This is a genomic window from Rhodoferax sp. OV413 (assembly GCF_900104385.1).
Classification (GTDB): Bacteria; Pseudomonadota; Gammaproteobacteria; order Burkholderiales; family Burkholderiaceae_C; genus Rhodoferax_B.
Genome location: NZ_FNJA01000003.1, coordinates 1 through 453,897 on the forward strand (window position 1 = coordinate 1; position 453,897 = coordinate 453,897).

Sequence of the window (453,897 nt, forward strand, 5' to 3'; positions counted from 1 at the left end):
CAGGAACTGTACAAGTCATTGACCTGGGATCGAGGCAAGGAAATGGCAGCACACAAGCGCTTCACGATGGCTACCGACATCCAGGTCTTCTTCTGCGATCCGCAAAGCCCTTGGCAGCGTGGAAGCAATGAGAACACGAACGGGCTGCTCAGACAGTACATGCCGAAGGGCGTCGACATCTCTGGCTACTCACAGCTACAGCTCAACGCGATTGCGAGACAATTGAACCAGAGGCCACGCAAGACGCTTGGCTTCAAGACGCCCGCTGAGATGTTCAGCGAAACTGTTGCATCGACCGGTTGAATCCGCCGCCCACACCCGACTTTCACTATGCCCTAAAGCAGATGCTCGACCTGCTAATCGATGGTGCCGCTGCCCAGTTACATATTGCCACTCTACGCTGAATGACTTGAGTTCCATAGCTTCTTGCACTTGCATTCGACGCATTGCCAAGCACCCCAGCACCAACTGAGGTTTGCCCCGACGATTGGACTCAGCGAGGGAAGGGACGAATCGCGATGTCAGGCCCCTGCTGCACGCGCCGCACCATACCCGCAGGATCGAAGTACACCCAGAACCACATGTCCTCCGTGTCTCTCCAGCGGTAGGACCAGATATCGCCGGTCCACGACATCACGCCGTCCACCTTGGCGGGCGGGCCGAAGGCCCACAGGATGTCGGCCCGCGTGGTGCTGCCCGATAGGTCGACCTTGGCGAACTCGCTGGGTTGCAGCACCTCGCGCGACTGCACGACGCGGCCATTCGCGTCGAGGTCGACCATCACCACCGACTGCCCCATCGGTTGTCGCGAATACTGCAGCCGGTGTATGCCGTTGCGGTCCAGCTCGGCCGTGGGACGGCCCCAGGACGACAGGACTTCATCGCGGCTCATGCCGGGCGTGATGGCGCAGCCGGCCAGGGCGACCAGCAGCGATGAAAAAACAGCTAAAGCGAGACGGCGCATTGCAGCAATCCTTGAAGAACGGTGGGGGATATTTCTGCCTGACCAACCAAGTAGCGCGGGCACGGTTGGAGACTCTACCTTGCGAGAGTAAAGCGCTTGCGAAATAGCCGAATCACCCTGCGTGCCGCTGGGTTGAGGCAGACCAACGCTGACCACCGCCGCTGGCTCACTACATTTTTAATAGCTTCCAGCGCATATTCCACCTTCACTAGCGCGGTATTTCGACCTTAACTCCGTCCATGACGCAGCTTTTGCCGGTGCGCCGGCACTGGTCGTCGTCGCGCCAGTAGTTACCGTGGCTGACGCAGCCGGTCTGGCAGATCACGCGGTCGGCGGCGTCGGCGTGCGGCGCCAGGTCTTCAGCAGCTTCGGGCTCCAAGCGCGCCAGGCTTTCGCGCAGCCAGGCCAGTAGGGTGTCGCGCAGGATGGCGCGGCCGCGCAGGCGCACGATTTGGGCTTGCAAGGCGGCGATCTGCTGCGCATGGTCGCTGACCAGCACCGAAACCCGCGCCTGAGCGCCGGCCAGCATGCGCACCAGCGCCGCGTGTTCGCAGGCCACGTCGGACGGGGCCGGTGCAACCGGCTTGCGTATGAGGTGGATACGGGCTTCCTGGACCAACATCAGCGTCTCCTTTTCAGGCCATGAGTAATTGCAGGCTGCCATCGGCATCGCGCACCGGGTGCACGTCGACCTGCCAGATGCGGCGTACGGTGGCGGCGTCCAGCACCTGGGTTGGCGGACCGTCGGCCTGGACCCGGCCGTCCTGCAGCAGCAGCACCTGGTCGGCGTAGCGCAGCGCCAGGTTCAGGTCGTGCAGCACGGCCACCACGCCGACACCGTGCGCATGCGCCCAGCTGCGCGCGAGGCGCAGCACCGCGTGCTGGTGGTGCACGTCGAGCGCGGCCGTGGGTTCGTCCAGCAGCAGCCAGCGGCTCTGGCCAGGCACCGGCTCCCAGATCTGTGCCAGCACGCGGGCCAGCTGGGCGCGGGCCCGTTCGCCGCCGCTCAAGGTGTTGAGCACGCGTTGCGCCAGGGCCTGCACGCCGGTAGCCTGCATGGCGCGCTGCACGATCTCGGACTCCTGCGGACTGGGCTGCTGGCGGTGTGGGTAGCGGCCCAGCTCGACCACGTCCTGCACTGTGTAGTCAAAGGCCACCGACAGGTCTTGTGGCAGCAAGGCGCGGCGGCGCGCCATCAGCAGCGGCGGGCACGCATCCAAAGCCTGGCCATCGAGCAGCACCCTGCCTTGGCTGGGCTTGCGCTGGCCGCACAGCAGCGACAGCAAGCTGGACTTGCCCGCGCCGTTCGGCCCGAGGATGGCAGTGAACTGGCCGGCGGCAAAGCGCGCCGACACCGACTCCAGCAAGGTGGCGCCACCGACGCGGCAGGAGGTGGCCTGGGCTTCAAGATAAGCGCTCATACCCGGCCCTTGAACTGGCGCAACAGCAGCAAGAAGAACGGCACACCGACAAAGGCCGTCAGCACGCCCAGCGGCAGTTCGGCCGGCTGCACCACGGTGCGCGCCACGCTGTCGGCCAGCAGTACCAGGGCCGCGCCCAACATGGCCGAGCCCGGCAGCACGATGCGGTGGTCGGGCCCGGCGACCAGGCGCACGCAGTGCGGCGCCAGCAGGCCGACGAAGCCGATCATGCCGGTGGTGGCGGTGACCGCGCCGACAGCCAGCGCGGTGATGGCGATGGCGCGGCGCTTGGTGCGCTCCACGTCGACGCCCAGCAAGGCCGCTTGCGCTTCGCCCAATGCAATGGCATTTAGGGGTCTAGCGCAGGTAATACCTGCGCCAATAGCTATCAAAACAATAGTACACACCAGCAGCACCGCACTCCAGCGCGCGCCTCCCAGACTGCCCAGCAGCCAGAACTGGATGCTGCGCAACTGCTCGTCGCTGGCCAGAAAAGTCAGGTAGCCCAGGCCGGCCCCGGCCAGCGCGTTGATGGCCACGCCGGCCAGCAGCATCAGGCCGACGCGGGTGCCACCCTCGGACTGGGCCAGCAGGTAGATCAACACCGTCACCGCCAGGCTGCCGGCAAAAGCCATGGCCACCAGGGTCCAGCTGCCCAGGGTGCGCGGCAGGTCCGGGAAGTAGCGGCTGCCGAGCACGATGGTGATGCCAGCGGCCAGCGCCGCGCCGCTGCTGACGCCGATCAGGCCGGGGTCGGCCAGCGGGTTGCGGAACAGGCCTTGCATCAGCGCGCCGGCCATGCCCAGGCCCGCACCGGCCGCCAGGCCCAGCAGCAGGCGCGGCAGGCGGATGTTGAGAAACACCAGTTGCTCGGGCGAACCATCGAGCCCGCCGGAGGCCGCTGCCCACAGCGTCTTCAAAATATCGGCAAGGTCGATCGCATAGGCGCCGCGCGCGCTGGCGTTGAGCAGGCTCAGCAGCACCAGTGCGCCACTGAGCATCAACACCTGCGGCCCGGCGAGCCGACGGGTAGGTAGGTTCATGCGAGCACGATGCGCTGGTGTAGCGCACGCACGGTGGCCGGCATGCGCGGGCCAAAGCCCAGCAGCTCCAGCGCGTCCAGGTGCACCAAGGCCTTGGTCTTGAATGCCGGGGTCAGCGCCAGCTCGGGGCGGGACCAGAACTTATCGATGCCGCCCTGCGCATCTATGCCCTGGGTACTGGTCAGGATCAGATCCGGCGCGGCGGCGGCCATGGCTTCGGCGGTCATGGGCCGGTAGCCATTGAAACCAGCCATCACGTTTTGCGCACCGATGAAGCGCAGCATGGCGTCAGCCGCGGTCTTCTCACCCGCCACCTGCACGGTGGAGGAGTGCGACAGGATGAACAGCACTTTGGGCTTGCGGCCTTTGAACTGTGCAACCAGCTGCTGCGTCGCCGCCCAGTCGGCATCCAGCCTGACCTGCAGCGCGCGCGCCTGGGCTTCGCGGCCGGCGCCGCGGCCCACGGCCTGCAGCTTGCGCTGCACCTCGGCCCAGCTGTGGTCGGACGCGATCAAATCGACCTTGACGCCGGCGCTGCGCAGCTGGTCCATCACCACCGGCGGGCCGGCCTCGGTAGTGCCGATCACGGCATCGGGCTTCAGCGCCAGCAGGCCTTCAGCCGACAGGCTGCGCATATAGCCGACCTTGGGCGTGTTCTGCGCGGCCAGCGGGTACAGGCTGGTGGTGTCGGTGCCGACCAGTTGGGCTTCAGCGCCCAGGGCGTAGACGATTTCGGTAATGGCGCCGCCCACCGTCACCAGGCGCGGCAGCCTGGCCGTCTGCGCCTGGAGCACAACAGGCGCAAGCGTAGCGCTGGCGGCCCAGCTTAAAACGGCGCGGCGGCGCAGCAGGGGGAGTGTCATGGGCGGGGTCATCGGTTGGGAGAGATTCGGAAGGGAGATCGGGGTTCATGCGGCCGTGGTCCGCCCTACGGGCACGAAGCCGGGGATGTTCTGCGCAATGCGCCAGCAAACGCCGCTGGGGTCGGCAATCGCGAAGTCGCGCATGCCCCAGGGCTGGTCGACCAGCGGGGTGGGTGCACGCACGCCATAGCGGGTCGGCAGGTCCAGCTGCTGCACGTGGTCGAACCAGGCTTGTGCGTCCTCGACCTGCAGGTGCATCTGCAGGTTCTCGGCCAGGGCGGCCACATAGAAGTCCTGCAGCAAAAAGGCCGAGCGTCCGCCGAAGTGGAAATAGGCTACGCCGCCGCCCACCGAGGCCATGCTGAAGCCCAGGTCGCGGTAGAACTGCTGCGATACCGCAAAGTCGTGCGCGGGCACAAAGGCCTTGGTCTCTACCGTCGCCAGATTGCTCATGCGGGTACGGCCTCCAGCACCGGCAGTTGGGCCACCAGGTCGCGCCAGCTTTGCAGCTCGGGCTGGCCGGGCTTGCGCGCGCCAAAGAACATGGCCATCAGCTCGCCCGCCTGGTCGAAGGCTTCGACCGAGGTGACCACGCCGTCGGCCGTGGGCTTTTCGACCCGCCAGACATGGGAGATAGCGTCTTCGCACAGGTGCAGGTTGAAGCTGGGGTCGATCACGTTCAGCCACTGCACGCCGCGGATGTCCATGGGCTCGATGCGCTTGACTGGGCCGGTATGGATCTGGATGCAGCCACGGCTGCCGACGAACACCATGATCGGCACGCCATCGAAGGACGCGGAGTGCAGCACATCGCGCAGCGCGCTGGGTGCCAGGCGCTGGGTGAAGCGGCCCTGCATGAGGCGCAGGCTTTGCTGGCGCTCGACCTCGAACTGTTTGAGCAGGCCGAAGAATTCGTGCGTGTCCCGCATCGCGGCCCAGGCTTGGCCCAGACCATCGGCATTGATCTGTGCATCGGGCAAAGGTGCCACCGGGGCTGGGGCCGGTGTGAACACCGCATCGCAGGTCGATGCGGTGAAGCGCTGCACCACGGCCTCAAAGGCCGCGCGGTCGGTCGCGTCGCGCTGGAAGATCTTGTGCACAGCCTTGCCATGCGCGTCGAAGAACTGCAGGCTGACGTTCGGCCGGTTCTGCGGGTTGGCGGCCAGCTCGGTGACCGCAAAGCCCGCATGCCACTGGCTGAAGAACAGGCGCAGATCGATGTCTTCGCCCAGCGCCAGGCCCATGTGGCCGTTCGGCCCCATGGCCGAGAGCTTGCGGTAAACGCCGGTTTTTTCGTGCACCGTGCTTTCGTTGCGGGTCAGGGCCAGCAGCGGGCCGCAGGGCTCAAGGGCCTGCAGCAAGGCGATCCACGGGCCGGCCAGAGGCACGGCCTTGGGCGGGTAGCTGTGCTCGCCACAGTGCGCGGCCACGGCCGCGCCTTCACTGCTGCCAATGGACTCGGCCGCATCCTTGGCGCGCTTGCCGCTGGCGCGGGCTGCGGCAAAGGCTTCGCGCAGCGCGGCGGGTTCCCAGACGCGGTCGCTCATTGCAGCACCTCATGGGTTTTGTGCCACAGGCTGGCATTGGGCGGATCGGAGGGCGGCAGCATCTCGGCGGCGCCGTCCAGCCGCAGCTGCTGCAGCCAGCGGGTATGCAGGTTCCAGAGCATGGTTTTGAAGTCGGGCGACAGCATGGGGTGTTGCGACAGGCTGACCAGTTGCTGGACGATCTTCTGCGCCATCAGCGTGCGGTGGTCATCGCAGCAGCCCTGCACATAGCCGGTCATCAAGGCCAGCGAGCTGGCCAGCAGCGCCTCGGCGCAGGGCATGGCGTATTCCTCGTCCTGGCAGGCGTCGGTAGCCGGGTCTTGGCGGGGGTGGTTCATCACACTCTCCTTTGGAAATCGGTTGGGGTTAAAACTCTGCGACCAGCGAAACCTTGAGGCTGCGGCCGGGCTGGCTGAAGGCGTCGATCACCGCCACCTGGGCGGCGGTGGCGCTGCGCACATCGCTCCAGTTCCAGTACTTCTTGTCGGTCAGGTTGGTTACGGCCACATTCAGGCGCAGGTCTTTCTGGATGCGCCACTGGCCACCAAGGTCCAGCGTGGTGGCTGCTGGAGTCACAAACAAGGCGGCATTGGTGTCGCCCTGCTTCTTGGCCGCGTGGTGGGCCAGGTCCAGGCGCAAGTCCCAGGCGCCGGTGGCGTACTGCATGCCCAGGCGCAGCTTGGCGGGGTCGATAGAGTCCAGTGGCTTGCCGGTATCGCTATCTTTGCCGCGCGCCATGCCGTAGGTGAAGGGCGTGGTCAGCTGCCCGCCGGCCACGCGGCCCCAGTCCCAGTTGCCCTTGACTTCAAAACCGCTGATGCGCGCGTTGCCGACGTTGATCGACTGGAACACGGTGGGGTTGGCGGCGGTGCCGGCACCGCCGACCTGGACCGAGTCTTCGATCAGATCCTTGAAGCGGCCGGTGAAGGCGGCCACATCCAGGGTGAGCGCATCGACGCGGCCGCGGGTGCCGATCTCGAAGTTCTGGCTTTTCTCGGGCTTGAGATTCGGGTTGGGAATGGTCTTGTAGAACTGGGTGACGTTCTCGAAGAAGGCGTTCACCTGGCCGGCATTCGGCGCCCGGAAGCCCGAGGCGATATTGCCGAACACGCTCCATTGCGGACTGGTGCGGTACAACAGGCCCAGCTTGGGCGACACGGCCGAGTCCGACATGGACACCGCCGTGCCGCTGAAGCCGTCCTGGCTGGCATCGATGCTGAAGCGGTCCAGGCGCACACCGGGGGTGATGCTCCAGTTGCCGTGCATCACCTCGTCTTGCAGGTACAGCGCGGCACTGCTCTCCACCGTGTCCGGGAAGCGCTTGAGCGGGAAGGTCTCGCCCGCGGGCGGCGTCACGCCGGTTTGCAGGGTTTTCACCGTGGAGCGCACATAGTCCACGCCGTAGGTGAGCTTGTGCGCGGTGTCCGAGCCCAGGCGCAAGGTCTTGTTGGCCTGCAGACCGAGCTGCCAGGTGTTCTCGTCGTAACTGGTGTCGCGCGCCCGGTCAGCCGCGGTGTTGCGGTCTTCGGTGGCGGCTTCGCGGGAGGCAGCAGCCTGGTAGCTGAGCACGGTTTGCAGGCTGTCGGCCCAGGCCGCGCCCAGCTGGTAGCGCGCGTCCCAGGTCAGGCGGTCGCGCTGCATATCGGTGTTGGCGGTGGAGGCCAGTACCGAGGTCGACGCGGTAGCAGCGGCGGCCACGGCCGACAGCAGGTTGTAGTCGGCCTTCTTTTCGACGTGTTCGAAAGTCAGCACATGCTTCTGGTCGGCATTCGGGCGCAACACCAGCTTGCCCAGCAGCGAGTTGCCGTGGTCGGTCTCGGGATTCGGCTTGGTGCGGTTCAGGTTGGGGGCATCGTTGGTCCCCATGTTCTTCAAACCGTCGGAACGGCTGGCGTTCACGCCGATCAGCCATTCGGCCACCTCATTGGCACGGCCGGCCAGGGTGGCGCCCAGGCCCACGCCGTTGTCGTCACTGCTGGCCGAGGCACTGACCCGGCCGCCAAAGGTCTTGCTGGCCGTCAAGAAGTCCGACGGTTCATAGGTGATGAAGTTGACCAGGCCGGCCACGCCGTCCGAGCCGTACAGCACCGAGGCCGGGCCGCGCACCACCTCCACCCGCTTGACCAGGCCGATATCGAAGTAGTCGCGGCCAAAGGCGTTGGCGCTGAAGACATAGCTGCGCGGCATGCGGATGCCGTCGGTGAGCAGCAACACGCGGTTGCCATCCAGGCCGCGGATGTTGAAGCCCGCATTGCCGTCGCGCCCGGTATTGCCCGACGCCATGCCGAAGCGCGCCGGCGCCCGCTTGACCGACACGTTCGGCAGGTCTTTGGCCAGGTCGCGGATGTCGTGGATTTGCTGGCTCTCGATATCCTGGCTGCGGATCACATCGATGCTCATCGGCAGCTCGTCAGGGTCTTGCTCGGAGCGCGAGCCGCTGACCACCACCTCGCGCAGGCTGCCGACGGCAGCCACCTGGACAGTTTGGGCCTGTACCGACAAGACCGAGCCGAAAGCCAGGCCGATCAGCCAGGTGAGTTCGCGTACAGCGAAAAACGAAGGGGAACAAGAAGAGGAAGGGAGCGCCACAGTGGAACCTGACAACAGTTGAAAAAGGTCAACGGCTGGCTGGTGGCGGGCGCAGAGGGCTGGTTTTAAGGGCCTGCGCCAGCCCGGGTGGCTAGCTGGAATAGAAGCGAACTATATGCGAATAATTCTCATTTGTCAAAATCCTTGACACAACTTGTGACATACAGATTGCTACCGTGGCTATCGAATGAATACAAATTTTCTATCGATTGTAATTAATTAATAGCTTATCATGCAGTCTGGTAGCCAGCGCATTCCGCACCTAGCCACCTGCAAGTTACTAACTTCCATAGGAAACCACCATGTCTTTGATCAATACCCAAGTCCAGCCTTTCAAGACCGAAGCCTTTCACAACGGCAAGTTCGTTACCGTGAGCGATGAGACGCTGAAGGGCAAATGGTCTGTGCTGATCTTCATGCCGGCCGCCTTCACCTTCAACTGCCCTACCGAAATCGAAGACGCTGCTGAAAACTATGGCGAATTCCAGAAGATGGGTGCCGAGGTTTACATCGTCACCACCGACACCCATTTCTCGCACAAGGTGTGGCACGAAACCTCGCCCGCCGTCGGCAAGGCCAAGTTCCCACTGGTGGGCGACCCTACCCACACGCTGACCAACGCTTTCGGCGTGCACATCCCTGAAGAAGGCCTGGCACTGCGCGGCACCTTCATCATCAACCCAGAGCTGGTGATCAAGACGGCTGAAATCCATTCCAACGAAATCGCCCGCGACGTCAAGGAAACCGTGCGCAAGTTGAAGGCTGCCCAGTACACCGCCGCCCACCCCGGTGAAGTTTGCCCTGCCAAGTGGAATGAAGGCGCTGCTACCCTGACCCCTTCTTTGGACCTGGTCGGCAAGATCTAAATCTGCGCAATTGACTAAACCCGCCGCCGGCTCACGAGGCTGGCGGCAGTATTGACTGAAAGAAAAGTATGTTGGACGACAACCTCAAAGCACAACTGAAAAGCTACCTGGAACGGGTCACAAAGCCGTTCGAGATCACAGCTTCGCTGGACGACAGCAAAGGCGCTGTCGAAATGCGCGGCCTGCTGGAGGACATCATCGCGTTGTCCGACAAGATCACCCTGAAGACCGACGGCACGGACGCACGCAAGCCTTCGTTCAGCCTGAACCGCATCGGCAGCGATATGAGCCTGCGCTTTGCGGCCGTTCCCATGGGCCATGAATTCACCTCGCTGGTGCTGGCCCTACTGTGGACCGGCGGCCACCCGCCCAAGGTCGAACCCGGTGTGATTGAGAGCATCCAGGCATTGGACGGCGACTTCAATTTCGAGGTCTACATGTCCCTCAGCTGCCACAACTGCCCCGACGTGGTGCAGGCGCTGACGCTGATGTCGGTGTTCAACCCCAAAATCAAGACGGTCATCGTCGACGGCGCGCTGTACCAGGACGAGGTCAACGCCCGCGAAATCATGGCCGTGCCCAGCATCTACCTGAACGGCAGCCATTTCGGCTCGGGCCGTATGACGGTGGAAGAAATCGTTACCAAACTCGACACCGGCGCTGCCGACAAAGATGCGGCCCGTCTCTCGGCCAAGGAAGCCTTTGACGTGCTGGTCATCGGTGGTGGCCCCGCAGGCGCCGCAGCAGCTGTGTATGCAGCGCGCAAAGGCATCCGCACCGGCATTGCCGCCGAGCGCTTTGGCGGCCAGGTGAATGACACGCTGGCGATCGAGAACTTCATCTCCGTGCTGGAAACCGACGGCCCCAAATTCGCCATGGGCCTGGACGCGCACGTGAAAGCCTACGGCGTGGACGTGATGAACCTGCAACGCGGCGACAAGCTGATCCCGGCTACCGCACCCGGCGGCCTGGTTGAGGTGCAGCTGGCCAACGGCGGTTCGCTGAAGTCCCAAACCGTGATCATCACCACCGGCGCGCGCTGGCGCAATGTCAACGTGCCCGGCGAACAGGAATACAAGAACAAGGGCGTGGCCTACTGCCCGCATTGCGATGGCCCGCTGTTCAAGGGCAAGCGCGTGGCGGTGATTGGCGGCGGCAACTCGGGTGTCGAAGCGGCCATCGACCTGGCCGGACTGGTGGCGCATGTGACCCTGATCGAATTTGGCGATGCCCTGCGTGCCGATGCGGTGCTGGTCAAGAAGCTGCAAAGCCTGCCCAACGTGACCATCCACATGTCGGCGCAAACCACCGAGCTGACCGGTGACGGCAACAAGCTGAACGGCCTGACCTACACCGACCGCACCAGCGGCCAGAGCCACCACATCGAACTGGAAGGCTGCTTCGTGCAGATCGGCCTGGTGCCCAACACCGAATGGCTCAAGGGCACGCTGGAACTCAGCAAGCACGGCGAGATCATCGTGGACAACCGGGGCCAGACCTCGTTGCCCGGTGTGTTCGCCGCCGGTGACGCGACGACCGTGCCCTTCAAGCAGATCATCATCGCCGCAGGCGATGGTGCCAAGGCAGCGCTGGGTGCGTTTGACCACCTGATCCGCTCGGCACCGGCAGCAGTCGCTGCCTGATTTCGGAGGGAGGCGTTTGCCTGGCAGCGAGTAATCGCTGACCAGGCATTCCTACGCCACCCCATAGCCGCTAGCCGCGGCTGCTCCTGCTGATGTGGTGCTAGGCACGCATCCAACGTATGACGCCTTGTATCATCGACCAGTGGCGCCTGCCGTATTCCCAATGGGCGCTTTTTACCCGCCGCCGCACCTCGATGGCGGGTAGATACTCACTGTTCGGAGGTGGAGAGCATGTCGGTTCCAAACTCGGTCGTCGATTACGAAAACATGTTCGAATGGGCGCCGGTCTCTTTGTGGCTGGAAGACTACAGCGCCATCAAGCAGCTGTTCGAAGGCTGGCGCGCGCAAGGAGTGGTCGATCTGCGGGCCCACTTCCGCCAATTCCCCGATCTGCTTGTGCAATGCTCACGCAGCCTGCAGGTGATACGGGTCAACCGCCAGACCTTGCTGCTGCTGGCAGCCCAAAGCCAGGCAGAGCTGGTAACCCGGCTGCCGGAGATATTTGGCCCTGACACCATGGTGGCCCTGACGGCCGAACTCGATTACCTGTGGCAGGGCTGTCTGCATTTTTCCAAAGAAACCGTCAACTACGCGCTGGACGGCCGACGCATCCACGCCGAGATCCATGTGCGGGTGCTGCCCGGCTACGAGGACACCTGGGAGCGCGTGATGGTGACGTTTGACGACATCACCGCCCGCAAGGAAATTGCCGCCAACCTTGAATACGTCAGCACCCATGATGCGCTCACTGGCCTGTACAACCGGGCGTTCTACGCCGCCGAACTGGAGCGGGTGGCACAGCATGGCCTGTGGCCGCTGTGCGTGGTAACCATGGACCTCAACGGCCTGAAACGCATCAACGACGCGCATGGCCATGCAGCGGGCGACGCCGTGCTGAAGCGGGTGGGCGAGGTGCTGCGCCAGGCCCGCACCGACGCCAGTTGGTCCATGGTGCGCACTGGCGGCGACGAGTTTGTGGCCTTGCTGCCAGGCTGCAATGAAACCATGGCTCAAACGCTGATCACCCGGATCGAGTCGCTGGTCGCCGCATCCAATGCATCACAGCCCGGCCATGCGCTCAGCCTGTCCATGGGCATGGCGTCGTGCGATGCCACCGGGCAAGTCGACGAAACCCTGCACCAGGCCGACCAACGGATGTTCGCCGCCAAGACCCTGTTCTATGAAATGGCGCACCTGGAGCGGCGCCGGTTCTAGCTGGGGACGACCTCAGCGCTGCTCCATCAGCCGCTGCAAGGTGCGCTGCAGCAGCCGGGCATCGTTGCTGGCACGGTGCCGCTGTTCGCCCAGTTCTTCGCCCACCTGCTGCTTGAGGTCGTGCCAGCGGTCAGCCTCGTCTTCGCGCAGCAGCGAGCGCAGGTTTTCCAGCTTGAAATAAGGGCTCAGCTCGGCCACCTCGTACAGCGCGCTGATCCAGGTGAAATCGTTGGCCCAGCCGTCGGAATACACGGTTTGGCCGCGCAACTGGGTATTGAGCAAATGGGCCACCTCTACTGCAGACCGGCCTTTGTCCACCACCAACCCGCGTGGAATGCGGTGCAAGAGCTCTGCCTCCGGGTCCCAGTGGGTCCATTCGGGCTCTGGGCGGATCAGGGTGCAAAAGCTCTTGCCATCGGACAACACGCAGCCCACTTCAATCGGATAGCTGCTGCGCCCAAAGCCCGACGCTTCAATGTCGAGCACGGCGGGCATGGGGGTGGTCAAAAGCATTTGCACGATTGTGCCGGCCAAGTAGGCCGGGTCAATGTGTGTTTCCCTCATTTCTATGAAATTGCTGCACGCAGAGGCGCGCCCTGTTAGCGGTGCATACAGGGCTTGCGAATGCCTATCACGCGTGTTCGCACTCTGACCGAAAACCTGGGGGCATAGACCATTCTTTTTTGATTTAGCGCAAAGCCTCGCCGACAATGCACGCCGAAGCAATCTTGCCAACACATACAAAGGACGGCCACCATGAAGGGCGACCCACAAGTCATCGCGCATCTGCAAGCGCAACTCAAGAACGAACTCACCGCCATCAACCAGTACTTTCTGCACTACCGCATGTACAAGCACTGGGGCTTGGACAAGCTGGCGAAGAAAGAATACGAAGAATCCATCGGCGAGATGAAGCACGCCGACAAGCTGATGGACCGCATCTTCATGCTGGACGGTCTGCCCAATCTGCAAGACCTGGCCAAAATCCTGGTCGGCGAAGACGTGCCCGAATGCCTGGCCTGCGACCTGAAGGCCGAATACGGCGCGCAAGCCACCATCAAGGACGGCATCGCCTACTGCGAAACCGTGCGCGACTACGTGTCCCGCGACCTGCTGCAAGGCATTCTGGACGACACCGAAGAGCACATCGACTTCCTGGAAACCCAGATCGACCTGGTCGGCAAAGTCGGTATCCAGAACTATCTGCAAAGCCAGATGGGCGAACTCGGCTAAACGCTGCCAGGCTCATCCGCATAGCGGGCCGGTGCAAACCGGTCCGCTATTTTTTTGGTAGCTGCTAGCGCAGGATCTACCTGCGCTACAGCCCTTATTTTTATAAATGGTGGATGGCGATCGCCTCTGCCGGCAACGCCGCCTGGGCTACTTGCAGCAGATGCTGGTGGTGGGTGAACAGCAGCACCTGGCCTCCTTGAGCGAAGCGGGCCAGAGCCTGGAACACCTGGGCGGCGCGGCTGTCGTCGGAAGTCATCAGCACATCGTCCAGCACCAGCGGCATGGCTTTGCCGGCCTCGCGCTGCAACTCCAGCGCGGCCAGGCGCAGGGCCAGGTACAGCTGGTCGGCCGTGCCCTCGCTCATGGCCTCGACGCCTATCACCCGACCGTCGGCGCCCTCGGCCTGTAGCACCGGCTTGTCGGCCGATGCATCGACCACCAGCTTCGGATAGCGCCCACCGGTAATCAAGCCAAAGTACTCGGACGCCAACCGCAGCATAGGCGCCTGGGCACGTTCGCGGAAGCGCTTCAAGGCCTCTTGCAGCAGGGTTTCGGCCAGCCGCAGCTGGGCCCAGGGCCGGACTGCGCCACGCAGGCGGGCGACGGCTGATTCCATCTGCTCGCGCGCATCGGCCGCCGCGGCCGAGGTGTCTATGGCCTGCAGCGCGCGGCGGGCGTTCTGCGCAGCTTCCGTCGCCTGGGCGATGTCCAGGTCCAGCTGCGCGACGCGGGCCTCGCAGGCGCTGCGCTCGGCGTCGGTATCCACCACATCGACGCCGGCCACCGTCGCCCGCAGCTCGGCCAAGGGCCGCGTCGCCGCCTGTTGCAGCTGGCCTTCCAGCGTGCGCAGTTGCTCTTGCAGTGCGCGCTTGGCCTGGGAGCGATCCTCGGCCTCTGGCAACTCGGCCGCGTCGCTTACCGATGCCGCTGCACACATGGCTTGCAGCACGCTCTGGCTGGTCGACTTCTGCTGGCCCGCTGCTGCCTGCTGGCGCAGAGCCACGTCAAGCCGGCGCTGCAGCTCGGCGGCTTGCGTGGCATGCGCCTGGGCCTGGGCCACGCGGGTGCCGAGGCCATCCACAAAATCATCTACGTGCTGCACCGGCGGCTCCTGCAGCAGCGCGGCCAGCGCCAGGGCCTGGCTGTGCAGTGCATCCTCGCGGACCTGCAGCTGAGCAATCGCCTGGACGCGCCGGGTCTGCTCGGCCTGGGCCTGGTCGAGTGCCGCCAGCTCGGCCAGGCGCGCCTTGATGGTGGCTGCGCTGCTGGCCGCCGGCAGGAACAGGCGCGCGGTCCAGCCGGCTTGCACGGCCGTCTGCGCGTCCAGCGCCTGCTGCTGTTCGGCCAGGCTGGCCTGCAGCGCGCTGCGCTCGGCCTGCAGCACGCCGCGCTGCCGGCTGCGCTCGCGGATGCGGGTTTCGGCTTCCAGCGTGCTGCGCAGCCAGGCCGTGGCCTGCGGCAGCAGGGTCGCCAGATGGGTAGATACCCCCTGCCCGACCGCTTGCAGCGCCGTGGCCAAAGCCTGGGTGGCTGTCTGCACGCGGGCTTGCAGATCGGCCAACTCACGCTGCAGCGTGTCGTGCTGTTCGCACAGGGCAAGCGCATTCTGCCGCTGGCCTTGCCACTCGCGCAGCGCGGCGGGCGGGTACGGCGGCAGGCCAGCCTGGGCCAGGGCGGCCTGCCAACCGCTTTGCTGCTGTGCGCTCTGGGCGGCGCAGGTGCTGCGCTGCTCAGCGATGGCGGCGCGCCGGCTCTGGGCCTCGCTGGTCTGCAACGCGCATTCGGCGGCCTGGGCGGCACGCTCGGCGCCGGCGCGCAGCAGATCGGCCTGGCGGTCGGCCTCGGCCTGGGCTTGTTCGAAAGCCGCCAGCAACGCCGGATCGGCAGCGGGGTCAGCGTAAGCCTGCTTGAGCTGCAGCCACTGGCTGTCGCGCTGCTGGCGTGCGGCCTGCAGGCTCTGGGCGGTGACCAGCTCGCCCACAGCCGCGAGCTGCTGTTGACGCAGCTGGTAGGTCTGCAGCGCGCGTTGCAGGGCGGCGTCTTCCTGCTGCAGTGCGTCGATCTGCGCCGCCAACGCGGTCTGGGCTTTTTCGGCCTCGACGATTTCGGCCAGCAGCAATGGGCGCGCCGCGTACAAGGCAGTGGTGTCGGGCAGGCGCAGCCCGGCCAGTGCCTGCTGCAGACGGGGCGCCAATGCGTCCAAGCCACGCTGGGCCTCGGCCAAGCGCTTGGGCATATCACCCAAGGCCTGGGCTTGTTGCACGGCCGCTTCCACTGCGGCTTGCAGCGGTTGGGCCACGCTGTGGGTATCTGCATCGGTGGCTTCGGTCAGTTGGGCATCGATCTGCGCCAGCCGCGCCTGCTGCTGCGCCAGCGCCTGGGTCTGGCGCGCCGAGTTATCGAGCAAGTCGTCCAGCGCAACCCGGTCCGCCGTGCCCGGCACGGCTGCCAGCACCGCGGCCAAGTCCTGCTGCGGGGCGATGCGCTGGGCCATGGCCGCCAACGCGGCCGCGCCCTGCTCCACCTGGGTTTGGGTTTGCAGGCGCTCACTGCGCTGCTGGCGCACGGCGGCGCAGTCGCGCAGCAGGCGTTCGATGGCGGGCGCATGGGCCAGCAAGGTCGGCTCCAGCCGCAGGCCGGACTGGGACTGGGCGCAGTGGTCGATCTCGGCCTGGGCGGCGTCCCACTGGCTGTGGGTCGTGTGCAGGCTGTGCTGCGCAGCCAGGCGCTGCTCGCGTGCGTCAAGCGCTAACAAACTTACAGTGTTTTGTGCCTCTAGCGTAGACTCTACCTGCGCATGCTGCTGCAATAAAGGTAGCACGGCGCGCAGCTCGGTCAGCGCGTGGATGCGCTTGGTCTGGCTGGCCAGTTGTTGCTTCAGGTCGGCCAGCTGGGCAGTGGCGGTCTCCAGCGCGCGCTGCCGGTCCTTCCATTCGGCCGGTCGAACCAGCGCGGCCTTGAAGGCGGCCTTGTGCTCTTCGATCTGGCGCAGCGCCTCGGGGATGGTGGCCTGGGTGGCGCGCGGGCTGTAGTAGCTTTTGGCGTCGTCCTGCAGGCTGGCCAGCAGTGCCTTCACGCCTTGCAGGCCGGCGCTGGCTTCGAACAGCGCAGCCCCCAGCTCGCCCTCGCCCTTCAGCAGGTCTTCGCCGCCCTGGCGCAAACGCGCGTGGTCCAGGCCGAAGCTGCGCTCAAAGCCCGCGCGGTCCAGGCCGCCGGTCAGCGCCTGGGCGATGGCAGCCGACACCGGTGTGGCCAGCGGCAGGCCGGTAGCCGGGTCGGCGGCGGTGAGTGCATCCTTGTTCTTCTTGCGCCGTGCTAGCGCCACCTGCTGGCCATCGGCATCGGCAAACACACCTGCCAGTAGCAGCTTGCCGCTGTCGTGCACAAAGTTGTCGGCGCTGCGCAGCGGAATGCCGAAACGCAGGTCGGCCATGGCGCGCAGGGCCGAGGACTTGCCGGCCTCGTTGGGGCCGTACAGCAGGTGCACCTGGGCGGAGCTGGCGCTGAAGTCCAGCACTTTGTCGGTGAACGGGCCGAAGGCGCTCAAGAAAAGTTTTTGCAGCTTCATGCGGTACTCCCGAGCCGGGCCAGCAGCGTGGCTTCGGCGTCCAGCAGCAGGGCTTGCATGGCGGCAGAAGTGCTCCAATCGGCATCGGTTTTGGCCTCGGCCGGCAGCTTGTGCAGCACGTCGCCACAGGCCTTGGCCGTCCAGGCGGCCAGCGCTGCGGGGTCGGCAGCGAGTTCGTCGACCAGGCGCAGCAGCTCGGCCACCGCGTCCTCGCCTTGGGCCAGTTGGGCGCGGTCTATGGGGCTGGCCAGGCGCAGCTGCACCTGTTCGATCCAGAGTTCGGCGCCGGCTACGTCCTGGGCGGCAGCGTGGACTGCGGCCTCCAGGGTGCCGGGCTGCTGGGCCTCGGTGCCGTGCAGCGTGCTGCGACCGGTAAGCACGACACGCAGCGCATGCAGGCGGTCACCGGCGCCCTGGGTCGCCTCGGCCAGCGCAGCGGCGATCAGCTGGGTGGCTTGGGCCAGGCTGGCTATGCCGTCCAGTGCAACCTGCAGCTGCTGCCAGCGCACAACATCCAGCGGCACGAAGCGCGCCTCCATCTGGCCGGCCACCACTGTCACCAGTTCGCAGCCCTTGGGCCCGGTTTCGTTCGCATGCCGGCCCTGCAGATTGCCGGGGAAGACCACGCGCGGCGACTCGCAAACGACGTCGCGGGTGTGTACATGGCCTAGCGCCCAATAGTCGTAGCCCTTGGTCTTGAGCATAGGCAAGCTCGTGGGCGCATAGGTCTCGTGGATGCCGCCACCGACCGTCAGGCTGGTGTGCAGCATGCCGATGTTGAACTGGCCGGGCACGGCATCCGGGTAGTCGGGCACAAAGTCCTCGTCCACCGCGCGCTGCGGAAAGCTGCGGCCGTGGATGGTAACGCCGAGCGCGTCGATACGCACGGTTTCTGCGCTGCGGCTGGAGAACACCTTGACGTGCTCGGGCAGCGGCAGTTCGCGGGTGATGGTGCCCTGGGCATCGTGGTTGCCCTGGACGATGTAGACGCCAATCTGCGCCCGGCCCAGGCGCACCATTTGCTCGCGGAAGAACAAACCCGTGTGGAAGTCGGGCCAGTCGCGGTCGTACAGGTCGCCGGCCAGCAGCACGAACTGCACCTGCTCGGCCAGCGCCAGATCGACCAGGTTTTCCAAAGCGCGCCGCGTGGCGTTGCGCAAGCGCTCCACTGGCGCTCCCGCATAGCGGCTCAGGCCGCGCAGCGGGCTGTCGATGTGCAGGTCGGCGGCGTGGAGGAAGCGGAAAGTGCCAGGGCTGGCCACTACGTTATTCATAGCACCTAGTGTAGGTGGTATGTGCGGCGGGGCCTTGTTTTCTATAGATTTACACCTTCTCCCGCGCCGCAGGAGAAGGTGCTCTACGGCTTACTCGCCGAGGTATGCAGCGCGGACCTTGGGGTCGCTGAGCATCTGCTTGGCGTCGCCGCTCATGGTGACGATGCCGGACTCCATCACGTAGCCGCGGTCGGCGATGCCGAGGGCTCGGCTGGCGTTCTGCTCGACCAGCAGCACGGTCACGCCCTGGGCGTACACGTCTTTGACCACTTCAAAGATCTTGTCGACCATGATGGGCGACAGGCCCATGGAGGGCTCGTCGAGCAACAGCACCTTGGGACGGCTCATCAGCGCGCGGCCCATGGCCAGCATCTGCTGTTCGCCGCCGGACATGGTGCCGGCCAGCTGATCCTTGCGCTCGCGCAGACGCGGGAAGATGGTGAACATCTTCTCGATGTCCATCGCGATCTCGGCCTTGTCGTTGCGGATGTAGGCGCCCATCTGCAGGTTTTCGGTGATGGTCATGCGGGTGAACACACCACGGCCTTCGGGCACCATAGCCAGGCCGTCCTGCACCAGATCCCAGGCGCCCTTGCCCTTGATGCTCTTGCCCAGGTACTCGATGTCGCCGGCCACGAACGGCAGGGTGCCGGTAATGGCCTTCATGGTGGTGGTCTTGCCTGCACCGTTGGAGCCGATCAGGCTGACCAGTTCGCCTTCGCGGACTTCGAAGTCCACGCCCTTGACGGCCTGGATGCCGCCGTAGGAGACCTTCAGGCCGCTGATCTTCAGCAGTACTTGACCGGTTTTTTTCGCTTGTGTTTCAGCCATCTCAATGTCCTCCGGTACCGAGATAAGCCTCGATCACTTTTTCATTTTTCTGCACTTCGGCAGGGGTGCCTTCGGCGATCTGTTTGCCGTAGTCGAGCACGGTCAGGCGATCGCACAGGCCCATGACCAGCTTCACGTCGTGCTCGATCAGCAGAATCGTGCGGTTGTCCTGGCGAATCTTGCTGATCAGCTCGCGCAGCATGACCTTTTCGGTGGCGTTCATGCCGGCGGCCGGTTCGTCCAGCGCAATCAGCTGCGGGTCGGTGGCCAGGGCGCGGGCGATTTCCAGGCGGCGCTGGTCACCGTAGCTCAGGGTGCGGGCCTTGTAGTCGGCCAGCTTGCCGATGCCCACATATTCCAGCAGCTCCTGGGCGCGCTGGGCAATTTCTTGCTCTTCGCGCTTGAAGCCGGCGGTGCGGAAGATCGCGCCCATCAGCCCCGTATGGGTACGGATGTGGCGACCGACCATCACGTTTTCCAGCGCCGTCATTTCGGCGAACAAACGGATGTTCTGGAAGGTGCGGGCAATGCCGGCCTTGGCGACTTCATGCACCGCGGTGGGCGAGTAAGGCTTGCCGGCCAGCTCGAAGCTGCCACTGTCCGGGGTGTAGAGGCCGGTGATCACGTTGAAGAAAGTGGTCTTGCCGGCGCCGTTGGGGCCGATCAGGCCATAGACCTGGCCGCGCTGGATGGTGATGCCCACATCGCTCAGGGCCTGCAGGCCGCCGAAACGCTTGGAGATTCCCGCCACCCGCAGGACCACATCGGTAGTACTTGTATTTGTCATGTGTGTTCCTTACTTGGCCTTGAGCGATTTGCCGTGGTCGGGCGCGGGCCAGAGACCACGAGGGCGCAGCAGCATCACCACAATCATGGCGACAGCGATCAGCAGCTGGCGCAGGATGGCGGAGTCGAGGCGGCCGCCGGTCATGGCCTGCAGCGGGCCCGCCAGGTAGCGCAGCACTTCGGGCAAGGCCGACAGCAGCACCGCGCCCAGGATCACGCCAGGCAAGTGGCCGATACCGCCGAGCACCACCATGGCGACGATCATTACCGACTCCATCAGGCTGAAGGATTCAGGCGAGACGAAGCCCTGGAACGCCGCGAACAGCGTGCCGGACACGCCACCAAAGGTAGCGCCCATGCCGAAGGCCAGCAGCTTCATGTTGCGGGTGTTGATGCCCATGGCCTTGGCGGCGATTTCGTCTTCGCGGATGGCCATCCAGGCGCGGCCGACGCGCGACAGCTCCATGCGGTGGCACAGCACCACGCTGATCGCCACCAGCGCCAGGAACAGGTAGTAGTACAGGCTGACCGAAGCCACTTCGAAGCCCAGCACTTCCAGCGGCTTGCCCAGGTTGATGCCGAAGAACTTCAGCGTATCGATCTGGTTCAGGCCCTTGGGGCCGTTGGTGATGTTGACAGGGTGGTCCAGGTTGTTCAGGAACACGCGGATGATTTCACCAAAACCCAGGGTCACGATGGCCAGGTAGTCACCGCGCAGCTTGAGGGTGGGCGCCCCGAGCAGCATGCCGAAGAAGCCGGCCACCGCCGCCGCTACCGGCAGGATCATCCACAGCGAGATGTGCAGGCCCTCCGGGAACATGGCGGCCAGCGCCGGGAAGGTGTCGGTCAGGTGAGGCGAAGCCGCCAAGCCGTAGACATAGGCGCCCACGGCGAAGAAAGCCACGTAGCCCAGATCCAGCAGACCGGCAAAGCCGACCACGATGTTCAGGCCCAGGGCCAGCATGACGTAGATCAGCGCCATGTCGGCGATACGCACCCAGGCATTGCCGAAGCTTTGCAGGACCAGCGGCAGGATCAGCGCCAAGATGGCGCCGACAATGAAGGTTGTTTTGTTCAGTTTCATGGTGATGCTCTTTGGTTCGCCCATCAGGCCCGGTCGGCCACCCGTTCACCCAACAAGCCCGAAGGCCGCAGCGTGAGCACGATGATCAGCACGATGAAGGCAAAAATGTCTGAGTAGTTACTGCCCATGACACCGCCGGTCAGCGCGCCGATGTAGCCCGCGCCGATGGATTCGATCAGGCCCAGCAGAATGCCGCCGACCACCGCACCGGCCAGGTTGCCGATGCCGCCAAACACCGCAGCTGTAAAGGCCTTCAGGCCGGGCAGGAAGCCCATGGTGTGCTGCACCGTGCCGTAGTTCGACGCGTACATGATGCCGGCGATGGCCGCCAGCACAGCGCCGATGATGAAGGTGGCCGAAATCACCATGTCGGGCTTGACGCCCATCAGGGCCGCCACGCGGGGGTTCTCGGCCGTGGCGCGCATGGCGCGACCGAGCTTGGTGTAGTTGACCAGCCAGACCAGCACCGCCAGGGAGACCGCCGTCAAGCCGAGGATCAGGATCTGGGTGGGGGTGATCACCGCGCCGCCGATGTTGTACGGCGTGGCCGGCAACAGCGTGGGATAGGGTTTGTAGTTGGGCTTCCAGATGATCATGGCCAGCGTTTGCAGCAGGATGGACATGCCGATGGCGGTGATCAGGGGAGCCAGTTTGGGGCTGTTGCGCAGCGGCCGGTAAGCCACTTTTTCGATCACGAAATTCAACGTAGCCGCCACCACGCAGGCAATGATCAGCGAGATGAACAGTATCAGCCAGCCCGGGGTGGTGGGCATGGCGTCTTTCATCAGGCCGATGATGGTCCAGCTGGTCAGCGCGCCGACCATCAAGACTTCGCCGTGCGCAAAGTTGATCAAGTTAATGATGCCGTACACCATGGTGTAGCCCAAGGCGACCAAGGCATACATGCTGCCCAGTACCAGACCGTTGATGATCTGCTGAAGCAAGATATCCATAAAGTTTTCTCCGTTTTGTGGTGCATCCACACGCTACTGGTTGCCCTGGGTCGACGACCCAAAGCGGCTTTGTGGGCCCAGCAGCTATCTATAAAAAAACCCGCCATGTCCAAAATGGTGCGGGTTCTGTGGCGCATTGTATCCAGCACGAAACGGGCCAAAACCTCGGGTTTACGTCGTGTTTACCCTTGAAAATGCTGAAATAAGCGGCTTTACAGAAGTATTAGCGTTTCTGATTGTTGAGCCGCTTCAGCTCTTCCAACTTATCCGCAATGCGGATCTCCAGACCGCGCGGCACCGGGCGGTAGAAGTTGGGTGGCGCCATGCCGTCGGGCAGATACTGCTCGCCGGCGGCAAAACCGCCCTCCTCGTCGTGCGCGTAGCGGTAGCCCTTGCCGTAGTCCAGCTCTTTCATCAGCTTGGTCGGCGCATTGCGCAAATGCATGGGCACGGGACGGGTGCCGTCCTTCTTGACGAAGGCCTTGGCTTCGTTGAAAGCCTTGTAGACGGCGTTGGATTTGGCGGCGATGGCCAGGTAGACCACGCAGCCGGCCAGCGCCAGCTCGCCCTCGGGCGAACCCAGGCGCTCGTACACATCGGCTGCATCCAGCGCCTGGCGCAGGGCCCGAGGGTCGGCCAGGCCTATGTCTTCGCTGGCCATGCGGACCAGCCGACGCGCCAGGTAGCGCGGGTCGGCGCCGCCGTCCAGCATGCGCACAAACCAGTACAGCGCCGCGTCGGGGTCGGAGCCACGCACCGATTTATGCAGCGCGCTGATGGTGTCGTAGAACTGCTCGCCGCCCTTGTCGTAGCGGCGCATGCGCTCGCCCAGCACCTTGAGCAGCCAGGCGTCGGTGATCTCGGCCTGCTTCTCCTGGGTGGCGGCCACGGCCAGGGTCTCCAGCGTGTTCAGCAGCCGCCGGGCATCGCCGTCGGCATAGGCCAGCAAGCGGTCAACAGCTATTTTTTCTATAGCTGGTACCGCTTGTATCTCCTGCGCGTGCAGCACTATTTTCTCTAAGTCTGCGGGTGCCAGCGGCTGCAGCACATAGACGGCGGCGCGCGACAGCAAAGCGGAGTTCACCTCGAACGACGGGTTCTCGGTGGTCGCGCCGACAAAGGTGAACAGCCCACTCTCCACATGCGGCAAAAACGCGTCTTGCTGGCTCTTGTTGAAGCGGTGCACCTCGTCGACAAACACGATGGTGCGCCGGCCCTGGGCCTGGGTTACCAGCGCCTGCTCGACCGCCTCGCGGATGTCCTTGACGCCGCCCAGCACCGCGCTGATGGTGATGAAGCGGGCCTCGAAGGCATCGGCCATCAGGCGCGCGATGGTGGTTTTACCGGTGCCCGGCGGCCCCCACAGAATGCAGCTGTGCGGTTGGCCCGACTCGAAGGCAATGCGCAGCGCCATGCCCTCGCCCAGCAAATGCTGCTGTCCAATCACTTCGCCCAGGGTCTTGGGGCGCAGGCGTTCGGCCAGCGGGGCATCGGTGGAGAGGGAGGTGCGGGTCATGGAGTGGGTGGATAGCCTCGCCAAGCGGGCAAATAGGCGGTGTTTGATTCTGCCATGGCGGGTTCAACTGCCACAGCCATCCCTTATCCTTCTGCATTTTCAAGATCCACGCAGCGCCCGGCCTCTACGATGATTTACACCTCTGTGCCCATTAGCAGAATCGAGCTCGGCCGGCCCCTGCCCATCCATATCTGGGACGCCAAGGGCAACTTGCTGCTGCGCAAAGGCCAGGCCATCGTGTCGGAGCACCACCGCGAACACCTGGCGGCCCACGGCGCCTGCGCCACCCAGGCCGACTACAAGGCCTGGGTACACAGCTACGACCGCCTGGTCTACGCCATGCTGCGCGAGGGCAAAAGCATCCACGAGATCTCCCAGGCCACCATGCCGGCCGAGATTCTGGAGCTGGACTACACCGTGGGCGAAGACATCACCGGTGGCTGGGTCGACGTGCAGACCGTGCTGACCCAGCTGCTGTACGCGGGCGCAGCGGCCAAGAATCCGCTGGGCCGGCTGCAGGGCGTACAAAAGCGCGCCATGGAGCTGCTGGACAAAGACCCGAACGAAAGCCTGTTCAGCCTGTTCCAGGCACTGGGCGACAAGGCCCTGGGCTACTGCGCCACCCATGCGCTGCTGTGCGCCGTGGTCTGCGAGCTGACCGCCCGCAAACTGGGGCTGCACGACACCATCCGGCCAGTGCTGGTGCAGGCGGCGCTGACCATGAACCTCGGCATGGCCAAGCTACAGGACACCCTGGCCACGCAGCGCACCCCGCCCGATGCAGAGCAGAGGCAGCTGATCCACGACCACCCCCAGGCCAGCGCCGACCTGCTGCGCGCTTGGGGCGCGGTGAATGCCGACCTGCTGGACATCGTGGCCCTGCACCATGACCGCGATGCCCGCAAAGGCCTGGCGCGCAACCTCGAATGCCGGCGCATCCTGCACCTGGTCGACGTGTATGTGGCCAAGACCGCGGCCCGCTCCACCCGCGCCGGCCTGTCGCCGATGCAGGCCGCCAAGTCCAGCATCGTCGGCGCGTTGCGCGACGACGCCCAGGTGGCGGCCGCCATCACCACGGTGTTGGGCTTTTACCCGCCGGGCACCTGTGTGCTGCTGGCGAACGGCGAAAAAGGCGTGAGCGTGCAGCGCGGCGCGGCCGCCAACACGCCGCTGGTGGTCAGCACCGTGACACCGCAAGGCCTGCCGCTGGGCGTGTACGTCGCCCGCGACACCCGCGAAAAAGCCTTTGCCATCCAGGCGCCGGTAGCGGCCGACAACTTCAAGGTGCACCACGAGCGGGTGCACAAGGCGGCCGGCAAACAGCCCTCGCTGGCAGCGGTGCAGGCCTAGGCGCTCAGGCCTGCAAGCGCTGGCGCAAGGCCATCGCCGCTGCCGGCGCCCGTTCCTTGGCGCCGCTGATAAAGAACATGAACACATCGCGGGCTGGCACAGCCGGCGCAGCAGCTTCCACCCGCGGCAAACCCGACGGCTCCTGCCCGTCCCGCCAGACCCGCCCACAGGCCGCCAACTGGTCCAGCACCTGGGCGGTACAGCCTTCGGGCAGCGCGCTTTGCGTGCGCATCATGCGGGCGTAGACAAAGCTGCCGGTGATGTCGGCGAACGACGGGTAATCGTCAGAGTCGATGAACACGGTGGCCACACCGTGGCTGCGCGCCAAGGCCAGATATTCCGCACACTTGAAGCTGGCGTGCCGCACATCCAGCACATGGCGCAGCCGCACGCCGTCCACCGCGTCGGGCAGCAAGCGCAGGAAGGCCGCGAAATCCACCGTATCGAATGTCTTGGTCGGCGCAAACTGCCAGACGATGGGCCCGAGTTTGGGACCCAATTCGGCGATGCCGCTGCCCACAAAGCGCTGGACCGATTCGCCGGCATCCGCCAGCACCCGGCGGTTGGTCGCAAAGCGGGACGCCTTCAGGCTGAACACAAATCCCTCGGGCGTGGCATCGCGCCACTTGGCAAAGGTGGCGGGCTTCTGGCTGCTGTAGTAGGTGCTGTTGATTTCGATCACATCGAGCCGGCGGCCGGCGTATTCCAGCTCGCGGCTGTGCGGCACATCGGCCGGGTAGAAGCTGCCGCGCCATGGCTCAAAGCTCCAACCGCCTATACCGACCCGTATCGCCGGGGTGGGTGCGTTGCTCTCCATCGGGCCTCCTTTGTGCAAAGTGGGCAGCCGGGCAACGCAGACAGGCTTATTGCTTGACCACGTCAGCGCCCGCAGGCGGCTTGAACTGGAAGGTCTCGGCGGCCAGTGCGGGATTGACCTCGACCTTGGCAAAGCTCATCAGCGAGCGCTGGCCGAAGCTGTCCAGAATCTCCAGCGCCGCCAGCTCGGTGGCCTGGCCTTCGACCTTGAAACCTACCTTGACGGTTTGCAGCTGGCCGTCTTTGGCCTTGGGCGTGGCCGTCACCCATTGCAGGCCGTCCTTGTCCGGCGCGGCCTGCAGAGTGAAATCGGCCTGCAAGGCTTTCAGATCGGGCGCGGCGGCAATCAGCGCAGCCGGCGTCGAGCCCAGCACCTGCGACTGCTTGCGGGATGTCACCTGGTTCAGGTCCACGTCGTACAGCCACAGGGTCTGGCCGTCGGCCACGATGCTTTGCTCGAACGGCTTCTTGTAGAGGAATTTGAATTTACTGGGCCGCTGGAACTCGAAGCTGCCGCTCGACGTCTTGCTGCGCGCCGCCTGCCCGTCCTTGGGCGGCGAGGTCACCACCTGGGTGAACTCGGCCCGGCCGGACTTCACCGTCTTGACGAAGTTCTCCAAGCTTTCCAGGCCATCGGCGCAGGCAGTACCTGCGCTAGCAGCTATCAATACAGTAGCAATCCAATTTTTCATCAGTTTTATTCCGCTCTCGCGGGCACCAAAATTTCGCGTTGACCGGCACCGCTCATGGCGCTCACCAGGCCGGCCTTTTCCATATCTTCCACCAAACGGGCGGCGCGGTTGTAGCCAATCTTCAGGTGGCGCTGCACCAGCGAGATGCTGGCCTTGCGGTTCTTCAGCACTACCTCCACCGCCATGTCGTACATCGGGTCCTTCTCGCCACCGCTGCCACCCAGGCCGTCGACGCCCTCGCCGTCCTCGCCATCGACTGTGCCGCCTTCCAGCACGCCTTCGATGTAGTCGGGCTCGCCCTGGGTCTTCAAGTAACTTACAACGCGGTGCACCTCTTCGTCGCTGACAAAGGCGCCGTGCACCCGGGTCGGCATGCCGCTGCCGGGCATGTACAGCATGTCACCCAGGCCCAGCAAGGCTTCGGCGCCCATCTGGTCCAGAATAGTGCGGCTGTCGATCTTGCTGCTGACCTTGAAGGAAATCCGGGTCGGGATATTCGCCTTGATCAGGCCGGTAATCACGTCCACGCTGGGCCGCTGGGTCGCCAGAATCAAATGGATGCCGGCCGCCCGCGCTTTCTGCGCCAGCCGGGCGATCAGCTCTTCAATCTTCTTGCCGACCACCATCATCAGATCCGCCAGCTCGTCGATCACCACCACGATGTGCGGCTCGCGCTTCAAGGGCTCGGGGCTATCGGGCGTCAGGCTGAACGGGTTGTAGATGAATTCTTCGCGCGAGGCGGCTTCGTCGATCTTGGCGTTGTAACCGGCCAGATTGCGCACGCCCAGCTTGCTCAGCAGCTTGTAGCGGCGCTCCATCTCGGCCACGCACCAGGTCAGGCCGTGGGCGGCCTGGCGCATGTCGGTAACCACGGGGGCCAGCAAATGCGGAATGCCTTCGTAGACTGACATTTCCAGCATCTTCGGGTCGATCATCAGCAGGCGCACGTCGCGCGCCTCGGCCTTGTACAGCAGGCTGAGAATCATGGCGTTGATACCCACCGACTTGCCCGAGCCGGTGGTACCGGCCACCAGCACGTGCGGCATCTTGGCCAAGTCGACCACCACCGGGTTGCCGATGATGTCCTTGCCCAGGCCCATGGTCAGCATGGATTTGGCCTCGTGGTAGACCTGCGAACCCAGAATCTCAGACAAGGTGATGGACTGGCGTTTGGCGTTCGGCAATTCGAGCGCCATATAGTTTTTGCCGGGAATGGTTTCCACCACCCGGATCGACACCAGGCTCAAGCTACGCGCCAAGTCCTTGGCCAGGCCGACAATCTGCGAGCCCTTGACGCCGGTAGCCGGCTCGATCTCGTAGCGGGTGATCACCGGGCCGGGCGAGGCCAGCACCACACGCACTTCGACGCCAAAGTCCTTCAGCTTTTTCTCGATCATCCGGCTGGTCATCTCCAGCGTCTCGGGGGCCACGGTTTCCTGGCGCAGCTGCGGGCCGTCCAGCAGGTCGACCTGCGGCAGCTTGGTATCGGGCATTTCGCTGAACAGCGGCTTCTGGCGTTCCTTGGCGACGCGCTGGCTCTTGGGTGGCTCGGCCATGGTCGGCTCGATCATCACCGGCGTCGGGTGGTGGGCTTCGATTTCGACGCGCTCTTCGCGCACCACGGCTTCGCGCTTCTTGGCGGCTTTCTTGCCTACGGCCAAGTCCTCGGCCACTTCGCGCTTCTCGCGCCGGGTTTCGACCAAGGAATAGGCCCAGGCGCCGAGCCGCTCGGCCACCTGGCTCCAGGAGAAGCGGAACACCGCCGACACGCCGATCACGCCCAGCGCAATCCACACCAGGCCCGAGCCGGTAAAGCCCAGCCATTTGACGCCGAACGGGCCAACCAGATAACCGAGCACCCCGCCGACCTGGCCAGGCAGTTGCGGCTCCAGCCGGTACAGCCGCGACCATTCGAGGGCGCTGCTGGAGCACATCAGCAAAGCCAGGCCCACCCAGAAGCCCCAGACACTGCCGACCAGGCGGTTCGCCGGTGGCCGGGCGGAGCTGTCTTCGGTATGGGCGCGCATCCAGTCGGCCAGGCCGGCCAGCCAGGCGCGCACGCCGGCGGCCACGCACCACCAGACCGAGAAGCCGAAGCAGAAGTAGCTCATGTCGGCCATCCAGGCGCCGAGGCGGCCGCCCCAGTTGTGCACCTTGGCGGTCTGGCCCGAGGTAGACCAGGCGGCGTCCTGCAAGGAGTAGCCGAGCAGCGACATGAGCCAGAAGACCAGCACCAGCAGGCCCAGGATCAGGCCGATTTCGCGGGCAAAGCGGTTGATGCCGGATCGCATGGGCGACACCACCGGACCATTGGAATTGAGGGTATTGAGTGAATAAGTCATGGGCAGAAAAATCTGCCGCAAGCTTACCCCATGGCCCGCAGGATTATGTAAGCGAGCCCAGCACCGACTGGATGTGGGTCGAGCCGTTCTCCTGACCCTTGATGTAACCGCGCTCCTCCAGGTCCTTCATCACCCGGCTGACCATCTCGCGCGAGGCACCGACCATCTTGGCCACGTCCTGGCGCGAAATCTTGTCGCGGATCACCATCTGGCCATCGGCATCGTGGGTGGCTGAGTCCAGCAGCACATGGGCCACGCGGCCGTACACGTCCATCAGGGCCAGCGACTCGATCTTCTGGTCGGCGCGGCGCAGGCGTTTGACCAGGCCGGTCATCACGGCCCGGGCCATGGCGGTATTGCCGTCCAGGCAGTGGTCGAACTCGGCGCGCCCCAGCACCAGGCAGTCGGTGGGCACATCGGCCTGCACCGTGGCCGAATGCGGCTCGTTGTCGATCAGGCTCATTTCGCCGATGTAGTCGCCGACCTGCAGGGTCGCCAGGATCACCTCGCGGCCCCGGCTGTCGGTGGTCAGCACCCGGGCCCGGCCGCTGAGCACGATGAACAGCGCATTCGACTTGCGGCCTTGCTCGACAATCACCTCGGCGCGCTTGAAGCGCTGCTTGGTCACCGCCTTGGCCACCACGTCGGCCTGCTCGGGCGTCATGCTGGAAAACAAGGGCACACGTAGCAAAAGCTCTATGTTGGACAACATCGACATCGGAATTTCCTCTTAGGTTTGGACCCTATAAGCCATGGGTTCTTACAATCTGGGGCAAAATTTCCACACGGGTCTCGCACCAACTGCAGCGCGCTTGCATTTTTGTAACACAACGCAAACTGTACACGGCTCCTTGTTATTTTCATCACGGGTTTTTATTTAATGTCAACCAACAAACACGCAAAAGTCCTGGTTTTAGGCTCCGGCCCGGCCGGCTACACCGCCGCCATCTATGCCGCCCGTGCCAACCTGAACCCGGTGTTGATCACCGGCATTGCCCAAGGCGGCCAGCTGATGACCACCACCGAGGTCGACAACTGGCCCGCCGACGTGATGGGCGTGCAAGGCCCGGAGTTGATGCAGCGCTTTCTGGAGCACGCCGAGCGCTTCAAGACCGAAATCATCTTCGACCACATCAATGCAGTCGATTTCAGCAAGCGGCCGTTCACCCTCACCGGTGACAGCGGCACCTATACCTGCGACGCGCTGATCTTGTGCACCGGCGCTTCGGCCCAGTACCTGGGGCTGGACTCTGAAACCGCCTTCATGGGCCGCGGCGTATCCGGCTGCGCCACCTGCGACGGCTTCTTCTACCGCGAGCAAGAGGTCTGCGTGGTGGGCGGCGGCAATACCGCTGTCGAAGAAGCGCTGTACCTGTCGAACATCGCCTCCAAGGTCACCCTAGTGCACCGCCGCGACACCTTCAAGGCCGAAGCCATCCTGGTCGACAAGCTGATGGAAAAGGTCGCCGCTGGCAAGATTGAACTCAAGCTGTTCTACACCCTGCAGGAAGTGCTGGGCGATGCCTCCGGCGTGACCGGCATCCGCCTGAAAAGCACCAAGAGCGACGAGACTACCGACATCAACCTGAAGGGTTGTTTCATCGCCATCGGCCACAAGCCGAACACCGACATCTTTGCCGGCCAGCTGGAGATGAAGGACGGCTACATCGTCACCCAGGCCGGGCTGAACGGCTTTGCCACCATGACCAGCGTGCCCGGCGTGTTTGCCGCCGGTGACGTGCAAGACCACATCTACCGCCAGGCCATCACCAGCGCCGGCACGGGCTGTATGGCGGCACTGGACGCCCAGCGCTTCCTGGAGCAAGGCGCGCACTAAGTCTTTCCGCCACTACATATAAAAATAGCTGCTGACGCAGGTACTACCTGCGTCAGCAGCTATTTTTTTGATAGTAAGGGGTCAGGGTTGCTGCCGGGGCTGCAAGGTGATGCGCAGGCCCTCTGGCGTCACGTCGATGGCGCCGGGCTCGTAGCCCCAGCCCTTGATGGTTTCCATGTCTTTGGCGCGGATCTGGTGCAGGCTGACGTCGCTCAGCATGCGGCCGGCCAGCTGCTGCGCATAGTCTTGCACGATGGCCTGGTAGCGCTCGGGCACACCGCTGAAGGTAAAGCTGTTCACATGCACATCGGCCATGCGGATGCTCTGGTCACTGGGCTCGAAGCGCACGCCATAGTCCACGTCCAGCAGGCCGTTGAAGCTGGCCCGCCCCAGCCGGTCCGACACCTGCACCTGTATCGAAGTGCCGATGCGGTTCTGCTCGGGCATCAGCCGCACCTGGGGCGCCTGGGCCTGCAGCTCGAACAGCGCGCCCAGCTTGCCGGTATAGGGGAAGCGCGTGGCCAGCAGCGTCTGCAACTTTTCCTGGCTGATGGTGGTGGTACGCGGGCCAGGCGCCACGCAACCGGCCAAGGCCAGCACACCGGCCAGCAACAACATGCGTCGGGTTCTTTGCATCACAACAAGGCTTCTTTCTTGACGCCGCTGCGGCCCAGCTGCACACGCAGCTTGCGCAGAGCTTCGTTCTGGATCTGGCGCACCCGCTCGCGGGTCAGGCCCAGGCGGTCGCTCAAGGTGTCCAGGGTTTCGGGTTCGCGGTGGTGCAGGCCAAAGCGGCCGTCCAGCACCTCGCGCTCGCGCCGGGTCAGGGTGGCAGTCCAGGTTTCCAGCAGGCGCTCGACCTCGTGGGTGTGGGTGCTGGCCGACGGGTCCAGGGTGTTCTCGTCGGTCAGGGTATCGACCAGGGTCTGCCCGTCTTCCGAGCGGTCCATGGACGCATCCAGCGAGCGTGGCGATTCGGCCAGCGCCAGCAAATCGGCGACCTCGCTCGCGTCGCGGCCCATCAGCCCGGCAATGTCATCCACCCGCACACCGTCGGGCCGCAGCTCGGCAAAGGCGGAATCATGCTCCAGCGTGCGCCGGGCCCGCAGCACCTGCTGCAGCTCGCGCACCACGTGCACCGGCAGGCGTATCACCCTGCCCTGCTGCATCACCGCGCGCTCCACCGACTGGCGTATCCACCAGGTGGCATAGGTAGAGAAGCGGAAGCCGCGTTCGGGCTCGAACTTGTCGATGGAATGCATCAAGCCCAGGTTGCCCTCTTCGATCAGGTCGCTCATGGGCACGCCACGGCCGAGATAGGTCTTGGCAATGCTGACCACCAGACGCAGGTTGTGCTCGATCATGGCCTGGCGAGCTTCGAAGTCGCCGGCCCGGGCCCGGGTCGCCATGTCGAATTCCTCGGAGGGGGTGAACAGCTCGGTACGCCGCACGTCGCGCAGGTACAGGCTCAAGGTGTCGTGGCCATCGCCGCCGGGGGCCAGCCAGGCGGCCCCGCCGGGCGGCAATGGACCGTCTCCGACCTCACCCAAGGGCATGGGCAGGCTCTCGTCGCCCAGCGCGTCCACAAGCACAGTTTTGCCGGACGCGTTGGGGGTTTTCATGGCAGTTACCGGTTGGGCAGGTATTTGGCGGGATCGACAGGCTTGCCCTGGCGGCGGATCTCGAAGTGCAGCTTGACGCGGTCGGCATCGCTGCTGCCCATCTCGGCGATCTTCTGGCCCTTGCGCACCGACTGGTCTTCCTTCACCAGCAGGGTCTGGTTGTGGGCGTAGGCCGTCAGGTAGGTGTTGTTGTGCTTGAGGATCAGCAGGTTGCCGTAGCCGCGCAGGCCGGCACCGGCATACACCACACGGCCATCGGCAGCGGCCAGCACCGCGTCGCCGGTCTTGCCGCCCAGGTCCAGACCCTTGTTCTTGGCTTCGTCAAAACCGGCGATCAGGCTGCCGCTGGTGGGCCAGATGAAGGCCAGGTCGTCTTCGCCACCCGACGACGCCGGTGACACCACGGCAGCGGGCTTGCTGGCGCTGGCAGCTGCACTGGCGGCGCTGCTGGGCGCGCTGGCGGCACTGGCCGCGGCGCTGGCAGGTGCACTCGCAGCCGGTACCGGGGTGGCGGTGACGGTGCTGGAAGCCACGGGGCGTGTTGTCACGCCGTTCTCGGTAACCGTGGCGTTGGGCGACACCACGCGCAGCACCTGGCCGACTTCGATCAGATTCGGGTTCTCCAGCCCGTTCCAGCGGGCGATGTCTTTCCAGCTCTGGCCCGAGTCCAGGCCGATGCGGATCAAGGTGTCGCCGGGTTTGACCGTGTAGTAGCCGGGACGGCCGGCGTTCTCGGCGCCGGGCAGCGGCTTGGCGGGTACGGTCTCGGCCAGTGTGGCGGCGACCGGCGACTGCGAGCGGCTGGTGCCGCGGTCTTCCACCGGGGCCTTGTGTGCATTCGGGCCCGCGCAGCCCGCCAGCAGCACAACCGCTACCAGCGCAAGCGCATTCTTCCAATCCTGATGACGCAACGCGTGCATGTGTATTTCCTGTTGGACCCAAGCAATTCCTGTCCGAAGGGACCGGCCACTGCTTGCGTCATATCTCTGTTTAAGCAATGCCCGATTTTAGAGGGACAAAATGTACCGCCTCGAGCAATTGCTGTTTCAGCCCCTGGGCGGTTTTATCCACCACCACCAGGGCCTGCTTGCCGCCGCTGGTCACCATGGGCGCCACCAGCCGACCGCCGACCGCCAACTGGTCGAGCCAGGCCTGCGGAATCGCATCACCACCGGCCGCGGCGATGATGCCCGCGTAGGGCGCGCCTTTGGGGTAGCCCAGCATGCCGTCGCCAAACAGCAGGTGCACATTCGGCAGGCGGAACGGGCGCAGATTGGCGCGGGCCTTGTCGTGCAGGCCGCGCAGCCGCTCGATGCTGTAGACCTCGCGCGCCAGCACCGCCAGCACCGCCGCCTGGTAGCCGCAGCCGGTGCCGATCTCCAGCACCCGGCCCAGCGGCCCGGCCTTGCCCAGAGGCGAGTCCAGCAGCAGCTCGCCCATGCGGGCCACCACATTGGGTTTGGAGATGGTCTGGCCCAGACCGATCGGCAGGCTGGTGTCTTCGTAAGCCTGGTTGACCAACGCCGAATCGACAAAGCGGTGCCGCTCGACCAGGCCCATGGCACGCAGGACAGGCGCCGAGGCAATGCCCATGGCAGCCAGCTTCTGCACCATGCGGGCGCGCACCGCGGCCGAGTCCATGCCATGGCCGGGCGCAGGCGTGGGCGCCGCCACAGGTTTCAAGCTTTTTAGACCACTAGCGCTGGTAGATACTGCGGGAGCAGCTACCGTTTTAATAGCAGACCGCTTGGCCGATGGTGCACCCGCCGAGAAATCCAGCCGGGCTGGAAACGGAGGCCGCTGCGACATCAGGCTTGCGCCGCCGGTCCACCCGCCAGCCGGGACGCGGTTTGCGCCCAGTAGCCCAGGTGGTCGTGGTCGGTCAGGTCGACCTTCAAAGGCGTCATGGTCACGTGGCCTTGCAGGCTGGCGTGGAAGTCCGTGCCCTCGGCATCGTCCTTGGCCACGCCAGCGCTGCCAATCCAGTACATGGTGTCGCCACGCGGGCTGTCCATGGTGATGACTTTCTCGGCCGTGTGGCGGCGGCCCAGGCGACACACCTTCATCGGCTTGAGCTCTTCCAGCGGCAGATTCGGGATATTCACGTTCAGCAGCCAGGGCTGGGCACCGACCAGCTGCTGCTGGGTCATGCGCAGCACCAGGTCGCGGGCGGTTTGGGCGGCGGCGTCCAAGTGGCCCCAGCCCTTCTCGGTTTGCGAAAAGGCGATGGCCGGGATGCCGAACAAATAGCCTTCCATGGCTGCGCCCACGGTGCCCGAGTAAATCGTGTCGTCGCCCATGTTGGCGCCGTTGTTGATGCCGGAGATCACCAAGTCCGGCCGGTAGTCGAGCAGGCCGGTGAGCGCGATGTGCACGCAGTCGGCCGGCGTACCGTTCACATAGCGGAAGCCGTTGGCCGCCTGGTGCACGTACAGCGGCGCGTACAAGGTCAGCGCATTCGACTTGGCGCTGTTGTTGTGCTCGGGCGCTACGACCTCGACCTGGGCCACGTCCTTCAGGGCTTCGTACAAGGCGACGATGCCCGGCGCCTGGTAGCCGTCGTCGTTGGAGATCAGGATTTTCATAAAAGTAAGAGTGTGTTTCGATTGTAGGTGGCGCGCGGGAGCCCCCTTCTGGGCCAGATTTGACCCCCGATGCACAGGCCCGAGGCAGGCCGGTCAGAACGGCAGGGGTGCGACCGTCAAACCCTGCTGCAGCGCAAACACTTCGGGCCGCAGCGGGCGCGCGAAGTGGTAGCCCTGGGCATAGGTGCACTGCAGGTGGCGCAGGCGCTGGGCGGTTTCTTCGGTCTCCACGCCCTCGGCCAGCACCCGCAGGCCCAGGCTCAGCGCCAGCGAGATGATGCCGCGCACGATGGCGGCGTTGTCGGGGTCGTCGATCAGGTCCCGCACAAACGACTGGTCGATCTTGATCTTGTCGAACTTGATGCGCCGCAGGTAGGCAAAGCTGGAGTAGCCGGTGCCGAAGTCGTCGATCGACAGCTTGACACCCAACGCCTGCAAGCGACGCAGCACCGCGGTCACGGCTTCACCGTCGTGCAACAGCACGCTCTCGGTCAGCTCCAGCTCCAGCCGGTCGGGTGCAATGCCCGATACCGCCAGCGCTTCCTCGACCTGCCGCAGCACCACGCCACGCTGGAACTGCCGGGCCGACAGGTTCACCGCCATCATCAGCTCGGGCTGGCCGGCATCATGCCAGGCGCGCAGCTGCAGGGCCGCAGTCTTCAGCACCCAGCCGCCCAGGGCTTCGATCAGGCCGCAGTCTTCGGCAATCGGGATGAACAGGCTGGGCGGGATGGGGCCGCGCTCGGGATGGTCCCAGCGGCACAAGGCCTCGGTGCCGACCACCCGGCCACTGGGCAGATGGATCAGCGGCTGGTATTCGAGCCGCAGTGCATTGTTTTCAATAGCCAGGCGCAGCGCGGATTCGAGCCGCAGGCGCTCGAGTGCCACCTCGTTCATGGTGGCATTGGCAAACTGGTAAGTGCCGCGGCCGCCGCGCTTGGCCGCGTACAGCGCCGAGTCGGCGCGGCCAAACAAGGCGTCGAACTGGTCGCCATCGGCCGGAAACATGGCGATGCCGGCCGAGATCGACACATTCACCGGCATATCGGCCAGCACCATGGGCTGGCCCACAGCATCCATCAGAGCGGTAACCATATGGGCGGCATCGGCCGTGCCCTGCACATTGCGCAGCAGTATCAAAAATTCATCGCCGCTGAGCCGCCCGACCACCGAACGCTCGTCGGCGAACTGGCTGAGCCGCTGGCCGACTTCGCGCAGCATCTGGTCGCCGGCGGCATGGCCTAGCGAATCGTTCAGGGTTTTGAAGTTGTCCACGTCGATGACGATCATGGCCACTTGCTCGTGGGTGGTCTTGGCGTGCTTGAGCACCAGGGTGGAGCGCAAGGCCACGTGGGCCCGGTTCGGCAGGCCGGTGATTACGTCCTGGCTGGACAGGTAGGCGATTTTCTCTTCCGCCGCCTTGCGCGAGCTGAGGTCGGAGAAGGCCGCCACATAGTGCGTCACCTCGCCGTGGGCCCGCTGGTGCAGCGCCGACAGGCTCATCCATTGGGGGTAGACCTCGCCGTTCTTGCGGCGGTTCCAGATTTCGCCGGCCCAGCGCCCCTCTTCGGCCAGCACCTTCCACATGTGCTGGAAGAAGCTGGGATCGTGCTGCCCGGAAGCCAGGATCTGCGGGTCGCGCCCCAGCACCTCGTGCGACTGGTAGCCGGTGATTTCGGTGAACGCGCCGTTGACCATGATGATGCGGTTCTGCTCATCCGTGACGATGATGCCGTCGGTGCTTTGCTCCAGCACCCGGCCGGCCAGCTCGAGCTTGGTGGCAGCGATGCGCTGGTCGGTGATGTCGCGGCGCACGATCAACAGATGCAGGCGCTGGCCGCGCCGGCCAAAGGTCGGCACACGGATCACATCCAACCAGCGCAGATTGCCCTGGCCGTCATCGGCCACTTCTTGCATGTGCGAGGCCCGGCCCGACTGCCAGGTGGCTTCGTCAGTCAAGGCGCTCTGGCGCAGGCTCTCGCCCTGCGGATGGTTGCGGTCCGCGATCTCCAGGTTGGTGTAGCCGTAGGCCTCCTGCTCGCTCAAGCCCAGCACGGCGCGGGCCGCAGGGTTGGTCAGCAGCCAGCGGCCCTCGCCGTCCTTCAGGTAGACCATGTCGGGCAAATGCCGGAACACCGAGCCCAGCAGCTTGTCTCGGTCGCGCAGCAAGCGGTCGGACTCGGAGCGCGCCGTCACGTCCAGGCCGACGCACCACACCGCATGCTGGCCGGGGCCGGCCGGCAACCCGTCTATCGTCGACCAGGCGATGCGCCGCTTCTCGCCGGACTTGGTGGTCAGGGTCCACTCCAAGTCCCGGAAATGGGCGCCCAGCTCCTGGAAATCAGCCGTCTTGCGCGCCAGGTAAAGAGGTTCGGGATACAGCCATTGCAAGGCTTCCGGGTGGTTGACCAGCTCTTCGCTTGCGTAGCCGGAGACCGCCTCGCACTCGCGGTTCCAGTAGGTAATCACTTGCCGGTGGCGCAAGTCGAGGGCGCTGACCAGCACCGGCAGGCTGTCGAGTACCGCCAGGATCTGCGGCGATACGCCGGTATTCGCCACCAGATCCACCACGCCTTCCACCATCGCCCGCTGCCGTGCAGCCCCGTCCCCCAGTAGGGCGTGGTCCACAAGGTGGCTCAGGCGTTTGGTTTCCACACAGGTTTCCTACAGGTATGGCAAGCGGGAATAGATAAAAAATCGTCCTCAAACTGTATGCGATTCAGCGGCCCATATTAGTGCATACCAGCTTGATTTTGGGAACTTTGTAGAGAGACACTGCTGCCCCAATATCCGCCCTCCAATCCGCGAACCGCGGGATCGAGGGCGTCTAGCGCAAGGTCGCAGCGATGCGCTCCGCACAGGCCTGGGCCTGGGCCGCATCCCGGGCCTCGACCATCACACGGACCAACGGCTCGGTACCGCTGGCGCGGATCAGTACCCGGCCATTGTTGCCCAGCTCGGCTTCGGCGGCCTGGGTGGCCAACGGCAGCTGGGTGTTGGACTTCCAGTCCTGGCCAGGCTGCAGGCGCACATTGATTAAGGTTTGCGGAAACAGGGTCAGGTCGGCCAGCAGCTCGGCCAGGGTCTGGCCGGTGCGCACGCAGGCCTGCAGTACCTGCAAGGCGCTGACCAGGCCGTCGCCGGTGGTGTGCTTGTCCAGCGCCAGCAGATGGCCCGAGCCTTCGCCGCCCAGCAGCCAGCCACGCTTTTCCAGCTCTTCCAGCACATAGCGGTCGCCAACCTTGGCGCGTACCAGCTCGACGCCCTTTTCGCGCAAAGCCAGCTCGACCGCCATATTGGTCATCAAGGTGCCGACCACGCCCGGCACGGCATCGCCCGCGCGTTTGCTGGTGACCTTGCCGCCGCGCGACAGCCGCTCCTTGACCATCAGGTACAAGATTTCATCACCGTTGAACAAGCGGCCATTGGCATCGACCATCTGCAGGCGGTCGGCATCGCCGTCCAGCGCCACGCCGTAATCGGCCTTGTGCGCTTTGACGGCCTCGACCAGCGCCTGCGGGTGGGTGGCGCCGACTTTGTCGTTGATGTTCAGGCCATCAGGGGCGCAGCCAATGGCAATCACTTCGGCACCCAGCTCATGGAACACCTTGGGGGCAATGTGGTAGGCCGCGCCATGGGCGCCATCGACCACGATCTTGATGCCTTTGAGGGTCAGATGGTTGGGGAAGGTGCTTTTGCAGAATTCGATGTAGCGGCCGGCGGCGTCGTCGAGCCGGCGGGTCTTGCCCAGCGAAGCGGAATCGGCCCAGACCGGCGGGGTGTCTAGCGCGGCCTCAACCGCCAGCTCCCAGGCATCGGGCAGCTTGGCGCCCTGCGCACTGAAGAACTTGATGCCGTTGTCGGCAAACGGGTTGTGGCTGGCGCTGATCACCACGCCCAGGCTGGCCCGCTGGGCCCGCGTCAGGTAGGCCACGCCCGGCGTCGGCAGTGGGCCCAGCAGCACCACGTCCACACCCGCCGAATTGAAGCCGGATTCGAGCGCGCTTTCCAGCATATAGCCCGAAATGCGGGTGTCTTTGCCGATCAGCACCGTGGGGCGGGCTTCGGTTTGCTTCAGCACCCGGCCAACGGCATGCGCGAGACGCAGCACAAAGTCGGGGGTGATGGGGGCCTGGCCTACGGTACCGCGGATGCCGTCGGTGCCGAAGTAGTGTCGGGTCATGTATGTATCCTCTTGGTGGAATTGTGCGGCGCATTGTCGGCGCTGGATGGGCGCCATTGTGACAAAGAAGCTTAGGCCCGCATTAGGCCCGCGCCGCCGACCAGACCTTAACGGCCTGGGCGGTCTGCAACACGTCGTGCACACGCACGATACGCGCGCCGCGCTCTATCGCCAGCAGCGCGGCCGCCACGCTGGGCACCATCCGCTGCGAGGCATCCAGCGTGCCCGCGCCCGCCGTCATGCCCGCCAGCGAGGATTTGCGCGACCAGCCAACCAGCAGCGGATAACCCAGCGCCAGGAACTCGGACTGGCGGGCCAGCGTCGCAAAGTTCTGCGCCACGGTCTTGCCAAAGCCCACGCCAGGGTCGAGTGCAATACGGGTCTTTTCGACCCCTAGCGCAGACAGTTCCTGCGCAGATCGCTCCAGAAACGATAGCACCTGCGCCACGGCATCGCCCTGCATGGGCGCAGCCTGCATGGTTTGCGGCTCGCGGTGCATGTGCATCAGACATACGCCGCAGGAGGGGTGCTGCGCTACCACGACTGGGCCGGCCAGCGGATGGGCCGGGTCGGCCCAGCGCAAGGCCCAGACGTCGTTGATGATGTCCACGCCCACATCCAGCGCGGCCTGCATGACCTGGGGCTTGTAGGTATCGACCGAGATCGGTACGCCCAATGTCACTGCCGCCTGCAGCACCGGCAGCAAGCGGGCCAGCTCCTGCTCCACCGGCACCGGCTGGGCACCAGGGCGGGTGGATTCCGCACCGATGTCCAGCATCTGCGCGCCGTCGCGCAGCAGCTGTTCACAGTGCGCGAGCGCCGCGGCGGTATGGTCATGCTGGCCGCCGTCAGAGAAGGAATCGGGGGTCACATTGACGATGCCCATCACCTGGGGCTGGGCTAGGTCAATGCGGAAGCGGGTGGTTTGCCAGAACATGCGCGTACTGAAAATGGTGGAGCAAAAAAGCCGGAAATGAAAACGGGGCCTGTGAAGGCCCCGTAGTCGATATCACAGCAGCTTAGGCGGCTGTGGGTGCAGGCTCAGTGGTCACCGCAGGTGCGCCACCACTGCCGCCATTGCTGCCACCGCCGGTGGGGGTGCGCGGCGTCCAGTCCTTCGGTGGACGGGGCTCGCGGCCGGCCATGATGTCGTCGATCTGTTCGATATCGATGGTTTCCCATTCGAGCAAGGCTTTGGCCATGGCGTGCATCTTGTCGCTGTTGTCTTCGATCAGCTTGCGCGCCAAGGCGTACTGCTGGTCGATGATGCGGCGCACTTCGCTGTCGACCTTTTGCATGGTCTGCTCGCTCATATTGGTGGTCTTGGTCACCGAACGGCCCAGGAACACCTCGCCCTCGTTTTCGGCGTAAACCATAGGGCCGAGGGCATCGGTCATGCCGTAACGGGTCACCATATCGCGGGCGATGGCGGTAGCGCGCTCAAAGTCGTTGCTGGCACCGGTGGTCATCTGGTGCATGAACACCTCTTCGGCGATACGGCCACCAAACAGCATGCTGATCTGGCTCAGCATGTATTCGCTGTCGTAGCTGTAGCGGTCTTGTGCTGGCAGGCTCATGGTCACACCCAGGGCGCGGCCACGGGGGATCACGGTAACCTTGTGCACCGGGTCGCACTTGGGCAAGAGCTTGCCGATCAGCGCGTGGCCAGACTCGTGGTAGGCCGTGTTGCGGCGCTCTTCCTCGGGCATAACCATGCTCTTGCGCTCGGGGCCCATCAGGATCTTGTCCTTGGCTTTTTCGAAATCCTGCATTTCAACGACGCGGGCACTGCGGCGGGCCGCCATCAGCGCGGCTTCGTTGCACAGATTGGCCAGGTCGGCACCCGACATACCGGGGGTACCACGGGCAATCACATTGGCGTTCACGTCCTGGCTGACCGGGATCTTGCGCATGTGCACCGTAAGGATCTGCTCGCGGCCACGGATATCGGGCAAGGTGACATAGACTTGGCGGTCGAAGCGGCCTGGGCGCAGCAAGGCGGCATCCAGAATGTCCGGCCGGTTGGTAGCTGCCACCACGATCACGCCAAGGTTGGTTTCGAAGCCATCCATCTCGACCAGCATCTGGTTCAGGGTTTGCTCGCGCTCGTCATTACCACCGCCCAGGCCTGCGCCACGCTGGCGACCGACGGCGTCGATTTCATCGATGAAGATGATGCAAGGTGCGTTCTTCTTGGCGTTCTCGAACATGTCGCGGACCCGGGCTGCGCCCACGCCGACGAACATTTCCACAAAGTCCGAACCGGAGATCGAGAAGAAAGGCACCTTGGCCTCGCCGGCAATACTCTTGGCCAGCAGCGTCTTGCCGGTGCCCGGAGGGCCGACCAGCAACAGACCACGGGGGATACGGCCGCCCAGCTTCTGGAATTTTTGCGGGTCTTTCAGGAAGTCCACGACTTCCTTGACTTCTTCCTTGGCCTCATCGCAGCCGGCGACATCGGCGAAAGTCACCACATTGTTGTTTTCGTCCATCATGCGGGCTTTGCTCTTGCCGAAGCTGAATGCGCCACCCTTGCCGCCGCCTTGCATCTGGCGCATGAAGTAGACCCACACGCCAATCAACAGCAGCATCGGACCCCAACTGACCAGCAGGGTCATGAGCAGGGAACCTTCTTCGCGGGGCTTGACGTCAAACTTGACGTTGTTGGCAATCAGGTCACCCACCAGACCGCGGTCGAGGTAGGTGGCATTGGTACGGATACGGCGGTCATCATTGGTGATGGCCACGATTTCGGTACCGCCCTGGCCTTCTTGGATAGTGGCAGTTTTGATGTGTTTGCTGCGAACTTCATCCAGGAACTCAGAGTAACCGAGATAACCAGAACTCACGCCAGCACGGGTGTCGAACTGTTTGAACACAGTGAACAGCACCATCGCAATGACGAGCCAAACGGCAATTTTGGAAAACCACGGATTTTTCAAGCAAGGCTCCGGTAGAAAGACTTCAACGTAAGTGCGTACTATTTTAGGCGTTTCAAGGGCACGCCCGGCTTATCTTGGCTATCGCAGCCATAGGGACAATAAGGGTTTAACCCAAAAATTAACCGTTTTCGGTATCTGCTTGGACTGCCTTAGGCGCGACTTTCAGGCCGATGCCGACCAAAAACGTCTCGGTGGACTTGTCGCGGGAAGCCTTGGGCTTGACCGGTTTAACGGTATGGAACGACTGCCGGAACAGTTTCACCAAGGGATCGTAGGCGCCGCCGTGAAACAGCTTGGCCACCAAAGCCCCCTGGGGCTTCAAATGCGTCTGGCAAAAATCGACGGCCAACTCCACCAGGTTCTCCACCCGCGCCGCGTCGGCCGCATGGATGCCCGACAAATTGGGAGCCATGTCGGAAATCACCACATCGGCCAAACGCCCAGCCATGGCATCGGAGAGCCGGCCCAGCATCTCGGGCTCGCAGAAGTCCCCCTGCAGAAATGTGACACCTTCGATGGGTTCCATGGGTAACAGATCGATGGCGATGATGCTGCCATTCAGCGCCCCCACAGCCGCGCCGCCGCCAGCCGCGGTCTTGGGCGACAGTTTGCGCCGGACATACTGGCTCCAGGCGCCAGGCGTCGACCCCAAATCCACCACCAGCTGGCCGGGTTTGATCAGATGGAAGCTTTCGTCAATTTCCTTTAACTTGTAGGCTGCACGGGCCCGATAGCCCTCGCGTTTAGCCAACACGACATAGGGGTCGTTGACGTGGTCGTTAAGCCACGCCTTGTTGACTTTTTTACTTTGTGTTTTAACTTTCATCTTGGCCTTGATAATACGCACATGTCTCAAATACAACTTACCCCTGCCCAGCGCAAGGTTCACCGCGCCGATGCCCACCATTTAAACCCCGTGGTAATGGTTGGCAGCGATGGTCTCACCCCCGCTGTCATCAAAGAAGTCAACCTGGCGTTGAACTCCCACGGTCTGATCAAGGTGCGGATTTTTTCGGACGACCGCGTCGCCCGGGAAACCATGTACCAGCAATTGGCCGACGAACTCAGTGCGGCACCTATCCAGCACATCGGCAAGCTGCTGGTGCTGTGGCGCCCCCAGCCCGAAATCACCAAAGAGCGCAAAGTCGACGAAGACCGCATGCCCGGCCCACGCGACTTCAAGGTGCTCAAACATAGCACGCGCGGTGGCCAGCGCCCCGAAGTCAAGACCTTGCGGGTACTCGGTAACCAGCGCCTGACGGCCGGCGGCAATGTGAAACGCGCCAAGCCTAAGCCCAAGACCAGCCTGAAAAAACGCAGCCAGACCTGATTCAGCCGCGCGGCGCCGACACCTTCCACAGTGTCGCGCCGGCGGCCAGCCATTGCAGCACATACAGGCCTGTGCCCAGGCCATGCCAGAGCTTCAGATTCTCCCGCGCCACGATGTGCGGGGACACGGCAAACTCCACCAGCACCGCGGCAAACAAGCCGAAAGCTATAAAAATAGTAGCTATTGGCGCATGCTCCACCTGCGCCAGAGCCGCATTTGACCTGGAAATCAGCAATAGCAGCAAGGTACAGCCCATCGACAGCCAGGTTTGCGCTGTAAACAGCTTGGCCGCCGTACTGCCGGCCAAGGCCGGGGTCGGCAGCAGCATGAACAGCAGCGGCACAACCATGAAACCCAGCGTGGTCAGGCTGCCCCACCACAGGGCTGCCAGACCGATGGGCAAGCGTTGGCGCATGGTTTAGATGTAGCTGACCGCCATCACTTCATAGCGCTTGATGCCGCCGGGCGCATTCACCTCGGCGGTATCGCCGACTTCCTTGCCGATCAGGGCACGGGCAATCGGGCTGGACACATTGACGCGGCCCAGCTTCAGGTCGGCCTCGTCTTCACCGACGATCTGGTACTGCACGGCCTGGCCGCTGTCTTCGTCTTCCAGATCTACCGTGGCGCCGAACACCACGCGGCCGCCCGCATCGAGGCTGGCCGGGTCGATGATCTGGGCCACCGACAACTTGCCTTCAACCTCCTGGATCCGGCCTTCGATGAAGCCCTGGCGGTCTTTGGCCGCCTCGTACTCGGCGTTTTCACTCAGGTCGCCCTGGGCTCGGGCTTCGGAAATCGCACCGATGACCGAGGGACGCTCAACCGTCTTGAGCTTGTGCAGCTCGGCTTTCAGGGCCTCGGCCCCGCGTTTGGTAATAGGGATAGTGGACATATGAGGTTCCAGAGTTCTTTAAGCCGCTAGCTGCGCGTGCATTTCTTGTACCGAGATGACATCCAGGTCATCCAGGTACTGCATGCCTTCCACCGCCGCTTCGGCACCAAAAATGGTGGTGAAGGTGGTGACGCGGGCCAGCAAGGCCGAGGTGCGGATGTGGCGGGAATCGGCGATGGCGTTGCGGCGCTCTTCCACGGTGTTGATGACCAGAGCAATCTCGTTGTTCTTGATCATGTCCACGATGTTGGGCCGGCCCTCGGTGACCTTGTTCACCACGTTGCAGGCAATGCCTGCCGCCTGGATCGCTGCCGCCGTGCCCTTGGTGGCCAGCAGGCTAAAGCCCAGGGTCGCCAAGCCGCGTGCGACTTCCACGGCACGCGCCTTGTCGTTGTTCTTCACCGACACAAAGGCCACGCCGGAGCGCGGCAGCTTGGTGCCAGCGCCGATCTGCGACTTCACAAAGGCTTCGCCGAAGGTCTTGCCCACGCCCATCACCTCGCCGGTGGACTTCATCTCGGGGCCGAGAATCGTGTCCACACCGGGGAACTTGACGAACGGGAACACGGCTTCCTTGACGCTGAAATACGGCGGCGTGACTTCCTTGAAGATGCCCTGCGCGTCCAGCGACTGGCCGACCATGCAGCGCGCAGCCACCTTAGCCAGCTGGATGCCGGTGGCCTTGCTGACGAAGGGCACGGTGCGGGATGCACGCGGGTTCACTTCCAGCACATAGATCACGTCCTTGCCGTCCACATTCTGGATGGCGAACTGCACATTCATCAGACCGACCACCTTCAGCGCATGCGCCATGGCCGTGGTCTGGCGTTTGATCTCGGTGACAGTCTCGGCCGACAGGTAGTACGGTGGCAGCGAGCAGGCCGAGTCGCCGCTGTGCACGCCTGCTTGCTCGATATGTTCCATCACACCGCCGATGAACACGCGCTGGCCATCGCAGATCGCGTCCACATCGCATTCGATCGCGTCGTTCAGGAAGCGGTCCAGCAGCACGGGAGAGTCATGGCTGACCTTGACGGCTTCGCGCATGTAGCGCTCCAGATCGCGCTGCTCGTGAACGATTTCCATCGCGCGTCCGCCCAGCACATAGCTGGGGCGCACCACCAGCGGGTAACCCAGGGCAGCCGCCTTTTCCAGCGCTTCGGGCTCGGTACGGGCCGTAGCATTCGGTGGCTGGCGCAGGTCCAGCGCGTGCAGCAGCTTCTGGAAGCGTTCACGGTCTTCGGCCGCGTCGATCATGTCGGGGCTGGTGCCGATGATGGGTACGCCGTTGGCTTCCAGGTCCAGCGCCAGCTTCAAGGGTGTCTGGCCGCCGTACTGCACGATCACGCCGAAAGGCTTTTCCTTGTCGACGATTTCCAGCACGTCTTCCAGGGTCAGCGGCTCGAAGTACAAACGGTCACTGGTGTCGTAGTCGGTGGACACGGTTTCAGGGTTGCAGTTGACCATGATGGTCTCGTACCCGTCTTCGCGCATGGCCAGCGCGGCGTGCACGCAGCAGTAGTCGAACTCGATGCCCTGGCCGATACGGTTTGGTCCGCCGCCCAGCACCATGATCTTCTTCTTGTCCGTCGGCGCAGCCTCGCACTCGCCGCCTTCAGCCTCGTAGGTCGAGTACAGGTAGGCGGTGTCGGTAGCGAACTCGGCGGCGCAGGTATCGACGCGCTTGTAGACCGGGCGCACGCCCAGGGCGCGGCGGGCATTGCGCACCGCGGTGTCGGTGGTCTTCAGCTGCTTGGCCAGGCGGCGGTCCGAGAAGCCTTTTTGCTTCAGGGCGCGCAGGGTGGCGGCGTCGATGTCGTCCAGCGACTTGGTTTCTAGCTCCAGCTCGATCTTCACGATCTGCTCGATCTGCACCAGGAACCAGGGGTCGATCTTGGTCAGCGCGAACACTTCGTCCACGCTCATGCCCTGGGCAAACGCGTCGCCCACGTACCAGATGCGCTCGGGGCCGGGCTCGCCCAGCTCTTTTTCCAAGACTTCGCGGTCCTGGGTTTTCTCGTTCATGCCGTCCACGCCGACTTCCAGGCCGCGCAGGGCTTTCTGGAAGGACTCCTGGAAGGTCCGGCCCATGGCCATGACTTCACCGACCGACTTCATCTGCGTCGTCAGGCGCGCATCGGCGGTGGGGAATTTTTCGAACGCGAAACGCGGAATCTTGGTAACCACATAGTCGATGCTGGGCTCGAAACTGGCCGGTGTAGCGCCGCCCGTGATGTCGTTGCGCAGCTCGTCCAGCGTGTAGCCGACCGCCAGCTTGGCCGCCACCTTGGCAATCGGGAAACCCGTCGCCTTGGAAGCCAGTGCGGAGGAACGCGAAACCCGCGGATTCATCTCGATCACCACCATCCGCCCGTCTTTCGGGTTGATGGAGAACTGCACATTGGAGCCGCCAGTGTCCACGCCGATTTCGCGCAGCACCGCCAGGCTGGCGTTGCGCAGCAGCTGGTATTCCTTGTCGGTGAGGGTCTGGGCGGGTGCCACGGTGATCGAGTCGCCGGTGTGCACGCCCATCGGGTCCAGATTCTCGATCGAGCAGACGATGATGCAGTTGTCGGCAGTGTCGCGCACCACTTCCATCTCGTACTCTTTCCAGCCCAGCAGCGATTCTTCGATCAGCAGCTCATTGGTCGGCGAGGCTTCGAGGCCGCGCTTGCAGATGGTTTCGAACTCTTCCGAGTTGTAAGCAATGCCGCCGCCGGTGCCGCCCAGGGTGAAGCTGGGGCGGATAACCGTGGGGAAGCCCAGGGTCTTCTGCACCGTCCAGGCTTCTTCCATGCTGTGCGCAATGCCGGAACGGGCCGAGCCCAGGCCGATCTTGGTCATCGCGTCCTTGAACTTCAGGCGGTCTTCGGCCTTGTCGATGGCTTCGGGCTTGGCGCCGATCAGCTCAACCTTGTACTTCTCGAGCACGCCGTTGTGCCACAGGTCCAGCGCGCAGTTCAGCGCGGTCTGGCCGCCCATGGTCGGCAGGATCGCATCCGGGCGTTCCTTGGCGATGATCTTCTCGACCGTCTGCCAGGTGATGGGCTCGATGTAGGTAACGTCGGCCGTGGCCGGGTCGGTCATGATCGTTGCCGGGTTGCTGTTGATCAGAATGACTTTGTAGCCTTCTTCGCGCAGCGCCTTGCAGGCTTGCACGCCGGAGTAGTCGAACTCGCAGGCCTGGCCGATGATGATCGGGCCCGCGCCAATGATCAGAATGGATTTAAGGTCGGTCCGCTTAGGCATTTTTTGTTTTCTCCATCAGTGCGGTAAAGCGGTCAAACAGGTACGAGATATCGTGTGGGCCGGGCGAGGCTTCAGGGTGGCCCTGGAAGCAGAACGCCGGCTTGTCGGTACGGGCCAGGCCTTGCAGCGTGCCGTCAAACAATGACACATGGGTGGCGCGCAGATTGGCCGGCAGGCTGGCCTGGTCCACGGCAAAACCGTGGTTCTGGCTGGTGATGCTGACACGGCCGTCGTCCAGGTCTTTCACCGGGTGGTTCGCACCGTGGTGGCCGAACTTCATCTTGAAGGTCTTGGCGCCACTGGCCAGGGCCATGATCTGGTGGCCCAGGCAGATGCCGAAGGTCGGGATGCCGGTTTCGATCAGCTCGCGGGTGGCGGCAATCGCGTAGTCGCAAGGCTCAGGATCGCCGGGGCCGTTGGACAGGAACACGCCATCGGGCTTCAGCGCCAGCACGTCTTTAGCGCTGGTCTGGGCCGGCACCACGGTGATGCGGCAGCCGCGGCTGGCCAGCATGCGCAGGATGTTGAACTTGACGCCAAAGTCATACGCCACCACATGGAAGCGCGGCGCGCTCTGGTCACCATAGCCTTGGTGCAGCTGCCATTCGGTCTGGGTCCAGGCGTAGGACTCCTTGGCCGATACCACCTTGGCCAGGTCCAGGCCGGCCATGCTGGGCGCGCCCTGGGCGGCAGCCACGGCTTGGGCAATCGCCTCGGGCGTGACGTCGTGGCCTGCGGGCAGGGCCAGGATGCAGCCGTTCTGCGCACCATGGGTACGCAGGTGGCGGGTCAGTTTGCGGGTGTCGAGGTTGGCGATGGCCACCGTCTTTTGCTGGACCAGGTAGTCCGACAAGCTCAGGTGGCTGCGGAAGTTGGAGGCGACCAGCGGCAGGTCTTTGATGACCAGGCCGGCGGCATGCACGCGGGCGGCTTCAACGTCTTCCACATTGACACCGTAGTTGCCGATGTGGGGGTACGTCAGGGTGACGATCTGCTGGCAGTAGCTGGGGTCGGTGAGGATTTCCTGGTAGCCGGTCATGGCGGTGTTGAACACCACCTCGCCCACGGTGGAGCCTGGGGCTCCAATGGAATTGCCAACAAAGACCGTGCCGTCTGCGAGCGCCAGGATGGCGGATGGGAAGGTTCCCTGAAGAGACAAAAGCACTGGGTTCTCCGAAATAGTTACGGGTACGCCCAAGCGGTCCAAGAGAAAACTCTTGCAAATGCTCTGGAAGGGGGTTCGGTAGGACCGGCGCTAGGCGTACGTGGATGCGGGAAAGCCCACGATTATATCGCCGCCGGCCAGGGCCCCGACCACGCGCCCCTACTTTCCCATGGCCCGCCGACCAGGTTTTACATCTCATGGATGGGCGGTGAAGCCACCGGGTGCGGATGCCGCGCGCTTGGTCCATAGCGCCGGCCCAGCCAACGGATCGCCAAAATTTAAACGAAATTAGCCTCTAGCGCATATGAATCCAGCGCAAGCAGCTATCAATAGCAGAGCAAACACCACTCCCCACCGCCGCAGTTTCGCTCAATCATTTCGCATGCAAATACAATTGCGAATTATTCGCATTACTTAAACTGAATTCTCTGCCCTCCCGCGGGCCGCACCATGCTTGCCTCCGAAACCCATTTTCAGGACATTGCCGCGCTCTACCGCCAGCACCACAGCTGGTTGAACGCGTGGCTACGGCGCAAGCTGGGCTGCTCCGAGCAGGCGGCCGACCTGGCGCACGACACCTTTGTGCGCATCCTGAACGCCCGCGCACCGGCCCACGGGCTGGCCCGCCTGGACGCGCCGCGCGCCTACCTCACCACCACGGCACAGCGCCTGCTGGTCGACCGGGCGCGGCACCAGCGCATCGAGCAGTCTTATCTGGCCGGCCTGGCGGCCATGGCCGGCACCCTGGACGGCGCGCCCTCGCCCGAGGCCGTGCTAATCGCCCTGCAGGCACTGGAACAGCTGAGCGCCGCACTGCAAAGCCTGCCAGCCAAGGGCCGCGAGGCTTTTTTGCTGCACTACCTGGAAGACGCCAGCCAGCCGGTAATTGCCGCACAGCTCGGCGTCTCGGTGCGCATGGTGCAGAAATACCTGGCCCAAGGCCTGCTGCGCTGCCACCAGGTGCTGGACCATGGCTAGCCTGTCCATTCCCGCGATCCCCGACGCCATTGCCGCCCAGGCCGCCGACTGGACGGCGCGCCTCAGCGCTGCCGACCCACTGGAGCGCGACCACGCCCGCGCCGCCTTTGCGGCCTGGCAGCAGCAAGACCCCTTGCACGCCGCGGCCGCCCAGCGCATGCAGCAGGTGATGGACCGCATGGCCGGCCTGCGCAGCGCCAGCGGCGGCCACCCCGGACCGGCGCGCGCAGCCTTCCAGGCGGCCTTCAACCCGGCCAAAAACCCTCCCACCAACCGCCGGCCCAAGCGCCTGGCAGCTCTGCTGGCCCTGGTCATGGCACTGGTGCTGCCGGGCTGGCTGGTATGGCAGGCCTACCCGCCCAGCTATATCGCCGCCGACCTGCGCACCGGCACCGGCCAATGGCAGACCCGCACCCTGGCCGACGGCAGCCGCATCACTCTGGGCAGCGGCAGCGCGGTCGACCTGCACTTTGACCCGCAGCGCCGCACCCTGGTACTGCTGCAAGGCGAGATCCTGGTCGACGTGGCCCACGATGCGCAACGCCCGTTTGTGGTGGAAACCGCGCAGGGCCGCATCCGCGCCCTGGGCACGCGCTTCAGCGTGGACACCCAGCCGGGCAGCACGCTGCTGACCATGCTGGAGTCCAGCGTCTGGGTGCAAACCGCGGCACAGAGCGGCAGCGATGGCACCGCCATCCAGGCCGGCCAGCGCGTGCGCATCCGCGCCGACGGCCTGGGCCCGGTCGAGGCGGTAGATGTGCGCAGCGTGCAGGACGCCTGGAAGTTCCACCAGCTGGTGGCCCGCGACCAGCCGCTGCCCGAGGTGCTGGACGTTTTGGGTCGGCACCGGCCGGGCCGCATCGTCTACGACCGCGCGCAGCTGCAGGACATCCGCATGCTGGCCGTGCTGCCGCTGGACGATACCGACCGCGCGCTGCAACTGCTGACCGACAGCCTGCCCGCTCTGCGCGTGCGCCGCCTGACGCCGTATCTGGTGCTGGTCGATGCACCTAGCCAACCCTGAGCGCCAGCAGCCATGCAGACCCGCTGCCCCACATATTTTCAAAAACAGGTTCGTGTTTCCGCGTCTCGTGCGTCAAGGCAGGGGTACGCGACGAAAAACGGACCGCTAGGCCGCCTGGATGCACCTCACCCTCTTCCAGGCACATGCGTTAGCTGGTTCCCGGTTTCGTTTTTTCTACAAAACGGCCACAACAAGGACCACTCAACCATGCAGCCCCTGACCCTGAAAACCGCCCGCCGCCCCCTGGCCCTGGCCATCCAGCTGGCCCTGGCCGCCACCCTGGCCACGGGCGTGCACGCCCAGACCTCCACGCCGCCAGCCGCCACGTCTTACGACATTCCGGCCAGCAGCCTGGTCGATGCGCTGAGCCGCTTCGCCCAGCAGTCGGGCGTGGCCATCGCCATCGAGGCCGACAAGCTCAAGGGCCTGCAAACCCCCGGCCTGCGCGGCAGCTATGGCGTGGAAGAAGGCTTTGGCCTGCTGCTGCGCGGCAGCGGCTATGCACTGGGCAAGACCGCGGCCGGCTATCTGCTGCTGCCGGCGCCCCAGGCAAGCCCAGGCCCGACCGCCACGCTGCCCGCGGTCACCGTCACCGCCGCGGCAACGCCCGAGGCGCCAGGTCTGCGAGCCCGGCTCAGCGCCGGCGCCCTGGGCACGCGCAGCCAGCTGGAAACACCGCTGTCCACCACGGTGGTGACGCGCGAGGAACTGTCACAGCGGCAAATCTCCAAGCTTGGCGATGTGTTCGCCCTGGACGCCGGCGTGACCGACAACAGCGGCGCCTACAGCAGCTGGGCCACTTACGTGACGGTGCGCGGCCTGGACCTGGACTGGCAAAACGCCTACCGCATCGACGGCAAACCCTTCCTCAGCTACGCCATCACCCTGCCCTACGAGCACTTCGAGCAGATCGAGCTGCTCAAGGGCTCCTCGGGCTTTCTGTACGGCTTTGGCTCGCCGGGCGGGCTGATCAACTATGTGAGCAAGCAGCCCACCGATGAGCCGCTGCGCAGCATCGAGCTCGGCTACAAGACCAATAACATCTGGAGCCAGAGCGTCGATCTGGGTGGCCGCTTCGGCAATGACAAGCAGTTCGGCTACCGCCTGAACGCCGTCAATGAAAACGGCAAGACCTTCAACGACGGCACGATAGACCGCCAGTCGCTGTCGCTGGCACTCGACGCGCGACTCACGCCCGACCTGGTGTGGAACTTCGATTCCCTGTACCAAAAGCGCAAGACCGAAGGCCAAGGCCCATCCATCTCGGCCGCGCAACTCAGCGGCAGCAGCCTGCCGAACAGCGTGCTGGGCGACAGCCAGCAGCTGCTGAGCGGCGGCCAGTTTCTCGACACCGATTTCCTGTTCACCTCCACCGGCCTGAAGTACCAGATCGCCCCCGACTGGACGGCCAGCACCCACTACAGCTACAGCACCTCCAAGCGCAGCCGCAACGAAAGCATCCTCTACCTGCAGGACGCGGCCGGCAACTACAACGAGAACCGCTCCGACACCCGCGAAGGCCACCGCTTCGACCAGTGGCAGCTGATGCTGGAGGGCAAGGCCCGCACCGGCACGCTAACGCACCAGTTGGTGTTTGGCGCGGCCTGGCAAAAGCAGCTGAACGACTACAGCAGCAATGGCGTCTGGGCCACGCTGGGCACGGGCAACATCTTCGCGGCCAACACCAACAACTACACCAGCCTGGGCAACCTGAACCTGTACCGCGCCGGCGACATCAGCCAGAAAGCCGTGTTTGCCAGCGACACGCTGAGCCTGTCCGAGCGCTGGTCGGTGCTGGCCGGCCTGCGCCACACCCGCTACGCGCAAAACGACTACAACCTCGACGGCAGTAGCCTGAGTCGCTACGCCGACAGCGTGACCACGCCGACCCTGGCGCTGATGTTCAAACCGCAGGCCCACACCATGGTCTACACCAGCTACATGCAGTCGCTGGAGCCGGGCAAGACCGTAGGCAGCACCTATGCCAATGCCAATCGGCTGCTGGACCCGCTGACCAGCAAGCAGTACGAGATCGGCGTCAAGTCCGAACAGGAGCGCTGGAGCGCCACCGCCGCGCTGTTCCGCATCGAGCGGCCCAGCGAGTATGCGAACGCCAGCAATGTGCTGGTGCAGGACGGCGAATCCCGCTACCAGGGCCTGGAGCTGGGCGCCAGCACCCGGGTCGGCGCGCAATGGCAGCTGGGCGGCAACCTGATGCTGCTGGACACCGCCTACAACAAGGGCATTGCCAACATCGGCAAGCGCGTGGCCGGGGCCCCCGAGTGGATGGCTACCGCCCGCCTCGCCTACAAGGTGGCGCAGGTACCCGGGCTGGACCTGACCGCCGACGCCAAGTTCACCGGCAATGTGATGCTGAATGCCGCCAACAGCGTGCAGGTCGGTGGCCACACCGTGCTCAACCTGGGCGCCAGCTACAGCCTGAACCTCGGCGGCTACGCCACCACCCTGAGGGCCAGCGTCAACAACGCCGCCAATGCGCGCTTCTGGGAATACCAGTACGCCAACTGGATCAAACCCGCGGACCCGCGCAGCCTCAGCTTGAGCGCCCGCTTCGACTTCTGACAAGGTAAACCTCCGCATGCGTTCGCTACTCGTTCTCGTCCACCGTTGGTCCGGGCTGTTCATCGCCGGCTTCCTGTTCATCTCGGGCCTGACCGGCGCGGTGATCTCCTGGGACCACGAGCTCGACGCGTGGCTGAACCCGCACCTCACCGAGGCGCACAGCGTCGGCCCGGCGCTGCCACCGCTGGAGCTGGTACGCCAGATCGAGGCCCGGCATCCGACGGTACAGGTCGGCTTCGTGCCGCTGGCGGTGGAGCCCGGCCATTCGCTGGCCTTCGGCGTCGAGCCCCGCGTCGACCCGACCACCGGCGCACTATTCCAGCCAGGTTTCAACCAGGTGTTTGTCGACCCGGTATCGGGCGCCGAGCTGGGCCGGCGCGAATGGGGCGCGGTCTGGCCGATCCAGAAGGACAACTTCATTTCCTTCCTCTACGTGCTGCACTACAGCCTGCACATGCCGGCCTTCTGGGGCATAGACCGCTGGGGCGTGTGGCTGCTGGGCGTGGTGGCCCTGGTCTGGACGGTAGATTGCTTCACCGGCTTCTACCTGACGCTGCCGCCACCCAAGACCGGGCCGGCCGCGCCGCGCAAAACCTGGTGGCAGCGCTGGAAGCTGGCCTGGAAGGTCCGCTGGAAGAACGGCACCTACAAGCTGAACTTCGACCTGCACCGCGCCGGCAGCCTGTGGACCTGGGCGCTGCTGTTCATCGTGGCCTTTACCGCGTTCTCGCTGAACCTGTACCGCGAGGTGTTCTTCCCGGTGATGTCGCTGGTCTCCAACGTCACGCCCTCGCCTTTCGACACCCGCCAGCCGCGCCCTGAGAACCAGCCGCTGGTCGCCCAGCTCGGCTACGCCCAGGCACTGGACGCGGCGCGACTGGAAGCCACGCAGCGCGGATGGGCCGAGCCCACGGGTTCGGTGTTCTATGCGCGCAGCTTCGGCATTTACGGCGTGGCCTTCTTCCAGCCGGAGGACGACCACGGCGCGGGCGGTGTCGGCCACCGCACCCTGTACCTGGACGGCCAGGACGGGCGCATCCTGGGCGAGCGCGAACCCTGGAAGGGCACGGCCGCCGACATCTTCGTCCAGGCCCAGTTCCCGCTGCATTCGGGCCGCATCCTGGGCTTGCCTGGGCGCATCCTGATCTCGCTGATGGGCCTGGTAGTGGCCATGCTCAGCGTGACCGGGGTGTATATCTGGCTGAAAAAGCGGCGGGCACGGGTAAAGGCCGGCGCAACCGCTGCAGTGCGCAACTACCCGGCATCTACCGTTTATAAGTAAAAACAGGCTCTGGCGCAGGTAGATCCTGCGCTAGCAGCTACGATAACAGTAGCAAAACCGGAATTTAGCGCTGGCCTATGGCCGAGGCATGCAGGCAGATGGCCGCCGCCGCCGCCACGTTCAGCGACTCCTCGCCGCCCGGCTGGCCTATGCGCACCGCGATCTGGGCGCGCGCCTGCAGGGCCGGACCCACGCCCTGGCCTTCGTGGCCCATGGCCCAGGCGCAGGGAAAAGGCAGCTTCTGGTCTTGCAGCAGCGCGCCCTGGTGCGAGCTGGTGACCACCAGGGGCACGGTCAGCGCCTCCAGCGCCTCGGGCTCCAGGCCTTCGATCAGGCGCAGGCCGAAATGTGCGCCCATGCCGGCGCGCAGCACCTTGGGGCTCCACAGCGCCGCCGTGCCCTTGAGCGCGATGATCTGCTTGAAGCCGAAGGCGCCGGCGCTGCGCAGGATGGAGCCAACGTTGCCGGCGTCCTGCACGCGGTCGAGGATGACGCTGGCAGCTGCCGGGTCCAGCGCAGTGGCGCTAGGCAAGTCGACGACAAAACCCATGGGCGCCGGCGATTCCAGGCTGCTCAGGTCGGCCAGCAGTTTGTCGGCCATCACTATGGTTTTAATAGCTGCCTGCGCATATTGCGCCTGCGCTTGGGGCCAAAAAGACTCTGAAAACACCGCCAGCGCCGGCTTCCAGCCGCGGGCCAAGGCGGCGCGGCACAGGTGGTCGCCTTCCAGCCAAACGCGGCCCTGCTTGCGGTAGGCCGTGCTGTCCTGCGACAAGCGGCGCAGCTCTTTCAGCAGCGGGTTGTCGCGCGACTGGATGTGGGTGATGGGGTCAGAACTCATCGCAATGCCAGAGCCACGGGGGCGAATGTTTTACGGTGCAGCGGGCAGGCCCCATGGGCTTGCAGCGCCGCCAGATGGGCGGCCGTGCCATAGCCCTTGTGGCCCGCAAAGCCGTACTGCGGATAGTCCAGGTCGACCTGGGCGCACCAGCGGTCCCGCGTCACCTTGGCCAGGATCGAGGCCGCCGAGATCGCCGGCACCAGGGAGTCGCCTTTGACGATAGCGTCGCTGGTCATGCTCAGGGTGGGCAGGCGGTTGCCGTCGACCAGCACATGGCCGGGCTTGAGGCGCAGGCCGGTGACGGCGCGCTGCATGGCCAGCATGGTGGCCTGCAGGATGTTGAGGCGCTCGATTTCTTCCACGCTGGCTTCGGCAATCGAGCAGCACAAGGCTTTGGCCAGGATTTCGTCGAACAGCTGCTCGCGCCGCTTGGCGGTCAGCTTCTTGGAATCGGCCAGGCCGCGGATCGGGCGCAAATCGTCCAGGATCACCGCCGCGGCCACCACCGGCCCGGCCAGCGGGCCGCGGCCGGCCTCGTCCACGCCGGCGACCAGGCCGCGCGGGCCCCAGGCCAGCGGAACCTGTTCAGGCGCTGATAATTTTTTCGATGGCATCGGTGGCAAGCTGGGCGGTATCGCGCTGCAGCGTGTGGTGCAGCGCGGTGAATTTTTCTTCAAGAGCGGTGATTTTCGCAGAGCCCTTGGCGTCCAGCCACTGCAGCGTAGCGGCAGCCAGGGCCTGCGGCGTGGCCGCGTCCTGCAGCAGCTCGGGTACCACGAAGTCGGCGCACAAGATGTTCGGCAGGCCCACCCAGGGCTGCAGCTGCTTGCGCTGCATCAGCTTCCAGGACAGCCAGTGCATGTTGTAGGCAATCACCATCGGCCGCTTGAACAGCGCCGCCTCCAGAGTCGCCGTGCCGCTGGCGATCAGGGTCACGTCGCAGGCGGCCAGCACGGTGTGCGACTGGCCAGCGACGATCTGGATGCGACCGGCCATGCCTGCCTCAGTGGCGATGGCTTCGATGCGCTGTTTCAGCGAGGGAATCGCCGGCACTACAAATTTAATAGCTGGTCGCGCAAGCAGCATCTGCGCTGCAGCCTGAAAGAACCGCAAAGCCAGGTATTTGATTTCAGACTGCCGGCTGCCGGGCAGGATGGCAACCACATCGTCACCGTCGCCCAAGCCCAGCTTCTGCCGTGCGGCTGCGCGGTCGGGGTTGAGCGGGATCACGCTGGCCAGTGGGTGGCCGACATAGGTGGCGGCAATGCCGTGCTCGGCCAGCAAGGCCGGCTCGAACGGGAAGATGCACAGCACGTGGTCGGCCGCGCGGCGGATCTTCTCCACCCGGTCGGCGCGCCAGGCCCAGATCGACGGGCAGACAAAATGCACGGTGGGCACGCCCTGGGCCTTCAGCGCGGCTTCCAGGCCCAGGTTGAAGTCGGGCGCATCCACGCCGATGAACGCCGCCGGGCGCTCTTGCAGCAGGCGTTCGCGCAGCTGCTTGCGGATGTTGATCAACTCGTACAAGCGCAGGAACACGTCCATGTTGTAGCCGTGCACGGCCAGCTTGTCGCTGGGCCAGGCAGCCTGGAAGCCGCGCTTGGCCATCTGCGGACCGCCGATGCCGGTGGATTGCAGGTCGGGCCAATGCGCACGCAAGCCGTCCAGCACCAGGCCGGCGAGCAGGTCGCCAGAGGCCTCGCCGGCCACCATGGCGATGCGGGGCGCGGGCATTAGCGGGCGATGCCGCTGACGGAAGAGCCGAGGAAGTCGTCCATCAGCGCGATGTCCGCCGCGGCTTCGGGCATCTGGGCCGCCAGGGCCTGGATCGCGGTACGCGCTTCGTCCAGGGTCTTGCCCTGGCGGTAGATCAGCTTGTGCATCTCGCGGATGGCCTTCAGGCTCGCATCCGAAAAGTCGCGCCGCTTCAAGCCCACCAGATTGACGGCGCGTACCTCCAGCGGATGGCCATCGACCACCATGAAAGGCGGTACATCCTTGTTCACATGGCTGGCAAAGCCGACCATGGTGTGGGCGCCGATGCGCATGCGCTGCAACACGCCAGTCAGGCCGCCGATGGTCGCCCAGTCGCCCACCTGCACATGGCCGGCCAGCGTGGTGTTGTTGGCCATGGTGATCTGGTTGCCCAGCTGGCAGTCGTGCGCGATGTGCACGTAGGCCATGATCCAGTTGTCGTCGCCGATACGGGTGGCACCGGCGTCCTGCACCGTGCCGAGGTTGAAGGTGCAGAACTCGCGGACGATGTTGCGGTCGCCTATCACCAGCTCGGTGGGCTCGCCCGCGTACTTCTTGTCCTGCGGCACCGCGCCCAGGGAGTTGAACTGGAAGATCCGGTTGTCGCGGCCAATCGTGGTGTGGCCTTCGATGACGCAGTGCGGGCCGACCGTGGTGCCGGCGCCGATCTTCACATGCGGGCCGATCACGGTGTACGGGCCGACGCTGACCGAATCGTCCAGCTGGGCCGACGGGTCCACCAGGGCAGTAGCGTGGATAGCGGTCACACGCAGTCCTTAGGCGATGGTGCGCATCGCGCAGGTCAGCTCGGCTTCGACCGCCAGCTCTTCACCCACGGTGCCCTTGCCCTTGAATTTGAAGATGCCGGACTTCATGCGCACCAGCTCCACGTCCAGCATCAGCTGGTCGCCGGGTTCGACCGGGCGCTTGAAACGGGCGTTGTCGATGGCCGCAAAGTAGTAGACCGTGTCGTCGTCGGGCGATTTGTTCAGTGCGTCAAAAGCCAGCAAGGCGGCGGCCTGGGCCAGGGCTTCCAGCATCAGCACGCCGGGCATGACCGGGCGGCGCGGAAAATGGCCCTGGAAAAACGGCTCATTGATGGTGACGTTCTTGAACGCGCGGATGGACTTGGATTTTTCGATGCTCACCACCCGGTCCACCATCAGAAAGGGGTAACGGTGGGGCAGCTGCTTGAGGATTTGGTGGATGTCCATCATGGTGTTTCTAGGCTCTTCAAATGTTGTTCTAGTGATTTTTCGACCGCCTTCAAGCGGTCACGCAAACTGTGCAGCTGTTTCAGGGAAGCGGCGTTCTTTTCCCACTTCGCATTGTCGTCAATCGGAAACATGCCCGTGTAGTGGCCGGGCTGCGAAATCGAGCGGGTCACCACCGTGGCGGCAGAGATGTTGACACGGTCGGCCAGCGTCAGATGGCCGAGCACGATGGCCCCACCACCCACGGTGCAATGCGCACCGATATGCGCACTGCCGGCCACGCCGACACAGCCGGCCATGGCCGTGTGCTCGCCGATCTGCACGTTGTGGCCGATCTGGATCAGATTGTCGAGCTTGACGCCGTTGCCAATCACGGTGTCGTCCAGCGCGCCCCGGTCTATGCAGGTATTGGCGCCGATTTCCACGTCGTCGCCGATGCGCACCGCGCCCAGCTGTTCGATCTTTTCCCAGGCACCGGCGTTCGGCGCAAAGCCAAAGCCGTCCGCGCCGATCACCACGCCCGCATGCAGCAGGCAGCGCGCGCCGATGCTGCAGTCTTCGCCCAGGGTGACGCGGGACTTGAGCACCGTATCGGCGCCGATGCGCGCACCGCGCTCGACCACGCACAGCGGGCCGATGCGGGCGCTGGGGTCGATCTGGGCACTGGGGTCGATTACCGCGCTGGGGTGGATGGCAGGGCCGGCCACGGCAGCACGCTGGCGCTTCCACAGCTGGGTGACTTTGGCAAAGTAAAGATACGGGGCATCGGCCACGATGCAGGCACCACGCGCCAGGGCCAGATCGCGCTGGGCTGGCCCGACGATCACGCAGCCCGCTCGGGAGCTGGCCAGCTGCTGCTGGTACTTGGGATTGCTGAGGAAAGCCAGCTGCGACGGGCCGGCCGATTCCAACGGCGCAATGCCGTCGATGACCAGTGCCGCGTCGCCCTGCAGCTCGCCCCCGAGGGCTTCCACGATTGCGCCTAGACGCAGCGCCATGTTGGAGCCCCCTCTTGGCGAATTACTTGGTGCCGACGCCGTTCAAAGCCTTGATGACCTTGTCCGTAATGTCGTACTTGGGGTTGATGTACACGGCCTCTTGCAGCACGGCATCGTATTTCTCCGTCTCGGCAACCTGCTTGATGACCTTGTTGGCCTTTTCCAGCACTTGTTGCAGCTCTTCGTTCTTGCGCGAGTTCAGGTCTTCCTGGAACTCGCGGCGCTTACGCTGGAATTCGCGGTCTTGGTCGACCAGCTGTTTCTGGCGCGACGCGCGTTGGCTTTCGGCCAAGGTCGAGGCTTCGCGTTCGAACTTGTCGGAGGCTGCTTTCAAGACGGTGCCAGCATCGCTGAGCTCCTTCTCGCGCTTGGCAAATTCTTGCTCCAGCTTGGCCTGGGCTGTCTTGGCCGCCGCCGACTCGCGGAAGATGCGGTCCGTGTTGACAAATCCAACGCGGAACTCGTCTGCCTGCGCATGTGCCGACAGAAGCATGGCTCCCAGCACAATGCCGGAGCCCCAGTTGCGTAGAAAATTCTTCATTAGAAAGACGTACCTATTTGGAATTGCAAGGGTTGGATTCTATCGCCAGCGAATTTACGCACGGGTTTGGCATAAGCCAAACGCAGCGGGCCCACGGGAGATATCCAGCTCAGACCCACGCCGACCGAAGCCCGCGTTTCGTTGAGGCGTACTTTTTCGTTGTCGCCGTAGACATTACCCACGTCGGTGAAGGCGAACAGGCGCAAGGTGCGATCGTTGCCGGCGCCGGGGAATGGCGACTGGAGTTCGGCATTCAGGGTGAACTTCTTGGGGCCGCCAATCACCGAGCCAGTGACATCGCGTGGACCTAAAGTGCCCTGTTCGAAGCCGCGGACCGAGCCCAGACCACCGCCGTAGAAGTTCTTGAACACCGGGAAGGGATTGCTCCCCAAGCCCTTGCCCCAGCCCGCTTCGCCGTTAAAGGCCAGGGTGAACTGCTTGGTCAGCGGCACGTACTGCTGGTACTGGTAGTTGGTGCGGGTGTAGCGCGCGTCGCCGAACACGCCGAGTTCGCTGTTCAGGCGCTGGTAGACACCGCTGCTGGGCGCCAAGGTGCTGTCGCGGTCATCGCGCGACCAGCCAATCGACAAGGGCGCGGCGGTGCTGGTGTAGCCGAATTCGGCCGCATAGGCCAGATAGGCCGCCGGGATGTTGGTACCCGGTTTGATGGTGGTGCGCTCCAGGGCGGCGCCGAAGTACACGGTATCCAGCTCGCTGAACGGCACGCCGAACTTCAGTCCCGCACCCTGGGTGACCAGCTGGTAATTACCGCCTTGGTCGTTGTACGGCTTGGTGGCACGGTGGTAGACGTCGATGGAGCGCGAAATCCCGCCGGTGGTGAAGTACGGATCTATCGTGCTGACCACGATCGCCTGGTTGTACTTGCTGGTGTTGACTTCCAGGCCCAGGTAGTTGCCCGAGCCGAAGGCGTTCTCCTGCTTGATGCTGAACGACAGCGAGACCTTTTCTGCGCTGGAGAAACCCGCGCCCAGCTGGATGCTGCCGGAAGACTTTTCTTCCACATTGACCTGCACATCCACCTGGTCGGGCGAACCGGCCACGTCTTGCGTCTCGACGCCCACTTCTTTGAAAAAGCCCAGGCGGTCCACCCGGTCGCGCGACAGCTTGATCTTGTCGCCGTCGTACCAGGACGATTCGAACTGGCGGAACTCGCGGCGTATCACTTCGTCACGGGTGCGGCTGTTGCCGGCCACATTCACCTTGCGCACATAGGCCCGGCGCGAAGGCTCGGCCTGCATCACCAGCACGACGCGGTTGGTCGTGCGGTCGATCTCGGGGCGCGCCTCGACCTGGGCAAATGCAAAGCCGAAGCTGCCGAAATTGTCTTTGAACGCCTTGGTGGTCTTGGCCACCAGGTCGGCGTTGTAGGCCTCACCCGGCTTGATGCTGACCAGCGACTTGAACTCATCTTCCTTGCCCAGGAAGTTGCCTTCCAGACGCACCGCGGACACCACGAAACGCTCGCCTTCGGTGACGTTCAAGGCAATGGAAATGCTTTGCTTGTCCGGAGAAATCGCCACCTGGGTGGAGTCGACCTTGAACTCCAGATAGCCGCGCGACAGGTAGTACGAGCGCAGCGTCTCGATGTCGGCATTCAGCTTGGCGCGGGTGTAGCGGTCCGACTTGGTGTACCAGCTAAGCCAGCCGCCGGTATCCAGTTCGAACAGGTTGCGCAGCGTGGATTCGCTGAAAGCCTTGGCACCCACGATGTGAATGTCCTTGATCTTGGCCGGCTCGCCTTCGGTAATGGTGAAGGTCAGGTTCACGCGATTCCGCTCCACCGGGGTCACGGTGGTCACCACATCGGCGGCGTACAGGCTCTTGTTGATGTACTGGCGCTTGAGTTCCTGCTCGGCGCGGTCGGCCAGTGCCTTGTCGAAAGGCCGGCCATCGGCCAGGCCCACATCGCGCATCGACTTCTTCAGCACGTCCTTGTCGAACTCCTTGGAGCCCACGAATTCCACCTCGGCAATCGTCGGTCGCTCTTCGACCACCACCACCAGCACGTCGCCACTGACCTCCAGGCGCACGTCCTTGAACAGGCCCAGGGCAAACAGCGTGCGGATGGCCGCCGAGCCCTGGTCGTCGTTATAGGTATCACCCACACGGAACGGCAAGGAGGCAAAAACGGTACCCGGCTCGACCCGTTGCAGGCCTTCGATACGGATGTCTCTGACTGCGAAGGGGGTGACGGCCCAGGCTGTGTTGGCCGCAAAAACCAGCGCTACGGCCGCAGACAAGGTGCGTAAGCGAAAGCAAGTAAAGTGATTTTTCATGAATTAGGGTGTTGCTGGGCCGGCAGAGCAGCCCCGCGTTTGAGTGTTAGCCAAAGAGGCGGTTGACATCGTTAAACAGTGCAATGGACATCATGACCAGAAGCACCGCACCACCTCCGCGTTGCAGGCGCTCCATCCAGGCGTCGGATACGGATTTGCCTGTGACGGCCTCCCAAAGATAATACAACAGGTGCCCACCATCGAGCATGGGCACAGGCAGCAGGTTCAACACACCCAGACTAACGCTGATCAGCGCCAGAAACACCAGGTACTGTGTAAAGCCCAGGCTCGCCGACTTGCCCGCGTACTCGGCCACCGACAAAGGGCCGCTCAAATTCTTGATAGAGGCTTCGCCGATCAGCATACGGCCCATCATGCGCAGGGTCAGACCCGACACCTCCCAGGTGCGCTCGACACCGCGCCAGATGCCGTCCCACGCGCCGTAGCGGATGGTCAGCATGTTCGGCGGCGCACCCACATAGGCGCCAATGCGGCCTACCGATTGCAGACCTTCGGGCTTGGCATCTGGCGTCACGCTCAGGTCCAACATGCGGCCGTCGCGCTCGATGCGCCAGACCTGGGCCACAGGCTGGCCGTCGATCAGCGAGCCACGGATGGTTTCGCGCAGCTGCTGGCCATCGACGATGCGCACCGCACCCACCTGCTGCACCAGGTCACCGCGCTGCAGGCCCGATCGGGCGCCCGCGCCATCGGCTACCAGATCGCCAATCACCGGGCGGGTCCAGGGGCCAAGCACGCCGATGGTGCGGAACAGCTGGGCATCAGCCTCTGCCGCCTGCAGCGTGGCCAGCGGCATCAGCACTTCGCGGCGCGCGCCCTGCTCGGAGGTGGCCAGCTCCAGCCGCACATCGCGGCCGTCCAGCGCACCGCGGGTCAGCAGCCAACGCAGGTCGTCGAACGACATCACCTCGTCCAGCGCCTCGCCGTCCCAGCCCGCGCGGGTGACAGTTTCGCCGCCCTGCACGCCGGCTTTTTCAGCGATGGAACCAATGCTGGGGCTGGCCAGAATCGCCTTGGGCTCTTCTACCCCGCTCCAGTTGACGATGGCGTACAGCAGCACAGCCAGCAGCAGATTGGCCAGCGGGCCGGCCGCCACGATCGCGGTGCGCTTGGGTAAAGTTTGGGTATTGAAGGCCAGATGCCGCTCTTCCGCTGCCACCGGCGCTTCGCGCTCGTCCAGCATCTTGACGTAGCCGCCGAGCGGAAATGCACCCAGCACGAACTCGGTGGGCGAGCCCTTGGGCTGCCAGCGCAGCAAAGGGCGGCCAAAACCGACCGAGAAGCGCAACACCTTGACGCCGCAAGCCACCGCCACCCGGTAGTGGCCGTATTCATGGATGGCGATCAGCAATCCCAGCGCTACGACAAAAGCCACAATGGTCAGCATGGCAATCCTTTATTCAGCGTGCAGGCGGTTAAGCGTGCAGACCCGCCATGGCCTGCAGCGCTGCGGCGCGCGACTGCGCGTCCAACGCCAGCAAATCCTCCAGCGTCTGCGGCTTGGAGGGGCTGACCGCCTCTAAAGTTGCAAGATTGATCTGGTGGATCTGGTCAAAGCGGATGCGACGGTCCAGAAACGCCGCCACCGCCACCTCGTTGGCCGCATTCAGCACCGCGCAGGTGCCGGACGGCGCGCGCAGGCTCTCCCAGGCCAGCTGCAGACAGGGGAAGCGCTGCATATCCGGCACTTCGAAGGTCATGGCCGCCATCTGCGAGAAATCCAGCCGCGCCGTGCCGCTCTCAATCCGCTCGGGCCAGGACAGGCCGTAGGCAATCGGCACCCGCATGTCCGGCGTGCCCAGTTGGGCCATCACCGAGGCATCGTGGAACTGCACCATCGAATGGATGATTTGCTGCGGATGGATCACCACCTCGATCTGCTCGGGCGTGACGCCAAACAGGTACTTGGCCTCAATCACCTCCAAGGCCTTGTTCATCATGGTGGCCGAATCCACCGATATCTTGCGGCCCATGGCGAAGTTGGGGTGGGCGCAGGCCTGCTCGGGGGTCACGTCGCGCAGGGTGGCCGGGTCGCGGGTGCGGAACGGGCCGCCCGACGAGGTCAGCATGATCTTCTCGATGCGCCGCGGCCAGACCGCCGGGTCTTCGGGCAGCGACTGGAACACCGCCGAATGCTCGCTGTCGATAGGCAGCAGCAGCGCCCCGCCCTGTTTCACGGCCGCCAGGAACACCTCGCCACCAACCACCAGCGCTTCTTTGTTGGCCAGCAGCAAACGCTTGCCGGCGCGCGCCGCGGCCAGGCACGGGGCCAGGCCGGCAGCGCCGACGATCGCCGCCATCACCGCATCTACATCCGCATGCGACGCTACCATTTTAATAGCTTCTTCCGCAGACAGTACCTGCGTCGGAAGGCTGTTTTGCTTGATTTTCTCAGCCAGCAACGCGGCATGCGGCACACTTGCCATCACGGCGAATTTGGGCTTGAACTGCGCGCACTGCTGCAGCATCAGGTCCACTTGGGTGGCCGCCGTCAACGCGAAAATTTCGAACCGGCCCGGGTGGCGTGCCACCACGTCCAGGGTACTGGTGCCCACCGAACCGGTGGAACCCAAAATCGTCAAAACCTGTTTCATACCGTCTTCAGCCTACGATGGATGCCAGCATCATGGCCAGCGGCAGCGTGGGCAAGAGCGCGTCAACCCGGTCCAGCACGCCGCCGTGGCCGGGCAGCAGGCCGCTGCTGTCCTTGACGCCGGCGCTGCGCTTGATCAGTGACTCGACCAGATCGCCGACCACGCTCATCGCCGCCATGAACAAGGCGGCCAGCAGCAACAGCAGGCCGCTCTGGTGCGCGAGGCGGGTGTACAGGCTGGGCACTTGCGCCTGCCAGGCACCGTCGGCCCAGACCCAGACCAGGGCCAGCACGACTACACCCAGCATGCCGCCACACACGCCTTCCCAGCTTTTGCCGGGGCTGATGGCGGGGGCCAGCTTGTTCTTGAAAAATTTAGTGCCAAACGCGCGGCCGGCAAAGTAGGCACCAATGTCGGCCACCCAGACCAGCAGCAGCACCGACAGCAAGAAATTGGTGCCGACCACACGGGCCTGGCAGATCGCCAGCCAGGCGGCCCACAGGGCGATAAAGCCGACCAAGCCGCGCAAAGCGCTGGAAATCCGTGCCCAACCGTCCACGCCGCGGCGCAGCAGCCAGGCGCCAACCAGCACCCAGGCGGCGCCAACCACGGTCCACAAGGTCGGCATGTGTGCGGTCAGCAAGCCCATGATCCAGGACAGGGCGCAGGCCACGACCATCAGCATCGCCAGGCCCAGGGCCTTGGGTTGCGACAGGCCGTTCATCTTGCCCCATTCCCAGGCGGCGGAGGCGATGGCCAGCACCGCCAGCAGGCACAGGGGTTCAGGGGCCGGATAGAACAACGCAGGCAGAAGAAAGGCCAACAAGACGATGGCCGTGATGACACGTTGCTTCAGCATGGAAGGCGGCTCAGGTAGCCGAAGCAGCCGAGGTGACCTGCTCCGAGGTTTTGCCAAAGCGGCGTTCGCGGCGGTTGTAGACGGCAATCGCCTCGTCCAGCGCGGCCTCGTCGAATTCGGGCCAGAGTTTTTCGCTGAAAACCAGCTCGGAGTACGCGACCTGCCAGAGCAGGAAGTTGCTGATGCGGAACTCGCCGCCGGTGCGTATCAGCAGGTCAGGATCGGGCGAATGGGCCAAGGCCATGGCCCGGTCCATGCTCTTTTCGGTAATCGCCTCGCCCGCGGCAGCCAGCTTTTGCGCGGCCTGGGCGATGTCCCAGCGGCCGCCGTAGTTAAAGCAGATGTTCAACACCAGCTTGCTGTTTTCGGCGGTTTCTTTCTCGGCTTCCAGCAAGCCGTTGCGGACCTTGTCCGACAGCGCCGACAGATTGCCCACAAAGTGTAGCTGCGCGCCGTTCGCCTTCAGCTTGACGACTTCCTTGGCCAGCACGCTGACCATCAGCGACATCAGGCCGGAGACTTCCTCGGCCGGGCGGTCCCAGTTCTCGGACGAGAACGCGAATACTGTGAGCACGCCGACGCCGCGGTCCAAGCAGGCCTGCACGCAGCGCCGCAACGCATCCACGCCCTGGTGGTGGCCAGCCAGGCGCGGCATGAAGCGCCGGTTCGCCCAGCGGCCGTTGCCATCCATGACGATGGCGATGTGGTGGGGAACAGCGGTGGGGAGAGCGGCCATCGGGGCAGTCAGGACAACAGCCTCAAACGGCCATGATGTCGGCTTCTTTGGCGACTACCAGTTGATCCACTTCCGCGATGTGACGGTCGGTGATCTTCTGGATATCGGCTTCAGCGCGCTTCTGGTCGTCTTCCGAGGCCAGCTTGTCCTTGACCAGCTTTTTCACGGCTTCGTTCGCGTCGCGGCGCACATTGCGCACGACGATCTTGGCGCTCTCACCTTCGGTGCGGGCCAGCTTGGTCAGCTCCTTGCGGCGCTCTTCGCTCATGGCGGGCATGGGCACGCGGATCAGGTCGCCCATGGACGCGGGGTTCAGGCCCAGATGGCTGTCGCGGATGGCTTTTTCCACCTTGGCGGCCATGCTCTTTTCCCAGGGCTGGACGCCGATGGTGCGCGAGTCGATCAGCGACACATTGGCCACCTGGCTGATCGGCACCATGGAGCCGTAGTAGTCGACCTGCACGGTATCCAGCAAAGCCGGATTGGCGCGGCCGGTGCGGATCTTGGCCAGGTTGTTTTTGAAGGCCACGATGGACTGGTCCATCCTGGCTTGTAGATTGGTTTTAACGTCGGCGATGGTCATATTTTTCTCCTCAAGGACCGGATCAGGCGTGGACCAGAGTTCCTTCGTCTTCACCCATGACCACGCGTTTCAGCGCGCCGTGCTTGAAGATCGAGAACACCTTGATCGGCAGCTTCTGGTCGCGGCACAGCGCGAAAGCGGTGGCGTCCATGATGCCCAGATTTTGCGACATGGCCTCGTCGAACGACAGGCTGGCGTAGCGGGTGGCCTTGGGGTCTTTCTTCGGGTCGGCGGTGTAGACACCATCGACCTTGGTGGCCTTGAGCACCACCTGCGCACCGATTTCGGCGCCGCGCAAAGCTGCCGCCGTGTCGGTGGTGAAAAACGGGTTGCCGGTACCTGCCGCGAACACCACAACCTTGCCCTCTTCCAGGTACTGCAAGGCCTTGGGCCGCACATAGGGCTCGACCACCTGGTCGATGGCAATGGCCGACATCACGCGGGCGGTCAGGCCGGCCTTGTTCATCGCGTCGGCCAGCGCCAGTGCATTCATCACCGTGGCCAGCATGCCCATGTAATCGGCGGTGGCGCGGTCCATACCGACCGAGCCGCCAGCGACACCGCGGAAGATGTTGCCGCCACCGATTACCACCGCCACTTCCACCCCCAGACGGGTGACCTCGGCCACCTCTTCCACCATGCGCACGATGGTGTCACGGTTGATGCCGAACTGGTCGTCCCCCATCAACGCCTCCCCCGACAGCTTGAGCAAGATCCGCTTGTAGGCTGGTTGGGATTGGGTCATAGGAGTTCCTCGAATAGATGGATGAAAGTGGGGAATGGTAGGGGCAAAACAGGTCGCTACAGTGTCGGTATTGCGTCTGCGCGGTTAAGCAGCGGTTTTAGCCGCGGCCACTTGGGCAGCCACTTCGGCTGCGAAGTCATCGACCTTCTTCTCAATGCCTTCGCCCACCACAAACATGGTGAACGCCTTCACGGTGGTGCCGGTGGCCTTGAGCATTTGCTCAACGGTTTGCTTGTCGTTCTTGACGAAAGACTGGTTGAACAACGAGACTTCCTTCAGGTACTTTTGCACGCCGCCTTCGATGCGCTTGGTCACGATTTCGTCGGACTGCACAGGCTTGCCGGCGGCCACAGCCACAGCAGCGTCTTCAGCAGCCTTGGCGGCAGCCACCGAGCGCTCTTTGGCGATCAGATCGGCAGGCACGTCGGCACTGGTCAGGGCCACGGGCTTCATGGCGGCGATGTGCATGGCCACGTCCTTGGCAGCCACTTCGTCGCCTTCAAACTCGACCACCACGCCAATGCGCGTGCCGTGCAGGTAGCCGGCCAGCTTGGAGCCGGAGAATTGCTTGAAGCGGCGGAAGGTCATGTTTTCGCCGATCTTTCCGATCAGGCCCTTGCGCACGTCTTCCAGGGTCGGGCCAAAGCCGTCTTGCGAGTAGCTCAGCGCGCCCAGGGCTGCCACGTCGGCAGGGTTGTGCTTGGCGATCAGTTCAACCGCGCCTTGGGCCAGTGCCAGGAAGCTGTCGTTCTTGGTCACGAAGTCGGTTTCGCAGTTGACTTCAAGCAAAGCGCCCACGCCAGCGTCGAAGTAGCTGGTGACCACGCCTTCGGCGGTGATACGCGAAGCGGCCTTGCCAGCCTTGCTGCCGAGCTTGACGCGCAGCAGCTCTTCGGCCTTGCCCATATCGCCTTCGGCTTCGGTCAGGGCCTTCTTGCATTCCATCATGGGGGCATCGGTCTTGCCACGCAGTTCAGCGACCATGCTTGCGGTAATTGCAGCCATATATTTCTCCGTCTTCAATAATCAAAAATGTGTAAAAAAAAGGGGGCTTGCGCCCCTCTTTGATCGCAGCAGTGCGCCGCGCCATGGGAGCGCTTAGGCTGCAGCAGCCTCGTTCACTTCCACGAATTCGTCAGCGCTCTCAGCCGCTACGGCCTTGACCACGTCGTTGCCAGCACTGTTGCGGCCTTCGATGATTGCGTCGGCGATGCCACGAGCGTACAAAGTGACAGCCTTGGAGGAGTCATCGTTGCCGGGGATCACGTAGTCAATGCCTTCGGGCGAGTGGTTGGTGTCGACCACGCCGATCAGCGGGATGCCCAGCTTGCGGGCTTCCAGGATGGCGATCTTGTGGAAGCCCACGTCGATCACGAAAATCGCGTCAGGCAGAGCGGTCATGTCTTGGATGCCGCCGATGTCTTTTTCCAGCTTGACCATTTCGCGAGCGAACATCAGCTGTTCTTTCTTGCTCATCGCGTCCAGACCGGCTTCTTGCTGGATCTTCATGTCTTTCAGACGCTTGATCGAGGTCTTGACGGTCTTGAAATTGGTCAGCATGCCGCCGAGCCAGCGTTGGTCGACGTAAGGCACGCCAGCACGCTGGGCTTCACCGGCGACGATTTCGCGGGCTTGGCGCTTGGTACCGACCATCAGGATGGTGCCACGGTTGGCGGTCAGCTGCTTGGCAAACTTGGCCGCTTCCTGGAACATCGGCAGCGATTTTTCCAGGTTGATGATGTGGATTTTGTTGCGGTGACCGAAGATGAACGGAGCCATCTTGGGGTTCCAGAAACGGGTTTGGTGGCCAAAATGGACACCAGCTTCGAGCATTTCGCGCATGTTGACGGACATGGAGTTTTCCTTAAGGTTGCGTCTAAAATTCAGTCCGATTTGCCGCTGAAGTCGGGTACCTTGAGTACCTCGCTACAGAGCAACACCTTGAATGGACTGGTTTGCGATTTGTTTTCCTGCAACAGTCAATACGAGTCTGACCGATCAGCAAAACCCAAGGAGTGTAGCACGCTCCTTCCCACCCCGCCTGGACACCATGCGCCCTGACCTGATTAGCACCCGCCAAAGCCTGTTGTCCCAGCAGAGCCATCCCGCTACCGAGATCGACCACTGCATCGCCGTGGCCCAGTCAGATGCCTGCCGCGCCGCGTTTGTGCAACCCACGTTCGACGCCGCCCGGGCCGCCGCCGCGCAGCCGGGCGTGGTTGACACCCCGCTGGCCGGCCTCAGCGTGTCGGTGAAAGACCTGTTCGACGTCGAAGGCCAGGTCAGCAAGGCCGGCTCCACGTTGCTGGCCGACCACGCCCCGGCCCGCGCCGATTGCCCGGCTGTGTCCCGGCTGCGGGCCGCGGGCGGCGCGCTGATAGGCCGTACCCATATGGTGGAGTTCGCCTTCTCGGGCGTGGGCGTGAACCCGCACTTCGGCACGCCTGCGGCCTGGGACGGCCGCTACGACCAGGTCGCCGGCGCGCGCATCTACGGGCCGGTGCCGCGGGTGCCGGGCGGCTCGTCCTCGGGCGCCGCGGTGTCGGTGGCTACCGGCGCGGCCTTCATCGGCTTGGGCTCGGACACCGGCGGCTCGATCCGCATCCCGGCGGCGCTGAACGGCATCGTCGGCTTCAAAAGCACGGCCCGGCTGGTGCCCACGGTGGGCGCCATCCCTTTGTCCAGCACGCTGGACACCGTTTGCGCCATGACCCGCAGCGTGCGCGACGCGGTGCTGGCGCATGAAATCCTGGCCCAGCGCAAGGTGCTGCGCAACGACGCGCCACTGTCCCAGTACCGCATCGCCGTCGCCCAAAGCGGCTTTCTGGACAACCTGGACAGCACCGTCGCCAAAGCCTTCGAGCGTGCGCTGCAGCGCCTGCGCGATGCCGGCGCCACCCTGGTCAACCTGCCGCTGGCCGAGGTGCGCGAGCTGACAACCATCCAGGCCACCGGCGGCTTTTCGGCCGTCGAGGCCTATGCCTGGCACCGGCCGATGCTGGCGCGTGGACCCAGCATCCGCTCGACCTACGACCCCCGCGTGCTGGCGCGCATCGAGCGCGGCGCGCAGATGCGGGCTTTTGAATACATGGAGCTGGTCGAAGCCCGCCGCGCCTGGATAGCCAAGATGGAGCTGGCGCTGCTGGGCTTTGACGCCGTAGTCTCGCCCACCGTGCCTATCGTCGCCCCGCCCATTGCCAACGTGGCACCCGGCGTAGCCCGCGACGACGCGTTCTTCCACGCCAACGGCCTGCTGCTGCGCAACCCCAGCGTGGTCAATATGCTGGACGGCTGCGCAATCTCGCTGCCGTGCCATACAGCCGACGAACTGCCCGTCGGCCTGATGCTGTGGCACGCCGCCCTGCACGACGACAGCCTGCTGAACATCGCACTGCAAGCCGAGAAAGCACTACAGTTCTGATAGCTACCTGCGCAGATCCAATCTGCGATAGCGGTATTTTTCTTATATAAAAACAGGGTTTCCATGTCGATTGTGAAGATGCGGGTGTTTGCCGCATGAAAGTTGCCGTCATTGGCGCCGGCGTGGTCGGCGTAAGCACCGCATATGAATTGGCCGCCGATGGCCACGAGGTCACCGTTTTCGAGCGCCGCAGCGCTGCTGCCGAGGAAGCCAGCTTTGCCGGCACCGGCATCCTCGCCCCCGGCCTGCAAGCCCCTTTGGCCGGCCCCGGCCAGCCCGGCAAGGCCTTTCGGGGCCTGTTCAGCGGCAAGGGTCCGCTCAAGCTCGGCGGCAGCCTGGGCGGCAGCGAACTCGCCTGGCTATGGAAGTGGCGCCGCGCCTGCAAGCCCGACAGCTACCAGACCAACCGTGCACGCCTGCAGCGCCTGGCCTTGTACAGCCGTGAACGCCTGCACAGCCTGACCCAGCAGCTGCACCTGGAATACGACCGCAGCGATGGCTGCCTGCTGCTGCTGCGCACCGAGCGCGATGCCAAGCGGGCCGAAACCCAGCTGCCGGCGCTGACCGAGGCCGGCATTCTGTTCCGACACATCGCCGGCGACGATGCCCGCAAGATCGAGCCCGCGCTCTGCCCCGAGACCGCGCTGCACAGCGCCATCCAGCTACCCGACGACGAAGTCGGCAACTGCCGCCAGTTCACCATGCTGCTCAAGACCGCGGCCCAGCAGCTGGGCGTGAAATTTGAATTCAATCGCGCGGTAGCGCAGATAACACCTGCGCCAGCAGCTACGCTATTGATAGCAAATGAAGACACGCCGCGGCGCTTCGACGCGGTCGTGGTCTGCGCCGGCCTGGCCTCGGCGGCGCTGCTCAAGCCGCTGGGCGTGCAGATCCCGCTGGCGGCGGTCTACGGCTACTCGCTGTCGGCGAATATCCGCGAACCCCTGAACGCCCCGGTCAGTGCGGTGGTGGACGGGCACCACCAAGTCGCCATCACCCGCATGGGCCAGCGCGTGCGGGTGGCGGGCGGCGCCGAGATCGGCGGCCGCGTCGATGCCAAGAACCCGGCCGCCATCGCCACCCTGTACAAAGTTCTGTACGACTGGTTCCCCGGCGCAGCCCAGCTGGCCAGCAATGTGCAGATCTGGAAGGGCGCGCGCCCCATGCTGCCCGACGGCCCGCCCCTGGTCGGCCCCAGCGGCCTGCCCGGCGTCTGGCTGAACCTGGGCCATGGCGACCACGGCTGGGCCCAGGCCTGCGGCAGCGCCCGCATCAGCGCCGACCTGCTGGCCGGCCGCACGCCGGAACTGGATCTGGAAGGCCTGGGGCTGGAACGCCTGCGCCGATAAACCCAGGAAACCTAGGATAAGCGCCACAATCTGCCCCATGCAACGCATCACGGCAGACCACAGCCACCCCCTTTTCACAACCGCCGCCACGCGCCAGATCGAACAGGCGGCGATGGCCGGCCTGCCGCCGAATGCCTTGATGCAGCGCGCCGGCCTGGCCGTGGCCCGGCTGGCCCTGGCGCTGGCACCGCATGCGCACCGCGTGTGGGTGGCCTGCGGCCCCGGCAACAACGGTGGCGACGGGCTGGAGGCCGCAGCCCAGCTGCAGCAGCGCGGCAAGCAGGTGGTGGCGACCTGGCTCGGCCAGGAAGCCAGCGCCCCGGCAGACAGCCTGGCCGCCCTGGCCCGCGCCCGCGCCGCCGGCGTACTGTTTGCCGACACACCGCCCACCGACCTGGCGGCGCACGACCTGTGCATAGACGCCCTGCTCGGCCTGGGCCAGAGCCGCGCCCCCAGCGGCAGCATGGCCGCCTGGATCAGCGCCATGAACGCCAGCCCCGCGCCTACGCTGGCGGTTGACCTGCCCACCGGCCTGCAGGCCGATACCGGCAGTTTTGCTATACATTCAATAGCTACCAGCGCAGGTAAAGAAAGCGCTGGCGGCATTATCCATGCGCAAAATACGCTATCACTTCTGACACTCAAGCCCGGCCTGTTCACCGGCCACGGCCGGGACGCGGCAGGCCAGGTCTGGCTGGACGACCTGGGTGTCGCCAGCCCGACCCCACCCAGCGCCCAACTGGTCGGGCCGCCGCCGCCAGCCGCGCGCGCACACGCCAGCCACAAGGGCAGCTATGGCGACGTGGCCGTCATTGGTGGTGCGCCGGGCATGGCGGGTGCAGCACTGCTGGCGGCCTCGGCGGCCTTGCACAGCGGGGCCGGCCGGGTTTTCGTCGGCCTGCTGGACGGCGGCAGCCTGGGCCTGCACCCGCAGCAGCCCGAGCTGATGTTCCGGGCGCCGGGCGCGCTGAAGCTGCATGCGCTGGCCGTAGTCTGCGGTTGTGGCGGCGGCGAGGCGGTGCGCCCCCTGTTGCCGCGGGTGCTCGGCGAGGCAGCCCGCCTGGTGCTGGATGCCGACGCGCTGAATGCCATCGCCACCGATACCGCCCTGCAAGCCCTGCTGCGCTACCGCGCCGCCCAGGGCCTGCCGACGGTGCTGACGCCACATCCGCTGGAAGCCGCGCGCCTGCTGGGCTGCAGCACGCAGCAGATCCAGGCCGACCGGCTGGACGCCGCCCAGCAGCTGGCCGACCGCTTCGTCTGCGTAGTGGTACTCAAAGGGTCGGGCACGGTGATCGCCGCGCCGCACCAGACGCTGGCCATCAACCTGACGGGCAACGCCCAGTTGGCCACCGCGGGCACCGGCGATGTGCTGGCCGGCATGGTCGGTGCCGGCCTGGCTGCAGGGCAGTACGCGATGCGCGCCGCCTGCGAAGCCGTCTACCGGCATGGCCTGGCGGCCGACCGCTGGCCCGCAGGCCAGCCGCTCACCGCCAGCGCGCTGGCAAAAAGCTAGCCGCGCCCCACGAAGGGCATCTTGGTGGCCATCACCGTGTGGAACAGCACATTCGCCTCCAGCGGCAGGCTGTCCATGTAGAGCACGGATTTGCCGACGATGGCCACATCCATCACCGGCTCCACCACCATCTCGCCATGGGCCTGCAGGATGCCGGTGGTCATGCGCTTGGTCATATTGGTGGCGGCGTTGCCGATGTCTATCTGGCCCACGGCAATGTCGTACTTGCGGCCATCGAGCGCCGCCGCCTTGGTAATGCCGCGCACGCCATGCTTGGTGGCGGTGTAGGCAATCGAATTGGGCCGCGGCGTGGTACTGGAGATCGAGCCGTTGTTGATGATGCGGCCACCTTGCGGGCTTTGCGCCTTCATCACCCGGAACGCCTGCTGGATGCACAGGAACATGCCGGTGAAGTTGACGTCCACCACGCTGTGCCACTGCTCCAGCGCCATGTCTTCGAGCAGCACGCCGGGTGCGCTGGTGCCGGCGTTATTGAACAGCAGATCGACGCGGCCAAACGCGGCCAGAGTCGTGTCAAACAAGGCCTTGACGGCGGCCGGGTCGGTCACGTCGGTGGGCACGGCCAGCGCCCGCTCGGCCGCGCCGGATTCGGCCAGCACGGCTTGCAGCGGCTCAGCCCGACGGCCAGCCAGGGCCACCCGGTAGCCATCGGCCAGCAAGGCCAGGGCCACGGCCCGGCCAATGCCAGTGCCTGCGCCGGTCACGATGGCGGTCTTGGAATGCTTTTCCATGCTCGGTCTTCCGGTTAGCGGCGGGTACGGGTTTTCTTCTTGGCGGCGCCGTTTTTGGCCGGCGCCTTGGCGGCAGATTTCACCGCCTGGATGGGCGAACGCGGCGCCCGGTCACGCGCTGGCGACTCCTTGCGCCCGGAGCGCTTGGACGGCGCCGATTCGGTGTTCGAGCGGTTCGGACCGTCGCGCTGCACGCCCTTGTCCTTCATGGCCCGGTTCACCAGCTCTTCGCCTTCGCGTATCAGCCGGAAATCGATCTTGCGACCGTCCAGGTCGACACGGCTGACCTGGACCTGGACCCGCGTGCCGATCGCGTAGCGGATACCGGTGCGCTCGCCACGCAGCTCTTGCCGGGCTTCGTCGAACTTGAAGTACTCGCCACCGAGTTCGGTGATGTGGACCAGGCCTTCGACGTACATCGCGTCCAGCGTGACGAAGATACCGAAGCCGGTGGCCGCGGTGACCACGCCGCCGTATTCCTCGCCCAGGTGCTCACGCATGTATTTGCACTTCAACCAGGCCTCGACATCGCGGCTGGCCTCGTCGGCACGCCGCTCGTTGGCGCTGCAGTGCAGACCGGCTGCCTGCCAGGCCAGGGTTTCCGGGCTGACCTTCTTGATCTTCAAGTCGGGCTCGCCGACCTTGCCTTGCAGCTTGGAGGCGGCGCCTTTGCTCAGACGCTTGGCCAGCTTGGCATGGGCCTCGCCCGGCGTGGGCAGGGTTGGCAACTGGTATTTGCGGTGCGCCAGGATGGCCTTGATGACGCGGTGCACCAGCAAGTCCGGGTAGCGCCGGATCGGGCTGGTGAAATGGGTGTAGGCGTCGAACGCCAGGCCGAAGTGCCCGCCGTTGGCCGGCGTATAGATGGCTTGCTGCATGGAGCGCAACAGCATCGAATGGATTTGCTGGGCGTCGGGCCGGTCTTTGGTGGCCGCGGCAATCGCCTGGAATTCACCGGGTTTCGGGTCGTCGCTGATCGACATGCCGACGCCTGTCGCCTTCAGGTAGTTGCGCAGTATCTCGATCTTCTCGGGGGTCGGGCCTTCGTGCACGCGGAACAGGCCCGGGTGCTTGCCCTGGGCGATGAAGTCGGCACTGCAGACGTTGGCGGCCAGCATGGCTTCTTCGATTAGCTTATGGGCTTCGTTGCGGGTGCGCGGAACGATCTTTTCAATACGGCCGGACTCGTCGCAAACGATTTGCGTCTCGGTGGTTTCAAAGTCCACCGCACCGCGTACCTTGCGCGCCACCAGCAGCGCTTGGTAGACATCGTGCAGGTTTAGCAGGTCGGTGACGCGGTCTTTGCGGCGCACGGCCTCGGGGCCACGGGTATTGCCCAGAATCGCCGCCACTTCGGTGTAGGTGAAGCGCGCATGGCTGTACATCACCGCCGGATAAAACTGGTAGGCGTGCACGTCGCCCTTGGCGGTGACCAGCATGTCGCAGACCATGCACAGGCGCTCCACATCCGGGTTCAGCGAGCACAGGCCGTTGGACAGCTTCTCGGGCAGCATGGGGATCACGCGGCGCGGGAAGTACACGCTGGTGGCGCGGTCATAGGCATCGACGTCGATGGCCGAGCCGGTTTCCACATAGGTGCTGACATCGGCAATCGCCACCAGCAGGCGCCAGCCCTTGCTGCGGCCGACCTTGGCGGGTTCGCAATACACCGCATCGTCGAAGTCACGCGCGTCTTCACCGTCGATGGTGACCAGGGGCACGTCGGTCAGATCGACGCGGTTTTTCTTGTCCTGGGGGCGCACCTTGTCGGGCAGGGTACGGGCCAGCGCGATGCAGGCGTCGGAAAACACATGCGGCACATCGTATTTGCGCACCGCGATTTCGATTTCCATACCCGGGTCGTCGACCTCGCCCAGCACTTCTTTGACGCGGCCTACCGGCTGGCCAAATAGCGCGGGCGGCTCGGTCAGCTCAACCACTACCACCTGGCCGGCCTTGGCGCTGCCGATGGCGGCCTTGGGTATCAGTACATCCTGGCCATAGCGTTTGTCTTCAGGGGCGACGAGCCAGATACCGCTTTCTTGCAAGAGGCGGCCAATGATGGGCTGCAAGGGGCGTTCCACGATTTCGACAACCCGGCCTTCGGGACGACCTTTGCGATCGCTGCGCACGATGCGGACCTTGACCCGGTCCTTGTGCAGCACGGCACGCATTTCGTTGGACGGCAGGTAGATGTCGGACTCGCCGTCGTCGCGCAGTACAAACCCATGTCCATCACGGTGACCCTGGATGGTGCCTTCGATCTCGTCCAGCAAGCCGCTGGTATGACTGGTCGTTTTGATAAGCTTTCTCTCTTTCTGGTTTGCCCAAAGGGTAGCAGAGCGCGGCACAGCTCGGAAAATCAGCGGTTTTGAGCAAGCCTTAAGCCTACGAGTCCAAAACGCTGTTTTTCCCATGTTATACTTTAACTCGTGGGCCCAGATGGCGAAATTGGTAGACGCACTGTGTTCAGGTCGCAGCGCCGCAAGGCGTGCTGGTTCGAGTCCAGTTCTGGGCACCACACCTTATCTCGAACAAAAACCGCTAAGTAGTTAGCGGTTTTTTTCTGGTTAAAAATCTGCAAAATACCAATTGCAGACCGTAAGAGTTTCGTGGGCCCAGATGGCGAAATTGGTAGACGCACTGTGTTCAGGTCGCAGCGCCGCAAGGCGTGCTGGTTCGAGTCCAGTTCTGGGCACCACAATTTACTCGAGAAAAAGCCGCTAAGAACTTAGCGGCTTTTTTTTGCCTTTTTTTCCCCGCACTGCATGCGCAACGCGGGGAAGTCAGATTTAGATGGGCAGCGCCACCAAGTCGTGGCCTTGCGTGCCTACGATGCGCGCCTTGGTGAACTCCCCGACCTTCAAGGTCTTGCTGATTTTCTCAGGCGGCAGCAGGCGCACGATGCCATCAATCTCCGGCGCATCGGCATAGCTGCGGCCCACCCCACCCTTTTTACCTAAACCTGGCGCGGAATCGACCAACACCTGCATGGTGCTGCCGACGCGCTTGAGCAGCTTGTTCGCCGACACTTCTTCGGCCACGGCCATGAAGCGGGCACGGCGTTCTTCGCGCAGTTCCAGCGGAAGCATGCCCGGAATATCGTTGGCGGCAGCGCCATCTACCGGGCTGTAGGCAAAGCACCCCGCGCGGTCGATCTGGGCTTCTCGCATGAAATCCAGCAAGTGCGAAAACTCTTCTTCGGTTTCACCCGGGAAACCAGCAATGAAAGTGCTGCGGATCACCAGCTCGGGGCAGGCTTCGCGCCAGCGCTGGATGCGTTCCAGATTTTTCTCGCCGCTGGCTGGACGCTTCATGCGCTTGAGCACATCGGGGTGGCTGTGCTGCAAGGGCACATCCAGATACGGCAGCACCCGGCCTGTTGCCATGAACGGGATGATCTCATCCACGCTCGGGTACGGGTACACATAGTGCAGACGCACCCAGGCGCCATAAGGCTCGGCGATGTCGGCCAAGGTTTGCACCAGCTCCAGCATGCGGGTCTTGACCGGCTTGCCATCCCAGAAACCGGTGCGGTACTTCACATCCACACCATAGGCCGAAGTGTCCTGGCTGATCACCAGCAACTCTTTCACGCCACCTTCAAACAAGGCTTTCGCATCGCTCAGCACATCGCCAATAGAACGCGACACCAGGTCGCCACGCATGGACGGGATGATGCAGAAAGTGCAGCGGTGGTTACAGCCTTCACTGATTTTCAAGTAGGCGTAATGGCGCGGCGTGAGCTTGATGCCGGCGCTACCAAAAGCATTGGGAATCAGGTCCAGAAACGGGTCGTGCGGCTTGGGCAGATTCGCATGCACCGCATCCATCACCTCCTGGGTAGCATGCGGGCCGGTGACGGCCAGCACACTGGGGTGCATTTGCCGCACCAGGTTGCCACCGGTATCGCCGGCCTTGGCGCCCAGGCAGCCGGTGACGATGACGCGGCCGTTGGCAGCCAAGGCTTCGCCGATGGTGTCCAGGCTTTCCTTGACCGCGTCGTCGATGAAACCGCAGGTGTTGACGATCACCAGATCGGCGCCTTCGAAGGTTTTGGAGGTCTGGTAGCCCTCTGCGCTGAGCTGCGTGAGAATAAGTTCGGAGTCCGTCAAGGCCTTGGGGCAACCCAGGCTGACGAACCCGACTTTCGGTGTTTTATTGGGGACTAATGTGGGGGATAGTGCTTCGATCATCCCCATATTGTCGCCGCCCTGGGCAAATTCAGGGTTTCAGCCCGAAGGTACCCAGCATTTGGGCCGTCTGTTTCTGCATTTGTTCCTGCATTTGCACGAAGATATTCTTGGACTGTTCGACGTAGCTGCCCATCATGCCCTGCATCGCCGGGGACTGCATTTTCAGCATTTGCGCCCAGGCTTCGGGCGTCATACCCTTGGCTTGCTCGCCCATGGTGGACTGCAGATCCATGAAGGTCTGCACGTTCTTTTCCAGATACGGCCCCAGAAAGCTCTGCATCGTATTGCCGTAGAAACGGATCATGTTGGCCAGCGCCTGCTCGGTGAACAAGGGCGCGCCGCCGGCCTCTTCTTCCAGAATGATCTGCAGCAGGATGGCCCGGGTCAGATCCTCGCCGGTCTTGGCATCCACCACCCGCACGGGCTCGCGCAGCATGACCAGTTTTTTGACTTCGGCCAGCGTAATGTAGGTAGAGGTATCCGTGTCGTACAACCGGCGGTTCGGGTACTTCTTGATGACGCGGTGCGTGGTGTTCGCACTATCGGGGGAATTGCTGGGCACTGCGGTCCTTGGTGGTATAGATTGCACTTTACTGCACTGCAGCAAATTGTAAAAACCCCGCACCAACAGCGTTTTAAGGATTACCCTGAAAACACGCACAAAATGGCACGCCACAAAACCAAAAGCCCTGTAAATCTAAGATTTACAGGGCTTGAATTTGGTAGGCGCGATTGGACTCGAACCAACGACCCCCACCATGTCAAGGTGGTGCTCTAACCAGCTGAGCTACGCGCCTAAGGATGCATTCGAGACCACGAGTATAGCATGGGTTTTTGGCGTTTTTGAAATCTCGCGTTTATCTGCGCCGAGCCGAGCGCACACCGGCCACTTCGGACACTACGCCCAGCACTTTATTGAGCCGCGCGGCATCTGCCACCTCCACGGTAAACGTCATCCAGGCCGTGCCTTTGACCGACTGGGTCTGCACGCCGATCACGTTCATCTTTTCCTTGGTAAAGACTTCGGAAATGTCGCGCAGCAGGCCCTGGCGGTCGGCGGCCTGCACCGCCACATCCACCGGGTACACGGCCGCGGATTCCTTCTTGCCGTTGCCCCACTCCACCGGGATCACCCGCTCGCCATTGCGCACCGACATTTCGCGGAAATTGCTGCAGTCGGCGCGGTGGATGCTGACGCCCTTGCCACGCGTGACAAAGCCCAGAATGGCATCCGGCGGCGCGGGCTTGCAGCACTTGGCCAGCTGCGTCATCAGCGAATCCACACCCACCACCAGCACCCCGCCGGGTGACGACTTCTCGGTATTGCGGGATTTCTTCAGCAGCACCAAATCGTCGGGCGCCAGCACCGGCTCGGGCGGGCGCAGCAGGGTCTCGATGGTGCGCAGCGAAAACTCGTCTTTGCCCACCACCTCGAACAAATCATCGGCCGACTTGAAGCCCAGCCGCGCCGCCAAGTCGTCGAGCTTCATCGCGGTCTTGCCTTCGCGCTGCAGCAGTTTCTCCACCGCCTCGCGGCCGCGCGCCACCGTGGTGTGCACGGCCATGGCATTGAACCAGGCGCGGGCCTTGGCGCGGGCGCGGTGGCTGACCAGATAACCCAACTCGGTGTTGAGCCAATCGCGCGAAGGACCACCCTCCTTGGCGGCGGTGATTTCCACCGTCTGGCCGTTCTGCAGCGGGGTGTTCAGTGGCACCTGAACACCGTCCACCTTGGCGCCGCGGCAACGGTGGCCGAGGCTGGTGTGCAGGCTGTAGGCAAAGTCCACCGCGGTGGCGCCCGCGGGCAGCTCGACCACGGCGGCATCGGGGGTCAGCACATAGATGCGGTCGCTGAGCACGTCCACCGGGCCGTTCTGCGGGGCGGCGCCCGACATATCGCGCTCCCAGGCCAGCAGCTGGCGCAACACCGCAATCTTGGCGTCGTACTCGCCGCTGGCCGATACGCCGGCGTAGCCTTTGGTACCGGCCTCCTTGTAGGCCCAGTGGGCGGCCACGCCGTGCTCGGCATGGTCGTGCATAGCCTGGGTGCGGATCTGGATCTCGATCGGCAGGCAGGCAACGCCGTCGACCATTTGCTGGACCACGGTATGCAGCGACTGGTAGCCATTGCCCTTGGGTTTGGCGATGTAGTCGTCGAACTCTTCGGCCATGGGCACGAAGCGCGAATGCACCCAGCCCAGCACCGCATAGCAGTCGGGCACGCTGGGCACCACCACGCGCAGTGCGCGGATGTCGAACAGCTGGTCGAAGCCCAGCGACTTGCCACGCATCTTCTTGACGATGCTGTAGATGTGTTTGGGCCGGCCCTGCACCACGGCCTGGATGCCCTGGGCGTTCAGCTCGGCCTCCAGGCTGGCGCGCAGCTGCTCCATATTGGCTTCGCGCTCGACCCGCTTTTCGTCCAGCAGCTTGGCGACCTGTTTGTAGGTGTCGGGTTCGATGAAGCGGAACGACAGGTCTTCCATCTCCCACTTGATCTGCCAGATGCCCAGGCGGTTCGCCAGCGGGGCAAATACCTGCAGCGATTCGCGCGCCAGCCGGGGCTCGACCGGGGTCTTGCTGGCCGCACAGAAGCGCAGGGTCTGCAGGCGCGAGGCCAGGCGCAGCATCACCACCCGCAGGTCGCGCGAGAAAGCCAGCAGCATCTTGCGCACGTTCTCGGTCTGCGCCGCCGAGTCGTCAACCAGGTTGGCAGCACCGTGGGCGCCGCGCGACAGGCGCTGCACCCGCATCAGCTGGGTGGTCTCCACCGCCAGCGCGGCGAAGTTGGCGCCAAAGGCCTTGGCGATCACCTCCTGCGGCTTGTTCAGGTGCACGCAGGCGTGGACCAGGTAGCTGGCCGCCTGCATGGCTTCGGAGCCGCCTACCGAGCGCAGGATGGCGGCTACGGCATCGGCATGGACCAGGGTGTTCTCGCCCGTGTCCAGCATCTCGTCGGCGATCAGCGGCTCGGCAAAGGCCCGGGCCCGCGCCAGGGCATTGGCCTGCTCGGGCACGGTCTGGTGCGCGGTGGCGGCCACCACATCCGGGAGCCGCTCTTCCAAGGGGGCCGCCAGGGGTTGGGCGGTCTGCAAACTTTTCATCCAACAGTCTTTCTCAGGGCTGTAAAAAACCCACGACTTCGGCCACCTGCGGGCCGGCAATCAGGGTCGGCGCATGGCCTACACCGGCAAATTCGACCAGCCGCGCCTTCGGGCCGCGCTGGGTCATGGCCTGGGCGGTCTGCACCGACAACAGGTCGGACTCGGCCCCCCGCAGCAGCAAGGTCTGTGCCGTGATCGCTTCGTACAGCTGCCACAGCGCGGCCTCGCCTTCGGCCGCAGAAGCCGCGCTGAAGCTGCGAAACGACTCGGCCAGCGCCGGGTCGTAGTGCAGGGTCAACGCCGATTCGCCCGGCACCAGGGGCTTGACCATGTGGCGCGACAGCTCCAGCCACTGGGCCGGCGTGTGCGGCCCGAAGCTGGCCGAGATGGCCCACATCGCATCGGCCGCCTGCTGCAGCGTCTCGAACCGGCCGGTGTTGCCCAGGTAGGTGGCAATGCGCTGCAGGGCCGTCCACTCCAGCGCCGGGCCTACGTCGTTCAGCACCAGGCGGCGCACCGGTACCGGCAAGGGCAGACCAGGCGTGCCCAGCACCCCCATGCCGATCAGCCCGCCCATGCTGGTGCCCAGCCAGTCCAGGGTCTGGATCGGCGCCTGGGCGTGCAGCTGGGCCAGCAAGGCCAGCATGTCGCCGCCGTAGGTGGCCATTTGGTAGGCCAGCGGGTCGCGCAGCCAGTCGCTGTGGCCGCGGCCCACGACATCGGGGCAGATGACACGGGCAAATGGGCTCAGCGCCTGGGCCAGCACGTCGAAGTCGCGGCCCTGGCGGGTCAGGCCGTGCACGCACAGCACCACGTGGGGGTTGGCCGGGTCGCCCCACTGCCAGTAGGCCATGCGGTGGCCGGTCTGGTCGGGCGCATTGGTGGTGGCGGCAACGCCCGGGCATGGGACGAAATGCAAGGTGGGTTCGGTCATGGTGTGGGGCGGCTGTGGGCGGAGGATGGAGCCATCCTAATCCATACAGCGCATATCCCCAGCCGTAACCGGGACATCTGCGCCAGCGGCGTGAAATGGATAAGAAATCTACCTCTGGCGCAGGTAACACCAGCGCTGCCCGCTACTTTTTACATAGCAAAGCAGTCTTGCAACCGGATCAGGACAGCAGCCGGTCGCAATGCTCGCGGGTGTTGGCGGCGTAGGCCGCGGAGCCCGGCGCATTGGCTTCGGCGGCATCGCTGGCGCTGGCCAGGCGGTGCCAGGTGGAGCGCATGATGTCGCTGTCCTGCTGGCCGTCGGCAATGCCTTGCAGCTCGCGCACGCGGCGCAAGTCGGCCGCGCCCAGCGGGTTCTGCTCGATCAGATCGACCAGCTGGTCCAGCCATTGGTGGGCCGGCATCCATTCACCGGCCATGGGGTTGTACAGGCGCGCGGCCATGCCGTCGCGGCAGGCCAGGAAGCGGCTGACGCGGTCGGTGTTGTAGGGGATGTGGATGGTCGGCAGCTGCAGCTTGCCGCTCAGCGCCAGGGCCGCGCAGCCGCGGGTCAGCGCTGCCAGCGATACGCCTTTTTGCATGCGCAGCGGGGTGTCGAAGACCCGCACTTCGACGGTGCCGAACTCGGGCTTGGGCCGCACGTCCCAGTAAATGTCCTTCAGCGACTTGGCCAGGCCGGAGGCAAAAATCTCGTCGGTGATGCGTTCGAACTCGGTCCAGTCGGCCACCTTGGGCATGGGGCCGCCGTAGGGGTAGACCAGCGGTTCCAGCGGCCGTGCCGAGCAGAAGCCGGTGTCCACGCCCTGCTGGAACGGCGACGCGGCCGACAGCGCGATGAACAGCGGGGTCAGGCTCTGCAGCACATTCGCCACCTGGATCGCCTCGGCCTTGCCGGGCATGCCGACGTGCACGTGCATGCCGTAGGTGGAGAAGCGCTTGGGCAGGAAGCCGTACTTGGACTCCAGCTCGTGGGCGCGGTCGGTGGGGGTGAATTCACGCTCGTTCCAGAACTGCAGGATGTGGGTGCCACCGCCGCGCAGGTTCAGGCCCTTGGCCTGGGCGATGTCCTTCAATGTGCTGACCAGCTTGCGCGACTCGACTTCCATCTCGTCGGAATCTTCGTGGATGGAGGACGTGACCTCGATGGTGGAGAGCGTGGCCTCCAGCGCATAGCGTTCGATCTCGGGCAGTTTCTCCAATTCGCTCCACAGCTCGCCACTCGACGGGGAGAGTGAGCCGGTGGCATCGTCCACGATCTGCAGCTCTAGCTCCATCCCGAAAGTGAGTGCTTTTGAGTGGTGGAATTGCATGTTTATGGTCCTTTTGAAGGCTCGCTGTGTGCCGGGTGATGGGCCGACGGCCGGTGTCACCTGGGTGCAAGCCGTGGTTTTGAAATGACGGCTGGACTGTGCCAGCACATCGCACGCGGGCTCTGTGCGAAAGCGCACACGGCGCCACGTGCCGGAGATGCATGTTACTTGGAGGTGGAAGCCAAATTACCACCCGCAATAGCTACATTTTTTGCAACAAAATGTTAGCAATTAAATATGCCGCTAGCGCTTATAGCTACTGCATTAGCAGCTACACTAAATATAGCAACTAGATGGCACACGAACGAAAGCCTACAAACCGCACATCGTCGCCCGGCAAGGCGAAGCCGCGGAACTTCGGGTGCTTCATGCGCGCGCGGGTGGCAAACGAGGCGCCGCGCAGCACCCGGGCCCGGCCAAACCAGGGTACGGAATAAGCCATCCACGGGTCGGCACTGAAGCCCGGCCAGGGCACCAGGCTGCTGGCCGTCCACTCATGCACATCGCCCCAGCGGAAGCCCTGGCTGGCAGCCCCCAGCGCCGCCCGCTCCCATTCCTGCTCACTGGGCAGGCGCCGGCCGGCCCAGCGGCACCAGGCATCGGCCTCCCACCAGGCCATGTGCATGGCCGGCTGCTGGCCGGCGAGCCGCGTGCGCGCGCCAAACCGGGTCTGCAGCACGGCGCCGCTGGCCACGCCGATCTGGTCCACATAGCGCGGGCCGCGCCGCCCCTCCCCTTCGGCCAGGGTTTGCAGCCAGGCCCAGCCGGCCGGATGCCACCAGTCGGCGTTGTCGTAGCCCTCATCGTCGACAAACTCGACGAACTGGGCCCAGCTCACCGGCTGGGCGTCGATCTCGAAGCCGGGCACCGCCACCGGGTGCGCCCATTTTTCGTTGTCGAACACAAAGCCGCCGCGCTCCGAGCCCAACTGCCACTCGCAGGCCGGCAGCGGCAAGGGTGGGCGCAGCTGCATGCTGCCGGGCAGGGGCAGATGCAGCGGGATGCCGTGGATCTGCGCCAGGGTGATCAGTTGCTCGCCGCGTAGGTCTTCGTGGAACAGCGCTAGGCGGTAGAAGTACAGGGCCTCGTCGGACTCCGGCGTCTTCTCCAGCAGCTCCAGCGTGCTCTCCAGGGTGTTCAGCAGAAAGTGCTTGGTGGTGGCCAGGTCGGGCCCGGCCAAGGCCACCCGGCGCTGCATCTGCTCGGCGTTCCACCACTGGTCGGCATGCGGCTCGATGGAGGCCAGCCGGGTCGGCTGGAACGCGCAGGCCGTGCCGCGGCTGCGCTGGGTGTTGCGGCCCAGCCAGGCCTCGGCCATCCAGCCGATGTGGCCGGCCAGCCAGCGCGGCTGCAGCCCGCCCTGGGCAATCGGCGGTGCCGACTCGAACTGGTCCAGCAGATGCAGCGTGTGGTTGCGCGCATCCATCAGCGCCAGCGACAGCAGGTCGCGGCCGGCCTGGCGCATGGCAGGCGAATCGATCGAGGCCAAAGGGGTGGATACGGGAGGCATGGATATTCCGGAAAGCGGTCTCCAGCAGTTCAAAGGCGCTGTGCGCATCTCACCACAGCTTGGGCTGCGCCCGCAAGGGTAAACCCAAGCTTTTCAGGCACCGGCGCCACGGGAGCCAAGGTTATCATCTCGGGCCTCAGCGCTGCGGTGCGGCATACGCTGCGAGGCCATGGCTGTTACCCCGTTGTTTTTACCCCGTTTCCCTGGAGATCTACTGTGTCCGTACTCCTCAAACTCGCACTCGGCATGGATTGGATCAGCCAGCAGATGGGCCGCCTGGCCGCCTGGACGGTACTGGCCGCCGCACTGATCTCGGCTGGCAATGCCTTTGTCCGCTACGGCCTGGACATCAGCTCCAACGGTTGGCTGGAAATCCAGTGGTACATGTTTGCCACCACGGTGATGCTGGGCGCACCAGTGGTGCTCAAGCTCAACGAACATGTGCGCGTCGACATCTTCTACGGCAAGCTCAAGGGCAACGGCCCGGTCTATGTGGATTTGTTCGGCCTGATCGCCTTTTTGCTGCCGGTGATGGCCACGATTGCCTGGCTCAGCTGGCCGCTGTTCATCGGCATGTTCCGCTCGGGCGAAATGTCGAACAATGCCGGCGGCCTGATCCGCTGGCCGGCCATGATGCTGCTGCCGCTAGGCTTTGCGCTGATGTTTCTGCAAGGCCTGTCCGAAGTCATCAAGCGCATTGCCTACCTGCAAGGCAAGTTCCAGATGGACATGCACTACGAAAAGCCGGTGCAATGAACGCGCTCCAGCCTCCAAGATTTAACGCTTTTCGGGATACAACATGCTGATGGAAAATTTTGCGCCGATGATGTTCGGCGGGCTGGTGCTGATCATGCTGATCGGCTTCCCTGTGGCCTTTTCGCTGTCCGCGCTGGGCATGGCTTCGGGCCTGTTTGCGATCCAGATGGGCTGGTTTCCGGCGGTGTTCATGGAGAACCTGCCGATCAACATCTTCGGCATCTTGTCGAACGACCTGCTGCTGGCGATTCCGTTCTTCACCTTCATGGGCGCGATCCTGGAGAAATGCGGCCTGGCCGAAGACATGCTGGATTCGATGGGCCAACTGTTTGGCACCGTCAAGGGCGGCCTCGGCTATTCGGTGATCATCGTCGGCTTCATCCTGGGCGCGATCACCGGCACGGTGGCCGGCCAGGTGATCGCCATGGCGCTGATCTCGCTGCCGGTGATGATCCGCTACGGCTACAACATGCGCTACGCCACCGGCGTGCTGGCGGCCTCCGGCACCATCACCCAGCTGGTGCCGCCCTCGCTGGTGCTGATCGTGATGGCCGACCAATTGGGCCGCTCGGTGGGCGACATGTACCGCGGCGCCTGGGGCCCGTCCATCCTGCAGGTGCTGATTTTTGCGGCCTATACCTTCATGCTGGGCGTCTTCAAGCCGCACCACATCCCTGGCATCCCCAAGACCGCGCGCACGCTGAGCGGCCCCAAGCTGTGGGCCAAGTGCCTGCGCGGCATCATTCCATCAGCGATCCTGATCTTCGCGGTGCTGGGTTCGATGGGCGGCCTGCCGGGCATTGATACCGCCATCGCCACACCGACCGAAGCCGGCGCCATGGGTGTGGTGGGTGCGCTGGTGCTGGCCGCGATCCACAAGCGGCTGACCATGGCACTGATCTGGGAAGCCATGGTCGGCACCATGCGGCTGACCGCCATGGTGGTGTTCATCCTGATCGGCGCGCGGGTGTTCTCCATGGTGTTCCAGGGCGTGGATGGCGCCAAGTGGGTCGAGCACCTGCTGACCGGCCTGCCCGGCGGCCAGATCGGCTTCCTGATCGTCGTCAATCTGTTCATCTTCTTCCTGGCCTTCTTCCTCGACTTCTTCGAGATCGCCTTCATCATCTTGCCGATGCTGGGCCCGGTGGCGGCCAAGCTGGGCATCGACCTGGTGTGGTTCGGCGTGCTGCTGTGCGTGAACATGCAGACCAGCTTCATGCACCCGCCGTTCGGCTTTGCGCTGTTCTATCTGCGCGGTATTGCCGACACGCTATTCAAGGAAAAGCGGATCGAGAAGCCCATCAAGTCCAGCGACATCTACATGGGTGCTATCCCCTGGGTGCTGATGCAGGTGATCCTGGTGGCCATCGTGATCTTTGTGCCGCAGACCGTCACCATGTTCCTGCCCAAAGAAGTGAAGATCGACACCGAGCAAATCCAGATCGACGTGCCCGACAACGACATGCAGCAGTCCAGCGGCAGCAGCGGCGAAAACCCGTTTGGCGACGCGCCCGCCGCCGACGCGCCTGAGGCCGCGGCTTCGCAGCCCGAAGCCGAGAAGAAATAAGCTTGGGCCCCGCTCCTTTCCGCTTCGTGCCGGGCCAGGGCAGCCCGGTGGAAGCCGCCGCCTTCTCCCCGCTGTTCAAGCTGCTGGCCACGGCCATCGTTGGCGGTTGCGCCGTCTGGCTGACCCAGTTGCTGACCAGCGGCGTGCTGGGCACGGCGCGCACCACCGGCGTGGTCTGGTTTGTCGCCGGCCTGGCGATGATGGGCTGGACCTGGTGGCACATCCTGCGTAGCCGCACCCGCATCAGCAGCGAAGGCCTGTTCCAGGGCTGGATCTGGGACAAGCAGATGCCCTTCGACGACCTGGCCTACGGCAAGCTGATCCGCATACCCGGCCTGGACTGGCTGATTGCGCCGCGCCTGTATGTGCGCACGCTGATGGGCAAGTTCATGGTGTTCTACGGCGCCAGCCCCGAGCTGGTGGCCGAGTTCGAGCGCATCGTCAAAGAACTGAAGGCTTTTCGGCAACTCTGAATAACAGCGATGCCCAACAAAAAACCGCGCCGAGGCGCGGTTTTTTGTTGGCAAGGCAGGCGCAGCACGCTGCGCCTGGACCAGCCTACAGCTTGATACTTTGCATGTAGCTGTCGAAACGGCCTTCGGCCACGCGGAACCAGGCCACCTGGTTGCGCTGGAAGGCGCGGAAGTCGGCGAAGATCTTCTTCCACTCGGGGCTCTTGGCGTCGTTCTCTTCGTAGACCTGTTGCGCAGCCTTGAAGGATGCGTCCAGGATTTCCTTGGAGAACGGCAACAGCTTTACCTTGGCGCCGATCAGCTGCTTCAGCGCTTCAGGGTTGCGGGCGTCGTACTTGGCCAGCATGTCGACAGCAGCCACGGTGGTGGCAGCTTCCACGATCGCCTTGTTTTCGGGCGACAGCGCGTCAAACGCCTTGCGGTTGATGAAGAAGTCGACCTCCGGGCCGCCCTCCCACCAGCCGGGGTAGTAGTAGTGCGGCGCAACCTTGGCAAAGCCGAGCTTCTGGTCGTCGTACGGACCCACCCATTCGGCCGCGTCGATCGTGCCTTTTTCGAGCGCCTGGTAGATTTCGCCACCGGGAATGCTCTGCGGCACCACGCCCATCTTGGCCATCACCTCACCCACCAAGCCGCCACCCAGACGCATCTTCAGGCCCTTCAGGTCGGCAACGGTTTTCACTTCCTTGCGGAACCAGCCACCCATCTGGGTGCCGGTATTGCCGCCGGCGTAGCTGACCATGCCGTAGTTGCCGTAGAACTCGTTCATCAGCTTGCGGCCGTTGCCGTGCATCATCCAGGCGTTCATCTGGCGCGCGTTCATGCCGAAAGGAATGGCGGCACCGATGGCGAAGGCCGGGTTCTTGCCGTAGAAGTAGTAGGGCACGGTGTGGCACATCTCGACCGAGCCTTGCTGCACGCCGTCGACCACGCCGAACGGAGGCATCAGCTCGCCGCCGGCATGCACCGAGATTTCAAACTTGCCGCCCGACATGGCCTTGACCGCATTGGCAAACACCTCGGCAGCGCCGTAAATCGTGTCCAGCGGCTTGGGGAAGCTGGAGGCCAGACGCCAGCGAACGGCGGCCTGGGCATGCACTGCGGGCGCCATGCCCGCGGCCAGCACGCCTGCGATGCCCGAATGTTTGATAAGGGAACGACGGTCCATTTGAATTAACTCCCGTAGATAGATTGAAATCCACCGTTCAGAAGGAACGGCAGAGACTGCAAGTCAGCGCCGATTGTAAGAAGTCGCAACTACCGAATTCCTGCGGGTTTTCCCCTGCGCCCATGCGGCTCTATTGCTACAAATTAAATAGCTGGCAGCGCTTATCCTGCCTGCGCAGAACGACTCTTTTTCTTAAATCCAAGCGCCTGCAACAGCGGTTTGCCCATGGGCTTCATATTTGTTCGTAGTTAACAAACTCCGAATCAATCGTTCCCTTTGCGCCCCACCCCCTCTACATTCGCCGACTTGCCTGGCCGCGATGCAGCGCCAGGGCCGACAGAAAGTGAAACCATGACGACCTTATTTGATGCAGAGGCCCCAACCGCGGTGCAGGCACTGGAAATCCGCCCCTTCGACGCCCCGCTGGGCGCCGAGGTGCTGGGCCTCGACCTGTCGCGCCCGCTGGCGGCCGAGGACTTTGCGCGCATCCACCGCGCCCACCTGGAACACCACGTGCTGGTGTTCCGCGACCAGCGCATCACGCCGCAGCAGCAGGTGGACTTCAGCGCCCGCTTCGGCCCGTTGCAGATCCATGTGCTGAAGGGCTTTCAGCTGCAAAACCATCCCGAGATTCTGATCGTCTCCAACATCAAGGAAAACGGCCAGCCCATCGGCCTGGGCGACGCCGGTGCCTACTGGCACTCCGACCTGTCGTACAAAGAGAAACCCAGCCTGGGCTCGCTGCTGCACGCGCAAGAGCTGCCCAGCGAAGGCGGCGACACCTTGTTCGCCAACCAGCATACCGCATGGGACACCTTGCCCGCCGCGCTGCAAAACGCCGTAGCCGGCCTGCGCGCCGAACATTCATATTTGGCCAAATACGAGGAGCTGCGCGCCCGCAACCCCTGGCGCCCCAAGCTCACGCAAGCCCAGCTGGACGAGGTTCAGCCCGCCGTCCATCCCGTCGTGCGTACGCATCCCGAGAACGGCCGCAAGGCGCTGTTCGTCAGCGAACATTTCACGACGCGCATCGTCGGCATTCCCGAAGACGAAAGCCGCGCCCTGCTGGATGAGTTGTTCGCCCACACCTCGCGCGCCGAGCTGGTCTACCGCCACGCCTGGCAGCCACACGACATGGTGTTCTGGGACAACCGCTCCGTCACCCATCTGGCCGCCGGCACGCCCGACGAACTGCGCCGCAAGCTCTACCGCACCACCATCGAAGGCAATGCGCCTTTCTAATATTTGACTCCCAGGATTTCCATGCCATTCACTCTTACCCGCCTCGTCGCCGGCCTGGCTCTCGCCAGCGCCACCCTGCTGGCCCAGGCCGAAGGCCGCATCAGCATCGCCCAGCAATTCGGCATCGGCTACCTGGTGCTCGACGTGGTGCAAGACCAGAAGCTGATCGAAAAACACGGCAAGGCCCAGGGCCTGGATATCGATGTGGACTGGAGCCAGATCTCCGGCGCCACCGCGATGAACGAAGCCCTGCTGGCGAACGCGCTGGACGTGGTCTCCGCCGGCGTGCCGCCAATGCTGACGCTGTGGGACCGCACCAAGGGCCGGCAGAACGTCAAGGCCGTGGCCGCGCTCGGCTCACTGCCCAACTACCTGATCAGCAACAACCCGAAAGTGAAGACGCTGAAGGACCTGAGCGACAAGGACCGCATCGCCGTGCCGGCGGCAGGCACCGGCTTCCAGTCGCGCACCCTGCAGATCGAAACCGCCAAGCTCTACGGCAAGGACGACTTCAAGCGCTTCGACAATATCTCGGTGAGCCTGGCCCACCCCGACGCTACTGCTGCGCTGATGGCCGGCGGCTCGGAGATCAACACGCATTTCTCCAGCGCGCCCTTCTACTACCAGGCGCTGGAGAACAAGGCCGTGCACAAGGTCATCAGCTCCTATGACATTCTGGGTGGCCCGGCCACCTTCAATGTGCTGTACACCACGCAGAAATTCCACGACGAGAACCCGAAGACCTACAAGGCCTTCTATGCCGCGCTGGTCGAGGCCTCGCAGTTCATCAAGGCGAACAAAACCAAGGCGGCAGAGACCTTTATCCGGGTGCAGAAATCCAAGCTGCCGCTGGACTTCGTGCGCAAGATTGTGGAGGACCCGGAGAACGACTTCACCATCTCGCCATTCCGCACCTATGTGTATGCCGACGAGCTGAACAAGCTGGGCGTGCTGAAGAACCGCGCGGCTTCGTGGAAAGACTATTTCTTCGAAGAAGCCTACGCCCAGCCAGGCAGCTGAGCACGCCATGGCCACCGTGACCGCTTTGAAATCTGCCTCTGACACCCCGCTGCTGGAAGTCGACGGCGTCAGCCTCGAATACCGCACGCCAGCCCGGGTGGTGCGTGCCACCCACCAGGTCAGCCTGAACGTGTATGAGGCCGACCGCTTCGTGCTGCTGGGAGCCTCCGGCTGTGGCAAATCGACGCTGCTGAAAGCCATGGCTGGCTTCATTGCACCAGTCGAAGGCGAGATCCGCATCGCCGGCCGCAAGGTGACCCAGCCCGGCCCGGACCGCATTGTCGTGTTCCAGGAATTCGACCAGTTGCCGCCGTGGAAGACCGTGCTCGACAACGTGGCGTTTCCGCTGCTGGCCTCGCGCACGCTGGGCAAGAAAGAAGCCCACGAACGTGCGCTGCACTATCTGGCCAAAGTCGGTCTCTCGGCTTTCGCCAAGGCCTATCCGAACACCTTGTCGGGCGGCATGAAGCAGCGCGTGGCGATTGCCCGCGCGCTGGCCATGCAGCCCAAGGTGCTGCTGATGGACGAACCGTTTGCCGCGCTCGACGCATTGACCCGCCGCAAGATGCAGGAAGAGCTGCTGGCGCTGTGGGACGAGGTGCGCTTCACCCTGGTCTTCGTGACCCACTCGATCGAAGAAGCGCTGGTCGTCGGCAACCGCATCGGCCTGCTGTCGCCGCATCCGGGCCGGGTCCGCGCCGAGATCAACAGCCACGACTTCGGCATGCACAGCCAGGGCGGAGCCGAGTTCCAGGCCGCCGCGCAGCGTATCCACCGCCTGCTGTTCAACGAAGAAGTAGACGGCAGCCCGACCCCTGCCAATGAATTGCCCCGAAAGATTGCATGACTGCGCTGAACCCGCCCATCCGGGCCGAATACGAACGCGTGCTGGAGGCACTGCCCGACACCCATGTGGAACGCCTGCTGCCCTGGACCGCCCGCGTCTGGGACCAAGCCTGGCTGCGCCGTGGCCTGATCCTGCTGGCACTGCTGATCCTCTGGGAAATCGTGGCCCGCATCCAGAACAACGACCTGCTGCTGCCCACCGCGCTGCAGACTGCGCACGCGCTGGTCGACGGCCTGGCCAGCGGTGAACTCATCACCAAGACCCGCATCTCGCTGAGCCTGCTGCTGCAAGGCTATATCGGCGGTGTGATTGCCGCGTTTGTACTGACGACGCTGGCGGTGTCCACCCAGCTGGGCCGCGATCTGCTGGCGACGCTGACCGCCATGCTGAACCCGCTGCCCGCCATCGCGCTGTTGCCGCTGGCCCTGCTGTGGTTTGGCCTGGGCCAGGGCAGCCTGGTGTTCGTACTGATCCATTCGGTACTGTGGCCGCTGGCCTTGAACACCTACGCCGGCTTCCAGGCCGTGCCAGAGACGCTGCGCATGGCCGGCCGCAACTACGGGCTGAAGGGCTTGCGCTATGTGCTGCAGATCCTGGTGCCGGCGGCGCTGCCGTCCATCCTGGCCGGGCTGAAGATCAGCTGGGCTTTTGCCTGGCGCACCTTGATCGCGGCCGAGCTGGTGTTCGGCGCATCCTCGGGCAAGGGCGGCCTGGGCTGGTTCATCTTCCAGAACCGCAATGAGCTATTCACCGACCGGGTATTCGCCGGCCTGGTGATGGTCATCGCCATCGGCCTGCTGGTGGAAAGCCTGGTGTTCCAGACGCTGGAGCGCGTCACCGTGCGCCGCTGGGGCATGCAGCGCTAAGCCATGGCAGATACTCAGTCGCCCGCGCTGTTCGCGGAGGATTTTGGCGCATTCACGCCCACCGTTCTGTCTGTCGCCGCAGCACTGGCGGCGACCGCAGCCGCACGTGACAAGACCGGCGGCACGGCACTGGCTGAGCGCCAGCTGCTGCGCGACAGCGACCTGCTGACACTGGCGGTACCGCAGGCCTTCGGCGGCCAAGGCGCCACGTGGCCGCTGATCTTCCGCATCGTGCGGCGTCTCGCGCAGGCCGATAGCTCGCTCGCCCACTTGTTCGGCTTCCAGCAGCTGCAAGTGGCCAGCGTGCTGCTGTTTGGCTCGCCGGCGCAGCAGGACCGCTGGCTGGGCGCGACCGTGGGCCAGAACTGGTTCTGGGGCAATGCGGTGAATGCGCGCGACACCCGGCTGCAGGTCACGCGTACCGAGGGCGGCTGGCTGCTGGGCGGCATCAAGGCCTTCTGCTCGGGCGCGCGGGGCTCGGACGTACTGAACGTGTCGGTCGCCACCGGCCCCGAGCCGACCGACAGGCTCTACCTGGTGCTACCCACAAACCGCGCCGGCATCCAGGTGAATGCCGACTGGGACAACATGGGCCAACGCCAGACCGATAGCGGCACGGTCGAGTTCAAGCAGGTGTTCGCCGCCGACCACGAGGTGTTAGGCCCACCCGGTGCGGCCTCCAGCCCGCGGGCCACGCTGCGCAACATCATCGGCCAGGTCATCCTCACCGAGATCTACCTGGGTAACGCCCAGGGCGCGCTGGTCGAAGCGATTGACTATTTGCGCACCCAGACCCAGCCCTGGGTGATGGCTGGCGTGGATCGGTCTGTGGACGACCCGCTGCTGCAGCTGCGCACCGGCGAGATGTGGGCCACACTACGCGCCGCGGTGGCGCTGGCCGAAGAAGCCAATGCCGCGTTCCAGCGTGCCTGGGAACAAGGCCTGGCGCTGACCGAGGCCCAGCGCGGCGAGGTCGGCATGCTGGTGGCGGCCGCACGCGCCACCGCCGCAAAGGCCGCGCTGCAGATCACCTCGCAGATTTTTGAATTGATGGGCGCCCGGGCCACGACGGCCCGCTACGGCTTTGACCGCTACTGGCGCAATGTGAGGGTGCACACCCTGCACGACCCGCTGGACTACCGCAGCAAGGAAATGGGCCGCTGGCTGTTTACCGCCGAGCCGCCAAATCCCTACGGCTACGGCTGAAACCGCTTACGCTACCAATTTAAGAGCAGACTTCGCAGTACTTACCTGCGCGGGAAAGCGTTTTTCTATAGAGGCCTCAATTCCGGCGGCGTCCAGGCCTTGCATGGCCATCAGCTTGACCGGGTCGCCGTGCTCGATGAAGGTATCGGACAAGCCTAGCTGCAGCACCGGCACGATGATGCCCGCAGCCTGCAGTGCTTCCAGCACCGCGCTGCCAGCGCCGCCCATCACGGCGCCGTCTTCCACCGTCACCAGCGCAGCATGGCTGCCGGCGACCTGCAGCAGCAGTTCCACGTCCAGCGGCTTGGCCCAACGCATGTTCACCACAGTGGCGTCAAACTTCTCGGCCACGGCCAGCGCCGGGTATAGCAAGGTACCGAAGGCCAGAATGGCGATGCCCGAAGCCTGTTTGCTATGGCGGCGAATTTCACCTTTGCCATACGGCAGCGGCTGCAGGCCGGCTTCCATGGCCGTGCCGGCACCGGCGCCCCGCGGGTAGCGTACGGCTACCGGGTTGTCTTGCGCAAACGCGCTGCTCAACAGGCGGCGGCATTCGTTCTCGTCGGCCGGGCAGGCCACACCCATGTTCGGGATGCAGCGCAGGAACGGGATATCGTAAGCCCCCGCATGGGTGGCACCATCGGCACCCACCAATCCGGCGCGGTCGAGTGCGAACACCACCGGCAGATTCTGCAAGGCCACGTCGTGGATCAACTGGTCATAGGCGCGCTGCAAGAAGGTCGAGTAGATCGCCACCACCGGCTTCAGGCCTTCGCAGGCCATGCCGGCGGCAAAGGTCACCGCATGCTGCTCGGCAATGCCTACGTCGTAGTAGCGCTGGGGATAGCGTTTTTCAAACTCCACCAAGCCCGAGCCTTCGCGCATCGCGGGGGTAATGCCGACCAGGCGCTGGTCCTGGGCAGCCATGTCGCACAGCCAGCTGCCGAACACCTGGGTGAAGGTCGGTTTGCCGGCGCCGCTGGCCTTTTGCAACCCCACTGCCGGGTCGAACTTACCCGGGCCGTGATAGGCCACCGGATCGGCCTCAGCCAGCTTGTAGCCCTGGCCCTTCTTGGTGACCACGTGCAGGAACTGCGGGCCGGTCAGGTGCTTGATGTTTTCCAGGGTCGGGATCAGCGACTCCAGGTCATGGCCATCGATAGGCCCGATGTAGTTGAAGCCGAACTGCTCGAACAGCGTGGCGGGCACCACCATGCCCTTGGCGTGCTGCTCCAGCCGCCGGGCCAGCTCGAACAAGGGCGGCGCGCCTTTGAGCACCTGTTTGCCAACGTTCTTGGCCGCGGCGTAGAACTGCCCGCTCATCAGCTGCGCCAGGTAGCGGTTCAGCGCGCCCACCGGCGGGCTGATGCTCATGTCGTTATCGTTCAGTATCACCAGCAGATTGCAGTCGCAAACGCCGGCGTTGTTCAGCGCCTCGAAGGCCATGCCGGCGCTCATCGCACCGTCGCCGATGATGGCCACGCTATGGCGTTGCTCGCCCTTTTGCTTGGCCGCCATGGCCATGCCCAAGGCAGCGGAGATCGAGGTGCTGGAATGCGCGGTGCCGAACGCGTCGAACGGGCTTTCCGAACGGGTCGGGAAGCCCGACAAACCGCCCAGCTGGCGTAGCGAGGCCATGCGGTCACGCCGGCCGGTAAGGATCTTGTGCGGATAAGTCTGGTGGCCCACGTCCCATACCAGCCGGTCTTCGGGAGTGTTGAACACGTAGTGCAGCGCCACCGTCAGTTCCACCGTGCCCAGGTTCGAGCTCAGATGGCCGCCGGTTTTGGACACGCTATCGATCACGAAGGCACGCAGCTCGTCGGCCAGCGGCTTCAGCTCGGCACGCGGCAGGCGGCGCAGATCGGCCGGGTCGTTGATGGTTTCCAGCAGTGGGTAAGACGCAGGGTTCATAGTTTTTTCTTCAAGTGGCTACCGTCTAGCTAGACCGGTTGACCACCATATCTGCCAGCGCGCGCAGCGCCTGGGTGTTGGGTAAGTCGCTGGCGTCCAGCGCATGCAGCGCCTGGGCCAGCAGCTCCTGGGCGTAGGCCAGCGAACGGTCGAGGCCTAGCAGCGAGACGTAGGTAGGTTTGTCCTGGGCGGCATCCTTGCCTGCGGTTTTGCCCAGGGTGGCGGAGTCGGCGGTCACATCCAGGATGTCGTCGACCACCTGGAAGGCCAGGCCCAGGGCCGCGCCATAGGTTTGCAGCGCGGTGTGGGTAGCCAGGGGCAGAGCACGGGCCGTGCAGACCGCGCCCATCATCACGCTTCCCTGCAGCAGGGCGCCGGTCTTCAGGCGGTGCATACAGCGCAGCTCGTCTTCGGTCAGCGCCAGGCCAATGCTGGCCAAGTCGATGGCCTGGCCGCCGGCCATTCCCTGGTAGCCCGCGGCTTGGGCCAGCAGGCGGCACAGCGTGGCCTGCACGCTGGCCGGGGCCTCGCTGTCGGCCGGGGTTAGCAGTTCGAACGCCAGGGCTTGCAGGGCGTCGCCGGCCAGCAAAGCCTGGGCTTCGCCGAACTGCACATGCACCGTGGGCTTGCCGCGGCGCAGGATGTCGTTGTCCATGCACGGCATATCGTCGTGCACCAGGGAATAGGCGTGGATCAGCTCTACTGCGCAGGCAGCGCGCAGGGCCGCATCGTTCAGCCCCAGCGTGGCGGCAGCGGGTTCGCCGGTAGCCACGGCTTCGCGGGCAGCCAGTACCAGCAGCGGGCGCAGGCGCTTGCCGCCGTCCAGCACCGCGTAGCGCATGCCTTCGCGCAGGGCGGCCGGGGCCGGGTGTTCGGCATCGACCACGCCGCCGGCGGCGACCCAGTCGCTCAGGGCCTGCTCGACCCGGGCCAGCTCGGTCGCGCTCCAGCGCGGCAAATCAAATACCGCGGCGCTCATTCTTGGGTCCAGGGTTTGAGCACGCCTTGGTCCAGCACCTTGATCTGCTGTTCCACCGCCTCCAGTTTGTCGCGGCAAAACTGCAGCAGCTGGGCGCCCCGCTGGTAGCCGCCGAGCAGTTGCTCCAGCGGCAGCTGGCCCGATTCAAGCTGGCCGACCAGCTGCTCCAGCTCGATCTGGGCGGCTTCGTAGCTGGTGGGCAAGGCCGCCGGGGAAGCGGTTGTATCAAGTTTGGCGGCGGCCTTGGGCATGGATGAGGCGGTCAATCGAATGTAAAGGGAGCATGAATTTTACGGGCTGGCGCCGAGATAGCGCCGCCGGCCGAGCAAATCCACCCCGGCGGCTACAATCACCCCTCTTTTCGCCAACGGTTGGTACGCCCATCCAACCCTGCCGAAGCCTTTTCCCGCGCGAGTTTCTCGCGTCTAACCTGCCCCTTCATAGGGGGAGTCTCTAGGTCAGGACAACCATGTCTGATTTAAGTCTTCAACTGCAGCAGGCCGCAAGCCAACTACCAGTTTCAAGCTATTTTGATAACGCGCTGTTCCAGCGCGAGGTCGCCACTATTTTCCAGCGGGGGCCACGCTATGTCGGCCACACACTGGCCGTACCCGAGCTGGGCGACTACTACGCCCTGCCGCAGGAGGGCGAAGGCCGGGTGCTGACCCGTACGTCGCGCGGCGTGGAGCTGGTGTCCAACGTCTGCCGGCACCGCCAGGCGGTAATGCTCAAGGGCCGGGGTTCGCTGAACACCACCCAGCAAGGCAGCGCGGGCGGCAACATCGTCTGCCCGCTGCACCGCTGGACTTACAGCGGCGGCAATGGCTCGCCCACCGGCACCCTGCTGGGCGCGCCGCATTTCGCCCAAGACCCCTGCCTGAACCTGAACCAGTACCCGCTGCAAGAGTGGAACGGCCTGCTGTTTGAAGGCTCCAGGGATGTCAAAGCCGACCTGGCCGGCATGGGACCGATCGCCGACCTCGACTTTACCGGCCACGTGCTCGACCACGTGGAGCTGCACGAGTGCGACTACAACTGGAAGACCTTCATCGAGGTCTACCTGGAGGACTACCACGTAGGTCCGTTCCACCCAGGCCTCGGCGGATTCGTCACCTGCGACGACCTGCAATGGGAATTCAAGGACAACTACTCGGTGCAGACCGTCGGCCTGGCCCAGCGCCTGGGCGCGGCCGGCAGCCCGGCCTACCAGCGCTGGCAGGATGCGCTCAAACAGTACAACCAGGGCGCCGCCCCTAAGCACGGCGCGATCTGGCTGACCTACTACCCGAACGTGATGGTCGAGTGGTATCCGCACGTGCTCACCGTGTCCACGCTGCACCCCATCGGGCCGCAGAAGACGCTGAACATGGTGGAGTTCTACTACCCCGAAGAAATCGCCGCCTTCGAGCGTGACTTCGTCGAGGCCCAGCAGGCCGCCTATATGGAAACCTGCGTGGAAGACGACGAGATCGCCCTGCGCATGGACGCGGGCCGCAAGGCCTTGCTGCAGCGCGGCGACAACGAGGTCGGCCCCTACCAGAGCCCGATGGAAGACGGCATGCAGCACTTCCACGAGTGGTACCGGCGCGCGATGGACGCCTCTACGCTATAACTTCCATAGCTGCTAGCGCAGTTTCTGCCTGCGCCAGCGGCCTATTTCTTTTAAATTTCTAGAAAGCGCGCCCATGCAGGCCTTGTGGATGGTTTTGGCGGCCTTTGTGTTTGCCAGCATGGGGGTCTGCGTGAAGATCGCCTCTGCCGACTTCAACTCCGCCGAGCTGGTGTTCTACCGGGGCCTGATCGGCATGGCCTTTCTGGCCATCCTGGCGCGCGCCCAAGGTGTCAGCCTCAAGACCCGCTACCCCGGCATGCATGCCTGGCGCAGCACCATCGGCGTGTCCTCGCTGGGCGCCTGGTTCTATGCGATTGCCCACCTGCCACTGGCCACGGCCATGACGCTCAACTACATGAGCAGCGTGTGGATCGCCGCCTTCCTGGTCGGCGGCGCGCTGCTGGCCTGGCGCCCAGGCAGCGGCGCCACCCCGCTGCAGCAAGGCCCGCTGGTGCTGACAGTGATGGCCGGCTTTGTCGGCGTGGTGATGGTGCTACGCCCCAGCCTGGACCAGAACGAGATGTTCGCCGGCCTGATCGGCCTGCTGTCGGGCCTGGGCGCGGCCTTTGCCTACATGCAGGTGATGGCCTTGTCGCGCATCGGCGAGCCCGAGGCCCGCACGGTGTTCTACTTTGCCGTGGGTTCGGCCGTGGCGGGGGGTATCGGCATGCTGCTGGTCGGCCAGCAATCGGACTGGGACTGGGTGGCCGCGGCCTGGCTGCTGCCGATTGGCCTGCTGGCCGCCCTGGGCCAGCTGTTCATGACCCGCGCCTACTCGGGTGCCAAGACCGAGGGTGCGATGCTCACCGTGGCCAGCCTGCAGTATTCGGGTATCGTATTTGCCGCCATCTACAGCCTGGTGCTGTTTGGCGACCGCATCACCGCCATGGGCTGGGCCGGAATGGGGCTGATCACGGCCAGCGGCATTGCTGCCACCGTGCTGCGCTCGCGCGCCGCACCCAACGCCCCGGCCGAAGAACACTGAAAGGACAACGACTATGTACACCACCATTATTTCGGTAGACCAGCTGCAAGCCCTGGAGCACAGCGGCCAGCCTTACATGGTGTTTGACTGCAGCTTTGACCTGGTGCAGCCCGACGCGGGCGAACAGCAGTACCGCGCCGCCCACATCCCCGGTGCGGTGTACGCGCATTTGAACGACAACCTCAGCGCGCTGCACGGCAGTGCGGCCGAATCCGGTGGCCGCCACCCGCTGCCGCTGATGGAAGCCTTTGCCACCTGGCTGTCCAGCGTGGGCTTCTCCAACGACATGCAGGCCGTGGTCTACGACCGCAACGGCGTCAACTATGCGGGCCGCCTGTGGTGGATGCTGAAGTGGGCCGGCCATGCGGCCGTGGCAGTGCTCGACGGCGGGCTGCAGGCCTGGCAAGCTGCCGGCGGTGCAGTCAACACCGGCACCGAGCCCTCTAAATTCACAACAAACTTCGTTCCTTTGCAATCCCTGGCTGCACTGGTAGCTACAGAAACCGTAGCAAACAACCTGGGCCGCCCGACCCAGACCATCATCGACGCCCGCGCCACCGCGCGCTTCAAGGGCGAGGTCGAGCCGCTGGACCCGGTGGCCGGCCACATCCCCGGCGCGCTGAACCGCCCGTTCGGCCAGAACCTCGGCCCGGACGGCAAATTCAAACCCGCGGCCCAGCTGCGCGCCGAGTTCGAAGCCCTGCTGGGCAACCGCGACCCCGCCAGCGTGGTCCACCACTGCGGCAGCGGCGTCAGCGCCAACCCGAACCTGATCGCCATGGAAATCGCCGGCCTCGGCACCACCGGCCTGTACGCGGGCAGCTGGAGCGACTGGTGCAGCGACCCGTCGCGGCCTGTGGCAAAAGGGTAGCCAAAGGCTAAGTAAAGTAAAGCCGGTCATCGGCAGAGGCTGGGCTGGCGTTGCACACTCTGTGTGCCACACAACAGGAGTCTCGCCATGGGAAATCCGCCAATCCGTTGGGCCCCGCCCGCAATCGTGCTCAGCCTGCTGCTGGGCGCCTGCGCCAACCCGGGGCCTACGAAGCCGGTCGCCAGCAGCAGCGCCCGCCCGGCCCCGGTGGAGGCCTACAAGCTCACCAACCGCCTGACCTGGGGCGCCAACCTGGCGGCGGTGGACCAGGCTGAGTCCAACGGCCTGCCCAGCTACCTGGCCCAGCAGCTGCACCCCCAACCCGCCATCCTGCCGCCAGCGGTACAGCAGCAGATCGCCGCCATGACCATCAGCCAGCGCCCGCTGGACCAGCTGGCGCCCGACATGGAGCAGCGCAACAAGGCGGCCAACGCCACCTTCGACAAAGACGAAGACAAAAAAGCCGCCCAGCAGGCCTACCAGCAAGAGATGAACCGCCTGGCCCGCGAGTCCGCCACCCGGCACCTGCTGCGCGCGCTGTATTCGCCCAACCAGGTACAGGAGCAAATGACCTGGTTCTGGCTGAACCACTTCAACGTGCACATGTACAAGGCCAACCTGCGCGCGATGGTCGGCGACTACGAAGACACCGCCCTGCGCCCCTACGCCTTGGGCAAATTCCGCGACCTGCTGGGCGCCGTGGCCCACCACCCGGCCATGCTGCGCTACCTGGACAACGAACAAAACGCCGCGAACCGCATCAACGAAAACTACGCACGCGAGCTGATGGAGCTGCATACCCTGGGCGTGGGCGCCGGCTACACCCAGCAGGACGTGCAGGAAATGGCCCGCATACTCACCGGCGTGGGCGTGAACCTGGGCAGCGAGACCCCAAAAGTGCGCAAGGAACTGCAGGCCGACTATGTGCGCAAGGGCCTGTTCGAGTTCAACCCGAACCGGCACGACTATGGCGCCAAGACCCTGCTCGGCCAGCCGATCAAGGCCCGTGGCCTGGCCGAGCTGGACGAAGCGCTGGACCGCCTGGCCCGCCACCCCGCCACCGCCCACTTCATCAGCCGCAAGCTCGCTCAGTACTGGCTGAGCGACACGCCGCCACCCGAACTGGTGGAGCGCATGGCGCAGAGCTTTCTGCGCAGCGACGGCGACATCGCCGTGACGCTGCAAACCCTGCTGTCCTCGCCCGAATACGCGCAGGGTGCGGGGCAGAAGTTCAAGGACCCGATCCATTACGTGGTATCCGCCGTGCGGCTGGCGTATGACGACAAGCCTATCCTCAACGTCGGCCCCATGCTCACCTGGCTGAACCGCATGGGCCAGCCGCTGTACGGCCGGCAAACGCCCGACGGCTATGCGCTGGACACCGCCGCCTGGTCCAGCCCCGGCCAGATGGCCACCCGCTTCGAGATCGCCAAGGCCATAGGCTCGGGCAACGCCGGCCTGTTCAAGACCGAGGGCCCGCAGCCCATGGAGCAGCCGGCATTTCCGCAACTGGCCACCGCGCTCTACTACCGCGCCGTGGCCCAGACCCTGGGCCCGAACACCCAGACCGCACTGGCCCAGGCCACCTCGCCGCAGGAGTGGAACAGCTTCCTGCTGTCGTCGCCCGAATTGATGCACCGTTGAAAGGTACTTCCATGCAACGCCGCCACCTTCTCCAATCGCTAGCCGCCCTGCCCTTGCTGAATGCCGGGCAGCTGTTTGCTGCGCCGGCCGCGCAGTCGCGTCTGCTGTTCGTCTTCTTGCGCGGGGCCTATGACGCGGCAAATCTGCTGGTGCCGACCTCCAGCGACTTCTACTACGCGTCCCGCCCCGACATCGCAGTGCCCCGCCCGGGCGCCGACCTGAACAGCGCCATCGCGCTGAACGCCGACTGGGGTCTGCACCCGGCGCTGCGCGACACGGTGTATCCACTGTTCCAGAAGGGCGAGGTCAGCTTCATCCCTTTCGCCGGCACCGACGACGTGTCGCGCAGCCATTTCGAGACGCAGGACAGCATCGAGCTCGGCCAGCCGCTCACCGGCCCCAAGAACTACCGGTCCGGTTTCATGAACCGGCTGGCGTCGGTGATCAACGGCGCCGAGCCCATGGCCTTTACCGACAGTCTGCCGCTGGTGATGCAAGGCAGTGTGCAAGTGCCCAACACCGCCCTCAAGTCGCTGGCCAAGCCCGCGGTAGACCCGCGCCAGACGGCCATCATCGCCGCCATGTACAAGGGCACCGAGCTGTCCGGCCGCGTGACCGACGGCTTTGCGGTGCGCGACGAAGTGGCCCGCGAACTCAGCACTGAAATGATGGCCGCCAGCCGCGGCGCCATCAACGCCAAGGGTTTCGAGCTGGAGGCCCAGCGCATCGCCCGCCTGATGAAGGAGCGCTACAACCTTGGCTTTGTCGACGTGGGCGGCTGGGACACGCATGTGAACCAGGGTGGCGCCAGCGGCTACCTGGCCTCGCGCCTGGAAGAGCTGGGCCGCGGCCTGGCCACTTTTGCGCAAGAAATGGGTCCGGCCTGGCGCAACACCACGGTGGTGGTGGCCAGCGAGTTCGGCCGCACCTTCCGGCAAAACGGCAACCGCGGTACCGACCATGGCCACGGCTCGGTCTACTGGGTTCTGGGCGGTGGCCTGCACGGTGGCAAGATCGCCGGCGAACAACAGAAGGTGGAACAAGCCACCCTGTTCCAGAACCGCGACTACCCGGTGCTCAACGAATACCGTGCGGTGATGGGCGGCCTGTTTGCACGGCAGTTTGGCTTGAGCAGCAAGCAACTGGACCAGGTGTTTGCGGGCGTGAAGCCGCTAGACATCCGGCTGGTGTGAGCCAGCAGCCGGGCGTCTTTGAAAATCACTTCTTCACGGTATCTTCCAGGAAGAAGCGGCCGAGCGGATTCTGGTAGAAGCCGGTGATGTTTTTACGGCTGACGTTGCGGTAAGGGCTGTAGTACAGGTCGATCCAGTTCACGTCGGCTTTGGCCATCTTCTGCAGATCGACATACATCTGCTCCCGCTTCTTGGCATTCATTTCCAGACGCGCGGCGGCCACCAGGGCTTTCACCTTGTCGTTCTGGTAACGGGTCATGTAGTTCAGATTGGAATCATGGCCCAGCGTGAAGGTCGTCTTCTGGTCGGGATCGAGAATGTCGTTGGTCCAGTACATCACCGAGATGTCGTAGTCACCGGCCACCAGCATGTCCCAGCTTTGGCTGGGGTCCACCTTTTGCAGATTGATCTTCACGCCCACTTTGGACAACTGCTGCTGCAAGAGCACGGCGATTTGCTCGTCCACCTCGTCGCCTGCATTGACGAGGTATTTCAGGTTCAGATTGGAGGCGCCCGCATCGGCCAGCATTTTTCGGGCTTTGTCAGGGTCGTAGGGTCGGCGCAGGTTGTCGGCGTAGTGGTAGAGCGCGCCTTTGGGAATGTAGGAGTTGGCGACCTGGCCATAACCAAACGAGACCGTCTTGACGATGGTTTCTTTGTCAATCGCCATGTCCAACGCTTGCCGCACTGCAATCTTGCCCAGCGCGCCATGCGAATGGTTGATCAGCAGATGGTCTTCGCGGGTGGATACGTCCAGGGCTACTTTCAAGTTCGCATCTTTCTGCAGTGATGCAATCCGCGAGAACGGCACGCTCAAGGCGGCGTCTAGTTCGCCCGCCTGGACCTTCAGCATGCGGGTGTTGTCGTCAGGGATGGTGAGCCAATCGACGCCGTCCAGCTTGACCTTGTCGGCCTGCCAAAAATACGGGTTTTTGACCAAGGCAATTTTTTCGCCGCGGGTCCACTTCTTGACGCTGAAGGCGCCAGAGCCGATAGGGCTTTCGGCAAACTTCTCTTCTCCCGCGGCCTTCAAGGCTTTCTCAGAAATCACGGAAGCATTCGGCAAGGCCAGCTGCGACAGGAATGGCGCGGAAGGCGACTTCAGGGTGATCACCAGGGTGTGGGCATCTGGCGCTTTTGCGGTATCGATGATGCTGTAGGAGTCGCGCCAGAGCGAGCCCTCGTTGTCACGAATGCGCAGCAGGCTGAAGGCGGCATCGCCGGCCGTCACGGGTGTGCCATCGGAGAACTTGGCGCTGCGGATTTTGAGGGTGTAGACCTTGCCGTCGGGCGAGATCGTCCAGCTCTCGGCCACACCTGGCTCCAGCTTGGTGCCGGTTTTATCCACCCGCACCAAGGGATCAAAGACATTGGAGAACACCCAGTTGTCGGCGTTCTGGGCCGACTTGATCGGGTCAAACGTGGTGCTGTCTTCGCGCCGGCCAATGCTCAACACGCCCGCTGCCTGCGCAGCCTCGTTGGCCAAGCAAGCCAGCAATAGCAGGCCCACGGCTGCCGTCTTAGTCAGTCTTAGTTTCATTTCACAACTCCTTGGTTAACGAACTCGCCACCACTGCGATCCAACACGCAGGCGTAGCCATGGTCGGCAAAATGCCGGGTTTCGGGGGCACTCCCACTGCGGCATTGCGCCTGGGCTACCGGGCAGCGGGGGTGGAAAGCGCACCCAGCAGGCCGCGCAATCGGGCTCGGTGGCTCGCCAGCCAAGGCACTGTCGGCCAGGGTTTTGTGGGGGTCAATTTCGGGGATCGCAGCAATCAGCGCAGCGGTGTAAGGGTGGCGCGGCTGGCTGAACACGACTTCGACGGGCCCTTCTTCCACGATGCGCCCCAGGTACATCACCGCAACGCGGTCGCACAGGCGGCGCACGATCGCGAGGTCATGGGCGATGAACAGAATCGTCAAGCCCTTTTTTTCACGCAGAGTCATCAGCAAATTGATGATCTGGCCCTGGATCGACACGTCCAGCGCCGACACGCATTCGTCCGCAACAATCAGTTGGGGGTCGATTGCCAAGGCCCTGGCAATACCGGCACGTTGGCACTGGCCACCGCTGAGGGCGTGGGGCCGGCGTTTGCCATGCTCAGGACGCAAGCCAACCTCGGCCAATAGCTCGTCCACCCGCGCAGGTATGCGGTCTTTGGGGACCTTGCGGTGGACTCGCAGTACTTCTGCAATGCTTTCACCAATGGTTTGCCTGGGATTGAGCGAGGCAAAGGGGTCCTGGAAAACCATGGCCATTTGCTGGCGCATATGCGCCATATCGCTTCTCAAACCGCCGGTGATGGGGCGCCCCTCAAAGCGAATGCAGCCGCCGCTGATGTTCTCCTGCGGCAGGATGATGGCGCGCCCCAGCGTGCTTTTGCCACTGCCGGACTCACCCACCAAGCCGAGAATTTCTCCCTTGCGCAGTTGCAGATGCACGTCGCTCAGCGCGTGCAGCCAACGTTTCGCCCCAAACAGCGCGCCCGCAACCGGGAACTTGACCGACAGCGCATCGACCTCCAGCAAGGGCCAATGGGCGGTCAGCATGGCGCCTCCGATGTGTGCAAAGCGCCTAAGGGATGGTGGCAGGCGGCGAGGTGCGTGGCGTCCGTGGGTGATATGCGCATGGTGGGCTGTTGTGTCTGGCAGTCTTGCGTGGCGCGCTGGCAGCGTGGATGAAAGCGGCAACCTGTCGGGAAATGCTCGGCCACGGGTGGCTGGCCATCGATGGTGACAAGCCTGCCACGCCCTCCTTCGCTGGCGGGCTGGCAATCAATCAACCCTTGCGTATAGGGGTGGAGTGCGCCTGCCAGCACCTGGCGTTTGCCGCCGGTCTCGCACAGGCGCCCGCCGTACATCACGGCAATGCGGTCACAGGTTTGCGCTACCACGCCCAGGTCGTGGGTGATCATCACGATGGCAACACCCAGTGTGTCGCGCAACTCCATGAGCAAGCGCAAGATTTGCAGCTGCACTGTGACGTCCAGCGCGGTGGTGGGCTCATCTGCAATCAGCAGCTTGGGCTCGGGCGCAAGTGCTACCGCAATCATTGCGCGCTGGCGCATACCGCCTGAAAACTCGTGCGGGTAACTCTTCACCCGCTGCGCAGGATCGGGGATGCCCACCTTGCGCAACAGGTCCACGGCGTCGGCCATCGCCTCGCGCGCACTCGCTCCAAAATGCAGGCGCCGGCTTTCGGCAATCTGCGCACCGATGCTCATGATCGGGTTCAAGTGGCTGGAGGGATTTTGAAAAATCATCCCGATCTCGCGCCCGCGTACCTTCGCCATCTGGCGTTCGGTCATGGCCAGAATATTCTGTCCCTGCAACAGGACCTCGCCACCCGCAATCCGCAGTGCATCCGGGGGCAGCAGGCGCATCAAGGCGCGGCAACTCACGGTTTTGCCGGACCCACTTTCGCCCACCAATCCGAGCATCTCGCCAGCCTTCAGGTTGAAGGAAACGTCATCCACCAACGCAATGCCTTGCCGATTGGCAACACTGAGATGAGAAACCTGCAGCAGCGTCATGTACGCTCCCCCAGCTTTTCGCCAATGCCGTCGGCCAGCAGGCTGAATCCCATGGCCAGCACCACAATCGCCAACCCAGGAAATGTCGTGATCCACCAGGCCGTGGTGATGAAACTTTGCCCCTCTGCCACCATCACGCCCCACTCGGCCGTGGGCGGCTGCACACCCAGGCCGAGATAGCTGACGGCGGCCCCGCTGAGCAGCACCAGCACGCAATCCGACATGGAGAAAACCAGCGCACTCGCCAACGCGTTGGGCAACAGATGGACGAACAGGATCCGCAGGTGGCTATAGCCCAGGCTGCGTGCAGCCAAAATGAAATCCTGGTGCTTCAGCGTCAACACCTGCGAGCGCACCAGACGCGCATAAGACACCCAGCCCACCAATGCCATCGCAATGTAAAAACTGATCAACCCCGGGCCCAGAATGGCGATGATGCCCAGCATCAATACCAAGAAAGGGAATGCCAAAACGATGTCAATGCAGCGCATCACCAGGGCATCTACGGCGCCTCCCACGTAACCCGAAAATGCGCCAAGTGTCGTACCCAACATGAAGGGAAAGATGACGCCAACAAGGCACATCTGCAGATCCACCCGCGCACCCCAGATCACCCGGGAAAAGATGTCTCGGCCAAAGTTGTCCGTACCGAAGAGATAGTTGCCGCCTGGCGCCAGCAAGCTGGCGGTCGGGTCCAGCGCGACGGGATCGTAGGGGGCAATCCATGGTGCAAAAACGGCCAGCAACAGCCACAACAGGATGATGGCAGCCCCAAAAACCAAGGTGTTCTGGCGTGGCAGCCAGCGCCGGCCAACACCTTGCAATGCATTTTTCGTACTCATAACTTGACCCGTGGATCAAGCGAAACGGTGGCCAGATCGGCCAGCAAATTCACCAGCACCGTGGCCAGCGCAAACACCAGTACGACACCCTGCACCACCATGTAGTCGCGGCTGAAGATGGCCTTGACCAGCAACTGCCCCATGCCCGGAATGGCAAACACGCTCTCGATCACCACGGTGCTGCCGATCAACCATCCGACATTGACTGCCAGCAGGTTGATGGTGGGCACCAAAGAATTGGGCATGGCGTGACGCCAGAAGATGCGCGACACGGGCTGGCCTCGGGCCCGCGCCGCAGTGGCGTAGTCACTGCCCATTTCCGTGATCAGGCTGGCACGCAGATTTCGGATCAGCACCGCCGCCAGTGCCAGCGCTACCGTCAGGCAGGGCAGCACCATGTGGTGCAGTTGCTCCCCCCAGGTATCGCCGTAACCGGATACCGGAAACCACCCCAGGGTGATGCTGAACAGCAGAATCATCATGATGCCCAGCCAGAAGGCCGGGAACCCCAGGCCGCCGGTCGACACCAGCCGTATCAGGTGGTCCGCCAGCTTGCCTTGGTTACGCGCGGCTATGGCGGCCATCGGTATGGTCAGCAGCACCGCCAGCAGTACGCTGCCGCCAATGAGCCACAGAGTAGGCTCCATGCGCGAAAAAATCAGCTTCAGGGTATCGACCCGGTAAATGATCGATTTGCCCAATTCACCGTTGAGCAGGTTGCGCAAGAAGTAAAAGTATTGCAGCCACAAGGGCTCATCCAGCCCGAACTGTGCCCGCACCCGGGCCAGTGCAGCAGGCGTGCTGCGCACGCCAAGCAGTATGCGGGCGGGGTCGCCAGGGATGCTGCGCACCATCACAAAAGTCAGCAAGCTGATGCCCAACAGCACGGGCAATAGCTGGAGCGGACGGAACAGTAGAAAACGATATCGGTGCATATTCATTCTTTCGCGGCAGGCAGATGGCCCAAGCCTCCGTGCGCTATCGGTTTCATGTTCCGTGCCAACATGCTATGCATGCTGTTGGTGCAAGGCTGCTGCAGGCGCTGGCTGGACGCACCAAGAGCGATCACACGACTGAATCCTGGCTAACTGCACACGCATACACCTCCCGGCTTACAGAGGCCACCAGCGGCCCCAGACTTATTGCCAATGTAAGGGCGGCTTGTGCCGTGGGGTAGATAGCAAAAATGCTAGTTTTCCGATGGGGCGAAGCGGGCGGTCACCGTGGCTTGGCACCTGAATTGCATGGGTAGCAATGCTCTTACTCTGTAAATTTGAGAACCGTTGTCCATGATGTTTTTGGAAGATCGCCATGAGTATCAGAATCACCCATAGCCCTGCCACACAGGCCCATACGCTGCGCCAGTCCTTCGCTGAGCTGTACCAGCAGACGTCCCGGCTGGGGTATGACGCGATGATTTACGACTTCACTCCTGTGCCGTTCTCGATGGAGGGCGACTTGATCACCCCCTCCTTGTTGCACATGAACAATGTGCCTACCGACATGCTGTCTCTGTGGAGCGAGCACGGCTATTACCAGGCCGATCCGGTGCAGACCTATGCACTCAAAACCTGCGCCCCCTTTGTGTGGTCATACCAGCGCCCGGAGGAATCCGCATTGCGCGTAGTTCTCACCGAGCGGCACCAACCCGTGCTCGACTACATGCGCGACAACCAGATGCCCTGCGGTGCCACGGTGCCCCTGCATTTGCCCGGTGGAGGCTTCGGCACCATCACGGGCATCGCCATTGGCACCCAACAGGAAAGTGCGCTGGCTGAGACTTTGGCCGAGCTGAGTTTTATTGCCCACTCTTTCCAGGAATCGGTCTTCCCACTGTTCGACAGCGAGATGCTGACCTGCCAGCATGTGCGCCTGAGCAAGCGGGAGCGTGAATGCCTTGCCTGGTCGGCAGAAGGCTTAACCGCCAAAGAAATCGCCCGCAAGCTGTGCCGTTCGGTAGCAACCGTGAGCCTGCACCTGAATACCGCCACCCGCAAGCTGGGCGCCAGCAACCGGGTACAGGCCGTAGTGCGCGCCATGCACTACCGCCTGCTCGAACACTGAAAATCTATCAAATTTGCTAGCTAGCCCCGTGGTCTGGGCTGTTTTATCTTGCTGCTATCCATACGCACAGGAAAAAACATGTACTCCATCAGTGAAGGCTATGCCGCGTTTCAAAACTACCAGACCTGGTACCGCATCTGCGGCGATCTGCGCAGCGGCCAAACGCCTTTGGTTGTAGCCCACGGCGGCCCAGGTTGCACCCACGACTATGTAGACGCCTTTCGGGAGATCGCCGAGACCGGCCGCGCAGTCATCCACTACGACCAACTGGGTAATGGGCGCTCCACCCACCTGCCGCACAAGCCGGCTGATTTTTGGCAAGTGCCCTTGTTTCTGGATGAGCTCAGCAATCTGCTGCTGCACCTGGGCATTGCCGACAACTACGCACTCCTAGGGCAGTCCTGGGGCGGCATGCTGACCGCCGAGCATGCGGTGCTGCGCCCCATTGGCCTGAAGGCCGCCGTGATTGCCAACTCTCCTGCGTCCATGGCCCTGTGGTTGCAGGCTGCGGCCCGCCTACGCGCAGCATTGCCAGCAGACGTACAAGCGTGCTTGCTGGAACACGAAGCCGCAGGCACTTTGACCAGCGATGCCTACCGTGCGGCCAGCCAGGTGTTTTACCAACGCCATGTGTGCCGCCTTGACCCGTGGCCCGCAGAAGTCCAACGCACCTTTGACGCCATGGATGCAGACCCCACCGTGTACCACGCCATGAACGGCCCCACGGAGTTCCATGTCATCGGCTCCATGAAGGACTGGAACATCATCGACAGGCTACACGCGATTGCAGTGCCTACGCTGCTCATTTCTGGCCGTTACGACGAGGCAGCCCCCGAAGTCGTGCAACCCTTCGCCGACCATATTCGGGCTAACGAATGGGTGATCTTCGAATCCTCCAGCCATATGCCGCATGTAGAAGAACGGAGTGCATGCATGAAAACGGTTTCCGATTTCCTGTCGCGTCACTGTTAAGGCTACGGTTCGACAGGCTCAGCCCAGCAACTTGCGGTACTGCACAAAGCCGCTCTTGTCGGCCACCTGGTCGTACAGCTGCATGGCCTGCAGATTGCTCTCGTGGGTCAGCCACCAGACGCGGGAAGCATGGTCATGCTCGGCGCTGGCGTAGACGTGTTCGATCAGCGCCCGGCCCACACCCTTGCCGCGCAGGCCGGGCTGGGTGAAAAGGTCTTGCAGGTAGACATAGTCGCCCGCCGTCCAGCAGCTGCGGTGAAAGATGTAGTGCACCATGCCGACCAGTTCGCCGTCAATCTCGGCCACGGCGCAGTGCATGGGCTCGCGGGAGTCCAGAAAGCGCGCCCATGTCAGATCGGTCACCGCATCGCCAATCTCCGCCTTGTAGAAAACCTGGTAGCCCTTCCACAGGGGCAGCCATTGCGCGTAATCGGCCGCTTCGGCCATTCGGATGTTCATGCGGGTACTCCAGATTAGATAGGCCAAGCCTACGCCCAAGCTGGCACCATGGGTAGATCCAAGCTTGGCCAGAAAGATGGAGCCACGCGCCGTCTGCGTTCACACTGCGCGCCGGCGCACCAGCCACGGCCACAGGCGCAAGCCCAGCGCCGCCAGCAGGATCAGCACCGGCACCGCATAAGCCCCCGACTGCGGCAGACGCTTGCCGAAAGTCACCATGAAACTGGCCCATAAAAAATACACGCCGCCTGTATGCAGCCAGCGCCAAGCGCGCGGGCCCAGCCAGGCGGCGCTGCGGTCAAAAGAGGTGGCGGCCATCGCCACGATGAAGGCGTAGCCTATATAGCCCGGCACCGGGTTGCTCTGCACCAGATGGACCTGGAAGGCCAAGGGGTCGAGCAGCGCAAAACCCGCAATCGCACAGGCGTGGATGGCATGCGACACCGCCATCGCCAGCCCCAGCTGCCGGCGCTGGCTACACAGCCATTTCGACCAGACACCCGGCCACAGCCGTGCCTGGGCCGACGCGGTAAACGCCAATACGAACAACAGCAGCGAGCTGCGCGCCGTGGCGCGGATCAGCTGGCGCATGCCGGACGCATCGGGCATCAAAACCAGAATCAGCGCCGCCATGGCCAGTAGCGCCAACGACAGGCCGGCTAGCAGGCCCCAGTGCGACCCATTGGTTCGGTGTGCGGTGGTAGAGAGTCCCACCAGCGGGGAAACAGGTTTTGTCATCACAGTCCTTAACGTGAAAGAACTTTCATGACTCGGGGTGCTCTGCCCCCAAGTACATGAAAGTTAGTGCCCGGCACAGTGCCGAGCTGGGCCGCAGACTAAGGGCTTTGCCACGCGCCGTCGAACCGCGTTACAAGGTGCTCACATTGCAGCGCAAGTGAATACTGGCTTCTGGCCATATGATGAAAAACGCTCACACTATGGACGCAACCATGCCCACGCCCCGCGCCTACCACCACGGCAACCTGCGCCAGACCTTGCTGAATGCGGCCGTGGAGTTGGCCGAAGAGGTGGGGGCCGAGCACCTCAGCCTGCGCGAACTGGCCCGCCGCGTCGGCGTGGCGCCCAGCGCTCCCTACCGGCATTTCGCCTCGCGCAAGGCCTTGCTGACGGCGGTAGCCGAAGAAGCCACCGAGCGCTTGCGCATAGGCATGCTCACGGGCGTGGCCGCCCACCGGCAGCAAGGCCTGGAACAACTGCAGGCGCTGGGCGAGGCCTATCTGGACTGGGCCGAGCAACACCCGATGCACTTCCGCGTGGTGTCTGCCCGCGACCAGATCGACTACGCCGTAGCCAGCGGCATGGCGCAGCGCAACCAGGAGCTGCGCGACCTGACGGTGCAGGCGCTAACGCTGGCCCAGCAGCAAGGCGCTGTCCAGCGCTTCGATCCGCAAACCCTGGCCGTGCTGGCCCGCGCCACCGTCTACGGCCTGGCCCGCATGCAGACCGACGGGCATTTCGCGCAATGGGGCGTGGACCCAGCGACCGGCTGGCAGAGTGCACGGGAGCTGCTGGGGGTGTTTGTAGGCTTGCTGGCAAAGACGGGAGAAGCGACGCAAAAAGGCTGAGCTACCCAGCCCGGTTGCCTACACCCCGGTCACTATCCAACGCGCCGCCTTCTCCGCAATCATCAGCGTGGGGCTGTTGGTATTGCCGCTGGTGATGCTGGGCATCACGCTGGCGTCCACCACGCGCAGACCACGCACGCCGTGTACCCGCAGATGGCTGTCGACAACAGCCTGCGGGTCGCTGGCGCGGCCCATCTGGGCCGTGCCGACGGGGTGGAAGATGGTGGTGCCGATGTCGCCGGCCAGGCGGGCCAGCTGTGCGTCGGTCTGGTACTGCAGGCCAGGTTTGAATTCCTCGGGCTGGTAGCGGGCCATGGCGGGCTGGGCGGCGATGCGGCGGGTCAGGCGCAGCGAATCGGCGGCGATCTGCCGGTCCTCGTCGGTGGTCAGGTAATTGGGGGCGATGCGCGGCGCGTCCTCGAAGCGCGGGCTCTGGATCTGCACGCTGCCACGGCTGCTGGGGTTCAGGTTGCAGACGCTGGCAGTAATGGCCGGAAAGCCATGCAAGGGCTGGCCAAACGCCTCCAGGCTCAGCGGCTGCACGTGGTACTGCAGATTCGCATGGGCGCGCGACGCATCACTGCGCGTAAAGATGCCCAGCTGCGACGGCGCCATGCTCATGGGGCCGCTGCGGTGCAAGGCGTACTCCAGCGCAATCTGCGCCTTGCCCCACAGCGACGACGCCAAGGTATTCAGCGTGCGCACGCCCTGCACCTGGTAGACCGAGCGGATCTGCAAATGGTCTTGCAAGTTAGCACCCACGCCCGGCATATGGGCCAGCACCGGCACGCCCTGCGCCTGCAGCACAGCAGCATCGCCCAGGCCGGACAGCTGCAAAATCTGCGGCGAGCCCACGGCGCCGGCGCTCAGCACCGCCTCGCGCCGCACACCCACGGTACGGCGAACACCCTGCTGCACCAGCTCGACTCCGCTGCACACCGGTGCGCCGTCTGCGCCGGTGCTGAACAGCAGGCGGCAGACCTGGGCACCGGTCCACACCGTCAGGTTCTGGCGCTGCTTGCGTATGGGCCGCAAAAAGGCTTTGGACGCATTCCAGCGCCAGCCCTTGCGCTGGTTCACCTCGAAGTAGCTGACGCCATAGTTGTCGCCGCCATTGAAGTCCGCCACCGCCGGAATGCCCGCCTGCTGCGCGGCCAGCGCGAAAGCGTCCAGCACATCCCAGCGCAGGCGCTGCTTCTCGACCCGCCATTCGCCGCCGCTGCCGTGCAGCGCGGAAAAAGCCTCGTTGCCTCCCTGCTCCGCGGCGTCCAGGCGGTAGTGGTCCTCATGGGCGCGGAAGTCGCTCAGGCAGTTGTTCCAGCTCCAGGCTTCGTCGCCGGTCACACTGGCCCAATGCGCGTAGTCGCGGGCCTGGCCGCGCATGTAGATCATGCCGTTGATGCTGGAGCACCCGCCCAGCGTCTTGCCGCGCGGATACAGCAGCGAGCGGCCGTTCAACCCCGGCGCCGGGTCGGTGCGGTAGCGCCAGTCGGTGCGCGGGTTGTCGATGCAATACAGATAGCCGACAGGAATGTGGATCCACGGATAGTTGTCCGGCCCGCCCGCCTCCAGCAGCAATACGCTACGGCTCGCGTCCGCGCTGAGCCGGTTGGCCAGCAGGCAGCCTGCGGTACCGGCGCCTATCACCACGTAATCGAAAACTGCATCGCCCATGTGCTTGACCTACCTCAAAATTGAACCTCAGACGTCGGTACCAGCAAGATGCTCAAGCCGGGCGAAAACCGTTCACCTCAACCTGGGCCGCCAGCCCGCGCCGCCTCTATCGCTGCGATGTCGATCTTCCGCATGGTCATCATCGCGTCAAACACGCGCTTGGCCACTGCCGGATCGGGATCGGATATTCCCTCAATGAGAACACGGGGGGTGATCTGCCACGACAAGCCCCACCGGTCCTTGCACCAGCCGCACTCGCTTTCCTGGCCGCCATTGCTGACGATGGCATTCCACAGGCGGTCGGTCTCCGCCTGGTCGTCGGTGGAAATCTGGAACGAGAACGCCTCGCTGTGCTTGAACTGCGGGCCGCCATTCAGCCCGATGCAGGGGATGCCGACGACGGTGAACTCGACGGTGAGCACATTGCCTTGCTTGCCGTCGGGGTAGTCGCCCGGCGCGCGGAAGACCTTACCTACCGCGCTGTCGGGGAAGGTTTTGGCATAGAACTGGGCGGCATCGACGGCGGTGCCGTCGTACCACAGGCACAAGGTGTTTTTAGGGACCATGGTGTTGCTCCTGGATGCGGGGCACCCATTTAAGCCCATACCGGCGGTGGATGGCAAACGCGGCATGGCCGAGCCGCTCAAGGCAAAGCCAGCGTGGGCTTGGCCGCGTCCCGAATCCAATCCCGAAACGCCCGCACCAGCGGCGCCTGGGCACGCGACTCGGGGTAGACCAGGTAGTAGGCATCGCTGCTGTTCAGCGCCTGCGGAAACAGCTGCACCAGCGCGCCGGACGCGATCTCGGCCTCGACCAGAAATCGGGGCAACAAGGCAGCACCCAGACCCGATACCGCCGCCTGGGCGATCATGGCGAACTGCTCGTAGCGCGGGCCGCGCAGGGCGTGCACGCCGTCGGCGCCGACCTGCTCGAACCAGTCGGCCCATTGCGTGGGGCGGGTGGTTTGCTGCAGCAAGACCACGGTAGACAAATCCTGCACCTGGTTCACGCCGTGCTGGCGCTGGTAATCGGGGCTGCACACAGGCACCACCTGTTCGTGCATCAGGTACTCGCAGACCGCGCCGGCCCACAGCGGCGCGCCGAAGTGGATCGCGGCGTCCAGCGGCTCCTGGGCAAAGTCGAAGGGCTCGCTGCGGGCGGCGATGTTGACGGTGACATCCGGGTGGTGGGCCGCAAAGTCGCCCAGCCGGGGGATCAGCCAGCGGGTGCCGAAGGTGGGCAGCACGGCCAGGTTCAGCAAGCCACCACCGTCGGAATAGGCCATGACCTTCTGGGTAGCGCCAGCCAATTGCTGCAGCGCTGCGCGCACGTCGGCCGCGTAGACCCGGCCCGCATCGGTGAGCACTACGCGCTGGCGCACCCGGTGGAACAAGGCCATGCCCAGCAGCGTCTCCAGCTGACGGATCTGGCGCGACACCGCGCTCTGCGTGAGGTGCAGCTCTTCGGCGGCGCGCGAGATGCTGGTGTGGCGGGCCGCGGCTTCGAAGGCCAGCAGGTCGGATACCGGCGGCAGAAAGGTTTTACGAAACATGGTTATGCCCCTGGGGAATGAAGCTCGGCTGCTGCTTTTAAGTAATTCCAGGCTCTGGCGCATATTTTCTCTGCGCAAGCAGCTAGCATCTGTGGAAAGCACTTGATTCCATTTTCGCATCAAGTCCTTCGAATTTGTCGCTATGCAAGCGGGCTGGATTGGGGGATATTGGGGCTACTTTTTCACACTCCGCCACTGCGCCACCATGTCCCCAACCACCGCCGCCCTCCCCTCTGAAGTCGACCAGCTGCTGCAACGCCTGGGTGTACCGCGTGCCGCCTATACCGGCGGCACACTGGCCGTGCGCTCACCGATCTCGGGCGAGACGATTGCCAAGCTGTCGCAAACCTCGGCCGCCGACGCTACGGCCGCCATCGCCCGTGCCCACACCGCCTACCAGGCCTGGCGCAATGTGCCCGCGCCGCGCCGCGGCGAGCTGGTGCGCCTGCTGGGCGAAGAGCTGCGCGCCGCCAAAGCCGACCTGGGCCTGCTGGTAACGCTGGAAGTCGGCAAGGTACCCAGCGAAGGCGCAGGCGAGGTGCAGGAGATGATCGACATCTGCGACTTCGCCGTCGGCCTGTCGCGCCAGCTCTACGGCCTGACGATTGCCACCGAGCGCGCCGAGCACCGCATGATGGAAACCTGGCACCCTATGGGTGTGGTGGGCGTGATCTCGGCCTTCAACTTTCCGGTCGCCGTATGGTGCTGGAACGCCGCGCTGGCCCTGGTCTGCGGCGACTCGGTGGTATGGAAACCGTCCGAGAAAACCCCGCTCACCGCGCTGGCCACCATGGCGATTGCCCAGCGTGCGCTGGCCCGCTTTGGCGATGCACCTGCCGGCCTGCTGGAGCTGCTGATCGGCCAACGCGACATCGGCGAAGTGCTGGTGGACGACGAGCATGTGAAGGTGCTGTCCGCGACCGGCTCCACCGCCATGGGCAAAGCCGTGGCGCCGCGCCTGGCGGGCCGCTTTGCGCGCGCAATTCTGGAGCTGGGCGGCAACAACGCGGCCATCGTCACCCCGTCTGCCGACCTGGACCTGGCGCTGCGCGGCATCGCCTTCGCCGCCATGGGCACGGCCGGCCAGCGCTGCACCACGCTGCGCCGCCTGTTCGTGCACGACAGCGTGTACGACACCCTGGTGCCGCAGCTGGCCAAGGTCTACGGCAAGGTGCAGGTCGGCGACCCGCGCACGGCCGGCACCCTGGTCGGCCCGCTGATCGACCGCGCAGCCTTCGACAACATGCAAATAGCCCTGGAAGAAAGCCGCGCCCTGGGCGCCACGGTGCACGGTGGCGCGCGCGTAGAAGACATTGCCAGCGGCGAAGCCTTCTACGTACGCCCCGCGCTGGTCGAGCTGAACACGCACGCCGGCCCGGTGCTGCGCGAAACCTTTGCGCCCATCCTGTACGTGGTGCGCTACCAGTCGCTGGACCAGGCGATCGATTGGCACAACGCCGTGGGCGCAGGCCTGTCGTCTTCCATCTTCACGCTGAACATGCGCGAGGCCGAGCGCTTCATGGCCAGCAACGGCTCGGACTGTGGCATTGCCAACGTCAACATCGGCCCGAGCGGCGCCGAGATTGGTGGCGCATTTGGTGGCGAAAAGGAAACCGGCGGCGGCCGCGAATCGGGCTCGGACAGCTGGAAGGCCTATATGCGCCGCGCCACCAACACCATCAACTACTCGACGGCATTGCCGCTGGCGCAGGGCGTGAAGTTCGACATTTAACGTATGGCTCCCATGCCCATCGTGGTCATCGGCGGCGGCGTGATCGGCAGCGCCATCGCGTACTTCCTCACGCTGCAGCAGCCAGGCTGCCCGGTCGTGGTGCTGGAGCGCGACCCGACGTATGCGCAAGCGTCGTCGGCACTGTCGGCCAGCTCGATACGCCAGCAGTTTTCCACCGACATCAACATCCGCATCTCGGCCTACGGCATCGACTTCTTGCGCAATGTCGGCACGCTGCTGGCCTGCCATGGCGACACGCCGGACATCGGCCTGCACGAAGGCGGTTACCTGTATCTGGCCACCGCCGCCGGCGCGGCCACGCTGCGCGAAAACCATGCGCTGCAAACGCAGCATGGTGCCGATATCGCGCTGCTCAGCCCTGCGCAGCTGCAAGAACGCTTTGCCTGGCTGGCGCTGCAGGATGTGGCGCTGGGCTCGCTCGGCCTGTCGGGCGAAGGCTGGTTTGATGGCTACCTGCTGCTCACCGCGCTGCGCAAAAAGGCGCAAAGCCAGGGCGTGCGCTACATCGCCGACGAAGCCATGGGCCTGGACATGGCCCGCAGCGACGGCGTGCAGCATGTGGCTGCCGTACGGCTTAAAAGCGGGGGCACGCTGCCATGCCACTTTGCCGTGAATGCGGGCGGCCCGTGGGCTGCAGCCATTGCGGGTTGGGCCGACATCGCCCTGCCCGTGGTGGGTAAGCGCCGCACGGTGTTCAACCTGTCCAGCCCGGCGCAGCTGCCCAACTGCCCTTTGTTGATCGACACCAGCGGCATCTGGTTACGCCCCGAAGGCAAGGGCTTCATCGCCGGCTTTGCGCCGCCCGCCGACCAGGACGCCGACTTTGCGCCGCTGGAGCCCGAGTACCACGCATTTGAAGACCGCGTGTGGCCCACACTGGCCGAACGCATCCCAGGCTTTGAAGCGCTGCGCCTGCAAAGCGCCTGGGCCGGCTACTACGAGATGAACACCTTCGACCACAACGCCATCGTCGGCCTGCACCCCAGCTGCGACAACCTGGTGTCTGCTAATGGCTTTTCCGGCCACGGCCTGCAGCAATGCCCTGCCGTGGGCCGCGGCCTGGCGGAACTGATGCTTACCGGGCGCTACCAAAGCCTGGACCTCTCGCCCATCTCCATCCAGCGCATCGTGGACCGGCGTCCGCTGCTGGAAAAGAACGTCATCTGATCTCCCCTCCTTCTACACCTGCCATGACCCCACTACACAGCCGCACCGGCGGCCAAATCCTTGTCGACCAACTACTGGTCCACGGCGTACAGCAGCTGTTCTGCGTGCCCGGCGAAAGCTTTCTGGCGGTGCTGGATGCGTTGCACGATGCATCGATTGCTGTGTCCGTGTGCCGCCAGGAAGGCGGCGCCGCCATGATGGCCGAAGCCCAGGGCAAGCTGACCGGCCAGCCCGGTATCTGCTTTGTGACGCGCGGCCCGGGCGCCACCAACGCTGCAGCCGGCGTGCACATCGCCCACCAGGACTCGACGCCGCTGCTGCTGTTCGTCGGCCAGGTAGCGCGCGAGGCGCTGGGGCGCGAGGCGTTTCAAGAACTGGATTACAGCGCGGTGTTCGGCAGCATGGCCAAGTGGGTGGTGCAGATCGACGACCCCAAGCGCCTGCCCGAACTGGTGTCACGCGCCTTCCACGTCGCCACCTCGGGCCGGCCTGGCCCGGTGGTGATCGCGCTGCCCGAAGACATGCTGACCGAGGCCGCCAGCGTAGCCGATGCCCTGCCCTATGCGGTCACCGAAACCTACCCCGGCGCTGCACTGCTGGCCGAGCTGCAGCAGCGGCTGGCGGTGGCGCAGCGCCCGGTTGCCATCCTCGGTGGCAGCCGCTGGTCGGATGCAGCAGTGCAGCAGTTCACCACCTTTGCCGAGGCCTACACGCTGCCGGTGTACTGCTCATTCCGCCGTCAGATGCTGTTCAGCCATGCGCACCACTGCTACGCAGGCGACCTGGGCCTGGGGGCAAATCCGCGCCTGCTGGCCCGCATCCGCGATGCGGACCTGGTGCTGCTGGTCGGTGGCCGCTTGTCCGAAGTACCTTCGCAGGGCTACGAACTGCTGGGCATTCCCACGCCGCAGCAAGCCCTGGTGCATGTGCATGCCGACGCCGATGAGCTGGGCAAGCTGTACCGCGCCACCCAGACCATCCACGCCACGCCGCAGGCCTTTGCCGCAGCCGTATCCACGCTGCGACCCGCAGCGCCGGTGGCCTGGGCCGATGCCACCCAGACCGCACGCGCCGACTACCTGCGCTGGAGCGACCCAGCGCCCATCCGCATCCCCGGCCCGCTGCAAATGGGCGAGGTGATGCAGCATCTGCGCACCGTGCTGCCAGCCGACACCATCTTCTGCAACGGCGCGGGCAACTTCGCCACCTGGGTGCACCGCTTCTGGCCGTTCACCACCTACTCGAGCCAGTTGGCGCCCACCAGCGGCTCCATGGGCTATGGCCTGCCGGCCGGCGTGGGCGCCAAGCGCCTGTGGCCGCAGCGCGAGGTAGTGGTGTTTGCGGGAGACGGCGACTTCATGATGCATGGCCAAGAGTTCGCCACCGCCGTGCAGTACGGCCTGCCCATCATCGTGGTGCTGCTGGACAACGCCATGTTTGGGACCATCCGCATGCACCAGGAGCGGCACTACCCAGGCCGTGTCAGCGCCACCCAGCTGAAGAACCCCGACTTCTGCGCCTACGCCCAGGTGTTCGGCGGCCATGGCGAGAAGGTCACCACCACCGAGGAGTTCGCCCCGGCCCTGGCCCGCGCCCGGGCCAGCGGCAAGCCGGCCATACTGCACTGCCTGCTAGACCCGGAGGCCATCACGCCCAGCAGCACGCTGCAGAGCATACGTACTGCATCCATCGCCGCTCGGTGATGCAAACGTAAAAAAGGCCACCTGTTGAGGTGGCCTTTTTGCATCTGGCTGCCGTGCTTAACGCTCAATCGTCTTGTTCCAGCGCGCGTTCCAGGCGGGGCGGTTGGCGTTGACGCTGTCCCAGTCCAGGGTCACGGCGTTCTTCATCCACTTGGTGATGTCGGCTACCTGGGTCGCGCCCTCGCCCACAGCAGGCGCCTTGGGGTTGGTGGGGATTTGCGCGCCGAATTGCAGCACATTGGCCTGGGCCAGCGGGCTCAGCAGGAACTCGGCGAGCTTTTGCGACAGCTCGGGTTCGCTGTTGTTGGCAATCACGCACTGGCCGACCATCAACACCACCGAGCCCTCCTTGGGTTGGGCGTATTCCACCGGAATACCCTTGACCTTCAGCGCAGCCACAGCAGTAGGTGTCAGCGGGAAGATCGCCGCCTCGCCGGTTTGCACCATTTCCGACAGCTTGGCCGAGCTGGGGATGTACTCCAGCACGTTCGGGCCGATCATGGTCGGCCAGGCCTTGAAGCCGGGCTCGACGTTCTTGTCGTTGCCGCCCTGGATGCGGTTGAACATCAAGAAGCCGTGCAGGCCGAACGACGAGGACGATACCGACTGGAACACCACCTTGCCTTTGAACTTGGGGTCGGCCAGATCCATCCACGAGGTGGGCGCGGCCCAGCCTTTTTCCTTGAACATCTTGGCGTTGTAGGCCAGGCCGGTCATGCCCAGGCTGACGCCGCTGGCCATGTCGTCCTTGAAGTGGGCAGCGGGGTAGATCTCGGCCAGCGAAGGGTTGGGCCGCTGCTTCTGGCACAGGCCCATGCCGATGGCGCGCACCATGATGCCGTCGTCCAGGAACATCACATGCATCTGCGGCTTGTCCTTGTTGGCCTGGGCCTTGGCCAGGATGTCGGACGAAGTGCCCGGCACCACCACCACCTTGACGCCGTGCAGCTTCTCGAACGCCGGAAACACGTACTGCGTGTACGCCTTCTCCATGGTGCCGCCGTTCATGCCGATGTACAGCGTCTTGGTCTGGGCACTGGCAAAGCCGCTGCCGAGCAAAGCGGTGGCGGCCGCAGCGGCTATCAGCCCCCGGCGCAGAGTGCGTGAATGGAATGCATGGGACATGGTGAAATCCTTTCAGGGGGTGGTGGGTGCGGAAGAAAAACGTTGGATGGAAAAGGGGGCTATCGGCGTGCTGCTGTGGCCATCGCGGGCCAGCTCTGCCAGTACCTCGCCCACCGCCGGGCCAATCTGGAAACCGGCGCCGGCAAAGCCAAAGCCGTGGATCAGTCCGGGTGTGGTCTGGCTCAGGCCCAGCACAGGCTGGCGGTCCGGCAAATAGCCTTCGGTACCGCTCCAGGTGCGGATGAAATGGGCATGGCGCAGCGCGGGCAATAGCTCAACAGCTTGCACCGACAAGGTGGCGATGGCTGCGCGCTCAGACCGGGCCCGGTCAGCGTCCAGCGCCACACCGGCGCCACCGCCCAGCACCAGGTTGCCGCGCGCCACCTGGCGGCAGTAGATGCCACCGCCCTCCACGCCCAGGCTCCAGTCCATGAAGAACGGCAACGGCTCGGTCACGGCCATGGCCGGATGGCCGGATTGCAAAGGCACGGTCTCGCCAAACTGGGCAGCTAATTTGCCGGCCCAGGCGCCTGCGCAGTTCAGCAGCACCGGGGCTATGACTTCCAAAGCCTGGCCCGAGCGCAGCGTGAAATGCTGGCCGTCGTGCTGCACCTCGTCCACCGGGCTGCGCTCAAAAATCTGCGCACCGGCACGCCGGGCCGCCTGGGCAAAGGCCGGCGATACCAGGCGCGGATTGGCCTGGCCGTCTTCGGCACACAGCGAGCCGCCCACCGCCTTGCCACCCAGCCAAGGGCAGTGGGCGCGCAGGCGCGAGCCGGTCAGCAGCTCGATGCCCAGGTCGAAGTCACGGCTCAGCGCGCGGTAGTTCTCCAGCGCGGCCAGGTCGGCCTCGCTGCGCGCAATCTTGAAGTGGCCGCTGCGCTGATACTCGCCATCGGTGCCGATCAGATTCGGCAAATTAGCCCAGATACGGTGCGCGCGCTGGGCCAGCGGTAACTGGCTGACCGGCCGACCCTGGCGCCGCACGCCACCGTAATTGACCCCGCTGGAGCGGGAGCCGCACAGGTCGCGTTCCAGCAGCGCCACCTGCAAGCCCATGCGCCGCAATGCCAGCGCAGCGGAAGAGCCAACAATGCCGCCGCCCATGATGGCCACGTCGGCCTGGATGCGCTGGGCCGTCATGCCTGCACCTCCGCCGCCGAGGCATGCACCAGGTGGATAGGGATGGGCTTGATCGGCGCCTGGCCGCGCAAACGGCCCACCTGCTCCACCGGCTTGCCCGTGGCATGGGCCAGGATTTCGGCCGCGGCCACACCGCAGCTGCGGCCCTGGCAGCGGCCCATGCCGACGCGCGACAAGGCCTTGAGGCGGTTCATTTCATCGGCACCGGTGGCTTGCACCGTGTGGCGCAATTCGCCGGCGGTGATGTGCTCGCAGCGGCACACCACCAGCTCGTCGGGCGCCTGGGCGGCCCAGCCGACGGGAAACGGAAAGGCCCGCTCCAGACCGGCGCGGAATGTCTGCAAGCGCTGGAGCTTGCGTTCCAGCCGCTCGGCACGCGCGGCATCCACCGCCACGCCGTGGTCGGCGAGCAGGGCCAGTGCTGCGCGCTCGCCCGCCCATTCGGCCGCGTCCGCGCCCATGATGCCCGCGCCATCGCCCGCCAGGTACACACCGGCGACGCTGGAGCGGCCTGCGGCATCACGCTCGGGCAAATGGGCGCGCTGCTGCGGCGCAAAGGCGAAGCGGCAACCGAGCAGATCGGCCAACTGGGTCTCGGAACGCAGGGCGTAACCGAAGCCGATGGCGTCGCAGTCCAGCGTGCGCTCCTGCCGGCCGTCATGCCAGACCACGGCCCGCACCCGGCCATGGCCGAGTACGCGCACAGGCCGCACACCGCTGTGCAAGGCCACGCCGTGGGCACGCAGCCAGGCCACAAAATACAAGCCCTTGGCCAGCACCGCCGGCTGGGTCAGCATGGCAGGCAGTGCAGCCAGCTGGTCGCTGAAATGCGCGGTATCCAGTACCGCCGCCACCTCCACACCGGCCTTCGCATACTGGTAGGCCACCAGGTACAGCAAAGGACCAGTGCCCATGAAGACCACGCGCTGGCCGATCGCACAGCCCTGGTATTTGAGCGCCACTTGCGCACCGCCCAAGGCGTAGACGCCGGGCAGGGTCCAGCCGGGAATCGGCAGCACGCGGTCGGTCGCGCCGGTGGCCACGATCAGTTGCTGGTAAGGCAGGCTTTGCGTGGTTTGCGTGGGCCCGTGCAACACATCCAGCAGGCCGCCCTGGGCGTTCCAGACCAGGCTGTCGGGACGGTAGTCGATCTGGTTTTGCAAACTGTCGAAGGCGCTGTGCACGGCCTGGGCACGTGCGGCTTCAAAGCCGTACAGGGTCTGCGCCGCGCGCTGGAAGTGCGCGGGTGGCCGGCGGTAGATTTGGCCACCGACGCGCGGGGCTTCGTCCAGTACGAGCGGGCGTACGCCATGCGCTACCAGGGTCTGGGCGGCCCGCACGCCGGCCGGGCCGGCGCCGACGACCACGGGCTGTAACGGGCTTTTCGTCATGCCGATACTCCGCCAGTGCACACATCCATACCCGCAGTAACAAAGGTCGAGCAGGCGCGGAAGCGCTCACCATTCGCCGCCTGGACCCAGCAGTCCTGGCAGGCGCCCATCATGCAGAAGCCGGCACGCGGCTCAAAGCTGAATTCGTTGCGGCGCAGCTGCCCGCAATGGGTCAGCACGGCGGTCAACACGGTATCGCCCTCCAGCGCGCTGGCGGCTTGTCCATCCAAGGTAAATGGCACGGCGGCGCGGTCAGACTCCGCGACGCGGTGCAACAGGGGTTGCCAGGTAACCATGTTCAGCGCCCCACCAACACACGGTCCAGGCCATAGACCCGGTCCAATACGATCATGGCGCAGGCCGTCACGGCCACCATCAAGGCCGACACCGCCGCCATCAGCGGGTCGATCGACTCGGTGGCATACATGTACATGCGCACAGGCAAGGTCACCGTGCTCGGCGAGGTCACGAAGATCGACATGGTGACTTCGTCAAAGCTGTTGATGAAGGCCAGCAGCCAGCCACCGGTCACGCCGGGCAAAATCATCGGCAAGGTGATGCGTCCAAACACCTGGGCCTGGCTCGCGCCCAGCGACAACGCGGCCTGCTCGGCGCTGCGGTCAAAGCCCACCAGCGCCGCCACCACCAGGCGCAAGGTATAGGGCGTGACGATCAGCGCATGGGCGAACACCAGCCAGCCAAAGCTGCCGCCCCCGCCCACCAAGGCAAACAGGCGCAGCAGGGCCACGCCCAGCACCAGGTGCGGAATGATCAAGGGCGACAGGAACAGGCCGTTCAAAAAGCCGCGCCCCGGGAAGTTGTAGCGGGTGATCGCCATGCCCGCAGGCACGGCCAGCAGCGTGGCCAGCGTCGCCGATGCCAGGGCCAGCCACAGGCTGTTCCAGAACGACTGCATGAAGTCGGGGTGGGCAAACACCGCGCGGAACCAGCGCAGCGAGAACTCGGTGGTCGGCAGGCTGAGCGTGTTCTCGGGCGTGAACGCCACCACGCAGACCACCAGCAGAGGCGCGAGCATGAAAAGGATGACCAGGGCGTTGAACGCCAGGGCGAGAGGGCCGTTTTTACGCATGCTGCTTACCCCAGTGACTTTTTATAGCGGCCTTCGACCAGCCGGTTGTAGCTGAGCATGACCACCAGGTTCGCCACCAGCAGGATGAGTGCGATGGCCGCGCCCAGCGGCCAGTTCAGCTCGTGCAGGTACTCGTCGTAGACCACGGTGGCCACCATCTTCAGCCGCCGCCCGCCCAGCAGGCCGGGGATGGCGAAGGAGCTGGCAGCCAGGCCGAAGACGATCAGGCTGCCCGACAAGATGCCGGGCATGACCTGCGGCAGCACGATGCGGCGCAAGGTGGTGAAAGGTGTGGCCTGCAGCGACAGCGCAGCGTTTTCCACGCCGGGATCCAGCTTCTGCAGCGAGGTCCAGACCGGGATCACCATGAAGGGCAGCATCACATGCACCAGGGCCACCACCACCGCGATCTCGGTGTACAGCATCTTGACCGGCCCCAGGCCCAACAGCTTGAGGGTGCCGTTGACCAGGCCCTCGGGCCCGAGCAGCATGCTCCAGCCAAAGGCCCGCACCACCACCGACACCAGCAGCGGCGCCAGCACCACCAGCAACAGCACCGAGCGCCAGGGGTTACCCATGCGGCTGAGGATGTAGGCCTCCGGCGCACCCACCGCCACGCAGATCAACGTGACCAGGCCGGAGATCCAGAAGGTGCGCCAGAAGATGCCGTAGTAATAGTCGTCGGTGAACACATGGACGTAGTGCTCCAGCGTGAACTCGCCGGCCTTGACGCCGGTGGCCGGATCAAAGGCATTGAAGGACAGCACGGCGGTCAGCCCCAGCGGAACCAGCAGCAGCGCGGCAAACAGAAGCAGGGCGGGGCCGGACAGCCACCAGGGCGTGGCCTTGCTCATGCGGTCACCATGGATGGCAGCGCAGCCTCGTCGGCGGGCAGTAAGCGGGTGCAGTGCATCGGCCAGTCGATGCCAACGGCATGGCCTTCGTCCAGCGCCGGGCGGCCGTCGTTGGGGCTGAGCACCATCAGTTCGCCCACGGCCGTGGTCAGCGCATACAGCCACTGGCTGCCCAGGAAGAAGCGCTCGCGCACCGTGCCATCCAGTCGGCCGCGGCCCACATCTACCAACTGCAGCTTCTCCGGCCGTACGCTGAGCAGCACGGCCACACCGGGGCGGAAGCCCACATCGTCCACATCCACCACGATGGCCCCCAGATCCACCCGGGCCTGCGCGCCACCGGCCACCAAGCGCCCGGTCAGCAGATTGGCCTTGCCGACGAAGGTGGAGATGAAGCGGGTGCTCGGATGCTCGTAGACGCGGTGCGGGTGGTCGATCTGGGTGGCGCGGCCGCCCTCCATCACCACCACGCGGTCGCTGATGGACATGGCCTCGCTCTGGTCGTGCGTGACCATCACCGTGGTAGTGCCGACCTTGCGCTGGATCTTGCGCAGCTCAAACTGCATTTCCTCGCGCAGCTTGGCGTCCAGATTCGACAGGGGTTCGTCCAGCAACAGCACCGGCGGCTCGATCACCAGGGCGCGGGCCAGGGCCACCCGCTGGCGCTGGCCGCCCGAGAGCTCACGCGGGTAGCGGCTGGCGTGGGCTTCAAGGTGCACCAGGGCCAACGCCTCCTTAACACGTTCGAGGCGCTCGGCCTTGGGCATCTTGCGCATCTCCAGGCCGAAGCTCACGTTGTCTGCCACCGTCATGTGCGGAAACAGTGCGTAGGTCTGGAACACGATGCCCAGGCCGCGGGTGTTGGCCTTGGCGTGGGTGATGTCACGGCCGTCCAGCTCGATGCGCCCGTTGCTCACGGCCTCGAAGCCCGCGACCATTTGCAAGGTGGTGGTCTTGCCGCAGCCCGAGGGGCCGAGCAGGGACACGAACTCGCCCTTTTCCACCGTGAGGTTCATGGCCGATACCGCACAGGTGCTGCCGTAGAACTTGGTTACGTTGCTGAGTTGAAGGAATGACATACGCGGGCCTTTCTTCTCGGTTCACAAGGAGCCGGGGCCTTGCGGAGCCCCGCTGAACGCCAGATCTGCGGACTGGCGCACCCGGGTGGTGCGACCAGCCATTCGCTTCGGATTGTTTGGCAATATCAATTCACTCTATTGCAATAAGCAAACCAACTTTCAGCGGGTATTCCATTAATCAGAATTTTTCTTCAATTTATTCCATTTAATGGAATATTTAAGATAAGCTCACAGAAAATTATTCCGCAGGAGAGTGCTATGGAAACCCCTTCAACCGCCACTGGCGGGGTGCCGCGGGTCTTTGCCGTCATCCGGGCGCTGACGGCAGTGCAGGCCGAAGGCGGGCGCGTCACCCAATTGGCGCGCGCCGTGGGGCTGACGCAGGCCACCACGCACCGTTTGCTGCAGTCGCTGGTGGCAGAAGGCATGGTCGAGCAGGACGAACGCAGCAAGCTGTACCGGCTCAGCATCGACTTCTTTGCGCTGGCCGCGCATGCCGGCAACCCCGGCGACCTGCGCACGCTGTGCCGCCCGGTGCTGCTGCGCCTGTGCGCCAGCCTGGGCGACAGCATCTTTCTGCTGGCCCGCAGCGGCTTTGACGCGGTCTGCCTGGACCGCAGCGAAGGCCCGTTCCCGATCCGCTCGTTCACCGGCGACGTGGGCGGCCGCATCGCCCTGGGCGTGGGCCAGGGCGCGCTGGCCATCCTGGCATTTCTGCCCGAAGCCGAGCGCGAAGAGGTGATCCGTTTCAACCTGTCGCGGGTGCGCGAGTACGGCGTGTACGACGAGGTGTATCTGCGTACCGAGATCGAGCGCGTACGCCAGCTCGGCTATGCGGGCCGCAATACCGGCTTGCTAGAAGGCATGGCCGGCGTGGCCGTGCCGATCTGCGACCGCGAAGGCCGCGCCGTGGCGGCCCTGAGCGTGGGCACGATCGCCGACCGCCTGAACGCCGACCGCATGCCCACCGTGGTCGAGCTGCTGAAGCGCGAAGCCGCCAGCATCAGCCCCAAAATCCACCCCTTCGATGCCAGCCTGCGCCGGCCCGCACAGAGTTTGACCGGCTCGTCCACGGGGCAAAAAATCCCCGCACCGGGCTGAGCGCCTGGCCCCGCCGCGCAAATAAATGTAAAACTGGTCGGCATGCCCCAGCGGGCGGGCGTTGCGCAGCCTGGCGCTGTGCGGCCCGCAGCTTGGCAGCGCCTACACTCTTTCGACTTACTGCCACCGGAACACACCCATGAACTTGTTGAAACTCACGCCCATCGCCGTGTGCCTGGCCGCATCCGCCCTGCTGTTTTCTGCCACCGCTGGCGCCCAAACAGCAGCTCCGGCAGCCCCAGCCGCAGCAGCAGCCACGCCCGAAATTACCGCCAAAAAGGCCGAAGGCCAGCTCGCCGCAGCCGCCTGGCTGACCATGCTGGACCAGGGCAACTGGGGTGGCGCCTACGAGGCCTCCAGCCAGATCTTCCGCAACATGGTGCAGATCGGCCAGTGGATGGACAGCATTCCCAGCGTGCGCAAACCCTTCGGCGGCTACCAAAGCCGCACCGCCTCCGACGTGGTCTACAAAACCACGCTGCCCGGCCGGCCCGATGGCGAATATGTGACGGCCATTTTCCAGACCGACTTCACCGAGAAAAAAGGCGTGGAAGAACTCGTCACCACCGTGCGTGAAGCCGATGGAAAATGGCGGGTGATCGGCTACGCGCCGCGCTAAACAGCTGCCCACCACCATGCTGCAGCTGCTGGGCAAATCGCCCTCCATCAACGTCCGCAAAGTGCTGTGGCTGTGCGCTGAGATGGAGCTGCCGTACGCGCAGCAGGAATGGGGCACGGGCTTCCAATCCACCGATACGCCCGAGTTCCGCGCTCTGAACCCGAACGCCATGGTGCCCGTCATCCGCGATGGCGACTTTGTGCTGTGGGAGTCGAACGCCATCTGCCGCTACCTGGCCACACAACACGGGCGCACCGACCTGCTGCCGACCGCGCCGCAGCTGCGGGCCCTGGTCGAGCAGTGGATGGATTGGCAGGCCAGCGAGCTGAACAACGCCTGGCGCTACGCGTTCATGGCCTTGGTGCGGCACAGCCCGGCCCATACCGACCCGGCAGCGATTGCCGCCAGCACGCAGAGTTGGAACCGCCACATGCAGATGCTCGAAGGCCAGCTGCAGAAAACCGGCGCTTATGCGACCGGCGCCGACTTCACACTGGCCGACATCGTGCTCGGCCTGTCTACCCACCGCTGGTGCATGGCCCCGATCGATCGGCCCGAGCTGCCCGCGGTGCATACCTATTACGACCGCCTGAGCCTGCGCCCCGGCTTCCGCCTGCATGGCCGCAACGGCACACCCTGAGAAGCCCTACCCATGCCCACCTACGACTACGACTGCACTGCCTGCGGCAGCTTTGAAGCCTTTCGCAGCCTGGGCCAGCGCAACGAGCCGCTGAACTGCCCGGGCTGTGGCCTGGTTGCAGCCCGGCTCCTGACACTCAGCAGCGCCGAACCCCGCCGGGCCACCAGCGCCCATGCGCAAAGCGTGGAGAGCAACTACAAGCGCCTGAGCCACCGGGCGGGCTGCGCCTGCTGCTAGTACCGGCGCCCTTCCCGCCTCTTTAATGCCCGTGGGCCAGGCCGCTGACCAGGGTCACCAGGCCAATCCCCAGCAGCAGCCAGGCGATCTGGGCGGCGGTTTCACGTGCGCTCAAGCGCTTTTGCAGCTGGGGAATCAGATCCGCCAGTGCCACATAAATAAAGCTGCTGGAAGCCACCACCAGAAAGTACGGCAGCCAGTCGTGCAGCATGTCGACCAGCGCATAGCCCACCATGCCGCCCAGGGCGGTTACCGCGCCGGCCAATGACACCTTGACCAGGGCCGCCCGGCGGTTGCTGGAGCTGCCGCGCAGCACCACCAGATCGCCCATGTGGTGCGGCACCTCGTGCACCAGCACCGCCAGCGCTGCCACAAAGCCCAAGCGCATGTCGGCAATAAAGGCCGATGCAATCAGGATGCCGTCGCCAAAGGCGTGCACGCTGTCGCCGGTCAACACCGCCCAGCTACCGCCCTGGCGCGGCCCATGGGCGTGGCCATGGTGATGGTGTTCGTGGTCATGCCCGGCATGCGCATCGGCGTGCGTATCGGCCTGTGGCCCCTGGTGGTGCTCGTGGCCGTGGTGCCAGAGCTCGGCCTTGTCGAGCAGGAAAAAGAACACCAGCCCGACCAGCAAGGTGCCAAACAGTTCCTGGGCGCTGGACTGGCTTTCAAAAGCCTCGGGCAGCAGGTGCATGAAGGCGGTGGCCAGCAAGGCGCCGGCAGCCAGACTCAGCATGTGCTGGGTGTACCGCGCCAGAATCCCGAAACTCAGCATGGCAGCCACCCAGACGCTGCCGATACCGGCGCACAGCGTGCCCAGCAATATTGCTACCAAAGTCATAGCTACTTACGCCCGCCAAATATACGCGGAGTGGTTGAAAAGTTATAAAGAATGAACCGACCTTAGCGACCCCGCCAACAGGGCGCCAGAAGGTATTGATCTTAGAACGTGTTCAAGGTCTTTTCGGGGCCGCGCAGGTATCTTTTCGGGATGCTCTGCTAGGCGCAAAACCCAAGCCAAGGCTGATGCCTTGGCTGGTTTTGTAACGACGCAGAGCGCCCGAAAAGGTGCCTGCCCTTCGGGTTGGGGTGAAATCGGGCGATTTGTCTGCCGTAGCCCTTGCATGGGCAGGGAGCCCATGCTGCGGTCTCCGACAACCAACTCATCCCGATTGCACCCCAACGCGGCCCCGAAAAGACCTTGAACACGTTCTTAACCCCGCCTCGCCCGCCGCGGCACCGTGTGCATTGCCGGCAATAAGCTCTGCGGAACTGCTCACAGCGGCTGCAGGCGCTGCTAGACTTTACAAAACAACCCGCTACACACGGGGCCTTGCAGCCTTTACACATGATGGGCTTAGCGAATGGAAGTACCCCGGACTCTCCGCACATGGCCCACCTGGCTGGCGATCGGCGCGCTGGTCGCCGCCGAAGCCGCACTGGTCGGGCTGCTCGCCAGCCAGCCGCTGGGCTGGCCGCTGGTGCTGCTGCAAGCCGCGCTGGCCACCATCGCAGTGGCCTGGTGGCTGGCGCAGCGCGACACGGCCCGGCTGTACCACCACCAGCAAAGCATAGGCGCCCAACTGGGCGAGGCGCTGGACATCCTGCCCGACGACGCCACCTTTGCGCTGTTCGATGACCAGGAACGTCTGGTTTTGGTCAACCAGCGCTGCCGCAGCCTGCTGCCGCGCACGGCCGCGTTCATGCAGCCCGGCATCACATTCGAAGCGCTGCTGCGCCACGCCATCGCGCTGGGCGAAATACCCGAGTCGGGGGGCAGAGAAAGCTGGGTCCAGAAGCGGCTGGCCATCTACCGCACACCCGGTGCGCCCTACACCCAGGAGCTGCCCAACGACCGCTGGATACGGATCAGCCAGCGCCGCCTGTCCGACGGCTGCACGGTGGTGCTGCGCGCCGACATCACCGATGCGATACGCAAGGAACGCGCGCTGGAGCAGGCCCGGCTGCAAACCCAGCGCGCCCAGTCCCAGCTGTATGAGGCGCTGGAGGCCATGCCCATCGGCATGGAGTTGTTCGACGAGCACGACCGGCTGGTCTACTTCAACCACCAGATGGGCCAGCTGCGGCCCTGGTTTTCGCTGGAAGAAGGCCGCGGCCAGACCTACGAGGCGCTGCTGCGCATCGGCCTGCGACAAGGCTTTCCGCCCGACGCCATGGGCAACGAGGAAGCCTGGCTGGCCCAGCATTTGGCCCAGCGCGGCAAGCGCTGCCTGCCCGAGGTGCGCGGCTACCCCAATGGCCTGTGGATGCACGCCTACGAAACCCGCACGCCGTCCGGCCACATCGTCGCCGTGCGGCTGGACATCACCGAGCTGGTGCAACAGCGCCAGGCCCTGGAGCTGGCCAACCAGCGGCTGGCCCTGCTGTCGGCCACCGACGGCCTGACCGGCATCGCCAACCGCCGGCATTTCGACGAAGTGCTGGCCACCGAATGGCTGCGCTGCGCGCGCCAGCACGAGACCCTGGCACTGCTGCTGATCGACATCGACCACTTCAAGCTCTACAACGACCACTACGGGCACCTGGCCGGCGATGCCTGCCTACGCCGCGTGGCCGAGCTGCTGGCCAGCTGCGTGCGCCGCGCTGGCGAGCTGGTGGCCCGTTATGGCGGTGAAGAGTTCGTGCTGCTGCTGCCGAACACCGACCGCGAAGCCGCCCGCCTGGTGGCCCAGCACTGCATGGAGGCACTGGCGCAGGAGCGGATTCCGCACCCGCGCTCGCCCACCGCCGGCCATGTGACGCTGAGCATAGGCATCGCCTACACCGTGCCCCAGCCCGAGCGCCCGCCCGAGACATTGGTAGACGCCGCCGACACGGCCCTGTACCGCGCAAAAAACAGCGGGCGGCAACAATTCGAAGTCAGTAGGGTTTAGGCCTTTTAGGCCGTCCACGCATATAACACCTGCGGTAGCCGCTATCGAAACCGCAGCATCATCATTCGATCAGTGGGCTTTGTCCCAGTTCGGCCCGACACCCACCTCGGCCAGCAGCGGCACCTTCAGATCGGCCACGCCGGCCATCAGGCGCGGGATCTCTGTGCGCAGCCATTCGACCTCGGCCTCGGGTACTTCGAACACCAGTTCATCGTGCACCTGCATGATCATTTTGGTGGCACGGTTTTCTGCGTCCAGCGCTTTTTGCACGGCGACCATGCTGAGCTTGATCAGGTCTGCGGCTGTGCCCTGCATCGGCGCGTTGATGGCCGCGCGCTCCAGGCCGGCCAGTTGCGCACCCTTGGCATTCTGTATGCCGGCCAGCTGAAGGCGACGGCCAAACACGGTTTCCACATAACCCTGCTGCTTGGCCAGTTCGCGGGTGGTTTCCATATAGGTTTTGACGCCAGGGTAGCGGTCAAAGTAGCGGGCGATGTAGTTCTTGGCCGCGGTGTTGTCAATGTTCAGGTTGCGTGCCAGGCCATAGGCGCTCATGCCGTAGATCAGGCCGAAGTTGATCACCTTGGCATAGCGGCGCTGCTCGCTGGTCACCTGTTCCACCGTCACGCCAAACACCTCCGCGGCCGTGGCCCGGTGCACGTCCAGCCCGTTGGTAAAGGCCCGCAGTAAAGCCACGTCGCCGCTGATGTGGGCCATGATGCGCAGCTCGATTTGCGAATAGTCGGCGCTGGCGATCACATTGCCCGGTGCGGCCACAAAGGCTTCGCGCACACGCCGACCTTCGGGGGTGCGGATAGGGATGTTCTGCAGATTCGGGTCGTTGCTGCTGAGCCGCCCGGTCACCGCCACCGCCTGCGCATAGTGGGTATGCACCCGGCCACTGCGCGGCAAGATCAGCAGGGCCAGCTTGTCGGTGTAGGTGCCTTTGAGCTTGGACAGGCTGCGGTGCTCCAGCAGCTTGGCCGGCAAGGGGTAGTCCTCGGCCAGCTTTTCCAGCACTTCTTCGTCGGTGCTGCGGGCACCGGTGGCGGTTTTCTTGACCACCGGCATGCCCAGTTTGTCGAAGAAAATTTCGCCCAGCTGCTTGGGGCTGCTCAGGTTGAAGGGCTGGCCCGCAATCTCGTAGGCCTCGGCCTCCAGCTGCACGATGCGCTGGCCCAGGGCATGGCTTTGGTTGGCCAGCGTGGCCGCGTCGATCAGCACGCCGTTGCGCTCTATCCGGTACAGCGCCTCGCTGCTGTCGATCTCCAGTTGGTAGATGAACGCCAGCTCTTTGACCGCCTGCAGCTGCGGCCACAGCACGCGGTGCACTTCCAGCGTCATGTCCACGTCTTCGCAGGCGTACTCAGAGGTTTTTTCCACGTCCACCTGGTTGATGGTGAGCTGGTGCACACCCTTGCCGCACAGGTCTTCAAAGCTGATGCCGCTACGGCCCAAGTGCCGCTCAGCCAGGCTGCTCAGGCCATGCGGTTTGTGCACCTCCAGCACATAGCTTTGCAGCATGGTGTCGTGGGCATAGCCCTGCACTTCGATGCCGTGGTTGGCGAACACATGGCGGTCGTACTTGATGTGCTGGCCGAGCTTCAGCTTGGCCGGGTTCTCCAGCCAGGGCTTGAGCTTGGCCAGCACCTCGTCGCGCGGCAGTTGGGCGGGCGCGTCGGGGTAGTTATGCGCCACCGGGATGTAGGCAGCCTCGCCCAGCGTCACGCTGAAGCTGATGCCGACGATCTCGGCGACCATTTCATCCAACGAGTTGGTTTCGGTGTCCAGTGCCACCAGCTCGGCAGCCTCCAGCTTGGCCAGCCAGGCATCGAAGGCCTCCCAGGTCAGGATGGTCTCAAAACCCGGCGTGCGGGCGGAGGCCGCGGGCTCCACCGGGTCGTCGAATAGGCCGGGCTCGGACGCTTTTGGCGTGGTGGCCTTGGGCGTTTTCTCGGCAGTGGCGACGGGTTCTGCGGCCGCCGCGCCATCCAGCGCTTTGGCCAGGCCCTTGAAACCAAATTTTTCGTAAAAAGCCTTCAGAGCGACCGTATCCTGTGCGCCGAAAGCTATCGAATCCATAGCAGGCAGGCCGTCGATATAGCCCGCCAGTTCGCAGTCGGTCTTGATGGTGACCAGGCGCCGGCCCTGCGGCAGCCAGTCCACGGCGTTGCGCAGGTTCTCGCCGGCCACGCCCTTGATCTCGCTGGCGCGGGCCATCAGCGCGTCGAGTGAGCCGTATTCCATCAGCCACTTGGCCGCCGTCTTGGGGCCCACCTTGGGCACGCCAGGCACGTTGTCCACGGTGTCGCCCACCAGGGTCTGGTAGTCGACCATCAGGCTGGGCGGCACGCCGAACTCCTCGGTCACCCCGGCCACGTCGCGGCGCTTGCCGTTCATGGTGTCGATGATGGTCACATGCTCGTTCACCAACTGGCTCAGGTCCTTGTCGCCGCTGGACACCACCACCTCGATACCCTGGTCTCCCGCCACCCGGGCCAGCGTGCCGATCACGTCGTCGGCCTCCACGCCGGGCACGGCCACCACCGGCCAGCCCATGAAACGGATAACGTCGTGCACTGGCTCGATCTGCGTGCGCAAGTCGTCCGGCATGGGGCTGCGCGTGGCCTTGTAGGCGGGATACCACTCGTCGCGGAAGGTGGGGCCCTTGGCGTCGAATACGCACACGGCGTAGTCGGCCTGCACCTCTTTGCGCAGGCTGTTCATCATGTTGATGATGATGCGGATGGCACCGGTTTTTTGCACCGTGCCGTCGGGCAAGGTGGTGCTCATGGTTTCGCCGCCGGCAAAAAAGGCACGGTACAGGTAGCTGGAGCCATCGACCAGCAGCAGGGTTTTCTTGTTCGTCATGCCGGCATTTTGCCTGCGGGGCACATCCAACAAATGGCAACGATCCAATTACAATCAATTCTTATTACCATTTGCATTTGAGATTTCCAGCATGACCTTTTACCGCTGCCGCCGCAGCATCCTGGCCTTGCTGCTCTGCGGGCTGGCAGCAGGTGCGGGCGCAGCCAACAAGGCCCCGGCCAAGCCTGCCGCCCCGCGCAAGCTGGCCGCCGACCTGGGCAGCGGTGCGGCGGACGGCGTGTTCCCGCGCACCGTCGCGCATTACCAAGGCAAGACCGTGCTGGTCAGGCAACCGCTGCGGGTCGCCGTGCTGTCCACCGGCCAGAACGACGGCCTGCTGACCCTGGGCCTGGTGCCGGTGGGCACCACCCGCGACGACCAGGGCCGGCTGTATGCCGACTACCTGGCCCAGGGCTTTGCCAGCCAGCAGGCCGCCATGCGCCGCACCGCCGACCTGGGCGTGCGCAGCGCTCCCGACCTGGAAGTGCTGGCCGCCCTGCGCCCGGACCTGATCCTGGTCAACAAGGCCATGCTGACGCCGCAGATGCACGCTCTGTACCAGCGCATCGCGCCCACGGTGGTCACGCGCGGCAACGGCGTGAACTGGAAGATCGACTTTCTGTTGCTGGCCGACGCCCTGGGCCGCAGCGAGCAGGCCCGCGCCTGGCTCAAGCAATACCACTCCGATGCCGGCGCCCTGGCACAGCATTGGCCTGCGGATACAGCCCCCAGCGTGTCCTTCGTGCAGGCCAACGCGCAGCGCAACCGCATCATGGGCGTGCGCTCATTTACCGGCAGCATCGCCGAAGACGCTGGCCTGCAGCGCCCGCCCAGCCAACGCTTCGTCGGCAATTCGCAGGACATCAGCGGCGAGCTGCTCGACCAGGCCGATGCCGACTGGATCTTCTATGCCGCGCGCGACAAGTCCCTGCCCGGCCTGACCGGCTCCCCGCTGTGGCCGCGGCTGCGCGGCGCCGCGCAAGGCCATGCGGTGCGCGTGGGGCTAGACCCGTTTTATCTGAACGCCGGCCCGCTGGCCGCGCGCACCGTGCTGAGTGCGCTGGCGCGTACCGCAACCACTGCATTGCCCAATCCATGACCGTCTTTCCCTCCACCACCCCGGCCCGCCGCGCCGCCCGGGGCCTGGGCCTGATGCTGTTGCTGGCCGCCCTGTTAGGGCTTGTGCTGGCGAGCATTTCATTCGGCTCGCGCCCGATTCCGTTGGCCAGGCTCTGGCAGCTGATGTGGCAGCCGGACGGCAGCGTCGAGTCCGCCATCGTCTGGCAGATGCGCATGCCGCGCACCGCGCTCGGCCTGGCCGTGGGTGCAGCACTTGGAGTCGCCGGCGGCCTGATGCAGGCGCTGACGCGCAATCCGCTGGCCGACCCGGGCCTGCTGGGCATCAACGCCGGTGCCGCGCTGGCGGTGGTGCTGGCCATGTCGGTGCTGGGCATCGGCAGCTACATCGGCTACGTGGGCTTCGCGCTGCTGGGCGCCATGCTGGCGGCGGTGGGCGTGTATGTGCTGAGCAGCGGCGCCGCGCCCAGTGCGCAACGCGTGCGCCTGCTGCTGGCGGGCATGGCCATCAGCGCCAGCCTGGGCTCGTGCACCGGCATCATCACCTTGTTCGACAGCAACACCTTTGACGCTTACCGCTTCTGGGTAGTGGGCGCACTCGATGGCCGCAATGCCGACGTGCTGTGGCCCATGCTGCCGCTGGTGCTGGCCGGCATCACCATCGCGCTGTGGCAGGCGCGCGCGCTGGATGCCATCGCCCTGGGCGACGAGTTCGGCCAGGCGCTAGGCCTGCGGCTGAAGCCGGTGCGCATCTGGAGCTTTATCGCCATCGCCCTGCTGTGCGGCGCGGCCACGGCCGCCGCCGGGCCGATTGCCTTTGTCGGCCTGGTGATTCCGCATGCGCTGCGCCTGCTGGTCGGGCCGCATTGGCGCTGGATACTGCCCTACGGCCTGCTGGCCGGGCCGGTGCTGGTGCTGGGCAGCGACATCGTCGGCCGTCTCATCGCCGTGCCCAGCGAGATCGAGGTCGGCATCGTCACAGCCTTCATAGGCGCGCCGGTGCTGCTGGCCCTGGTGCAGCGCAGCCGCCGCGGGAGCGCGGTATGAAGCTCAATTTAAGCAGCGGCATCTGGGCCGAACTCGCGCACCGCCGCACCCGCGTCGTGCTGGCGACATTGCTGGTCGCCGGCCTGGCCGTCACCCTGCTCGGCCTGCGCCTAGGAAGTTACGAGCTGGCCTGGGGTCGTTTCTTCGCCACCTTGTGGGGCGGCGGTGAAGACATGGGCCGCATGGTGCTGATCGACCTGCGCCTGCCGCGCGCGCTGGTGGCGCTCGGCGCGGGCGCAGCACTGGCGACGGCCGGCGCCATCTTCCAAAGCCTGTCGCGCAACCCGCTGGCCAGCCCGGACATCATCGGCCTGACCACCGGCTCGGCTACCGGTGCACTCGTCATGATTCTGTGGCTCGGCGACCAGGCGCTGAACGTGCCATTGGGCGCACTGGTCGGCGGTTTGGCCACGGTGGCGTTGGTCTATCTGTTCAGCCTGCAGCGCGGCATGCACGGGCAGCGGCTGGTGCTGATCGGCCTGGCGATCGCGGCGATGCTGGCCTCGGTCAACGATTTCCTGCTGACCCGCGCCGAGCTGGACCAGGCCCTTGCCGCCAAGATGTGGCTGCACGGCAGCCTGCAGGGCAGCGGCTGGCTGCAGGCCCAACGCCTGGGCCTGGGCTGCACCCTGCTGCTACCGCTGGCCTGGCTGCTCGGCCCGCGACTGCGCCTGCTGGAGATGGGCGACGAGCTGGCCACCAGCCTGGGCCTGAACGTAGGCCGCAGCCACGCCTATCTCACCCTGGTGGCCGTGGGCCTGACCGCGCTGGCCATCGCCTGCGCCGGCCCCATCGGCTTCATCGCCCTGGCTGCGCCGCAACTCGCACGCCGCCTGTGCCGGGCGCCGGGCATTGGCCTGTGGGCCGCCGCACTGATGGGCGCCGTGCTGTGCGCCAGTGCCGACCTGCTGGCGCGGCTGGTGCTGGCGCCGTTCCAGATCCCTGTCGGCCTAGTCACGAGCGCACTGGGCGGGGCTTACCTAACTTATTTACTAGCCCGCGAATGGCGAAGCCACGATCTTTGAGCTTATGCAAACACCTTCTGCCTCCCGCCTCCGTGGCGAAGATCTGACCCTGGCCTATGGCGACACGCGCGTGGCCGAGCACCTGAGCGTGGCGATTCCCGATGGCGCCTTCACCGTCATCGTCGGCCCGAACGCCTGCGGCAAATCCACGCTGCTGAAAGCCCTGGCGCGGCTGCGCACACCGCAGGCCGGCCAGGTGTATCTGGACGGCGCGCTGATCGGCAGCTACCCCACGCGTGAAGTGGCGCGCCGCCTGGGCTTGCTGCCGCAAACCGCCATCGCCCCCGAAGGCATACGCGTGGCCGAGCTGGTGGCGCGCGGACGCCATCCGCACCAAAGCCTGTTCGGCGGCTGGACGGCCGAGGACGACCGCATCGTCGCCCAGGCCCTGCGCGCCACCGCCATCGAAGACCTGGCCGACCGGCTGGTGGATGAACTCTCCGGCGGCCAGCGCCAGCGCGTCTGGGTGGCCATGGTGCTGGCGCAAGACACCCAGTTGCTGCTGCTAGACGAGCCCACCACCTACCTGGACCTGGCGCACCAGATCGACCTGTTGGAACTCTTCCGCGACCTGAACCGCCAGCAAGGCCGCACCTTGGTCGCCGTGCTGCACGACCTGAACCACGCCTGCCGCTACGCGGACCACCTGGTAGTCCTGCGCCAAGGGAAACTGGTGGCCCAGGGCGCACCAAAGGAGATCGTCACCGCGGCGCTGGTCGAGCAGGTGTTTGATCTGCAGTGTCGGATCATCGAAGACCCGGTGTCGGGGACGCCGTTGGTGATTCCTGAGGGACGTGTGCGCGGGTGATGATGGTCGGAAAAGTGCCGTGCCACAGGCTATTCCCCCCGGATCATGTCTCGCACGGATTCCATTTTTTCGGGATACAACAGGCTTACATTCGACGGATAACATGGCCGTCCAAGCTATGTGGGGTTTGACTAAATTTTGATATTCGGATATTTCCCGAAAATCCAGCCTGCAGAATAGTTTCCGGAGATTTGAATGGCCAATCGTTACGGAAGTAACTTTTTAATCCGCAAGTCTTTCGCCCCCCATTACGTTGAGCGTCTTTGCCCGTCCGGCCCAGTCCCAGAGTGTTGCCATGACCATAAAACACATACTCTTTGATGCTGATGGCGTTATCCAATACGCAACCCAGCACTGGCAGCCGGCGCTGCAGTCAGTGCTTGGGCTCGAAGATGCGTCACAGGCCAAGGCAGTCTTAGACGACATCTTTGAAGCCGAAACAGAAGTACTCGAAGCAGAAACCGGCTTCCTAGAACGGCTAGAAGCTGTACTTGCAAAGTGGGGACGCTCCAGTTTCCTCTCTGAGACGCTGAACGTTCTTCTGTCTATCGAAGTTCACCACGACATCCTGCAAACGGTTCAAACCATTCGCCGCTCGGGCCTTCAATGCCACATCGGTAGCAATCAACAAACCCTTCGCGCACGGCACATGTCTGAAGGCCTGAACTACAGGTCTCTGTTCGACACCGAGTTCTATTCGTGCTTTGTCGGTGCAGCCAAACCCAAGCTCAGTTTCTTTCATAGGGTCGTTAACCAACTTGGTTGCGAAGCAAGCGCGGTGCTGTTTCTAGACGACCGACCGGAAAACGTCGAAGCTGCAAAGGCAGCCGGACTAAACGCAATGCTGTTCTTTGGCACAGATGGTCCGTCATCGCTCCGACGCCAACTGGCAGGCTTCGGTGTGCTCGTGAATCAATGAGCACAATGAACGAGAGGCCCACCCCCTCCATCGGCGGGCCATCACCCGGCGAGCCGGACGCCACGTCTCATGTCAAACGTTCGAAGCCAGTATCAACTGTGTTGTTCTCTAACCGATTGTGAAATCACCGCTATGACCAAGACCATGAAGGCACAGGAACGTACCGAGCTACTCAAAGTGCTGGAAGCTCGTTTCGAGAAGAACATGTGCCGGCATGCCGGAATCGCGTGGGCAGAGGTGCAAGCGAAGCTCGAAGGAAATCTTGGTGCGATGAGATCACTAAGAGACATGGAGGCCACGGGTGGCGAGCCGGATGTCATTGGAAGGGCGAAACAGTCCAACCACTTCATCTTTAGTGATTGCTCGCCAGAAAGTCCCGTCGGGCGCAGAAGCACTTGCTACGACGCTGAGGCTCGCGAGTCGAGGAAGGAGAACAGGCCCGAAAACAGCGCGGCGGAACTGGCTGCTGAGATGGGCATCGAACTTCTGACTGAAGACCAATACCGAGAGCTGCAGAGCTTGGGCGAGTTCGATACCAAGACTTCCAGCTGGATCAAGACACCCTCTGACCTTAGGTCACTCGGTGGTGCTCTGTTTTGCGACCGCCGCTATGGCAAGGTGTTCACGTACCACAACGGCGCACAGTCGTACTACGCTGCTCGGGGCTTCCGAGGTTCGCTTCAAGTATGAAAGCGTGGCGGCGCAGGTCACGCTGAGCCCTCCCATCGAGAAGGCATGCCTCGGCAAGCCCGGTCAAGCCCCTCATCTCAACCATGCCCCCATGGGTTAGGTCGCGGGTGACAGCAGGTGACAAAATGTCGCCTTATTCGCTATATAAAACGAAGCTTCCTCCGCTTAATTCATAAGCCTTACGGCCATTTATTACGGGAAACCACGCTTGGCGCTGACTGCAGTTTGGTTACGTGTTCCCGGCCCCGCGCATAGATAATTCGCCGGCCCTCCCCGTACCTCTTCTACTCCCTGCCCATGTCCAACCTCATCGTCCACGGCGGCACGCCTTTGCGCGGCCGCATCACCCCTTCTGCCAACAAGAACGCCGTGCTGCCGGTACTCTGCGCCACGTTGCTGACCTACGAGCCGCTGCGGCTGCTCGGCGTGCCGGACATCACCGATGTGCGCAAGATCCTGGACATCTTCCGCCTGCTGGGCAGCGAGGTGCAGATGGACTTTGCTACCGGCACGCTGGAGCTGCACCACCGCGAGACCGTGTTCGACGCGGCGCGGCACCGGCTGCCGGAAGAGATGCGTTCGTCCATCATGCTGGTGCCGCCGCTGCTGGCGCGCTTTGGCGTGGCGCGGCTGGAGGACAACGTCAAGGGCTGCACGCTGGGCGTGCGCGAGATCGATCCGCACATCGACGTGTTCCGCCAGTTCGGCGGCCTGGTGGAGCGCAGCGAAGGTTCGCTGCTGGTGCGCTGCCGCGGCCCGCTGACGCCGACTGACCACTGGCTGGACTACGCGTCCGTCACCACTACCGAAAACTTCGTGCTGTGCGCAGCTTCGGCCGGTGGTGTATCCACGCTGACCAACGCCGCATCCGAGCCGCATGTGCAGGAGTTCTGCCGCTTCATGCAGATGATTGGCGTGAAGATCGAGGGCATGGGTACCTCGCGCGTGACGGTGCACGGCGGCGGCACGCTGGGCGGCGGCGAGTACCGCTTTGACGAAGACTTCCACGAGATCACCACTTTCTTGGCGCTGGGCGCGATCACCGGCGGCGACGTGGTGGTGCGCAACAGCGCGCCGGAGAACTTTCCGCTGATCGACCGCACCTTTGCCAAGTTCGGCGTGCACATCACGCATGAAAACGGCTGGTCGCGTGCCGACTGCCCTGGCGCGCTGAAGGTACAAACACCGTTCACCAGCAATGTGCTGACCAAGGTGGAGGCCGCGCCCTGGCCTTACTTCCCGGTGGACCTGCTGCCGATCTTTGTGGCACTCGGCGTGCAGGCCCAGGGCAATGCGATGTTCTGGAACAAGGTGTACGACGGCGCCATGGGCTGGACCACCGAGCTCTCAAAATTCGGCGCCCATGTGTACCAGTCGGACCCGCACCGCATCGTCAGCTTTGGCGGTAGCCCGCTGACGCCGGCGGTGGTCGAGAGCCCGTACATCATCCGGGTGGCGATCGCGCTGTTCATGGTCGCCGCCAGCGTGAATGGCCGGTCGGAGATCCGCAACGCCACGCCGATCCGCCGCGCGCACCCGGGCTTTGTGGAGAACCTGCGCAGCCTGGGTGCGCAGGTGGAGTGGACTAGCGAGGAGTAGCTTGCTCCTGAATTTATAGCTGCCAGCGCAGGTAGAACCTGCGCTGGCAGCCTATTTCTTATAAATCGAGTTTAAACGTCAGCTTGGCCGTGCGCGGCGCGCCAGCGGCCAGGCGGGTGCCGCCAGCGGCCCAGTATTCCTTGTCGGCCACGTTGTCTACGTTCAGCTGCCAGGTCGTCTGGTAGCCGGCCAGGCGGGTGGCGTAGCGCGCGCCCAGGCTGTACAGGGTGACGCCGCCCAACCAGGCCTGGTTCAGGTCGTTCACCGGGCGGCGGCCGGTGTAGTAGGCGCCGCCGTTGACCGACAGGCCGGGCAGGCTGGCCAGCGCATACGACAGGAACACGCTGCCGGTCTGCTTGGCGGTGTTTTCCGGGCTCTTGCCGTTGTAGCTGGCGTTGATGTTGCGGAACTCGGCGTCCAGCCATTGGGCCGAGGTCTGCCAGGACAGCTGCTTTGTTAACTGGCCCTGGGTAGACAGCTCCACGCCGGTGTAGTTCTGCCGGCCGTCGGCCGTGTAGACATTGCTGCTGTTGGTGTAGTAGCCGGGGCGGCTGATATTGAACAGCGCGGTCGACAGCAGCGTGCCGCCCGGCGTGCGCCAGCGCATGCCCATCTCTTTTTGCTTGCTGACGCCCGGTGCCATGCGCTCGCCCACGTTGGCGGTGCCGGTGGGCGCGGTGTCGCCCTGCTCCAGCCCGTTGGCATACGAGGTGTAGAGCGACACGGCGGGCGACAGCTTGTAGACCAGGGCCGCCATCGGCGTGGTCTTGCTGGCGTCGTAGTGGGCGCTGCCCTGGTCGCTTTGGTAGCGGCTGTGGCGCAGGCCCAGCATCAGCTGCCACTGGCTGGACAGCTGCAGCTGGTCCAGCGCGTACAAGCCGGTGTCCTGCGTGTCCAGCGCGGCGGTGGTGGCCGTGGTCGGCACCGCGCCAAAGGTCACCGTGGTGATGGGCAGCGGGTTGTACAGGTTCTGCGAGGCGATGGTGTAGTTTTGCTGGTAGATCGGGCTCTGGCTGAAGCGGGTGCGGGTTGCGCCCAAGGTCAGGCCGTGCTGGATGCCGAAGGTGGCAAAGCTGCCGAACAGCTCGGCGCGCAGCAGGTCGGTCTGCGCCTCCAGGTTCTGGATATTGCCGCGGATGCTGCCCGCGCCCGAGGCCACGCCGGCATCGTTGGCAAAGCTGAAGATCGCCAGCTGGCGGCCGCGCTCCACGTGCGACTGGCCGGCCTCTACCGTCAGCGCCCAGTTGTCGCTCAGGGCGTAGTCGGCGCGCAGCTGGGCGTTGCGGGTGTCGGCGTCGAAGGTCGACCAGTCGGGGCCGACCAGCTTCTGGGCATCCACCGGGTTCGGCAAGGTGATGACGCCGTTGACCGCGGTGCGCAGGGCCACGCCCACCTGCTCGGTGGTCTTGCGGTGGTCGTAGTCCAGGTCGGCCTTCAGGCTCAGGCGGCTGGTGACGCGCCAGTCGAAGGCGGCGGATGCAAAGCTGCGCCCGCCGTTGCCCGCGCCGTCCAGGTACGAGCCCAGGGCACCGCCGGCGGCGTTGACGCGCAGGCCGTACTGCTGCTCGTCGCCCAGGCGCCGGCCCACGTCGACGCTGGCCAGCGCCTTGCCGTATTGGTCGACCACCAGGCCGAGCGAGGTTACCGGCTGGGCGCCGGCGCGCTTGGTCACCAGGTTGACGATGCCGGCCGGCGAGGTAAAGCCGTAGTACAGCGCCGAGGCGCCCTTCAGCACTTCGACGCGCTCCTTGTTCTCCATCGGGATCTGCGAGAAGTTGAGCACCGGCATGGAGCCGTTGAGCCGGTAGTTGGTGCGGTTTTCCACACCCATGCCGCGGATCACCAGCTGGTCCCAGGTTTCGCCGCCGTTCTGCTGGCGCGTCACACCCGCGGTGTTGCGCAGCGCGTCGTACAGGCCAGCCGCGCCCTGCAGCTCCAGCACTTCGCGGGTGACGACGTTGACGGTAGACGGCACATCCATGATGTCCGAACCGCGGAAGCTGCCGGCCTCTACCGTATTGGGCACAAAGCCCTGGGCGGTGGCGGCCCGCACGGTGACGGGGCTGAGAGCAGGCGCATCGGCAGGCTGGGCGGGCTGAGCGTCCTGCGCCACGGCAGCGTGGCTACCGTAAGCAAGAGACAAAAGGAAGGGCAGATGGCGCAAGGGAAAAGAGCGGGGCATGGTGCGGTGCAAGTCCAAAAGTAGAAAAACCGGGTTATCCCTAATTCTACTAATGCAAATACAAACTATTTGCATTTACACAACACCTAGCCCACTATTCCCCTCAGCAGCAGCGCCCGATGCGCCCCTTGCCACCGTAGCGCGCCTCCTGCCGTTCGCGGAAAAAGGCCTCGTAGCCCATCACCGGTTGGTCCGGGTGCTCACGCCGCTGGTGGGCGACGTAGGTGTCGTAGTTGGGCACGCCGACCATCAGGCGGGCGGTCTGGCCCAGATAGCTGCCGACAGATTGACCCAGGCTGGCGATTTCCTTCAGCACGGCCGCCTCACGCCGTCAGCAAGGAGCCGCCGGCTTCCTGCACCGTGGGCTTATGGCTCCGCCGGGCCACCAGGCAGGCGCGGATGCCGAACACCAGCACGCTGATCACCACGAACATGAAGAACACGCACAGGCCTGCGTCCAGGTAGTCGTTGAAGACCACGCGCTGCATCTGCAGTAGCGACTTGGCGGGCGCCAATAGCTCGCCCTTGTCCAGGGCAGCCTGGTACTTGTCGGCATGGGCCAGGAAGCCGATTCTCGGATTGGCGTGGAACACCTTTTGCCAGCCGGCGGTCATGGTGCAGGCCAGCAGCCAGGCGGTGGGCAGCAGCGTGACCCAAGCGAAGCGCTCGCGCTTCATCTTGAACAGCACCACGGTGCCCAGGATCAGCGCCACGCTGGCCAGCATCTGGTTGGAGATACCGAACAGCGGCCACAGCGTGTTGATGCCACCCAACGGATCGACCACGCCCTGGTACAAAAAGTAGCCCCAGGCGGCGACGCACAAGCCGGTGGCCAGGCCGTTGCTGATCCACGAATCCGTCTTCTTCAACGCTGGCACAAAAGTGCCCAGCAAGTCTTGCAGCATGAAGCGGCCGGCACGGGTGCCGGCGTCCACCGCCGTCAAGATGAACAGCGCTTCGAACAGGATGGCGAAGTGGTACCAGAAGCCCATCATGGCCTTGCCGCCCAGCATCTGCGAAAAGATATGCGCCATGCCGACCGCCAGGGTGGGGGCGCCGCCGGCGCGGGCAATGATGGTGGTTTCGCCCACGTCCTTGGCGGTCTGCAGCAGCATGTCGGGCGTCACCACAAAGCCCCATTGCGAGATCACTTGCGCAGCGCTTTCGGCCGTGGGGCCGAGCACGGCCAGCGGGCTGTTCATCGCGAAGTAGACGCCGGGCTCGATGATGGACGCGGCCACCAGCGCCATGATGGCGACGAAGGACTCCATCAGCATCGCACCGTAGCCGATGAAGCGGGCATGCGCCTCGTTCTCGATCAGCTTGGGCGTGGTGCCCGACGAAATCAACGCATGGAAGCCCGACACCGCGCCGCAGGCGATGGTGATGAACAGGAAGGGGAACAGGCTGCCCGCCCAGACCGGACCGCTGCCATCGATGAAGCGCGTGGTGGATGGCATCTTCAGATCCGGCGCCACCAGCACGATGCCGATGGCCAGCGCCACGATGGCGCCGATCTTCAAGAAGGTTGACAAATAGTCGCGCGGCGCCAGCAGCAGCCACACCGGCAACACCGATGCCACGAAGCCGTAGCCGATCAGCATCCAGGTCAGCTGCTTGCCGTCGAAGGTGAACAGCGGCGCCCACTCGGCGCTCTGCGCCACCTGGCCGCCCATGACGATGGAGAGGATCAGGAACACCACGCCGATCACCGACACCTCGCCGATCTTGCCGGGCCGGATGTAGCGGGTGTAGATGCCCATGAACAGCGCCAGCGGAATGGTGGCTGCCACGGTGAACGTGCCCCAGGGGCTGTCGGCCAGCGCCTTGACCACAATCAGCGCCAGCACTGCCAGGATGATGACCATGATCATGAAGGTGCCAAACAGGGCGATGACGCCGGGTATCGGCCCGAGTTCCGACTTGATCAGGTCGCCGAGGGAACGGCCGTCGCGCCGCGTCGAGATGAACAGCACGATGAAGTCCTGCACCGCGCCGGCAAACACCACGCCAGCCAAGATCCACAGCATGCCGGGCAGGTAGCCCATTTGCGCCGCCAGCACCGGGCCGACCAGCGGGCCGGCGCCGGCAATCGCCGCGAAGTGGTGGCCGAACAGCACGAACTTGTTGGTCGGCACATAGTCCAGCCCGTCGTTGTGCCGCATGGCCGGCGTGGCGCGGTTCGCGTCCAGCGACAGCACATGCTTGGCGATGAACTGGCTGTAGAAGCGGTAGGCGATCAGGTAGACCGCCAGTGCCGCCACCACCACCCAGAGGGCGTTGATGGTTTCGCCGCGGTGCAGCGCGATGGTGGCCAGGGCGCCGGCGCCGGCTAGGGCGATCAACGCCCAGAGCGCTGTGCGGGCCAGGGGATGTTTGGTAAGGGTGTCCATTGTCTCTTTCTTGTAGTTGAAACGGATGTGCGAAAGCACAGTGTCGAGCGCCCAGCGCGGCGCCGCATTGGTGTGCTTGCGGTGCAGTTGCGGAGTGATTACGTAATGGTTTTCCCCAGGCAAGCCTGGGTCAAAATCCACCCATGGGCACACACGGTTTCAGACTGCATTTACGCGCGATGGTGCTGCTGCTGGCCGCCGTGCCGCTGGTGCTGGCCATCGCCGCCGTGGTCTGGGTGGTGCGCCAGCAGTCCGACCAGCTGGCCCAGGCGCAGATCGCCGCCATGCAGCCCATCTTGTTGCAGGCACGCAAAGACGAGCTGCAGCACTTCGTACAAAGCGGGCGCCGCGCCGTGGCCCATTTGTACGAGCAGCAGGCCGGCAACCAGGCCCAGGCCCAGCAGCAGGCGCTGGAGCTGCTGCGCCGCATGGACTTTGGCAACGACAACTACTTTTTCGTCTACGACCTTCAAGGCAACAGCCTGATGCACCCGCGCCTGCCCGATCTCGAAGGCCATAGCCAGTGGGCGCTGCGCGACAGCGCGGGCGCGCCCATCATCCAGCAGCTGGTGCACCAGGCCCAGGCCGGCGGCGGCTTTGTCGACTACATGTGGAACCGCCCGTCCACTGGGCGCGACGAGCACAAGCTCGGCTATGTGGAGCTGGTGCCCGAATGGGGTTGGGTAATGGGCACTGGCCTGTATCTCGACCATCTGCAGGAAACCCAGGCGCTGATCACCCGCTCCACCGCGGCCGCCGTGCGCAAGACCCGGCAACAGATCCTGTGGATCGCCTCGGCCGCGCTGCTACTGGTGGCGGCCGGTGGCCTGGCGCTGAACTGGTACGAACAGCGCGCCGCCGACGCCAAGCTGCGCGCCATGGCGCAGAAGGTGGTGCATTCGCAGGAAGATGAACGCTCGCGCGTGGCCCGCGAGCTGCACGACGGCATCAGCCAGCAGCTGGTGTCGGTAAAGTTCGTCGCCGAGTCGGCGCTGCTGCAGCTAGAGCGCGGCAACACCGATGCGCCCGGCACGCTGCGCCAGGGCATCAGCCTGCTGCAAGGCCTGGTGCGCGATGTGCGCCGTATATCCCATGACCTGCGCCCCACCCTGCTCGACGATGTAGGCCTGGCCAGCGCGCTGGCACAGACTGCCCGTGAATTCGGCGAACGCAGTGGCATCCAGGTCGAGGTCCAGGTGGCCGAGGTACCGCCGATTCCCGAAGCCGCAGCCACCGCCATGTTCCGCGTGGCGCAAGAAGCCCTGGGCAATATCGAAAAGCATGCAGGCGCCCAGCATGTACAACTGCAGCTGAGCTACGGCGCCGCCGGCCTGGCGCTGCAGCTGCGTGACGACGGCGCCGGCTTCGACGTGCCAGCCACCCTGCGCCAGGCCCGCTCCGGCCTGGGCCTGACGAATATGCGCGAACGCATCGAGATGCTGGGCGGCAGCTTCAGCCTGGCATCCGCCCCCGGCGCAACCGTGCTGACGGCACAGCTGCCGGCCGCCGTGCTAAAAATGGACTGACCATGCCGACACCTGTTTCCATCCGCCTGCTGATCGTCGACGACCACCCCATCGTGCGGCAAAGCCTGAACGCCCTGCTCGGCGCCTTCGGTGCGCCGATGCAGGTGGTGGCCACCGCCGGCAGCGCTGAAGAAGCCCTGGTGCTGGCCGAGCAGCAGCAGCCAGACATCGTGCTGACCGACCTGCAGATGAAGCCCACCAGCGGCATCCAGCTGATCCAGCAGCTCAGCCAGCGCCAGCCCGCCATCCGCTACGTGGTGTTCACGGCATCCACGCAGGACGAGCACATGCTGCAGGCCTTTGACGCTGGCGCGCAGGGCTATGTATTGAAGGAGTCCGAAGCCGGCGAGCTGGTGCAAGCCATCGAAGCCGTGATGGGCGGCGCCACCCACTACCCCGCCGGGTTAAAGCGCGCCCTCGACCGGCGCCAGCAGCAGCCCGCGCTGACCGCCCGCGAGACCGAGGTGCTGGCACTGGTAGCCCAGGGGCTGACCAGCAAAGCTATCGCCCGGGCGCTGGACATCGATTCGCGCACCGTGGACGCGCACCGGGCGAATATCCGCCAGCGCTTTGGACTGGACAGCAGCGCGGCGCTGCTGCGGTTTGCGATGGAAAACTGCGGCGGGAAGCCATAGCGCCCCATGGCCTGCTCGATTTACGCAACATTAATGTGCGGATTAATGGGTTTATCTGCGCGGTTATAGAAATTACAGTGCACTCCAACGCCACTGGGCGTTATTCAACCCAATAGGAGTTCACCATGATCCGCACGACCGTAGTTGCCGCCTCCCTGGCCATCGCCTTCACCGCAGCCCAAGCCGCCCAACCGCTGACCGTCAAGGTCTACAACGCCGACGGCAACAGCTTCAACGTCAATTCGACCCTGGTCTATGGCGAGAAAGAAGCCATGGTGATCGACGCCGGCTTCACCCGCGCCGATGCGCTGCGCATTGCCGCCAATGTGCTCGACAGCGGCAAACAGCTGAAGACCATCTACGTGAGCCAGGCCGACCCCGACTACTACTTTGGCGTGGAAACGCTGAAAGAAATCTTCCCCCAGGCCGACGTGGTGACCACGCCCGCCGTGCTGGAAAAGATCGTGTCCAAAATGTCCGGCAAGCTGGCATTCTGGGGCCCCAAGATGGGTGCCAACGCGCCCCGTACGCCGGTAGTGCCGCGCGCCTTGCAAGGCAGCACCCTCACGCTGGAAGGCCAGACGATTGAAATCCGTGGCACAACCGGCCTGCTGGCGCACCGCCCCTATGCCTGGATTCCATCCATCCAGGCCGTGGTGGGCAACATCGGAGTATTCGGCAACATGCACGTATGGACCGCAGACTCGCAAACGGCGCAGGAGCGTGCCGCCTGGGTGGCCCAGCTCGACGAGATGGCGGCCCTGAAGCCCGTGTTGGTCGTACCCGGCCACATGAAGTCCGGCACGCAGGTCGATGCCAGCGCCATCAGCTTCACCAAGAACTATCTGCAGACCTTCGAGAAAAACCTGGCTGCCAGCAAAAACAGCGCAGAGCTGGTCAACGCCATGAAGCAGGCCTACCCGCAAGTGACCGATGGCGCCATGTCCCTGGACATTGGTGCCAAGGTCAACAAGGGCGAGATGAAGTGGTAATGCAAAGCGCCTGACCCAGTCCAGGCATGGACCGCCCTGCCAGCCTGCTGGCAGGGCGGCGTTCAAGCGTTCTTCATCAAACCAATAGGCCCGCCATGAAACCCACTTTGATCCCACTGAGCCTTGCGGCTGCGGCGTTCGTGTCCGTCAACGCATTCAGCCAAGCCCTGCCTTACGGCGCCCCCATCAGTCTCGATGTGGCCAAAAAGGCCGCGCAAGCCGCATCCCACGAGATGCGCAAAAACAAGCTAGAGATGACCATCGCCGTGGTCGACTCTGGCGGCAACCTGGTCTACCTGGAAAGGTCCAACCAGGCTGGCCTGGGCACCATTGAACCCGCGATCGGCAAAGCCAAGGCGGCCAATGGCATCAAGGCCCCCACCAAGCTGATCGAAGACCTGATCGTCAAACAGCAGTTGGTGAATTTGATCGCAGTGCCGGGCGCATTCCCGGTAGAAGGTGGCGTGCCCCTGGTGCTCAACAACCAGGTGGTGGGCGCGATTGGTGCCAGTGGCGGCATGCCCGCCGATGACGGTGCAGTCGCCAACGCAGGCGCAAAAAGCCTGCTGCCTTGATGAAGACACAGACCTGTTCACCCACTACCGAGAATTGATATGAGCACCCCCTACGACATCGTCAAAGAACATTACGCGGCGTCTGCCCGCCAGGATTTCGCCGGCATGTTTGCCAACGTCTCCGACACCGTCGAGTGGACTGAAATGGCGGGCTTCCCCTGCGCCGGCACATGGATAGGCCCGCAAGCGGTGATCGACAATGTTTTCAAGGTTCTGGGAAGCACCTGGGACAACTACCGCTTTGACCTGGAGCAGCTGGTGGATGGTGGCGATGTGGTCGTCGGCATTGGTACTTACTCCGGCAGCTACCGTGCCACAGGCAAGCCCATGCAGGCCAGGGTCGCGCACGTGTGGCGCATCGCGTCTGGCAAAGTCGTTAAATTCGAGCAATTTACCGACACACTGCTGGTTGCGAACGTGATGCGTTAATCCAGTCAAGGAGCTTTCGATGGATGTTCTTCAACAAGTCCTGGAGCATATGCGCTCGGGCCGCTGGATCGAGGCACACAATCTTGTGCAGACCGACGACTCGCCGCTGGCCGCCTGGCTGCACGGCATCTTGCACATCCAGGAAGGCGATCTGGAAGATGCCGAGTACTGGTACGGCAAAGCCAACCGCCATTTCCGCAGCCGCGGGACTTTGGATGAAGAGCTCGCAGGTTTCGAGGCCGAATTGCTGAAGCGCGACAGCCAGGCATAGCCAACGGAACCAGGCCTGCGCGGCCGAGCAGTGCTTGCTATCGTATAAATAGCTGGTAGCGCGGGTGTCTATTGCGCTGGAGGCTTAAAAGGCTTGAGATTTAACAGCACCTCAAGGCAGCCGAAAAACATCGGCGGCTACCGCACTCTCTCCCAACTTTCGCCCATCAGAAGCCGAGTCGTAAACCACCAGAAGCGAAAGGGCGGCCTCCCCTTCGGCGGAGAACAAAGTCATGCCTTCGGCATGGTCTACGCCCTGGCCATGGGGGATGTCCAACACCCGCTCCAAGCCATCCGCCGGCACCACACACTCGCCCTTGGGCGCTGTACCACCCGGCCACCGGAACACGGTCGTCGGGCCGTCCAACGCCATGCTGGGGCCGCCCAGAATCAGCAGATCCTGGCCCTGCACGCACATATCGCGGATACCCAGGCCGCCCAGCTGCAAGAAATGCTTTCGGTACGGGCGCTGCTTCGGTCCAATGGGCTGCAAGCGCAGCGTAGCTGCCTGCTTCTTATCCTCTTTCAGTTCCACCTCCAGCACCACAGCCCAACCGCGCAAGACCGGCCCGCGCAGCCCGAGGAAGATGCGCTTGCCCACCACGGCCAGGCCCTCGATGTCGAAGCCGTTGTCTTTGCCCGGAATGGAGAGGAACGGCCCCAGATGTTTGTCCTCTTTCAAGGCCTGCATCAGGTCATTGCCCTTGGCGTTGCCGCCCAGTTGCGCGGCGTGGCGCTTTTTGCGCTTGTCCTTGGCTTCTTTCGCCAGGCTGCACAGGCCGTCCTCGTCGACCACGGGGATGCGGGCCAGCAGGTAGCGGTTGCCATCTGCCCGCACCTGGGCCAACTGCTTGGCGGCCACTTTGGCGTCGTCGTCCACGCCCGGGTTCTTGCGCTTCAGGCTGTGCGAGCCGACTAGCCAGAGATAGCCATTGTCGCAGGCCAGCCCCTCCACGTCTACCTCTTCCACGTCTGCAGGGTCGTCGGCCAGACCCGCCGGCAGCCGAAGGTAGTCGCCCAGAGCAAACTGCCTGTGCTCGCGGCCATACCGGTAATTGCCGCTGCGGCCTTTGGCAGCCACCAAGGACAGCCGCTCCAGGCTGGTCGATTCGTCATTAGCAACCCACAGCGTGCGGCCGATCTGCAGAGCCACGGACAGCCCGTCTCGCAGCTTTTTGTGCTGGCCCAGATCATCGCTATCGGGATGGAACTCCAGATCGACAGTGCCCGTTGGATGCATGGTGAAGCTCCCTGTAAGTTCTAAGCATGGTATCTACTTGCCCGCGGCCTGCTGCTCCCGTGTCGTCATCAACACTCCCACCGCCACCACCACAGCGCCGAGCCAAGTCAACACGCCATAGTGCTCACCCAGCACAAAAGTCCCCGTGCCCAGCCCCACCGCCGCCGCCACGTAGCCGATCTGGCTCAGGTACACCGGCCCGCCCACGCGCTGCAGGCGGAAGAACACCGCGAACATGGCGGCGGTGACGGCGATCTGGGCAAGCAGCAGGCCGGGCACGGCCAGCGCAGTAGCGACCGGCAAGCTGCCGGTCCACAGCAGGGACAGCACCGCCAGCACAGCCGCGGCGCCCAGGTTGGTGCCCGCAGCCAGGGCCAGGCCGCTGGTGCCAGCCGGCCAAGCCAGGGTGCGGTAGACGTTGCCGCAGGCCAGCAGCAGCGGGATCAGAAACGCCAGCGCCAGCCACAGCGCGGGCGCGCCGCCGGGGCTGTCCACACCGCCCTTGGACAGCACGATGACCAGCGCGCCGACAAAGCCCAGCGCAATGCCCGCCGCGCCCAGCGCACCCGGCCGCCGCCTTTGCAGCATGCTGTGCAGCAGCAGCGTCAGGATCGGTGAGAACGCCAGGAAGATCGAGGTAAAGCCCGCCCCCAGGTGCGGCATGGCGCTGAACACCAGCAAGTTGGGCAGCGCGTTGGACACTGCGCCCGTCACCAGGTAGTAGCGCAGATGCCGCCGGTCCCACGGCAAGCGGTCGCGCAAGGCCCACAGCGCCAAGGCCAGCACCAGGCCGGCGCCGGCCGACATCAGCAGGGACCAGACCAGTGGCGAGATGCCCGCCGCCCCGGCCAGCTTGCCCAGGGGGAAGTTCAGGCCCAGCAGGCTGCCGGTGGTCAGCAGCAGGGGCAAGGGGCGGTTCAGCATGGGTGGTGGTGAAGAGGGTTCAAACCACCCATTTTGCTATATAAAAAATAGCTGATAGCGCAGGTTTTGTATGCGCCTACGGCCAATAAGGCTTAAAAATTAGGCGGCGCATCGCGCAGGAACACCGGCAGGTCCATCACCGGTGGACGCGCGCCGGCCTGGTACAGCATATCGGCCACATAGCCGCGGTGGTAGGTCTTGTGGTTCACCACGTGCAGCAGCATGTCGCCGCGGGCCATGGCCCCATCGCCGCCATCGACGAAGCGGAACTGCAGCACTTCGTCGTGCGCGTTGTCAGACAGGCCATCGGCATAGCCTATGTACCAGCGGTCGATGGCGGCTTGGGTGTCGCGCAATGCCGGCAGCGCGGGCTCGGTTTCGGTGATGCGCGCGGTAAAGCCGTGCGGCTGGCCCTGCAGATGGGCCTGCCAGATCTGGTCCACCACATAGGCGTGGTTCAGCGTGTTGACCATGCTGCGGAAACCCGTGGCCCGGGCCGCGCTGGCCTGGCCCTCGGGCAGCGCCAGCAGCGCATCAAACAAGCGGGTGTTGGCCCAGGCGGTGTAGCGCGTGAGCATGCGGATGTGGCGGTCAGTGCCATGGTGTTTTGCCAGCAAGTGGGCCGCAAAGCCTGCGGCGAAGGCTGGCAAAAATATAGCACCGGCCCCGCTGGCGGCGCGGGCCGCCCGTACGGCCGGGTTACGGGCTAGTTTTAGGCCTTGGCCACGCCCGCCGGGTCCATCAAATGGGCGCGGGCCGTGTCGTAGGCTTTCTTGGGCACGGGCACGGCATCCGGGTTGCCCAGGTCGACCATATGGACACGGTAGGTTTCGCGCGCGGTGAAGGCGGCGATGGCGGCGATCACCGTGACCGCCAGGGTGATGGCACCCACGGTGAACGGAATGTCCATGGCTCCCGGAGGCGCCACATAGGTGAACAGCGCCGGCAGCATGGCGGTGACCAGGGTGCCCAGGTTCTGCGAAATCGCCATGCCTGAAACCCGGGTGCGGGTGGGGAACATCTCGGGGTAGAAGCTGGGGAACACGGCGTTATAGCCCTGGTAGACGATGCCCCACATCAGGATCGACATGCAAATCGCCAAGGGCACGCTGTGGATGCTGATGGCGTACAGGTAGACGTAGGCCAGCAGGCCCGAGGCGATGGCGCCGACGATGATGGGCGGCTTGCGGCCGATCTTGTCCGACAGGTTGCCGACGAACGGAATCACCAGCACGGCGACGATATTGCCCAGCACCGGAATCCACAGATAGATGTCTTTCTCGAAGCCGATGCCGTAGCCGGGCTGCACCGCGTAGGCCGCGCCGAAGATGGTGGTGACCACCGGGATCACGTTCATCAGCGAGCAGCACATCACGCGCAGCATGTCGCGCCAGCTCTCGGTGATGGCCTGCACAAACGGTGCCTTGGGCACGGTGCCGTGCGCGCCTTCTTCGGTGAAGGCCGGGGTTTCGTCGACTTCGCGGCGGATGATGTAGCCGGCCACGATGACCAAGAAGCTCAGCAGGAACGGAATGCGCCAGCCCCAGCTATTGAACTGCTCGGTGGGCATGTAGTGGGCCAGCGGCAGGAACACCGCCGCCGCCAGAATCTGCCCGGCCTGCACGCCTTGCAGGGTAAAGCTCGCATAAAAGCCGCGCCGCCCGAACGGTGCGTGCTCCAGGATCATCGAGCTGGCGCCCGAGATCTCGCCGGCCACCGCAAAGCCCTGGATCAGGCGCATCAGCACCAGCAGCGCCGGCGCCCACAGGCCGATCTGGTCGTAGGTGGGCAGCAGGCCCACGGCCACGGTCGAAAAGCCCATCAGGAACATGCAGATGATCAGCACCTTCTTGCGGCCCTGGGTGTCGCCCCAGTGGCCCAGAAAGAAGGCCCCGATGGGCCGCGCCACATAGCCCACGCCGTAGGTGGCCAGCGAGGCGATGATGGCGGTCTTGGGGTCGCCCTTGGGGAAGAAGATTTGCGGAAAGATCAACGCCGCCGCAGTGGCGTAGATGAAGAAGTCGTAGTACTCCAGCGCCGAGCCGATCCAGCCACTGGCGGTGGCTTTCTTCGACTGCTCGTTACGGTGGGACGCACCATTGGGGGTGTCGGCCATGTATGTCTCCTGTGTGGGTAAGCGCTTGTCTGCAAGCGGACCATGCAGGACAAAGGCGGATCTAAGGCTGCCGTCACACCGTATTCCGCTCGCAAGTGTTCCGTCAACACGGCCTATTGCAGCCGCAGCGCGAATGTAGTGGTGGACGCGGGTATTCCCGCTGACTTTACCCGCCCCCGCGATCGATGATTGATCGCCTACGTACACTATGCACACAAAATGCGGGTAAGCCCTAGGCTTGGCCACCCTTCTTGCCCTCACCCATGACCGACACCGACGCCCCCACCATCGACCGCAAACTGCTGATAGAAGGCCTGGGCAAAGGCTTGCGGGTGATCGAGGCGTTCTCCGACGACCGGCCGCGCATGACGGCTACCGAAGCCGGCGCCCACACCGGGCTGACGCGCACCGCCGCCCGCCGCTACCTGCTGAGCCTGGTGCACTACGGCTACGCCGCCACCGACGGCAAATACTACTGGCTGCTGCCGCGCGTGCTGCGTCTGGGCCAGGCGTTTCTGGACGGCGCGCGCATCCCGCGGCTGGTCCAGCCCTTCATCCAGCGCGCGTCCATGCAGTGCGGCGAAACCCTCAACGTCGGCTCGCTGGACGGGCACGAGGTGGTCTACCTGGCGCGCAGCAATGCGCCGCGCATGGTGTCCATCGGCTTCCACCCCGGCGCCCGCGTGCCCGCGCATGTGGTGGCCCAGGGCTTCAGCATCCTGTCGACCTACGACGACGCGGCCCTGGACGCCTGGATCGCCAGCCATGATTTCGCCAGCTTCACCGGCTCCACCCCGGTCGACCCGGTCGAATTCCGCGACAGCGTGGTCGCCGCCCGCACCCTCGGCTACTGGCACGCCGACCAGTACCTGAACTTCGGCCTCTGCGGCCTGGCCGTCGCCTTGAAAGACCGCAAAGGCCGCTGCCAGTACGCGCTGAGCGTCACCGCCCAGCGCCAGATGTACCCCGACGACCAACTGGTCACCAAGCTGCTGCCGGTGCTGCGCGAAGTCGCCGAGGCGCTGCGGCCTGTGTTGTAAGGTTTGCTATTTAATCCATAGCTGGTTGCGCTGCAGGGCTAAAAGGCTTGAATGCTGCCGTCCCGTTGCATGGTATTTGCCAGCACATCAACGCCGGAATACGTGGCCTGGAACTCAGCCACCACCTGAAATCCATACTGCGCATACAGCCGCTTGGCCAGGCTATTCGACTTGGCCACGTTCAAGCTCACCGTGCCTGGCATCCGGCGCAGCATGAACTCCAGCAGGCATTTCCCCACGCCCCGGCCCCGGGCCTGGGGATGCACAAACAGAAAGCGGATGCTGCTACCCAAACTGGCCGCAAAGCCGACGACGCCATCCATCTCGCACACATAGGCATCCGACTCCTGGAAGCGCGCCAACCGTGGCGGGTCTTGGTCCAGCGGCACCAACGTGAACGCCCGGCCTTCGAACTGGAGTTCGTCCAGCTTGGAGAGAGCGTAGATCTCCAGAATGGAGGGGAAGTCGCTGCTGTGGAAGGGGCGGATTTGCATGGGTCTAGGCTGAACTCATTTGCTTGTGAACTGCTGAACTAGGAAGCTTTCAACTCGTAAAGCTGTAAAGCCTAGCCAAGGGCGGCTTCCAATCTTCCTAGCCACTAAAACGCTCCCACGCGTAAATTGCCGCTGCCACCGCCACCGCTACCACCAGAGAAATAGCCCAGCTCAAAGGGGTAAAACAACCGAAATTGAACTCATTGGCGACACACGTGAGGCGGTGTGGCGCTGCAAAGGCGTCATAGACCCTGACGCCAATGGCAAGGCATAGCAACGAAGCGACTACGAGGGCCAAGAACTTCACTTGTTGCCTACTCTAAATTGGATGAGTGACTTACTTCAATGCACGCTCGACGCGAAGAATTTAACTATAGCCCGAGTCAATTCCGCTGCAGCTAGCTCCTTCCATGGCAAAAACACAAAGTTACTCCTCCCGACCACCGCGCTTTACAACCCCTTCACAAGCCCCCGCTAAGCTCCAAAACCGCCGCCTCCCGGGGTGGTCCATAATTTGCCCGACCCAGCCCGGGGGCCCAGCGGCCCTCCCGGATGCCCCAGCCCCGCCCTTGCGGCAGGGCTGCTACACCGCCAGACCCGCGTGCCCGCCGCCTGTCTCCGACACCGGCACTGCGCGCCACCATACACATGACACAAGCACCCCCTCCCCCCCACACCCCCAGCCCCCCACCCCGCCCCCTCTGGCGCACGGCGCTGTGGACTCTGGCCGCGATGGCGCTGGCGGGAGCCCTGGCCCTGGGCATCGCCGTGGCCTGGCTCTACCCCGGCCTGCCCGAGCTGGACAAGGTCACCCGCTACCAGCCGCAGCAGGCGCTGCAGGTGTTCACCAGCGACGGCGTGGAGATCGCCCAGTTTGGCTCCGAGCGGCGCGAGTTCCTGCCGATTGCGCAGATCCCGCAGCAGATGCAGGACGCGGTGCTGGCCATCGAAGACGCGCGCTTCCGCGACCACAGCGGCATCGACCCGATAGGCGTGCTGCGGGCCATGGTGGCCAACCTCACCGGCGGCCGGCGCCAGGGCGCATCCACCATCACCCAGCAGGTGGCGCGCACCTTCTTTTTGTCGAACCGCAAGACAGCCGAGCGCAAGCTGAAGGAAGCCATGCTGGCACTGAAGATCGAGCGGTCTTTAAGCAAGGACGAGATCCTTGAGCTGTACATGAACCAGATCTACCTGGGCCACCGGGCCTACGGTTTTGGCGCTGCCGCCCAGGTCTACTTTGGCAAGCCACTGGCCGCGCTGACGCTGGCCGAAAGCGCCATGCTGGCCGGCCTGCCGCAGAACCCGGCCTTCGCCAACCCCATCACCAACCTGGAGCGCGCCAGCCGCCGCCAGCAGCTGGTACTGGGCCGGATGCGCAGCCTGGACATGATTACCCAGGCAGAGTTTGACGCCGCCACCGCACAGAAGCTGGCGATACGCTCGCCGCTGCAGGTGCCGGTGCATGCCGAGTACGTGGCCGAGATGGCACGCCAGGCGGTGTTCGAGCGCTACGGCCAGCAGGCCTATTCCCAGGGCATCAAGGTGACCACCTCGCTGATCGCTGCCGACCAGCAGGCGGCCTACGCAGCGCTGCGCCGCGGCGTGCTGGCCTACGACCGCAAGCAGGCCTACCGCGGCCCCGAGGACACCGAAGACCTGCCCAGCGACCCGGCCGAAGAAGACGCCGCCGCCGCGCTGGCACTGAAGGACTACAACGACGACGAAGACCTGCGCGTGGCCATCGTGCTGCTGGCCAGCCCGCAGGCCATCGTGGCCCGCCTGGCCACCGGCGAGACCCTGCAGATCAAGGGCGACGGCCTGCGCTGGGTGCAGAACGCGCTGAGTGCCAAGGCCAGCCCGCAGCTGGCCATCCACCGCGGCGCCATCATCCGGGTGCAGCGCCAGGACAGCAAGACCGGCCCCAGCTGGTCGGTCTCCCAATGGCCCGAGGTGCAGAGCGCGCTGGTCGCGCTGACCCCCGCCACCGGCCGGGTGCGCGCGCTGGTCGGCGGCTTTGACTTCTCTGAGCAGCAGTTCAACCACGTAACCCAGGGCTGGCGCCAGCCGGGCTCCAGCTTCAAGCCCTTCATCTACTCGGCCGCGTTGGACCAGGGCGTGATGCCGTCCACCGAGGTCAACGACGGCCCGCTGACCATCGCCGGCGCCGCCGGTGCGCCCGACTGGACGCCGCAGAACGACGACGGCCAGTTCCTCGGCGCCATCAGCCTGCGCCAGGCGCTGGCCAAGTCGCGCAACCTGGTCAGCGTGCGCCTGGTGCAGATGCTGGGCGCGCAGAACGCCCGCACCTGGGCCGGCCGCTTTGGCTTCGACATCGACAAGCAGCCCGACAACCTGACCCTGGCGCTGGGCGCGGGCAGCACCACACCGCTGCAGCTGGCCTCGGCCTACGCGGTGTTCGCCAATGGCGGCTACCTGCTGCCGCCGGTGGTGATAGAGCGCATCACCGACGCGCAAGGCAAGGTGCTGTTCGAAGCACCGCCGCCCGCCGCCCTGGCCGATACCGAACGGGTGGTGCCCGAACGCAATGTGTTCATCACCAACAGCCTGCTGCAGGAAGTGACCCGCAGCGGCACCGCGGCCAAGGCCCAGGCCACGCTGAAGCGGCCCGACCTGTACGGCAAGACCGGTACCACCAACGACGCGTTCGATGCCTGGTTCGCCGGCTTCCAACCCAACTTGGCGGCCGTGGTCTGGACCGGCTACGACAAGCCGCGCAGCCTGGGCCGCGAGTCGGGCAGCAGCGTATCCCTGCCGATCTGGATCGACTACATGGGCCATGCGCTGAAAGGCGTGGCTGTGGCCAACGCCCCGGCGCCCGATAGCGTGATGCACGACGCACTGAACGACTGGACCTTCACCCAGCCGCCCGAAAACGGCGAGCTGATCCGCTTCGGCTTTGACCAGCCCACCCAATAAATACGAGAGACAAGCAAAGGAAAGCCCATGAAAGCCGTCCGCATCCATCGCTATGGCGACCGCAGCGTGCTCGCCTACGAAGACGCGCCCCTGCCGACCATCGCCGCCGACGAAGTGCTGGTGCGGGTGGTGGCCGCGTCGGTGAACCCGGTCGACTGGAAGATCCGCGAAGGCCATCTGCAGTCCATGATCCCCTACCCGCTGCCCCTGACCCTGGGCTGGGACGTGTCGGGCGTGGTGGCCGCCGTGGGCGCCGAAGTCACGGCCTTTGCGGTGGGCGACGCGGTGTACTCGCGGCCCGACATCAAGCGCAACGGCACCTATGCCGAGTACGTGGCGATCCACGCCAGCGAAGTTGCGCACAAGCCCAAGACCATTTCGCACGTGGAGGCGGCTGCGCTGCCGCTGGCCGGCATCACCGCCTGGCAGTCGCTGTTCCACGCAGCCCAGTTGGCTGCGGGGCAAAGGGTGCTGGTGCATGCGGCCTCGGGTGGCGTGGGCTCGCTGGCGGTGCAGTTGGCCAAGTCCCATGGCGCCTATGTGGTGGCCACCACCTCGGGCAAAAACAAGGCCCTGGTGCAGTCGCTAGGCGCCGACGAGGTCGTCGACTACCAGACGCAGAACTTCGCCACGATGGTGAGCGACATGGACGTGGTGTTCGACACCCTGGGCGGCGCGGTGCAAGAGGCGTCGTGGGATGTGCTCAAGCCCGGCGGCATCCTGGTGTCCATCGTCAGCCCGCCGCCCGAAGAACAGGCTACTCTGCGCGGCCTGCGCAGCGCCTTCGTGTTCATCGAGCCCAACGCCCCGGTGCTGGAGCAGCTGGCCTGGCAGGTCGATGCCGGCAAGCTGCGCCCGCTGATCGGCGCCGAATTCGCGTTGCAAGACCTGGCCCAGGCCCATGCGCTCAGCGAAACCGGCCGCGTGGTGGGCAAGATTGTGGTGTACGTAGGCCAGCCCTGAGTTTCAAGGCCGCGCAGTAGCCTACGCTTTGAAGGGTCGGGAGGCTAAGAACGTGTTCAAGGTCTTTTCGAGGCCGCGTTGGGGTGCAATCGGGATGAGTTGGTTGTCGAAGACCGCAGCATGGGCTCACTGCCCATGCAAGGGCTACGGCAGACAAATCGCCCGATTTCACCCCAACCCGAAGGGCAGGTACCTTTTCGGGCGCTCTGCGTCGTTACAAAACCAGCCAAGGCACAAGCCTTGGCTTGGGTTTTGCGCCTAGCAGCGCATCCCGAAAAGATACCTGCGCGGCACCGCAAAGACCTTGAACACGTTCTTATACTGCCCTGTACACCTACAATCCGGGCATGCGCGCGCACCACATCCTCACCCCCGTCCTCTCTCTTACGCTCCTCAGCCTGTCGTCGGCCTGGGCCCAAACCCCCGTGGCCCCGGCAGCGCCGATTGACCAGCGCATACAGCACATCGAAGTGCAAGACTCCGGTGCCCGCATCAACGAGCTGCGCGTCGGTGGCGAAACCCAGAACATCACCGTCCAGCCCAGCAATGGCATGCCCGCCTACGAGGTCGTGCCCGCCAACGGCTCGCGCCGGGCGATGGACGAGCGCGACGGCGGCTCCGGCAGCGTCGGCCAACGGGTCTGGAAACTGCTGAGCTTCTGACGATGGCGGTCTACACCAAGGTCTCTTTGACAGAGGCGAAAGCGCTGCTGCGCCAGTTGGACCTGGGCGATACCACCGCTTTGCGCGGCATCGAAGGCGGCATCGAGAACACCAACTACTTCGCCACCACCGAAAGCGGCGAATACGTGCTCACCCTGTTCGAGCGCCTGAGCTTCGAGCAGTTGCCGTTCTACCTGCAGCTGATGAAGCACCTGGCCCAGCGCGGCATTCCCGTGCCCAACCCCATGGGCAACAAGGCCGGCAACATCCTGCACACCGTGAAGAAGAAACCCGCCTCGGTGGTCAGCAAGCTGCGCGGCAAGAGCGAGCTGGCACCCGGCGTTGCGCACTGCGCGGCCGTGGGCGACATGCTGGCCCGCATGCACCTGGCGGGCCGCGACTTCGACATGCAGCAACCCAATCTGCGCGGCCTGGCCTGGTGGAACGAAACCACACCGGTGGTGCTGCCGCACCTGGAGCCGGCCCAGGCCCAGCTGCTGCAGAGCGAACTGGCCTACCAGAACCACATCGCCGAATCCAGCGCCTACGCGGCCCTGCCCCAGGGCGCGATCCACGCCGACCTGTTCCGCGACAACGTGATGTTCGAAACCGTGGACGGCCAGCCCCAGCTCAGCGGCTTCTTCGACTTCTACTTCGCCGGCACCGATGCCTGGCTGTTCGACCTGGCCGTCTGCCTGAACGACTGGTGCATCGACCTGGCCACGGGCGCCAACGATGCCGCCCGCTGCGACGCCTTTCTGGCCGCCTACAGCGCGGTGCGCCCGCTGACCGCCGCCGAGCGCCAGCTGCTGCCGGCCATGCTGCGCGCCGGAGCACTGCGCTTCTGGATCTCGCGCCTGTGGGACTTCCACCTGCCGCGTGAAGCGGCCATGCTCAAGGCCCACGACCCGAGCCATTTCGAGCGCGTGCTGCGTGAGCGCGTGGCCCACCCCATCACGCTCTGACACCCGCTGCCTACTCCATGAAACTCCAAATCGTCCCGGCCCGCACAGGCTTTCTGTGGGTCAAGCTGGGCATCCAGGCTTATTTCAAGCAGCCCCTGGCCATGACTGGCCTGTTCTTCCTGTTCATGGCGGCGCTGTCGGTCATCAACCTGGTGCCGCTGCTGGGCAATTTCGTCGCGCTGGCCCTGCTGCCGACCATGGCCCTGGGCCTGATGATGGCCACGCACGAGGCCAGCCAGGGCCGCTTTCCGCAGCCCACCGTGCTGTACAAAGCCTTCCGCGCCGATCCGCAGCGCCTGCGCGGCATGCTGGTGCTGGGGGCCATGTACGCCGCCGGCTTTGTGCTGCTGCTGGGCATTACTTCGCTGGTGGATGGCGGCGAGTTTGTGCGCCGCTTCCTGGGCCTAGGCGGTAGCGCGGGTTCGTCCGACAACCCCTTGGAGCTGCAGCAAGGCATGCTGGTCTTCATGGCCTTGCACCTGCCGCTGTCGCTGGCCTTCTGGCATGCGCCAGCGCTGGTGCACTGGCATGGCATTACGCCGGGCAAAAGCGTGTTCTTCAGCCTGGTGGCCTGCTGGCGCAACAAGGGCGCGTATATGGTGTTCGGCTTTACCTGGTTTGCGCTGGTGATGGTCGGCGGCCTGGTGGTACAGATCCTGGCCATGCTGCTGAGCCTGCCCGCGCTGATGGGCATGGGCATTCTGGTGCTGACCCTGCTGACCACCAGCATGTTTTTGACATCCATCTACTTCACCTTCCGCGACAGCTTTACCGCCGATCCGGTGGAAGAAGCCACACCACCTGCTATCGAATAAATAGCTGCTTGCGCAGACCGTATCTGCGCCAGAAGCCAATTTAGATACTTTTCTGGTTGACGCGCTTGGACAGCGCTTCGGCGCTTTCCTTGCGCTCGCTGTAGCGGTCGACCAGATAGCCGGCGGCGTCGCGCGTCAGCAGGGTGAACTTAACCAGTTCCTCCATTACGTCCACCACCCGGTCGTAGTAAGCCGAGGGCTTCATGCGCCCGGCCTCGTCGAATTCCAGAAACGCCTTGGCCACCGACGACTGGTTGGGGATGGTCAGCATGCGCATCCAGCGGCCCAGCACGCGCAGCTGATTCACCGCATTGAACGACTGCGAGCCGCCGCTGACCTGCATCACGGCCAGGGTCTTGCCCTGGGTGGGCCGCACTGCGCCCTGGGCCAGCGGAATCCAGTCGATCTGGGTCTTCATGATGCCGGTCATCGCGCCGTGCCGCTCGGGGCTGCACCAGACCATGCCCTCGCTCCACAGCGCCAATGCGCGCAACTCCTGCACCTTGGCGTGCGATTCGGGCGCGTCGTCGGCCAGCGGCAGGCCATGCGGGTCGAAGGTACGCGTCTCGGCACCCATGGCGTTAAGCAAGCGAGCGGCTTCTTCGCTCAGCAGGCGGCTGAACGAGCGTTCACGCAGCGAGCCGTACAGCAGCAGGATGCGCGGCGGGTGGCGGCTGGGCGTGACCGGCTGCAGCGCGGCCTGCGTGGGCACCACAAACAGTGCCGGGTCGATATTAGGGAGCAAGGCGTTGCCCCTGGGCGTTGACGACCTTCTCACCGTCTTCCTTGGCAAAAGCGCCCTGCTGCGGGTTGGGCAAGATGTCCAGCACCGCCTCGGACGGGCGGCACAGTTTGGCGCCCAGTGGGGTGATGACGATGGGCCGCTCCAGCAGGATGGGGTGGGCCACGATGGCGGCGATCAAGGCATCGTCGCTGAGGGCCGGGTTGTCCAGCCCCAGCTCCTCATAGGGCGTGCCCTTTTTGCGCAGCACGGCGCGCACTGGCAGGCCGAGCTGGGCCAGCAAGGCCAGCAACTGGTCGCGGCCCGGCGGGGTTTTCAGGTACTCGACCACGGTGGGCTCAACGCCCGAGTTGCGTATCAAGGCCAGCACATTGCGCGAGGTGCCGCAGGCCGGGTTATGGAAGATGGTGGTGTCGGTCATAAAGTGCTTTCCACAGGGGTTTCAAAAAGACGGGCCAGGCCCAGGCCAGCCAGCGCGCCCGCGCACTGCGCGAGCACAAAGCCGGGCGCGCTGGCCGGGGCGATGCCGGCAAAACTGTCGCTCAGCATGCGGCCCAGCACGGCGGCGGGGTTGGCAAAGCTGGTGCTGGCGGTAAACCAGTAGGCCGCGCCAATGTAGCTGGCCACCAGCGCGCTGGCCTTGCCCGCCGGGGCACGCAGGATCACCAGCACCAACCCGGCCGTGGCCACCGCCTCGGCCAGCCACTGGCCGCTGCCGGTGCGCAGCTTGGCGCTGGTTTGCAGGATGGGCAGGTCGAACATCGCATGCGCGAGCCAGGCCCCGAGCACTGCGCCCAACAGCTGGAATACTATAAAAAGCGTAGCTGCTCGCGCAGGTTTTCTCTGCGCTAGCGGCTGTTTTGACCACAAAACCAGGGTCACCAGCGGGTTGAAGTGCGCGCCGCTGACCGGCCCCAGGGTTTCGATCAGCACATACAGCGCCCACACCGTGGCCAGCGTGTTGGCCAGCAGCGCCACCGCGGTGTTGCCGCCCGCCAGGCGCTCGGCCATCACGCCCGAGCCGATCACCGCGCAGAGCAATGCGGCCGTGCCCGCACACTCGGCCAGCAGCTGCTGGGAAAGCCGGGGTTTAGCAGTCGGCACAGACCACCTCCACCGCACAAGCTTCGCCCTGGCAGCAGTGCTCGGTCAGGTAGCCGAGCAAGGCGTTCATCTGGTCGAAGTTGGCCCGGTAGATCAGGTTGCGGCCGCGCGGCTCGCTGCTGACCATGCCGGCGTGGGCCAGCTCCTTCAGGTGGAAGGACAGCGCACTGGGCGCCACACCCAGCTGCTCGGCCATGGCACCGGGGGTCAGGCCCTCGGCGCCAGCCACCACCAGCGCGCGGAACGCCCGCAGCCGCTGGGCCTGGGCCAGGGCCGCCAGGGAACGTACGGCGGAGGTTTCATCCAGAGGATTTGATTTCATATTTCAAGTTTAATTGAAGTATTGAATTAAAAACCAGCCATCCGCGTCGTTTACTTTTGTCACGGGTATTTCACGGTTTTGTCACATGCGACAAGGATGATCGCGCGGTTTACATACCAACCCACGACCATGACCACAGACACCCGCATCGACTTCAACGACGAAGACTCCAACCGCTCGGCCAACCCGCATTTCGACGCGGTGCTGGACACCCGCCTGAGCCGCCGCAAGCTGCTGGGCGGCGGTGTCGGCACGCTGGCCACCGGCCTGCTGGGCGGCGTGGCCTTGACCGGCTGCGCGACGGATAGCACGGTACAAAGCATGGGTGCGGGCAACGAGCGCCTGCTGGCCTTCAATGCCGTGCCCAAGGGCCTGGCCGACGTGGTGACGGTGCCGGCCGGCTACAAGGTGGAGATCATTTACGCCCTGGGCGACCCGATTCTGGGCGGCGCAGCGGCCTTCAAGAACGACGGTACCGACATCGATTTCGACAAGCGCGCCGGCGACCACCACGACGGCATGGAATGGTTTGGCCTGGACGCTGGCGGCAAGCCTTCGCGCAACGCGGTGAACCGCGGCCTGCTGGCGGTGAACCACGAAGCCACCACCGACGAAAAGCTGTCGTCGCACTTCCTGCATGCCAACGGCGGCAAGACCAGCCTGCCCCGCCCCGCCTCCGAGGTTGACAAGGAACTGATGATCCACGGCCTGTCGGTGGTCGAAGTGGCTGCCGCCGGCGGCGCCTGGAAATACCAGCCCGGCTCGGCCTTCAACCGCCGCGTCACCACCATGACCGAAGCCGTGGTGCATGGCCCGGCCCGAGGCAGCGAGCACCTGGTGACCAAGTTCAGCCCCGACGCCACCCGCTGCCGCGGCACCCTGAACAACTGCGGCACCGGCAAAACGCCTTGGGGCACGTTCGTGTCGGGCGAAGAAAACTGGTACGGCTACTTCTTCCGCGATGCCAAGGACGACGACAAGCGCGGCAAGAAAGACCCTTCGGTCGCCGGCCTGCAACGCTACGGCCGCAATGCCGGCGCCGCCAGCCGCCACGGCTGGGAAAGCGGGGGCACGGCCGACCAGTACGTACGTTGGAACAACAGCGCCAGCGGCGCCAGCGCCCGCGACGACTACCGCAACGAAATGAACACCTTCGGCTACGTGGTCGAGCTCGACGCCTACACCCAGCAGCCGCTGCGCAAGCGCACCGGCCTGGGCCGCTTTGCCCACGAAAGCGTGAGCTTTGCCAAGCCAGTGGTCGGCCAGCCCGTGGTGGCCTACATGGGCGACGACGCCCGCGGTGAATACATGTACAAGTTCGTCTCCGCCGCCAAGTGGGATGCGGCCGATGCCAACCCCGCCGACCGCCTGGCTGCCGGCGACAAATACCTGGACCAGGGCACGCTGTTTGCGGCCAAGTTCAAGGCCGACGGCAGCGGCGAATGGCTGGAGCTGTCGCTGAACAACCCCTTCATCGCCGCCAACCCCGACTTCGAATTCAAGACCGCGGCCGACATCGCCATCTTCACCCGCCTGGCCGCCGACGCCGCTGGCGCCACCAAGATGGACCGCCCCGAGTGGGGTGGCATCAACCCGCGCACTGGCGAGTTCTACATGAGCCTGACCAACAACGCCAACCGCACGGTGGACGGCGAAATGGCCACCGACGCTGCCAACCCGCGCAGCTACAGCGACATGAAGGACGGCAAGGAAAGCAAGGGCAACGTCAACGGCCACATCATCCGCACCGCTCAGGCCACGCCGGCGGCCACGGCCTTCAAGTGGGACGTGTACCTGTTCGCATCGGAAGCCGATGCCGACAAGAGCCTGGTCAACCTGTCCGGCCTGACCGACGAGAACGATATGTCGGCGCCCGATGGCCTGGCCTTCAGCGAAGCCACCGGCCTGTGCTGGATCCAGACCGACGACAGCGCCTACACCGACAAGACCAACTGCATGCTGCTGGCCGGCATGCCCGGCAAGGTGGGCGACGGCGGCAAGAAAACCCTGGCCTATAAGCGCACCGACGGCAGCGAAAAACGCATCGACACCTATGTGGGCCGCGCCGCCACACCGGCTACGCTGAAGCGCTTTTTGGTCGGCCCGAAGGACTGCGAAATCACCGGCCTGTGCGAAACGCCGGACGGCCGCGCGCTGTTCATCAACATCCAACACCCGGGCGAAACCACCAAGATGGCCGATGTCAACGACCCGGCCAAGTACACCAGCCAGTGGCCGGCCAACGCCGGCTACGGCGCCGGCAAGCGCCCGCGCTCGGCCACCATCGTCATCACCAAGATCGACGGCGGCCGCATCGGCACCTGAGTGGCTGCGTCCCCTGCGGGGGACCACACAGCAAAAAGCCCGCTGGCGCGATGCCAGCGGGCTTTTTGCATGTTGTGCCGATCTAGGCTGAGGCCCGCCGCAGCGGTTCAGGAAAGCCCAAACGTTTTCCGCAGGCCTGCCTCAACGGGACCAGCTGGCATGAAACGGCGCAACTTGGCCAACAGAGAGGCCTCGCCCTTGGGCGTACGCCGCATTTTCCATGGTCCCAAAGCGGCATCGACAATCGTGGTGGCTACCCCATCAGGCTCCGGTGCTTTATGGACATTTTTTTGAATTGCCTGGGAAACGACGCTGCGCTCCGTGTCATAAGCAGGGATTCTGGAAGCCGTTTGGGGCGCATTGATATCCAGGTTGGTCCTGGTAAAGGAAGGCTCGACAAGCGCTACGCGAATCCCGAATTTGCGTACCTCATGGTCCAAGGTTTCAGACATCCCTTCAACCGCATGCTTGGATGCGGAATAAAGCCCCATATACGGCGCTGGAAGAAAGCCCAGCACCGAGCTGACGTTGACAATTCTTCCCGCGCCTTGCTTACGCATGTGCGGCAATACCGCTTGGGTAGTGCGCAAGATGCCAAACACGTTGGTATCGAACAGCGACTGGGCTTCGGCAATCGAGGTTTCCTCCGTCGCTCCGATCAGCGACCCGCCCGCGCTATTGACTAGTACATCGATGCGCCCGACCTCGGCGATGATGACCTGGATCGCACACCGTACTGAAACGTCGTCGCGGACATCCATCTCAACCAGCACCACACCCGGTATGGGCTGGGCTTTTGCAATGCTGCGCACGGTGCCCAATACCTGGCAACCCCGCTGGACAAACTGGATGGCAGTGGCACGTCCGATGCCGGACGACACACCGGTAACAACAACAACTTGGGGATTCGACATGGCAGTTCTTACTTATAGGGATGGATGGGGATGAGCGGTAGATCCGCTTTGCGATGGGGCGGGCTTGATCCTGAACCAGATGGAATACATCGCCGGCAAGAACACCAGGGTCATGACCGTTCCCGCCAGGGTGCCGCCGATCAGCGTGTAGGCCAGAGTGCCCCAGAACACCGAGTGGGTCAGCGGCATGAAGGCAAAGATGGCGGCCAACGCAGTCAAGATAACGGGTCTGGCGCGCTGCACGGTGGCCTCGACGACTGCCTGGAACGGGTCCAGGCCCTCCTGCTCGTTATGGTGGATCTGCCCAATCAGAATCAGCGTGTTGCGCATCAAAATGCCCGACAGCGCAATCAGCCCCACCAGCGCATTGATGCCGAACGGCTGCTGGAACAGCAGCAGCGTAGGTACCACGCCGATCAGGCCCAGCGGGCTGGTCAAGAAGACCATGACCATCGCGGAGATGGAGCGCACTTGCAAGATGATAATGAGCAAGGTGATCGCCGCCATGATCGGAAACAGCGGCAGCATGGCTTTCGTCGCTTTGCCAGACTCTTCAATGGAGCCGGCTTCCTCTACGCGATAGCCACTCGGCAGCTTGTCCATAATGGGCCGGAGCTGCTGGGTGATGGCGGCCGACACGTCGGGCGGCTGCAGACCATCGGCAATGTCGCCCCGCACGGTGATCGTCGGCACGCGGTCGCGCCGGCGCATGATGGGTTCTTCCATGCGCACGTCGACCTTACCCACTTGCGACAGCGGGATGCGTTGCCCGTTGGCGCCCGCCAGCGTGAAGTCGCCGATCTTGGCGGGGTCGAGCCGGATATTGCCAGCCGAACGCACCACCACCTGCACCGTGCGAATGTCTTCGCGCACAGCAGTCACGGGCACACCGCTCAACAAGAATTGCAGTTGCTGTGCCACGGCACTCGAGGTCAGCCCGACCGCCTGCAAGCGGTCTTGCTGCAGGTTGAAGTGCAGCGTGGGTGTGCGTGTGCCCCAGTCTGAGTTCACCGTACGCATCATCGGGCTGGCAGTCATGACTTGCTGCACCTCGGCCGCAATATCGCGCAGCTTTTCCGGGTCCGGTCCCGTGACACGGTAGGCCACCGGAAATGGCGAATACGGGCCGAATACCAGCTGCGTAACGCGCACGCGTGCCTCGGGGGCCAGGCCATCGGCAATCGCCTGGCGCAGTCGGTTCTTCAACGCGTCGCGCTCATCTTGGTTATCGGTACGGACCACGACCTTGGCAAATGAGGGATCGGGAAGCTCGGGCCCCATCGAGAAGAAGAAGCGCGGCGCGCCCTGGCCGATGTAAGAGGTGACGATCTTGGCTTCCTCTTGCTTGGCCAGCCAGGCTTCCACCTTCGCCGTGGCGGCACTGGTCTGCGTGATCGACGTGCCATAGGGCATCTGCACTTCCACCAGCACCTCAGGCCGGTCGGAGATCGGGAAGAACTGCTTCTTGACCACACCCATGCCGAGCACGGCCACCACGAAAAGCCCCACCACCGAACCGGCGACCAGCCACTTGCGTGCGATGACGCGCCCCAGCACCTGGCGGAAGCGGTTGTAGCGCGGGGTGTTGTACATCGCGTCGTGCCCGCCTTCGACCTTCTTGAGATCCGGCAGCATCTTGACGCCCAGGTAAGGGGTAAAAACCACGGCCACCACCCAGGACGCGATCAACGCAATGCCGACGATCCAGAACATATTGCTGGTGTATTCGCCGGCGGTGGACGGAGCGAAGCCATTGGGCATGAAGCCGACCGCCGTGACCAGCGTGCCCGAGAGCATGGGCGCCGCGGTATGGCTCCACGCATAGGCGGAGGCGGCCACGCGGCTGTAACCCTCTTCCATTTTGACCACCATCATTTCGATGGCGATGATGGCGTCGTCCACCAGCAGGCCCAGCCCCAGAATCAACGAGCCCAGGGTGATGCGGTCGAAGTTCTTGCCCGTCGCAAGCATCACCATGAAGACTGCCGCCAGCGTCAGCGGTACGGCCGCGGCGACCACGACGCCGACGCGCCAGCCCATGCTCACAAAGCACACCACCATCACTACCAGCAGCGCGGCAAAAAACTTGACCATGAACTCGTCGACGGCCGAACCGATGTTGACGGCTTGGTCGGTCACTTTGGCCAAACTCATGCCCAGAGGTTGCTCGGCATTGATGGCACTGACTTCGCTGTCCAGCGCCTTGCCCAGGTCGAGCCCGTTCCAACCGTCGCGCATGACGACACCCAACAGCAGCGCGGGCTCGCCTCCGTTGCGGATCATGAAAGTAGCCGGGTCTTCGTAGCCGCGCTGGACGGTGGCGATGTCCGACAGCTTCAGCGTGCGGCCTTGTGCCATGACCGGCGTATCACGGATCTTTTGCAACTCATCGAAAGCGCCATCCAGGCGGATAAACACCTGCGGCCCCTTGGTTTCCACGGAGCCGGCCGGCGTCAGCGCGTTCTGGCTATTCAGCGCGGCGAATACTTCCTGCGGGCTGACGCCCAGCGTTGCCAGGCGCTCATGCGAGAACTCGATATAAATGCGCTCGGACTGCTCGCCAACGATGTTGACCTTCTTGACGCCTGCCACGTGCAACAGCCGCTGGCGCAGTGTCTCTGCGTCGCGTACCAGCAGACGCTGTGGCTCGCCCTTGGCTTTGAGCGCGAACAGCGCAAAGGTGACGTCCGAGTATTCGTCGTTGACCATCGGTCCGATCACGCCAGACGGAAGGTTGCCGGCCTCATCGCCGACCTTCTTGCGGGCCTGGTAGAACTCCTTTTCCACCTCCGCAGGTGGTGTGCTGTCGAGCAAGGTCAAGGTGGTAAAGGCCAGACCAGGCCGTGTGAAGGTCTCGGCACGTTCGTACCAGCGCAGTTCCTGCAGGCGCTTTTCCAGCTTCTCGGCGACTTGGTCCTGCATTTCCTGCGCCGTGGCGCCAGGCCAGGCGGTGACGATGGTCATCACCTTGATCGTGAAGGAGGGGTCTTCTGCCCGCCCCAGCTTGAAGAACGAAACCAGCCCGGCCAACGAGATCAGGCAGATCAGAAACAAAGTGATGGAGCGCTCGCGCACCGCGAGCGCCGACAGATTGAAACGGCCCTCGCTCATGGCTGCGCCCCTGCGACGGCGGTAGCCTGACCCGCCACGCGCACTTGCTCGCCTTCGCGCAACAGGTGCGTGCCCAGGGCGACGATTCGGTCGCCTTGCTTGAGCGAACCCGCGACGCGCGCACTATCGTCGTCCAGGCGCTGGACTTTGACTGGCCGCCAGGACACCTTTGCCGGTTCACCTTCGATCACCCACACCCCCGGCCCTTTGCCCGCATCGAACAGCGAGCCCATCGGCACCCGCAAGCCGTCTTGCGCAGCGGACTGGGCCTCGGGAATCTGGATCGTGACCGTGCTGCCCAAGGGAGCGTTGGACAGTTCTCCCTCCAGCACATACCTGGCTTCGAAGGTGCGGGTCTGCCGGTCGGCGGTATCCGACAGTTGCCGCAGTTTGCTTGCAACCGTCACGCCTTCTTTGCCAAAGAGCGTGGCCTGGCCGATGGAGCCGGCTGCAGGACGCAAGGTTTCTGGCAGCTGGACGATGGCTTCGCGGCGTCCGGCATGGGCGAGGCGCAGCGTGACTTGCCCCGCGTTGACGACCTGGCCGGGTTCGACCAGCGTTTCCATCACAACGCCATCGGCATCTGCCACCAGCTCGGTGTAGCGGCTGGCGTTACGTGCGACTTCAGCCTGGGCTTCGGCCGCATTCAGCTGGGCTCTGGCGGTATCTGCCGCGGCCTTGACCTGGTCGTAAGCTGAAGCCGATATGGCGCCCGTACCGCGCAGGTCGCGGTAGCGGGCCTCGTCCTCTGCGGTTTGCTGCGCCCTTGCCCGGGCGGCGGCGACCGCTTCTTGCTGCGCATGGGCTGCGAGCTTCAGGTCGACGGGGTCGATGCGCATCAGCGCTTGCCCGCGTTTGACGGTTTGCCCCGCATCCACCAGCCGTTCCAGCACCTTGCCGGCAACCCGAAAGCCCATATCGCTTTGCACCCGGGCAGCAACGGTGCCGGTGAAGCTGCGAGACGCGGAGGCCGCGCCCTGCACGGTCGCCACGCGCACCAGTGGGACTGCGGTGCGTGGGTCAGGCGGCGTCTTCTCGTTGCATGCGATCAAGGCAAACGGCAACGCGGAGACGAGAGCAGTTAAGGCGAGGCGGCGGCGGAGCATAGAAATCCCGTAAAAGAACTAAACAGGATTTCATTGTGTTTCTAGTGACTATATTTGTCAATAGTCACTAAATAAATTTAGCCCACTTACGGTGACAGACTGCGCAGCACCAAGCTGGAAAGTTGGGCCGGTGCGTGCTCGGCGTAATCGAAGTTGTATTGCAGCAGCAGCGGATTCAGGTAGGGGCGCATGACCAATTGGATGGCCGCTGCTGTCTCATCCAGCGGTGTTTTGCGCTCAAACTCCTCGCTCTCGCGCCCTTGGCGCAGGATGTCTTGCAGCATGGCCTGGATGCGCTCCTCGAACACGCGCACCGCCTCCCAGTGCTCACCAGCGGCCGAGGCTGCAATGTCGTAGAGCTTGCGATTGTCAAAGAACAGGCGAAGACTGGACTCGACCACGGCCTTGAACATGCGCCGCAGCTTCTCTGGCGGGCGGTCGGTTCCGTCAATCGCGGCTTTGACATCTGCTTCGATCTGCTGCAGGCAATTTGCACAAATCAGTTCGCCGATGGCCTGCTTGGATTCGAAGAACTTGTAGATGTAGGCCTTGGAAAACCCGATGGCTTTGGCGAGATCAGAGACCGTCGTCTTCTCGTAGCCATACAGACGGAAGTGGTCGGTAGCGGCGGTGACGATCTGGTCCCGCACATCGTGATCGGCCGGGCCGCGCCCCGTGCTCGCCGCAGTAGTTGCTTTATTCATACCCAACAGCTTAACCCTTGTCATAAACTTGCACAACTAGTGACCATATTGTAATATAGTCACAACACACTCATTCAACATGCCCACTCACTTAGCGGAAGATGCCCATGCTAAAACGCACTCTCCTCATACTGGCCATCGCCAGCCTTTCAGCCGGTTGCGCTGTCGGACCGGACTATGCCAGGCCCGACACACCCATGCCAGATCGCTACCTGGGTGAAACGGCGGTGGCGCAACGGCATGCCACCGTTACCGCCGACCTCGTCACGTGGTGGAAAGGCTTCGGCGATCCACAACTAAGCCACTTTGTCACACTCGCGCTAGAACAAAATCTGGATCTCGCGCAGGCGTCCGCCCGCGTCGCTCAGGCGCAGTCGGGGCTCGGCGCAGCGAATGCCGCGCTACTGCCTTCCGGCAACATCACTGCCCAGGGTGCGCGGGCCTACCAGTCGATCGAAACGCCGTTGGGGCAAGTTCTGAATTCAAGGCCCAGTTTCGACCGCTACGGCAACGCCTATGAGGCCAACCTCGGCGTAGGCTGGGAACTGGACCTATTCGGTGGCCTGCGCCGCGGACGGGAAGCCGCATTGGCCGAGTACCAGGCTTCGGAAGCTGGCGCTACGGCAACACGACTGGCGGTGGCGGCGCAGACCGCCGACATCTACATCAGCATCCGCGGGTTGCAAACCCGGCTTGACGTGGCCCGTAGGCAGGTGCAGACACAACAGGATCTGCTCTCCACCACCCATCTGCTGTATAGCAAGGGACTGGCGGCCGAGCTGCAGGTGCGGCAGGTCGAGGGCGCGCTTTCCCAAGTGCGGGCATCGCTACCGGTCCTCGAAGCAGGGCTCGATACGGCCATGCATGCGCTGGACGTGATGCTGGGTACACCGCCCGGCACGCACCGGGAGGCGCTGGCAAATGCTGGCGCAATTCCGGCCGCCCCGCAGATCGCAGCTACCGGCTCACCGGGCGATTTGCTCCGGCGCCGGCCCGATCTGATCGTGGCCGAACGCCGACTGGCTGCGTCGAACGCGCGCATCGGCATGGCCATCGCCGAGTACTACCCCAAGCTCTCCTTCAGTGGACTGATCGGCAGCGCGACATCGGTATCTGGCGGCAACCTGTTCACCAGCGGCGCAAGCCAGGCCGCCGGCGTGCTGGGCCTGCGCTGGCGCCTGTTTGACTTCGGCCGCATCAACGCGCAGATTGGTCTGGCCAAGGGCCAGGAAGCCGAGGCGCTGGCCAGCTATCGGCTCGCGGTGCTGCGGGCTACCGAAGATGTGGAAAACGCGTTTTCAGCCCTGGTAAAACGCGAGGACCAGGTCGACATACTGGCGCAAGGCGTGGGCTCGCTCAGCAGAGCCCGGGGGGCATCGTTTGCGGCCTACCAGAAAGGCGTCGTCAGCATTACCGAAGTCCTGCAAGCCGACGAGAACCTGCTGCGGGCCTCCGACATGCAGGCGCAAGCGCAAACCGAATCCGCACGCGCGGCGGTTGCGGCCTTCAAGGCGCTCGGCGGCGGTTGGCAACCCCAGGAATCCGCAACGGTCGCAACGAGATAACCGCGCACTGCCCGATGGCAGCGCTCAGCCGCAGGTTATGGGCTGAAGAAACCTCAAGCCGCCATTTGCAGATAGGCCACCGGGTCGCGCGCCATGCGCATGCCCTGCTCGCGGGCATGGGCCAGGGCCGTGTCTTCGGAGGTGAAAGGGTTGTCGAAGCTGAACACGCGTTCGCTGGGGATGGGCATGCCGTAGTGCAGCGCGATGCCGACCTTGGCCAGCCAGGTACCGTCGATCATGGGCTTGGCGAACAGCGACACAACACAGTCGCCAACGTGGAATTCTTGCAGGTCTGACATGGCGGGCTCCTTGGATGGGATGCCCACCATGCTGCACGCCGTGTATGACGCTATGACGACAAAGCCGTTACGGCACCGGCGTCAATTTGGCCACGCTGAGCGCCAGCCACTTCACGCCGTGGCGCGGGAAGTTGATTTGCGCACGCGCATCGTCGCCCTTGCCTTCCAGCAGATTGACCTTGCCTTCGCCGAACTTGGTGTGGAACACCTTCATGCCGACGCGCAGGCCGTGGCTGGGCGCCTCTTTTTGCGGCGGGACGGGCGGGCTGGCGAAAGGCGCATCTTCTTTGTTAAATCGGCCTCCAGCGCTGTATCCACCTGCGCCACCAGCTATGGATTTAGGAGTAAAACTGGAAGACCCGTAACCCGAGGTCTTGGAGGTGATCCACTTCAGCGCAGACTCGGGCAGCTCCTCGAAGAAGCGGCTGCGCGGGTTGTAGCGGGTCTGGCCGTGCAGCAAGCGGCTTTGCGAAAAGCTCAGGTACAAGCGCTGGCGCGCGCGGGTGATGGCCACGTACATCAGGCGGCGCTCTTCTTCCAGGCCTTGGCGGTCGCTGAGCGAGTTTTCGTGCGGGAACAAGCCCTCTTCCATGCCGCCGACAAACACCGCGTCGAACTCCAGGCCCTTGGCCGAATGCACGGTCATCAGCTGCACCGCGTCTTGCCCGGCCTTGGCCTGGTTGTCGCCGGCTTCCAGCGCCGCGTGGGTCAAAAAGGCCGCCAGCGGCGACAGGGTTTCGCCGCTGTCCTGGTCGATGAAGCCCTCGACCGCCGGGGCGTTCGGGTCCAGGCCCTGGCTGGCCGGCGACTGGCTCAGGGCGACGCCCAGCTCGTCCACCGGCAAGGCCACGGCGTCGCGGCCAAAGCCTTGCTGCGAGACAAAGCTTTCGGCGGCGTTGACCAGCTCTTCCAGATTCTCGACCCGGTCTTCGCCTTCGCGGTCGGCCTTGAAGTGGGCCAGCAGGCCGCTGTGGTCCAGCACCAGGTCGATGATCTCGCGCAGGCTCAGGCCCTGGCTTTGCTCGCGCAGCACGTCGAGCTTGGCCACAAAGGCGCCGAAGTTGGCGCCAGCCTTGCCGGGTATCGCGCTCACCGCGTCGTGCAGCGAGCAGCCGCTGCTGCGGGCCGTGTCCTGCAAGATCTCCAGGCTGCGCGCACCGATGCCGCGCGGCGGGAAGTTGACCACCCGCAGGAAGCTGGTGTCGTCGTTCGGGTTCTCCAGCAGGCGCAGATAGGCCAGCGCATGCTTGATTTCGGCGCGCTCAAAGAAGCGCAGGCCGCCAAAAACCCGGTAGGGAATGGCGGCGTTGAACAGCGCGGTCTCGATGACCCGGCTTTGCGCATTGCTGCGGTACAGCACGGCGATTTCCTGGCGCGACATGCCGTCGCGCACCAGTTGTTTGACCTCGTCAACGATCCACTGGGCTTCGTCCAGGTCGCGCGGGCTTTCCACCACGCGCACCGGCTCGCCCGGGCCCTGGTCGGTGCGCAGGTCTTTGCCAAGGCGGTTGCTGTTGTGGCTGATCAGGTGGTTGGCCGAGTCCAGGATGTTGCTGAAACTGCGGTAGTTTTGCTCGAGCTTGATCTGCTGGGTGACACCGAATTCGCGCACAAAGTCGGCCATATTGCCAACCCGCGCGCCGCGGAAGGCGTAGATGGACTGGTCGTCGTCGCCCACCGCCAGCACGCTGCCGCCGGGGATGGCGGTGCCGGCCGCCAGGTCCTTGGCGCCGTAGCCGCTGAGCATCTTGATCCAGGCGTACTGCAGCTTGTTGGTGTCCTGGAACTCGTCGATCAGGATGTGGCGGAAACGCCGCTGGTAGTGCTCGCGCACCGAGTCGTGGTCGCGCAACAGTTCGTAACTGCGTAGCATCAGCTCGCCAAAATCGACAACGCCTTCACGCTGGCATTGTTCTTCGTACAGCGCATAGATTTCGACCTTCTTGCGGGTCTGCGGGTCGTGGCCCTCTACCGCGTCGGGGCGCAAACCCTCTTCCTTGCAGTTACTTATGAACCACTGGGTCTGTTTGGCAGGGTATTGCTGGTCGTCTATATTGAATTGCTTCATCAACCTTTTGATGGCGCTGAGCTGGTCCTGGGTGTCCAGAATCTGAAAGGACTGCGGCAGGTTGGCCAATTTGTAGTGCGCGCGCAGCAGGCGGTTGCACAGGCCGTGGAAAGTGCCTATCCACATGCCGCGCACATTCACCGGCAGCATGGTGCCCAGGCGGACCACCATCTCCTTGGCAGCCTTGTTGGTAAAGGTCACGGCCAGGATGCCGCCAGGGGTGACCCGGCCGGTCTGCAGCAGCCAGGCAATGCGGGTGGTGAGCACGCGGGTCTTGCCGGAGCCCGCCCCGGCCAGAATCAGCGCATGCCCGGTCGGCAAGGTGACCGCCGCCAGCTGCTCCGGGTTCAGGTTGTGTAAGAGCGGAGCGTTGTCTGCGACGAAGTTAGTATTTGCTGAAAACATCACCCGATTGTAGGAACCCCCATGTCTGCCACCCCTCCCCTCTGGAAAGCCGCCCTGCTGCTGGCATTGAGTCCTGCAGCCTGGGCCCAGCAGGCCTGCTCCAGCGACGGCCAGCCGGCGCCCGCCGCCTTGCTGGAACGCTTTACCAGCGCCGATTGTGAAAGCTGCTGGTCCGACCCGCAGGCGGCCCAGCCGGGCGCGGGCACCGTAGCACTGGACTGGATCGTGCCCAGCGCCCAGGGCGACGACGCCCCCTTGTCCGCCGCGGCCCGCCAGGACGGGCTGGACCGGCTGCAGGCCCTGGGCCAGGCCGAGCTTCCAGCTGCCCCGCTGCAGCTCAGCAATGCCCTGCTGCGGGTGGCCCGTGGGCCGGCGCTGGGCGGCTATATCGGCACCTCTATCGAGTTACAGCCCGCCGGGTCGATCCACGGCCCGCTGACCGCCTGGCTGGCGCTGGTGGAAACCATTGCTGCCGGCACCGACGGCACGCCGGTGGAGCGCAACCTGGTGCGCAACACGCTGGTGCTGGACTGGAACGCTGCCGCCGGCAGCTGGAAGGAAATCCGCCCGCTGGCCGTGCCCGAAGGCGCACAAGCCGCCCGGCTGCGTGTCATCGGCTGGGTCGAGGATGCGAGCGCCCGGGTGCTGGCCGCCGCCCAATCGCAGTGCCTGCCGGAACCGGACTAAGCTAGCCCCGGCGCGGCTGTTGTGGTAATTTGCGCCAGCACAGGAGGGCTTGGTCCATGTTTTCGGTCTACGGGGTTACGGGTCGGGTGTTTACCGGCACCATGGAACAGCTGCGGCATATCGACAAGGTCCATGCGATTGCACGCATGCGCCGCATCGAGCCCAACGATATGGAGCTGCTGCCGGAGCTGCAGAATACGCCGGTAGAGCCGGCCACGTCGGCGCCCATGCCACTGCTGCCGAGTACCGCCGTCGCCGCCTACGCCCAGACCAGCCAGCCCGACACACCGCGCCAGCCGCTGGACCGGGTCGGCCTGTTGATGACCCAGCCGGCCGTCACCACCCGCGCCGACACCCCGCTGGCCGAAGCGGCCGACCTGATGGCGCAACACCGGATCGCCCAGGTGCCGGTGCTGGACGCGAATGCCCATTTGGTGGGAATCCTGCTGCGGGCTGATCTATTCCGCCCTGGCCGGGTCGTCGCCTCCACGCCAGACGCCGCCGTGCCATTGGACGCCAACGATTGGGCGACGCGCATGGCCCAGCCGGTATCCGGGACCATGTGGACGCCGGTCGCCAGCGTTTCGTCCGACACTGACATCCGCCGCGTCGCCCAGGTGCTGCTCGACACCGGGCTGCCCGGCCTGCCGGTGGTCGACGAAGGCGGCACGGTCATCGGCTTTGTGTCACGCACCGACATCTTGCGGGCCGTGGCCACCGAGCCGCCGCTGGACGTGTGGGGCTAGGAAAGTAAAAAGCCCGCTATTGCGGGCTTTTTACTTGGAGAGTCGTGAACTCGATCAGGCGTGGGCGGCACGCAGTTTCATCGAGAACTTTTGCAGCGCTTCAATACCACTGCTTTCGGCGCGGTGGCACCAGGCTTGCAGGTCGGCGGTCAGCTGTTCACGCGACTGCGAGGTGTTGAGCCACATTTGGCGCAGTTCTTCGCGCATCACCACCATCTTGTCGAGCACGGGGTGGGCAGCACGGGCCTGGGCCAGATGCGGTTGGGCGGCAGCGGGCACCTTCTCGGCATCGCGGTGGATCCAGCGCTTGGCTGCTTGCAAGGCCGATACGTCTCCCTGGCGGGCCTTGATGGTTTCCAGCTCGGCCTTGCAGGCTTGGCGCATTTCGCGGGCGAAACCGGCCATGACTTCGTAACGGTTGGCGATCAGCGCTTCTAGCGTCTTTTCGTCGGCCACGGGCTTGATAGCACCCAGTTGCAGCTTGGGCGGGGTCTTCTTGACCTTGGCCAGGCCGACCTTTTCCAGGGCACAGATGTACATCCAACCAATATCGAATTCGTAGGGCTTCACCGAGAACTTGGCCGACGTGGGATAGGTATGGTGGTTGTTGTGCAACTCTTCGCCACCAATGATGATGCCCCAGGGCGAAATGTTCGTGCTGGCATCAGGAGCTTCAAAGTTGCGGTAGCCAAAGTAGTGGCCAATACCGTTGATGACACCGGCAGCCCAGAATGGCGTCCACACCATCTGGATGGCCCAGACGGTCAAACCGGCGGCACCAAACAGTGCCAGGTTCAAAATCAGCATCAGGCCCACGCCTTGCCAGCTAAAGCGGCTGTACAGGTTGCGTTCAATCCAGTCGTTCGGGCAGCCGTGGCTGAATTTGGCGATGGTTTCCAGGTTCTTGGATTCCTTGCGGTACAGCTCGGCACCGGTCCAGAACACGGTCTTGATGCCGTGCGCCACAGGGCTGTGCGGGTCGTCCTTGGTTTCGCACTTGGCGTGGTGCTTGCGGTGGATAGACACCCACTCCTTTGTCACCTGGCCGGTCGCCAGCCAGAGCCAGAAACGGAAAAAGTGGGCTGGCAGCGCGTGCAAATCCATCGCCCGGTGCGCCTGGTGGCGGTGCAGGTAGATGGTGATGCTGGCAATCGTGATGTGGGTGGTGACCAGCGTGTACAACACGATTTCCCACCAGGACAGGTTCAACAGTCCGTTGGAAAGCCAGTCAACAGCTGCATTCAACACAGCCCAATCGGGTAACAACATAGGTAAATAGCCTCAATGTTTTAATAAAGCCGGAGCTGTACAAAAAAGCCGGCAAGCCTTCTATTCTAAGTTAGAGGCCTGAATTTACCTAGTGCCCCGCCCCTAGTTGCACACGGGTAAGCGTGTTATTTCTTCTGCCAAACCGCCGCAAAGAAGCCGTCCGTGCCATGCCGGTGCGGCCACAGGCGCAAAAATTCGCCGCCGCTGACCGGGCCACTGCACAGGCTGGCCGCGTTTTCCACCTTTAGATGGGTCAGTACTTCGGCGGTTTCAAGGGGTACGAAATCTGGATTCGCAGCCGAGAACGCCAGCGCGATCTCTTCGTTTTCCGCGGGCAGGATGCTGCAGGTGGCATACACCAAGCGTCCGCCCGACTTGAGCAGGCGCGAGGCGCTTTGCAGAATCGCGGTCTGCTTGACCACCAGCTCCTCCACCGCCTTGGGCGATTGGCGCCACTTCATGTCCGGGTTCCGGCGCAGGGTGCCCAGGCCGGAACACGGCGCATCGACCAGCACGCGGTCGATCTTGCCGCTCAGGCGTTTGATGCGGTCATCGCGCTCGTGGGCGATGGCGGCGGGATGCACGTTCGACAAGCCACTGCGCGCCAACCGGGGCTTAAGTGCGTCCAGCCGGTGGCCCGAGGTATCGAAAGCGTACAAGCGCCCAGTGTTGCGCATGCCCGCACCGATAGCCAGGGTTTTGCCACCCGCACCGGCACAGAAATCGACCACCATCTCGCCGCGCTTGGCGTCGAGCAACAGGGCCAGCAACTGCGAACCTTCGTCCTGCACCTCGATGGCGCCCCGTGTGAAGGCATCCAGCTTGGTCAGCGCGGGCTTGTCGGTCAGGCGCAGGCCCATGGGCGAATACGGGGTGGCGACCGACTGGATGCCGGCCTTGGCCAGCTCTTTTTGCACATCGTCGCGCTTGGCGTTCAAGGCATTGACGCGCAAATCCAGGCCGGCGCCGTGGACCAGGCTTTCCACCAGCGGCCAGAACTCGTCTTTCAGCTGCTCTTTCAGCGGCTGCACCAGCCACTCGGGCAGGTTGTGGCGGTGCCGATCCAGCAGGTCTTCGGTCTTGACCTGGTCGCAGTTCTCCAGCCAGGTCTTTTCCTGGTCGGTCAGAGCTGCGTACAGGAAGTCGCGCGGGCCATGGAAGCCCAGAATCGCCAGCCGGCGCTGCTTGGAGCCGCTGCCCGAAGGCGCCAGGTGGTCGAACAACAGTTTCTTGCGCAGCACCGTGTACACGGTTTCGGCCAGGGTGGCGCGCTCGCGTGGGCCCAGCGAGCGGTTGTCGCGGAAAAACCGCGAAACCACCGAGTCGGCGGGATGTTCAAATTGGAGTGCGAGGCGGACGAGTTCAGAACACTCGTCGAGGAAGTCTTTAGGATGCATAACCCCGATTGTCCCACGCCGCCCTTTTCAAGCCAGCACTAGCCATGTCCGACGCCAACCTCCCCCCACTCATCACCACCCCGCCCGGCCGCTACCGCCACTACAAGGGCATGCTCTACGACGTGGTCGGCACGGTGCGCCACAGCGAGACGCTGGAGCCCATGACCCTGTACCGCGCCCTGTACGGCGAGCACGGCCTGTGGGTACGCCCGGCAGCCATGTTTCTGGAAGAAGTGGTGATTGACGGCCTGCGCCAGCCGCGCTTTCGCCGCGTGGCGGACGAACCAGCGGACGGTCAGGCCGGCTGACGCGGCAGCTGCAGGCTGGCGACCAGCCCGGCAGTCTCGCCATTGCGCAGCTGCAGCGCACCCTGGTGCCGGCGCGCAATGTCGTGCGCAATCGACAGGCCCAGGCCCACGCCGATATCCCTACCAACCTGGCCGCGCTGGCCGTAGCGCGGCAACTCGAAGCGGTAGAACGGCGCCAGCACCTTGCCCAGCTCCGACTCGGGCAGGCCCGGCCCGCGGTCATGTACCTCGATGCACAGCCGCTCGGCACTGTCCAGCAGCTGGATATGGGCCGCGCCGCCATAGCGGATGGCGTTGTCCACCAGGTTGCCGATGCAGCGGCGCAGGGCCGACAGCTGCGCCGGCAGCGGTGCGGCCACGCCACCAACGCTGACCTCGTGGCCCACGGCCAGTTGGTCGTCGGCCAGGCACTCGACCAGGGATTGCACATCCAGCAGCACCAAAGGTTCTTCTTGCGCGGTACCGCGCAGATAGTCCAGCGTGGCGGTGATCATCTGGTCCATCTGCACGATGTCGTGCTGGAAAGCGTGCTTTTGGGCGCAGTCGCCCAAGGCCTCGGCACGCAGCCGCAAGCGCGTCAACGGCGTGCGCAGGTCGTGGGATACCGCAGCGACAAAGCGGTCGCTCTCGTTCAGCTGCTGGCGGATCTGCGACTGCATCTGGTTGAACAAACGGCTCGCATCGCGGCACTCCGACGGCCCAACCTCCGGCAGCGGCGGGTGGTCAAGATCCTGGCCCAAGGCCTTGGCAGCGCTAGCCAGGCGGCGGATCGGCGCCGACAGCCAGCGCGCGCCAATCCAGGCCGCCGCCACCAGAGCCGCCACGCGCACTCCAATGTCCAGCCACAGGCCCGGCAAGCTGGGAAAGCCGGCCGCCGCCATTTCGGGCGGAGGTGGCGGCGGTTGCCGGTGGAATTCGATGAAAGGCTTGGACACCGGGCGCATCAGCGCTGGCGCCGTGGGGGGCGGCTCCATGCGCCGGTCCGGCGGTGGGCCCAGCTGGAACAGCATGGTCAACGCCAGCCCATGGCCGGCCAGCACCGCAGCCGACAGCAGCAAAGCCAGCCGCCCAAACAGGCTGGACGGCAACAGGCGCCGAAGTAAACGCCTCAGAGCGGCCACGCGGGCTGGCCCTGCACCGACCTGGCGTTGAACATATAGCCCGCGCCGCGCACGGTTTTGATGATGGACGGCGCATCCGGCGACTCGCGCAGCTTCTGCCGCAGCCGCGACACCAGCAGATCGATGCTGCGCTCGAACGCATCCATCGCCCGGCCCCGCGCCTGCTCCATCAGCTGGTCGCGGCTCAGCAAGCGGCGCGGCCGGCTCAAGAAGGTACACAGCAGGCGGAATTCGGCATTCGACAAGGGCACGACCAGGCCGGTGGGCGAAGTCAACCGCCGCTCATGGCGGTGCAGCACCCATTGGTCGAAGTGCACCACGTCGCTGCCCACCTCCTGCAGTATCCGGTCGTGCACGGTGGCAGCGCGGCGCAGCACGGTCTTGATGCGTGCCACCAGCTCGCGCGGCTCGAAGGGCTTGCTCATGTAGTCGTCGGCCCCCATCTCCAGCGCCAGCACCCGGTCGTGCGAATTCGAGCACGCCGTCAACATGATGATGGGAATGCGGGAACGCTGGCGCAGCTCACGGGTCAGGCTCAGACCGTCGATGCCGGGCAGCATCATGTCCAGCACCACCAGGTCGATGGGCTGTGCGGCCAGCTGCATGCGCATGCCGGGTCCGTCGTGTGCCGTGTGGGTACAAAACTCAAAACCCGACAGGTAATCCTGTAACAAGCTGGTGATGCCGTGGTCATCATCCACCACCAAAATTTGCCGAGAGGGCTTCATATATCGTCCATTTCGCCGAAAAGTGTAGGTAGACAACACCCCCTTGAAGACACAAACAGGCATGTCTTTACCTTTCTTTTCCGGCGCTTCAACCGCGATTTGTACCAAGCCAGATACATGCCGGACAAACGCCGTTTACAGCAAGGCACAAGAATCAGATAGCCACCCAGCGCCGCGCACCCCGGTGGCAGCCCCTACGATTTGCGCTTGAAAAAGGAACCATGATGTCCAGCATCAGCAGTGTCAGCAACAGCAGCAGCGCATGGGCCGCAGCCAACGCCCCGCGCAGCGGCAACAAAGACAAATTGTTTGCCAAGGTCGATGCGGACAGCAGTGGCGGCGTCGATAGCGGCGAGCTGCAAACCCTGCTCGACAAGGTGTCGGAACGCACCGGCATCACCAACACCAATACCGCTGCGGGCCTGATGACGCAGCTCGACAGCAATGGCGACGGCAGCCTGAATGCCGACGAACTGGTCAACGGCATCACCAGCATCGTGCCCCTGCCGTCCACCATGGAATTCGCCCAGACCCGGGCCAGCAACGACAGCTTCGCCAGCCTGGATACCGACGGCGACGGCAAGCTGACCGAAGCTGAGTTCGGTGCCGGCCGCCCGCAAGGCGCCGGTGGCCCGCCTCCCGCCGGCCCGCCACCGAGCAGCAGTACCGACACAAGCACCTACGACCCGTTGGACACCAACAAAGACGGGATCGTCTCGGCCGCCGAAGCCGCCGCCGGCGCCGCCAGCGGCACGACCAGCGCCACCGGCACCCTGGAAGCCCTGCTGCAGGCCATCGACAGCAACCAGGACGGCCAGCTCAGCGACAGCGAGATCGACACCCTGGCCCAGCAGGTCGACAGCGCCATGGAAACCCTGCAAAAAGCCTCCGCCAGCAGCAATGGCTCGGACAGCATCGACCTGAACCAGCTGGCCCAGCAACTGCTCAAGCAGTACACCAGCATGGCTGCGGGCAGCGCCAGCACCGCCACCGGCTCCACCGTCAGCGTTACAGCATAAGAACAGGCTCTGGCGCTCATTTAATCTGCGCGACCAGCTACATATTCAATAGCATTGATGGCGACGGGCACGCCACGGGTAGTCGCCCGTGTGCGGCCGTGTTACAGCTACCATCGCGGCTATGACCGAGACCTCGCCGCCCGCCCAGCCCACCCCGCCCGCCGAACGCAAGCGGCGCAGCGCCAGCGTCACAGTGAACGACGTGGCCCTGCTGGCCGGCATTTCGGCGATGACGGTTTCGCGCGCCATCAACACCCCGGACCGGCTGCCGCCCGCCACCCTGGCCAAAGTGCAAGCCGCCATCGCCGCCACCGGCTATGTGCCGAATCTGCTGGCCGGCGGGCTGCGCTCCAACAAAAGCCGGCTCGTCGCGGCCCTGGTGCCCACCCTGGTCAGCCCGGTGTTCAATGAAACCGTCCAAGCCCTGACCTCGGCGCTGCGCGGCTATGGCTACCAGCTGATGCTGGGCCAAAGCGGCTATGCCGAACCGCTGGAGGACGAACTGCTGGGCGCCATCATCGGCCGCCGGCCGGACGGCATAGTGCTGACCGGCGTGGTGCACTCCGCCGAGGCGCGGCGCCGGTTGCTGGCGTCTGGCATTCCCGTAGTGGAAACCTGGGACCTGAGCCCCGAGCCCATCGACATGCTGGTCGGCTTCTCGCACAGCGCAGTGGCCGAGGCCGTATGCCGGCACCTGCATGCGCACGGCCGGCGCCGGCTGGCGGTGATCAGCGGCGACGACGAACGCGCGCAACGCCGCAGCCAGGCCTTTGTCGCCACCGCCCTCAGCCTGGGTTTGGCCGAGCCGCTGGTCCAGCAAGTGCCCGCCCCCACCACCCTGGGCAGTGGCCGCAGCGCTCTGCGGGCCCTGCGGGCCCAGAGCACCGATTTCGACGCGGTGTTCTGCAGCTCCGACATGCTGGCCCTGGGTGTGCTAACCGAAGCCCAGGTGCTGGGCATCGCCGTGCCCACAGAATTGGCGGTCATGGGCTTTGGCGACCTGGATTTTGCCCGGGACCTGCACCCCGCACTCACCACCGTGCGCATAGACGGCACGCAGATCGGCATTGAGGCCGCACGCTGCATCGTCGACCGCGTCGAAGGCCGCGCCATCCCCCAGCACACCATCGATATCGGCTTCACGATCATCGAACGCGCCAGCGTTTAGGCCGCAGGGCCACCTAGGGATACCTCTAAGTCATTTGCATTGACTCTCAAATTGTTAACGATAACAATAAAAGTTAACGTTACCAAATTAAGAGTTCGACACAAGTCCCACTCCTGCTTTGGGTTCCGCTTTCACAACCAGGAGACAAAAATGCGTCAAAAGCTGCGGCCCGTTTCACACCGTCCATCGTCCAACAAGAGCCGAGGGCAAATACTGAGCCCCCGTAAAACTGCACTCGCCCTGGCCCTGGGGACAGCTCTGGCTGTTGGACTCGTCGCCTGTGGCGGCTCCGACAGCTACAACGGCAATGCGTGGATGAGGCCTTCTCTTGTTGCCCAGCAAGCCGCAGCCAGCACCGATGCTGCCAAGGAGGCCGTCGCCAACCAACGCGCGAAGCTGCTCGTGCAAGCCATGACCACCGAGCAAAAAATGCAGCAGTTGACCGGCAGCATGCCGGAGCTGTTACCCGAGCTGCCCGAGTGCTACGGCGCACGGCACGTGAGCGGAATCGCGGCGCTGAATATTCCGACCTTCCGGATCACCAATGGCCCGGTCGGTCTGGGCCAGAACGACTGTGTATCGAAAAGCGTGTATGACGAGGTCAAAGCCGGTACCAAGTTTTTCACCGCCGCCTATACCCATCCCACGTCGGCCAAAGCGACCGCGCTGCCCTCGGCCATCTCCGCAGCGGCTTCGTTCGATCCCGGCGTTGCGACCGCCTATGGCAATGTCATCGGCACCGAAATGAACAACCTGGCGCTGCATGTGTTCGAGGCACCGGGTGTCAACATGGCCCGCCTGCCCATCCTCGGGCGGAACTTCGAGTATTTCGGCGAAGACCCGTACCTGACCGGCACGATGGGTGTGGCCGAGGTCAAGGCTGTCCAGGCCAAGGGGCTGATCGGCATGCCCAAACATTTCGTTGGTAACGAGCAAGAAACCAACCGCATGAAGATCCAGGAAACCATAGACCCGCAGGTGCTGCGGGAAATCTATCTGTTGCCGTTCGAAATGACCGTCAAGGACGGCAAGGCGGCATCCATCATGTGCGCGTACAACTCGGTCAACGGCCTCAACTCATGCGAAAACAAGGCCTTGCTCACGGGCGTGCTGCGCGACGACTGGGGTTTTACCGGCTACGTGCAATCTGACTTTTTCACGGTAAAAAGCACGGTCGGCCCCATGCTGGGCGGCATGGACCACGAAATGCCGATTCCGCAGTTCTGGTCCAAGACCAACCTGACAGCGGCACTCACCGCCGGCACCATCACCACAGCGATGTTCGACAAGTCGCTAGAACGCCGCTACACGCAGATGTTCAAGTGGGGCATCTTTGACCGCCCGCTGAAACAAACACCGATCGACTTCGCCAGCAACGGCCAGGTGGCGCGTGACATTGGCACCAAGGCGGCTGTGCTGCTGCAAAACAACGGTGCGTTGCCGTTTGCATCCTCCGCGGCCAAGCTGGTGCTGATCGGCAAGGCTTCGCAGGTCTATGCGCAGCAGGCGGTCGCTGGCGGCGCAGTAGTCGGCAAGGCCATGGGCGGCGGCGGCGGCAGTTCCGACGTGGTGCCCAACTACACCGTGGCGCCGCTGGAGGGCATCAAGAACATGCTCACAAGCCTGGGCAACACCACGGCAACGGTTCAGCTGATCCTCGTCGATGACGCCAATGCCACGGCCACCATCGACGGCGTGTCCGCGTCCTTTGCCGACGTCACAGCCGCTGCGGCAGGCGCCGATGCCGTCATCGTGATGGCCGGCACCATCGCCGAAGAAGGCGCAGACCGGGCGACCACCCAGGACGGCAGTTCGCTGTCTTCCGTCACCGTACCCCTGGCTGCAGGCGCCACTGCTGCCGATGGCAGCAGCCTCGACTGGTATGCATCCGCTTCACTCACCACTCCTGCCACGGCCACCGGCACGAATGCGGTGAAGAACAGCAATACCGTCGCCATGGTCAAGGCCATCATGGCCGTCACCTCGACCACCGCCAAGGCCATGGCCCAAAAGACGGCATTGGTGCTGAAAGACAACGCAGGCGTGGCCATGGACCCGGCTCTGGTGGGCACTTCCGGTCCGTCGATCCTGGAAGTCTGGTTCCCAGGCCAGGAGGACGGCAACATCGTCGCCGACCTGCTGTTTGGAAGAAAGAACCCTTCGGGCAAACTCCCGGTCACCTTTCCCTATGCGGGTAAGGGCTTCCTGGACAGCCTGACGACTCAGCAGTTCCCGGGTGTAGTGGCGGCGGACGGCGTGACCCAGACCGTCACCTATTCGGAGCAACTCAACATCGGCTACCGCTGGTACGACAGCAATGTCAGCGGCCAGTGTGCGGTGGTGAATGGCAGCAATCCCTGCGTCGCGTTCCCATTCGGCCATGGTCTGTCCTACACGACCTTCAACGTGGGAGCCTCCAGTGTGGCGCGCAACACGATCACCGGCTCCTATGAGGTCAAGGCCACGGTAACCAACACGGGGTCGCTTGCCGGGTCCGAAGTCGTCCAGGTCTACCTGTCCTTGCCCGCCAGTGCCAGCAGCGTAGGCGCAGCCCAACCACCCAAGCGGCTCACCGGGTTTCAGAAGGTGGAATTGGCACCCGGCGCGTCCAAACAGGTCGTCATCTCGATCGATCCGTCGGGCGCCAACCATCCCTTGAGCGTTTGGAGCACGGCAAGCAATGCCTGGGTCATCCCGGCTGGCCAGTACACGGTGCACGTGGGTAAATCGTCATCCCCCAAGGATCTTGCGCAGGCAGGCAACTTCAGCCGCTAAGGTCGTCACGGGACCAGATTGCTGGGAATTTATAGAAAACAGGGCTCCAGCGCAGCTGATACCTGCGCCAGCAGCTACATTTTCTGTAGCAAATTAGCAATCACCCGCGGATACAGCAGGTGCTCCTGGGTCAGTACCCGGGCCGCCAGGGTCTGGGCGGTGTCGCCGGGCAGCACCGGCACCACCGCCTGGCCGAGGATGGGGCCATGGTCCAGCTCGGCGGTCACCTGGTGCACGGTGGCGCCGGCGAAGCAGCAGCCGGCATCCAGCGCCCGCTGGTAGGTATTCAGGCCGGCAAACGCCGGTAGCAAAGACGGGTGGATGTTGACCATCCGCCCCGCATAGCGCTCGACAAAACCCGGCGTCAGGATGCGCATGAAGCCGGCCAGCACCACCAGCGCGGGCTCATAGCGGTCGATCACCTGGGCCAGCTGCGCATCGAACGCGGCGCGCGGATCGACCGCATCGGCGAAAGCCTTGTGCTCCACCACCTCGGCCGCCAGCCCCTGGGCCCGGGCAAAGTCCAGCCCGCCGGCCGTGGCCTTGTTGCTCACTACCGCCACCACTTTGGCGCCGAAACGCCGCGCCCAATCGTCGCGCAGCGAGGCGCGGACGATGGCCGCCATATTCGAGCCGCCGCCAGAGATCAAAATAACAATGTTTTTCATACTGACCGGAATTATCCCTGTGACCACCACCCTCCTCTCGCCCACCGAAGCCCGCGTGCTCGCCACCTTGATGGAAAAAGCCCGTACCGTGCCCGACAGCTACCCGATGTCGCTGGTCGCGCTGCTCAGTGGCTGCAACCAGAAAACCAGCCGCGACCCGATCATGACCCTGAGCGAAGCCGAAATCGCCGAGGCCCTGGGCACACTGAAAGACCTGGCCCTGGTACGCGAATCCAGCGGCAGCCGGGTGACGCGCTTCGAGCACAACTTCCAGCGCGGCATCGGCGTACCCGAGCAATCGGCCGTCATTCTGGGCCTGCTGATGCTGCGCGGCCCGCAAACCGCTGGCGAGCTGCGGCTGAATACCGAGCGCTGGTACAAATTTGCCGATATTTCCTCGGTGGAAGGCTTTCTGGACGAAATGCTGGAGCGCAGCGAAGAAAAAGGCGGCCCACTGGTGGTCAAACTGGCCCGTGCACCCGGCGAACGCGAGCAGCGCTGGGCACATCTGCTGTGCGGTCCGGTGGATATCAATGCCCCCGCAGCCCCCGCGGGTAGCGGCAACACCAGCCGGCTGGAAGCCCGGATCGAAACCCTGGAAGAAGAAGTGGCCCAATTAAGGGCCACGGTACAGAAGCTGTGCGCTGAGCTGGGGATCGGCTAAATCAGCAGCCTAGACGACTTCGGCACATGGGCCATCAGAAACTCCATCTGGTCGGCCAGGATGCGGCGGTTGCGCAGGATGAAGTCTTCCCACAGGCTGGGCACATAGGGCGTGTACAGCAGCGGCATGTGCGCCTGCTCGGGCGTACGGTTGCTCTTGCGGTGGTTGCAGGCACGGCAGGCGGTGACCACATTCATCCAGGTGTCGGCGCCCTTTTGGCCCAGGGGTTTGATGTGTTCGCGGGTCAGCACTTCTTCGTGGAAGCGGTTGCCGCAGTAGGCGCAGACATTGCGGTCGCGGATAAACAGTTTGGCGTTGGTCAGGCTGGGGCGCAGGTCGAAGGGGTTGATATTCGGCACGCCGCGGGTGCCGATGATGCTGTTGACGGTGATGATCGACTGCTCGCCCGTGATGGCGTTGTGCCCGCCATGGAACACCGCCACCTGCGCGCCCATCTCCCAGCGCACCTCTTCGGCAGCGTAGTGGACAACGGCCTGCTCCAGCGAAATCCACGACTGGGGCAGCCCTTGGGCTGAGAGCTTCAAGACCTTCACGAAAACGCCTCCTGGATCAATTGATAGACCACTTACCGGAAATGCACCCAAGGCTTTGCTGCCTTGTATCTGTCTGCTGCGTCACAATATACATTGTTTCTATGAACATTGAGCTGACAGCGCTTATTACACGGGCGCAATACGCTATCAAAAAGATAACGATACATGCTGGTTTTTCGCGGCTTCCAACACCCTGGCATCGCGCCCCAATGCGCCCTGACGATTGGCAATTTTGACGGCGTGCACCGTGGCCACCAGGCCATGCTGGCGCTGCTGATCAACGAAGCCCGGCACCGCGGCATTCCCAGCTGCGTGATGACCTTCGAGCCGCACCCGCGCGATTACTTCGCCAAAGCCACCGGCCAGCCCGACCTGGCGCCGGCCCGCATCGCCACCCTGCGCGACAAGCTCACCGAACTGCACCGCTGCGGCGTGGACCAGACAGTGGTGCTGCCGTTTGACGCCAAATTCGCCGCCCAATCGCCCCAGGCCTTCATAGACGACGTGCTGGTGCGCGGCATGGGCGTGCGCTATGTGCTGGTGGGCGACGACTTCTGCTTCGGCGCCAAGCGCGCCGGCGACTACGCGATGCTGGACGCCGCCGGCGAAGCCCAAGGCTTCGACGTGGCCCGCATGAACAGCTACGAGGTGCACGGCACCCGCGTCTCCAGCTCCAATGTGCGCGCCGCCCTGGTTGAAGGCCGCATGGACGACGTGGCCCGCCTGCTGGGCCGGCCGTTCAGCATCAGCGGCCACGTGGTGCACGGGCGCAAGCTGGGCCGGCAGCTGGGCGAGTCCGCCGCCGGTCGCAACGACGGCTTCCGCACCCTGAACCTGCGCTTTGCGCACTGGAAACCCGCCGCCAGCGGCATCTTTGCGGTACGGGTGCATGGCTTAGGAGATGGACCGCTGATCGGCGTCGCCAACCTGGGTATCCGCCCCTCGCTGGACCCGAACGACATCAACGGCGGCCGGGTGCTGCTGGAAACCCATTGCCTGGACTGGCCTGCCGCGCTGGGCCCCGAGGGGGCCTACGGTAAAATCATCCGCGTGGAACTGCTGCACAAACTGCATGACGAACTGAAATACGACAGTCTGGACGCCCTTCAAATCGGCATCGCCAAGGACTGCGACGAGGCACGCGCGTATTTCAAGACCTTGCACGCCGAAACCAGCCGCCAGACGACGCGCGACCGAATTTAGACGATCTCCTTGCTGCCCGCGCAGCCAAAAGATCTTGCGGCCCACGTGTGTCGGCTGCCTCCCCAACGTGCCATTCGAAAATCCCATGACCGAATCAACCGCTCCTGACTACCGCAGCACCCTGAACCTGCCCGACACCCCGTTCCCCATGCGCGGCGACCTGCCCAAGCGCGAACCCGGCTGGGTCCAGGAATGGGAAGACAAAGGCCTGTACAAGCGCTTGCGCGACGCCCGCCTGGGCGCGCCCAAGTTCGTGCTGCACGACGGCCCGCCCTATGCCAACGGCAACATCCACATCGGCCACGCCGTCAACAAGATCCTGAAGGACATGATCGTCAAGGCGCGCCAGCTCAAGGGCATGGACGCCACCTATGTGCCGGGCTGGGACTGCCACGGCCTGCCGATCGAGAACGCCATCGAAAAACTGCACGGCCGCAACCTCCCGCGCGACGAAGTGCAGGCAAAAAGCCGCGCCTTCGCCACCGAGCAGATAGCAGGACAGATGGCCGACTTCAAGCGCCTGGGCGTGCTGGGCGAGTGGGACAACCCGTACCGCACCATGGACTTCGGCAACGAGGCCAACGAGATCCGCGCGCTGAAACGCATCATGGAACGCGGCTTTGTGTACCGCGGCCTGAAGCCGGTGTACTGGTGTTTCGACTGCGGCAGCTCGCTGGCCGAGTTCGAAATCGAATACGCCGACAAGAAGTCGCAAACCCTGGACGTGGGCTTTGAATGCGCCGAGCCCGAAAAGCTCGCCGCCGCCTTCGGCCTGGAGAAACTGGTGCAGCACGCCTACGCCGTGATCTGGACCACCACCGCTTGGACCATCCCGGCGAACCAGGCGTTGAACCTGAACCCGGCCCTGACCTACGCCCTGGTGCAGACCGAGCGCGGCATCCTGCTGCTTGCGGCCGACCTGGTGGAAAAAGCCATGGCCCGCTACGCGCTGAACGGCACGGTGCTGGCCACCACGCTGGGCGAAAAGCTGGCGAACATCAACTTCAAGCACCCGTTCTACGATGTAGACCCCGGCTACCAGCGCCTGAGCCCGATCTTCCTGGCCGACTACGCCACCGCCGACGACGGCACCGGTATCGTCCACTCCTCGCCCGCCTACGGGGTAGAGGATTTCAACTCCTGCGTGGCCAACGGCATCAAGACCGACGACATCCTGAACCCGGTGCAGGGCAACGGCCGCTACGTGGACGAGCTGCCGCTGTTCGGCGGCCTGAACATCTGGAAGGCTGCGCCGCTGGTGATCGAAAAGCTGCGCGAACACGACCGCCTGTTTGCCACCGAGACCATCACCCACAGCTACCCGCACTGCTGGCGCCACAAGACGCCGGTGATCTACCGCGCCGCCGCCCAGTGGTTCATCCGCATGGACGAGGGCCAAGGCGTGTTCACCAAGGACAAGGCGCGGCAAACCCTGCGCCAGCTGGCGCTGAATGCCATCGAGGAAACCAGCTTCTACCCCGAGAACGGCAAGACCCGTCTGCGCGACATGATCGCCGGCCGGCCCGACTGGTGCATCAGCCGCCAGCGCAACTGGGGCGTGCCGCTGCCCTTCTTCATCCACACCGCCACCGGCGAGCTACACCCGCGGACGATGGAAATCATCGACCAGGCCGCGGCCATGGTGCAGGCCGGCGGCGTGGAAGCCTGGAGCAAGGCCACGGCCGAATCCATCATCGGCGCCGATGCGGAGAACTACACCAAGGTGAATGACATTCTGGACGTGTGGTTCGACTCCGGCACCACGCACGAGCACGTACTGCGCGCCAGCCACAAAGCGCAATCCGCCTGGCCGGCCGACCTGTACCTGGAAGGCCATGACCAGCACCGCGGCTGGTTCCACAGCTCGCTGCTCACATCCTGCGCGATGTACGACCACGCGCCCTACAAGGGCCTGCTGACGCACGGCTTCACCGTCGACGGCCGCGGCCGCAAGATGAGCAAGAGCGAAGGCAATGTGATCGCGCCGCAAGAAGTCAGCGACAAGATGGGCGCCGAGATCATCCGCCTGTGGTGCGCCTCGACCGACTACTCGGGCGACCTGGGCATAGACGCGAAGATCCTGGCCCGCGTGGTCGATACCTACCGCCGCATCCGCAACACGTTGAAGTTCCTGATGGCCAACGTCAGCGACTTTGACCCGGCGACGGATGCCGTTCCGTTTGATGAACTGCTGGAGATCGACCGCTATGCCTTGAGCCGTGCAGCCCAGCTGCAGGCTGACATCCTGGCGCACTACGAGGTGTATGAATTCCACCCGGTGGTCGCCAAGCTGCAGGTGTACTGCTCGGAAGACCTGGGCTCGTTCTACCTGGACGTGCTGAAAGACCGGCTCTACACCACCGCGCCGAAATCGCTGGCCCGCCGCAGCGCCCAAACCGCGCTGGCGCAGATCACCCATGCCATTCTGCGCTGGATGGCGCCGTTCCTCAGCTTCACGTCCGAGGAAGCCTGGAAGATCTTCGGCAGCAGCGAATCCATCTTCCTGGAAACCTATGCCGAGCTGGCCGCACCCAACGCCGCGCTGCAAGCCAAGTGGAGCCGCATCCGCGAGATCCGCGACGCGGTGAACAAGGACATCGAAGTGCTGCGCGCCAATGGCGAAGTCGGCGCTTCGCTGCAGGCGAATGTGGAGCTGACCGTGCCGGCCGACGACTACGCCCTGCTGTCCAGCCTGGGCGCCGACCTGAAGTTCGTGTTCATCACCTCTGCTATCAACTTGGTAGCTGGTGACGCACATAACATCAGCGTCAAAGCCAGTTCTGATGCCAAATGCGAGCGCTGCTGGCATTACACGCCGGACGTGGGCAGCGATGCCGCCCACCCCACCATCTGCGGCCGCTGCAGCAGCAACCTGTATGGCGCCGGCGAAACCCGGGTGTTTGCGTAATGGCGGGCAAAGGCAAAACCACTTTCGGCAAGTCCAGCGCCAGCTGGTTACCCTGGCTGGGCCTGGCGCTGATCATCCTGATCGCCGACCAGTTCGCCAAGGTGTTGATCGTGGGCTACTACCGCCTGGGCGACAGCACCTATGTCACCAGCTTCTTCAACATCGTGCGCGCGCACAACACCGGCGCGGCGTTCTCCTTCCTGCACGATGCGGGCGGCTGGCAGCGTTGGTTCTTCACCGGCATCGGTGTGGCCGCGGCGCTGTTCATCATCTACATGCTGCGCAAGCATGCGGGGCAGAAGCTGTTCTCGTTTGCCATGGCCTGCGTGCTGGGCGGCGCCATCGGCAATGTGATCGACCGGCTGATGCACGGCTATGTGGTGGACTTCTTGGACTTCCACTGGCGCGGCATGCATTTCGCGGCCTTCAACCTGGCCGACGCCGCGATCACCCTGGGCGCCATCTGCCTGATCCTGGACGAACTGCTGCGGGTCAAGCGCGGAAAATAAGCTGCCTACCCATCCCTAGAGCCCGCTGATGCGGGCTTTTTTTTGCCCCACGTTTGCGCCGGTGCACCTGTCATCACGGTGTCACGCCCAGCTTGTCCAATGAAAACGTTTTCAGTCAGGACAACAACGTGAGCATCCGAGAAGTAGCAGAGCAGGCCGGCGTATCCATGGCCACCGTATCGCGGGTTTTCAACCGTCCCGACACGGTGAATGCCGTGACGCGCGCCCACGTGCTGCAAATGGCGCAAACCCTGGCCTATCTGCCCAATGCCAGCGCCCGCAGCCTGCGCACCCAGCGCAGCCGGGTGATCGGCGTAGTGCTGCCTACCCTGCTGAATCCGGTGTTCGCCGAATGCCTGGACGGCATTGCCAAGGCCGCCAGCGCCGCCGGCTACGCCATCCTGCCCATCACCACCGACTACCGGCTGGAGAGCGAAGAACAGGCCGTACAGCAGCTGCTGGCCGGCAATGTGGACGGCATGCTGCTGGTGGTGTCCAACCCCGCCACATCCACCGCGCTGGCCCGGCTGCGTGCGGCCCATCTGCCCTATGTGCTGGCCTACAACCAGCACCCCGATCACCCCTGCGTGTCGGTGGACAGCGAATTGGCCGTGCGCGAGCTTGTGGCGCGGCTGGCCGCACTCGGCCACCGCCGCATCACGCTGATCAGCGGCCAGTTGGCGGCGTCCGACCGGGCCCAGCAACGCCAGCGCGGCTTCTGCGCAGGTATGGAAGCGCTGGGGCTGGACGGCACGCAATGGCTGGAAGTGCCGTTTGTCGAAACTGCCGTACAAGACATATGCACGCTGCTGCAGCGCAGCCCCCGCCCCACCGCGCTGGTGTGCTCGAACGACCTGCTGGCGATCCGCAGCATCCGCGCCGCACACCTGGCCGGCCTGCGCGTGCCGCAGGACATCAGCGTCACCGGCTTTGACGGCATTGCGCTGGGCGAAGACCTGACGCCCATGCTCAGCACCATCACCCAACCAAATGCCGACATCGGCCGCCACGGCGTGCAACTGCTGGTGGCCGCCATGGCGGCCGGCGCAGCGGTATCGCCCGACGCCAGCGTGCTGCTGGCCCATGGTTTTCGCACCGGTGAGTCCTGCGCCCCGGTGCTGCAGTCATAACAAGAAGCTACGTCCCCCACCCATTTACTTCAACGGAGTCTTTATGCGTAAACCTTTCCAAACCCTGGCGCGCGCCGCGCTATTGGCACTCGGCCTGGCCGGTGCCAGCGCCATGGCACAAAACGCCATCTGCTACAACTGCCCGCCCGAATGGGCCGACTGGGCCAGCCAGATCAAGGCCATCAAAGCCAAGACCGGCATCACCGTGCCGCCCGACAACAAGAACTCCGGCCAGTCGCTGGCGCAGATGGTGGCCGAGAAAGCCAGCCCCGTTGCCGACGTGACCTACCTGGGCGTGACCTTCGCCATCCAGGCGCAAAAAGAAGGCGTGGTTGCCGCCTACAAACCCGCCGGCTGGGCCGATATTCCCGACGGGCTGAAAGACCCGCAAGGCCACTGGTTCACCATCCATTCCGGCACCATGGGCTTCATGGTGAATGTGGATGCGCTCAAGGGCAAGCCTGTGCCGCAGTCCTGGGCTGACCTGCTCAAGCCCGAGTACAAGGGCCTGATCGGCTACCTGGACCCGGCCTCGGCCTTCGTCGGCTACGTCGGCGCCGTGGCGGTGAACCAGGCGCGCGGCGGCACGCTGGACAACTTCGGCCCGGGCATCGACTACTTCAAGGCACTGCAAAAGAACGAACCCATCGTGCCCAAGCAAACCGCCTATGCGCGCGTGCTGTCGGGAGAGATCGCCATCTTGCTGGACTACGACTTCAACGCCTACCGCGCCAAGTACAAAGACAAGGCCAACGTGCAGTTCGTCATCCCCGCTGAAGGCAGCTTGGTGGTGCCCTATGTGATGAGCCAGGTAGCGAATGCGCCGCACGCCGACAACGCCCACAAGGTGCTGGACTTCGTGCTGTCCGATGAAGGCCAGGCGCTGTGGGCCAATGCCTATCTGCGTCCGGTGCGCGCCACGGCCATGCCCAAGGAAATCCAGGCCCGCTTCCTGCCCGCCAGCGAATACGCCCGCGCCAAGACCGTGGACTACGCCAAGATGGCTGCAGTGCAAAAAGCCTTCTCGGACCGCTACCTGAAAGACGTGCAGTAAACCTGCACAGAGGCGCTCCGCATGACTTCCCCTTCCCGCCTGCTGGGCGCCTGCGCGGCGCCGGCCGTGGCCTTTTTTGCCGCCTTCTGGCTGCTGCCGGTGGTGCGCCTGTTCGCACTGCCGGCTGACAAAGGCTGGGCCACCTATTTCGCGGTGCTGACCGACGGCCGCTACCTGCACAGCCTACTGAACACGCTGGGCCTGTCGCTGGCCGTCACCTTGGCCACGCTGCTGCTCGGTGGCTTGGTCGGCATTACGCTGGCGCGGCAGCGCTTCAGGGCCAAGCCGCTGCTGCTGTCGCTGCTGACCCTGCCGCTGTCCTTCCCCGGTGTGATCATCGGTTTCTTCATCATCCTGCTCGGTGGCCGCCAGGGCCTGGTGGCCGATCTGACCGAGTGGCTGGGCCTGGGCCGCACCACGTTTGCCTACGGGCTGACGGGGCTGTTCCTGGGCTATCTGTACTTTTCGCTGCCGCGCGCCATCGCCACCTACACCGCTGCCGCCAGCGCCATGGATGCGCAGCTGGAAGAAGCCGCGCGTTCGCTGGGCGCATCCCGCTGGCGCGTTGCCAGAGACGTATGGATTCCCGAGCTGGCGCAGACCACGCTTGCGTGTGGCGCTATTGTTTTTGCAACATCCATGGGTGCCTTCGGCACGGCCTTCACCCTGGCCAGCAAGTTTGAAGTGCTGCCGATCACGCTCTATAACGAGTTCACCAACTACGCCAACTTCGCGCTGGCCGCCAGCCTGTCGATCACGCTGGGCATCATTACCTGGCTGAGCCTGTTCCTGGCCCGCCATGCGGCCGGCCCGGCGGCAGCGGGGGCATAAGACCATGGTCCATCCACGACAACTCCCCTTCTTGCTGCCGGCGTTGACCGCGCTGGTCAGCGTCTTCATGCTCGCGCCCATCGCCTTGTCGGTGCTGGCCGGCCTGGTCAACAACTACAGCACCGGCCTGGCCAGTGGCCTGACCCTGCGCTGGATCAGCGAGGTGCTGGACGTGTACGGCGGCACCGTGGCGGCGTCGCTGCTGCTGGCGCTGCTCAGCGTGGTCGGCTGCCTGCTGCTGGGCGTGCCCTGCGCCTATGCGCTGGCGCGCAGCCGATCCCGCTGGGCACGATTGTTTGAAGAGCTGCTGACCCTGCCGGTGGCCGTGCCCGGCCTGGCCACCGCGCTGGCGCTGATCCTGGCCTACGGGCAGCTGCGCGAATTCCGCCAGAGCTTTGCCTTCATTTTGGTCGGGCACCTGGTGTTCACGCTGCCGTTCATGGTGCGCACCGTCGGCGCGGCGTTTCGCCGGCATGAACTGCTGGCGCTGGAGGAAGCCGCGCGCTCACTGGGCGCCAGCTTTGGCCAGCGCTTCATGGGCGTGCTGGTACCCGCCGTGCTGCCCGCCATCGTGGCCGGCAGCCTGATGGTCTTCACCCTGTCGGTCGGCGAATTCAACCTGACCTGGATGCTGCACACGCCGCTGACGCGCACCCTGCCGGTGGGCCTGGCGGACAGCTATGCGTCGATGCGCATCGAGATCGGCTCGGCCTACACCCTGGTCTTTTTGCTGGTCATCCTGCCGGTCTTGTGGGGCTTGCAATGGCTAGGACACCTTATTGAGAAACACCATGGAACTTGAACGCACGCGCGTCGATGTGATTGATTGCGCCAAAACCTATGCCGATGGCACGCGCGGCCTGCAGCCCACCACACTGGCGATCGAGCCCGGCGAGGTGCTGGCCCTGCTCGGCCCATCCGGCTGCGGCAAAACTACCTTGCTACGCCTGATCGCCGGGCTGGAAACGCCGGACGCCGGCAGCCGCATCCTGTTCGGCGGCGATGACGTAACCGCGCTGGCCATCGAGCGGCGCGGCATCGGCATGGTGTTCCAGCACTACGCGCTGTTTCCGCAGATGTCGGTGGCGGCCAACATCGGCTACGGCCTGCGGATTCGCGGCGTCAGCGCCGATGAACAGCGCCGCACCGTCGGCGAGCTGGTTGATCTGGTGCGCCTGAACGGCCTGGAAAACAAGCGCCCGGCCGAGCTGTCCGGCGGCCAGCGCCAGCGCGTGGCCCTGGCCCGCGCGGTGGCGGTGCGCCCGCGCGTGCTGCTGCTCGACGAGCCGCTGACCGCGCTGGACGCCAAGCTAAAGGAATCGCTGCGCGACGAACTGGCCGAGCTGCTGCGCCGCCTGCACATCACCGCCATCCACGTGACCCACGACCAGCAAGAGGCGCTAGCCATTGCCGACCGCCTGGCGGTGATGCAGGCCGGCCGCATCGTGCAGGTGGGCGACGGTGAAACCCTGTACCGCCGCCCCGGGCATCCGTTTGTGGCGAGCTTTCTGGGCCGGGTAAATACTTTGCGCCGCGACAACCCGGCGCTGCTGCGCAACCTGCTGCCGCTGGGTGGTCTGCTGCTCGAATGCCCTCCCGCCCGCGCCGGCCAGAGCGCGCTGCTGGTGCGCCCGGAAGATATCCACATCGGCCCGGTGCACTCCGGCGCCGGCCAGGCCGTGGTGCAGCGCCGCAGCTTTCTGGGCGACCGCTTGCAGCTCACGCTGGCATTGGCCGACCAGGCGCCGCTAAACGCCGAAGTGCCGCGTGACCACCCGGCCAAGGTGGGCGACACCGTGGGCATCCACATCGCCCCCGAACGCCTGATGTCCTGCGAGGAGATGGCATGACGACCCTGCTGCTGCAACTCTCCGACCTGCACATCCGCGAACCTGGCCGCCTGGCCTATGGCCGGCTCGACACCGCGCCATATTTGCAGCAAGCGGTGGACACCGTCCTGCGACTACCGCAGCAGCCCGATGCGGTCGTCATCACCGGCGACCTGACCGACTTCGGCCGCGCCGCCGAGTACGCGCATCTGCGCAGTCTGCTGGCACCGCTGACCATGCCGGTGTACCTGATGCCCGGCAACCACGACGACCGCGAACAGCTGCGCGCCAGCTTTGCCGACCACGGCTATTTGGGCAACAGCGGCTTCGTGCAGTTCAGCGTAGAGGTGGGCGATTTGCAGCTGGTCGCGCTCGACACAGTCGTGCCCGGCTCCAGCCATGGCAGCCTGTGCGACCAGCGCCTGCAGTGGCTGGCCGACACGCTGGACCAGAACCGCAACCGCCCTGTCGTCATCGCCATGCACCACCCGCCGTTTGCCACGCTGATCGGCCACATGGACGACATCGGCCTGCTGCAAGGCGCAGCCGAGCTGGAAGCGCTGGTGGCCCGGCACCCGAATGTGGAGCGCATCATCTGCGGCCATCTGCACCGCAGCATCCAGGTGCGTTTTGGTGGCAGCATCGCCATGACCGTGCCCTCGCCGGCCCACCAAGTGTGTCTGGATCTGGCGCCCGACGCGGCATCGGCCTGGACTCTGGAGCCGCCCGGCTTTGCGCTGCATGCGCTGGGCAATGGCGGGCAGTTGGTCAGCCATCTGGTGGCCAGCGGCGTGTTTCCCGGCCCCTATCCGTTCCACGACGGCGGCCAGTTGATCGACTGAAGCCATTCGCTATTAAAAACGTAGCTACTAGCGCAATCAGTACCTGCGCCAGCGGCCTGTTTTACATAAATCCGCCCAACACCAGCCCGTAAAAAAATCCCTTGCCATGGAGTCCGTGGCAAGGGATTTTTTACGTCTGTGCAAAACCCAAACAAGAACCACAAAGTCACACAAACGTAACTTTGAACACATAGCATCAACTGACCTGACCGGGCAGCGGATGCCATCCAAACCGTGCTTCACGCCGCACACATCGGCGCGGCACGCTACATCGCTGCAACGGGACAAGGCCATTTTTTGACCTCCACCTTGGAACCCACCATGCACACAAGCCAAGCCCACCGGCACAGCCGATCTACCGCGGCACAGCCTCTTTCCACACGCCCACGCGCTGCCCGTCTGCTACGCTGGGGCCAAGTCCTTGCCGGCGGCCTGGCGGTATGCCTGGCGCTGAGCGGTTGCGGCGGCGGTGACAACAACGGCTCCGACGGCAAGGCCCGCGACGTGCGCTGCGCCCGCTGATCGGCATTTCCACAAACAAACACATTCCCACACACCATGACACTCAATCGCCGCAACTTCCTGCGCTCCGCCGCCACCGCTGCCGGCTCTACCGCAGCACTCACCATGTTCCCGCCCGCCATCCAGAAGGCCCTGGCGATCCAGGCCAACAATGCCACCGGCACCATCCGGGACGTAGAGCACATCGTGGTGCTGACGCAAGAAAACCGCTCGTTTGACCACTACTTCGGCAGCCTGAACGGCGTGCGCGGCTTTGCCGACCGCTTCCCCATTCCGGTGGCCACGCGCAACGGCGTCAGCGGCAAAACCGTGTGGTTCCAGCCGAATGCCACGCCCGGCGCCAGCCCGGCCTGGATCGCGCCGTTCCACCTCAACACCACGCAGAACTTCGAGTACATGCGCGTCGAGGGCACGCCGCACAGCTGGTCCGACGCGCAGCAGGCCTGGGACCTGGGCCGCATGGGCCAGTGGACCGCTGCCAAGCGCAACCATTCGATGGGCTACTTCGACAAGACCGACATCCCGTTCCAGTACGCGATGGCCAATGCCTTCACCCTGTGCGACGCCTACCACTGCGCCAGCCAGACGGGTACCAACACGAACCGCCTGTTTCTGTGGACCGGCACCAACGACCCGCTGAAGCTGGGCAACGGCCCGGCGATCTCGAACGTCTACGACTGGTTCGATGCGGACGAGGGCGACGGCGGCTACAGCTGGACCACCTACCCCGAGCGCCTGCAGTCTGCCGGCATCACCTGGCAGGTGTACGAGGACATGGACGACAACTTCACCGACAACTCGCTGGCCGGCTTCCAGGTCTTCCGCGCCGCGTGGAACCAGACGCTCGGCTACTCGGAGCAGCTGCGCCAGCGCGGCATCAGCACCCGCAAGCTGGACAAGCTGAAGGAAGACGTGGTCAACGGCACGCTGCCGCAAATCAGCTGGATCGTGGCCCCCGCCGCCGATTCCGAGCACCCCGGCCCGTCCAGCCCCGCACAAGGCGCCGACTACACCGCCCGCGTACTGGATGCGCTGACCGCCAACCCCGATGTGTGGAGCAAGACCGTGCTGTTCATCAACTTCGATGAGAACGACGGCTTCTTCGACCATATGCCGCCACCGGCCGCACCGTCCTATGAAACCTGGAACGCCGACCCCACCAGCGCGGTGCTGGCCGGCGACTCCACCGTCAGCCTGGTGGGCGAGCACCACAACAACATCCAGAGCTACGACGACACGCCCAGCCAGCAGCAATGGAAGCACCGCCCCTACGGCCTGGGCCCGCGCGTGCCCATGTATGTGCTGTCGCCCTGGAGCAAGGGCGGCTGGGTGGATTCGCAGGTGTTTGACCACACCTCGGTGATCCGCTTCATGGAAGCCCGCTTTGGCGTGGTGGAGCCCAATATCTCGGCCTGGCGCCGGGCCGTCTGCGGCGACCTGACCAGCGCCTTCAACTTCGCCGACCCGAACAACACGGCCTTCTTCAGCAACCTGCCCTCGACCCTGGCTGCGGCCGATCGGGCGGCTGCCTTGCCCGGCAGAACCACGCCGGCCTTGCCGGGCACCACCGCCATGCCGGTGCAGGAGCAAGGCACGCGCCCCTCGCGCGCACTGCCCTACGAGCTGCATGTAACCGCCGTCTGCGTACCCGGCACCCAGCAGCTCAAGCTCAGCTTTGCCAACACCGGCCAGGCTGCGGCGGTGTTCCATGTGTACGACCGCCTGCACCTGGACGGCCTGCCCAAGCGCTACACCGTGGAGGCCGGCAAGCAGCTCGCCAACAGCTGGTCGCTGGCTGCTGACAACGGCGCCTATGACCTGTGGGTGCTGGGCCCGAATGGCTTCCACCGCCACTTCACCGGCAACGCCAAGACCCTGGCCGCGGCCAACCAGCCGAACCCCGAAGTACAGGTGTGCTACGACATCGCCAATGGCGACCTGATGCTCAAGCTGCACAACACCGGCGCGGCGGCCTGCAGCTTCAGCGTGGTGGCCAATGCCTATTTTGGCAACGCAGCCCAGACGCTATCAGTGGCGGCGGGTGGCGAAGGCGCGCTGAGCTGGGCGCTGAAAAGCAGCGGCTACTGGTATGACTTTACCGTCACCGTGCCCGCGCTGAAAGGATATACCCGGCGCTTTGCCGGGCGCCTGGAAACCGGCAAGCACTCGATCAGCGACCCGGTGATGTTTGGCGCAGCGCAGGCAGACCAACTGGTGATCGCCCTCTGACCTGCTGGAACGCAGCGTCCTAGAATGGCCAGCCGGCACGCGGCTGGCCATTCCTCTGTTTGCAGAGCTCTGTTTTTGACCTGCCTATCCCCGCTTTGCCATGCTTCCAGACCAACGCTACCAGCGCATACGCGCCCTGCTGAGCAACTTTCAGCAGGTCACCACCGAACGCATCGCCACCGACCTGGCGGTATCCCGCGAAACCGTGCGCCGCGATGTGGCGGCGCTGGAATCTCTGGGCGAACTGCGCCGCATCTACGGCGGCGTGGCGCGCACAGACCCCGAACCCGAGGCGCCGCTAAAAGAGCGCGCCAAAGCCCAGCGCGAAGAAAAACGTGCCATCGCCCGCGTCGCCGCCCAGCTGTTGCTGCCCGGCCAGGCGGTGTTCATTGACGCCGGCAGCACGGTGTCGTTGCTGGCCGAAGAGCTGGCCTCGCTGCGCGGGCTGACGGTCATCACCAATTCCTTCGACGTGGCGCTGAAGCTCAGCGTGCCCGACAGCCAGGGCCAGCAGCGCCACCACGTGCATGTGCTGGGCGGCACGCCTACCGCCAGCATCGCCGCCAACTACGGCGCCAGCACGGTGGCAGAAATCCTGCGCTGGCGCGTCGACTGGGCGATGCTGTCGCCGGTGGCCATCGCCGCCGACCACGGCGCCAGCAACTACGAAACCGGCGAAGCCGAGGTCGCCCGCGCCATGGCCGGCCAGGCGGGGCACACCGTCATCCTGGCCGACCACAGCAAGATCGGCCAGCGCAGCCGCGTGGGTTTTTGCCCGGTGGGCGGCATTTACCAGCTCATCACCGACAAACGCGCGCGCAAGCTGGCGGCGCTGACGGCCTTGCAAGACGCCGGCTGTAAGGTGGTGCTGGCCTGATACAGCGCGCAGGCTTAACATGTGCCCACCCCGCTGATGTGCCCCGCCCTCCAGAAAGAAGTACCCATGGCCAAGGAATACGGCGCCGAGCCACCCCGCACCGACATCGACAGCGCACCCGGCGCGATGGTGCTGGAGTTTGGCGACGCCTACTGCGGCATCTGCAGCGCCGCCCGCCCGGCCATCGAACAGGCGCTGGCCATGCGGCCCGATGTGCGGCACTTGAAGATTGCCGATGGCCGCGGCCGGCCGCTGGGACGATCCTTCGGCATCAAGCTCTGGCCGACCCTGGTGTTTCTGCAGGACGGCCACGAGGTGCAGCGGCTGGTACGGCCCATGGCCGCGCAGCCGATTGCGCAAGCGCTGCAGGCCTTGAAAAGCAAGCAGCCAAGCCGATGCTATTGAATAAATAGCAGATACCGCAGGTTCTATAAGCGCCAGAGGCCTAAAAGGCTTGTATTTCCTGCCATGCGACGGCGCCCGTTGCCACAAACTTTCGTCCGGAAAGTCGGCAGTAAGAGAGGTGTACGCACAATGACCGGCATGCACAGCCCCGTCCACTCCTTTCGCCCCATCTGCCCCATCCCCCGCCTTGCGGCCTGACACCATGGGTCGCATTGCACTTGTTGAAGACCATGAACGCCTGGCCCTGCTGGTGTGCAAGGCGCTGGCCCAGGTGGGCATTCTGGTGGACGCGTTCCCGCGCATCGACGCCGCCTGGCCGGCCCTGCGCAATGGCGACTACGAAGCCGCGGTGATCGACCGCGGCCTGCCCGATGGTGACGGCATCGACCTGGTGCGCCGCCTGCGCCAGGCCAAGCAGCCGATTCCCTGCCTGATGCTGACCGCGCGCGACGCGCTGCACGACCGGGTCGATGGCCTGGAATCGGGCGCCGACGACTACCTGACCAAACCCTTCGCCATGGAAGAGCTGGTGGCCCGGGTGCGCGCGCTGACGCGCCGGCCCACCCAGCGGCTGGATGCAATACACGGCTTCGGCGACATCCAGGTCCGGCCCGACGGCGGCATGCTGGTCTGCGGCCAAGAGGTCGTGACCCTGGCGCCGGCCGAGATGCAGATCATGCTGGTCCTGCTGCGCAGCGGCGGCAAAACCGTGCGCCGCACCAGCCTGGAGCTGGCCGCCTGGGGCCTGGCCGAGGCGGTGACACCGAATGCCCTCGACGTGGCGCTGCACCGTATGCGCCGCAAACTGCTGGCGATCGGCTCGGCGGTGCGCATTGTCAATACGCGAGGCCATGGCTATGCGCTGGTCGAGGTGTAAGTGGTTCCGCAGCCTGCGCGGGCGCCTGCTGGCCGCCTATGCGGTGGGCGTGCTGATCGTTGCCGCGGTGCTCAGCGGCTTGTTCGTGCTGATCTTCGTTTCGCAGGACGACGGCGCCGCGCGCCACCGCATGCTGCAGGACATCGCCACTAAGACCGCCGGCCATCTGCAGCGCCATCCTGACGGCACGCCGCGCGGCATCGAGCAACCGCCGGAACTGCAGTGGCTGTACAACGCGTTTCCGCGCGATATCGAGTTCCGCGTGGTGGACGCGCAAGGCCAGGTGGTGCTGCGCGTGCACCCCCACGAGCAGCTGCTGCCGGTGGACTTCCACCGCCCGCCCGCGGTCGGCGTGGTCGATCTGCAGGTCAACGGCGCGGCCGTACAGCTGGCCACGGTGCCGGTGGCCGACACGCCGCCCGGCCATCTCTACTACCTGCAGGCCGTCGCCAGCGAACGCATTCTGGAACTGGCCCAGCTTGCGGCCCGCAGACCGGTGGGCGGCAGCCTGGTGGTGACGCTGCTGGTGTCGATACCGGTGCTGATCGGGCTGATGCTGCTGGCGCTAAAGAGCCTGCTGCGCCCGCTGCGCGAAACCTCCGAGGCCGCGGCCCACATCGATCCGCGCAACCTGTCGGCCCGCTTGCCGATAGACAACGTGCCCACCGAGCTGGTGCCACTGATCCACGCCTTCAACCAGGCACTGCAGCGGCTGGAGCAGGGCTTTCGGGTGCAGCAGCAGTTCCTGGGCGCGGCCGCCCATGAGCTGAAAACCCCGCTGACCCTGATGCGCGGCCAGATCGAACTGGACGGCACGGCCGACCGCGAAGCCCTGCTGATGGACATCGACGTGATGGCCCGCCAGGTACACCAGCTGCTGCACCTGGCCGAAGCCAGCGAAGCCCACAACTACCAGATAGCCTCGATTCCGGTCGTCGAAGTAGCGGTGGAAGCCGTGGGCTTTCTGTCGCGCCTGGCCGACCGCCACGGCGTGCAGCTGGACCTGCAGCTGCCCGCCCAGGCGGTGCACTGGCCGGGCGACAAGAGCGCGCTATTCACCCTGCTGAAGAACCTGCTGGAAAACGCCATCCAGCACTCTGAGGCCGGCGGCGTGGTAACCCTGGCGGTGCATGCGCAGGGCCTGAGCGTGCGCGACGAAGGCCATGGCATTGCTGCCGAGCACCGGCCCCATGTGTTCGAGCGCTTCTGGCGCGGCCCGGGCCACAGCAGCGGCACCCACAGCACGCCGCAGGGCGCCGGCCTGGGCCTGCCGATCTGCCAGGAAATCGCCCTGGCCCATGGCTGGCGCATCAGCATCGGCGACACCGAAGTGGGCGCGCTGTTCCGCCTGAGCGTCCAAACCCCTCCACCGATTAACTCTTGAAAGGACATGCACCATGCCTACCTCCCCTCTGCACCGCCAGGCCCACTGGATCGCCCTCGCCACCCTCTGCGCCAGCGCCTTCGTGGGCCAGGGCGCACTGGCCCAGGAAGCCAGCGACAGCTGGAAGTTCAGCGCCGGCCTGGGCCTGATGACCCAGCCCAAATACCCGGGCAGCGCTGACAACAAAACCTCGCTGCTGCCCATGCTCAGCGCCAACTACGGCCGCTACTTCATCGGCGGCTTGCCGGGTGCGGGCGTGCCGGCGGGTGTGGGCGCCTTCCTGGTGCAGGACACGCGCTGGCGCGTCGGCGTCGGCCTGGGCCTGAACCTGGACAAGCCGCGCAAAGAATCCGACTCGGCACGCCTGCAGGGCATGGGCGACATCGATGCCACCGCCCTGGGCTCGGTGTTCGCCAGCTACAGCGACAGCTGGTGGAAGGTGGGCGGCAATGTGGTCACCGACCTGGGCGGCAAAGACCAGGGCACGCGCGTCTCCATCGACCTGGAGGCCCGGTACAGCCCGATGGACCGGCTGCAGCTGACCGCCGGCCCCGGCCTCACCTGGGCCGACAGCAAATACACGCAAACCTTCTTTGGCGTGGACGCTGCGCAGAGCGCCCGCTCGGGCCTGCCGGGCTACACAGCCAAGTCGGGCATCAACGCGGTGAGCTTCAACATCGGCGCCAACTACCAGCTGACTTCGCAGTGGGGCCTGGGTGCACGCTTCACCGCCAGCAGCCTGCGCGGCGACGCGGCCGACAGCCCGATCACCGAAAAGAAGTCGCAAAACAGCTTTGGCGTGTTTGCCAACTACCGCTTCTGATTGCTACTTAAATAATAGCTGCCTGCGCAATATCTACCTGCGCCAGGCAGTGTATTCACTAAGCAACCGAGTGGACACAAATGATTGACACTCGCCCCGTACCATCGGGCTTTACATTGCGGCACCCAGCCCAGCCGCCCCGAACGACCATGCTGTCACCTCCTTTATTTTCCGGTCGCTCTGGCCTGGCGCTGCTGCTCTGCGCTGTGCTGTCGGGCTGCGCCGCCGTAGGCCCGACCTACCGGGCGCCGGCCTCCGAGCAACTGTCCATACCCAAGCAATGGCAGGCTGCCCTGCCGCATGCGGGCGACACCCAGCAGTTGCTGGCCTGGTGGGACCGCTTCAACGACCCCGCACTCACGCGCCTGCTGCAGGCCGCCGAGGCCAGCAATCCGTCGCTGCAAAAAGCCAGCGCCAACATCGCCTCGGCCCGCGCCAGCGTCACCACCGCGCGCGCCTCCGGCCAGCCCACGCTGAGCGGATCGGCCTCGGCCAGCCGCAACAACACCCTGGGCAGTGCCCAAACCACGAGCACTGGCGGGCTGGATGCGAGCTGGGAGATCGACCTGTTCGGCAGCGTACGCCGTTCCGCCGAGTCGGCCGACGCCACGCTGCAGGCCCGCCAGGCCGACTGGCACGATGCGCGCGTTTCGCTGGCCGCCGAGGTGGCCACCGACTACGTGACCTACCGCGCCTGCCAGCTGACCCTGCAGGCCAGCCAGGCCGACGCCCGCTCCAGCCAGACCACGGCCGACGTCACCCGGCGCTCGCTGCAGGCCGGCATGACAGCGCGCGCCGATGCCGACCTGGCCGATGCCAGCGCCGCCAGCGCTTCGGCCACGGCCATCGCCCAGCAGGCCGAGTGCGACATCACCGTCAAGGCCCTGGTGGCGCTCACCGGTCTGGCCGAGCCCGCGCTGCGCCAGCAACTCGACAGCCAAGCTGCGCAACTGCCTGCGCCCACCGGCTTCCTGGTCAACAGCTTGCCGGTCGATCTGCTCAGCCAGCGGCCCGACCTGGTGTCGGCCGAGCGCGCACTGGCCGCGGCCAGCGCCCAGATCGGCGTGGCCGAGGCCGACCGCTATCCGCGCCTGTCACTCAGCGGTTCGCTGTCCGGCAGCCGCAGCGCCGGGGTCAACACCACGCCCTGGTCGTTCGGCCCCAGCCTGTCGCTACCGCTGTTGAACGGTGGCGCCAAGCGCGCCGCGGTGGACAGCGCGCAGGCCGCCTACGACCTGGCGCTGGCCAGCTACCAGCAGGCCGTGCGTACAGCGGTGCAAGAGGTCGAGCAAAGCCTGGTGCGGCAAGACAGCGCCGAGCGCCGCACCGCCGATGTGCAGCGCAGCGCCGCTGGCTACCGCAGCTATGCCACCGCCGTGGAAGCCAATTGGCGCGCCGGTGGCGACAGCCTGCTGAACCTGGAACTCGCCCGGCGCAATGCCATTGCCGCCGAGCAAACCCTCATCACCGTGCAGCGCGACCAGCTGCTGTACGGCATCGCCTTGTACAAAGCCGTGGGCGGCGGCTGGACCGTATCGACAGGAGACACGCCATGACCTTCACCCGCAACCGTATTCTTGCTGTGGCCGCCGCCGTTCTGCTGCTGGCCGGCGGCGCCTGGATGCTGAAATCGCGCGCTGCACCCGCCACCGCCGTGCCACCCACCGCCAATGCCGGCCTGTCGGTCAGCGCCGTGCAGCCGCAGCAGGCCAACTGGGGCCGCAGCCTGCAGCTCTCGGGCGGCCTGTTTGCCTGGCAAACGGCGACCATCGCCAGCGAAGAAGCCGGCCTGCGCCTGACCGAGGTGCTGGTCGACGTGGGCAGCGTGGTCAAGCGCGGCCAGCTGCTGGCCCGATTGGCCGACAACACCATCATGGCCGACCTGCGCGCGCAAGACGCGGCTGTGGCCCAGGCCCGCGCCAAGTTGGCCCAGGCCAAGGCCGAAGCCGACCGCAGCCGCGCCGTGAAGGACAGCGGCGCCCTGTCGGAGCAGCAAGTCACCTCGTATGTGATCGCCGAGCAGACCGCCCAGGCTAGCCTGGACTCCGCGCTGGCGACCATGGAGGCGCAGCGCATCAAACTGGCCCATACCCGCATCCTGGCAGTGGACGACGGCGTGATCTCCAGCCGCAGCGCCACCCTGGGCAATGTGGTGGCCTCTGGCACCGAGCTGTTCCAGCTGGTGCGCCAGCGTCGCGTTGAATGGCGTGCCGAAATCACCGGCAAGCAGCTGAGCGCACTCAAGCCCGGCCAGACCGCCAAGATCACCCTGCCCGATGGCCAGCAGCTCAGCGGCCGGCTGCGCCTGGTCGGCCCCACCTTGGACAGCAGCACCCGCAACGGCCTGGCGTACATCGACCTGCCCGTGGGTAGTGCGGCCAGCCCCGGCATGTATGTGCGCGGCGAGATCGATACCGGCCAGGCGCCGGCCCTCACCGTGCCCAGCAGCGCGGTGGTGCAACGCGACGGCAACAGCTATGTGTTCGAAAAAGACGGCGCCAACAAGGTGGCCCAGCGCCAGGTGCAAACCGGGCGCCGCCAGGGCGATCTGGTGGAGATCACCAGCGGCATCGGTGCCCAAGCCCAGTTGGTGCGCAGCGGCGGTGCTTTCCTGAAGGACGGCGACCCGGTGCAGTGGACTGCTGAAGCGACACCCGCTGCTGCGTCCAGCACCAGCAAGGCCACGCCATGAACTTGTCGAGCTGGTCGATACGCAACCCCGTCCCGGCGATCCTGCTGTTCATCATCCTCACCGCGGCCGGGCTGTTCAGCCTGCACAAGCTGGGGGTGCAGAACTTTCCCGACCTGGATGTGCCGACCATCCAGGTGTCGGCCACGCTGGAAGGCGCGGCCCCGGCCCAGCTGGAAACCGAGGTAGCCCGCAAGATCGAGGACAAGCTGGCCTCGGTGACCGGACTGGACCACATCACCACCACCATCACCGACGGCTCGGCCGTCATCAGCGTCAGCTTTGACATCGACAAGGACAGCGAGGTAGCGCTGAACGAGGTGCGCAATGCCGTCGACGGCGCGCGTGCCGACCTGCCCACCGAGATGGCTGCACCCGTGGTGTCCAAGGTCACGCGCGGCTCGGCGGCGCTGCTGACCTATACCGTGGCCGCGCCGCACCTCAGCGAGTCCGACCTGTCCTGGTTTGTCGACAACGACATCAACAAGGCCTTGCTGTCGGCCAAGGGCGTGGGCGCAGTCAACCGCGTCGGCGGCGTCGAACGCGAAATGCATGTGACCCTGGACCCGGCGCTGATGGCCGGCCTGGGCGTGACGGCCAGCAGCGTGTCCAGCCAGATCAAGGCGGTGCAGACCGACGCCTCGGGCGGCCGCGGCACCCTGGGTGGCAGCAACCAGTCGGTGCGCACCCTAGGCCGGCTCGACCAGCCCGAGCAGCTGGCCGGCCTGGCCATCCCGGTCACCACCGCCGCTGCTACCCAGACCAGCGTGCGACTGGACCAGATTGCCACCGTCAGCGACACCGCCGAAGAGCGCTTTGCCTATGCGGCGCTGAACGGCAAGCCGGTGGTCGGCTTCCAGGTGACGCGGCAGATCGGCAGCAGCGAGGTGTCGGTAGCGGCCGCGGTGCGCGCGGCGGTCAAGACCTTCAGCGCCAACCACCCGCAGGTGCAGATCACCGAGGTGATCGAAACCGTGAGCCCCACGCAGGACAACTACGACGGCTCCATGCACCTGCTGTACGAGGGCGCGATCCTGGCGGTGGTGGTGGTCTGGCTGTTCCTGCGCGACTGGCGCGCGACCTTTGTGTCGGCCGTGGCGCTGCCGCTGTCCATCATCCCGACCTTCATCGTGATGTACCTGCTCGGCTATTCGCTGAACCTGATCACCCTGCTCAGCCTGTCGCTGGTGGTGGGGGTGCTGGTAGACGATGCCATCGTCGAGGTGGAGAACATCGTGCGCCACCTGCGCATGGGCAAGACGCCGATGCAGGCCGCGCTGGAAGCCGCCGACGAGATCGGCCTGGCGGTGGTGGCCACCACCTTCACCCTGGTGGCGGTGTTCCTGCCCACCGCCTTCATGGGCGGCATACCGGGCAAGTTCTTCCGGCAGTTCGGCATCACCTCGTCGGTGGCGGTGCTGGCATCGCTGCTGGTGGCGCGGCTGCTGACGCCGATGATGGCGGCCTACATCCTCAAGCCCAGCCCGGCGCACGTGGAGCAAGACGGCCCGCTGATGCGCCGCTACCTGGCCATGGTGCACTGGTGCCAGACGCACCGGCGCAGCACCATGCTGATGGCCGGGCTGTTCTTCATAGGCTCGATCAGCCTGGTGCCGCTGCTGTCCACCTCGTTCATCAGTGCGTCGGACACCGCGCAGACCACGATTTCGCTCAAGCTGCAGCCCGGCAGCACGCTGGCGCAGACCCGTGCCAGCGCCGCCCAGGCCCAGGCATTGATCAAGCAGCTGCCCGAGGTGACCCAGGTGTTCACCGTGATCGGCGACGCCAGCAGCGACGCCAGCAGCAGCACGGTGAACGAGGCCTCGCTGACCGTCAGCCTGACGCCGCGCGGCACGCGGGCCCGCTCGCAGTCCGACGTGGAAGCCGCCATCCGCCACAGCCTGGGCGTGCTGCCCGGCACCCGCGTCGGCGTGATGGGCACGGGCAACGGCCAGTCGCTCGACGTCACCCTGGCCAGCGACGACGCGCTGGCACTGAACCAGGCCACGGCTGCGGTGATCAAGGACTTGCGTACGCTGCAAGGCATAGGCAACATCACCGACAGCTCCAGCCTGCAGCGCCCCGAAATCCATGTGCGGCCCGACCCGGTGCGCATGGCCGAGCAGGGCGTGACCACCGACACCCTGGCCAGCGTGGTCCGCGTGGCTACCTACGGCGACTACGCCACCAGCCTTGCCAAGTTCAACCTGCCGCAGCGGCAGATCCCGATCCGCGTGCGCTTTGACGATAGCACCCGCTCCGACCTGGAAGCACTGGGCCAGCTGCGCGTAGCCGGCCGTACCGGCGCCGTGCCGCTGGACGCCGTGGCCGACCTGTCGCTGGGCGCTGGCCCGTCGCAGGTGGCCCGGCTCGACCGCATGCGCAATGTGACCCTGAGCATCGAACTCGGCAGCCTGAGCACCGGCGAAGTCGACAAGATGGTGAAGGCGCTGCCGTCGATCCAGAACCTGCCCAGCGGCGTGCAGCAGATCGCCACTGGCGACGCCCAGCGCATGGCCGAGCTGTTCACCAGCTTTGGCGGCGCGATGCTGATCGGCATTCTGTGCATCTACGCGGTGCTGGTACTGCTGTTCCACGACTTCATGCAGCCCGCCACCATCCTGGCCGCCCTGCCCTTGTCGATTGGCGGCGCGCTGATGGCGCTGCTGATCACCGGCAGCGGCTTCTCGATGTCGTCGGTGATCGGCCTGCTGATGCTGATGGGCATCGTCACCAAGAACTCGATCCTGCTGGTCGAGTACGCGGTGGTCGCCTACCACCAGCAGGGCATGGGCCGCTACGAAGCACTTGTCGACGCCTGCCACAAACGCGCCCAGCCCATCCTGATGACCACCATCGCCATGGTCGCCGGCATGCTGCCTATCGCCCTGGGCTGGGGCACCGATTCCAGCTTCCGCGGCCCGATGGCGGTAGTGGTGATCGGCGGCCTGGTCACCTCCACGGTGCTGAGCCTGCTGGTGATCCCGGTGGTGTTTACCTATGTCGACGATCTGCTGCTGTGGATGCGCAAGCATTTGAAACGGCGCGGACATAGCGCTATATAAATAGTAGCTTCTTGCGCAGTATTTATCTGCGCTAGCGGTCGATTTGGCTTAAATTTATTCTTGTGGATGCCACGGGGCGATGCCGGACAACCGGGCTCGCGCTCTAGGCGCGATGGGGTGCTTTGCACCCCCGATCCCGATCCCCGGGGTCCCCCTCTGGTTGCGCCGAGGAGCACAGCTTTGGGCGGATCAGGGCTGGCGTTGTTTGAGCCGCAGGCGAGTTTAGCCAGACCCCGCTCAAAGCGAGCACCGCAGGTTTCCCAGCGCGATCGCGCTGGGACGCAGACAGTGGGGGTAGCCTTTTCTTTGGTTACTTTCTTGTGGCCACGCAAAAGAAAGTGACTGCGCCGCCGGGCGCACACCCCGGCCAGCGGCGCACATAAAACACCGCAACTCACCCCCTGAACCGCACCAACCGCAACCCATTCGCCACCACCAACAAACTAGCCCCCACATCGGCAAACACCGCCATCCACATTGTTCCCTGGCCAGTCAGCGTCAAGACCAGAAACACTGCCTTGATGCCCAGCGCCAGCACGATGTTCTGCACCAGCAGCGCATGGGTTTTGCGCGACAGGCGGACGAAGCGTGGCAGCTTGCGCAGGTCATCGTCCATCAAGGCCACGTCGGCGGTTTCTATGGCCGTGCCGGTGCCGGCCGCGCCCATGGCGAAGCCGATGTCGGCGCGGGCCAGGGCCGGCGCATCGTTGATGCCGTCACCCACCATGCCGACTGCGCTGCCCTGGCCCAGCTTGCTTTCAATCGCCTTCAGCTTGTCTTCGGGCAGCAGATCGCCACGGGCTTCGTCGATGCCAACCTGCTCGGCAATGGCCTTGGCCGTGTGGACGTTGTCGCCGGTCAGCATGATGGTCTTGATGCCGAGCGCATGGAGTTCTGCAATCGCCTGGCGACTGCTGTCCTTGACGGTATCGGCCACTGCGAACAGGCCCATAACGCCCTTTTCAACGCCTTTTTCAGCGCCGTTGTCGGCGTCGGCCCGGGCCAACAGGATGACGGTTTTGCCCTGCTTTTCCAATGCCGACAAACGCGCTTCCAGAGCGTCGGAGCACAGGCCCAGCTCATGGACCAGGCGGTGGTTGCCCAGGTAGTACAGATTCCCGTCGATCAGCCCTTTGGTGCCGCGTCCGGGCAGCGCCTCGAAAGCCTCCACCGTGCGCAAGGGAACGGCATCCCGTTGGGCGGCTTCGGCCACGGCGCGGGATACCGGGTGGTCCGAGCGGCTGGCCAGGCTGGCTGCAAGGCTGCGTACTTCGGCATCCACCCCGCCATTCAGCACCGCAAAATCCGTCTGCGCGGGCTTGCCGTGGGTGATGGTGCCGGTCTTGTCCAGCGCCAGCCAGACCAGCTTGCGCCCTTCTTCCAGGTACACACCGCCCTTGACCAAGATGCCCATGCGGGCCGCCGCCGCCAGGCCGCTGACGATGGTGACGGGGGTAGAGATCACCAGCGCACAAGGGCAGGCAATCACCAGCAAGACCAAGGCCTTGTAGACCCAGGTGAACCAGTCGCCGCCCATCAGCAGCGGCGGCAAGATGGCAACTGCCACGGCAACCGCAAATACCACCGGGGTATAGACCTGGGCAAACTTGTCCACAAAGCGCTGCGTCGGTGCGCGCGCGCCTTGCGCCTCTCCCACCGCATGGATGATGCGCGCCAGCGTACTGTCCCCCGCAGTAGCCGTCACCAGATACTCGAACGAACCCGATGCGTTGATGGTGCCGGCAAACACCGTGTCGCCCTCCGCCTTTTCCACCGGCAGGCTTTCACCGGTGATGGGGGCCTGGTCGATGGTGGAGCGGCCGCTGACGATCCTGCCGTCCAGTGCGATGCGCTCGCCGGGCTTGATGCGCACGCGCGCGCCCAAGGCCACGCTCTTGGCCGCCACATCGCTCCAGCGGCCATCGGCCTGCTGGACGGTAGCGCGCTCGGGCGCCAGCTGCAGCAGGCCCTGGATGGCGTTGCGAGCGCGGTCCAGCGACTTGGCCTCGATCAGCTCGGCCACGGTGAACAGCACCATCACCATCGCGGCTTCGGGCCACTGGCCGAGGATGAGCGCACCGGTGACGGCAATGCTCATCAGCGCATTGATATTGAGGTTGCCATTGCGCACCGCGATCCAGCCTTTTTTATAGGTGGTGGTACCGCAGGCCAGCACCGCCACCAGCGCCAGCACGGCCGCCACCCAGCCGGGCAGCCCGGCCCAATGTGCGGCTTCGGAAGCCACGGCCGCCGCACCAGCCAGGGCCAGCGGCCACCAGGGCTTGGCGGGCTCGGGCGTGGGCGCGGCATGGGCCGCGGCGCTGTTGGCGATCTCAGGCGTAAAGCCGAGGGAGCGCACCGCCTGCAGGATGGGTTCGATGGCGCTGGGCTCGTGCGTCACAGTCAGTACGCGCTCCATCAGGTTGAAATCCATGCCCGCCACACCGTCCATGCCGGTCAGCTTCTTGCGCAGCAGGGCTTCTTCGGTCGGGCAATCCATCTGCAGGATACGGATCGGGGTTTGCATGCCCTGGGCGCTGGAGACTGGTGCAGCCGGCATGGCCAGCGACACCGCGCTGGGCGCGCAGCAAGCGCCGCCACCGTGGGCATGGCCGTGCTCGTGTTCCGAGTGGCCATGGTCATGGTGCTCATGGGCGTGGTCGTGCTTGGCAGGGGTGGACATAGGGGCTTTCAGAGAACTTGCAAGGATTACACAACCTGAAGCTACTATAGAGTCAACCGGTTTCTGGAGTACCCATATGAAAATTGGTGAATTGGCCCAGGTCGCGCAATGCACGGTAGAGACGGTGCGCTACTACGAGAAAGAAGGCCTGCTGCCCGCCCCGGCCCGCACGGCGGGCAACTTCCGGGTTTACGGGCCCGAGCATCTGGAGCGCCTGCGCTTCATCCGCAACTGCCGCGCGCTAGACATGAGCCAGGAAGAAATCCACACCCTGCTGCGCCTGGCTGACCAGCCGGCCGACGGCTGCGGCGCCATCAACGCGGTGTTCGACCAGCACATCGCCCATGTGGACGAGCGCATCCGCGAGCTGGTGCACCTGAAGGAACAACTCGGCAGCCTGCGCCAGCGCTGTTCCAGCGAGCAGGCGGTGGATGCCTGCGGCATCCTGCAAGGCCTGGCGGCCATGGAAACCGAGGAGCGGCCCGAGCGGCACACCCACCTGGGCTGACGCACGCGTTCCGGGGTTTGACGTCGCTTGCCGGGCGCCGCAGAATCATTGGCTGCTTTGGGAGCCGCTTATGTTCAGCCTGCACCACCGCACGACTCTGGGCTACCTCGGCAGCCGCCCCGCGCTATACACGGTGTTGGCGCAGGCGCGGGGCGACGAACTCAGCCCGCTGCAGGCCCGGTTTTCAGATACGCCGACCCGTACATCGGCAGCCTGAATCCAACCGCAATACACAAGGACAAGACCAAGGACAACTTGGCCCACGCTTAGAGCCCGTACCGCCAGGAGGCACCTGGTCTTCTACACAACAGAGACCCGCATGCCTGGCCCCCACCACTGGCTGCAACAGTAACGCTGGCATGCTGCGCGCCGCCGGTCTGGCCGATGTCAGCCTGGCCGACTGGAATGCCGTGGCGGCGGCAACGCCTACGTGAATTAATCCCCCAAATTGGGAATTAAACAGGAAGTTACTAGATAGAAACCTCCATAGGCCGGCAGTCCAACGCACGCTACCCTTGTAAACATTCGTAACCGTGCAAGCGCCCAAGCCATAAAAGTCTGACGCCATACGATAAGTTTTACTGAACGAGCACACAAAAAATATAAGCAACTGGAGAGCAATATTGTCGTATGAACCCCGGCCCATTGACTGCATAACAAACAACTCTTGGGCTTACAGCTTAATTAACAGCGTCGCCTTTCACCCCAGTGAGGATTTATTTTGCGCGGCGTTTTCATCGGTTGATCAATTGATTAACTTCAAGGTTGACAAATTCGGACAAGCACGCGTTATCCAGGTTATCAAGCACCCCACTGCACTTCTCCGTGCACCACAGCATGTGGTTTTCTCGCCAGATGGGAAAAAAATCATTGTGATTAATTGGAGCAGCACAACATTCACTATTTACCAGCGCGGAGAAGATGAACTTTATGCGTCGCTTCCGATTGCTTGCATCCCATTTCCTGCTCCCTTGGCGACCTTGAGGCCCCATGGCATGGATATTTCGCCATCTGGTAAATTTTTAACCGTGGCTTTCGGTTGGATAAATACCCACCAAAAAGCCGTCGGCCTTTTCAGCTTTGATGGAGAAGGCCCAGCGATTCGCCTTCTTGACTGGATACCAGACGAGAACTTGCCGGGTGTTCCGAAAGGAATTGCATTTTCTCCGGACGAGACTTGTTTGCTCGTCACCTATTCAGATCTGAATTGCATCTGTATTTACGATTTTGACCGCCAGACAGGTCGCATCAATCCTATTCCCACACAGACTTTCGAGGGCGAAGCAACCCGTTTGGCCAGACCGGAGGATATCAAGGTGTCGCGCGATGGGAACAGCATCACCGTATCGAACAGCGAAGCAGATTACGTCACGTCGTATTCTTTTGATTGCACAAATAACCGCATCACGGAAAAACGACCAACCCAGGCACTCGAGAATCCTGATGCACACATGCGGTTTCCACACGGCATCGCATATTCGCCCAATGGTGCTCTGCTGGTCGTGAGCCAATTTGGCCCACTTCCGGTGACCAGCAATGGCGATATTGTTTTTGGCAGAAAAACTCCGCGCAGACAGGCCAAAATTAATATCTACCGGCACCAGCACTCCCTTCCGGCTTTAAAGAGCTCCCATTGGAGACGGTCCTGGTCGTCGCTGATGCGGTTGATAGGCCCCAGATAGGCATCGCCCGCCTTCCAGTGCGTCGTGGCGGGCTCCATACGCTGTCTGTTTAGACCGTATGCAAAAAATCAGGCCTGGGTAGCCTGGAGATCCAACAAGTTGCGGCTGGCGGCAAGGCATTGGCGAGACCAGTCGGCGGGAGGTATCTGCGCCATACGCTGCAGATGCACCACCTCCACGCTGACAGGCAGGTCATTCGGCAGAGCAGAAAACAAGGCTTGCAAGCCGATGCCGCCCTCACCCGGTTGCAGGCGCTCACAGCGCGCGGTGTGAACCATTTCTTCCACCGTGAAAGCCCGACCCACCGGAGTCCATTGGGCACGGGTAGGCGCATCGCACACTTGTGCGTAGTGCAGCAGATCGCGCGGCAAGGCGCGGATGTCGTCCAGCGTGGTGCCGGAGCGATCGAAATGCAGGGCATCCACCAGAATGCCCGCGCTGGCCGGGCGGCCCGCGGCCAGGACAATGCGCAGCGCGGCATTGGCATCGGGCACGGCCGTCCATGGCATGAACTCCAGGTCAGCGGTCAGGCCGTAGGGCTGCACCAGTTCGCACAGGCGGGCATACGCCTCGGTCAGACGTGGCTCGTCGGTATCGTCCCCTGCGACCAGCAAGGCCCGGGCTTTGAGCGCAGCGCCGGCCTCCAACAACGGCAGGTAGATGCGAGGGTCAAAGCCCGCTCCAATACGGATGATTTCCAAATCGAACACGCCCACGCCGGTGTCGCGCTGCACCGCCAGGGTTTCGCGCAGCACCGCGGGCTGGCCGATCAGAAACTGCTGCGGTGCACCTGCCACGTTGGGCCATAGGCGCAAGCCCACGTCGCTATAGCCCAACGCGGCGGCCTGGCGTATGGCCTGCGGCGGCGTCAGGGCGCAAGCGGTGAGGTAGGCCTGGGAATAAAGCCGTGGCATCGGGTTCTCCGGGCTTTTATTTGAGAGGCGATACCGCGGTGGGCAGCGCGATGGTGGAGACCATATTCGTCGTCAAATGCGCCGGCCCGCCCTTGGGCGGCCAGATGCCCTGGGCCACGGCGTCGGCGCGGGCCTTGCTGCGCGCGTCCAGCGTGGGGTAGGACCAGATGTTGGTGAAGCGCAGCGGGCCGTCCAGCGCGACCATAGCCACCACGCAGGGCGACAGCGCTTCGCGGGGCGGCACGTACTGCTCCCAAAGGTCAATCGTGGCCTGCACGCCGCCGGTCTTGATGCCGTAGGTGCGGATCTCGTAGACCGGGCCGCTGATGCCGGACTCGGCAGACGGCCGCACCGGCTTCATCCACGGAAAGCCCTGGTAGCTGTGCTGTTCCAGGCTTTGGAAGATGCTGCCGCAGCCGAACGGGTCGGCGCTCTTTTGCGTGCGGGCGCGCTCGGCCTGCAGCGCGCCCAGGTCGGCAAAGCCGCGCAACACGATCATCTGATTCAGCTGACCGATGTCAGTGAACCAGCAGCCCAGCAGCTCGCCGCCGGCTTCGGGCGCGGTGGTGAATACCTGGACGTTGGCGGCGGCCTGTCCGGCGGTGCCGAACGGCAGGGTCATGGTGGCGAGTTCGTAGTACATAAAAATCCTTGTTTGCTATTGAATTAAGAGCTACTTGCGCAGGTGATATATGCGCTGGAGGCCGATTTTTTATAAATCCACCCCGGCGGCGTGGTGCGCCGCAATAAAGCCGAAAGTCATGGCCGGACCCAGCGTAATGCCGCCGCTGGGGTAGGTGCCGCCCATCACGCTGTGCATGTCATTGCCGCCCGCATACAAGCCGGGAATGGTCTGACCCTGCGCGTTCAGCACCTGGGCGCTGGCGTTGGTGCGCAGGCCGGCGAAGGTGCCCAGGCTGCCGGGCACGACGCGCACGGCATAGAACGGGGCTTGCACCAGCGACGCCATGCAGGGGTTCGGCCGACCGCATTCGGCATCGCCCTGGACCCTGTTGTACGGGGTTTCTCCCTTGGCGAAGTCGGTATCGACACCGTCCAGCGCCAGTTGGTTGTAGCGCTCTACCGTGGCCTGCAAGGCCGGACCGTCGATGCCACAGGCCTGCGCCAGATCGGCCAGCGTATTGCCGCGTTGCAGGTAGCCATTACGCAGCATCGCACCCATGGGCATCGGTGCCGGCTTCACCGCGCCCAGGCCGTAGTGGCGGATGAAGGCGTGGTCGCAAACCAGCCAGGCCTGTACTGGTGCACCGGCCGGCGTGGCAGCCAGCATGCCGCGCACGAAGTCGTAGTAGGAATCGGCTTCGTTGGTGAAGCGCTGGCCGTTCGCCATTACCGCGATCAGACCCGGCTTGGCGCGCTCAATCAGGTGCGGAAAATGGTTGAAGCTGCCGTCTTTTTGCGGCACCAGCGATACCGGCGCCAATGCCGCGGCCTGCACCGCGTCGCGTGCCACCTGGCCGCCGGCCGACTCACCCAGGCGCAGGCCGTCGCCGGTATTGCCACGCGATGCGGCCGACCAATGTTCGTGCCCCAGCAGTTCCTGCTTGCGCGCCGCATCATGCGGAAAGCCGCCGCAGGCCAGCACCACCCCGCGGCGGGCACGGATATCCTGGCCATGCACCACGGCACCGACGACCCTGCCCTTCTCGTTCAGCAGGCTCTGCGCCGCGCTACTGGTGCGTATTTCCACACCCTTGGCAAAAGCCGATGCCGCCAGCCCGGCGACCAGCGCGTTGCCGTTGACCAGGCGCATGCCGCGCCGGTAGCGCAGCAGGTCGAAAAAATGGCGCAGCACCAATTTGCTGACGCACCAGAGCGAGGCCGGCTTGCGCAGCGCGCTGAAGAAATGCCGCAGCTCAGCACCCGACGCTATGCCCATGCCCCACAGCGTGGTCTCGGGCAGTGGCGGCTTCAGTTGGGCGATATGCGCCCCCAGGCGCCGGCCATCAAACGGCGCGGCGCAGATCGAGCGGCCACCCTGCGCCGCATGCGGATTCCGGCCATGGAAATCGGGCACGCGGTTGCCGTCTGTGAACTGCAGCGCGGTATTTTTGCGGAAGAAATCCACCATGCGCGGGCCCTGCTGCAAAAACGCCTGGACCCGCTCTGCGTCGAACTGCGTGCCCAGTTCCTGGCGCAGATAGGCCGTGGGTTCAGCAATGTCCTCCTGGATGCCGGCCTCGGTCGCCAGCGGATTGCGCGGCACCCACATCCAGCCGCCCGACCAGGCGGTGGTGCCACCGTACTGGGCTTCTTTTTCCACCACCAAAACCTTCAACCCCAGGTGGGCGGCGGTGGCGGCGGCAGCCAAGCCGCCGGCACCCGAGCCGATCACCAGCAGGTCGAAAGTTTCCGCAGCGGACATGGCTCAAGCCGCGTAGATCTTCTTTAAACCGGCGGCGGCATTGGCGCGCGGCTGGTTGAAGAACGGCGATGCGCCACTGGCGGCGGCCAGCTGCGCGGCCAGCGACACCAGGTCGGCGCCCAGAGCCTGCATGCGCTCCGGTGTGAAGCGGGCAGAAGGGCCGGCGATGCTGATGGTGCCCAAAGCGGGCTGGCCCACCAGGCGCACCGGCGCGGCCATGGCGTTCAGGCCGGGGGTGTAGGTTTCTAGCGTCAGGCTGTAGCCGCGTTCGCGCGTGGCCTGCACCTGCAGCATCACCTCTTGCAGGGTCTTGGGCGCGTTGGGGCCGAATTCTTCCACCGGGCCGACGCCCTGTTGGGCCACCAGGGCCAGCGCCGCGTCGTCCTCCATGGTGGACAGCCAGGCCAGGCCGGACGACGAGCAAGAGATGCGCGCATCGCTGCCCATGTCCGGGTCGTAGCGCAGGCCCTGGCGTGCGCCCTGGGCACGCGCCACCCAGGTCAGGCGGTTGCCGTCCACCACGGCCAGGCGCACCAGCTCGCCAGAGATTTCGGCCAGGCGGTCGAGCAGCGGCTGGGCAATGTCGACGATGCCGGTGTGGCTGAGAAAGCTCAGGCCCATGGACACCAGCTTCGTCGTCAGCAGGTAGTCGCCGTGGTCGCGGGTTTGTCGCACATAGCCGCAGCGCACCAGGTCGGCCAGCAGTCGGTGCACCGCGCTGCGCGGGATGTCGAGCTGGTCGGCAATGGCGGCCAGCTCCAGCCCGCCACCGTGCTGGGACAGCAGCTCCAGGATGCCCAAGGTTCTTTCCAACACACCATTCATGCAGCTTACTCCGTCGGTTCAATGGCAGGCATCTTAACAAAATCAGAACTTAATTCAATAGTTGAATAGTATTCCATTTTTACTTATGATCGCCACATTGACCAGACCGACGGAGAACTTCAGCATGTCAGAACCTTTGAGCGGCGCCACCCGCGTGCATTTCATCGTGGGCGACCCGATCGCCCAGGTGAAATCACCCGCCGGCGTAAGCCAGGCCTTCCACGACAAGGGCCACAACGCCTATGTGATGCCGGCCCATGTGGCACCGGCCCAGCTGGCCGCCTGGTTGGCCGGCGTGTCGCTGGCGCAAAACGTGGACGGCGTCATCGTCACCGTGCCGCACAAGTTCGCCTGCCATGATTTGTGCGCCAGCACCTCGGACCGCGCAGCCTTCTTGCACATCGTCAACACCATGCGCCGCAACCCCGACGGCAGTTGGCACGGCGACATGTTTGACGGCCTGGGTTTTGTATCTGCCATGCAGGACAACGGCTGCCAACCCGCCGGCAAGAAGGCCTTGCTGGTGGGTGCCGGCGGTGCCGGCTCGGCGATTGCCCACGCCCTGGTGGTGGCGGGCGTGAGCAGCCTGGCCATCCATGACCCCGACGCGGCCCGCCGCAGCACCCTGGTGGACCGCTTGGCTGGCCTGGGCAAATGCCCGGTCACACACGGTTCGGCCGACCCCACCGGCTTTGACATCGTGCTCAACGCCAGCCCGGTCGGCATGCAGGCCAGCGACCCGATTCCGGTGGATGCCGACAAGCTGCAAGCCGCGATGTTCGTCGGCTGCGTGATCACCGCGCCGGCCATCACGCCGCTAATCGCCGCCGCCCGCGCCAAGGGCTGCCAGACCATGACCGGCGCCCACATGTTCGGCCGCGTGCGCGACCTGATGGTGGACTTCCTCTTGGAGAAATAGCATGCAGCTTCTGCCATCCCTGGCAGCTTTGACCGAATCCTCTGCCTTCGACCTGGTGGTCGTGGGGGCCGGCGGCGCAGGCATGGCGGCGGCTTTGTTTGCGGCGATTGCGGGCCAGAAGGTGCTGCTGGTGGAGCGCACCGAATATGTGGGCGGCACAACGGCCTGGTCGGGCGGCACGACCTGGATTCCGGGCACGCGGCATGCGGCTGGCGTCAACCCGCAGGACACGCTGGCCGACGCCAAACGCTACCTCGACAATGCCGTGGGTGAACACAGCCCGGCGGCATTGCGCCAGGCCTTTCTGGACCACGGTGCGGAGGCGGTGGAGCTGCTGGAAAACCGCAGCGAGGTGCACTACCGCGCCTACCCCAAGCACCCCGATTACATCTCTGACCTGGGCGGCTCCACCCTGAATGGTCGGGCGCTGGAGCCGCTGCCGTTTGACGGCCGTCTGCTGGGCAATCTGTTCGCGCTGATCCGCCCGCCCATCCCCGAGTTCACCGTGCTCGGCGGCATGATGGTGGACCGCACCGACATCAACCACCTGCTGGCGCTGGGTAAGTCGTTCCGCTCGTTCCAGCATGCGGCCAAGTTGCTGGCGCGCCACGCGTTGGACCGGCTGCGCCACCCACGCGGCACGCGGCTGGTGATGGGCAACGCCCTGGTCGGGCGGCTGCTGGTTTCGCTGTCGCAACATCCTAATGTGACGTTGGCGATGAACACCTCGGTCAAGCGCATCCAGCGCGACACGACCGGCATCCGGGCCGTGACGCTGGTGCAGGATGGCCAGCACCGCAGTGTTGCCGTGACCCAAGGCCTGGTGCTGGCCAGCGGCGGCTTCAACCGGCATCCGCAACTGCGCCAGGATCTGCTGCCCGGCATCCCGGCTGACTGGAACCCGGCCGCACCCGGCCACACCGGCGAAGCCCATGGCCTGGCGCAGAACATCGGCGCGCACTATGGGCAGGGCGGCCTGAGCCCGGCCTTCTGGGCACCGGTATCCAAGCGCCAGCGCCAGGATGGCAGCACGGCCGTGTTCCCGCATTTCATGATGGACCGCGCCAAGCCCGGCATGCTGACAGTGAACCAGGCGGGTCAGCGCTTCGTCAACGAGAGCACCTCCTACCACTTGTTCGCGCTAGCCCTGCAACAGACGGGCAATCTGCCCGCCTACCTGGTCTGCGACGCCGTGGCGCTGCGCAAATACGGCATCGGCATGGTGCGCCCCGGCGGCAAGGGCCTGGAGCCCTTCCTCGCCGATGGTTACCTGACCCAGGCCGACACACTGGACGCGCTGGCGCAGCAACTGGGCATAGACGCCCCCGGCCTGCGGAGCAGCGTGGCGCAGATCAACGCCTATGCCGAAACTGGCGTGGACCCGGACTTCCAGCGCGGCAGCACCGCCTATTCCCAGAACATGGGCGACCCCGCCGCTGGCGGCAAGAACCCCAACCTGGGGCCATTACGCCAGGCGCCGTTCTACGCGGTGCGGCTGTATCCGGGCGATATCGGCGCGGCCACCGGTTTCGCCACCAATGCCGACGCCCAGGTGCTGGGCGAGGACAACACCCCCATCCCCGGCCTGTACGCGGTGGGCAACGACATGCACAGCATCATGGGCGGGGTCTACACCGCGCCCGGCATTACCCTGGGGCCGGGCGTGGTATTTGCCTATCTGGCGGCGCGCCACGCCGCTGCGCGCAACAACCTCTGAGGCGCCGCGGGGTACATGGCGAAACCTTGGAGATGCACAAAGCGGCAAACCGTGCTACCGTAAAAACTCTGCGCCAAACCCTGGCGTGTACGAGCAAAGGTGACAGGATGCCCCGGCCCGCTCTCTACAGCAGTTCTCGCCACGCCCGCCCCCAGCCGGCGGCGGTGCCCGTAGCGGATGCAGCTGCGCCCCTGCCTGCTGCGTCGGCCACGCCAGCATCTGTATCCACACCCCCTGCCGCTATTTCCAAACACAGCCTGCGCGCGCTCTGGACCGCCATCGTGGTGCTTACCGCTCTGCTGCTGACCAGCCTGTGGCTGCACCAGCGCCCAGCGGCCCGCAAGCTCACGCAGGACGACATCGACGCCGCCGTGCTGCGTACCCTGGAAACCAACACCTTGCCTTCCGCCGCTGCCCGCGCAGTCGAAACCGTCGCGCCCTCGGTAGTGCGCGTGGTGGGCTATTCCGGCAGCAAAACCGGCAGCAAGGAAGTAGGCCGCAGCGTAGGCACCGGGGTGGTGATCGTTGACAAAGGCATCATCCTGACCAATCTGCATGTGGTGCAAGGCGCGGAGCGCATCACCATCACCTTCCACGACGGACTGGAGACCACGGCCAGCGTTACTGGCATGCAGCCCGAGAACGACCTGGCCGTGCTGCAAGCCCACAAGGTGCCCGACGACCTGCAGGCGGCGGCCCTGCGCTCCACGCAGGACTTGCGGCCGGGCGACCAGGTGGTGGCCATCGGCTTTCCGTTTGGCATCGGGCCGTCGGCATCGGCCGGCGTGGTATCGGGCCTGAAGCGCGAATTCACCTCACCCGAAGGCAAGCAGCAGATGAGCAATCTGGTCCAGTTCGATGCCGCGGCCAATTCGGGCAACTCGGGCGGCCCCCTGGTCACCATGGATGGCGAGGTGGTGGGCATCGTCACCGCCATCCTGAACCCCACACCGGCCCGCACCTTCATCGGTATCGGCTTTGCCGTACCCATAGAGAACGCGGCATCCGCGGTCGGCATGTCACCTTTCTGAGTTCGCCTATCTTTGCGAGGAGCCTTATGGAACCCCTGTCTAGACCCGTCATCCCCACCGCAACTCTGATGGAGCAGGTGCTGTTCGAGGTCAAGCGCGTCGTCGTTGGGCAGGACCGCTTTCTGGAGCGGGTGATGGTGGCCATCTTGGCGCAAGGCCATCTGCTGGTCGAAGGTGTGCCGGGCCTCGCCAAGACACTGACCATCAAAACCCTGGCCAGCAGCATCCAGGGCAGCTTCAAGCGCATCCAGTTCACCCCCGACCTGGTGCCTGCCGATCTGGTGGGCACGCGCATGTACAACCAGAAGACCGGCGAGTTCAGCACCAGCCTGGGGCCGGTGTTTGCGCACCTGCTGCTGGCCGACGAAATCAACCGCGCACCGGCCAAGGTGCAGAGCGCACTGCTGGAGGTGATGCAGGAGCGCCAGGTGACGATTGCCGGCGAAACCCACAAGGTGCCCGAGCCCTTTCTGGTGATGGCCACCCAGAACCCGATCGAAACCGAAGGCACCTATGCGCTGCCGGAGGCCCAGGTCGACCGCTTCATGATGAAGGTGCTGCTCGGCTACCCCAGCGAAGAAGAAGAATTCGTGATCGCCCAACGCGCGCTGGATCTGCCGGTGCAGGTGCTGCCGGTGGCCACCACCGCCCAGCTGGCCGCACTACAGGCCGAGTGCCGCACGGTGTATGTCGATCCATCGATGTTGCAGTACGCGGTCAAGCTGGTCGCCGCCACGCGGGCGCCGGCCCGCCACGGCCTGCCCGAGATTGCCCAGTACATCAGCTGCGGCGCCAGCCCCCGCGCCACCATCCACCTGGCCGAAGGCGCGCAGGCTCTTGCCATGCTGCGCGGCCGCAACTACGTGCTGCCCGAAGACATGAGCGACCTGGCCGCCGACGTGCTGCGGCACCGGCTGGCGCTGTCGTACGAAGCGCTGTCCGAAGGCCTGGACGCCGATGCGCTGATCGTCAAAATCATGGCCAAGATACCGGCGCCCGCGCGCCCCCTGCAACATGAGCAACGAGCCGCCTAAAGCCGGGGCCGCGCGCCCGCTGCCCACCCTGCCTGGCCAAGCCGACCGCTTGCTGCGCCAGCTGGAATGGAACGTGGTGCGCAAGCTTGACGGCCTGCTGCAGGGCGACTACCGCACACTGATGCGCGGTAGCGGGCTGGACCTGGCCGATCTGCGCGAATACCAGCCGCACGACGATGTGCGGCATATCGACTGGAACGTCACCGCACGCCTGAACACCCCGCATGTGCGGGTGTTCACCGAAGACCGTGAAATGTCAGCCTGGTTTCTGCTCGACCTCAGCCCCTCGATCAACTTCGGCCCGCCGGGCAATGCCAAGCGCGACATACTCACCGGCTTTGTAGCCGTGCTGGCGCGGCTGTTGACCCGCCACGGCAACCGGGTCGGCGCCATGCTGTACGGCACCGGCGGTGGCCCGGAACGGGTGGTCGACGCGGTGCTGCCGCCGCGCAGCAGCCGCGCCCATGTACTGCACCTGGTGCACCGCCTGCTGCAGCCCGCACCGGCCCAGCAGGCCGGCGCCACCCAGCTGCAATTGCTGCTGCAGGCCGCCATCGGCAATATCCGCCACCGCTCTACCGTTCTGGTGGTGTCCGACTTCATCAGCACCCCGGGCTGGGAAAAGCCCCTGGCGCAGCTGGCGCGCCGGCACGACGTGGTGGCCGTGCGCCTGCTCGACCCGCTGGAGCTGAACCTGCCCGATGTCGGCCTGGTCACCCTGTTCGACCCCGAAACCGGCGAGCAACTGCAGGTGGACACCAACGACAAGGGCTTTAGACACCGCTTTGCGCGCCTGGCCGCCGAGCGCGAGGCCGCGCTGCGCGCGGGACTGACCCAGGCCGGCGCCGACACGCTGGAGCTGTGCACCGATGACGACCTCGTCGATGCGCTGCTGCGCTTCATGGACCTGCGCCAGCACCGCGTGCGGCCAGCGTTCACCCCTCCCTCCCACCCGATGGCCGCGCAGGCTGCATGAGGACACGCCACCATGGTTTTTCTCTGGCCCACCCTGCTCTGGCTGCTGCTGGCCGTGCCGCTGCTGGTGCTGCTCTACCTGTGGCTGCTGCGCCGGCGTAAAAAGACCGCGCTCAGCTATTCCAGCATGGCCCTGGTCCGCGAGGCCATGAGCCCCGGCTACCGGCTGCGCCGGCACATTCCGCCAGCGTTGTTCCTGTTGGCGCTGGTGGCCTTGCTGCTGGCCGCCGCCCGGCCGCTGGCGGTGATCACCCTGCCCTCGCAAGACCAGACCATCATGCTGGCCATGGACGTATCGGGCAGCATGCGCGCCACTGACGTGCAGCCCGACCGCATCACCGCCGCGCAAAATGCCGCCAAAGCCTTTCTGGCCGAGCTGCCACGCAACGTGCGGGTGGGTATCGTGGCCTTTGCCGGCAGCGCGCAGCTGGCCCAGCTGCCGACACAGAGTCGCGAAGATTTGGTGAAGGCCATAGACAGCTTCCAGCTGCAGCGCGGCACGGCCATCGGCAACGGCATCATGCTGTCGCTGGCCACGCTGTTCCCCGACGCCGGCATCGACATCGCCGCCCTGGGCGGGCGCCAGGCCATGCGGCCGCGCGCGATGGACGAGGTGACCAAGCAGGACCCGGCCAAGACCTTCACCCCGGTCGCGCCCGGCTCCTACAACTCGGCCGCCATCATCATGCTGACCGACGGCCAGCGCACCACCGGCGTCGACCCGCTGGAAGCCGCCAAATGGGCGGCCGACCGCGGCGTGCGGGTCTACACCGTGGGCGTGGGCACGCTGCAGGGCGAGACCATAGGCTTCGAAGGCTGGTCGATGCGGGTGCGGCTGGACGAAGAAACCCTCAAGGCCGTGGCCTTGCGCACCAATGCCGAGTACTTCCATGCGGCCACCGCAGCCGATCTGAAGAAGGTCTACGAAACCCTGAGCTCACGCCTCACGGTGGAGAAAAAAGAAACCGAAATCTCGGCGCTGCTGGCCTTGGTCGGCGCTGCGCTGGCACTGCTGGCCGCCGGTTTGTCGGTGTGGTGGTTTGGCCGGGTGATGTAGGTCTCGGCCGCGGCGACAGGCCGCCATGGCGAATGCTGGCCAATCGGGGACGCGCGCATAAAAATTGCAGGCCGGGGGCAGCGTATAGTTAGTGGCTACCCTATGAAGCATTTACTTAATTTATTGGCAGCCATCGCGCTGCTCGTGTGGGGCACCCATCTCGTTCGTACCGGTGTGCTGCGCGTATTCGGTGCCAATCTGCGCCAGATCCTGGCCAGCAGCATGGGCAACCGCTTCACTGCGGCCCTGTCGGGCATAGGCGTTACCGCCCTGGTGCAGTCCAGCACCGCCACCTCGCTGATGACCTCGTCCTTCGTCGGCCAGGGCCTGATCACCCTGCCGGCGGCGCTGGCCATCATGCGCGGCGCCGACATCGGCACCAGCCTGATGTCAGTGCTTTTTTCGTTTGATCTGTCCTGGCTGTCGCCACTGTTCATCTTCATCGGCGTGGTGCTGTTTCTGTCCACCAAGGACGGCACGGCCGGGCGCATAGGCCGGGTGCTGATCGGCCTGGGCCTGATGCTGCTGGCGCTGCGCCTGGTGGTGGACGCCACCGAGCCGCTACTGGCCTCGCCGGCGGTCAAGGCCTTGCTGGGCGCCGTCAGCAGCGACGTGCTGCTGGAAATCTTCCTGGGCATGGTGCTGGCCATACTGGCCTATTCCAGCCTGGCGGTGGTGCTGCTGATTGCCGCACTGGCCGCGTCGCATGTGATCCAGCTGGACGTGGCGCTGGGCCTGGTGCTGGGCGCCAACCTGGGTAGCGGCGCGCTGGCGGTGCTGACCACCGCCAAGTCGGCCATCGAAGTACGCCAGGTCACCGTGGGCAATCTGGTGTTCAAGCTGATGGGCGTGGTGCTGGTCGCGCCCCTGATCGGCCTATGGTTGCGCCATGTGCAGCCCTCGCTGCCCGACGCCACCCACGGCGTAGTTCTGTTCCACCTGGCATTCAACATCAGCATGAGCGTGGCCTTCATCGGCCTGACCCAGCTGGTCGCCAAGGCCATGGAAAAGCTGCTGCCCAAGCCCACCCAGGCCGCCGCTGCCCAGACCCGGCCGCACCACCTCGACCCCTCGGCCCTGTCCACGCCCTCGCTGGCCATCTCTTGCGCGGCCCGCGAAGCGCTGCACCAGGCCGACGTGGTGGAGACCATGATGCTCGGCCTCATGACCGTCATCAAGGACAGCGACCTGCAGCTGGCCGAAGACCTGCGCAAGCTGGACGACACCGTGGACCGCCTCTATTCGGCCATCAAGTACTACCTGACCAAGATCTCGCGCGAAGCCCTGTCGGAAGAAGAAAGCCGCCGCTGGACCGACATCATCAGCTTCACCATCAACATGGAGCAAATCGGCGACATCATCGAGCGCGTGCTGATCGACGTGGAAGACAAGAAGATCAAGCCCGGCCGCAACTTCTCCGAAGCCGGCATGCAGGAAATCAGCGAGCTGCACGCCCGCCTGGTGGACAACCTGCGGCTGTCGATGAGCGTGTTCCTGAATGGCAATGTGCACGATGCCAAGAAGCTGCTGGAAGAAAAAGCCCGCTTCCGCGACCTGGAGCACGCCTACTCGCGTTCGCACCTGGTGCGCTTGACCGACAACACTTTGTCCAGCATCGAAACCAGCTCGCTGCACATCGACCTGATCAGCGAACTCAAGCGCATCAACTCGCACATCTGCTCCATCGCCTACCCGATCCTGGACTCGGCCGGCGCGCTGGCACCGAACCGGCTGCGTAGCTCGAAGTTGGCGGATCTGCAGTAACCCGGCGGCGGAGCTGCAGCCAGCTATAGTGGCTGATCGCTTTTTTCTGCTGCTTTTGCGGGATCTGTTATGGGCTTTTATCGTGTGTCAAAAACCCTGGACATCCAAGCCAGAATGGCGTTTTGGGCGAATTCAAGCTCCCATATTGGAGTGATACATCCGGTGTTAGGGCGGCACATTTATGTCTGTACATATTGAGTTAGGCGCCTTAAGAATGTCCGCAGAAACTCTACCGCCCATGGAAGTCGAGTTCGGTAACGCAGGGGAAGTTCAGACCAAAGGCACGGGCTGGTTCATCGGTTTCAGTGAATGGTCAAAGTCCGGTCCGGGCAATTTACGTCATATGCCGTCCGATCTAGAGAGTACGGGCTTGTGCGTCAAATGGTTCCTTCACGCCAAAGGTGATCCGAATGGTGAAGCAAAACCTTTGAGTGAGGGCAGAACAGTCTCAATGCTCGTGGCAGCGCCAAGTGAGTTCAAGCTTGAGTTCTCAAGATCGCCTGGGTTTGAACCGAGCGAGACACTCACGTTCGTCCTGCGCAGGCCAGGAGACTTCGCTGCGTGGGGTCAAGGCCTCTACCACCGTGCATTCGGGCTGAAGGAGGCTTGTATCCTCACCATCCGCTGGCTTCCGCGAGCGTGAAGGTGTACCGCTCTTACGTCACGACTCCTCACCCATCAATCGAGCGGACCCGCAAACCCCACAAAGCTAACCGCCGGTGACGGGCGGAAAAAATGCCACCTCTGCACCATCGCTGAGCACAGCCTGCCCATCCACCATCTCCTGGTTCAACGCCGCGCGCACGGCCCGCCCCGGCGCCAAGCTCACCGCATAGGCGCCACCGCGCGCCACCAGCTCGGCGCGCAGGTCCTGCACCATGGCGGCACTGGTTTCCACGGTCTCCCGGCCAGTGCCGAGGGCTTCGCGGATCGAGGCGAAATACTTCACAGTGAGCTTCATGCCTGCAACTCTGCCAAAGAGATAAAACGCACACTGTCGCCATGGGCAATGGTCTGGCCGGCTGGGTTGTCCACCACGCCGTCGCCCCAGGCGGCCGAGGTCAGCACGCCCGAGCTTTGGTTGGCAAACAAGTCCAACCCGCCGGCGGCATTGCGCCGCACGCGCAGGAATTCGCGCCGCTGGTCGGCCCGCGGCCAGCTGAAGTGGGCGGGCAAAGCTACCGCCGTGGGCACCAGCTGGGTGGCACCCTGCAGGCGCAGCAAGAACGGCCGCACCAGCAGCAGGAAGGTGATGTAGCTCGACACCGGGTTACCGGGCAAGCCGATGAAATGGCTCTGCCCCACCGTGCCATAGGCAAACGGCTTGCCGGGCTTGATGGCGATCTGCCACAGGTTCAGCTGGCCCAAGGCCTGCACGGCAGGCTTCACATGGTCTTCCTCGCCCACCGACACGCCGCCGCTGGTCAGTATCAGGTCGTGCGCCTGGCTGGCGTTGCGCAGTGCGTCCTCGGTGGCCGCGCGCTGGTCCGGCACGATGCCGTAGTCGGTGACCACGCAGCCCAGGCGCTGCAGCAAGGCGCGCAGAAAGAAGCGGTTCGAGTTGTAGATGGCACCGGGCCGCATGTCCTGCGGTGCCACGGCGCCGGGCATCACCAGCTCGTCGCCGGTGGAAAACAAGGCCACCCGCGGGCGCCGTGCCACCGGCACATATTCCATACCAATACTGGCCGCCAGCGCAATGGATGCGGGCGTGAGGCGCTCACCTTTCGATAGCACCACGGAATTTTTGGCGACATCTTCGCCGGCCCGGCGCAGCCACTGGCCGGGCTGGGGCGGGCGCAGCACGCGGATGCTCTGGTCGGGCTGGACTTCACAGTCTTCCTGCATCACCACCGCATCGGCGCCCGGCGGGATCGCGGCGCCGGTAAAAATCCGCGCCGCGCTGCCGGGCTGCAAAGGCTGGGCGGCGCTGCCGGCCGGGATGCGCTGCGACACCGGCAGGCTGCCGCCATCGGCCAAACCGGCCACATCCGCACAGCGCAGCGCATAGCCGTCCATCGCGCTGTTGTCGTGCGCGGGCACCTGCAGCGCGGACACCAGGTCTTGCGCCAGCACCCGGCCGTCGGCGTCGAAGGTGGAGACCTGCTCGACCTCGACCTCGGCCAAGGGCTGGGCCTGGGCCAGCAGACTGGCCAGCGCGTCGTCCAGCGGCATCAGGGGGGCGCGGGTGCGGGTGGTAGTCATAGCGGAGCCTTGTAAGCAAAGCGGTCAGCGTGCAGCAACAGCCAGTCGGTGATGGCCGCCGGGTCGTTCAGGTCCAGCACCGGGCGGCCCGGCGGTGTCGGCAAGCTGGCATCGGTGGCGATGGCCAGGATGCGCGCGTCGTCCGGGTACTGCACCGGCTGATTCGCCGCGGCGCGCCAGACTTCGATTTTCGGCAGGTCGCTGGACTTGAAGCCTTCGACCAGCACCCAGTCGACGCCGGGGCTGAGCTCGGCAATCAGTGCGTGTACCGACAGCTGCTCGGGCTGCTCGAATTCGCGTACCAGCGCCAGGCGCAGGTCGGAGGCGATCACCACCTCATGCGCGCCCGCCTGGCGGTGCCGCCAGCTGTCCTTGCCCGGGTGGTCGATGTCGAAGCGGTGGTGCGCATGCTTGGCCACCGACACGCGCAGGCCGCGCTGCTTGAGCAGCGGGATCAGGCGTTCCACCAGCGTGGTTTTGCCCGAACCCGAGAACCCGGCGAAGACAACGGCCTTCATGCTGCAACCCGATAAATACTATGCTTTTTATAGCTGCTTGCGCAGATGGAATATGCGCCAGCAGCGCATTTATGCACAGGTTTTTTCAATCAAGGCCTTCACCAGTACCACATCGGCCGGCAGGTTTAGCACGCGCTTGGGCAGGGCTTCTATGCCTTCAAACTGCGCGGGACGCTCAGGTTCGCGACCCAGGGCTTCGACGATGGTGGCGGCGAACTTGATGGGCAAAGCGGTCTCCAGCACGACCATGGGTGTACCGGGCTGCAGGTGTTCCAGCGCCACCTTCAGGCCGTCGGCGGTATGCGTGTCGATGACCATGCCGTGGCGGGCATCGGTGTCGCGGATGGTGGCCAGGCGGTCGGTGTGTGTGCTCTTGCCGCTGACAAAGCCGTAGCGGGCAGCCGCGTCTTTGAAAGCCGAGTCGGCGCTCAAATCGAAGCTGCCGGCGGCAGACAGCTGGGTGCTGAACAAGTCCTTGGTGCGCGCGCCGTCGCGGCCGACCAGGTCGAACACGAAGCGCTCGAAGTTCGAGGCCTTGGAGATGTCCATCGAAGGGCTGGAGGTCTCGTGCGTGTCGGCGCTGCCGCGCACGCGGTAGACGCCGGTGCGGAAGAACTCGTCCAGCACGTCGTTCTCATTCGTGGCCACCACCAGTTGGGCGATCGGCAGGCCCATCGAGCGGGCCACATGGCCGGCGCAGACATTGCCGAAGTTGCCCGAGGGCACGGCGAAGCTGACCTTTTGCGCGTTGTTGTCGGTAGCCTGGATGTAGCCGGCGAAGTAGTAGACCACCTGGGCCAGCAAACGCGCCCAGTTGATGCTGTTGACGGTGCCGATCTTGTACTTGCGCTTGAAGTCCAGGTCGTTGGACACGGCTTTGACAATGTCCTGGCAGTCGTCGAACACGCCTTCCACCGCGATGTTGATGATGTTGGCGTCCTGCAGGCTGAACATCTGCGCTTGCTGGAACGGGCTCATGCGGCCGGCCGGCGAGGTCATGAAGACGCGCACGCCCTTCTTGCCGCGCATCGCGTATTCGGCCGCGCTGCCGGTGTCGCCGCTGGTAGCGCCGAGGATGTTGAGTTCTTCACCGCGCCGTGCCAGCTCGTACTCGAACAGATTGCCCAGCAACTGCATCGCCATGTCCTTGAAGGCCAGGGTCGGGCCGTTGGACAGGGCTTCGAGGTAGACACCGTTTTCCACGTGGCGCAGCGGCACGATCTCGCCGGTGCCGAACACCTGGGCGGTATAGGTCTTGCGGCACAGCGCGCGCAGGTCGTCGGCCGGAATGTCGTCGATGTACAGCGACAAGATCGCGAACGCCAGCTCGGCATAGCCTTGCTCGTGGTAGACCTTGCGCCAACGTGTCAGGGTGGCGTCGTCGACCTGCGGGTACTGCACCGGCAGGTACAGGCCGCCGTCCGGCGCCAGGCCTTCGAGCAGGATTTCACAAAACTTGCGCTGCGTGGCGTCGCCACGGGTGGAGATGTAGTGCATGGTGTGTCCTTTCAGCCCTGGCCTCAGGCCAGCTCTTCCTTGCGGATACGGGTGATGGGCGCGAGCACCGTGGGCAGGGCCTGCATCTGCGCCAAAGCGGCGTTCATGCGCGACTCGGTGCAGTCGTGGGTCAGGATGATCACGTCGGTTTGGGTGGCGCCTTCGCCGCCGATTTCGTCGGCCTCGCGCTGCAGCACCGCGTCGATGCTGATGTCGGCCGCGGCCAGCAGGCCGGTAACGGTGGCCAGCACGCCGGCCTGGTCGGCCACGCGCAGGCGCAGGTAGTAGCTGGTGACCACATCGCCCATGGGCAGCACTTGCAGGTCGCTCATGGCATCGGGCTGGAAGGCCAGGTGCGGCACGCGATTGGTCGGGTCGGCGGTGTGCAGGCGGGTGATGTCCACCAGGTCGGCGATCACCGCGCTGGCGGTGGGCTCGCTGCCCGCGCCCTTGCCGTAGTACAGCGTGGTGCCGACGGCATCGCCCTGCACCACCACGGCGTTCATCGCGCCTTCGACATTGGCGATCAGGCGCTTGGCCGGCACCAGGCTGGGGTGCACACGCAGCTCCACGCCCTGCGGCGTACGCTTGGTGATGCCCAGCAATTTGATGCGGTAGCCCAGTTGCTCGGCGTACTTGATGTCTTGCGAACCGAGCTGGGTGATGCCTTCAACATAGGCCTTGTCGAACTGCACCGGGATACCGAAGGCAATCGCCGACATCAGCGTGAGCTTGTGCGCGGCGTCCACGCCTTCGATATCGAAGGTCGGGTCGGCTTCGGCGTAGCCCAGGCGTTGGGCCTCTTTGAGCACCACGGCAAAGTCCAGGCCCTTGTCTCGCATCTCGCTGAGGATGAAGTTGGTGGTGCCGTTGATGATGCCGGCCACCCACTGGATGCTGTTGGCGGTCAGGCCTTCGCGCAGCGCCTTGATGATGGGGATGCCACCGGCGACGGCGGCCTCAAACGCCACCATCACGCCCTTGGCGTGGGCGGCGGCGAAGATCTCGGTACCGTGCACGGCCAGCAAGGCCTTGTTGGCGGTGACCACGTGCTTGCCGGCGGCGATGGCTTCCAGCACCAGCTCCTTGGCCAGGGTGTAGCCGCCGATCAGTTCGACCACGATGTCGATGTCAGGGTTGGCGATGATGGCGCGCGCATCGGCCACCACCTGGGCCCGGTCGCCCACCAGGGTTTTCGCCTCGGCCACGTTGCGGCGCGACACCATGGTGACCTCAATGCCACGGCCGGCGCGGCGCTTGATTTCTTCCTGGTTGCGCTGCAAAACGTTGAACACGCCGCTGCCGACGGTGCCGATGCCGAGGATGCCTACTTGGATGGGTTTCATAACAAATATTTAAGTAAAAAGTGCCGATAGCGCAGGTAGTACGTGCGCTAGGCGCTACGTTTACGATAGCTTTCAAGAAATTTGGCAACGCGGCCAATCGCTTCGCGCAGGTCGTCTTCGTGGGGCAGGAAGACGATGCGGAAGTGGTCCGGTTGCTGCCAGTTGAAACCGGTGCCCTGCACCAGCATGACGCGGGTTTCGCGCAGCAGTTCCAGGAAGAATTGGCGGTCGTCGGCGATCGGGTAGACCACCGGGTCGAGCCGGGGAAACATGTACAGCGCCGCTTGTGGCTTGACGCAGGTAACGCCCGGAATGGCGGTGATCAACTCGTACGCCAGGTCGCGCTGGCGGCGCAGGCGGCCGCCTTCGCAGACCAGATCGTTGATGCTCTGGTAGCCGCCCAGGGCGGTCTGGATGGCCCACTGGCCGGGCACGTTGGAACACAGCTTCATGTTAGAGAGCATGTTCAGGCCCTCGATGTAGTCGGTGGCCACCTTTTTGTTGCCCGACACCACCATCCAGCCCGCGCGGTAGCCGCAGGAGCGGTAGCTTTTGGACAACGAATTGAAGGTCAGCGTCAGCACGTCGGTCGACAGGCTGCCCATCGCGGTGTGCTTGACGCCGTCGTACAGCACCTTGTCGTAGACCTCGTCGGCCAGGATCACCAGGCCATGCTCGCGGGCGATGGCGACGATCTCCAGCAGCAGCGCGTCGGTATACACCACGCCCGTGGGGTTGTTCGGGTTGATCACCACGATGCCCTTGGTGCGCGGCGTGATCTTGGCGCGGATGTCGTCCAGATTGGGCATCCAGTTGTTGGCCTCGTCGCACAGGTAGTGCACCGGCGTGCCGCCGGACAGGCTGGTTGCCGCCGTCCACAGCGGATAGTCGGGCATAGGCAGCAGCAACTCGTCGCCGTTGTCCAGCAAGGTGTTGGTCGCCATGGTGATGAGTTCACTGGCGCCGTTGCCCAGGTAGATGTCGTCCAGCGTCACGCCCGCAATGCCTTGCTGCTGGGTGTAGTGCATGACCGCCTTGCGCGCGCCAAAAATGCCCTTGCTGTCCGAATAACCTGCCGAATTGGGCAGGTTGCGAATCATGTCCTGCTGGATTTCTTCCGGCGCGTCAAAACCAAAAACCGCCAGATTGCCAATATTGAGCTTGATGATCTTTTGGCCTTCGTCCTCCATCTGGCGCGCAGCGTCCATGATCGGCCCGCGAATGTCGTACAGCACATTGGCCAGTTTGCTGGATTTTTGGATGGTCTTCATGGTGGCCTAAGGGCGCTAAATGGGCTGGTATGCGGTTCGCCTGCTCCCGGGCGGCCCGCAAGGATGGAAACCTATAATTGGACCACATTTGCCGCCCCGTTCCAGGGCCTGGCCACATCCACCCCGGGCACACCACTCCATGAAACTGCAACCCGATAAATTCGACGTCCAATCCATCACCGGCTACGGGCCGGGCTGGGTTGGCATCAATACCGAAAAAGTAGTCAACAGCGTGGTCGTGGGTTCGCGCGGCGAGCGGCTGGACTGGAACTGCAGCCGCTTCGAAGACCTGACCGCCGAGCATTTCGCCCAGCTGGCGGCGCTGGCTCCCGAGCTGGTCATTTTCGGCAGTGGCCAGCGCATCCGCTTCCCGCAGCCGGTATGGCTTAAACCCATGATGGCGCAGCGCGTAGGCGTGGAAACCATGGACACCCAGGCCGCCTGCCGCACCTACAACATCCTCGCCCAGGAGGGCCGCCACGTGGTGGCCGCACTGCTGCTGGAGCCCGCAGCCTGAGCTCCTGGGTTTTCAGAGTAAAATCGAGGGTTGCAGTTAGAAGCAGCCAGTGGTCCAGCCACAGTGAGTTGGACAGTAATTGGTTACTGTGCGCGCATCGCCTCCACCAAGCCACTTCCTACTTTCGACGACCACACCCCAGTCACAAGAGACCCCAAGCACTATGGCGATCGTTGTCAATAAACTTATCCCCGAATTTGAAGCCAACGCCACAGGTGGCGTCAAGGTCTCCAACACCACCCACCTCGGCAAAGTGGTGATTTTGTACTTTTACCCCAAAGACAATACCCCTGGTTGCACCACCGAAGCCATGCAGTTTCGTGACAAGCACAAGGAATTTGTCAAAGCCGGTGCCACGGTCTTTGGTGTGTCCCGCGACAACATGAAGTCGCACGATGAATTCAAAACCAAGCTCGAACTGCCGTTTGAATTGATCGCGGATACCGAAGAAAAGATGTGCCACATGTTCGGCGTGGTCAAGAACAAGATCATGTACGGCAAGAAGGTCAAGGGCATCGAGCGCAGCACCTTCCTGATCGGCGCCGACGGCGTGCTGAAGAACGAATGGCGCGGCCTGAAGGTACCCGGCCATGTGGACGACGTGCTGCAAGCCGTCAAAGACCTCAAAAAAGCGGTTTAACCGCCGCCCAGTCACCGCCACAGGGCTCATGCATAATGATCCCATGCTGTTGGTAAACATGACTGCGCTCCCCCCTCAAAAGCCGCCCGGCCTCCTGGCGGCTTTTTCGCTTTTTGATTTCCTTTTTTAGCGAGCCCACGACCTATGCCATTGCCTCCCGCCCCCACCAAGCGCGCTGCCACCTTGGCCCGCGAAGCCTATGACGTGGTCGCCAAGCCCGTCAAAAAAACGGGGACCAGCCGGGCACCTAAAGCCTCCGCCAACGCGGCAGAGCTGCAAGAGAAGCCACAAGCCCGTAACCTCCCCGACGCCCCGGTAGACCTGCGCCGCGACAAGCCTGCCCAGCCGCCGTTGGAATCGCCTAAATCCACGCCCGCTGGCGACAAGCCCTCCGAAGCGCCCGCCCGCAACCGCGGCGTGGCCCTGCTGCAAGAGCCCGCGGCCAAGCGCAAAGCCCCCAAGAACACCGGCCCGGCCAAGCTGTTCGTGCTGGACACCAACGTGCTGATGCACGACCCGATGTGCCTGTTCCGCTTCGAAGAGCACGACATCTTCCTGCCGATGATCGTGCTCGAAGAGCTGGACAGCAACAAGAAGGGCATGACCGAAGTCGCTCGCAATGCGCGCCAGACCAGCCGCTCGCTGGATGCGCTGGCCGGCAGCAATGGCGCCGACATCGGCATCGGCCTGAAGCTGGACGCTACCGGCCACCCGGAAGCCGGCGGCAAGCTGTTCTTCCAGACCCAGACCCTGGACTACACCCTGCCCACCAGCCTGCCACAAGGCAAGGCCGACAACCAGATCCTCGGCGTGGTCGAGGCGTTGCGCCCGTTGCACCCCGGCCGTGAAGTGGTACTGGTGTCCAAAGACATCAATATGCGGGTCAAGGCCCGGGCCCTGGGCCTGGCCGCCGAGGACTACCAGAACGACAAGGCGCTGGAAGACGGCGAGTTCCTGTACTCGGGCGCGCTGGCGCTGCCCCCCGACTTCTGGACCAAGCACGGCAAGACCGTGGAAAGCTGGCAGCAAGGCCTGTACACCTTCTACCGCATCTCCGGCCCTATCGTGCCCGAGATGATGGTCAACCAGTTCGTCTACTTCGAAGCCCCGGGCGAGCCCAGCCTGTATGCGCGGGTGACCGAAATCCGCGCCAAAACCGCGGTGCTGAAGACGCTGAAGGACTACAACCACCTCAAGCACGCGGTCTGGGGCGTGACCACGCGCAACCGCGAGCAGAACTTCGCCATGAACCTGCTGCTCGACCCGGAAGTCGACTTCGTCACCCTGACCGGCAATGCCGGCACCGGCAAGACCCTGATGGCCTTGGCCGCCGGCCTGACCCAGGTGCTGGACGAACGCCGCTACACCGAGATCATCATGACGCGGGCCACGGTCAGCGTCGGTGAAGACATCGGCTTCCTGCCCGGCACCGAGGAAGAAAAAATGGGCCCCTGGATGGGCGCACTGGATGACAACCTGGAAGTGCTGGCCAAAACCGAGACCAGCGCAGGCGAATGGGGCCGCTCGGCGACCAACGAGCTGATCCGTTCGCGCATCAAGATCAAGAGCATGAACTTCATGCGCGGCCGCACCTTCTTGAACAAGTACGTGATCATCGACGAGGCGCAAAACCTGACGCCCAAGCAGATGAAGACGCTGATCACCCGCGCCGGCCCCGGCACCAAGATCATCTGCATGGGCAACCTGCAGCAGATCGACACGCCGTACCTGACCGAAGGCTCATCCGGCCTGACGTTCGCGGTGGACAAGTTCAAAGGCTGGCCGCACAGCGGACACATCATGCTGGCGCGCGGCGAGCGTTCGCGCCTGGCCGACTTCGCAAGCGAAGTCTTATAAATTTACCGAGTAACCAACATGATTCTGGAAATTGCCGATATCCGTATCCGCCCCGGCGAACAGGCCGCCTTCGACGAGGCCATCACGCGTGGCCTGCAGACCGTCATCAGCAAGAACGCTGAATGCAAGGGCTACAAGGTCAACAAGGGCATCGAGAGCCCCGAGCGCTATGTGCTGCAGATTTTCTGGACTTCGGTAGAAGCCCACAACGTCGGCTTCCGCGAAAGCCCGGCATTTGCCGAATGGCGCGCCATCGTCGGGCCGTTCTTTGCCAGCCCGCCGGTGGTGGAGCACTTCGACTTGGTGACCAAGTCGGACTAAGACCGCAGACGTAAAAAAGCCCTTGGAACCTGATGGTTCCAAGGGCTTTTTTTATGGGAAAGATTTACTGCTGCGCGCGTTCGGCCAGGTAGATTTCTACGCGGCGATTGCGGGCCCGGCCGGCATCGCTGCTGTTGTCGGCAATGGGCTCGTACTCGCCACGGCCGGCCACCGCCACACGGCGCGAATCCACACCGCGTGCGCTCAGGTAATCACGCGCGCTCTCGGCACGGCGCAAGGACAGCGGGTTGTTGATGGCGTCGGAGCCGGTGTTATCGGTGTGGCCAATGATGCGCACCTCGGTGTTCGGCTGGTTCTGCAGGCCGCTGGCAAACTGGTCGAGGATGGGGCGCAGGTTCGGCTTGATGTCGGCACGGCCGGTGTCAAAGGAAATATCGCTGGGGATGTTCAGCTTGAGCTGGTTGTCCGCGGTTTGCGTTACCGCCACGCCGGTACCGGCGGTAGCCTGCTCCATCGCAGCCTTCTTGTCCTGCATGTGCTTGGACCACACATAGCCGCCGAGCGCGCCGACTGCGCCGCCGACGGCGGCGCCGGTTTTATTGCCGCCGATCAAGGCTCCGGCGACGGCACCGATACCGGCACCAATGCCCGTGCCCTTTTGCGTTTCGCTCATATTGGCGCAGCCACCCAAAGCCAGTGCAGCCACGGTGCAGGCGATGACAGAAATACGGAGGGATTTTGATGTGTAGGCCATGGTGTCCATTCTTTTTCAGTAGTACAACAACGTAAGAATCAGCTGCCTGTTGACAGCGCCCCTTGGTTATACGCCAGAAAAATTGCTACCGGATGTGAACGGGATATTTGCCTACACAGCGCTGCGGTGGCGGCTGACGCAGGTATCCAGCACCTCCTCGCCAGGCCGTTGCCACCAGTCCAGCTCCGAAAAAATTTCGACCTCGCTATAGCCTTGGTAGCCGGCCTCCTCCACCCAACCGCGGATCTTCTTCAGCTCGACCACGCCATCGCCCATCATGCCGCGGTCGTTCAGCAAATCGCGGGTCGGCAGCAGCCAGTCGCACACGTGGTAGGCCAGCAGGCGTGCGGCGCCAGCGCGGGCAATCTGCTGCTGCAGCTTCGGGTCCCACCACACGTGGTAAATGTCCAGCGCCACGCCGAGCGCGCCGGAGTGCTGCGGGTCCAGCGCATCACAGATATCCAGCGCATGTTCCAAGGTGTTGACGCAGGCACGCTCCGCCGCCTGCATAGGGTGCAGCGGCTCTATGGCCAAGGGCATGCCGACCTGGCGCGCGTATTCCAGCGCGGCGGCGATGCCGTCAAACACCTCGTTGCGGGCGCGGCCTATGTCGGTATAGGCCGGCTTGCCAGTCAGCGCGCCGGGCAGGCTGCCGACCACCAGCACCACGCAGGGTGCGCCCAGGGTCTTGGCCTCGTCAATTGCCTTGCGGTTGTCCAGCAGCGCGGCCTGGTGGCCGGCTGCGTCGGCGGCCGGAAAGAAGCCGCCGCGGCAATAGCCCGAGAGAGCTATGCCGGTGTCGCGCAGCTGCCGCGCCACCTTGTCCAGCCCGACAGCAGCCACCTGGTCGCGCCAGGGGCTGATGGCGCGGATGTCGCGCCGCGCGCATTCTTCGATGATGCGGTCCAGCGGCCACTGCTTTCGCACCGTGGCGGTGTTGAGGGACAGCCAGCGGTGGTCTTGGGAGAAATCGCGCATGGCTTATTCGATTCCGTGCAGTGCCAGCAGGGTACGCATGCGGTGTACCGCCAGGTCCGGTTGCTCCAGCAGGTTGGCCGCATCGGCCAGCCGGAACAGCTCGGCGAAATGCGCCAGCGAGCGCGTGCTCTGCTGGCCGCCGACCATGGTGAAGTGGCTCTGGTGCCCGTTCAGCCAGGCCATGAAAACCACGCCGGTCTTGTAGTAGCGCGTGGGTGCGGCAAAGATGTGGCGCGACAGCGGCACCGTCGGGCCGAGGATGGCGTGGAACTGCGCGCTGTCGCCCTGCGCAAGGGCGCTGAGTGCGGCGCTGGCGGCGGGCGCAATCGCGTCGAAGATGCCCAGCAGCGCGTCGCTCTGGCCATGCGTCACCTCGCTGCCGAAACCGTCACCGGCGATCAGCTCAGCGTAGTTGAAATCATCACCGGTGTACATGCGGACGCCAGCGGGCAGGCGCCGGCGCATGGCGATTTCCTTGTCCTTGTCGAGCAGCGAAATCTTGATCCCGTCGACCTTGTCCGGGTGCGCGGCGATCACGGCCAGCGCCGTATCCATGGCCACATCCACATCCAGCGAACCCCAGTAGCCTTTGAGCGCCGGGTCGAACATATCGCCCAGCCAGTGCAGCACCACCGGCTGCCGGGCCTGGCGCAGGATGCGGTCGTAGACGCGCTCGTAGTCGGCCGGGCTTTGCGCCACGCGGGCCAGCGCGCGGCTGGCCATGACGATCAGCTTGCCGCCAAGCTTTTCGATGGCTGCCATCTGTTCTTCGTAGGCGGCGATCACCTGGTCGACGCTGCGCACATCCTCCAGCACCAGGTGGTCGGTGCCGCAGCCGGATGCCACCAGCGCGCCGGGCACGTCCTTGGCGGCGTCCAGCGAGCGGCGGATCAGCTCCAGCGAGGTCGGCCAGTCCAGGCCCATGCCGCGCTGCGCCGTGTCCATGGCCTCGGCCACGCCCAGGCCTAGGGACCAGAGGCGCTGGCGGTAGGCGATGGTCGCGTCCCAGTCCACCGCGCACTGCAGCCAGGGGTCGATGGCGGCGCGCGGGTCGGCCACCACATGGGCGGCGGAATAGGCGATGCGGTTGAACGGCACGCGGGTGCCAGACGCCAGTGGCGCCGTGCCATGCAAGGTATAGGACTGCAGCGCCCCGGCGGCGGGCAGCAAAAGGGTATGGGCCATGGTCATCTCACCACTTTTAAAGAAAATCGGGCTCTAGCGCAGGTACTACCTGCGCCAGCAGCTATCAAATGTGTAGTGCAGGCACATCCACCCAGCGCCGCTCCTTCCAGGACTGCAAGGCCACTTCGACCAGTTGCACGCCCTTCGCGCCTTCGGGCAGGGTCCAGCGGTAGGGCTCGTTTTCCACCACGTGGCGGATGAAGTGCTCCCACTGGATCTTGAAGCCGTTATCAAAGACCTGGGTGTCGGGCACTTCCTGCCACTGGTCGGTGAACTTCATGGTCTGCTTCTCGTCCGGGTTCCACACCGGGCGCGGCGTATTGACGCGCGACTGTGCCTTGCAGGAGGAGAGGCCGGCGACGGCTGAGCCGTGCGTGCCGTCAACGTGGAATGTGACCAGGTCCTCGCGGTTCACGCGGGTGGCCCAGGACATGTTTAGCTGCGCGATGACGTTCTCGCCGTTGTGGCCGATGAGTTCGGCCGTGGCATAGGCGGCATCGTCGGCCGTGGCCTTATAGGGCTTGCCGGCCTCGTCCCAGCGCTCGGGGATGTGCGTGGCGCCTATGCATGAAACCGACTTGACCTCGCCGAACAGGTTGTCCAGCACGTAGCGCCAGTGGCACATCATGTCCAGGATCATGCCGCCGCCATCTTCGGCACGGTAGTTCCAGCTCGGGCGCTGGATGGGCTGCAGATCGCCCTCGAACACCCAGTAGCCGAACTCCAGGCGCACCGACAGCATGCGGCCGAAGAAGCCGGCGCGGCGCAGCATGTCCAGCTTGCGCAGGCCAGGCAGAAACAGCTTGTCCTGCACCGCGCCGTGCTTCAGGCCGGATGCCTCGGCCAGGCGGGCGATCTCCACCGCCTCGTTCAAATTGGTGGCAATCGGCTTTTCGCAGTACACATGCTTGCCTGCGCGGATCGCCTTGGCCAGCAGGGTCGGGCGCATCTGGGTGGTGCCGGCGTCGAAGAACACGGTGTCGGCCGGGTTGGCCAAGGCCGCGTCCAGATCCGTGCCCCAGCGGGCGATGCCGTGGGTCTGGGCCAGGGCCTGCATCTTTTCGGCATTGCGGCCGATCAGAATGGGGTCGGGCATGACCTTGTCGCCGTTGGACAGGGTCACGCCGCCCTGCTTGCGGATGGCGACGATGGAGCGGATCAGATGCTGGTTCATGCCCATGCGTCCGGTGACGCCGTGCATGATGAGACCGAGGGTGTGTGTCGTCATGGCTGGTACTTCAAGTGGGTGAGTTAGTGGATGAGGTCCAGGCTGTCCCACAGCGGAGCCGCCGCCGTGGCAAAGCCGGGCACATACAAGGTGGCCAGTTGCAGCTGGCCGCTGTGCACCCGCAACCGGGGCCGGCCTTGGGGCGCGTGGTAGAAGCCCGCGTGGGCCTGGGCAAAGGCATCGGATTCGGCGGCCGGCGCGGTGCCAAAGCCGTCGACGTAATGATGGCCGTTGCGCTCGATATGGGTAACGCCCAGGCTGGCCGCCAGCAGCGTGTCCTGCTGCACCGCCAGCCCGGCTTGGCAGGTCAGGTCCTCACCCGACAGCAGCAGGCGCTGCGGCTCCTGGGTCACGCGCCAGGCGCTGTGCAGCGAGCGGTAAATGCCTTTGCAGGCCTTGCTGGAAATACCCCGGTAGCCAAGCGCAATGCCCTGGGCCAGCACACCAGCCTGGTCATCGGACTCGTCCAGGATCACCGGCACGTCTATTCCCAGCCCTGCAATCGGCTCGGCCAAAGCCAGGTGGCGCGGCAAGGGCTGCTCCAACAGCAGGGTGTGCGCCAGCAGGTCTTGCAAAGGGGCCTGGGCGTGCAGGGCGCGCCAGAACGCACCCAAGGCCTCGGCACTGGCAAAGGTCTCGTTGCCGTCCAGCGTAGCGCGGTATTCGCCGGCCGTGCGTTGCAGCAAACCGGCAATCCGCTGCAGGCGCTCCAGGTCGGCGTCCAGCTGGCCGCTGAGCTTGATCTTGAAGTAGCGCAAACCGTAAGTGGCAATCGCGTCCTCCAGCGTCTCGGGCAAGCCGTCGCCGGGGCTGGCCCCCGTATCGCCGGCCAGGATGCGGTCCGCCAGGCCCACGGTGTGGCGCAGCCATACATGGCCCGGCGCCCGCAGCTGCAGCTGGGCGGACCAGGGATCGCCCAGCACGCCGGCCGCTACGCCGCGCGTCCAGTCGAGCTCGGCGGCGCGCAGCACCGCATCGGCCACCGCCTTGTCCAGCAAGGCCGGACCAAACTGCGCGGCCAACCGGGGCAGGCCCTTGGCCACAGCCACGTCTATGGCCGCCTCGCCCTGGGTCTGTGACAGCGCGAACGGCGTCATTGGCATACCCGCCTCCAGGTACGCGGCCCGTGCCGTGCGCAAGGCTTCGCGCAGCTGCTCGAAGTTCTGCTCGTGGGTCAGACTGGGCGACTTGTCGAACCACTTGGGTACCATCAGCTCGGCCGCCATGCCCTCCCAGGTGCGGCCATTGACCTCCAGCTCCAGCCGCACAAAAGCCTGCGGGCACTGGGTGACGGTGGCGGCGCCGAAGCGGAACGGCAAGCGCAAAGTCACATGGCGCTGGTACAGCGTGATGGAGCGCAGCCGGACCGGCATCGCCGGGGTGGAAGCGGGCATCCCCACTCCCTCAGGGCGCCAGGCCCGCGGCCTTGACCAGGCGGGCATTGCTGGCCACCTCGTCGCGGATGTAGGCATCGAACTGCTCGGGCTGCAGGGTCCAGGCGTCGGCGCCCAGACTGGCAAAGCGGGCCTTGACCTCGGGCGTGGCCAGGGCTTTGGCGACCTCGTCGTGCAGGCGGCGCACGATGTCGCGCGGGGTCTTGGCCGGGGCCATCATGCCGATCCAGAAGTTGAACTCGGAGCCGGGCACGCCGGCCTCGGCCGTGGTGGGTACATCGGGCAAGGCACTGGCGCGGCGCGGCGACCCAACGGCCAGCGCCAGCAGCTGGCCTTCGCGGATCTGGCCGATCACCGGGGCGATGGGGCTGAAGTAATAGTCGACCCGGCCGGCCAGTATCTCGGTCACCGCTTCGGCCGAGCCTTTGAACGGGATATTGGTGGCCTCTATGGCTGCGGCCATCTTGAACTTCTCGGCGTTCAGGTGCGTGGCGCTACCCTGCCCGGCCGACGCGTAGTTCAGCTTGCCTGGCTGGGCCTTGGCGGCAGCCAGCAGGGCGGGCAGCGTCTTGATGTTTTTCGACGGTGCGATGACCAGCACATTCGGCGTGCTGGAAATCGGGGTGATGCCGGCGAAGTCGCCCAAGGTGTCGAACGGCAGCTTGGCGAAGGTGGACGGGCTGACAGTGTGTGACGACGAATGGACCATGATGGTGTAGCCATCGGGCGCGGCCGCCGCCACCAGGGCCTGGCCTATGGTGCCGCTGGCGCCGCCCCGGTTGTCGATCACCAGGGTCTGGCCCAGGCTGGCGCCCATCTTGTCGGCAATGGCCCGGGCAATGATGTCGGTGGTGCTGCCCGCAGGGAACGGCACGACCACGCGTATGGGTCGGTTCGGGTAGTCGCTGGTCTGGCCGTGGGCCGGTGGCTGGGTGAAAGCCGCCAGCCACGCAAGGGTGGCCACGGCAGCACAACGCAGAACTTGCATGCTGTCTCCTTGTTCTAGGCCATCACTGGCGGGCCAGGGTCAAACCGTTCTCGGCAAAGCCATGGCAGCTGGCGGGCGGCAGGTGCACATGCACGGTGTCGCCGCGCTTGAACTGGCTCTGCCCCACCACCTGCACCACCAGCGGCTGCTGGGCGCCCAGGCTGCCGTAGAGCACGGTGTTGCCGCCCAGCTGCTCGGTCAGGCTGACCTGCATGGGCAGGCCGTGCTCGGCCAGCTCCGCGTGCTCGGGGCGGATGCCGACGCAGACCGGCGCGCCATCGGCCATACCGTTGGCCAGTACCGGCAGGTGCACGGTCTCGCCGCCCAGCAGGCACACATCCAGACCCGTGGCGCTGCGGCCGGCCACCACGCCGTCCAGAAAGTTCATCTTCGGGCTGCCGATGAAGCCGGCCACAAAGCGGTTGGCCGGGTGGTTGTACAGCTCCAGCGGCGAGCCGGCCTGTTCGATGCGGCCATCCTGCAGCACCACGATGCGATCGGCCATGGTCATGGCCTCGACCTGGTCGTGGGTCACGTAGATCATGGTGGTGCCCAGATCGGCATGCAGCTTGGACAGCTCGACCCGCATCTGCACGCGCAGCTCGGCGTCCAGGTTCGACAGCGGCTCGTCGAATAAAAACAGCTTGGGCTCGCGCACAATGGCCCGGCCTATCGCCACCCGCTGGCGCTGGCCGCCGGACAAGGCCTTGGGCTTGCGCTGCAGGTAGCTATCGATCTTCAGCATCTTGGCGGCGTGCTGCACGCGCCGGTCGATCACGTCCTTTTTCTCGCCTGCGGTCTGCAGGCCGAAAGCCAGGTTGTCGTAAACACTCATGTGCGGGTACAGCGCATACGACTGGAACACCATAGCGATCTTGCGTTGGGCGGCCGGCACCTCGTTGACGCGGTCACCGTCAATACAAAACTCGCCGTCTGAGATTTCTTCCAGCCCGGCGATCATGCGCAACAAGGTGGACTTGCCGCAGCCCGAGGGGCCGACGAAGACCACGAACTCGCCGTCACGGATGTCCAGGTCCACTCCGTGGATGATCTCCACATTCCCATAGCGTTTGACAATCCCGCGCAGTGACAGCTCAGCCATGGTGGGCCGCCTTGTTGAAGCTGCCGCCGGCTGGCGCCCAGCTGCTGTATTTGGCATGGCCTAGCGGGATGGGCAGGTTCACTTGCGTACCGGTTTCGGCCGAGTGGTAGATGGCGGTGATCAGCTCCAACGACTGGCGCGCGTCGTGCAGGGTCACGGGCGTGGGGGCGCCGCTGGTCACCGTGGCGTGGATCAGTGCGAACTCGCCCTCGAAGGATTCCAGCGCCGGCACAAAGTCGGCCAGGGCGGCAGTGATGGCGGCGTCGATCGCCGGCGTCTTGCCCTGGAAATGCCAGGGGTCCTTGCCCGGACGATACGGTTCGGTGCTACGGCTTTCCACCGTCAGATCGGAGAACATGAAGCGCAAGCGCGACAGCTCTTCGGCCGCGCCCAGGGTGACCGACAGCGTGGCCACCGAGCCGTTTTCCATGCCTATGGAAATGGCGGCGCAGTCTTCCACCTCGATCGGGTTCACGCGGGTCGCCAGGTGCGCGAACACGGTCTTCACCGGGCCGTTTACATACGACAGCATGTCGTGCGCATGCAGGGCCTGGGTCAGGCAGCAGCCACCCATTTCGGTCGCCCATTTGCCGCGCCACTGGACCTCGTAGTAGTCGGCATCGCGACGCCAAGAGGTCTCGATGGTGGTCAGGAACGGCGTGTGCGCAAAGCCCTTGGACTGCAGGTGCTTGAGCTTTTGCAAGCCGTGGCCAAAGCGGTACTGGAAGATGGGGAACAGCGTGCCCTTGGCAGCCTTTTGCGCAGCGGCAATCGCATCGGCCTCGGCCAGCGAGCCGACCAGGGGTTTCTCGCAGACCACATGCAGGCCGGCGGTCAGCGCCTGTTCGATCAGCGCGCGGTGGGTATAGGGCGGTGTGCAGATATCGACGATATCCACCTTGCCGCCGGCTAACAACTCGCTGAACTGGGTGGCGTGCCAGGGCACGCCGAACTCGGCGGCGGCAGCGCTGGCCTTGGCCGCGTCCAGGTCGCACACCGCAACGATGTCATACAACTCGGGGATCGCGGCATAGGCTTGCAAATGGCCCTTGCCCACGCCTAGGCCGACCACAGCCACCCGCAATTTCTGTAATTTCTGCACCATCACGCAATTCCTCCAACACGGGTGGCCAAGGCTTCGGCTTTCAATGCCAGTTCGGTCGCCAGGAAGCAGTGCGCCTGCGACATGGAGGTCTCGGTACGGTTCAGAATGTCCTGGATGAGGCGCGGACCGTAAGGCAGAACTTCGGCCTTGCAGTCCATGTGCTGCGTGCCTTTGCCATCGACCAGGAACAAATGGTCGCCGCCCGGGCGGCCGGCAATGTCCACGTATTTGCGCAACTCGATATAGCCCTCGGTGCCCAGAATCGTCAGGCGGCCGTCGCCCCAGACACCCAAGCCTTTGGGGGTGAACCAGTCGACACGGATGAAGCCGGTGCCACCGTTGCCGCGCAGCAGCACTTCGCCGAAGTCTTCCAGCTCAGGCGTCTCTGGGTTGCCGAAATTGCCGATGTGGGAGGCCACGACTTCGGCCCGCGTCGAGCCGGTGAAGTGCAGGAACTGGTCGCACTGGTGGGCAGCGATGTCGCACAAGATGCCGCCGTAGCGCTTGCGCTCAAAGAACCAGTCGGGGCGCGGGTTGTTGCGCAGCGCATGCGGGCCCATGCCCATGGTCTGCACCACGCGGCCGATGGCGCCAGCGGCCACCAGTTGGCTGGCTTTTTCGGTGGCGCGATTCTCGAAGCGCTCGGAGAAACACACAGAGAAAATCCGGCCAGTCTCGGCCTGCACCTTGCGCACGGCGGCCAGTTCGTCCAGGGTGATGACGCCGGGTTTGTCGACCATCACGTCCTTGCCATGGCGCATGACGGCGATGGCGGTAGCGGCCCGCACGTCGGGGATGGTGGCACTGACCACCAGCTGGATGCTGCGGTCCTCCAGGATTTCGCGTTGGTCTTTAACACGGCGGGCCTGCGGGAAGGCTTTGGCGTAGTCGGCCGCCAAGTCGTCTTCGACGGCGTGGAAGCTGACCAGTTCGCCCCCCGCATCCAGCACAGCGCGGGTCTGGCCGTAGATGTGGTTGTGGTTCAGGCCGATGGCGGCAAAGCGGATCGTAGGAGATGTCATCGTTTCATTCCAGATTGGGCAACGCCTTCAATAATCAGGCGCTGAAAGCAGAGAAAAAACAGGAAGATCGGCAGGATGGCGAGTACCGACATGGCGAACAGCTGGCCCCAGGCCGATTGGCCGGTGGAGTCGACAAACGAGCGCAGCGCCAGCGGCACGGTGTAGTTGCTGGCCTCGTTGAGGTACACCAGCGGCCCCAGAAAGTCGTTCCAGGTCCAGAGGAAGGAGAAGATGGCGGTGGTGGCCAGCACCGGCATGGACAGCGGCAGGATGATCTTCCAGTAGATGCGCCAAGGGCCACAGCCGTCCAGCACCGCGGCTTCGTCCAGCTCGCGCGGAATGCCGCGGAAGAACTGCACCATCAGGAAAATGAAGAACGCATCGGCGGCCAGAAACTTGGGCACGATCAGCGGCAAGAAGGTGTCGATCCAGCCCAGCTTCAGAAACAGCACGTACTGCGGAATCAGGGTCACGTGGTAGGGCAGCATCAGCGTGCCCAGCATCACCACGAACCAGATGCGCCGGCCGCGAAACTCCAGCCGCGCAAACGCGTAGGCGGTGATCGAGCAGGATATGGTGTTGCCTATCACCACCAGCACGGCCACCAGCACCGAGTTCTTGAAGAACACGGTGAAGCTTTCTTGCAGCGCCGTCCAGCCCTGTATGTAATTGCCGAAGTCGAACGCGTGCGGCCAGATCGACAGGTCGGTGAAGATGATGGACTCGGGCTTGAACGACGAAGCCACCATCCACAGCAGCGGATACAGCATCAGAAAGGTCGCGCCGATCAGCACGGCATGGCGGGCCAGGCCACCGGCCAGCAGACGCAGCACGCCCGGACCCCGAGCTTGGTTAGCGCGGATCGTCTTCATAGTAGACCCAGTATTTGGAGGTGAGGAAACTGATGCCGGTAAAGGCACCGATGATCAGCAGCAGCACCCAGGCCAGCGCCGAGGCATAGCCCATGCGGAAGTAGGAGAAGGCTTCCTGGTACAGATACAGCGTGTAGAACAGCGTGGAGTCGATGGGGCCACCGGTGCCGCCGGACACCACATAGGCCGGAGTGAAGGCCTTGAAGCCTTCGATGATCTGCAGCACCATGTTGAAGAAGATCACCGGGGCCAGCAGCGGCAAGGTGATCTTGCGGAACTTGCGCCAGGTGCCGGCGCCGTCCATGGAGGCAGCCTCGTACAGGTCTTGCGGAATCTGCCGCAGGCCGGCCAGGAAGATGATCATCGGCGAGCCAAACTGCCATACCGCCAGCAGCACCAGGGTGTAGATGGCCGTGTCCGGGTTGGCGATCCAGCTCGGGCCCTTGTAGCCGAAGACCCACAGCAGGATCTGGTTGAGCGTGCCATTGCCTTCGAACAATTGCCGCCACAGCACGGCAATCGCCACCGAGCCACCCAACAGCGAGGGGATGTAGAACAGCGCGCGGTACAAGGCACCACCGCGTATTGCCTTGTCCAGCACCACCGCCACCAGCAGCGCGAATGCCAGCTTCAGAGGCACTTCCATCAGCATGTAGCTGAAAGTGACCTTGAGCGACTGCCAGAACCTGGCGTCCGCCGTGAACATGCGCACATAGTTGTCCGCGCCTATCCACTGGGCCGGACGCAACAGATCGAACTTGGTGAACGACAGGTACAACGACGCCAACACCGGCCCGAGCGAGAAGCAGACGAAGCCGATCAGCCAGGGCGCCAGGAAGGCATAGCCCACCAGGTCCCTGCGCCAGGCTGCACGCGACTGCCCTCGCCGCGCACGGGAGGTTTTTTCATCAAGGCTTGACACGTAGTTTGCCTTCCAGGCTAGACAGCAAAAAAACGAAAATGGAGCGGCCACCTAGGCCGCATGCCGTGGCCGTCAGGCCCTGGCGAGGATGCCTTCCACCTCGGTGTGGAACTGCTGGGCGCCGTCCTTGATGCTGGTGCGGCCGAAGGCCACTGCATCGGCGACCCGGCGCAGCAGGTTCTCCACCTCGCCCGCGCCCTTGGGCGGTGGCGGCGGCAGGGGCACGGCGACCTTGGTGACCGCGGCTACATAGTCGAGCTGCATCTTGCCCAAGGCGTCCAGATCGGGCGCCAGTGCCGCGCGTGCGGCGGCAGAACACGGCACGCCGCGCTCGATGCCCAGAATCTTCACGCCCTCGGGGTCGTTGACCATGAAGTTGATCACTTTGGCCGCCTCTTCCGGTGCCTTGCAGCGGGCCGACACACTCATCATCTGCGAAGGCTTGATGTAGTGGCCGGACGAGCCGGTCTTGGAGCGCGGAAACACGCTGATGGCCAGCTTGTTCTTGTTGATGCCCTGGAAGGCCACCACCTGGTTGGAGTTGACGAAGCTCATGGCCGCCAGGCCGCGGGTCAGCTCGTATTCTTCAACCTTGCCGTTGTTGGTGGCGCCCACATCGGCCGGCGGAATCGCGCCGGCCTTGCGCAGCTTGTCCCACAGGTCAAACCAGGCCGCCACGTCGTCACGGGTGAAGGCGGCTTTGCCCTCCGCGGTATAGAGCATCTTGCCGCGCTGGTTCAGCCATTGCTCGAAGCCCTGCTCCCAGCGGCTGTTGTCGCTGGCGCCCCAGTATTTGCCGGGGTTGATCTTGGAAATGTCGGTGGTGATCTTGGTGAAGTCGTCCCAGGTCCAGTTGATGTCTATGGACTTGACGCCAACTTTCTCCAGCATAGCGGTGTCGTAGACCATAGCCTTGGAGTTGGAGCCCAGGTTCACGCCGTACAGCTTGCCGTCCACCTTGCCGCCGTCTTTTTCCTGCGGGCTGAAATCGGCCAGCGGTAGCAGCTTGTCGAGTGGCAGCAGGGTTTCACGACGCGCGTATTCAAACAGATAGCGGTAGTCCATCTGGATCAAATCGGGCGCATTGCCGCCAGCGGTCTGCGTGCCTAGCTTGGTCCAGTAGTCACCCCAACCCAGGGACTCGGCCGCGATCTGGGTGCCGCTCTTCTTGCTGTAGGTGTCCAACAGCAATTTGGTGCGTTTGTCGCGGTCCGGGTTGCCCCACCAGAAGCAGCGCAGGCGGGTGGCTTGCGCCTGGGCCAGCAAGGGGTTCAAGCCGAATGCAGCCGTTGCAGCAGCGGCAGTGGCTCCAAATTGACGACGGGTGAAAAGTGCCATAACCGCTAGCTCCTATAAAACAGGGAATGCGCGAATAGTTAACTCAATGGTGAATTATGAAATCGCACCCAGCCCCTGTAAATGGGCCGAAACCGTCAATCTCTCAGGACATACCCTAGGACCACATCGCAGATGTGCGACAGCCTTTCGCTGTGCGCCTTGGTGGCCATCAGATCGCGGCCAAAGATGGCCGACAAGGTGTAGTGATTGGACAAATAGAAGTACGACAGGCTGGCGATCGAGATGTAGAGCTGCACCGGGTCGATACCACCGCGGAACACCCCATCAGCCCGGCCGCGCTCCAGGATGTCGCCCAGGTCCTGCACCAGGGGCGAATTCAACTCGCGGATGCGGGAAGACTGGATCAGATGGCGTGCCTGGTGCAGGTTCTCGCTGTTCAGCAAAGTAATGAACTCCGGGTGGGCGATGTAGTATTCCCAGGTGAATTCGGTCAAACGGCGGATGGCTTTGGCCGGTTCCAGATCGGCCAGGTGTAGCTGGCGTTCGGCATCGCGGATATCGGCATAGGTACGCTCCAGCACCGCCAGAAACAGCTCGTCCTTGCTGGTGAAGTAGTAGTAGATCAGGCGCTTGTTGAGCTGGGCGTTTTCAGCGATCCGGTCGACCCGCGCACCGGCAAATCCATAGCGCGAAAACTCGTCGCGGGCTGCCGCCAGAATGGCCAGCTGCGAGCGATCGGCATCGCGGGAACGGGGCTCTACCGTGGTTACTGGAGTGTCTGCCATAAGGTCCAACCAAGAGTAAGGTGGGGTGGATATGCGCCCGCTGCACAGCAGCTTGGAACGTCGTTTACCTGGATTCTATTCACTAATTAGTTAAATGCAGCTATGATTTAAGCGCAAGCTTCCGTCCTTGGGTGCGCCAGCACACCGGTCCACCGCAAAGGTTTATCCACCCGCTGCAGCCACGCTGCGGCAGCACACCCCTTTTGCACCATGGTCAAAAAACGCCACGCGTTTGTCGGCACCGGCGGACGCGCTCTGAGCTTCATCGAACCGCTGGTCACGGCCTATGCCGAGCAGAACGAGCTGGTTGCCATCTGCGACTTGAGCCCGGCCCGCATGGCCTATTACAACCAGCTGCTGGCCGGCGAGATCGGCTACCACGCGGTGCCCGCCTATACAGCCGACCGCTTCGACGCCATGCTGCGCGAGCAAAAACCCGACGAGGTCTTCGTCTGCACCCAGGACTCGGCCCACCACGACTACATCGTGCGCGCGCTGCTGGCCGGCTGCGACGTGATCACCGAAAAACCCATGACCACCGACGCCGCCAAATGCCATGCGATCCTGGAGGCCGTCAAAGCCAGCGGACGCCGGGTGCGGGTGGCGTTCAACTACCGCTGGGCGCCGTTCCGCACCAAGGTCAAGGAGCTGATTGCCAGCGGTGTGGTTGGCAAGATCCACTCGGTGAATCTGGAATACCTGCTGGACACCAACCACGGCGCCGACTACTTCCGCCGCTGGCATGCGCAGATCGAGAATTCCGGCAGCCTGCTGGTGCACAAGAGCACCCATCACTTCGACCTGGTGAACTGGTGGCTGGACGCGATTCCGCAGCAGGTGTTTGCCTACGGCGACCTGGTGTTCTACGGCAAACAAAACGCCATCGCCCGCGGCGACGAAAAGCTGACCCGCTACGCCCGCTACACCGGCGTGCCCGAGGCCCAGGACGACCCGTTCTACCTGGACCTGAACGAGAGCGAGTCCTTCCGCGGCCTGTACCTGGCGGGCGAGGCCGACTCCGGCTACCTGCGCGACCAGAATGTGTTCCGCGACGGCATCACCATCCCCGACCAGATGTCGCTGAATGTGCGCTACCGTACCGGCCAGGTACTGACCTACTCCCTGGTGTGCTACAGCCCGCGCGAAGGCATGCGCGTGACCTTCAACGGCGACCGCGGCCGCATCGAATACCACGAGTTCATCGGCACCCACATGAACCGCGCGGTCAGCCCCAAGAACTGGAAGATCGAAGAAAAGCCCGGCGCCGAGGCCGAAGGCGAGTGGATACGCGTGTTCCCTCACTTCCAAAGCAGCTACGTGGTGCCGATGCCGGAGATCCGCGCGGCCCATGGCGGTGCGGATGAAATTCTGAACGCCCATTTCTATGGCCCGCCGCAAGCGCCCGACGCCTGGGGCCGCACCGCTGGGCACGAGCAAGGCGCAGCCTCCATCGCCGTGGGCATCGCGGGCGTGCAGTCCATGCAGTCCAATCTGCCGGTGAACATCAATGACGTGGTGGCCTTGCCACCCCAGGCACGACGCCTGTCCGAGCTTATATAGCCAAACAGGCCTCTGGCGCAGATACAACAAGGGCCTGCAGCTATTATTTATATAGCTGCAGGCCCTTGCGTGCAATCAGTAGGAGAACCGTTGCCAGCCCTCCCCCACCCAACCGTTTAAGCGGCGGCGGTATCTTTCACCGTGTCGGCCAGATCCGTGTAGTCCTTCACTTGGTCAAAGTTCAGGTACTGGTAGATCTTGGCGCTGTCTTTGGTCAGCACGCCCATGTCGGCCATGTATTCGGCCTTGGTGGGGATGCGGCCCAGCTTGGAGCAGATAGCGGCCAACTCGGCCGAGCCCAGGTAAACATTGCTGTTCTTGCCCAGACGGTTCGGGAAATTGCGGGTCGAGGTGGAGAACACGGTAGCGCCCTCTTTCACCTGCGCCTGGTTGCCCATGCACAGGCTGCAGCCCGGCATTTCCATGCGCGCGCCGGCCGAGCCGAGCACGCCGTAATGGCCTTCTTCGGACAGCTGCTTGGCATCCATCTTGGTCGGCGGTGCCATCCACAGCTTGACGGGGATGTCGCGCTTGTTTTCCAACAGCTTGGAGGCTGCGCGGAAATGGCCGATGTTGGTCATGCAGGAGCCGATGAAGACTTCATCGATCTTGCTGCCTTCGACTTCAGCCAGGGTCTTCACGTCGTCCGGGTCGTTCGGGCAGGCCACGATAGGTTCGTGGATGTCGGCCAGGTCGATCTCGATCACGGCAGCGTATTCGGCATCGGCATCGCCGTGCATCAGCTCGGGGTTCGCCAGCCAGGCTTCCATCGCCTTGATGCGGCGGTTGATGGTGCGCACGTCGGAATAGCCAGTGGCAATCATCCACTTCAGCATGGTGATGTTGCTGTTGATGTACTCGATGATCGGCTCTTTGTTCAGGTGCACGGTGCAGCCGCCAGCGGAACGCTCGGCAGACGCATCGCTCAACTCAAACGCTTGCTCGACCTTCAGGTTGGGCAGGCCTTCGATTTCCAGGATGCGGCCGGAAAAGATGTTCTTCTTGCCTTGCTTGGCCACCGTCAGCAAACCGGCCTTGATGGCGTACAGAGGAATCGCGTTCACCAGATCCCGCAGGGTGATGCCAGGCTGCATTTCGCCCTTGAAACGTACCAGCACGCTCTCGGGCATGTCCAAAGGCATCACGCCCGTGGCCGCACCGAACGCCACCAGACCGGAGCCGGCGGGGAAGCTGATACCGATGGGGAAGCGGGTGTGGCTGTCGCCGCCGGTGCCCACCGTGTCGGGCAACAGCATGCGGTTCAGCCAGCTGTGGATGATGCCGTCACCGGGACGCAGGGGCACGCCGCCACGGGTGCTCATGAAGTCGGGCAGTTCGTGGTGCATCTTCACATCCACGGGCTTGGGGTAAGCAGCGGTGTGGCAGAAGGATTGCATCACCAGGTCGGCGCTGAAGCCCAGGCAGGCCAGGTCTTTCAGCTCGTCGCGGGTCATGGGGCCGGTGGTGTCTTGCGAGCCGACCGAGGTCATCTTGGGTTCGCAGTAGGTGCCAGGACGCACGCCTTGACCGGCGGGCAAACCGCAAGCGCGGCCGACCATCTTCTGCGCCAGGGTGAAACCCTTCTTGGTATCGGCCGGGTTTTGCGGCAGGCGGAACAAGGTGCTGACGGGCAGACCCAGAGCTTCACGCGCCTTGGCGGTCAGGCCGCGGCCGATGATCAGCGGAATCCGGCCACCGGCGCGCACTTCGTCAAACAGAACTTCGCTCTTCAGCTTGAACTCGGCAATCACCTTGCCATCTTTCAGCGCCTTGCCTTCATAGGGCAGCAGCTCGACCACATCGCCCATGGCCATCTGGCTCACGTCCAGCTCGATCGGCAGCGCGCCCGAGTCTTCCATGGTGTTGTAGAAAATCGGGGCGATCTTGGCACCCAGGCACACGCCACCGAAACGCTTGTTCGGCACAAAGGGAATGTCTTCGCCGGTGAACCACAGCACCGAGTTGGTAGCCGACTTGCGGCTGGAGCCGGTGCCTACCACGTCGCCCACGTAGGCCACCAGGTTGCCCTTGGCGCGCAGGTCTTCCAGGAACTTGACCGGGCCGCGCTTGCCATCTTCTTCCGGGGTGATGCCGGGGCGGGCATTCTTGTGCATCGCCAGGGCGTGCAGCGGAATGTCGGGGCGGCTCCAGGCGTCGGGCGCAGGCGACAGGTCGTCGGTGTTGATTTCGCCGGCCACCTTGAAGATGCTGACAGTGATGCTCTTGGGCACTTCGGGGCGGCTGGTGAACCATTCGGCATCGGCCCAGCTTTGCAGCACGGCCTTGGCGTAGGTATTGCCCTTTTCGGCTTTTTCCTGCACGTCATGGAACTGGTCAAACATCAGCAGGGTTTTCTTCAACCCATCGGCAGCAGCAGAGGCCACGCTGGCAGCAGAGTCGTCCAGCAGGTCGATCATGGGGCTGATGTTGTAGCCGCCCAGCATGGTGCCCAGCAGTTCGGTGGCTTTTTCACGCGAGATCAGCGGGCATTTTTCGGTGCCGTGGGCCACAGCAGCCAGGTAGCTGGCCTTGACCTTGGCGGCATCGTCCACACCAGCCGGAATGCGGTGGGTGATCAGATTCAGCAGGTTGGCTTCTTCGCCTGCAGGCGGGTTCTTCAGCAGCTCGATCAGCTCGCCGGTCTGCTTGGCAGACAGCGGCAAGGGCGGGATGCCGAGCGCAGCGCGTTCGGATACATGGGCGGCATAGGCTTGCAACATGGTTTTCTCCTGGTTCAAAAATCGTGGGGGCAGCGGGTGGATTCGTTTTACGGGGTGGTGGTCGCGGCCGGTGCCGAGGCCGGCTCTACCGGCGGCTTGGCAGGCGCGTCGAACATGCTCTGGGCGGGCTTGGTCTTCAGCATCTCGGCTACCGCGACCTGCTCGGGGCTCTGGCATTCGTCGGCCAGGCGCTGGCCCAGCTTCTGGTTCATCAGCATCGATTTATTGCCCAGCTGCAGCCAGACGGCGCCGGCTTTCTTGTCTTCCAGGCGGATGGCGCCGGTGCTGGTGGCCACCGGGAACATGCGGTATTTGAGGTTTTTCACCTGCACATTGAAGTAGCCGGGGTACTTGGCATCGGCCACCAGGGTGACGGATGCGCCGAGTTCGCAGGGCACGGTGCCGACTTGCACGCGCTCGGCAATCGCCATTTCGGCCGGGGTCAAAGCCTCTTCGGCGGCTTCAATACCGGCTGCGACGTTCTTGGCGGCGCTTTTGAGCTGGATGCGGCTGCTGGTGGGCTTGGCTGCTTCTTTGGGCGCGGCCTTGGCAGCGGCGGCCTTGACGGGAGGTTTCTTGGGCGCGTCCTGCGCCATTACCAGGCCAGAAGCCAGTGCCCAGACGGCGGCGGTCAAAATCAGTTTCATAGTGTCTCTGTTGTAGATAACGGTAGAGCTGCTGCCGGCTGGAAATACACCGCCATCTCGGGCGGCAGTGCGCGCCCGGTTTGGTGGGCACGCTCCAGCAGCTGCCAAAAATAACGGTAGCTCGCACGGTCGTGCAGCTGCCCGGCGAAAGCAATTGGCGCCCAATCGGCGCGGATGGCGGCGGCGATGATTTGCGCCGCAGCCTCCACTTCGGATTCGGCAGGAGAAAACGCCGCCAGAATGGGGCGGATCTGGCCCGGATGGATGCTCCACATGCGGGTGAAACCCAGGGTGCGGGCGGCGCGCTCGGCGGCGGCCTGCAAGGCCTGGGTGTCGTTGAACTCGGTCACCACACAGTGCGACGGCACCTTGCCGTGCGCATGGCAGGCGGAGGCGATCTCCAGCTTGGCGCGCAGCACCAGCGGGTGGCTGAACTGGCCGGCCACGCCCATGGCCTCGGCCGGAATCGCACCGCCGTGGCTGGACACAAAATCCATCAGGCCAAAGCTCATGGACTGCACCCGCGGCTGCGCAGCAATCTCGAAGGCCCGGTGCACGGCGGCCGACGACTCTATCAAAACATGTAGCGGCAGATGCAGGGCAGACGCGCGCTGCAGGGCTTTTTCGACCTGAAGAATATCGCGCACCGACTCGATCTTCGGCACCATGATGTGGGTCAGGCGCTGCCCGGCCTGGCCGGCGATGACGGCAATGTCCTGCTCAAAAGCCGGATGGTCCACGGGATGCACGCGCACCGCGACCCGGGCTTCGGGTGCGGCGGCCAGCGCCAGGGCCACGACCATTGCGGCGTGCTCGGCCTCGCCGCCGACAGGTGCACCATCTTCGCAGTCCAGGGTCACGTCGAACACGCAGGCCCCGAACTCCTCGGTCATTTCGGCCTGCAATTGCAGGCTTTTGCGCATCCGCGCTTCAACGCCGCTGTAGTGGTCGCAGACCGGGAGGACAGCCTCCGCAGCCTGGGCACCCAGCAGAATTTCGCGTGGATGCTGCATGGTTTACAGCAGGTGGGCGACGCCGGCTTGCTCGTCTTGCAGTTCTTTGAGGGTGATGTTGATGCGCTCTTGCGAGAAAGCATCGACGTCCAGGCCTTCGACCACCTTGTATTCGCCGCCTTCGCAGGTCACGGCAAAGCCGAACATGGTGTCCTCGGGGATACCGTACTGGCCGTCCGATGGGATGCCCATGGTGACCCACTTGCCGTTGGTGCCCAGGGCCCAGTCGCGCATGTGGTCAATGGCAGCGTTGGCGGCCGAGGCAGCGGAAGACACGCCACGGGCGGCGATGATGGCCGCGCCGCGCTTGCCCACGGTGGGCAGGAAGGTGTCTTTGTTCCAGACTTCGTCGTTGATCAGGGTCTTGACGCTTTCGCCGTTGATGGTGGCGAAACGGTAGTCGGCGTACATCGTGGGCGAGTGGTTGCCCCAGACGGTCAGCTTTTCAATGTCGGCCACAGCCTTGCCGGTCTTGGCAGCGATCTGGCTCAGCGCGCGGTTGTGGTCCAGGCGCAGCATGGCGGTGAAGTTCTTGCGTGGCAGATCCGGCGCGCTCTTCATGGCGATGTAGGCATTGGTGTTGGCAGGGTTGCCGACCACCAGCACCTTGACATTGCGGCTGGCCACGGCGTTCAGGGCCTTGCCTTGGGCTGTGAAGATTTCAGCATTCACGGCCAGCAGTTCGGCACGTTCCATGCCCGGGCCGCGGGGGCGCGAACCGATCAGCAATGCGTAGTCCACGTCCTTGAACGCAGCCAGAGGGTCGCTGTGCGCTTCGATGCCCACCAGCAGCGGGAACGCGCAGTCTTGCAATTCCATAATCACGCCCTGCAGCGCTTGCTGGGCCTTTTCTACGGGCACTTCCAGCAGACTCAACACCACGGGCTGGTCTTTGCCCAGCATTTCGCCAGAAGCGATACGGAACAGGATGGCGTAACCAATTTGACCTGCGGCACCGGTAACGGCTACGCGAACGGGCTTTTTGCTCATGGGGAAAACTCCAGGAAGTGTTGAAAAGGGGATGTATGTGCGCCCTAGCCAGTCGCCGGGCAGCAGAAAACAGCCTAGGAGTTTACTCTCGAAAACCCGTAAGCGTCAATTTGTCTTATGTCTTATATAAGATATGATTCGGCTCACATTAAGTTACCGTAGCCAACCCCCTGCCTGCCCCGCCTGACCATGGCCCACATCGTCCCCTCCTCTGCAGATACCCCGCTGACAGGTACTGAGCCTGCTACCAGCTCCGCCGCATCTGCATCGGCGCTGACGCCGGCCTTCAGTCCGCTGTACCAGCAGATCAAGGGGCTGATCCTGCAAAGCCTGCAGTCCGGCGAATGGAAGCCCAGCGAGTCCATTCCCAGCGAGATGGACCTGGCAGCCCGCTACCGGGTCAGCCAGGGCACGGTCCGCAAGGCCATCGACGAACTGGCGGCCGACAACCTGCTGGTGCGCCGCCAGGGCAAGGGCACGTTTGTGGCCACCCATGCCGCGCAGCACATGCCTTACCGCTTCCTGAAGCTGATGCCCGACCAGGGCAACACCACCAGCGAAGGCCCGGCACAGCGCGACATCATCGACTGCAAGCGCCTGCGCGCCAGCGCCGACATTGCCAGGGCCCTGGCCCTGCGCACCGGCGATGCGGTGCTGCAGGTACGCCGCGTGCTGTCATTCAAGAGCAACGGCGTCTTCGTACCCACGATTCTGGAAGACCTGTGGCTGCCGGGGGGGCCGTTCAAGGGGTTGACGGCCGAGCGCTTATCCACCTACCAGGGCGCGATGTACGCACTGTTTGAAACCGAATTTGGCGTCCACATGGTGCGGGCTGAAGAAAAAATCCGTGCCGTGCACCCCGATGCCAGCCAGGCCAGCCTGCTCAAGGTCGGCCCCAGCGCCCCGCTGCTCAGCGTGGAGCGCATTGCCTACACCTACAACGACGTTCCCATGGAGTTACGGCGCGGCTTATACAACACCCACAGCCACCACTACCACAATGAACTAAGTTGAAGCCTATTTTGCTGTGGCTTAAACCCGATTGCTGCATTGCAATAGAATTTTGGGCTGCAGCCGTACGAAGAATTACAACGCAGTAACACACCACGAAAGCGCATCTATGTCAGAGCTAGCCTCCACCACCCGCACCAAACGGCCCGAATTTCGCAACATTAACGCCCTCACGGATCTGCCTACTTATCGCCTTCCACCCGCTGGCTGGGTTTCAATCCTGCACCGGGTCAGCGGCGTCATCATGTTCCTGCTGATGCCTTTCATCATCTGGATGTTCGACACCTCGGTCTCCAGCGAAATTTCGTTTGCCAAGTTCAAAGCGGTGTTCAACATCGGTGCTGGTTTTGTGCCCGGCTTCCTCTTCAAACTGGTAGCTTTGGCATTGATCTGGGCCTATCTGCACCACTTCATCGCCGGTCTGCGCCATCTGTGGATGGACACCAACCACGACGCAGTGACCAAGGAATTCGGCGCCTCCAGCGCCAAGTTCACGCTCGCGCTGAGCATCGGACTGACCCTGGTGCTGGCAGCCAAGCTGTTCGGCCTGTACTAATTTATCCCGGAGCATTTGAACCATGTCGGTTAATTACGGATCCAAACGCGTCGTCACCGGCGCCCATTACGGCTTGCGCGACTGGTTGGCGCAGCGCGTTACCGCAGGCATCATGGCCTTGTTCACCGTGGTCGTACTGGCCCAGCTGCTGCTGGCCAAAGGCCCGATCGGCTACGACATCTGGGCCGGTATCTTCGCTGCGCAATGGATGAAGATCGTCACCTTTTCGGTGATCATCGCCCTGCTGTACCACGTGTGGGTGGGCATGCGCGATGTCTGGATGGACTACGTGACCTCGATGGTCTGGCTGCGTTTGCTGCTGCAAATCTTCACGCTGGTGTGGCTGGTCGGCTGCGCCGGCTGGGCGATCCAAGTGCTGTGGCGCCTGTGATCTACGTTTGACACTAGAAACAACAAAATGACTTATACCAAAGCCCACATTTCCAAGCGTAAATTTGATGTCGTGATCGTCGGAGCCGGTGGCTCGGGCATGCGCGCCGCACTCGAATTGTCCAAAGCCGGCCTGAACGTGGCCTCGCTGTCCAAAGTGTTCCCCACCCGCAGCCACACCGTGGCTGCCCAAGGCGGCGTCAGCGCCTCGCTGGGCAATATGTCGGAAGACAACTGGCACTACCACTTCTACGACACCATCAAGGGTTCCGACTGGCTGGGCGACCAGGACGCCATCGAATTCATGTGCCGCGAAGCACCCAAGGTGGTGTATGAGCTGGAACACTTCGGCATGCCGTTCGACCGCAACCCTGACGGCACGATTTACCAGCGCCCGTTCGGCGGCCACACCGCCAACTACGGCGAAAAGCCTGTGCAGCGCGCCTGCGCCGCGGCCGACCGTACCGGCCACGCAATGCTGCACACCCTGTACCAGCAAAACGTCAAGGCCAAGACCAACTTCTTCGTTGAATGGATGGCCCTGGACCTGATCCGAGACGAAGCCGGCGACGTGGTCGGCGTGACCGCCCTGGAAATGGAAACCGGTGACCTGCACATCCTGCAAGCCAAGACCGTGCTGCTGGCCACCGGAGGCGCAGGCCGCATCTTCGGTGCCTCCACCAATGCCTTCATCAACACCGGCGACGGCCTGGGCATGGCGGCGCGTGCCGGCATCGCCTTGCAGGACATGGAGTTCTGGCAGTTCCACCCCACCGGCGTGGCCGGTGCTGGCGTGCTGCTGACCGAAGGCTGCCGCGGCGAAGGCGCGATTTTGCTGAACAGCAATGGCGAACGCTTCATGGAGCGCTATGCGCCCACCTTGAAAGACTTGGCCCCCCGCGACTTCGTGTCGCGCTGCATGGACCAGGAAATCAAGGAAGGCCGTGGCTGCGGTCCCAACAAGGACTACATCCTGCTCAAGCTGGACCACCTGGGCGCCGACACCATCCACAAGCGCCTGCCCTCGGTGTATGAGATCGGCGTCAACTTCGCCAATGTCGACATCACCAAGGAACCGATTCCCGTGGTGCCCACCATCCATTACCAGATGGGCGGCGTGCCAACCAATATCCACGGCCAGGTCGTGGAGCAAAAAGACGGCATCAACAACTCCGTGGTCAACGGCTTGTACGCCGTGGGCGAATGCGCCTGCGTCAGCGTGCACGGCGCGAACCGCCTGGGCACCAACTCGCTGCTCGACCTGCTGGTGTTCGGCAAGGCCGCTGGCCGCCACATCGTCGAGTTCAACCAACGTAACAAAGAGCACAAGCCGCTGCCAGAAACAGCGGCCGACCGCACCCTGGCACGCCTGAACCAGCTGGACGAATCTACCGACGGCACCTACTCGCAAGACGTGGCCGGCGACATCCGCGCGGCCATGCAACTGCATGCCGGCGTGTTCCGCACCCAGGAAAGCATGGACCAAGGCGTGGAAAAGATAGCCGCCATCCGCAAGCAAGTGGCCAACATCACGCTGCAAGACAAGTCCAAGATCTTCAATACCGCCCGGATTGAAGCCCTGGAAGTGGACAACCTGATCGAAGTCGCCCAGGCCACCATCGTGTCCGCCGCCGCCCGCCGCGAATGCCGTGGCGCGCATACGGTGTACGACTACGAACACCCGGCCGACCACGCCGAATTCCCGTTGGGCCGCAACGACAAGGAGTGGATGAAACACACCCTGTGGTACAGCGCCGAAAACCGCTTGGACTACAAGCCGGTCAACCTCCAGCCCCTGACGGTTGCCAGCGTGCCGCCCAAAGTCCGGACTTTCTAAGCCCAGCCGCCCCACGAGAACAAAACCATGACCAAACGTACCTTCCAAATCTACCGCTACGACCCGGACAAGGATGCCAAGCCCTACATGCAGACCATCGAGATCGAACTCGACGGCCACGAACGCATGCTGCTGGACGCGCTGATCAAGCTCAAGCAGCAAGACCCGACGCTGTCGTTCCGCCGCTCCTGCCGCGAAGGCGTGTGCGGCTCGGACGCGATGAACATCAACGGCAAGAACGGTCTGGCCTGCCTGACCAATATGCTGACCCTGCCGGGCACCATCGTGCTCAAGCCGCTGCCTGGCCTGCCTGTGATCCGCGACCTGATCGTCGACATGACCGACTTCTTCAAGCAGTACAACTCGATCAAGCCCTACTTGGTAAACGAAAGCCTGGCGCCCGAGCGCGAGCGCCTGCAAAGCCCGGAAGAACGCGAAGAGCTGAACGGCCTGTACGAGTGCATTCTGTGCGCCAGCTGCTCCACCAGCTGCCCCAGCTTCTGGTGGAACCCAGACAAGTTCGTCGGCCCCGCCGGCCTGCTGCAAGCCTACCGCTTCATCGCCGACAGCCGCGACGACAGCACTGCGGCCCGCCTGGACAACCTGGAAGACCCGTACCGCCTGTTCCGCTGCCACACCATCATGAACTGCGTGGACGTCTGCCCCAAGGGCCTGAACCCCACCAAGGCCATCGGCAAGATCAAAGAGCTGATGGTTCGGCGCGCCATCTAAGGATTCTGGGTGCAGCTACCGATCGACTCCACCGAAACCGCAGCCCCGGCGGGCTCGGATCTGCTCGGTGAACGGGCTCTGAGCAAACTGCGCTGGCGCTGCCGCCGCGGTTTGCTGGAGAACGATATCTACATCGAAAGCTTCTTCCAGAAGTTCGCCGCCACCCTGACCGTCAGTCAGGGGCAAGCATTAAGCGATCTAATGGAATTGAGTGACAACGATTTGTTGGACCTGCACCTGGCACGCAAGCCGCTTGCGCAGGTGGAGCCCGCGCTGGACCGCAGCGAGGTGCATGAAGTTTTGAGTATGTTGAGAAACCGCTGAAAGGGCAATGAAATGAAGTTAGCAGATAACAAAGCCACCCTGTCGTTCAGTAACGGCAGCCCGAGTGTGGATCTACCGGTGTACCAGGGCAACGTGGGGCCGGATGTCGTGGATATCCGCAAGCTCTATGCCCAGACCGGCATGTTCACCTACGACCCGGGTTTCCTGTCCACCGCCTCGTGTCAATCCGCCATCACCTACATCGATGGCGACAAGGGCGAGTTGCTGTACCGCGGCTACCCCATCGAGCAGCTGGCCACCAACTGCGACTTCATGGAAACCTGCCACCTGCTGCTGTACGGTGAGCTGCCCAACCCCACACAAAAAGCCGACTTCACCAAGCTCGTGACCAACCACACCATGGTCAACGAGCAGATGCAGTTCTTCCTGCGCGGTTTCCGCCGTGATGCCCACCCGATGGCCATCATGACCGGCCTGGTCGGCGCCCTGTCGGCCTTCTACCACGACAGCACCGACATCACGAACCCACAGCACCGTGAAATCGCCGCGATCCGCCTGATCGCCAAGATGCCAACGCTGGTGGCCATGGCCTACAAGTACACCATCGGCCAGCCCTACATGTACCCGAAGAACAACCTGAGCTACGCAGGCAACTTCTTGCACATGATGTTTGCCACGCCCTGCGAAGAATATGTCGTCAGCCCGGTGCTGGAACGCGCGCTGGACCGCATCTTCACGCTGCACGCCGACCACGAGCAAAACGCCTCCACCTCGACCGTGCGCCTGTGCGGCTCGTCGGGCACCAACCCGTTCGCGGCGATTGCTGCCGGCGTAGCCTGCCTCTGGGGCCCAGCCCACGGCGGCGCCAATGAAGCCTGCCTGAACATGCTGACCGACATCCAGAAGATGGGCGGCGTGGCCAAGGTTGGCGAGTTCATGGAAAAGGTCAAGGACAAGAACTCCGGCGTCAAGCTGATGGGTTTTGGCCACCGCGTGTACAAGAACTACGACCCGCGCGCCAAGCTGATGCAAGAGACCTGCAAGGAAGTGCTGGCCGAGCTGGGCCTGGAAAACGACCCACTGTTCAAGCTGGCCATGGCGCTGGAAAAGATCGCCCTGGAAGACGACTACTTCGTGTCGCGCAAGCTCTACCCGAACGTCGACTTCTACTCCGGCATCGTGCAGCGCGCCATCGGCATCCCGACTCCGCTGTTCACCGCTGTGTTCGCCCTGGCCCGCACCTCGGGCTGGATCGCCCAGCTGAATGAAATGATCGGCGACCCCGAGTACAAGATCGGCCGCCCACGCCAGCTGTTCACCGGCTCCGAAAAGCGCGACGTCAAGCCTATCGCCACGCGCTAAGCCGCCCGGCCCCCAAGAACCCGCCCGCAGCAGTGCCGGCGGGTTTTTTCATGCTCGAACGCATTGCTACATTTTAAATAGCTGCTAGCGCAGGCAGTATCTGGGCTAGAGCCCTAAAACCTATAAATTCACCGGTTGTTGGTAACGATGGCTGGCATCGCCATTTCAGATGGCAAACAGCAATTAAAAGCGAGAAAATACCCAAGCCATCGCACCAGACGATGACCCACCCCGATGCAACCCACTGAACGCAACTTCGCCCGCCGCATGGACCTGACCTCGCTACAGCTGTTTGTCGCGGTGTGCGAGCTCGGCAGCATAGGCAGGGCGGCGGAACGCGAGTTCATCGCCGCATCGGCCGTCAGCAAGCGTCTGAGCGACCTGGAAGCCACCCTGGCCACGCCGCTGCTGGTGCGACATACCCGCGGTGTCGACCTGACCCCGGCCGGCGAGAGCCTGCTGCACCATGCGCGCTCCATGCTCTACAGCCTGGAGAAGATGCAGGGCGAGCTCAGCGAATACGCGTTCGGCGTGCGCGGCCATGTGCGCATCCACGCCAGCATCTCGGCCGTGGTGCAGTTCCTGCCCGAAGACCTGGGCGCCTTCATCCGCGAGCATGCGCAGGTGAAGATCGACCTGGAGGAGCACCTGAGCTCCGAAGTCGTGCGCGCAGTGCAGGAAGGCGCGGCCGACCTGGGCATCTGCAATACCGCCGACGGCGTGGGCGCGCTGCAGACCCGGCCCTATCGGCAAGACAATTTGGTATTAATAGTGCCTGCAGAGCATATTCTGTCTGCGCAAGCTGCTATACATTTTGAAAAAACTCTGGATTTCGACCATGTGGGCCTGCAGGCCACCAGCTCGATCTACCTGGCGATGCACCGCGCCGCCGCCGAACAGGGCCGCAGCATCAAGCTGCGCATCCATGTGGCCGGCCTCGACGCGATGTGCCGCATGATTGCCAACGGCCTGGGCATCGGTGTGATGCCGCAGCGCGCCTTCGAGCTGATGCATGGCACCGGCCAGCTGGTCGCCGTGCCCCTGAAAGACCCCTGGGCCACGCGCCAGATTGAGCTGGTGGCGCGCGATTTCTCCACCCTACCCGTCACAGCGCGGCTGCTGCTGGACCACCTCAGCCCCCGCCCAGAAGCATAAAATTGAATTCCACGAAAGAAGCACCCATGGCACGCACTCTGTACGACAAGATCTGGGACGAACACGTCGTCCACACCGAAGACGATGGCACGACCATCCTCTACATCGACCGCCACCTGGTCCATGAAGTGACCAGTCCGCAGGCTTTTGAAGGCCTGCGCCAGGCCGGCCGTAAGGTCTGGCGCATCAGCTCCATCGTCGCCACTGCTGACCACAACACGCCCACCACCGGCTGGGAGCTGGGCTACGACGGCATCACCGACCCGATCAGTAAAGAGCAGATCACCACGCTGGACGCCAACATCGCCGAATCCGGCTCGGCGGCCTACTTCCCGTTCATGTCCAAACGCCAGGGCATCGTGCACGTCATCGGCCCTGAAAATGGCGCCACGCTACCGGGCATGACCGTGGTCTGCGGCGACTCGCACACCTCCACCCACGGCGCATTTGGCGCGCTGGCCCACGGCATCGGCACCAGCGAAGTCGAGCATGTGATGGCCACGCAAACCCTGCTGGCCAAGAAGGCCAAGAACATGCTGGTCAAGGTAGAAGGCACGCTGCCCAAGGGCTGCGGCGGCAAGGACATCGTGCTGGCCATCATCGGCAAGATCGGCACCGCGGGCGGCACCGGCTACACCATCGAATTTGCCGGCGCAGCCATCCGCGCGCTGAGCATGGAAGGCCGCATGACGGTCTGCAACATGGCCATCGAAGCCGGCGCCCGCGCCGGCCTGGTGGCGGTGGACGAAAAGACCATCCACTACGTCAAAGGCCGTTTGCTGGCCCCCAAAGGTGTTGAATTTGATGCCGCTGCCGCCTATTGGCGTACCCTGCACAGCGACCCCGGCGCGCATTTCGACGCCGTGGTCGAGCTGGACGCCAGCCAGATCATTCCGCAAGTCACCTGGGGTACCTCGCCCGAAATGGTGCTGGGCATCGACGGCTTTGTTCCCGATCCCGAAAAGGAAAAAGACAGCAACAAGCGCGGCGCCATCGAGCGCGCACTGACCTATATGAACCTGGAGCCCGGCAAGGCGCTGAACGACATCTTCGTCGACAAGGTGTTCATCGGTTCCTGCACCAACAGCCGCATCGAAGACATGCGCGAAGCCGCGGCCGTGGTCAAAAGCCTGGGTCAGAAAATCGCCAAGAACATCAAGCTGGCGATGGTCGTACCGGGCTCCGGCCTGGTGAAAGAACAGGCCGAGCGCGAAGGCCTGGACAAGATCTTCATCGCCGCCGGCTTCGAGTGGCGCGAACCCGGCTGTTCGATGTGCCTGGCCATGAATTCTGACAAACTAGAGCCTGGTGAGCGCTGCGCGTCCACCAGCAACCGCAACTTTGAAGGCCGCCAGGGTGCGGGAGGTCGCACGCACCTGGTCAGCCCGGCCATGGCGGCGGCAGCCGCCGTACATGGCCACTTCGTCGATGTTCGTCAATTCGCCTGAATCCGGGCTTTTTAATTAGGAAAAAACCATGCAAAAAATCGTGTCCCTGATCGCTATCGCTTTTGTCTTCACCCTGGCTGGTTGCAACACCGTGCGCGGCGTGGGCCAGGACGTGCAAAAAGCCGGTGAAAAACTCGAAGGCGCGGCGTCAAAATAATGCAGAAATTCACCGTATTGCAGGGCCTGGTGGCCCCCATGGACCGGGAAAACGTCGACACCGATGCCATCATTCCCAAGCAGTTTCTCAAGTCGATCCGCAAGACCGGCTTTGGACAAAACCTGTTTGACGAATGGCGCTATCTGGACGCCGGCTTTCCCGGCCAGGACCCCGCCAGCCGCAAGCCCAACCCCGATTTCGTGCTGAACCAGCCACGCTACCAGGGTGCGTCCATACTGTTGGCACGCAAGAACTTCGGCTGCGGCTCATCGCGCGAACACGCGCCCTGGGCGCTCGACCAATACGGTTTTCGCGCCATCATCGCGCCCAGCTACGCCGACATCTTCTTCAACAACAGCTTCAAGAACGGCCTGCTGCCCATCGTGCTGCCCGAACACCAGGTCGCTGAACTGTTCGACGCCTGCCTGGCCTTCCCTGGCTACCAGCTGACGGTAGACCTGGAACGCCAGGTCGTCGTCAAGCCGCAGGGCGACGAGCTGCCCTTTGACGTGCAGGCCTTCCGCAAGTACTGCCTGTTGAACGGCTTCGACGACATCGGCCTGACATTGCGCCAGTCCGACAAGATCAAGGCCTTCGAGGCTGAACGCCTGGCCACCAAACCCTGGCTGGCGCATACCTTGGTCGCTGGTACGTAATACCGTCGAGCTATCAATTCAATAGCTGCTAGCGCATATAGAACCTGCGCTAGCGGCCTATTTCTTATAAATTTCTTTATGACTTCCATGAAAATTGCAGTCCTTCCCGGTGATGGCATCGGCACCGAAATCGTCGCCGAGGCCATCAAGGTACTGGAGGTGCTGGACCTGCCGTTCGAAATGGAATCGGCCTTGGTCGGCGGCACCGCCTATGACGCCCACGGCCACCCGCTGCCCGAAGCCACGCTGAAGCTGGCCAAAGAAGCCGATGCCGTGCTGTTCGGCGCCGTCGGCGACTGGAAGTACGACAAGCTGGAACGCCAGTTCCGCCCCGAGCAAGCCATCCTGGGCCTGCGCAAGAACCTGGGCCTGTTCGCCAACTTCCGCCCGGCCATCTGCTACGAGCAGCTGGTCAGCGCCTCCAGCCTCAAGCCCGAGCTGGTCTCCGGCCTGGACATCCTGATCATCCGCGAACTCACTGGCGACATCTACTTTGGCCAGCCCCGCGGCCGCCGTATCGCGGTGGACGGACACTTCCCCGGCGCGGAAGAAGCCTTCGACACCATGCGCTACAGCCGCCCAGAGATCGAGCGCATCGCCCACGTCGCCTTCCAGGCTGCCCGCAAGCGCAACAAGCGCGTGACCAGCGTGGACAAAAACAATGTGCTGGAAACCTCGCAGCTGTGGAAAGACGTGATGGTCGAGATCGGCACCCAGTACCCGGACGTGGCGCTGGACCACATGCTGGTCGACAACGCCGCCATGCAGCTGGTCAAGGCCCCCAAGAGCTTCGACGTGATCGTCACCGGCAATATGTTCGGCGACATCCTGTCCGACGAGGCTTCGATGCTCACCGGTTCCATCGGCATGCTGCCATCCGCCAGCCTGAACGCGCAGAACCAGGGCCTGTACGAGCCCAGCCACGGCAGTGCCCCCGACATCGCCGGCAAAGGCGTGGCCAATCCATTGGCTACAATACTGTCCGCTGCCATGATGTTACGTTTCTCCCTCCAACAAGCCGACGCTGCCGACCGTATCGAGTCCGCAGTGCAATCCGTGCTGGCTGCAGGCCTGAGAACACCGGACATCTACTCGGCAGGCACGACCAAGGTCGGCACCCAGCAAATGGGCGATGCCGTCGTGGCTGCCATTACCAAGACGACCATTAAAGGCTAAGACTTAGCCCGGTTCGTCACGCCCCTCCCGGCCCGACGAGCCGGGAGAAGAGAAATCAATTTTTCTGAAAGGGCAATGTGATGAAGGTAGGTAATCTCGTAGGTTTGGTGGGCTGGCGCGGCATGGTCGGCTCGGTGCTGATGGACCGCATGCAGGCCGAGGGCGACTTCGGCCTGATCGAGCCGATGTTCTTCTCCACCTCGAACGCCGGTGGCAAGGCCCCCGCGCAAGCCAAGAACGAAACCACGCTGCAAGACGCGTACAACATCGAGGCGCTGAAGCGCTGCGACATCATCCTGACCGCCCAGGGCGGCGACTACACCTCCGAGGTCTACCCCAAGCTGCGCGCTGCCGGCTGGAACGGCCACTGGATCGACGCGGCCTCGACGCTGCGCATGAACGACGACGCCATCATCGTGCTGGACCCGGTGAACCTGCCGGTGATCAAGAACGCCTTGGCCAAGGGCGGCAAGAACTGGATCGGCGGCAACTGCACCGTCAGCTGCATGCTGATGGGCGTGGGCGCGCTGTACAAGGCCGGTCTGGTCGAGTGGATGACCAGCATGACCTACCAGGCTGCCTCCGGCGGTGGTGCCCAGCACATGCGCGAGCTGCTGACGCAGTTCGGCACGCTGAACGCCGAAGTACGCACCCTGCTGGACGACCCCAAGTCGGCCATCCTGGAAATCGACCGCAAGGTACTGGCCAAGCAGCAGAACCTGTCTGCCGCCGAGATCGCCAACTTCGGCGCGCCGCTGGGTGGATCGCTGATCCCCTGGATCGACAAGGACCTGGGCGACGGCTCCAGCAAGGAAGAATGGAAGGGCGGCGCCGAAACCAACAAGATCCTCGGCCAAGGCCCAGGCTTCGGTACCGCCATCACGCCAGTCGACGGCTTCTGCGTGCGCGTCGGTGCCATGCGCTGCCACAGCCAGGCGCTGACCTTCAAGCTGAAGAAAGACGTACCGCTGGCCGACATCGAAGCCATGATCGCCCAAGACAACGAATGGGTGCGCGTGGTGCCGAATACCCGTGAAGCCACGGTGAAAGACCTGACGCCGGTGTCCGTGACCGGCACCATGGGTATCCCGGTCGGCCGCCTGCGCAAGCTGGCGATGGGCCCCGAGTACCTGGGCGCGTTCACTATTGGCGACCAACTCTTGTGGGGCGCGGCCGAACCGCTGCGCCGCATGCTGCGCATTTTGCTGGACGCGTAAGCTCTGATACTTTGATTTACAACCTGCCGCCATTGGCAGGTTGTTGTCGTTTGGTAACATGTAACCCATTGCAACACCGCGGAAATGCGGTGCTCAACCGTGAAAGCCTACATCAGCTTGTCAGCCTAAGACATTGATGCTATGGTACTTTTTCCTATCTTAGTGTCGTAGTGCATGCCCGAATGATGAACAAGAATTTGCCGGTTGACCGCGCCCCAAGCCCTCTTCGTTGCATGACAGCGTTGCGTGGCTGGAAGACATCTGCCGTGACTGCAGCGGTAACTGCGACACTTCTTGGCCTGGCCAGTAGCCAGGCCATGGCGCTTTCGCTGGGACGCATGACCGTGCTGTCTGGCCTGGGTGAACCCTTGCGGGCCGAGATCGAGCTCCCCGACATCACCCCCGAAGAAGCCAGCAGCCTCAAACCCGAGGTTGCGCCGGCAGAAGCCTTCCGCGCGGCAGGCCTGGAATACAACTCGGCGCTGGCCGACCTGCGCATCGTGCTGCAGCGCCGCCCCGATGGCCGCTCGCTGCTGCGCATCAATACCAACCGGGCCGTCAGCGACCCGTTTCTCGACTTGATTTTGCAGGTCAACTGGTCGTCGGGCCGCATCGTCCGCGACTACACCATTCTGCTGGACCCGCCCAGCATGCGCCAACCGCCGGCAGCCGTTACCACGGCACCGCAAGTGCCGCTACCAGCGCCAGCTGCCGCGGCCCGGCCCGTGGCACCTGCAGCGCCCGTGGCTGCGGCCGAGGCTCCAGTGGCTCGCACACCGCCCGCTCCGCGGGCCGCTGCCGCCCCGGCGCCAGCTCCAGCAGCCAAGCCCGCCGCCAGCAACGGACAGGTCACGGTCAAGCCCGGCGACACCGCGAGCAAGATCGTTGCTGCAGCCAAGCCCGCCAATATTTCGCTCGACCAGATGCTGGTCGCGCTGCTGCGCGCCAACCCGAATGCCTTTATCAACGGCAACGTCAACCGCATGCGTACCGGTGCGGTGCTGGACCTGCCCGACAGCACCCAAGCTGGCGCCACACCTCCGGTGGAGGCAACACAGATCATCAATGCCCAAAGCCGCGACTTCAACGCTTTCCGCGGCAAGTTGGCCGGCAGCGTGCCATCGGTGCAAACCGCCGGCGCAGATCGCAAGGCCAGCGGCAAGGTGCAAGCCGAGATCGACGAGAAAAAGCCTTCTGCAGCCACGCCCGACAAGCTGACCTTGTCCAAAGGCGCTCTCAAGAACAAAGCTGCCGAAGACAAGATTGCCCGCGAAAAAGCCGACCAGGAAGCCGCCACCCGGGTAGCCGAGCTGTCCAAGAACATCAACGAGCTGAACAAGCTGGGCGCGTCCTCCGCAGCGGTTGCCGCCAGTGCGGCCAGCGCCCCCGTGGCAGCGCCAACGGTTCCTGTAGCAGTAGCGCCACCACCTGCCGCTGCCAGCGAACCCGCACCCGTTGCATCCGCCGCCGCATCCGCACCGGCCATGGCCGAGCCTGCAGCCTCCGCCGTTCCCGCCGCCCCGATAGCTTCGGCACCGGCCAGCGCAGTCCCGCCCCCTCCTCCACCGCCTGTCGATGATTCCACCGACTGGATGGAAATGCTGCGCGAGAACCAGTTGGTACTGGGTGGCGCCGCCCTGTTGGCACTGCTGGGTGGCTTCGGCCTGTACAGCGCGCGCAAGCGCAAGGAATCGGCCGCTGCAGACAGCTCCTTCCTGGAAAGCCGCATGCAAGCGGACTCGTTCTTTGGTGCCAGCGGTGGCCAGCGTATCGACACCAATGCAGACGACGCCCCCGCGTCCTCTATGTCGTATTCGCCCAGCCAACTGGATGCCGGCAGCGACGTAGACCCGATTGCAGAAGCCGACGTCTACCTCGCCTATGGCCGGGATTTGCAGGCCGAGGAGATCCTCAAGGAAGCCTTGCGCACCAACCCGGATCGCGTAGCCATCCACGCCAAGCTGCTGGAAATCTACGCCAAGCGCCGCGATGTTGCCAACTTCGGCGGCCTGGCCGCCGTTGCCCACGAACTGACCGACGGCCAAGGCCCGGAATGGGAGCGGATTGCCGCCATGGGCCGCGACCTGGACCCCGACAATCGATTGTTCCAATCCAGCGCCCAAGGCTTGGCCGCAGCTGCGGTAGCCAGCCCGGCCTGGATGGAAGACCTGGAAGCCGGCAATACCACCCAGCAAGCCGATCCGGACTCGGAACTCCCAGCCAATAACCTGGACCTGGATCTGGACCTGGACTTCTTGAACAGCGAACTGCCTGCAGATGCAGCGCCCACCGCCCAGGATGCACCCATACAGCCTATCCAACCCACGGTCGACAACGTCGCCTCGCTGACGGTACCAGCCGCCCTGGACCTGCCTGGCTCCGGTGCGGAGATGGACTTTGACGGACTGGACTTCGACCTGGATCTCAGCACCGCCGCTGGCCCGCTGGCGGCGCCTGCTGCGGCCCCGGCAGCACCTGCCAGCCCTGTGGCTGCAGCGGCACCTGCCAATGACACGGGTCCCATCGAATTCGACCTGGGCTCTTTGTCGCTCGACCTGGACGAGGTGCCGCCCGCTGAAGCTGCTGCAGCCCCGGTGGAAGAAATCGACGAAGGCGATCCTTTGGCCACCAAGCTGTCGCTGGCCGAGGAGTTCAACTCTATCGGTGACGAAGACGGCGCACGGGCGCTGGCCGAAGAAGTGCTGGAAGAAGCTACCGGCGCCCTGCGCGCCAAAGCCCAGAAATTCCTGGCCAGCCTGTCTTGATGTGCGGCCCTTTTTTGCTCTGGACGCGGAGCGTCCCGGAGCAAGGGGCTTACTCCATACCTGCCGTGGGAGCATGCCGTGCGTGTGGCCCTAGGCGTTAGCTACAACGGCCAACCGTACGAGGGATGGCAGAGCCAGCTGTCTGGCAACACGGTACAGGACAAACTGGAAGCGGCCTTGGAGGCTTTCAGCCAGCAAAAAGTCTCCACCCTCTGCGCAGGACGCACCGATGCCGGGGTGCATGGCCTGATGCAGGTAGTGCACTTCGACACACCGCTGCAGCGCCCGATTGCGTCCTGGGTGCGCGGCGTAAATGCATTCTTACCCCGCGATATCGCCGTGCAATGGGCCCAGGAAGTACCCGCGAGCTTCCATTGCCGGGCCAGTGCCGTGGCGCGGCGCTATGTCTACGCCCTGCTGGAATCGCCGGTGCGCCCCAGCGTCGAAGGGGGCCGCGTGGGCTGGGTGTACCGCCCGCTGGATCTGTTCGCCATGCAGCAAGCCGCGGCACATCTGCTGGGCGAGCATGATTTCTCGTCCTTCCGGGCCGCCCGCTGCCAGGCCTTGTCGCCGATCAAAACCATGACCCGCCTGGAGATTTCGCGGCGCGGTGTGTACTGGCGCTTCGAGTTTGAGGCCAATGCATTCCTGCACCACATGATCCGCAACCTGATGGGCTGCCTGGTGGTGATAGGCCAGGGCTTCCGGCCGCCGGAATGGATACTCGAAGTGCTGGCCGCGCGCGACCGTAACGCCGCCGCGCCGACCTTTTCGCCCGACGGTTTGTACTTCATGGGACCGGTGTATCCCGCGCACTGGGGCCTGCCAGACCGGACTCCGGCCTATGATTGGCTGCCATGACACCACCTATTTTTCAGCAACGCACCCGTATCAAGATCTGCGGCCTGACCCGCGAAGAAGATGTAGACGCTGCTGTCGCAGCCGGTGCCGATGCGGTCGGCTTTGTGATGTATCCGCCCAGCCCCCGCTATGTGACGCAGCAGCGCGCGGCAGAGCTGGCTAAACGCCTGCCGCCGTTTGTCACACCGGTGTTGCTGTTCGTGAACGCGCTTGCTACAGATGTGATAGCTGCTTGCACAGGTATACCCTGCGCCACAGTGCAATTTCATGGTGAAGAAACCCCGGAGCAGTGTTTTGCTGCAACCGCGCAAGGCACGCGTCCGTTCCTGCGCGCGGCGCGTATCCCCCTGGGTGACAGTGGTAGCTTCAACTTGGTAAAATTCGCGTCCGATTACGCAAAAGCCCAAGCCATCCTGCTCGACGCCCATGTCGAAGGTTTTGGTGGCGGCGGAAAAACATTCAATTGGTCACGTCTTCCTCCAAGCGTCAACTCTCACCTCGTCTTAAGTGGTGGACTCACGCCTGCAAACGTGACCGATGGTATTTTGCAGGTCCGGCCACGCGCTCTGTCGCTGTCCGTTGATGTGAGTTCCGGCGTCGAAGTCTCCGCTACCGGAGGGGCAACCCTCAAAGGAGTCAAAGACGCCGAAAAAATCCACCAGTTTGTCGCCGCTGTGCGCGCGGCAGACGCCCAACTTGCAAAGTCACACCATGTCCAATTACCAGCAACCTGATGCTTCAGGCCATTTCGGCATTTACGGCGGAAGTTTTGTATCTGAAACGCTGACCCACGCGATCGAAGAACTGAAAGACGCTTACGCCAAATACCAGCACGACCCGGCCTTCCTGGCCGAGTTCGCCTCGGAACTGGCGCACTTCGTAGGCCGCCCCTCGCCGGTCTACCACGCAGCTCGCACCAGCCGTGAAATGGGCGGCGCGCAGATATTCTTGAAGCGTGAAGACCTGAACCACACCGGCGCCCACAAGGTTAACAACACCATCGGCCAGGCCATGCTCGCCAAGCGCATGGGCAAGCCGCGCATCATCGCCGAGACCGGCGCGGGCCAGCACGGCGTAGCCACGGCTACCATCTGCGCCCGCTACGGCCTGGAATGCGTGGTCTACATGGGCAGCGAAGACGTGAAGCGCCAAAGCCCCAACGTCTACCGCATGAAGCTGCTGGGTGCCACCGTGGTGCCGGTGGAGTCGGGCAGCAAAACCCTGAAAGATGCGCTGAACGAAGCCATGCGCGACTGGGTCGCCAATGTGGACAACACTTTCTACATCATTGGCACGGTGGCCGGCCCGCACCCCTATCCGATGATGGTGCGCGACTTCCAGAGCGTCATTGGCAACGAATGCCTGATGCAGATGCCGGAAATGCTGGCCTCTGCGGGTTGTACCGGTGAACAGCCAGATGCCGTCATCGCCTGCGTCGGCGGCGGCAGCAACGCCATGGGCATCTTCTATCCCTACATCGACCATGCTGCGACCCGCTTGATCGGCGTGGAAGCGGCCGGCGAAGGCCTGGAGTCAGGCAAGCATTCGGCATCGCTGCAAAAAGGCAGTCCCGGCGTGCTGCACGGCAACCGTACCTATCTGCTGCAGGACGCGAATGGCCAGGTGACGGAAACCCATAGCATCAGTGCCGGCCTGGACTACCCCGGCGTCGGCCCGGAGCATGCTTTCCTGAAAGACATTGGCCGCGCGGAATACGTGGGCATTACCGATGCGGAAGCGCTGGAAGCCTTTCACTACTTGTGCCGCACCGAGGGCATCATTCCCGCGCTGGAATCCAGCCACGCCTTTGCCTACGCGATGAAATTGGCCAAGACGATGCGACCAGACCAGTCGATTCTGGTGAATCTGTCCGGCCGAGGCGACAAGGACATTGGCACGGTAGCTGACCTGTCGGGCTCCGATTTCTACGACCGACCATCGATGCGCGGCCTGACCGTCAAAGGTGCTGGTGCCACGCTGAAGGAGGCCGTATGAGCCGCATTACCGACACCTTTGTCCAGCTCAAGAAAGACGGGCGCAAAGCCCTGATTCCTTACGTTACCGCAGGCTTCCCGTATGCCGATATCACCCCCGCATTGATGCACGGCATGGTGGCGGCCGGTGCCGATGTGATCGAACTCGGCATCCCCTTCAGTGACCCCATGGCCGACGGCCCGGTGATCCAGAAGGCTGGCGACAAGGCCTTGTCCTTCGGCATCGGCATGGTCGATGTGCTGGAGATGGTGCGGCAATTTCGCACTGAGGACACCCGTACGCCAGTGGTGCTGATGGGCTACGCCAATCCAGTGGAGCGCTACGACCAGGCACATGGCCAGGATGCGTTCATCAGCCACGCCTCCACAGCGGGGGTAGATGGCGTACTGGTGGTGGACTACCCGCCAGAAGAATGCGTGGACTTTGCCGCCAAGCTCAAGGCCCACAACATGGACCTGATCTTTTTGCTGGCCCCCACCTCCACCGAGAAACGCATGCAGCAGGTGGCCAGCGTGGCCAGCGGCTATGTGTATTACGTGTCGCTCAAGGGCGTTACAGGTGCTGGCACGCTGGATACCGGAGCGGTCGAGGCCATGTTGCCCCGTATCCGCGAGCATGTGCACATCCCCGTAGGCGTGGGCTTTGGCATCCGCGATGCGCATACCGCCCGCGCCATCGGCCAGGTGGCCGATGCGGTGGTGATCGGCAGCAAGATCATCCAGCTGATCGAAGACCAACCGCACGACCAGGTGGTGGCTACCGCTACCCATTTTCTGCGGGACATCCGCACAGCGCTAGACGCATAATCCCCGGCGCACCCATGGATGGCCATGGCGCGCCCACTGTACAGAGGAACCCAACATGTCTTGGCTTGAAAAACTGCTCCCCACCAAAATCCAGCGCTCCGACCCGGCCGACCGGCGCAGCGTGCCCGAAGGGCTGTGGATCAAATGCCCAAGCTGTGAAACGGTTCTGTACAAAACCGACCTGGAGCAAAACCAGAACGTTTGCCCCAGCTGCGGCCACCACCACCGCATTGGGGCACGCGCCCGGTTGAATGTGTTCCTGGATGCCGAAGGCCGCTACGAACTGGGCCAGGAAGTGGTTCCGGTCGATCCGCTTAAATTCAAGGACAGCCGCAAATACCCCGAGCGCATCAAGGAGGCGATGGAAAACACCGGCGAAACGGATGCGCTGGTGGTGATGGGCGGCGCGGTCCACGGCATCAACGTGGTGGTGGCGTGTTTTGAATTTGAATTCATGGGCGGCAGCATGGGCAGCGTGGTCGGCGAACGCTTTGTGCGTGCCGTACACGCCGCCATCGAACAAAAAGTACCCTTTATCTGCTTTACCGCGACCGGTGGTGCCCGCATGCAAGAAGGTCTGCTGAGCCTGATGCAAATGGCCAAGACTAATGCGTCCTTGACCCGCTTAGCCAAAAAAGGCCTGCCCTATATCAGCGTTCTGACCGATCCCACCATGGGCGGCGTGAGTGCCGGCTTTGCGTTTGTAGGCGACGTGGTGATTGCCGAGCCCAAGGCACTGATCGGCTTTGCCGGACCGCGAGTGATCGAGTCCACCGTACGCGTCACCCTACCGGAAGGCTTTCAACGTGCCGAGTTCCTGCAGCAAAAGGGAGCGATCGACCTGATCTGCAACCGCAAGGATTTGCGCAAAACCATTGCGCACACGCTGGCCATGCTGCTGAAGCAGCCGGTGGATGCTGTGGTTTAAAGCTGTGCAAGCACTGCAGGTAGGGCGTATCCAATCACGATAGCGACTACCTGCAACAGCACCAATAGCACCAGGGCGGACAAATCCAGCCCACCTATGGGTGGCACGATGCGCCGTACGGGCAACAGCAACGGCGCGCATAAGCGCTCCAGCACGTCCGAGAGCGGTGAACGGGTTTGCATCCACGACAGCACGCTGTAAATCAGCAACATGCCCGTCAAGCCGGAAATGGTTAGAGACACCACGCCAAACAAAGCCAGAACCGGTATGGCCAGCCATCCTGCCGTCCCGCCCGCCAACAACCACAACAACAAGAATTGCAGCAACTTCAACAAGAATGGTGCTACCAGACTGGCCACATCCCAACGTCCTACCGCTGGCAAAACCCGCCGTAATGGCAAGATCAGCCAGTCGGTCAAGGCAAAAACCAAGCTGCCCACCGGATTACGAAATGGAATGCGCTGGTATTGCATATACAGGCGCAAGAGGCACGCGCCTCCGACCAGCCCAGTGGCGACTTCCAATAAAAACGAGATGATTTGGTACAGCATGCAAAGCGCCTATTCGGGTCATGGGATGATAGCGCCTGTCCTTGCTTGTACAGATACCGCCTTGTCCACACCCCGCGTCTTATCCCAGCTCCCGCTGTTCCCCTTGGAAACCGTGCTGTTTCCGGGTGGTGTGCTGCCTCTGCGCATTTTTGAGGTGCGCTATCTCCACATGATTGAGCAATGCCGCAAAGCAGGCACACCGTTCGGCGTGGTCTCGCTGGTGCAGGGCTCCGAAGTCCGTCGCCCTGGCGTGCCTGCGGACAGTTTTCACCCCGTGGGCACGTTGGCCCGCATCAGCCATTTCGAAGCCCCGCAACCTGGCTTGATGATGGTCGACTGCGTAGGCACGGAGCGCTTTCGCTTGAGCAGCAGCCACCAGCTCGCCAATGGCTTATGGATGGGCGATGTGGAACTGCTGGATGCGGATGCGCTGACGCCAGTGCCTGAAGATCTGAAGCGTACCTCCGCCGCGCTCGGCCAATTGATCGAGACATTGCGTGAGCAGCACGTGGCAGAGAATAGATTCCCCATTTTGGCCCCACTGCAGTTGGATGATTGCGGCTGGGTGGCCAACCGCTGGTGCGAGGTGCTGCCTTTGCCCTTGTCTTTGAAGCACAACCTGATGGCACTGGAAAGCCCCCTGGTACGTTTGGAGCTGGTGGCGGATGTATTGGCCAAAGCCCATCCCGCCGACCAACGCCCCGAGTAATGCCAGTTTTCTTATTGAACCACCAGGCCATATTGGACTGGTCTCGCTCCACTAAGCGCCTGGTCGTGGTCTCGCTCGATGTCGCCCTGGCACTGGTGGCCATGTGGCTGGCGTTCACTTTGCGCCTCGACAGGCTGCATTGGCCCGAAGGCATCCAATGGGTGGTGTACGCGCTGGGACCGGTTTTGTCAGTGCCCATCTTTATTCGCTTTGGACTGTACCGCGCCATTTTTCGCTACACCGGCATGGCCGCACTGACGGCCACTGCCAAGGCCGTGGGCATCTACACCCTGTGGCTTTTGGGCACCTTGCTGTGGATGCAATGGATGCGGTGGGAGGTGATACCCCGCAGCGTGGGCATTTTGCAGCCCCTGATTTTCTTGCTGCTGGTAGGCACTAGCCGCTCGATCGCCCGCTTCTGGCTGGCCGGCCTGAGTAACGATGCGCGCCATAACGACGCGCGGTTGCTGATTTACGGTGCGGGCGAAGCCGGTGCACAGACGGCCGCCGCACTGGGAAGTACGCGTACCTATTCGGTACTGGGTTTTGTAGACGACGACCCAGCCAAAGCCGGCCGCAGCATCAATGGCGTGCGCGTGTATGGACCGTCGCAAATCCCCAACCTGGTCCGCCAGGAAAACATTACCGACATCCTATTGGCCATTCCCAGCGTGAGCCGGGAGCGCCGCAACGAAATCCTCCAGACACTGCAAACTCTACCGGTCCATGTGCGCACCCTGCCGAGCATGTCCGACCTGGCCAGCGGAAGGGTGACGGTACAGGACATCCGTGAGCTGGACATTGAAGATCTTTTAGGCCGGGAACCCATTCCCCCCAACCCCGCATTGCTGGCCCGAAATCTGACCGGTAAAACCGTGCTCGTCACCGGAGCCGGCGGCAGCATTGGCAGCGAGCTGTGCCGACAGATTGTGTTGGAGCGCCCTACACGTTTGCTGCTACTGGACCACAATGAGTTTGGGCTTTACACCGTCCATGCCGAGCTGCAAGGTCTTTGCTCGGCACTGGGACTGGCCGTAGAGCTGGTGCCGTTGCTTGGCAGCGTTACAAGCCATGCCCGCGTTTCCGGCATTTGCAGCCAATACAGGCCCGCCACGGTCTACCATGCCGCGGCTTACAAGCATGTACCGCTGGTAGAAAGCAACCCGGCCGAAGGCATTCTGAACAATGTATTCGGCACCCTGAATATGGCGCGTGCTGCCATGGAGAACGGGGTTGGCCATTTTGTCTTGGTCTCCACCGACAAGGCAGTGCGCCCGACCAATGTCATGGGCGCCAGCAAGCGGATCGCAGAAATGATTCTGCAAGCCCTGGCCGCCAGCGAAGCAGTGCAGTTTTGCGAAAAATCGGCCCCCACGGGGGTATCCAACCACACCATCTTCGCGATGGTGCGCTTTGGCAACGTGCTCGGTTCCAGCGGCAGTGTTGTGCCCTTGTTTCGGAGCCAGCTCGCGCAAGGCGGCCCACTGACCGTCACCCATCCAGAAGTGACCCGCTACTTCATGACCATCCCGGAAGCCGCTCAACTGGTGCTGCAAGCAGGTGCGATGGCCCATGGCGGAGATGTGTTCGTGCTGGAAATGGGCCGGCCCGTGAAAATTCTGGACCTGGCATACCGTATGGTGGCGCTATCGGGCCTGAGCGTTCGCGACGCCGATAGGCCCGATGGAGACATCGAGGTTGCCATCACTGGTTTGCGCCCGGGTGAGAAGCTGTATGAAGAGCTGCTGATTGGCGACAATCCCGAAGTGACGGAGCACGCACGCATCATGAAGGCGCGAGAAGAGTTTGTGGCGTGGACTGTGCTTGAACAACAACTCCAAGAATTGAAGCAGGCATCCAGCAGCAATGACCTAGAACTTGTCAAAACCTTGCTACAAAATTTGGTGCAAAACTATCAACCGGCGAATATTGATGTTTCCGAGTAATCAATTCCTGAATGGTGTTGATGCCACCGCTGTTCAGAAATCTAGCCGGCACATTCACTTCGCAATCCATCCATGAGCTACGAAAACTATGAAATTACGCAAGGCTGGGATGAAGCTGCATTTGGTTCCTTTACTTCGGAACAGGCGGCTTACTACAGTGCCGAATTAAAGCGATATGGATTGACCGCCTCACAGCATCTGCACGTGCTGGACATTGGATTTGGCAATGGTGCATTTTTAGGATGGTGCCGCAATCAAGGTTGGCAATGCGATGGAGTCGAAATTAACGACAGATTGATTGCCCGGGCCGCCAAGCATGGCTACGTAGCCAGGAATAACGTCAGCGACTTCTCTTTCAACTCACTACAAAAACCATACGACTTAATTACAGCCTTTGACGTACTGGAGCATATCGACCGCAACTCACTCGTTGCTTTTTTAAGTTCTTTGGGCAAGATCTGCAACCCGCAAACATTGTTGATGTTGAGGTTCCCGAATGGCGACAACCCATTTTCGATGCCTATACAAAATGGCGATGTCACCCATACAACGGCGATAGGCCAAATGATGCTCAGGCAAGTCGCCCAACTAGCTGGTTTCGAAGTCATCGCACTAGGTGGTCCATGTCAGCCAGTGCAAGGAACCAGCATGCCCCGGCGCCTTCTCCTTGCAGTTGGAAACCCCGTTCGCTGGGCCGTTGGCACGGTCATCAAGCATCTGTTCATGGGCGGAATGCCCGTCACCTTCTCCCCTAATCTCTTGGCTGTGCTACGAAGAAGCAATGCAACAACTGCATCCACATGTCTCGATTAAGCAATTACGGACGGTGGATATACGGGCTACCTGGATCTTTACAAACCTATCTGGCAAAACGCCCCGGTGCGTTCCTGTTTGCAGCCAATTCGCTTTGGCTCCTATTCGACAAATTAATCCGCTTGGTACTCGCACTCACCGTAGGTGCCTGGGTAGCCCGCAACCTTGGTCCGCATGCCTTTGGAGAACTGGCCTACGCCATCACCTTCATCGCGCTCTTCCAAGGAATTGCCAATTTAGGATTGGACGGAATCGTAGTTAGAGACCTGGCACGTAATCCGGGTCATGCAGCACTCATACTGGGAACGGCCTTCCGACTAAGGTTATTAGCAGGCCTGTTGTGTTGGCTTATTGCCATCGGCAGTATCTGGGTATTGCGCCCCGACGACAACACGGCGCTTCAAATGGTTGCGCTTATCGGCATGAGCCTGGTATTTCAAAGTGCTGACACCATCGACTTGTGGTTTCAATGCCAAGGCAAAAATAGCCGCACCGTTGCAGCAAAACTTGTCTCATATGCGATAGCCAACTCGGCACGCATCGCATTCATTGTGTTGGATGCGCCCTTGTGGATGTATGCCCTGGCAACCCTGTTGGATGCCGTCTTGTTGGCCATAGCCCTTGCGGGTATCTACAGAAGATTTCCAACCGCCCAGCGCTGGCATTTCAACCTTCATGTTAGCAAAGAACTTTTAAGTCAATCCTGGCCGTTCATGCTGAGTGGATTGGCTGCATTGCTATATATGCGGATCGATCAAATCATGATCCGCGAAATGCTAGATGAAACCGAGCTTGGTTTTTATTCGGCCGCAGTTTCTCTATCTCAAATATGGAATGTCATTCCCATTACCTTGGCCACAGCGCTTGCACCCTACATTGCGAGAAAAAAACTCGACAACGAAGATGCATACATGCACGCCATATTTTTGATGTTTCGCGTCTTCGCCGCCCTGTCTACTGCAATCGCACTCACCGTAGCCCTGTTATCCGGAGTCATCATTGAGCTGATGTATGGCCCCAGATACGCAGCTTCAGCTCACGTTCTCACCATCCACATATTCTCCAATATATTTATATTCATGGGAGTCGCGCAAGGTTTATGGCTCATCAATGAGGGAAAAGGAAAATTAACCCTTTACCGAACGGCTTTAGGAGCCGTCGTCAGCATAGTAGGCAATTACCTATTAATCCCCCAAATGGGCATACAAGGCTCCGCCTTCATCACGGTACTAGCGCAATTTTTCTCTGTAGTGGCATCGAATGCATTTTTTGCTCCGCAGATACTTAAATTGCAACTACGGGCTTTTTGGCCTACGCGATGGCGAACGCCCACTGCATAGCAAACAATCACAGCCATCTTGCGCTGCTATGGCGTGAAAGAAGCCATCGTGTACATCAACAACACCCTGGACCCACCTAAGTGATCGATATATCCGCTCTGACCAAGCCATCCGACTTGCGCCCCTTGATCTTCTGGGAGGGATTCCCCCCCTGCGGTCTGATGACCAAACAAGTGGTTGACCTGTTCGGAGGCCAGTTGGTCTTGTTAGGAACCCGCGCAGCCGTTCCATTCGAAGGGCTTGAAGACCTGCTTGGCCACCAGGTTGAATGGCTTGCACATCCCGACGACATCTGGGAGCGAAGGCATGAGTTCGCCGACCGCAATCTCATCATTCACACTGGCTGGGCACACAAGGGTTGGTTGCGTTTTGACCGATGGATGCGCCAACGCGGGGCCAAAGTTATCGTTGCCGTCGACAACAGTTTCAAAGGCAATCTGCGCCAAATCGCGGGCGCACTGTGGTTTCGCCTCTGGCTAAGGCAGCATTTCGATGCGGCCCTGGTTCCCGGGCATTCTGCGACTAAGTTAATGCGCTTTCTGGGCATGCCTGCCGATCGCATTTTTACCGGGTATTACGGCGCATTCGAGAGCATATATACAGTGGGCCCGACCATATCGGATCGGCAGAAGGAGTTCCTGTTCGTAGGCCAACTGATTCCCCGCAAAGGGGTTGATATCCTGCTGGAAGCATTTAGACAATATCGACAGTCTGGCGGAACTTGGACTCTGCGCATCTTGGGCAACGGCCCCATGCGAGACCAATGCCATGGGGATGGCATCGTATTTGAAGGATTTGCGCAAGCCAGAGTGACGGCGCAACGCATGCAAGAAGCCCGTTGCCTGGTACTACCCAGCAGGGAGGACCACTGGGGTACCGTCGTTTGTGAAGCGGCCGCCAGCGGCAGCCTGCTCATCACCTCGCGCTGGGTGGGCGCATCAGACGACCTCGTTCGCTCGGGTATCAATGGATTTGTTTTCCACGACATGTCCGCCGAGGCTCTGGCCCAGGCGCTGCAACAGGTCGCGAGCTGGGACCACGCCAGACTGCAATATGCCCAGAACGTGTCTCTGGGTTTGGCACAGGGGTACACCTCCGCCGCTTATAGTTCGGCCTTCCACACCCTGGTTGCGCTGCTGCATACGAAATCTCCTGCTTGATTTCAGAGCGATGCAAGTCGGCAGCAACACACTCGCCCATCCCCAAAGTAAAAGTTAGCACCTGACTTCTTAGCCGTATTTATGCGCGTAAATTTCGACTCGCAGATTTTTTGCTCCCAGGCTGTCGGGGGCATTTCTCGCTACTTTGCCAGCATCGCCAAGGAAATGCATGCTCGCGCCGACGTACAAGCAAAAATCTTGGCCCCCTTGCATTGCAACGAATATCTGAAGGCGTTGCCCGATGATTTGCTATGCGGGGCAAAAACGCCTGCGACCGATGCACCCCAGCCATTGTTCCGGGCTGCCAGCTTGCTCGGCGCCGGATTGATACAGCGCTACACAGGTTCCGACATCCTGCACAGGACCTACTACTACCCCTACTGCCATCTACCGGGGCCGGCAAAGAACGTACTCACGGTTTACGACATGATCCACGAGAAGTACCCACAGCACTTCTCTCCACGCGACCCGATTGCCCGCTGGAAAAAGCGCGCAGTGGCCCATGCCGACAAGATCATCTGCATCTCCGAAAACACCCGTAAAGATCTGCTGGAGCACTACAACAACATACCACCCGAGCGCGTATCGGTTACGCACCTCGGCTTCGATGCGCTCGATCAATTACTGCCCAACGAAACCGCCCAGAACTTCCGGACCCGCGCACTCGGAGCCGATACACCCTACATCCTCTTTGTGGGACACAGGGCGGGCTATAAAAACTTTGCAGCTCTGCTCAAGGCCTACAGCGCGTCGCCCCGGCTCACCTGTAATTTTGATCTGCTGTGCTTTGGGGGGGGCGCTTTCAGCGAAGCGGAGCAAGCCTTGATTGCCAGCACACCCGCCTCACACCGCGTACGGCAAATGGGCGGCTCCGACACCGTTCTGGCATCGTGTTACCGCCACGCAGCCTTGTTCGTCTATCCATCGTTGTATGAGGGCTTCGGCATTCCACCGCTGGAGGCTATGTCCATGGACTGCCCTGTGGCATGCAGCAACACCAGCTCTATACCCGAAGTGGTCGGAAATGCCGCGGCATTTTTTGATCCCAACGATATCGACTCCATCCGCCAGGCCCTGGAAGGCGTACTCAATTCAAACGCTGCCTCCACCGAACTGGTCGAACGTGGGAAAGTGTGCAGAAATCAGTATTCATGGCGTCGCTGCGCCGAGGAAACGGTTGGCATCTACCGGGCAACGCTCGCCCAATGAATCTGCCGTTGCCTCCATGATAATCAGCATTATCACCGTCACCTACAACAGCGCCGCCACCATAGCCGATACGCTGCGCTCGGTGGCCAGCCAATCCGGCGTCGAGATTGAACATATCGTGATTGACGGGGCATCCAAAGACGACACGGTGGCGCAAGTCCGTCGACATGGTGGCCATGTGCAAACCCTGGTGTCCGAGCCCGACCACGGCATCTACGATGCTATGAACAAAGGTATCGCCGCAGCGACCGGCGATATCGTGGGCTTCCTGAATGCGGACGACCGCTATGCCCACGATATCGTGCTGGCCACCATCCAGCAGATGTTTGGCGACGCAGCACTGGATATCGTTTTTGGCGATGTGGCCTTCTTCCACCCCGCCCATCCTGACCAGCTCATTCGCCGCTACCGCTCCGACCGGTTCAGACCTGGCTTGATAGGATGGGGCTGGATGCCCGCCCATCCCTCCATGTTTGTGCGACGAACTCTTTTCGCAGATGCCGGCAGCTTCAAAAAGAACTACCGGATTGCGGGCGATTTCGAATGGGTGGCACGCACATTCCAGCGTCCAGACCTGCGCTACCGCTACCTGCCGGAAATTCTGGTCCACATGCAGACAGGCGGCGTCAGCACGCGGGGCTGGCGCAGCACGGTGCTGTTGAACCGCGAAGTTATGCAAGCCTGCCGGGACAACAATATCCCCACCAACTGGTTCAAAATCCTGTCCAAATATCCGTTCAAATTATTGGAGTATGTTCGCCCGTGAAAGTACTGGTTACCGGTGCCACCGGACTGATAGGCCGCGCCTTGCTGGCCCATCTGCAAACTTTGCCGCAGTTCATGCCGCGTGCAGCAGTGCGCCAGCTGGTACCCGACCGAATCCCTGCGGGCATAGAAACAGTCCTGGTCGCCGATCTCAGTGCAGACACCGACTGGCATGCGGCCTTGGCCGGCATCGATACCGTCGTCCATCTGGCGGCCCGTGTACACGTTGTGAACGAGCCAGCAGCCGACCCCTTGCTGGCGTTTAGGCAAATCAACGTAGCAGGCAGCACGCGCCTGGCGCAGATGGCCGCGCAGGCCGGCGTCAAGCGCCTGGTCTACATGAGCTCGGCCAAGGTGAACGGTGAGGCCACAGCTGCCCGGCAGGCGTTCAGCGAAAGCAGCCCCGTGGCGCCCCAAGGGCCTTATGGCATCAGCAAACTGGAAACAGAACAAGGCTTGCAGAAAATCGCCCAAACCACCGGCTTGGAGCTGACCATCCTCCGCCCGCCGCTGGTCTACGGCCCGGGGGTTCAAGCCAATTTCGCGGCATTGGCAGCGGCTGTTGCCCGTGGCATTCCTTTGCCCCTGGGCGCCATGGACAACCAGCGCAGCCTGGTATCGGTGGACAACCTGGTAGACCTGATCACCACCGCCCTGACCCACCCCGCTGCCGCCAACCAGATCTTCATGGCCAGCGACGGCGAAGATCTGTCCACCAAAGAGCTGGTGCAACGCATTGCCCTGGCCATGGAGCGCCCAGCACGCTTGTTGCCCGTACCTGCCTGGATGCTCATGGCTGGCGCCGCCATGCTCGGCCAGCAGGGTGCAGCCCAGCGCCTGTGCGGCAACCTGCAGCTCGATATTGCCAAGGCCCGCACCCTGCTGGGCTGGGCGCCGCCTGTCAGCGTTGATGAGGGCCTGCGCCGCGCTGTGGCCGGATACCGCAAATGAAGCGGGCTTTCGATCTGTTCCTGGCCTTGCTGGCCTTGCTGGTGCTGGCGTTTCCTTTGCTACTGGTAGCCCTGGCGGTACGCCTCACCTCCCCCGGCCCGGTGCTCTACTGGTCCAACCGCGTTGGCAAAAACAACCGCATTTTCTCTATGCCAAAGTTCCGTTCTATGCAGATTGGAACGCCGGCAGTAGCTACACATTTACTAGCAAATCCCGATAGCTACCTCACGCCGATCGGCAGCTTCCTGCGCAAAAGCAGCCTGGACGAACTACCCCAGCTGTGGAGCATCCTGAAAGGCGATATGGGCTTTGTCGGGCCGCGGCCGGCGCTGTTCAACCAAGACGATCTAGTGGCGCTGCGCACTGCCAAAGGTGTTCACACCCTGGTGCCGGGCCTGACCGGCTGGGCGCAAATCCATGGCCGCGACGAGCTGCCGATTCCGGCCAAGGTGGAACTCGACGCCTACTACCTGCAGCACCAGTCTTTCCGGCTGGATCTGCAAATCCTGGCCAAGACATTCTTCAAGGTGGTACGCCGCGACGGCATCACCCATTAAAGCCGGGCGGCCGGCGTTTTAGAATCATGGGTTCGGCGCAACCCGCCCTTTTCCATTCCAAACGCCTCCCATGTCTGAAAACACCACCCCTGCCGTAGCCCAAGACGAAAACCAGCTGATCCTGGAGCGCCGCGAGAAGCTCAAAGCCATTCGCCAGCAACAGGTCGAGGGCAAAGGGGTTGCGTTCCCCAACGACTTCAAGCCGACCGACAACGCGGCCAGCCTGTTTGAGCGCTTCAACAGCCAGTCCACCGAAGAGCTCGCAGCACTGGGCGTAACCGCCAAGGTCGCCGGCCGGATGATGCTCAAGCGCGTGATGGGCAAGGCCAGCTTCTGCACGCTGCAAGATGCGTCGCTGGGCGACACCGGCGGCCGTATCCAGATCTACGTCAAGGGCGAAGACGTCGGGCCCGAGCTGTACGCCAGCTTCAAGCACTGGGACCTGGGCGACATCGTGGCTGCCGAAGGCACGGTGTTCAAGACCAAGACCGGTGAGCTGTCGATCCACGCGACCAGCGTGCGGCTGCTCACCAAAAGCCTGCGGCCCATGCCCGACAAGTTCCACGGCATGGCCGACCAGGAAACCAAGTACCGCCAGCGCTACGTCGATCTGATGACCGATGTGGAAGCGCGCAAGCGCTTCCTGGCGCGCAGCAAGGCCGTCAGCGCCTTGCGCGAATTCATGGTGGGCCACGACTTCCTGGAAGTCGAAACGCCGATGCTGCACCCGATCCCGGGTGGCGCCAATGCCAAGCCTTTCAAGACGCACCACAACGCGCTGGACCAGGAGATGTTCCTGCGCATCGCGCCCGAGTTGTACCTGAAGCGCCTGATCGTCGGTGGTTTTGACCGCGTGTTCGAGATCAACCGCAGCTACCGCAACGAAGGCATCTCGGTGCGGCACAACCCCGAGTTCACCATGATGGAGTTCTACGCAGCCTACTGGAACTACCAGGACCTGATGGACTACACCGAAAAGCTGATCCGCGATGCGGCCCAGCGCGCTACCGGTTCGCTGCAGCTCACGTACGCCGGCAAGCCGGTCGACCTGAGCCAGCCGTTCGAACGCCTGACCATCGTCGAAGCCATCCAGAAGTACACCGAAGCCGGCGAAAACGTGTTCGATGCCACCTGGCTGACCAATGCAGTGAAGAAGCTGGGCCTGACCGAGGCCAAGAACAAGCTCGCCGGCCGCAGCCTGGCCAGCCTGCAGGTGCTGTACTTCGAGGAAACCGTGGAAGAAAAGCTCTGGCAGCCGACCTTCATCATGGAACACCCGACCGAGATCTCGCCGCTGGCCCGCGCCAACGACGACCGCCCGGAAGTCACCGAGCGCTTCGAGCTGTACATCACCGGCCGCGAATTCGGCAACGGCTTCAGCGAGCTGAACGATGCCGAAGACCAGGCCGCGCGCTTCCAAGCCCAGGTGAATGCCAAGGACAGCGGCGACGACGAAGCCATGCATTTTGATGCTGACTTTGTGCGGGCCCTGGAATACGGCATGCCGCCCACCGGCGGCTGCGGCATCGGCATCGACCGGCTGATGATGCTGCTGACCGACAGCGCCAGCATCCGCGACGTGATCCTCTTCCCGGCGCTGCGCCGCGAGTCTTGATTTTCACCTTGTAATAGAGCGCTAGCGCAGATAGTACCTGCGCTAGCAGCTATAAAAATAGTAGTGCACACGTGGCTACTACCTACCGCATAAAGATGCGATGGACGGGAGCTAGCGCATGGCTTCCACCGTGTGCGAATCGCCCATAATTCCCAGTCCTACATTCGGAGAATTTATGAAATTTTTGACTTTGGCTTCGTTGGCTGCGAGCTTGGTTTTCTCGGCGCAATTTGCCCACGCGGATGACACCGACAGCTGCGACAAGTTCAAAACCAGCTATGACAAAACTTATTGCGTCGCCAAGTTGTTTTTAGAGTCCGACAAAGAGCTGAACGCCGTGTACACCGAGCTGCGCAAACCGCTCAAAGACAACGTCAAACAGCAGCTGACGGCAACACAACGCGAGTGGATCAAATACCGGGATGCGTCTTGCGAGCGCTCTGGCTCCATCGACGTCAGCTGCAACTACAAACTCAACCGTGAGCGCGCCGAATACCTGCGCGACCGTGCCCGCGAGTGCAAAACCGGCACGTGCAACGACACCGCTATCGCCAAAAAATCGTGGGAATAAGCCGCTTGAACGGATAGGCGGAAACACATGTTGTCGCGCTATTTAAAAGCACGCAGCGCACAGGCATTTTTGTGTCTGTGCGCTTTTTTTACATACGCCGCAGCTTGTGATGCAGCGGACGCACCGCGCACCGCAGACAAACCATTCGTCATCGTTATAGACCCCGGCCACACCCCCAAGCAAGCCGGTGCTTTGGGCGTCAAGGGCATCCACGAAGTCAGCTACAACGATGCACTGAGCGCAAAACTGGCCAAAGCTTTACAGGCCACTGGCGTGCAGGTAGTGCTCACGCGCGCACCCACCGAAGAAATCAGCCTGGACGGGCGCGCCGAACTGGCAAATGCCCGACAGGCAGACTTATTTTTAGCGTTGCACCACGACTCGGCGCAACTGAAATACCTGACCAAGACCCAAGTCAACGGCACACCCGCCTACCAGACGGTTCAGCCGATTGCCGGTTACTCGATCTTTGTGTCCCAACTCAATCCCAGGTTTGCGCAAAGCCAGCAGTTTGCCAAGCTGCTGGGGCAGGCATTGCTCGCACTGGGGCGCCATCCCACGCTGCACCACGCCGAACCCATTGCAGGCGAGAACCGCGAACTTCTCGATGCCCAGTTGGGCATTTACAGATTTGACGAGCTACTGGTTTTGCGAAAAACCACGGTGCCTGCCGTGCTGCTGGAGGTGGGTGTGATCGTGGACGCAGAGGACGAAAAATACGTGGCCGACAACGCCAAGCAAGATGCCATCGTTCAGGCGATCGTGGCAGCTGTCGACAAGTTTCAGCATAGGGCTCTTACCCCAACGCCGAATTAAGCTCTAGCACATAGGTTACCTGGGCTAGCAGCTACAAAATTAATAGTATTTCAGGGCACCAGCCACAGCGCCTGCATGTAGGCCGGCTGGGTCATCAGGTGCTCCCAGTCTGGCGCTGGCGCCGCCGGCAGCAAGGCCTGGCGTCGGGCTTCGCTGGCCTCGTCGGGTTGCCAGCGGCCCTTGAGCTGGGCTTCGGTCATACCGGCCAGCAGGGCATCCACTTCCTGGCCGTCGCCCAGGCTCTGGTTGCACAGCAACACCAGGTCGCAGCCGGCCTGCAGCGCGGCGATGCTGGCATCGGTATAGCTGACGTCCCGGCCGTCGATCTGGCGGGCGCCGGCCATGCTCAGGTCGTCGCTGAAGATCGCGCCCTGGAAGTCCAGCGTGCCGCGCAGAATCTCCTGCAGCCACTTGGCCGAGAAGCCGGCCGGGCGCCGGTCCACCTTGGGGTAGATCACGTGCGCGGGCATCACGCTGCTCAGGCTGGTGTTGAGCCAGCCGTAGGGCGCGGCGTCGTCGGCCAAGATGGTTTTCAGGCTGCGCGTGTCCACCGGGATGTGGGTGTGCGAATCGGCCGTGACGAAGCCGTGGCCAGGGAAGTGCTTGCCGCAGTTGGCCATGCCGGCACGCAACAGGCCGTGCATCAGGCTCTTGGCCAACATACTGGTGACGCGGGCATCGCGGTGGAAGGCGCGGTTGCCGATTACGCTGCTTTCGCCGAAGTCCAGGTCCAGCACCGGGGTGAAGCTGAAGTCCACGCCGCAGGCGCGCAGTTCGGATGCCAGCACATAGCCGCAGGCGGTGGCGGCGTTGGTGGCCTGCAGCGCATCGCGCATCCACAGCTCGCCCAGCACACTCATGGGCGGCAGGTGGGTGAAGCCGTCGGTCTTGAAGCGCTGCACCCGGCCGCCTTCATGGTCCACGCAGACCAGCACGTCCTTGCGGATCTTCTTGATATCGCGGCACAGCGCAGTCAGCTGGTCGCGGTCCTGCCAGTTGCGGGCAAACAAAATAATGCCGCCGGTCAGCGGATGCTTGATGCGCCGGCGGTCCGCCTTGGTCAGGCTGGTACCGGCGATATCGATGATCAGGGGTGCGTGTTGGTGCATGGCTTAAATTTATAGAAATAAGGGCTGTAGCGCATATGTTTCCAGCGCCAGCAGCTACAAACAATATAGCAAACTAGGTTGACGGCATATTAGGTGGTGCTGGCTGCTCGACCACCACAAAGCTGGCGGCGTAGTCGGTTTCGTCGGTCACGGTGACATGCGCGGTCAGCTGGCGCGCTTCAAACCAGGTTTTCAGCTCGCCGTGCAGCACGATGAAGGGCTGACCGCTGGCCATCTTGTCGATCTCGCACAGGCGCCAGGTCATCGGCATGCGCATGCCCATGCCAATAGCTTTGCTGAAGGCCTCCTTGGCGCTGAAGCGGGTCGCCAGATAGCGGATGCCGCGCTCGGGCCAGCGCCCGCTGCGTTCGCGCCAGGTGCGCAGCTCGCCTTCGCACAGCACTTTCTCGGCGAAACGGTCGCCGTGGCGCTCCAGGCTGGCACGGATGCGGCGCACGTCGCAGATGTCGGTGCCGATGCCGTAGATCATGCCTAGGCTCCGGCGGTAAACGCTGCGTCTATGCAGCGCAGATAGTTTTGCACCGTGGCGGCGTAGCCCAGCTCCAGCGCGTCGGCTACCAGCGCGTGGCCAATCGACACCTCTTGCACCATGGGGCAGCCGCGCAAGAAGGTGGTCAGGTTGTCGCGGTTCAGGTCGTGGCCGGCGTTGACTCCCAAATTAATAGCTGCTGCCGCCCGCCCTGTCTGCACGAACTGCCCAAAAACCTCTTGAAAATTCGGCTGACCAAAGGCGCTGGCAAAAGTCTCGGTGTAGAGCTCGACCCGGTCGGCGCCCACGGCCTTGGCCAGCGCCATGGCCTCGGGCACAGGGTCCATGAACAGGCTGACACGCACGCCCAGGCTCTGGGCCTCTTGGATCAGCGGGCGCAGGCGTTCGCCGTCTTGCGCCAGGTTCCAGCCGTGGTCGCTGGTGAACTGGTCTTCGCCATCGGGAACAAAAGTGCACTGCTGGGGCCGGCACTGGCGCACAAAGTCCATCAGGTTCTGGAACGGATTGCCTTCGATGTTGAACTCGCGGTCCGGCCAGGCTTTCAGCAGCGCCGACAGCTCGGTCACGTCGTCCGGGCGGATATGCCGCGCATCGGGCCGCGGGTGCACGGTAATGCCCTGTGCCCCCGCCTGCAGGCACAGCGTGGCGGCGCGGGCCACGCTGGGGATGCCCAGGTGCCGGGTATTGCGCACCAGGGCGACCTTGTTGACGTTGACGGAAAGCGCGATCCGCGCAGAAGAGTTACTCATAGGGCTTGCAAGTCCATCATCAATTGCCGCGTATGCAGCGTTGCCATGCCGCAATGGTAGTGCAGCACGGCGCGCAGCTGGGGCTTCAGCCCGTTCAACACCTCGGCGCAGGCACGCAAGGTGGCAGTAAAGGGTGCGCCCGGCTGCAGCGACTGTTGTAGCGAGGTCCATTGCGCGCCGCTGAGGCTGGCGCGGTCGTCGGCCTGGCTTTGCCGCAAGCCGCCTTCGGCCACCAAGCTGTAGCGGCCTTCGGGCTGCAGGGGCTCAAAAGTCATGGTTTGCACATCCAGCAGGGGCAGCAGGCCGATCTCGCGCAGCAGCAGCAGCTCAAACGCCCGCAGCGCGGGTTGCAGCGCTTCGCCATGTTCGGAGGCCAGCACCTGCACCGCAACGCCGTAGGCATCGAATAAAGCCGTATGCGGGTCATCGCGCGCCAACAGGCGCATCAGCAGCTCGTTCAGGTAATAGCCGGACAGCAGCGCATCGCCGGTCGGCATCACATGGCCACCCACCCATTCGGCGGCTTTGAGGTTGCGGATTTCCGCATCGCCGCCAAACGAGAGTCGCAGGGGTTGCAGCGGCAGCAGGATGGGGCGGAAGTTGGAGGTCGGCTTCTTCACCCCCTTGGCCACAATCGCCATGCGGCCGTGGTGGCGGGTGAAGACCTCCAGAATCAAGCTGGACTCGCTCCAGTCGTAGCGGTGCAGTACGTAAGCAGGCTCGTCATGGAAGCGTTTTGACGCCACGAATCACTCGTAGCCAAAGGAGCGGACTCTTGCCTCGTCGTCGGCCCAGCCGGAACGCACTTTCACCCAGACTTCGATGAACACCTTGGCGTCCATCAGTTTTTCGAGTTCGACGCGGGTTTCCATGCCGATGCGCTTGATGCGCTCGCCCTTGTCGCCGATCACCATGGCCTTGTGGCCATCGCGCTCGACCACGATGGTGGCGGCAATCTTCAGCAGGCGCTTCTGGCCTTTGCGGGCCGGTGGCTCTTCTTCGAATTTGTCGATGATGACGGTCGAGGTGTAGGGCAGCTCGTCGCCGGTCAAGCGGAACAGCTTTTCGCGCACGGTTTCGGCAGCCTGGAACTTCTCGCTGCGGTCGGTGAGTTCGTCCTCGGCATACCACCAGCCCTGCTCGGGCAGGTACTTGGCGCAGATGGCGAACAGGCGCTCCACATCCTTGGCGTTCTTGGCCGACATGGGCACGAATTCGGCGAACTTGTGACGCTCCTGCATGGTTTGCAGCCAGGGCGCGATCTCAGCGCGGCGGTGCACGTTGTCCAGCTTGTTGGCGATCAGCAGCACCGGGATGTCTTGCTTCAGCAGCGACAACACCTTGGCATCAGCCAAAGTGAAGCTGCCGGCCTCGACTACGAACAGGATCAGGTCCACATCGCCGACAGCGCCCAGCACCGTCTTGTTCAGCGAGCGGTTCAGCGCGTTGTTGTGGTGGGTCTGGAAGCCGGGGGTGTCGACGAACACGAATTGGGTGTTGTCACGGGTGCGGATGCCGGTGATGCGGTGCCGCGTGGTCTGGGCCTTGCGCGAGGTGATGCTGATCTTCTGGCCCACCACGGCATTCAGCAGGGTGGACTTGCCGACGTTGGGCTTGCCGACGATGGCGACCAAGCCGCAACGCTGGCCGGTGGAGTCACCACCGGGGGCCAATTTTTTCAGCCCAGCCAGCATGCCTTCCAGGGAAGACTGATCGTCTGGCACATCCGACAGTTCAGTCACGGGGGGGGTATTCGGGGTAGTTGCAGTCATGGGAGAGCTTTCACGGCGACGGCTTGAGATTCAGTTTTACCAGCATGGCAGCGGCCGCCGCCTGTTCGCCAGCGCGGCGCGAGCCGCCAATGCCGCGCTCGGTTTGGCCGAGCTCAACAATTTCACATTCGACATCGAAGGTCTGCCGGTGGGCAGCCCCCAGGGTGCTGACCACGCGGTAGGCGGGTACTTTCATTTTGCGACCCTGCAGCCACTCCTGCAACTCGGTTTTCGGGTCTTTGCCGATGGCCTGCATCTGCGGGTTGATTTCCACCGCCTTGAACAGGCGCTGGACCAGGGCTTCTGCTGCCCCATAGCCGGCATCCAGATACACCGCGCCAATCACGGCTTCCAGGGCATCGGCCAGGATGGAGGGACGCTTCTGCCCGCCAGAACGGGCTTCGCCCTCTCCCAGACGCAGCACGCTGGGCAGATCCAGCCCAACGGCGAGCTGGTGCAAGGTGTCTTGCTTGACCATATTCGCGCGGACGCGGGACAGATCACCTTCGGGCAGATCCTTCAGCCGGGTGTAGAGCATGCCCGCGACGGACAGATTCAGGACCGAATCCCCCAGGAACTCCAGCCGCTCGTTGTGGTCGCTTGAGAAGCTGCGGTGGGTGGTGGCACGCACCAGCAGCTTGCTATCGGAAAAAACATGCTGCAGTCGTTGCTGCAGTGCTAACAGGCCATCGTTCACGCTATTTGCTGGACCCGGTGTACTTGATCAGCAAATACGCAGGGCCGACCAGCTCGATTTCTTTGTTGTAAGCCACCTTGACCACGACTTTCTCGCCGTTCTTGGTGACTTCGAGGTCTTTGCCGGACACCGACGAAATATCGTCAATGGTGGCAGCCTTGTCGAAAATAGCGCGCACTTCGGGCACGGTATTGCCGCTCTGGGCTTTGTTCAGCGCTTTCAAAATCGCCTGGTGTTCGATCACGGTAGGCACCAGCTTGGCGCCCACGACGAACACCGAGACGATCAGCGCTGCGGTCAGCACCAGCCCAATGAAAGACAGGCCGCGTTGTTTGGATTTGAGAGGATGTTTCATGCTATGTCCTTGCGTGCTGTGTCAGGCTAGTTGAATGCACCAATGCGCTTGAGGCTTCCGAAATTCATCCAGACAAAGAAGGCCTTGCCCACGATGTTCTTGTCCGGCACGAAGCCCCAGTAGCGCGAATCGAGCGAATTGTCGCGGTTGTCGCCCATCATGAAGTACTGGCCTTCGGGCACTTTGCAGACCACGCCTTCGACGCTGTACTGGCAGTTCTTGCGGAACGCAAAATCGTCGGCGCCCTGCACGAAGGCCGGACGGTCGTCGTCATTCAGCAGACGGTGCGGCTTGTCGCCGAGCTTTTCTTCAAACTGCTTGAAGTAGCGCATTTGGTCTTCATCAAAGAAGTCGGGCAAGGCCGTGGTGTCGATCACCTTGCCATTGACGGTCAGGCGCTTGTTTATGTAGGCCACTTCGTCACCCGGCACGCCAACCACCCGCTTGATGTAGTCCAGGCTGGGCTTAGGGGGGTAACGGAACACCATCACATCACCACGCTGGGGCGGCGTGCCGTCAGTGATCTTGGTGTTGAGCACCGGCAGGCGCACACCGTAGTGGAATTTGTTCACCAGGATCAGATCGCCCACCAGCAGAGTGGGAATCATCGAACCGGACGGGATCTTGAACGGCTCAAACAAGAAGGAACGCAGCAGAAACACCGCCACGATGACCGGGAACAGGCCGGCCGTCCAGTCCAGCCACCAGGGTTGCATCAGCAAGCGCGCCTGGGCGTCGGGCACTACCTGGTCGACCTGGGTAATACCCATTTTCTTGAGCTCCGCCAGGCGCAACTCAGAGGCTTTTTCGAGATCCAAAGCCGCCTGCTTGCGGCGCGGCAGGAAATAGAACTTCTCGGCCAACCAGTACAGGCCGGTAACCAGGGTTGCCAAAAACAGCAGCAGGGCAAAATTCCCTTCCAGCAGTCCCATGTACCAGGCGCCTCCGTAACCTACAAAAGCCGCCAAAATCATCGCCGTCAAAACTTGCATCAATCTTCCACCTGGAGAATAGCCAAAAACGCCTCTTGCGGCACTTCGACGGAGCCGATTTGCTTCATGCGTTTTTTACCGGCCTTTTGTTTTTCGAGAAGTTTCTTCTTGCGCGAAATATCGCCGCCATAGCACTTGGCGATCACGTTCTTGCGCAGCGCTTTGATTGTCTCACGCGCAATAATGCCGGAACCAATAGCCGCCTGGATGGCCACGTCGAACTGCTGGCGCGAAATAATCTCACGCATTTTGGCCACCACGGCCCGGCCCCGGTACTGGGACTGGCTACGGTGCACGATGATGGACAGCGCATCGACCTTCTCGCTGTTGAGCAAAATGTCGACCTTCACCACATCGGCCGCGCGATACTCTTTGAACTCGTAGTCCATCGAGGCATAGCCGCGGCTCACCGATTTGAGCTTGTCAAAGAAATCGAGCACGATCTCGGCCAGCGGCATCTCATAGGTCAGCACGACCTGGCGGCCCTTGTAGGCCATGTTCATCTGCACGCCACGCTTCTGGTTCGCCAGCGTCATCACCACGCCGACATACTCTTGCGGCATGTACAGGTGCACGGTGACGATAGGTTCGCGGATTTCCTCCATGCGGCTGGAATCCGGCATCTTGGAGGGGTTTTCCACCATGGTGATGGTGCCGTCGGAGCGCGCCACCTGGTAGACCACGCTGGGCGCGGTGGTGATCAGGTCCTGGTCGAATTCACGCTCCAAGCGCTCCTGCACGATCTCCATGTGCAGCAGGCCCAAAAAGCCGCAACGGAAACCGAAACCCAGTGCTTGCGAAACTTCGGGCTCGTAGTGCAGCGATGCATCGTTCAGCTTGAGCTTTTCCAGCGCGTCGCGCAGCGAGTCGTACTCGCTGGCCTCGGTCGGGTACAGACCGGCAAACACCTGGGGCTGGATTTCCTTGAAACCCGGCAAGGCCTCGGCGGCCGGACCGGCATTGTTGGGCAGCTTTTTTTCCAGGGTGACGGTATCGCCCACCTTGGCCGCTTGCAGCTCCTTGATGCCCGCGATGATGAAGCCCACCTCGCCGGCCTCCAGCGATTGACGCACTTCGGTAGCCGGCGTGAACACGCCCAGGTTGTCGGCGTTGTAGACCGCACCCGAGGCCATCATCTTTATGCGCTCGCCCTTGCCCAAACGGCCATCAACCATCCGCACCAACATCACCACACCGACGTAGGAGTCAAACCAGCTGTCGATGATCATGGCACGCAAGGGCGCATCCGGATTGCCCTTGGGCGCCGGCACCTTGGCCACGATGGCCTCCAAAATATCGTCAATACCTAAACCCGTTTTCGCCGAACAGGGAATGGCATCGGTCGCATCGATACCGATCACATCCTCGATTTCAGCCCGGGCGTTGTCGGGATCTGCATTCGGCAAATCTATCTTGTTCAGTACGGGCATCACCTCGACGCCGAGGTCGAGTGCTGTATAGCAATTGGCCACGGTTTGGGCTTCCACGCCCTGGCTGGCATCGACCACCAGCAAAGCGCCTTCACACGCAGACAGCGAGCGACTCACCTCGTACGAGAAGTCCACATGGCCGGGCGTATCGATCAAATTCAGGTTGTAAATCTGACCATCCTTGGCCTTGTAATGCAGCGCTGCCGTCTGTGCCTTGATAGTTATCCCACGCTCTTTTTCGATGTCCATCGAGTCGAGCACCTGGGCCTCCATTTCGCGTTCGGCCAGGCCGCCGCAGCGCTGAATCAAGCGGTCTGCCAGCGTGGATTTGCCATGGTCAATGTGCGCAATGATGGAGAAATTTCTGATGTGATTCATCAACGGGAAGCTTTAAGTGGTTGAATTAAAAAGACGCAGAAACGAAAAAAGGGCGCGTCGATAACGAACGCGCCCTGAACCAACAATCTTTGGCAACTGCGATAGCTGGAACTTCATTGTAGGCAAAAAGGCGGCTTAGCAAAGCCCGCACACTGGCGCAGGTCAGGCGTTGCAAGGCCACAACAGGAATCTTATGCACAACTTATTAACAGCATCGGTGGATAGGTTTCTGGACAACTTGTGGATCGCCTGTGCACCGCACGGCTTCGTCCCGCATTGTGGTTTCCAGCATTTTTGATATGTCCAAAACCTATAGAGCGCGCGTTGGATTCTATCCAAAATCGTTACTAGACGATTTTGAAGTTAGTAATCACAAACATAGAAGCCGCATTTTTAGGCTGCAAGAAATTTTTGTGACACCGGTTTTAGGGGATTTGTAATTCGCCAAAAGCCCCAAATCCGACTCGGAAGGGGGGCTTTTAAACGGTGCGCGCGCTTATTTGGCCGGCCGTATCAACGCATACTGCGCCCATTCGCCACGGCGGAACAACAGGTTTACAGGCTTGGATTTGTCCATTTTGGCAACGGCGGCCTCGAATTCCTTGACGTTATTGACCTCGGTATTGGCAATCGCCACGATCACATCGCCTTCCTTGACGCCCGCACGGGCAGCACCTTCGGTCGCGCTGTCCACCTTGACGCCGCCCTTGATCTTCAGCTCTTTCTTCTGCGCATCGCTGAGTTCACTCACCGCCAAACCCAGCAATTGACCAGCAGACGAGGCCTTGGGCTTGTCTTCTTTGGAGGAGGCCTTCTTGACGGGCTTGTCGTCTTCAATCTCGGCGATCAGCACATTCAGGTCTTTGGAAGCACCGCGGCGGAACACGGTCAGGCTGCTTTTAGTGCCGGGCTTGGTATTGCCCACTAGGCGGGGCAAGTCCGACGATTTCTCGATCGCCTTGCCGTCGAATTTGGTGATGATGTCGCCGGCCTCGACGCCGGCTTTTTCAGCGGGAGAACCGGTTTCCACACCGCGTACAAATGCGCCCTGGGCCTTGCCCAAGCCCACCGACTCCGCGACTTCCTTCGACACCGATTCAATCTGCACGCCGATACGGCCGCGCGACACGCGACCGGAGACCCGCAGCTGCTCGCTCACGCGGGTCGCCTCGTCGATCGGGATGGCAAACGAGATACCCATGAAGCCACCCGAGCGGGAGTAAATCTGGCTGTTGATGCCCACCACTTCACCGCGCATATTGATCAGCGGACCACCCGAGTTGCCGGGATTGATGGCCACATCGGTCTGGATGAACGACAGATAGTCGCCCGTATCGCGCTGTTTGGCGCTGACGATGCCCGCTGTGACGGTGTTCTCGAGGCCGAACGGCGAACCAATCGCCATCACCCATTCACCCACTTTGAGGCGGCCCACATCGCCTACCTTCACCGCGGGTAGGCCGGTGGCGTCGATCTTGACCACGGCCACATCGCTGCGCTTGTCATAGCCCATAATCTTGGCCTTGAATTCGCGCTTGTCGGTCAGGGTCACGATTACTTCGTCTGCACCCTCCACCACATGGGCATTGGTCATGATCAGACCGTCGGAACTCAGGATGAAGCCTGATCCCACGCCGCGCGGGGTTTCTTCTTCGGGCTGCTGTTGCGGCTTGGGCTGGCGCGGGGACTGGCGCGGCACATTCGGCACGGGCACGCCAAAGCGTTTGAAGAACTCCAGCATGTCTTCGTCAATGCCATTGCCGGCAGCCGCCTGGCTGGAGACCTTTTCCAGCGTGCGGATGTTCACCACCGATGGGCCGACCTGCTCGACCAGATCGGTGAAGTCGGGCAAGGTTCGGGTTTGCGCCGACACCGGCGAAACAGGGACCAGCATCCCAACAGAAATGACAGCCATGGAGCAGGCCACAGCATAGGAACGCATATTCTTCAAACTGAGTTGAAACATCGTCGTGCTTTCTTCAAAAACCAAGAGAGAAAAACAGAGAAATAGTCGGGCCTGCGCTTACTTCTTGCGCTCAAGCCCATGGGCAAATGCTTTGAGGGTCGCCTGCGGAACTTCGCCTACGGCGGTCAGCCACCAGTCGCCGATACGGCGGGTCAGCGATTGGGTTGCGCCCATCGCCGTACTGCCCTCCTGCAGATGGCGCTGCAACTCGAACGCCTCGACGAACAAAGAGACCGATGCCAGTCCATCCGAGAAAACCCATTGCACCATGCCATCTGCAGCCGTGCCCGTACCCACCGAGCGCCGGAAGCAGCTCATGGGCTGGAAGCCGGGCACGCCGTTCTTCAGCACCCAGCCTTCCGACAAGGCCGTGGTCTTCACCATAGCCGAGGTTTCGACCCGGTAGCCGGCGGTATTGGCCATCATCTGGCCGAGTTTTTCCATCTTCACCGGGGCATCCAGCTGCAGTTCGGAGAACGCGGCCTGCTCTAGCACCCGGCCCTCTGCATCCAGGGTTTGCAGCTTGACCACCAGGCCGGATTTCTTCTCGCTCCAGATCCGGTAGCCGTAGCGCAAACTGTCCTTGGGCTTGAGCACCACGACATCGGCATCAAAGCCGGCTACGCGGTCGCTGCCGACCTGCTTGGCGCCGTAGAACGCCGGAATCGCCGAATCGCCGGTTTGCAAGAGGTTGGGAAACAGGCCCAAAGATTCGCGCGTTTCGGTCACGGCGACCTTGCTCTCCGGCAAAAAGGTGATGACCTGGTCGTTGCGGCGGAAGATCGAGCGCGGCGCGCCGGTCAGGGACTCGACCCGCTCCATTTGCTGAGCGCCGTCACAGGCGTGCCAGATGCGCGCACTGGACAGACTGCCGGTACCTGACGACACCACAAACGTGCCCACATAGGTACGTTTGCGCGATGCCTCGTGCATACGCATCAACCATTCGCTCACCGTGCGCTCGGCAACCGCAGGCTCGCTGGACGATGCGACCGGCTGCGCGCGCGCCGTCTGCTGCGCCTGCGCCAACGGCAGCAGCGTCGCCGCGCACAGCGCGGTCAGCAGGACGGTATAGGTTCTAACGTGCATATCGCGTGCTTTCCTGGCCTTCTGCCCTCAAGGGGCTGGGCTCTCAAAGGTGGCGTTGCGCAGGAAGCCCGCCGGCATCTGCAAGGCCGAAGTACCGCCCACCTGCTTGTGCGCGGCCATCAAGGCGTCCAGACGTGCATCACGCAGCATCACCTGGGGCTCGGCGCCGGCCAGTGCAACGGTCTGCTGCACCTGTGCCACCGGCTCGGTGACCGCCTGGGCCAGCTGCGCCGCAGGCGGCGTAGCACCCAAACCGCCCAGCACATTCCAGCTGACAGCAACGACGGCCACCAAAGAGGCCAAGCCAGCGACCAGCTTCCAGGCGAAACGTGGTTCATTGGCCGCCACATCCACGGGTGCATTTTCAGCATCAAATACGGCTTCTGCGCTACTCGCGTATGCCTTGATAGCTATTAAATTCGCAGCATTCACCATAGGCACCAAAGCAGGCTCTTGCGCCAAGCGGCTCTGGAACCGGGCCAGGAAATCCATATCCCCCGCACATTCGGCGAACTCATTCGAGCGCAGCACATCGCCCACCACGTGGTACGCGTGCCAAGTCGCCTGCGCCTCGGGCTGGTTCGCCACCTGCTCTACCGCCTGGGCAAAAGCCTCCCCGCGCAGCTGCCCATCGGCCAATGCCGAAAGCGTGTCTTGCGGGTCAAAAGCATGTTCCGTTGCCATGTGCGTCACCTTGTATCCTGTTACCACGTCTTCAATCTATTGCCTGGCTCACCAGCGCTTGCCGGACTGGCTCTCCAGCAAGGGCTTGACCCGCGCTGAAATCGCCTCCCGGGCCCGAAATATGCGCGACCGCACTGTGCCTATCGGGCACTGCATCATTTCTGCGATGTCTTCGTAGCTCATGCCTTCTATCTCGCGCAAAGTCACCGCCTGGCGTAAATCTTCGGGCAGAGCCTCCATGGCTTCGTTCACTGCGGTCGAAATCTGCTTGGCTGCCAGCACGGTGTCCGGGGTTTCCGAGCTGGTTGGTTCGTTTTTCCGGAAGTAAGTTTCATCTTCGTCATCCGAAGGTCGCATCGCGGCCTCAGAGACGGTGGGATCGCGCTTGAAATCCATCAAGGTCTTCTTGGCGGTGTTGATCGCGATCCGGTACAGCCAGGTATAGAACTGCGCATCGCCGCGGAACTTGGGCAAGGCACGGTAGGCGCGGATAAAGGTTTCCTGGGCAATGTCTTCCACCAGGTCCACATCGCGCACCATGCGGCCGATCAGGCGCTGGATACGGCGCTGGTACTTGACCACCAGCAGCCCATAGGCGCGCTGATCCCCCGCGACCGTGCGCTCGACCAGCATCAGATCGCTATCGGTCGCCGTGGCCGGCGTGGTGAGAACAGGGGGGGGAAGTGAGGTCATGGTTCAGACAAAAGCACACTATCGGGCTCGGCATGTGCTCTGGCGGGCGAATATACCGCACGCCGCAGGTCGCGCCAGCGCTGCGGTTGGCTGGCCTGCTCGACCCAGCACCAGCGCAGGGCCGTACCCGGCGACTGGCAACTTAGCAGCATATGCCGCTGCCAGTCCAGATGGAGCTGCAAAGCCACAGCCCAAGGCTCGCCGGCACCGGTCCAGAACCACTGCTGGCCATCCCAGTGCAACCCGCCTACCGGCATCCGCCGCCAGCCCCACCAAGCGCAAGCCCCGGTGAACACCAGGCTGGCCAGGGCCAGCGCCTGGCGCCACCCCAGCGCATCGACCTGGACGCACCAGGCGGCCACCGCCGCTGCGCCCAGCAGCCATAGACCAAGCTGTACACGGGCCAGAAAACGCGAACGCCCCACCGGATAAGTCACCGACGGGGCGCTGTGCATGGCTGAAAAGCGCTCAGAAATACGATCTGTGTAACCAGAATACGGACTAAATCCGCTTGAACACCAGCGTACCGTTGGTACCGCCAAAGCCGAAGTTGTTCTTCACCGCCACGTCAATCTGCATGTCCCGCGCGGTATTCGCACAGTAATCGAGATCGCATTCGGGGTCTTGGTTGAAGATATTGATCGTGGGCGGACTCTTCTGCTGGTGCAGGGCCAACACGGTGAACACGCTTTCAATGCCGCCCGCGCCGCCCAGCAAATGGCCGGTCATGGACTTGGTGGAGTTGACCACCAGCTTCTTCGCGTGGTCGCCGAATGCGAGCTTGATCGCATTGGTTTCATTCGCGTCACCCAAAGGCGTGGAGGTGCCGTGGGCGTTCAAATAATCCACTTGATCAGGATTGATACCTGCGTTCTTCAGCGCCATCTGCATCGAACGGCGGGGGCCGTCGACATTCGGGGCCGTCATGTGGAAGCCATCGCCGCTCATGCCGAAGCCGACGATTTCCGCGTAGATCTTGGCACCACGGGCTTTGGCGTGTTCGTATTCTTCGATGACCAGCACACCAGCGCCTTCGCCGAGCACAAAGCCGTCACGGTCTTTGTCCCAGGGGCGCGAAGCAGTACGCGGGTCGTCATTGCGGGTGCTCAGAGCACGGGCTGCAGCAAAGCCGCCCAGGCCCAGAGGCGACATGGTGGACTCTGCGCCACCGGCGACCATGACATCGCAGTCGCCGTATTCGATCATCCGGGCCGACACCCCGATGGCATGCAAACCCGTAGTGCAAGCGGTTGCCACCGCAATGTTTGGGCCTTTGAAGCCGAATTTAATCGACACATGGCCCGAGATCATGTTGATGATCGAAGCCGGTACAAAGAAGGGCGAAATCCGGCGTGCGCCACGGCTGGTGTATTCGGCGTGGGTTTGCTCGATCATCGGCAAACCACCAATACCCGAGCCGATATTGCAACCTATGCGCATGGCGTCTTCTTCGCTCAGCGCATCGCCCGTCGCCAGTCCCGCGTCGGCAACCGCTTCGATAGCGGCGGCCAATCCCAAGTGGATGAAGCGGTCCATGTGGCGCGCTTCTTTTTCGGGAATCAGCGCATTGATGTCAAAGCCCTTGACCTCGCCCGCAAACTTGCAGGAGAACGGACTGGCATCAAACGATTTGATCAGGTCAATGCCCGACTGACCGGCCAGCAAAGCCGACCATGCATCGGCCACCGTGTTACCCACGGGGCTGACGCACCCTAAACCTGTGACGACAACACGACGACGGGACATAATTAAATTTGTGTGGTTAGCAGCACAGATGCTGCAGATGCTGCAGTCCTATTGCGGCCCTGTGGGTTCACACAATAGAGACGCTGGCAGCGTGAAAAAACGGCGCGGCAGGCGCATGGCAACGCCTTATTCCAGCCGGGTATGGACACCCAGACACCACGCGCCGGAGTTTTACGCCTTTTGGTGGCTGGTAGCGTAGTCGATCGCGTTTTGCACGGTGGTGATCTTCTCGGCATCTTCGTCTGGAATCTCAATACCAAACTCATCTTCCAGAGCCATCACCAGCTCCACGGTGTCCAGCGAGTCGGCACCCAGATCGGCCACAAAAGACTTTTCGCTGGTGACTTGGGTTTCTTCCACGCCAAGTTGTTCGGCAATGATTTTTTTAACGCGTGCTTCGATATCGCTCATAGTTCCCTCTGAGGGTTGTAAAAGAATCCGTGATTTTAGCCGGGCTGCAGAAGATCCCCTGCCCAGACTGCCGTACGGATAGAACGGCTGGATTTGGTTTGGCGCAATGCCGAGGCTACATGTACATGCCGCCGTTGACGTGCAATTCCTGCCCCGTCACATAAGCCGCCTGCGGCGACGCCAGATAGGCCACCGCATGCGCGATATCCGCTGGCAAGCCCAGGTGGCCCAAAGGGATTTGTCCCAGCAGGGCTTTTTGCTGCTCTTCCGGCAGGCTGGCGGTCATGTCGGTGTTGATGAAGCCCGGCGCCACGCAGTTCACCGTGATGCCGCGCGAGCCCAGCTCGCGCGCCAAAGCGCGGGTCATGCCGGCCACACCGGCCTTAGCGGCCGCGTAGTTGGCCTGGCCGGGGTTGCCGGACGCGCCCACCACCGAGGTGATGCTGATGATGCGGCCATAGCGCTGCTTCATCATGGTGCGCATCACGGCGCGGCTCATGCGGAATACGGCTTTCAGGTTGGTGTCCAGCACCGCATCCCAGTCGTCGTCCTTCATGCGCATGGCCAGGGTGTCGCGGGTGATGCCGGCGTTGTTTACCAGCACGTGCAGACCGCCGTGCTTCTTGCTGATGCTGTCGATCAGCGCCTCGGCCTCAGCTGCATTGTTCACATCCAGTTTCTTGCCACTGCAACCGGGAAAGGCCGCCAAGGCCTGGCTGATACCAGCAGCGCCGGCATCGCTGGTCGCCGTGCCTATGACTTTCAGGCCGCGCTGTGCCAGTTCCAGTGCAATCGCAGCACCGATACCGCGCGACGCGCCCGTAACCAGGGCCAACTGGCCTGCAAACTCGACTGCGCTCATGCTGCGGCTCCCGCAAGATTGGACCGAACCTCGGCCATGCTGGCCGGGTCAAACAAAGGCAGGCCCGTCAGGCTACCGTCGATACGCTTGACCATGCCGGCCAGCACCTTGCCCGGACCGCATTCGACCAAGGTAGTGACGCCACGCGCCTTGATAGCTGCCACGCATTCCACCCAGCGCACCGGGCCAAACGCCTGGCGCACCAGGGCGTCGCGGATGCGGTCGGCATCGGTTTCCACCGCCACATCGATGTTGTTGACCAGCGGAATCTGGGCCGCGGCAAAACTGACCTGCGCGAGTTTTTCGCGCAGCTTCTCGGCTGCAGGCTGCATCAGGCTGGAATGGAAAGGCGCCGACACCGGCAAAGGCAAAGCGCGCTTGGCGCCATTGGCCTTCAGGACTTCGCAGGCCTTCTCAACCGCCGCTTTGCTGCCGGCAATCACGGTCTGGCCGGGGTCGTTGAAGTTCACCGCCTCTACCACTTCGGCTGCAAATTCAGAGCCCAAAGCACGCATAGCGCTTGTCACTTCTGCGCAACCAGCTATTACTTTAGTAGCATCGAGGCCCAGGATCGCCGCCATGGCGCCGACGCCGACCGGCACCGCATCCTGCATGGCCTGGGCCCGGAAACGCACCAGAGGCGCCGCCTGCGCCAAGGTCAGCACGCCCGAGGCCACCAGGGCCGAATACTCGCCCAGCGAATGGCCAGCCACCACCGAGGGCGCAAGACCGGTCTCGGCGATCCAGGCGCGGTAGGCGGCCACGGCAGCCACCAGCATCACCGGCTGGGTGTTGGTGGTCAAAGCCAAGGCTTCTTTCGGGCCTTCCTTGATCAGTTGGCCGACGTTTTCACCCAGAGCGTCCGAGGCCTCCTGCAGAGTCTGGGCAATCACCGGGTGGTCACCCCAGGCGTCGAGCATGCCCACAGACTGGGAGCCCTGGCCCGGGAACACAAATGCAAAATTATTCATGGAATATATGAGTCAAATATGCCGTTAGCGCTTATTGGACAAGCGCAGCATGCTACAGATTCAGCAGCACTGCACCCCAGGTAAAACCACCGCCCACGCCTTCCAGCATCAGCGTCTCACCTTTTTTGATCTTGCCGCTGCGCACACCGCTGTCCAGCGCCAGCGGAATCGAGGCCGCCGAGGTGTTGCCGTGCTGGTCCACCGTGACCATCACCTTGTCCATCGACAGCTTGAGCCGCTTGGCGGTGCTCTGCATGATGCGGATGTTCGCCTGGTGCGGCACCAGCCAGTCAATATCTTCCTGGGTCTTGCCGGCTTTGGCCAAGGTAGCCCGGGCGGCGTCTTCCAACACGCCCACCGCCAACTTGAACACCGCGGGGCCGTCCATCTTCAGCAGCGGATGGCCTGAAGCCGCTCCGCCCGAGACGTGGCCTGGCACGCACAGAATGCCGACGTACTTGCCGTCTGCATGCAGGTCGCTGGCCAGAATGCCGGGTGTATCCGAGGCTTCAAGCACCACCGCACCCGCGCCGTCGCCGAACAGCACGCAGGTCGTGCGATCCGAGAAATCCAGAATCCGGGAGAAAACTTCGGCGCCGACCACCAAGGCCTTGGTCGCCGTGCCAGTGCGGATCATTGCGTCGGCCACCGTCAGCGCGTAGACAAAACCGCTGCACACGGCTTGCACGTCGAACGCCGGGCAGCCGGCAATGCCTAGCTTGTTCTGCAGAATGCAGGCCGACGAGGGGAAGACCATGTCCGGGGTGGACGTGGCCACAATGATCAGGTCAATGTCTTTGGCCTCAACGCCGGCCGCCTGCAAGGCATTTTGGGCCGCATGGAGTGCGAGATCGCTGCAGGCCACGTCGGGCGCTGCAAAGTGGCGGGCGCGGATGCCGGTGCGTTCCACGATCCAGTCGTCTGAAGTCTCTACGCCCTTGGTCGCCAATTCGGCGACCAGATCGGCATTACTCAAGCGACGGGGTGGGAGATAACTACCGGTTCCGGTGATACGGGAATATGGACTCGTCATGCGCTCATGGTTGCGGAGGTATCCAGCGCATAGTCCGCGGGCTCCGCCAAAAGCGGGGCCGCATGGGCAATGCGGGCTTGGACACGGTCCAGCAGGTTGTTTCGGGCTGCATCATACGCCCGGTGCAAGGCCTGCTCAAACGCAAAAGCATCGGCAGAACCATGGCTTTTGAACACCAGGCCGCGCAGGCCGAGCAAGGCTGCACCGTTGTATCGCCTATGGTCCATGCGCTTTTTAAGCGCTGTTAGCACCGGATAGGACAAAATTGCCGCAAATTTGGTGAATAGATTGCGCGAAAACTCGACCCGCAAGAAATTCACGATCATGCTGGCCAGGCCCTCGCTGGTCTTGAGCGCCACATTGCCAACAAAGCCATCGCAGACCACGATATCCGTGGTGCCCACGAAAATATCGTTACCTTCGACATTGCCGTAGAAGTTCAAGTCGCCGGCCAGCGCGGCTGCGCGCAACAGCTCGCCCGAGCGCTTGATGGTTTCGTTGCCCTTGATGGCTTCTTCGCCAATGTTCAACAGGCCAACCGAGGGATTTTCGTTATCGCTCAGCACCGACACCAGGGCCGAGCCCATTACCGCGAACTGCAGCAAATGTTCGGCCGTGCAGTCCACATTCGCACCCAGATCGAGCACGGTAGTGGCGCCGCCCTTGGCATTCGGGATCTGCCCGGCAATCGCGGGGCGGTCGATGCCATCCAGGGTCTTCAGCAGGTAGCGCGCAATCGCCATCAGGGCGCCAGTATTGCCAGCGGACACCGCCGCCTGGGCCGTGCCCTGCTTGACCTGGCTGATCGCCACGCGCATCGAAGAGTCCTTCTTCTTGCGCAGAGCTATCTCGATGGAATCGTCCATGCCCACCACCTCGCTGGCGGCCACCAGGGTCGCACGCGGGTGCACAAACTCAGCCAAGCTGGCAGGCAAGCCCACCAGCAGCAAAGCTGCGTCCGGATAGCGGTCAAGAAATTGGCGGCAGGCGGGCAGGGTCACACGCGGACCATGGTCGCCGCCCATGCAGTCCACAGCAAGTGTGATCATGGCGCGCCAACCTTGGGGTTAACGCTGCAGGAGGCGCAAGAAACCAGAAGTGCAGACATCAAAACAAAGGCCCGTGGCTACGGGTTGCGTAGCACCGGGCCCAGGATTCAAAGCGCAGCTTAGGCTTCGGATTTGTTCTTCAACACCTGGCGGCCACGGTAGAAACCGTTGGGGCTGATGTGGTGGCGCAGGTGAACTTCACCGGTGGTGGGTTCCACTGCGATACCGGGCACGTTCAGTGCGTTGTGCGAACGGTGCATACCGCGCTTGGAAGGGGATTTTTTGTTTTGCTGGACGGCCATGGTCGGCTCCTAAGTAAATGCGTTTAAAGCTAAACGCTTAAGTAATTACACAAACACGAAAACGAAGGAAGCGCGAAACAGTCAGATCCGAGGCATCCTCGGCTCATTGATTAAACATCAACCAAAAGCACACAGGCCTTTTCGCGCGAAGCCTTAGATTATAGCCCAAGGCTGTGACTTGACGCCAGCCCTCAGTCCGAGCCCTCGCCTCGCAGCTGGGCTAGGGCGGCAAACGGCTTGGGTTTCTCGGCCAAAGCGGCCTCGAATGCCGGGTCCACCACCTCCAATTTGACCTCCACCGGGCATTCCTCATGACGCGGAACCAGGGGAATTTCCATCAGCAACTCGTCTTCCACCAGGGTGGCCAGGTCAAACTCCGGGTCCAGCGCCAGCACATCGTCTTCGGATTCGTCGTCCAGCGCAGCAGCGGTCTCTTCGTCGGCCACAAAGCGGAACGAGCGGTCTACCGCCAAAGCCACATCGACCGGTGTCAGGCAGCGCTGGCAGGTCAGGGGCAGTACGGTGTCGGCTTGCACATGCAGCCAGACCTCGGGCTCGCCGCCGGGCACGGCGCGCAGCTCGCCCTGCGCGCTCCAATTAAGAGTCAAATCGGCTGCTGGCGCAGATACCTCCTGCGCGAGGCGCTCGTATTTTTGTAGCAGGTCCTGCTGCGCGCGGCTACCTGCGGACTGCGCGAAGGCGCGAACGTCCAGGGGGGTGGAGGCAATCTCGGTTTTCATGCCTGCAGTGTAAGAGAATCCCGGCATGCATTCTTCCCCGCCCTCCCCCATCCGCCGCGCCCTGGTACTGGGCTCGACCTCGCGCTACCGGCGCGAGCTGCTACAGCGCCTGCAGATTCCGTTCGAGGTCGCCTCCCCCGAGGTCGATGAAACCCCGCTGCCCGGCGAATGCCCGCGCGACCTGGCTTTGCGCCTGTCGCTGGCCAAGGCCCAGGCCGTGGCGGCCCGCTTCCCGCAGGCAGTGGTGATCGGCTCTGACCAGGTGGCAGATCTGCATGGCACGCCGCTGGGCAAGCCCGGCAACCACGAACGCGCCGTGGCCCAGTTGCGCCAGATGCGCGGCCAGACCGTGGTGTTCCAAACCGCGCTGTCGGTGGTCTGCCTGGAAACCGGCTTTGCCCAGACCGCGCTGGCACCGGTGCGGGTCCAGTTCCGCCAGCTCAGCGACGCCGAAATCGAGGCCTATCTTCGCGCCGAGCAACCCTATGACTGCGCAGGCAGCGCCAAAAGCGAAGGCCTGGGCATCAGCCTGCTGGACGCCATCGACAGCGACGACCCGACCGCACTGGTCGGCCTGCCGCTGATCCGCACCTGCCAGCTGCTGCGCGCCGCCGGAGTCGCCCTGCTATGAAGCCCGGCAAACTCTATTTGGTACCAGCTCCTCTGGATTTCGGCTGCACCACCCAGACGCCGCTGGAAGACGTGATGCCGCTGGGCACGCTACGGGTGGCGGCCCGCCTGCAGCACTGGATCTGCGAAAACGCCAAAACCACCCGCGCCTACTTGAAGCGGGTGGACGCGCTGCAGCCCTTGGCCCAGCCCATCCAGGCACTGCAAATCCAGGAGCTGCCGCGGGAAGTGCATAAAAAAGGCGACCACAGCGGCCAGTTTGACGCCAAGCCGCTGCTGGCGGCCGCCTTGCAAGGCGCGGACATCGGCCTGGTCAGCGAAGCCGGCATGCCAGCGGTGGCCGACCCCGGCTCGTCGGTGGTGCGCGCCGCCCACGAACTAGGGCTGGAGGTGGTGGTGCTGGTCGGACCCGTATCGCTGCTGCTGGCGCTGGCGGCCAGCGGTTTGAACGGGCAAAGCTTTGCGTTTGTTGGCTATGTACCGCAGGCTGAACCGGAACGCGGCCAGCGCATCCGCGAACTGGAAGCACTGGCGTTGAAGACCGGGCAAACCCAGATTTTCATAGAAACACCGTACCGCAACTCGTCCTTGCTGCAGGGGCTGCTACAGAATTTGCAGCAAAATACACGCTTGGCGGTGAGCAGCGGTATGACCCTGGCCGAGCCGCGCACCCTGAGCGACACGGTCAAAGGCTGGCGACAAAAAAACAAGGCGGGCCTGGTCTCTGACCAGCCCGCCGTGTTTGCGATAGGACGTTAACGGACGCTGAACTTATCAGCGCAGTGCAGGGATGCTCTTCAGGGCCCGCACCGAGCCCTCGCCAATCGCCGCACCAAAGCGTTTGGCCAGGCGTTCAGCCACATTCTCACGGCGGGTGTAGTCGATCAGCTCTTCGGCCTTGACCACTTCGCGGGCCACATAGTCCAGGTTGCCCAGATGGTCGGCCAGACCCATCTCCACGGCCTGCTGGCCACTCCAGAACAAGCCGCTGAAGGTCTCGGGGGTTTCCTTCAGACGCTTGCCGCGGCCGGCCTTCACTGCATCGATGAACTGGGTGTGGATCTGGTTCAGCATGTTTTGCGCAAACGCGCGCTGGGTCTCGCTTTGCGGGCTGAACGGGTCCAGAAAGCCTTTGTTTTCACCGGCCGTCATCAGGCGGCGCTCGACGCCCAGCTTGTCCATCAAGCCGGTGAAGCCAAAGCCGTCCATCAGCACACCAATGCTGCCAACGATGCTGGCCTTGTCAACGTAAATATCGTCCGCAGCCACGGCGATGTAATAGGCCGCCGATGCGCAGGTTTCTTCCACCACGGCATACACCGGCTTCTTGTGCAGCACTTTGAGCCGGCGGATTTCGTCGTTGATGATGCCGGCCTGCACCGGGCTGCCGCCTGGCGAGTTGATCAATAGCACCACGGCCTGGGCACCTTCGTCTTCAAACGCGCTGCGCATGGCGGCCACCACGAACTCGGCGCCAGCATCGGCCCCGGAGGCGATTTCGCCCTTGATCTCGACCACGGCGGTATGGGCGGTGGACTTATCCGTCGTCGGTGCGGCGCGGTTCAATCCGATCCAGGCCACGGCGATGAAAAAGACCAACCAGGACAAACGCACAAAGGTCTTCCAGCGGCGCGTGGCTTTTTGCTCGGCCAGCGCAGCGAAGGCCAGCTTTTCCAGGGTCGCGCGCTCCCAGCCACTGGCCTCGCTGGTACTGCGGCTAGGCGTTGGCGGGGTCTCGGGGGTCCCAGGAAAAATTGGGTCGGTCATGGTTGTTAAAACTCAACAGGTTGCAATTGGTGGCGAGTATGCCAGTGCACTACGCCGTCCCGCTCGGACAGCTCGATCTTCACCAGCCCGCCGCGGCAGGGTCCGCCGCCACAGTCGCCGGTGTCCGGCCGGTAGGCGGCACCATGGGTGGCGCACAGCAGCCATTCGCCGGAGTCGTCGAATATGCGGTTCGGCTGGTAGTCCAGCTCCATGGGCACATGGGTGCAACGGTTCAGGTAGGCGTAGGCCTGGCCGTTGTAGCGGATGGCAAAGGCCCGGCAGGACTCGCCCAGGTACATGACGTCAAACGGCACGGCATCACCGCCGTCGTGCAAATCGGCCACATTGCACACAGGAATGGCTTGCACGGGCAAGGACTCCCGGAAAACCAGCGGCGACTCAGCCATGCAACCTCAGCCAGTCACGCAGCTCTGCCACCGAATGGGCGACGAAGCGCGGCTGCAGCGCCTCAAAGGCATCGGTCGGGTGCGCACCATAGCCCACGCCCACGCTGGCGCAGCCGGCATTCAGCGCCATCTGCAGGTCGTGCGTGGTGTCACCAATCATCAGGGTGCGTTCGGGCGCCACGCCGAATTCGCGCATCAGCTCGTGCAGCATGCGCGGGTGCGGCTTGCCCTGGGTTTCATCGGCGGTGCGCGAGCCGTCGAACACGCCTTGCAGCTCAACCGCGTGTAAAGCCTCGTCCAGGCCGCGGCGCGACTTGCCGGTGGCCACCGTCAGGCAATGCTGGCGCGCCTTGAGCTCGGCCAGCATGGGCAAGACCCCGTCAAACAAGACGATGTCGTGCTGGTGCGCAATATAGTGGTGGCGGTAGCGCTCGCCCAGTTCCGCATGCTTGGATACGGGCACATCGGGCGCGGCATGCGCAAGGGCTGGCATCAAGGCCATGCCGATCACATAGGACGCAGCTACATCGCTGGGCACGGTGCCGCCCACGTCGCGCACCGCTTCCTGGATGCTGCGGGTGATGATGGCCGTCGAGTCGAACAACGTGCCATCCCAGTCAAAAGCGATCAAATCAAATTGTCTAGCGGCCATATACATCTTCAAACCGGACAATATCGTCCTCACCCAAATAGCTGCCCGACTGCACTTCGATCATTTCCAGCTCGACGCGGCCCGGGTTCTCCAGCCGGTGGGTGGTGCCCAGCGGGATATAGGTGGATTCATTTTCGGTCACCAGGAATACCTCTTCACCGCGTGTGACCTTGGCCGTGCCCGAGACCACGATCCAGTGCTCGGCGCGGTGGTGGTGCATCTGCAGCGACAAAGTGCCCCCCGGTTTGACCACGATGCGCTTGACCTGGAAGCGCTTGCCGTTGTCCACGCTGTCATACCAGCCCCAGGGGCGGAACACCTTGCGGTGCAACTGGCCTTCGGAGCGGCCCTTCTGCTTGAGGCTTTCCACGATCTTTTTCACGTCCTGGGTCTGGTCCTTATGGGCCACCAGGATGGCATCGGCGGTTTCCACCACCACGATGTCGTCCACGCCCACGCAAGCAATCAAGCGGCCTTCGGACAAGGCCAGGGTGTTGCGGCAGTTGTGCAACAGCACGTCGCCCTGGCTCACATTGCCAGCTGCATCCTTGGGCAGCACCTGCCACAGAGCGTCCCAGGCGCCCACATCCGACCAGCCGGCGGCCAGCGGAATCACCACGCCGGGCGGCAAGCCGGCCTGGCCGGAGGCTATGCGCTCCATCACCGCATAGTCGATGGAATCGCTGGGGCAGGCCGAGAAAACCTCTTTGCCGACGCGAACGAATTCGCCATCGGTCTGGCCTGCATCCCAGGCGGTCTGGCATGCCGCCAAAATGTCGGCGCGGCACACGCCCATGGCCGCCAGCCACACCGAGGCCTGGACCATGAACAAGCCGCTGTTCCAGGAGTACGAGCCTGCATCCAGATAGCTCTGGGCGGTGGCCTGGTCGGGTTTTTCTACAAACCGAGCGATGGTGGCCGCGCCGCTGTCGCCATAGGCGGCACCGGCCTGGATGTAGCCGTAACCGGTTTCCGGGCTGTCGGGGGTGATGCCGAAGGTGACGATGGCGCCGCCATCCGCCAGCAGCGCGCCCTGGCGCACCACGGCCTGGAAAGCCGCCTTGTCGACGATCACATGGTCGGCCGGCATCACCAGCAGCACCGGGTCTGCGCCGCCGCGCAGCGCCGCCAGCGCGGCCAGGGTCAGAGCCGGCGCGGTATTGCGCCCGGTGGGCTCCAGCACGATGCTGCCGGGCTGGCCCATCAGGCGCAGCTGCTCGGCGATGACGAAGCGGTATTCCTCGTTGCACACCACCATGGGCGCCGCCACGGCCCCCAGGCCCAAGCCCTCGACCCGGCGCACCGTGGCCTGCAGCAGCGAATCGTCACCGATCAGCGGCAGCAGCTGCTTCGGGTATTTTTCACGCGACAGCGGCCACAGACGGGTGCCTGAGCCACCAGAGAGCACAACGGGTTGTATCAGCATAAAAGACTCCACTAAGATGAAAAACCAGGGGCCTTGGAGTGGCCATTGCTTTCATTATTGCAGAGCAACATGCAGAGCTGGCGCGCTTTTACCCCGTATTACGCAATGCAGCCGCAATGCCGTTGATGGAGATATGGATACCGGTCTGCACCCGCTCATCGCCCTGGCCGGCCCGGTAGCGCCGCACCAGCTCGACCTGCAGGTGGTGCAGCGGATCGATATACGGGAAGCGGTGCCGGATCGAGCGCTGCAGCGCCGCATTGCCCGACAGGCGCTGCTTCTCACCGGTAATCTGCGACAGCGCAGTCGCCGTGCGATGCCACTCCGCTTCGATACTGCTGAAGACCCGTTTGCGCAGCCGTGCGTCGCTGACCAGCTCGGCATAGCGGGATGCCAACGCCAGGTCGCTCTTGGCCAGCACCATGTCCATATTGCTCAGCAGGGTGCGGAAGAACGGCCACTGGCGGTACATTTTTTGTAGCACCCCCAGTGCGTCCTTCTTGCCTGCAGCGCCGTTTTCATTCAAAAACGCCTCGACAGCAGAACCAAAGCCATACCAGCCCGGCAGGGTCAGACGGCACTGGCCCCAGCTGAAGCCCCAGGGGATGGCGCGCAGGTCTTCGATCTTCTGTGAAGCCTTGCGCGAAGCCGGGCGCGAGCCGATGTTCAGCTCGGCGATCTCGCGGATCGGCGTGGAATCGAAGAAGTAAGAGGTGAAGCCCGGAGTTTCGTAGACCAGTGCGCGGTAAGCCGCCATGCTGGCTTCGGACAGCTGGGCCGCCGTCTGCAAAAACGCCGGCGTGGCCGACTTGGTGGGCTGCAGCAGGGTGGCTTCCAGGGTGGCAGCCACCAGGGTTTCCAGGTTGCGCCGGCCGATCTCGGGATTCGCGTATTTGGAGCCTATGACTTCGCCCTGCTCGGTCAGGCGGATCTGGCCGCGCACCGTGCCCGGTGGCTGGGCCAGGATGGCCTGGTAGCTCGGGCCGCCGCCACGGCCCACCGTGCCGCCGCGGCCGTGGAACATGCGCAAGGTGATGTTGTGGCTGTTAGCCAACTGGTCGAACAGATCGACAAGGGCAATCTCGGCGCGGTACAGCTCCCAGTTGCTGGTGAAAATGCCGCCGTCCTTGTTGCTGTCCGAATAGCCCAGCATGATGTCCTGCTCAGCGCCGCTGCGCTGCACCAGATCGGCCACGCCGGGCAGGTCGTAGAACTCGCGCATGATGGGCGCGGCATTGCGCAGATCTTCGATGGTTTCGAACAGCGGCACCACGATCAGGTCTACCGTGGCCTTCTGGTCCAGCGTGCCGTGCATCAGGCCCACCTCTTTTTGCAGCAGCAGCACTTCCAGCAAGTCGCTGACTGTCTCGGTGTGGCTGATGATGTAGTGGCGGATGGCCTGCACGCCATAGCGGGCGCGGGTCACGCGGGCCGCCTCGAAGATGGCGATTTCCTTGCATGCATGCTCGGAATATGGGGCGCCGACCACGCGCAAGGGCCGCGCGTCGTTCAGCAAGCCCATCAGCAGCTTGCGCTTGGCCATTTCGTCCAATGCGGAATAGCTGGACTCGATGCGCGCCACCGACAGCAGCTCGGCCACCACTTCCTCGTGCTTGTCCGAGCTCTGGCGCAGGTCCACCGTGGCCAGGTGGAAGCCGAACACCTCGACCGCGCGGATCAGCGGGTGTAGCCGCTCGGCGGCCAGGGTAGCGCCGTGGTTGGCCAGCAAAGAGGCCTGGATGGTGCGCAGATCGGCCAGGAAATCCTCGGCCAGCAGATAGGCGTTTTGCGGCGCCACGGCGTGGCGGGCCGCATCGCCGCCGGTCAGGCTTTTCAGCGTGGCGGCCAGGCGGGCGTACATGCCGGTCAGCGCCAGGCGATAGGGCTCGTCCTGGCGGTGCACATTGGTGTCGGGCGAGCTTTTGGCCAGGGCCTGCATGGCCGGCGTCAGCCCGACCAGGCCGGCGGACAGCGACAGCTCGCCGCCCAGGTAGTGCACTTCGGTCAGGTAATGCCGCAAGGCCACATCGGCTTGGCGACGCAAGGCGTATTCCAGGGTTTGCGCGCTGACGTTGGGGTTGCCGTCGCGGTCGCCGCCGATCCACTGGCCCATACGCAGAAAACTGTGCACCGGGTGGTTGCCAAGTGAGCCTTCCAGCTCGGCATACAGCTTGGGAATCTCGCGCAGGAATGTGGCTTCGTAGTAACTCAGCGCGTTTTCGATCTCGTCGGCCACTGTCAGCTTGGACATGCGCAGCAGCCGGGTTTGCCATAGCTGCATCACCCGGGCCCGCAATTGCACCTCGTTGGCCGCCAGTTCACGCGGTGCCAGCGCGTCCTTGACACTGGCAACGCCACGTTCACGGATCTCATCGCGCAGCGTCAGCAGCCGGGCGATGTCGCGCTCCGCGTCCAGAATGCTCTTGCGCTGGACTTCGGTGGGGTGGGCGGTGAGCACCGGCGATACATAGCTGTGGGCCAGGGTCTGCGCTATTGTTTTAGGAGCTATACCCGCCCAGCGCAAGCGTGCCAGAGCCACTTCTATGCTGCCTTCCTGGGTATCGCCGGCGCGCTCGTGCACCGCGCGGCGGCGGATGTGGTGGCGGTCTTCGGCCAAGTTGGCCAGATGGCTGAAATAGGTGAACGCGCGGATCACGCTGACGGTCTGGTCGCCGGTCAGGCCTTTGAGCAGCTTCTTCAGCGCCTTGTCGGCATCGGTATCGGCATCGCGGCGGAAGGCCACCGACAGCTTGCGCACCTGCTCGACCAGCTCGAACGCCGGCGCCCCTTCTTGCTCGCGGATCACATCCCCCAGGATGCGGCCCAGCAAGCGGATGTCTTCCACCAGAGGGCGCTCATTGTCCTTGGCGCGGGCCGGACGGGCGGGTTGGGACGGGCCTGGCGGGACGCGTTTGGGGGCGCTGGAGCTGGGGGAATCTGCCGTTGACATACGTAAACTTCCTAGGTGGGCGAAACAAAGAGGCGGGCAGGCCGCATGCTAGCATCGACCTCCCCCCGAAACACCCGCTATTTCTTCCAAAAATTACCAACAGGTTACCGGTTTGAGCACACCGTCCGCGCCCTTCTTGAACATCGTCATCGCCACCCGCGAAAGCCGGCTGGCTTTGTGGCAGGCCGAACACGTCCAGGCCCTGCTGGCGCAGCAAGGCCACCATGTCAGCCTGCTGGGCATGACCACCCGCGGCGACCAGATCCTCGACCGCTCGCTGAGCAAGGTCGGCGGCAAAGGCCTGTTCGTCAAGGAGCTGGAAATCGCCCTGGAAGAAGGCCGCGCCGACATCGCCGTGCACTCCCTGAAAGACGTGCCCATGGACCTGCCCGAAGGCTTTGCCCTGGCCTGCGTGCTGGAGCGCGAAGACCCGAGCGATGCCTTTGTCTCGAACCGCTACGCCACCCTGGCCGATGTGCCGCAGGGCGGCGTGGTCGGCACCTCCAGCCTGCGCCGCACCGTGCTGCTGCGCGCGCTGCGGCCGGACCTGCAGATCGCCCCGCTGCGTGGCAACCTGGACACCCGGCTGCGCAAGCTCGACGAAGGCCAGTTCGACGCCATCGTGCTGGCCAGTGCCGGCCTGATGCGACTCGGCCTGCCGGAGCGCATCCGCAGCCGCTTCGCGCCCAGCAGCATGCTGCCCGCCGCTGGCCAAGGTGCACTGGGCATAGAAATCCGCGCCGACCGCAGCGATCTGATCGCCGCCCTGGCCCCGCTGGCGCACACCGCCACTTGGCAGGCCGTGGCCGCCGAGCGCGCCGTCAGCCGCAGCATGGGAGGCAGCTGCTCGATGCCCTTGGCCGCCTATGCCACCTGGCAGGGCACGCAACTGCATATAGACGCCGCCTGGGGCGATGCCGAGCAGCCCGCGCCCCTGGTCACCGCCAGCGCGCAGGCCGCCATCACCGACCTGGCCAGCGCCACCGCGCTCGGTGAGCAGGTTGCCGCCCAGCTGCGCGCTGGCGGCGCCCGCTAGCGGGCACTGGCAACCAAGGCCATGCACGCCATCGTCACCCGCCCCGCGCAGGACGGCCTGCGCTGGGTCCGCGAGCTGGCGGCCCTAGGGATACGCAGCACTGCCCTGCCCCTGATCGACATCGGCCCGGCCGCCGATGCGCAACCGGTGCGGCAAGCCTGGCAGCAGCTGGCCAGCTACCAGGCTGCCATGTTTGTCAGCGGCAACGCGGTCCAGCATTTTTATGCATTAAATCAGCCTCTAGCGCAATCTATGCCTGCGCAAGCAGCTATCAGAACAAGAGCATGGGCCACCGGCCCCGGCACCGTGGCTGCACTGCGCCAGGCTGGCGTAGAACCCGCGCAGATCGATGCGCCCGATGCCGCCGCCGGGCAATTCGACTCCGAAGCCCTGTGGCACATCGTCGCCCCCACCGTGCAGCCCGGCAGCCGGGTGCTGATCGTGCGCGGCGGCGACCACACTGGCGAAAGCGCGGGCCGCAGCTGGCTGGCCGAGAAACTGGCCGGCGCCGGCGCGCAGGTCGACACGGTGGTCGCCTACGAGCGCCGCCTGCCGGTGTTCAGCGTCGCCCAGTTAGACCAGGCGCGACAGGCCTGCGCCGATGGCAGCGTCTGGCTGTTCAGCAGTTCTGAGGCCATTGCCCATCTGCAAACCCTGCTGCCAGGCCAGGATTTCCGCCCGGCCCGCGCGGTCGCCACCCACCCGCGGATTGCACAGGCCGCGCGGGCTGCGGGTTTTGGTGTTGTTTGCGAGTCACGCCCGACTCTGGCCGAGATAGTGGCCTCGATAGAATCACTGGCATGAATGCCGAGCTGCCCCCTGAATCTGCCGCCCCGCCCACTCCATCGGTGACACCACCGTCCAAGGGCTCCAGCAAGTCCACGCTGGTTGTGGCGGGCGTAGCCGTGCTGGCCCTGGCCAGCAGCGGCATGCTGTGGCAAAAGCTGTCCAGCATCCAGGAACACCTGGCGCGGCAAAGCGCCGACGCCGGCGCCCAAGCCGTAGAGGCCCGCACCATGGCCCGCCAAGCGCAAGACCAGGCCCGCGAAACCGCGGCCCACCAGGCCGTCACCGATGCGCGCATCAGCGAAACCACGCTGCAGCGCTCTCAGCTCGAAGACCTGATGCAAAGCCTGTCGCGCTCGCGCGACGAAAACCTGGTGGTCGACATCGAATCCTCGGTGCGGCTGGCCCAGCAGCAAGCCCAGCTCACCGGCAGCGTCGAGCCCCTGCTGGCAGCCCTCAAAACGGCCGACGACCGCGTCAGCCGGGCCGCCCAGCCGCGCCTGGCACCGCTGCAGCGCGCCATCGCCCGCGACACCGACCGCATCAAATCCGCCAGCACCACCGACACCCCGGGCCTGCTGATCAAGCTCGACGAACTGGTGCGCCAGGTCGACGAGCTGCCCACCGTCAACGCCGTGGTGGCCGCCTCCGCCGTAGGCGCAGACAAAACCACCAGCGGACCGGCGGCCAGCGAATGGTGGCAGCGCTGGCTGGACCTGGTACACCAGGAAGCCCGCAAACTGCTGCGCGTCAGCCGCATCGAACAGCCCGAGGCCGCTCTGCTGTCGCCCGAGCAAAGCTTCTTCCTGCGCGAAAATCTCAAGCTCAAGCTGCTGAATGCCCGGCTCGGCCTGCTGGCCCGACAGCTCGAATCCTCGCGCGCCGACCTGGCAGCGGCCACCGCAGCGCTGAACAAATACTTCGACCCCAGCTCGCGCAAGACCCAGAACATGGCCACCTTGCTGCAGCAGGTACAAAGTCAGATGAAGAGCGCCGAGTTGCCGCGGGTGGATGAAACCTTGGCCGCTCTGGCCACTGCCGCGGCGGGGCGCTGAGCATGCGTGCGATTGCTTGGCTCCTGGCCCTGTTCGGTGTGGCCGTCGCGGTAGCGCTGCTGGCTGGCAACAACCAGGGCACCATCACCGTCTTCTGGCCACCGTACCGGGTTGACCTGTCCTTGAATCTGGTGCTGGTGCTGACGGCCGCACTGTTTGTGGTGCTGCACTTGGCATTGAAGGCGCTGTCGGCACTGTTCTCCATGCCGCAGCAGGCCCAGCGCTGGCGCCTACAGCAAAAAGAACGGGCCACCCACACGGCCTTGCTGGACGCGTTCTCGCACCTGCTGGCCGGCCGCTTCCTGCGCGCCCGCAAAGCCGCCGAAGCCGCCCTGCGCCAAGAAAAAGCCTTGCTGACCAGCGGCCATCCGCTGGCCCATGGCGACAAGCTGCGCGCACTGGCACACCTGATCACCGCCGAAAGCGCCCAGTCGCTGCAAGACACCGCTGTGCGCGATACCCATATGCAGCTTGCCCTGGACAGCACGGCGCAGCGCAATACCCTGGAAACCCAGGAAACCCGCGAAGGCGTACAGCTGCGTGCCGCCCACTGGGCCCTGGCCGACCGCGACGCCGATGCCGCGCTGCAATGGCTGGACGCCCTGCCCCAGGGCGCTGCCCGCCGCACCCTGGCCCTGCGCGTGCGCCTGAAAGCCAACCGCCTGGCACGCCAGACCCTGCCCGCGCTGGAGACCGCCCGCCTGCTGGCCAAGCACCGTGCGTTCTCGCCGGCCGCGGCCCAGAGCATTCTGCGTGGCCTGGCACTGGAGCTGGTCAGCGGCGCCCACGACCCCGCACAACTACAGCGCGCCTGGGCCGAGCTGGAAAGCACCGAACGCCTGATGCCCGATGTGGCCATCCAGGCCGCACACCGCCTGGCCACCCTGCAAGGGGATGCCGGCTTGGCCCGCCAATGGCTGCTGCCGATCTGGGAGCAGCTGGTGGCCCACACCGAGCAGGAGCACGCCTACAGCATCAAGCTGGTGCGGGCGTTGGAGGCCGGGTTTGCGGTCTCCGACACTGCAATGGACCTGCCCTGGCTGCACCGGATTGAAGCCGCCCAGCAGCGCAATCCGCGCGATGCGAATCTGCAGTACCTGGCGGGCATCGCCTGCCTGCGCCACCAGCTATGGGGCAAGGCCCAGCAGCTGCTGACGCAAGCCGTACACCAGCTGACAGATGCCGGGCTGCAGCGCAGCGCTTGGCGCGCACTGGCCGACCTGGCTGAGCAGCGTGGCGATACGGCCGCTGCGCAAGAAGCCTATAAGCGCGTCGCCGCAACCTGATCGCTGCTCCAGACCCCGGGACACCCCCCAGGGTTTTGCGGGTCTGGCCGAGGCAGTGAGCTACCCATCACAGCCGGCGACTAGCCGCTAGATCCCGCGCCGCTATCTACCCCGCACAAGCAAAAAAAATGGACCCGAAGGTCCATTTCTTGTTGGCAGGCTGAACTGCTTAGAACGGCAGATCCATGCTGCGCAGATCACGCTTGGTTTCCACCATCACCAGCGGCTCGGCTTGCGCCACCACGATGGGAGGGCGTACCCGCGGCACATGCACTGGCCGGGGTTCAGCGGCGATCGCGGCCTGGACGGCAGCAGCGCGCTCAGGCTGGGTACCCACCCATTGCAGACCCGAACTCTGGGCCAATTGGTCTAGCTCCGCCGTAGGCAGAGAGAAAGCTGGCATCTTGGGAGCCGCGGCCACCACCGGCGCTGCGGGTGCGGCTACCGGTGCGGCGACGCTCACAACCACTTCAGCTGCAACTGGCGCGACGGGCGCACGTTCCTGCACCACCTCAGCCACCTCAGGGGCAGCGGCCGGAGCCACCGCCACCGAGCGCTCCACCAGCGATTCGGCTTGCGGCTCTACCGGGTTGGGCACGAAAGCCGCAGGCTCACCCGCGTTGTCGCGCGGCGCACGGTCCTTGCGGTCACGGCCATAACGGTCCCGCGAACGTTTTTCACGGCGCTGGGGTTCTTCAGCCTCGGGACGGGCTTCGTTGCCAGCTTCGCCAGCCTCGGCTAGCACCGGGGCGCTTTCAGCGTCGGCAACCGCCGGCTTGGCGGCCGCGAAGTACGAAGGACGCTCTGGACGCTCAACGGCTTCCACCTCTGGCGCACGTGGCTCACGTTCGGCACGCGGTTCGCGGTCCTGGCGAGGCTCACGCTCCGCACGGGGTTCGCGTTCAGCACGTGGCTCACGCTCAGGGCGGGGGGCACGGCCAGACTCGGCTTCGGCAGAGGGTTCGCGCAGGTCGGGACGCGGCTCGTCCTGGCGGTCCCGGCCGGCTACGCCGTCTTCGCGACTGCCACGGCCACCACGGCCACCACGCGAGTTGCGTTCACCGCGCTCACCCGCATTGCGGGGCGCGCGCTCGGGACGGGGCTCTGCACCCGTAGCGTCAACGCTGACGGCACCAGCTTCGGCCACTACACCTGCTTCGCCTTGGGACAACAATGCCTGGCTGTCAGCTTCGGAACGCTCACGCGGACCCTGCTGACGGTCGCCGCGGCCACGGCCACCGCGGCCACGGCCTTGGGCGTCGACAGCACCTTCGGTACGCTCCGGGCGCTCGGCGCGCTCAGGACGGTCGGCCGCATTGCGCGGACCACGGTCCGGACGGGCTTCCTGGCCCTCACGGGCTTCACGGCCTTCGGCATTACGCGGACCCCGGCCAGCACTGCGGCCCTCACCACGCTCAGTGCGGCCTTCACGGCTTTCTGGCGCTTCATCGCGGCCGCCACGGCCACCGCGACCACCGCGACCGGAACCTTCACCGCGCGCATTGCGGCCTTCACGGCGTTCTTCGGTCTTGGCGGCTACGGGCGCTGGGGCGGGTGCCACAGGCACAACGACCGGCGCTGGGGCAGCACCAAACAGACCTTTGAGCCAGCCAAAGAAACCGGTCTCGACCGGCGCTGCCACCGGTGCGGGTGCGGCCACCACAGGTGCAGGCGCGGGTGCCACGGCTTTGGGCACGGCTTGCGGAGCGGGCGCGTCGGGCAGCACGCCCTTGATCACCGGGGTTTGCTTGTTGGTCGGCTCTTGCGAACGGCGCGTCACCGAGGTGGCATCGTCCACCACGTCGGCCATCTTGTAGCTGGCTTCGATGTGGTCCAGACGCGGGTCGTCGTGCTTCAGGCGTTCGAGCTTGTAGTTCGGCGTTTCCAGCGTCTTGTTGGGCACCATCAGCACGTTGATACGCTGCTTCAGCTCGATCTTGGCGATTTCGGTACGCTTTTCGTTCAGCAGGAACGAAGCCACGTCGACTGGCACCTGGCACATCACCGAAGCGGTGTTGTCCTTCAGCGACTCTTCCTGGATGATGCGCAAGATTTGCAATGCCGAGCTTTCGGTATCGCGAATATGGCCGGAACCACCGCAACGGGGGCAAGGGATCGAAGCACCTTCGCTCAGCGCCGGGCGCAGGCGCTGGCGGCTCATCTCCATCAGGCCGAATTTGCTGATGGTGCCGAACTGCACGCGGGCGCGGTCTTGGCGCAGCGCGTCGCGCAGGCGGTTTTCCACGTCGCGGCGGTTGCGACTTTCTTCCATGTCGATAAAGTCGATCACGATCAGGCCACCCAAATCGCGCAGACGCATCTGGCGCGCCACTTCTTCGGCAGCTTCCAGGTTGGTGCGGGTAGCGGTTTCCTCGATGTCGCCACCACGGATGGAGCGGGCCGAATTCACGTCCACCGACACCAGGGCTTCGGTATGGTCGATCACGATGGCGCCGCCGGACGGCAGCTGCACGGTGCGGGCGTAGGCCGATTCGATCTGGTGCTCGATCTGGAAGCGGCTGAACAGCGGCGCGTCGTCGCGGTAGCGCTTGACCCGGGCTGCGTGCTCAGGCATCACATGGGCCATGAACTGCTGGGCCTGCTCGTACACGTCGTCGGTGTCGATCAGGATGTCGCCGATGTCGTTGTTGAAGTAGTCGCGGATGGCACGGATCACCAGGCTGGATTCCTGGTAAATCAGGAAAGCGCCCTTGCCCGACTTGCCGGCGCCGTCGATGGCAGTCCACAGCTTGAGCAGGTAGTTCAAGTCCCACTGCAGTTCAGGGGCGCTGCGGCCGATACCGGCGGTACGGGCAATGATGCTGGAGCCGTTCGGGTATTCGAGCTGGTCCATGGCTTCTTTGAGCTCGGCCCGGTCGTCGCCTTCGATGCGGCGCGACACACCACCGCCACGCGGGTTGTTCGGCATCAGCACCACATAGCGGCCGGCCAGCGACACGAAGGTCGTCAGGGCGGCGCCCTTGTTGCCGCGCTCTTCTTTTTCGACCTGGACCAGCAGTTCCTGGCCTTCGCGGATCACATCACTGATACGCGCCTGGTTGACCGGCACGCCCTGGGTGAAATACTGCTTGGAGATTTCTTTGAAGGGCAGAAAACCGTGGCGGTCTTCGCCGTAGTCGACAAAACAGGCTTCCAGCGAAGGCTCGACGCGGGTGACGACGGCCTTGTAGATATTGCCCTTGCGCTGTTCGCGCCCCTCGATTTCAATTTCGTAGTCGAGCAGTTTTTGCCCGTCCACAATCGCTAGCCGACGTTCTTCCGACTGCGTTGCATTAATCAGCATCCGTTTCATGGTGCGTTTCCTTTGACTGGACCACAGGGGGTCCAGAAATGTTCTTCAATTCAATATGGCCCAAATTGGGCCTTTTGATGCCTGAACAGACGCATGGAAACAACCGGAATGACCGCAAGACTGCACTAGGTAAGCGTTGGCTTACAGGGTGACAGAGGGGGTATGGGGACGAAGGCGAGGAAGGTGGTGGGCAGAACAGCTATTGAATTTATAGCTACTCGCGCATAGTAGATGTGCGCCAGGGGCAGTTCCATGCCAAAGACCGGGGCTATGAGCCACCGCCAGCAGGTTTGAACCATCACCATCAGCACAAGAGTTCTCGCTTCGATCCGTTGAGCCACCTGGGCACTACGTAGAACGTATTGGCACAGGTCGACAATTTGGGGGTATTCCGTATCCGTATTTCCATCGCGTCAGCCCGCCTCATCAGCGTTTGCGGCCATCGGCGCTAGGTTCGCGCGGCTTGGCAGCAGACAGCCTGGAGTGGCATCGACCTCGCAGCGTTGTCGGTGTTGTGCTCTAAACTGTGGTGAATCAAGCACTTACGACACGACGCTGGTGAAAAATATTATAGGTGCTAACCACCCTCCCCCCATGCCTGAAGTCAAATTCATTACGGTGGACCCTGACGACGCCGGCCAAAGGCTCGACAACTTCCTGATGCGCCACCTCAAAGGCGTGCCCAAAACCCATGTCTACCGCATCATCCGCAGCGGCGAAGTGCGGGTCAACAAAGGCCGTGCGGCGGCCGACACCCGCATTGCAGGCGGCGACGTGGTGCGGCTGCCGCCGACCCGGATTTCCGAACGGGTTGCCGAAAAGGCCGAAGCCATGGCCAGCGCACCAGCCCCCGCACGCGAATTCCCGGTGCTGCTGGAAGATGAGCACCTGCTGGCCATCGACAAACCGGCGGGTGTGGCCGTGCATGGCGGTAGCGGTGTCAGCTTTGGGGTCATCGAGCAGTTGCGCATGGCCCGCCCAAAGGCGCCGTTTCTGGAGCTGGTGCACCGGCTGGACCGGGAAACCTCAGGCATCCTGCTGCTAGCCAAGAAACGCAGCGCTCTGAAAAACGTGCAAGACCAGTTCCGCGAACGCGAAACCGGCAAGACCTATCTGGCCCTGGTGCTAGGGCACTGGCCGGCCAACAAGAAGGTGTTGGACAAATCTTTACACAAGTACCTGCTGGCGAACGGAGAACGTCGGGTCAAGGTGGTGGCGAGGGACGACCCCGACGGCATGCGCTCGCTCACGCTGGTGAAGGTGGCCCAGCACTTTGCCGGCTTCAGCCTGCTGGAGGTAACTATCAAGACCGGCCGGACCCACCAGATCCGCGTGCACCTGGCTTCGGAAGGATTTCCGATTGCCGGTGATGACAAATATGGCGACTTTGAGGCCAACAAGGCTTTGTTGAAGCAGGGGCTCAAACGCATGTTTCTGCATGCATGGCGTTTGCAGTTGAGCCACCCCGCCAGTGGCGCGAGTGTGGAGCTCAACGCCGCGCTGCCCAACGAGTTACAAAGCTTCATCAGCACCCAATCTGATAGCAGCAGCCCCTGAATAGGTGCGGCTGCGCCATTTACAGCCGCCACTGAATCGGTGATGATTCGGTTACCTTTTGCTACCTGCTACATTTTGGGCTTATGGCCGCTGTTGAACCCTTCACCAAAGAAACCTCTACCGTAGCGCTTCCCGGCTTGGGAAGGGTTTTGATTTCTGCCGGAAAGCTGGGGCAAAAGTCGGCCGAAGACATTTACCGCAAAGCCCAAAGCAACCGCACCAGTTTTATCGCCGAACTGATGACCTCGGGCGTGGTGTCTGCATCCGACCTGGCGCACACCATGTCCACCGCGTTCGCAGCCCCCTTGCTCGACATTGACGCGGTAGACCGCGAACGCCTGCCCAGAGACCTGCTGGACGGCAAGATCTGCCAAGCCTACCGCGTGGTCGTGCTGAGCAAGCGCAACAACCGCCTGATCGTCGCCACCGCCGACCCGTCCGACCAGGAGGCCGCGGAAAAAATCAAGTTCTCCACCCAGTTAGGCGTGGACTGGATCATTGCCGAATACGACAAGCTGTCCAAGATCGTGGACGCCAACTCCGTGTCCGCCAATGAAGCCATGGGCAACATCATTGGTGGCGACTTCGATTTCGACGACACCAACATGGGTGTGCCGGAAGAAGCCGCAGAAATCAATGCCAACGAGGTCGAGGATGCCCCGGTCGTCAAGTTCCTGCACAAGATGCTGCTCGACGCATTCGGCATGCGGGCTTCGGACTTGCACTTTGAACCCTACGAGCACAACTACCGCGTGCGCTTCCGGATTGACGGTGAATTGCGCGAAATCGCCTCGCCACCGGTAGCCATCAAGGACAAGCTGGCCTCGCGCATCAAAGTAATCTCACGACTCGACATCTCCGAAAAACGCGTGCCGCAAGACGGCAAGATGAAGCTCAAGATCGGACCGGACCGGGTGATCGACTTCCGCGTCAGCACCTTGCCTACCCTGTTTGGCGAAAAGATCGTGATCCGGATTCTGGATCCGAGCAGCGCAAAGTTGGGCATTGACGCGCTGGGCTACGAGCCTGAAGAAAAAGAGCGGGTCATGCATGCGATTGGCCGGCCCTACGGCATGGTGCTGGTCACCGGCCCCACAGGTTCGGGAAAAACCGTGTCGCTTTACACCTTCCTCAACCTGCTAAACAAGCCAGGTGTCAACATCGCCACGGCGGAAGATCCGTCCGAAATCAACCTGCCGGGGGTCAACCAGGTCAATGTCAATGACAAGGCCGGCCTGACGTTTGCCGTCGCCCTGAAATCCTTTCTGCGCCAGGATCCCGACATCATCATGGTCGGCGAAATCCGCGACCTGGAAACCGCCGATATCTCCATCAAGGCCGCGCAAACCGGCCACTTGGTGCTGTCCACCCTACACACCAACGATGCGCCCACCACCTTGACGCGGATGCGCAATATGGGTATTGCGCCGTTCAACATTGCTTCTAGCGTGATTTTGATCACCGCCCAGCGCCTGGCGCGGCGCTTGTGCCCGGTGTGCAAGGCGCATATCGAGATTCCACAGAAAACCCTGTTGGAATCTGGTTTTGAGGCCGAAGAACTGAATGGCTCCTGGAAGCCTTATGGCCCGATAGGCTGCAATGCCTGCAATAACGGCTACAAAGGCCGGGTGGGCATTTACCAGGTGATGCCGATTTCCGATGAAATCCAACGCATCATCCTGCGCGATGGCAGTGCCATGGATATTGCCGAACAGGCCAGAATCGAAGGCGTGCGCACGCTGCGCCAGGCCGGTTTGCACAAAGTCAAGCTAGGGTTGACCTCGCTGGAAGAAGTGCTCGCCGTGAGCAATGAATAGACCACGACGGACGTACAAGGCATTCCATGGCAACTGCATCGCCCAGAGACGTTAAAGAGTTTGTCTTCGAATGGGAAGGCAAGGACCGCAATGGCAAACAGGTGCGCGGCGAAACCCGCGCTGCGGGCGAAAACCAGGTCCAGGCATCCTTGCGCCGCCAAGGCGTATTTCCGACCAAGATCAAGAAGCGCCGCATGCGCTCGGGCAAAAGCATCAAGCCCAAGGACATCGCGATCTTTACGCGCCAGCTGGCTACCATGATGAAAGCCGGTGTGCCCCTGCTGCAGGCCTTTGACATCGTGGGACGCGGCAATGCCAACGCCAGCGTGACCAAACTGCTGAACGATATTCGCCAAGATGTGGAAACAGGTAGCTCACTGAGCGCGGCGTTTCGCAAGTTTCCGCTGTACTTCGACAGCCTGTACTGCAACCTAGTAGAGGCTGGCGAGGCCGCCGGTATTCTGGAAGCTCTGCTGGACCGGCTGGCGGTCTATATGGAAAAGACCGAGGCGATCAAATCCAAGATCAAATCGGCGCTGATGTACCCCGCCTCGGTGGTGGTGGTGGCGTTTGTAGTGGTGGCGGTGATCATGATTTTTGTGATTCCGGCGTTCAAGGAAGTTTTCAGCAGTTTCGGGGCAGATTTGCCCGCTCCTACGTTATTTGTGATGGCTATCAGTGAAGTATTTGTTCGCTATTGGTGGCTTATCTTCGGCGGCATCGGTGCTGGCTTTTATTTCTTTATGCAAGCTTGGCAGCGCAACGTCAAGATGCAGCAAGTGATGGACCGGATCATGCTCAAACTGCCGGTATTCGGCGCATTGGTAGAGAAGTCATGTATCGCCCGCTGGACTCGCACGTTGTCCACCATGTTTGCCGCCGGTGTCCCGTTAGTTGAAGCTCTTGATTCGGTAGGCGGGGCTTCTGGCAACTCGGTGTTTCAGATTGCCACCGAGAAGATCCAGCAAGAAGTCTCCACCGGCACCAGTCTGACGACGGCCATGACCAACGCCAAAATCTTCCCTTCGATGGTGCTGCAGATGTGCTCCATCGGCGAAGAATCCGGTTCCATCGACCATATGCTGGGCAAGGCGGCCGACTTCTACGAAGCCGAAGTAGACGATATGGTGGCCGGTTTGTCCAGCCTGATGGAGCCCATCATCATCGTGTTCCTGGGCACCTTGATCGGCGGCATTGTGGTTTCCATGTACCTGCCGATCTTCAAACTGGGCCAAGTCGTCTAATGCCGGAACTGCAGTGGATGGTGGCCCTGCTGGGTGGTCTTTTCGGTCTGATGCTTGGCAGTTTTCTGAACGTAGTTGTGCACCGCCTGCCCAAGATGATGGAACGGCAATGGGCCGCCGAATACGCTGAAATGCAGGGCATCGAGCCGGCCACGGCAGAGCCGTTCAATCTGCTGCTGCCGCGTTCACGCTGCCCGCACTGTGGGCAACAGATCCGCTGGTACGAGAACATACCGGTTCTTAGCTACCTGTTCTTGCGCGGAAAATGCTCGGCCTGCAGTGCCAAAATCAGTCCCCGCTATCCGGCTGTGGAGCTGGCGACCGGCGCACTGTTTTTCTTCTGTCTATGGCAATGGGGCCCCACCACCACCGGGCTGGCCTGGTGCGGCTTTGCCGCGGCACTGCTGGCGCTGGCCCTGATCGACTGGGACACCACCCTGCTGCCCGACGACATAACCCTGCCGCTGCTCTGGGCTGGGCTGATCGGCTCGGCATTGCACTGGACCTCGGTCCCGCTGTTTACAGCCTTGTGGGGCTGCGTCGCGGGCTACATGTCCTTGTGGATCATTTACTGGGCCTTCAAACTGCTGACCGGCAAGGAGGGCATGGGCTATGGCGACTTCAAGCTGTTTGCGGCGCTAGGCGCCTGGTTTGGCTGGGAAGCCCTGGTACCGATGATTCTGATGGCCTCGGTGATCGGCGCGGTGGTGGGCATCGCCATGAAGTTCAGCTCCGGCTTGCGCGAAGGGGGCTACATACCGTTCGGGCCATTTCTGGCGGGAGCGGGCCTGACCGCCATGGTCTTCGGACCCAACGCCATCCTGCACGCTATTGGTTTGTAAAAGTATGCAACCGTGCCTTCGGATCGGGCTTACCGGTGGCATCGGCAGCGGCAAGAGTACGGTCGCGCAGATGCTGCAAGACCTGGGCGCCACGGTCGTTGATGCCGATGCCATTTCGCGCGCCGCCACGGCTGCTGGCGGCTCTGCCATCGAGGCCATCCGAGCCACTTTTGGCGCCCAATTCATTACCACCGAAGGTGCCATGGACCGCGACCGGATGCGGGCCCTGGCCTTCTCGGAACCCGATGCCAAGAAGCGCCTGGAAGCCATCGTCCACCCTCTGGTAGGCCAGGCAATCGAAGCCCAATTCCAGGCGGCCCAAGCGGCAGGATCCCGCTGTGTGGTGTTCGATATTCCCCTGCTGGTTGAGTCGGGACACTGGCGCCATCGGCTCGACCAGATCCTGGTCGTGGACTGCCTGGAGGACACGCAAGTCGCCCGGGTACTCGCGCGCAATGGCCTAGATGAGGCCACGGTACGCAAGGTGATCCAGACCCAGGCCAGCCGTACCGAACGGCTCGCAGTTGCCGACTGGGTGATCTTTAACGATGGCCTGACGCTGGACCAGCTGCGCGCAGAGGTCCGCAAAATCGCCCCCCACTTCGGGCTATGATGCCGCCACTGGAAAAACAGCGTGATCCTCTACGAATACCCATTTAACGAACGTATCCGCACCTACCTGCGGCTGGAGCATCTGTTTCGGCGTTTGGGCGAGTTGGTGCCCAGAGAACACGCGCTGGACCACCATTACGCGCTCACAACCATCTTTGAAATCATGGACGTGGCAGCCCGCGCCGACCTCAAATCGGACGTGATGCGGGATCTGGAAAAACAGAAAACCATACTCAACGGCTACCGCGGCAACCCCTCCATCGCCGAAGAAGTGCTAGACGACGTCATCGCCCAGCTGGACCGCTGCTACACCGCGCTGCATGAGCAACCGGGCAAGGCTGGCCATGCACTCACCGAAAACGACTGGCTGATGGGCTTGCGAAGTCGCGTCAGCATTCCCGGTGGTACCTGCGGCTTTGATCTGCCCGCGTATTTTGCTTGGCAACATAAGCCCGCAACGGTGCGCCGCAGCGCCATCGAGCACTGGGCATCCACCCTGGCCCCGCTGGCCGAGTCCATCCACCACCTGCTGAAGATGCTGCGCGATTCGGGGGCACCGCAAAAAGTGATCGCCATCGCCGGCCAATTCCAGCAAAACCTGCCGCAGGGCCGCACCTACCAGTTGCTGCGCCTGCGCATTGATCCCGAGCTGGGCCTGATACCCGAAATCAGCGGCAACCGGTTGATGGTCTCGGTGCGCATGATGCGCCACGAGGCGGATGACCGCCTGCACGCCTGCAGCGAAGATGCTTCGTTTGAACTGACACTGTGTGCATGAGCATGACTGACACCGACGCCACTCTTCCCAAAAAATGGGTCGTCTGCCCGACCTGCAAAGGCAAAAGCCTGTATGCAGCCAGCAATGCGTACCGGCCGTTTTGCAGCGAGCGCTGTAAAAACGTGGACTTTGGCGCCTGGGCCAGTGCCAGCTTCAGCCTACCGGCCGATGCACCGCCGGATGACATCGTCTTCGGCGATGCCCGGTTGCAATAGATTTATAAGAAATTGGGCGCTAGCGCAGGCAATACCTGCGCATCAAGCTACAGAATATGTAGCACCCGAAAAATCACGCTCTTCTGCCAACCAGCACAGCACCGGCACGGTGCCAGGCAGTACCGGCGCCACCTGCAGCGGAAGCGATTGCCAGGCACTGGTCTGGCCTTCGCGCATTTCCAGGACACCGGTCCAGTCAAACACCTTGCAGAAGTGCAGGCGCACCAGCGCGTGCGGATAGTCCACCAGCTCGACCTTCCAAGGATGGGCGGCACCGATGGTGATGCCCAACTCTTCCACCAGCTCCCGGCGCAGCGCCTGCTCTACCGTTTCACCGGCTTCGAGCTTGCCACCGGGGAACTCCCAGTAGCCCGCATACACCTTGCCTTCCGGACGCGAGGTCACCAGAAAGTCGCCGTTGGCCTGCACCAGCACGCCCACGGCCACGTCGACCGTGGCCCGGTCCGGCCCGCCTTCACGGGGACGGTCGCCATCGGCCACCAAAGGCTGGCCGCTCATGCTGAAGGCGCCTTAGCTGCGTGCTGGCCCGCGTAGTCGCGCGCAAACTGGTAGGCCACCCGGCCGCTGCGCGAGCCGCGTTCCAGCGCCCAGACCAGCGACTCGGCACGCGCGGCATCAATCGCAGGCGCAGCCACGCCAAACGACTGCAGCCACTGGGCCACGATAGCCAGGTATTCATCCTGGCTGAAGGGGTAGAAACTGACCCAGAGGCCAAAGCGCTCGGACAGGGAAATCTTCTCTTCCACCACTTCACCCGGATGCACTTCGCCGTCGTCGGTGTGGGTGTAGGTCAGGTTTTCCTTCATGTACTCGGGTAGCAGATGGCGCCGGTTACTGGTGGCGTAAATCAGCACATTGGGCGTAGAGGCGGCCACCGAGCCGTCCAGGATGGACTTCAGCGCCTTGTAGCCGGGCTCGCCGTCTTCAAAGCTCAGGTCGTCGCAGAAAACGATGAATTTCTCCGGCCGGTCCGCCACCACGTCGACGATATCCGGCAAATCGGTCAGGTCACCCTTATCGACCTCGATCAGGCGCAGGCCCTGGTCGGCATAGGTGTTCAGGCAGGCCTTGATCAGCGAGGACTTGCCGGTGCCACGGGCGCCGGTCAGCAGCACGTTGTTGGCCGGTTTGCCTTCGACAAACTGCAAGGTATTGCGCTGGATCTTCTCCTTCTGCTGGTCGATCTCCTTCAAATCAGTCAACGCCATGCTGCCGATGTGGCGCACCGGCTCCAGCACGCCGTGGCCATTGCCGCGGCGGCGGTAGCGGTAGGCGATGGCCGCGTTCCAGTCGGGCGCGGACACCGGCTGCGGCAAGGCCGCTTCGATGCGCTGCATCAAGTGCTCGGCGCGGTCGATCAGGCGTTCGAATTTCTCGTTCATGAGCGGTAGTCAGCGTTAATGGTCACGTATTCGTGGCTGAAATCGCAGGTCCACACCGTGTCTGCCGCCGTACCTCGGCCCAAACCGACGCGCACCGTGATCTCGCTTTGCTTCATCACGCGCTGGCCGTCTTCTTCGCGATAGCTGGGGTTGCGCCCACCATTCACGACCACGTGTACGTCGTCCAGGAACAGGTCGATCTTGGTCTGGTCCAGGTCGGTAATGCCCGCATAGCCCACTGCGGCCAAAATTCGACCCAGATTCGGGTCGCTGGCAAAGAAGGCGGTTTTGACCAGCGGCGAATGGGCGATAGCGTAGGCCGCCAAGCGGCATTCCTCGGCAGTCTTTCCGCCTTCCACCCGCACGGTAATGAACTTGGTCGCGCCCTCGCCGTCGCGCACGATGGCCTGGGCCAGCTGCTGCGCTACTTGCTGCATCGCTGCCTTCAGCGCGCGGCCATCGGCGCTGTCCATTGAAGTGATGGGCGCATGCGCAGCCTTGTTGGTGGCAATCACCACGAACGAGTCGTTGGTCGAGGTATCACCGTCGATGGTGATGCGGTTAAACGATGCATCGGCCAGGTCCTTGGCCAATTGCCAGAGCAAAGCCTGGTCGACACAGGCGTCAGTGGCCATGAAGCCCAGCATGGTCGCCATGTTCGGGCGGATCATGCCCGCGCCCTTGCTGATGCCGGTGACCGTCACCGTCGCGCCGCCGATCTGCACCTGGGTGCTGAAGGCCTTGGCGATGGTGTCGGTGGTCATGATGGCCTCTGCCGCGCGGCCCCAGTTGTCGGCGCGGGCATCGGCCAGCGCCGCGGGCAAGGCGGCATTGATGCGGTCGTGCGGCAGGGTTTCCATGATCACGCCGGTGGAAAAAGGCAAGACCTGCTCGGGCGCCAGATCCAGGTGCTGGGCCAGGGCGATACAGGTCGATTTAGCACGCATCAGACCATCGTCACCGGTGCCGGCATTGGCATTGCCGGTGTTCACCAGAATCGCCCGTATACCAAGACCGCGCTCCAGATGGTCACGGCAGATCTGCACCGGGGCAGCGCAGAAGCGGTTCTGGGTGAATACACCAGCCACCGAGGCGCCCTCTTCCAGCAGCACCACGGTCACATCCTTGCGGTTGGCTTTGCGCACGCCGGCTTCGGTAATACCCAGCAGCACGCCGGGGACGGGATGCAGACCAGCGGGATCAGGGGCGGACAGGTTGACGGGCATGGTGGGCTTTCAAAAAAGATGTTGGAAGCGTAGAAAAATGAATCAAAAAACGGGCCGAAGCCCGTGGTGCCGATGCGCTGCGTATTAGGCCAGCTTGCCGTGACACAGCTTGTATTTGTTGCCGCTACCGCAAGGGCACGGGTCGTTACGGCCAACGCGCGGGATATTGCCGGCAGCGGGCGGACGAGTCGATCCAGCATCCACGCGGGTTTCCACTTCGCCGGTTTCGGTAGGCGCGGTGTAGGTCACGTTGGCAATGCTTTCGGCCCGGTCTTCCATGGCTTCAGCGGCTTCGCCCAGCTGTTCGCTGGACTGCACCTTGACAGTCATCAGCACCTTGGTGACATCGTTCTTTACCGCGTCCAGCAACTGGCCAAACAGCTCGAAGGCTTCGCGCTTGTATTCCTGCTTGGGCTGTTTCTGCGCATAGCCGCGCAAATGGATGCCCTGGCGCAGGTAGTCCAGCGCGCTCAGGTGTTCACGCCAATGGGTATCTATGCTTTGCAGCAAGACCATGCGTTCGAACTGGGTGAAATTGTCACCACCGACCTGCTCCACCTTGGCGATGAAAGAGGCGTTCGCAGCCGCCAGCACCTTCTCCAAGATGTCTTCGTCGGTAATCGCACTGGCAGACTCCACCTGCGCACGCAGGGGTACGTCCAGCTGCCATTCGTCGAACATGGCTTTCTCCAGCCCGGCAATGTCCCACTGTTCTTCGACCGACTCGGCGGGCACAAACTGCCGTACCAGATCATCCACGCAGCCTTCGCGCAGAGAGGCGATCTGGGCCGTCAGGTCGGCGGCATCCAAAATCTCATTGCGCTGCTGGTAGATCACCTTGCGCTGGTCGTTGGACACGTCGTCGTATTCCAGCAATTGCTTGCGCACATCGAAGTTGCGCGCTTCGACCTTGCGCTGGGCGCTCTCGATGCTGCGGGTCACGATGCCGGCCTCAATTGCCTCGCCATCGGGCATCTTGAGCCTGTCCATGATGGACTTGACGCGGTCACCCGCGAAGATGCGCATCAGCGGATCATCCAGGCTCAGGTAAAAACGCGAAGAGCCGGGGTCACCCTGGCGGCCGGAACGGCCACGCAGCTGATTGTCGATACGGCGCGATTCATGGCGTTCGGTGGCAATGATGCGCAGGCCGCCGAGTGCCTTTACCGCTTCGTGATCAGTGGTCCATTGCGCACGCACCCGCTCGACCTCGGCAGCCTTGGCGGCATCGTCGAGCGCTGGGTTGGCTTCAACCGCTTTGATCGCCATTTCCAGATTACCACCCAGCACGATGTCGGTACCACGGCCGGCCATATTGGTGGCGATGGTAATCATCTTCGGCCGTCCAGCCTGGGCCACGATGTCGGCTTCCCGCGCATGCTGCTTGGCGTTGAGCACCTGGTGCGGCAGTTGGGCGTCGTTCAGCAAGCGGTCGATGATTTCGGAATTTTCGATCGATGTCGTGCCCACCAGCACGGGCTGGCCGCGCTCGTAGCATTCGCGGATGTCCTTGATCGCCGCTTCGTATTTTTCGCGCGTGGTTTTGTAGACTCGGTCCAGCTGGTCTTCGCGGCGGCTCACACGGTTGGGCGGAATCACCACCGTTTCCAGGCCGTAGATTTCCTGGAATTCGTAGGCCTCGGTATCGGCCGTACCGGTCATGCCCGACAAGCGGCCATACAGGCGAAAGTAGTTCTGGAAGGTGATCGATGCCAATGTCTGGTTTTCCGCCTGGATGGCCACGCCCTCCTTGGCCTCGACCGACTGGTGCAAGCCTTCGCTCCAACGGCGGCCCGACATCAGGCGGCCGGTGAACTCATCGACGATGACAATTTCACCGTTCTGCACGACGTAGTGCTGGTCCCGGTGGTACAGATGGTTGGCACGCAGGGCAGCGTACAGATGGTGCATCAAGGTGATGTTGGCCGGGTCGTACAGCGATGCGCCCGCCGGCAGCAAGCCCTGCTCGGTCAGGATGCGCTCGGCGTTCTCGTGGCCGTCTTCGGTCAAGAACACCTGGTGGGATTTCTCGTCAAGCGTGAAGTCACCGGGCTTGGTAACGCCCTCGCCGGTACGCGGATCGGCCTCGCCTTCCTGGCGGGTCAGGAAGGGAATGATCTTGTTGATGGCGATATACATCGCCGTGTGGTCTTCGGCCTGGCCGCTGATGATCAGCGGCGTGCGGGCTTCGTCGATCAGGATCGAGTCCACTTCGTCGACGATGGCGTAGTTCAGGCCGCGCTGGACGCGGTCCCGCACCTCGTAGACCATGTTGTCACGCAGATAGTCGAAGCCGAATTCGTTATTGGTACCGTACGTGATGTCGGCAGCATAGGCAGCCTGCTTTTCTTCGCGCGGCATGTTCGGCAGATTGACGCCGACGGTGAGACCCAGGAAGTTATACAAGCGCTCCATCCAGCGCGCATCGCGGTTGGCGAGGTAATCATTGACCGTGACGACGTGCACGCCCTTGCCAGACAAGGCATTCAAATACACAGGCAAGGTCGCGGTCAAGGTCTTGCCTTCACCGGTACGCATTTCCGAAATCTTGCCGTTGTGCAGAGACATGCCACCCAGCATCTGCACATCAAAATGGCGCATCTTCATGATGCGCTTGGAACCCTCGCGCACCAGTGCAAATGCCTCTGGCAAGATGGCATCCAGCGACTCACCTCCGGCCACCCGCTCTTTGAAAGACAAGGTCTTTTCACGCAAGGCCTCGTCAGACAGTTTTTCAAACTGCGGCTCCAGCGCATTGATGACTTCGAGGGTCTTGCGGTACTGTTTCAGCAGGCGTTGGTTACGGCTGCCGAAAATTTTGGTCAAAAAGTTGGTGGTCATGAATGCGAGACCGCCACCGCAGCAGAACAGCGGCATGGCGATCGAAATCCCTAAATTAGCTTGGAGTCAGATGAGGCTTTGACAGCAAAAGTCAACCCACAGGGGCCCAGTTTGCAATGCATAGCCGACGGATTTTACCCATCTGCCAGCAACGGCCTAAAACCGCGGCCGCTGGCTACTGCGGAACACAACGGCTGTGATAATCCGGGGCTATGCGTCTCCGCAACCAATCCTTCACCCTCCTGCAAGCCGCAGCCGATTCGCCGACCTTGGCGCGGCTCACAGCCCTGGCGCAAGAGTCCAATGACCGGCTCAAAGCCGTCAAAGGTCTGATGCCTGAAGCTTTGTGGTCGGCCATCAAGGCCGGACCGATTGAGGGAACCAGTTGGTGTTTGTTGGTCAACAGCAATGCCGTATCGGCCAAGCTGCGACAGCTATCGCCCGCGCTCCTCGCACATTTGCGCAGCAAAGGGTGGGACGTAACGGCTATCCGCCTCAAAGTACAAATGAAGGCGAAAACGTAAAAAATGGTGCCGATTGTCGGAATCGAACTGACGACCTACCGCTTACAAGGCGGTTGCTCTACCAACTGAGCTAAATCGGCGAAAAAACGTATTTTACTGAATCGATGGGCGCATTTTGAGCGCCCGCGATTTTTTACTTCACCCGCTTCAACGCCGGGCGAGGCCCGGCAGCCGGACGCGGCGGCTCTGGCGGCTCTTCGTCACTGCTTTCAACCGTTGACAGCTGCACAATCCGGGGCGACGCTGCATCGGCGGTCGGTGCCGCAGCCACAGGCTTGGCAGGCTCATCGGCTGGCGCTGCAAGCACCGGCGACGGAAAAGCCATGCCCTGCCCGTTCTCACGCGCATAAATGGCAATCACGCGCCCGATCGGCACCAGAATTTCGCGCGGGGTGCCCGCGAAACGTGCTTTGAATTCGATGAAATCGTTGCCCAGCTTCAGCGAACTGGTCGCATCAAAGCTGATGTTGAGAACAATCTCTCCATCCTTCACATATTCGCGCGGGACTTGCACGGAATCGTCCACCAGCACCGCCACATACGGCGTAAAACCATTGTCCGTGCACCACTCGTAGAGCGCACGGATCAGATAAGGGCGGGTGGAGGTCGAGTCCAGGGCTTGCATGATTGACAACAGTAGCTCCGACTTACTTGCGCATCACTTTTTCAGACGGGGTCAACGCCTCAATATAGGCGGGGCGCGAGAAAATGCGCTCGGCATATTTCAGCAGCGGCGCAGCGTTCTTGCTCAGATCGATACCGTAGAAATCCAGACGCCAGAGCAGCGGCGCAATCGCCACGTCGAGCATAGAGAAGTTCTCACCCAGCATGTACTTGTTCTTCAAGAACACAGGGGCCAACTGCGTCAGGCGGTCGCGGATATGGGCGCGGGCTTTTTCCAGGGCTTTCTCGTTGCCCTTGGAAGCGCGCGACTCCAGCAAGCCAACATGCACAAACAGTTCTTTCTCGAAGTTGAGCAAGAACAGGCGCACGCGCGCACGGTCCACCGGGTCGCCGGGCATCAGCTGGGGATGCGGAAAGCGCTCGTCGATGTATTCGTTGATGATGTTGGATTCATACAAGATCAGGTCCCGCTCCACCAGGATAGGCACCTGGCCGTACGGGTTCATGACATTGATGTCTTCGGGCTTGTTGTAGAGATCCACATCACGGATCTCAAAGTCCATGCCTTTTTCGAACAATACAAAGCGGCAGCGGTGGGAAAAAGGGCAGGTCGTTCCTGAGTACAACACCATCATGGCAAGGGCTCCTAAAAATCAAAAAGAGTGGGATGCATCGTGCGCAAGCCCACTCTGTAAATCCCGGGCAGCTTGCCCGGGCCATCGGCTATGTATATGGGGCCTACTTGACGTCTTTCCAGAACGCCGCATTCAAGCGCCACGCAATGAAAGTAAACACCAGCAAGAACAACAGCACCCACACACCGACGCGCACGCGGGTATTTTGGGCCGGCTCCCCCATCCACTGGACATAGCTCACCAGATCACCCACCGCCTGCTCGTATTGCAGCGGTGTCAGGGTACCGGGGCTTACTTGCTCCCAGCCCTTGAAAACCTTGACTTCATGGCCATGTTCTTCCACCGCGGCATACACCGGCTTGCGGTTACCTTGCAGCTCCCACAGCACATGCGGCATGCCTACGTTGGGAAACACCAGATTATTCCAGCCGGTCGGCTTGGTTTCATCAGGGTAGTAGCTGCGCAGATAGGTGTAGAGGTAATCGGCACCGGTGCCGCCATGGCCTGAACGCGAACGGGTGATCAGGGTCAGGTCGGGCGGATTGGCGCCAAACCAGTCTTTAGCCTGCTTGGGATCGATCGAGGCCTTCATGGTGTCGCCCACCTTGTCGGTAGCGAACAGCAGGTTGTCCTTGATCTGCTGCTCGGTCAAGCCGATGTCGCGCAGGCGGTTGTAGCGCATGAAGGCCGCCGAATGGCAGCTCAGGCAGTAGTTGACGAACAACTTGGCGCCATTTTGCAGCGCAGCCAGATCGTTGGTCTTGTTAGGCGCTTTGTCCCATGCAATTTCGTCGCCACCAGACGCGTGAGCGGCGGTGGTAGCACCCAAAGACAAAGTCAACGCAGCGAGTACACCGAGGATAATTTTTTTCATTCTGAGTCTCTTCCGCTTAGTGCGCAGCAAAAGTCACGCGGCTAGGTACAGGCTTGGGCGTACCCAAGGCGCTCCACCACGGCATCAACAGGAAGAAGCCAAAATAGAACAGCGTACCGATCTGCGACACGCGCTCACCAATCGGCGACGGCGGCTGCACACCCAGGTAACCCAGTATCAAGAAGTCGACAACGAAAACGGCATACACATATTTATGCCAGCTTGGACGGTAGCGGATCGACTTGACCGGGCTGTTATCCAACCAGGGCAGGAAAAACAAAATCACCACCGCGCCGCCCATGGCGACCACGCCCCAGAACTTGGCGTCGATGCTCAGCATCATCGCAACCACGGCTGCAGCCGCAGCCACGATGATGGCCTTGACGAACACCGGCAGCTTGAACTTGAAAACGCCCAGCGCCGCAGCACCAACCACGCAGGCGATCAGCGCATACATCATCTCGCTGGTGATAGCGCGCAGCATCGAGTAGAACGGCGTGAAGTACCAGACTGGCGCAATGTGCAGCGGCGTCTTCAGCGAGTCGGCGGGGATGAAGTTGTTGTACTCCAGGAAGTAGCCGCCAAATTCAGGCGCGAAGAAAATGATGGCGGTGAACACCATCAGGAACACGCTGACACCAAAGATGTCATGCACCGAGTAGTACGGGTGGAACGGAATGCCGTCCAGAGGATGGCCTTCGGCGTCCTTGGGAGCGTTCGGGCCCTTGATTTCAACGCCATCGGGGTTGTTCGAGCCGACTTCGTGCAGCGCAATGATGTGCGCCGCCACCAGACCCAGCAGCACCAGCGGCACAGCGATCACGTGGAAGCTGAAGAAGCGATTCAGCGTAGCATCGCCGACCACGTAGTCGCCACGGATCAGCAACGCCAGATCGGGGCCAACAAACGGAATCGCCGAGAACAGGTTCACGATCACCTGGGCGCCCCAGTAGCTCATCTGGCCCCAGGGCAGCAGGTAGCCCATGAAAGCCTCGGCCATCAGGCACAAGAAGATCGCGCAACCGAACACCCAGACCAGTTCGCGCGGCTTGCGGTACGAGCCGTACAGCAGGCCACGGAACATGTGCAGATAGACCACCACGAAGAAAGCCGAAGCGCCGGTGGAGTGCATGTAGCGTATCAACCAGCCCCAGGGCACATCGCGCATGATGTACTCGACCGAGGCAAAAGCCAGGTTCGAGTCGGGCTTGTAATGCATCACCAGGAAGATGCCGGTGACGATTTGCAGCACCAGTACCAGCAGGGCCAGCGAACCGAAGACGTACCAGAAGTTGAAGTTCTTCGGTGCGTAGTACTCCGACATGTGCTCTTTGTAGAGCTTGCTGGCCGGGAAACGGTTGTCTACCCAGTTCAACAGCTTTTCGGGGGCACTGGCGTTGGGGGAGATTTCTTTGAATGTAGCCATATGTCCCTCAAGCCTTCTTGTCTTCGCCGATCAGCAACCGGGTATCCGAGAGATACATGTGCGGCGGCACCGGAAGGTTGTCGGGAGCGGGTTTGTTCTTGAACACACGGCCGGCCATGTCGAAGGTCGAACCATGGCAAGGGCACAGGAAGCCACCCTCCCAATCGTTCGGCAGCGACGGTTGTGGGCCTGGCGTAAATTTGTCCGACGGCGAGCAGCCCAGATGGGTGCAGATGCCGACCACCACCAGAAACTCCGGCTTGATCGAGCGACCATCGTTGCGGGCGTATTCCGGCGTGAACTCGGAAGGATTGCGCAAGGATTTTGGGTCGGCCAATTGACCATCCAGCTTGGGCAGCTCGGCAACTTGCTCGGGAGTACGGCGCAAGATCCACACAGGCTTGCCACGCCACTCCACGGTCATTTTCTCGCCCGGCTTGAGCCCCGAGATGTCGGCCTCTACCGCTGCGCCGGCGGCTTTTGCACGCTCTGAAGGCTGAAACGTACTCACGAAAGGGATGGCGGTAGCTACGCCACCCACTGCACCGGCACAACCGGATGCGATCAACCACGTTCGCTTGCTGGTGTCGACTGGGGTGTCACTCATGGGGGTCCTCAAAATCATCACTCGTTTGGGGTCAACCGACGATTGTAGCTGAGCGCTCTAGCCCAACTTAACGCGCCAGCAACACTTTAAGCGAAGAACCACAATGATTTTGTGGACAATACAAGTCACCATTTAACAACGAGGACAAAGCCATGAGCATGATCAAAGAGTTCAAAGAATTTGCCGTAAAGGGCAATGTGATCGACCTCGCTGTCGGCGTCATCATCGGCGGCGCATTCGGCAAGATCGTCGATTCGGTGGTGGCCGATCTGATCATGCCGGTGGTGGGCATGGTGTTTGGCAAGCTCGACTTCTCCAGCCTGTACATCGTGCTGGGCAATGTGCCAGCCGGCACCGGCACCGCGCTGGCCGACCTGAAGAAAGCCGGCGTACCGGTGTTTGCCTACGGCAACTTCATCACCGTGGCGGTGAACTTTGCGATTCTGGCTTTCATCATCTTCCTGATGGTCAAGCAGATCAACCGCCTGAAGAAAGAAGCCCCAGCGCCCGTCGAAGCCGCACCCGTGGTGCCGGAAGACGTGCTGCTGCTGCGCCAGATCCGCGACAGCCTGCAAAAGTAATAGCTACGCTATTCGAAGCAGCTACCGCCCTCTGTGCTTACGCCCGAGGGCTTTTTTATGCCCTAAATTCGACTGAGCTTGCGCGCCATGCGGATGGCCGCCACCAGGCTGGAGGCATCGGCCACGCCGGTGCCGGCAATATCAAACGCCGTGCCATGGTCCGGGCTGGTACGCACCAGCGGCAGACCCAGGGTGACGTTTACGCCCTGCTCCACCCCCAGGTATTTCACCGGGATCAGGCCCTGGTCGTGGTACATCGACACCACCACGTCAAACTCGCCCGCCTGGCCAGGCTTGGCGCGGGCCCGCATGAACACCGTGTCGGGCGCATACGGGCCGTGCACGTCCAGACCCTCGGCTTGCGCGGCCTGGATGGCCGGGATGATGGTGTCGATTTCTTCACGCCCAAACAGGCCGCCCTCGCCCGCATGCGGATTCAGCCCGGCCACGCCTATGCGCGGCGCGCGACCCAGCGCGGCTCCGACCGAACGGTGGGTGATGCGCAGGGTCTGCAGCACATTGTCGAAAGTCACGGCCTCGATGGCATTGCGCAGCGACATGTGGATGCTGACCAGCACGGTACGCAGCTCGTCGTTGGCCAGCATCATGCGCACCGGCACCTCGGCCAGCGGCTTGCCCAGGTGCGCGGCCGCCTCCGCCTGCAGCAACTCGGTATGGCCGGGGTAAGGCAGGCCCGCGGCTGCCAGCGCCTCCTTGTGCAGCGGCGCGGTCACCAGCGCTGCAATCTCGCCGCGCAACGCGGCGCGGCTGGCCCAGAGCACGCAGTCGGCGGCTACTTTTCCAGCCAGAGCGCTGATCTGGCCATAGGGCACGGGCGCTAGCAGCTCTGTTATTTGTAGCACTGGAATGCAACGCGGCGGCACGGACCAGACCTCGGCGGGCGCGCCGATCAAGGCCACCGGCAGCCCCGGCTGGCCCAGCAGCTGGGCTGCGCGGCGCATAGTGCCGACATCGCCAGCGACAAAGCAGCCCTGCGTGGCATCCGGCGCGTCGCGGAAGGCCTTGGCAATGGTTTCCGGGCCGATCCCGGCGGGATCGCCCAAGGTGATGGCGATGGGTTGCATCATGCGGGGTTGTCTATGTCGATGAAGCTGTGCTCCAGCCCCAGTTGCGCGGCCACGTGCGCGGCAACGGCCGGCGCGCCGTAGCGCTCGCTTGCGTGGTGGCCGCAGGCGATAAAGGCCACGCCGCACTCGCGGGCGTAATGGGCTTGCGGCTCGGAAATCTCGCCGGTGATGAAGGCATCGGCACCCGCCGCGATCGCAGCTTCAAAGTAGCCCTGCGCGCCGCCGGTGCACCAAGCTATATTTTTAATAGCTGCTCCCGCACCAGGAATCAGCGTCACAGGCCGATTGAGTTGTTTTTCCACATGCGCAGCCAAGGCCTGGGCCGAATCGAATGCACTGCCGTCGGCACGCTGCCCCAGGAAACCCAGCGCGTTGTCGCCAAACTGGCCGGCGCCCACCAGCCCCAGCTGCAGACCCAGCTGCGCGTTATTGCCCAGCGTGGGGTGCGCGTCCAGAGGCAAATGGTAGGCGTAGAGATTGATGTCGTGGTGCAGCAGCAGGGCCAGGCGCTGCTTCATCCAGCCGGTGACAGTACCCGACTGGCCGCGCCAGAACAGGCCGTGGTGCACAAAGATGGAGTCGGCTTGTACAGCCACCGCCGCCTCGATCAACGCCAGGCTGGCGGTGACGCCCGAGACGATCTTGCGCACCTCTGCCTTGCCTTCGACCTGCAGGCCGTTCGGCCCGTAGTCCTTGAAGCGGGCGGGCTCCAGCAGGGTGTCAAAGGCTTGCAGCAGTTCTAGGCGGGAGGTGGTCATGCCCGCATTGTCTCAAGCTTTGCGGGCCACGAAACCCCGGCTCGACAGCGGCACCAGGGCCAGCAGCATGCCCAGCACGGCCAGGCCGCCCACGTAGTAGGCCGGGGCCAGCGGGTCTTTTTGCAGCCACAGGGTCAGCACGATGGGCGTCATGCCGCCAAAAATCGCATACGACAGGTTGTAGGCAAACGACAGGCCCGAGAAGCGCACTGCCGCCGGAAACGCCCGCACCCCGACGATAGGCACGGTGGCGATCACGCCAACGAAGAAGCCCACCAGGCCGTAGCTCCAGACCAGCGACATGGGCGTGCCCGGCAGGCCGGTGTAGAACAGGTAAGAGGTGACTAGCAGGCCGCCAAATCCGATCAGCATCACGGCCCGGGTACCGATGCGGTCGCAGGCCCAGCCCATCAGCACGCAGCCCAGGGTCAGCGTCAGCGTGGCCACGGCATTGGCTTCCAGCGCCAGCGCGGGGGCGATGCCGTGCACCTTCTGCAGGTAGTTGGGCGTGATCAACACCACCACCACGATAGCGGCCGACAGCACCCAGGTCAGGCCACCAACCAGCAGGCAGGCCGCGCGGTGCTCGCGAAGAATCGTCTTCAGCGGCAGTTCGCGTGCCACCTGCCGGCGCTGCGACAGCTGCTGGAACACCGGCGTCTCGTGCAGAAAGCGGCGCAGATACACCGACACCAGGCCAAACACGCCGCCCAGGATGAAGGGGATGCGCCAGGCGAAATCGGCCACGTCGGCCGGGCTGTAATGGGTGTTGATACCCACCGCCACCAGCGAGCCCAGCAGGATGCCGCCGGTGATGCCGGCCGTCAGCGTGCCCACGCCCAGGCCGTAGCGGTGCGGCGGCACGTGTTCGGCCACGAACACCCAGGCGCCGGGCATTTCGCCGCCGATGGCCGCGCCCTGCAGCACGCGCATGGCCAGCAGCAGCAAGGGCGCCGCCACACCGATGCTGGCGTAGGTGGGCAGCAGGCCGATCACCAGGGTCGGCACAGCCATCAGAAAGATGCTCAGGGTGAACATGCGCTTGCGGCCCAGCAGGTCGCCAAAATGCGCAATCACAATGCCGCCCAGCGGGCGCGACAGGTAGCCGGCCGCAAAGATGCCGAAGGTCTGCAGCTGGCGCAGCCAGTCCGGCATGTCGACGGGGAAGAACTGGTGGCTCAGCACCGCAGCAAAGAACACGTAAATCACAAAGTCATAAAACTCCAGTGTGCCGCCCAGGGCGGACAGGCCCAGGGTTTGCACATCTTGGCGCGACAACGAGGGAGACGACGCAAGCGCGCCAGCGGACAAGGGATGGGAGGTAGATGGCATCGGGATTCTCTTTGCAGCACAGGCTGCACCTACAGGGCTGCAGCCAGTCCTGGGAGCGGCTGGCGAGCGCGAGGCGGCATTTTAGGGGTATACCCTTAACCCCATGGGGCCAGGCAGATACGGACAGGGGTGCCATGGGAGACAATCAGCAGCTTCACCCGCCTTTTTTCGTATACACCATGAAGCGCCTCTGGCTCCTTTTCGCACAAACCGCCACCGTTTTGCTGGCGGCTTATTTCGTTGTGGGCACTCTCAAGCCCGAATGGCTGGGCAAGCGTCCGTTCTCCGGCTCGTCGATTTCGCTGATCGAGGCACCGGCAGTTTCATCCAGCACCCCGGTGGCCGGCAGCTTTAGCGCCGCTGCCAAAAAAGCCTCGCCGGCCGTGGTCAGCATCAACACCAGCAAGATGGCCGAGCGCGACCCGCGCAGCGACGACCCCTGGTTCAAATTTTTCTTTGGTGAGCGCGGCGCCCAGGCCCAGGCCGGTCTGGGCAGCGGCGTGATCGTCAGCCCCGATGGCTACATCCTGACCAACAACCACGTGGTGGAAGGCGCGGACGCCATCGAAGTCATTCTCAACGACAGCCGCCGCGCCCAGGCCCAGGTGATAGGCACCGACCCCGATTCCGACCTGGCCGTGCTGAAGATCCAGCTCGACAAGCTGCCGGTGATGGTGCTGGGCAGCTCGGATGGGCTGCTGGTGGGCGACCAAGTGCTGGCCATTGGCAACCCCTTCGGCGTGGGCCAGACGGTCACCAGCGGCATCGTCAGCGCGCTGGGCCGCAACCAGCTTGGCATCAACACCTTTGAGAATTTCATCCAGACCGACGCCGCCATCAACCCCGGCAACTCGGGCGGCGCGCTGGTCGACGTGAACGGCAACCTGATGGGCATCAACACGGCGATTTATTCGCGCTCCGGCGGCAGCATGGGCATTGGTTTTGCGATTCCGGTGTCCACCGCCAAGCTGGTGCTGGAAGGCATCGTCACCGACGGCCAGGTGCGGCGCGGCTGGATCGGCGTTGAGCCCAGCGATCTGTCGCCCGAACTGGCCGAAACCTTTGGCGTGAAAGCCGAACACGGCGTGATCATCACCGGCGTGCTGCAGAACGGCCCGGCTGCGCAGGCCGGCATCCGGCCCGGCGATGTAATCGTTGGCGTGGCCAACAAGCCGGTGGTCAATGTGACGGAATTGCTGGCCAGCGTGGCGATGCTGAAGCCCGGTACGCCGGCGCCGTTCAGCGTGCTGCGCCAGGACAAGCAGATGGCATTGGACGTGACCCCGGGTCTGCGCCCCCGGCCAACCCGGCCTACGCGTTGATCCGCAATTTGCTACAAATTAAATAGCTTCCAGCGCTTACAGAATAAGCGCTAGCAGCCTTTTTTATCAGGATTCTGCGGGTTTAGCTTCGTCGTCCGGCGCCTGGGTGTGCTTGATGAAGATCTGAGCCGCCCAGATGCCGACCTCGTACAACAGGCACATGGGGATGGCCAGCGCCAGCTGCGACACCACATCCGGCGGCGTGACGATGGCCGCAATGATGAAGGCCAGCACCACAAAATAGCCGCGGAAGGCCTTCAGCTTCTCGATGCTGACCAGGCCCATGCGGGCCAGCACGATCACCACAATCGGCACTTCAAAGGCCAGGCCGAAGGCCAGGAACATGGTCAGCACAAAGCTCAGATAGGCTTCGATGTCGGGCGTGGCCTTGATGCTCTCGGGCGCAAAGTTCTGGATGAACTTGAACACCTGGCCAAACACGAAGAAGTAGCAAAACGCCACGCCGATGAAAAACAGCAAGGTGCTCGACACCACCAGCGGCAGCACCAGCTTTTTCTCGTGCGAATACAGGCCCGGCGCCACAAACGCCCAGACCTGCCACAGCACCACCGGCAAGGCGAGCATGAAGGCCGCCATGAACATCACCTGCAGCGGCACCAGAAACGGCGAGATCACCGAGGTGGCGATCAAGCTGCTGCCTTTGGGCAAGGTGGCCACCAGGGGCGAAGCCAGCAGGTCGTACAAGGCCGCAGGGCCGGGGTACAGCGCCAGCACGCCAGCCGCCACGGCTACCGCGATCAGCGCCTTCATCAGCCGGTCGCGCAGCTCCACCAGGTGCTGCACAAAAGGCTGCTCGGTACCGGCTAGCTCGTCGTCTTGGCTTTTTTGAGAATCGGACATGGAGGACATTCGTTCGGGTCATGCCCAGACAGACACGCGTACCCACAGGGCACGGGTCAATTGATTTTTTGGGGCCGATAGCGCGCCACCCGGGCTGCACCGGACAGGGCTTTGGTGCGCACACCGGCGCGGGCTTTGTACCACTGGGGCGTGGCCCCTTGCTTGACGCGCCAGCGCTTCTTGGGCAGCTTGTACTCGGGGTAGTGCACGTAGGCGTCGTCAGGCGTGGTCAAGGCGGTGGAGCCGTCTTCGGCCCACTGCTTCTCGAAATCGCTGGCGTTGGTCTGGATGGACTGGTGCACATCGCGCGCCGCACCCTCCATCGTTTCCTTCATTTTCTTCAGCTCGTCCAGGTCCATGGACCGGTTGACCTCGGCCTTCACATCGGCGACATAGCGCTGCGCCTTGCCCAGCAAGGTGCCTACCGTGCGCGCCACGCGCGGCAGCTTTTCCGGCCCGATGACGATCAATGCCACCGCGCCGATCAGCGCCATCTTCGAAATACCGAGATCAATCACAGGCGTTCAACCGGCTCAGGACTTGGTCTTGGCTTCCACGTCGATGGTGCCTTTTTGGGCTGCACCAGCGGCATGGCTGACCTGGTCCGCAGGCTTGTCGGCATCGGCCGCGCCGTCTTTCATGCCGTCCTTGAAACCCTTCACCGCACCACCCAGGTCACTGCCCATGTTCTTCAGTTTCTTGGTCCCGAAGACCATCACCACGATCAACAACACGATCAACCAATGCCAAATAGAGAAAGAACCCATGGAATACTCCTAACAATGTATGTTTGATTTTAGTCGGCGGTCATGACAATACCAGGCCGCTACCTGGAAGGCCTTAGCCCTTGAGCCAAGGACGGGGCCCGCCAATCACGTGGAGGTGCAGATGGTGCACTTCCTGGCCCCCATCATCCCCTGTATTGGCAATCACCCTAAAGCCACCCTGCGGGTAAGGTCGGCAACCTTCCTGTGCCGCCAATTGCGGCGCCAACACCATCATGCGCCCCAGCAGGCCTGCATGCTCGGGCTGCAGCTGGGCCATGGACGGAATGTGCTGTTTAGGCACCATCAGGAAATGCACCGGCGCCCAGGGGTGGATGTCGTGGAACACGAAAAGTTCTTCGTCTTCATAGACTTTTTTGGACGGAATCTGGCCGGCAATGATTTTGCAGAACAGGCAGTTGGGATCATGGAGGCTCATACAGCGCTTTCTACGGCCTGGCTGGCGTTCATGGCGACCATGCCACGCACGATACGGTACAAGAACCACAACGAAATCAGGCCCCAGGCAATCCAGCCCGGCAGGATGAACAGAAACCACAGCGGCGCGGTTACCACATACAAAATGCCGGCCCACAGCACGGACCGGATGCGCCAGGAAAAGTGGCTCGCCTGCCAGGTGCCTTCGGCCTCGCTCTTTTTCACCAGGTCGATCACCAGGGCCACGATCAGCAGCACCGCGCCGGGCTGGGCGCCCGGAATCACCGCCCCCACCGCCACCACCAGATGCAGCAGGTAGCTGATCCAGCCCACGGCTTTCAGCGCCTGGGCTTTTTCGCTGTCGATGGCTTGCACGTCAATGATGTCGCTCATGGCGCCTCCGATTCACGCGCAAGCACTTTGCGCAGGGCTTTTTCTTCGATACCGCTGGTGCCTTCGCGGCGCTCCAGCTCCGCGATCACGTCGGCCGGGCCCAGATCGAAATGGGCCAGCGCCACCATGGAATGGAACCACAGGTCGGCCACTTCGCCGACCAATTTGGATTTCAGTGCATCGGTGTTGCCGCCGTACTCGGCATCCTTGGCAGCCATGATGGCTTCGGCGGCTTCTTCGCCGATCTTCTTGAGAAACGCGTCCGGCCCCTTGTGCAGCAGGCGCGCCACGTAGCTGGAGGCCGGGTCGCCGCCGTTGGCCGCCTTGCGGCTTTCAATCGTGGCAGCCAGTTTGGCAAGAGAGTCGTTGGAGGTCATATCCGTTACTTGTAGATGGATTCAGGATCTTTCAAGACCGGCTCGGTTGCTTCCCAGCCTACCGCGCCCGCGGCATCCGTCTTCAGGACGCTAAAGAAGCAGCTATGGCGGCCGGTATGGCAGGCAATCCCGGGCGTATGACCGAGCTGCGTGACCTTGAGCAAGACAACGTCGTTGTCGCAGTCGAGCCGGATCTCATGCACGGTTTGCACATGGCCCGATTCTTCGCCCTTGAACCACAGGCGATTGCGCGAGCGGCTGAAGTACACCGCCCGCCCCAAAGCCGCGGTTTGCTCCAGCGCCTCGCGGTTCATCCAGGCGAACATCAGCACGTCGCCGCTGGATGCCTCTTGCGCTATCACCGGGACCAGCCCTTGGGCGTCCCATTTCACATCGTTTAGCCAATTCATAAGCCGTATTGTCAGCGATTGCGAGAACCGCCCTCCGCACACCGGGCCAAGACCGCCGCAGTACGGTCAAATATAGAATGTGCCATTTTTTTGATAGCCCACAAGGCGAGAACACACCATGGACTACCCTGGAAATTTGATTGTGGTGGCTGCCCCCAGCGGTGCCGGGAAGTCCAGCCTGGTCAAGGCCTTGATGGAACTGGACGCCAAGGTGCAGCCCTCGGTATCCCACACCACCCGTGATCCGCGTGGGCAGGAAAAACACGGGCGCGAGTACTTTTTTGCCTCGCAATCCGAATTCGACGCCATGGTCGCAGCCGACGCCTTTGTCGAGTGGGCCGAAGTCCACGGCAACCGCTATGGCACCTCCAAGAAGGCGATTGAAGAACGCATGGCCCAGGGCGCCGACGTGATTCTGGAAATCGACTTCCAGGGCGCGATCCAGATCAAGCAGATCTTCGCCAACGCGGTGCTGATCTTCATCCTGCCGCCGAGCTGGGAAGAGCTGCGTTCGCGGCTGGAACGGCGGGGCGAAGATGCCCCCGACGTGATCGAATTGCGCCTCGCCAATGCAGCGATTGAGATGGCGCAAGCCCATAAATTCGACTTCGTTATAATCAACGAGCTATTTGACAGGGCAGTTTTCGACATGAAAACCATTGTTCATGCCCAGCGGCTCAAATTTGCGGCACAGCGCCGTGCCCGAGCCGACACCTTCAAATCCCTGAACATCGCTTAGTTTTCTGGAGAAATTCATGGCCCGTATTACCGTCGAAGATTGCCTGGTGCAAATCCCTAACCGCTTCCAGCTGGTGCTGGCGGCCACTTACCGGGCCCGCATGCTGAGCCAAGGCCACGCCCCAAAGATCGAAAGCAAGAACAAGCCCGTGGTCACCGCCCTGCGCGAAATCGCCGCCGGTAAAGTGGGCCTGGAAATGCTGAAAAAAGTACCCAACTGATCGACCAGGCTGGTACACATCCTAAAAGGCACCGCATTGCGGTGCCTTTTTTATTGCGCGCCTGATGAATGCGGTAGCCACGCTATATTCAAGCCATGAGTGACACGCTTCCCCCTCCTGCTGGCTTGCCGCCAAAACCCCACCACAAGAAAGGCGGGCACGCCCCCAGTCCAGCCGCGGTGAATGCAGCCGCCGCCAGCTTTGCCGCCCTGACGGCGAATCTGGACTACCTCGACGCCGCCAGCGTAGAACAGGTACGCCAAGCCTACCGTTTTGCCGACGAAGCCCATCTGGGACAGCTGCGCAACAGCGGCGAGCCCTACATCACCCATCCGATTGCCGTGGCTGCCCAATGCGCAGCGTGGAAGCTGGACGCCCAGGCTTTGATGGCAGCCCTGCTGCACGACGCCATGGAAGACTGCGGCGTGACCAAGCCCGAGTTGATTGAACGCTTTGGCGCACCGGTGGCCGAGCTGGTCGATGGACTGACCAAACTCGACAAGCTGCAGTTCAACACCCGCGAAGAAAACCAGGCCGAATCCTTTCGCAAGATGCTGCTGGCCATGGCGCGCGATGTGCGGGTGATCCTGATCAAGCTCGCCGACCGCACCCACAATATGCGCACCATGGGCGACATGCCACGCTCGAAATGGGCGCGTATCGCGTCCGAGACGCTGGACATTTATGCACCCATCGCCCACCGCCTTGGTCTGAACCAGACCTACCGCGAACTGCAGGATTTGTCGTTTCGCTATCTGCGGCCCTGGCGCTACTCCATCTTGTCTAAAGCGGTCAGCAAAGCACGCAACCGCCGCCGCGATCTGGTGCAAAAAGTGCAGCAAGAAGTCGAGGCGGTATTTGCGCAAACCGGCATGCAGGTACGTATAGCCGGACGCGAAAAAACGCTGTTCTCCATCTACCAAAAGATGGACGACAAACATCTGACCTTTGCCCAGGTGACCGACATCTACGGCTTCCGGGTCATCGTTTCCAGCGTCACCGACTGCTACACGGCCCTGGGCATATTGCACCAGCTGTACAAGCCGGTACCCGGCAAATTCAAGGACCATATCGCGATTGCCAAGCTCAACGGCTACCAGTCGCTGCACACCACGCTGGTGGGCCCGTCAGGCGTAAACGTGGAATTCCAGATGCGCACCGAGGCCATGCACCTGGTGGCGGAATCGGGCGTCGCGGCGCACTGGCTGTACAAGACCAACGACGCAGACAGCGCCACCGCCGAGCGGCTGGGCACCAAATGGCTGCAGTCGCTGCTCGATATCCAGGACGAAACCCGCGACGCTGCCGAGTTCTGGGACCACGTCAAAGTCGATCTGTTTCCCGATGCAGTCTACGTCTTCACGCCCAAAAGCCAGATCATGGCCATGCCGCGCGGCGCCACCGTGGTGGACTTCGCCTACGCCATCCACAGCAATGTGGGCGACCGCACCGTGGCTGCCAAGATCAATGGCGAACAAGTGCCACTGCGCACCGAGCTGCGTAACGGCGACATCATCGAAGTCATCACTGCCCCGGTATCAGCTCCGAACCCGGCCTGGCTGGGCTTTGTGCGCACCGGGCGCGCCCGCTCCAAGATTCGCCACCATCTAAAAAGCATGGCGCAGACCGAATCCGAAAGCATGGGCGAAAAACTGCTGACCCAGGCTCTGCGTGCTGAAGGACTGGGGAAACTGCCCGAATCCACCCCAGAGAGCCAGCCGATCTGGGACAAACTGCTGCGCTTCACCGGCAACCGCACGCGCGCAGAACTGCTGACCGACATCAGCCTGGGCAAGCGCGTGGCCAGCATCGTTGCCAAGCGCTTGGTAGTCCTGCTGTCCGAAAACGGCGAAAAACCCGACGCCCTGCTGTTAACCCGCGAACGCTACACCGCACACGAAAGCCTGTCGCAAGGCGCGGTGGTGCTGGATGGCAGCGAAAACACATCCGTCCAATTTGCCCGCTGTTGCAGGCCGATTCCCGGGGATGCCATCGTCGGTTATTTGGGACGCGGCGAAGGCTTGGTGGTGCATACCGACGACTGCGCGGTCGCCAAACGCCTGCAGTACAAGGACAGCGAACGCTTTATTGCCGTGGACTGGGCCGATGAACCGGTGCGCCAGTTTGAAACCGGCGTGGTGGTAACCGTCAAAAACAGCAAAGGGGTGTTGGCGCGGGCCGCGGCCGCTTTATCGGTCGCCGAAGTGGACATTACCCATGTGGACATGGGCCAGGAAGGCGAGCAAGACGCCACCGATTTGCGCTTCCTGATCTCGGTGCGCGACCACGCCCATCTGGAAGTCGCACTGCGCCAGCTAAAGCGCACACCTTCGGTGTTGCGAGCCGCGCGGGCCAAGCCTGCGTCTTAGGCCGCGCCAGGGGCGGGGTAGTCCACCCGCAGCACTTCAATATCCTGCGGCCCTACCGGGGACTGCAGCCGCACTACGTCGCCCACCCGTGCCTTGAGCAGAGCGCGGGCGATGGGCGACACCCAGCTCACCTGCCCCTGGGCCGTATCCGCCTCGTCAATACCGTAGATAGTGACAGTGCGCTCTTCGCCCGCAGCATCCTCGTACGCCACCGTGGCGCCGAAGAATATCTGGTCATTACCGTAGTGCACGCTGGGATCCACCACCTCGGCAATCTCCAGCCGCTTGGTGAGAAAGCGGATTCGCCGGTCGATCTCCCGCAGGCGTTTTTTGCCGTACAGGTAGTCGCCGTTTTCAGACCGGTCCCCGTTGCTGGCAGCCCAGTACACAACGTCGACGATCTTGGGACGCTCGGTCTCCAGCAGCTCGGTGAACTCCGCGCGCAAGCGGGCGTAGCCTTGGGGGGTGATGTAGTTTTTGCTGCCTGCAGGCAAGGGCGCCGATGGCAGATCGTCTGCATCGTCGTTGTCCGCATCGGTCTCGCGGGTGAAGGCTTTGCTCATGGAACGCCTATTTGAAGAACCAAAGTAGAAAGCCCACAATCTTACGATTGCGGGCTTTTACATTTTGGTGCGGCTGGCAGGAATTGAACCCACGACCCCTTGGTTCGTAGCCAAGTACTCTATCCAACTGAGCTACAGCCGCGCAGCCTTGCATTCTACAATGATTTCAAGCCCATTTATCCAAATGGGCAAAAATAAACGTAAAAAAACCCGCAACCTTGCGATTGCGGGTTTTTACATATGGTGCGGCTGGCAGGAATTGAACCCACGACCCCTTGGTTCGTAGCCAAGTACTCTATCCAACTGAGCTACAGCCGCTAAGCTTTAAATTCTACAACGGATTCCCTGCCCTCCTAATGCTGCGTGAGAAAAATGCGGTCTGCTCCAAAATTTCTTCAGCCCGCGCGCCCGTCAAGCCCGCTAGCATCCAAGGCATTCAGGAGAACCGCTTGCCACACGTCATTACCAACATCGAAGATCTGCGCGTGCTCGCGCAAAAACGCGTACCCCGCATGTTTTACGACTACGCCGACTCCGGCTCGTGGACCGAGAGCACCTACCGCGCCAACTCGGCCGACTTCCAAAAGATCAAGCTGCGCCAGCGCGTGGCGGTCAACATGGCCAACCGCAGCACCCGAGTCAAGATGGTGGGCCAAGACGCCGCCATGCCGGTGGCCATCGCCCCGACCGGCCTCACCGGCATGCAGCATGCCGACGGCGAAATCCTGGCGGCACGTGCTGCCGAGAAGTTCGGCATACCGTTCACGCTGTCCACCATGAGCATTTGCTCTCTGGAAGACATCGCCGCCCATACCAAAGCCCCGTTCTGGTTCCAGTTGTACTGGATGCGCGACCGCGCTTTTATGGAAGCGTTGATGGACCGTGCCAAAGCAGCCGGCTGCTCGGCCCTGGTGCTCACCCTGGACCTGCAGGTGCTGGGCCAACGGCATAAAGATTTGAAGAACGGCATGACGGCGCCACCCAAACCCACTCTGGCCAACATCCTGAATCTGATGACCAAGCCGCGCTGGTGCCTGGGCATGGCGGGCACGCGCCGCCATACTTTCGGCAATCTGGTGGGCCACGCCAAGAATGTCAGCGACATGTCTTCGCTGAGCGCCTGGACCAAGGAGCAGTTTGACCCCCAGCTCGACTGGAACGATGTGGAATGGATCAAGAAGCGCTGGGGCGGCAAGCTGATCTTGAAAGGCATCATGGACGTGGAAGATGCACAGCTGGCTGCCAACAGCGGCGCCGATGCCATGGTGGTCTCCAACCACGGCGGGCGCCAGCTGGACGGCGCACCCAGCGCCATCGAAGCCCTGCCCGCCATAGTCGACGCGGTAGGGCCCCGCATCGAAGTCTGGATGGATAGCGGCATCCGCTCTGGCCAGGACGTGCTGAAGGCCTGGGCCCTGGGCGCACGAGGCACCATGATCGGGCGCAGCTTTCTGTATGGCCTGGGCGCCATGGGCGAGGCTGGCGTCACCAAATGCTTGGAAATCCTGCACAAGGAGCTCGACGTGACCATGGCATTTTGCGGCCATACACAAATCGGCACGGTAGACAAAAGCATTCTGTTGCCCCGCAGCTTTTAAGCCGCGCAGCCCGCGGCCTTGGCGGCATAATCAAAAACACAGCGTGTAACGGTTATGCCACTCTCAACAAGGATTGACGCCATGGGCACAGAAAAATTTCGCTTGGTCACCCGCAGTGATTTCGACGGCCTGGTGTGTGCGGTGCTGCTCAATGAGCTGGACATGATCGATGAGATCAAGTTCGTCCATCCAAAGGACATGCAGGACGGCAAAGTGGCGATCACCGAGCGCGACATCACCACCAACCTGCCGTATGTGGCGGGCGCGCATCTGGCGTTCGACCATCATCTGTCGGAAACCATCCGCAACCAGAGCGGACTCAAGAACCATGTGATCGATGCCAAGGCGCCATCCGCTGCACGCGTGGTGTACGACTATTACGGCGGGGCCAAGGCCTTCCCCAACATCACCGTTGACATGATGGATGCGGTGGACAAGGCCGATTCAGCCCAGTATGTGCGCGACGAAATCATGGAACCCACGGGCTGGGTGCTGCTGAACTACCTGATGGATGCGCGCACCGGCCTGGGCCGTTTCCGCGAATTCCGCATCAGCAACTACGCGCTGATGATGGATTTGATCCAGTACTGCCGCAACCACGGCATTGACGACATCCTGGCCCTGCCCGATGTCAAGGAACGCGTCGAGATCTACCAGGAACACGCCGTCAAGGCCAAAGCGCAAATCGAACGCTGCGCCACCGTGCACGGCAACCTGGTGGTGCTGGACCTGCGCAACGAAGAAACCATCTGGGCCACCAACCGGTTCATGATCTACGCCCTGTACCCGCAAACCAACATCTCCATCCATGTGATGTGGGGCGTGCAAAAGCAAAACACCGTATTTGCCACCGGCAAGTCCATCCTGGACCGCAGCAGCAAGACCAATGTGGGCGAACTGATGCTGGCCCACGGCGGCGGCGGCCACCATGCGGCGGGTACCTGCCAGGTCGAAAACGACCAGGCGGCGGCAGTGCTGCAAACCTTGATCAGCAAGATCAACCAGGACGGGTAAAGTTCGTCGGCACGCGCCTCGTATCGAGAATCAATCTCATTACAATAGGGCTTTGATCCACCCGCGTCAATGGTGAAATCCTTGCTGTTCGCGGGCCGGAGTACAAAGGACCTGTGCCGTGAAATCTCTTCTGTTGAGTGCTGCATTGCTGACGGCTTTCGCCGCCACCGCCCAAACCACCGCCCCTGTCACCGCCGCGGCAGTCGCCGCCGATTACAGCAAACTGGTCTATGCCAGCTACGAAGACACACTGAGCACGGCCCAGGCGCTCAACACCGCCATCACCGAATTCAACGCTGCCCCCAGCGCCGAAGGCCTGGCCAAGGCCCGTAAAGCCTGGATCGCTGCACGCGAGTTCTACGGCCAGACCGAAGCCTTCCGCTTCTACGCCGGCCCCATCGACGACAAGAATGGCCCCGAAGGCCGCATCAACGCCTGGCCCATGGACGAAGCCTATGTGGACTACGTCGTCGGCAAGCCCAAGGCCGGCATCATCAACAACCCCAAGGCCAAGATCACCGCCAAAAGCCTGTCGGCTCTGAACGAGCGTGGCGGCGAAGAAAACATTGCTACCGGCTGGCACGCCATCGAATTCCTGCTGTGGGGCCAGGACCTGAGCGAAACCGGCCCCGGCAACCGTTCGTTTGAAGACTTTGTCGACGGCAAGACCCCCAACGCCAACCGCCGCCGCGAGTACCTGAAGGTGGTCACCGACTTGCTGATCAGCGACTTGTCCGGCCTGGCCAAAGCCTGGGCTCCCGATGCCAAGAACTACCGCGCCAAATTCGAAAAATCTGGCACCAACGCACTGCGCAACATGCTGGTCGGCGTAGGCTCCTTGTCGCGCGGCGAACTGGCCGGCGAACGCATCGAAGTGGCCCTGGCCTCCAAGAACCAGGAAGACGAACACTCCTGCTTCTCCGACAACACCCACCGCGACATCGTGGCCAATGCCACCGGCATTGAAAACGTCTGGCTCGGCCGCTTCAAGCGCGCCGACGGCAGCGTCTTGCAAGGCGCTTCGCTGCGTGACCTGGTGGCTGCCAAGGACGCCGCCACCGCAGAACGCACCAGCAGCCACATTGCGGCCAGCGTCAAGGCGGCCGAAGGCATCCACGCCCCGTTTGACCGCGAAATCGTCGACCCCGAGGGCCGCAAGCGCGTGCAAGCCGTGGCCGACGCGCTGAAGCTGCAAAGCAAGGACTTCCTGGACGCCGCCAAGGCCGTGGGCATCACCAAACTCACCTTGGTAGACCCCGCCAAAGAATAAGTCCATGCGTCAGCCGATCCAGAATAAAAATCGCTGGCGCACACCATGCACGCTGACCCTGGCTGCGGCCGGGGTTGCCGCGGCATGGCTGGCCCTGGCCTCCCCCCCGGTAGCCGATACCTTTGAAGAAAAACCCGGTGGCGACACCACGGTGTTTGAAGAGGGCTTGAACGCTTTTTCCTTTCCTGCGGCCAACCTGGACGAAGAGGCCCGCACCAGCTTTGCCATCGGCAACTCCTTCTTCCGGCGCAACTGGGTGGAAGCCCCGTCGTCCACCAGCGCGCGCGACGGCCTGGGCCCGCACTTCATCGCCCGCTCCTGTGGCGGCTGCCATACCCAGGACGGGCGCGGCGCCCCCCCCAATACTTTCAAGAACGGCATCACCGCCGAGCAACCCATAGGCCTGCTGTTCCGGCTGTCGGTCATGGGGCCAGACGGCAAACCGTTTCCCGAGCCGACCTATGGCGAACAGTTCGCCAATTCGGCGGCACAAGGTGTCAAACCCGAAGGTCAGGTCCGCATCCGCTACACCGAGCAGCCCGGCCAGTTTGCCGATGGCAGCCACTACAGCCTGCGCCAGCCGCACTACAGCTTTACCAAGCTGGGCTATGGCCCCATGCAGCCCCGCACCATGGTCAGCCCGCGCATTGCGCCGCAGATGCCCGGCGTCGGCCTGATCGATGCAATTGCCGAGGCCGACATCCTGGCCAATGTGCAACAACAAAGCCAGCACAGCGACGCCATAAAAGGCACCAGCAACCGCGTGTTCGACCCGTTTGCCGGCAAAGAAGTCATAGGCCGCTTTGGCTGGAAGGCCAATACCGGCAGCCTGGCGCACCAGTCGGCCGCCGCCTTCAATGGCGACATCGGCATCACCTCCGAGCACTTCCCCCGCGAGGACTGCACGTCCAAGCAAAAAGACTGCGCAGCCGCCCCGCGCGGTGGCGAAAAGGGTGGCCCGGAAATCGACAACGCCACCCTCACCAAGGTGATCCAGTACCAGGCCACCCTGGCGGTACCGGCCCGGCGCAATTTTGATAATGTGGACGTGCGCCGTGGCCAGGCCTTGTTTGCCCAGGCCCAGTGCGCCGTCTGCCACCGGCCCAGCTACACCACCGGCGCCTCGCCGTTCCCGTCGCTCAGCGGCCAGAAAATCACGCCCTACACCGACCTGCTGCTGCACGACATGGGCAAGGGCCTGGCCGACAACCGCCCGGACGGCCTGGCCAATGGCCAGCAGTGGCGCACCCCGCCGCTATGGGGCATCGGCCTGATTCCCGATGTCAACGGCCACAGCTTCCTGCTGCACGACGGCCGCGCCCGTAACACTCTGGAGGCCATACTCTGGCATGGTGGCGAAGCCGAAGCGTCGAAGCAGCAAGTGCTGCAAATGCCCAAAGCCGACCGCGACGCTCTGGTGAAGTTTGTCAATTCGCTCTAATGGAAAGTGCCGCAGTGAGACTTCTGATTGACCGCCGTCGCTGGCTCGCACTGGGGGCCGGCGTACTCTGCCACGCCGCCTGGGCGGCGCCCTTGCCGCCCCGCATCGCCAGCCCGGCACTCACCCAGTCCGACTTTGTGCGCAACGGCTTGCAGCTGCACTTTGTGCCCGCGGCCCAGGCCTTTGCCCAGTCCACCGCCGCCTTGCGCGACCAGTTGGCCGCCGGTTGCGGCCTACAACCCGCGCGCGCAGCCTGGCGCACCGCCATGCTCGACTGGGAACGGCTATCGGCAGTGTCCGTCGGCCCCCTACTGGAGCGCCGCAGCGCGCGCACTTTGGACTTCTGGCCCACCCGCCCCGCCATGGTCTCGGCCGCCGTGCAAGCCCCGCCCGCAGACGCCGCTGCGCTGGAACAACTCGGTGCCCCTGCCAAAGGTCTGCCAGCGCTGGAATGGCTGCTCTGGCAGCGTGCCCCGGACGCTGCCCAGTGCGCCTACGCCGCTCTGCTGGCCGAGGCCAGCGCCAGCGAAGCCCAGGCTATCCTGGCCGACTTCCAGGCCCTGGCCCAGCAGACCTGGACACCCGAAACCGCCCTCACCGTATTCCACGAATGGTTCAGCCAGGCCGTTGGCGGCTTCGAACAACTGCGCTGGAAGAAGATGGGCAAACCCGCACGCAGCGGCCGCGCCAGCGACTGGCCGCGCGCCACCAGCGGCAACACCCGGGCCGCCTGGCAGGCCGCATGGGGCGGGCTGCAGCACTTTCTGGTCGGCACCGGCCGCGCCCAAGAGGAAGGCAGCCTGAACGGCTACTTGGCAGGCGACAACCAGTTGGAGCTGTCGGCCCAGCTGGAATCGGCGGTGGCGCAGCTGCACACCCGCATGCAGGCCGCCGACCCGGCGCGTGGCACTACCGTCACCGCCGCCATGCAAACCCTGGCCAAGACCAAGCAGCTGATGGAAGACAAGATCGCCCCCGAGCTGAAAACCATGGTCGGATTCTCGGAGTCAGACGGTGACTAAGCCTTACACCTTGCGCCGCCGCGACTGGCTGGCGTTTGCAGCCGCCAACGCCGCCCTGCCCCTGCATGCAGCCAACCCGACACGCCCGGGCCTGCTGACCTCCTGGACCAGCGGCGACGACAACCAGGCCTGGGCCGGCATCTGGCAGCTGGGCAGCAGCCCCCGCGGCGTGGCCCTGCCCAAGCGCGCCCACGAAGTGCAAATGCTGCACAGCGCCCTGGGCCAGCCCACGCAGGCGCTAGCCGTAGCCCGCCGCCCCGGCGAATACCTGCTGCGCTTCGACACCCGCACCGCCCGCGCCGTGCTGTGGCATGACATCGAAGACGACCGCGTGCTCTGCGGCCATGCCAGCTATGCGCTGGACGGTAGCGCGCTCTACACCACCGAAACCAATACCGACACCGGCGCCGGCATGGTCGCCGTGCGCGACCCGCTGAGCCTGGAAAAGCGCGCCGAATTCCCCAGCGGCGGCCTGGACCCGCACATGGTGCTGGTCGAACCCGATGGCAGCCTGTTGGTGGCCAACGGTGGCCTGCTCAGCCTGCCGGAAACCGGCCGCACCAAGCTCAACATCGGCCGCATGGACTCGTCGATTGCACGGCTGGACGCCAAGACCGGCGCCCAGCGCCAGGTCTGGCGCGTGAGTGACCCCTTCTTGAGCCTGCGCCACCTGGCTCGCGCGCCCGACGGCACTGTCGCGGTGGCCATGCAGGCCGAGCACACCGATCTGCAGGCCCGCCGCAATGCACCGCTGCTGGCACTGCTGGATGCAAGCGGCCTGCGCAGCGTGCCGCTGCCACCGTCCCTGGCCTTGGGCGGCTATGCGGGCGACGTGGCCTATGTGCCGGGCAGCAGTCCGCAAACCGCCGACCGCTTCGTCATCAGCGCCACCCGCGCCGGGCAACTGGCCTGGTGGTCGGCCCAGGGCGAAGCCCCCAGCCAGCTGCCTTTGCCCGAAGCCGGCGCCCTGGCCGTCCACGGTGCCGACTGGCTGGCCAGCGGCGCGCAAGGCGATCTGCGCGGTATGCTGGACGCCCATGCGCTGGAGCGCCACCTGGACAACGTGCGATGGGACAACCACGGCAAGTGGTTGGCCTGAAAAACTGCAGCAACTATCAAAATAGTAGCTGCTTGCGCTGATGGAATAAGCGCCAAGGCCGTATGGGACTTGTATTCCCGACGGGCTGGGTTGTAAGTTGCGTTGCAGGCCTGCAACAAAACGTAGAGAAATGCTGCGTTTTCGGGTCCTGCACGCGGTGTTTGCATCGCCAACGCAACAAGAATGATTCGCATTAATTTACAATTACGCGGTAATTCTTCACCCAGCCAGCCACGCCCTGCGGCCCCCCACCAAGGGCTCCATGCGCCAGCCAGCCATCGTTCAAACCCCTTAGGCTGACTTCCATGTCTCGACGCAAAAATTCCAACCAAAATACGGCTCCAGCGCACATTCAACCAGCGCAAGTAGCTATCAAAACTGCAGCGCCCTACGCCATGCTGCCCCTGGGCGCCATGCTGTTGGCCGGCTCGATGGGCGCGATGGCGCAAACCGAGACCAAGACCCTGGCGCCCGTCGTGGTGAAGGAAAAGGCGGAAGCAGCCCAAGGCAAAGACACCATCAAGGTTGAGCGCACCACCATCGGCAAGGGCAACCAGGAACTGCGCAACATTCCCCAGTCGATCACGGTTCTGACCGAAAAGCTGATCACCGACCGTAACTTCGACACCGTACGGGACGTGCTGCGCAACACCGGCGGTATTTCGTTCCTGGCGGCTGAGGGCGGCGAAGAAGATATCAAACTGCGTGGCTTCAGCCTGCAAGGTTCTGGCGATGTGTTCGCCGACGGCATCCGCGATCCAGCCTTCTACGAACGCGACACCTTCAACAACGACCGGGTGGAAATCCTGCGCGGCTCTGCAGCTCTGCTGTTCGGCCGCGGCTCCACCGGCGGTGCGGTCAACCAGGTCAACAAGCAGCCGCTGCTGATTGACCAGAACGAAGTCAACGTAACCCTGGGCAGCCACAAATACCGCCGGGCCACGGGCGACTTCAACGTGAAGACCGGCGATAGCTCGGCTTTGCGCATCAATGCCATGGCCAACACCGCCGACAACAACGGCGCAGGCAGCAGCATCGACAAGCGCGGGATTGCTGGCGCCTACCGCTTCGGCATCGGTGAAGTCGACGAATTCTCGGTGGGCTTCTACCAGTTGGAAAACCGCAACGGCATCAACTACGGCATCCGCTGGATCAAGCCTACGGCGGCCTCGCCAACCAGCACATCGCAACTCAATCCTAACCTGGACCCCGATGCCTACTACGGCATGGACAGCGACTACAACCATGGCCGCGCCTCCTACGGCACGTTGGGCCACATCCACCGCTTCTCGGCCGACACCGAACTGAAAACCACCATCCGCAAGGGTTCTTACTCGCGTGACCAACGTGCCACCTTGTGGAACTTCGCCGGCGCAGCCGCCCAACCCAATGGACAAGCGGTGGGACTGAACAACTTTGGTCCCGGTACGGTGCTGACGCGCGGTGCACAAAACAAGGTACAGGACATGAACAACCTGTACGGCCAGTCCGACCTGAGCAGCAAGTTCGAGGCACTCGGCTACAAGCATGAACTGCTGGCCGGCATCGACTACGCCCATGAAGAGCGCACCGTCTATGGAGCCCAAACGCTGACCGCAGCGCAAGCGGCTGTCCTGAACCGTCCTACCACGACGATCGGCACCCCCGACGATGGAGCCTCCGTCCCAGAAGGCACCCGCCCTTTCGGCGTGACCAACAACTACACCTCTAACGGTTACGGTATCTACGGCCAGGATGTGGTGCAGCTGGCGCCCAAGTGGAAGCTTTTGGGTGGTCTGCGCTTTGACCACATGACAGCGGGCTACAGAGCCTACAACGCGACCTCCGGTGCAGGCACGGGCACCTACTTCATGAACATTGCCAAGTGGAGCAAACGCGCAGGCGTGCTGTTCCAGCCGAACGAACTGCAGTCGTTCCACGTCGCTTACGGCACCTCGTTCAACACCTCTGGCGACGCTTATTCGCTGGGTGCCACGAACGCCGAAACCCCACCAGAAGAGAGCCAAAACCTGGAACTGGGCGCTCGCCTGGATTCGGCCGACAAGCGCTTCACCACGCGCCTGGCCTTGTTCCGCACGACCAAAATGCATGAGCGCAACACCGATCCCCTGATCCCGATCGCCGTGCTGTCCGGCAAACGCCATGCCCAGGGTATCGACCTCGACTTCACCGGCCGCATCACGCCGCAATGGGAAGTGTTCGGCTCCTATGCATGGATTCCAGTCGCCCGCATCGACGTAGGCGCACAAGGTGCTGAAGGCCAAGGCCAACGCCCATCGCTCACGCCCAAGTACAGCGGCACGGTGTGGACTACCTACCAGATCACGCCGCAAATCCGCGTGGGCGCGGGCCTGAACTTCAAGGGCGAACAAACACCTAACCGCAACCCCGGCTTCTCGTCGCCGAGCTATGTCACGGCCGACCTGTTGGCCGAATACACGGTGATTGAAGACAAATTCACCGTCAAGGCCAATGTGACGAACGTGACCAACAAGCTGTACGGCGATGCGCTGTACACCGCGTTCTATGTGCCGGGTGCGGGCCGCACCATGCAGGTCACGGCCAAGTACAAGTTCTAAGCTTGCTGCTTTTGTGCTGATCGCTACAAGCCGCCCTTCGGGGCGGCTTTTTTCATGCGTAGGCCACCACCCTGCACATACACCACAATCTCCTCCCATGCTGCTGCACATCCCCCACATCCTGAGCCCCGAAGAAGTCCAACACGCCCAGCGCCTGCTGGCAGCCGCGCCCTGGGCCGATGGCCGCAGCAGCGCCGGCAGCCAGGCACGGGCCGTCAAAAACAATGAACAGCTGCCGCACGACTGCGATGCCGCTACCGAAATCCGCGCCATGCTGCTGCGCGGGCTGGACCGCAACCCGACCTTCTTTTCGGCCGCCCTACCCAAGCGCGTCTACACCCCGCAGCTCAACCGCTACCAAGGTGGCAGCAATTTCTACGGCAACCATGTGGACAACGCTGTGCGCTTTGCGCCCGACACCGGGCTGCGGGTACGCACCGACATCTCCTGCACCCTGTTCCTCAGCGAGCCAACTGACTACGACGGTGGCGAGCTGGTGGTGCAGGACTCTGCCGGCGCACAGCGGGTCAAGCTGCCCGCTGGCGATATGGTGCTGTACGAGGGCACCAGCGTGCACCAGGTAGAGCCGGTCACGCGCGGCGCCCGCCTGGCCTGCTTTTTCTGGATCGAAAGCATGGTGCGCAGCGGGGAGCAACGCCGCATGTTGTTGGATATGGATATGGCCCTGCTGGGGCTGCGCCAGCAGCACGGCGAAACCCCGGAGACCACCGCACTGACCGGCACCTATCACAACTTGTTGCGCATGTGGGCAGATACATGAGCGCCCCCAGCGTAGAGAAAATTCCGCCCGGCGTAGTCACGCTGGAAGACCATGCGCGCCACGCCCAGACCGTGCTGGACGCCAACGCCTGGGCTTACTTCAGCGGTGGCGCCGGCGACGAAATCACCCTGCGTGCGAACCGCAGCGCCTGGGACGCACAGCTGCTGCAGCCCCGCGTGCTGCAAGTCCTGGCCGGCGGCCATACCCGCACCACGCTACTGGGCCGCACCCTGGCGCACCCGATTCTGCTGGCCCCGGTGGCCTACCAACGCATGGCGCACCCGGACGGCGAGCTGGCCAGCGCCTACGCTGCAGCCGCCCTGGGCGCGGGCATGGTGCTCAGCACGCAATCTAGTATTGCTCTGGAAACCATAGCTGCTGCCGTAATACCAGAAAGCGCCAGAGGCCTTTTATGCTTCCAACTCTATCTGCAGCATGACCGCGGCTTCAGCCTGGACCTGGTACGCCGCGCCGAACAGGCCGGCTACGACGCGCTGGTGCTGACAGTAGATGCCCCCACCAACGGCGCGCGGGACCGCGAACGCCGCGCCAACTTCCGGCTGCCGCCCGGCGTATCGGCAGTGAACCTGGCCGGACTGGCGCCCGCCCCGGCGCCGGCCCTGCAGCCCGGCCAAAGCGCCTTGTTCGACGGCTTGCTGGCCCACGCCCCCACCTGGGACGACGTAGCCTGGCTGCAGGCCCACACCCGCCTCCCCATCCTGCTCAAGGGCATCCTGCACCCCGAGGATGCACGCCAAGCCGCCTCGCTGGGGCTGGCCGGGCTGATCGTCTCCAACCACGGCGGGCGCACGCTGGACACCACGCCCGCCACCGCCGCCGTGCTGCCGCGCATCAAGCAGGCGGTGGGCGACATGCCGGTGCTGGTCGATGGCGGCATCCGGCGCGGCACCGATGTACTCAAGGCCGTGGCCCTGGGCGCCAGCGCGGTGTTGATAGGGCGGCCATACGTCTACGGGCTGGCGAATGCGGGTGCTGTGGGCGTGGCCCATGTGCTGCGCCTGCTGCGCGACGAGCTGGAAATCGCCATGGCTTTGTGCGGCTGTGCGACCCTGGCGCAAGCGGGCCCGGCACTGCTGTTTGCGCAAAATCCAGGGAATTCCACGATAGGCATTGCAAATGCGACGGATTCGTATTTATAATCACCTATCTTCAACAGCCAGCCACCCTGCTTGCCGCCATGATCGTCTGTGTATGCAACCGCGTTTCTGACCGTGACATCGCCCGCCATGTGCGCGCGGGCTACGGGTTTGACGACATACAGCTCGAACTCGGCGTAGCCACCCAGTGTGGCCGGTGCGAAAGCTGCGCCCGCGATGTGGTCGCGCAGTGCAGTGCCTCCCACCCGGTTGCAGCGATTCAGCTCGCCAGCTCCATTTTGGAAAGCAGGGCATGGAACTCCTCGGCACACTTGGCGGCAGCCTGATCCTGGTCGTAGGTTCGGCCTGGTGGATCTTTCGTAAATAAATTTTCAGGCTGCGGCCCTCAGCTCTGCCCTCGCAAGGCGGCAGGGATTGCTTGCGCCCACACTCTATGAACAGCACTGCGCCTTTGTCCCCCTCTTTCTCTCTGCCGCGCCTCAGCCGCAATGCGGTGATCGTCAGCAGCGTGCTGGTTTTCCACGGCCTGGCCATCTGGGCCCTGCAAAGCGGCCTGGTCCGCAAGGCGATTGAAATCGTTGTGCCGGTTGAAATGCTGAGCGAATTCATCGAAGCGCCCCAGCCCAAGGTGGCACCCCCACCACCGCCTCCCGCACCCATAAAACAGCCGGTGGTCAAAACCAAGGCCCCCACCCTGCCGCCGGCACCGCAGCCCCTGGCCATAGCCGACCCGACACCCGCGCCGAACGCCCCTACCGGCGTCACCACGCCGCAGCCTCCCGCGCCGCCCATCGCCGAGCCGGTGGCTGTGGCGCCGCCCGCTCCTCCGGCAGCGCCGCCGGCGCCGCCCAAGATCGTCTTGCCGTCCAGCGATGCTGACTACCTGAACAACCCCTCCCCCACCTACCCCGCCATGAGTAAGCGCCTGGGCGAACAGGGCAAGGTGCTGGTGCGGGTGTTCATTGGCGTCGATGGCCTGCCTGGCAGAGCCGAGATCAAGAAGTCCAGCGGCTATGAGCGGCTGGACAAGTCCGCTTTGGAATACATCATGAAATGCCGCTTCGTCGCCGGCAAGGTCAACGGCGTGCCCCAACCTATGTGGTACGAGGCGCCGGTCAATTACGTCCTCGAATAATTTTTACTTTTGGAGTTTTTAATGGAATCGCAATTCGGCATCGCCAACGTCTGGACCCAAGGCGACTTTGTCACCAAGACCGTGGCCATCATCCTGCTGGCCATGTCACTGGCCTCGTGGATCGTCATCATCCTCAAGGCGCTGGACATCTTCAAGTTCAAGAAGCTGGCCGGCAATGCCGCCGACTTCTGGCATAGCGAAGACTTCGCCACCGGCCTGAAGAAGCTGGGCGATGACCCGACCAACCCCTTCCTGCAAATCGCACTGGAAGGCCGCGAAGCCACGGCCCACCACCGCAACACCAAGGCGCATCTGCATGACAGCCTGGACGTCAGCGACTGGGTCACGCGCTGCCTGCGCAACAGCATCGACGAGTTCACCGCCAAGCTGCAAGCTGGCCTGGCGATCCTGGCATCCGTCGGTTCCACCGCGCCCTTCATCGGCCTGTTCGGCACGGTCTGGGGCATCTACCACGCGCTGTTGAGCATCGGTCTGTCGGGCCAATCGACCATCGACAAGGTGGCCGGCCCGATCGGTGAAGCGCTGATCATGACCGCGCTGGGCCTGGCCGTGGCGATTCCTGCAGTGCTGGGCTACAACGCCCTGGTGCGTGGCAACAAGTCCATCCTGATCAAACTGAACAGCTTTGCCCATGATCTGCACGCCTTCTTCGTTACCGGCGCCCGCGTCGCCACCGGTACCGCCGCCAAGGTGGTGCCGATGAAAAAAGGGAGCTAAGCCATGGCCTTCGGAACCCAGGACGACGCCGATGAGGTGATGAACGAAATCAACATGACGCCCCTGGTGGACGTGATGTTGGTGCTGTTGATCATCTTCATCATCACCATCCCGGTGATGAAGCACGCGGTGAATATCGACTTGCCGCGCGCCACCAACCAGGTGCAGGACGTCAAGCCAGAAACCATCCGCCTCAGCGTGAATGCGCAGGGCGAGTACTACTGGAACGAAAACAAGGTCGCCGATGCCGATCTGGTGCCCATGCTGCAGGCCGAGGCCGCCAAGGAGCCCCAGCCCGAGCTGCATATCCGCGGCGACAAGGAGGTGCGCTACGAGCGCGTGGCGCAAGCCATGGCAGCGGCCCAGCAGGCCGGCGTCAAGAAGATCGGTTTCATCACCGAACCCAAGGCGCCCTGAAGATCTTTTTTACAAATATCTTCGAAAAGCGCTTGTGATTTAATTGAGAATAGTTATCATTACTACATCGCATACTTCTTCAGGAGCACACCATGTACGCTAACCTAGCCGCCCGTCCTCTGTTCAACCCCACCTCGGGCGAGAACGCGAACAGCGTGCTCCAGGGCATGGACATGGGTGCTGCCGCGGCCAAGGTGCTGTCGGTGGAAAGCCGGGATCTGCTCAAGGGCCAGAAGGCCGTGGAGATCATGCACAACGGTTCGGTCTACCGCTTGCAAAACACCAAGCTGGGCAAGCTGATTCTGACGAAGTAAGAGTTTTGATTTCGCCCTGCCCTGGGCTGGGGCAGGACGAAAAGAGTTTCATCGTGGGGCGACTCCCAAGACTTCAATCATGAAGTCTGCAAGGGTCGTTTTTGCTAGCCAACGGAGGACGGACTTGTCCGGCATCCGACTAGCCATGCTTTTTTTCCCACACAGTCCCTGGCCTTAGTTCTGGGCCAGCACTTTCTTCACCGCGGCCAGCCCATCTTCGCCGCCATAGGTCTTGACCCCGGCCAGCCAGGTTTCCACCAGTTTCGGATTGGCCTTGAGCTGGCGTATCCCGGCGGCCTTGGGATCGATCTTCTGCTCCAGCACCTCGGAGATCGCCTTGTTCTCGAAGTCCACGGTGAATGCCATCTGGCTGAACAAGCGTCCCACGTTCGGGCACTGGGCCGCATAGCCCTTGCGTGACACGGTGTTCACCGTGGCACTGCCGAAGTTGGGGCCAAAGTATTCCTTGTCGCCGTCCAGGTAGTTGACCTGGAACTTGGTGTTCATCTGGTGCGGCTCCCAGGCCAGGAACACGATCCAGTCCTTGCCGCGCTCCTTGCGCGCCACCTGGCTGAGCATGCTTTGCTCGCTCGACTCCACCAAGCTCCAGCCCTCCAGGCCGTAGCTCTTGGCTTCCAGCATCTTCTTGATGTTCTGATTCGCCGGCGCACCGGACTCTATGCCGTAGATCTTGCGGTCAAACTTGTCGGCATATTTGGCCAGGTCGGCAAAGGTTTTCACGCCCGCATCGGCCACATAGCCGGGCACGGCCAGGGTGAACTTGGCGTTCGGCAAGTTGGCGCGCACCACCTCCATGCCGCCGTCTTTGAGGATGGGCTCAACCAGCGGCTTCTGCGCGGGCATCCAGTTGCCCAGGAACACGTCGATCTGCGACTTCTGCATGCCCACATAGGTGATAGGCACCGACAGCGACGACACCTTCTGCTCGTAGCCCAGCGCGCCCAGCAGCACACCGGCGACCGCATTGGTGGCGGTGATGTCGGTCCAGCCCGGATCGGCCATGCGTACCTGCTTGCAGGCCTCGGGCTCGGCGCCGATGGCGTTCTGGCCCACCAGCAAAGCGCCTACGACCACGCTGGCCGATGCCAGCAAAACACGTTTACTTCCCATGCTGCACTCCTGAGGTTAAAGGTTGATTTCCACTGACACGCGGTTGGGCTACCGCTTCACGACCGGGTAGCGGGGTAGCGGGCACGCGCTTCCAGCGTGTCCAGAGCTATGTGGTTGCGCATATAGCGCTGGCTGGCCGCCTGGTAAGGCTGGTGGTCCCAGGCCTGGCGGGCGCCCTGGTTCTGGGCGGCAAAGTGGAAGCGGCGGCGGCGCTGGCTGGCCACCACCTGGGCGCGCAGCCCGTCCATGTCCCAACGGGCCGCGACCTCGCTGCGAAAGCCCTGCAGCATCTCGGCCGCAGCCGGGTCGGTGGCCAGGTTGTGCAGTTCGCCGGGGTCGGTATCCAGCCGGTACAGCTGGTCGGGATCGCCGGGCGAATGGACGAACTTATAGGCGCCGCGGCGCAGCATGACCAGCGGTGCCACCGCGCCCTCGCCCAGGTATTCGCCCACCACCTCGTCGTGCCCGCCCGTGCCGCGCAGATGCGGCAGCAGGCTGCGGCCGTCCAGCCGCTCCGGGTAGGCCGGCGCAGCGCCGTCAAACGCCATGTCCACCAGGGTCGGCAGCACATCCACCAGCGACACCGATGCCGCGACCCGGCTGGGGTTGAACCGGCCCGGCGCATGCACGATCAGCGGCACGCGGCAGGCGTTCTCGAAGAAATTCATCTTGTACCAAAGCCCGCGCTCGCCCAGCATGTCGCCGTGGTCGGACAGCAGGACGATGATGGTGTTGTCAGCCTGGCCGGTCTGCTCCAGGGTGCGAAGTATCTTGCCGATCTGCTCGTCCACATAGGACACCGCGCCGTAGTAGGCATGGCGGGCGTTGCGGGTCTGCTGGTCACTGATGGGCGTGCTGTCCATGTCGCTCACGTGGCGCAGGCGCTGGCTGTGTGGGTCCGGCGGCACGACGTCGGCGCTGACGCGCGGCATGTCGATATCTTCGTCGCGGTACAGGTCCCAGTATTGCTGCGGAATCGCATACGGGTCGTGCGGATGGGTCATAGACACCAGCATGCAGAAAGGCCGGTCATCGTCGTCGCGCACCATATCGAACAGCTTTTGCTGCGCCAGGAACACCACCTCCTCGTCGAAGTCCAGCTGGTTGCTGCGGATGCAGGTGCCGGCCTCCGTCACCGAGCCCATGTTGTGGTACCAGCTGGGGCGGACTTCGGGCTGCTCCCAGTCGGGGGTCCAGCCGAAGTCGGCCGGGTAAATGTCGGTGGTCAGGCGTTCTTCAAAGCCATGCAGCTGGTCGGCGCCGCAGAAATGCATCTTGCCCGACAGAATGGTGCGATAACCCGCATGCCGCAGGTGGTGGCCAAAGGTCAGCACCTCGGATGGCAGCTCGGCAGAATTGTCGTAGGCGCCAATCGCCGACGGCAGCTTGCCCGCCATGAATACATAGCGCGACGGCGCGCACAGCGGGCTATTGGTATAGGCCGACTCGAACACCACGCCGGCCGCGGCCAGCGCATCGATGTGCGGGGTTTTGCTGACCGTGTTGCCATAAGCGGCCAGCGCTGAAGGCGTCAGCTGGTCGGCCATCAAGATCAGAATATTCGGCTTCCTGGCTTCCATCGGTCTTTCCAAACATAATGTAAATTTATGCAATGAAGCCAGTCTACGCAGGTGCCAATTGCGCGTGAAGATGGCCAATTCTTATGAATGCATAAATTTTCGTTATGGCAACCACACGACGACTCCCGCCGCTGCAGAGCCTGGTTTTCTTTGAAGCCGCGGTCCGGCATCTGAGCTTTACCGCCGCCGCGCAAGAGCTGGGCACCAGCCAGCCGGCGGTCAGTCAGCGTATTGGCCTGCTAGAAGAAGATTTGGGTGTGCCGCTGTTCAAGCGCGAGCACCGCGGCGTGTCGCTCACCGCCGACGGCGTGCAGCTCTTCAATGCCGTGCGTGACGGCCTGGCCGACATCGGAGATACCGCGGCCAAGATCCGCGCGCGCCGCGCCCGCCAGGTGCTGACGGTGGCCACCGACTTCGGCTTTGCCGCCTACTGGCTGATGCCGCGGCTGGGCGCGCTGCGCGAACTGGTCCCCGACCTGGACGTGCGCATCGTCACCACGCAAAACGAGTTCGACATCCGCGGCGAGTCGGTGGACATTGCCATCGCTTTTGGCAGCGGCCCCTGGCCGGGCTGCGCGGCGACGCGGCTGTTTCCGGAAATCGTCATCCCGGTCTGCAGCCCGCAGTTCCAGGCCCGGCACGGGCTGAGCGGCCAGCCGTCGGCACTGGCGCGGCTACCGCTGCTGCACCTGGAAAGCGCCGAGCCCCTGCGCTGGCTGGGCTGGGACAACTGGTTTGCGCTGCAAAGCCTGTCCACCAGCGACGAAAGCCACGGCCTGACGCTGAACAACTACCCACTGGTGGTCCAGGCGGCGATTGCCGGGCAGGGTGTGGCGCTGGGCTGGGTCCCCCTGGTGGATGAGCTGGTGCGCAGCGGTCAGCTGGTGCCGGCGGTGCAGCACGCGGTGAAGACGGCGCGCGGCTACTTTCTGGTCGAGCCGCATGCACAGCGGGCGTCGGAGCCCTTGCGCCGCTTCCGCCAATGGATCATCGGCGAATGCGAGAGCGCGCTGCTGCTGAGCCCGTTTTACACACAAAACAGGCCGGTAGCACAGGAACCATAAGCGCCAGGCGCTACCAAAAAAAGAGCAATTACAGGCCGATGGCGGCGATACCGGCCTTGGCAATCTGCACGTCTTCGCTCGACTTGACGCCGCTGACGCCGACCGCGCCAATGCACTGCCCGTCCTTCATGATGGGCACGCCGCCTTCGAGCAAGCCCTTCACGTCGGGCGCGGTCAAAAATGCGGTGCGGCCGCCGTTGATGATGTCCTCGTAAGCCTTGGTTTCGCGGCGGCCCAGCGCGGCCGTGTGGGCCTTGGCGGGGGCGATATGCGCGGTCAATGCGGCCGCGCCATCCAGGCGTTGCTGCCACAGCAAGTGGCCGCCGTCGTCGACGATGGCGATGGACACTGCCCATTGGTTCTTCAGCGCTTCGGCTTCGGCAGCGGCGGCAATGGTTTTAACGTCGGCGAGTTCCAGTACGGATTTGGTTTTCAAGGCAGCATCCCTGTGAGTTGGTAAAGGCCGCAAGCATACCAATTGGCCCCGGGGTTTTGCGGCGCTGCAGCATGGGAATCACCGCCCCAGGCCAGTACCCCCATAAAAAATAGGTCGGCCGTCCGGTGCTATTTAGGCTTTGGCCTTGAATCCACCTAGAATTTCCCCACCTGCTATTACAGATCTTCAAGGAGGTACCGATATGAACGACCGTATAACCAGCATTGCCACCGGCCAACCCAGCGACTACAGCTATGGACTGGTGCAGGAGCAGCGCCAGCGCGTGATGCGCAACACCTATTGGCTGCTGGCGTTGAGCCTGGTGCCCACGGTGCTTGGCGCCTGGCTGGGCGTGGCCACCGGCATCACCCAGAGCCTGGGCGGCGGCTTGGGCCTGATCGTCTTCATGGGCGGTGCTTTCGGCTTCATGTACGCGATTGAAAAGACCAAGAACTCGGCTGCTGGCGTGCCGGTGCTGCTGGGCTTCACCTTCTTCATGGGCCTGATGCTGTCGCGCATGATCGCCATGATTCTGGGCTTCAAGAACGGCCCGGACCTGATCATGACGGCCTTCGGCGGTACCGCCGGCGTGTTCCTGGTGATGGCCAGCGTGGCCAGCGTGATCAAGCGTGACCTGTCGGGCATGGGCAAATGGCTGTTTGTCGGCGCCATCGTGCTGCTGGTCGGCGGCATCATCAATGTGTTTGTCGGCTCCACCGCCGGCATGATGGCCTTGTCGGTGGCCGCGATCGGCATCTTCAGCGCCTACATGCTGTACGACCTGAAGCAGATCATCGACGGCGGCGAAACCAACTACATCAGCGCCACCTTGGCCCTGTATCTGGATCTGTTCAACATCTTCCAGAGCCTGCTGGCCTTGCTCGGCATCATGGGCGGCGAACGCGACTAGACCGCGCATACCCCTACCGACAAAAGGCCCTGCGGGGCCTTTTTACTTGGTCGGTTGAAACTAAGCCTCAATGCATGTAGTCTTAAGCCGATAACCATGTATCTCTTGGCTACTTTGGGCACCATGTCACCCCGCTATCTTCTCGCCTCTTGCGTAGTCCTGCTGTTGTCGGGCTGCGAAATCCCGGGGGTTTATCCCGACCCCAAGATAGCTGCGCGCGAAGCCGATGCCAAAGCCACGGGTGGCGCCTGCCGCCACGCCTTGCGCGGCATCGAAGACTGCTACACCTTGAACCCCAAAGCCTCCAAGGCCCTGGTGTTTGCCGGCTGGAAGGAAATGGACACCTATATGCGGGAAAACAAGATCGAAGGCGTGGCCTCGGTCGTCAAGATCCCGGTGGACGGCTCTGCGCCCGTAGAAGAAGCCGTGGCCAGCAGCAAAGAAAAAGCCGCCCCGGAAGCCAAAGAGCCCCGCAGCGGCAAGGCCAAAGCCTCTTAGTTTTAGGCTTCGAGTTCGAACACCGCCATGCTTTCCACATGCGCGGTATGCGGAAACATATTCACCATCCCCGCCGATAGCAAGCGATACCCCGCTTGGTGCACCAGCACGTCGGCATCGCGCGCCAGGGTGGCCGGGTTGCAGCTCACATAGACAATCCGCCGCGGCGGCGTCCAGCCTCCGCGCAGCGCAGAGTCCTGGTGCAAGGCCGCCAGGGCCTGAACCAGCGCAAAAGCCCCTTCACGTGGTGGATCGACCAGCCATTTATCGGCACTGCCGTCGGCGGTCAGGACTTCGGGCGTCATCTCGAACAGATTGCGCGCTACAAACTTCGTAGCTGCTAGCGCATGTCCTTCCTGCGTGGAAGCCTTATTCACCTTGTAGTTCTCACGCGAACGCGCGACCAAGGCCTCGCTGCCTTCGATGCCCAGCACTTCGCCCGCCTGGGTGGCCAGCGGCAGGGTGAAGTTACCCAGGCCGCAGAACCAGTCGATCACGCGTTCGGTTTTCTGCGCATCCAGCAGGCGCAGCGCGCGCCCGACCAGCACGCGGTTGATCTGCGGATTCACCTGGGTGAAATCAGTAGGCTTGAACGGCATGTTGATGCCGAACTCCGGCAACGCATAGGCCAGTTGGGTGCCACCCTCGTCCAGCAGATGGATGCTGTCCGGCCCCTTGGGCTGCAGCCACCATTGCACGCCGTTCGCGTTGCCAAAAGCCCGCAGCTGAGCCAGGTCGCCAGCGCTCAAGGGCTCCATATGGCGCAACACCATCGCCGTCACCTCGTCGCCACAAGCCAGTTCGATCTGCGGCAGGGTTTCGCGCGCATCCATGCCCGCAATCAACGCCCGCAGCGGCAGCAGCAAGGCGCTGACGTGCGGCGGCAGTACCGGGCAGACCTTCATATCGGCCACGTAGCCGCTCTTACGCTCGTGGAAGCCGACCAGCACCTCGCCCTTTTTGCGCACATAGCGCACCGACAACCGGGCCCGGTAGCGGTAAGCCCAGGCCGGGCCTTCGATGGGTCGTAACATGGTTTGCGGCTTGACCTTGCCCAGATGCCAGAGGTTGTCCTCCAGCACCCGCTGCTTGATGGCGACCTGCGCGCCGACATGCAGATGCTGCATCTTGCAGCCACCACAAGCGCCTTCGTGCAAGCCGAAATGCGGGCAGCCGGGCCGCACACGCTGCGAGGATTCACGGTGGATGGCCCCGACCGTGGCCTGCTCGAAGCTGGCCTTTTTGCGATTGATGTTCGCCGTCACCACCTCGAACGGCAGCGCGCCCTTGATGAATACGACTTTACCGTCAGGCTTGTGGGCCACGCCCTGGGCTTCGATGTCGAGCGACTCGACCAGCAGGCTGTCAGCGGGGTAATGCGGGAGAGGGGGATGGGGTTCCGTCAAATCGGTCATGCAAGCTTGCTCATTGGTCACAAAAGATGCCAGGCATCCAGAATTAAGGGGCGCAGTCGCTGGCAGTCAACTGGAACGCCCGGGGCGCAAAACCCAGGTCGCGCACCGCCTCGGCATGGTCGAACACCAGGTTGCGGTTCATGCGCTCGGCCATGGCCGCCGACCAGTTGCGGTAGCGCGGAAAACAGCGCAGCACCGCAACGGCCAGGCGAAACATCCACAGCGGCACCGTCAGCAAGCGCGGCCGACGACCCAGTGCGGTAAACACCCGCGCCACCATACTGCGGTACGCCAGCGTTTCGCCGCCGGAGATGTTGTAGGCGCGATTCGCCGCTTCGGGCGACTGCAAGGCGGCGACACAGGCCCCCGCCACGTCGGCAGCGTGGATAGGCTGGCGCAGCCCGTTGGCCTTGCCAAACACCGGAAAGAAACCGAACCGCCGGATGAAGCGGGCGATTTCGGTGATGTTCTTGTCTTGCTGCAAACCGTAAATCAGCGTGGGCCGCAAAATCGTCCAGGCCACGCCACGTTGCTGTGCCCACGCCTGGATACGCTGCTCCGCATCGGCCAATCGGCGCGCCAAAGCCTGTTCCTCCAGGTCGATGGAAGTATCTTTGGTGAAACGGCTGGTGGATGACAACGCCACCAGCCGCTGCACGCCGTAAGCCTCCAGCAACGGCAACTGGTCCAGCAAAGCCCATAGCGGCGCTACGCAGATCCAGTTGGGAATAGCGGCGTGATCCAAGGGGATAGAGACGGTTTTCGGATACAGCTGGCGCCATTCCACCCCCGGCTCAACTGCGTTGTGCGGACGCCGGGAAAAGGCGGCAACCAAATGTCCGCTTTGCTCCAGCTGGGGCAGCAAGCAGGCGCCCACAAAACTGGTAGCCCCCAAAACACCTATCGCGGCAGCCTTAGTCATGTTTACGCCCCCATGCCTTTCCCGCGCGCTTTCCGGTGTAGTACGCCGCCACCAGGGCAAACCGCACCCAGACCCCAGCGGCCACCATGCCCATCAGCAGCCCCGGGTACTGGTGCTGGAAGAATTTTCTATAAAAGCGTACCATGCCCTTGTGCTTGTGCCATTCCACGAAGATCGGGCGACTTCGGCTGCTGACGCCCAATGCGTGCGTCACTTTGGCCGAGGGAACGAACAATATTTTCCAATTCAAGCGCCTGAAACGCATGCACCAGTCCAGATCTTCGCAATGCAGGAAATAGCCCTCATCCCACAGACCCACATCCAGCACCGCCTGGCGCTTCACCAGCATGCAGGCCCCCGAGATGGCTTCCACCTCAATCGGCGCGTTGGGCAGGGGCTGCTTGTGCAGATGGAAATCAAAAAACAATTTGGGCCAGCGGTGGGAAAAACGGCTGAGGCCAAATGCCCGAACAAACGAGCGCCAGGGTGTGGGCACGGCCCGCCGCCCGCCGCCCTGCTCGGATCCGTCGGCATTGATCAGCAAGCCGCCTACCATCCCCACCGAGACATCGGATTCCAGAGCCTGCAGCAAAGCAGGTACCGCAGCTGCATCCAGCCGGCAATCAGGGTTTAAGAACAGAATAAAGTCACCGTTCGTCTCAGCGAAACCCATATTGCAGGCCACTGCAAAGCCGAGATTGGCCGTATTACGGATGATTTTGAGCCGTGGTTCATCGGCAAACAGCCCGGCGCATTGCGCCAGGCTAGAGTCCTGCGACGCGTTGTCGACCACCACGATCTCATCGACCAGCGGCAAAGCCGAAGCAATGCAGTCAACAAGAAACTGTCCGGCGTTGTAATTGACAACAACTACAGAAATCAAAATATCCCCTCTTGTTTTTCGACTGCGTCCATCAACTACGCTCAACATCATGCATGGAGGAAACACAACTGTATGGGAATCTTTCATCCCGCATGCAATTGCCAGCCTACAATGAAAAAAGCCTTCGCAAATCAATGATTTGCAAAGGCTTTTTAATTTGGCGGAGTGGACGGGACTCGAACCCGCGACCCCCGGCGTGACAGGCCGGTATTCTAACCAACTGAACTACCACTCCTGGTAGATAGCTTTCGGCACCTAGCATTTACATGCTCGATACCCAAGCGCTACAACTTGGCGACCCTACGGGGATTCGAACCCCGGTACCTACCGTGAAAGGGTAGTGTCCTAGGCCTCTAGACGATAGGGTCAAAACCTTGGAACAACGTTATCAAAAATAACTTCCACACTCAAAAGATTTGGTGGTGGAGGTAAGCAGGATCGAACTGCTGACCTCTTGCATGCCATGCAAGCGCTCTCCCAGCTGAGCTATACCCCCGTAACCAGCAACTTCGTTTAGCCTTGTAAGCCTTACGTTGTTGTTAACCTTCCAAGCCTCAAATTATAGCGCGCAAATTAGGGAGTTTGCAAGCGCTGCAAAACTTTTTCGCGAAAACTTAAAAAAAGCACCGCGTCTAGGGACGGCGTCTGGGCCGTGCCCATCACCAACACCCGCACCGGCATAGCCAATTGGGGCATCTTCAGACCTTGGGCAGCCAGCACTTCCTTAATGGCCGCAGCGATGGATGGCTTGTCCCAGGCACAGCTGGCCAGCTTCTCGCGCAGCAGCGCCAGCGCAGGCTGGATCGCAGGAGTCACGTGCTGCGCCAGTTCGTCGGCCTTGGGCGTGACATCGGCATAGAAAGTAGCAGCCCAGTCGGCTAACACGATGGTGGTGTCGCAACGGTCCTTGAACAAACCACAGATAGCCGGCAAACGGTGATCGCTCTGGATGCCCTTAGCCTGCAGATGGGTCGCCACCAAAGCGGCCAACGCCTCGTCCGGCATGGCTTTCAGATGCTGGGCGTTGACCCAGCGCAGCTTGGCTTCATCAAACTGCGCCGCGCTCTTGCCCAGATGGTCCAGGTTGAACCATTGCAGAAACTGCTCACGGCTGAAGATTTCGTCGTCGCCATGGCTCCAGCCCAGGCGCGCTAGGTAATTCACCATGGCATCAGGCAGATAGCCCTCAGCGGCGTACTGCGTCACCGGCTTGGCGCCGTTGCGCTTGCTCATCTTCTCGCCCTGCTCGTTCAGCACGGTCGGCAAATGGGCGTAGACCGGCGGCTCCTTGCCGAGAGCGCGGAAGATGTTGATCTGGCGCGGCGTGTTGTTCACATGGTCGTCGCCGCGGATCACGTGAGTGATCTCCATGTCCAGGTCGTCGACCACCACACAGAAGTTATACGTCGGCGTGCCATCAGGCCGGGCGATCACCAGGTCGTCGAGCTCGTCGTTGCTGATCTCGATGCGGCCCTTAACCTTGTCATCCCAGACCACGGCGCCGCCCAGCGGGTTCTTGAAACGCAGCACGGGCTGCACGCCCGCCGGGATGGGCGGCAAGGTCTTGCCAGCTTCCGGCCGCCAGGTGCCGTCATAGCGCGGCTTTTCCTTGGCCGCCATCTGCGCGTCGCGCAAGGCGTCGAGCTCGGCTACCGACATATAGCAGGGGTAGACATGGCCAGCCGCCACCAGGTCCGCCAGCACCGCTTTGTAACGGTCCATGCGCTGCATCTGGTAGAACGGGCCTTCGTCATAGTCCAGGCCCAGCCACTGCATGCCTTCGATGATCACATCGACGGCCACCTGGGTGGAGCGCTCCACATCAGTGTCTTCGATCCGCAGAATGAAGTCGCCGCCGGTGGCGCGGGCAAACGCCCAGGGATATAGCGCCGAGCGGATATTGCCCAGGTGGATAAAGCCGGTGGGTGACGGCGCGAAACGGGTACGAGTCTTCTGTGTCATGTCAATCAATGCTTAGGCGTGTTCAGTGTTGGGCAACGCCAGGCGGGAATTGTCACCGTCAGGGTCTTGTCCGCCCGGGCGGCCTTCGTTCAGGCGCTGGATGTCGTCCGAGGTGATGTCGCCGGTGACGTACACGCCGTCAAAGCAGGATGCGTCGAAGCCGCTGATGGCGGTGTCGGGCGAACCGGCCGCAGGGGATGCTGCCGCCCAGATGGCGCGCTTCATGCCCTCCACATCCTGGTAAATCAGGGCATCGCAGCCGATCAGTTCACGGATCTGCTCGACGGTACGACCATGCGCCACCAGCTCGTCCTTGGTGGGCATATCGATGCCGTAGACGTTGGGGAAGCGCACCGGCGGCGCGGCGCTGGCCATATAGACCTTGCGGGCACCGGCATCGCGGGCCATCTGCACGATTTCCTTGGACGTCGTGCCGCGGACGATGGAATCGTCGACCAGCAGCACATTTCGGCCCTTGAATTCACTGGCAATCGCGTTGAGCTTCTGGCGCACCGACTTCTTGCGCACTTCATGGCCGGGCATGATGAAGGTGCGGCCGACATAGCGGTTCTTCACAAAACCTTCGCGGTACGGCAAGCCCAGCAGCTGCGCCAACTGCATGGCGCTGGGACGGCTGGATTCGGGAATCGGGATCACCACGTCGATGTCCTGCGGCGGCACGGTGGAAATCACCCGCTTGGCCAGGGTTTCGCCCAGGTTCAAGCGCGCCTGGTAGACCGAGATGCCGTCCATCACCGAATCGGGCCGGGCCAGGTAAACATACTCAAAAATACAGGGGTTCAGCGCGGGCGCATCGGCGCACTGCTGGGAATGCACATTGCCTTCCAGATCGACGAACACAGCCTCACCGGGCGCCAGGTTGCGCTCCAGCGTGTGCATCGTGCCTTCCAGGGCCACCGACTCGCTGGCCAGCATCACCGAGCCCGGAGCCCGGCCAATGCACATCGGGCGGATGCCGAACGGGTCGCGGAACGCCAGCAAACCATGGCCGGCAATAGAGGCGATCACCGCATACGAACCCTTGACCCGGCGGTGCACATTGCGCACTGCAGCAAACACGTCCAAGGGCGACAGCGGCAGGCCGCGGGTGGACTTCTCGATCTCATGCGCCAGCACATTGAGCAGCACTTCGGAGTCGCTCTCGGTGTTGATGTGGCGGTGGTCAGTGTTGAACAGCTCGGCCTTCAGCGCGTGGGCATTGGTCAGGTTGCCGTTGTGCACCAGCACGATACCGAAAGGCGCGTTCACATAGAAGGGCTGGGCCTCTTCTTCGCTGTAGGCATTGCCCGCCGTCGGGTAGCGCACCTGACCCAGGCCGCAGTTGCCGGGCAGGCCACGCATATTGCGGGTGCGGAACACGTCGCGCACCATGCCTTTGGCCTTGTGCATGAAGAACTTGCGGTCCAGCTGGGTGACGATACCGGCAGCATCCTGGCCGCGGTGCTGCAGCAGCAGCAAGGCGTCATAGATCAGCTGGTTTACAGGGGCGTTGCTGACAACTCCAACGATTCCACACATGGTTTTTTCCTAGCGAGTAACTTGCGTCACGGTAAAAATTTGGCAAAAGCCTCCGGCAACATCGGCCGGGCGGTATGCAGCACATCGGTAAGCACACCGGCGCTGCGGGATTCTTGCCACCAGATTCCCTGGTGCAGGCCCGTCAGATGGATGATGACGGCGCCAATCAATAACAGGATCAGGCCGCGCAGCAGGCCAAACACGGCCCCGAGTACGCGGTCCACTGGCCGCAGGCCCACAGCCTGCACCAGTGTTTTGACCAATTTGGCCAGCAGCCCGGCGGTAAACGCCGCGGCAATGAAGACCAGCACAAAACCCGCGGCGAAACGCAAAGCCCCCGACGCATCGCCCATCGGCAACCGGGCGGCCACATCGGCGGCAAACCACTGCGCCGCCACGAAGGCTGCGATCCAGCCCATCACCGACAACACCTCGAACACCAGGCCGCGCACCGCGCCCAATACCAGGGATGCGCACAGCACGGCCAACACGATCCAGTCCAAAGCCGCCATGGCGCCGCGCTCTTACAAGGCCAGGATCGAGGCGGACAAATCCAGTGCCTTGATCTTGCCGGCAGCTTTGTCGGCCTCGGTCTTATTGGCAAATGGCCCCACCCGGACCCGGGTGCGCGGGCCGTCCTTGGTGTCCACCACCTGGGTATAGGTCTTCAAACCTGCATGTTCCAGCTTCTGGCGTGCCTCCCGGGCCTTGGCCGTATCGGCAAACGCCCCGACCTGCACGATGAAGCGCTCACCACCGGCATCGGCTGCGGCGGCTTTGCCTTCGAGCAAGGCCTTGGCCTTGGCGCCGTCTTCCTCAGGCTTGTGCACGGGCTTGGCTTCTGGCTTGGGCTCGGGTTTCGCCTCCGGCTTGGCCGCTGCCACTTTTTCGGCTTTCTCGATCTTTTCGACCTTCTCGACTTTTTCCACCTTGGCGGCGGGCCGGGCCGGCACCACTTCTTCCTTGGGGTCGAGGCTGGCCTCGGCGGTCAGCTTGGAGTCTTTCACTGCCGGCTCGACGGTACTGACTGGCTTTTCCACCTTGACCACGGCATCGGCGCCGCCAATGCTCAGCGGCTTGACCTTGGCTTTGTCCGGAATGTCGATTGGGATATCGACCGGAATCGGGCGCGGCTGGGTATCGAACAGCAGGGGGAAGCCGACCACGCCGACCAGTACCAGCAGCGCTGCACCGATCAGGCGGTGGCGGGCGCGGCGGCGCATGCCGTCGATGGTTTCAGCCGGGCCCACCGACGGTTCATCTTGGGAGCCTTTGGAGCGGAACTTGAAAAAAGCCATGCGGTGGAGAGTCAGGTGCCCATGTGTTTGGCTGTCAGCCGCGGAATACCGCCCTCAAGGACGCCGCCGACCGTATAAAACGAGCCAAAGACCACGATTCTATCAGCGGGGTCTGCGGCGGCGATGGCCGCCGCCAGCGCCTGCTGGGGGTCGGCGTGCACCGTTGCCGATGCATCTTTACGGCTATTTTGGGCCTGCCACTGGGTTTGCAAGTGCTGCGCCGTGGCCGCGCGAGGGGTCGGCATGTCGGTGAAATACCAGCGGTCGATCAGCGGACCGATACGCGCCAGCATGGGCAGCAAGTCCTTGTCGGCCATGGCGCCGAACACCGCATGGGTGGTCGGGTAAAAGCCCATGGCGTCCAGGTTCGCCGCCAGCGCCGCCACGGCGTGCGGGTTGTGCGCCACGTCCAGCACCAGGGTGGGCTGGCCGGGCACGATCTGGAAGCGGCCCGGCAGCTCGACCATGGACAAGCCGGTGCGCACCGCCTGCGCCGTCACCGGCAACTGCTCGCGCAGCGCTGTCAACGCCGCCAGCACGCCGGATGCATTGACCAGCTGGTTCGCGCCACGCAGACCCGGGTAGCCGAGTCCGCTGTAGCGCCGGCCGCGGCCAGCCCAGCCCCACTGCTGCTTGTCTCCCGAGAAGTTGAAGTCTTCGCCAAAGCGCCACAGGTCGGCACCGATGGCCTTGGCATGGTCCAGCACGCTCTGCGGCGGTACCGGGTCGCTGACCACCACCGGCTTGCCGGCGCGCATGATGCCGGCCTTCTCGAAACCTATGCTTTCGCGGTCCTTGCCCAGGAACTCCATGTGGTCCAGGTCGATGCTGGTGATCACCGCGCAGCTGGTGTCGATGATGTTCACCGCGTCCAGGCGGCCGCCGAGGCCGACCTCCAGGATCGCCACGTCCAGCCCGGACTGCGCCATCAGGCTCAGGATGGCCAGGGTGCTGAACTCAAAATAGGTGAGGGAAATATCGCCTCTGGCGCTTTCCACGTTTGCGAAGTGCGCTACAAAATCAGCAGCACCCGCAATCTCGCCGCCGATGCGGCAGCGCTCTTCGAAATGCACCAGGTGCGGCGAGGTATACACCCCGGTGCGGTAGCCCGATTGCAGCAGGATGGCCTCCAGCATGGCGCAGGTCGAGCCCTTGCCGTTGGTGCCGGCCACGGTGATCACCGGGCAGTCAAAGCGCAGGCCCATACGCTCTGCGACAGTGCGAACCCGGTCCAGGCCGAGCTCGATAGTGGTGGGGTGGAGCCGCTCGCAGTGCGCCAGCCAGTCGTTCAAGGTTTGCATAGGGGGTATTGTCGCAAACGATAATCCGGCCATGATTACCCTCTACGGCATCTCCAACTGCGACACGGTCAAAAAGGCCCGCGTCTGGCTCGACAGCCACGCCCTGCCCTACGCCTTCCATGACTTCAAGAAAGCCGGCGTGCCGGCCGACCGGCTGGCCGCCTGGACCCAGGCCGTCGGCTGGGAAAAGGTCTTGAACCGCCAAGGCACGACCTGGCGCAAGCTGGACCCCGCCGTGCAGGCCAGTGTGGTGGATGCAGCCAGCGCCGAGGCGGTGATGCGCGAACATGCCAGCACCATCAAGCGCCCGGTGGTCGAATGGGGCGACAGCACTACGGTGGGCTTCAGCGCCGATGCCTGGGCCGGCAAAGCCCCCTAAAACCAACGCCCGGCCGCCCTAAAATCGAAGGGCATTCCAGCCAAGATTTAAGCCAAAAGTGCCTCTGGCGCAGGTACTACCTGCGCGAGCAGCTACAAATTCAATAGTAAGCAACAGAAAGTCCAACATGACCACCGCAAAGATCGACAACGTTACCGTCACCACCCAGGCCAGCGTCTACTTCGACGGGAAATGCGTCAGCCACGGCATCACCTTTGCCGACGGCACCAAGAAAAGCGTGGGCGTGATCCTGCCCGCCACCCTGACCTTCAACACCGGCGCCCCCGAAATCATGGAAGGCGTGGGCGGCGAATGCGAATACCTGCTGACCGGCAGCACCGAATGGGTGAAATCCGGCGAAGGCGAGAAGTTCAGCGTGCCGGGCAATTCCAGCTTCCAGATCCGCGTCGCCACGCCCTACCACTACATCTGCCATTTTGGTTAAACACCCCCAGGCTGCAGCGCTACGCGTCTTCCGCCAACCCCCTTGCAGGGGGCAACACCTGCAGCCTGGCGGAGCCAGCTCTGCGGTGTTTCTGGCGAATGCGCGTTCTTCCTACGCCCGCTAGCTCTTGTGGAACAGCGGGTGCAGGTTGTTGTGCTTGCCGTCGAACACCTCGGCGCCCACGTCGATCTGCAGCGTGATGCCGATGGGCCGCTGGTCGAAGATGGGCGCGAAATGCGCGCGGGTGCAGGTCAAAAGCGCCTCGCCGGCGCGCTGCTGGGTCGCCTCGCTGCGGCCCTTGCTCATGCGCAGGTTCAGGTAGACAAACGCATGGTCGCCCGAGCCATCGGCCACCGCATAGTGCGCGGCCGGGTAAGCGAACACCCGCGTGCCGCCGGTGGGAAACAGCTGCTTGCCCGCGTCGTCCTGCAGGCCGAGCATGGTGTCGGCAAGGCTGCGGCATAGCTGGCCGATGTCGCTGCCGCCCTGGTCGGCAGGTTTGTCGAGCTGGCCGGTATAGAGAATCACAAGATGCGGCATGGTGGCTTTTAAGAGTTAAACGACGACGGGTTCGGGTTCTAGCAGGATGCCGAAGCGCTCATAGACGCTGGTCTGGATCGCCTTGGCCAGGGTCATCACCTCGCCGCCGGTGGCGGGGTTCTCGGCACCGCCGCGGTTCACCAGCACCAGCGCCTGCTTTTCATAGACGGCGGCATTGCCGACCGACTTGCCCTTCCAGCCACAGGCGTCGATCAGCCAGCCTGCCGCCAGCTTCACCGTGCCATTGGCCAGCTGGTAGTACACCACGCGCGGGTCGCGGGCGATGATGTCGGCGCACTGCTCGGTGCTGACGGTGGGGTTCTTGAAGAAGCTGCCGGCATTGCCGATGACCTGCGGGTCGGGCAGCTTGGCGCGGCGGATTTCGCAGATCCAGTCGAAGATCTGGCGCGCAGTGGGCGCAGCCACGCCGGTGGCGGCCATCTTCTTTTCCAGATCCAGGTAGCCGAGCACCGGTTTCCAGGCTTTGGCCAGGTGGAAGCGCACCCGGGTAATCAATGCCCGGCCCTCCAGCCCCAGGCCACCCTGGTGCTTGAAGACCGAGTCGCGGTACCCGAACGCGCACTGAGCGGCGTTCAGCGTGAAGCTCTGGCCGGTCTGCAGGTCGACCGCGTCCAGAGCCTCGAAGCGGTCTTGCAGCTCCACGCCGTAAGCGCCAATGTTCTGCACCGGCGACGCGCCGACGGTGCCGGGGATCAGCGCCAGGTTCTCCAGCCCGGTGTAGCCCTGGTCCAGCGTCCAGGCGACGAAGTCGTGCCAGTTCTCGCCGGCGCCGGCTTCGACGATCCAGGCCTTGTCGGTCTCGGCCACCAAGCGCTTGCCCGGCACCTCGACCTTCAGCACCACAGGCTTCACATCGCCGGTCAGCACGATGTTGCTGCCGCCGCCGAGCACAAACTTGGGCTGCGGCGCCAGCAGCGCATCCTCGCGCAGCGACTGCAGATCGGCCTCGCTGGTGACGCGCACCAGGGTGTGGGCGCGCGCATGGATGCCGAAGCTGTTATAGCCACGCAAAGGAACATTTTTCTCGATTAACATGGCCAGATTGTCCCACCGGGCGGCGGGCAAGCTTTGCGATTGCCCCACGCCCCCAGCCTATTTTGAGAAAACCATGCCTTCATTCGACACCGTTTGCGAACCCGACTTGCCCGAAGTGCGCAATGCCGTGGACAACACCACTAAAGAAATCACCACCCGCTTCGACTTCAAGGGCACCTCGGCCAGCATCGAACTGAAAGACAAGGAAATCACCTTGATCGGCGACGCCGAGTTCCAGCTCGACCAGATCATGGACGTGCTGACCAACAAGATGACCAAGCGCAATGTCGACGTGAAGTTCCTCGACAAGGGCGATGTGCAAAAGGTCGGCGGCGACAAGGTCAAGCTGGTGATCAAGGTGCGCAGCGGCATCGAAACCGAAGTGTCCAAGAAGATCACCCGCGCCATCAAGGACAGCAAGCTCAAGGTCACCGCCGCCATCCAGGGCGATGCGGTGCGTGTCACTGGCGCCAAGCGCGACGACCTGCAGGCCGCCATGGCCCTGGTGCGCAGCACAATTGACGATCTGCCTTTGAGCTTCAACAACTTCCGCGACTGACCCCCATGGGCAGGCCCGCATACCTTCGGCTGGCTGTACTGTGTGCAGCCCTGGCCGTGGGCGCCGCGGTGCAGGCCCAGAGCGTGGCCCTCAGCGGCATGATGGGCGGCAAGGCCTTGCTGCTGGTCGATGGCAAGCCACCGAAGAGCGTGGCGCCCGGTGAAACCCACCTGGGCGTCAAAGTGATCTCGGTGGCGGCAGACGAAGCCCTGGTCGAGATCAACGGCAAACGCGCCACCTTGCGCCTGGGCGAGTCGCCGGTCAGCGTCAAGGGCAAGAGCAGCGGCAACAAGATTGTGTTGGTGGCCGACAGCCAGGGCCACTTCATCGGCCCGGGTCGGATCAACGGCCAGAGCATGCAGTTCGTGGTGGACACCGGTGCCACCGTGGTCAGCTTGGGCATGAACGATGCCGACCGCATGGGCATCAACTACAAAAACGGCGAGCCGGTGCGGATGAGCACGGCCAATGGCAACTCCAACGGTTGGCGCATCCGGCTGAGCTCGGTGCGGATCGGCGATGTGGAGCTGTCCGGTGTGGAAGCGGTGGTCACGCCGTCGTCCATGCCCTATGTGCTGCTGGGCAATAGTTTTCTGACCCAGTTCCAGATGACCCGGATCAACGACCAAATGGTGCTCGAACGCCGTTACTAGCGCTACGTTCTCTGGTAGATTCGCTGCCAAACTTCCCCGCCCATGCCCTATACCCACGTGCCCCATCCGCAGGACGCAGACTACGAGGATTTGCTCAGCCTCTGGGCCGACCTCGAATCGGGCCTGGCCATGGTGTTGGCGAATCCGCGCAACATCCCGAACTTCGAGCAAAAGATCCGCCAGTACGACCGCTGGATGCAAGACTTGCTGCAACAAGACACCGACACCGGCCTGTACCTGCTGTTCCAGCTGGCCACCAATGCCTCGGTCGGCTACAGCGCCCTGCATGCACTGGTCTGCGCCGTGCTGTGCCATATCACCTCGCAAGAGCTGCACCTGGTGGAAAGCGAGCGCGACAGCCTGGTGTTCGCGGCCATGACCATGAACATCGCCATGACGGCGCTGCAAGACACCCTGGCCGTGCAGACCACAACACCCACCGCCGAACAGAAGGCACTGATACAGACCCATGCGGCGGACGGACGGCGCCTGCTGCTGAAGGTTGGGATCGTCGACGCCGACTGGCTGGACGTGGTGGCCGCCCACCATGACGCGCACGATGCCCGGCACGACTTCCAGCAGCTCGGCCTGGTGCCGCGGCTGGCCCATACCCTGCGCGTGGTGGACCGCTACGCCGCCATGGTCAGCCCGCGCAAATCGCGCACCGGGCGCAGCGTGACCGACTCGGTGCGCAGCATCATGGCCAGCGGCCTAGGGCCAAACGACCCGGTGGGTTTTGCACTGGTACGTGCCATAGGCCTGTGCCCGCCCGGCACCTATGTGCGCATGGACAACGGTGAAACCGCTGTGGTGCTGCGGCGCAGCAGCAAGGCCAACCTGCCCCTGGTTGCCACCCTCATGAACCGCAAGGGCGAAGCCTATGTGCCGCCGCGCCTGCACCGCACCGCCACCAGCGCGCCGCATGTGCAGTCTGCGCTGACCCAGGACACGGTGAAGATCCGCGTCAACCACCAGAGCCTGCTGCGCCAGGGCATCTACGCCGACCGCCCGGCGCCGCCCCGCTAACGTCAGCCGGGTTTTTGGGTTTTCTTGCCCAGGCGCGATTCAGTGCCTTTGAGCAAACGCGTGATGTTCTCGCGGTGCCGGTACACCAGCAGAAAACCCATGGCGCAGATGGACAGCAGCACCGGGGTTTCGGTGTACCAGGCGGTGCCGCCCCAGAGCACGTAATACACCGGCGCCAGCAGCGCGGCCGACAGCGAGGCCAGCGACGAATAGCGGAACGCATAGGCCATGATCAGCCAGGTGATGATGGCCATCAGCCCCAGCGCCCAGTGGATGCCCAGCAGCACGCCCAGTGCCGTGGCTACGCCCTTGCCGCCCACGAACTTGAAGAACACCGGGTACAGATGGCCGAGGAACGCCGCCAGCCCGACCAGCGCTATCGTGCCGTCTTCCAGGCCGTAAGGCTTGCCATACCAGCCGACCAGCGCCACCGGCAGCCAGCCCTTGACGCCGTCCAGCAGCAGCGTGGCAATGGCGGCCGGCTTGCTGCCCGAGCGCAACACATTGGTGGCGCCGGGGTTTTTACTGCCGAAGGTGCGCGGGTCGCTCAGACCCATGACGCGGCTGACGATCACCGCAAACGACAAAGAGCCCAGCAAATAAGCGGCCAGGGTGACAAGAAGGGGGTAAAGCATTTCCAAGAGGTGTCTCCAAACTTGGACGCATTTTGCCAGCCGTCTATAAAGGAATTGCGCAGTTCACGGCTTTGGCGTCCAAGAGCTGCACGCAGACCTGCGGGTCCAACCCAATCAAGTAACCGCGCCGGCCGCCGTTGATGGCGATGCGCGGCAGCTCCAGAATCGCCGCCTCGATGTACACCGGCATGCTCTTGCGCGTAGCAAACGGCGAAGTGCCGCCCACGAGGTAGCCGCTGTGCCGGTTCGCCACCTCGGGCTTGCAGGGCGCGACCGACTTGCAGCCAATCTGCCGCGCCAGGTTCTTCAGCGACACCGCGCGGTTGCCGTGCATCAGCACGATCAGCGGCTTGGCCCGCTCGTCCTCCATCACCAGCGTCTTGACCACGCTGAACGGGTCCAGCCCCAGCACCTCGGCGCTGTGCTGGGCCCCGCCGTGCTCCACATACGCGTAGGGGTACTCGGTGAACGCGATCTTGTGCGCCCGCAGCAGCTGGGTCGCCGGCGTCTCCGAAATATGGTCTGACTTCGCCATACTGAAATTTATAAAAATAAAGGCTGTAGCGCAGGCACTACCAGCGCCACCAGCTATTTAAACCATAGCAAATGTAAAAACCATCCCGGCTATCAATAAGCGCCCCTGCCCCCCTTCCAGAGAACCCACGGAACCGGCTCCGCCGGGCCGTCGGGTTCGCCCCCTGCAAGGGGGTTGGCGGAAACACGCAGTGTGGAGCCTGGGGGTGAGCCTTATTGCGCCGGGTCGCGCAGCTCCCAACGGACCTTGTCGATCTCGGCCAGCAGCTCGGGCGCCAGGGTCTGGCCCCAGGCGTCCAGGCACTCGTCCAGCTGGGCCACCGAGGTCACGCCGATGATGGTGCTGGCGACCTGCCATTTGGAGTTGCAGAAGGCCAACGCCATCTGGGTCGGCGTCAGGCCGTTGGCGCGGGCCAGGGCGTTGTAGCGGCGGGCGGCCTCCAGCGCCTCGGTACGGCCCCAGCGCTGCTTGCGCATGGATTCGAACTTGGCCAGGCGGCCTTCGGGCACGCCCGGGCCGGTGGTGCCGGACGCGTCGTACTTGCCGGTCAGCAGGCCAAAGCCCAGCGGCGAATAGGCCAGCAGGGACACGCCCAGGCGGTACATGGTTTCGTCCAGGCCGTTTTCCACGGTGCGGTTGATCAGGCAATATGGGTTTTGCACCGTGGCCACGCGCGGCAGGCCGTGCTGCTCGGCCAGGCGCACAAACTCGTGCACGCCGTACGGGGTTTCGTTCGACAGTCCGATGGCCTTGATCTTGCCCTGCTTGACCAGGGTGGCCAGGGCTTCGAGCTGCTCGTGGATGCTGGAGACCGGCAGGTCTTTCTCCGGGTCAAAGTAGACGCCGCCAAAGGCTGGCACATGGCGTGCCGGCCAGTGGATCTGGTACAGGTCGATCACGTCGGTGCGCAAGCGGTGCAGGCTGCCGTGGCAGGCGTCGATGATCTCGGCACGGGTCAGGTCGGGGCTGCCGTTGCGCACCCAGGGCATGCCGCGCGACGGGCCGGCAACCTTGGTCGCCAGCACTACCTTGTGGCGCGCGCCCGGGTTCTTGGCAAACCAGTGGCCCAGGATGGTTTCGGTGCCGCCATAGGTTTCGGCCCGGGCCGGCACCGAATACATTTCGGCCGTATCCAGAAAGTTCACGCCGCGCTCCAGCGAGCGGTCGAGGATGGCGTGGGCATGGGCTTCGTCAACCTGCTCGCCGAAGGTCATGGTGCCCAGGCAGATGGAGGTGACTTGCAGGTCGCTTTGACCGAGTTGGATTTTTTTCATGGGATGGCAATGGGTTTTGCTTAACAACCGTGTTTCAGCAGCGTTTTCCATCCTACAACAAGCGCCGGATACGAGTCGTCCACCGGACAGACAAGCCCCCCGCTGCATGGCTAATATCGCGGCATGTACCAAGCCCTACGCCATTCCCGCAGCGAATTCACCACCTTGCGAACCATCCCCTACCACGTGCGCCAATGGGGCCAGCCCACGCCTGGCCAGCCGCCGCTGGTGCTGGTGCACGGCTGGATGGACGTGGCGGCCAGCTACCAGTTCATGGTGGACGCTTTGGCCGAGGACCGCCACATCATCGCCCCCGACTGGCGCGGCTTTGGCCTGACCGGCAGCGGCGGGGTCGACAGCTTCTGGATTCCCGACTACCTGGGCGACCTGGACTTTCTGCTCGACCACTACGCCCCCGGCCAGGCGGTCGACCTGGTGGGCCACAGCATGGGCGGCCACATCGCCATGCTGTACGCGGGCATCCGCCCGGCGCGCATCCGCCGGCTGGTCAACCTGGAAGGCTTTGGCATGCCCGCCACCCGGCCGTCGCAGGCGCCGGGACGCTATGCCGAATGGATGGACGGCCTGCACAGCCTGCACCGCGGTGAGATGGCGCTCAAAACCTATGCCGACCTGCCCGGCGTGGCCCAGCGCCTGGTGAAGACCAACCGCCGTCTGCCCGCCGACAAGGCCGACTGGCTGGCCCAGCACTGGGCCCAGCCGCAGACGTTGGCCGACAGCAGCAGCGTCTGGCAAATCCTGGGCGACCCGGCCCACAAGCTGCGCGGCGCCCAGCTGTTCCGAGTCGACGAGGTGCTGGCCGTGTACCAGCGCATCACGGCGCCCACCCTGGCGGTGGAAGCCTCGGACGACAGCCTGGCCCGCTGGGGCCTGGGCTATACGCTGGACGAATACCACCAGCGGTTGCAATCCGTGCCCAACGCCACCCTGGCCGTGGTACAAGACGCCGGCCACATGCTGCACCACGACCAGCCACAGCAGCTGGCGCGTTTGATCGAAGATTTTTTTGCCTGAAATGCAAGTCTTTTAGGGCTGTAGCGCAGGCAAATCCAGCGCCACCAGCTCTCAATTCAATAGCAGACGGGCCAATAGCGTGCCCCGGGGTTCTGTGCCACTATGTAAACGTCATTGGCTACAGGCGCTACACCAGCGATACCCCATGAAACTAAGCCTCAAACTTCCGCTGGCGTTTGCCGCTGCGCTGGTCTTAGTCCTGTGTGCCGCACTGTTCGGCATCTACCAGCTGAACCGCTCGCTGAACACCTACCAGACCACGGTGCAAACCAGCCACGCGCACGAACGAGCCATTTCCAACCTGCTCAACGACTTCAAGGTCCAGGTGCAGGAATGGAAAAACATCTTGCTGCGCGGCAAAAACCCCGAGCAGCTGGACCGCTACTGGAAGGCATTCCAAACCAAAGAGAGCGAAATCGCCCAATCCGCCAGCGCCCTGCAACAAGCCTTGCCACCCGGCGGGGCGCGCAGCCTGGTCGAGCGCTTTGCGCAATCCCACCAGACCATGGGTGCGGCCTACCGCAAAGGGCTGGAAGCCTTTAAGGGCGCCGACTTCGATTCGGCGGTGGGCGACAAGGCGGTGCAAGGCATGGACCGCGAGCCCAGCAAGCTATTGGACGATGCAGCACAGGCCATAGGCACCGACAGCCGCGCCGTCGCCGACATGGCCGCCAGCACCGGCCAGCGCGCCACCACCATCAGCCTGACCATCATGCTGGCGGCCTGCATTGCCGTGATGCTGGCCAGCTGGCGCTTCAGCCGCACCATCACCACCCGGCTCGGCCATGCGCTGGGGGTGTCGCAGTCGGTGGCCAGCGGCGACCTGACCGCCGCCCAGGCCGTGTCGGGCAAAGACGAGCTGGCCGACCTGCTGAACGCGCTGCACGGCATGCAAACCAGCCTGTCCACCGTGGTCGCCACCGTGCGCTCCAGCGCCGAAAGCGTGTCCAGCGCCAGCCAGGAGATCGCCGCGGGCAACCACGACCTGAGCTCGCGCACCGAAGAGCAGGCCTCGGCGCTGGAGCAAACCGCCGCCTCCATGGAAGAGCTGGGCGCCACCATCCGGCAGAACACCGACGGCGCCGAGCATGCGAACCAGCTGGCGGTGAAGGCGTCCAGCGTGGCCGTGCATGGCTCCGAGGTCTTCACCCGCGCGGCTGACACCATGACCGGCATCACCGAAGCCTCGCGCAAGATCTCCGACATCATCGGCGTCATTGATGGCATTGCCTTCCAAACCAACATCCTGGCGCTGAATGCCGCTGTCGAAGCCGCACGGGCGGGCGAGCAAGGACGCGGTTTTGCCGTGGTGGCCAGCGAAGTGCGCCTACTGGCCCAGCGCAGTGCCGACGCGGCCCGCGAGATCAAAGCCCTGATCCAGACCAGCGTGCAGCGCATGGCCCAGGGCTCGGCCCTGGTGGACGAAAGCGGTGCGGCGATGCAGGAGGTGGTGGCGTCGATCCGCCGCGTCACCGACATCATGGGCGAGATCAGCGCCGCCAGCCAGGAGCAAAGCCGCGGCGTGCAGCAGATCAGCGAAGCCGTGACCCAGATCGACCAGACCACCCAGCAAAACGCCGCCCTGGTGGAAGAAAGCGCGGCCGCCGCCGACAGCCTGCAGCACCAGGCAGCCGAGCTGGTGCGCACGGTGTCGGTGTTCCGGCTCAGCGGCGCCGCGCCCGGCCTGGGCAAACCGCTTTTGGCCTGAAGCAGCAAAAGCCCGGCCTGCCGCCCGGGCGTCATGAGAGGCGTGAGAAAATAATGGGTTACGCCATCGGCTCACTCAATTGGCCGGCTCCCGCAGCCGGCCAGTGCACTCAAGGAAGACTCTCATGGAAGCAGAACGCATCAACACCATTGGCAACCAACTCAGCAGCCTGAGCGTGCGTACCGAAGATTTACGGAGGTATCTTTGACGTCGATGCCAAAGCCGAGCGCCTGCGCACCGTCAATGCCTCGCTAGAAGACCCCAGCGTCTGGAACGACCCGAAGAAAGCCCAGGAACTGGGCAAAGAGAAGAAACTGCTCGACGGCGTGGTGCTGGCGCTGGAAAAGCTCACCCGTGAGCTGGCCGACAACACCGAGCTGTTCGAGATGTCGAAGGAAGAAGGCGACGAAGACGGCCTGATCACCATCGAGACCGAAACCGCCAGCCTGGCCACCGAAGTCGAGGCGCTGGAATTCCGCCGCATGTTCAACCAGCCGGCCGACCCCCTGCCCTGCTTCCTGGACATCCAGGCCGGCGCCGGCGGTACCGAAGCCTGCGACTGGGCCAGCATGCTGCTGCGTCAGTACCTGCGCTACGCCGAACGCAAGGGCTTCACCGCCACCGTGGAAGACATCACAGACGGCGACACCGCCGGCATCAAGGGCGCGACCATCAAGATCGAAGGCGAATACGCGTTCGGACTGCTGCGCACCGAGACCGGCGTGCATCGCCTGGTGCGCAAGAGCCCGTTCGACTCGTCGGGCGGCCGCCACACCAGCTTTGCCAGCGTGTTTGTGTACCCCGAAATCGACGACTCGATCGAGATCGAGATCAATCCCAGCGACGTGCGCACCGACACCTTCCGCGCGTCCGGCGCCGGCGGCCAGCACATCAACAAGACCGATTCGGCCGTGCGTTTGACGCACATCCCGACCGGCATCGTGGTGCAGTGCCAGGACGGCCGCAGCCAGCACAGCAACCGCGACGTGGCCTGGAAGCGACTGCGCTCGCGCCTGTATGACTTCGAACTGCGCAAGCAGCAAGAGGCCCAGCAAAAGCTGGAAGACACCAAGACCGATGTAGGCTGGGGCCACCAGATCCGCAGCTATGTGCTGGACAACAGCCGTATCAAGGACCTGCGCACCAATGTCGAAGTCTCGGCCACGCAAAAGGTGCTGGACGGCGATCTGGACATCTTCATCGAAGCCTCTCTGAAACAAGGCGTTTAATGCAAGCTCTTTTCGCTCAGCCCACCAAGGCCCTGATCTTCGACATGGACGGCACCATGATCGACTCTATGCCGCACCATGCCTCCACCTGGCAGGACTTTGCCAAAAAGCACGGCATTGACATGGACATCGACGAGCTGATGCGCCGCACCACCGGCCGCACCGGCCTGGAATGCGTGCGCCTGCTGCTGGACCAGCCGGATATGGACGATGCCCTGGCCTGGGAGCTGGTGCACGAGAAAGAGCGCCTGTACCGCGACATCTTCGGCCCCATCTTCAAGGAAGTGGCCGGCTTCAGCGCCTTCTACGCGGCCACCCGGACGCGCGGCCTGAAGGTCGGCGTGGGCACGGCGGGCGACATCCACAACGTGGAATTCGCCCTCGGCCATCTGAAGATGGCACCGCCGCCCGACGCAATCGCCCGCGGCGACGAGGGCCTTAGCGGCAAGCCTACGCCCGCTATCTTTTTGGCAGCAGCAGAGCGTGTGGGCATTGCTCCAGAGCACTGTATCGTCTTCGAAGATGCGCCTTTTGGCATAGAAGCTGCTCGCCGGGCTGGCATGCGTGCCGTCGGCATCTGCACCACAAATACACCCGAAGAGCTGGCCGGGCCGCACGTGATTACCTGCGTGCGCAACTACGACGAACTCTTGCAATCGAACTTTCTGGGGAACCTCCATGTATCGTGAAGGACAGGCGACAGCCATCCACCGGGCCGACTACACCGCGCCGGCTTTCTGGATCGACACGGTCGAGCTCTGCTTCGACCTGGACCCGGCCAAAACCCGCGTGCTCAACAAGATGCGCATGCGCCGCAATCCCGATGTGCCCGCGCAAGCGCTGCGCCTCGACGGCGAAGAGCTGAACCTGGCCCGTGTGCTGGTCAACGGCCAAGGCGCTTCGTTCAAGATCGAGGGCAACCAGCTGGTGCTGGAAAGCCTGCCGGGCGCCGAAGACGGCGCCTTTGATCTGGAAATTTTCACCACCTGCGCACCGGCCAAGAACACCAAGCTGATGGGCTTGTTCGTCAGCAACGACACCTTCTTCACCCAGTGTGAGGCCGAAGGCTTCCGCCGCATCACCTACTTCCTGGACCGCCCGGACGTAATGGCCACCTACACCGTGACCCTGCGCGCCGACAAGGCCAAGTACCCGGTGCTGCTGAGCAATGGCAACCTGGTCGACCACGGCCCCTTGGACGATGGCCGCCACTTTGCCAAGTGGGAAGACCCGTTCCGCAAGCCCAGCTACCTGTTCGCCCTGGTGGCCGGCCAACTGGTCAGCCGCGAGCAGCGCATCAGCGCGCGCAATGGCAAAGACCATTTGCTGCAAGTCTTCGTGCGCCCCGGCGACCTGGACAAGACCGAGCACGCCATGCACTCCCTGATGGCGTCGATTGCCTGGGACGAAGCCCGCTTCGGCCTTCCGCTGGACCTGGAGCGCTTCATGATCGTCGCCACCAGCGACTTCAACATGGGCGCGATGGAAAACAAGGGCCTGAACATCTTCAACACCAAGTACGTGTTGGCGAACCAGGCCACGGCCACCGACACCGACTACGCGAACATCGAGTCGGTGGTCGGCCACGAGTACTTCCACAACTGGAGCGGCAACCGCGTCACCTGCCGCGACTGGTTCCAGCTGAGCCTGAAGGAAGGCCTGACCGTCTTCCGCGACCAGGAGTTCAGCCTGGACCTGTGCCGCGACCCGTCGGCCAAGGCTGTCAAGCGCATAGAAGACGTGCGCGTGCTGCGTACCGCCCAGTTCCCCGAAGATGCGGGCCCGATGGCCCACCCGGTGCGGCCTGACAGCTACATCGAGATCAACAACTTCTACACCGTCACCATCTACGAAAAAGGCGCGGAAGTGGTGCGCATGATGCAGACCTTGGTGGGCCGCGACGGCTTCGCCAAGGGCATGACGCTGTATTTCGAACGCTTCGATGGCCAGGCCGTGACTTGCGACGACTTCGCCCAGGCGATTGCCGACGCCAACCCGCAGTCGGACCTGGCGCGCCTACTGCCCCAGTTCAAGCGCTGGTACAGCCAGGCCGGCACGCCGCGCGTGCAGGCCGTGGGCCACTATGACGCAGCCGCACGCAGCTACACGCTGACCCTGTCGCAAACCTGCGCGCCGACGCCGGGCCAGGAGCACAAAGAGCCGTTCGTGATCCCTATCGGCCTGGGCCTGCTGACGCAGGATGGCAGCGCCCTGCCACTGCAGAGCGCGGACGGCAACACGCTGACCGCACCCTACACCTTTGTGATGACCGAAGCGACGCAAACGCTGACCTTCGTGAATCTGGACGCCGAGCCCGTTCCCAGCATCCTGCGCGGCTTCTCGGCCCCGGTGGTGCTGGTGTACGACTACACCGACGCCCAGCTGCTGACCCTGCTGGCGCATGACAGCGACGCCTTCAACCGCTGGGAAGCCGGCCAGCGCCTGGCCGTCCGATCCGCTATCACATTAATAGCTAGTGACGCAGATATAGCGGGCATCAAACCGCTAAATGATGCCTATATTGAAGCGATGCGCAGCGTGCTGCGCCATCCAGACCTGGATGCCGCCTTCAAAGAGCTGGTGCTGACCCTGCCATCCGAAACCTATCTGGCCGAACAGCTGAACGTGGTCGACCCGCAGCGCATCCACGCGGTGCGCGAAGCCATGCGCAACCAGCTCGCGCAAGCGCTCACCGCCGACTGGGCCTGGGCTTACGAGACCTACGGCGACACCGGAGCCTACCGCCCCGACCCACTGTCCAGCGGCCGCCGCGCGCTCACCGGCATGGCGCTGAGCCAGCTGTGCCTGGCTGCGCAGACCAGCGGCGATGTGGTCTGGCCCGGCAAGGCCTACCAACGCTTCAAGGACGCGGGCAACATGACCGACCGCTTCAACGCGTTGGCCGCGCTGGTCTCCAGCGGCCATCCGCTGGCGGCGCAGGCGCTGCCGCGCTTCCATGCGCTGTTCAAGGACGAAGCCCTGGTGCTGGACAAATGGTTTGCCCTGCAAGCTGGCGCCACCGACCGCGATGGCAACATCCTGCCGGCGGTGCGCCAGCTGATGAAGCACCCCGACTTCAGCCTGCGCAATCCGAACCGCGCGCGCAGCGTGGTGTTCAGCTACTGCAGCGCGAATCCCGGCGCCTTCCACCGCCGCGACGCCGCAGGCTATGTGTTCTGGAGCGAACGCGTGATTGAGCTCGACGGCATCAACCCCCAGGTGGCCGCCCGCCTGGCGCGCGCCCTGGACCGTTGGAAGAACCTGGCCGAACCCTACCGCAGCGCCGCCCGCGAAGCGCTGGTGCGGGTAGCCGCCAAGACCGATCTGAGCAACGACGTGCGCGAGGTAGTCTCCCGCGCATTGGCCGACTAAATAAGGAACCCCATGTCCCAAAACATCTCTCTCACCCGCTACCTCGTCGAGCAGCAACGCGTAGACGGCCTGATCCCATCGCAGCTGCGTCTGCTGATCGAAGTCGTGGCCCGCGCCTGCAAAGGCATCAGCCACGCGGTCAACAAGGGCGCGCTGGGCGGCGTGCTCGGCACCGCCGACTCGGAAAACGTGCAAGGCGAAATCCAGAAGAAGCTGGACATCATTGCCAACGAAGTGCTGATCGAAGCCAATGAATGGGGCGGCCACCTGGCGGCCATGGCCTCGGAAGAAATGGAAGAAATTCATGCCGTGCCCAACGGCTACCCGCAGGGCGAATACCTGCTGCTGTTCGATCCCCTGGACGGCTCCAGCAACATCGATGTGAACGTCAGCATCGGCACCATCTTCAGCGTGCTGAAGAAGCCCCCAAGCGATGCCGCCGTGGTCGAGCAAGACTTCTTCCAACCCGGCAAGAACCAGGTCGCCGCAGGCTACTGCCTCTACGGCCCGCAAACCACTCTGGTGCTGACGGTGGGCAACGGTGTCGCCATGTTCACCCTGGACCGCGAACAAGGCTCGTTCTTCCTGACGCAGGAAAACGTGCAGATCCCGGCCGACACCCAGGAATTCGCCATCAACATGAGCAATATGCGCCACTGGGACACCCCGGTGAAAAGCTACATCGACGACTGCCTGCAAGGCACGGAAGGCCCGCGCGGCAAGGACTTCAATATGCGCTGGATCGCCAGCATGGTGACCGACGTGCACCGCATCCTGACCCGCGGCGGCATCTTCCTCTACCCTTGGGACAAGCGCGAACCCGGCAAGCCCGGCAAACTGCGCCTGATGTACGAAGCCAACCCCATGGGCTGGCTGGTCGAACAAGCCGGCGGCGCCGCCAGCACCGGCACCCAGCGCATCCTGGACATCGTGCCGCAAAAGCTGCACGAACGCGTCAGCGTGGTGCTGGGATCAAAAAATGAAGTGGAAAAAGTAGCCAGCTACTTCTCCAAGCTATAATCTAAGGCTAATGTGCCGGTGTAGCTCAGTCGGTAGAGCAGCTCATTCGTAATGAGAAGGTCGGGTGTTCGATTCATCTCTCCGGCACCACATACCAAGAAGCCCGCTACCCCAAAAGTAGCGGGCTTTTTCATGCCCGAAATTACGCCCCAAAGCCTGTCCAGCAAGAATTTCCAGGACAAGGCTATAATCATAGGCTTTACTGAATTTGGCTGGTGCTTTCGGGTGCCAATTGAGCTTGGTAAATTACTTTTACCGCCACCGCTTAGGTGGCGAGGTGCGGCGATTCGCCGTTAATTGGCCGGGGTAGCTTTCACGCCACCACGGCTTTGATTGGAGTGTCCTCATGGCACGCGTATGTGAAGTCACGGGCAAAGGCCCAATGGTTGGGAACAATGTCTCCCACGCCAACAACAAAACCAAACGTCGGTTCCTGCCGAACCTGCAATACCGCCGCTTCTGGGTCGAAACAGAAAACCGTTGGATCCGCTTGCGCATCTCCAACGCCGGTCTGCGTTTGATCGACAAAAATGGCATCGACTCTGTGCTCGCCGATCTGCGCGCACGTGGCCAAGCATAAGGAGCTGAATCATGGCAACCAAAGGCGGACGCGAAAAAATCAAGCTGGAATCTACAGCGGGTACGGGGCACTTCTACACCACGACCAAAAACAAGAAAACCATGCCCGAGAAGATGTTGATCAGCAAGTTTGATCCCAAAGCTCGCAAGCATGTGGACTACAAGGAAATCAAGCTGAAGTAATTCAGTCTGGTCTTCCAGTCCCACGAAAAAACCCGCTCTTACCCAGCGGGTTTTTTTATGGTCCGCAGATTTGGCGCTGCCGGGGCAGGGAAAACCCATAGCGCCTAAAATCAAATCGTGACCTCCATACTCAACGCCGACCTCCATTGCCACTCGGTCGTCTCCGACGGCACCTTGACGCCCGAACAACTCGCCGCCCGCGCCAGCGCCAACGGAGTCGAGCTCTGGGCCTTGACCGACCATGACGAAGTGAGTGGTCAGCAACGCGCAGCCGCCGCCGCCAAGGCCCACGGCATGAAGTACCTGACCGGCGCCGAGATTTCCGTCACCTTTGCCGGTGAAACCGTACACATCGTCGGGCTGGGTTTTGACGCCAACAACCCATTGATCCAACAAGGCCTAGAAGCCACGCGCGGTGGTCGCGGCGCACGGGCCATGGAGATGGCTGCCGGCCTGGCAGCGGTGGGCATTCGCGATGCCTATGAAGGCGCCCTCAAATTTGTCGGCAACCCCGCTTTGATTTCGCGCACCCATTTCGCCCGCTTTTTGGTGGAGTCGGGGGTTTGCAAAGACACCTACGAGGTGTTCCGCAAATACCTGACCGAAGGCAAACCCGGCTATGTGCCGCACCGCTGGGCCACGCTCAAGGACGCCGTCGGCTGGATAACCCAGACGGGTGGCTTGGCGGTGATCGCCCACCCGGGCCGCTATAAGTTTTCCGCCAACGAAGAGTACGCGCTGTTCAGCGAATTCAAGGCCCATGGCGGCACAGGGGTCGAGGTGGTGACCGGCAGCCATACCGTAGCCGAATACGTGGAATACGCCGACATGGCGCGGGAATTCGGCCTGGCGGCATCGCGCGGCAGCGACTTCCACAGCCCGGACGAGAGCCATACCGACCTGGGCACCCTGCCCTACCTGCCGGGCGATCTGACGCCGGTATGGGAGTTGCTCGCGGACCGCATCCAGTGAGCCGCCCGGCATCTGCGCTGGCCGGCATTGCGCTGGTCACAGTGGCGGTCGCGTGCTTTGCCACCCTGGATACCACCACCAAATGGACCAGCGCCAGCGTGCCCTTGCTGATGGCGCTATGGGTTCGCTATCTCTTCCAGGCCTCGGTTACCACAGCCGCCATGCTGCCCTTGCGCGGCATGGCGCTGTTGCGCACCGCGCACCCCCGATTCCAATGCCTGCGTGGCGTGCTGCTGCTGACCAGCAGCTTGCTGTCGTTCCTGAGCCTGAAACACATGCCGGTGGGCGAATTCACCGCCATCGTGATGATTACTCCGCTGGTCATCACACTGGTGGCAGCGCTCCTAGGCGACCGCGTATCGGCTCTGCGTTGGGTGCTGGTCGTGGGCGGCTTTGTCGGTACGCTGATCATCATCCGCCCCGGTGGCGATGCCTTTAGCTGGGCCACCCTGCTGCCGCTGGGCCTGGTGGCCACCAATGCCTGGTTCCAGGTACTGACCAGTCGCCTCGCCAAGACCGAAGACCCGTTCACCATGCATTTCTACACCGGCTGGATCGGCACCGTGGTGGCCTCGCTGGCGGTACCGTTCTTCTGGGTTCCCATCCACGATTGGCGCCTGTGGGGCGGCATGCTGTTGATGGGTTTGATGGCCACGGTGGGCCACTTCCTGTTGATCCTGGCCTATGCCCGCACCCCGGCAGCCACCTTGACTCCGTTTTTGTACGGGCAGATCGGCTTTGCCATGCTCGGCGGCTGGCTGGTGTTTTCCCATGTGCCCGACCAATGGGCGACCCTGGGCATACTGCTGGTAGCGGTCTGCGGCGCTGCCGGCGCCTGGCTGACCGTGCGGGAAAGCCGCATTTCTGTCCAACCGGCTGAATCCTGATAATCACCCCATGGCACAGTACTTCGAAATCCACCCCGACAATCCCCAGGCCCGCCTGCTCAAGCAAACCGTGGCCCTGCTGGGGCAAGGCAAGCTGGTGGCAGTACCCACCGACTCCAGCTATGCCTTGGTCTGCCATCTGGACGACAAGGCCGCAGCAGATCTGCTGCGCCGCACACGCGGGGTGGATGACAAACACCACCTAACCCTGCTGTGCCGCGACCTCAGCGAACTGGCCAACTACGCCCGGGTGGACAACAAACAGTACCGCCTGCTCAAGGCCGCCACGCCTGGCCCCTACACGTTCATCCTGGAAGCCAGCAAGGAAGTGCCGCGCCGCCTGAGCCACCCCTCGCGCAAGACCATAGGCTTGCGCGTACCCGATCACAAAACCCTGCAAGCCTTGCTGGAAATGCACGGCGCGCCCCTGCTGGCAACCACGCTAATACCCCCGGGTGAAACCGATCCACTGAACGACGCAGAAGCCATACGCGAACGCTTCGAACACCAGATCGCCGCCGTGCTGGATGCCGGTGCCTGCCCGCTGGAGCCCACCACCGTCATCGACCTGACCGACATGGGCACCGGCGGCGACCCGGTGCTGGTGCGCCAGGGCCGGGGCGACCTGGCTGCCATTGGCCTCTAAACCCTAAGCCCTGAGACATACGCTCCGTGGATATCCAACACCTGATCCAAACCGTCCTCATCTACGCCCTGCCCGTGCTGTTTGCCATCACGGTGCACGAGGCAGCTCATGGATATATCGCCCACCATTTTGGCGACAACACCGCCTACCGGATGGGGCGCATCACGCTGAATCCGGTCAAGCACATCGACCCGGTGGGCACAATTCTGATGCCGCTGCTGCTGTATTTCGCCACCTCCGGCGCCTTCCTGTTCGGCTATGCCAAACCGGTGCCGGTGAACTTCGGCAACCTGCGCAACCCCAAGCGCGACATGGTCTGGGTGGCCTTGGCCGGCCCGGGCGCCAATCTGATCCAGGCCTTCTTGTGGGGCGTGCTGCTGTATCTACTGGTGGGTGCGGGCATTGCCGAGCCATTTTTCCTCCGGATGTGCAAGGCCGGCATGCTGGTGAATGTGGTGATGTTCGCCTTCAACCTGTTCCCGCTGCCGCCGCTGGACGGTGGCCGCATTCTGGTCGGCCTGCTGCCGTATCGGCAGGCCGCCCTGGTCTCGCGCATCGAACCCTGGGGCTTCTTCATCGTGATGGCCCTGGTGATTTCGGGCATCGTCAGCAGCCTGTGGCTGCAGCCGGTGATGGGCCTGACCTTCGGCCTGCTGGATATTCTGCTCAGCCCCCTGACCTTCTTGATCCGTTGATTAACTGTTTATGACTTCCTCACGCGTTCTAACTGGCATCACCACCTCGGGCACTCCCCATCTGGGCAATTACGTGGGCTCGATCCGCCCCTCGGTGCGCGCCAGCCTGGCGCCGGGGGTGGAGAGCTTCTACTTCCTGGCCGACTACCACGCACTGATCAAGATCGACGACCCGGCACGCATCCAGCGCTCGACTCTGGAGATCGCCGCCAGCTGGCTGGCCGCCGGGTTGGACCCGAACCGCGTGGCCTTCTACCGCCAATCCGACATCCCGGAAATCCCCGAGCTGACCTGGCTGCTGACCTGCATGAGTGCCAAGGGCATGCTGAACCGTGCCCATGCCTACAAGGCTTCGGTAGACAAGAACCTGGCCGCACAGGCCGATCCGGACGCCGACATCAGCGCCGGCCTGTTCATGTACCCCGTGCTGATGGCGGCCGACATCGTGATGTTCAACGCCCACAAGGTACCCGTGGGCCGCGACCAGATCCAGCACATCGAAATGGCGCGCGACATCGCCCAGCGCTTCAACCATGTGTACGGCGAGCATTTCGTGCTGCCCGAGGCGCTGATTGAAGAATCCGTGGCCACCCTGCCCGGCCTGGACGGCCGTAAGATGAGCAAGAGCTACGACAACACGATTCCGCTGTTCACCCCGCGGGCCGAGCTGCGCAAGCTGATTGCCGGCATCCTCACCGATTCGCGCGCGCCCGGCGAGCCCAAGGACACCGAGGGCTCGGCCCTGTTCCAGATCTACCAGGCCTTCGCTAGCGAAGAAGAAACCACCAGCCTGCGCCAGGCCTACGCCGACGGCATTGCCTGGGGCGACGCCAAGCAAGTGTTGTTCGAACGCATAGACCGCGAAATCGCGCCCATGCGCGAGGCCTACCAGTCCTACATGGACAACCCCGGACAGGTGGAAGACATCTTGCTGGCCGGCGCCGCCAAGGCCCGCCAGACCGCCACCCCGTTCATCGCCAAGCTGCGCCACGCGGTGGGCCTGCGCGATCTGCGGGCCCAGGCCGTGCAGAAGTCGGCCAAGGTGGCCAAGGCGGCGCTGCCCAGCTTCAAGCAGTACCGCGAGGCCGACGGCAAGTTCCACTTCAAGCTGGTCGATGCACAAGGCCGTCTGCTGTTACTCAGCGCCGGCTTCGATGCGCCCAAGGACGCCGGCCGGGCAATTGCCCAGCTGCAGGCCGAAGGCCTGGCCGCCCTGGGCAACCTGCAGCCTGCCGAGGGCGTGGCCCTGGATGAAGTCACCCAGGCGCTAGAAGCGCTGAAGAACGCTCAGTAAGTGCCAGGATAGGCGCCGCCATCGACCAGCACGTTCTGGCCGGTGATGTAGCCGGCCTGGGCGCTGCACAGGAACGCGCAGACCGCGCCAAACTCTTCTGGCGTGCCAAAGCGCTGGGCTGGAATGGTCTTGCGCCGGGCGTCGGCCACCGCGTCCACGCTGCTGCCAGTTTTGGCGGCCGCGCCCTGCATGTTGCCGCGCAGGCGGTCGGTGTCAAACGAGCCCGGCAGCAGGTTGTTGATGGTCACACCCTGCCCCGCCAGCGGGCTGCGCGCCACGCCGGCCACAAAGCCCGTCAGGCCGCTGCGTGCGCCATTGCTCAGACCCAGCACGTCGATAGGCGCTTTCACCGCACTGCTGGTGATGTTGACGATGCGGCCAAAGCCACGCGCGGCCATGCCGTCCACCGTGGCCTTGATGAGTTCGATCGGCGTCAGCATGTTGGCGTCCACCGCTTTCAGCCAGGCCTCGCGGTCCCAGCTGCGGAAGTCGCCGGTCGGCGGGCCGCCGGCGTTGGTGACCACGATGTCGAAATCCTTGCGGATCGCAAACACTGCGGCCCGGCCTTCTGGCGTGGTGATATCTGCAGCACAAAAAAGCACGCTGGCGCTACTGGTTCCTGCGTTGTCAGCTATTAATTTTGCAGCAGTAGCCGCCAAGGCTTCAGCGCCACGGGCGACGATCAGCACGTTCACCCCCTCGCGCACCAACGCCTGTGCGCAGCCCCAGCCCAGGCCTTTGCTGGCCCCACACACCAAGGCCCAACGGCCCGAAATTCCCAAGTCCATGGTCTCTCCTTTGATCAACGCCCACTGCGGGTAAATACATAAATGCCGGACACCACCAGCACCGTGCCGGCAGCCACCCAGGCGGTGAAAGGCTCGCCCAGGATCAGCACACCCATCAGGATAGTGGACATCGGGCCAACCATGCCGACCTGGGCCGCCAGTCCGGCGCCCAGCCGTTCAATCGCCATCATCACCATCAGTACCGGGGCGGCGGTACAGGCGGTGGCGTTCAGCACCGATAGCCAGATGACTTCGGGCGCTACCTGGGCGGCCGCCATCGGCCGCAGCAGCACGAACTGCAGCAGGCACAACACGCAGGCCACGGTGGTTGCCAGACCGACCAGGCGCAGCGAACCCAGGCGCTGCACCATCTGCCCGCTGTAGACCAGGTAGATCGCATAGCTGACCGCGCTACCGAACACCAGCAAGGCGCCCAGGCCGGCGTTCGCGCCCTGCAGGTTGATCTCGTGGCCGAACACCAGCACCACGCCGCAGTAGCAGACCGCCATGCCCAGCACCTGGATGCGGGTGATGGGCTTGCGGTACAGCAGCCAGCCCATCACCACCACCAGGGTCGGGTTCAGGTAGAGGATCAGGCGTTCCAGGGATGCGCTGATGTAACCCAGGCCGGCAAAGTCCAGAAAGCTCGCCAAGTAATAGCCGGTAAAGCCCAGGCCCAGCACGCCCCACCAGTCCTTGGCACTCAGCGGCGGCTTACCGCGGCTGGACCACCAGGCCATGATGGCGAAGATGGGCAACGCAAACAGCATGCGGTACATGATGAGGGTCACGGCATCGACGCCGTAGCGGTAGGCCAGCTTGACGATGATGGCCTTGCCGCTGAAGGCGATCGAGCCCACGAGTGCGAGCAGCAGGCCGCTCGCTATATTTTTTGTAGCCACTGGTGCAGATAGGATGTGCGTTGGAAGCCCATTCTAGGTTGAACCTCCATTCCCCAGCATCGTGTTTGGCGTACCCTGCCGTCGCCAAAAAAAACGGCACCCGAAGGTGCCGTTTTGCGGGAGCGGGGAACGCTTTAGTCTTCGACGAAGGCTTCTTCGCGCTTGCTCTTCACCGAAGGCAGCAGCACGATGATGACCATCAGCGCCGCCACAGCCAACAGGCTGGCAGACAGGCCACGGGTCACGAACACGCTCCAGTCGCCACGCGACAACAGCAAGGCGCGGCGCAGGTTTTCTTCCATCATCGGGCCCAGGATCAGGCCCAGCAACAAGGGCGCCGGTTCGCAACCCAGCTTGTTGAACAGGTAGCCGATGAAGCCGAAGCCCGCCACCAGCCAGATGTCGAAGGTGTTGTTGTTGGTGGAGTACACGCCAATCGCGCAGAACAGCACGATGGACGGGAACAGGAAGCGGTAAGGCACCGACAGCAGCTTGATCCACATGCCGATCAGCGGCAGATTCAGAATCACCAACATCAGGTTGCCGATCCACATCGAAGCGATCAGGCCCCAGAACAGCTCGGGGTTGCTGGTCATCACCTGGGGACCAGGCTGGATGTTGTGGATGGTCATCGCACCGACCATCAGCGCCATCACGGCATTCGGTGGAATACCCAGCGTCAACAACGGAATGAAGGAGGTTTGCGCACCCGCATTGTTGGCCGACTCAGGGCCTGCCACACCGCGGATGTTGCCCTTGCCGAAAGCGATTTCGCCGGGCTTCATCTTCATCTTCTTTTCCAGCGCATAGCTGGCAAACGAAGCCAACAGCGCGCCGCCGCCAGGCAAGATGCCCAGAGCCGAGCCCAGTGTGGTGCCGCGCAGCATGGCCGGCAACATGTCCTTGAAGTCCTGCTTGGTCGGGAACATGCCGCTGATCTTGGCGGTGAACACCTCGCGGTCGTCCTCTGGCTGGGCCAGGTTGCTGATGATTTCGCCGTAGCCAAACACACCCATGGCGATGGCCACGAAGCCCAGGCCGTCGGTCAGCTCGGGGATATCGAAGCTGAAACGCGCCACACCCGAATTCACGTCGGTACCGACCAAGCCGATCAACAGACCCAGCAGAATCATGGCCACAGCCTTGAGCAGCGAGCCCGAAGCCAGCACCACGGCACCGATCAGGCCCAGAATCATCAGCGAGAAGTATTCGGCCGGGCCGAACTTGAAAGCAATTTCGGTCAGCGGCGGTGCAAAGGCCGCCAGAATCAGCGTACCCACCGAACCGGCGAAGAACGAGCCTATACCCGCAGCCGCCAACGCCGGCCCCGCCCGCCCCTGCCGGGCCATCTGGTAGCCGTCAATCGCAGTCACCACCGAGGACGACTCCCCTGGCAGATTCACCAGAATGGCGGTGGTGGAGCCACCGTATTGCGCGCCGTAGTAGATACCGGCCAGCATGATCAGAGCCGAAACGGGTGGCAGCGCATAGGTCGCGGGCAACAGCATGGCGATGGTGGCCACCGGGCCAATGCCGGGCAGCACGCCGATCAGCGTACCCAAGATACAGCCGATCAACGCATACAGCAGATTGATCGGGGTGAAAGCGACGCCGAAGCCCAGCGCCAAATTACTTAGCAAATCCATGGGAATCCCTTAACCGGTAATGAATGTGGGCCAGACCTGGATCTGCAGCTTCAACAGCAAGATGAAGGCGAGGTAGCTGCCGATGGCGAGCACGGTGGCCAGAATCAACACGTCGCGCAAGACGAACTTCTCGCCGGCCTTGGCCGAGATCAGGGTCAGCGCGTAGATGGCGATGATCAAGCCCATGGCAGGCAAGCCGATGCTGGGCAAGCCGCCCAACAGCACCCCGAAGGCCAGATTGGCGCCCAGGATGAAGAACAGCGGGCGCCAGGCCCACTTGCCAATCTTGTCACCGCCTTCGGTCTCGGTGACCAGCGCCTTGAAGGTGATGATCGCGCCCAGAATCGCCATCACCACGCCCAGCACCAGAGGGAAATACCCTGGCCCCATCCGGGCACCGGTGCCCACGGTGTAGGTGGTAGCGCCCCAAGCGAATGCCACACCCACGCCCATGAACATCAGTCCGGAGAAAAAATCCTTCTGACTTTTGATTAACACGTACGGATCTCCCAAAAATAACAAACCAGCGACAAAAATATCAGTGGGGCGATTATGGTTGGAAGGTCTTGCGCGACTGGCACGGGTTCACCCTAGGAAAAGAGTGAGGGATTCCACGTACGGACCGTCGCTTGTGCCTGGGTTACCCAGGGCCGCTGTTCACTCCAAAGGCGGCGTGGTAGACAGCACTTCGTCCAGCGTGGTCAGGCCTTCGGCCACCCGCAAGGCACCGGCCAGGCGCAGCGGGCGCATGCCGTCGGCCACGGCCTGGCGGCGCAGTTCGTCGATGCTCGGGCTCTGGTTCACCTTCTTCTTGAAAGCCTCGGACACGGTGAGCAACTCGTACACGCCCATGCGGCCCAGAAAGCCGGTCATGCGGCAGTCCACGCAGCCCACCGGCTTGTAGGGCGTGTAGCTGGCGCTGATCTTCCAGGGCTTGATGGCCTCGGCCAGGGTTTCGCGGGCCAGGGCCTCGTCGGGCGCGCGGCACTGCTTGCACAGGGTACGCACCAGGCGCTGGGCGAGCACGCCCAGCACAGTGGCATTCAGCAGATAGGCGGGCACGCCCAGCTCCATCATCCGCGTCAAAGCCGAAGGCGCGTCGTTGGTATGCAGGGTGGAGAACACCAAGTGGCCGGTCAGCGCCGCCTGGATCGCCATCTCGGCAGTCGCCAGATCGCGGATTTCGCCGACCATGATGATGTCCGGGTCCTGCCGCATCAGCGCGCGCAAGCCTTCGGTGAAGCCGAAGTCGAGCTGCGGCTGCACCTGGGTCTGGTTGAAGCTGGGCTCGATCATTTCGATCGGGTCTTCCACTGTGCTGACATTGACCTCTTCGGTGGCCACGCGCTTCAGCGTCGAATACAGCGTGGTAGTCTTGCCCGAACCGGTGGGCCCGGTCACCAGGATGATGCCGTGCGGCCGCTTCACCAGCGACTCCCAGCGCTGTGCATCGTGCGGGGTGAAGCCCAGGGCGTCCAGATCCTTGACGGCCGTGTCGGGGTCGAAGATCCGCATCACCATCTTCTCGCCGAAGGCGGTGGGCAGGGTCGACAAGCGCATTTCCACCTCGTCGCCGCGCGGATTGCGGGTCTTGATGCGGCCGTCCAGCGGGCGGCGCTTTTCCACCACGTCCATGCGGCCCAACAGCTTGATGCGCGCCACCATGGCGTTCATCACGCCCATGGGCATCTGATACACCGGGTGCAGCACGCCGTCGATGCGGAAGCGGATCACGCCCTGCTCGCGCCGCGGCTCCAGGTGGATGTCGCTGGCGCGCTGGTTGAAGGCGTACTGCCACAGCCAGTCGACCACCTGCACCACGCCCTGGTCGTTCGCGTCCAGCTGCTTGTTGGTGCGACCCAGTTCGACCAGCTGCTCGAAGCTGCCCGCGCCGATATTGCCGCCGGCTTTTTGTACCGCCTTGACCGACTTGGCCAGCGCATAGAACTCGGCGGTGAAGCGGTGGATCTCCAGCGGGCTGGCCACGACACGGCGCACACTGCGGCGCGACTGGCGCTCCACCTCGCCCATCCAGTCGGTCAAGAAGGGCTCGCTGGTCGCCACCACCACCTCAGAGCTGGTGACCTGCACCGGCAGCACCTTGTGGCGTTCGGCGTAGACGGCACTCATGGTGTCGGCCACTTTGCCGACCTCGACCTTCAGCGGATCGATGCGCAGATACGCCAGGCCGGCACGGCCCGCCAGCCACTGGGTCAGCATCTCGATGTCCAGCGGCTTGCCGTCGCTAGCGCGCTGCATGGCCACGCTGGCCAGGCGCACCAGGGCCGGCTGGGCGCTTTCGGCCTGCGAGCAACGGGCGATGGTGCGCTGCTGCTCGGCGGCGGCAATCACGCCGTCCTCGGCCAGCCATTCGACCAGCAAACGCCAATGGACCGGGCCCTGGTAGGCCGTCTTGGCCAGCGCGGGTGTGGCAACTTTCATGGCGGGCGCCCCTCTCGAAAAATCAGGCTAATCAGGCTATAACGGGTTTGAAGACTTTCAACCATTTGGCCGCCGGCAGGCCCCAGCGGGTCTGGATGGCATCGGCGCGCTCCAGCAGGTCCTCGCGCGACGGCCGGCTGGGCGTGCGCTGGGCCAGCACCACGGTATTGCCTTCGCGCGTGGGTTTGAAGGCCCAGACCGCATCGGCGCCGAAGGCGGCGGTGATCTTCTCCACGCTTGCGGGATAGCTGCTGGCCTCGCCAAACAGGTTCACTGTCATGCAGCCCTCGTCGGTCAGCAGCTTGCGGCAGTCGGCATAGAAGTCGGCGCTGTCCAGCACCGGCGCGGCCGCGTCCTGGTCGTACAGGTCGACCTGCAGCGCGTCCACGGTGGCGGCCCAGTCGCTGTTCTGGATCTTCAGCGCGGCGTCACCCAGCACGATGTGCAGGCGCTCGTCGTCGGGCGGCAGCTTGAACCAGAAGCGGCAGGCCGACACCACCTGCGGGTTCAGCTCCACCGCGGTGGTGTTCATGCGCAGCTTCTTGCGGCAGAACTTGGTCAGCGCCGCGGCCCCCAGGCCGAGTTGCATCGCATGCCGCTTGCCCACGCTGCTGGGCGGCACGAACAGCAGCCAGGCCATCATGCGCTGCACATATTCGAGCTCGATATCAAAAGGCATGTCGAGCAGCATCGAGCCCTGGACCCACTCGGTGCCCAGGTGCAGAGTGCGCACATCGCCGTAGTCACAAAAGTTGACTTCGGGCAGGGCGGAGGTTGCCGTGGCGGCAGATTTACGGGCCATCAAATCATTCCATATTGTTCAAACACATCGCGCCACGCGGCCAGCTTGCGCGCAAAACTCCAGCTGGCATTGGCCGGACTGGTGGATGGCAGGCGGACGGTGGGCAGGCCCAGCTCGGCCAGTTGGTCGGCGTGGCGAAAACTCTCGGCCCCATTGTGCGCGACGGCCTGCAGCCCGGGACAGCGCTGGCGCAGGGCGGCGAAATCATTTACCTCGGCTTTACGGATCTGCGCGTCCAGGCTGCCCTCGCGCTCGCAGCTGGCGTACACATCCCACAGACCCAGGCCTTTGGAGAGCATCCAGTTGCTACGGTATTCATAGCTTCCTGCGCAGATCGTGTCTGCGTCAGCGGCATAAATGGCACTTAATATGCGCCAGAACTGGTTCTGCTTATGGCCGTAATACTGCTGGGCCGCCAGCGAGGCCGCACCGGGAAAGCTGCCCAGCACCACCAGCCGGGTATCGGCCGACACCAGCGGCGGCAAGCCGACCAGCCGGCTCATACGGCCAAGGCCTGCAAACGCGGCAAGGCGGCCAGTGCATTGCGGGTGGTCGCCGCCTCGACCTCGTCCACCGCCACGCCGCGCAGCCCGGCCAGCACCGCGCCAATGCGCGGCAGTTCCACCGGCGAGTTGATGCCCTGGGCCTGGCCCGCCGCGCGCTGGGCGGCGGTGGCGTACAGCCAGTGTGGTGGGATGTCGGGCGCGTCGGTCTCCAGCACCAGCGCGTCCAGCGGCAGGCTGCTGGCCAGTCGCCGCAGCTGGTTCGCCGCATCGAAGGTCATGGCGCCGCCAAAGCCCAGCTTCAGCCCTAAATCGATAAAGGCCTGGGCCTGTTGCGGGCTGCCGTTGAAGGCGTGGGCAATGCCCAGCCAGCGGCCGCCCGGCCCAGCCACGGCGCGCAAATGCTTGAGCACATGGTCGGCGCTGCGGCGCACATGCAGGATCACCGGCAGGCCGTGCTTCTTGGCCAGCTTCAACTGGGCGCGGTAGAACAGCTGCTGGCGCGCCAGCATGGCCGGCTCTTGCAGCGTGGGCACAAAGTAGTCGAGCCCGATCTCGCCCACCGCCACCAGCCGCGGGTCATCGCGGTGCGCGGTCAGCGCCTGGTCCAGCAGGTCCAGATCGCCGTCCTGGGCGCGCGGCACGAACAGCGGGTGGATGCCCAGTGCATACGCGTCTTGGGTGCGATGGGCCAGCAGCCGCACCGTGTCGAAGTTGCTGGCCATCACGCCCTGCAGCACGCACAACGCTACATTTTCAATAGCTGCTTGCGCACGCAGATCCAGTGCCAGAGCATGGTTGGGTCCAAATTCCGGGGCATCCAGATGGCAGTGCGTGTCGATCCACATAGTGCGTGGACTTTAACGCCAGCCAGCAAGCGCGACTAAGAACGTGTTCAAGGTCTTTTTGGGGCCGCGTTGGGGTGCAATCGGGATGAGTTGGTTGTCGGAGACCGCAACATGGGCTCCCTGCCCATGCAAGGGCTACGGCAGACAAATCGCCCGATTTCACCCCAACCCGAAGGGCAGGTACATTTTCGGGCGCTCTGCGTCGTTACAAAACCAGCCAAGGCAGAAGCCTTGGCTTGGGTTTTGCGCCTAGCAGCGCATCCCGAAAAGATACCTGCGCGGCCCCAAAAAGACCTTGAACACGTTCTAAGGCCGGCGGTCGGTGTCGTCGAACTCGACGCCGTCCAGGTACTGCGGCGCGGTGGTGGCATCGAAGTCAGGCTGGTGGCCCATCAGGAACAGGCTGGCGTTGTCCAGGTCTTTGGCGGTGATGCCCGACTGCAGCGCGGTGACGAACTTGCGCCAGGCCAGGTCGGGCTCGGCCAGCTTGAAGCCGTAGTAGTGCTCGTCGCCACGCGCCTCGCTGCGCACCGCCATCACCTGCAGGCTGGACGCCTCGGAGGCACCCAGCTGGATCTGCGCAGGAGACCAGATGAACAGCGGCAAGCGCGACCGGGAATGGGCCTGGAAGCCGTCGTCTGACAGCTCGACCAGCTGCAGCTCCACGGAGCGGGCATCGGCGCCGCTGCCCACCGCCAGCTGGCCGCGGCACTTGAGCGAATAGCGCTGGTGCTGGCGCAAGCCGCCACCCGGCGCATCCGACGCAGGCACCGGAGGGATCACGGCCTTGTATTCGGGCAGGTTGTAGATCGAGTCGAGCAGAATCTTCTCGCGCTCGCTGAGCTTCTTGAAGACCTGGGTGCGCTGGTTGAAGAAGTAATCCAGCATAGCCGGCGTCATCACCGGGTCGTTGGTGGTGAAATACCGGCGGGTCGGCAAGATAATATTTTTAATCCGGCTTTTAATAAAATAAAAATACAGATCTTTTTTCTTTTTCTTGCCTGAATATACTTTCTTAAATATGAGAGGAACGGTCGTCAAATTCAAACTCGCACCCACGGCCGGCGCCCCGTTGGCAAAATCGTATTCCTGTACCTCATGCGCCTGCAGCCGCTTGAAGAACAGCAGCGACTCGTACATCTCGATCCGGTCGGGGTTGACCGCGATCACCAAATGGACGGTATCAAAGAAGGTGCTGCAGTACTGGTACATGAACTTCATCAGCGGGAACAGGATCGCCCCCCCGGTCTTGCGGAAGTTGGGGTGCACCGCCAGCGCCGACACCTCGGCAATCTTGCCCTTCTCGGCATGGATATCGCTCAGGTCGAAGATCGCCTGCAGCGGAAAACCAAACGCGCTTTGCCGTATCAGCGAAATCGTGCCCACCACCTCGCCATCGAACTTGGCGCACAGCGTGGTGGTGGTAGGCAGCGCGTGGTAGATGGTAGCGCGCAGGCCTGAGGGGTCGGGCTTCATGAATCCGCTGGCCACATAGGCGTCGTGCAGCAGTTTGAAGCAGGCTTCCAGCTCGTCCTGGGTGTCGGCAATCTTCAGCACCAGGCGCTCGTCAGGGTGCAGGTCGCAATTAACAAACGAACGGTAAATCGAGAAACGGATTTTCCGGGGCAGAAACGCAATCGCCTTGCGCAGCCCCTGGTGCAGCCCCTTGCGCACTTTTTTGCGCAACGGAATGGCGTGCGTATTCTGCAAGGTGGTCATGGCTTTACGCCTTGACCTTGCCCGATCGCAACGCCCGTTTTATCTATTAACAATCCCAGCCCCCAAGCCATTTAAACAAAATAATCGATGATGGCTTTTATTTCAATACCACACATTATTTTACCAAAGCCGTCCCATACAGCCGTCCCACAGCAAATACATAATCTCACACATGAATACCCACAGCCTGCTTTCATGGTTTCTGAAAATGCTTTGCAGTGCGCTGCTGGCAACTTCGGCGGCCATCCTGCCGGCCTGGGCCGGCGATTGCGGCGGCCCATCCGCCTGCTACCTGGGCTTTACGCCTGCCGGGCAGGCCGGGAGCCTGCACTACTTTGTGTCGCAAGACCCCGCCAGCCCCGGCGACCCTAACGCAGTCTTGATCGCGGTGCACGGCCATCCGCGCGATGCCCTTGGCAGCTTTGCGGCTGCCTGGCAGGCGGTGCAGCAGGCCGGTGCCGGCGCGCGCACGCTAGTGGTCGCACCGCTGTTCCAGGTGGCCAATACCGACGCAGGCCACTGCCGCAGCACCGGCGTGCCCAGCGCCGAGGCCGGCGACCTGCTGTGGACCTGCGCTTCCTGGATCGCCGGCGAGCCGGCCCGCGGCAGCCCGCTGACTTCGTTTGCCGCCATGGATGCGCTGGTGCGCGAGCTGCTGCAGCGTTGGCCCGGCTTGCGCACGGTCACGGTGGCCGGGTTTTCTGCGGGTGCGCAAATGGTGCAGCACTACGTCGGCTTTGCCACCCTGCCACCGCCCGGCGTGGTGCTGCGCTACGTGGTGGCGGCGCCCGGCAGCTGGCTGTACTTCGACCCGGTCTGGCCGGCCGACACGGTGGCCGCCTGCCCCGCGGTGCAGCGCTGGAAGTACGGCACCCGGCAGCTGCCCGCCAGCCTGGGGCGCAGCCCGGCCGAGGCCCGTACCCGCTATGCCCAGGCCGACATCCACTACCTGGTAGGCGCGCTGGACAGCAGCGACGCTGCCGGCACTTTCTACAAAATCCTGGACAAGAACTGCGCCGCCCAGGCCCAGGGGCCGTACCGGCTGCAGCGCGCACAGGCCTATGCCGATTACGAGCGCCGCGTCTTGGCGCCGGAGCGGCAGCGCAGCCTGGTCATCGTGCCCGGCTGCGCGCACGATGTGGCTTGTGTATTCCCCTCGGCTGCGGCGCGGGCCGCGCTGGTAGGCGGCTAGCGCAACCAGCGGCGCAGCGCCCAGGCGCCCAGCACCAGCAGCCCCAGCGTGAGCAGCACGATGGCGATGGCCAGCGGCCCGGGCTGGCGCAGCGCGGCAATGATCTGCTGCATGAAGAACGCCATCACCAGGGTGCTGGGCGCCATGCCCAGCGCCGTGCCCAGCAGCATGTCGCGCAGCCGGATGTGCGTGGCCCCGGCCACCATGTTGGCAATGGCAAACGGCGCCACCGGCACCATGCGTATGGCAATCACCGCCAGCACGCCGCGTTCGGCCAGCCGGCGGCTGACCGCATTCACCCGCGCACCGCCCAGGCGCTGCAGCACCTCGCGCCCCAGCAAGCGGCCCAGGCCGTAGCTCGCGCCCGCCCCCAGCAAGGCCCCGGCCAGCGTGCAGCCCACGCCGGCCCAGGGGCCGAAGGCCACCAGGGTCACCAGGGTCAAAAAGGACAAGGGCACGGCCAGGGTACTGGCCAGCGCAAAGCCGGCCACCGCCGCCACCGGACCAAACGACTGGCCCAGCTGCTGCAGGCCGGCGACGATGCGGTCCACGTCCAGCCAGGCCCGCAGCGGCGACGCGCTCCAGGCAATCGCCAGGCCCAGCACGGCCACCCCCAACAGCACCAGCCACAGCAGCCGCCAACGCAGGGACGGGTTCAAGGCGCGATGTCCATGCGTTCAGCGATCACCTTGGCCAACTCGTTGACATTGCCGGGCTCGAAGATCGAGCCGTGCAGGCCGGGGATCTGGTGTTCGTACAAATGCTTGGGCATGAGCCGGCGCCAGGGCCCGAACAGCCAGCGCCCCCAGCTAGACAGGCCCGAGGACTTGAGCAGCAAGGTCGGGCCGTCGAAGCCCGCCGGGCGGTAGCCGTCCAGCGCCATCACCTGGCTGACCAGGCCAGGGTCGTTAAACATGGCTCCCATGCGGCGCCCGTTCAAGCTGAGCTCCTGCACCCGCAGGCGACGCACCAGCCAGCTGCACAAGCGCCAGAACATGGTTCCGCCCAGGCGCGATGCCGGATAGGTGGTGTCTATCAGGAACAGCCCCCGCAGCGGCACGCCGCGCTGGCGCAGCAGCCGGGCCGCTTCCAGCGCCGGAATGCCGCCCACCGAGAAGCCGGCCAGAAAGCCCGGCCGCTTGCCATGCGACTGGATGCACTCGGCATACAGCTCGGCCAGTTCGTTGATGTCCTTGATCGGGTGGGCGAACGGTGGCTGCAGCATGTGCACATCGCAGGCATTGCCCAGCGCCCGGGCCAGGTTCTGGAAGCGCAGCAGATCGCCATGGCCCGAGGCCGCCAGGTACAGGGGCACGCGGCCCGTATCGGCCCCCAGGTTGACCATCACGCTCGGACCCTTGGCCTTGGCCAGCAGGGCCTGGGCCAGGCCTTCGATGGTCGGATGCTCGGTCACCAGGTACATCGGCACCTTACGGCCCACCAGTTGCTCGATGCTGGTCAACAGGATGACCGCGGCCAGCGAATCGCCGCCCAGGTCGAAGAAATTGTCCTGCACGCCCAGTGGCCGGGTGTCCAGCACCTCTTCCCACAGCGCCAGCAGCTCGGGCTCGTATTTGCGGCTGGGCGCACGGGCTTCGCGCAAGGCATTGGCCTGGGCCGGGTCGGGCAAGGCGTCGTAGTCGATCTTGCCGGCCGAACTGCAGGGCAGGCTGGGCAGGATGCTGATACCGCCAGGCACCATGTAGTCGGGCAGGCGGGCCCGCAGCACGGCCTGCAGCCGGTCTACCGTGGTGTGGCCGACGGCAGCCACCCAGGCCTGGATCTGCGGCTTGCCCTTGCGCTCGACCAGCTTGGCTGCCGCCTGCAGCACGCCGTCGATGGCCGACAGCGCGGATTCGATCTCGCCCAGCTCGATGCGGTAGCCGCGCAGCTTGATCTGCCGGTCCTGCCGGCCCAGGAAATGCAGGTTGCCGTCGCTGCCCAGCCAGCCCCGGTCGCCGGTGCGGTACATGCGGGCTCCGGGCCGGTAGGGGTCGGGCAGGAACACCTGGGCGTCCAGCTCCGGGCGGTTCAGGTAGCCGCGCGCGATGGCATCGCCACCGATGAAGATTTCACCCGGCACGCCCATGGGCATGGGCTGCAGCGCCTGGTCCAGCACATAGATGCGGGTGTCGTCAATCGGCCGGCCGATCGGCAGCGCGCCATCGGTGCGGTGGTGGTCGCATTCCCAGGCGGTGGCAAAAATCGCCGTCTCGGTGGGGCCGTAAACGTTGAACAGGCGGGCGCCGGTTTCCTTCAGGAAGCGGCGGGCCAGCTCGGGCGACAGCACCTCGCCGCCGCAGCAAGCCACGCGCAGCTTCAGGTCGCGCCGGTGCCCTGCGGTGTCCAGAAAGCGGCTCATGGTGCTGGGCACAAAGGCCATGATGGTGACCCCGTGCTGCACCGCAAAGTCGGCCAGCGACTCGGGCAACAAGCGCCCGGGCGGCGGCAAGGCCACGCTGGCGCCATGCACCAGCGGCAGCAGCAGCTCGATCAACGAGGGGTCGAAGGTCAGCTGCGTGGCCTGGGCCGAGCGGTCATGCCACTCCACCGCATAGGCGCGCGACAACCAGCCCAGGCGCCGCGCCAGCGTGCCGTGCTCGATCATCACGCCCTTGGGCCGGCCGGTGGAACCAGACGTGAACAACACATAGGCCAGGTCACTGGCCGCAGGCCGGGCTGCCAGGCGGGGCACGCCCTGCTGCGCCACCTCGGCCTGGGCCTCGCGCCAGTCCACCTGCAGGCTGCAGGCGTGCAGGCCGCCCAGCCGCTCGACGGATTGCGGCTGCAGCAGCACGGCGATGGCGCCGCTCTCCTGCAGCACTGCTTCCAGCCGGCCTATGGGCGCATCGGTGTCCAACGGCAGAAACGCGGCACCGGCCTTGGCCACGGCCAGGATGGCCACCACCATGTCGGCCGAGCGCTCCATCAGCACGGCCACGATCTGGTCCTTGCCAGCCCCCAGGGCGCGCAGGCGCCAGGCCAGGTGGGTGCTGACGGCATCCAGCGTGGCGTAGTCCATCGCCCCCTCGTTCCAGACCAGCGCGCTGGCTTCAGGGCGCAGGCCGGCATGGTGCTCGAACAGCGAAATAAAGGGTTGCGCATAGGCCATGGAGGCCACGTCCTTGTGCAGGCCGTCGACCAGCGCCCAGCGCTCCTCGGGCGGCAGCAGCGGCAGGCTGTGCACCAGGGTATCGGGCGCGCCCATGCAAGCCTGCACCAGATGCCAGAGCCGGCGGCCCAGCAGCTCGACCTCGCCCACCGCAAAGCAGGCGGCGCTGGCCTCCAGGGCCAGCTCCACATCCTGCTCGGCATGGAATTCGCACACCGTGACGCCCAGCGGAAACCGCGCCTTGCCGGAGAACAGCTGGCGCAGCTCGACCAGCTCTGCCGCGCCAAAGAACACAGCGTAGTCCTGCCGCTCGAACGACAGCAGCACGTCAAACACGCCTTCGCGGCGGTTCCGCGCCAGCTCCAGCGTGCGGCCCAGTTCGCTCAGCGGATAACGCGGATGGCGCAGCGCCGAACGCATGGCGCTGCCGACGGCGGCCAGCAGCTCGCCCACCGTCATCTGCGGCGTCAGCGGCACCACCACCGGCATCACGCCGACGAACATGCCCAGGGTGTCGCTGTAGCGGCGGCCGCCGCGGTTCAGGCTGGGCACGCCGACCACCACCTCCTGGCGGTTGCCGATGCGGCCAAAGTACAGCACCAGCGCCGCCAGAAAATAGTTGAAGGCGCTGGAGCCCTGGACGGCGGCGACCTGGCAGAGCCGGTCGTAATCGGCCCGGGCCACGCGCTGCAAGCCCACACGGGCTTCGGGCAGCTCGTGCTGCTGGCTGCTGGCGTAGCGCCGCTCGATCAGCGGCGCCGGCAGCACCGGGATTTGCGCCTGCCAATAGGCGGCATCGCGCTCGAACGCCGGCGACTGGCGGTAGCCCTGCGATTCGTCGATGAACTGCCGGTAGCCGGGCACCACCCGCACCGCAGGCGCACGGCCGGCTTCCAGCGCGTTGTACAGCTCGCTCCAGCGCCGCCCCACCTGGGTCGTGCCCCAGCCGTCCATCACCAGGTGGTGGAACTGGATGGTCAGCCCGTGCAAGGTGTCGTGCCCGCGCAGCAGCGTGAAGCGCCAAGGCGGTGTGCCGTCCAGCGCGAACGGCACCTTCATGCGCTGCTGCCACCAGGCGCGCATGGCCTCTTTGGGGTGGGCTTCGGCACTCATGTCCAGCAGCTCCAGGTTGGCGTTGCCGTGCGCCAGCAGCACCTGGCGGCCATCAACCAGGGGGGCCAGGCGCAAGGCTTCGCTTTCGGCCACCAGCAGCTCCAGCGACTGCCGAAAGCGCGCCAAGTCCAGCGGACCCTGCAAGAAGCAGCAGCCGCCGATATTCAGATGCGCGCTGCCGGCCCAGGTGCGCTGGTCCAGCCAGACTTCATGCTGGCTGAGCGAGAGGTGCAGCCCCTCGACGGACGGCCCGGGGTTCACTGCGTCCATGTGGCAATCTTCTCCATCGCATGGCGGTAACCCACCTCGACAATCTCATCGGCACGGCGGTAAGCCATCAGCGAAAAATCGGCCACCGGTGGCTCCAGATAGTGGTCAGCCTGGGCCCGGGTGGTGGCGCGCTGGTTCAGGCCGCCGATATGGCCGGCGCGGTAAAGGATTTCGGCAATCCCCGGCTGGCTGTGCGCCCCGCGCGAAAAATAGCCCTTCAACTTGCTGCGCACCGACAGCCGCTGCAGCCGCGGGTCGACGCCCATGTCTTCCCGCACGTCGACATCGATGGCGATGACCGTGCCGTTGCCGCGCCGCTTCTCCAGCGGCACGCCCAGGCGCATGCGCATCGCGTCGACCGGCACGTTTTCCAGGATCGCGCCGTCCACCAGCAGCTGGCCCTGGTGCAGCACTGGCGGAAACAGGCCGGCCGGCGAATTGCTGGCCAGCACCGCGCGCCACAGCGGCCCGCTGTCCTGCACCGTGGTGCGGGCCGTGGTCAGGTTGCAGGCCGCGGCGAAGTACGGGGTCCACAGCGCATCCACCTGGGTGTCGCCAAACATGCGGTGCAGATCGCGCGCCACGCGGCGGCCCGAGACCAGGGAAATGATGGGCAGGGTCAGCCATTCGCCGCCCTCGGCGAACTTGCGGGTCTGCTCGCGGATGCTGTCCAGCGGCAAGCCGCAGGCGTATTGCGCACCGATCAGCGCGCCCATGCTGTTGCCGCCCACCAGGTCGACTGGAATCTTGGCCTCCTGCAATGCCCGCAGCACGCCCAGATGGGCAAAGCCCCGGGCACCGCCGCCCCCCAGCACCAAGCCCACAGCCCGGCCGGTCAGAAAGCGCGCCAGGCGTGCATAGTCGCCATCCTGCTGGCGGCGCAGCGGGTAGATGCGCTCCAGCGTACGGCCTACGCGCCAGGGCCCGGTGGCCTGGGGTTGCGTGGCCGTGGCCGCATGCAGCAGCACCAGGTGCTGGCGCTTCATCTGGACGCCGGGCTGGCTGGCCAGGTCCAGCTCCAAAGCACTGGGCACGGCAGACGCGCCGGCATCGGCCACCCACACCACCTGGTCGGCCTGGCGCAAGGCCCGCCGGGTCCAGGAAGACGGTGAAGAAGGAGAAGACGGTCCGCCATCGGCCTCCAGCACCAGGTAGTCGTAGGCTTCTTCCAGCGCATCGAAGCGGTCCTCGGCGGCGCCCGCCACGGGGGTGACGTGGTGCACCCGGCCCAGCCGGCCCAGGGCTTGGGCCAGGCCGCGCGCCACCTCGGCCGCGCCGGTGCTGCCCGGCAAAGGCAGCACCACGAAGGCATGGGCCTGGTGGCGTTGCAGCACCCGCGCAGTGTGGCGCAGTTGGTCAAAAATGGCTTGCGAAAACACCCGGTTCACGGCCAACGGCTGGCGCAACAGCAGGGTTTCGAAATGGCTGCGGTGCAGCACCGCCAGGATGGAATCGCGCACCGCGCTGACATCGGCGGTGCGCGGCTGCTGCAGCACCATGCCCACTTCGCCCACGCTGTCGCCGGAGCGGATTTCGTTGTACAGCAGCAAGCCGCTCTCGGCACTGCGGCGCGACACGCGCAGGCGCCCGGTGAGCACGAAGAACATGCTTTCGGCCGGTGCGCCTTCTTGGAACACCATGCTGCCACCAGGTACGTCCTGGCGCTCCAGCAGCTGGGCCAGGTCGTGCAGCACGGCTTCGTCCAGACTGCCGAACACCCGGCTGTCGCGCAGCACCCGGAGGGCCCGCCCGTAAAACTGCTCCTGACCTAGCATGGACCCACTCCTGCGCTTTGCATGTGATGGCCCCCTGGCCTGCTGTCGATGGACACACAGCGCGCCGCTGCGCCGTGATCCCGATACAAAAATACACAATTCACCAGTGTACGTCCGCACAGGAATGGTGCAACAGCGGGTTTACAGAAGCGAAGCGTAGCCCGGGCTGACGGGCTGGGCCGTATCCAGCACGGCAAACTGTCCTTGGTTCAAACGCAAAGTACGGCCACAGCGGGCGGCCAGCGACTCGTCGTGGGTGACCAGCACAAAGGCCGTGCCCTGGTCGCGCGCCAGCTGCAGCATCAGGGCAAATACGCCGTCGGCGGTGCTGCGGTCCAGATTGCCAGTGGGTTCGTCGGCCAGCACGCAAGCCGGCTGGGCCACCAGGGCGCGGGCGATGGCCACGCGCTGGCGCTCGCCGCCGGACAGCTCGGCCGGCCGGTGGTGGATGCGCTCGCTCAGGCCTACGCTTGCTAGTATTTTGGTAGCTTGCTGCGCAGCCTCGGCGCGCGGCATACGCCGAATCCATAGCGGCATGGCAACGTTGTCCAGCGCGCTGAACTCGGGCAGCAGGTGGTGGAACTGGTAGACGAAACCCAGGTGCTGATTCCGCAGCTGGCCCTGCTCGGCCGGGCCCAGACTGGCCAGGTCCTGGCCATGCAGCAGCACCGAGCCGCTGGTCGGCGCGTCCAGCCCGCCCAGCAAATGCAGCAGCGTGCTCTTGCCGGAACCGGAGGCTCCCACGATAGCCACGGTCTCGCCGGCAAACACCTGCAGGTCCACGCCCTTGAGCACGGTCACATCAAGCCGGCCCTCAGAAAAGCGCTTGGTCAGGCCGTTGGCCTGGAGAACTAACTTACTCATATCTCAGAGCCTCGGCAGGATTGACGCGGCTGGCGTGCCAGCTGGGATAGATAGTGGCCAGGAAGGCCAGGATCAGCGATATCACCGCGATCGGCACGATGTCGGACTGCTGCGGCTCGCTCGGCATGCGGCTGATGAAGTACACCTCTTTGGGCAAGAAGCTGGCGTGGAACAGCTGCTCCAGCGCCGGCACGATGACGTCGATGTTGAAGGCGATGCCCAGGCCCAGCGCCAGGCCGGCGAAGGTGCCCATCACACCAACCATCGCGCCCTGCACCATGAAGATACCCATGATGCTTTTCGGGCTCGCGCCCAGGGTGCGCAGGATGGCGATGTCGGCGCGCTTGTCGGTTACTGTCATCACCAAGGTACTGACCAGGTTGAACGCGGCCACGGCGACGATCAGGGTCAGGATGATGAACATCATGCGTTTTTCCAGCTCGACGGCGGCGAACCAGGTCTTGTTCTGCTGGGTCCAGTCGCGGATCAGCAGGTTGCCACTGAGGCTGTCAGCCAGCTGCTGCGCCACCTGGCGCGCCTGGTGTAGGTCCTGCAGGCGCACGCGGATGCCGGTCGGGCCTTCCAGGCGGAAGATGCGCGCCGCGTCGTCCATGTGCATCATCAGTAGCGCCGAGTCGTATTCAAAATGGCCGGAATCGAAGGTGCCGACCACCGTCATCTGCTTCAGCCGCGGCACCACGCCGGCCGGTGTCACCTGGCCACTGGGCGCGATCAGGGTCACCGGGTCGCCCTCGCGCACGCCCAGGCTGCGTGCCAGCTCGGCACCCAGCACCACGCCGAACTGGCCGGGCACCAGGCGCTCCATCACCGCCTTGGGCAAGGCCACGGCCAGGTCGGTAACCTCACCCTCGTGCGCCGGATCTATGCCCCGCACGATAGTGCCCTTCATGTCGTCACCGCGCGCCAGCAATGCCTGGCTTGCTATGAAAGGTGCTGCACCGATGACAGCCGGGTTGCGCTTCACCTCGGCCAGGGTCTTGGCCACATCGGGCAAGGCCTCGCCGTTCGGGGCGAACACCTCGATGTGTGCGACCACCGACAGCATGCGGTCGCGCACCTCTTTCTGGAAGCCGTTCATCACGCTGAGCACGATGATCAGCGCCGCCACGCCGAGGGCAATGCCAAGCATGGAGACGCCGGAGATAAAGGAGATGAAGCCGTTGCGCCGGGTGGCGCGGCCGGCCCGGGTGTAGCGCCAGCCCACCAAGAGTTCGTAGGGGATTTGCATGGAGCGGTAGAGAGCGAAAACAGCGGCGATTGTGGCATTCCGCCTGCAAGGCCTGCTCGGCAAGGGCAATTTGCTATGCAAACAATAGCTTCCTGCGCAGGTAGTAGCTGCGCTAGAGGCCTAAAACACTTGAAATTTACCGCGCATTCCCACCGCGTTTTCTAAAGCACTGATACAAACTAAGTGCTTACCCTATAAGCCAAAAAAGTATCAGAGATGCGCGGCTTGCGCAGTAGTAAGCCCAGGGGTGGCTGGCTAAGCTACAGGCATTCGCACAGAGGATGCAGCAGGCTTAGGGTCTGCGCTCCGCTGCAACCATAACCACAGCCGGAGACCGTGATGTCCCCTTACCTCGAACTGGTAGGCATTCAGCAGCAGGAGTCCTTCAAGGTCTGGACGCACGGCTATCCGTATGAAACGGTGCGCTGGCACTTCCACCCCGAGTACGAGCTGAACCTGGTGACCCATACCTCGGGCCGCTTCTACGTGGGCGACCACACCGGCACCTTCGAGCCCGGCCAGCTGTACATGGTGGGGCCGAACGTGCCGCACAACTGGATCAGCGAAGTGCCGGACAACCAGCCCGTACCCGAACGCTGCCGGGTGCTGCAGTTCTCCGGCAAAAGCATCATGGGTGGCATCGAGGCCTTTCCGGAGCTGGGCCAGCTGGAGCGCCTGCTGGTGGATGCACAGCGCGGCATCCTGTTCTCCAATGCCACCTCGACCAAGGCCGCGCCGCTGATGGAAGAGCTGCTGCACGCCAAGGGCTTCCAGCGCGTGCACAAGTTCCTGAGCCTGTTGGAGATTCTGGCCACGGCCCACGACAGCACCTTGCTGGCCACGCCGACCTTCCGGCCCGACCCGCAGGGCTACCAGTCGTCCACCATCAACCAGGTGCTCAGCTACCTGGCCGAGCACCTGGACGAGCAGCTCAGCGAAGCCGACCTGGCGCGCTATGCGGGCATGGAGGCCAGCGCCTTCTCGCGCTTCTTCCGTCGGCATACCGATGTGCCCTTCATCCAGTACCTGAACCGGCTGCGCATCAACAAGGCCTGCGAGATGCTGATCTCCAGCGACACGCCGGTCACCGATGTCTGCTACGCCTGCGGCTTCAGCAATGTGTCCAACTTCAACCGCCAGTTCCTGGCGCAGAAGACCATGCCGCCCTCCAAGTTCCGCCAGTACTACCGCCTGAACGATGACTGCGAGGCGCTGGGCTAGCGCCCCCTCGCCACCCCACCCCGCTCTCTGCAAGCGGCCGCCCGATGGCGGCCCGGGCGGAGCTTTGCCCAAACCTTTTAAGCACCAACCGACATGAACACCAACCGCCTCTGGAGACAAGCAAAATGAAGCAAGCACTCGATGGAAAGGTCGCGGCCGTCACCGGCGCCGCTTCCGGCATAGGACTGGAATGCGCCAAGGCCATGCTGGCCGCCGGTGCCACCGTATTCCTGGTCGACCGCGCCACCGAACGGCTGGCGGCGCTGTGCGCAGACCTCGGCGAGCGCGCCATTCCGCTGACGGTGGATCTGCTGGACAGTGCCAGCGTCGCCGCCATGCTGCCGTCTATCCTGGCCCGCTCCGGCCAGCTCGACATCTTCCATGCGAACGCCGGCGCCTACGTCGGCGGTGAGGTCGCCACCGGCGACCCCGATGCCTGGGACCGGATGCTGAACCTGAACATCAACGCCACCTTCCGCTCGATCCACGCGGTGCTGCCGCACATGAAGGAACGGCGTACCGGCGACATCATCGTCACCAGCTCGATCGCTGGCCTGGTGCCGGTGATGTGGGAGCCGATCTACACCGCCTCCAAGTTCGCGGTGCAGGCCTTTGTGCATACCGTGCGCCGCCAGATCGCGCCGCACGGGCTGCGCATAGGCGCCGTCGCCCCCGGCCCTGTCGTCACCGCGCTGCTCGACGACTGGCCCAAGGCGAAGATGGAAGAAGCCCTGGCCAACGGCAGTTTGATGCAGCCCCAGGAAGTGGCCGACGCCGTGCTGTTCATGCTGACCCGGCCGCGCACGGTGACGATCCGCGACCTGGTCATCCTGCCGCTGACCGTGGATCTGTGATGACCAGCCCTATGACCGCCCGCGACTGCGTCATCGGCGTCGACATCGGCACCCAAAGCACCAAGGCCGTGCTGGTGCGCGCCGACGGAACCATCCTGGCCCAGTACGCCCAGAGCTACCAGGTCGAAACGCCAAAACCCCTGTGGGCTCAGCAGTGGCCGGATGTCTGGCTCGATGCTGTAGTTACATGCATAAACGGGGTTCTAGCGCAGGTAACACCTGCACAGGCTGCTATCAAAAGTATATGTGTGAGCAGCCTGTACGGCGGCAGCGGCATACCGGTGGATGCGCGGGGCGAGGCGCTGTATCCCTGCCTGATCTGGATGGACCGGCGCGCCCAGGACGAGGTGCACTGGGTGCGCGACCACGTCGACCTGGAGCGCCTCTTTGATATCACCGGCAACGGCGTGGACAGCTACTACGGCTACACCAAGATGCTCTGGCTGCGCGAAAAAGAGCCAGCCGTGTGGGCCAAGACCCAGCAGTTCCTGCCACCCAACAGCTATGTGAATGCCCGCCTGACCGGCGAGGTGGCGGTGGACCATAGCTCGGCCGGGAATATCGGCGGCGTGTACGACGTGAAGGCCCGCAGCTGGTCGACCGAGGCGCTGGAGATGCTGGGCATTCCGCACAGCATGATGCCCGCGCGCCTGGTCGAATCCAGCGGCGTGGTCGGCCCGCTGCTGCCGGCCTGGGCCGAGCGCCTGGGCCTGCCCGCAGGTATTCCTGTGGTGGCCGGCGGCGTGGATGCCGCGGTGGCCACGCTGGCTGCCGGCGCGGCCCAGCCGGGCAACCATGTGGCGATGATTGGCACCAGCATGTGCTGGGGCACGGTACGCCCCAGCGTGGATGCGCGCCACGGCCTGATCAGCATGCCGCATGTATTCAACGGCGGGCAAGATCTGTACGTGTTCGGCGGCGCCATCGCCGCCGGCGCATCGGTCACCTGGTTCCGCGAGACTTTTTGCCAGGCCGAGGTCGCCGCCGGCAAGGCGCTGGGTGTCGACCCGCACAGCCTGCTGGAAAAAGACGCCGTGCTGCTGCCACCGGGCAGCGACGGCCTGCTGTTCCTGCCCTATCTGATGGGCGAGCGCAGCCCCGTGTGGGACGCGCAGGCCAGCGGCAGCTTCGTCGGCCTGGGCCTGCACCACGGCCGGCCGCACCTGTACCGCGCGGTGCTGGAAGGCGTGACCTACGCGCTTCGCCACAACATCGAGGCCGGCGTCAAAGGTATTGCCCAGTTGGACGAACGCCTGGTGGTGGTCGGCGGCGCCAGCCATTCCGACATGTGGATGCAGATCATTGCCGACGTGACAGGCCGCCCGGTCTACACCCTGGCCGATGACGTGGAGGCCTCGCTAGGCGCAGCCATGCTGGCGGCCTTTGGCGCCGGCCTGATAGACGCAGATGCGGTGCGCCGTGGCTGGGTGACGCCGGTGCTGCGCACCGGGCCCGATGCCGCAGCCCACGCCGCCTACAACGACTTGTTTGCCCAGTACGTAGACCTGTACCCCACGCTAAAGCCGGCCATGCACCGACTGCGCCGAACTACCCAAGGAGAGACACCGACGAGATAAACCCCGCCTTTGTTGAATTGCCACTTTAAAAATTACATCCATAGGAGATAGACATGCACAAACTCACACACGCTGCCGCACTGGCCACCCTGGTTCTCGGCACCACCGCGGTCTACGCACAGACCATCACGCCGGCCAAGATCGCATTCCTGATGCCCGACCAGTCGTCCACCCGCTACGAAGAGCACGACAAGCCTGGCTTCGTGGCCGAGATGAAGAAGCTCTGCGCGGCCTGCGAAGTGCTGTACCAGAACGCCGACGGCGACGCATCGCGCCAGCAGCAGCAATTCAATTCAGTGGTGTCGCAGGGCGTGAAAGCCATCGTGCTGGACCCAGTGGACTCCACCGCCGCCGCCTCGCTGGTCAAGCAGGCCCAGGCCAAGGGCATCAAGGTTGTCGCCTACGACCGCCCCATCCCCGACGCCAAGGCCGACTACTACGTGTCGTTCAACAACGAAGGCATAGGCAAGGCGATTGCCGACTCGCTGGTGGCCCGGCTGAAGGCCAAGGGCGTGTCGCCCAACGACGTGGGCCTGCTGCAGATCAACGGCTCGCCCACCGACGCGGCTGCCGGGCTGATCAAGAAGGGCATCCACTCCAGCCTGGACAACAGCGGCTACAAGATCCTGGCCGAATACGACACGCCGGACTGGGTGCCCGCCAAAGCCCAGCAATGGGCCAGCGGCCAGATCTCGCGCTTCGGCAAGAAGATCATCGGCGTAGTAGCTGCCAATGACGGCACCGGCGGCGGCGCGATTGCGGCCTTCAAGGCAGCCGGCATGAACCCCGTGCCCTTGGTCTCGGGCAACGATGCCACCATCGCCGCGCTGCAGCTGATCATCGCCGGCGACCAGTACAACACCATCTCCAAGCCCAGCGAAACCGTGGCCGCGGCCGCCGCCCAGGTAGTAGTGAAACTGCTGGCCGGCGAAACCCCGAAAGCCGAGACCACGCTGTACGGCACGCCGTCGCAGCTGTTCGTACCCGCCGTGGTGACGGCCGAAAACCTGAAGGCCGAAATCATCGACAAGATGGTCAGCGGCAAGCCGATCCAGACCCCGGCCGTACTCTGCGTCGACCGCTATGCGGACGGCTGCAAGAAACTCGGCATCACCAAGTAAACACACCATGGCTGCACAACCAATACAACACCCTGCTGCTGGACCCACGGCCCGCGAACCGGTGCTGCGTCTGCGTGGCGTCTCCAAGCGCTTCGGCGCGGTGGCGGCTCTGACCGATATCGATCTCGACGTGCATGCGGGAGAGGTGGTTGCCTTGGTTGGCGACAACGGTGCGGGCAAGTCCACGCTGGTCAAGATCCTGTCCGGCGTGCACCAGCCGACCACCGGCAGCATGCACTTCTGCGGCCAGCCGGTGACCCTGGCCGACCCCGGCGCCTCCTTGGCGCTGGGCATCGCCACCGTGTTCCAGGACTTGGCACTCTGCGAAAACCTCGACGTGGTGGCCAACATCTTCCTGGGCAAGGAGCTGAGCCCGCTGCACTTGGACGAGGTCAGCATGGAAGTCACGGCCTGGAAACTGCTGAACGAGCTGTCGGCGCGCATTCCCAGCGTGCGCATTCCGGTGGCCTCGCTGTCCGGCGGCCAGCGCCAGACGGTGGCCATCGCCCGATCTTTGCTGCTGAACCCGAAGCTGATCTTGCTCGACGAGCCCACGGCAGCCCTCGGCGTGGCCCAGACCGCCGAGGTGCTGGACCTGATCGAACGGGTGCGCGACAAAGGCCTGGGCGTGGTGATGATCAGCCACAACATGGAGGACGTGCGCGCCGTGGCCGACCGCATCGTGGTGCTACGCCTGGGCAAGAACAACGGTGTGTTCGCGCCCGACGCCTCCAACCAGGAACTGGTCAGCGCCATCACCGGTGCCTCGGACAACTCCGTCTCGCGCCGCTCCGGTCGGCGCCAGGCCCAACTCAACCAGACAGCATAAGAACCACCATGACAAGCGCAAACCACACCACGGCATCCGCCACACCGCTACTCGACCGCAGCGACGAACGCTACAAGGTGGACGCCGGCGTGATGGGCACCATCCGCACCTTCATCGACCGCGTGCGCGCCGGCGACCTGGGCTCGCTGCCGGTGGTCGTCGGGCTGGCGATCATCTGGACCGTGTTCCAAAGCATCAACCCAATTTTTCTGTCCAGCCAGAACCTGATCAACATGCTGTTCGATGCATCCACGATTGGCGTGATCTCGCTGGGCATTGTCTGCATCCTGATGGTCGGCGAGATCGATCTGTCGGTGGGCTCGGTCAGCGGCTTCGCCTCGGCCATCGTCGGCGTGCTGTGGGTCAACCAAGGCTGGCCGGTCGGCCTGGCAATCGCCGCGGCTGTCGCTACCGGTGCCGCTATCGGCCTGCTGTATGCCCAGCTGTTCAACCGCTTCGGTATGCCCAGTTTTGTCTCGACCCTGGCCGGCCTGCTGGCGATTCTGGGCGCGCAGCTGTATGTGCTGGGCGGCACCGGGTCCATCAACCTGCCCTACGACTCGCCGCTGGTGAACCTGGGCCAGTCGGTCTTCATGCCGGCGTGGTTGGCCTACGCGGTGGTGGCACTGGCCGGTGGGGTGATGTTCCTGTCCGGCTTTCGCACCGCGGCCCGCCGCCGCAGTGTCGGCCTGTCGACCGAGTCGCTGCAACAGCTGCTGCTGCGCACGCTGGCCATCACCGTGGTGCTGGAGCTGATCACGCTGTACTTCTACCAGGACCGCGGCATCCCCTGGATGTTCGGCATCTTCATGGGCCTGGTGGTGGGGCTGGACTACCTGCTGAAGCGTACCCAATGGGGCCGCATGGTCAACGCCGTCGGCGGCAACCGCGAAGCCGCGCGCCGTGCCGGCATCGACGTGCGCAAGATCTACAGTAGTGCGTTTGTGCTGTGCGCCGTGCTGGCGGCTTTCGGCGGCGTGCTGGCATCCTCGCGCCTGGCCTCGGCCAGCCAGCAGGCCGGCACCGGCGACGTGAATCTGAACGCGATAGCAGCCGCCGTCATCGGAGGCACCAGCCTGTTTGGCGGCCGCGGCAGCGCGTACTCGGCACTGCTGGGCATCATCGTGATCCAGTCGATCTCCAGCGGCCTGACCTTGCTGGACTTGTCGTCATCGCTGCGCTACATGATCACCGGCGCGGTGCTGGCGATTGCCGTCATCGTCGACTCGCTGGCCCGCCAGTCGCGGGTATCGCACGGCCGCGCTTGAGCCCTTCAGATGTAGGCGGCCACGCACCAAAAACCGAGGCGGGTGGCCGGCAGGCGTTCAACGCCGGTTTCGGCTACATCAGTGCGGTGATCTCCGCGGCGCTGAGAGCGCCGCGATAGATGCGGAAGTCCTGCACACGGCCCTTCAGATAAGGGTCCGGGTACTGGGACCGGCCAATCCAGTTCTGTGTCGTGCTACCAAGGCGGAAGGGAGCGAGCATCATCGCCGTGTTGGTTCCGACCACGCTGCCATTGACGTAGAGAGTGCCAACTGTGCCGGAAAGGGTGACGGCAACATGCACCCATTGGCCGGTGGGCAATGCCGCGCTGCCATCGATCACCTGCTCGTTGTAGGCATGCACGGTGGCGATGGCGTAGCGGACAACGCCACTGCCGTTCCGGGGCGTCAGGAACATAGAACGCCGGGTACCCGAGCCAAAGTCGAAGATCCGTGCCCAGGTCCCTGCGGCATCCACGTACACCCAGGTTGCAATACTGAAGTCTGCAAGGTCGGCAACCACCCCGTCGGGCAGGCTCACATAGTCATCGACCCCGTCCAGAGACACGGCATGGTCGGTGCGCCCCACCACCCACAGCGGCCCATTCACCAAGGTGCTGGCGTACCCGTTGCCGCTGGCATCGGCCGCCGTGGTTCCGCTGGTTTCGTTGAACCGCAGCCGCGCCAGCAGTTCGGGCGTGAAGATGGCCTTAGCCTCTGCGGAAGGCGCGGTTTCGCCGGCTGCGGTAGTGGCCGTCACCACGTAGTAATAGGCAGCCGCACCGTCCACATTGGTGTCTGTGTAGGTGAGCAGGTCCGTGATGCCGGAAGCGATGGTGGCTGTGTAGGGGCCGCCCTGGTTGGTGCCACGCTTGACGGTGTAGCTGGTGGCACCGGGGACACCCCACCACGACAGGATGGCTTGCGGGCCGCTGCATTGCGCGGTCAACCCGCTCGGACTGGTGGTGAGAGGCTCGCGCGAAAAGGTCAGCGTGCCAAAACCCAGCTGGTCGCCATTACCGCCATCCCGCTCCGGATGCAGCTGCGCCACCTGCAGCGCACAGTAGGGCGCCGCAATACCGCGGCGGCCCGCGTAATGGTTGTAGACCGACTCCCAGACCGGACGCACACTGCCCTGCCCGGCTGTAGACAATTGCGTTTGCGCGCCTTGCTTGTTCTTGTTGGTCAGGTACGGCATCGCGTAATACGCGCCGTTGGCGTCCAACAAGTTGGTCTTGGCCACGTACTCAGCACCGGCCAGAAAGCGGCTGTTCTCATAGCCGTACATATCGTCGCCCTGGTTCCAGGCCATCTCGCAGAACGCGCCTGCCAGCCCAATACCCAGTGTGCAATGGCCCTGGTCACGCCCGCTTTCCTGCCATTGGCCGAGGTAGCCCGTATGCACGTGGTAGACGGCTTCCAGCCCGGCGCCGTTGCCCTGCCCGTTCTTGTAGTAAGCCATTGCTTCATCGTAGATATCCACACGGTCGCAGAGCACACCGACGGCCAGGATACAGGCCAGGGCGCACTGGTCCCAGTTGGCCCAGTAGTTGGTGATCTCCGCACCGTTGTGCCGCACAAGAAAGTCGCTGCTGAGCGGGTAAAACACCGTAAGCATCATGTTCTGGAAGCGCGCGAAATCCGCCGCAGCCCACCCGGAGTAGCTGCGCATGATCTCGGCGGCATTGGCGAACTGGTAGCCGTAGATGCCAGCGGCCAGGAAGCGGTCGGCGTTGCCGGTCACAGTCTTCAACGTGGACGACCATGCGTTGAGGAAGGTCACCGCCAGATCGGCGTAGCGGGTATCGCCCGACACCTGCCAGCGCAAGGCGAGCTGGTAGGCCCGCGAAATATCGATGTACATCTGCGCGAAGTTCTGATCGGTGCCGCCCCGCACCACGGTTTCCAGGGCGCGCGGGCTCGCGCCTAACTGGGAGCGCCCGTTGGAGGTCAGGGCATTCCATCCGTCGGTCCAGGGCTGGGCGAGTGCCGCCACCTTGGAACGCATGCGCTCAAAGTCGGCGTCCGTGTGCAATAGCCCGGGATGCACGAATACCCTCGCCGCAGCCGCCTCCGTGCTTGATTTTGCTGACGTGGTATCGGATGCCATCGCAGTGGATTCCGCCGAGACGGAGGCACCGCCGCCGCAGGCAGGCAGGCCCAGCACACCAAGGCCAGACAAAAACATGCGCCGCGAAACGCGGTCTACTGTCTGACACGGCTTCAATTTTTCCATGGTCGCTTTCCCCGGGGAGTTGGAATGAGAGAGATGGCAGCGGGCACATCTCGGTGACAGGCCTTACTGGACGATGACGTAAAAACTCGTCGCATCCTGCCCGCCCAGCACGGATGCGCCATTGCTGGTGATGCTGCTGAATGCACCGCTGACGCTGGCGGCATTGACCAGCACCAGCTTCTGCCCGCTGGTGTAGCTGCCGGTGATATTCAATGTCAGCGTGCCGCCGAGCACGGCCGCGCCAGCCACCGTCAGCTGGTCAAAATTGACGCCCGGGTTGGAGCCATCGATAGCAAGGGTCAGGTTGCCGCCGTTGCTTTGCTGAAAACCTCCACCCATCGCCAAGGCCCGCGTGCTGGTCAGCGCCAAAGCGCCGTTGTTGACCACGCTGCCGGTACCCAGGGCATTGCTGCTGCCCGCCAGCAGCGTGCCGCTGTTGATGGTGGTACTGCCGCTATAGCTGTTGTTGCGCAAGGTGGTGGTGATGGCGCCGTTATGCACCAGGCTGCCACTGCCGCTGATGTTCGACAGCGTGATGTTGGTGCTGGTGTTTTGGATGATCAGTTGGCCCACGTTGACGATGGCATTGGTCGAGAGCCCGCCGGTGGACTCGGCCGTCAACAGGCTGGAGTCCCCCGTATAGGTGGCTTGCAGCACGGTCGTCTTACCTGTGGGGCGCACGGTGATGTAGTTCAGAGGCACGGTGGTGCCCGCACCCAGCCGCAAGATGGCATTGGCGCCGATGGTGGTGGTGCCGTTGTAGTTCTGGGGCTGGGCAAAGGTCACATCGTTGCCGGCCGTGCCCATGATGGTCACATTGCCCACGCCGATGGCGCCCGTCCTGTTGGGGCCGCCACCGCCACCGGTGATGCCCACGTTCAGAGTCACCGCGCCGTTGTAATTGAAGGCCAGCGTGCTGCCACTGTGCAGATTGATGTAAGCGTTTTTGGCACCCAGGGCCGGGGACACCTCGGCAGGCGACGGAGCCGATGGCAAGAAAAAATTATTATGCGTGCCGTCGCCCCATTGCACCGTGCCCCCGCCCGCTTCGATATTGATGCCACGGTAGCTGCCGTCGTTGCCGTTCACGTCGTTGGCCCCACCGCGGTAGATCACCTTGGCAAAATTCAGACTGGCATCGCTCAACCCCGGATCGACCAGGTTGGGACTGTTGTGCGGGCTGTTGTCAGTATGGCTGTAAATGCCGGACATGACGATGGTCGAACTGCCGATCGGGTGGAAGTTGATGTCGCCACCAAAGGCCGCCTCGTAGATATTCTGCGCGACCTTCACCACGCTGCCCGGCGGGCTCCAGACCAGCCACGAACCCTCGTTCAACACAGCTTTTGCATTAGGCAGAGAGGCGGCCACGTGGTTGCTGCCGAAGTCGTGCCCAGTGCTCAGCGACAAGACGCCTTCGAATGCATTGAGCCCGCGCATCGAATTGCCGCCCCAGACATTGACGCCTTGCAAGACCGGGCCGCTGCCACTGATTTCGCCCAGCAGGATGAATTGCGCGCTGCTGAGCACGATGCTGCCGTTGTTGAGGATGTTGTTCAGATTGACTTCGCCGTTGAGCAGGCTGGCGGCGTTCAGGCTGTCCGAAGTGGCGATGATGTTGGGTGCGTTGTCGGCCCTGGTGTTGGTGCCGATGTGCAGCGTCACCCCCGCATTGATGGTCAGCACCGGCGGGTTGGTGCCAGCGATGTCGAGCCTATAGCCCCCGGTGGCGCTGGTCTTGGTGACCACCTGGACCTGCTGCGCATCCGGCAAGGTAAAGGTGCTGGCCTGGGTGATGATGAGGGTACTGGGGCTGCTGGTACCACCGGTCGCCGCCAGAACCAGCGTTCCCTTGCCAGAAATCACCCCGGTGTAGGTAGAGGAACCCACCGGCAGGCGGATGATTGCATCGCCCGTGAGGGTGACATTCTGGTTGGCCAGAACTGCGGCGGTGATATCGGTGGCACTGCGACCATCGGCTGTAGTCGCGCTGCCTGAGCCGCCACCGCCACAGGCGGACAGGCCCAAGACGCCCACGCTGTACAGAAAGCTGCGACGCGAAAGCCCATAAGTCATCTCGGCAGGCGGCTCACATGCTGCTGGCGACCCGGTGGCGGAGCACCCGACAAGCGCTGGAACCTGTTTAGCGGTTTGATTCAGCTTCCCGTTCTTTACGCGCATGGGCTTCCTTGGATTACGTGCCGATAAGGCTTAACTACGACAAAGTGCTGCATTGCCAAGCGCCGCCAGACCTATTCCAATCTGCGTGAAACAGTTACATACAGAGCACTTTCAATGCAGGAATTTGTGACAAATTTTGTCTTAAGGGAAATGACTTGATAGCGTAAATGTCAGACGCCCAACCCACTGAATGGTGATATCCGTCACGACTACCCAAGTAAATTTCTTCTCACAAGTTTGCATTTCAGATATTTCTGAAAAACAAGCTTGACGGAAATAGCAAACTCTGGACCAACATGGCTTGTCTTTACAAAAACAATGAGACTACGCAAAGATTAGTAGCTCACATATTTCAGAATATGTAACAAAACTATTCCGGATAGACACAGGCATGGTGCAGACGAAAAAAAAGCCTCTGCACAACCCACGGTTGCGGCAGAGACCTATAACCCGGCCACGCCTGGCGCACCCTAGGGGCGCACCGGGCGTTCCGGTCACTGGAGAAGATGAATGCGGTTTGCGGTTTACTCGTTGCTGTCGCTGGAGAAGGTGCGTACCGAGCTATAAGCGTTGTGCACGCCAGGAACCTTGCTGGCCACAAAGCGGGCCTTGGCTTCTTCTTGCGGGCCTTGGGTCCAGCCGTGCAAAGTGACGTTGCCGTTGTTGGCAGTGACGGTCAGGTTGCTGGCATCGCTGCCCAGCGTATTGCTCAAGCTGGACTGCACGGCAGTAGCCAAGTCGGCGTCATTGGTAGCGGCTTGGGCAGACATGAAAGGGCCGGCGGCCAGGGCGATCAGGGCGGCAGCAGCGATGCGGTTGATAGAGCGTGTCATGGTGAATCCTTTGGGTTGTTTGTTGCGATGGGGTGATCTTCCCAAGCCGGGGTCAACACCGTGTGTCGGAAACGCGTACTTGTGTTGCATCTGTCATGGAGAATGTCATCGATTGATGGCTTGCTATTAAATTTGCAGCTGCTTGCGCAATAACCATATGCGCTAGCAACCAAAAGTCCTCCATACTCCGGCCATCGCCCTCCCAGGAGACCTGCATGTTGACCAGCGCCCTGTTTGCCTTCTTGCACTTCGCTGCGGTGTTTGGCATCTTTGCCACGGTGTTCGCCACCTGGCTGCTGCTGCGCCAGGCGCCGACCTGCGCCCAGGCCCGGCAGATCCAGGTCTGCGACCGCTGGTACGGCCTGTGCGCGGCCACTGTGCTGGGGGTCGGCCTGCTGCGGGTCTTCTATTACGAGAAGGGCGCGGCCTTCTACGCGGGCAATCCCTTCTTCGGCTTGAAGATGGCCTTGTTTGTGGTCGTCGGCCTGCTGTCCATCTACCCTACCGTGCAGTTCATCCGCTGGGGCGCGCAAACCCGGCAGGGCTTGCCGCCCGTGGTCAGCGCGCAGCAACTGGCGCGGCTGCGCGGCCTGCTGGGTCTGGAGCTGGCCTTGCTGCTGGGCGTGGCGCTGTGTGCGGCCCTGATGGCCAAAGGGGTCACGCTATGACTTGCTGCGCCAAGCGCCTGCAGCCATGAATGGACCTACCGCCTTCACCCTGGGCTGCATCGTGGTGGGGGCGCTGCTGATCGCCATGACGCTGGGCGGTTCGTTCATCAGCCGCCTGCCCCTGAGTTCGGCCATGCTGTACCTGGGCGTGGGCATCGCCATCGGCCCCTGGGGCCTGGGCCTGTGGAAGCTGGATGCGTTGAAAGACACGCAGCTACTGGAACGCTTGACCGAGGTGGCGGTACTGATCTCGCTGTTCACCGCCGGCATGAAGCTGAAGCTGCCTTTGAAAGACCGGCGCTGGTGGATTCCGCTGCGGCTGGCATCCGTGTCCATGCTGGTCACCGTTGCGGCGGTCACCGCTATCGGCATCTGGCTGCTGGACCTGCCACCCGGCGCCGCGGTGCTGCTGGGCGCCATCCTCGCGCCCACCGACCCGGTGCTAGCCTCGGACGTGCAACTGTCCGACCCGGGCGACGGGGACCGCCTGCGCTTTGGCCTGACCGGCGAAGGTGGCCTGAACGACGGCACTGCCTTCCCGGTGGTGATGCTGGGCCTGGGCCTGCTGGGCCTGCACGACCTGGGCGCCAATGGCTGGCGCTGGGCCGCGGTCGATGTACTGTGGGCGATTGCCGGCGGCCTGGCCCTGGGCAGCCTGATGGGCGCACTGCTCGGCCATGCGATCCTGTACCTGCGCACCCGCCACCAAGAGGCGCTGGATGCCGACGAGTTCATCGCCCTGGGCCTGATTGCGCTGACCTATGGCCTGGCGCTGGCCTGCCAGACCTACGGCTTTCTGGCCGTGTTTGCCGCCGGGCTGGCGTTGCAGCGGGTTGGCGAAAAAGCAGCCGCCCCGGCCAGCGAGTCCACGCCCGACTTAGAGCCAGCCCCACCCACGCCGGCCGAAATGATGCTGGCCGTGCAGCGCTTCAACAGCCAGCTGGAGCGCTTTGTAGAAGTCGGCATCGTGCTGGCCATAGGCGTGCTGCTGGCGACGGTGCGCTTCCGGGCTGAACTGCTGTGGTTCATTCCCCTGCTGTTTCTGCTGGTACGCCCACTATCGGTATTTACCGGCTTGCTGGGCACGAAGGTGCTGGGTGCGCAGCGCCGCCTGATGGCCTGGTTTGGCATACGCGGCATAGGCTCGCTGTACTACCTGCTGTATGCCATTACCCACGGGCTGCAGCCCGCGCAGGCCGAGCAGCTGTTGTCGATCACCGTGGGCGTGGTCGTGGCCTCCATCGTGGTGCACGGCATTTCCGTGACACCCTTGATGCACCGCTACGAAGCCCGCAAGAAAGCCCGGTCGGGCGCTTCCTAGCCTGCCGGCTACGCCGACCGCGCCGTCCGCCCGAAGCACAGCCGCGCCAGGGCCGCAGGCCAGGTCCACCGGCTACGGGTAGACACCACCACCCGCGCAGCGGCCAGCGCCTCTATCTCGACCCAGCCGGCGGCCAGCCGCTGCCGCTCTCCGGCCCGCAGCAGCAGCGGCGCATCCACCCACAGCCCGGCCAGGTACTCGCGCCGGTGCACGCATACAGCGCCCTCGGCGACCATGATCTCCGCCCCCCGCGGTAGCGGCTGCCAGCTGCGCTGTGCGGCCGGCAAGTGCAGGGTCAACAGGGGCCTTAGGGAAGTAAGGGCAGTAAGGGCAGTAAGGAGCGGCATACAAGACCTCTTTGTGAAAGTAGCTGTAGCGTAGAAATTCCAGCCGCCATCGAACAGCCACAGACCGCCGCCATCTGTTACGCAACAGTTCAGAAAATGCGCATCTGTTATGGTCTGTTTTGCTTCCGTCTGTACCTGTTCAGTCCACCCCCGGCCCCGCATGATGGAGGGCCTATGACCATGCCCGCAGCCCACGCCTCCCCGCCCAAATACCAAAGCCTGGCCGAGCACTACCGCAGCGCCATCCAGGCCGGCAGCCTGCTGCCGGGCCAGCGCATGCCCTCGCTGCGCGAGCTGATGCGCCAGCATGCGGTCAGCCTGTCCACCGCCATGCAGGTCTGCCGTCTGCTGGAGAGCGAAGGCACGCTGGAGGCCCGGCCGCGCTCAGGCTACTTTGTGCGGACACCCGAGCGTTCGCGGCTGGCGCCGGTGAACGACCCACCGATGCAGCGCGCACCCGACCCAGCCCAGTACGTGGGCATCCACACCAAGGTGTCGGAATTCCTGGCGCTGGGCCGCATGCAGCGCTTCAAGACCAATCTGTCCACCGCCCGCTGCGCGCCCGAGCTGTATCCCAGCCAAGCGCTAAACCTGGCCGCCCAGCGAAGCCTGCGGCAAGACCCCGAGCAGCTGGTGCGGGCCGCGCCGCCACAGGGCTGCCTGGAATTCCGCGAAGTGCTGGCCCAGCGCGCCATGGGCGCCGGCATGCACTTGTCGGCCAACGACATCCAGGTCACCAATGGCTGCACCGAGGCGCTGAACCTGGTGCTGCGCGCCGTAGCCCAACCCGGCGACACGATTGCGGTGGAGTCACCCACCTTCTACGGCCTGCTGCAGACCCTGGAAAGCCTGGGCCTGAAGGCGCTGGAGATCCCCACCAGCCCGCGCACCGGCATCTCGGTGGACGCAGTGGAGCTGGCGCTGCGCAACACCCAACGCATCAAGGCCGTGGTGGTCATCCCCTACCTGCAAAACCCCACCGGCAGCATCATGCCCAACGCCCACAAGCAGGCGCTGCTGCGCCTGTGCCAGCAGCACGATGTGGCCTTGATCGAAGACGATACCTACAGCGCGCTGGTGGACGACAGCGTGCTGCGCGAAGAGCCGCTGCGCGCCATCAAGTCCTGGGACGACAGCGGCCACGTGGTGTACTGCGCCTCGCTGCACAAAAGCCTGGCACCCGGCCTGCGCCTGGGCTGGGTCAGCGCCGGGCGCTGGCAGGCGCGGGTGGAGATGCTGAAGTTCGCTGCCTCGCGCAGCAACGAGCGGCTGGCGCAACGTGCCGCCGCCAGCTTCATAGGCTCGGCCGCCTATGACCGCTACCTGCGCCGGCTGCGCGGCATCCTGGCCACGCAGCGCACCCAGACCGCCCAGGCAGTGGCCAGCTACTTCCCGCCCGGCACCCGGCTGACCGTGCCGCGCGGCGGCCTGTCGCTGTGGGTCGAGCTGCCGCACCAGCTTTCGGCCACCGCGCTATTCCACGCGGCGCTGGCCGAAAACATGGTGATCGCGCCCGGCACCATCTTCACCAATTCGAACCGCTTCGAGAGCCATCTGCGGGTCAACTGCGGCTGGCCGTTCACGCCCGAGATCGACCACGCATTTGCGCGGCTGGGTCAGATGGTGGCAGCATTGGCTGCGGAAGGAAAATCAGCAGAAAAAGTGCCTGCAGCGCTGATTAAATCAGCGCGATAAGCTATCTTTTAAATAGCGACCAGCGGTTAACCCCAGACCGCCGGCACCAGGCCGCGCACGCCGGTGCGCAACACAAAGGCCGATCCTGCCAGCGGCTGCTCGGACAGTTGCTCGGCCGACAGGCCGGCCCGGGCGCTGGTGACCAGCATCAGGTCCAGGTTCTCGCCGCCGAACGCCACATTGGTGATCTGACTGGCGGGTAGGTTGATGCGCTGCAGCTCGTCGCCGGCCAGGTTGAAGCGGCGCAGGCAGCCACCGCCCCAGAACGCCACCCACAGATGGCCTTCGGCGTCGAAGGTCATGCCATCGGGTTCGCCCTCTTCAACCGCAAAGCGCTTCCACAGGCTCTTGCCTTGCAGCTGGCCGTTGGCACCCAGGGTGTAGCGGTAAATGCTGCGCAGCAGGCTGTCGGTGTGCAGCATCACCGTGCCATCGGCCGAAATCGCCGGGCCGTTGGCGATGTGGATGTTGCGCTCGGCAATCTCGATGCGGCCGTCGGGGTGCAGGCAGGCCAGCTGGCCCAGCGGCTGCTGGGGGTTTTCATGGTGCATGGAGCCGGCCCAGATGCGGCCGGCGGGATCGGCCTTGGCGTCGTTCAGGCGCAGGCCCGGCTGGTCGGGGTGCGGCGAGCCCAGGCGCTCGATCTTCAGCTCGGGCTCCAGGGTCAGGCGCACAAAGCCCGACTGGAAGCCGGCCACAAAGGCCTGGCCATCGGCACAAGGCACCAACCAGCCCACCTTTTCGGGCACGAGCCAGGTCTGGCGGGTATCGGTGCTGGGCGCCCAGGCGTGCACTGCCTGGCCCAGGATGTCGACAAAGAAGAAGCGTGCGCTGGCGGCATGCCAGAGCGTGCCCTCGCCGAGTTGCAGGTTCGCGGGCCAGATGGGGGTGGCGGTACAGGGCAGGGGCATAGTGCGCAGGGTGCTACAGTTTTCAACTACTAAAAAGATAGCTGCCAGCGCATATTGAATATGCGCTGGCAGGCTGTTTAATTAGTGGTATTTTGGCTCTAAAACAAGAATTCAGGCCTCAGGTCCAACCCGCATCCACCACGAAGTCCTGGGCGGTGACCATGCTGCTGTCGTCGGCCGCCAGGAACAGCGCCATGTTGGCGATGTCGGCACCGACGATGCGGCCGGGCAGGCACTGGTTGTCGTCCATGGCGCGCTCGCCTTCGGCGTCGACCCACTGGGTCAGCTGCTTCTCGGTCATGATCCAGCCGGGGGTCAGAGTGTTGACGCGGATGTTGTCCGGCCCCAGATCCCGCGCCAGGCTGCGCGACAGGCCTACCGTGGCCGACTTGCAGGTGGCGTACACCGGGTAGCCCTTGCCCTTGATCTTCCAGCTGGTCGAGCCTAGATTGACGATGACCCCGCCGCCCAGGCGCCGCATACCCGGCACCACGGCCTGCACGGCGAAGAAGTGCGGCCGCAGGTTGACGGAGACGCGCCAGTCAAAGTCGTCCGGCGTCACGGACATGATGTCGTGGCGCTGGTCGTTGGCCACGTTATTGACCAGCACGTTGATGTCGCCATGGGCGCCGGCCGCTTGGGCAATCGCCGCCTGCAGCGCCGCCACATCGGAGGCTTCGCTTTGCAGGAACAGCGGCGTAGGGCCCACCGCGCTGGCCTCGGCCACCACTTTGGCGGCCGACTCGGCATTCCGGCCAGTGAACGCCACCTTGGCGCCCTGGCGGGCAAAGCCGACCACGATGTCGGCACCGATGCCCGAGCTGCCGCCGGTGACGAACACGCTGCGGCCCTCCAGGCTGGGGTAATGTGCGGTTTTCAAAGCAATGCTCCTTGGTCTGTCTGAATAAAAAAACGCGTGCCTGCTCAGCCCTCTGAGGCAGGCACGCTGGAGAATGAATAAACAAGAGCCGACTCGGGGTGCATCACCGGCACTGGCCAGCCCACCTGGGCCAGTTCCTCGCCCTGCACCCGCCCGCCGCCGCTGCGCAAGGCATCGCCCCACACGTCAGGCGCATCGCCGCGCGCCCGTGCCTGGCCGGCACTGCCCAGCAGGCGCGCCTGCCAGGCCCCGCTACCGGCCAAGGACGGCAGGCGCAGGCCGGGCTGGTAGCTGTAATTGGGTGGCGAGACGGTGAACACGCCGAGCACTGCCTGCCCAGCCGTCTGGACCAGCCACCAGACCACGCCATCCACCGTGCGGCCCTGGCTGAAGCGGCCGCTATGCAGTACCTCGCGCAGCGACTTGTGTAGCGCGATCCAGTGCGCCAGGGTGGCGCGGTCGGCCTCGCCCAGTTGGCGCACATCGGCCTCTACGCCCATGTGGCCAAAGCAGGCCACGGCGCAGCGGAAAGCCATGCTCTGGCTGCGGCCGGTGGCATGGGCCGGGGCCGGGCCGACGTGGCTGCCCATCAGCTCCAGCGGGAATAGGCGCGCGGCGCCGCTCTGTATCGCCACCCGGGATACGGCGTCGTTGTTATCGCTGGTCCACAGGCGCTGGGTGTGGCGCAACATGCCCAGGTCGGCACGGCCACCGCCGGACGCACAGGTTTCAATTTCCAGCTGCGGATGGGCGGCGCGCAGCCGCTCCAGCAGCGCATATAGGGCCGGGATCTGGCTGCGCATGGCCAGGCGGCCGTCCTGCCCCGCGGCGTGCGCAAAGATGCGGTTCATGTCCCACTTGAGATAGGCAATCGGGTGCGCGGCCAATACCGCGTGAAGCTTGTCGAACAGGTAGGCGCTGACCTCGGGACGCGACAAGTCCAGCACCAGCTGGTTGCGGCCCAGCACCAGTGCACGGCCTGCCAGCTGCAGCGCCCAGTCGGGGTGGGCGCGGAACAGCTCGCTGTCGGGGTTCACCATCTCGGGCTCGACCCACAGGCCGAACTCCATGCCCAGACTGTGCACATGGGCGATCAGCGGGCCCAGGCCCTCGGGATACTTGGCCGGATCGGGCCACCAGTCGCCCAGGCCGGCGCGGTCGTCCTTGCGGGCCGGAAACCAGCCGTCGTCCAGCACAAAACGCTCTACGCCCACGCTGGCCGCGGCCCGCGCCAGGTCGAACAAAACATCGGCCTGGTGGTCGAAGTACACCGCCTCCCAGGTATTCAGGTGCACCGGCCGGGCCCGCATGCGGCCGCCGGGCCACTGCAGCACCTGGCTGCGGATATAGCGCTGCAGCCGGGCGCTGGCGCCGTTCAAACCAGCTTTGGACCAACCCAGGTGCAGCAGCGGGGTCGCCAGGCTGGTGCCGGGTGCCAGCTGCACCTCGCCCGGGGCGAACCATTCGCCGGCTTGCAAATTCAGCCGGCCGTCGTCGGCGCGGTCCAGCGCGAAGCGGTGGTTACCGCTCCAGGCCAGCTGCGCGGCCACCACCTCGCCGGTGTGCTCTCCCGCATCGCTGGCCAGCACAAACACTGCAGGCGGCGCCTCGTGCGAACTGCGGCCGCTGCGGTTGTCGCGCTGCCAGCCCACCTGGGGCACGGCCTGCCGGGTCCATTGGAATTCATGCGACCACTGGCCGTGGAAGCTGCCCAGTTCCTGCAGCGCAGCCGGCATCGGTACGGTAGCGCTGGCCAGATGGTCGAGGGTGAGCGGCGTGCTACCGGTGTTGTGCAGCACGCTGTGCAGGCTGAGCACATCGCTGTCGGCGCACAGATGCAGAAAGAGCTGTACCGAGATGCTGGCAACCGCGTCCTCCAGCGTCAGCTGCAGGGTCTGCGGATCGGGCTGGGCGAAGCCGGTGGCGCGCAAATCTTGCACCGCGTCCAGGCCGGCGCGGTGCACGCGCAGCGCCGGCGCGCCCAGCTCGCCATTGCCAAAGCAGGGCAGCACGGGCAGGCCACCCAGGCGGTCCAACGTGCCCGGCGCCAGGCGCTGCAGCCGCGCCGCCGGCCAGGCATGCAGCAGTAGCGTATCTGGCAGCCGCGCGCCAAAATGCCGCCACACCGGCATCTGGCCGAGCGCAAATTCCAGCACCACCGAGACGTTCTGCCCATCCAGGCGCAGCAAACGGGACATCGCCATCAGCCCTTGGTGGCACCGAAGGTCAGACCGGCGATGAAGTGTTTTTGCATCAAAAAGAAGATCAGCACCGGCGGCATGGCAGCCACGATGGAGCCGGCCGACACCAGATGCCACTGCGCCACCCACATGCCGTTCAGCGACTTCAACCCGCCGGTCACCGGCATCGCGTGGTTGCCCTGGATCAGCACCGTGGCCCAGAAGTAGTCGTTCCAGATGAAGGTGAACACCAGTACCGCCAGCGCCGCCACCGCCGGGCGCACCAGGGGCAATACCACCTTGAAGAAGATCTGGATTTCTGACGCGCCCTCGACCCGCGCGGCCTCGATCAGCTCGCGCGGCAGCTCGCGGATGAAGTTGCGCATAAAGAAGGTGCAAAAACCGCTCTGGAAAGCGATGTGGAACAGCGCCAGCCCGGTGATGCTGTCGTACAGGCCCAGGCGCAGGCTCAGGTCGCGCACCGGCACCATCAGAATCTGGAACGGCACGAAATTGCCGCCCACGAACAAAAAGAACACCAGCAGGTTCAGCTTGAAGCGGTACACGCCCAGCGCAAAGCCGGCCATGCAGGCCAGCGTCACCGCGCCGATGACGGTGGGAATGGTGACCAGAAAGCTGTTGATGATGTAGGCCGCCAGCGGGGTCTTGCTGAACACCGCGGAGTAGTTCTCGACCAGCCGCCATTCGGTGGGCAGGCCCCAGTAGTTGCCGGTGTTCAAGTCAGCGGCGCCGCGAATCGAGGTAACCGCCACGGCAATGATGGGCAGCAGCCAGACCAGCATGGCCACGGGCAGGCCCAGGCGGTACAGCAGCTGGGTCGTGAGGCTGGTTTTTTGGATCGGGGTAGGGAACATTATTCGGTTTCCTGCTCTTGTTTGTAGACTCTACGCAGGACAAAAATGATGTAGACCAGCATCAGTAAAAACAGCACTGTGGCGATAGCTGTGCCATAGCCCATGCGGTAGCCGTATTCGCTCAAGGCCTTCTCATACATGTAGTAGGCGAGCACCCGCGACTGGCCGAAGGGCCCGCCCTGGGTCATGATGGAGACCATGTCGAAGCTGCGCAGCGAGCCGACCACGGTGACCACCACGGCGATAAAGGTGGCAGGGCGCAGCTGGGGCAGCACGATCTTCCACAGCATGGTCCAGCCCTTGGCGCCTTCCAGGCGCGCGGCTTCGATCAGGTCCGGGCGCAGGTTGTTTAGGCCGGTCAGGTACAGAATCATGCAGTAGGCGATCTGCGGGTACAGGCCGGCGATGACGATGCCGTAAGTGACCAAGGTGTCGTCTGACAGGATGGCGATAGGCTCCATGCCGAAGAAGCCCATCACGTGCAGCAGCACGCCGTTCGTGGGGTCGTAGAACCAACTGAACACCAGGCCGATCACCACCTGCGAAATCACGAACGGAAAGAAAAACAGCGACTTCGCCAGGCGGATGCCGAACACCTTCTGGTTCAACAACAGAGCCAGGCCCAGGCCCGCGGGAATCGCCAGCAAAAAGCCGAAGAACCAGATCACATTGTTCTTCAGCGCAATATAAAAGTCCTCGTCACCAGCCAGCTCTACGTAGTTGCCAAAGCCTATGTACTTGGGCGTGCCCAAGCCGTCCCAGTCGTAAAAACTCAGCGCGATCGACTCGAAGATCGGGCCGATCACGTACACGCCGAACATCACCAGCGCGGGCAGCAGAAACAGCCATGGCACCACGCTGATCTGGTGTTTGGACCACCAGCTGGCAGCGGGTGGGGCGAGTGGAGCAATGGGTTCGGAGGATGGGGTCATCATGCAGTTTCCTGACCGGGAGACCCTCACGAGCCTCCCGGGGCGGGATTACTTGTAAACGCTCTTACGCACCTTCTCCAGGCGCTCCAGGATCTTGGCGCGCTCGCCCGGCTTCACCATATATTGCTGAAAACCGTCCATGCCGGCCTTGGCCATTTCAGCCGGCGCATCGCGGTCATAGAACTGGCCCAGCGCGTAGGCGTTGGACAGCATGGAGAAGCCGGCCTTCAGGTAGGTGTCCATGGGCATCTTGGCGTCCTTGTTCACCGGCAACTGGCCCAGGATGGTGTTCATCTCGGCCTGCACTTCGGGCTTGGACAGGTAGGCCAGGAAGCGGCGTGCATCAACCTTGTTCTTCGCCTTGCTCGGGATGTGGAAGGACTCGGTAGGTGCGTCCTCCGCCTTGGGCAGGCCGGGGGTGATTTCCGGGAACTGCATGAAGCCGAGCTGGGCTTCGGTCAGGCCGGCTTCCTTCATCGGTGCCACCGCAAAATTACCCATCAGGTACATGGCTGCATCGCCCTTGATGAAGGCGGGCAAAGCTTCTTGCCATTTGTACGAAGCGTGGTTGGCCAGGTAGTAGCCGGGCTTGACCAGATCGTCCCACTTGTCGAACACGGCTTGCACGCGCTTGTCGGTATAGGGCACTTTGCCGGCCGTCAGGTCCATGTGGAACTCATAGCCGTTGACGCGCATGTTCAGGTAGTCGAACCAGCCGCCGGTGGGCCAGGTTTCCTTGGTGCCGATGGCGAACGGGGTGATCTTGTTGGCCTTGAGCTTGGCGCTGGCGGCCACCAGTTCGGCCCAGTTCTTGGGTTCGGCGATGCCCAGCTTGGCGAACAAATCCTTGCGGTAGTAGATGCCCCACTGGTAGTAGCTATAGGGCATGCCCCACTTTTTGCCGTTGATGGTCATAGCCGAGGAAGCCGACTTGAGCTTCTCGTTCAGGCCTTCCTTGGCCCAGACATCGGACACGTCTTCGAACAGCCCGGCGTTGACAAACGGGGCCATGCGGTTGCCCGCGTACCAGGTACACACGTCAGGCGCTTCGGCCGTCAAGAAGTTGCGGATCGAGGTCTTGTAGCCCTCGTGGTCGAACACGTTGACCTTAACCTTGACGTCGGGGTTGGCGGCTTCGAAGCCCTTCACCAGCGCCTCGAACGCGGCACGCGGTGCCGGGTCGGATGCGTCGTTGTTGAACACCAGCTCACCGGCCAGGGCCGACAGACTGCAAGCCAGTAGGGCCGCTGCAGCCAGCACCTGTTTGACGGGTTTGAACACCATTCTTTTGTCTCCTAAATATGCGTTTGAAACGCGTTGTACGGAAGCCCTAACGTGAAAGCTACAGCTTCCAGATCGACACGGCCTGGGGGGCCAGATCACGCGCACCCAGCAGGCACTGCGCGTGTGTTGCCGGTGCAAACTGCACCTCGGAACCCGAAAAATTCATCACGAACTGCAAGTCGCCGCAGCGGCGAGTCCGCACGTCCGGCGGCAGATCCTGCACAGTCAGCTGCGCAGCCTGGGCAGCCAGGCCCAGCACCCGGCGCCAGCCCGCGGCATCCAGCCAGCCGGCGGTGTACCAGGTGCTGCCGTTATGGGTCACAGCCGGGCGGTTGTCGGCAAACACGGCCACCGGGGCGGCTGTGGTGCAGGCCAGGTCTTCGCGCCAGCGGCTGGCTTCGGTATGGCCGCCATCGTTCCAGTGCACGCTGTCCACCAGGCCAGGCGGCAGGGAAGCGACGCGCTGCACCGTGACACCGGCCAGCTCGGCAAACGCGCCGGGCGGCATGTTGCCGGGGAAGGCCAGGGCCTCGCTCTTGGAGCCACTGCGCGGGCCCAGTACCACCTGGGCCTTGCTGCGGGCCAAGCGCGCGGCCAGGGCTGTGTCTTCGCGCAGGTGGGCGGGCAGCACCACCAGGGCGTAGCCATCGAGGTCGGCGCTGCTGGAAACGATGTCCACATCCAGCCCCATCTGGCGCAGCATACTGTAGGCGCGAAAGCTCAGTTCCACGGCATTGAAGTCCGCACCCTGGGGTTGGATCTTGGCCATCCAGATGCTGGTGAAGTCGAACACCAGGGCCACGGGCGCCTGCTGGTAGGTCGTCGGCAAATGGGCTTGCAGCTGGCGCAGTTCCTGGGCCACCTGGGTGGCTTCCAGGCCGCCTTGGTCCAGCGTGCGGTCGGGGCGGTTCAGGCCGGCGTGCATCTG

Annotated in this window: 420 protein-coding genes, 10 tRNA genes and 1 pseudogene (1 of these 431 only partly in view); 200 read left to right on the forward strand and 231 right to left on the reverse strand. The window is 63.7% G+C overall.

Annotation, left to right across the window (positions count from 1 at the left end; all coding sequences use genetic code 11):
- Window positions 1-303, forward strand: a 303-nt coding sequence (locus BLT66_RS11645) for an IS30 family transposase (protein ID WP_143029210.1), incomplete at its 5' end; no start/stop codon positions are given.
- A 190-nt stretch (window positions 304-493) separates the two neighbouring features.
- Here the strand turns inward: BLT66_RS11645 and BLT66_RS11650 are convergent.
- The 9 genes from BLT66_RS11650 to BLT66_RS11690 form a co-directional block, all read right to left on the reverse strand.
- Window positions 494-964 (reverse strand): hypothetical protein, encoded by a 471-nt coding sequence (locus tag BLT66_RS11650; protein WP_092757895.1) that lies wholly within the window; start codon window positions 962-964, stop codon window positions 494-496.
- Between the two features lie 208 nt (window positions 965-1,172).
- On the reverse strand, window positions 1,173-1,586 hold the full coding sequence (locus BLT66_RS11655; RefSeq protein WP_092757896.1) for a hypothetical protein: 414 nt from the start codon (window positions 1,584-1,586) through the stop codon (window positions 1,173-1,175).
- Between the two features lie 13 nt (window positions 1,587-1,599).
- Window positions 1,600-2,385, reverse strand: coding sequence for a heme ABC transporter ATP-binding protein (locus BLT66_RS11660; protein WP_092757897.1), 786 nt, complete (start codon window positions 2,383-2,385; stop codon window positions 1,600-1,602).
- Complete coding sequence (locus tag BLT66_RS11665) at window positions 2,382-3,428, reverse strand: FecCD family ABC transporter permease (RefSeq protein WP_092757898.1); 1,047 nt, start codon at window positions 3,426-3,428, stop codon at window positions 2,382-2,384. The genes BLT66_RS11660 and BLT66_RS11665 overlap by 4 nt, the downstream gene beginning before the upstream one ends.
- Window positions 3,425-4,291 carry a heme/hemin ABC transporter substrate-binding protein gene (locus tag BLT66_RS11670; protein WP_092758424.1) on the reverse strand — a complete coding sequence of 289 codons (867 nt, stop codon included), beginning with the start codon at window positions 4,289-4,291 and terminating at the stop codon, window positions 3,425-3,427. Before BLT66_RS11670 ends, BLT66_RS11665 begins: the two co-directional genes overlap by 4 nt.
- A gap of 45 nt (window positions 4,292-4,336) precedes the next feature.
- Window positions 4,337-4,744: a VOC family protein gene (locus tag BLT66_RS11675; RefSeq protein ID WP_092757899.1), complete on the reverse strand. Its 408-nt coding sequence runs from the start codon at window positions 4,742-4,744 to the stop codon at window positions 4,337-4,339.
- Complete coding sequence (locus BLT66_RS11680) at window positions 4,741-5,838, reverse strand: hemin-degrading factor (RefSeq protein WP_092757900.1); 1,098 nt, start codon at window positions 5,836-5,838, stop codon at window positions 4,741-4,743. Before BLT66_RS11680 ends, BLT66_RS11675 begins: the two co-directional genes overlap by 4 nt.
- Window positions 5,835-6,176, reverse strand: a complete 342-nt coding sequence (locus BLT66_RS11685; protein ID WP_092757901.1) for a hypothetical protein — start codon at window positions 6,174-6,176, stop codon at window positions 5,835-5,837. The genes BLT66_RS11680 and BLT66_RS11685 overlap by 4 nt, the downstream gene beginning before the upstream one ends.
- A gap of 28 nt (window positions 6,177-6,204) precedes the next feature.
- The gene (locus BLT66_RS11690; RefSeq protein ID WP_092757902.1) at window positions 6,205-8,427 is read right to left on the reverse strand and encodes a TonB-dependent hemoglobin/transferrin/lactoferrin family receptor; all 2,223 of its coding nucleotides are present in this window, start codon (window positions 8,425-8,427) and stop codon (window positions 6,205-6,207) included.
- A 302-nt stretch (window positions 8,428-8,729) separates the two neighbouring features.
- Between BLT66_RS11690 and ahpC the strand changes: the two genes are divergently transcribed.
- The 3 genes from ahpC (at window position 8,730) to BLT66_RS11705 (ending at window position 12,151) form a co-directional block, all read left to right on the forward strand.
- Complete coding sequence (gene ahpC / locus BLT66_RS11695; protein ID WP_092757903.1) at window positions 8,730-9,293, forward strand: alkyl hydroperoxide reductase subunit C; 564 nt, start codon at window positions 8,730-8,732, stop codon at window positions 9,291-9,293.
- Window positions 9,294-9,361: 68 nt separating this feature from the next.
- Complete coding sequence (gene ahpF, locus BLT66_RS11700) at window positions 9,362-10,936, forward strand: alkyl hydroperoxide reductase subunit F (RefSeq protein ID WP_092757904.1); 1,575 nt, start codon at window positions 9,362-9,364, stop codon at window positions 10,934-10,936.
- A 231-nt stretch (window positions 10,937-11,167) separates the two neighbouring features.
- Entirely contained in the window at window positions 11,168-12,151 is a 984-nt protein-coding gene (locus tag BLT66_RS11705) for a GGDEF domain-containing protein (protein ID WP_092757905.1), read from the forward strand.
- 12 nt (window positions 12,152-12,163) lie between these two features.
- Here the strand turns inward: BLT66_RS11705 and BLT66_RS11710 are convergent, their stop codons facing one another.
- Window positions 12,164-12,664 carry a 3'-5' exonuclease gene (locus BLT66_RS11710; protein ID WP_092758425.1) on the reverse strand — a complete coding sequence of 167 codons (501 nt, stop codon included), beginning with the start codon at window positions 12,662-12,664 and terminating at the stop codon, window positions 12,164-12,166.
- A 243-nt stretch (window positions 12,665-12,907) separates the two neighbouring features.
- Here BLT66_RS11710 and bfr point away from each other — a divergent pair, with 243 nt between their 5' ends.
- On the forward strand, window positions 12,908-13,384 hold the full coding sequence (gene bfr, locus BLT66_RS11715; protein ID WP_092757906.1) for a bacterioferritin: 477 nt from the start codon (window positions 12,908-12,910) through the stop codon (window positions 13,382-13,384).
- A 100-nt stretch (window positions 13,385-13,484) separates the two neighbouring features.
- Here the strand turns inward: bfr and BLT66_RS11720 are convergent, their stop codons facing one another.
- The 7 genes from BLT66_RS11720 to BLT66_RS11750 all read right to left on the reverse strand — a co-directional run bounded on the left by BLT66_RS11720 (window position 13,485) and on the right by BLT66_RS11750 (window position 23,396).
- Window positions 13,485-16,952, reverse strand: coding sequence for an ATP-binding protein (locus tag BLT66_RS11720; RefSeq protein WP_092757907.1), 3,468 nt, complete (start codon window positions 16,950-16,952; stop codon window positions 13,485-13,487).
- Window positions 16,949-18,226, reverse strand: coding sequence for a metallophosphoesterase family protein (locus BLT66_RS11725; RefSeq protein ID WP_092757908.1), 1,278 nt, complete (start codon window positions 18,224-18,226; stop codon window positions 16,949-16,951). Before BLT66_RS11725 ends, BLT66_RS11720 begins: the two co-directional genes overlap by 4 nt.
- Before the next feature lie 90 nt (window positions 18,227-18,316).
- Window positions 18,317-19,057 carry an ABC transporter ATP-binding protein gene (locus BLT66_RS11730; RefSeq protein WP_092757909.1) on the reverse strand — a complete coding sequence of 247 codons (741 nt, stop codon included), beginning with the start codon at window positions 19,055-19,057 and terminating at the stop codon, window positions 18,317-18,319.
- Window position 19,058: 1 nt separating this feature from the next.
- Entirely contained in the window at window positions 19,059-19,844 is a 786-nt protein-coding gene (locus tag BLT66_RS11735) for an ABC transporter ATP-binding protein (RefSeq protein WP_092757910.1), read from the reverse strand.
- A gap of 9 nt (window positions 19,845-19,853) precedes the next feature.
- The gene (locus tag BLT66_RS11740; RefSeq protein ID WP_092758426.1) at window positions 19,854-20,927 is read right to left on the reverse strand and encodes an ABC transporter permease subunit; all 1,074 of its coding nucleotides are present in this window, start codon (window positions 20,925-20,927) and stop codon (window positions 19,854-19,856) included.
- 23 nt (window positions 20,928-20,950) lie between these two features.
- Window positions 20,951-21,880: a branched-chain amino acid ABC transporter permease gene (locus BLT66_RS11745; protein WP_092757911.1), complete on the reverse strand. Its 930-nt coding sequence runs from the start codon at window positions 21,878-21,880 to the stop codon at window positions 20,951-20,953.
- Between the two features lie 223 nt (window positions 21,881-22,103).
- A complete protein-coding gene (locus tag BLT66_RS11750) occupies window positions 22,104-23,396 on the reverse strand; it encodes a replication-associated recombination protein A (RefSeq protein ID WP_092757912.1) in 1,293 nt (430 codons plus the stop codon).
- A gap of 144 nt (window positions 23,397-23,540) precedes the next feature.
- Between BLT66_RS11750 and BLT66_RS11755 the strand changes: the two genes are divergently transcribed.
- Window positions 23,541-24,746, forward strand: coding sequence for an HD-GYP domain-containing protein (locus tag BLT66_RS11755; protein WP_143029211.1), 1,206 nt, complete (start codon window positions 23,541-23,543; stop codon window positions 24,744-24,746).
- A 4-nt stretch (window positions 24,747-24,750) separates the two neighbouring features.
- Here the strand turns inward: BLT66_RS11755 and BLT66_RS11760 are convergent, their stop codons facing one another.
- From BLT66_RS11760 to BLT66_RS11775, 4 genes are read right to left on the reverse strand one after another with little or no spacing between them, the layout of a single operon-like run.
- Window positions 24,751-25,563 carry a DUF72 domain-containing protein gene (locus BLT66_RS11760; RefSeq protein WP_092757914.1) on the reverse strand — a complete coding sequence of 271 codons (813 nt, stop codon included), beginning with the start codon at window positions 25,561-25,563 and terminating at the stop codon, window positions 24,751-24,753.
- Window positions 25,564-25,609: 46 nt separating this feature from the next.
- Window positions 25,610-26,254: an outer membrane lipoprotein periplasmic chaperone LolA gene (lolA, locus tag BLT66_RS11765; protein ID WP_092757915.1), complete on the reverse strand. Its 645-nt coding sequence runs from the start codon at window positions 26,252-26,254 to the stop codon at window positions 25,610-25,612.
- A 5-nt stretch (window positions 26,255-26,259) separates the two neighbouring features.
- Complete coding sequence (locus BLT66_RS11770; protein WP_092758427.1) at window positions 26,260-28,596, reverse strand: DNA translocase FtsK; 2,337 nt, start codon at window positions 28,594-28,596, stop codon at window positions 26,260-26,262.
- 43 nt (window positions 28,597-28,639) lie between these two features.
- On the reverse strand, window positions 28,640-29,314 hold the full coding sequence (locus tag BLT66_RS11775) for a Crp/Fnr family transcriptional regulator (RefSeq protein WP_092757916.1): 675 nt from the start codon (window positions 29,312-29,314) through the stop codon (window positions 28,640-28,642).
- A 162-nt stretch (window positions 29,315-29,476) separates the two neighbouring features.
- On the opposite strand from BLT66_RS11775, the gene trxB reads away from it, so the two are divergent.
- A complete protein-coding gene (trxB, locus tag BLT66_RS11780) occupies window positions 29,477-30,433 on the forward strand; it encodes a thioredoxin-disulfide reductase (protein WP_092757917.1) in 957 nt (318 codons plus the stop codon).
- A gap of 81 nt (window positions 30,434-30,514) precedes the next feature.
- Here the strand turns inward: trxB and BLT66_RS11785 are convergent, their stop codons facing one another.
- From BLT66_RS11785 to BLT66_RS11830, 10 genes are all read right to left on the reverse strand, one after another.
- Complete coding sequence (locus BLT66_RS11785) at window positions 30,515-31,069, reverse strand: DUF1439 domain-containing protein (protein ID WP_092757918.1); 555 nt, start codon at window positions 31,067-31,069, stop codon at window positions 30,515-30,517.
- On the reverse strand, window positions 31,069-32,055 hold the full coding sequence (locus BLT66_RS11790; protein ID WP_092757919.1) for a sigma-70 family RNA polymerase sigma factor: 987 nt from the start codon (window positions 32,053-32,055) through the stop codon (window positions 31,069-31,071). The genes BLT66_RS11785 and BLT66_RS11790 overlap by 1 nt, the downstream gene beginning before the upstream one ends.
- 5 nt (window positions 32,056-32,060) lie before the next feature.
- A complete protein-coding gene (locus BLT66_RS11795) occupies window positions 32,061-32,975 on the reverse strand; it encodes a peptidoglycan DD-metalloendopeptidase family protein (protein WP_092757920.1) in 915 nt (304 codons plus the stop codon).
- A 70-nt stretch (window positions 32,976-33,045) separates the two neighbouring features.
- Window positions 33,046-33,864 carry a protein-L-isoaspartate(D-aspartate) O-methyltransferase gene (locus tag BLT66_RS11800; RefSeq protein WP_092757921.1) on the reverse strand — a complete coding sequence of 273 codons (819 nt, stop codon included), beginning with the start codon at window positions 33,862-33,864 and terminating at the stop codon, window positions 33,046-33,048.
- A complete protein-coding gene (gene surE / locus BLT66_RS11805; protein ID WP_092757922.1) occupies window positions 33,864-34,640 on the reverse strand; it encodes a 5'/3'-nucleotidase SurE in 777 nt (258 codons plus the stop codon). The genes BLT66_RS11800 and surE overlap by 1 nt, the downstream gene beginning before the upstream one ends.
- A gap of 93 nt (window positions 34,641-34,733) precedes the next feature.
- Window positions 34,734-37,295, reverse strand: coding sequence for a bifunctional diguanylate cyclase/phosphodiesterase (locus BLT66_RS11810; RefSeq protein WP_092757923.1), 2,562 nt, complete (start codon window positions 37,293-37,295; stop codon window positions 34,734-34,736).
- A gap of 172 nt (window positions 37,296-37,467) precedes the next feature.
- Window positions 37,468-38,823, reverse strand: coding sequence for a phosphoglucosamine mutase (gene glmM / locus BLT66_RS11815; RefSeq protein WP_092757924.1), 1,356 nt, complete (start codon window positions 38,821-38,823; stop codon window positions 37,468-37,470).
- An 82-nt stretch (window positions 38,824-38,905) separates the two neighbouring features.
- Complete coding sequence (gene folP / locus BLT66_RS11820; protein WP_092757925.1) at window positions 38,906-39,760, reverse strand: dihydropteroate synthase; 855 nt, start codon at window positions 39,758-39,760, stop codon at window positions 38,906-38,908.
- Window positions 39,761-39,842: 82 nt separating this feature from the next.
- Window positions 39,843-41,765 carry an ATP-dependent zinc metalloprotease FtsH gene (gene ftsH, locus BLT66_RS11825; RefSeq protein WP_092757926.1) on the reverse strand — a complete coding sequence of 641 codons (1,923 nt, stop codon included), beginning with the start codon at window positions 41,763-41,765 and terminating at the stop codon, window positions 39,843-39,845.
- A gap of 118 nt (window positions 41,766-41,883) precedes the next feature.
- On the reverse strand, window positions 41,884-42,591 hold the full coding sequence (locus BLT66_RS11830) for an RlmE family RNA methyltransferase (protein WP_092758428.1): 708 nt from the start codon (window positions 42,589-42,591) through the stop codon (window positions 41,884-41,886).
- Window positions 42,592-42,612: 21 nt separating this feature from the next.
- On the opposite strand from BLT66_RS11830, the gene BLT66_RS11835 reads away from it, so the two are divergent.
- On the forward strand, window positions 42,613-43,095 hold the full coding sequence (locus BLT66_RS11835) for a YhbY family RNA-binding protein (protein WP_092757927.1): 483 nt from the start codon (window positions 42,613-42,615) through the stop codon (window positions 43,093-43,095).
- 1 nt (window position 43,096) lies between these two features.
- On the opposite strand, the gene BLT66_RS11840 is transcribed toward BLT66_RS11835, so the two are convergent.
- From BLT66_RS11840 to carA, 4 genes are read right to left on the reverse strand one after another with little or no spacing between them, the layout of a single operon-like run.
- Window positions 43,097-43,510, reverse strand: coding sequence for a DUF4149 domain-containing protein (locus BLT66_RS11840; protein ID WP_092757928.1), 414 nt, complete (start codon window positions 43,508-43,510; stop codon window positions 43,097-43,099).
- 3 nt (window positions 43,511-43,513) lie between these two features.
- A complete protein-coding gene (gene greA / locus BLT66_RS11845; protein WP_092757929.1) occupies window positions 43,514-43,990 on the reverse strand; it encodes a transcription elongation factor GreA in 477 nt (158 codons plus the stop codon).
- Between the two features lie 18 nt (window positions 43,991-44,008).
- Window positions 44,009-47,239 (reverse strand): carbamoyl-phosphate synthase large subunit, encoded by a 3,231-nt coding sequence (gene carB / locus BLT66_RS11850; protein ID WP_092757930.1) that lies wholly within the window; start codon window positions 47,237-47,239, stop codon window positions 44,009-44,011.
- Entirely contained in the window at window positions 47,232-48,404 is a 1,173-nt protein-coding gene (gene carA / locus BLT66_RS11855) for a glutamine-hydrolyzing carbamoyl-phosphate synthase small subunit (protein ID WP_092757931.1), read from the reverse strand. The genes carB and carA overlap by 8 nt, the downstream gene beginning before the upstream one ends.
- Before the next feature lie 450 nt (window positions 48,405-48,854).
- On the opposite strand from carA, the gene BLT66_RS11860 reads away from it, so the two are divergent.
- From BLT66_RS11860 to BLT66_RS11875, 4 genes are all read left to right on the forward strand, one after another.
- A complete protein-coding gene (locus tag BLT66_RS11860) occupies window positions 48,855-49,382 on the forward strand; it encodes a sigma-70 family RNA polymerase sigma factor (protein WP_092757932.1) in 528 nt (175 codons plus the stop codon).
- Window positions 49,375-50,406 carry a FecR family protein gene (locus BLT66_RS11865; RefSeq protein WP_092757933.1) on the forward strand — a complete coding sequence of 344 codons (1,032 nt, stop codon included), beginning with the start codon at window positions 49,375-49,377 and terminating at the stop codon, window positions 50,404-50,406. Before BLT66_RS11860 ends, BLT66_RS11865 begins: the two co-directional genes overlap by 8 nt.
- A 207-nt stretch (window positions 50,407-50,613) precedes the next feature.
- Window positions 50,614-52,989 (forward strand): TonB-dependent siderophore receptor, encoded by a 2,376-nt coding sequence (locus BLT66_RS11870; RefSeq protein ID WP_092757934.1) that lies wholly within the window; start codon window positions 50,614-50,616, stop codon window positions 52,987-52,989.
- A 16-nt stretch (window positions 52,990-53,005) separates the two neighbouring features.
- Complete coding sequence (locus BLT66_RS11875) at window positions 53,006-54,271, forward strand: PepSY-associated TM helix domain-containing protein (RefSeq protein WP_092757935.1); 1,266 nt, start codon at window positions 53,006-53,008, stop codon at window positions 54,269-54,271.
- Window positions 54,272-54,335: 64 nt separating this feature from the next.
- Here the strand turns inward: BLT66_RS11875 and BLT66_RS11880 are convergent, their stop codons facing one another.
- From BLT66_RS11880 to rpsB, 16 genes are all read right to left on the reverse strand, one after another.
- Window positions 54,336-55,112, reverse strand: coding sequence for a TrmH family RNA methyltransferase (locus BLT66_RS11880; RefSeq protein ID WP_092757936.1), 777 nt, complete (start codon window positions 55,110-55,112; stop codon window positions 54,336-54,338).
- Window positions 55,109-55,726, reverse strand: coding sequence for a ribonuclease HII (gene rnhB / locus BLT66_RS11885; protein WP_092757937.1), 618 nt, complete (start codon window positions 55,724-55,726; stop codon window positions 55,109-55,111). Before rnhB ends, BLT66_RS11880 begins: the two co-directional genes overlap by 4 nt.
- A complete protein-coding gene (gene lpxB, locus BLT66_RS11890) occupies window positions 55,698-56,825 on the reverse strand; it encodes a lipid-A-disaccharide synthase (protein WP_092758429.1) in 1,128 nt (375 codons plus the stop codon). The genes rnhB and lpxB overlap by 29 nt, the downstream gene beginning before the upstream one ends.
- A 20-nt stretch (window positions 56,826-56,845) precedes the next feature.
- A complete protein-coding gene (gene lpxA / locus BLT66_RS11895) occupies window positions 56,846-57,634 on the reverse strand; it encodes an acyl-ACP--UDP-N-acetylglucosamine O-acyltransferase (RefSeq protein WP_092757938.1) in 789 nt (262 codons plus the stop codon).
- Between the two features lie 9 nt (window positions 57,635-57,643).
- Entirely contained in the window at window positions 57,644-58,084 is a 441-nt protein-coding gene (gene fabZ, locus BLT66_RS11900; RefSeq protein ID WP_092757939.1) for a 3-hydroxyacyl-ACP dehydratase FabZ, read from the reverse strand.
- Window positions 58,081-59,079, reverse strand: a complete 999-nt coding sequence (gene lpxD, locus BLT66_RS11905) for a UDP-3-O-(3-hydroxymyristoyl)glucosamine N-acyltransferase (protein ID WP_092757940.1) — start codon at window positions 59,077-59,079, stop codon at window positions 58,081-58,083. The genes fabZ and lpxD overlap by 4 nt, the downstream gene beginning before the upstream one ends.
- Window positions 59,080-59,101: 22 nt before the next feature.
- On the reverse strand, window positions 59,102-59,620 hold the full coding sequence (locus BLT66_RS11910) for an OmpH/Skp family outer membrane protein (protein ID WP_092757941.1): 519 nt from the start codon (window positions 59,618-59,620) through the stop codon (window positions 59,102-59,104).
- Window positions 59,620-61,917, reverse strand: a complete 2,298-nt coding sequence (bamA, locus tag BLT66_RS11915) for an outer membrane protein assembly factor BamA (RefSeq protein ID WP_092757942.1) — start codon at window positions 61,915-61,917, stop codon at window positions 59,620-59,622. Before bamA ends, BLT66_RS11910 begins: the two co-directional genes overlap by 1 nt.
- A gap of 46 nt (window positions 61,918-61,963) precedes the next feature.
- Window positions 61,964-63,325 carry an RIP metalloprotease RseP gene (gene rseP / locus BLT66_RS11920; RefSeq protein WP_092757943.1) on the reverse strand — a complete coding sequence of 454 codons (1,362 nt, stop codon included), beginning with the start codon at window positions 63,323-63,325 and terminating at the stop codon, window positions 61,964-61,966.
- 28 nt (window positions 63,326-63,353) lie between these two features.
- Complete coding sequence (ispC, locus tag BLT66_RS11925) at window positions 63,354-64,532, reverse strand: 1-deoxy-D-xylulose-5-phosphate reductoisomerase (RefSeq protein ID WP_092757944.1); 1,179 nt, start codon at window positions 64,530-64,532, stop codon at window positions 63,354-63,356.
- A gap of 7 nt (window positions 64,533-64,539) precedes the next feature.
- Complete coding sequence (locus BLT66_RS11930) at window positions 64,540-65,391, reverse strand: phosphatidate cytidylyltransferase (RefSeq protein ID WP_092757945.1); 852 nt, start codon at window positions 65,389-65,391, stop codon at window positions 64,540-64,542.
- Between the two features lie 10 nt (window positions 65,392-65,401).
- Window positions 65,402-66,127 carry a polyprenyl diphosphate synthase gene (gene uppS, locus BLT66_RS11935; RefSeq protein ID WP_092757946.1) on the reverse strand — a complete coding sequence of 242 codons (726 nt, stop codon included), beginning with the start codon at window positions 66,125-66,127 and terminating at the stop codon, window positions 65,402-65,404.
- Window positions 66,128-66,149: 22 nt separating this feature from the next.
- The gene (gene frr / locus BLT66_RS11940; protein ID WP_092757947.1) at window positions 66,150-66,710 is read right to left on the reverse strand and encodes a ribosome recycling factor; all 561 of its coding nucleotides are present in this window, start codon (window positions 66,708-66,710) and stop codon (window positions 66,150-66,152) included.
- 22 nt (window positions 66,711-66,732) lie between these two features.
- Window positions 66,733-67,455, reverse strand: a complete 723-nt coding sequence (gene pyrH, locus BLT66_RS11945) for a UMP kinase (protein ID WP_092757948.1) — start codon at window positions 67,453-67,455, stop codon at window positions 66,733-66,735.
- A gap of 84 nt (window positions 67,456-67,539) precedes the next feature.
- Window positions 67,540-68,460: a translation elongation factor Ts gene (gene tsf, locus BLT66_RS11950; RefSeq protein ID WP_092757949.1), complete on the reverse strand. Its 921-nt coding sequence runs from the start codon at window positions 68,458-68,460 to the stop codon at window positions 67,540-67,542.
- 93 nt (window positions 68,461-68,553) lie between these two features.
- Complete coding sequence (rpsB, locus tag BLT66_RS11955) at window positions 68,554-69,309, reverse strand: 30S ribosomal protein S2 (protein WP_092757950.1); 756 nt, start codon at window positions 69,307-69,309, stop codon at window positions 68,554-68,556.
- Between the two features lie 196 nt (window positions 69,310-69,505).
- Here rpsB and BLT66_RS11960 point away from each other — a divergent pair, with 196 nt between their 5' ends.
- The 3 genes from BLT66_RS11960 to BLT66_RS11970 all read left to right on the forward strand — a co-directional run bounded on the left by BLT66_RS11960 (window position 69,506) and on the right by BLT66_RS11970 (window position 73,741).
- On the forward strand, window positions 69,506-70,876 hold the full coding sequence (locus BLT66_RS11960; protein WP_092757951.1) for an amidase: 1,371 nt from the start codon (window positions 69,506-69,508) through the stop codon (window positions 70,874-70,876).
- A 95-nt stretch (window positions 70,877-70,971) separates the two neighbouring features.
- Entirely contained in the window at window positions 70,972-72,225 is a 1,254-nt protein-coding gene (locus BLT66_RS11965; RefSeq protein ID WP_092757952.1) for a D-amino acid dehydrogenase, read from the forward strand.
- 37 nt (window positions 72,226-72,262) lie between these two features.
- On the forward strand, window positions 72,263-73,741 hold the full coding sequence (locus BLT66_RS11970; RefSeq protein WP_092757953.1) for an NAD(P)H-hydrate dehydratase: 1,479 nt from the start codon (window positions 72,263-72,265) through the stop codon (window positions 73,739-73,741).
- On the opposite strand, the gene BLT66_RS11975 is transcribed toward BLT66_RS11970, so the two are convergent.
- Window positions 73,738-74,493 carry an SDR family oxidoreductase gene (locus tag BLT66_RS11975; protein WP_092757954.1) on the reverse strand — a complete coding sequence of 252 codons (756 nt, stop codon included), beginning with the start codon at window positions 74,491-74,493 and terminating at the stop codon, window positions 73,738-73,740. The genes BLT66_RS11970 and BLT66_RS11975 overlap by 4 nt on opposite strands.
- 14 nt (window positions 74,494-74,507) lie before the next feature.
- On the reverse strand, window positions 74,508-76,769 hold the full coding sequence (gene rnr / locus BLT66_RS11980; RefSeq protein WP_369821595.1) for a ribonuclease R: 2,262 nt from the start codon (window positions 76,767-76,769) through the stop codon (window positions 74,508-74,510).
- A 160-nt stretch (window positions 76,770-76,929) separates the two neighbouring features.
- On the opposite strand from rnr, the gene BLT66_RS11985 reads away from it, so the two are divergent.
- Both BLT66_RS11985 and BLT66_RS11990 read left to right on the forward strand, forming a co-directional pair.
- Window positions 76,930-77,014, forward strand: a tRNA-Leu gene (locus BLT66_RS11985).
- A 95-nt stretch (window positions 77,015-77,109) separates the two neighbouring features.
- Window positions 77,110-77,194 (forward strand) — tRNA-Leu (locus tag BLT66_RS11990).
- 91 nt (window positions 77,195-77,285) lie between these two features.
- On the opposite strand, the gene rimO is transcribed toward BLT66_RS11990, so the two are convergent.
- From rimO to BLT66_RS12025, 7 genes are all read right to left on the reverse strand, one after another.
- Window positions 77,286-78,689: a 30S ribosomal protein S12 methylthiotransferase RimO gene (rimO, locus tag BLT66_RS11995; protein ID WP_092757956.1), complete on the reverse strand. Its 1,404-nt coding sequence runs from the start codon at window positions 78,687-78,689 to the stop codon at window positions 77,286-77,288.
- A 28-nt stretch (window positions 78,690-78,717) separates the two neighbouring features.
- Window positions 78,718-79,251, reverse strand: a complete 534-nt coding sequence (gene phaR / locus BLT66_RS12000; protein WP_092757957.1) for a polyhydroxyalkanoate synthesis repressor PhaR — start codon at window positions 79,249-79,251, stop codon at window positions 78,718-78,720.
- A gap of 158 nt (window positions 79,252-79,409) precedes the next feature.
- Window positions 79,410-79,486 (reverse strand) — tRNA-Val (locus BLT66_RS12005).
- Window positions 79,487-79,546: 60 nt separating this feature from the next.
- Window positions 79,547-81,793, reverse strand: coding sequence for a RelA/SpoT family protein (locus BLT66_RS12010; RefSeq protein ID WP_092757958.1), 2,247 nt, complete (start codon window positions 81,791-81,793; stop codon window positions 79,547-79,549).
- A gap of 13 nt (window positions 81,794-81,806) precedes the next feature.
- Complete coding sequence (locus BLT66_RS12015) at window positions 81,807-82,727, reverse strand: alpha/beta fold hydrolase (RefSeq protein WP_092757959.1); 921 nt, start codon at window positions 82,725-82,727, stop codon at window positions 81,807-81,809.
- A 178-nt stretch (window positions 82,728-82,905) separates the two neighbouring features.
- The gene (locus tag BLT66_RS12020) at window positions 82,906-84,054 is read right to left on the reverse strand and encodes a carboxylate-amine ligase (RefSeq protein ID WP_092757960.1); all 1,149 of its coding nucleotides are present in this window, start codon (window positions 84,052-84,054) and stop codon (window positions 82,906-82,908) included.
- A 289-nt stretch (window positions 84,055-84,343) separates the two neighbouring features.
- Window positions 84,344-85,564: an SUMF1/EgtB/PvdO family nonheme iron enzyme gene (locus tag BLT66_RS12025; RefSeq protein WP_092757961.1), complete on the reverse strand. Its 1,221-nt coding sequence runs from the start codon at window positions 85,562-85,564 to the stop codon at window positions 84,344-84,346.
- Between the two features lie 216 nt (window positions 85,565-85,780).
- Here BLT66_RS12025 and BLT66_RS12030 point away from each other — a divergent pair, with 216 nt between their 5' ends.
- The 3 genes from BLT66_RS12030 to BLT66_RS12040 are packed head-to-tail and all read left to right on the forward strand — an operon-like array spanning window position 85,781 to window position 88,360.
- On the forward strand, window positions 85,781-86,320 hold the full coding sequence (locus BLT66_RS12030; protein WP_092757962.1) for a TRAP transporter small permease subunit: 540 nt from the start codon (window positions 85,781-85,783) through the stop codon (window positions 86,318-86,320).
- 43 nt (window positions 86,321-86,363) lie between these two features.
- Window positions 86,364-87,887 carry a TRAP transporter large permease gene (locus BLT66_RS12035; RefSeq protein WP_092757963.1) on the forward strand — a complete coding sequence of 508 codons (1,524 nt, stop codon included), beginning with the start codon at window positions 86,364-86,366 and terminating at the stop codon, window positions 87,885-87,887.
- 2 nt (window positions 87,888-87,889) lie between these two features.
- Window positions 87,890-88,360, forward strand: a complete 471-nt coding sequence (locus tag BLT66_RS12040; RefSeq protein WP_255406886.1) for a hypothetical protein — start codon at window positions 87,890-87,892, stop codon at window positions 88,358-88,360.
- An 85-nt stretch (window positions 88,361-88,445) separates the two neighbouring features.
- Here BLT66_RS12040 and BLT66_RS12045 read toward each other — a convergent pair whose 3' ends face one another.
- Entirely contained in the window at window positions 88,446-89,528 is a 1,083-nt protein-coding gene (locus tag BLT66_RS12045) for a TRAP transporter substrate-binding protein (RefSeq protein WP_092757965.1), read from the reverse strand.
- 351 nt (window positions 89,529-89,879) lie between these two features.
- Between BLT66_RS12045 and BLT66_RS12050 the strand changes: the two genes are divergently transcribed.
- Genes BLT66_RS12050 through BLT66_RS12070 form a run of 5 tightly spaced genes read left to right on the forward strand, consistent with a single transcriptional unit; the run spans window position 89,880 to window position 94,709 of the window.
- Complete coding sequence (locus BLT66_RS12050) at window positions 89,880-90,770, forward strand: TauD/TfdA dioxygenase family protein (RefSeq protein ID WP_092757966.1); 891 nt, start codon at window positions 89,880-89,882, stop codon at window positions 90,768-90,770.
- 21 nt (window positions 90,771-90,791) lie between these two features.
- Window positions 90,792-91,790: an ABC transporter substrate-binding protein gene (locus tag BLT66_RS12055; protein WP_092757967.1), complete on the forward strand. Its 999-nt coding sequence runs from the start codon at window positions 90,792-90,794 to the stop codon at window positions 91,788-91,790.
- Window positions 91,791-91,797: 7 nt separating this feature from the next.
- On the forward strand, window positions 91,798-92,637 hold the full coding sequence (locus tag BLT66_RS12060; protein ID WP_092757968.1) for an ABC transporter ATP-binding protein: 840 nt from the start codon (window positions 91,798-91,800) through the stop codon (window positions 92,635-92,637).
- Window positions 92,634-93,503, forward strand: coding sequence for an ABC transporter permease (locus BLT66_RS12065; protein ID WP_092757969.1), 870 nt, complete (start codon window positions 92,634-92,636; stop codon window positions 93,501-93,503). Before BLT66_RS12060 ends, BLT66_RS12065 begins: the two co-directional genes overlap by 4 nt.
- A 3-nt stretch (window positions 93,504-93,506) precedes the next feature.
- Entirely contained in the window at window positions 93,507-94,709 is a 1,203-nt protein-coding gene (locus tag BLT66_RS12070; protein ID WP_092757970.1) for an acyl-CoA dehydrogenase family protein, read from the forward strand.
- A 6-nt stretch (window positions 94,710-94,715) separates the two neighbouring features.
- On the opposite strand, the gene dxs is transcribed toward BLT66_RS12070, so the two are convergent.
- From dxs to BLT66_RS12085, 3 genes are read right to left on the reverse strand one after another with little or no spacing between them, the layout of a single operon-like run.
- Window positions 94,716-96,623 (reverse strand): 1-deoxy-D-xylulose-5-phosphate synthase, encoded by a 1,908-nt coding sequence (gene dxs / locus BLT66_RS12075; RefSeq protein WP_092757971.1) that lies wholly within the window; start codon window positions 96,621-96,623, stop codon window positions 94,716-94,718.
- 25 nt (window positions 96,624-96,648) lie between these two features.
- Window positions 96,649-97,602, reverse strand: a complete 954-nt coding sequence (locus BLT66_RS12080) for a polyprenyl synthetase family protein (RefSeq protein ID WP_092757972.1) — start codon at window positions 97,600-97,602, stop codon at window positions 96,649-96,651.
- On the reverse strand, window positions 97,599-97,853 hold the full coding sequence (locus BLT66_RS12085) for an exodeoxyribonuclease VII small subunit (protein ID WP_092757973.1): 255 nt from the start codon (window positions 97,851-97,853) through the stop codon (window positions 97,599-97,601). Before BLT66_RS12085 ends, BLT66_RS12080 begins: the two co-directional genes overlap by 4 nt.
- 218 nt (window positions 97,854-98,071) lie before the next feature.
- Between BLT66_RS12085 and BLT66_RS12090 the strand changes: the two genes are divergently transcribed.
- The 5 genes from BLT66_RS12090 to BLT66_RS12110 all read left to right on the forward strand — a co-directional run bounded on the left by BLT66_RS12090 (window position 98,072) and on the right by BLT66_RS12110 (window position 103,907).
- A complete protein-coding gene (locus tag BLT66_RS12090) occupies window positions 98,072-99,214 on the forward strand; it encodes an aromatic ring-hydroxylating oxygenase subunit alpha (RefSeq protein WP_092757974.1) in 1,143 nt (380 codons plus the stop codon).
- A gap of 73 nt (window positions 99,215-99,287) precedes the next feature.
- Window positions 99,288-100,199 (forward strand): DMT family transporter, encoded by a 912-nt coding sequence (locus BLT66_RS12095; RefSeq protein ID WP_092757975.1) that lies wholly within the window; start codon window positions 99,288-99,290, stop codon window positions 100,197-100,199.
- 13 nt (window positions 100,200-100,212) lie between these two features.
- Window positions 100,213-101,070: a sulfurtransferase gene (locus BLT66_RS12100; RefSeq protein ID WP_092757976.1), complete on the forward strand. Its 858-nt coding sequence runs from the start codon at window positions 100,213-100,215 to the stop codon at window positions 101,068-101,070.
- Window positions 101,071-101,157: 87 nt separating this feature from the next.
- Window positions 101,158-102,714, forward strand: a complete 1,557-nt coding sequence (locus BLT66_RS12105) for a DUF1800 domain-containing protein (protein WP_092757977.1) — start codon at window positions 101,158-101,160, stop codon at window positions 102,712-102,714.
- An 11-nt stretch (window positions 102,715-102,725) separates the two neighbouring features.
- Window positions 102,726-103,907 carry a DUF1501 domain-containing protein gene (locus tag BLT66_RS12110; RefSeq protein ID WP_092757978.1) on the forward strand — a complete coding sequence of 394 codons (1,182 nt, stop codon included), beginning with the start codon at window positions 102,726-102,728 and terminating at the stop codon, window positions 103,905-103,907.
- Window positions 103,908-103,932: 25 nt separating this feature from the next.
- Here the strand turns inward: BLT66_RS12110 and BLT66_RS12115 are convergent, their stop codons facing one another.
- From BLT66_RS12115 to BLT66_RS12135, 5 genes are read right to left on the reverse strand one after another with little or no spacing between them, the layout of a single operon-like run.
- Window positions 103,933-105,447, reverse strand: coding sequence for an ABC transporter substrate-binding protein (locus tag BLT66_RS12115; RefSeq protein WP_092757979.1), 1,515 nt, complete (start codon window positions 105,445-105,447; stop codon window positions 103,933-103,935).
- The gene (locus BLT66_RS12120) at window positions 105,444-106,457 is read right to left on the reverse strand and encodes an ABC transporter ATP-binding protein (RefSeq protein WP_092757980.1); all 1,014 of its coding nucleotides are present in this window, start codon (window positions 106,455-106,457) and stop codon (window positions 105,444-105,446) included. Before BLT66_RS12120 ends, BLT66_RS12115 begins: the two co-directional genes overlap by 4 nt.
- Window positions 106,451-107,440, reverse strand: a complete 990-nt coding sequence (locus tag BLT66_RS12125) for an ABC transporter ATP-binding protein (RefSeq protein ID WP_092757981.1) — start codon at window positions 107,438-107,440, stop codon at window positions 106,451-106,453. Before BLT66_RS12125 ends, BLT66_RS12120 begins: the two co-directional genes overlap by 7 nt.
- Window positions 107,437-108,222, reverse strand: coding sequence for an ABC transporter permease (locus BLT66_RS12130; protein WP_218922603.1), 786 nt, complete (start codon window positions 108,220-108,222; stop codon window positions 107,437-107,439). The genes BLT66_RS12125 and BLT66_RS12130 overlap by 4 nt, the downstream gene beginning before the upstream one ends.
- 56 nt (window positions 108,223-108,278) lie before the next feature.
- Window positions 108,279-109,217 (reverse strand): ABC transporter permease, encoded by a 939-nt coding sequence (locus BLT66_RS12135; RefSeq protein ID WP_092757983.1) that lies wholly within the window; start codon window positions 109,215-109,217, stop codon window positions 108,279-108,281.
- 376 nt (window positions 109,218-109,593) lie between these two features.
- Between BLT66_RS12135 and BLT66_RS12140 the strand changes: the two genes are divergently transcribed.
- Entirely contained in the window at window positions 109,594-110,346 is a 753-nt protein-coding gene (locus BLT66_RS12140; RefSeq protein WP_092757984.1) for a helix-turn-helix transcriptional regulator, read from the forward strand.
- A gap of 78 nt (window positions 110,347-110,424) precedes the next feature.
- Window positions 110,425-111,318 carry a proline iminopeptidase-family hydrolase gene (locus BLT66_RS12145; protein ID WP_092757985.1) on the forward strand — a complete coding sequence of 298 codons (894 nt, stop codon included), beginning with the start codon at window positions 110,425-110,427 and terminating at the stop codon, window positions 111,316-111,318.
- A gap of 18 nt (window positions 111,319-111,336) precedes the next feature.
- On the opposite strand, the gene BLT66_RS12150 is transcribed toward BLT66_RS12145, so the two are convergent.
- Together BLT66_RS12150 and BLT66_RS12155 are read right to left on the reverse strand one after the other, a co-directional pair.
- Window positions 111,337-111,777, reverse strand: coding sequence for a GNAT family N-acetyltransferase (locus BLT66_RS12150; protein WP_092757986.1), 441 nt, complete (start codon window positions 111,775-111,777; stop codon window positions 111,337-111,339).
- A 99-nt stretch (window positions 111,778-111,876) separates the two neighbouring features.
- Window positions 111,877-112,515, reverse strand: coding sequence for a cytochrome b family protein (locus BLT66_RS12155; RefSeq protein WP_218922604.1), 639 nt, complete (start codon window positions 112,513-112,515; stop codon window positions 111,877-111,879).
- A 212-nt stretch (window positions 112,516-112,727) separates the two neighbouring features.
- Here BLT66_RS12155 and BLT66_RS12160 point away from each other — a divergent pair, with 212 nt between their 5' ends.
- The gene (locus BLT66_RS12160) at window positions 112,728-113,363 is read left to right on the forward strand and encodes a TetR/AcrR family transcriptional regulator (protein ID WP_176955038.1); all 636 of its coding nucleotides are present in this window, start codon (window positions 112,728-112,730) and stop codon (window positions 113,361-113,363) included.
- Window positions 113,364-113,381: 18 nt separating this feature from the next.
- Here the strand turns inward: BLT66_RS12160 and BLT66_RS12165 are convergent, their stop codons facing one another.
- The 3 genes from BLT66_RS12165 to BLT66_RS12175 all read right to left on the reverse strand — a co-directional run bounded on the left by BLT66_RS12165 (window position 113,382) and on the right by BLT66_RS12175 (window position 116,589).
- Window positions 113,382-115,037: a GMC family oxidoreductase gene (locus BLT66_RS12165; protein ID WP_092757988.1), complete on the reverse strand. Its 1,656-nt coding sequence runs from the start codon at window positions 115,035-115,037 to the stop codon at window positions 113,382-113,384.
- 77 nt (window positions 115,038-115,114) lie between these two features.
- Window positions 115,115-115,603 (reverse strand): VOC family protein, encoded by a 489-nt coding sequence (locus BLT66_RS12170; protein WP_092757989.1) that lies wholly within the window; start codon window positions 115,601-115,603, stop codon window positions 115,115-115,117.
- A 77-nt stretch (window positions 115,604-115,680) separates the two neighbouring features.
- On the reverse strand, window positions 115,681-116,589 hold the full coding sequence (locus BLT66_RS12175; RefSeq protein WP_092757990.1) for a LysR family transcriptional regulator: 909 nt from the start codon (window positions 116,587-116,589) through the stop codon (window positions 115,681-115,683).
- A gap of 205 nt (window positions 116,590-116,794) precedes the next feature.
- On the opposite strand from BLT66_RS12175, the gene BLT66_RS12180 reads away from it, so the two are divergent.
- The 3 genes from BLT66_RS12180 to BLT66_RS12190 are packed head-to-tail and all read left to right on the forward strand — an operon-like array spanning window position 116,795 to window position 121,212.
- Entirely contained in the window at window positions 116,795-118,321 is a 1,527-nt protein-coding gene (locus BLT66_RS12180; protein WP_092758431.1) for an L-piperidine-6-carboxylate dehydrogenase, read from the forward strand.
- A gap of 12 nt (window positions 118,322-118,333) precedes the next feature.
- On the forward strand, window positions 118,334-119,509 hold the full coding sequence (locus BLT66_RS12185) for an NAD(P)/FAD-dependent oxidoreductase (RefSeq protein ID WP_092758432.1): 1,176 nt from the start codon (window positions 118,334-118,336) through the stop codon (window positions 119,507-119,509).
- 23 nt (window positions 119,510-119,532) lie between these two features.
- Window positions 119,533-121,212, forward strand: coding sequence for a thiamine pyrophosphate-binding protein (locus BLT66_RS12190; RefSeq protein WP_092757991.1), 1,680 nt, complete (start codon window positions 119,533-119,535; stop codon window positions 121,210-121,212).
- 57 nt (window positions 121,213-121,269) lie between these two features.
- Here the strand turns inward: BLT66_RS12190 and BLT66_RS12195 are convergent, their stop codons facing one another.
- The 7 genes from BLT66_RS12195 to BLT66_RS12225 are packed head-to-tail and all read right to left on the reverse strand — an operon-like array spanning window position 121,270 to window position 127,894.
- Window positions 121,270-122,337, reverse strand: coding sequence for an ABC transporter substrate-binding protein (locus BLT66_RS12195; RefSeq protein WP_092757992.1), 1,068 nt, complete (start codon window positions 122,335-122,337; stop codon window positions 121,270-121,272).
- A 12-nt stretch (window positions 122,338-122,349) separates the two neighbouring features.
- Window positions 122,350-123,480 carry an NAD(P)/FAD-dependent oxidoreductase gene (locus tag BLT66_RS12200; protein ID WP_092757993.1) on the reverse strand — a complete coding sequence of 377 codons (1,131 nt, stop codon included), beginning with the start codon at window positions 123,478-123,480 and terminating at the stop codon, window positions 122,350-122,352.
- Complete coding sequence (locus tag BLT66_RS12205; RefSeq protein WP_092757994.1) at window positions 123,477-124,871, reverse strand: FAD/NAD(P)-dependent oxidoreductase; 1,395 nt, start codon at window positions 124,869-124,871, stop codon at window positions 123,477-123,479. Before BLT66_RS12205 ends, BLT66_RS12200 begins: the two co-directional genes overlap by 4 nt.
- Window positions 124,868-125,167 (reverse strand): (2Fe-2S)-binding protein, encoded by a 300-nt coding sequence (locus BLT66_RS12210; protein WP_176955039.1) that lies wholly within the window; start codon window positions 125,165-125,167, stop codon window positions 124,868-124,870. The genes BLT66_RS12205 and BLT66_RS12210 overlap by 4 nt, the downstream gene beginning before the upstream one ends.
- 2 nt (window positions 125,168-125,169) lie before the next feature.
- Window positions 125,170-125,961 (reverse strand): ABC transporter permease, encoded by a 792-nt coding sequence (locus BLT66_RS12215; RefSeq protein WP_092757996.1) that lies wholly within the window; start codon window positions 125,959-125,961, stop codon window positions 125,170-125,172.
- A 5-nt stretch (window positions 125,962-125,966) separates the two neighbouring features.
- Window positions 125,967-126,815: an ABC transporter permease gene (locus BLT66_RS12220; RefSeq protein WP_092757997.1), complete on the reverse strand. Its 849-nt coding sequence runs from the start codon at window positions 126,813-126,815 to the stop codon at window positions 125,967-125,969.
- Window positions 126,812-127,894 (reverse strand): ABC transporter ATP-binding protein, encoded by a 1,083-nt coding sequence (locus BLT66_RS12225; protein ID WP_092757998.1) that lies wholly within the window; start codon window positions 127,892-127,894, stop codon window positions 126,812-126,814. Before BLT66_RS12225 ends, BLT66_RS12220 begins: the two co-directional genes overlap by 4 nt.
- 258 nt (window positions 127,895-128,152) lie before the next feature.
- Between BLT66_RS12225 and BLT66_RS12230 the strand changes: the two genes are divergently transcribed.
- The 4 genes from BLT66_RS12230 to BLT66_RS12245 all read left to right on the forward strand — a co-directional run bounded on the left by BLT66_RS12230 (window position 128,153) and on the right by BLT66_RS12245 (window position 130,491).
- Entirely contained in the window at window positions 128,153-128,995 is an 843-nt protein-coding gene (locus tag BLT66_RS12230) for an IclR family transcriptional regulator (RefSeq protein ID WP_092757999.1), read from the forward strand.
- Window positions 128,996-129,134: 139 nt separating this feature from the next.
- Window positions 129,135-129,614: a DUF4019 domain-containing protein gene (locus tag BLT66_RS12235; RefSeq protein ID WP_092758000.1), complete on the forward strand. Its 480-nt coding sequence runs from the start codon at window positions 129,135-129,137 to the stop codon at window positions 129,612-129,614.
- Window positions 129,615-129,630: 16 nt separating this feature from the next.
- Entirely contained in the window at window positions 129,631-130,254 is a 624-nt protein-coding gene (locus BLT66_RS12240; RefSeq protein ID WP_092758001.1) for a glutathione S-transferase family protein, read from the forward strand.
- Window positions 130,255-130,266: 12 nt separating this feature from the next.
- Window positions 130,267-130,491 carry an FmdB family zinc ribbon protein gene (locus BLT66_RS12245; protein ID WP_092758002.1) on the forward strand — a complete coding sequence of 75 codons (225 nt, stop codon included), beginning with the start codon at window positions 130,267-130,269 and terminating at the stop codon, window positions 130,489-130,491.
- A 22-nt stretch (window positions 130,492-130,513) separates the two neighbouring features.
- Here the strand turns inward: BLT66_RS12245 and BLT66_RS12250 are convergent, their stop codons facing one another.
- Entirely contained in the window at window positions 130,514-131,332 is an 819-nt protein-coding gene (locus BLT66_RS12250) for a ZIP family metal transporter (RefSeq protein WP_092758003.1), read from the reverse strand.
- 523 nt (window positions 131,333-131,855) lie between these two features.
- On the opposite strand from BLT66_RS12250, the gene BLT66_RS12255 reads away from it, so the two are divergent.
- Window positions 131,856-133,385, forward strand: a complete 1,530-nt coding sequence (locus BLT66_RS12255; RefSeq protein WP_092758004.1) for a GGDEF domain-containing protein — start codon at window positions 131,856-131,858, stop codon at window positions 133,383-133,385.
- Between the two features lie 69 nt (window positions 133,386-133,454).
- Here BLT66_RS12255 and polA read toward each other — a convergent pair whose 3' ends face one another.
- Window positions 133,455-136,256 carry a DNA polymerase I gene (gene polA, locus BLT66_RS12260; protein WP_092758005.1) on the reverse strand — a complete coding sequence of 934 codons (2,802 nt, stop codon included), beginning with the start codon at window positions 136,254-136,256 and terminating at the stop codon, window positions 133,455-133,457.
- 91 nt (window positions 136,257-136,347) lie between these two features.
- On the opposite strand from polA, the gene BLT66_RS12265 reads away from it, so the two are divergent.
- From BLT66_RS12265 to BLT66_RS12295, 7 genes are all read left to right on the forward strand, one after another.
- The gene (locus BLT66_RS12265; RefSeq protein ID WP_176955040.1) at window positions 136,348-137,355 is read left to right on the forward strand and encodes an iron-siderophore ABC transporter substrate-binding protein; all 1,008 of its coding nucleotides are present in this window, start codon (window positions 136,348-136,350) and stop codon (window positions 137,353-137,355) included.
- Window positions 137,352-138,380 (forward strand): FecCD family ABC transporter permease, encoded by a 1,029-nt coding sequence (locus tag BLT66_RS12270; protein ID WP_092758007.1) that lies wholly within the window; start codon window positions 137,352-137,354, stop codon window positions 138,378-138,380. Before BLT66_RS12265 ends, BLT66_RS12270 begins: the two co-directional genes overlap by 4 nt.
- A complete protein-coding gene (locus BLT66_RS12275; RefSeq protein WP_092758008.1) occupies window positions 138,377-139,405 on the forward strand; it encodes a FecCD family ABC transporter permease in 1,029 nt (342 codons plus the stop codon). Before BLT66_RS12270 ends, BLT66_RS12275 begins: the two co-directional genes overlap by 4 nt.
- Window positions 139,406-139,409: 4 nt before the next feature.
- On the forward strand, window positions 139,410-140,213 hold the full coding sequence (locus tag BLT66_RS12280; protein ID WP_092758009.1) for an ABC transporter ATP-binding protein: 804 nt from the start codon (window positions 139,410-139,412) through the stop codon (window positions 140,211-140,213).
- 295 nt (window positions 140,214-140,508) lie between these two features.
- Window positions 140,509-141,132 carry an HAD family hydrolase gene (locus tag BLT66_RS12285; protein ID WP_143029212.1) on the forward strand — a complete coding sequence of 208 codons (624 nt, stop codon included), beginning with the start codon at window positions 140,509-140,511 and terminating at the stop codon, window positions 141,130-141,132.
- 132 nt (window positions 141,133-141,264) lie between these two features.
- Window positions 141,265-141,822 (forward strand): DUF4256 domain-containing protein, encoded by a 558-nt coding sequence (locus BLT66_RS12290; protein WP_255406887.1) that lies wholly within the window; start codon window positions 141,265-141,267, stop codon window positions 141,820-141,822.
- 297 nt (window positions 141,823-142,119) lie between these two features.
- Window positions 142,120-143,421, forward strand: a complete 1,302-nt coding sequence (locus tag BLT66_RS12295) for a UDP-N-acetylglucosamine 1-carboxyvinyltransferase (protein WP_092758011.1) — start codon at window positions 142,120-142,122, stop codon at window positions 143,419-143,421.
- Between the two features lie 58 nt (window positions 143,422-143,479).
- Here BLT66_RS12295 and BLT66_RS12300 read toward each other — a convergent pair whose 3' ends face one another.
- The 3 genes from BLT66_RS12300 to BLT66_RS12310 all read right to left on the reverse strand — a co-directional run bounded on the left by BLT66_RS12300 (window position 143,480) and on the right by BLT66_RS12310 (window position 147,996).
- Window positions 143,480-145,603, reverse strand: coding sequence for a TonB-dependent siderophore receptor (locus BLT66_RS12300; RefSeq protein ID WP_092758434.1), 2,124 nt, complete (start codon window positions 145,601-145,603; stop codon window positions 143,480-143,482).
- 103 nt (window positions 145,604-145,706) lie between these two features.
- Complete coding sequence (locus BLT66_RS12305) at window positions 145,707-145,919, reverse strand: YbdD/YjiX family protein (protein ID WP_092758012.1); 213 nt, start codon at window positions 145,917-145,919, stop codon at window positions 145,707-145,709.
- 7 nt (window positions 145,920-145,926) lie between these two features.
- The gene (locus BLT66_RS12310) at window positions 145,927-147,996 is read right to left on the reverse strand and encodes a carbon starvation CstA family protein (RefSeq protein WP_092758435.1); all 2,070 of its coding nucleotides are present in this window, start codon (window positions 147,994-147,996) and stop codon (window positions 145,927-145,929) included.
- A 143-nt stretch (window positions 147,997-148,139) separates the two neighbouring features.
- Between BLT66_RS12310 and BLT66_RS12315 the strand changes: the two genes are divergently transcribed.
- From BLT66_RS12315 to BLT66_RS12340, 6 genes are all read left to right on the forward strand, one after another.
- Window positions 148,140-149,522 (forward strand): cache domain-containing protein, encoded by a 1,383-nt coding sequence (locus tag BLT66_RS12315; RefSeq protein WP_218922605.1) that lies wholly within the window; start codon window positions 148,140-148,142, stop codon window positions 149,520-149,522.
- A gap of 2 nt (window positions 149,523-149,524) precedes the next feature.
- Window positions 149,525-150,157, forward strand: a complete 633-nt coding sequence (locus BLT66_RS12320) for a response regulator (RefSeq protein ID WP_092758014.1) — start codon at window positions 149,525-149,527, stop codon at window positions 150,155-150,157.
- Between the two features lie 125 nt (window positions 150,158-150,282).
- Window positions 150,283-151,149, forward strand: a complete 867-nt coding sequence (locus tag BLT66_RS12325; RefSeq protein ID WP_092758015.1) for an MBL fold metallo-hydrolase — start codon at window positions 150,283-150,285, stop codon at window positions 151,147-151,149.
- Between the two features lie 95 nt (window positions 151,150-151,244).
- Complete coding sequence (locus tag BLT66_RS12330; RefSeq protein WP_092758016.1) at window positions 151,245-151,724, forward strand: GlcG/HbpS family heme-binding protein; 480 nt, start codon at window positions 151,245-151,247, stop codon at window positions 151,722-151,724.
- Between the two features lie 39 nt (window positions 151,725-151,763).
- Entirely contained in the window at window positions 151,764-152,153 is a 390-nt protein-coding gene (locus BLT66_RS12335; protein ID WP_092758017.1) for a nuclear transport factor 2 family protein, read from the forward strand.
- Between the two features lie 19 nt (window positions 152,154-152,172).
- A complete protein-coding gene (locus BLT66_RS12340) occupies window positions 152,173-152,424 on the forward strand; it encodes a hypothetical protein (protein WP_092758018.1) in 252 nt (83 codons plus the stop codon).
- 111 nt (window positions 152,425-152,535) lie between these two features.
- On the opposite strand, the gene BLT66_RS12345 is transcribed toward BLT66_RS12340, so the two are convergent.
- The 4 genes from BLT66_RS12345 to BLT66_RS12360 all read right to left on the reverse strand — a co-directional run bounded on the left by BLT66_RS12345 (window position 152,536) and on the right by BLT66_RS12360 (window position 156,703).
- Window positions 152,536-153,663 carry a DUF3616 domain-containing protein gene (locus tag BLT66_RS12345; RefSeq protein ID WP_092758019.1) on the reverse strand — a complete coding sequence of 376 codons (1,128 nt, stop codon included), beginning with the start codon at window positions 153,661-153,663 and terminating at the stop codon, window positions 152,536-152,538.
- Window positions 153,664-153,696: 33 nt separating this feature from the next.
- A complete protein-coding gene (locus tag BLT66_RS12350) occupies window positions 153,697-154,587 on the reverse strand; it encodes a DMT family transporter (protein WP_092758020.1) in 891 nt (296 codons plus the stop codon).
- Window positions 154,588-154,679: 92 nt separating this feature from the next.
- The gene (locus tag BLT66_RS12355; protein WP_092758021.1) at window positions 154,680-155,165 is read right to left on the reverse strand and encodes a DinB family protein; all 486 of its coding nucleotides are present in this window, start codon (window positions 155,163-155,165) and stop codon (window positions 154,680-154,682) included.
- 134 nt (window positions 155,166-155,299) lie between these two features.
- On the reverse strand, window positions 155,300-156,703 hold the full coding sequence (locus BLT66_RS12360; protein WP_092758022.1) for an MFS transporter: 1,404 nt from the start codon (window positions 156,701-156,703) through the stop codon (window positions 155,300-155,302).
- 263 nt (window positions 156,704-156,966) lie between these two features.
- Between BLT66_RS12360 and BLT66_RS12365 the strand changes: the two genes are divergently transcribed.
- Entirely contained in the window at window positions 156,967-157,743 is a 777-nt protein-coding gene (locus BLT66_RS12365; RefSeq protein WP_092758023.1) for an IclR family transcriptional regulator domain-containing protein, read from the forward strand.
- Window positions 157,744-157,781: 38 nt separating this feature from the next.
- Here the strand turns inward: BLT66_RS12365 and BLT66_RS12370 are convergent, their stop codons facing one another.
- Window positions 157,782-158,237, reverse strand: a complete 456-nt coding sequence (locus BLT66_RS12370; RefSeq protein ID WP_092758024.1) for a GNAT family N-acetyltransferase — start codon at window positions 158,235-158,237, stop codon at window positions 157,782-157,784.
- 648 nt (window positions 158,238-158,885) lie between these two features.
- Here BLT66_RS12370 and BLT66_RS12375 point away from each other — a divergent pair.
- The 5 genes from BLT66_RS12375 to BLT66_RS12395 all read left to right on the forward strand — a co-directional run bounded on the left by BLT66_RS12375 (window position 158,886) and on the right by BLT66_RS12395 (window position 164,582).
- Window positions 158,886-161,177, forward strand: a complete 2,292-nt coding sequence (locus BLT66_RS12375) for a penicillin-binding protein 1A (protein ID WP_092758025.1) — start codon at window positions 158,886-158,888, stop codon at window positions 161,175-161,177.
- 27 nt (window positions 161,178-161,204) lie between these two features.
- Entirely contained in the window at window positions 161,205-162,140 is a 936-nt protein-coding gene (locus BLT66_RS12380; RefSeq protein WP_092758026.1) for an NADP-dependent oxidoreductase, read from the forward strand.
- Window positions 162,141-162,487: 347 nt separating this feature from the next.
- Window positions 162,488-162,802 carry a hypothetical protein gene (locus tag BLT66_RS12385; protein ID WP_092758027.1) on the forward strand — a complete coding sequence of 105 codons (315 nt, stop codon included), beginning with the start codon at window positions 162,488-162,490 and terminating at the stop codon, window positions 162,800-162,802.
- Window positions 162,803-162,804: 2 nt separating this feature from the next.
- Window positions 162,805-163,767 (forward strand): homoserine kinase, encoded by a 963-nt coding sequence (locus BLT66_RS12390; protein WP_092758028.1) that lies wholly within the window; start codon window positions 162,805-162,807, stop codon window positions 163,765-163,767.
- Between the two features lie 17 nt (window positions 163,768-163,784).
- Window positions 163,785-164,582 carry a BPSS1780 family membrane protein gene (locus tag BLT66_RS12395; RefSeq protein WP_092758029.1) on the forward strand — a complete coding sequence of 266 codons (798 nt, stop codon included), beginning with the start codon at window positions 163,785-163,787 and terminating at the stop codon, window positions 164,580-164,582.
- Between the two features lie 40 nt (window positions 164,583-164,622).
- Here the strand turns inward: BLT66_RS12395 and arsH are convergent, their stop codons facing one another.
- Genes arsH through BLT66_RS12415 form a run of 4 tightly spaced genes read right to left on the reverse strand, consistent with a single transcriptional unit; the run spans window position 164,623 to window position 166,750 of the window.
- Window positions 164,623-165,327, reverse strand: coding sequence for an arsenical resistance protein ArsH (gene arsH / locus BLT66_RS12400; RefSeq protein WP_092758030.1), 705 nt, complete (start codon window positions 165,325-165,327; stop codon window positions 164,623-164,625).
- Complete coding sequence (gene arsC, locus BLT66_RS12405) at window positions 165,317-165,745, reverse strand: arsenate reductase (glutaredoxin) (protein ID WP_092758031.1); 429 nt, start codon at window positions 165,743-165,745, stop codon at window positions 165,317-165,319. Before arsC ends, arsH begins: the two co-directional genes overlap by 11 nt.
- Window positions 165,742-166,428, reverse strand: coding sequence for an aquaporin (locus BLT66_RS12410; RefSeq protein WP_092758032.1), 687 nt, complete (start codon window positions 166,426-166,428; stop codon window positions 165,742-165,744). Before BLT66_RS12410 ends, arsC begins: the two co-directional genes overlap by 4 nt.
- Window positions 166,415-166,750, reverse strand: coding sequence for an ArsR/SmtB family transcription factor (locus BLT66_RS12415; RefSeq protein ID WP_176955041.1), 336 nt, complete (start codon window positions 166,748-166,750; stop codon window positions 166,415-166,417). Before BLT66_RS12415 ends, BLT66_RS12410 begins: the two co-directional genes overlap by 14 nt.
- A 129-nt stretch (window positions 166,751-166,879) precedes the next feature.
- On the opposite strand from BLT66_RS12415, the gene BLT66_RS12420 reads away from it, so the two are divergent.
- Entirely contained in the window at window positions 166,880-169,075 is a 2,196-nt protein-coding gene (locus BLT66_RS12420) for a PhoX family protein (protein WP_092758437.1), read from the forward strand.
- 107 nt (window positions 169,076-169,182) lie between these two features.
- On the opposite strand, the gene BLT66_RS12425 is transcribed toward BLT66_RS12420, so the two are convergent.
- The 4 genes from BLT66_RS12425 to BLT66_RS12440 form a co-directional block, all read right to left on the reverse strand.
- Complete coding sequence (locus BLT66_RS12425) at window positions 169,183-169,989, reverse strand: oxidoreductase (RefSeq protein WP_092758033.1); 807 nt, start codon at window positions 169,987-169,989, stop codon at window positions 169,183-169,185.
- Between the two features lie 12 nt (window positions 169,990-170,001).
- The gene (locus tag BLT66_RS12430; protein ID WP_092758034.1) at window positions 170,002-173,100 is read right to left on the reverse strand and encodes an efflux RND transporter permease subunit; all 3,099 of its coding nucleotides are present in this window, start codon (window positions 173,098-173,100) and stop codon (window positions 170,002-170,004) included.
- Window positions 173,097-174,206 (reverse strand): efflux RND transporter periplasmic adaptor subunit, encoded by a 1,110-nt coding sequence (locus BLT66_RS12435; protein ID WP_092758035.1) that lies wholly within the window; start codon window positions 174,204-174,206, stop codon window positions 173,097-173,099. Before BLT66_RS12435 ends, BLT66_RS12430 begins: the two co-directional genes overlap by 4 nt.
- Window positions 174,207-174,292: 86 nt before the next feature.
- Entirely contained in the window at window positions 174,293-174,910 is a 618-nt protein-coding gene (locus tag BLT66_RS12440) for a TetR/AcrR family transcriptional regulator (protein WP_092758036.1), read from the reverse strand.
- Window positions 174,911-175,017: 107 nt separating this feature from the next.
- Here BLT66_RS12440 and BLT66_RS12445 point away from each other — a divergent pair, with 107 nt between their 5' ends.
- A complete protein-coding gene (locus BLT66_RS12445) occupies window positions 175,018-176,475 on the forward strand; it encodes an efflux transporter outer membrane subunit (RefSeq protein WP_092758438.1) in 1,458 nt (485 codons plus the stop codon).
- 53 nt (window positions 176,476-176,528) lie between these two features.
- Here BLT66_RS12445 and BLT66_RS12450 read toward each other — a convergent pair whose 3' ends face one another.
- Window positions 176,529-176,774, reverse strand: coding sequence for a hypothetical protein (locus BLT66_RS12450; protein WP_125473925.1), 246 nt, complete (start codon window positions 176,772-176,774; stop codon window positions 176,529-176,531).
- A 67-nt stretch (window positions 176,775-176,841) separates the two neighbouring features.
- The gene (locus BLT66_RS12455; RefSeq protein WP_092758038.1) at window positions 176,842-179,247 is read right to left on the reverse strand and encodes a UvrD-helicase domain-containing protein; all 2,406 of its coding nucleotides are present in this window, start codon (window positions 179,245-179,247) and stop codon (window positions 176,842-176,844) included.
- Window positions 179,248-179,268: 21 nt separating this feature from the next.
- Here BLT66_RS12455 and BLT66_RS12460 point away from each other — a divergent pair, with 21 nt between their 5' ends.
- Together BLT66_RS12460 and BLT66_RS12465 are read left to right on the forward strand one after the other, a co-directional pair.
- A complete protein-coding gene (locus tag BLT66_RS12460; RefSeq protein WP_092758039.1) occupies window positions 179,269-179,934 on the forward strand; it encodes a hypothetical protein in 666 nt (221 codons plus the stop codon).
- A gap of 56 nt (window positions 179,935-179,990) precedes the next feature.
- Complete coding sequence (locus BLT66_RS12465; RefSeq protein WP_092758040.1) at window positions 179,991-180,680, forward strand: CBS domain-containing protein; 690 nt, start codon at window positions 179,991-179,993, stop codon at window positions 180,678-180,680.
- A gap of 54 nt (window positions 180,681-180,734) precedes the next feature.
- Here BLT66_RS12465 and BLT66_RS12470 read toward each other — a convergent pair whose 3' ends face one another.
- A complete protein-coding gene (locus tag BLT66_RS12470; RefSeq protein WP_092758041.1) occupies window positions 180,735-181,949 on the reverse strand; it encodes a DesA family fatty acid desaturase in 1,215 nt (404 codons plus the stop codon).
- Between the two features lie 125 nt (window positions 181,950-182,074).
- Window positions 182,075-183,346 (reverse strand): RsmB/NOP family class I SAM-dependent RNA methyltransferase, encoded by a 1,272-nt coding sequence (locus BLT66_RS12475; RefSeq protein ID WP_092758042.1) that lies wholly within the window; start codon window positions 183,344-183,346, stop codon window positions 182,075-182,077.
- A gap of 44 nt (window positions 183,347-183,390) precedes the next feature.
- Between BLT66_RS12475 and BLT66_RS12480 the strand changes: the two genes are divergently transcribed.
- On the forward strand, window positions 183,391-183,654 hold the full coding sequence (locus BLT66_RS12480) for a DUF1653 domain-containing protein (RefSeq protein WP_092758043.1): 264 nt from the start codon (window positions 183,391-183,393) through the stop codon (window positions 183,652-183,654).
- Here BLT66_RS12480 and BLT66_RS12485 read toward each other — a convergent pair.
- Complete coding sequence (locus tag BLT66_RS12485; protein WP_092758044.1) at window positions 183,642-184,775, reverse strand: ATP-binding protein; 1,134 nt, start codon at window positions 184,773-184,775, stop codon at window positions 183,642-183,644. The two genes, BLT66_RS12480 and BLT66_RS12485, sit on opposite strands and share 13 nt — an antisense overlap.
- The gene (locus BLT66_RS12490; protein WP_092758045.1) at window positions 184,763-185,503 is read right to left on the reverse strand and encodes a response regulator; all 741 of its coding nucleotides are present in this window, start codon (window positions 185,501-185,503) and stop codon (window positions 184,763-184,765) included. The genes BLT66_RS12485 and BLT66_RS12490 overlap by 13 nt, the downstream gene beginning before the upstream one ends.
- Before the next feature lie 224 nt (window positions 185,504-185,727).
- Between BLT66_RS12490 and xopAW the strand changes: the two genes are divergently transcribed.
- From xopAW to BLT66_RS12505, 3 genes are all read left to right on the forward strand, one after another.
- A complete protein-coding gene (gene xopAW, locus BLT66_RS12495) occupies window positions 185,728-186,522 on the forward strand; it encodes an EF-hand domain-containing protein (protein WP_092758439.1) in 795 nt (264 codons plus the stop codon).
- Between the two features lie 121 nt (window positions 186,523-186,643).
- Window positions 186,644-187,690 (forward strand): LacI family DNA-binding transcriptional regulator, encoded by a 1,047-nt coding sequence (locus BLT66_RS12500; RefSeq protein ID WP_092758046.1) that lies wholly within the window; start codon window positions 186,644-186,646, stop codon window positions 187,688-187,690.
- Between the two features lie 150 nt (window positions 187,691-187,840).
- Window positions 187,841-190,465: a beta-glucosidase family protein gene (locus tag BLT66_RS12505; protein WP_255406888.1), complete on the forward strand. Its 2,625-nt coding sequence runs from the start codon at window positions 187,841-187,843 to the stop codon at window positions 190,463-190,465.
- A 74-nt stretch (window positions 190,466-190,539) separates the two neighbouring features.
- Here the strand turns inward: BLT66_RS12505 and purN are convergent, their stop codons facing one another.
- Window positions 190,540-191,133, reverse strand: coding sequence for a phosphoribosylglycinamide formyltransferase (gene purN / locus BLT66_RS12510; protein WP_092758440.1), 594 nt, complete (start codon window positions 191,131-191,133; stop codon window positions 190,540-190,542).
- 70 nt (window positions 191,134-191,203) lie between these two features.
- Between purN and BLT66_RS12515 the strand changes: the two genes are divergently transcribed.
- Complete coding sequence (locus tag BLT66_RS12515; RefSeq protein ID WP_369821602.1) at window positions 191,204-191,797, forward strand: YceH family protein; 594 nt, start codon at window positions 191,204-191,206, stop codon at window positions 191,795-191,797.
- Here the strand turns inward: BLT66_RS12515 and BLT66_RS12520 are convergent.
- A complete protein-coding gene (locus tag BLT66_RS12520) occupies window positions 191,794-192,351 on the reverse strand; it encodes an HNH endonuclease (protein ID WP_092758048.1) in 558 nt (185 codons plus the stop codon). The two genes, BLT66_RS12515 and BLT66_RS12520, sit on opposite strands and share 4 nt — an antisense overlap.
- Window positions 192,352-192,516: 165 nt before the next feature.
- Between BLT66_RS12520 and BLT66_RS12525 the strand changes: the two genes are divergently transcribed.
- The 19 genes from BLT66_RS12525 to BLT66_RS12610 all read left to right on the forward strand — a co-directional run bounded on the left by BLT66_RS12525 (window position 192,517) and on the right by BLT66_RS12610 (window position 215,528).
- Window positions 192,517-193,554 (forward strand): bifunctional riboflavin kinase/FAD synthetase, encoded by a 1,038-nt coding sequence (locus BLT66_RS12525; RefSeq protein WP_092758049.1) that lies wholly within the window; start codon window positions 192,517-192,519, stop codon window positions 193,552-193,554.
- An 85-nt stretch (window positions 193,555-193,639) separates the two neighbouring features.
- A complete protein-coding gene (ileS, locus tag BLT66_RS12530) occupies window positions 193,640-196,462 on the forward strand; it encodes an isoleucine--tRNA ligase (protein WP_092758050.1) in 2,823 nt (940 codons plus the stop codon).
- Window positions 196,462-196,971, forward strand: a complete 510-nt coding sequence (gene lspA, locus BLT66_RS12535; protein WP_092758051.1) for a signal peptidase II — start codon at window positions 196,462-196,464, stop codon at window positions 196,969-196,971. The genes ileS and lspA overlap by 1 nt, the downstream gene beginning before the upstream one ends.
- Window positions 196,972-197,099: 128 nt before the next feature.
- A complete protein-coding gene (locus BLT66_RS12540; protein WP_092758052.1) occupies window positions 197,100-198,101 on the forward strand; it encodes a LacI family DNA-binding transcriptional regulator in 1,002 nt (333 codons plus the stop codon).
- A 43-nt stretch (window positions 198,102-198,144) separates the two neighbouring features.
- On the forward strand, window positions 198,145-199,155 hold the full coding sequence (locus tag BLT66_RS12545) for an ABC transporter substrate-binding protein (RefSeq protein WP_092758053.1): 1,011 nt from the start codon (window positions 198,145-198,147) through the stop codon (window positions 199,153-199,155).
- A 21-nt stretch (window positions 199,156-199,176) separates the two neighbouring features.
- Window positions 199,177-199,986, forward strand: a complete 810-nt coding sequence (locus tag BLT66_RS12550; protein WP_092758054.1) for an ABC transporter permease subunit — start codon at window positions 199,177-199,179, stop codon at window positions 199,984-199,986.
- Between the two features lie 4 nt (window positions 199,987-199,990).
- Window positions 199,991-200,788, forward strand: a complete 798-nt coding sequence (locus BLT66_RS12555; RefSeq protein ID WP_092758055.1) for an ABC transporter permease — start codon at window positions 199,991-199,993, stop codon at window positions 200,786-200,788.
- Entirely contained in the window at window positions 200,778-201,836 is a 1,059-nt protein-coding gene (locus tag BLT66_RS12560) for an ABC transporter ATP-binding protein (protein WP_092758056.1), read from the forward strand. The genes BLT66_RS12555 and BLT66_RS12560 overlap by 11 nt, the downstream gene beginning before the upstream one ends.
- Window positions 201,833-202,657, forward strand: coding sequence for a phosphodiesterase (locus BLT66_RS12565; protein ID WP_092758057.1), 825 nt, complete (start codon window positions 201,833-201,835; stop codon window positions 202,655-202,657). The genes BLT66_RS12560 and BLT66_RS12565 overlap by 4 nt, the downstream gene beginning before the upstream one ends.
- Window positions 202,658-202,978: 321 nt before the next feature.
- Window positions 202,979-203,179 carry a hypothetical protein gene (locus BLT66_RS26475; RefSeq protein ID WP_143029213.1) on the forward strand — a complete coding sequence of 67 codons (201 nt, stop codon included), beginning with the start codon at window positions 202,979-202,981 and terminating at the stop codon, window positions 203,177-203,179.
- 36 nt (window positions 203,180-203,215) lie between these two features.
- Window positions 203,216-205,408, forward strand: coding sequence for a phosphocholine-specific phospholipase C (locus BLT66_RS12570; RefSeq protein ID WP_092758058.1), 2,193 nt, complete (start codon window positions 203,216-203,218; stop codon window positions 205,406-205,408).
- A 100-nt stretch (window positions 205,409-205,508) separates the two neighbouring features.
- A complete protein-coding gene (locus BLT66_RS12575; protein ID WP_092758059.1) occupies window positions 205,509-206,285 on the forward strand; it encodes a DeoR/GlpR family DNA-binding transcription regulator in 777 nt (258 codons plus the stop codon).
- A gap of 66 nt (window positions 206,286-206,351) precedes the next feature.
- On the forward strand, window positions 206,352-206,690 hold the full coding sequence (locus tag BLT66_RS12580) for a thioredoxin family protein (protein WP_092758060.1): 339 nt from the start codon (window positions 206,352-206,354) through the stop codon (window positions 206,688-206,690).
- 202 nt (window positions 206,691-206,892) lie between these two features.
- Window positions 206,893-207,567, forward strand: coding sequence for a response regulator transcription factor (locus BLT66_RS12585; protein ID WP_092758061.1), 675 nt, complete (start codon window positions 206,893-206,895; stop codon window positions 207,565-207,567).
- The gene (locus BLT66_RS12590; protein WP_176955042.1) at window positions 207,548-208,951 is read left to right on the forward strand and encodes a sensor histidine kinase; all 1,404 of its coding nucleotides are present in this window, start codon (window positions 207,548-207,550) and stop codon (window positions 208,949-208,951) included. Before BLT66_RS12585 ends, BLT66_RS12590 begins: the two co-directional genes overlap by 20 nt.
- Window positions 208,952-208,964: 13 nt before the next feature.
- Complete coding sequence (locus tag BLT66_RS12595) at window positions 208,965-209,774, forward strand: MipA/OmpV family protein (RefSeq protein WP_092758063.1); 810 nt, start codon at window positions 208,965-208,967, stop codon at window positions 209,772-209,774.
- A 149-nt stretch (window positions 209,775-209,923) separates the two neighbouring features.
- Window positions 209,924-211,330, forward strand: a complete 1,407-nt coding sequence (locus BLT66_RS12600) for an efflux transporter outer membrane subunit (RefSeq protein WP_092758064.1) — start codon at window positions 209,924-209,926, stop codon at window positions 211,328-211,330.
- On the forward strand, window positions 211,327-212,466 hold the full coding sequence (locus BLT66_RS12605; RefSeq protein WP_092758065.1) for an efflux RND transporter periplasmic adaptor subunit: 1,140 nt from the start codon (window positions 211,327-211,329) through the stop codon (window positions 212,464-212,466). Before BLT66_RS12600 ends, BLT66_RS12605 begins: the two co-directional genes overlap by 4 nt.
- Window positions 212,463-215,528: an efflux RND transporter permease subunit gene (locus BLT66_RS12610; protein ID WP_092758066.1), complete on the forward strand. Its 3,066-nt coding sequence runs from the start codon at window positions 212,463-212,465 to the stop codon at window positions 215,526-215,528. The genes BLT66_RS12605 and BLT66_RS12610 overlap by 4 nt, the downstream gene beginning before the upstream one ends.
- Window positions 215,529-215,922: 394 nt before the next feature.
- Here the strand turns inward: BLT66_RS12610 and BLT66_RS12615 are convergent, their stop codons facing one another.
- On the reverse strand, window positions 215,923-218,211 hold the full coding sequence (locus BLT66_RS12615) for a heavy metal translocating P-type ATPase (protein ID WP_092758067.1): 2,289 nt from the start codon (window positions 218,209-218,211) through the stop codon (window positions 215,923-215,925).
- 76 nt (window positions 218,212-218,287) lie between these two features.
- Between BLT66_RS12615 and cadR the strand changes: the two genes are divergently transcribed.
- From cadR to BLT66_RS12625, 3 genes are all read left to right on the forward strand, one after another.
- Window positions 218,288-218,719 (forward strand): Cd(II)/Pb(II)-responsive transcriptional regulator, encoded by a 432-nt coding sequence (cadR, locus tag BLT66_RS12620; protein WP_092758068.1) that lies wholly within the window; start codon window positions 218,288-218,290, stop codon window positions 218,717-218,719.
- A 70-nt stretch (window positions 218,720-218,789) separates the two neighbouring features.
- Window positions 218,790-218,936 carry a hypothetical protein gene (locus tag BLT66_RS26795; protein WP_176955043.1) on the forward strand — a complete coding sequence of 49 codons (147 nt, stop codon included), beginning with the start codon at window positions 218,790-218,792 and terminating at the stop codon, window positions 218,934-218,936.
- A gap of 406 nt (window positions 218,937-219,342) precedes the next feature.
- A complete protein-coding gene (locus BLT66_RS12625) occupies window positions 219,343-220,401 on the forward strand; it encodes a beta-propeller fold lactonase family protein (protein ID WP_176955044.1) in 1,059 nt (352 codons plus the stop codon).
- 68 nt (window positions 220,402-220,469) lie between these two features.
- On the opposite strand, the gene BLT66_RS12630 is transcribed toward BLT66_RS12625, so the two are convergent.
- The 4 genes from BLT66_RS12630 to BLT66_RS12645 form a co-directional block, all read right to left on the reverse strand.
- A complete protein-coding gene (locus BLT66_RS12630; RefSeq protein WP_092758070.1) occupies window positions 220,470-221,315 on the reverse strand; it encodes a sugar phosphate isomerase/epimerase family protein in 846 nt (281 codons plus the stop codon).
- 16 nt (window positions 221,316-221,331) lie between these two features.
- Window positions 221,332-221,958 (reverse strand): NIPSNAP family protein, encoded by a 627-nt coding sequence (locus tag BLT66_RS12635; RefSeq protein ID WP_092758071.1) that lies wholly within the window; start codon window positions 221,956-221,958, stop codon window positions 221,332-221,334.
- A gap of 69 nt (window positions 221,959-222,027) precedes the next feature.
- On the reverse strand, window positions 222,028-223,701 hold the full coding sequence (locus BLT66_RS12640; RefSeq protein ID WP_092758072.1) for an FAD-dependent oxidoreductase: 1,674 nt from the start codon (window positions 223,699-223,701) through the stop codon (window positions 222,028-222,030).
- A 3-nt stretch (window positions 223,702-223,704) separates the two neighbouring features.
- Window positions 223,705-224,526 (reverse strand): IclR family transcriptional regulator, encoded by an 822-nt coding sequence (locus BLT66_RS12645; RefSeq protein ID WP_092758073.1) that lies wholly within the window; start codon window positions 224,524-224,526, stop codon window positions 223,705-223,707.
- 124 nt (window positions 224,527-224,650) lie between these two features.
- On the opposite strand from BLT66_RS12645, the gene BLT66_RS12650 reads away from it, so the two are divergent.
- The 8 genes from BLT66_RS12650 (at window position 224,651) to BLT66_RS12685 (ending at window position 233,666) form a co-directional block, all read left to right on the forward strand.
- Entirely contained in the window at window positions 224,651-225,445 is a 795-nt protein-coding gene (locus BLT66_RS12650; RefSeq protein ID WP_092758442.1) for a shikimate dehydrogenase family protein, read from the forward strand.
- 1 nt (window position 225,446) lies between these two features.
- The gene (locus BLT66_RS12655; RefSeq protein WP_092758074.1) at window positions 225,447-227,162 is read left to right on the forward strand and encodes an FAD-dependent oxidoreductase; all 1,716 of its coding nucleotides are present in this window, start codon (window positions 225,447-225,449) and stop codon (window positions 227,160-227,162) included.
- Between the two features lie 107 nt (window positions 227,163-227,269).
- Window positions 227,270-228,193 carry a S1C family serine protease gene (locus tag BLT66_RS12660; protein ID WP_092758075.1) on the forward strand — a complete coding sequence of 308 codons (924 nt, stop codon included), beginning with the start codon at window positions 227,270-227,272 and terminating at the stop codon, window positions 228,191-228,193.
- Between the two features lie 26 nt (window positions 228,194-228,219).
- Complete coding sequence (locus tag BLT66_RS12665) at window positions 228,220-229,227, forward strand: AAA family ATPase (protein ID WP_092758076.1); 1,008 nt, start codon at window positions 228,220-228,222, stop codon at window positions 229,225-229,227.
- Window positions 229,208-230,203, forward strand: a complete 996-nt coding sequence (locus BLT66_RS12670) for a DUF58 domain-containing protein (RefSeq protein WP_092758077.1) — start codon at window positions 229,208-229,210, stop codon at window positions 230,201-230,203. The genes BLT66_RS12665 and BLT66_RS12670 overlap by 20 nt, the downstream gene beginning before the upstream one ends.
- A gap of 12 nt (window positions 230,204-230,215) precedes the next feature.
- Window positions 230,216-231,259, forward strand: coding sequence for a VWA domain-containing protein (locus tag BLT66_RS12675; RefSeq protein ID WP_092758078.1), 1,044 nt, complete (start codon window positions 230,216-230,218; stop codon window positions 231,257-231,259).
- 102 nt (window positions 231,260-231,361) lie between these two features.
- Window positions 231,362-233,023 (forward strand): Na/Pi cotransporter family protein, encoded by a 1,662-nt coding sequence (locus tag BLT66_RS12680; protein WP_092758079.1) that lies wholly within the window; start codon window positions 231,362-231,364, stop codon window positions 233,021-233,023.
- A gap of 238 nt (window positions 233,024-233,261) precedes the next feature.
- A complete protein-coding gene (locus tag BLT66_RS12685) occupies window positions 233,262-233,666 on the forward strand; it encodes a hypothetical protein (RefSeq protein WP_092758080.1) in 405 nt (134 codons plus the stop codon).
- Between the two features lie 66 nt (window positions 233,667-233,732).
- Here BLT66_RS12685 and moaD read toward each other — a convergent pair whose 3' ends face one another.
- The 6 genes from moaD to BLT66_RS12715 form a co-directional block, all read right to left on the reverse strand.
- Window positions 233,733-233,984, reverse strand: a complete 252-nt coding sequence (gene moaD, locus BLT66_RS12690; RefSeq protein ID WP_092758081.1) for a molybdopterin converting factor subunit 1 — start codon at window positions 233,982-233,984, stop codon at window positions 233,733-233,735.
- The gene (gene glp / locus BLT66_RS12695) at window positions 233,981-235,228 is read right to left on the reverse strand and encodes a molybdopterin molybdotransferase MoeA (RefSeq protein WP_092758082.1); all 1,248 of its coding nucleotides are present in this window, start codon (window positions 235,226-235,228) and stop codon (window positions 233,981-233,983) included. The genes moaD and glp overlap by 4 nt, the downstream gene beginning before the upstream one ends.
- Entirely contained in the window at window positions 235,225-235,746 is a 522-nt protein-coding gene (mobB, locus tag BLT66_RS12700; RefSeq protein ID WP_092758083.1) for a molybdopterin-guanine dinucleotide biosynthesis protein B, read from the reverse strand. Before mobB ends, glp begins: the two co-directional genes overlap by 4 nt.
- Window positions 235,747-235,815: 69 nt before the next feature.
- Window positions 235,816-237,243 (reverse strand): threonine synthase, encoded by a 1,428-nt coding sequence (gene thrC, locus BLT66_RS12705; protein ID WP_092758084.1) that lies wholly within the window; start codon window positions 237,241-237,243, stop codon window positions 235,816-235,818.
- A 23-nt stretch (window positions 237,244-237,266) separates the two neighbouring features.
- Window positions 237,267-238,589 carry a homoserine dehydrogenase gene (locus BLT66_RS12710; RefSeq protein ID WP_092758085.1) on the reverse strand — a complete coding sequence of 441 codons (1,323 nt, stop codon included), beginning with the start codon at window positions 238,587-238,589 and terminating at the stop codon, window positions 237,267-237,269.
- A 47-nt stretch (window positions 238,590-238,636) separates the two neighbouring features.
- Window positions 238,637-239,860 (reverse strand): pyridoxal phosphate-dependent aminotransferase, encoded by a 1,224-nt coding sequence (locus BLT66_RS12715; RefSeq protein ID WP_092758086.1) that lies wholly within the window; start codon window positions 239,858-239,860, stop codon window positions 238,637-238,639.
- A 139-nt stretch (window positions 239,861-239,999) separates the two neighbouring features.
- On the opposite strand from BLT66_RS12715, the gene BLT66_RS12720 reads away from it, so the two are divergent.
- The 4 genes from BLT66_RS12720 (at window position 240,000) to BLT66_RS12735 (ending at window position 243,195) form a co-directional block, all read left to right on the forward strand.
- Window positions 240,000-240,377 carry an Mth938-like domain-containing protein gene (locus BLT66_RS12720; RefSeq protein WP_092758087.1) on the forward strand — a complete coding sequence of 126 codons (378 nt, stop codon included), beginning with the start codon at window positions 240,000-240,002 and terminating at the stop codon, window positions 240,375-240,377.
- Between the two features lie 163 nt (window positions 240,378-240,540).
- Window positions 240,541-241,017, forward strand: a complete 477-nt coding sequence (locus BLT66_RS12725) for a peroxiredoxin (RefSeq protein ID WP_092758088.1) — start codon at window positions 240,541-240,543, stop codon at window positions 241,015-241,017.
- Between the two features lie 144 nt (window positions 241,018-241,161).
- Window positions 241,162-242,874 carry a PhoH family protein gene (locus BLT66_RS12730; RefSeq protein ID WP_092758089.1) on the forward strand — a complete coding sequence of 571 codons (1,713 nt, stop codon included), beginning with the start codon at window positions 241,162-241,164 and terminating at the stop codon, window positions 242,872-242,874.
- Between the two features lie 18 nt (window positions 242,875-242,892).
- A complete protein-coding gene (locus BLT66_RS12735; RefSeq protein ID WP_092758090.1) occupies window positions 242,893-243,195 on the forward strand; it encodes an antibiotic biosynthesis monooxygenase family protein in 303 nt (100 codons plus the stop codon).
- 64 nt (window positions 243,196-243,259) lie between these two features.
- Here BLT66_RS12735 and BLT66_RS12740 read toward each other — a convergent pair whose 3' ends face one another.
- From BLT66_RS12740 to BLT66_RS12800, 13 genes are all read right to left on the reverse strand, one after another.
- On the reverse strand, window positions 243,260-243,910 hold the full coding sequence (locus BLT66_RS12740; protein ID WP_255406889.1) for a YiaD family glycine zipper/OmpA-like lipoprotein: 651 nt from the start codon (window positions 243,908-243,910) through the stop codon (window positions 243,260-243,262).
- A gap of 111 nt (window positions 243,911-244,021) precedes the next feature.
- Window positions 244,022-244,888, reverse strand: a complete 867-nt coding sequence (locus BLT66_RS12745; RefSeq protein WP_092758092.1) for a sugar phosphate isomerase/epimerase family protein — start codon at window positions 244,886-244,888, stop codon at window positions 244,022-244,024.
- A gap of 3 nt (window positions 244,889-244,891) precedes the next feature.
- Complete coding sequence (locus tag BLT66_RS12750; RefSeq protein WP_092758443.1) at window positions 244,892-246,073, reverse strand: dihydrodipicolinate synthase family protein; 1,182 nt, start codon at window positions 246,071-246,073, stop codon at window positions 244,892-244,894.
- A 64-nt stretch (window positions 246,074-246,137) separates the two neighbouring features.
- Window positions 246,138-247,301, reverse strand: a complete 1,164-nt coding sequence (locus tag BLT66_RS12755) for a Gfo/Idh/MocA family protein (RefSeq protein ID WP_092758093.1) — start codon at window positions 247,299-247,301, stop codon at window positions 246,138-246,140.
- A gap of 23 nt (window positions 247,302-247,324) precedes the next feature.
- Complete coding sequence (locus BLT66_RS12760) at window positions 247,325-248,695, reverse strand: enolase-like domain-containing protein (protein WP_143029215.1); 1,371 nt, start codon at window positions 248,693-248,695, stop codon at window positions 247,325-247,327.
- A gap of 10 nt (window positions 248,696-248,705) precedes the next feature.
- Window positions 248,706-249,683, reverse strand: a complete 978-nt coding sequence (locus tag BLT66_RS12765; protein WP_092758095.1) for a tripartite tricarboxylate transporter substrate binding protein — start codon at window positions 249,681-249,683, stop codon at window positions 248,706-248,708.
- Window positions 249,684-249,705: 22 nt separating this feature from the next.
- Window positions 249,706-250,785, reverse strand: a complete 1,080-nt coding sequence (locus BLT66_RS12770) for an ABC transporter ATP-binding protein (protein WP_092758096.1) — start codon at window positions 250,783-250,785, stop codon at window positions 249,706-249,708.
- Window positions 250,778-251,890, reverse strand: coding sequence for a Gfo/Idh/MocA family protein (locus BLT66_RS12775; protein ID WP_218922606.1), 1,113 nt, complete (start codon window positions 251,888-251,890; stop codon window positions 250,778-250,780). Before BLT66_RS12775 ends, BLT66_RS12770 begins: the two co-directional genes overlap by 8 nt.
- On the reverse strand, window positions 251,890-252,912 hold the full coding sequence (locus tag BLT66_RS12780) for a Gfo/Idh/MocA family protein (RefSeq protein ID WP_092758097.1): 1,023 nt from the start codon (window positions 252,910-252,912) through the stop codon (window positions 251,890-251,892). Before BLT66_RS12780 ends, BLT66_RS12775 begins: the two co-directional genes overlap by 1 nt.
- A complete protein-coding gene (locus BLT66_RS12785) occupies window positions 252,909-253,784 on the reverse strand; it encodes a carbohydrate ABC transporter permease (RefSeq protein ID WP_092758098.1) in 876 nt (291 codons plus the stop codon). Before BLT66_RS12785 ends, BLT66_RS12780 begins: the two co-directional genes overlap by 4 nt.
- Complete coding sequence (locus tag BLT66_RS12790) at window positions 253,765-254,706, reverse strand: carbohydrate ABC transporter permease (RefSeq protein ID WP_092758099.1); 942 nt, start codon at window positions 254,704-254,706, stop codon at window positions 253,765-253,767. Before BLT66_RS12790 ends, BLT66_RS12785 begins: the two co-directional genes overlap by 20 nt.
- Before the next feature lie 72 nt (window positions 254,707-254,778).
- Window positions 254,779-256,044, reverse strand: a complete 1,266-nt coding sequence (locus tag BLT66_RS12795; RefSeq protein ID WP_092758100.1) for an ABC transporter substrate-binding protein — start codon at window positions 256,042-256,044, stop codon at window positions 254,779-254,781.
- Between the two features lie 95 nt (window positions 256,045-256,139).
- Window positions 256,140-256,790, reverse strand: coding sequence for a TetR/AcrR family transcriptional regulator (locus tag BLT66_RS12800; protein ID WP_092758101.1), 651 nt, complete (start codon window positions 256,788-256,790; stop codon window positions 256,140-256,142).
- A gap of 210 nt (window positions 256,791-257,000) precedes the next feature.
- Here BLT66_RS12800 and BLT66_RS12805 point away from each other — a divergent pair, with 210 nt between their 5' ends.
- Entirely contained in the window at window positions 257,001-258,350 is a 1,350-nt protein-coding gene (locus tag BLT66_RS12805; protein ID WP_092758102.1) for a Gfo/Idh/MocA family oxidoreductase, read from the forward strand.
- A 116-nt stretch (window positions 258,351-258,466) separates the two neighbouring features.
- Here BLT66_RS12805 and acnB read toward each other — a convergent pair whose 3' ends face one another.
- The 4 genes from acnB to BLT66_RS12825 are packed head-to-tail and all read right to left on the reverse strand — an operon-like array spanning window position 258,467 to window position 263,720.
- On the reverse strand, window positions 258,467-261,070 hold the full coding sequence (gene acnB, locus BLT66_RS12810; RefSeq protein ID WP_092758103.1) for a bifunctional aconitate hydratase 2/2-methylisocitrate dehydratase: 2,604 nt from the start codon (window positions 261,068-261,070) through the stop codon (window positions 258,467-258,469).
- Between the two features lie 47 nt (window positions 261,071-261,117).
- Entirely contained in the window at window positions 261,118-261,717 is a 600-nt protein-coding gene (locus BLT66_RS12815) for a hypothetical protein (RefSeq protein ID WP_092758104.1), read from the reverse strand.
- A complete protein-coding gene (locus tag BLT66_RS12820; protein ID WP_092758105.1) occupies window positions 261,714-262,730 on the reverse strand; it encodes an HpcH/HpaI aldolase/citrate lyase family protein in 1,017 nt (338 codons plus the stop codon). Before BLT66_RS12820 ends, BLT66_RS12815 begins: the two co-directional genes overlap by 4 nt.
- 3 nt (window positions 262,731-262,733) lie before the next feature.
- Window positions 262,734-263,720 (reverse strand): malate dehydrogenase, encoded by a 987-nt coding sequence (locus BLT66_RS12825; protein WP_092758106.1) that lies wholly within the window; start codon window positions 263,718-263,720, stop codon window positions 262,734-262,736.
- Between the two features lie 189 nt (window positions 263,721-263,909).
- On the opposite strand from BLT66_RS12825, the gene BLT66_RS12830 reads away from it, so the two are divergent.
- The 19 genes from BLT66_RS12830 (at window position 263,910) to accD (ending at window position 283,057) form a co-directional block, all read left to right on the forward strand.
- Window positions 263,910-264,734: a GntR family transcriptional regulator gene (locus BLT66_RS12830; RefSeq protein WP_092758107.1), complete on the forward strand. Its 825-nt coding sequence runs from the start codon at window positions 263,910-263,912 to the stop codon at window positions 264,732-264,734.
- Between the two features lie 106 nt (window positions 264,735-264,840).
- Window positions 264,841-265,287: a succinate dehydrogenase, cytochrome b556 subunit gene (sdhC, locus tag BLT66_RS12835; RefSeq protein ID WP_092758108.1), complete on the forward strand. Its 447-nt coding sequence runs from the start codon at window positions 264,841-264,843 to the stop codon at window positions 265,285-265,287.
- A 22-nt stretch (window positions 265,288-265,309) separates the two neighbouring features.
- Window positions 265,310-265,678 carry a succinate dehydrogenase, hydrophobic membrane anchor protein gene (sdhD, locus tag BLT66_RS12840; RefSeq protein WP_092758109.1) on the forward strand — a complete coding sequence of 123 codons (369 nt, stop codon included), beginning with the start codon at window positions 265,310-265,312 and terminating at the stop codon, window positions 265,676-265,678.
- 27 nt (window positions 265,679-265,705) lie between these two features.
- The gene (gene sdhA, locus BLT66_RS12845; protein WP_092758110.1) at window positions 265,706-267,514 is read left to right on the forward strand and encodes a succinate dehydrogenase flavoprotein subunit; all 1,809 of its coding nucleotides are present in this window, start codon (window positions 265,706-265,708) and stop codon (window positions 267,512-267,514) included.
- Window positions 267,515-267,541: 27 nt separating this feature from the next.
- Complete coding sequence (locus BLT66_RS12850; RefSeq protein ID WP_092758111.1) at window positions 267,542-268,246, forward strand: succinate dehydrogenase iron-sulfur subunit; 705 nt, start codon at window positions 267,542-267,544, stop codon at window positions 268,244-268,246.
- A gap of 9 nt (window positions 268,247-268,255) precedes the next feature.
- The gene (locus BLT66_RS12855) at window positions 268,256-268,570 is read left to right on the forward strand and encodes an FAD assembly factor SdhE (protein WP_255406890.1); all 315 of its coding nucleotides are present in this window, start codon (window positions 268,256-268,258) and stop codon (window positions 268,568-268,570) included.
- A 12-nt stretch (window positions 268,571-268,582) separates the two neighbouring features.
- Window positions 268,583-269,893, forward strand: coding sequence for a citrate synthase (locus BLT66_RS12860; RefSeq protein ID WP_092758112.1), 1,311 nt, complete (start codon window positions 268,583-268,585; stop codon window positions 269,891-269,893).
- Between the two features lie 234 nt (window positions 269,894-270,127).
- Window positions 270,128-271,048 (forward strand): LysR family transcriptional regulator, encoded by a 921-nt coding sequence (locus BLT66_RS12865; RefSeq protein ID WP_092758113.1) that lies wholly within the window; start codon window positions 270,128-270,130, stop codon window positions 271,046-271,048.
- Window positions 271,049-271,074: 26 nt separating this feature from the next.
- Entirely contained in the window at window positions 271,075-272,496 is a 1,422-nt protein-coding gene (gene leuC, locus BLT66_RS12870; protein ID WP_092758114.1) for a 3-isopropylmalate dehydratase large subunit, read from the forward strand.
- A 28-nt stretch (window positions 272,497-272,524) separates the two neighbouring features.
- The gene (locus tag BLT66_RS12875) at window positions 272,525-272,653 is read left to right on the forward strand and encodes an entericidin A/B family lipoprotein (RefSeq protein ID WP_092758115.1); all 129 of its coding nucleotides are present in this window, start codon (window positions 272,525-272,527) and stop codon (window positions 272,651-272,653) included.
- A complete protein-coding gene (gene leuD / locus BLT66_RS12880) occupies window positions 272,653-273,309 on the forward strand; it encodes a 3-isopropylmalate dehydratase small subunit (protein WP_092758116.1) in 657 nt (218 codons plus the stop codon). The genes BLT66_RS12875 and leuD overlap by 1 nt, the downstream gene beginning before the upstream one ends.
- Window positions 273,310-273,396: 87 nt before the next feature.
- Window positions 273,397-274,485: a 3-isopropylmalate dehydrogenase gene (leuB, locus tag BLT66_RS12885; RefSeq protein WP_092758446.1), complete on the forward strand. Its 1,089-nt coding sequence runs from the start codon at window positions 273,397-273,399 to the stop codon at window positions 274,483-274,485.
- A gap of 80 nt (window positions 274,486-274,565) precedes the next feature.
- Window positions 274,566-275,702, forward strand: coding sequence for an aspartate-semialdehyde dehydrogenase (gene asd, locus BLT66_RS12890; protein ID WP_092758117.1), 1,137 nt, complete (start codon window positions 274,566-274,568; stop codon window positions 275,700-275,702).
- 266 nt (window positions 275,703-275,968) lie between these two features.
- Complete coding sequence (locus BLT66_RS12895; protein WP_369821596.1) at window positions 275,969-278,467, forward strand: FimV/HubP family polar landmark protein; 2,499 nt, start codon at window positions 275,969-275,971, stop codon at window positions 278,465-278,467.
- A 78-nt stretch (window positions 278,468-278,545) separates the two neighbouring features.
- Window positions 278,546-279,328, forward strand: coding sequence for a tRNA pseudouridine(38-40) synthase TruA (truA, locus tag BLT66_RS12900; RefSeq protein ID WP_092758119.1), 783 nt, complete (start codon window positions 278,546-278,548; stop codon window positions 279,326-279,328).
- The gene (locus BLT66_RS12905) at window positions 279,325-280,062 is read left to right on the forward strand and encodes a phosphoribosylanthranilate isomerase (protein ID WP_092758120.1); all 738 of its coding nucleotides are present in this window, start codon (window positions 279,325-279,327) and stop codon (window positions 280,060-280,062) included. Before truA ends, BLT66_RS12905 begins: the two co-directional genes overlap by 4 nt.
- A complete protein-coding gene (trpB, locus tag BLT66_RS12910) occupies window positions 280,040-281,323 on the forward strand; it encodes a tryptophan synthase subunit beta (RefSeq protein WP_092758121.1) in 1,284 nt (427 codons plus the stop codon). Before BLT66_RS12905 ends, trpB begins: the two co-directional genes overlap by 23 nt.
- Window positions 281,320-282,129 (forward strand): tryptophan synthase subunit alpha, encoded by an 810-nt coding sequence (gene trpA, locus BLT66_RS12915; RefSeq protein WP_092758122.1) that lies wholly within the window; start codon window positions 281,320-281,322, stop codon window positions 282,127-282,129. The genes trpB and trpA overlap by 4 nt, the downstream gene beginning before the upstream one ends.
- Window positions 282,130-282,184: 55 nt before the next feature.
- Window positions 282,185-283,057: an acetyl-CoA carboxylase, carboxyltransferase subunit beta gene (accD, locus tag BLT66_RS12920; RefSeq protein ID WP_092758123.1), complete on the forward strand. Its 873-nt coding sequence runs from the start codon at window positions 282,185-282,187 to the stop codon at window positions 283,055-283,057.
- Here accD and BLT66_RS12925 read toward each other — a convergent pair.
- Window positions 283,054-283,608: a YggT family protein gene (locus BLT66_RS12925; RefSeq protein ID WP_092758124.1), complete on the reverse strand. Its 555-nt coding sequence runs from the start codon at window positions 283,606-283,608 to the stop codon at window positions 283,054-283,056. The genes accD and BLT66_RS12925 overlap by 4 nt on opposite strands.
- Before the next feature lie 61 nt (window positions 283,609-283,669).
- Here BLT66_RS12925 and BLT66_RS12930 point away from each other — a divergent pair, with 61 nt between their 5' ends.
- The 12 genes from BLT66_RS12930 to BLT66_RS12985 all read left to right on the forward strand — a co-directional run bounded on the left by BLT66_RS12930 (window position 283,670) and on the right by BLT66_RS12985 (window position 296,060).
- Window positions 283,670-284,317 (forward strand): LON peptidase substrate-binding domain-containing protein, encoded by a 648-nt coding sequence (locus tag BLT66_RS12930; protein ID WP_369821603.1) that lies wholly within the window; start codon window positions 283,670-283,672, stop codon window positions 284,315-284,317.
- Window positions 284,317-286,263 (forward strand): polysaccharide biosynthesis protein, encoded by a 1,947-nt coding sequence (locus BLT66_RS12935; protein ID WP_092758126.1) that lies wholly within the window; start codon window positions 284,317-284,319, stop codon window positions 286,261-286,263. The genes BLT66_RS12930 and BLT66_RS12935 overlap by 1 nt, the downstream gene beginning before the upstream one ends.
- A gap of 72 nt (window positions 286,264-286,335) precedes the next feature.
- Entirely contained in the window at window positions 286,336-287,076 is a 741-nt protein-coding gene (locus BLT66_RS12940) for a class I SAM-dependent methyltransferase (RefSeq protein ID WP_092758127.1), read from the forward strand.
- Window positions 287,064-288,416, forward strand: coding sequence for a flippase (locus BLT66_RS12945; protein WP_092758128.1), 1,353 nt, complete (start codon window positions 287,064-287,066; stop codon window positions 288,414-288,416). Before BLT66_RS12940 ends, BLT66_RS12945 begins: the two co-directional genes overlap by 13 nt.
- 80 nt (window positions 288,417-288,496) lie before the next feature.
- On the forward strand, window positions 288,497-289,576 hold the full coding sequence (locus BLT66_RS12950; protein ID WP_092758129.1) for a glycosyltransferase family 4 protein: 1,080 nt from the start codon (window positions 288,497-288,499) through the stop codon (window positions 289,574-289,576).
- An 81-nt stretch (window positions 289,577-289,657) separates the two neighbouring features.
- Complete coding sequence (locus tag BLT66_RS12955) at window positions 289,658-290,785, forward strand: glycosyltransferase family 4 protein (RefSeq protein ID WP_092758130.1); 1,128 nt, start codon at window positions 289,658-289,660, stop codon at window positions 290,783-290,785.
- Entirely contained in the window at window positions 290,754-291,551 is a 798-nt protein-coding gene (locus BLT66_RS27185) for a glycosyltransferase family 2 protein (RefSeq protein WP_255406891.1), read from the forward strand. The genes BLT66_RS12955 and BLT66_RS27185 overlap by 32 nt, the downstream gene beginning before the upstream one ends.
- Window positions 291,548-292,501 (forward strand): NAD-dependent epimerase/dehydratase family protein, encoded by a 954-nt coding sequence (locus BLT66_RS12965; RefSeq protein WP_255406892.1) that lies wholly within the window; start codon window positions 291,548-291,550, stop codon window positions 292,499-292,501. Before BLT66_RS27185 ends, BLT66_RS12965 begins: the two co-directional genes overlap by 4 nt.
- Entirely contained in the window at window positions 292,498-293,058 is a 561-nt protein-coding gene (locus tag BLT66_RS12970; protein WP_092758132.1) for a sugar transferase, read from the forward strand. Before BLT66_RS12965 ends, BLT66_RS12970 begins: the two co-directional genes overlap by 4 nt.
- A 70-nt stretch (window positions 293,059-293,128) precedes the next feature.
- Window positions 293,129-294,673 (forward strand): lysine--tRNA ligase, encoded by a 1,545-nt coding sequence (gene lysS, locus BLT66_RS12975; RefSeq protein ID WP_092758133.1) that lies wholly within the window; start codon window positions 293,129-293,131, stop codon window positions 294,671-294,673.
- 118 nt (window positions 294,674-294,791) lie between these two features.
- Window positions 294,792-295,244, forward strand: coding sequence for a lysozyme inhibitor LprI family protein (locus BLT66_RS12980; protein ID WP_092758134.1), 453 nt, complete (start codon window positions 294,792-294,794; stop codon window positions 295,242-295,244).
- Between the two features lie 27 nt (window positions 295,245-295,271).
- Window positions 295,272-296,060 carry an N-acetylmuramoyl-L-alanine amidase family protein gene (locus tag BLT66_RS12985; RefSeq protein WP_092758135.1) on the forward strand — a complete coding sequence of 263 codons (789 nt, stop codon included), beginning with the start codon at window positions 295,272-295,274 and terminating at the stop codon, window positions 296,058-296,060.
- 50 nt (window positions 296,061-296,110) lie between these two features.
- Here BLT66_RS12985 and nagZ read toward each other — a convergent pair whose 3' ends face one another.
- The 22 genes from nagZ to BLT66_RS13095 all read right to left on the reverse strand — a co-directional run bounded on the left by nagZ (window position 296,111) and on the right by BLT66_RS13095 (window position 315,599).
- Window positions 296,111-297,169, reverse strand: a complete 1,059-nt coding sequence (gene nagZ / locus BLT66_RS12990) for a beta-N-acetylhexosaminidase (protein ID WP_092758136.1) — start codon at window positions 297,167-297,169, stop codon at window positions 296,111-296,113.
- 73 nt (window positions 297,170-297,242) lie between these two features.
- Complete coding sequence (gene acpS / locus BLT66_RS12995; RefSeq protein WP_092758137.1) at window positions 297,243-297,659, reverse strand: holo-ACP synthase; 417 nt, start codon at window positions 297,657-297,659, stop codon at window positions 297,243-297,245.
- A 2-nt stretch (window positions 297,660-297,661) separates the two neighbouring features.
- Window positions 297,662-298,429, reverse strand: a complete 768-nt coding sequence (locus BLT66_RS13000) for a pyridoxine 5'-phosphate synthase (RefSeq protein ID WP_092758138.1) — start codon at window positions 298,427-298,429, stop codon at window positions 297,662-297,664.
- Window positions 298,426-299,175 carry a DNA repair protein RecO gene (gene recO / locus BLT66_RS13005; protein ID WP_092758139.1) on the reverse strand — a complete coding sequence of 250 codons (750 nt, stop codon included), beginning with the start codon at window positions 299,173-299,175 and terminating at the stop codon, window positions 298,426-298,428. The genes BLT66_RS13000 and recO overlap by 4 nt, the downstream gene beginning before the upstream one ends.
- Before the next feature lie 3 nt (window positions 299,176-299,178).
- Window positions 299,179-300,123, reverse strand: a complete 945-nt coding sequence (gene era, locus BLT66_RS13010) for a GTPase Era (RefSeq protein ID WP_092758140.1) — start codon at window positions 300,121-300,123, stop codon at window positions 299,179-299,181.
- A gap of 88 nt (window positions 300,124-300,211) precedes the next feature.
- A complete protein-coding gene (gene rnc / locus BLT66_RS13015; RefSeq protein ID WP_092758141.1) occupies window positions 300,212-300,898 on the reverse strand; it encodes a ribonuclease III in 687 nt (228 codons plus the stop codon).
- Window position 300,899: 1 nt separating this feature from the next.
- Complete coding sequence (locus BLT66_RS13020) at window positions 300,900-301,253, reverse strand: DUF4845 domain-containing protein (protein ID WP_092758142.1); 354 nt, start codon at window positions 301,251-301,253, stop codon at window positions 300,900-300,902.
- A 26-nt stretch (window positions 301,254-301,279) separates the two neighbouring features.
- Window positions 301,280-302,245 (reverse strand): signal peptidase I, encoded by a 966-nt coding sequence (lepB, locus tag BLT66_RS13025; protein ID WP_092758143.1) that lies wholly within the window; start codon window positions 302,243-302,245, stop codon window positions 301,280-301,282.
- Window positions 302,245-304,053 (reverse strand): translation elongation factor 4, encoded by a 1,809-nt coding sequence (gene lepA / locus BLT66_RS13030; RefSeq protein ID WP_092758144.1) that lies wholly within the window; start codon window positions 304,051-304,053, stop codon window positions 302,245-302,247. Before lepA ends, lepB begins: the two co-directional genes overlap by 1 nt.
- Window positions 304,054-304,549: 496 nt before the next feature.
- On the reverse strand, window positions 304,550-305,947 hold the full coding sequence (locus tag BLT66_RS13035) for a DegQ family serine endoprotease (protein WP_369821597.1): 1,398 nt from the start codon (window positions 305,945-305,947) through the stop codon (window positions 304,550-304,552).
- A gap of 129 nt (window positions 305,948-306,076) precedes the next feature.
- Window positions 306,077-307,108 (reverse strand): MucB/RseB C-terminal domain-containing protein, encoded by a 1,032-nt coding sequence (locus tag BLT66_RS13040; RefSeq protein WP_092758146.1) that lies wholly within the window; start codon window positions 307,106-307,108, stop codon window positions 306,077-306,079.
- A 27-nt stretch (window positions 307,109-307,135) separates the two neighbouring features.
- Window positions 307,136-307,792: a sigma-E factor negative regulatory protein gene (locus tag BLT66_RS13045; RefSeq protein WP_092758147.1), complete on the reverse strand. Its 657-nt coding sequence runs from the start codon at window positions 307,790-307,792 to the stop codon at window positions 307,136-307,138.
- 48 nt (window positions 307,793-307,840) lie between these two features.
- A complete protein-coding gene (gene rpoE / locus BLT66_RS13050) occupies window positions 307,841-308,485 on the reverse strand; it encodes an RNA polymerase sigma factor RpoE (protein ID WP_092758148.1) in 645 nt (214 codons plus the stop codon).
- Window positions 308,482-308,940 carry a hypothetical protein gene (locus BLT66_RS13055; protein ID WP_092758149.1) on the reverse strand — a complete coding sequence of 153 codons (459 nt, stop codon included), beginning with the start codon at window positions 308,938-308,940 and terminating at the stop codon, window positions 308,482-308,484. Before BLT66_RS13055 ends, rpoE begins: the two co-directional genes overlap by 4 nt.
- Before the next feature lie 46 nt (window positions 308,941-308,986).
- Window positions 308,987-310,231, reverse strand: coding sequence for a beta-ketoacyl-ACP synthase II (fabF, locus tag BLT66_RS13060; protein WP_092758150.1), 1,245 nt, complete (start codon window positions 310,229-310,231; stop codon window positions 308,987-308,989).
- Window positions 310,232-310,402: 171 nt separating this feature from the next.
- On the reverse strand, window positions 310,403-310,642 hold the full coding sequence (gene acpP / locus BLT66_RS13065) for an acyl carrier protein (protein ID WP_092758151.1): 240 nt from the start codon (window positions 310,640-310,642) through the stop codon (window positions 310,403-310,405).
- Between the two features lie 115 nt (window positions 310,643-310,757).
- Window positions 310,758-311,504 (reverse strand): 3-oxoacyl-ACP reductase FabG, encoded by a 747-nt coding sequence (gene fabG / locus BLT66_RS13070; protein WP_092758152.1) that lies wholly within the window; start codon window positions 311,502-311,504, stop codon window positions 310,758-310,760.
- Window positions 311,501-312,475 carry an ACP S-malonyltransferase gene (gene fabD / locus BLT66_RS13075; protein WP_092758153.1) on the reverse strand — a complete coding sequence of 325 codons (975 nt, stop codon included), beginning with the start codon at window positions 312,473-312,475 and terminating at the stop codon, window positions 311,501-311,503. The genes fabG and fabD overlap by 4 nt, the downstream gene beginning before the upstream one ends.
- Window positions 312,476-312,527: 52 nt before the next feature.
- Entirely contained in the window at window positions 312,528-313,508 is a 981-nt protein-coding gene (locus BLT66_RS13080; RefSeq protein ID WP_092758154.1) for a beta-ketoacyl-ACP synthase III, read from the reverse strand.
- A complete protein-coding gene (plsX, locus tag BLT66_RS13085; RefSeq protein ID WP_092758155.1) occupies window positions 313,505-314,557 on the reverse strand; it encodes a phosphate acyltransferase PlsX in 1,053 nt (350 codons plus the stop codon). Before plsX ends, BLT66_RS13080 begins: the two co-directional genes overlap by 4 nt.
- A gap of 119 nt (window positions 314,558-314,676) precedes the next feature.
- Complete coding sequence (gene rpmF / locus BLT66_RS13090) at window positions 314,677-314,859, reverse strand: 50S ribosomal protein L32 (RefSeq protein ID WP_066086119.1); 183 nt, start codon at window positions 314,857-314,859, stop codon at window positions 314,677-314,679.
- 191 nt (window positions 314,860-315,050) lie between these two features.
- Entirely contained in the window at window positions 315,051-315,599 is a 549-nt protein-coding gene (locus BLT66_RS13095) for a YceD family protein (RefSeq protein WP_092758156.1), read from the reverse strand.
- 25 nt (window positions 315,600-315,624) lie between these two features.
- On the opposite strand from BLT66_RS13095, the gene BLT66_RS13100 reads away from it, so the two are divergent.
- Both BLT66_RS13100 and BLT66_RS13105 read left to right on the forward strand, forming a co-directional pair.
- Window positions 315,625-316,230, forward strand: coding sequence for a Maf family nucleotide pyrophosphatase (locus BLT66_RS13100; RefSeq protein ID WP_092758157.1), 606 nt, complete (start codon window positions 315,625-315,627; stop codon window positions 316,228-316,230).
- Window positions 316,227-316,988 carry an SAM-dependent methyltransferase gene (locus BLT66_RS13105; protein WP_092758158.1) on the forward strand — a complete coding sequence of 254 codons (762 nt, stop codon included), beginning with the start codon at window positions 316,227-316,229 and terminating at the stop codon, window positions 316,986-316,988. Before BLT66_RS13100 ends, BLT66_RS13105 begins: the two co-directional genes overlap by 4 nt.
- A gap of 15 nt (window positions 316,989-317,003) precedes the next feature.
- Here the strand turns inward: BLT66_RS13105 and BLT66_RS13110 are convergent, their stop codons facing one another.
- The 5 genes from BLT66_RS13110 to ppc form a co-directional block, all read right to left on the reverse strand.
- On the reverse strand, window positions 317,004-317,996 hold the full coding sequence (locus tag BLT66_RS13110) for a S49 family peptidase (protein WP_092758159.1): 993 nt from the start codon (window positions 317,994-317,996) through the stop codon (window positions 317,004-317,006).
- A gap of 5 nt (window positions 317,997-318,001) precedes the next feature.
- Entirely contained in the window at window positions 318,002-318,403 is a 402-nt protein-coding gene (locus BLT66_RS13115; RefSeq protein ID WP_092758160.1) for a Rieske (2Fe-2S) protein, read from the reverse strand.
- Window positions 318,396-319,055, reverse strand: a complete 660-nt coding sequence (locus tag BLT66_RS13120) for an HAD family hydrolase (RefSeq protein ID WP_092758161.1) — start codon at window positions 319,053-319,055, stop codon at window positions 318,396-318,398. The genes BLT66_RS13115 and BLT66_RS13120 overlap by 8 nt, the downstream gene beginning before the upstream one ends.
- Window positions 319,045-320,481 carry a mannose-1-phosphate guanylyltransferase/mannose-6-phosphate isomerase gene (locus tag BLT66_RS13125; RefSeq protein WP_092758162.1) on the reverse strand — a complete coding sequence of 479 codons (1,437 nt, stop codon included), beginning with the start codon at window positions 320,479-320,481 and terminating at the stop codon, window positions 319,045-319,047. Before BLT66_RS13125 ends, BLT66_RS13120 begins: the two co-directional genes overlap by 11 nt.
- 88 nt (window positions 320,482-320,569) lie before the next feature.
- Window positions 320,570-323,431: a phosphoenolpyruvate carboxylase gene (gene ppc, locus BLT66_RS13130; protein ID WP_092758163.1), complete on the reverse strand. Its 2,862-nt coding sequence runs from the start codon at window positions 323,429-323,431 to the stop codon at window positions 320,570-320,572.
- 112 nt (window positions 323,432-323,543) lie between these two features.
- Between ppc and hemC the strand changes: the two genes are divergently transcribed.
- From hemC to BLT66_RS13150, 4 genes are read left to right on the forward strand one after another with little or no spacing between them, the layout of a single operon-like run.
- Complete coding sequence (gene hemC / locus BLT66_RS13135) at window positions 323,544-324,467, forward strand: hydroxymethylbilane synthase (protein ID WP_092758164.1); 924 nt, start codon at window positions 323,544-323,546, stop codon at window positions 324,465-324,467.
- Between the two features lie 21 nt (window positions 324,468-324,488).
- Window positions 324,489-325,271 (forward strand): uroporphyrinogen-III synthase, encoded by a 783-nt coding sequence (locus BLT66_RS13140; protein ID WP_092758165.1) that lies wholly within the window; start codon window positions 324,489-324,491, stop codon window positions 325,269-325,271.
- Window positions 325,268-326,308, forward strand: coding sequence for a uroporphyrinogen-III C-methyltransferase (locus tag BLT66_RS13145; RefSeq protein ID WP_092758166.1), 1,041 nt, complete (start codon window positions 325,268-325,270; stop codon window positions 326,306-326,308). Before BLT66_RS13140 ends, BLT66_RS13145 begins: the two co-directional genes overlap by 4 nt.
- A gap of 2 nt (window positions 326,309-326,310) precedes the next feature.
- On the forward strand, window positions 326,311-327,594 hold the full coding sequence (locus BLT66_RS13150; protein ID WP_092758167.1) for a heme biosynthesis HemY N-terminal domain-containing protein: 1,284 nt from the start codon (window positions 326,311-326,313) through the stop codon (window positions 327,592-327,594).
- 169 nt (window positions 327,595-327,763) lie between these two features.
- Here BLT66_RS13150 and BLT66_RS13155 read toward each other — a convergent pair whose 3' ends face one another.
- Entirely contained in the window at window positions 327,764-330,907 is a 3,144-nt protein-coding gene (locus BLT66_RS13155; protein ID WP_092758168.1) for an Rne/Rng family ribonuclease, read from the reverse strand.
- 558 nt (window positions 330,908-331,465) lie between these two features.
- Here BLT66_RS13155 and BLT66_RS13160 point away from each other — a divergent pair.
- The 7 genes from BLT66_RS13160 to BLT66_RS13190 all read left to right on the forward strand — a co-directional run bounded on the left by BLT66_RS13160 (window position 331,466) and on the right by BLT66_RS13190 (window position 337,972).
- On the forward strand, window positions 331,466-332,464 hold the full coding sequence (locus BLT66_RS13160; protein WP_369821598.1) for an RluA family pseudouridine synthase: 999 nt from the start codon (window positions 331,466-331,468) through the stop codon (window positions 332,462-332,464).
- A gap of 83 nt (window positions 332,465-332,547) precedes the next feature.
- Window positions 332,548-334,281, forward strand: coding sequence for a type IV-A pilus assembly ATPase PilB (gene pilB, locus BLT66_RS13165; RefSeq protein WP_092758170.1), 1,734 nt, complete (start codon window positions 332,548-332,550; stop codon window positions 334,279-334,281).
- A 26-nt stretch (window positions 334,282-334,307) separates the two neighbouring features.
- The gene (locus tag BLT66_RS13170) at window positions 334,308-335,525 is read left to right on the forward strand and encodes a type II secretion system F family protein (RefSeq protein WP_092758171.1); all 1,218 of its coding nucleotides are present in this window, start codon (window positions 334,308-334,310) and stop codon (window positions 335,523-335,525) included.
- Window positions 335,525-336,367: a prepilin peptidase gene (locus tag BLT66_RS13175; RefSeq protein ID WP_092758172.1), complete on the forward strand. Its 843-nt coding sequence runs from the start codon at window positions 335,525-335,527 to the stop codon at window positions 336,365-336,367. The genes BLT66_RS13170 and BLT66_RS13175 overlap by 1 nt, the downstream gene beginning before the upstream one ends.
- 4 nt (window positions 336,368-336,371) lie before the next feature.
- A complete protein-coding gene (gene coaE / locus BLT66_RS13180; protein ID WP_092758173.1) occupies window positions 336,372-336,980 on the forward strand; it encodes a dephospho-CoA kinase in 609 nt (202 codons plus the stop codon).
- A gap of 21 nt (window positions 336,981-337,001) precedes the next feature.
- Complete coding sequence (gene zapD, locus BLT66_RS13185; protein ID WP_092758174.1) at window positions 337,002-337,757, forward strand: cell division protein ZapD; 756 nt, start codon at window positions 337,002-337,004, stop codon at window positions 337,755-337,757.
- The gene (locus tag BLT66_RS13190; RefSeq protein ID WP_092758175.1) at window positions 337,754-337,972 is read left to right on the forward strand and encodes a DNA gyrase inhibitor YacG; all 219 of its coding nucleotides are present in this window, start codon (window positions 337,754-337,756) and stop codon (window positions 337,970-337,972) included. The genes zapD and BLT66_RS13190 overlap by 4 nt, the downstream gene beginning before the upstream one ends.
- A 42-nt stretch (window positions 337,973-338,014) precedes the next feature.
- On the opposite strand, the gene BLT66_RS13195 is transcribed toward BLT66_RS13190, so the two are convergent.
- The 4 genes from BLT66_RS13195 to secA all read right to left on the reverse strand — a co-directional run bounded on the left by BLT66_RS13195 (window position 338,015) and on the right by secA (window position 343,442).
- Window positions 338,015-338,491 carry an NUDIX domain-containing protein gene (locus BLT66_RS13195; protein ID WP_092758176.1) on the reverse strand — a complete coding sequence of 159 codons (477 nt, stop codon included), beginning with the start codon at window positions 338,489-338,491 and terminating at the stop codon, window positions 338,015-338,017.
- The gene (locus BLT66_RS13200; protein WP_092758177.1) at window positions 338,488-339,375 is read right to left on the reverse strand and encodes an ATP-binding protein; all 888 of its coding nucleotides are present in this window, start codon (window positions 339,373-339,375) and stop codon (window positions 338,488-338,490) included. Before BLT66_RS13200 ends, BLT66_RS13195 begins: the two co-directional genes overlap by 4 nt.
- A complete protein-coding gene (gene argJ, locus BLT66_RS13205; RefSeq protein ID WP_092758178.1) occupies window positions 339,372-340,601 on the reverse strand; it encodes a bifunctional glutamate N-acetyltransferase/amino-acid acetyltransferase ArgJ in 1,230 nt (409 codons plus the stop codon). The genes BLT66_RS13200 and argJ overlap by 4 nt, the downstream gene beginning before the upstream one ends.
- 84 nt (window positions 340,602-340,685) lie before the next feature.
- On the reverse strand, window positions 340,686-343,442 hold the full coding sequence (secA, locus tag BLT66_RS13210) for a preprotein translocase subunit SecA (protein WP_092758447.1): 2,757 nt from the start codon (window positions 343,440-343,442) through the stop codon (window positions 340,686-340,688).
- A gap of 212 nt (window positions 343,443-343,654) precedes the next feature.
- On the opposite strand from secA, the gene BLT66_RS13215 reads away from it, so the two are divergent.
- A complete protein-coding gene (locus BLT66_RS13215; RefSeq protein ID WP_092758179.1) occupies window positions 343,655-343,966 on the forward strand; it encodes a hypothetical protein in 312 nt (103 codons plus the stop codon).
- Between the two features lie 4 nt (window positions 343,967-343,970).
- Here BLT66_RS13215 and BLT66_RS13220 read toward each other — a convergent pair.
- The 6 genes from BLT66_RS13220 to petA form a co-directional block, all read right to left on the reverse strand.
- Window positions 343,971-344,046, reverse strand: a tRNA-Thr gene (locus tag BLT66_RS13220).
- 53 nt (window positions 344,047-344,099) lie between these two features.
- Entirely contained in the window at window positions 344,100-344,591 is a 492-nt protein-coding gene (locus tag BLT66_RS13225; protein WP_176955046.1) for a ClpXP protease specificity-enhancing factor, read from the reverse strand.
- Between the two features lie 22 nt (window positions 344,592-344,613).
- Window positions 344,614-345,225 carry a glutathione S-transferase N-terminal domain-containing protein gene (locus tag BLT66_RS13230; RefSeq protein WP_092758180.1) on the reverse strand — a complete coding sequence of 204 codons (612 nt, stop codon included), beginning with the start codon at window positions 345,223-345,225 and terminating at the stop codon, window positions 344,614-344,616.
- 103 nt (window positions 345,226-345,328) lie between these two features.
- On the reverse strand, window positions 345,329-346,099 hold the full coding sequence (locus BLT66_RS13235; RefSeq protein WP_092758181.1) for a cytochrome c1: 771 nt from the start codon (window positions 346,097-346,099) through the stop codon (window positions 345,329-345,331).
- Window positions 346,100-346,115: 16 nt separating this feature from the next.
- Window positions 346,116-347,525, reverse strand: coding sequence for a cytochrome b (locus BLT66_RS13240; RefSeq protein WP_092758182.1), 1,410 nt, complete (start codon window positions 347,523-347,525; stop codon window positions 346,116-346,118).
- A gap of 7 nt (window positions 347,526-347,532) precedes the next feature.
- On the reverse strand, window positions 347,533-348,132 hold the full coding sequence (petA, locus tag BLT66_RS13245; protein ID WP_092758183.1) for a ubiquinol-cytochrome c reductase iron-sulfur subunit: 600 nt from the start codon (window positions 348,130-348,132) through the stop codon (window positions 347,533-347,535).
- 152 nt (window positions 348,133-348,284) lie between these two features.
- Between petA and mscL the strand changes: the two genes are divergently transcribed.
- Entirely contained in the window at window positions 348,285-348,713 is a 429-nt protein-coding gene (gene mscL / locus BLT66_RS13250; RefSeq protein WP_092758184.1) for a large conductance mechanosensitive channel protein MscL, read from the forward strand.
- 62 nt (window positions 348,714-348,775) lie between these two features.
- Here the strand turns inward: mscL and pdxA are convergent, their stop codons facing one another.
- From pdxA to BLT66_RS13265, 3 genes are read right to left on the reverse strand one after another with little or no spacing between them, the layout of a single operon-like run.
- Window positions 348,776-349,801, reverse strand: coding sequence for a 4-hydroxythreonine-4-phosphate dehydrogenase PdxA (gene pdxA, locus BLT66_RS13255; protein ID WP_092758185.1), 1,026 nt, complete (start codon window positions 349,799-349,801; stop codon window positions 348,776-348,778).
- Complete coding sequence (locus tag BLT66_RS13260) at window positions 349,798-350,559, reverse strand: Nif3-like dinuclear metal center hexameric protein (RefSeq protein ID WP_092758186.1); 762 nt, start codon at window positions 350,557-350,559, stop codon at window positions 349,798-349,800. The genes pdxA and BLT66_RS13260 overlap by 4 nt, the downstream gene beginning before the upstream one ends.
- Before the next feature lie 12 nt (window positions 350,560-350,571).
- Window positions 350,572-351,891: an MFS transporter gene (locus BLT66_RS13265; RefSeq protein ID WP_092758187.1), complete on the reverse strand. Its 1,320-nt coding sequence runs from the start codon at window positions 351,889-351,891 to the stop codon at window positions 350,572-350,574.
- A gap of 179 nt (window positions 351,892-352,070) precedes the next feature.
- Between BLT66_RS13265 and BLT66_RS13270 the strand changes: the two genes are divergently transcribed.
- The gene (locus BLT66_RS13270) at window positions 352,071-353,213 is read left to right on the forward strand and encodes a S1C family serine protease (RefSeq protein ID WP_092758188.1); all 1,143 of its coding nucleotides are present in this window, start codon (window positions 352,071-352,073) and stop codon (window positions 353,211-353,213) included.
- Between the two features lie 66 nt (window positions 353,214-353,279).
- On the opposite strand, the gene tatC is transcribed toward BLT66_RS13270, so the two are convergent.
- The 7 genes from tatC to hisI form a co-directional block, all read right to left on the reverse strand.
- The gene (tatC, locus tag BLT66_RS13275; RefSeq protein ID WP_092758449.1) at window positions 353,280-354,074 is read right to left on the reverse strand and encodes a twin-arginine translocase subunit TatC; all 795 of its coding nucleotides are present in this window, start codon (window positions 354,072-354,074) and stop codon (window positions 353,280-353,282) included.
- 56 nt (window positions 354,075-354,130) lie between these two features.
- On the reverse strand, window positions 354,131-354,592 hold the full coding sequence (tatB, locus tag BLT66_RS13280; RefSeq protein ID WP_092758189.1) for a Sec-independent protein translocase protein TatB: 462 nt from the start codon (window positions 354,590-354,592) through the stop codon (window positions 354,131-354,133).
- Between the two features lie 15 nt (window positions 354,593-354,607).
- Window positions 354,608-354,841 carry a Sec-independent protein translocase subunit TatA gene (gene tatA / locus BLT66_RS13285; RefSeq protein WP_092758190.1) on the reverse strand — a complete coding sequence of 78 codons (234 nt, stop codon included), beginning with the start codon at window positions 354,839-354,841 and terminating at the stop codon, window positions 354,608-354,610.
- Between the two features lie 73 nt (window positions 354,842-354,914).
- Window positions 354,915-355,277 (reverse strand): histidine triad nucleotide-binding protein, encoded by a 363-nt coding sequence (locus tag BLT66_RS13290; protein ID WP_092758191.1) that lies wholly within the window; start codon window positions 355,275-355,277, stop codon window positions 354,915-354,917.
- Window positions 355,274-355,669: a DUF4870 family protein gene (locus BLT66_RS13295; RefSeq protein ID WP_092758192.1), complete on the reverse strand. Its 396-nt coding sequence runs from the start codon at window positions 355,667-355,669 to the stop codon at window positions 355,274-355,276. The genes BLT66_RS13290 and BLT66_RS13295 overlap by 4 nt, the downstream gene beginning before the upstream one ends.
- Entirely contained in the window at window positions 355,666-356,046 is a 381-nt protein-coding gene (locus BLT66_RS13300; protein WP_092758193.1) for a phosphoribosyl-ATP diphosphatase, read from the reverse strand. The genes BLT66_RS13295 and BLT66_RS13300 overlap by 4 nt, the downstream gene beginning before the upstream one ends.
- 5 nt (window positions 356,047-356,051) lie before the next feature.
- Window positions 356,052-356,465 (reverse strand): phosphoribosyl-AMP cyclohydrolase, encoded by a 414-nt coding sequence (gene hisI, locus BLT66_RS13305; protein ID WP_176955056.1) that lies wholly within the window; start codon window positions 356,463-356,465, stop codon window positions 356,052-356,054.
- 109 nt (window positions 356,466-356,574) lie between these two features.
- Here hisI and gmk point away from each other — a divergent pair, with 109 nt between their 5' ends.
- The 3 genes from gmk (at window position 356,575) to BLT66_RS13320 (ending at window position 359,784) form a co-directional block, all read left to right on the forward strand.
- Window positions 356,575-357,195, forward strand: a complete 621-nt coding sequence (gene gmk, locus BLT66_RS13310) for a guanylate kinase (RefSeq protein ID WP_092758195.1) — start codon at window positions 356,575-356,577, stop codon at window positions 357,193-357,195.
- 16 nt (window positions 357,196-357,211) lie between these two features.
- Window positions 357,212-357,415 carry a DNA-directed RNA polymerase subunit omega gene (rpoZ, locus tag BLT66_RS13315; protein WP_092758196.1) on the forward strand — a complete coding sequence of 68 codons (204 nt, stop codon included), beginning with the start codon at window positions 357,212-357,214 and terminating at the stop codon, window positions 357,413-357,415.
- Window positions 357,416-357,510: 95 nt separating this feature from the next.
- Complete coding sequence (locus tag BLT66_RS13320) at window positions 357,511-359,784, forward strand: RelA/SpoT family protein (protein ID WP_092758197.1); 2,274 nt, start codon at window positions 357,511-357,513, stop codon at window positions 359,782-359,784.
- Here BLT66_RS13320 and greB read toward each other — a convergent pair.
- From greB to BLT66_RS13335, 3 genes are all read right to left on the reverse strand, one after another.
- The gene (greB, locus tag BLT66_RS13325; protein ID WP_092758198.1) at window positions 359,781-360,347 is read right to left on the reverse strand and encodes a transcription elongation factor GreB; all 567 of its coding nucleotides are present in this window, start codon (window positions 360,345-360,347) and stop codon (window positions 359,781-359,783) included. The genes BLT66_RS13320 and greB overlap by 4 nt on opposite strands.
- Before the next feature lie 65 nt (window positions 360,348-360,412).
- Window positions 360,413-360,489: transfer RNA gene (locus BLT66_RS13330), tRNA-Arg, on the reverse strand.
- A gap of 99 nt (window positions 360,490-360,588) precedes the next feature.
- Window positions 360,589-360,665, reverse strand: a tRNA-Arg gene (locus BLT66_RS13335).
- A gap of 131 nt (window positions 360,666-360,796) precedes the next feature.
- Between BLT66_RS13335 and BLT66_RS13340 the strand changes: the two genes are divergently transcribed.
- The 14 genes and pseudogenes from BLT66_RS13340 to hemP all read left to right on the forward strand — a co-directional run bounded on the left by BLT66_RS13340 (window position 360,797) and on the right by hemP (window position 374,873).
- The gene (locus BLT66_RS13340; protein ID WP_176955047.1) at window positions 360,797-361,945 is read left to right on the forward strand and encodes an alpha-hydroxy acid oxidase; all 1,149 of its coding nucleotides are present in this window, start codon (window positions 360,797-360,799) and stop codon (window positions 361,943-361,945) included.
- Between the two features lie 81 nt (window positions 361,946-362,026).
- Window positions 362,027-362,959, forward strand: a complete 933-nt coding sequence (locus tag BLT66_RS13345; protein WP_092758200.1) for an exopolyphosphatase — start codon at window positions 362,027-362,029, stop codon at window positions 362,957-362,959.
- 118 nt (window positions 362,960-363,077) lie between these two features.
- Window positions 363,078-364,229, forward strand: a complete 1,152-nt coding sequence (locus BLT66_RS13350; RefSeq protein WP_092758201.1) for an imelysin family protein — start codon at window positions 363,078-363,080, stop codon at window positions 364,227-364,229.
- 4 nt (window positions 364,230-364,233) lie between these two features.
- Window positions 364,234-365,670, forward strand: coding sequence for a di-heme oxidoreductase family protein (locus tag BLT66_RS13355; protein ID WP_092758202.1), 1,437 nt, complete (start codon window positions 364,234-364,236; stop codon window positions 365,668-365,670).
- Window positions 365,670-366,587: pseudogene (locus tag BLT66_RS13360) on the forward strand (imelysin family protein); the annotation flags it as partial. The gene BLT66_RS13355 and the pseudogene BLT66_RS13360, both read left to right, overlap by 1 nt.
- A gap of 97 nt (window positions 366,588-366,684) precedes the next feature.
- Complete coding sequence (locus tag BLT66_RS13365) at window positions 366,685-367,791, forward strand: DUF1513 domain-containing protein (protein ID WP_092758204.1); 1,107 nt, start codon at window positions 366,685-366,687, stop codon at window positions 367,789-367,791.
- 395 nt (window positions 367,792-368,186) lie between these two features.
- A complete protein-coding gene (locus tag BLT66_RS13370) occupies window positions 368,187-370,370 on the forward strand; it encodes a TonB-dependent receptor (RefSeq protein WP_255406893.1) in 2,184 nt (727 codons plus the stop codon).
- A 97-nt stretch (window positions 370,371-370,467) separates the two neighbouring features.
- On the forward strand, window positions 370,468-371,151 hold the full coding sequence (locus tag BLT66_RS13375) for a Fe2+-dependent dioxygenase (protein ID WP_092758206.1): 684 nt from the start codon (window positions 370,468-370,470) through the stop codon (window positions 371,149-371,151).
- Window positions 371,148-372,311, forward strand: coding sequence for an alpha-hydroxy acid oxidase (locus BLT66_RS13380; protein ID WP_092758207.1), 1,164 nt, complete (start codon window positions 371,148-371,150; stop codon window positions 372,309-372,311). The genes BLT66_RS13375 and BLT66_RS13380 overlap by 4 nt, the downstream gene beginning before the upstream one ends.
- A gap of 38 nt (window positions 372,312-372,349) precedes the next feature.
- Window positions 372,350-372,595, forward strand: a complete 246-nt coding sequence (locus BLT66_RS13385; RefSeq protein WP_092758208.1) for a (2Fe-2S)-binding protein — start codon at window positions 372,350-372,352, stop codon at window positions 372,593-372,595.
- A gap of 107 nt (window positions 372,596-372,702) precedes the next feature.
- Complete coding sequence (locus BLT66_RS13390; protein ID WP_092758209.1) at window positions 372,703-373,404, forward strand: energy transducer TonB; 702 nt, start codon at window positions 372,703-372,705, stop codon at window positions 373,402-373,404.
- A 21-nt stretch (window positions 373,405-373,425) separates the two neighbouring features.
- Window positions 373,426-374,142, forward strand: coding sequence for a MotA/TolQ/ExbB proton channel family protein (locus BLT66_RS13395; RefSeq protein WP_092758210.1), 717 nt, complete (start codon window positions 373,426-373,428; stop codon window positions 374,140-374,142).
- Between the two features lie 3 nt (window positions 374,143-374,145).
- Window positions 374,146-374,559 carry an ExbD/TolR family protein gene (locus BLT66_RS13400; protein ID WP_092758211.1) on the forward strand — a complete coding sequence of 138 codons (414 nt, stop codon included), beginning with the start codon at window positions 374,146-374,148 and terminating at the stop codon, window positions 374,557-374,559.
- 92 nt (window positions 374,560-374,651) lie between these two features.
- On the forward strand, window positions 374,652-374,873 hold the full coding sequence (gene hemP, locus BLT66_RS13405) for a hemin uptake protein HemP (protein ID WP_092758212.1): 222 nt from the start codon (window positions 374,652-374,654) through the stop codon (window positions 374,871-374,873).
- Between the two features lie 174 nt (window positions 374,874-375,047).
- On the opposite strand, the gene choX is transcribed toward hemP, so the two are convergent.
- Together choX and betC are read right to left on the reverse strand one after the other, a co-directional pair.
- Window positions 375,048-376,004: a choline ABC transporter substrate-binding protein gene (gene choX, locus BLT66_RS13410; protein WP_092758213.1), complete on the reverse strand. Its 957-nt coding sequence runs from the start codon at window positions 376,002-376,004 to the stop codon at window positions 375,048-375,050.
- A gap of 56 nt (window positions 376,005-376,060) precedes the next feature.
- Entirely contained in the window at window positions 376,061-377,584 is a 1,524-nt protein-coding gene (gene betC / locus BLT66_RS13415) for a choline-sulfatase (protein WP_092758214.1), read from the reverse strand.
- Window positions 377,585-377,688: 104 nt separating this feature from the next.
- On the opposite strand from betC, the gene BLT66_RS13420 reads away from it, so the two are divergent.
- Window positions 377,689-378,648, forward strand: coding sequence for a choline sulfate utilization transcriptional regulator (locus tag BLT66_RS13420; protein WP_092758215.1), 960 nt, complete (start codon window positions 377,689-377,691; stop codon window positions 378,646-378,648).
- A 28-nt stretch (window positions 378,649-378,676) separates the two neighbouring features.
- Here the strand turns inward: BLT66_RS13420 and BLT66_RS13425 are convergent, their stop codons facing one another.
- Window positions 378,677-379,084 (reverse strand): GlcG/HbpS family heme-binding protein, encoded by a 408-nt coding sequence (locus tag BLT66_RS13425; RefSeq protein WP_092758216.1) that lies wholly within the window; start codon window positions 379,082-379,084, stop codon window positions 378,677-378,679.
- Window positions 379,085-379,286: 202 nt separating this feature from the next.
- Here BLT66_RS13425 and BLT66_RS13430 point away from each other — a divergent pair, with 202 nt between their 5' ends.
- Together BLT66_RS13430 and BLT66_RS13435 are read left to right on the forward strand one after the other, a co-directional pair.
- The gene (locus BLT66_RS13430; protein ID WP_092758217.1) at window positions 379,287-379,994 is read left to right on the forward strand and encodes a Bax inhibitor-1/YccA family protein; all 708 of its coding nucleotides are present in this window, start codon (window positions 379,287-379,289) and stop codon (window positions 379,992-379,994) included.
- 123 nt (window positions 379,995-380,117) lie between these two features.
- The gene (locus BLT66_RS13435; protein ID WP_092758450.1) at window positions 380,118-380,492 is read left to right on the forward strand and encodes a hypothetical protein; all 375 of its coding nucleotides are present in this window, start codon (window positions 380,118-380,120) and stop codon (window positions 380,490-380,492) included.
- A 2-nt stretch (window positions 380,493-380,494) separates the two neighbouring features.
- Here the strand turns inward: BLT66_RS13435 and rlmD are convergent, their stop codons facing one another.
- The 11 genes from rlmD to folC all read right to left on the reverse strand — a co-directional run bounded on the left by rlmD (window position 380,495) and on the right by folC (window position 389,812).
- Complete coding sequence (gene rlmD / locus BLT66_RS13440; protein ID WP_092758218.1) at window positions 380,495-381,907, reverse strand: 23S rRNA (uracil(1939)-C(5))-methyltransferase RlmD; 1,413 nt, start codon at window positions 381,905-381,907, stop codon at window positions 380,495-380,497.
- Between the two features lie 43 nt (window positions 381,908-381,950).
- A complete protein-coding gene (locus BLT66_RS13445) occupies window positions 381,951-382,652 on the reverse strand; it encodes an NAD-dependent epimerase/dehydratase family protein (protein WP_218922607.1) in 702 nt (233 codons plus the stop codon).
- Window positions 382,653-382,821: 169 nt separating this feature from the next.
- Complete coding sequence (locus BLT66_RS13450) at window positions 382,822-383,799, reverse strand: glycosyltransferase family 2 protein (protein ID WP_218922608.1); 978 nt, start codon at window positions 383,797-383,799, stop codon at window positions 382,822-382,824.
- 71 nt (window positions 383,800-383,870) lie between these two features.
- Window positions 383,871-383,947: transfer RNA gene (locus BLT66_RS13455), tRNA-Asp, on the reverse strand.
- Between the two features lie 57 nt (window positions 383,948-384,004).
- Window positions 384,005-384,080 (reverse strand) — tRNA-Glu (locus tag BLT66_RS13460).
- A 52-nt stretch (window positions 384,081-384,132) separates the two neighbouring features.
- Window positions 384,133-384,208 (reverse strand) — tRNA-Ala (locus BLT66_RS13465).
- Between the two features lie 77 nt (window positions 384,209-384,285).
- Entirely contained in the window at window positions 384,286-385,674 is a 1,389-nt protein-coding gene (gene gltX / locus BLT66_RS13470; protein WP_092758220.1) for a glutamate--tRNA ligase, read from the reverse strand.
- A 12-nt stretch (window positions 385,675-385,686) separates the two neighbouring features.
- A complete protein-coding gene (gene purF / locus BLT66_RS13475; RefSeq protein WP_092758221.1) occupies window positions 385,687-387,213 on the reverse strand; it encodes an amidophosphoribosyltransferase in 1,527 nt (508 codons plus the stop codon).
- A gap of 26 nt (window positions 387,214-387,239) precedes the next feature.
- The gene (locus BLT66_RS13480; RefSeq protein ID WP_092758222.1) at window positions 387,240-387,725 is read right to left on the reverse strand and encodes a CvpA family protein; all 486 of its coding nucleotides are present in this window, start codon (window positions 387,723-387,725) and stop codon (window positions 387,240-387,242) included.
- 12 nt (window positions 387,726-387,737) lie between these two features.
- Window positions 387,738-388,511 carry an SPOR domain-containing protein gene (locus tag BLT66_RS13485; protein ID WP_092758223.1) on the reverse strand — a complete coding sequence of 258 codons (774 nt, stop codon included), beginning with the start codon at window positions 388,509-388,511 and terminating at the stop codon, window positions 387,738-387,740.
- 11 nt (window positions 388,512-388,522) lie between these two features.
- Window positions 388,523-389,812, reverse strand: a complete 1,290-nt coding sequence (folC, locus tag BLT66_RS13490; protein ID WP_092758224.1) for a bifunctional tetrahydrofolate synthase/dihydrofolate synthase — start codon at window positions 389,810-389,812, stop codon at window positions 388,523-388,525.
- A gap of 31 nt (window positions 389,813-389,843) precedes the next feature.
- Here folC and BLT66_RS13495 point away from each other — a divergent pair, with 31 nt between their 5' ends.
- Both BLT66_RS13495 and BLT66_RS13500 read left to right on the forward strand, forming a co-directional pair.
- Window positions 389,844-390,191, forward strand: coding sequence for an arsenate reductase (locus tag BLT66_RS13495; RefSeq protein ID WP_092758225.1), 348 nt, complete (start codon window positions 389,844-389,846; stop codon window positions 390,189-390,191).
- Window positions 390,192-390,318: 127 nt separating this feature from the next.
- Window positions 390,319-390,636: a pyrimidine/purine nucleoside phosphorylase gene (locus BLT66_RS13500; RefSeq protein WP_092758226.1), complete on the forward strand. Its 318-nt coding sequence runs from the start codon at window positions 390,319-390,321 to the stop codon at window positions 390,634-390,636.
- Window positions 390,637-390,756: 120 nt separating this feature from the next.
- Here the strand turns inward: BLT66_RS13500 and BLT66_RS13505 are convergent, their stop codons facing one another.
- Together BLT66_RS13505 and murB are read right to left on the reverse strand one after the other, a co-directional pair.
- Window positions 390,757-391,176 carry a 5-carboxymethyl-2-hydroxymuconate Delta-isomerase gene (locus BLT66_RS13505; RefSeq protein WP_092758227.1) on the reverse strand — a complete coding sequence of 140 codons (420 nt, stop codon included), beginning with the start codon at window positions 391,174-391,176 and terminating at the stop codon, window positions 390,757-390,759.
- 15 nt (window positions 391,177-391,191) lie between these two features.
- Window positions 391,192-392,232 carry a UDP-N-acetylmuramate dehydrogenase gene (gene murB / locus BLT66_RS13510; protein WP_092758452.1) on the reverse strand — a complete coding sequence of 347 codons (1,041 nt, stop codon included), beginning with the start codon at window positions 392,230-392,232 and terminating at the stop codon, window positions 391,192-391,194.
- A 73-nt stretch (window positions 392,233-392,305) separates the two neighbouring features.
- On the opposite strand from murB, the gene BLT66_RS13515 reads away from it, so the two are divergent.
- The 3 genes from BLT66_RS13515 to BLT66_RS13525 are packed head-to-tail and all read left to right on the forward strand — an operon-like array spanning window position 392,306 to window position 394,470.
- Window positions 392,306-392,791 carry a YajQ family cyclic di-GMP-binding protein gene (locus BLT66_RS13515; RefSeq protein WP_092758228.1) on the forward strand — a complete coding sequence of 162 codons (486 nt, stop codon included), beginning with the start codon at window positions 392,306-392,308 and terminating at the stop codon, window positions 392,789-392,791.
- A gap of 5 nt (window positions 392,792-392,796) precedes the next feature.
- A complete protein-coding gene (locus BLT66_RS13520; RefSeq protein WP_092758229.1) occupies window positions 392,797-393,444 on the forward strand; it encodes a retropepsin-like aspartic protease family protein in 648 nt (215 codons plus the stop codon).
- A gap of 42 nt (window positions 393,445-393,486) precedes the next feature.
- Window positions 393,487-394,470: an HD-GYP domain-containing protein gene (locus BLT66_RS13525; protein ID WP_092758230.1), complete on the forward strand. Its 984-nt coding sequence runs from the start codon at window positions 393,487-393,489 to the stop codon at window positions 394,468-394,470.
- A gap of 2 nt (window positions 394,471-394,472) precedes the next feature.
- Here the strand turns inward: BLT66_RS13525 and plsY are convergent, their stop codons facing one another.
- The 3 genes from plsY to BLT66_RS13540 form a co-directional block, all read right to left on the reverse strand.
- Window positions 394,473-395,111 (reverse strand): glycerol-3-phosphate 1-O-acyltransferase PlsY, encoded by a 639-nt coding sequence (gene plsY, locus BLT66_RS13530; protein WP_092758231.1) that lies wholly within the window; start codon window positions 395,109-395,111, stop codon window positions 394,473-394,475.
- Window positions 395,112-395,148: 37 nt separating this feature from the next.
- Complete coding sequence (locus BLT66_RS13535) at window positions 395,149-395,640, reverse strand: aminoacyl-tRNA deacylase (protein ID WP_092758232.1); 492 nt, start codon at window positions 395,638-395,640, stop codon at window positions 395,149-395,151.
- Between the two features lie 212 nt (window positions 395,641-395,852).
- Complete coding sequence (locus tag BLT66_RS13540) at window positions 395,853-396,914, reverse strand: aldo/keto reductase (protein ID WP_092758233.1); 1,062 nt, start codon at window positions 396,912-396,914, stop codon at window positions 395,853-395,855.
- Window positions 396,915-397,037: 123 nt separating this feature from the next.
- Between BLT66_RS13540 and BLT66_RS13545 the strand changes: the two genes are divergently transcribed.
- The 14 genes from BLT66_RS13545 to BLT66_RS13610 all read left to right on the forward strand — a co-directional run bounded on the left by BLT66_RS13545 (window position 397,038) and on the right by BLT66_RS13610 (window position 410,534).
- Window positions 397,038-397,949, forward strand: a complete 912-nt coding sequence (locus BLT66_RS13545) for an alpha/beta fold hydrolase (RefSeq protein ID WP_092758234.1) — start codon at window positions 397,038-397,040, stop codon at window positions 397,947-397,949.
- 145 nt (window positions 397,950-398,094) lie between these two features.
- Window positions 398,095-399,657, forward strand: a complete 1,563-nt coding sequence (locus BLT66_RS13550; protein WP_092758235.1) for a methyl-accepting chemotaxis protein — start codon at window positions 398,095-398,097, stop codon at window positions 399,655-399,657.
- A 124-nt stretch (window positions 399,658-399,781) separates the two neighbouring features.
- A protein-coding gene (gene prfB, locus BLT66_RS13555; RefSeq protein ID WP_143029217.1) for a peptide chain release factor 2 occupies window positions 399,782-400,886 on the forward strand; the annotation gives its coding sequence in 2 pieces (ribosomal slippage) (window positions 399,782-399,862 and window positions 399,864-400,886; 1,104 coding nt in all).
- Window positions 400,886-401,575, forward strand: coding sequence for an HAD family hydrolase (locus BLT66_RS13560; RefSeq protein WP_092758236.1), 690 nt, complete (start codon window positions 400,886-400,888; stop codon window positions 401,573-401,575). Before prfB ends, BLT66_RS13560 begins: the two co-directional genes overlap by 1 nt.
- Complete coding sequence (gene pepN, locus BLT66_RS13565) at window positions 401,565-404,258, forward strand: aminopeptidase N (protein WP_092758237.1); 2,694 nt, start codon at window positions 401,565-401,567, stop codon at window positions 404,256-404,258. Before BLT66_RS13560 ends, pepN begins: the two co-directional genes overlap by 11 nt.
- Window positions 404,259-404,270: 12 nt before the next feature.
- A complete protein-coding gene (locus BLT66_RS13570) occupies window positions 404,271-405,278 on the forward strand; it encodes a class 1 fructose-bisphosphatase (RefSeq protein ID WP_092758238.1) in 1,008 nt (335 codons plus the stop codon).
- Between the two features lie 14 nt (window positions 405,279-405,292).
- Window positions 405,293-405,368, forward strand: a tRNA-Thr gene (locus tag BLT66_RS13575).
- Window positions 405,369-405,624: 256 nt separating this feature from the next.
- On the forward strand, window positions 405,625-405,858 hold the full coding sequence (gene rpmB / locus BLT66_RS13580) for a 50S ribosomal protein L28 (protein WP_077560348.1): 234 nt from the start codon (window positions 405,625-405,627) through the stop codon (window positions 405,856-405,858).
- 11 nt (window positions 405,859-405,869) lie between these two features.
- The gene (rpmG, locus tag BLT66_RS13585) at window positions 405,870-406,040 is read left to right on the forward strand and encodes a 50S ribosomal protein L33 (RefSeq protein WP_076198758.1); all 171 of its coding nucleotides are present in this window, start codon (window positions 405,870-405,872) and stop codon (window positions 406,038-406,040) included.
- 117 nt (window positions 406,041-406,157) lie between these two features.
- Complete coding sequence (locus BLT66_RS13590) at window positions 406,158-407,012, forward strand: 3',5'-nucleoside bisphosphate phosphatase (RefSeq protein ID WP_092758239.1); 855 nt, start codon at window positions 406,158-406,160, stop codon at window positions 407,010-407,012.
- Window positions 406,982-407,899 carry a DMT family transporter gene (locus BLT66_RS13595; RefSeq protein WP_092758240.1) on the forward strand — a complete coding sequence of 306 codons (918 nt, stop codon included), beginning with the start codon at window positions 406,982-406,984 and terminating at the stop codon, window positions 407,897-407,899. Before BLT66_RS13590 ends, BLT66_RS13595 begins: the two co-directional genes overlap by 31 nt.
- Window positions 407,900-407,909: 10 nt before the next feature.
- On the forward strand, window positions 407,910-408,545 hold the full coding sequence (locus BLT66_RS13600) for an L-threonylcarbamoyladenylate synthase (RefSeq protein WP_092758241.1): 636 nt from the start codon (window positions 407,910-407,912) through the stop codon (window positions 408,543-408,545).
- Between the two features lie 26 nt (window positions 408,546-408,571).
- Window positions 408,572-409,240, forward strand: coding sequence for a site-2 protease family protein (locus BLT66_RS13605; RefSeq protein WP_092758242.1), 669 nt, complete (start codon window positions 408,572-408,574; stop codon window positions 409,238-409,240).
- Between the two features lie 10 nt (window positions 409,241-409,250).
- Window positions 409,251-410,534 carry a tryptophan--tRNA ligase gene (locus BLT66_RS13610; protein ID WP_092758243.1) on the forward strand — a complete coding sequence of 428 codons (1,284 nt, stop codon included), beginning with the start codon at window positions 409,251-409,253 and terminating at the stop codon, window positions 410,532-410,534.
- Here BLT66_RS13610 and BLT66_RS13615 read toward each other — a convergent pair.
- The 9 genes from BLT66_RS13615 to BLT66_RS13655 all read right to left on the reverse strand — a co-directional run bounded on the left by BLT66_RS13615 (window position 410,528) and on the right by BLT66_RS13655 (window position 420,184).
- A complete protein-coding gene (locus BLT66_RS13615) occupies window positions 410,528-411,322 on the reverse strand; it encodes an SDR family oxidoreductase (RefSeq protein ID WP_092758244.1) in 795 nt (264 codons plus the stop codon). The two genes, BLT66_RS13610 and BLT66_RS13615, sit on opposite strands and share 7 nt — an antisense overlap.
- A gap of 14 nt (window positions 411,323-411,336) precedes the next feature.
- Window positions 411,337-412,224, reverse strand: coding sequence for a DMT family transporter (locus BLT66_RS13620; RefSeq protein WP_255406896.1), 888 nt, complete (start codon window positions 412,222-412,224; stop codon window positions 411,337-411,339).
- A 134-nt stretch (window positions 412,225-412,358) separates the two neighbouring features.
- Window positions 412,359-413,870 carry a tripartite tricarboxylate transporter permease gene (locus BLT66_RS13625; protein WP_092758246.1) on the reverse strand — a complete coding sequence of 504 codons (1,512 nt, stop codon included), beginning with the start codon at window positions 413,868-413,870 and terminating at the stop codon, window positions 412,359-412,361.
- Between the two features lie 9 nt (window positions 413,871-413,879).
- On the reverse strand, window positions 413,880-414,368 hold the full coding sequence (locus tag BLT66_RS13630) for a tripartite tricarboxylate transporter TctB family protein (protein ID WP_092758453.1): 489 nt from the start codon (window positions 414,366-414,368) through the stop codon (window positions 413,880-413,882).
- A 159-nt stretch (window positions 414,369-414,527) separates the two neighbouring features.
- A complete protein-coding gene (locus BLT66_RS13635) occupies window positions 414,528-416,312 on the reverse strand; it encodes a type IV pilus assembly ATPase TfpB (RefSeq protein WP_092758247.1) in 1,785 nt (594 codons plus the stop codon).
- 31 nt (window positions 416,313-416,343) lie between these two features.
- Entirely contained in the window at window positions 416,344-417,114 is a 771-nt protein-coding gene (locus BLT66_RS13640) for a class I SAM-dependent methyltransferase (RefSeq protein WP_176955049.1), read from the reverse strand.
- Window positions 417,114-417,617, reverse strand: coding sequence for a DNA-deoxyinosine glycosylase (locus BLT66_RS13645; protein WP_092758249.1), 504 nt, complete (start codon window positions 417,615-417,617; stop codon window positions 417,114-417,116). The genes BLT66_RS13640 and BLT66_RS13645 overlap by 1 nt, the downstream gene beginning before the upstream one ends.
- On the reverse strand, window positions 417,614-418,465 hold the full coding sequence (locus BLT66_RS13650; RefSeq protein WP_092758250.1) for a TatD family hydrolase: 852 nt from the start codon (window positions 418,463-418,465) through the stop codon (window positions 417,614-417,616). The genes BLT66_RS13645 and BLT66_RS13650 overlap by 4 nt, the downstream gene beginning before the upstream one ends.
- Before the next feature lie 306 nt (window positions 418,466-418,771).
- Window positions 418,772-420,184, reverse strand: a complete 1,413-nt coding sequence (locus BLT66_RS13655) for a GNAT family N-acetyltransferase (RefSeq protein ID WP_092758251.1) — start codon at window positions 420,182-420,184, stop codon at window positions 418,772-418,774.
- Window positions 420,185-420,356: 172 nt separating this feature from the next.
- On the opposite strand from BLT66_RS13655, the gene BLT66_RS13660 reads away from it, so the two are divergent.
- Window positions 420,357-421,376, forward strand: coding sequence for a hypothetical protein (locus BLT66_RS13660; RefSeq protein WP_092758252.1), 1,020 nt, complete (start codon window positions 420,357-420,359; stop codon window positions 421,374-421,376).
- Here BLT66_RS13660 and BLT66_RS13665 read toward each other — a convergent pair.
- The 5 genes from BLT66_RS13665 to BLT66_RS13685 all read right to left on the reverse strand — a co-directional run bounded on the left by BLT66_RS13665 (window position 421,373) and on the right by BLT66_RS13685 (window position 429,759).
- On the reverse strand, window positions 421,373-422,035 hold the full coding sequence (locus BLT66_RS13665) for a TVP38/TMEM64 family protein (protein WP_092758253.1): 663 nt from the start codon (window positions 422,033-422,035) through the stop codon (window positions 421,373-421,375). The genes BLT66_RS13660 and BLT66_RS13665 overlap by 4 nt on opposite strands.
- On the reverse strand, window positions 422,032-425,871 hold the full coding sequence (locus BLT66_RS13670) for a non-ribosomal peptide synthetase (protein WP_092758254.1): 3,840 nt from the start codon (window positions 425,869-425,871) through the stop codon (window positions 422,032-422,034). Before BLT66_RS13670 ends, BLT66_RS13665 begins: the two co-directional genes overlap by 4 nt.
- Window positions 425,859-427,646 (reverse strand): cyclic nucleotide-binding and patatin-like phospholipase domain-containing protein, encoded by a 1,788-nt coding sequence (locus tag BLT66_RS13675; protein ID WP_092758255.1) that lies wholly within the window; start codon window positions 427,644-427,646, stop codon window positions 425,859-425,861. Before BLT66_RS13675 ends, BLT66_RS13670 begins: the two co-directional genes overlap by 13 nt.
- A gap of 141 nt (window positions 427,647-427,787) precedes the next feature.
- The gene (gene lolD, locus BLT66_RS13680) at window positions 427,788-428,510 is read right to left on the reverse strand and encodes a lipoprotein-releasing ABC transporter ATP-binding protein LolD (RefSeq protein ID WP_092758256.1); all 723 of its coding nucleotides are present in this window, start codon (window positions 428,508-428,510) and stop codon (window positions 427,788-427,790) included.
- Window positions 428,503-429,759, reverse strand: coding sequence for a lipoprotein-releasing ABC transporter permease subunit (locus BLT66_RS13685; RefSeq protein WP_092758257.1), 1,257 nt, complete (start codon window positions 429,757-429,759; stop codon window positions 428,503-428,505). Before BLT66_RS13685 ends, lolD begins: the two co-directional genes overlap by 8 nt.
- A 339-nt stretch (window positions 429,760-430,098) precedes the next feature.
- On the opposite strand from BLT66_RS13685, the gene BLT66_RS13690 reads away from it, so the two are divergent.
- The 6 genes from BLT66_RS13690 (at window position 430,099) to BLT66_RS13715 (ending at window position 436,629) form a co-directional block, all read left to right on the forward strand.
- Window positions 430,099-430,980, forward strand: a complete 882-nt coding sequence (locus tag BLT66_RS13690) for a helix-turn-helix domain-containing protein (RefSeq protein ID WP_092758258.1) — start codon at window positions 430,099-430,101, stop codon at window positions 430,978-430,980.
- Between the two features lie 125 nt (window positions 430,981-431,105).
- Complete coding sequence (locus BLT66_RS13695; protein ID WP_092758259.1) at window positions 431,106-431,834, forward strand: SDR family oxidoreductase; 729 nt, start codon at window positions 431,106-431,108, stop codon at window positions 431,832-431,834.
- On the forward strand, window positions 431,834-433,411 hold the full coding sequence (locus BLT66_RS13700) for an FGGY-family carbohydrate kinase (protein WP_255406897.1): 1,578 nt from the start codon (window positions 431,834-431,836) through the stop codon (window positions 433,409-433,411). Before BLT66_RS13695 ends, BLT66_RS13700 begins: the two co-directional genes overlap by 1 nt.
- Before the next feature lie 53 nt (window positions 433,412-433,464).
- On the forward strand, window positions 433,465-434,532 hold the full coding sequence (locus BLT66_RS13705) for an ABC transporter substrate-binding protein (protein WP_092758261.1): 1,068 nt from the start codon (window positions 433,465-433,467) through the stop codon (window positions 434,530-434,532).
- Window positions 434,533-434,539: 7 nt separating this feature from the next.
- Window positions 434,540-435,361: an ATP-binding cassette domain-containing protein gene (locus BLT66_RS13710; RefSeq protein ID WP_092758262.1), complete on the forward strand. Its 822-nt coding sequence runs from the start codon at window positions 434,540-434,542 to the stop codon at window positions 435,359-435,361.
- Between the two features lie 8 nt (window positions 435,362-435,369).
- Window positions 435,370-436,629 carry a sugar ABC transporter permease gene (locus tag BLT66_RS13715; RefSeq protein WP_092758263.1) on the forward strand — a complete coding sequence of 420 codons (1,260 nt, stop codon included), beginning with the start codon at window positions 435,370-435,372 and terminating at the stop codon, window positions 436,627-436,629.
- 73 nt (window positions 436,630-436,702) lie between these two features.
- On the opposite strand, the gene BLT66_RS13720 is transcribed toward BLT66_RS13715, so the two are convergent.
- The 3 genes from BLT66_RS13720 to BLT66_RS13730 form a co-directional block, all read right to left on the reverse strand.
- On the reverse strand, window positions 436,703-438,862 hold the full coding sequence (locus BLT66_RS13720) for a LamG-like jellyroll fold domain-containing protein (RefSeq protein WP_092758264.1): 2,160 nt from the start codon (window positions 438,860-438,862) through the stop codon (window positions 436,703-436,705).
- Between the two features lie 63 nt (window positions 438,863-438,925).
- A complete protein-coding gene (locus tag BLT66_RS13725; protein ID WP_176955050.1) occupies window positions 438,926-440,938 on the reverse strand; it encodes a beta strand repeat-containing protein in 2,013 nt (670 codons plus the stop codon).
- A gap of 629 nt (window positions 440,939-441,567) precedes the next feature.
- Complete coding sequence (locus tag BLT66_RS13730) at window positions 441,568-441,876, reverse strand: BON domain-containing protein (RefSeq protein ID WP_176955051.1); 309 nt, start codon at window positions 441,874-441,876, stop codon at window positions 441,568-441,570.
- A 215-nt stretch (window positions 441,877-442,091) separates the two neighbouring features.
- On the opposite strand from BLT66_RS13730, the gene BLT66_RS13735 reads away from it, so the two are divergent.
- Window positions 442,092-442,544, forward strand: coding sequence for a DUF2214 family protein (locus BLT66_RS13735; protein ID WP_092758266.1), 453 nt, complete (start codon window positions 442,092-442,094; stop codon window positions 442,542-442,544).
- Window positions 442,545-442,569: 25 nt separating this feature from the next.
- On the forward strand, window positions 442,570-443,865 hold the full coding sequence (locus BLT66_RS13740; RefSeq protein ID WP_092758454.1) for a cation:proton antiporter: 1,296 nt from the start codon (window positions 442,570-442,572) through the stop codon (window positions 443,863-443,865).
- 8 nt (window positions 443,866-443,873) lie between these two features.
- Here BLT66_RS13740 and BLT66_RS13745 read toward each other — a convergent pair whose 3' ends face one another.
- Window positions 443,874-444,212, reverse strand: coding sequence for a hypothetical protein (locus BLT66_RS13745; protein WP_143029218.1), 339 nt, complete (start codon window positions 444,210-444,212; stop codon window positions 443,874-443,876).
- A gap of 174 nt (window positions 444,213-444,386) precedes the next feature.
- On the opposite strand from BLT66_RS13745, the gene BLT66_RS13750 reads away from it, so the two are divergent.
- Window positions 444,387-445,907: an aminotransferase-like domain-containing protein gene (locus tag BLT66_RS13750; protein WP_255406898.1), complete on the forward strand. Its 1,521-nt coding sequence runs from the start codon at window positions 444,387-444,389 to the stop codon at window positions 445,905-445,907.
- 26 nt (window positions 445,908-445,933) lie between these two features.
- On the opposite strand, the gene BLT66_RS13755 is transcribed toward BLT66_RS13750, so the two are convergent.
- The 7 genes from BLT66_RS13755 to BLT66_RS13785 form a co-directional block, all read right to left on the reverse strand.
- On the reverse strand, window positions 445,934-446,818 hold the full coding sequence (locus BLT66_RS13755) for an SMP-30/gluconolactonase/LRE family protein (protein ID WP_092758269.1): 885 nt from the start codon (window positions 446,816-446,818) through the stop codon (window positions 445,934-445,936).
- A gap of 118 nt (window positions 446,819-446,936) precedes the next feature.
- Window positions 446,937-447,698 carry an SDR family NAD(P)-dependent oxidoreductase gene (locus BLT66_RS13760; RefSeq protein WP_255406899.1) on the reverse strand — a complete coding sequence of 254 codons (762 nt, stop codon included), beginning with the start codon at window positions 447,696-447,698 and terminating at the stop codon, window positions 446,937-446,939.
- A gap of 44 nt (window positions 447,699-447,742) precedes the next feature.
- Window positions 447,743-449,896 (reverse strand): alpha-galactosidase, encoded by a 2,154-nt coding sequence (locus BLT66_RS13765; protein ID WP_218922609.1) that lies wholly within the window; start codon window positions 449,894-449,896, stop codon window positions 447,743-447,745.
- Window positions 449,897-449,901: 5 nt separating this feature from the next.
- Window positions 449,902-450,753, reverse strand: a complete 852-nt coding sequence (locus BLT66_RS13770) for a carbohydrate ABC transporter permease (protein ID WP_092758271.1) — start codon at window positions 450,751-450,753, stop codon at window positions 449,902-449,904.
- Window positions 450,753-451,688, reverse strand: coding sequence for a carbohydrate ABC transporter permease (locus BLT66_RS13775; protein WP_218922610.1), 936 nt, complete (start codon window positions 451,686-451,688; stop codon window positions 450,753-450,755). Before BLT66_RS13775 ends, BLT66_RS13770 begins: the two co-directional genes overlap by 1 nt.
- A 45-nt stretch (window positions 451,689-451,733) precedes the next feature.
- Window positions 451,734-452,969, reverse strand: a complete 1,236-nt coding sequence (locus BLT66_RS13780; protein WP_092758272.1) for an ABC transporter substrate-binding protein — start codon at window positions 452,967-452,969, stop codon at window positions 451,734-451,736.
- A 58-nt stretch (window positions 452,970-453,027) separates the two neighbouring features.
- On the reverse strand, window positions 453,028-453,897 hold the final stretch of the coding sequence (locus tag BLT66_RS13785) for a beta-galactosidase (protein ID WP_092758273.1). Its footprint extends 1,083 nt past the window's final position; the window shows 870 of its 1,953 coding nt (coding positions 1,084-1,953); its start codon lies beyond the right edge, outside the window — the gene reads right to left on this strand; the stop codon is at window positions 453,028-453,030.

What these genes read in the sequence shown, in the direction of transcription:
- BLT66_RS11650 (WP_092757895.1), bottom strand. Translation starts at nt 964, where the DNA reads ATGCGCCGTCTCGCTTTAGCTGTTTTTTCATCGCTGCTGGTCGCCCTG.
- BLT66_RS11655 (WP_092757896.1), bottom strand. Translation starts at nt 1,586, where the DNA reads ATGTTGGTCCAGGAAGCCCGTATCCACCTCATACGCAAGCCGGTTGCA.
- BLT66_RS11660 (WP_092757897.1), bottom strand. Translation starts at nt 2,385, where the DNA reads ATGAGCGCTTATCTTGAAGCCCAGGCCACCTCCTGCCGCGTCGGTGGC.
- BLT66_RS11665 (WP_092757898.1), bottom strand. Translation starts at nt 3,428, where the DNA reads ATGAACCTACCTACCCGTCGGCTCGCCGGGCCGCAGGTGTTGATGCTC.
- BLT66_RS11670 (WP_092758424.1), bottom strand. Translation starts at nt 4,291, where the DNA reads ATGACACTCCCCCTGCTGCGCCGCCGCGCCGTTTTAAGCTGGGCCGCC.
- BLT66_RS11675 (WP_092757899.1), bottom strand. Translation starts at nt 4,744, where the DNA reads ATGAGCAATCTGGCGACGGTAGAGACCAAGGCCTTTGTGCCCGCGCAC.
- BLT66_RS11680 (WP_092757900.1), bottom strand. Translation starts at nt 5,838, where the DNA reads ATGAGCGACCGCGTCTGGGAACCCGCCGCGCTGCGCGAAGCCTTTGCC.
- BLT66_RS11685 (WP_092757901.1), bottom strand. Translation starts at nt 6,176, where the DNA reads ATGAACCACCCCCGCCAAGACCCGGCTACCGACGCCTGCCAGGACGAG.
- ahpC (WP_092757903.1), top strand. Translation starts at nt 8,730, where the DNA reads ATGTCTTTGATCAATACCCAAGTCCAGCCTTTCAAGACCGAAGCCTTT.
- ahpF (WP_092757904.1), top strand. Translation starts at nt 9,362, where the DNA reads ATGTTGGACGACAACCTCAAAGCACAACTGAAAAGCTACCTGGAACGG.
- BLT66_RS11705 (WP_092757905.1), top strand. Translation starts at nt 11,168, where the DNA reads ATGTCGGTTCCAAACTCGGTCGTCGATTACGAAAACATGTTCGAATGG.
- BLT66_RS11710 (WP_092758425.1), bottom strand. Translation starts at nt 12,664, where the DNA reads ATGCTTTTGACCACCCCCATGCCCGCCGTGCTCGACATTGAAGCGTCG.
- bfr (WP_092757906.1), top strand. Translation starts at nt 12,908, where the DNA reads ATGAAGGGCGACCCACAAGTCATCGCGCATCTGCAAGCGCAACTCAAG.
- BLT66_RS11720 (WP_092757907.1), bottom strand. Translation starts at nt 16,952, where the DNA reads ATGAAGCTGCAAAAACTTTTCTTGAGCGCCTTCGGCCCGTTCACCGAC.
- BLT66_RS11725 (WP_092757908.1), bottom strand. Translation starts at nt 18,226, where the DNA reads ATGAATAACGTAGTGGCCAGCCCTGGCACTTTCCGCTTCCTCCACGCC.
- BLT66_RS11730 (WP_092757909.1), bottom strand. Translation starts at nt 19,057, where the DNA reads ATGGCTGAAACACAAGCGAAAAAAACCGGTCAAGTACTGCTGAAGATC.
- BLT66_RS11735 (WP_092757910.1), bottom strand. Translation starts at nt 19,844, where the DNA reads ATGACAAATACAAGTACTACCGATGTGGTCCTGCGGGTGGCGGGAATC.
- BLT66_RS11740 (WP_092758426.1), bottom strand. Translation starts at nt 20,927, where the DNA reads ATGAAACTGAACAAAACAACCTTCATTGTCGGCGCCATCTTGGCGCTG.
- BLT66_RS11745 (WP_092757911.1), bottom strand. Translation starts at nt 21,880, where the DNA reads ATGGATATCTTGCTTCAGCAGATCATCAACGGTCTGGTACTGGGCAGC.
- BLT66_RS11750 (WP_092757912.1), bottom strand. Translation starts at nt 23,396, where the DNA reads ATGACCCGCACCTCCCTCTCCACCGATGCCCCGCTGGCCGAACGCCTG.
- BLT66_RS11760 (WP_092757914.1), bottom strand. Translation starts at nt 25,563, where the DNA reads ATGGAGAGCAACGCACCCACCCCGGCGATACGGGTCGGTATAGGCGGT.
- lolA (WP_092757915.1), bottom strand. Translation starts at nt 26,254, where the DNA reads ATGAAAAATTGGATTGCTACTGTATTGATAGCTGCTAGCGCAGGTACT.
- BLT66_RS11770 (WP_092758427.1), bottom strand. Translation starts at nt 28,596, where the DNA reads ATGACTTATTCACTCAATACCCTCAATTCCAATGGTCCGGTGGTGTCG.
- BLT66_RS11775 (WP_092757916.1), bottom strand. Translation starts at nt 29,314, where the DNA reads ATGTCGATGTTGTCCAACATAGAGCTTTTGCTACGTGTGCCCTTGTTT.
- trxB (WP_092757917.1), top strand. Translation starts at nt 29,477, where the DNA reads ATGTCAACCAACAAACACGCAAAAGTCCTGGTTTTAGGCTCCGGCCCG.
- BLT66_RS11785 (WP_092757918.1), bottom strand. Translation starts at nt 31,069, where the DNA reads ATGCAAAGAACCCGACGCATGTTGTTGCTGGCCGGTGTGCTGGCCTTG.
- BLT66_RS11790 (WP_092757919.1), bottom strand. Translation starts at nt 32,055, where the DNA reads ATGAAAACCCCCAACGCGTCCGGCAAAACTGTGCTTGTGGACGCGCTG.
- BLT66_RS11795 (WP_092757920.1), bottom strand. Translation starts at nt 32,975, where the DNA reads ATGCACGCGTTGCGTCATCAGGATTGGAAGAATGCGCTTGCGCTGGTA.
- BLT66_RS11800 (WP_092757921.1), bottom strand. Translation starts at nt 33,864, where the DNA reads ATGTCGCAGCGGCCTCCGTTTCCAGCCCGGCTGGATTTCTCGGCGGGT.
- surE (WP_092757922.1), bottom strand. Translation starts at nt 34,640, where the DNA reads ATGAAAATCCTGATCTCCAACGACGACGGCTACCAGGCGCCGGGCATC.
- glmM (WP_092757924.1), bottom strand. Translation starts at nt 38,823, where the DNA reads ATGACCCGACACTACTTCGGCACCGACGGCATCCGCGGTACCGTAGGC.
- folP (WP_092757925.1), bottom strand. Translation starts at nt 39,760, where the DNA reads ATGTTCTGGCAAACCACCCGCTTCCGCATTGACCTAGCCCAGCCCCAG.
- BLT66_RS11830 (WP_092758428.1), bottom strand. Translation starts at nt 42,591, where the DNA reads ATGAAAGTTAAAACACAAAGTAAAAAAGTCAACAAGGCGTGGCTTAAC.
- BLT66_RS11835 (WP_092757927.1), top strand. Translation starts at nt 42,613, where the DNA reads ATGTCTCAAATACAACTTACCCCTGCCCAGCGCAAGGTTCACCGCGCC.
- BLT66_RS11840 (WP_092757928.1), bottom strand. Translation starts at nt 43,510, where the DNA reads ATGCGCCAACGCTTGCCCATCGGTCTGGCAGCCCTGTGGTGGGGCAGC.
- greA (WP_092757929.1), bottom strand. Translation starts at nt 43,990, where the DNA reads ATGTCCACTATCCCTATTACCAAACGCGGGGCCGAGGCCCTGAAAGCC.
- carB (WP_092757930.1), bottom strand. Translation starts at nt 47,239, where the DNA reads ATGCCTAAGCGGACCGACCTTAAATCCATTCTGATCATTGGCGCGGGC.
- BLT66_RS11860 (WP_092757932.1), top strand. Translation starts at nt 48,855, where the DNA reads ATGCTTGCCTCCGAAACCCATTTTCAGGACATTGCCGCGCTCTACCGC.
- BLT66_RS11865 (WP_092757933.1), top strand. Translation starts at nt 49,375, where the DNA reads ATGGCTAGCCTGTCCATTCCCGCGATCCCCGACGCCATTGCCGCCCAG.
- BLT66_RS11870 (WP_092757934.1), top strand. Translation starts at nt 50,614, where the DNA reads ATGCAGCCCCTGACCCTGAAAACCGCCCGCCGCCCCCTGGCCCTGGCC.
- BLT66_RS11875 (WP_092757935.1), top strand. Translation starts at nt 53,006, where the DNA reads ATGCGTTCGCTACTCGTTCTCGTCCACCGTTGGTCCGGGCTGTTCATC.
- BLT66_RS11880 (WP_092757936.1), bottom strand. Translation starts at nt 55,112, where the DNA reads ATGAGTTCTGACCCCATCACCCACATCCAGTCGCGCGACAACCCGCTG.
- rnhB (WP_092757937.1), bottom strand. Translation starts at nt 55,726, where the DNA reads ATGCCATCGAAAAAATTATCAGCGCCTGAACAGGTTCCGCTGGCCTGG.
- lpxB (WP_092758429.1), bottom strand. Translation starts at nt 56,825, where the DNA reads ATGGTGGCCGGCGAGGCCTCTGGCGACCTGCTCGCCGGCCTGGTGCTG.
- fabZ (WP_092757939.1), bottom strand. Translation starts at nt 58,084, where the DNA reads ATGATGGACATCCACCAAATCCTCAAGCAGCTGCCCCACCGTTACCCC.
- lpxD (WP_092757940.1), bottom strand. Translation starts at nt 59,079, where the DNA reads ATGGCGCTGCGTCTAGGCGCAATCGTGGAAGCCCTCGGGGGCGAGCTG.
- BLT66_RS11910 (WP_092757941.1), bottom strand. Translation starts at nt 59,620, where the DNA reads ATGAAGAATTTTCTACGCAACTGGGGCTCCGGCATTGTGCTGGGAGCC.
- bamA (WP_092757942.1), bottom strand. Translation starts at nt 61,917, where the DNA reads ATGAAAAATCACTTTACTTGCTTTCGCTTACGCACCTTGTCTGCGGCC.
- rseP (WP_092757943.1), bottom strand. Translation starts at nt 63,325, where the DNA reads ATGCTGACCATTGTGGCTTTTGTCGTAGCGCTGGGATTGCTGATCGCC.
- ispC (WP_092757944.1), bottom strand. Translation starts at nt 64,532, where the DNA reads ATGAAACAGGTTTTGACGATTTTGGGTTCCACCGGTTCGGTGGGCACC.
- BLT66_RS11930 (WP_092757945.1), bottom strand. Translation starts at nt 65,391, where the DNA reads ATGCTGAAGCAACGTGTCATCACGGCCATCGTCTTGTTGGCCTTTCTT.
- uppS (WP_092757946.1), bottom strand. Translation starts at nt 66,127, where the DNA reads ATGGCCGCTCTCCCCACCGCTGTTCCCCACCACATCGCCATCGTCATG.
- frr (WP_092757947.1), bottom strand. Translation starts at nt 66,710, where the DNA reads ATGACCATCGCCGACGTTAAAACCAATCTACAAGCCAGGATGGACCAG.
- pyrH (WP_092757948.1), bottom strand. Translation starts at nt 67,455, where the DNA reads ATGACCCAATCCCAACCAGCCTACAAGCGGATCTTGCTCAAGCTGTCG.
- tsf (WP_092757949.1), bottom strand. Translation starts at nt 68,460, where the DNA reads ATGGCTGCAATTACCGCAAGCATGGTCGCTGAACTGCGTGGCAAGACC.
- rpsB (WP_092757950.1), bottom strand. Translation starts at nt 69,309, where the DNA reads ATGTCCGTCAACATGCGCGAAATGCTCGAAGCTGGTGTCCATTTTGGC.
- BLT66_RS11960 (WP_092757951.1), top strand. Translation starts at nt 69,506, where the DNA reads ATGCGCCCTGACCTGATTAGCACCCGCCAAAGCCTGTTGTCCCAGCAG.
- BLT66_RS11965 (WP_092757952.1), top strand. Translation starts at nt 70,972, where the DNA reads ATGAAAGTTGCCGTCATTGGCGCCGGCGTGGTCGGCGTAAGCACCGCA.
- BLT66_RS11970 (WP_092757953.1), top strand. Translation starts at nt 72,263, where the DNA reads ATGCAACGCATCACGGCAGACCACAGCCACCCCCTTTTCACAACCGCC.
- BLT66_RS11975 (WP_092757954.1), bottom strand. Translation starts at nt 74,493, where the DNA reads ATGGAAAAGCATTCCAAGACCGCCATCGTGACCGGCGCAGGCACTGGC.
- rimO (WP_092757956.1), bottom strand. Translation starts at nt 78,689, where the DNA reads ATGATCGAAGCACTATCCCCCACATTAGTCCCCAATAAAACACCGAAA.
- BLT66_RS12010 (WP_092757958.1), bottom strand. Translation starts at nt 81,793, where the DNA reads ATGAAAAGTTTGCAGACCGCCCAACCCCTGGCGGCCCCCTTGGAAGAG.
- BLT66_RS12015 (WP_092757959.1), bottom strand. Translation starts at nt 82,727, where the DNA reads ATGACCGAACCCACCTTGCATTTCGTCCCATGCCCGGGCGTTGCCGCC.
- BLT66_RS12020 (WP_092757960.1), bottom strand. Translation starts at nt 84,054, where the DNA reads ATGCAATTCCACCACTCAAAAGCACTCACTTTCGGGATGGAGCTAGAG.
- BLT66_RS12025 (WP_092757961.1), bottom strand. Translation starts at nt 85,564, where the DNA reads ATGCCTCCCGTATCCACCCCTTTGGCCTCGATCGATTCGCCTGCCATG.
- BLT66_RS12035 (WP_092757963.1), top strand. Translation starts at nt 86,364, where the DNA reads ATGCTGATGGAAAATTTTGCGCCGATGATGTTCGGCGGGCTGGTGCTG.
- BLT66_RS12045 (WP_092757965.1), bottom strand. Translation starts at nt 89,528, where the DNA reads ATGGACCGTCGTTCCCTTATCAAACATTCGGGCATCGCAGGCGTGCTG.
- BLT66_RS12050 (WP_092757966.1), top strand. Translation starts at nt 89,880, where the DNA reads ATGACGACCTTATTTGATGCAGAGGCCCCAACCGCGGTGCAGGCACTG.
- BLT66_RS12055 (WP_092757967.1), top strand. Translation starts at nt 90,792, where the DNA reads ATGCCATTCACTCTTACCCGCCTCGTCGCCGGCCTGGCTCTCGCCAGC.
- BLT66_RS12060 (WP_092757968.1), top strand. Translation starts at nt 91,798, where the DNA reads ATGGCCACCGTGACCGCTTTGAAATCTGCCTCTGACACCCCGCTGCTG.
- BLT66_RS12065 (WP_092757969.1), top strand. Translation starts at nt 92,634, where the DNA reads ATGACTGCGCTGAACCCGCCCATCCGGGCCGAATACGAACGCGTGCTG.
- BLT66_RS12070 (WP_092757970.1), top strand. Translation starts at nt 93,507, where the DNA reads ATGGCAGATACTCAGTCGCCCGCGCTGTTCGCGGAGGATTTTGGCGCA.
- dxs (WP_092757971.1), bottom strand. Translation starts at nt 96,623, where the DNA reads ATGAACCCTGCGTCTTACCCACTGCTGGAAACCATCAACGACCCGGCC.
- BLT66_RS12080 (WP_092757972.1), bottom strand. Translation starts at nt 97,602, where the DNA reads ATGAGCGCCGCGGTATTTGATTTGCCGCGCTGGAGCGCGACCGAGCTG.
- BLT66_RS12085 (WP_092757973.1), bottom strand. Translation starts at nt 97,853, where the DNA reads ATGCCCAAGGCCGCCGCCAAACTTGATACAACCGCTTCCCCGGCGGCC.
- BLT66_RS12090 (WP_092757974.1), top strand. Translation starts at nt 98,072, where the DNA reads ATGTCTGATTTAAGTCTTCAACTGCAGCAGGCCGCAAGCCAACTACCA.
- BLT66_RS12095 (WP_092757975.1), top strand. Translation starts at nt 99,288, where the DNA reads ATGCAGGCCTTGTGGATGGTTTTGGCGGCCTTTGTGTTTGCCAGCATG.
- BLT66_RS12100 (WP_092757976.1), top strand. Translation starts at nt 100,213, where the DNA reads ATGTACACCACCATTATTTCGGTAGACCAGCTGCAAGCCCTGGAGCAC.
- BLT66_RS12105 (WP_092757977.1), top strand. Translation starts at nt 101,158, where the DNA reads ATGGGAAATCCGCCAATCCGTTGGGCCCCGCCCGCAATCGTGCTCAGC.
- BLT66_RS12110 (WP_092757978.1), top strand. Translation starts at nt 102,726, where the DNA reads ATGCAACGCCGCCACCTTCTCCAATCGCTAGCCGCCCTGCCCTTGCTG.
- BLT66_RS12115 (WP_092757979.1), bottom strand. Translation starts at nt 105,447, where the DNA reads ATGAAACTAAGACTGACTAAGACGGCAGCCGTGGGCCTGCTATTGCTG.
- BLT66_RS12120 (WP_092757980.1), bottom strand. Translation starts at nt 106,457, where the DNA reads ATGCTGACCGCCCATTGGCCCTTGCTGGAGGTCGATGCGCTGTCGGTC.
- BLT66_RS12125 (WP_092757981.1), bottom strand. Translation starts at nt 107,440, where the DNA reads ATGACGCTGCTGCAGGTTTCTCATCTCAGTGTTGCCAATCGGCAAGGC.
- BLT66_RS12135 (WP_092757983.1), bottom strand. Translation starts at nt 109,217, where the DNA reads ATGCACCGATATCGTTTTCTACTGTTCCGTCCGCTCCAGCTATTGCCC.
- BLT66_RS12140 (WP_092757984.1), top strand. Translation starts at nt 109,594, where the DNA reads ATGAGTATCAGAATCACCCATAGCCCTGCCACACAGGCCCATACGCTG.
- BLT66_RS12145 (WP_092757985.1), top strand. Translation starts at nt 110,425, where the DNA reads ATGTACTCCATCAGTGAAGGCTATGCCGCGTTTCAAAACTACCAGACC.
- BLT66_RS12150 (WP_092757986.1), bottom strand. Translation starts at nt 111,777, where the DNA reads ATGAACATCCGAATGGCCGAAGCGGCCGATTACGCGCAATGGCTGCCC.
- BLT66_RS12155 (WP_218922604.1), bottom strand. Translation starts at nt 112,515, where the DNA reads ATGACAAAACCTGTTTCCCCGCTGGTGGGACTCTCTACCACCGCACAC.
- BLT66_RS12160 (WP_176955038.1), top strand. Translation starts at nt 112,728, where the DNA reads ATGCCCACGCCCCGCGCCTACCACCACGGCAACCTGCGCCAGACCTTG.
- BLT66_RS12165 (WP_092757988.1), bottom strand. Translation starts at nt 115,037, where the DNA reads ATGGGCGATGCAGTTTTCGATTACGTGGTGATAGGCGCCGGTACCGCA.
- BLT66_RS12170 (WP_092757989.1), bottom strand. Translation starts at nt 115,603, where the DNA reads ATGGTCCCTAAAAACACCTTGTGCCTGTGGTACGACGGCACCGCCGTC.
- BLT66_RS12175 (WP_092757990.1), bottom strand. Translation starts at nt 116,589, where the DNA reads ATGTTTCGTAAAACCTTTCTGCCGCCGGTATCCGACCTGCTGGCCTTC.
- BLT66_RS12180 (WP_092758431.1), top strand. Translation starts at nt 116,795, where the DNA reads ATGTCCCCAACCACCGCCGCCCTCCCCTCTGAAGTCGACCAGCTGCTG.
- BLT66_RS12185 (WP_092758432.1), top strand. Translation starts at nt 118,334, where the DNA reads ATGCCCATCGTGGTCATCGGCGGCGGCGTGATCGGCAGCGCCATCGCG.
- BLT66_RS12190 (WP_092757991.1), top strand. Translation starts at nt 119,533, where the DNA reads ATGACCCCACTACACAGCCGCACCGGCGGCCAAATCCTTGTCGACCAA.
- BLT66_RS12195 (WP_092757992.1), bottom strand. Translation starts at nt 122,337, where the DNA reads ATGTCCCATGCATTCCATTCACGCACTCTGCGCCGGGGGCTGATAGCC.
- BLT66_RS12200 (WP_092757993.1), bottom strand. Translation starts at nt 123,480, where the DNA reads ATGACGGCCCAGCGCATCCAGGCCGACGTGGCCATCATGGGCGGCGGC.
- BLT66_RS12205 (WP_092757994.1), bottom strand. Translation starts at nt 124,871, where the DNA reads ATGACGAAAAGCCCGTTACAGCCCGTGGTCGTCGGCGCCGGCCCGGCC.
- BLT66_RS12210 (WP_176955039.1), bottom strand. Translation starts at nt 125,167, where the DNA reads ATGGTTACCTGGCAACCCCTGTTGCACCGCGTCGCGGAGTCTGACCGC.
- BLT66_RS12215 (WP_092757996.1), bottom strand. Translation starts at nt 125,961, where the DNA reads ATGCGTAAAAACGGCCCTCTCGCCCTGGCGTTCAACGCCCTGGTCATC.
- BLT66_RS12220 (WP_092757997.1), bottom strand. Translation starts at nt 126,815, where the DNA reads ATGAGCAAGGCCACGCCCTGGTGGCTGTCCGGCCCCGCCCTGCTTCTG.
- BLT66_RS12225 (WP_092757998.1), bottom strand. Translation starts at nt 127,894, where the DNA reads ATGTCATTCCTTCAACTCAGCAACGTAACCAAGTTCTACGGCAGCACC.
- BLT66_RS12230 (WP_092757999.1), top strand. Translation starts at nt 128,153, where the DNA reads ATGGAAACCCCTTCAACCGCCACTGGCGGGGTGCCGCGGGTCTTTGCC.
- BLT66_RS12235 (WP_092758000.1), top strand. Translation starts at nt 129,135, where the DNA reads ATGAACTTGTTGAAACTCACGCCCATCGCCGTGTGCCTGGCCGCATCC.
- BLT66_RS12240 (WP_092758001.1), top strand. Translation starts at nt 129,631, where the DNA reads ATGCTGCAGCTGCTGGGCAAATCGCCCTCCATCAACGTCCGCAAAGTG.
- BLT66_RS12245 (WP_092758002.1), top strand. Translation starts at nt 130,267, where the DNA reads ATGCCCACCTACGACTACGACTGCACTGCCTGCGGCAGCTTTGAAGCC.
- BLT66_RS12250 (WP_092758003.1), bottom strand. Translation starts at nt 131,332, where the DNA reads ATGACTTTGGTAGCAATATTGCTGGGCACGCTGTGCGCCGGTATCGGC.
- BLT66_RS12255 (WP_092758004.1), top strand. Translation starts at nt 131,856, where the DNA reads ATGGAAGTACCCCGGACTCTCCGCACATGGCCCACCTGGCTGGCGATC.
- polA (WP_092758005.1), bottom strand. Translation starts at nt 136,256, where the DNA reads ATGACGAACAAGAAAACCCTGCTGCTGGTCGATGGCTCCAGCTACCTG.
- BLT66_RS12265 (WP_176955040.1), top strand. Translation starts at nt 136,348, where the DNA reads ATGACCTTTTACCGCTGCCGCCGCAGCATCCTGGCCTTGCTGCTCTGC.
- BLT66_RS12270 (WP_092758007.1), top strand. Translation starts at nt 137,352, where the DNA reads ATGACCGTCTTTCCCTCCACCACCCCGGCCCGCCGCGCCGCCCGGGGC.
- BLT66_RS12275 (WP_092758008.1), top strand. Translation starts at nt 138,377, where the DNA reads ATGAAGCTCAATTTAAGCAGCGGCATCTGGGCCGAACTCGCGCACCGC.
- BLT66_RS12280 (WP_092758009.1), top strand. Translation starts at nt 139,410, where the DNA reads ATGCAAACACCTTCTGCCTCCCGCCTCCGTGGCGAAGATCTGACCCTG.
- BLT66_RS12285 (WP_143029212.1), top strand. Translation starts at nt 140,509, where the DNA reads ATGACCATAAAACACATACTCTTTGATGCTGATGGCGTTATCCAATAC.
- BLT66_RS12290 (WP_255406887.1), top strand. Translation starts at nt 141,265, where the DNA reads ATGACCAAGACCATGAAGGCACAGGAACGTACCGAGCTACTCAAAGTG.
- BLT66_RS12295 (WP_092758011.1), top strand. Translation starts at nt 142,120, where the DNA reads ATGTCCAACCTCATCGTCCACGGCGGCACGCCTTTGCGCGGCCGCATC.
- BLT66_RS12300 (WP_092758434.1), bottom strand. Translation starts at nt 145,603, where the DNA reads ATGCCCCGCTCTTTTCCCTTGCGCCATCTGCCCTTCCTTTTGTCTCTT.
- BLT66_RS12310 (WP_092758435.1), bottom strand. Translation starts at nt 147,996, where the DNA reads ATGGACACCCTTACCAAACATCCCCTGGCCCGCACAGCGCTCTGGGCG.
- BLT66_RS12315 (WP_218922605.1), top strand. Translation starts at nt 148,140, where the DNA reads ATGGGCACACACGGTTTCAGACTGCATTTACGCGCGATGGTGCTGCTG.
- BLT66_RS12320 (WP_092758014.1), top strand. Translation starts at nt 149,525, where the DNA reads ATGCCGACACCTGTTTCCATCCGCCTGCTGATCGTCGACGACCACCCC.
- BLT66_RS12325 (WP_092758015.1), top strand. Translation starts at nt 150,283, where the DNA reads ATGATCCGCACGACCGTAGTTGCCGCCTCCCTGGCCATCGCCTTCACC.
- BLT66_RS12330 (WP_092758016.1), top strand. Translation starts at nt 151,245, where the DNA reads ATGAAACCCACTTTGATCCCACTGAGCCTTGCGGCTGCGGCGTTCGTG.
- BLT66_RS12335 (WP_092758017.1), top strand. Translation starts at nt 151,764, where the DNA reads ATGAGCACCCCCTACGACATCGTCAAAGAACATTACGCGGCGTCTGCC.
- BLT66_RS12340 (WP_092758018.1), top strand. Translation starts at nt 152,173, where the DNA reads ATGGATGTTCTTCAACAAGTCCTGGAGCATATGCGCTCGGGCCGCTGG.
- BLT66_RS12345 (WP_092758019.1), bottom strand. Translation starts at nt 153,663, where the DNA reads ATGCATCCAACGGGCACTGTCGATCTGGAGTTCCATCCCGATAGCGAT.
- BLT66_RS12350 (WP_092758020.1), bottom strand. Translation starts at nt 154,587, where the DNA reads ATGCTGAACCGCCCCTTGCCCCTGCTGCTGACCACCGGCAGCCTGCTG.
- BLT66_RS12355 (WP_092758021.1), bottom strand. Translation starts at nt 155,165, where the DNA reads ATGCTCACGCGCTACACCGCCTGGGCCAACACCCGCTTGTTTGATGCG.
- BLT66_RS12360 (WP_092758022.1), bottom strand. Translation starts at nt 156,703, where the DNA reads ATGGCCGACACCCCCAATGGTGCGTCCCACCGTAACGAGCAGTCGAAG.
- BLT66_RS12365 (WP_092758023.1), top strand. Translation starts at nt 156,967, where the DNA reads ATGACCGACACCGACGCCCCCACCATCGACCGCAAACTGCTGATAGAA.
- BLT66_RS12370 (WP_092758024.1), bottom strand. Translation starts at nt 158,237, where the DNA reads ATGCAAATCCGCCCCTTCCACAGCAGCGACTTCCCCTCCATTCTGGAG.
- BLT66_RS12375 (WP_092758025.1), top strand. Translation starts at nt 158,886, where the DNA reads ATGACACAAGCACCCCCTCCCCCCCACACCCCCAGCCCCCCACCCCGC.
- BLT66_RS12380 (WP_092758026.1), top strand. Translation starts at nt 161,205, where the DNA reads ATGAAAGCCGTCCGCATCCATCGCTATGGCGACCGCAGCGTGCTCGCC.
- BLT66_RS12385 (WP_092758027.1), top strand. Translation starts at nt 162,488, where the DNA reads ATGCGCGCGCACCACATCCTCACCCCCGTCCTCTCTCTTACGCTCCTC.
- BLT66_RS12390 (WP_092758028.1), top strand. Translation starts at nt 162,805, where the DNA reads ATGGCGGTCTACACCAAGGTCTCTTTGACAGAGGCGAAAGCGCTGCTG.
- BLT66_RS12395 (WP_092758029.1), top strand. Translation starts at nt 163,785, where the DNA reads ATGAAACTCCAAATCGTCCCGGCCCGCACAGGCTTTCTGTGGGTCAAG.
- arsC (WP_092758031.1), bottom strand. Translation starts at nt 165,745, where the DNA reads ATGACCGACACCACCATCTTCCATAACCCGGCCTGCGGCACCTCGCGC.
- BLT66_RS12415 (WP_176955041.1), bottom strand. Translation starts at nt 166,750, where the DNA reads ATGAAATCAAATCCTCTGGATGAAACCTCCGCCGTACGTTCCCTGGCG.
- BLT66_RS12420 (WP_092758437.1), top strand. Translation starts at nt 166,880, where the DNA reads ATGACCACAGACACCCGCATCGACTTCAACGACGAAGACTCCAACCGC.
- BLT66_RS12425 (WP_092758033.1), bottom strand. Translation starts at nt 169,989, where the DNA reads ATGTCGAATCCCCAAGTTGTTGTTGTTACCGGTGTGTCGTCCGGCATC.
- BLT66_RS12430 (WP_092758034.1), bottom strand. Translation starts at nt 173,100, where the DNA reads ATGAGCGAGGGCCGTTTCAATCTGTCGGCGCTCGCGGTGCGCGAGCGC.
- BLT66_RS12435 (WP_092758035.1), bottom strand. Translation starts at nt 174,206, where the DNA reads ATGCTCCGCCGCCGCCTCGCCTTAACTGCTCTCGTCTCCGCGTTGCCG.
- BLT66_RS12440 (WP_092758036.1), bottom strand. Translation starts at nt 174,910, where the DNA reads ATGAATAAAGCAACTACTGCGGCGAGCACGGGGCGCGGCCCGGCCGAT.
- BLT66_RS12445 (WP_092758438.1), top strand. Translation starts at nt 175,018, where the DNA reads ATGCTAAAACGCACTCTCCTCATACTGGCCATCGCCAGCCTTTCAGCC.
- BLT66_RS12450 (WP_125473925.1), bottom strand. Translation starts at nt 176,774, where the DNA reads ATGTCAGACCTGCAAGAATTCCACGTTGGCGACTGTGTTGTGTCGCTG.
- BLT66_RS12455 (WP_092758038.1), bottom strand. Translation starts at nt 179,247, where the DNA reads ATGTTTTCAGCAAATACTAACTTCGTCGCAGACAACGCTCCGCTCTTA.
- BLT66_RS12460 (WP_092758039.1), top strand. Translation starts at nt 179,269, where the DNA reads ATGTCTGCCACCCCTCCCCTCTGGAAAGCCGCCCTGCTGCTGGCATTG.
- BLT66_RS12465 (WP_092758040.1), top strand. Translation starts at nt 179,991, where the DNA reads ATGTTTTCGGTCTACGGGGTTACGGGTCGGGTGTTTACCGGCACCATG.
- BLT66_RS12470 (WP_092758041.1), bottom strand. Translation starts at nt 181,949, where the DNA reads ATGTTGTTACCCGATTGGGCTGTGTTGAATGCAGCTGTTGACTGGCTT.
- BLT66_RS12475 (WP_092758042.1), bottom strand. Translation starts at nt 183,346, where the DNA reads ATGCATCCTAAAGACTTCCTCGACGAGTGTTCTGAACTCGTCCGCCTC.
- BLT66_RS12480 (WP_092758043.1), top strand. Translation starts at nt 183,391, where the DNA reads ATGTCCGACGCCAACCTCCCCCCACTCATCACCACCCCGCCCGGCCGC.
- BLT66_RS12490 (WP_092758045.1), bottom strand. Translation starts at nt 185,503, where the DNA reads ATGAAGCCCTCTCGGCAAATTTTGGTGGTGGATGATGACCACGGCATC.
- xopAW (WP_092758439.1), top strand. Translation starts at nt 185,728, where the DNA reads ATGTCCAGCATCAGCAGTGTCAGCAACAGCAGCAGCGCATGGGCCGCA.
- BLT66_RS12500 (WP_092758046.1), top strand. Translation starts at nt 186,644, where the DNA reads ATGACCGAGACCTCGCCGCCCGCCCAGCCCACCCCGCCCGCCGAACGC.
- BLT66_RS12505 (WP_255406888.1), top strand. Translation starts at nt 187,841, where the DNA reads ATGCGTCAAAAGCTGCGGCCCGTTTCACACCGTCCATCGTCCAACAAG.
- purN (WP_092758440.1), bottom strand. Translation starts at nt 191,133, where the DNA reads ATGAAAAACATTGTTATTTTGATCTCTGGCGGCGGCTCGAATATGGCG.
- BLT66_RS12515 (WP_369821602.1), top strand. Translation starts at nt 191,204, where the DNA reads ATGGAAAAAGCCCGTACCGTGCCCGACAGCTACCCGATGTCGCTGGTC.
- BLT66_RS12525 (WP_092758049.1), top strand. Translation starts at nt 192,517, where the DNA reads ATGCTGGTTTTTCGCGGCTTCCAACACCCTGGCATCGCGCCCCAATGC.
- ileS (WP_092758050.1), top strand. Translation starts at nt 193,640, where the DNA reads ATGACCGAATCAACCGCTCCTGACTACCGCAGCACCCTGAACCTGCCC.
- lspA (WP_092758051.1), top strand. Translation starts at nt 196,462, where the DNA reads ATGGCGGGCAAAGGCAAAACCACTTTCGGCAAGTCCAGCGCCAGCTGG.
- BLT66_RS12545 (WP_092758053.1), top strand. Translation starts at nt 198,145, where the DNA reads ATGCGTAAACCTTTCCAAACCCTGGCGCGCGCCGCGCTATTGGCACTC.
- BLT66_RS12550 (WP_092758054.1), top strand. Translation starts at nt 199,177, where the DNA reads ATGACTTCCCCTTCCCGCCTGCTGGGCGCCTGCGCGGCGCCGGCCGTG.
- BLT66_RS12555 (WP_092758055.1), top strand. Translation starts at nt 199,991, where the DNA reads ATGGTCCATCCACGACAACTCCCCTTCTTGCTGCCGGCGTTGACCGCG.
- BLT66_RS12560 (WP_092758056.1), top strand. Translation starts at nt 200,778, where the DNA reads ATGGAACTTGAACGCACGCGCGTCGATGTGATTGATTGCGCCAAAACC.
- BLT66_RS12565 (WP_092758057.1), top strand. Translation starts at nt 201,833, where the DNA reads ATGACGACCCTGCTGCTGCAACTCTCCGACCTGCACATCCGCGAACCT.
- BLT66_RS26475 (WP_143029213.1), top strand. Translation starts at nt 202,979, where the DNA reads ATGCACACAAGCCAAGCCCACCGGCACAGCCGATCTACCGCGGCACAG.
- BLT66_RS12570 (WP_092758058.1), top strand. Translation starts at nt 203,216, where the DNA reads ATGACACTCAATCGCCGCAACTTCCTGCGCTCCGCCGCCACCGCTGCC.
- BLT66_RS12575 (WP_092758059.1), top strand. Translation starts at nt 205,509, where the DNA reads ATGCTTCCAGACCAACGCTACCAGCGCATACGCGCCCTGCTGAGCAAC.
- BLT66_RS12580 (WP_092758060.1), top strand. Translation starts at nt 206,352, where the DNA reads ATGGCCAAGGAATACGGCGCCGAGCCACCCCGCACCGACATCGACAGC.
- BLT66_RS12585 (WP_092758061.1), top strand. Translation starts at nt 206,893, where the DNA reads ATGGGTCGCATTGCACTTGTTGAAGACCATGAACGCCTGGCCCTGCTG.
- BLT66_RS12590 (WP_176955042.1), top strand. Translation starts at nt 207,548, where the DNA reads ATGCGCTGGTCGAGGTGTAAGTGGTTCCGCAGCCTGCGCGGGCGCCTG.
- BLT66_RS12595 (WP_092758063.1), top strand. Translation starts at nt 208,965, where the DNA reads ATGCCTACCTCCCCTCTGCACCGCCAGGCCCACTGGATCGCCCTCGCC.
- BLT66_RS12600 (WP_092758064.1), top strand. Translation starts at nt 209,924, where the DNA reads ATGCTGTCACCTCCTTTATTTTCCGGTCGCTCTGGCCTGGCGCTGCTG.
- BLT66_RS12605 (WP_092758065.1), top strand. Translation starts at nt 211,327, where the DNA reads ATGACCTTCACCCGCAACCGTATTCTTGCTGTGGCCGCCGCCGTTCTG.
- BLT66_RS12610 (WP_092758066.1), top strand. Translation starts at nt 212,463, where the DNA reads ATGAACTTGTCGAGCTGGTCGATACGCAACCCCGTCCCGGCGATCCTG.
- BLT66_RS12615 (WP_092758067.1), bottom strand. Translation starts at nt 218,211, where the DNA reads ATGTCCACCCCTGCCAAGCACGACCACGCCCATGAGCACCATGACCAT.
- cadR (WP_092758068.1), top strand. Translation starts at nt 218,288, where the DNA reads ATGAAAATTGGTGAATTGGCCCAGGTCGCGCAATGCACGGTAGAGACG.
- BLT66_RS26795 (WP_176955043.1), top strand. Translation starts at nt 218,790, where the DNA reads ATGTTCAGCCTGCACCACCGCACGACTCTGGGCTACCTCGGCAGCCGC.
- BLT66_RS12630 (WP_092758070.1), bottom strand. Translation starts at nt 221,315, where the DNA reads ATGCCACGGCTTTATTCCCAGGCCTACCTCACCGCTTGCGCCCTGACG.
- BLT66_RS12635 (WP_092758071.1), bottom strand. Translation starts at nt 221,958, where the DNA reads ATGTACTACGAACTCGCCACCATGACCCTGCCGTTCGGCACCGCCGGA.
- BLT66_RS12640 (WP_092758072.1), bottom strand. Translation starts at nt 223,701, where the DNA reads ATGTCCGCTGCGGAAACTTTCGACCTGCTGGTGATCGGCTCGGGTGCC.
- BLT66_RS12645 (WP_092758073.1), bottom strand. Translation starts at nt 224,526, where the DNA reads ATGAATGGTGTGTTGGAAAGAACCTTGGGCATCCTGGAGCTGCTGTCC.
- BLT66_RS12650 (WP_092758442.1), top strand. Translation starts at nt 224,651, where the DNA reads ATGTCAGAACCTTTGAGCGGCGCCACCCGCGTGCATTTCATCGTGGGC.
- BLT66_RS12655 (WP_092758074.1), top strand. Translation starts at nt 225,447, where the DNA reads ATGCAGCTTCTGCCATCCCTGGCAGCTTTGACCGAATCCTCTGCCTTC.
- BLT66_RS12660 (WP_092758075.1), top strand. Translation starts at nt 227,270, where the DNA reads ATGCCCCGGCCCGCTCTCTACAGCAGTTCTCGCCACGCCCGCCCCCAG.
- BLT66_RS12665 (WP_092758076.1), top strand. Translation starts at nt 228,220, where the DNA reads ATGGAACCCCTGTCTAGACCCGTCATCCCCACCGCAACTCTGATGGAG.
- BLT66_RS12670 (WP_092758077.1), top strand. Translation starts at nt 229,208, where the DNA reads ATGAGCAACGAGCCGCCTAAAGCCGGGGCCGCGCGCCCGCTGCCCACC.
- BLT66_RS12675 (WP_092758078.1), top strand. Translation starts at nt 230,216, where the DNA reads ATGGTTTTTCTCTGGCCCACCCTGCTCTGGCTGCTGCTGGCCGTGCCG.
- BLT66_RS12680 (WP_092758079.1), top strand. Translation starts at nt 231,362, where the DNA reads ATGAAGCATTTACTTAATTTATTGGCAGCCATCGCGCTGCTCGTGTGG.
- BLT66_RS12685 (WP_092758080.1), top strand. Translation starts at nt 233,262, where the DNA reads ATGGAAGTCGAGTTCGGTAACGCAGGGGAAGTTCAGACCAAAGGCACG.
- moaD (WP_092758081.1), bottom strand. Translation starts at nt 233,984, where the DNA reads ATGAAGCTCACTGTGAAGTATTTCGCCTCGATCCGCGAAGCCCTCGGC.
- glp (WP_092758082.1), bottom strand. Translation starts at nt 235,228, where the DNA reads ATGACTACCACCCGCACCCGCGCCCCCCTGATGCCGCTGGACGACGCG.
- mobB (WP_092758083.1), bottom strand. Translation starts at nt 235,746, where the DNA reads ATGAAGGCCGTTGTCTTCGCCGGGTTCTCGGGTTCGGGCAAAACCACG.
- thrC (WP_092758084.1), bottom strand. Translation starts at nt 237,243, where the DNA reads ATGCACTACATCTCCACCCGTGGCGACGCCACGCAGCGCAAGTTTTGT.
- BLT66_RS12710 (WP_092758085.1), bottom strand. Translation starts at nt 238,589, where the DNA reads ATGAAACCCATCCAAGTAGGCATCCTCGGCATCGGCACCGTCGGCAGC.
- BLT66_RS12715 (WP_092758086.1), bottom strand. Translation starts at nt 239,860, where the DNA reads ATGAAGACCATCCAAAAATCCAGCAAACTGGCCAATGTGCTGTACGAC.
- BLT66_RS12720 (WP_092758087.1), top strand. Translation starts at nt 240,000, where the DNA reads ATGAAACTGCAACCCGATAAATTCGACGTCCAATCCATCACCGGCTAC.
- BLT66_RS12725 (WP_092758088.1), top strand. Translation starts at nt 240,541, where the DNA reads ATGGCGATCGTTGTCAATAAACTTATCCCCGAATTTGAAGCCAACGCC.
- BLT66_RS12730 (WP_092758089.1), top strand. Translation starts at nt 241,162, where the DNA reads ATGCCATTGCCTCCCGCCCCCACCAAGCGCGCTGCCACCTTGGCCCGC.
- BLT66_RS12735 (WP_092758090.1), top strand. Translation starts at nt 242,893, where the DNA reads ATGATTCTGGAAATTGCCGATATCCGTATCCGCCCCGGCGAACAGGCC.
- BLT66_RS12740 (WP_255406889.1), bottom strand. Translation starts at nt 243,910, where the DNA reads ATGGCCTACACATCAAAATCCCTCCGTATTTCTGTCATCGCCTGCACC.
- BLT66_RS12745 (WP_092758092.1), bottom strand. Translation starts at nt 244,888, where the DNA reads ATGCGCGATTTCTCCCAAGACCACCGCTGGCTGTCCCTCAACACCGCC.
- BLT66_RS12750 (WP_092758443.1), bottom strand. Translation starts at nt 246,073, where the DNA reads ATGGCCCATACCCTTTTGCTGCCCGCCGCCGGGGCGCTGCAGTCCTAT.
- BLT66_RS12755 (WP_092758093.1), bottom strand. Translation starts at nt 247,301, where the DNA reads ATGACGACACACACCCTCGGTCTCATCATGCACGGCGTCACCGGACGC.
- BLT66_RS12760 (WP_143029215.1), bottom strand. Translation starts at nt 248,695, where the DNA reads ATGCCCGCTTCCACCCCGGCGATGCCGGTCCGGCTGCGCTCCATCACG.
- BLT66_RS12765 (WP_092758095.1), bottom strand. Translation starts at nt 249,683, where the DNA reads ATGCAAGTTCTGCGTTGTGCTGCCGTGGCCACCCTTGCGTGGCTGGCG.
- BLT66_RS12770 (WP_092758096.1), bottom strand. Translation starts at nt 250,785, where the DNA reads ATGGCTGAGCTGTCACTGCGCGGGATTGTCAAACGCTATGGGAATGTG.
- BLT66_RS12775 (WP_218922606.1), bottom strand. Translation starts at nt 251,890, where the DNA reads ATGGTGCAGAAATTACAGAAATTGCGGGTGGCTGTGGTCGGCCTAGGC.
- BLT66_RS12780 (WP_092758097.1), bottom strand. Translation starts at nt 252,912, where the DNA reads ATGACATCTCCTACGATCCGCTTTGCCGCCATCGGCCTGAACCACAAC.
- BLT66_RS12785 (WP_092758098.1), bottom strand. Translation starts at nt 253,784, where the DNA reads ATGAAGACGATCCGCGCTAACCAAGCTCGGGGTCCGGGCGTGCTGCGT.
- BLT66_RS12795 (WP_092758100.1), bottom strand. Translation starts at nt 256,044, where the DNA reads ATGGCACTTTTCACCCGTCGTCAATTTGGAGCCACTGCCGCTGCTGCA.
- BLT66_RS12800 (WP_092758101.1), bottom strand. Translation starts at nt 256,790, where the DNA reads ATGGCAGACACTCCAGTAACCACGGTAGAGCCCCGTTCCCGCGATGCC.
- BLT66_RS12805 (WP_092758102.1), top strand. Translation starts at nt 257,001, where the DNA reads ATGGTCAAAAAACGCCACGCGTTTGTCGGCACCGGCGGACGCGCTCTG.
- acnB (WP_092758103.1), bottom strand. Translation starts at nt 261,070, where the DNA reads ATGTTGCAAGCCTATGCCGCCCATGTATCCGAACGCGCTGCGCTCGGC.
- BLT66_RS12815 (WP_092758104.1), bottom strand. Translation starts at nt 261,717, where the DNA reads ATGAAACTGATTTTGACCGCCGCCGTCTGGGCACTGGCTTCTGGCCTG.
- BLT66_RS12820 (WP_092758105.1), bottom strand. Translation starts at nt 262,730, where the DNA reads ATGCAGCATCCACGCGAAATTCTGCTGGGTGCCCAGGCTGCGGAGGCT.
- BLT66_RS12825 (WP_092758106.1), bottom strand. Translation starts at nt 263,720, where the DNA reads ATGAGCAAAAAGCCCGTTCGCGTAGCCGTTACCGGTGCCGCAGGTCAA.
- BLT66_RS12830 (WP_092758107.1), top strand. Translation starts at nt 263,910, where the DNA reads ATGGCCCACATCGTCCCCTCCTCTGCAGATACCCCGCTGACAGGTACT.
- sdhC (WP_092758108.1), top strand. Translation starts at nt 264,841, where the DNA reads ATGTCAGAGCTAGCCTCCACCACCCGCACCAAACGGCCCGAATTTCGC.
- sdhD (WP_092758109.1), top strand. Translation starts at nt 265,310, where the DNA reads ATGTCGGTTAATTACGGATCCAAACGCGTCGTCACCGGCGCCCATTAC.
- sdhA (WP_092758110.1), top strand. Translation starts at nt 265,706, where the DNA reads ATGACTTATACCAAAGCCCACATTTCCAAGCGTAAATTTGATGTCGTG.
- BLT66_RS12850 (WP_092758111.1), top strand. Translation starts at nt 267,542, where the DNA reads ATGACCAAACGTACCTTCCAAATCTACCGCTACGACCCGGACAAGGAT.
- BLT66_RS12860 (WP_092758112.1), top strand. Translation starts at nt 268,583, where the DNA reads ATGAAGTTAGCAGATAACAAAGCCACCCTGTCGTTCAGTAACGGCAGC.
- BLT66_RS12865 (WP_092758113.1), top strand. Translation starts at nt 270,128, where the DNA reads ATGCAACCCACTGAACGCAACTTCGCCCGCCGCATGGACCTGACCTCG.
- leuC (WP_092758114.1), top strand. Translation starts at nt 271,075, where the DNA reads ATGGCACGCACTCTGTACGACAAGATCTGGGACGAACACGTCGTCCAC.
- BLT66_RS12875 (WP_092758115.1), top strand. Translation starts at nt 272,525, where the DNA reads ATGCAAAAAATCGTGTCCCTGATCGCTATCGCTTTTGTCTTCACCCTG.
- leuD (WP_092758116.1), top strand. Translation starts at nt 272,653, where the DNA reads ATGCAGAAATTCACCGTATTGCAGGGCCTGGTGGCCCCCATGGACCGG.
- leuB (WP_092758446.1), top strand. Translation starts at nt 273,397, where the DNA reads ATGAAAATTGCAGTCCTTCCCGGTGATGGCATCGGCACCGAAATCGTC.
- asd (WP_092758117.1), top strand. Translation starts at nt 274,566, where the DNA reads ATGAAGGTAGGTAATCTCGTAGGTTTGGTGGGCTGGCGCGGCATGGTC.
- BLT66_RS12905 (WP_092758120.1), top strand. Translation starts at nt 279,325, where the DNA reads ATGACACCACCTATTTTTCAGCAACGCACCCGTATCAAGATCTGCGGC.
- trpB (WP_092758121.1), top strand. Translation starts at nt 280,040, where the DNA reads ATGTCCAATTACCAGCAACCTGATGCTTCAGGCCATTTCGGCATTTAC.
- trpA (WP_092758122.1), top strand. Translation starts at nt 281,320, where the DNA reads ATGAGCCGCATTACCGACACCTTTGTCCAGCTCAAGAAAGACGGGCGC.
- accD (WP_092758123.1), top strand. Translation starts at nt 282,185, where the DNA reads ATGTCTTGGCTTGAAAAACTGCTCCCCACCAAAATCCAGCGCTCCGAC.
- BLT66_RS12925 (WP_092758124.1), bottom strand. Translation starts at nt 283,608, where the DNA reads ATGCTGTACCAAATCATCTCGTTTTTATTGGAAGTCGCCACTGGGCTG.
- BLT66_RS12935 (WP_092758126.1), top strand. Translation starts at nt 284,317, where the DNA reads ATGCCAGTTTTCTTATTGAACCACCAGGCCATATTGGACTGGTCTCGC.
- BLT66_RS12940 (WP_092758127.1), top strand. Translation starts at nt 286,336, where the DNA reads ATGAGCTACGAAAACTATGAAATTACGCAAGGCTGGGATGAAGCTGCA.
- BLT66_RS12945 (WP_092758128.1), top strand. Translation starts at nt 287,064, where the DNA reads ATGTCTCGATTAAGCAATTACGGACGGTGGATATACGGGCTACCTGGA.
- BLT66_RS12955 (WP_092758130.1), top strand. Translation starts at nt 289,658, where the DNA reads ATGCGCGTAAATTTCGACTCGCAGATTTTTTGCTCCCAGGCTGTCGGG.
- BLT66_RS12970 (WP_092758132.1), top strand. Translation starts at nt 292,498, where the DNA reads ATGAAGCGGGCTTTCGATCTGTTCCTGGCCTTGCTGGCCTTGCTGGTG.
- lysS (WP_092758133.1), top strand. Translation starts at nt 293,129, where the DNA reads ATGTCTGAAAACACCACCCCTGCCGTAGCCCAAGACGAAAACCAGCTG.
- BLT66_RS12980 (WP_092758134.1), top strand. Translation starts at nt 294,792, where the DNA reads ATGGCTTCCACCGTGTGCGAATCGCCCATAATTCCCAGTCCTACATTC.
- BLT66_RS12985 (WP_092758135.1), top strand. Translation starts at nt 295,272, where the DNA reads ATGTTGTCGCGCTATTTAAAAGCACGCAGCGCACAGGCATTTTTGTGT.
- nagZ (WP_092758136.1), bottom strand. Translation starts at nt 297,169, where the DNA reads ATGCACCAACACGCACCCCTGATCATCGATATCGCCGGTACCAGCCTG.
- acpS (WP_092758137.1), bottom strand. Translation starts at nt 297,659, where the DNA reads ATGATCTACGGCATCGGCACCGACATCTGCGACGTGCGCCGCATCCGT.
- BLT66_RS13000 (WP_092758138.1), bottom strand. Translation starts at nt 298,429, where the DNA reads ATGAGTAACTCTTCTGCGCGGATCGCGCTTTCCGTCAACGTCAACAAG.
- era (WP_092758140.1), bottom strand. Translation starts at nt 300,123, where the DNA reads ATGCTGGCTGGGCTGAAAAAATTGGCCCCCGGTGGTGACTCCACCGGC.
- BLT66_RS13020 (WP_092758142.1), bottom strand. Translation starts at nt 301,253, where the DNA reads ATGAAACATCCTCTCAAATCCAAACAACGCGGCCTGTCTTTCATTGGG.
- lepB (WP_092758143.1), bottom strand. Translation starts at nt 302,245, where the DNA reads ATGCAAGTTTTGACGGCGATGATTTTGGCGGCTTTTGTAGGTTACGGA.
- lepA (WP_092758144.1), bottom strand. Translation starts at nt 304,053, where the DNA reads ATGAATCACATCAGAAATTTCTCCATCATTGCGCACATTGACCATGGC.
- BLT66_RS13035 (WP_369821597.1), bottom strand. Translation starts at nt 305,947, where the DNA reads ATGCTGGTCCCTGTTTCGCCGGTGTCGGCGCAAACCCGAACCTTGCCC.
- BLT66_RS13040 (WP_092758146.1), bottom strand. Translation starts at nt 307,108, where the DNA reads ATGCACGTTAGAACCTATACCGTCCTGCTGACCGCGCTGTGCGCGGCG.
- BLT66_RS13045 (WP_092758147.1), bottom strand. Translation starts at nt 307,792, where the DNA reads ATGGCAACGGAACATGCTTTTGACCCGCAAGACACGCTTTCGGCATTG.
- rpoE (WP_092758148.1), bottom strand. Translation starts at nt 308,485, where the DNA reads ATGACCTCACTTCCCCCCCCTGTTCTCACCACGCCGGCCACGGCGACC.
- BLT66_RS13055 (WP_092758149.1), bottom strand. Translation starts at nt 308,940, where the DNA reads ATGCACAGCGCCCCGTCGGTGACTTATCCGGTGGGGCGTTCGCGTTTT.
- fabF (WP_092758150.1), bottom strand. Translation starts at nt 310,231, where the DNA reads ATGTCCCGTCGTCGTGTTGTCGTCACAGGTTTAGGGTGCGTCAGCCCC.
- acpP (WP_092758151.1), bottom strand. Translation starts at nt 310,642, where the DNA reads ATGAGCGATATCGAAGCACGCGTTAAAAAAATCATTGCCGAACAACTT.
- fabG (WP_092758152.1), bottom strand. Translation starts at nt 311,504, where the DNA reads ATGAGCGCAGTCGAGTTTGCAGGCCAGTTGGCCCTGGTTACGGGCGCG.
- fabD (WP_092758153.1), bottom strand. Translation starts at nt 312,475, where the DNA reads ATGAATAATTTTGCATTTGTGTTCCCGGGCCAGGGCTCCCAGTCTGTG.
- BLT66_RS13080 (WP_092758154.1), bottom strand. Translation starts at nt 313,508, where the DNA reads ATGACGAGTCCATATTCCCGTATCACCGGAACCGGTAGTTATCTCCCA.
- plsX (WP_092758155.1), bottom strand. Translation starts at nt 314,557, where the DNA reads ATGATCACACTTGCTGTGGACTGCATGGGCGGCGACCATGGTCCGCGT.
- rpmF (WP_066086119.1), bottom strand. Translation starts at nt 314,859, where the DNA reads ATGGCCGTCCAGCAAAACAAAAAATCCCCTTCCAAGCGCGGTATGCAC.
- BLT66_RS13095 (WP_092758156.1), bottom strand. Translation starts at nt 315,599, where the DNA reads ATGAAAACCGAGATTGCCTCCACCCCCCTGGACGTTCGCGCCTTCGCG.
- BLT66_RS13100 (WP_092758157.1), top strand. Translation starts at nt 315,625, where the DNA reads ATGCATTCTTCCCCGCCCTCCCCCATCCGCCGCGCCCTGGTACTGGGC.
- BLT66_RS13105 (WP_092758158.1), top strand. Translation starts at nt 316,227, where the DNA reads ATGAAGCCCGGCAAACTCTATTTGGTACCAGCTCCTCTGGATTTCGGC.
- BLT66_RS13110 (WP_092758159.1), bottom strand. Translation starts at nt 317,996, where the DNA reads ATGACCGACCCAATTTTTCCTGGGACCCCCGAGACCCCGCCAACGCCT.
- BLT66_RS13115 (WP_092758160.1), bottom strand. Translation starts at nt 318,403, where the DNA reads ATGGCTGAGTCGCCGCTGGTTTTCCGGGAGTCCTTGCCCGTGCAAGCC.
- BLT66_RS13120 (WP_092758161.1), bottom strand. Translation starts at nt 319,055, where the DNA reads ATGGCCGCTAGACAATTTGATTTGATCGCTTTTGACTGGGATGGCACG.
- BLT66_RS13125 (WP_092758162.1), bottom strand. Translation starts at nt 320,481, where the DNA reads ATGCTGATACAACCCGTTGTGCTCTCTGGTGGCTCAGGCACCCGTCTG.
- ppc (WP_092758163.1), bottom strand. Translation starts at nt 323,431, where the DNA reads ATGTCAACGGCAGATTCCCCCAGCTCCAGCGCCCCCAAACGCGTCCCG.
- BLT66_RS13140 (WP_092758165.1), top strand. Translation starts at nt 324,489, where the DNA reads ATGCACGCCATCGTCACCCGCCCCGCGCAGGACGGCCTGCGCTGGGTC.
- BLT66_RS13145 (WP_092758166.1), top strand. Translation starts at nt 325,268, where the DNA reads ATGAATGCCGAGCTGCCCCCTGAATCTGCCGCCCCGCCCACTCCATCG.
- BLT66_RS13150 (WP_092758167.1), top strand. Translation starts at nt 326,311, where the DNA reads ATGCGTGCGATTGCTTGGCTCCTGGCCCTGTTCGGTGTGGCCGTCGCG.
- BLT66_RS13155 (WP_092758168.1), bottom strand. Translation starts at nt 330,907, where the DNA reads ATGAAACGGATGCTGATTAATGCAACGCAGTCGGAAGAACGTCGGCTA.
- pilB (WP_092758170.1), top strand. Translation starts at nt 332,548, where the DNA reads ATGGCCGCTGTTGAACCCTTCACCAAAGAAACCTCTACCGTAGCGCTT.
- BLT66_RS13170 (WP_092758171.1), top strand. Translation starts at nt 334,308, where the DNA reads ATGGCAACTGCATCGCCCAGAGACGTTAAAGAGTTTGTCTTCGAATGG.
- BLT66_RS13175 (WP_092758172.1), top strand. Translation starts at nt 335,525, where the DNA reads ATGCCGGAACTGCAGTGGATGGTGGCCCTGCTGGGTGGTCTTTTCGGT.
- coaE (WP_092758173.1), top strand. Translation starts at nt 336,372, where the DNA reads ATGCAACCGTGCCTTCGGATCGGGCTTACCGGTGGCATCGGCAGCGGC.
- BLT66_RS13190 (WP_092758175.1), top strand. Translation starts at nt 337,754, where the DNA reads ATGAGCATGACTGACACCGACGCCACTCTTCCCAAAAAATGGGTCGTC.
- BLT66_RS13195 (WP_092758176.1), bottom strand. Translation starts at nt 338,491, where the DNA reads ATGAGCGGCCAGCCTTTGGTGGCCGATGGCGACCGTCCCCGTGAAGGC.
- BLT66_RS13200 (WP_092758177.1), bottom strand. Translation starts at nt 339,375, where the DNA reads ATGAACGAGAAATTCGAACGCCTGATCGACCGCGCCGAGCACTTGATG.
- argJ (WP_092758178.1), bottom strand. Translation starts at nt 340,601, where the DNA reads ATGCCCGTCAACCTGTCCGCCCCTGATCCCGCTGGTCTGCATCCCGTC.
- secA (WP_092758447.1), bottom strand. Translation starts at nt 343,442, where the DNA reads ATGACCACCAACTTTTTGACCAAAATTTTCGGCAGCCGTAACCAACGC.
- BLT66_RS13215 (WP_092758179.1), top strand. Translation starts at nt 343,655, where the DNA reads ATGCGTCTCCGCAACCAATCCTTCACCCTCCTGCAAGCCGCAGCCGAT.
- BLT66_RS13225 (WP_176955046.1), bottom strand. Translation starts at nt 344,591, where the DNA reads ATGCAAGCCCTGGACTCGACCTCCACCCGCCCTTATCTGATCCGTGCG.
- BLT66_RS13230 (WP_092758180.1), bottom strand. Translation starts at nt 345,225, where the DNA reads ATGATGGTGTTGTACTCAGGAACGACCTGCCCTTTTTCCCACCGCTGC.
- BLT66_RS13235 (WP_092758181.1), bottom strand. Translation starts at nt 346,099, where the DNA reads ATGAAAAAAATTATCCTCGGTGTACTCGCTGCGTTGACTTTGTCTTTG.
- BLT66_RS13240 (WP_092758182.1), bottom strand. Translation starts at nt 347,525, where the DNA reads ATGGCTACATTCAAAGAAATCTCCCCCAACGCCAGTGCCCCCGAAAAG.
- petA (WP_092758183.1), bottom strand. Translation starts at nt 348,132, where the DNA reads ATGAGTGACACCCCAGTCGACACCAGCAAGCGAACGTGGTTGATCGCA.
- mscL (WP_092758184.1), top strand. Translation starts at nt 348,285, where the DNA reads ATGAGCATGATCAAAGAGTTCAAAGAATTTGCCGTAAAGGGCAATGTG.
- pdxA (WP_092758185.1), bottom strand. Translation starts at nt 349,801, where the DNA reads ATGATGCAACCCATCGCCATCACCTTGGGCGATCCCGCCGGGATCGGC.
- BLT66_RS13260 (WP_092758186.1), bottom strand. Translation starts at nt 350,559, where the DNA reads ATGACCACCTCCCGCCTAGAACTGCTGCAAGCCTTTGACACCCTGCTG.
- BLT66_RS13265 (WP_092758187.1), bottom strand. Translation starts at nt 351,891, where the DNA reads ATGCCATCTACCTCCCATCCCTTGTCCGCTGGCGCGCTTGCGTCGTCT.
- BLT66_RS13270 (WP_092758188.1), top strand. Translation starts at nt 352,071, where the DNA reads ATGAAGCGCCTCTGGCTCCTTTTCGCACAAACCGCCACCGTTTTGCTG.
- tatC (WP_092758449.1), bottom strand. Translation starts at nt 354,074, where the DNA reads ATGTCCGATTCTCAAAAAAGCCAAGACGACGAGCTAGCCGGTACCGAG.
- tatA (WP_092758190.1), bottom strand. Translation starts at nt 354,841, where the DNA reads ATGGGTTCTTTCTCTATTTGGCATTGGTTGATCGTGTTGTTGATCGTG.
- BLT66_RS13290 (WP_092758191.1), bottom strand. Translation starts at nt 355,277, where the DNA reads ATGAGCCTCCATGATCCCAACTGCCTGTTCTGCAAAATCATTGCCGGC.
- BLT66_RS13295 (WP_092758192.1), bottom strand. Translation starts at nt 355,669, where the DNA reads ATGAGCGACATCATTGACGTGCAAGCCATCGACAGCGAAAAAGCCCAG.
- BLT66_RS13300 (WP_092758193.1), bottom strand. Translation starts at nt 356,046, where the DNA reads ATGACCTCCAACGACTCTCTTGCCAAACTGGCTGCCACGATTGAAAGC.
- gmk (WP_092758195.1), top strand. Translation starts at nt 356,575, where the DNA reads ATGGACTACCCTGGAAATTTGATTGTGGTGGCTGCCCCCAGCGGTGCC.
- rpoZ (WP_092758196.1), top strand. Translation starts at nt 357,212, where the DNA reads ATGGCCCGTATTACCGTCGAAGATTGCCTGGTGCAAATCCCTAACCGC.
- BLT66_RS13320 (WP_092758197.1), top strand. Translation starts at nt 357,511, where the DNA reads ATGAGTGACACGCTTCCCCCTCCTGCTGGCTTGCCGCCAAAACCCCAC.
- greB (WP_092758198.1), bottom strand. Translation starts at nt 360,347, where the DNA reads ATGAGCAAAGCCTTCACCCGCGAGACCGATGCGGACAACGACGATGCA.
- BLT66_RS13345 (WP_092758200.1), top strand. Translation starts at nt 362,027, where the DNA reads ATGGGCACAGAAAAATTTCGCTTGGTCACCCGCAGTGATTTCGACGGC.
- BLT66_RS13355 (WP_092758202.1), top strand. Translation starts at nt 364,234, where the DNA reads ATGCGTCAGCCGATCCAGAATAAAAATCGCTGGCGCACACCATGCACG.
- BLT66_RS13370 (WP_255406893.1), top strand. Translation starts at nt 368,187, where the DNA reads ATGCTGCCCCTGGGCGCCATGCTGTTGGCCGGCTCGATGGGCGCGATG.
- BLT66_RS13375 (WP_092758206.1), top strand. Translation starts at nt 370,468, where the DNA reads ATGCTGCTGCACATCCCCCACATCCTGAGCCCCGAAGAAGTCCAACAC.
- BLT66_RS13380 (WP_092758207.1), top strand. Translation starts at nt 371,148, where the DNA reads ATGAGCGCCCCCAGCGTAGAGAAAATTCCGCCCGGCGTAGTCACGCTG.
- BLT66_RS13385 (WP_092758208.1), top strand. Translation starts at nt 372,350, where the DNA reads ATGATCGTCTGTGTATGCAACCGCGTTTCTGACCGTGACATCGCCCGC.
- BLT66_RS13390 (WP_092758209.1), top strand. Translation starts at nt 372,703, where the DNA reads ATGAACAGCACTGCGCCTTTGTCCCCCTCTTTCTCTCTGCCGCGCCTC.
- BLT66_RS13395 (WP_092758210.1), top strand. Translation starts at nt 373,426, where the DNA reads ATGGAATCGCAATTCGGCATCGCCAACGTCTGGACCCAAGGCGACTTT.
- BLT66_RS13400 (WP_092758211.1), top strand. Translation starts at nt 374,146, where the DNA reads ATGGCCTTCGGAACCCAGGACGACGCCGATGAGGTGATGAACGAAATC.
- hemP (WP_092758212.1), top strand. Translation starts at nt 374,652, where the DNA reads ATGTACGCTAACCTAGCCGCCCGTCCTCTGTTCAACCCCACCTCGGGC.
- choX (WP_092758213.1), bottom strand. Translation starts at nt 376,004, where the DNA reads ATGGGAAGTAAACGTGTTTTGCTGGCATCGGCCAGCGTGGTCGTAGGC.
- betC (WP_092758214.1), bottom strand. Translation starts at nt 377,584, where the DNA reads ATGGAAGCCAGGAAGCCGAATATTCTGATCTTGATGGCCGACCAGCTG.
- BLT66_RS13420 (WP_092758215.1), top strand. Translation starts at nt 377,689, where the DNA reads ATGGCAACCACACGACGACTCCCGCCGCTGCAGAGCCTGGTTTTCTTT.
- BLT66_RS13430 (WP_092758217.1), top strand. Translation starts at nt 379,287, where the DNA reads ATGAACGACCGTATAACCAGCATTGCCACCGGCCAACCCAGCGACTAC.
- BLT66_RS13435 (WP_092758450.1), top strand. Translation starts at nt 380,118, where the DNA reads ATGTCACCCCGCTATCTTCTCGCCTCTTGCGTAGTCCTGCTGTTGTCG.
- rlmD (WP_092758218.1), bottom strand. Translation starts at nt 381,907, where the DNA reads ATGACCGATTTGACGGAACCCCATCCCCCTCTCCCGCATTACCCCGCT.
- BLT66_RS13450 (WP_218922608.1), bottom strand. Translation starts at nt 383,799, where the DNA reads ATGAAAGATTCCCATACAGTTGTGTTTCCTCCATGCATGATGTTGAGC.
- gltX (WP_092758220.1), bottom strand. Translation starts at nt 385,674, where the DNA reads ATGACACAGAAGACTCGTACCCGTTTCGCGCCGTCACCCACCGGCTTT.
- purF (WP_092758221.1), bottom strand. Translation starts at nt 387,213, where the DNA reads ATGTGTGGAATCGTTGGAGTTGTCAGCAACGCCCCTGTAAACCAGCTG.
- BLT66_RS13480 (WP_092758222.1), bottom strand. Translation starts at nt 387,725, where the DNA reads ATGGCGGCTTTGGACTGGATCGTGTTGGCCGTGCTGTGCGCATCCCTG.
- BLT66_RS13485 (WP_092758223.1), bottom strand. Translation starts at nt 388,511, where the DNA reads ATGGCTTTTTTCAAGTTCCGCTCCAAAGGCTCCCAAGATGAACCGTCG.
- folC (WP_092758224.1), bottom strand. Translation starts at nt 389,812, where the DNA reads ATGCAAACCTTGAACGACTGGCTGGCGCACTGCGAGCGGCTCCACCCC.
- BLT66_RS13495 (WP_092758225.1), top strand. Translation starts at nt 389,844, where the DNA reads ATGATTACCCTCTACGGCATCTCCAACTGCGACACGGTCAAAAAGGCC.
- BLT66_RS13500 (WP_092758226.1), top strand. Translation starts at nt 390,319, where the DNA reads ATGACCACCGCAAAGATCGACAACGTTACCGTCACCACCCAGGCCAGC.
- BLT66_RS13505 (WP_092758227.1), bottom strand. Translation starts at nt 391,176, where the DNA reads ATGCCGCATCTTGTGATTCTCTATACCGGCCAGCTCGACAAACCTGCC.
- murB (WP_092758452.1), bottom strand. Translation starts at nt 392,232, where the DNA reads ATGTTAATCGAGAAAAATGTTCCTTTGCGTGGCTATAACAGCTTCGGC.
- BLT66_RS13515 (WP_092758228.1), top strand. Translation starts at nt 392,306, where the DNA reads ATGCCTTCATTCGACACCGTTTGCGAACCCGACTTGCCCGAAGTGCGC.
- BLT66_RS13520 (WP_092758229.1), top strand. Translation starts at nt 392,797, where the DNA reads ATGGGCAGGCCCGCATACCTTCGGCTGGCTGTACTGTGTGCAGCCCTG.
- BLT66_RS13525 (WP_092758230.1), top strand. Translation starts at nt 393,487, where the DNA reads ATGCCCTATACCCACGTGCCCCATCCGCAGGACGCAGACTACGAGGAT.
- BLT66_RS13535 (WP_092758232.1), bottom strand. Translation starts at nt 395,640, where the DNA reads ATGGCGAAGTCAGACCATATTTCGGAGACGCCGGCGACCCAGCTGCTG.
- BLT66_RS13540 (WP_092758233.1), bottom strand. Translation starts at nt 396,914, where the DNA reads ATGAAAAAAATCCAACTCGGTCAAAGCGACCTGCAAGTCACCTCCATC.
- BLT66_RS13545 (WP_092758234.1), top strand. Translation starts at nt 397,038, where the DNA reads ATGTACCAAGCCCTACGCCATTCCCGCAGCGAATTCACCACCTTGCGA.
- BLT66_RS13550 (WP_092758235.1), top strand. Translation starts at nt 398,095, where the DNA reads ATGAAACTAAGCCTCAAACTTCCGCTGGCGTTTGCCGCTGCGCTGGTC.
- BLT66_RS13560 (WP_092758236.1), top strand. Translation starts at nt 400,886, where the DNA reads ATGCAAGCTCTTTTCGCTCAGCCCACCAAGGCCCTGATCTTCGACATG.
- pepN (WP_092758237.1), top strand. Translation starts at nt 401,565, where the DNA reads ATGTATCGTGAAGGACAGGCGACAGCCATCCACCGGGCCGACTACACC.
- BLT66_RS13570 (WP_092758238.1), top strand. Translation starts at nt 404,271, where the DNA reads ATGTCCCAAAACATCTCTCTCACCCGCTACCTCGTCGAGCAGCAACGC.
- rpmB (WP_077560348.1), top strand. Translation starts at nt 405,625, where the DNA reads ATGGCACGCGTATGTGAAGTCACGGGCAAAGGCCCAATGGTTGGGAAC.
- rpmG (WP_076198758.1), top strand. Translation starts at nt 405,870, where the DNA reads ATGGCAACCAAAGGCGGACGCGAAAAAATCAAGCTGGAATCTACAGCG.
- BLT66_RS13595 (WP_092758240.1), top strand. Translation starts at nt 406,982, where the DNA reads ATGGGAGTTGCTCGCGGACCGCATCCAGTGAGCCGCCCGGCATCTGCG.
- BLT66_RS13600 (WP_092758241.1), top strand. Translation starts at nt 407,910, where the DNA reads ATGGCACAGTACTTCGAAATCCACCCCGACAATCCCCAGGCCCGCCTG.
- BLT66_RS13610 (WP_092758243.1), top strand. Translation starts at nt 409,251, where the DNA reads ATGACTTCCTCACGCGTTCTAACTGGCATCACCACCTCGGGCACTCCC.
- BLT66_RS13615 (WP_092758244.1), bottom strand. Translation starts at nt 411,322, where the DNA reads ATGGACTTGGGAATTTCGGGCCGTTGGGCCTTGGTGTGTGGGGCCAGC.
- BLT66_RS13625 (WP_092758246.1), bottom strand. Translation starts at nt 413,870, where the DNA reads ATGGATTTGCTAAGTAATTTGGCGCTGGGCTTCGGCGTCGCTTTCACC.
- BLT66_RS13635 (WP_092758247.1), bottom strand. Translation starts at nt 416,312, where the DNA reads ATGAAAGTTGCCACACCCGCGCTGGCCAAGACGGCCTACCAGGGCCCG.
- BLT66_RS13640 (WP_176955049.1), bottom strand. Translation starts at nt 417,114, where the DNA reads ATGGCCCGTAAATCTGCCGCCACGGCAACCTCCGCCCTGCCCGAAGTC.
- BLT66_RS13645 (WP_092758249.1), bottom strand. Translation starts at nt 417,617, where the DNA reads ATGAGCCGGCTGGTCGGCTTGCCGCCGCTGGTGTCGGCCGATACCCGG.
- BLT66_RS13650 (WP_092758250.1), bottom strand. Translation starts at nt 418,465, where the DNA reads ATGTGGATCGACACGCACTGCCATCTGGATGCCCCGGAATTTGGACCC.
- BLT66_RS13655 (WP_092758251.1), bottom strand. Translation starts at nt 420,184, where the DNA reads ATGACCACCTTGCAGAATACGCACGCCATTCCGTTGCGCAAAAAAGTG.
- BLT66_RS13660 (WP_092758252.1), top strand. Translation starts at nt 420,357, where the DNA reads ATGAATACCCACAGCCTGCTTTCATGGTTTCTGAAAATGCTTTGCAGT.
- BLT66_RS13670 (WP_092758254.1), bottom strand. Translation starts at nt 425,871, where the DNA reads ATGGACGCAGTGAACCCCGGGCCGTCCGTCGAGGGGCTGCACCTCTCG.
- BLT66_RS13675 (WP_092758255.1), bottom strand. Translation starts at nt 427,646, where the DNA reads ATGCTAGGTCAGGAGCAGTTTTACGGGCGGGCCCTCCGGGTGCTGCGC.
- lolD (WP_092758256.1), bottom strand. Translation starts at nt 428,510, where the DNA reads ATGAGTAAGTTAGTTCTCCAGGCCAACGGCCTGACCAAGCGCTTTTCT.
- BLT66_RS13685 (WP_092758257.1), bottom strand. Translation starts at nt 429,759, where the DNA reads ATGCAAATCCCCTACGAACTCTTGGTGGGCTGGCGCTACACCCGGGCC.
- BLT66_RS13690 (WP_092758258.1), top strand. Translation starts at nt 430,099, where the DNA reads ATGTCCCCTTACCTCGAACTGGTAGGCATTCAGCAGCAGGAGTCCTTC.
- BLT66_RS13695 (WP_092758259.1), top strand. Translation starts at nt 431,106, where the DNA reads ATGAAGCAAGCACTCGATGGAAAGGTCGCGGCCGTCACCGGCGCCGCT.
- BLT66_RS13700 (WP_255406897.1), top strand. Translation starts at nt 431,834, where the DNA reads ATGACCAGCCCTATGACCGCCCGCGACTGCGTCATCGGCGTCGACATC.
- BLT66_RS13705 (WP_092758261.1), top strand. Translation starts at nt 433,465, where the DNA reads ATGCACAAACTCACACACGCTGCCGCACTGGCCACCCTGGTTCTCGGC.
- BLT66_RS13710 (WP_092758262.1), top strand. Translation starts at nt 434,540, where the DNA reads ATGGCTGCACAACCAATACAACACCCTGCTGCTGGACCCACGGCCCGC.
- BLT66_RS13715 (WP_092758263.1), top strand. Translation starts at nt 435,370, where the DNA reads ATGACAAGCGCAAACCACACCACGGCATCCGCCACACCGCTACTCGAC.
- BLT66_RS13720 (WP_092758264.1), bottom strand. Translation starts at nt 438,862, where the DNA reads ATGGAAAAATTGAAGCCGTGTCAGACAGTAGACCGCGTTTCGCGGCGC.
- BLT66_RS13725 (WP_176955050.1), bottom strand. Translation starts at nt 440,938, where the DNA reads ATGACTTATGGGCTTTCGCGTCGCAGCTTTCTGTACAGCGTGGGCGTC.
- BLT66_RS13730 (WP_176955051.1), bottom strand. Translation starts at nt 441,876, where the DNA reads ATGACACGCTCTATCAACCGCATCGCTGCTGCCGCCCTGATCGCCCTG.
- BLT66_RS13735 (WP_092758266.1), top strand. Translation starts at nt 442,092, where the DNA reads ATGTTGACCAGCGCCCTGTTTGCCTTCTTGCACTTCGCTGCGGTGTTT.
- BLT66_RS13740 (WP_092758454.1), top strand. Translation starts at nt 442,570, where the DNA reads ATGAATGGACCTACCGCCTTCACCCTGGGCTGCATCGTGGTGGGGGCG.
- BLT66_RS13745 (WP_143029218.1), bottom strand. Translation starts at nt 444,212, where the DNA reads ATGCCGCTCCTTACTGCCCTTACTGCCCTTACTTCCCTAAGGCCCCTG.
- BLT66_RS13750 (WP_255406898.1), top strand. Translation starts at nt 444,387, where the DNA reads ATGACCATGCCCGCAGCCCACGCCTCCCCGCCCAAATACCAAAGCCTG.
- BLT66_RS13755 (WP_092758269.1), bottom strand. Translation starts at nt 446,818, where the DNA reads ATGCCCCTGCCCTGTACCGCCACCCCCATCTGGCCCGCGAACCTGCAA.
- BLT66_RS13765 (WP_218922609.1), bottom strand. Translation starts at nt 449,896, where the DNA reads ATGTCCCGTTTGCTGCGCCTGGATGGGCAGAACGTCTCGGTGGTGCTG.
- BLT66_RS13770 (WP_092758271.1), bottom strand. Translation starts at nt 450,753, where the DNA reads ATGTTCCCTACCCCGATCCAAAAAACCAGCCTCACGACCCAGCTGCTG.
- BLT66_RS13775 (WP_218922610.1), bottom strand. Translation starts at nt 451,688, where the DNA reads ATGATGACCCCATCCTCCGAACCCATTGCTCCACTCGCCCCACCCGCT.
- BLT66_RS13780 (WP_092758272.1), bottom strand. Translation starts at nt 452,969, where the DNA reads ATGGTGTTCAAACCCGTCAAACAGGTGCTGGCTGCAGCGGCCCTACTG.